Origin of the sequence: Massilia sp. UYP11 (assembly GCF_050434805.1) — a bacterium.
Lineage (GTDB): Bacteria > Pseudomonadota > Gammaproteobacteria > Burkholderiales > Burkholderiaceae_D > Telluria.
The window spans coordinates 398,039-725,765 of the sequence record NZ_JBNDJE010000002.1; the positions used below are offsets into that span (position 1 = coordinate 398,039).

A 327,727-nucleotide genomic window follows, 5' to 3' on the forward strand; every position below is an offset into this window, starting at 1 on the left:
CTTCTTGTCCTGCGGCGCGCCGCCGATCGAGCAGAACTGGAAGAACTTGTTGTCCTTGCCGATCGTGGTGTGGCCCTCGACGACCACGTGCGGGCCGACCACGGTGCCGGCATCGATGCGCACATTCGGCCCGATGATCGAATACGGGCCTACCTCGACCGAGCTGTCCAGCTCCGCCTTCGGATCGACGATCGCGGTCGAATGGATTTTGCTCATCTGGCTCTCCTTTACTGCGCCGCGGCTTCGGGGCCTTTCATCGTGGCCTCGGCGGCGCCGCGGATGGTGCACATCAGCTCACCCTCGACCGCCACCTTGCCGTCGACGGTCGCCACCGCCTTGTACTTCCAGATGCCGCGCGCGACGCGCAGGATCTCGATTTCCATGCGCAGCTGGTCGCCCGGCTCGACCGGACGCTTGAAGCGGGCGTTGTCGATGCCGACGAAATACACCACCGAATTCTCGTCCGGCTTGACGTTCATCGTCATGAACGACAGGATGGCCGCGGTCTGCGCCATCGCTTCGATCATCAGGACGCCCGGCATCACCGGCTTGTGCGGGAAGTGACCGTTGAAGAACTCTTCGTTGACGGTGACGTTCTTGATCGCGACGATGCGCTTGCCCAGCTCGACGTCCAGCACGCGGTCGACCAGCAGCAGCGGATAGCGGTGCGGCAGGTATTCCTTGATCTGGGTGATGTCGAGGGTCTTGAGTTCTGGAGAGGTCATTTTTGTTCTGTCAGGTTTCTGATGGTTTTCTCGAGGTTCCGGATCTTGGCGCGCATCGAATCGAGGTTGCGCACGATCGCCGCGCTGCGTTCCCATTCGGCGTTCTTGGCCAGCGGGTAGAAGCCCGTGTACTGGCCCGGCTCGAGGACCGAGCGCGACACCATGCTGCCCGAGGAAATATGGACGTTGTCGGCGATTTCCAGGTGGCCCAGCACCATGGCGGCGCCGCCGAAGGTGCAGTGGCTGCCGATCCTGGCGCTGCCGGCCACGCCGACGCAGCCGGCCATCGCGGTGTGCGCGCCGATGCGGCAGTTGTGCCCGATCTGGATCTGGTTGTCGAGCTTGACGCCGTCTTCGATCACGGTGTCGTCCAGCGCGCCGCGGTCGATCGTGGTGTTGGCGCCGATGTCGACGTCGTCGCCGATCAGCACGCGGCCGGTCTGCGGGATCTTGATATAGGCGCCGGCTTCGACGGCAAAGCCGAAGCCGTCGGTGCCGATCACCGCGCCCGAATGCAGGATGCCGCGCTGGCCGATGCGGCAGCGCGCATGGAACGTCACGTTCGCGAACAGGTGCGTGTGCTCGCCGATTTCCGCCTCGCGCCCGATGAAGCAGCCTGAATCGATCACGGCGTGGGCCTTGACAACGGCTCCCGCCTCGATCGTCACGTGCGGCCCGACGTGGGCGGTCGGATCGACCGTGGCGCCGGGGTCGACCACGGCGCTCGGATGGATGCCGGGCGCCGGCGCCTGCTCGGTGAGCGATGCGAAATACTGCGCCACGCGGGCGAAGTAGGCGTAAGGGTTGGTGATGACGATGCGCGCGCCTGCATAGGTCGCGGCCACCGTCGGATCGTCCAGCGGCGACAGGATCAGTGCCGCCGCCTGGCTTTGCGCGGCCAGTGCGCGCAGCTTGCTGTTGCTGAGGAAGCTGATGTGCGAAGCGCCGGCGCTGTCCAGGGGGGCGATCGCCTGGACCTCGAGGTCCGCGTCGCCCACCAGTTGTCCGCCGAAGCGCTCGACCAAATCGCCCAGTCGAATGCCCATCTCGGTCTTTCCAGTGTAAGTCAAAATCGGTACCGCTTTACTTGTCGAGCAGCTTCAGGATCTTGTCGGTGATGTCCACGCGCGGGCTCACCCACGCCGCCTCGACCAGCACGGCGTCGAGCTTTTCCTGTTCCGCGACCTGCTCGACCAGCTTATAGGCCTTTTGCGCGATCGCGGCGCGCTCTTCGTTCTTGCGCTGCTGCAGGTCTTCCTGGAACTCGCGCTGCATGCGCTCGACGTCCTTCTGCATGTTGTACAGCTCGCGCGCGCGGCGCGTGCGGTCCAGCTCATTCAGGCCGGCCGCCTCGGCGTCGAACTTCTCGGACGTCTGCTTGTACTTGCCGACCATCTCCTCGACCGCCTTCTGGCGCTTCGAGAACTCGGCGGTCAGTTTGGCGTCGGCCGCCTTGGCCATCTTGGAATCGGTCATCAGGCGCTCGGTGTAGACAAAGCCGATGCGGCTGTTGGTCGCCTGCGCCTGGGCCAGCGGGGCAATGGACACGCCGAAGACGGCGGCCAGCAGCAGCGAGGCCCCAAGCGCGGGTCGAACCGTGGACTTGCGTCCACCAGGCGGCGAGTCAATCAGATTTTTCAACATAAGTCTCTCGCAATCGTTCTTCAGGTCGCCGTCGTCCGCTTAGAAGCCGGTGCCCATCTGGAACTGGAAGCGTTCCAGGCGGTCGCCCGGCAGCGAATTGAGCGGCTTAGCATAACTCAACTTGAGCGGACCGACCGGGGAAATCCAGGACAGGCCGATACCGGCCGAGTAGCGGAATTCGTCGAAACGGATCTTCGCGTCTTCCTGGAATACCTGGCCGCCGTCGACGAAGGTGAACCAGCGCAGGCTGCGGTCGGTGCCGCTGCCCGGGAACGGGAACTGCAGCTCGGCGTTGGCGATGATGCGCTTGGAGCCGCCGATCGCGTCGTAGTAGCGCGGATCGACCACGCCCAGCGACGAGCTCTCGTAGCCGCGCACCGAACCGATGCCGCCCGCGTAGAAGTTCTTGAACACCGGGTAGGCGCTGCCGCCGATGCCCTTGCCGTAATCGAGTTCGCCGCGCAGGGCGAGCGTCATCCACCGCGTGACCGGCTTCCACCACTGGTGCTCGTACACCATCCGGTAGTACTTGGCGTCGCCGATGGCGTCGATCTCGAAGTTGGCGCGCTGGAAGCGGCCGCGGGTCGGGGTCACCGCGCTGTCGCGGGTGTCGCGCCCCCAGGCCGCGGTCAGCGGGATCGCATTCGTGGTGGCCTTGCCGATGCCGCTCTCCGGGCCGCCGTTCTGGCGCACGAAGGTCTGGTAGATCGTCGGCGAGGTCTGGTCGGTTTCCAGTTCGGTGCGTTCCAGGCCGGCGCCGAAGTAGACGGTGTCGGATTCGGAGAACGGCACGCCGAAGGTCAGGTTGCCGCCCATCTGGCGCACGGTATACGAACCGATGTTCAGCGCCGGCGGGCGCGAGGTGCGCAGGTACAGCGAGAACGCGCGCGAAATGCCGTCGTCCGTGAAGTACGGATTGGTCTGCGAGAACGCGATCGTGCGGTTGTACTTGCTGGTGTTCAGTTCGATGCCGACCGTGTTGCCGCTGCCGGCGAAGTTGGCCTGCGAGATCGACGCGGTGAAGGTGAACTTCTCGGACTGCGAGAAGGCGCCGCCGATCATGAAGTTGCCGGTCGGTTTTTCTTCGACCGCGATGTTCACGTCCACCTGGTCCGAGGTGCCAGGCGACTCCGGCGTTTCGACCTTCACGTCCTTGAAGTAGCCGAGGCGGTCGACGCGGTCGCGCGACAGCTTGACGCGGTTGGCGTCGTACCACGAGCTTTCGAACTGGCGGAATTCGCGGCGGATCACTTCGTCGCGGGTGACCGTGTTGCCCGAGATGTTCATGTGGCGCACGTAGGCGCGCTTGCCCGGATCGACGAAGAAGGTGAACGCGACTTCGCGTTTCTCGCGATTCAGTTCCGGATTGGCCGTCACGTTGGCGAAGGCGTAGCCGAAGGTGCCCAGGCGGTCGGCGATCAGCTTGTTGGTCGCCTCCTGCAGGTCGCCGACATAGGTCTTGCCCGGCTGGAGCACGATCAGTTCCTTGAGCTCATCCTCGCGGCCGAACATCTCGCCCTCGAGCTTGACGCTCGAGACGGTGTACTGCTCGCCCTCGGTGATGTTGAGGGTCAGGTAGATGTCGCGCTTGTCCGGGGTGATCGAGACCTGGGTCGATTCGACGTTGGCTTCGAGGTAGCCGTGGTTCAGGTACCAGGACTTGATGGTCTCCAGGTCACCGGTCAGCTTCTGCTTCGAATACTGGTCGGCCTTCGAGTACCAGGTGAACCAGCCCGACGGGCGCAGTTCGAGCAACTGGCGCAGCTGCTTGTCGCTGAAGGCCTTGTTGCCGACGATGTTGATGCCCTTGATCTTGGCGACATCGCCCTCGTCGACGTTGAACATGATCGTCACGCGGTTGCGCTCGATCGGGGTCACGGTGGTAGTGATCTTCACGCCGTACAGGCCATGCGACAGGTACTGGCGCTTGAGCTCCTGCTCGGCGCGGTCGACGGAGGCCTTGTCGAAGATGCGGGTCTGGGCCACGCCGATCTCGGCCAGCGCCTTGACCAGCATGTCCTTTTCGAATTCCTTGGTCCCGGTGAAGTCGACCGACGAAATCGCCGGGCGTTCCTCGACCAGCACCACCAGCACGCCGTTTTCTTCCTCCAGGCGGATGTCCTTGAAGAAGCCGGTGGCGTACAGCGCCTTGATCGCACTCGACGCCTTGGCGTCGTCGAAGGTTTCGCCCACGCGCACCGGCAGATAGCTGAACACGGTGCCTGCTTCCGTTCGCTGGATGCCTTCGACCCGGATATCCTTGACGACGAACGGGTTGACGGCCAGCGCATGTCCGGCGCACATGGCCAGCACGGCCGCGCCGATCAAGCTGCGACGAATGAACGGCAGGGCAAAACGATCTGGTTGTGATTTCATTGGCTGGATCAAAGGGTCAGTCATTTGGACAACGATTGCATATTATTCTGCGCCGGGCATTTCCGCGCCAGGTTCCGGGAGCGAATGCGGGCCGCTAGAGCAGCCGCACCAGGTCATTGAAGACGGCGAGCGCCATCAGCATGAACAGCAGGCCGACCCCGGCGCGCTGCGCGAACTCGCCGACGCGCGCAGGAAGGGGACGCCCGGTCAAAACTTCCAGCGAATAATACAGTAAATGGCCACCATCCAGAACTGGAATTGGTAACAAATTCATTACTCCTAAGCTGATACTAATAAAGGCGATGAACTGTAAATAGCTTACGAGACCTATTCTTGCAGTCTGCCCGGCATAGTCGGCAATGGTAATCGGACCGGTCACATTCTTCCATGATGCTTCCCCGGTAATCATCTTCCAGATCATCTTGAGGGTCATCACGCTGGTGTCCCAGGTGCGCTCGGCCCCGCGCGCAATCGCCTCGAACGGGCCGGACGTCACGGTCACCATCTGCGGGGCCTGGGCCACCATGGCCTTGATCACGCCGCGGCCATTCGGGTCCGCCTCCGGCGCCAGCGACAGGGCCACGACCCGGCCGTCGCGCTCGACCTCGAGCGCCAGCGGCTTGCCGGGCGCCGAGCGCACCGCCTCGATGAAGGCGATGCCGTCGACCACCGGCTGGCCATCCATGCGCAGCACCAGGTCGCCCTCGCGCAGGCCGGCGCGCTGCCCTGCCCCATCCGGCAGCACCTTGTCGATGCGCGGCTGCGGACGCCACAGGTCCAGGCCCAGTTCGGCCATCACGTCGGTGTCGACGTCGAGCCGGCCGACCACCGCCGCCGGGAGCGTGGCGGCATAGACCCCGCCGTGGGCGCCGCGCAGTTCCAGGCGCAGGTCGGATTTGTCGACCGCCGCATGCACGACCTGCCAGCGCAGTTCGGACCATGAGCGCACCGGATTGCCGTTCGCGGCGACGACGGTATCGCCGCCGCGCACGCCGGCCTTGGCCGCCTCGGACGCCGCCGGCGCCTCGCGCAGGCGCGCCGACGGTTCGTCCACGCCATGCATGTACAGCGCGGCCATCAGGCCGATCGCCAGCAGGAAGTTGGCCAGCGGGCCGGCGGCCACGATGGCGATGCGCTTCCAGACGTTCTGGCGCGTGAACTCGCGAGCCAGATCGGAATCGTCCACCGGCGCCGTCTCGGGGTCGCGCGCATCGAGCATCTTGACGTAGCCGCCCAGCGGCAATGCCGACAGCGCCCATTCGGTCTGGTCCTTGCCGAAGCGGCGCGACCAGACCACGCGGCCCATGCCGACCGAGAAACGCAGCACCTTGACGCCGCAGGCGCGCGCAACCAGGTAGTGGCCCAGCTCGTGGATCACGATCAGGGGACCGAGCGCCAGCACAAAGGCCAGCACGGTGTAAAGCATGGTCATGGCGGATTCCGGGAAGTCAGCGCGGCAAGCCTGGCGCGAGGTTCGAGACGGCGTCGTTCGCGGCCGCGCGCGCGCGCGCGTCCTGGGCCAGCACCGCCTCGATCGACGGGGCCGGGCCGTGCGGCACGACGTCGAGCGCGTGGCGAATCACGCGGTCGATGTCGCGAAAACCGATGCGGCGCTCGAGGAAGGCTTGCACCGCCACCTCGTTGGCCGCGTTCAGCAGGGCCGGCGCGGTGCCGCCCGCGCGTAACGCGTCAAACGCGAGCGCCAGGCAGGGGAAGCGCTCGAAGTCGGGCGCGAAGAACTGCAGCGCGGCCATTTGCGTCAAGTCGAGCTGGGCCACGCCCGAATCGATCCGGTCCGGGTAGGCCAGCACATTGGCGATCGGGGTGCGCATATCGGGGTTGCCCAGCTGGGCCAGCACCGAGCCGTCGACGTAGGACACCATCGAGTGGATCACGCTTTGCGGATGGATCACGACTTCGATCCGGTCGGCCGGCGCGCCGAACAGCCAGTGGGCCTCGATCACTTCCAGGCCCTTGTTCATCATGGTGGCCGAGTCGACCGAGATCTTGCGGCCCATGACCCAGTTCGGGTGCTTGCAGGCTTCGTCGGGGGTCACGCTGCCCAGCGTGTCGACGGCGCGGTTCAGGAACGGGCCGCCGGAGGCGGTCAGCAGGATCTTGGCCACGCCGCAGCCGTCGGGCGCGCGCCCATACGAGGCCGGCAGCGCCTGGAAGATCGCATTGTGCTCGCTGTCGACCGGCAGCAGGGTCGCCTTGTGCTCGCGCACGGCGTCCATGAACAGCTGGCCGGACATCACCAGCGCTTCCTTGTTGGCCAGCAGGATCTTCTTGCCGGCGCGCGCCGCGGCGAGCGTCGGCGCGAGGCCCGCGGCGCCGACGATGGCGGCCATCACGATGTCGGTGTCCGGGCTTGACGCGATGTCGCACAACGCCTCCTCGCCGTATTCGACGCTGGTCGGCAGGTCGGCGATCAGCGCCGCGAGTTGCGCGGCGGCATTAGCGCTGCCGACCACGGCGCGCTGCGGGCGGAACTGGCGGCAGGCGGCGGCCAGTTCTTCCACCCGCGAATGGGCGCTGAGGGCGTGGACGCGGTAGCGGTCGGGATGGCGCGCCACCACGTCGAGGGTCGAGGCGCCGATCGAACCGGTGGCACCCAGGATGGTAATGCCTTGCATGGGAACTTCCTTCTAGAGCCGGGTGGCGATCAGGGCCGCCAGCGGCAGGACCGGCACGAGTGCGTCGATCCGGTCCAGCACGCCGCCGTGGCCGGGCAGCAGATTGCTGCTGTCCTTCATGCCGGCGCGGCGCTTGAGCTGGGATTCGAACAGGTCGCCGACCACGCTGGCGACGACAATGAGGGCGATGACGGCCAGCATGCCGGCCCAGCCGAAGCTGGCCTGCACGCGCACCGCGAAGGTGTTGGCGAGCAGCTCACCGCCGAACAGGACGGTGATGGATGCCAGCAGCAACGTCACGATGCCGCCGCCGATGGCGCCTTCCCACGACTTGCCGGGCGAGATCGACGGCGCGAGCTTGGTCTTGCCGAAGGTCTTGCCGCACACATAGGCGAAGATGTCGGCCGACCAGACGATGACGAGCACCGACAGCAGGAACAGCGCCGAATACTGGAACAGCATGACGATGGCGGCGAAGCACGCCACCAGCGCGATCGCGTACAGCAGGCTCAGCAGCGTGTTCGGCGTGGTGGCCAGGGGCGGCAGGCCGAGCTTGAGCGTGGGCGCGAATCGCAATGCCCATAGCAGCGCGCCGATCGCGAACCAGAAGGTCGGGTCGCCCTGCGCGCGCATGAAGAAGGCGTAGGCGAAGGCGAGGGTCCAGGCCACGGCGATGGCGACCGCGCTCTTCGCGCCCGGGTTGAACAGGCGGAAACACTCCCAGATCGCCGCCCCGAAGAAGAGCGAGGCGACCACCGCGAACGCCGTGGGGTTGCTGGAATACAGCACCGGCAGCAGGACTGCCAGCAGGACGAGCGCGGTGAGGATCCGGGTCTTGAGCATCAGTTGGTCTTTTTCGCGACTTGCGCGCTGGTCTGGCCGAAGCGCCGTTCGCGCCTCTGGAACGAGGAGATCGCCTCGTCCAGCGCCTCGGGCGTGAAATCGGGCCAGAAGGTGCTCGTGAAATACAGTTCGGAATACGCCAGCTGCCACAGCAGGAAATTCGAGATGCGTTCCTCGCCGCCGGTCCGGATGAACAGGTCGGGTTCGGGCGCATACGCCATCGCCAGGTGGGGAGCCAGCATTTCCTCCGTAAATTCGGTTACGCCGGGGTTGGCCTGCACCATCTTCCCCGTTGCCTGCATGATATCCCAGCGGCCGCCATAGTTGGCGCACACGGTGACGGTGAGGCGGGCATTGCCGGCGGTTCGGCGCTCGGCATTGGCGATCATCTCTTGCAGCTTGGGATCGAAGCGGCTCAGGTCGCCCACGACTTTCAGGCGGATTTGATTGGCGTGCATCTTCGCGACTTCGCGCTCGAGCGCCGTCACGAACAGGCGCATCAGCAGCGAGACCTCATCGGCCGGACGGCGCCAGTTCTCGGACGAGAAGGCGAACAGGGTCAGGTATTCGACCCCGCGCAGCACGCAGGCCTCGACGATGCCGCGCACGGCTTCCACGCCCTTGACGTGGCCGGCGACGCGCGGCAGCAGGCGTTTGGTGGCCCAACGGCCATTGCCATCCATGATGATGGCGATGTGGCGCGGCACGGCGATCGTGTCGGGAACGGCGGTGGTCGAACTTTTGAACATCTTGTATCCAGCGGGGCTGCGCCCAGGTGCATGCGCGGTGCGCAAATAGCCAATCAGAATTGGACAATCATAAGGTAGGCGGACCGGCCGCGGCAAGTTGCCGGGGCCGGTCCGCGAGAAAGCCGTCGAGCCCGACCTTACACCGTCAGGATTTCCTTCTCTTTCTCGGTCAGCAGCTTGTCGATGTCGGCCACGGCCTTGTCGGTCAGCTTCTGGATCTCGTCCGAGGCGCGGCGCTCGTCGTCTTCCGACGCGGTCTTGTCCTTGACCATTTTCTTCAGCGCTTCGTTCGCGTCGCGGCGAATATTGCGCACGGCAATCTTGGCATCCTCGCCTTCCGACTTGGTCAGCTTGACCATTTCCTTGCGGCGCTCTTCGGTCAGCGGCGGGGTCGGCACACGGATCATGTCGCCCTGCGCCGACGGGTTCAGGCCCAGGTCGGCGTCGCGGATGGCTTTCTCGATGGTGCTCGCCATTTTCTTTTCGAACGGCTGGACGCCGATGGTGCGGGCGTCGACCAGGGTCAGGTTGGCGACCATCGGCAGCGCGGTCGGGGTGCCGTAGTATTCGACCATCACGTGGTCGAGGATGCCGGTGTGGGCGCGGCCGGTACGGACCTTGGCCAGGTCGGCCTTCAGGGTCTCGATGGACTTGGCCATGCGCTCTTGCGCGTTCTTTTTGACGTCAGCCAGGGACATGCTGCTCTCCTTGTTGTTCAGTAATATTTTAAACGTGTACCAGTGTACCTTCGTCTTCGCCCATGATCACGCGGGTGAGCGCGCCGGGCTTGACGATGGAGAACACCTTGATCGGCAGTTTCTGGTCGCGGCACAGCGCGAAGGCGGTGGCGTCCATCACCTGCAGGTGCTTGGCGATGGCTTCGTCGAACGTAATGTTCTCGTAGCGGGTCGCATTCGGGTCTTTCTTGGGGTCGGCGCTGTAGACGCCATCGACCTTGGTGGCCTTCAGGACGATCTCGGCCGAGATCTCGGCGCCGCGCAGCGCGGCGGCCGTGTCGGTGGTGAAGAACGGGTTGCCGGTGCCGGCGGCGAACACGACGACCTTGCCCTCTTCCAGGTATTGCAGGGCTTTCGGACGCACGTAAGGCTCGACCACCTGCTCGATGGCGATCGCCGACATGACGCGGGCGGTGATGCCCACGTGGCGCATGGCGTCGGCCAGGGCCAGCGCGTTCATGACGGTGGCCAGCATGCCCATGTAGTCGGCGGTGGCGCGGTCCATGCCCTGGGCGCCAGGGGCGACGCCGCGGAAGATGTTGCCACCGCCAATCACGACCGCCACCTGCACGCCCAGCTTCGCCACTTCCGCCACGTCGGCCACCATGCGCTCGATGGTGGCGCGGTTGATGCCGAACGGGTCGTCGCCCATCAGCGCTTCGCCAGACAGTTTCAGAAGGACTCGTTGGTAGGCTGGTTTTGTCATGGAAGCGGCTCCTAATTAATGTTTCGAATTCGTGTCTGGCCAGCACCTCGTCGGTGGGCCTCATCAGTCCTGCGATTGATGGATTGTACGGCGTACGCCTCGTCAGGAGCGCGATGCAGGGTGGACCGGAGGGGCGCCCCGGCCCATCCTGCAAAAACGGGCCTTGCGGCCCGTTCTAGTTGATTACTGCTTGTTTGCAGCCATCTGGGCTGCAACTTCTGCTGCGAAGTCGTCGACCTTCTTCTCGATGCCCTCGCCGACCACGTACATGGTGAACGCCTTGACGGTGGTGTTCGATGCTTTCAGGTATTGCTCGATCGACTGCTTGTCGTTCTTCACGAATGCCTGGTTCAGCAGCGACACTTCTTTCAGGTACTTCTGCACCGAGCCGTCGATACGCTTGGCGACGATCTCGTCCGATTGCGGCTGCTTGCCTTCGGCGACGGCCTTCTCGGCGTCTTCCTTGGCCTTCAGTTCGGCGACCGAACGCTCTTTCTCGATCATTTCAGCTGGCACTTGCTCCGACGACAGAGCAACTGGCTTCATGGCAGCGATGTGCATGGCCAGGTCCTTGCCGACTTGCTCGTCCGCGCCGTCGAAGTCGACGATGACGCCGATGCGGGTGCCGTGCAGGTACGACGCCAGCTTGCCGGTGGTTTCGAAACGCTGGAAGCGACGCACGGTCATGTTCTCGCCGATCTTGCCGATCAGGCCGGTACGCACGTCGTCGAAGGTCTTGCCGTCGTGCGGCAGTGCCGCGAGGGCGGCGACATCGGCCGGGTTGTTCTCGGCGACCAATTTGGCGGCCAGGTTGACCATGGCCAGGAATTCTTCGTTCTTGGCGACGAAGTCGGTTTCGCTGTTGACTTCGACCAGCGCGCCGACGTTGCCGGAGATGTAGGTTGCCACGACGCCTTCGGCGGTGATGCGTGCCGATGCCTTCGATGCCTTGCCGCCCAGCTTGACGCGCAGGATCTCTTCAGCACGACCCATGTCGCCTTCGGCTTCGGTCAGTGCTTTCTTGCATTCCATCATCGGCGCGTCGGTCTTCGCGCGCAGTTCGCCTACCATCGCTGCAGTAATCGCTGCCATGTTGATTCTCCTAAATATTTTATCCGGGGTTGCAGGTCGTTATGACAACGCCCCACAGTATTCAGCTTAAAAAAAGGGGGGCTCGTGCATGCGGCGCCCCCTTCGATGTGTCAGCGAGCGCTGAGAGCTTCCCCCCACCTACCGGGAGAGGCTCCGACCCGCCGTCACTTATGCCTGCTCGGAAACTTCGACGAAGTCGTCGCCGCCAGCCTTGACCATTTCAACGACTTCGTTGGTGGCGTTGGCGCGGCCTTCCAGGATCGCATCGGCAACGCCGCGTGCGTACAGGGTGATCGCTTTCGACGAGTCGTCGTTGCCCGGGATGACGTGGGTCACGCCTTCTGGCGAATGGTTGGTGTCGACGATGCCGATGACCGGGATGCCCAGCTTGCCGGCTTCGGTGATGGTGCCCTTGTGGTAGCCGACGTCGACGACGAAGATCGCGTCAGGCACGCCGCCCAGGTCCTTGATGCCGCCGATCGACTTTTGCAGCTTTTCCATTTCGCGCGAGAACAGCAGCGCTTCTTTCTTCGACATCTTCTCGACCGAACCGTCTTCGACTTGCGCTTCCATGTCTTTCAGGCGCTTGATCGAGGTCTTGATGGTCTTGAAGTTGGTCAGCATGCCGCCCAGCCAGCGCTGGTCGACGTAAGGCACGCCGGCGCGCTGCGCTTCAGCGGCGATGATGTCGCGCGCCTGGCGCTTGGTGCCGACCATCAGGATGGTGCCGCGGTTGGCCGAGATCTGCTTGATGGTCTTCATCGCATCCTGGTACATCGCCATGGTTTTTTCCAGGTTGATGATGTGGATCTTGTTGCGATGACCGAAGATGAACGGCGCCATCTTTGGGTTCCAGAAACGGGTCTGGTGGCCGAAGTGAATACCGGCTTCCAGCATTTCGCGCATAGTAACGGACATGTGATTCTCCAGGGTTGGGTCTTGAATGTGGCCAGTCACCAGTCAGGCACCCTTTTAGGGCCACATTCGCGATTTCAATAAGATTTCAATAAAATTAAAGCTACTTTTTACAACATTGCTCGATGCGAATCCGAGCAACCCGAGATTCTAGCGGGATTTGCCGTTTTGTTCAAGCATGACGTGGCGCTGGCGGCGGGGGCAGCCCTGAGGAAGGAATGTTTCCTCTATAATGGACCCTTATTGCACAGACTTATCGCATCGACTACCGCAGGATACGAATTCCCTATGGCCTCCACTCCCAAAACTCTTGACGAAATCGAAGGCATGCGCATTGCCTGCCGCCTCGGCTCGGAAGTGCTCGACTATATCACTCCGTTCGTGAAGCCCGGCGTCACCACCGGCGAACTCGACCGGCTGGCGTACGACTACATGGTCAACGTCCAGGGCACGACCCCGGCGACCCTGAACTATGCCCCGCCGGGCTACCCGCCCTTCCCCGGTTCGATCTGCACCTCGCTCAACGACGTGATCTGCCACGGCATCCCGGGCGAGCGCGTGCTGAAATCGGGCGATGCGCTCAACATCGACATCACGCCGATCACCAAGGATGGCTACCACGGCGACAACAGTCGCATGTTCCTGGTCGGCGAGCCGTCGATCATGGCGCGCCGCCTGTCCGAGATCACCTTCGAATGCATGTGGCTGGGCATCGCCGCCGTCAAGCCGGGCAAGCACCTGGGCGACATCGGCCATGCGATCCAGCAGCACGCCGAAAAGGCCGGCTACAGCGTGGTGCGCGAATTCTGCGGCCATGGTGTGGGCCGCGTGTTCCACGAAGAGCCGCAGGTGCTGCACTACGGCCGCCCGGGCACCCTGGAAGAGCTCAAGCCCGGCATGATCTTCACCATCGAGCCGATGATCAACGCCGGCCGCCGCGACATCAAGGAAATGCCGGACGGCTGGACCATCAAGACCCGCGACCGCAGCCTGTCGGCCCAGTGGGAACACACGGTGCTGGTCACCGAGTCCGGGGTCGAGGTGCTGACCATGTCGGCCGGCAGCCCGCCGCCGCCCGCCATCGTGCTGCCGCTCCTGAGCCCGGGCGCGGTCCCGAGCCTGGCCGCGGCCTGAAGGAAGCCCATGGGACAGGCCGCCCTGCTCGACTCCGCCCGCGCCACGCTGCGCCAGCGCCTGAAGAACGAGCGCCAGCTGGTGTTTCAGGCCTTCCACGAAGACGGCAAGCCCGAGAAGCTCCTGCGCGGCCTGCGCCAGGTGGTCGACGGCGTCCTGCTCGACGCCTGGCAGGCCGCCGGCCTGCCGGAGCATACCGCCCTGGTGGGCGTGGGCGGCTACGGGCGCGGCGAACTGTTCCCCTATTCCGACGTCGACCTGTTGATCCTGCTGGGGCAGCCGGCCGACGCCATCACCCAGGCGCGCCTGGAAGGCCTGGTCCAGTTGCTGTGGGACCTGGGCCTGGAGATCGGCCACAGCATCCGCACCGTGGACGAGTGCCTCATCGAGTCCGCCGCCGACATCACCGTCCAGACGAGCTTACTGGAGGCGCGCCTGGTCACCGGCAGCGCGCCGCTGTTCGAGGAACTGCAGCGGCGCTACCGCGACGCACTCGATCCGCAGGCCTTCTTCCAGGCCAAGACCGCCGAGATGCGGCTGCGCCACGCCAAGTACGAATACACCGCCTTCGCGCTCGAACCCAACGTCAAGGAAAGTCCCGGCGCGCTGCGCGACCTGCAGGTGATCCTGTGGGTGGCCAAGGCCGCGGGTCTTGCCGACACCTTCGGCCAGCTCGCCACGCGCGGCCTGATCACGCGCATGGAGGCGCGCCAGCTGATGGAAAAGGAAAGCGCCTTCAAGGACATCCGCATCCGGCTGCACTTACATACGAAAAGGCGCGAAGACCGGCTGGTGTTCGACGTCCAGACCGCGATCGCCGGCACCCTGGGCCTCACCGCCAGCGGCGAAGGCCCGGACGCGCGCCGCGCCAGCGAATTCCTGATGCAGCGCTACTACTGGGCCGCCAAGACCGTCACCCAGCTCAACACGATCCTGCTGCAGAACATCGAAGCGCAGCTGTTCCCGCAGCCGGCGGTGGCCTTCCCGATCAGCGCCCGCTTCACCCAGGTCGGCAGCCTGATCGACATAGTGGCCGACGATACCTTCGAACGGCATCCACCCGCCATCCTCGAGCTGTTCGTGGCGATGACCGAACGGCGCGAACTGAAGGGATTGAGCGCGCGCGCCACGCGCGCCCTGTGGCACGCGCGCACGCTGATCGATGATGCCTTCCGCGCCGACCAAGGCAACAAGGCATTGTTCCTGCGCGTGCTGCAGGCGCCACGCGGCCTGGTGCACGCGCTGCGCCGCATGAACGAATTCGGCATCCTGGGCCGTTACCTGCCGGCTTTCCGCAAGATCGTCGGCCAGATGCAGCACGACCTGTTCCATGTATATACCGTGGACCAGCACATCATGATGGTGGTGCGCAACCTGCGCCGCTTCACGATGCCGGAACACGCGCACGAATATCCGTTCTGCAGCCAGCTGATCGCCGACTTCCACGATCGCTGGCTGCTGTACGTGGCGGCCCTGTTCCACGACATCGCCAAGGGCCGCGGCGGCGACCATTCCAAGCTCGGCATGACCGATGCGCGCCAATTCTGCGACGCCCACGGCCTCTCGATCGAGGACACCGAGCTGGTGGTGTTCCTGGTCGAGCAGCACCTGACCATGTCGACGGTGGCGCAGAAGCAGGACCTGTCCGACCCCGACGTGATCCAGGCCTTCGCCGCCGTGGTCAAGGACGAACGGCATCTCACCGCGCTCTACCTCCTGACGGTGGCCGACATCCGCGGCACCAGCCCCAAGGTGTGGAACGCCTGGAAGGCCAAGCTGCTGGAAGACCTGTACAAGGTCACCCTGCGCGTGCTGGGCGGCGAGCCGCATAGCGCCGACCGCGAGCTGCGCATGCGCCAGAAGGAAGCGCTGGCCACCCTGCGCCTGTTCGGCCTGGACGCCAACGCCCACGACGCGCTGTGGAAGCAGCTCGACGTGGCGTACTTCTTGCGCCACGACGCCTCCGACATCGCCTGGCAGACGCGCGCGCTGATCGACAAGGTCGACGCCGACAACCCCGTGGTCAAGGCGCGGCTGGCGCCGATCGGCGAAGGCCTGCAGGTGGCGGTCTACGTCAAGGACCAGCCCGACCTGTTCGCGCGCATCTGCAGCTACTTCGACCGCAAGAACTTCAGCATCCTGGACGCCAAGATCCACACCACGCGGCACGGCTACGCGCTGGACAGCTTCCTGGTGGCGGACGAGAACTTCGCCGGCAGCTACCGCGACATCATCAGCCTGATCGAGCACGAGCTGTACACGCAACTGCTGTCGCAAGAGCCGCTGCCGCCGCTGGTGCGGGGACGCCTGTCGCGGGTGGCGCGCACCTTCCCGATCACGCCGACGGTCGAACTGCGGCCGGACGAGCGCGGCCAGTTCCATGTGCTGTCGATCGCGGCCAACGACCGCATGGGCCTGCTGTACGCGATCGCCAGCGTGCTGGCGCGCTACCGGCTGAACCTGCACACGGCCAAGATCATGACCCTGGGCGAGCGCGTCGAGGACGTGTTCCTGATCGATGGCGCGGCCCTGAACAATCCACGCACCCAGCTCCAGCTCGAGACCGACCTCCTCGATGCACTGAAGGTCTAGTGATTCACCTCTTTTTACAGTAAAGCTTTTCCAGATGACCGAACCGCTCCGCCTCTCCAAACGTATGTCCGAACTCGGCCTGTGCTCGCGCCGCGAAGCCGATGAATGGATCGCCCGCGGCTGGGTGCGGGTGGGCGGCAAGGTCGTCTCGGAACTGGGCAGCAAGGTGCTGCCGACCCAGCGCATCACGGTCGAGCGCCAGGCCGCGGCCGAGCAATCGAAACGCGTGACCATCCTGATCAACAAGCCGGTCGGCTACGTCAGCGGCCAGGCCGAAGACGGCTACACGCCGGCCGTCGCCCTGATCAAGCCCGAGAACCGCTGGGCGGACGACCCGTCGAAGGAGCAGTTCCATCCGACCCAGCTGCGCAGCCTGGTGCCGTGCGGGCGGCTGGACATCGATTCGGTGGGTTTGCTCGTGCTGTCGCAGGACGGCCGCGTCGCCAAGCACCTGATCGGCGAGACCACCAGCGTCGACAAGGAATACCTGGTGCGGGTGCAGTACACCAAACCGGGCAAGCTGCCCGAGAGCGACCTGAAAAAACTGAATCACGGCCTGTGGATGGACGGCAAGCCGCTGCTGCCCGCCAAGGTGCGCTGGCAGAACGAGGACCAGCTCAGTTTTACCCTGCGCGAAGGCAAGAAGCGCCAGATCCGGCGCATGTGCGATATGGTGGACCTGAAGGTGGTGGGCCTCAAGCGCGTGCGCATCGGCAAGGTCAAGCTGGGCAACCTGCCCGAAGGCCAGTGGCGTTACCTGGCCCCGGACGAGCAGTTCTAAGCGCCTCGCAGCGCCGGCTTGCCGTCCGGTAGCGGCGCTTCCCTGGCCAGCAGGCCCTCGGCCTTCAGCTCTTCCCAGAACGCCGGCGCGATGGCGATGTTCATCAAGGCCGCATTGCGCTGCAGGTGCGCCACGCTGCTGGCGCCGGGGATGGTGGCCGCCACCACCGGATGGGCCAGGCCGAACTGCAGCGCCGCCGCCGGCAGGTCGACGCCATGGCGCGCGGCCACCTGGCGCAGCCGCTCGCGGCGCGCGATCTTGTCTTGATCCGCCGGGGCGTAGTCGTAGTTCGGGCCGCCGGCCAGGAAGCCCGAATTGAACGGCCCGCCCAGTACCACCCTGGCGCCGCGCTGTTCGCACAGCGGGAACAGCTCGTCCAGCGGCGTGGTTTCCATCAGCGTGTAGCGCCCGGCCAGCAGGAAGATGTCGGGGTCCGAGTCGCGCAGCGCGCGCAGGCACGGGTCGATCGTGTTCACGCCCATGCCCCAGCCCTTGATCACGCCCTCCTCGCGCAGCCTGACCAACCCTTCGAAGGCGCCGCCGCGGCCGGCCGCGATCGCGTAATGGTGCTCGTACTCGGCCTGGCTCAAGCGGTCCGGCGACAAGTCGTGCACATAGACGATGTCGATGTGCGACAGCGCCATGCGCTGCAGGCTGTCCTCGATCGAGCGGCGCGCGCCGTCGGCGGTGTAGTCGTCGATGCGCCGGAACGGCAGGCCGCCCACGAACGGCGCCGCGATCTCGGGCGTCTCGCTCGGCGCCAGGATGCGGCCGACCTTGGACGACAGCGTGTATTCGTTGCGCGGACGGCGCCGCAGCGCCTGGCCGAAACGGTGCTCGGACAGGCCGGCGCCGTAGTGCGGCGCGGTGTCGAAATAGCGGATGCCGGCATCCCAGGCGGCATCGACGGTATCGTGCGCCGCCTCGTCGCTGGTCTCGTGGTACATATCGCCAAGGCCGGTGCCGCCCAGGCCCAGGCGCGTGATGGGTTGGTAACGCTGTGTCATTGCTCTGTCCTTTCGCGACGACTCATGAAGGAACAGATTCTGCCTGCCGCACGGCGACGCCGGCGCACGCCAGCGGCGGCGCAACAGTTGGCGCAAAACGTGACGCAAACAAGCGGCGCTGCTCCGGCATGCGCCGGCGTCAGGCCGCGCGCCGGCTCTCGATCTGCACCAGCGCTGCGCCCAGGACCTCGAGATCGACCGGCTTGGCGAACAGGTCGTGAAAGCCCGCCGCGAGCGCCCGCGCCCGGTCTTTCTCCTGCGCATACCCCGTCACCGCGATCAGGATCGCCTGCGACGCGCCGGGCTGCGCGCGCAGCGCCGCGGCCAGCTCGTAGCCGTTCATCTCGGGCAGGCCGATGTCGAGCAGGCAGACGTCCGGACCGAAGTCCGGCAACACCGCCAGCGCGTCGCGCGCGCTGTGCGCGATCAGCACCGTATGCCCGAGGGTTTCCAGCAGCAGCGACAGCGTGACCGCCGCGTCCTCGTTGTCGTCGACCACGCCGATGCGCAGCGCCGGCATAGTTGCGCGCGGCGGGTTGCGGTCGCGCGCGCGCCGCTCGACCTGGTCGCGCGTCGACAGCGGCAGGCTGACATGGAAGGCGCTGCCCTTGCCAGGACCATCGCTGCTGGCGCTGACCGCGCCCCCGTGCAGCCTGAGCAGGCTGCGCACCAGCGCCAGGCCGATGCCGAGCCCACCCTGGCTACGGTCCAGGCCGCGCGCGCCTTGCGCGAACAGGTCGAAGGCGCTGGAGATCAGTTCGGGCGACATGCCGATGCCGTCGTCGCGAATGTCGACCGCGAGCGCGCCGCCATCCGTCGTCAGGCGCACCGCGATGTGACCGCCTTCGAGCGTGTACTTGGCGGCGTTGCTGAGCATATTGGTCATGATCTGGACCAGGCGCTTGCGGTCGCCCACCACGATGGCGCGCGCCGGCGGCAGGTCCAGGGTCAGGCGGTGCTGGTGCTTCTCGATCAGCGGGCGCACCTGTTCGATGGCGTCGGCGACGACGTCCTTGAAATCGAGCTCGCGCAACTCGAGTTCCACCTTGCCACGGGTGACGCGCGACACATCCAGCAGGTCGTTGATCAGCGACGTCATGTGCCCGGCCTGGCGCGCCACGATCTCGCTGGCGCGCTGCACCATGACGGGATCGAGGTGAAAGTTGGACAACATCGTGGCGGCCGAGACGATCGGCGCCAGCGGATTGCGCAGCTCGTGCGCGAGCATGGCGAGGAATTCGTCCTTGCGCTGGTCGGCCTCGCGCAGCGCCGCGATCAGGTTTTCCTGCTCGGCCATCGCCTTGCGCAGCTCGATCTGGCTCATGACCTGGTGCGCCAGCGTGGCCAGCACGAATTGCTCCTGCTCGCTCAAGCCCTGCGGTCGCGGCTTGTCATCGAGCACGCACAAGGTGCCGAGCGCAACGCCGTCGCGCGTCTTGAGCAGGGCGCCGGCGTAGAAGCGCAACCCGGCATCCTTCGTCACCAGCGGATTGTCCCTGAAGCGCGGATCCTCGCGCATGTCGGGCACGATCATCTGCTCCTCCTCGAGCAGCGCGAAACGGCAGATCGAGTCGTCCAGCGGCATTTCGCGCCTGCCCAGGCCGATCTCGGACTTGAACCATTGCCGGTCGCGCGCGATCAGGTTGACCGCGACGATCGGCGCGGCCAGCAACTGGCTGACCAGGCGCACGACATCGTCGAACGAACGCTCGGGAGGCGTGTCGAGGATGCCGTAGGAATCGAGGACGGCGAGGCGCGCTTCTTCATCGAACGTGGCGGTGCTGGACGTCATGGCTGGTCGGAAGTGGCGAAAAACGGCCGGGAACACGCCGGCTGGCCATCAATTATAGGAAGAAAGCGCAGCGAACGGCCACACCAGAGGTCGGTCCAGGCCCGTCCCTCCCGGTCCGGGGCCGAAGCCCGAGGCTCAGGCGCCAAAACGTTTTGCCCTCGCGGCGATCCAGATTACGGCCACCAGGACCGACAGCGGGGTCAGGAAGATCGCGGTGAACAGCAGGAAAGGATGGTTCCTGACAGGCGGCTCGCTCAGGCCACGCCCGGACGCAGCCTGCGCCACAGCGCGCGCGCCGCGGCATGCACCAGCCAGGAAAACAGCGCGATGATGGCCCCGAACATGGCCGGCAGGATCGGGCCGGCCACGACACTCATGGCCAGCGCAAAGCCCAGCAGGTATTCGGCGTGCCACAGGCGCACCACGAGGGCCAGCGCCAGCAGGCCGAAGAACACGTAATCCACCACGGGACTGCCGGCCGCGAACAGCGCCGCCAGCATGGCGCCGTAGGCCAGCGCGCACAGGAAGCCGACCAGGGCCGCGCGTCTTGCCGGCCCCCCCGCCCCGGCGGCGCGGCGCTCGACGCGCCCCACCGTCCACCAGGTCAGCAGCGGCACCAGCAGCAGGCCCCACCAGTTGGACACCGCGGGCAGGTCGGGATTGGCCAGCAGGTGATGCGACGCCACGCCGCCATGCAGATACTCGCGCGCGAGCAGGGCCGTTTCGGCGCACAGCGCGACTAACGTCAGGAGGGTACGGCGACGGCTGGCGGTGGCGGCGGTCATGGTTTTTTCCGGACGTGGACGGGCTCGATCGCCTCACGTTACCAGAAGTCGCGGGGCCGCTCTACGCCGCAGCGAATTTTATGCCGCCGGCATGATCTGCGGACGGCCAGCGTGCACGGTTCAGCCGCCCAGCACCGTGACGACCACCCGGCGCCGGTGCGGCGCCGTGCGGTGTTCCCACAGGTAGACGCCCTGCCAGGTGCCAAGCAGCATGCGCCCTCCCCCGAGCGGAATCGTGAGCGCGGTGTCGGTCAGCATGGTGCGGCCGTGGGCCGACATGTCGTCCGGCCCTTCGGCGTCGTGGCGATAGGCCGGATCGCCGTCAGGCGCCAGGCGCGCAACGATGGTTTCCAGGTCGCGCCGCACGTCGCCGTCGGCGTTTTCGGTGAGCAGCAGCGAGCAGCTGGTGTGCTGCACGAAGACCTGGACCAGGCCGCATTGCACGCCGGATGCGGCGACCACGGCGGCCACATCGCGCGTGATCTCGCGGGTACCGCGGCCGCCGGTCGAAAACTCGAGGATGGTCTGGTGCGCCATGCTGCCGCCTTGTGATGAAAGCCGAAGGCCTTCATCATAGCAGCGCGGCGGATTCTCGCAACGGCCAGTCGCGGCGGCGCTCGGCCAGGATCTGCTGCGCGCGCGGGTGTTGCGGCTTTGGCGAAGAATGCTTGCGGCGTGGCCTGTTCCCGGATCTTCCCCTCGGCCAGGAGCCAGACCCGGTCGCCGACGTCGCGCGCAAAGTGCGCCAGGCAGGCCCGCTCGAGCGGTTGCCTGGCGTGCTCGCGCGCCTGAACCTGCGTCGCCAGTTTCAATTGACATAGCGGCGCACCAGGCAAGCGACCCGTGCGCCTGATGCTGCAAATTGTTGCCATAATGACCTCAACTCGATCGGAGAAGCCATGCTCGTCGTAACCTACAATGTCAACAGCATCAATAGCCGGCTGGATGCCCTCATCCAGTACCTCGGCGAGCGCCAGCCCGACGTCGTCTGCCTGCAGGAGCTGAAGGCCCCGCAGGACAAATTCCCGCTGCAGGCGATCGAGGACGCCGGCTACCACGCGCTCTGGCACGGCCAGAAAAGCTGGAACGGGGTCGCGATCATCACCCGCGAGCCGGCGCAAGAGGTGCAGCGCGGCCTGCCGGGCGACGAGACCGACGAACAAAGCCGCTACATCGAGGCGGTCTACAAGGGCATCCTGATCGCCGGCCTCTACCTGCCGAACGGGAATCCGGCGCCGGGGCCCAAGTTCGACTACAAGCTGGCCTGGATGGAGCGCCTGCGCCTGCGCGGCCTCGAACTCCTGGCGCAGGGCGTTCCCGCGGTGCTGGCGGGCGACTTCAACGTGATCCCGACCGAGCGCGACGTCTACAAGCCGGAGCGCTGGGTCGACGACGCCCTGTTCCGTCCCGAGACCCGCGCCGCCTTCGAGCGCCTGATCGACCAGGGCTGGCTCGATTCGCTGCGCGCCATCCACCCCGACGAGACGATCTACACCTTCTGGGATTACTTTCGCAACGCCTTCGGGCGCGACGCCGGCATCCGCATCGATCACCTGCTGCTCAGCCCCGCACTGCAGCCGGCGCTGAAGGATGCCGGAGTCGACAAGTTCGTGCGCGGCCGCGAGAAGCCGAGCGACCATGCGCCGACCTGGGTCGAACTCGATCTGGCGAAGGTCACGGCGTAGGACTCAGCTCCAGCGGCCGTCCCCAGGGCCCATCTCCATCGGTGCTGCACGACGCAGCGCCGCCACCACCATCGCATTCGATACAATAAGGAGCACACCATGAAACGTTACCTCATCGCCGCCGCCGTCCTGGCCCTGCCGCTGGGCGTCCAGGCCGTCTCGATGCCCGGCTTTTGCGCCAGGGGCATCGGCAGCGCCGAAGCCAAGATCTGCCAGCATCCCGGTTCGGCCGAATCCGAAGGCCTGGTCTTCGCCCTGTACCGCGCCGCGCTCGAAAAGCTCGACGCCGGCGCCAGCAAGGAACTGCAGGAGCGGCACACCAAATGGTGGGACGGCGTGAAGGAGTGCGCCGAAGCCAAGGACATGAACGGCTGCATCAACAACGCCTACGGCAGCCGCATGCTGCAGCTGCAATCGACCTACAAGCTGGTCAAGACGACCGGCCCGGTCGCCTTCACCTGCGGCGACGGCAGCAAGATCAGCGCCACCTTCCTCGACACCACGCCCGCCTCGATGGTCGCGGTGCGCGACAAGGAACACGTGCTGCTGCGCGGAGAACGGACCGCCAGCGGCATCGCCTACGGCAACCGCAGCGAAGAATTCAAGGAACACCAGGGCAAGGTCACCATCAAGTGGGGCGCCAATGCCAAGGAACTGAGCTGCAAGAAGTCGTAAGACTGCAGGCCCGCGCCGCCCGAACGGGGGAACATGCGCGGGCGAACATGCGCGGGCGAACATGCGATAAGCTGTTCGCCCGTTTCTTTTTTCGACACGTCCATGCTCTCGCCCGAACAGCTCTTCGGCTTTCTCGCCGCCGCCATCCTGATCACCCTCTCTCCCGGCCCCGACAACCTGATGGTGCTCAGCACCGGCATCGCCAAGGGCCGCCTGCGCGGCATCGCCTTCGGGCTCGGGTGCGCTTTCGGCTGCATCAGCCATACCGTGCTGGCCGTGATCGGCGTCAGCGCGCTGATCGCGGCCTCGCCAGCGGCCTTCACCGCGCTCAAGGTGGCGGGCGGCCTGTACCTGATCTGGATGGGATGGGGCGCGATCAGGAGCCGCGGCGGCGCGCGCGTGACCACCGCCGGCGCATCCGGCGAGCCGGCAGGACGGCTGTTCGCCAAGGGGCTGGTGGCCGCGGCCATCAATCCCAAGGTGGCGCTGTTCTTCCTGTCCTTCCTGCCGCAGTTCGTGGTGGCGGCGCGCGGCGACGCCAACCTGCAGATCGGCCTGCTGGGCATCGTGTTCACGCTGCAGGCGGCCGCCATCTTCGGCGCGCTCGGCTATTTTTCGGGAGCGATCGGCCAGTGGCTCAACCGCACGCCCACGGCCGGCATGTGGCTGGACCGGATCGCGGGGGCAGTGTTCATCGGGCTGGGACTGCGCCTGATCGTGGCGCGTTAAAGAAGCGCGGTGCGACAGACCGCGCTGTCGTCGTTACAGTTCGATGGCGACCTGCGCCGCCTGGCCCTGGCGCGCCGGGACCCGCACTTCGAGCAGGTGCTGCTGGGCGTTGAACACGAAGCGCGCGGCGCGGCCGTCGACCGTCACGCCACGTGGCTTCGCCTTCACATTGTGCACCTTGAGCGCGAAGGCCCGTTCCTTTGCCGCCATCGCCTTGCCGGTCTCGGTCTTGAAGCCGATCTCGAGCCGCCTGTCGGCGAATCGACTGTCGAAGCGCACGATCTCGTACTTGCCCTGCGCATGGGCGTTCGCGGTCTCGCCGTCGTCGTCGTACAGCTTGCCGTTCGAGGCGGCCACCGACGCGTCGTGGTAGTAGTGCAGGTCGATCTCGCGGCCGGTGTAGTCGCGCGTGGTCTGCACCACCTTCGCCATCGGCACGAAGGCGCCGGCGCGCACATAGACCGGGATGTGGGCCTCGACCGGCTTCACCGTCTCGAGGATGCCGCCCTGGTGCGCGCGGCCGGTATGGAAGTCGAACCACACGCTGCCGCTGTTCGGGAAGTACACCTCGGCGCGGGTGGCGCCCGGATGGACGATCGGCGTGACCAGGAAGTCCGGGCCCCACAGATAGGTGGTCGAGCGCTCGGCCGGCTGGGCCGGATCGGCCTCGACGAACATCAGGGGCCGCATCAGGGGCATGCCGGTCTGCTCGTTGTCGAAGGCGATCGTGTAGTTATACGGCAGCATCGCATAGCGCAGCCATACCGCCTCGCGCGCCAGGACCTTGGTGCGCTCGGAGCGGAACACCGGCTCGGACGCCACCGCCTCTTGCGCATGCGGACGGAACACCGGCTGGAACACGCCATACTGCAGCCAGCGCACGTACAGCTCGTCGTCCAGCACCGCGCCGGCAAAGCCGCCGAGGTCGGAGTGCATATAGGCCAGGCCCTGCATGCCCATCTGTAGCGAGATCTCCATCTGCGACTGCAGGCCGCCCCAGCTGCGCGCGACGTCGCCCGACCACGGGATCATGCCGAAGCGCTGCGAGCCGGAGTAACCGGCGCGCATCAGGATGAAGGGCCGCTCGTTCGGGAATTCCTGCCTGTAGCCATCAAAGATCAGGCGCGCCCAGTCGTGGCCATAGACGTTGTGCACCTGGTCGGCCGAGCCGGTGGCGTGCTGCAGGCTCGACGGGTGCACCTCGGGCTCGCCCAGGTCGCCCCACCAGCCGGTGACGCCGCCCTTCTTGAGGTCGCGGTAGATGCTCCACCACCAGTCGCGGCCTTCCTTCTTGTAGATGTCGATCAGGCCCGTGTTCCCGAAATAGAAGTCATACGTGTAGGGCTTGCCCGCCTTGTCGGTGGCCAGCACGCCCTTCTCCACCGCTTCGCCCCAGCGCTTCGACGTGGTCAGCACGAACGGTTCGGTGACCACCACCGTCTTGACGCCCCGGGCCTTGAAGTCGGCCATCATTTTTTCTGCGTTGGGGAAGGTGTCGCGGTCCCAGGCCAGGTTGCCCATCGTGCCCTGCACCGTCTTGCCGAACCAGTAGAGGTCGAGAATGACGGCGTCGAGCGGAATCTTCTCTTGCGCGAACTTGTCGACCACGGCGCGCGTCTCGGCTTCGGACTTGTAGCCGAAGCGGCTGGCGAAGTTGCCGAAGGCCCAGCGCGGCGGCAGCGGCTGGCGGCCGGTCAGGCCGGTGTAGCCGGCCATCAGGTGGTCCCAGCTGTCGCCCGCCACGACCTGGTAGGTCTTGCGTCCGCCGATCACCTCGTAGCGCAGGGTGCCGTCGTTGCGGCTGTCGAAATCGAGCCAGCCGGTCTGCGGATTGTCGAAGTGGATCGCATATTTCTTGGACGACAGCGCCACCGGAATCGTGTAGTTGAGCAGCTCGGAGCGCTCGGCATAGCCGTAATGCGCCTTGTTGTACAGCTGGAAGCGGTGGCCGCGGCGGTTCATGCCGACCGCGCGCGCGCCGGCGCCGTACAGGGCCTCGCCGTCTTCCAGCGCGAATTCGATGACGTCCATGCCGTTGGCGCGCTGCACGCCCCCCTTTTCGGCCACCAGCGGCTTGCCCTTGTAGGCGTAGCTGATTCGGAACGGCTGCTTGTCGATCATGACGCTGATGCCGCCGTCGACCGCGTAGGTGATGCGGCCGCCCTCGTCCCTGAACGTGGCCTGCACCTGCACCGGCGCCAGGATCACCGCGTGCGAGGCCGGATCGAAGCGCTCGCCCTTGGGAATGAAGGTGGTCTCGACGATCGTGCTCGAATACGGCTTGATCAGGTAGCGGCCGTCGTTGGTCGCGATCTCGAGGGAATTCTGGTTGCGCGTGACGCCGGCCAGCTGGCGTTCGGCGTTCTGGGCGAGAGCGAGCGGGCTGGCGGCAAGCGGGATGGCTGCAATGCAGAGCGCCAGGCGGGCAATCGGGGCTTTGGTCATGTCTTCGTTATCGTTGTTGTGAAAGTGCAGGCGATAAGCATGACAGAATTCCGCCGGATCAGACAGTCTTGACGCAAACGCAACGCCCCGTGCCGCCCGGGCAGACGCGGGGCGCTGAAGACAATCTGAAGAAAGCGCTCGCCAGGCTCGGTTCGACCCCAGCGCCGGCTGCATCAGGCGGCCCTGGCCGTCGGCGCGCGCGTTGGCGACGACGACGGTGCGGCCATCCGGGTCCTGGGCGAGCACGGCCACCGCTGGCGTGCTCAATTCGTCTTCGCCCTGGTTCTCGCAGCCCGGCACCAGCTTCGAGATGCCGGTACAGGCGGCCGCTGGCCCCCTTGATGTCCTGTATCGACAGGGTCTGGCAGAAGTACGGATTGCAGGTGCGCCGCCGCCGTTCGGGCGCGCGTCAGCCCGGCTTCCAGTAAGATGGCGGGGATTCCCACTCCCTGCCATCCAGCATGTCTCTCATTACTCCCAACCGCCAACTCCAGGTCGCCCAGCGCGTGCACGCGATCGAACCGTTTCGCGTCATGGAGATGGTCAAGGCCGCCGGCGCACTCAAGCGCGCCGGCCACGACGTCGTCAGCATGAGCGTCGGCGAGCCCGATTTCACCGCGCCCGACATCGTGGCCAGCGCCGCGATAGAAGCCATTCGGGGCGGCGTCACCCAATACACCGAATCGCTGGGCCTGTTCGAGCTGCGCGCGGCGATCTCGCGCCACTACGCCGCGACCCAGGGCCTGGACATCGACCCGCGCCGCATCGTGATCACGGCCGGCGCCTCGGCCGGCCTGCTGCTGGCCTGCGCCGCGCTGGTGTCCGAAGGCGACGAAGTCCTGATGCCCGACCCGTCCTATCCATGCAACCGCCATTTCGTGGCCAGCTTCGGGGGCCAGGCGGTGCTGGTGCCCTGTTCGCACGAGGACCGCTACCAGCTCGGCGCCCACCACGTGGCCGACCTCTGGGGCGACCGCACGCGCGGCGTGCTGGTGGCCTCGCCGTCGAACCCGACCGGCACCTCGATGACCCCTGACCAGTTGCGCGCCATGCTGGAGGCGGTGCGCGCGCGCGGCGGCTTTGCCATCGTCGACGAGATCTACCAGGGCCTGTCCTACGACCAGCAGCCGTCAAGCGCGCTGGCGTTCGATGCCGACGCGATCACGGTGAACAGCTTTTCCAAGTATTTCAACATGACCGGCTGGCGCCTGGGCTGGCTGGTGGTGCCGGACAGCCTGGTGCCGGTGTTCGAAAAACTGGCGCAGAACCTGTTCATCTGCGCGCCGACCGTGGCCCAGCACGCGGCGCTAGCCTGCTTCGAGCCCGAGGCGCTGGCGATCTTCGAGGAGCGCCGGCGCGAATTCCAGCGCCGCCGCGACTACCTGGTGCCGGCGCTGCGCGAGCTCGGCTTCGGGGTGCCGGTGATGCCGGACGGCGCCTTTTACGTGTACGCCGACATCGACCGCGTGGCGCACCCGCTGCGCGGCGACAGCGCGGCGTTCAGCCTGGCGGTGCTGCAGGACGCCCACGTGGCGATCGTGCCGGGCGACGATTTCGGGGTGGCGGCGCCGCAGCGCCACGTGCGGTTTTCGTATGCGACGAAGTACGAGCGGATCGAGGAAGCGGTGACGCGCCTGCGGCGTTTGTTGGCGTAGGGTCGGCCGGGGCGCGCAGCCAACCTTGCCGCCGCGCCTAAGACGCCGCGCCCGCCAGCAACTCGATCAGCACGCCGGGCGCCACCGGCTTGACCAGGTAGCGGTCGAAGCCGGCCGCCAGCGCGCGTTCGCGGTCTTGCGGCTGGCCATAGCCCGACAGGGCGATCGTCAGGGGCCGGGTTGCGCCTGCACCCGTGCCAGCATGCGCGCCCGCACTTACTCCCGTCCCCGCGTCCGCGGCGCGCAGGCGCGCCATCAGTTCCAGGCCGTCCAGGCCCGGCAGTCCGATGTCGCACACGACCGCGTCGAACCGCCCTTCCAGCGCCAGCGCCAGCCCGGCATGGCCGTCGCCGGCGATTTCCACCGCGTGTCCTTCGACTTCGAGCAGCATGCGCAGCACGTCCGACGCGTCGGCATTGTCTTCCACGATCAGGATCCGTCGCCTGGCGCCGGCGACCGGCGCGGCGCCGTCGGCCACGCCGTCGGACGCCACCGCGCTCGACAGCGGCAGCGACACCCTGAAGGTGCTGCCCTGCCCCAGCCCGGGACTGGCGGCGGCGACGCTGCCACCGTGCATGGTGACGAGATTACGCACCACGTTCAGCCCGACCCCGAGCCCGCCCTCCGAGCGCGCCAGCGTGCGCGGCCCCTGGGTGAACAGGTCGAAGGCGCGGCCGATAGTCTCAATGGACATGCCGGCGCCGTTGTCCTCGATGGTGACCGTCACGCGGCCGTCAGGGCCGGCCTGGGCCGCGACCCCGATCCGGCCGCCGTCCTGCGTGTATTTCGAGGCATTGTTGAGCAGGTTGGTAAACACCTGGGTCAGGCGTACCCGGTCGCCATCGACCACCAGGGCATCTTCCGCCCGCGCGATCGCCAGCTCCTGGCCGCGCTCGCGCACGCGTGGCATGACTGTTTCCGCCGCATGCTCGATCAGCTCGGCCAGCCGCAGCGGCTCGATGGCGAGCGTGATCTTGCCGCTGCTGAGGCGGGCGGCGTCGAGCAGGTCGTCCAGCAGGCGCGCCATATGGCCCACCTGGCGCTGGATCACGCCGGTCAGCCGTTCCAGGGCAACGGGATTCACCGGCGCCCGTTCGAGCAGGCTGGCCGAGACGCTGATCGGCACCAGGGGATTACGCAGCTCGTGCGCCAGCATGGCGAGGAATTCGTTCTGGCGGCGGTTGGTTTCCTCGGCGTCGTCGCGCGAGGTCTGGGCGTCGACCGCGGCCAGCACCAGATGCTCGTTCGCTTCGCGCAGGCTCGCGGTCAGCGCGCGGCTGGCGACGAGATCGCCGCGCAACTGCTCCGCCTCGCGTTCCAGCGCCGCCAGGCGGAGCGCCAGGGTGCCGTCGTCGCTGCCTGGTGTCGCCGCCGTGAGATTCATTCAGGCTATCCCGCGCGCGACGGGTAAACCGTGCAGCACGCCTTCGAATTTGGTCGCTACCGGCTCGATACGGATGCCGTCGTCGCCGATGCGAAATTCGCGCAGATCGGTGCTGTGGGCGCTGCCGCGGACCTTGACCACCGAGATGAAGCGGCGGATCTGGCCTGCGCTCTCGCCGAAGCGCATCACCACGATGGCGTCGGTGAGATAGGCCACGTCGGCCTGGCTGAACCTGAGCTGGGTGAATTCGTCGTCCAGTCCCATCGTCACCAGCACGCTGACGCCGCGCTTGGCCAGCGAGGACAGCATCTGGAACACGGTCGAACGCAGCTGGTTGCGTCCTTCCGGCGCCAGGTACAGCGCCAGCTCGGACAGCGAATCGACCACCACCCGGCGCGCGCCGGTGCGGTCGATCGCCTCGTTCATCTCGTCGAGCAGCTCGTCGACCGTCAGGTCGATCTTGCGGCTTTCGACCATCTGCACGTCGCCATTGGCGACCAGCTCGGCCAGTTCGGCATTGCGCAGGCGCGATGCGCCCTTCTCGAACGAGACTGCCACGCCCTTCTCGCCCATCCGCGCGCCCGCCTGCAGGAAGCGGGTGCCGAGGATCGTCTTGCCGCAGCCGCTCGGCCCCGATACCAGCAGCGAGTGGCCTTGCGGCAGGCCGCCGTGGAGCAGGCCGTCGAGATCGGGGGTGCCGGTGGGGATGCGCGCCGGAGCGCGGTCGACCCGCGCCCCCTGGTGATGGTCGGACGCCAGCGGCGGCAGGATGCGTGGATACACGCGGATGCCGTCGTCGGTGATGCGGAAGGTGTGCGAGCCGCCCAGGTGGGCCTGGCCGCGCATCTTCACCACGCGCATCTTGCGCACTACAGAGTTATCCTCGTGCACCGGCGTCAGCGCGATCATACCGTCGGCCACCGTCATGATCGGGCTGGCTTCGGCGTCGCCGTGCAGGTATTCGCCGATCAGGAAGGTGGTCGCCTGCCAGCTGGTCATGCGGGTGCCGAGTTCCTGGATGAAGTGCTGCAGATCGGCCACGCCCTCGATGCCGGCGCGCGCGGTCTGCGCCACCGAGCGGAAGGAATCGACGAACACCAGGCTGGGCGAGAAATCCTCGACCTCCTTCATCAGGCGCGTCAGCACGCCGCTGAAATCGCCCGCGCGCAGGTTTTCGGCCAGGTTGACATAGCGCACGCAGTTGCCGACCATGTCCATGTCAAAGAAGCTGTACTGTTGCTGGTAACGCAGCATCTTGAGGGGCGGTTCGCCCAGCACCGTGAAGAACAGGGCGCGGCGCTCGTTGCTTGCCAGCGAAAACATGATCTGATGGGCCAGCGTGGTCTTGCCCGATCCCGGCGGCCCGGCGATCAGGTTGAAGGAAAACTCGCTCAGCCCTCCCCCCAGGAGAACATCGAGCCCCGGCACGCCAGTGCTCAGCTTTCCAAGGGATACTTTATCGCTCATTACTTGTGCTCCTGTGCATTCTTCTCTTCCCCGTCCCGCGCGGCGGCATCGAGCAGGCGTCGTGCGAGAGCCTGGCCGATAAGTGACGCCAGCAACTCGGTAAACGTCTGGAGCAGTGCCGCATGCGCGGCCTTTGCGTGGTCGGGTGCCACGCTGGCGAGCAGCTCGTCCAGCGCGGTGATTTGGGAGTCGCGGGTCTTGCATGGCGACGTTTCCGCCAGCCAAATAAATTCGGGACCGACAAGACGGCATGCCCGTCCATACAGCGCGCAAAAGCCGTTGTCACCGATGAGCGGACCCAACTGGTCGGCCAGGCGCCGCCAGGATTGGATGAGCTGGATATGCTCTTCAGAACGCCCGGGGCCGCCCTTACTCGTCATCATGTCTAGGTCGAATAGCAATTGCTGCCGTTATCTTCATGAAAGGTCCATGCACACGATCGCGTGGAATCGTCGTGCGCTCGCCCGGCGATAGGTTGACGAACATTATATCTTGGCTTCCTGCCATTTCCTGACCTTCCGGCGATTAAAATTGCGCGGCGCCATGGGTCAGCACAGGTATTTACGGCGCGAAACATGCGGTAGGCATGTGCCTGTTTCCCCGCTAAGATGTGTATCGCCGAGCAATCATGCTCATTATTAATCAGGGGATCAATGAAAATATGCAAGCTGGGCGCCGCCGTCTCGACGGCCGCCGTCGTGATGGGTCTGGCATCTGCGCCGGCGGCCGTGGCCGCCACGAACGCACCTGCGGTCGCGGTGAAAGCGACCGCGACCGCCGCAGACGCACGGTTCAAGGACATCTACACCAGGGAGTGGAAGTGGCGCATCGCCGAGCGCCTGGCGCGCGACGAAAACGCGCCCGACGCACGCCCGGGTTATGCGCGGGTCGACGCCGCGGCCCAGGAAGGGCGCCGCGTCTACTGGGCCGGCATCCTGAAGGAACTCGATGCGATTTCGCCAGGCGCGCTCTCCCCCGCCGAACGCATCAATTTCGCCGTCTACCGCGCCCAGATCGCCGCCCTGCATGACGCCCAGCGCTTCCGCGAGTACGAGCAGCCGGTCAACGCCGACACCGCATTCTGGTCCGACGTCGCCTATGCCGCGCGCCGCCCGCTCAAGAGCGCCGACGACTACCGCAATTACCTGGCGCTGCTCGAAGGCCTGCCCGCCTATTTCGACCAGGAGCTGGACAATATGCGCGCCGGCCTGGCGCGCGGCTTCACGCCGCCCAAGGTCACCCTGGCCGGCCGCGAAGGCACCCTGAGCTCGGTGACCGGGGCGAAGACGCCGCAGGACGTCGTGTTCTACAACCCGTTCAGGCAGATGCCGTCGTCGATGCCGGCCGCCGAGCAGGCGGCGCTGCGCGCGCAGGCGGTGGCCCTCATCCAGAACAGGATACAGCCGGCCTATGCCAAGGCGCTGGCCTACTTCCGCGACGAGTACGTGCCGAAGGCGCGCACCACGCTGGCGGCCCAGGACATGCCGGGCGGGAAGGAATACTACCAGTCGAAGATCGTGGAATTCACCACGACCGACCTGACCGCCGACCAGATCCACGCGATCGGCCTGGCCGAGATGGCCAAGATCCGCGCCGAGATGCACGACGTGATGAAGCAGGTCGGCTTCAAGGGCGACTTGCAGGCCTTCCTGCAGTTCCTGCGCACCGATCCGCAGTTCTATGCGAAGACGCCGCAAGAGCTGCTCAAGAGCGCGGCCTGGACCTCCAAGAAGTTCGACGCCAAGGCCGACCAGTTCTTCGGCCACCTGCCACGCCGCCGCTTCGCGATCGTGCCGGTGCCCGACGACCAGGCGCCGTTCTGGACCGCCGGTCGCGGCGGTCCCGGCACCTATTGGGTCAATACCTATAACCTTCCGGCCCGGCCCCTGTACAGCCTGCCGGCCCTGACCCTGCACGAGTCGGCGCCGGGCCACGCGTTCCAGATTCCGCTGGCGCAGGAACAGAAAGGCGTGCCGCCGTTCCGCCGCGCCTACATCTCGGCCTATGGCGAAGGCTGGGCGCTGTACACCGAGCGCCTGGGCACCGAGATGGACATCTACGAAACCCCGTACGAAGTGTTCGGCATGCTGAGCTACCAGGCCTGGCGCGCTTCGCGCCTGGTGGTCGACACGGGCGTGCACGCCAAGGGCTGGACGCGGGAGCAGGCCCAGGACTACCTGCTGCAGAACACCGCGCTGTCGAAGCACGAGGTGGAGACTGAAGTCGACCGCTACATCTCGTGGCCGGGGCAGGCGCTATCCTACTATCTTGGCCAGATGGCGATCCAGGAAGCGCGCGCGCGCGCCGAGAAGGCGCTGGGGCCGAAGTTCGACATCCGCCACTTCCACGACACCGTGCTGCACGTGGGTTCGGTGCCGCTGCCGGTGCTGCAGCAGCGGATCGACCAGTTTATCGCGGAGGGCGGGCCGAGTCCGTACCCGAAGGAAAGCTGATCACTCGCCGACGCAGGGGCCGCAGCGCGCGGCCCCTCTTATTTGTCGAACAGCTTGAATTTCAGCTGGAACGAAATGCCGCCATACAGGCGGTCCTTGTAGTTCGGGATGATCCCGACGTTCACGCCGACCCGCTGATACTCATAGGTCAGGGTCGGGATCGCGCCCGGGAACCAGCCGCCGTCGCGCGTCTTCGGGTAACCATCGAAGGCGGCCAGCGCCAGCCCCACGCGCACCGGGCCGACCGCATACGGCTGCCAGATCACGCCCGCGTAGTTCGACCAGGCGCGGTCGCTGTTGTAGAAGCGGCCTGCGGTGGCCGTCATCGTGCCCTTGAAGCGGTACTCGAGCGCCAGGCCCTTGTTGTTGCCGTTCAGGTCCTTGTCGCTGTCGAAATGCGCGGTGTAAAAGCCGGTGTCGACCCACAGCTGGCGCGTGGGCGACGGGTCGATCTTCGTGAAGAAGTCAGCGGCCGACGCCGCCGGCGCGGCCAGGCAGGCGCACGCAGCGGCCAGGAAGAAGAAAGCGCGGCTCAATCGTCGGCTCCGGGGTCGAGTTGGGGGAACATCACTTCGGTGAAGCCGAAGCGGGAAAAGTCGCGGATCCGCATCGGGTACAGGATCCCCAGCAGGTGATCCACTTCGTGCTGCACCACGCGCGCATGGAAGCCTTCGGCGTCCACCACGATGCGCTTGCCGAACTGGTCGAACCCTTCGTAATGCAGGCGCGTATGACGCGGCACGCTGCCGCGCAGGCCGGGCACCGACAGGCAGCCCTCGAAGCCTTCTTCCATCTGGTCCGACAGCGGCGTGAGCACGGGGTTGATCAGGACCGTCTCGGGCACCGGCGGCGCATCGGGATAGCGCTGGTTGCTGCCAAAGCCGAAGATCACCAGTTGCAGGTCGACGCCGATCTGCGGCGCGGCCAGGCCAGCGCCGTTGGCGGCATGCATGGTCTCGAACATGTCGGCGACCAGCGCATGCAGCTCGGGCGTATCGAACCGCGTCACCGGCTGCGCGACGCGCAGCAGGCGCGGGTCGCCCATTTTCAGGATCGCGCGCACCGTCATGCCGGGCCTCTTCCTTCGAGCAGGCCGGCCAGCGAGGCGCGAAAACCATCGGCCGTCTCCGGGTGCTTGAGGCCGATCGCGGCGGTGGCCTGCAGATAGCCCAGCTTGGAGCCGCAATCGTAGCGCTGGCCGGCGTAGCGGTAGGCCAGCACGCGCTCGTCGCGCATCAGGGCCGCGATGCCGTCGGTGAGCTGGATCTCGCCGCCGGCGCCCTTGCCGATGTTTTCCAGGTAGTCGAAGATCGAGGGCGACAAGACGTAGCGGCCGACCACGGCCAGGGTCGACGGCGCGTCCGCGGGCTGCGGCTTTTCGACGATGTTCGAGACCAGCTCCAGGCCGGTGCGGTAGCACGCGCTGCTCACGATGCCGTACTGGCGGGTGTGCTCGCGCGGCACGTCCTGCACCGCCAGGATGCTGCTGCGCTCATAGGCGTAGACGTCGGCCATCTGGGCCAGCACCGGTTTCTGACCGTCGGCGGTGTCCATGAAGTCGTCCGCCAGCAGCACGGCGAACGGTTCATTGCCCACCACCGGGCGCGCGCACAGCACCGCATGACCCAGGCCCAGGGGCGAGGACTGGCGGATGTAGATGCAGTTGACGTTCTTCGGGATCACGCCGCGCACGGTCTCGAGCAGGGCCTGCTTGCCGGCCGCCTCGAGTTCGGATTCGAGCTCGTAGGCCTTGTCGAAATGGTCTTCGATGGCGCGCTTGTTGCGGCCCGTGATGAAGATCAGCTCAGTGATGCCGGCGGCCACCGCTTCTTCGACCGCATACTGGATCAGCGGCTTGTCGACGATCGGCAGCATCTCTTTCGGCTGCGCCTTGGTCGCCGGCAGGAAGCGGCTGCCCAGGCCGGCGACGGGGAATACGGCTTTGCGGATCAGGTTCATGGTTTCTTGTTGACGGTTCGGTTATGGTCCGAGGAGCGCCAGCAGCGCCGCCTCGTCCAGGATCGTGACGCCCAGCTCCTCGGCCTTGGCCAGCTTGCTGCCGGCGTCCGCGCCGGCCACCACGTAGGAGGTCTTCTTCGACACCGAGCCCGACACCTTGCCGCCGGCCTGCTCGATCAGCGCGCCGGCGGCGTCGCGGCTCATGGTCGGCAAGGTGCCGGTCAGGACGAAGGTCTTGCCGGCCAGCGGCCCCTCGGGCGCGGCGGCAGCTTCGGGCAGGGATTCCAGCAGCGAACGCCGCAGGGCCGCCAGCGACTGCACCCGTTCCCGGTTCTCGCGCACCGCCATCCATTCCTCGAGCGCGGCCGCGACCGTTGCCGGCAGGCCGAAGATGCCGAAGTCGGTGCGAACGCCGATGTCTTCCAGACCCTGGCCGGCGCCCACCACCTGGCGCGCGCGCGGCTCGGTCAGTTTCGGGATGTCGAGCGCGGCCAGCAGCTTGATCTCGTCGAGCTTTTCGCGCAGCTGCGCCTTCGGCGGATGCTCGTCGCGCGGACCCACGCCGGCCGTGAGCAATGCATCGAGGGCGATCTGATTCTTTTCTTCGGCAAAGAATTCGGCGATCGACTCGGCCACCGTGCCGCCGATGTCGGGCAGCACGCGCAGCAGCGCGGCCGGCGCGCGCCGCACCAGCGAGAGGCTCCCGAGCCAGTCGGCCAGCGTCTTGGCGGTCGACTCGCCCACGTGGCGGATGCCGAGCGCGAACAGCAGGCGCTCGAGCGGCGGCTGCCTGCTGGCGGCGATCGCGGCGAGCAGGTTGTCGGCCCACTTGGTCGCGACCTTGCCCTGCTTCACAGTCTCCGGTGTCGTGCCGTCGCGCTCGTCCGCCAGGCGCTTCATCTTGAGCAGGTCGTCGAGCGTGAGCTTGTAGAGATCCGCCACGCCCTCCACCAGCTTTGCCTCGACCAGGCTGTCGATGTAGCGGTCGCCCAGGCCCTCGATGTCCATCATGCGCCGGCCGGCGAAGTGGCGGATCGCTTCCTTGCGCTGGGCCGCGCAGGTCAGGCCGCCGGAGCAGCGCGCGATCGCTTCGTCCGCCTCGCGCACCACGTGCGAACCGCACACCGGGCACTGCTTCGGCAATTCATAGATTGGCGGTTCCGGGCTCAAGCGGCGCTCCAGCACCACCGCCAGCACCTCGGGGATGACGTCGCCGGCGCGGCGCACGATCACGGTGTCGCCCACGCGCACGTCCTTGCGCCGCACTTCGTCTTCGTTGTGCAGGGTCGCGTTGGTGACGGTCACGCCGCCCACCGAGACCGGCACCAGGCGCGCCACCGGCGTGATGGCGCCGGTGCGGCCGACCTGCACCTCGATTGCCTGGACCATGGTCAGCGCTTCCTCGGCCGGGAATTTATGGGCCAGCGCGAAGCGCGGCGCGCGCGAGACGAAGCCCAGCGCGCGCTGGTCCTCGATGCGGTCGACCTTGTACACCACGCCGTCGATCTCGTAAGGCAGCGCCTTGCGGCGTTCGCCGACGTCGCGGTAGAAGTCGAGCAGGCCGTCGCGGCCCGCGACCACCTTGCGTTCCTTCGCGACCGGCAGCCCGAGCGCTTCGAACCAGTCGAGCAGGCCCGAATGGGTGGCGGGCAAGTCAGCGCCCTCCACCTGACCCACGCCATAGGCGAAGAAGCGCAGCCTGCGCTCACTGGTGATGCGCGCGTCGAGCTGGCGCAGGCTGCCGGCGGCGGCATTGCGCGGATTGGCGAATTCCTTCTGGCCGGCGGCGCGCTGGCGCTCGTTCAGGGCCTCGAAGTCGCGCTTGAACATCAGCACTTCGCCGCGCACCTCGAGCACCGCCGGCAGGTCGGCGCCGTGCAGCCGCATCGGGATCACGCGCACGGTGCGGATATTGGCGGTGACGTCCTCGCCCGTGTAGCCGTCGCCGCGGGTCGCCGCCTGCACCAGGCGTCCATCCTCGTAGCGCAGGCTGATCGCCAGCCCATCGAACTTGAGCTCGGCGTTGTAGACGACCTCGCGCACTTCCAGCCCTTCGCGCGCCTTGCGGTCGAAGTTATCGATGTCCTCGATGGTAAAGCCGTTGTTCAGCGACAGCATCGGCACCGCATGGGTGACCTGGCCGAATTCCGGAATCGGGGCGTCGCCCACGCGCCGGGTCGGCGAATCGGGGTCGACGCTTTCCGGGTGCTGCGCTTCCAGCGCCACCAGCTCGTGGTACAGCTTGTCGTACTCGGCGTCGGGAATCGTCGGCGCGTCCAGCACATGGTAGTTGTAGCTGGCGCGGTTCAGCTCCGCGACCAGCCAGCGCATGCGTTCAATGCTGCGCTCGCGCTCGTTCTGTTGCACTTGCTCGGTCACCGCACGTCCTCAGCTGAACAGGCGCAGCGCGCGGGTCGAGCCGGCCGGAATGTCGGCCGCGTCCATCTCCTGGTAGAACTCGCCCACCTGGGCCTTGATCTCGTCCAGCGCCTCGTCCACCAGCGGCTGGTCGAAATCGTCGACGATGGTCGCGTCCAGGCGCTGGGTCAGGCCGCGCGCCGTATCGACCATGCGGCCGAAGCCGTCGCGCGCGGGGGCGACGCACGGCACGTCCAGCAACAGGGTCAGGCGCGAGGTGGTGTCGGCGCCCAGGGTGACGTTGGTCGACAGCGTGAACAGCACGGCGCCTGCCGCGCCTTCCTTGTCGGGCATCGCGAACCTGCCGTCCGGGCGCACGTCGAAGCCCGCGTTCTCGAGGGCGCCGATCAGGGTCGGCATCGCCCACGGCGCGCCATTCGCGGCCAGGTTCACGCCCAGCTGGGCGTCGTGGCCGGCCACGAAGCGGTGCAGGATGCGCGCCTCGGCCATCACCTCGATCATGTCCGGCACTTCCGGCTCGGCCCCGATCTCGTCGGCCACCGCGCGCAGGCGGGTGACCAGTTCGGAGTATTCGAGTTCGTTCAGCGCCGTGGTGCGGGTCGCCATCTGCACGCCCGCCTGCAGCTTGGTGTACACGCCGCCGTGCACGATCGGCTCCCATTCGCCGCTGACGGCAAATCCGATGTAGTGGATCGGCTTGTTGCCGACGCGGCGCAGCGTCTGCAGGGTCGGCAGGATCTTGTCGCCGCGCACAGGCGTTTCGAGCGAGAGGGGAATCAGGCAGTCGATCAGCGGATCGACCAGGCATTCGGCCAGCTCGGCCGGCGGCATGCCGGGGCGGGTGCCGGGCAGCGAAGCGGCCACCGCATCCTGGGCAGCGCTGGCGCCGGTGGCGCGGTAGCTGGCGGCGGGGGCGCCGGCGCTCGGGGCGACCGGCGCTGCCTGGGCCGGGGCCGGGGCGGCGGCCGGCGCCGGCGTCGCGAGCTGCGGCTCGGGCTTGACGTCGGCCGGCGCGAAGGCGGCGGCGTCGAGCACGGGTTCCTTGGCAAGCAGCGGCGCCTTGTCGTCGAGATCGGCCTCGAACACCGGCTCGTGGCGGTCCACGGCCGGGGCCTGCTCGCCGTCGCGCATCAGGACGTCGTCGTGGTCGGAGGCGAAGGCGCGTTCGACGCTCTTCCTGGCCTTGTATTCCTGCCACTTGTTGTAGGTGATGACGCCGACGACGAAGACGCCCCCGGCTGCGATCAGGCTCATTTGGAATTCAGTCATGCTGCTTGTGCCTCAATAGCGAAATTCGCGCCGAATCCGCCAGCCTTGCGGGCTGCGCGGTCCTGTTGTTCTGCGAAATGGTTAATTCGATCGAAATGCATCCGTGCAGGCGCTCTCCCCACGGAAATTCGTGCAATCATACCAACTCCCCCGCGCGGACGCCATCGCTAGCCGGCGCGCCGGCACGATCTTGATGCCGGCGCCGGCGCGCCCGGGGCGCGGCAGGCCGATCTGCGAAATGGCGTTCGTGATCGCGCGAAAGCGCGCCTCGCTCCCGGCCTGCGGCGACGCGGCCACGCCCGGCACGCCCGGCACGCCGACCATGGCGCCATCGGACTCGCGTAGCGGCGACAGGGAGAGCTTGACGGGTGCGGGGTGTTCGAGCCCGGCGCCGGCCTGGGCCAGGCTGCCGTCGAGGATGCGCGCGGCCAGCTCCCGGATGGCGGCGCCTTCCAGCAGCGCCGCGAAGGCCGGATTGGCTGCGGCCATGGCGCCGTCGCCGCGCACGATGCACATCGGCGCCGGCGACGCGCCGATCAGCCGCATGCGCTGCGCGAGCGCCGGCGCTTCCGATGGCATCTGCGGGGCAAACTGCGATGTTCTAGGGTAGTCGGTCATTGCAAGCATTCGTACGGTGGAACGTGCCGCGGCAGAGGCCGGCCAGTGTAGCACGGCGCACCGGGGGAGCCGCGCCGGTTCAGGCGGCGGCCATGCCGGCGGCCGCCTCCATGTCCACGGCGACGATGCGCGAGACGCCCTGCTCCTGCATCGTCACCCCGATCAGCTGGCTGGCCATCTCCATTGCGATCTTGTTATGCGAGATGAACAGGAACTGGGTGTGTTCCGACATCCGCTTGACCATGCGGCAGAAGCGCTCGGTATTGGCGTCGTCCAGCGGCGCGTCGACTTCGTCGAGCAGGCAGAATGGCGCCGGATTCAGGCGGAACATCGAGAACACCAGGGCGGTCGCGGTGAGCGCCTTTTCGCCGCCCGACAGCAGGTGGATGGTGGCGTTCTTCTTGCCCGGCGGCTGGGCCATGACCTGCACGCCGGCGTCCAGGATCTCGTCGCCGGTCATCACCAGCCTGGCGTTGCCGCCGCCGAACAGGATCGGGAACAGTTCCGAGAAGTGGCCGTTCACGCGGTCGAAGGTATCCTGCAGCAGGTCGCGGGTCTCGCGGTCGATGCGGCCGATCGCGTCTTCGAGCGTGGCGATGGCCTCGTTCAGGTCGGCGTTCTGCGAGTCGAGGAAGCGTTTGCGCTCGGTGGCCTGGGCCAGCTCGTCGACCGCCGCCAGGTTGACCGCGCCCAGGCCGTTGATCGCGTTGGCCAGCCGGGTGACCTCGGCCTGCAGGTACTGCGGTTTCAGCTCCGGGTCGAGCTTTTCGGCCAGCGCCGCCTCGTCGGCGCCGGTGGCGGCCAGCGCCTCGGCAAACTGCTCCTGGTTCAGGCGCGCGGCCTGCTCCTTCAATTGCATCTCGGTGATGCGGTCGCGCTGCGGCTGCAGGCTGCGCTCGGACTGCATGCGCGACTCTTCGGCCGCGCGCAGCTGCTGGGCGACCTGGTCCAGTTCATGGCGGGCATCGGACAGCGCCGCTTCCTGCGTCGTGCGGCGCTCGAGCAGCGCTTGCAAGCCTTCGTGGGCGGTGCCGCTTTCGAGGGCCTCCAGCTCCAGGCGCGCCTGGGCCAGGCTGGCGCCGACCTGCCCGGCCTGGGTGGCGGCGGTCGCCATCGTGCGCCGCAATTCGTCGATGCGGCTGCGCTGGGCGCGTTCGGCGAACTGCGCCTCTTGCGCGCCGCGTTCCAGTTCGCGCAGGTGTTCGCGCGCACGGCTCAGGGCCTGCTCCTGGTCGAGGAAGGTGGTCTGGCCGTCTTCGTGCGCCTCCTGCAGCTCGGCCAGTTCCAGGTCGAGCTGCTCGAATTCCTGTTCGGCTTCAAGCTGGGCCTGGCACTGCTCGGACTCCTGGGCCGCGATCTCGGACAGGTCGGTCGCGATCTGGCCGCTCCTCTGGTTGAAGCGCGCCTCGATCTCGCTCTGCTTGAGCACCTCGATCTGCAGCGCATGCACGTCGCGCTGCAAGGTGGCCACGCGGCCGCGCGCATCCTGCAGCCGGCGCGCCAGGTCGGCCACGGCGGCATCGGCGCGCACCGCGCGCGTGCGCGCCTCGTCGGCCAGCAAGGCCTGGGCCTTGAGCTGCCGGGCCGTGTTCTCGATCTCGTGCTGGCGCGCCAGCATGCCGTCCTGCTCGGCGTCCGGCGCGTGGAAGCGCACGCTGGAACGGGTCACCAGATGGCCGTCGCGCGTGACGAAGGCCGCGCCCTGCGGCAGGCGCGCGCGCCCGGCGAAGGCGTCAGACGCGTCAGCCACGTAGACGCCATGCAGCCAGTCTTCGAGCACGCCGCGCACGCCGGGGTCGTTCACGCGCAGCAGGCTCGCGAACGGCTTGAACCCGTCGGGCGGCGCCGCGTGGCCGCCCGCCTGCGGCGCGTACAGCGCCAGGCGGGCCGGCGGCGCGTCAAGCACGAAGGCCTTGGCCCAGTCGATGTTCGATACTTCGAGCGCGCCGGAACGCTCCCTCAGCACGGCCTCGAGCGCGGTTTCCCACCCTTCTTCCACGTCCAGCTTTTGCCACAGCCGCGGCAAGCCGGCCAGCTCGTGCTTCTCGAGCCAGGGCTGGACTTTGCCCTGGGTCTGCACGCGCTCCTGCATCTGGCGCAGCGCGCCCAGGCGCGCCTCCAGCTGGGCGTTCGCCGCGCTCTCGGCCTGCGTCTGCGCCTGCGCTTCCTTGCGTTCGAGCTCGACCGCCTCCTGACGCCCGGCCGCCTCTTCCAGCAGCATGGTCTGTTCTTCCAGCGACTGCTGCTTTTCTTCCAGCTGCAGGCGCAGGTTGTCGAGGGTCGCGCTGTCGGGCAGATTGAGGCTGCTGCGCTCCTGCTGCAGGCGTTCGCGGCGCGCCGCCAGGCTGCTCAGGATGCCGCCGGCGTTGCGGCCATGGGCCGAGGCCAGCTCGATGCGCTGCTGGACCTGCATGATGCGCGCGCGCGAAGCGGTCGACCGTTCCTGGCCGGCGCGCCAGGCCGCTTCCAGCTCGGGCAGGCGCTCGTTGTGGACCTCGACCGCGATCTGGGCGCCCTCGGCGCGCACGGCGAGTTCTTCCAGCTGCATTCCGGCCTCTTCCTCGCCCTCGCGCTGTTCCTGCTCCTGCGCCAGCCATTGGTCGCGCTGCGCCGTGAGCGCGGCGATCTGGTTCTGCAGGCGGGTGCGCGACTCGACCACGAACTTGATCTGCGCCTCCAGGCTGCCGATCTCGGAATTGATCTGGTACAGGGCGCCCTGGGCCGTGTGCAGGCGGTCGCCGGCGGCGAAGTGGGCCTGGCGCAGGTGTTCGAGATCGACTTCGACGCTGCGCAGCCTGGCGGTCTGCGCTTCCAGGCTGGTTTGGGCTTCTTCCATCTCGCGGAAGAACTTCGCCTGTTCGGCCTTGGCCTCGTTCTTGCGCATCAGCCAGAGCAGCTTCTGCTTTTCTTCCTGGTCGGCCTGCAGCTGGTGGAAGCGGTTGGCGACCGCCGCCTGGGCTTCGAGTTTTTCGAGGTTGGCGTTCAGTTCGCGCAGGATGTCCTCGACCCGCAGCAGGTTCTCGCGCGTGTCCGACAGGCGGTTCTCGGTCTCGCGGCGCCGTTCCTTGTACTTCGAGACGCCGGCGGCTTCTTCGAGGAAGACCCGCAATTCCTCCGGGCGCGATTCGATGATGCGCGCGATCATGCCCTGGCCGATGATGGCGTAGGCGCGCGGACCGAGTCCGGTGCCGAGGAAGATGTCCTGGATGTCGCGCCGCCGCACCGGCTGGCCGTTGATGTAATAGGTGGACGTGCCGTCGCGCGTGAGCGTGCGCTTGACCGCGATCTCGGCATACTGCCCCCACTGGCCGGCGGCCTTCCCGGCACTGTTGTCGAACACCAGTTCGACCGAGGCGCGCCCGGCGCTCTTGCGGTGGGTGGAACCGTTGAAGATCACGTCCTGCATCGATTCGCCGCGCAGCTCGGACGCTTTCGACTCGCCCAGCACCCAGCGCACCGCGTCGATGATATTCGATTTGCCGCAGCCGTTGGGGCCGACCACGCCGACCAGCTGACCCGGCACCTGGAAATTGGTGGGATCGACGAACGACTTAAATCCCGACAATTTGATGGATGAGAGACGCACGTGGGGTCGGCTATGGCTGTAGAGGTAAAGCGCCCATCATACCATTGCAGGCGTGGGCCTGGACAGCCAGGGCGATCGCTCGCGGACCTTCACGCACTGCAACATGCACTGCGACATGCACTGCGTCAGGCGCTGCGGGCCGCGGCGTGCGACGCCGCCGATGGGCCGGCGTCGTTGACCGCGCCCGGTCCCACCGCCGCGCTCAGGATGCGGCCGACCACGCCCTCGGCCGCCACCACGCGCATCGCGCCTGCGCGCAGCAGCTCGGCCAGGCGCGCGGCCGGCAGCGAAAAGGCTTCCTGGCGGCCGGCGCCCGAAAAGATGTACAGCGTGCGCAGCGGGCTGACCCAGGCCAGGCGCACCCGGCGCACGACGTGCGCGTCGCGCAGTTCGAGGCGCATGCCGCGCTCCAGTGCGGCCAGCGCGGCGGCGGCCGGATCGCTTGCCGCGGCCTGCGCTTCCTCGGCCTGGGTGCGGGCCTGCTCGCGCTCCTGTTCCTGCTCCTGCGCGATCCGGCGCAGCGCATCCTGCTGCGCCGCCTCGAGCGCCAGCTCGAGCTGGCGCTCGGGCAGGAGTTCGATCGGCGCGCGCACGATCGAGGCATGGCATTCGGCCAGCTCGGCAAAGAACTGCAGGCGCTCGGCATCCTGCCAGCGGGTGGCGTCGAGCCAGTTGTTCAGGCTTGCCAGCAGCGCCGGCAGGCGCGCGATCAGGGCCTTTCTCTGCTCCTGGGTCGCCTTCGGCTTGACGCTCCAGATCAGGTCGTCCATCGTGCGCGTGGCATTGTCGACGGAGCCCGGACGACTGTCCTCGATCGTGTAGGCCAGCGCCAGCGCGACGCTCCAGCGGCCTTCGAGAAAACCCGTGACTGCCGGGATCAAGCGCTCTCCGGCCAGGCGCAGCGCCACCGCGCGCCGCGCCGAACGTTCGGCGGCGGCGCGCTTTTCGCTGCGCATGGCCTGGGCGATGGGCGCCGCCATGGCCGCCTGCTCCATGTGATCGCGCGCGGCCAGGCCGGCCTCGAGGTCGGCCACGGCCGCCCCGAACTCGGGGTCGGCCTGATCGCGCACGCGCTCGACGCTGCGGCGCATGGCGCGGTAGACCGGGTCGTCCGCGTCCAGCGGGCGCTCCCAGCCGGCCTGCGACAGCAGGTCGAGCAGGCGCCGCGCCGGATGGGCCTCCTGGAAGAAGAAGCTGCGGTCGCGCAGCGCGGTGCGCAAGACCGGCAACTGCAGGTGACCGATCAGTTCGCGCGTCTCGGGGGCGACGCCGTCGTCGTGCAGCACGCCGCCGAACACCTGCGACAGCAGGTCGAGCGTCGTTTCATCGCCGCGCGACAGCGCGCCCTGCGGCAGGCTGGCGCGCAGGCCGGGCAGGACCAGCATCCCGGGGGCGGCGGCCGGGCCGGCGGCGCCCGCGCGGGACAGCAGGTCGCTCAACGACTGCATCGCGGGCTGCGTCGTGGACTGCATCATCGGGTGCACCGCCGGACCCGCGGCGGCGCTGGACGGGACGGCGCCCGCCGCAGGCCCGGGCGGCGGCGCCACCCCGAAGCCGGACGCCGCGCTCGGACGCCAGCCGCCGCTGCCCTGCGGCAGGTTCGGGATCTCGGGCACGGCCGGGTCGAACAGCTGGCGCAACTGCTCGGCCAGCGCGGCGTCGCGCCGGGCGCGCCCGGCCTGGCGCGCCGCGCGGTCGTCGGTCTTGCTGAAGCGGGTGTCGGCGTCGCCCTCCTTGCGCGCCTTGAGCTTTCCGACCAGGGCTTCGTACAGCGGCCCCAGGTCGAACATCAGGCCGGGACGCAGCAGCGGCGCCACCAGGCCGTGGGCGTCGGGATCGGGTTCGAACTGGCGCCAGGCCGCGTCCACGGCGGCCAGGAAGACGTCGGGGCGGAACGGGTTGTGCGCGGCGCGCACCAGGTCGCGCCCGAGCAGCAGGCCGAGGCGCACGCCGAGCGTGGCCAGGCCCTCGGAATGCTGCAGGTCGAACGGCCGGCTGACGACGCCCAGCGCCATCTGCCGGTCGATCTGCTCCAGCGGGACGAGGCTCAGTTCGACCGGCCTGGCCGCGGCAGCCGGGATCCCGGTATCGGCCGCGTGCGGGAACAGGCGCGCGACTTCCTGGCGCAGCGCGGCGTCGATCCCGCCCGTCGCCAGGTGGATGAAGGCGTAGCTGTTGTCCTTGAGGAGATTGCCCGACTTGACGCGCCGCATGACGGCGGCGGGGTCGAGACCGGCCGCGGTCAGGTCGAGCAGCGCGGACACCATGCGCCGCGCCATGTCCGCCAGGCCGGACTCGGCATGGCTGCGCGCCATGTCGACCAGCTCGGCCAGCGCCGCCTGCTGGGCGGGTGCGGCCTTGCGCGCGGCAGAGCTCTGGGCGGATGGGGTGGCCATGACGGTTGGGCGAAGTGTGGCGAACCCCTATTCTGCCATACTCTTACCTCCCAGCAATGATCAAACACATCCCGGCCGGGGCGGCGCCGACCGCCGGTGCGACGGCGGCCGCACCAACCCGGTTCAGATATTGCGCAGGATGGCGCCTTTCGGCGGCGCGAAGTCCTGCACCTCGTGGATCATCTTCGCCTTCTTGGCGTCGCGCGCGGTCAGGTGCAGGTCGCCGTACTGGTGCACGCCCCACTGCTCGGGCGAGAGTTCGATTTCCTTGCGCAGGATGGCCTCGGTGCGCGCATCGTCGGCGCGCAATCCTTCGACGATGATGTTGAGCGCATCCGGCCGCGAACCCGGCGAGGCGGTCGCGTGCGACTTGTGGATCATGAAGCGCGCGGTCTCGCTGGCGTAGCGGCGCGAACCGGCCAGATAGACCACCACCGCGATCGAGGCCACCGCCCCGGCGTTATACATGACGAATTTGATCGGCGAGTTGGCCATGAAGTTATACAGGCACAAGCCGTCGCTGACATAGCCGCCGTTCGACTGCAGCAGCACGTGGGCGGTATCGATCCCTTCCTCGGTCATCGCCGCCACCGCCTCGAACATCCGGTGCACCATATCACTGTTGACGTCGCCCGACAGCGTGTACCACCCCTCTTTCTCTTGCAACGTTTTTTCTTCGTTCATAGTCTGTTCCCGCCTACAAAGTAAGTGGAACAAGTGTAGCAAATCACGACAAACACCCCGAAAGCCCCTGCACCAATAGTGCGCAGCAATGCTTTCGAGCAATTCAAGAATGCGGGGCGATGCCGGCAAATCCTCTACGTTGCCAGCCAATCCGACGCCGCCCTCATGGCGGGGCAAGGGGAGCGGGCGGTCGATCCGGGGCTTGCGTGGTTGACAGGGTTGGCGGGCTGGCATATCCTCCGCAGTCTTGATCGGGAGAGCGCAGCGACGCTGCCGCCGAAGGGGCACTCACCCATAAACTCTCAGGCAAAAGGACCGGTCAAGGGACGGCGGCGCACGGCGCGGCCGGTCAACTCTGGAGAGCGGCCGCGATGCGGCCCACCGAAGGGGCAAGCGGCGCCGGCCGCTATCTCTCAGGTACCAAGGACAGAGGGGTCGATAGCGCACGACGATCGTGCCGACACCCTATTCATGTCCGAGGATTCCATGACGCTCAAAGCGACCCCGCTCAATTCCGCTCACCGCGCCCTTGGCGCCAAAATGGTCGATTTCGGCGGCTGGGATATGCCCGTCAACTACGGTTCCCAGATCGAAGAGCACAACGCGGTGCGCAGCGACGCCGGCATGTTCGACGTTTCCCACATGTGCGTCGTGGACGTCAAGGGCGCCAACGCCCGCTCTTTCCTTCGTCGTCTGCTGGCCAACAACGTCGACAAGCTGCAAGCGCCGGGCAAGGCCCTGTACTCGTGCATGCTCAATCCGGAAGGCGGCGTCATCGACGACCTGATCGTCTATTTCTTCTCCGAGGACTGGTTCCGCATCGTCGTCAACGCCGGCACCGCCGACAAGGACGTGGCCTGGATGAACCAGCACAATGCCGCCACCAACAGCGGCGTGACCATCACCCAGCGCCGCGACGGCAACGATCCGATCGCCCTCGTCGCCGTCCAGGGTCCGAACGCCCGCGCCAGGGTATGGGAAGTGCTGCCGACCACCAGGGCCGCGACCGAGAACCTCAAGCCGTTCAACGCCGCCATCGTCGAAGCTACCGCCTTCGGCGAAGCCATGGTCGCCCGCACCGGCTACACCGGCGAAGACGGCTTCGAGATCGGCGTGGCAGCAAGCCAGGCCGAAGCCCTGTGGAATGCCCTGCTCGCCGCCGGCGTCAAGCCGGCGGGCCTGGGCGCGCGCGACACCCTGCGCCTGGAAGCCGGCATGAACCTGTACGGCCAGGACATGGACGAAACGACCAATCCGCTCGACGCCGGCCTGGCCTGGACCGTCGACCTGGTCTCCGAGCGCGACTTCATCGGCAAGGCCGCGTTGCAGGCCAAGGGCCAGGGGGCGCAGTTCGTCGGCCTGATCCTGCGCGAGAAGGGGGGCATCCTGCGCGCGCACCAGCGCGTGATCGCCGCCTCGAGCGAAGAATCGGGACAATTCGGCGAAATCACCAGCGGCACCTTCAGCCCCAGCATGCAGCAGGCGATCGCCCTGGCGCGCGTGCCGATGGACGTCGCGGTCGGCGACACCGTGCAGGTCGCGATCCGCGACAAGCACCTGGCCGCCAGCGTCGTCAAGCTGCCGTTCGTGCGCAATGGCAAAGTGCTGGCCGCCTGACCCGCCGGACCGGATAACAAACACCCTATACTGACAACCCCACCATCCTCAGGAGTCTCCATGAACATCCCTACCGACCTGAAATACACCGAATCCCATGAATGGGTGCGCCGCGAACAAGACGGCACCCTGACCGTGGGCATCACCGAATACGCGCAGGACGCGCTGGGCGACATCGTGTTCGTCGAACTGCCGCAGGTCGGCAAGGCATTCACCGCGGGCATGGACGCCGCCGTGGTGGAATCGGTCAAGGCCGCCAGCGACATCTACGCGCCGGTCTCGGGCACCGTCATCGCCGTCAACCAGCCGGTCGCCGACGCGCCCGACTCGATCAACCAGGATGCCTACGGCGCCTGGCTGTTCAAGCTGGCCCCGAGCGACGCCGCCGCCTACGACAAGCTGCTCGACGCCGACGCCTACGGCAAGACCACCGACCACTGATGGTCCCGGGTGCGCCCGCTCCCGGGCGCACCGCCCCGTGCCATCCCAGCCACCCCATTCTTCGCCCAGCCAGCATTGGCGCCAGACTCCTTCCCGATTCTCTTTTCCTACCATGACCCGCTCCAGCCTCACCCAACTTGAAGCACGCGATTCGTTCATCCCGCGCCACATCGGCCCGTCCGAATCCGAACAGGCAGCCATGCTGTCGACCCTCGGCTACGCTACCCGCGCCGCCCTGATCGACGCCGTGGTCCCGGCCAACATCCGCCGCAAGGACAGGCTGGACCTGGGCCAGTTCGCCGAGCCGCGCACCGAAGAAGAAGCGCTGGCGGTCCTGCGCGGCCTGGCGTCGAAGAACAAGGTGCTGAAATCGCTGATCGGCCAGGGCTACTACGGCACCCATACGCCAAAGGTAATCCTGCGCAACATCTTCGAAAACCCGGCCTGGTACACCGCCTACACGCCCTACCAGCCCGAGATCTCGCAAGGCCGCCTGGAAGCCATCCTGAACTTCCAGCAGGCGATCACCGACCTGACCGGCATGGGCATCGCCAACTCGTCGATGCTCGACGAAGGCACCGCCGCCGCCGAGGCCATGACCCTGATCCAGCGCGTCGGCAAGTCAGCCTCGAAGGTATTCTACGTGGCCGACGACGTGCTGCCGCAGACCCGCGAGATCATCGAGACCCGCGCCCGGCCGATCGGCATCGAAGTGCGCACCATCGCGCCTGGCGACATCGAAAAACTCGAGGAAACCTGCTTCGGCGTGCTGCTGCAATACCCGGGCGTCGACGGCGAAGTGCGCGACTACCGCGCCGCCGTCGAGCACCTGCACGCCGCGGGCAGCATGGTGATCGTGGCCGCCGACCTGCTGGCCCTGACCGTCTTGACCCCGCCGGGCGAATGGGGCGCCGACGTGGTGGTCGGCAACAGCCAGCGCTTCGGCGTGCCGCTCGGTTTCGGCGGCCCGCACGCCGGCTACCTCGCCACCCGCGACGAATTCAAGCGCAGCATGTCGGGCCGCCTGGTCGGCGTCACCATCGACGCCCAGGGCAACCCGGCCTACCGCCTGGCGCTGCAGACGCGCGAGCAGCACATCCGCCGCGAAAAGGCGACCTCGAACATCTGCACCGCGCAGGTGCTGCTGGCCGTGATGGCCGGCATGTACGCGGTCTACCACGGCCCGCAAGGCCTGGCCCGCATCGCGCGCCGCGTGCACCGCCAGACCGCCATCCTGGCCGCCGGCCTGCAGCAGCTGGGCTTCGAGCTGGCCAACAAGACCTTCTTCGACACCCTCACCGTGCGCGTGCAGGATGCCGGCGCGATCCACCAGCAGGCTGCCGCGCGCGGCCTGAACCTGCGCCGGATCGACGCCACCAGCGTCGGCGTCTCGCTCGACGAAACCGTCACCCGCGACGACCTGGCCAACCTGTTCGCCGTGTTCGGCAACGGCAAAAGCGTCGACATCGACCAGCTGGACGCCGCCGTGGCGGACGCCTTCCCGGCCGTGCTCGCCCGCACCAGCGCCTACCTGACCCACCCGACCTTCAACCGCTACCACGCCGAGCACGAGATGCTGCGCTACCTGCGCGCGCTTGCCGACAAGGACCTGGCGCTGGATCGCACCATGATCCCGCTCGGCTCGTGCACCATGAAGCTCAACGCCACCGCCGAGATGGTGCCGGTCACGTGGCCCGAGTTCTCGAACGTCCACCCGCTGGCGCCGAACGACCAGACCGTCGGCTACCGCGAGATGATCGCCCAGCTCGAAGCCATGCTGTGCGCCGCCACCGGCTACGCCGCCATCTCGCTGCAGCCGAACGCCGGCTCGCAGGGCGAGTACGCGGGCCTCCTGGTGATCCAGAAATACCACGAGTCGCGCGGCGAAGGCCACCGCAACGTGTGCCTGATCCCGTCGTCGGCGCACGGCACCAACCCGGCCTCGGCCAGCATGGTCGGCATGAAGGTCGTGGTCACCGCCTGCGACGACAACGGCAACGTCGACCTCGCCGACCTGAAGGCCAAGGCCGAGCAATACAGCCGCGACCTGGCCTGCGTGATGGTCACCTACCCGTCGACCCACGGCGTGTTCGAAGAGGGCATCAAGGAACTGTGCGAGATCGTGCACCAGCATGGCGGCCAGGTCTACGTCGACGGCGCCAACATGAACGCGCTGGTCGGCCTGGCCGCGCCGGGCGCCTTCGGCGGCGACGTCAGCCACCTGAACCTGCACAAGACCTTCTGCATCCCGCACGGCGGCGGCGGCCCCGGCGTCGGCCCGATCGGCGTCGGCGCCCACCTGGCGAAATTCCTGCCAAACCAGCTGTCGAGCGGCTACGTCCGTAGCGAAGAAGGCATCGGCGCCGTCAGCGCCGCCGCCTTCGGCTCGGCCTCGATCCTGCCGATCTCGTGGATGTACATCGCGATGATGGGCGCGGAGGGCCTCACCAGCGCGACCGAAGTGGCGATCCTCAACGCCAACTACATCGCGCGCCGCCTGGCGCCGCACTACCCGGTGCTGTACGCGGGCCACGACGGCCTGGTCGCGCACGAGTGCATCATCGACCTGCGCCCGCTGCAGGACAAGACCGGCATCAGCAACGAAGACGTGGCCAAGCGCCTGATGGACTTCGGCTTCCACGCCCCGACCATGAGCTTCCCGGTGCCGGGCACCCTGATGATCGAGCCGACCGAATCGGAATCGAAGGCCGAGATCGACCGCTTCATCGAGGCGATGATCACCATCCACGCCGAGATCGTCAAGGTCGAGCGCGGCGAGTACGACCGCATGGACAACCCGCTCAAGGGCGCCCCGCACACCGCCGAGGTGGTCACCGCCGATGCCTGGGCTCACGGCTACACCCGTGAAGTGGCGGCCTTCCCGGTCGCCAGCCTGCGCAAGAAGAAGTACTGGCCGCCGGTCGGCCGCGCCGACAACGTCTATGGCGATCGCAACCTGTTCTGCGGCTGCGCGCCGATCAGCGACTACGAGTGATCCCCGGTCACTTGCGGCTCGAGGCGAGCCGCAAGTGCGACGCCTGGTGGCGGCGCCGTTCCCTGGCGCCCCCGCGGCGCTCGCGCGCCGGTTCCCCGGGCGCCGACCAGGCCCCGCCGCCGTCCTTGCTCCCCGCGCCCTCCACCTGCGGCGGCGGCGCCTGCGCGCCCTCTTCTTCCAGCCTGAACCCCGCCACCGTGCGCGACAGCGCCAGCGCCTGCATCTGCAGGGTGCGCGCCGCGCTCGCCGCTTCTTCCACCAGCGTACAGTTCTGGCGCGTCACCTGGTCCATCCGCACGATCGCCTGGCCCACGTCGGCCAGGTGCGAGGCCTGGCCCTCTCCCGCCGCGCCGATGCGCCCGGCGAGGTCTTCCACTTCGCGCACCGTGCCCGCGATGCGCTCCATATTGCTGCCGGCATGCTGGGCCCAGGCCGCGCCGCCATCGATCTCGGCCAGCGACTGCGCCGCCACACTCCGGATTTCGCGGCTGGCGGCGACCACCCGGCGCGCCAGCGCCCGCACCTCGCCGGCCATCGCGGCCATCGCCGGCGATGGCTCGCCGGCGTCCACGTCGTCGTCCACGCTGGCAGCCATATGTGCGCGCGCCGCGCCCAGCGCCGCGTTCAGGGCCAGCGTGCCGGCCTCGCTCGCCGCCAGGTCCAGCCCATCGACGATCTCGACCACCCGCTGCGCGCCGCGGCGGCTGCCGGCGAGCGTCGCCACCAGCCGTTCGACCACGTCGCTGCCTTCGTGCGCCGCCGCGCCGGCGCCCGCGGCCAGGCGGTTGGCGGCGCGCGCCTGGTCGGCGCCCAGCTTGACGTCGGCCGCCAGTTCGCGCAGCGCGCCTTCGGTATGGGCCAGTGCGCTGGCGCGGAACACGGCGCGGCTGCCCAGGCTCAGGCTGCCGAGCTTGATGTCGCGCGAGGCGGCGCCGATCAGGCGCGCCGATTCCAGGATCGAGCGCAGGGTGCCGTTCAGGTTGCGGATGCTGGCGTCCAGCTGGCGCGAGGTGTCGGCGATCTCGTCGCCGCCGTAATCGTGGCCCTCGCCCCGCCGCACGGTCAGGTCGCCGCTGGCCAGGCTGCTCGCGGCCAGCCCGATGCCGCGGATCTCGTCGAGCAGGATGCGGCGCACGGCGAACGTGATCGCCAGCGACAGCGCGATCGCCAGCAGCACAACGGCCGGCATCAGCATCGAGATCATGCGAAAGTCGGCCTCGGCGCTGGCGGAGGCTTCGCGCGACAGCGCTTCTTCGAGCGCGCCCAGGGCGGCCAGGCGCTGCGCCACCAGCGCGAACGCGCTCTCGGCCTTTTGCATGGCATTGGCGCCGATCGAGCCGTCCAGCGGCGCCAGCTCGATCACCTCGCGCACCGCCGCAGCGTAGCGCCGCTGCGCGGCGGCGGCCTGCTCCACGTGGCGGTCTTCGGCTTCGGTCAGGGTCGCCTTGCCCAGTGCCTCCAGGCCGGCCGCGATGCGCCGGTGCTGGGCCAGGATGTCCTGGCGCAGCGGCTCGGTGCGCGCCAGCGGGAAGCTGCCGCCCATCCAGCTCAGCAGGCGATAGATATCGGCGTGCGCCTTCTGCGACTGCGCCGCCAGGCTGCTGGCGGCGCGCATGCTGGCCGCGCGCTGGCCGACGATCGATTCGAGCGAATCGTTCTGGCGCACCATCGCGTAATAGGCGACCCACGACAGCAGGAGCAGCAGGATCAGGACGGCGCCGGGCGCGAGCAGCAGCTTGGGGCCGATCTTCAGGCGGCACAACGGCCGGGACAGCAGGCGGGACAGCATGGTCAGCCCCCGCGAGCGGTGGACGGCTGCGGTGGGCGGCGCGGCGGTGTCATGTTCATGGCGTTCTCTCGCAACATTTCTGGAATGCACTCCACAATGTACGCCGTCCGTCAACGCATTCGCTTGTTCCGACGCAAGCCCGGTCCGGCCGCGCACGTATGAGCGAGCCCATGTATGCTTACCGGTAACAACTGCTTACCAACCCATGCGTGGCGCATGAGTGCAGCGCCTCTGGTCGCGCTATGCTCGCACCATCCCCCGATCGAGGAAATCCCATGCAAGCACGCGCCCTCCTGTCGACGCCCGGATGGCTTGCCGTCGCCACGATGGCGATGGCGCCGGCATATGCGCAACTGGCGGCGCCGGCCGCCGCGCCGGTGGAGCTGGCCGACGCCCGCGCACGCAGCGTGTTCTCGGCCCCACGCGACCCGGGCTTTCAGACTTTTCCGCGCGTGTACGGGGGCAATGTGAACGCCAACCCCAACGACCGCCTGTTCGGCGGCCTGTTCAAGACCGATCCCAGGCTGCTGATGGGCGTCTCGGTGACGCCGGCGCTGGCCTTCGAGGCCGGCTACGTCAACCTGCTCGACCAGGGCTTTCGCCCGGTAAACGAACGCGATCCCGAAGACACGACCGGCGCGATCGGCCTGCGCGGCTTCAATCTGCACGCGGCCGTCAAGGTGACGCAGCCGCTCGGCGACGGCCTGTCGGCGTACAGCAAGGTCGGGGTAGCCCACAGCGAGAACCGCCGGGGCGTGCGCAGGGGCGTCGATACGGGCCTGTACACCGGCGTCGGTGCGCAGTACAAGATCAGCGAACGGGCCACGTTCGACGGCTCTTTCGAGAATCACGGCCATGCGGCCAGGCGCTTCGAGAACGCGACCAACTCCAGCAGCAGGGTGCGGGCCAATCTGAACGTCGGCTTCTGAGCTCGCTTTCCGGGACGGGCGCGCGCTACACTAGCGCCCATGAGATTTCCCGCTTTCCTCGCGCGCTACCGGCTGTTGCTGGGCGTTGGCCTGGTATCGCTGCTGCTGCACCTGGCCGCCCTTGCCTGGCTCGAATTGGCCGTCCAGCGTGCGCCGGGCGTGCACGAGCCTGCTCCAGTGACGCTGCGGCTCGCGCCCGGCCCGCAGTCCGAGTCGCAGCCCGAGTCGCAGCCTGGTCTACAGCCCGATTCACAGTCCGCCCTGGCAAGCGCGCCCGAGCCGGATGCCAGGCCCGAGACCGCCACGCCTGCGCTGCCCCCGCTCGCGCCGCTCCAGCCGGGCGGGCAAGGCGAGGTGCTGCCGGGCGCGATGCCGGGCCAGTTCCGGGTCTCGCCGGCGCCGCCGGCACGCCTCGGCTACCGCGTGAGCGGCGGGGGCGCGGCGCGCCTGGAGTGGCGCACCGACGGCAGCAGCTACCGGATCGCGCTCGACGGCATCCTGGGCGCGCTGGACAGCGAGGGCGGCCTGGACGACGGCGGGCTGGCGCCGCTGCGCGCCAGCGAGCCGGCAGGTCCGGGCCGGGCGAGTACCGAATTCGATCGCGCGAACGGGGTGATCGTCTCGCACCTCGGCGCGCGCCGCGACCAGCTGGCGGGCGGCGCCCAGGACCGCGCCTCGCTGCTGCTGCAGCTCTCGGGCATGGGACGCGCCAATCCGGACCAGCTGCGCGGCGTGCTGGCGTTCTGGATCGGCGCCGCCGGCGGGGCGCGCGAGGAACGCTACGAGGCGATGGGGATGGAGCCGGTCGACACCGGGATCGGCGTTCTAAAAGCGCTGCGTTTGGCGCAGCTGGCGCCCGAGGGGGCGCCGCGGCTGGAAATATGGCTGGCGCCGGGCCAGGCCTGGCTGCCGGTGCAGCTGCGCCTGACGCTGCCCGACGGCGCGGTGCGCACCCAGACCCTGGACGCCGCCGAGATCGGGATGGACAGCGCGGCCGGGCCTTGATGCAGGGGCCGCGTCAGGCCAGCTTGGCGGCGTGCTCGCGGGTCGCGTGGAAGACCAGCTTTGGCCAGCGCTCCTGGGTCAGGCGCAGGTTGACGCCCGAGGTGGCCAGGAAGGCCATGTTGCCGGCGGCGTCGTAGGCGACCTGGTGGCCGAGCTGGTTTTCGAAGTCGCTGAGGGATTTCTTGTCGTCGCTCGAAATCCAGCGCGCGCTGCTGATGCTGCTGCTTTCGAACACCGCGTCCACGCCATACTCGTTGAGCAGGCGGCTGGCCACGACCTCGAACTGCAGCACGCCGACCGCGCCCAGGATCAGGTCGGCGCCCAGCACCGGCTTGAACACCTGTACCGCGCCCTCTTCGCCCAGCTGCTGCAAGCCCTTGTGCAGCTGCTTGACCTTCAGCGGGTTACGGATGCGCACCGTGCGGAACAGGTCCGGCGCGAAGTACGGGATGCCGGTGAATGTCAGCAGCTCGCCTTCCGAGAAGCTGTCGCCGATCTGCATGTTGCCGTGGTTCGGCAGGCCGATGATGTCGCCGGCGTACGCCTCTTCGACCTGCTCGCGGCTCGAGGCCATGAAGGTCACCACCGACGACAGCTTCACTTCGCGCCCCAGGCGCAGGTGCTTGACCTTCATGCCCTTCTCGAAGCGTCCCGAGCACACGCGCAGGAAGGCGATGCGGTCGCGGTGGGCCGGGTCCATATTGGCCTGGATCTTGAACACGAAACCCGAGAACTTCGGTTCGACCGGCGCGACCGCGCGCACGGTGGCGTCGCGCTCGCGCGGCGCCGGGGCCCAGTCGACCAGCGCCGACAGGATTTCGCGCACGCCGAAGTTGTTGATCGCCGAGCCGAAGAACACCGGGGTCTGCACGCCCGACAGGAAACGCTCGAGGTCGAACACGTGCGAGGCGCCGTGCACCAGCTCCACTTCCATCTTCAGCTGCTCGATTTCGAGCGGGAACATCTCGGCCAGCTTCGGATTGTCGATGCCCTTGACGATCTCGAAGGCGCCGTCGGCCTTCTCTTCGCCGGCCTTGAACAGCATGATCTCGTCCTTCAGCAGGTGGTACACGCCGCGGAAGTTCTTGCCCATGCCGATCGGCCACGTCACCGGCGCGCACTCGATCTTGAGCACCGACTCGACCTCGTCCAGCAGCTCCAGCGGATCGCGGGTCTCGCGGTCCATCTTGTTCATGAAGGTGACGATCGGGGTGTCGCGCATGCGGCACACGTCGAGCAGCTTGATGGTCTGTTCCTCGACGCCCTTGGCGGCGTCGATCACCATCAGGGCCGAGTCGACAGCGGTCAGCACCCGATAGGTGTCTTCCGAGAAGTCCTGGTGGCCTGGGGTGTCGAGCAGGTTGATCACGTGCTCGCGGAACTCGAACTGCATCACCGAGGACGCGACCGAGATGCCGCGCTGCTTCTCGATGTCCATCCAGTCCGAGGTCGCGTGGCGGCCGCTCTTGCGGCCCTTGACGGTGCCGGCCAGCTGGATCGCGCCCGAGAACAGCAGCAGCTTCTCGGTCAGCGTCGTCTTGCCCGCATCGGGGTGGGAAATGATGCCGAAGGTGCGGCGGCGCGCGACTTCGCGCGCGATCGCGCCGGCCTGGCGGGGAGCGGCGACGTCGAGGTCGTCGCTGGAAATATCGGTGTCGTTGGCCATCAATCGAGCCCTGTTGTCGGGCCGCGGGCGACCCTGGTCGGAAAACCCTCGATTTTACCGTTTCCGGGGCGCGCCGTGTGAACTAAACGGCGCGCCCGGCGCTGTCTATTGCCTATTCGCGCACCCGGCGCCAGCCGGTGCGGCGCGCGTCCTGGGTCCTGGCCGGCGCCACCTCGGTGGTGATGGTATTGCCCTTGGCGGTGGTGGTGATCAGCTTGAGCGCGCCCGACGGCAGGCGCACGATGGTCGTGCCCACCGCCGCCGCGTCGCCCGACAGCAGCACGCCGGCGATGTCGTTCGAGACCGCCGCGCCGCTGCACACGTCCACGAAATACGCGTAGCTGATACCGCCCACGGCGCAGGCGGTCGAGGACTGCGGCAGGTTGGTCACCACGGTCAGGGTGCCGGCCACGATCTTCGGATCCAGGTTGACCCGCTCGCCGTCGTTCTCGTCGAAGTCGACGAACCAGCCGCGCTGGCGGCCCAGGTCGGCGATCGTCCCGCCGATCGTGAACTGGTTCGAGCGCGGCACGTCCGGCGCGGCGTCATCGTAGGGCCGGGTTTCGGTCAGGGTGCGCTCGGCATAGGTCGCGTCGTCGCGCCAGGCGGCGGCGTCGAACGCGGCGCCGTCGTCCTTGAGCACGTAGGCGCTTTGCACCCTGGTGTTCTGGATGTCCGGCAGGTCGAGCATGCGGCCGGTGCCGAAGGCCACCACGCGCTTGGTCGGCGAGGCGTCCGCGCCCTCCCCGGTCGAGCCGACCTGGCAGACGGCGACGTCGGGCCGGGTGGTGATCGGCTGGTCGGGGCCGGCATTGGCCATCAGGAGCCGCCCGACCTGCTCGCCGGTGAAGTCGAAGCGCCACATCTGGCCCTGGTTGTCGCCGCCGTAGACGTAGGTCACGAGCGGATCGGTGTTCGGGTTCGCCGTGATCGCCGTGATCTTCGCCAGGCCCGACGGCGTGGTGGCGTCGCCGCTGCCGGTGGTGAGCATGCCCTTGTCGAGCACGTCGCTGGCGCCCAGGTTGGCGATCGCCTGGCCGGTCGCGACGTCGATCACGAACAGGTAGCCCTTGCCGCTGCCCGACCCGATGTCGTCGGCGCCGGGAATATTGTTGTAACCCGAGGTCAGGAACACCACCCAGCGCTCTTCGCCGCCCACCCGGATGGTGCCGAATTGCGGATTGCCGAAGGTGAAGCCCATGTCGGGCTGGTGGTGCACGCCGCCGCACACCGCGCTGTCGGCGCAGATTTCCCACAAGGGCCGGGGATCGGCCGGATCGGTAACGTCCAGCGCATAGTAGCCGCGCCCGCCGGCATTCAGGCCGGCGACCAGCACCGAGCGCCATTCGCCATTGATCTTGACGTCGGCCAGCTCGGGCGAACCGTCGGTGCTGAACTGGTGGCTCGAGGCGTAGTTGACGCTGGCCTGCCGGTACAGCTTCTTCATCGTGATGCGCGGCATGTAGGCCCACAGCTCCGCGCCATGCTCGGCGTCGAAGGCGTGCAGCATGCCGTCGTTGGCGGCGATGAAGACGATCGGGTCGCGGCTCGCGTTGTCGCTGCGGAAGGCCGCGTAGTCGGCGCTGCCGTAGGCCTTGCGCGGTTCGCGCAGGTAGGCCGGCTTGGACGACGCCACGTCGCCCAGGATCTCCAGCTGGGCGCCGTTCGGACCCGTGTCTTCCGGCCCGGTGGTGGTGTAGGCGCGCAGCAGGACGTTGTCGGCATGCCGCTGCCGGCCGCGCAGCCAGCCGACGATGGTCCGGCCGTCGTCGACGACGGCGCGCTGGTCGGCCGACAGGCGCGCGCATTGCGGCAGCGCCGCGCACTTGTTCGAGAACCAGGCCTGGTCGGCGCCCAGCAGGTCGTAGGCGAAGTCGGTGCGCGCGCCGGTGGCCGGGTCGCGCCACCAGATGTTGCGGGTGTCGGAATCGGCCCCGACCTTCTGGCCGATGCTCCAGGACGTCTTCCATTCAACGTCCTTGCTGACCTCGCCTGTGACGATGTCGATCACGCGCTTGGAGAGGTTGCCCGTCCACTTCACGGTGGTAAAGGTGGCCGAGAAGATGTCGCGGTCTTCCTGGGCCACGTTGGGGGTCGAGGTGGCGGCCGCCGCGGCCGCGCCGGTGGCGACCTGGATGTCGTTCAATACCCGGTTCAGGCTGTCGACCACCTGCAGCGGATCCGAGGCCGGGAAGTATTTGCCGCCGCCGTTGATGGCGGCATGCCACAGGTCGTCCACCCGCGACTGCAGCGCGGTCGACAGGTCGGTGGTGCCGGTATTCGGATCGGGCCAGACGTAGGCGCCGTTGTTGTTCCACGGGCAGCCGGTCGCTACGCCGTTGATCAGGTTGTAGAAGTCGCCGCCGACCACGGGCTTGGTGTCGTAGTCCGGCTCGTAGGTCATGATGCCGTCCACGCCCAGGCCCAGGGCGTAGGTGCGCATGTGCAGGTGGTTGTTGCCGACGCCCGGCACCTGGCCGGTCTTCGACATGTCGTCGATGTCGGGACGCAGCGACACGGTGCCGGTGCTCGAGCCACCGTTGTACCAGTACAGCGCGACGTCGGCCAGCGACGGCAGCGTTTGTGGGCGGGTATCGAGGCAGCCCTTCTCGCGCGTGCAGAAGCGCGCCGGGTTGACGATGTGGTCGTTGTTGACGACGGTTTCCTGGTACACGGCAGGCGAATTGCGGGTCGCCGGCTCGACCAGCGTCTTGGGGCTGCTGCCGTTCCAGTAACCGTCGGTGGTGACGAAGGTAAAGTTCTGCTGACAGGCAAACTCCACCGTCTCCTCCCCGGCCGCCTGCTGGTAGGGCGCCTGGTTGGCGAACATCTTGCCGATCGCGTGCAGCGCCAGGCGGATCGGGGTGCCACCCGAACTGTTCATCGCGTACAGCGCGTTGTACCAGTCGATCCGGTTCTGGCCCGTGAACGGCTGCGGACGGCTCATGGCTTCCTCGCCGGCCGCATCCTGCAGGCCCACCAGGCCGACCTTGTAGGCTTCGCCCAGCGGCTGGAAGGCCAGGCCGACGGACGTCTTCATCATCTGGTTGCGCGTCTTGTAGTAGGCGTACCAGTTGGCGAAGTTGGTCATTTCCTCGTCGTAGGTGCAGGCCGCGCCCTGGCAATCGGTGCGCTGCGCCGATTTCGGGTAGGTGTCGCGCGCCGGCACGATGTCGGTGCGCACGAACACGCCGGTATCGAAGCCCGAGACCGAGGTCGGCGCGCCATCGCTCGTGGCCGGCGCGCTCCCCCAGGTCAGGCTGGCCGGATTGTCGACCCGGCTATAGCTCAGGTTGGCGCCGGTCATGCTCAGCGGCGCCACGATGCAGACCGTCGAGCTGGTGGCCGCCGCGCAATGCGGCGTCACGTTGTTCGGTCCGACATAGGCCTTGATCGTGCCGCCGGTGCCGATGTCGGCGGCGATCTGCGCAGCGACTTGCGCCGCCGTGTAGTTCTGGCCGAGGCGCAGCGAATCGATCAGCGTGGTATTGCCCAGCTTGAGGCCAACCAGGCGGCTGCGGCCGCTGGTGGTGCTGCTGTTGGCGGCGCGCCCGCCGACCTGCAGCAGCGCGGTGGCGGCGGTGCCGGAATCGACGACGATCTCGTCGCCGGTGCGTTCGCCCTCCTTCACCACGGTGCAGTCGTTCTTGTTGGTGACGCCGGCGGCGCAGCTGATCGGGATCACGGCCAGCATGTCGCTTGAATCCAGCGTGATGCCGAAGTCGGCGCAGGCGCGCACCACGCCGCTGGCCGTGGGTACGCAGGCGGTGAAGGGGCGCGCCAGTCCGGTCTTGTTGACGATCGAGGCCGCCAGCGCGGTGGCCAGCGCGGTGCGCTTGGCGGCGGTATTGGTGCCGCTCGCGGCCGCTGCCACGTCCCTGGTGACGGTCTGCGTGCCCGATACCCCGACCGAGCGCACGGCCGTGATCGAGACCGCGCTGGCGGCGCCCGAGTCGTTGATCGTGATGGTCGAGTACCAGTTGGCCGACCGGTTCGGGTCGCCATAGCGCGGGTACTTGTAGTTGCCGACGTACTTGGCCTGGCAATTGGTCAGCGCCGTGCTGTTGCACCAGCGGACCGGGGCCGCCACCGGATACCCCTGCGGGGCCGGGGCATTGACCGCCGTGCTCACGCAATTCTTCAGGCTGGCGTCGGTGCAGTATTCGGCGACGTTGATCGTGTAGTAGTAGGGGTTGCCGCCGACCTGCTCGGCGCTGTTGTAGCTCAGGCTCGGATAGGCGTAGCCGCCGATGTTGCGGCGGCACTCGCCGCTGCTGCTGCACCACTGCAGGTCCGGATAGCCGGTCAGCAGATTGGTCGTGGTCTCGCTGGCATTGCGCATGTTGCGCCGGTCGATGCCGAAGCCGTCGGTGGTCACGGTCGTCCAGCCGTCGGTCGCGCCGGAGGTCTGGCTCGGATACGAGGTCTGGTCCGCCCTGACCGGCGGATGGTAGCGCACCTTCGGGTCGTAGTACTGGCGGTTGAACTGCGGCGCCGCATACGGCGGATCGCCGATCACGCAGCCGCGCGGGGTGCGCGCCGCGAGCGTCGTACTGGCGCGGCAGGTGGTGTTGTCGTCGACGTAGTCCGGCGTATGGTTCCAGGCCATCGAGCCGGAATCGTCATACAGCAGCATCAGGTTCGGCTTGACGGTGCCGCTGCCGGTGATGCTCATCAGGGGCAGCGAGGCCAGGCCGGTCGGGCCGGCCCAGGCCGGCGCCGGCGCCAGCGTCATGGCCAGCGCCATGGCGAGCAGGGTGAGGAGGGAGAAGTTCATGCGCATTCCATTCGTGGGGCGTCAGGCGCCGATCAGGACAGCCATCTGGTTGATCACGTTGCCGCCGCGCGCGCCGTCGACGCGGGCCGTGATCACGTAGTGAATCTGGGGCGAACTGGCGTAGGCCGGCGCGTCGGACGCCAGGCTCTCGCCGATCGCGACCCGGTTGCCGATCCGGACCGTATTGGCCGAGGTCAGCACGCATTGCTGCATTGCGCCGCTGAAGCCGCCCGGCTTGCTGCACATGCGGTGGATGACATAGCGGATCCGGGTGCCGTCCGGATCCTCGACCACGACGCTGTTTGCCCAGAATTTTTCGTTGTTCGGCGTCCAGGTCGTATCCAGGATGGCCTGGTAGCCGTTGGCCGCGTCATCCTGGTTGAGGCTGGCCTTGTCGGCCGACGCGGTGTCGCTCAGCCACTGGAAGCCCGTGTGCAGGCCGAAGTCGACCGCCCGGCTCAGGGTGGCGTCGTAGGCCAGGTTCGCGGCCGCCAGGGTGGCCGAGTTGCTGGAACGAAGCAGGTAGATGCTGGTCACCAGCATCACCAGCATCATGATCAGCATGACGGGCAAGGCGACGCCTTCCTGGCTGCCGGTTCGTGTCGGTGGATGGTTCATGCGGTGGGCCTCCAGCCGGCGTTACGCAGCGGGACGATGGTCTCAAAAGTACGGTAGCGGTAGCAGCGCCAGTCGACCGGGTCGTCCGCGACTTGCACGTCGAGCTCGATCTCCACCGGATCGACGCCCTGCGGCTGCGCGCTGCCGAACACCTTGATCGGGTCGGGCTGCGCCGTGCACACGCCGTCCGCGCCGGGCCGCTCGGGCGTCCGTGCACGCGCCACGACGGCGATGCGCAGGGCAGCGATGCGCTGGTAGTCGCCCGGCCCGCCGGTCACGCCATCCAGGTCGGCGTCGATCATCGCGCCCGACCATTCGCCCACCTGCATGCCCAGCTCCGGATCGAAGCCGGCGGCGTCGCGCGTGTCGAAGCCGTACTGCGCCTTGAGCGAGACGATGTTGTCGGCCACCGCGTGCGCGGCGCCGCCGTCGGCGCCGAGGTTGGTGGCGCGCAGGCGCAGCACCCCGTCCCGCACCAGCCAGGTATGGAACGACAGGTTCTCCTCGGGTCCGAGGTTGAAGATGCGGCTCGCGCTGCCGTCGAAATTACGCCCCAGGGCGCCGGTGTTGTAGCGGTAGCGCACGTCGCCGATCGAGATCGTCGGCGCGGCGCCCTCCTCCGTCAGCGCCGTGACCTGGGCCAGCGCGCAGCGTCCTTCGCCATTCTCGGGCGCGACCACGATCACGTCGCCGACCGTGAAGCCGTACAACAGGCGGTCGACCACCAGCTGGTTGCCGCCGATGTAGTTGGTTTGCAGGCGCGTGGTGCCGGTGCCGCCCGGCGCGCTGCCGGCGTACAGGGTCAGCTGGTCCGGCTTGCCGTCCGCGCCCGGCACGATCACGGCCGGCGCCAGCGGCGTTATCTCGGCGCCGGCGCGGCTGGCGGACGCCAGCACATAATCGCTGTTGTCGTTGAACAGGGTGTCGCAGCCGTTCAGGATCGGATCATTCAGCCCATAGCCGGCCTGCTCGGCGTCGCCGCTGATCGAGAACATCGCCATCATCCCGTTCTGCATCGAATCCGAGCCGCCCAGCGCGCCGCGCTTGGTGGTTTCGGAATCGGTCATCATGCGGGTGGCGAACAGCACCGCCAGCAGGCCGATGACGATGCTCACCATCAGCTCGACCAGCGAAAAGCCGGCCATCCGGCCCGCCTGATGCAGGCGCATGGCGGAACTCATGCCGACCTCGCCAGGTAGGTGACCACGCGATGCGTGTTCTGCTGCGCCTCTTCGCTGCGGCGCCAGCCGATGACGATCACGATGGCGGTGCGCTCGGTGTCCGCCGCCGGCGTGACCGTGACCTCGACCGCCGCATTCGGCAGGTGGCCGGACAGCGCGGCGTGCCAGGTCTCGAGGCGCGCGCCCGGCTGCGCATCGCTGGCCAGCGCATACTCGTCCAGGTGATCGAGATCGGTGCTCATCACGCCGATCAACTCGTTGGCCGCGATGGTCGCCTCGGCGCGCATCGCCGCCTCGGACAGGGCGGCCTGGGAATTGACCTGCAACGCCAGGGTGCCGACCAGGCCGATCCCCAGCAGCAGCACGGCGATCAGGGCTTCGAGCAGCGCGACGCCGCGCTGGGCCTGGCGTAGCGGCGAAAAGCGCGGGCGCATCAGGGGCACCTGCGCGAATCGGCGTTGCCCACGTCGGGACGGCAGGTCACGACGGCGCCGGCCAGCGTCAGCACCACGGCGCCCGGCGTGAACGCGCGCTCGGCGTCGGCGCTGCCAGGACCGAGGTCGAGCCGCATCAGCGCCGGCTTGCCGCCGTCGACCCAGCCCAGCTCGGTGAAATAGACCGAGCGCGCCTCGGCGTCGGGCGCCACGGTCAGGGCCGTGGTGCGCGGCAGCGCGGCGGCGCTGCGAAATACCGAACGGGTCGCGACGTTGCCGTCTTGCGGACCCGGCGCCGGGTCGTCCACGGTCGACCAGCGTTCGCTGTCGGCGGCGCAACCGTCGTCCGGCATGGGGAAGCAGACGTCGACCTGCCAGTCCAGCTGGCCGCTGCCCGCGTTCTCGGTGAAGACCAGGCGGCTGCGGCTGTTGTTGGCCAGCGCCTGGTTGCGCGCGGTCCGGAAACCTTCCGCGTAGAACTCGGCCGCGCCGGTAGCCGTCGTGCCGCCCAGCCAGCCGCGCATGCCGGGGACGCCGACCGCCAGCAGGATGCCGAGGATCGCCAGGACCACGAATGCCTCGATCGCCGTGAAGCCGCCCTGGTCGGATCGCCTTACTGGGAGCATGTGCCCTCCTTGCGGTCGACCCAGCAGTCATCGCTCCCGAGCCAGCCGTCCGGCACCCCGGTGGTGGCCCGCAGGCCCGCCTGGTCGATGGTATAGACGAAACCGGCGGCGGCGTTCTTGCCGGTGGCGACCAGGGTGTAGGCCGAGACGGTGGCGTCTTCCAGGGTGTAGTCGAAATTCTGGCCGGACTCCGGCATGAGGCTGGCGCCTGGCTTGTCGAAATCCTCGTACTTGCGATGGTTGGTCCAGTACTGCTCCAGCTTGTTCTGGGTGGACGCCAGCGTGCCATGCGCCTCGACCAGGCGCGCGCGCATGACGTAGCTATTATAGGAAGGCACGGCAATCGCGCTGAGGATGCCGACGATCGCGACCACGATCATCAGCTCGACGAGCGTAAAGCCGGATTGGCGCTGCTGCATGGAATTCTCCTCGAAGGCGGGCGGATTCCGCCGATAATGTTGCCATGAGGAATGATATCCCAGGAACCTGTCATTTCCCTGAGGAAAAGCTGACAAAGTCCTGACAGCGACGCAAATACGACGCCGTGCGGCCTAGCGTGCCGATCCTGCGCCGAAACGCACCGTGACGCGGGCGCCGCCGCCCTCGGCATCGTCCAGCACCACGGTGGCGCCGTGCGCCTGCGCGATGTCGCGCACGATGGCCAATCCCAGGCCGCTGCCGGTCGTCTTGTCGTCCAGGCGCACGTAGCGTTCGAACACGGCGGCGCGCCGCGCGGCCGGGATGCCGGGACCGGAATCCTCGACCGTGAACAGTACCGCGTCACCCACGCGGGCGCAGGCGACCGTCACCCGGCCGCCGGGCGGCGTATAGCGCAGCGCATTGTCGACCAGGTTGTCGATCAGGTCGCGCAGCTGGAATGCATCTCCGTCGACCGGCGCCGGCGCCAGCTCGAAGCCGAGGTCGATGTCCTTGGCGGCCGCCTGCCCGACGAAGAACTGGATCGTTTCCTGCACCAGGCTCGCCAGGTCGAGCGCGGCGTGCCGACCGTCCGGGCGCCCCTCCCTGGCGCGCGCCAGCGCCAGCAGCTGGTTGACCTGGCGGATCATGCGCCCGTTGGCCAGCTCCATCATGCCCAGCGAACGTACGGTGTCGCCGTCGCGCGCATGGCGCGCACGCAGCCACTCGAGCTGCAGCTGCATGCCGGCCAGCGGCGTGCGCAACTGGTGCGCCATGTCGGCCAGGAAGTCGCGCTGGGCGCGCGCACCGGCCTCCACCTTGTCGAGCAATTCATTGAAGCCCGCGACCACCGGCGCGATCTCGTACGGCACGCTGGCCTGGGGGATCGGCGCCAGGTCGCCGGGCCCGCGCGCGGCCAGCTCGGCGCGGATGCGCGCCAGCGGGCGCAAGCCGTTGCTGACCGACAGCCAGACCACGCCGGCCAGGGCCAGGGTCACCATTGATACCAGCACCACCAGCGAGCGCACGACGGCCGAGCGCACCTCGAGCCGCTGGCGGAGAGTGCGCGCCACCCCCAGGTGGCGCTCGCCCTCGGGCGTGGCGAGCGCCAGGGCGACCACCCGCACCGGCTCGCCGTCGACCTCGGCGTCATACGGCGCCGCACCCGGTCGCAAGGCAGGAAAGCCGGCGGCGCCGGCCAGGCGCCGGCCATGCGCATCGCGCACCACGAACCAGCTGCGGTCGGCGCCCGGCGCCCCCGGCGACAATGCCGGCGGCAGTTGCGGCGCGGCGCCCGCGGCCAGCCGTGCGGCCAGGCCGTTGGCGGTGTCCTGCAAGCCGCCGTCGAAGGCGACCTGGGCCGGGGTCCAGGCCAGGCCTGCGACCAGCGCGGCCAGCACCAGGTTGACCAGCAGGATCGGGCCGAGAAGCCACTTGAGCAGGCGCAGCCGGATGCTGCTCATGCCGGGCGCAGCGTGGAACCACCCTTCATTCGGCCGCCTCCAGCAGGTAGCCGAAACCGCGGATGGTGCGGATCGCCACGCCGGAACCGTCCAGTTTCAGGCGCAGGCGCGACACATAGACCTCGACCGCGTTCTGGGTCACGTCCTCGCCCCAGGGCAGGATGGCGTCGATGATCTGCCCCTTGGACACCACCCGCCCGGCCTGCTGAAGCAGGTATTCGAGCACGCCCCACTCGCGCACCGACAGCTCGATGGGATGGCCGGCGACGCGGGCGCGGCGGGTGGCGCGGTCCAGGCTCAGGCCGGCAAGCGAGATCAGGGTGGAGGCGGGAGCGTGGCGCCGCGCCAGCGCGCGGATGCGGGCCACCAGTTCGGCGGTGGCGAAGGGTTTCACGAGATAGTCGTCGGCGCCGGTCTCCAGGCCGCGCACCCGGTCCTCGACCGCGTCGCGCGCGGTCAGCAGCAGCACCGGCGTGGCCGCGCCGCGCGCGCGCAGGCGGCGCACCACCTCGAAGCCGTCGATGCCGGGCAGGCCGATGTCGAGCACCACCACCTCGGGCCCGGGCTCTTGCAGGGCGCGGTCGGCGGCCAGGCCATCGGCCACCTGCATGACCGTCATGTCCTGCGCCTGCAATGCGCGCAGCAGGCCGTCGGCCAGCACCGCATCGTCTTCCACCAGCAACACCCGCAGCCCCATATCCGTCAATTCCGTCGTCGTGATGCGCCCGTCAGGGTCGCGTCGGCGAATTATGCGGCATTTCGGCGTTCTTTAATGAAACTTTGTGGCGCAAGGTGCGCCAGCGCACCGATCTCCCTAGTAGGACTGGGCTGACACGACATCATGTTTGGAACCTACATGGGGGCGGATACTCGTCTTATGTGCGGCAACAGACGGTAGCTTTAAAGTACACCCATCGCGATGAGGTAAGAAAAACAACCCTCGCTGGAATCGCCCCCGACGCACGATAGACATAAGAGGACATAAGATGAACAACACTCAGTTTGGTGGTCTCACCCAAAAATCGAAAAACCAGGTCCCTGCCACGAGTGAGGCAATGAAGTCCGCGTCGAAACCGGTCGTGAGCTACAGCGGCACCCAGCAGAACGAGCTGCTGGCCGCCCTGCCCCGCACCGACCTGGAAGAGATGTTCGACCACCTCGAACTGGTCCCGATGCCGTTCGGTAAAGAGTTGTTCGAGTATGGCAGCAAATTGGAATACGTGTATTTTCCGACGACCGCAATCGTGTCGCTGCTGTATGTGATGGAAGACGGCGCCACCACCGAGATCGCCGTGGTCGGCCATGAAGGCGCGGTCGGTGTGTCGCTGTTCATGGGCGAGCGCGCCACCTGCAGCGCCGTGGTCCAGAGCGCCGGCTACGGTTACCGCCTCAAGACCCAGTATCTGCGCGACGCCTTCAACCGCGGCGGCGCCCTGCCCCAGCTCCTGATGCGCTACACCAATGCGCTGTTCGCCCAGATGGCCCAGAACGCCGTCGGCGGCCGTCACAGCTCGATCGAACAGAAGCTGTGCCGCTGGCTGCTCGATCGCCTGGACCGCTCGGCCAGCAACGAGCTGAAAGTGACGCAGGAACTGATCTCGATCATGCTGGGCGTGCGCCGCGAAAGCATCACCGCCGCCGCCGGCAAGCTGCAGGACGAAGGCCTGATCCAGTACCGCCGCGGCAATATCACCGTGCTCGACCGCGCCGGCCTGGAAGAATATGCGGGCGAATGCTACAAGGTCGCCAAATCGGAATACGACCGCCTGCTCATGGATGTGGCGCGTTGAGATGACGTGACGCCGGCTTCGCCATCGGCTCCGCCTCCAGGGCGGACGATGGCGAGAGCGGCGGCGGCAAGGCCGCTTCGGCCTGTACGCACGAGAGGGCCACGGCAGCTACGGTCGTCGTCCCGGTCATCGTCGCGGTCAATGCGCCCGCCACACCCGCTTCTTCACTGCCCCCCGGGGCCGCCGCCGGAATCACAGCGCGCACGCACGTTCCCACCCCATTTACACCACGCTCCACCACCAGGGTGCCGCCCAGCAAGAAAGCGCGCTCGCGCATGCCGAGTAGACCATGCGATGTCGACCCGGCCAGGGCATCCTGGGGAATGCCGACGCCATCGTCGCTGATCTCGAGACCCCAGCCATCGGGCTCGCGCGTCAGGTTGACGATCACGGTGCGCGCCTTGGCGTACTTGGCAATATTGTTCAACGCCTCTTGCGTGATACGGAACAGCGCGATCGCCTGCATCGGGCCGGCGGCGTCGGCCTCGGCGTCGATCAGCGCATCGCAATCGAGCGACGTGATGCGTGCGTAATCGGCGCAATAGGTTTGCAGCGCAGCCGACAGCCCCATATTGTCGAGCAGACTCGGCCGTAAATTCTCGATGATGCGGCGCTTCAGCTGCACGGTGTCGACCAAGGTTCGCTTGGCGCGCCCCAGTGTGGACGCCAGTTCCGGATGGCTGGTGCGCAGTTGCTCGCTGACCGTGGACAGGTCCATGCCGATCGCCGTCAGATTGGCGCCCATTTCATCGTGCAGTTCGCGCGCCAGGCGCGATTTTTCTTCTTCCGACACCTTGATCAGGTGGCGCGACAGCACCGACAACTGGGCGGTGCGCTCGGCGACGATTTCTTCCAGGCCATCATTGGTGCGCTGCAGGGCGCGCTCGGCCAACAGGCGCATGCAGAAGGCGCGCTTGATCATCTTGTAGAACAACAGCAGCACGATAATCGCGGCGGCGTTGATGCCGACGCCGAAGACCACGGCGTGCCGATATTGCTGGTAGAACTCGGCGGTGCGGGTAGCGAGCAATTCGTTCTGCTCGCGCGTCATGATCACGACCTGCAGGCGGATCTCGTCCATCTGCGCCCGGTCGTCGGGCGAGGCGGCGATCGCCACGATATCGTTCAGTCCACCCTCGCGGTAGACCCCGAGCGACTGTTGCAGCAAACCGAATTTCTTGTCGACCAGCGTGCGCAGCTGATGCAGGTTCTTTGCCTGCGAAGGCGTGTCGCGCAGCAGGCCGCCGAGCGATCGCATCTGCTTGTCGATTTGCTGGGAGGCACTGCGCAGCGGGCCGAGATACACCTCGTCGCCCGACAGGAAATAGCCGCGCAGGCTGCTTTCGGCATCGGTGACGATCAGGTTCAGGTATTGCAGCTCGTCCGACACCTTGGCCGTCTGCACCTGCAGCGCATTGGCAGAGCGCAAGTCGTCGAGGTTACGCGTCAGGAATACGCCGTTGACGACCAGCAGCACCACGCACATCAGGCACAGCAGTGTTTTGTGAAGGGGGAGACTGCGGATGGATTGTTCGTCCGCAGCGGTAGTGAAAACCATCCAGGCTTCCTTTCGTGCAAGGAATTTGGCCCTTCATTATAGGCGTATGCACGTGATGTTGCACTGCGAAATTCTCTGCCGTAACTTCTTGTTGCATTTGCCCATGAGGATATGCAACTCGCTCTACCAATGAAAACGCGCCCTGGTGGGCGCGCTGTCAGATGAATCCGGCCAAAAAATCAGTCGAACATTAATCGAGCAAATTGTTTTTCATGGCGTAATAGGTCAGGTCGGAATTCGACTGCAGACCCATTTTTTCCATGATGCGGGTACGGTAGGTGGACACGGTCTTGATCGACAGCGACAGCGCGTTACCGATGTCGGACACGGTCGCGCCCTTCGCCAGGCGCAGGAAGACCTGGAATTCGCGGTCGGACAGCTCGGTATGCAGCGCCGTGTTGGGGTCGCGGTCGAAACTCTGGGCCAGCAGTTCACCGACCGTGGAGGACACATAGCGACGGCCTTGATAAACGGTGCGCACGGCGGTCTTGAGTTCGTCGGCCTCGCACTCCTTGTTCAGATAGCCGTTGGCGCCCATCTTGAACAGGTTCAGCGCATATTGCTGCGCCGGGTAGCCAGACAGGATCAGCACCGGCAGATTGGGCTGGCCCTGGCGGATGGTGCGCAAGATGTCGATGCCGCTCTGGTCGGGCATCGCGATGTCCAGCAGCAGGACGTCGCAGATCTCGCGGCGTGCGATATCGAGGGCCTCGCGGCCAGTAGCGCCTTCGGCGACAACGTCGAAATCGCCCGACGATGAGAAAATCTGCTTGAATCCTGCTCTAACTATCTGGTGATCGTCACAAATGGCAACGCGTATCATTGTCTTCCCTTAAATTTTCCTCGCGCAGGAAAGTGCCGGGTCTGAACCGCCCGGTATACATGCGTTTTATTCAGCATATGCGCGAGTGACATTTTAACACTCAGAGGGCCGCGTTCAACAGGTGCACGAATGGTTGAGTCATCATAAGCCGAGTGACCGGCATCTGACCAGCAAAAGGCCGGCATCTGAACCGGGGACGACTCGCCGGCGGATGAACGCACATTTCTGGGCGGCACGATTTGTTCACGGCTGGCCCGGCTGGCAATGGCACTACTGCGCAGTTTACGCCGGCCGTGGCCCGTTCTTGAGCAAGTCGAGAATGTCCAGCAGATCGGCGCGCAGCTTGTCGCCGTCGATCGCTGGCGGGCTGTCGGGCAGGTCCAGCCGGTCGAACTCGAGCGCCGCGCTGGCGCGGTCGTCGAGGCGGTTGCGCGCGCCGCTGATGGTAAAGCCCTGCTCGTACAGCAGCGCGCGGATGCGCCGGATCAGCAGGACTTCGTGGTGCTGATAATAGCGGCGGTTTCCACGGCGTTTGACCGGCTTAAGCTGAGTAAATTCCTGTTCCCAGTAACGTAAGACGTGGGGTTTGACTCCGCACAAGTCACTGACTTCCCCAATCGTGAAATAACGCTTGGCCGGAATCGGCGGCAGCACGGTCGGTTCGATCTTGTTCGGTCGGTCATTCATTGCTTATTGGGCGTCCTCAGGCTGCACGCGCCAGGGAACCCGCGGGTGGACTACCTGGCGTGGTCTCTTCAACCATTCCCTTGAGTTTCTGGCTGGCGTGGAATGTCACGACGCGGCGCGCCGTGATGGGAATTTCTTCCCCTGTTTTCGGGTTGCGGCCAGGCCGCTGCGGTTTGTCGCGCAACTGGAAGTTGCCGAAGCCGGACAGCTTGACCGCCTCGCCGCGCTCGAGCGCATTGCGGATCTCGTCAAAAAAGGTTTCGACCATGTCCTTGGCTTCGCGCTTGTTCAGGCCGACCTGCTCGAACAGCAGCTCGGCCAGCTCGGCCTTGGTCAAGGTCGGCAATGACTGTTCAGCTTCCTTGCGTACCCGCGCCACCTGCATGGCGCGGTCCAGGTCGGCGGCGAGCGCCTCCTGGAACACGGCGGAATCAAGGTCGTTGTTGTTAATTTTGAAGCCCTGCCTTCAAGTCGAACGATGTTTCGGATCACGGACAAGCCTGGGCTCGCCCGTCATGGAATAGTCCTGCAGTCGGATGTCGCCGCCTATTTCGCCACTCATGCGCGCAGCCGCGCGTTCAGTGTCGTCAACGCCGATTGGGCGACCGCTGCCATGATGGCATCGACCGCTTCGTCCTGCAGCGTCGATTGAGTATCTTGCAAGCTAAAGCGGAAAGCAAGGCTTTTTTCATCCGCCTCCAGGCCCTTGCCGCGATATTCATCAAACAAAACAACGGCTTGCACGATCTTTCCTGCAGGATTGACGGCGATTTCGGCATGGAACGCGTCGAGCACGCTCTGGGCCGGAACGTCCTGCTTCACCACCAGCGCCAGGTCGCGCGTGGCGCCCGGGAACTTCGAAATCTCGGTATGGCGCGGGACCACGCGCTCGCACAGGGCGTCCGCATCGACTTCGAACAGCACCGGCGCTTGCGGCAAATCATATTTCTGCAGCCAGCGCGGATGCAGTTCGCCGACCAGGCCGATCCGCTCGCCGTCCAGCTCGACAGTGGCGCAGCGGCCCGGATGCAGCGCCGGGTGCTCGGCCTTGGTGAAACGCAGCTGGCGCGGCGCGAACAGCGCTTCCAGATCGGCCTTCACGTCAAAGAAATCGACGGCGCGGGTCGGCACACCCCACTGCTCGTCCGCGGCGGGACCGTAGGCGATCGCGGCCACGCGCTTGGGTTGCTCGTAGCCGGCCACCGCCAGCGGACCGTCCTGGACGTCGCTATTACGCTTGAACACGGCCCCGGCTTCGAAGACGCGTACGCGGCTCGCCTTGCGGTTGAGGTTGTAGCGCACATTGGCGACCAGGCTGCCGATCAGGCTCGAACGCATCACGGAGAGCTGGCTGGCGATCGGGTTCTGCAGGCGGATCGGCTCGGGATTGCCGGCGAAATCCGCTTCCCAGGCGCTCTCGACGAAGCTCATATTGACCACCTCCTGGTAACCCAGGTCGGCCAGCTGATGGCGAACCGCGAACAGCGAACGGGTGTTTTCGGGCGCGATCAGCATGGCGCTCGGCGCCACCGGCGGATTGGCCGGGATGTTCTCGAAGCCATATACGCGCGCCACTTCCTCGATCAGGTCTTCCTCGATCTCGATATCGAAGCGGTAGCTCGGCGCCGTCACCAGGAAACCGCCTTCCTCGCGCACGAATTCCAGCCCCAGGCGGGTGAAGATGTCGGCGATCAAGTCGTCGGTCAAGGGCACGCCGATGACTTTCTGGGCGCGCGCCGTGCGCAGCCGCACCGGCTGACGCTGCGGCAGGTTCACGATCTGGTCGTCGACCGGGCCGACCCTGGTGGCGGCGGTGCCGCAGATCTCGACGATCAGCTCGGTGATGCGCTCGAGGTGCTCGGGAATGCTTGCATAGTCGACGCCGCGCTCGAAGCGGTGCGCAGCGTCGGTCGAGAAATTGTAGCGGCGGGCGCGGCCCTGGATCGCGTTCGGCCACCAGAAGGCCGCTTCCAGGTAGATGTCGGTCGTGTCCAGCGAGACGGCAGTGGCGTCGCCGCCCATGATGCCGGCCAGCGATTCGATTTCCTGGTCGTCGGCGATCACGCCGACCCACTCGTCGAGTTCGATGGTGTTGCCGTTCAGCAGCTTGAGCGACTCGCCCTTCTTGCCCCAGCGAACGTCGAGCGAACCGTGGATCCTGGCCAGGTCGAACACGTGCGACGGACGGCCGACTTCCAGCATGACATAGTTGGAAATGTCGACCAGGGCCGACACCGGGCGCTGGCCGCTGCGTTCCAGCCGGCGCTTCATCCACTCGGGCGTGCTCGCGCGCGCGTTCAGGCCGCGGATCACGCGGCCGGCGAAACGGCCGCACAGGTCCGGCGCCGACACCTTGACCGGCAGGATGTCGTCGCTATTCACCGGCACGGCGCGCGTCGGCGCCAGGCTCAGGGGCGAGCCGGTCAGGGCCGACACTTCGCGCGCCACGCCCAGCACCGACAGGCAGTCGGCCTTGTTCGGGGTCAGCTTGATGGTGAACTTGAGGTCGTTCAAGCCCAGGTAGTCGCGGATGTTCTGGCCCACCGGGGCGTCTTGGGGCAGTTCCATCAGGCCGCTGCCCTCTTCCGAGATGCCCAGCTCCTTGCTTGAACACAGCATGCCCTGCGACTCGACGCCGCGCAGCTTGCCGACCTTGATCTCGAACGGCTTGCCGTCCGCGCCCGGCGGCAGCAACGCGCCGGCCTTGGCGCAAATCGCCTTCATGCCGGCGCGCACGTTCGGCGCGCCGCACACGATCGTCAGCAGCGTGCCGCTGCCGGCGTCGACCTGGCACACGTTCAGGCGGTCGGCGTTCGGGTGCTTCACCACTTCCTTGACTTCGGCCACCACCACGTTCGAGAACGGTGGCGCGACCGCCTCGACCTCTTCCACTTCGAGGCCGGACATGGTCAGCAGGTGGGACAGCTCATCCGAACTCATCTTCGGATCGACCATGGAACGGAGCCAGTTTTCCGAGAATTGCATATTCTTTTTACCTCAGCGTCGCAAATTAATTGAACTGCTTCAGGAACCGCAGGTCGCCTTCATAGAACAGGCGCAAGTCGTTGATTCCATAACGCAGCATCGTCAGGCGCTCGAGGCCGGAGCCGAACGCGAAGCCGATGAACTTTTCCGGATCCAGTCCGAAGTTGCGCACCACGGTGGGGTGCACCTGGCCGGCGCCCGACACTTCCAGCCAGCGGCCCTTGAGCGGACCGGAACCGAAGGCGATATCGATCTCGGCCGACGGTTCGGTGAACGGGAAGTACGACGGGCGGAACCTCACTTGCAGGTCGTCGGTCTCGAAGAAAGCCTTGACGAAGTTCAGGTACACACCCTTGAGGTCGGCAAAACTGATGTCCTCGCCGATCCACAGGCCTTCGACCTGGTGGAACATCGGCGAATGGGTGGCGTCGCTGTCGACGCGGTAGGTGCGGCCCGGCGCGATCACCTTGATCGGAGGCGTGTGGGTGCGCGCATAGCGCACCTGCATCGGGCTGGTGTGGGTGCGCAGCAGCAGCGGCTTGCCCAGGCTGTCATTGCCCTCGATATAGAACGTGTCCTGCATCGAACGCGCCGGATGGTTCTCGGGGCTGTTCAGCGCGGTGAAGTTGGTCCAGTCGGTCTCGATCTCGGGACCGTCGGCGACGTCGAAGCCGATCGAGCGGAAGATCTGCTCGACCCGTTCCCAGGTGCGCATCACCGGATGGATGCCGCCCTTGGAGCGGCCACGGCCCGGCAGGGTGACGTCGATGCTCTCGGCGGACAGGCGCAGCATCAGCTGCGCTTCGGCGAGCGCCTCGCGGCGCGCGGTCAAGGCCTGTTCGATTTGTTCTTTGGCGGCATTGATCAGGGCGCCCTGCGCCTTGCGCTGTTCAGGGTCGAGCTTGCCGAGGCCCTTCATGAGGTCGGTCACCTGGCCGGTCTTGCCCAGGTACTTGGCTTTCGCATTTTCGAGCGCGGCGGCATCCAGGCTGGCCGCGAAGTCGTTCCTGGCCGCGACGACGAGTTGTTCCAAGTTCATGCTTGTTCTTTTCCTGTTTTTCGTTGGCGGGAGACGCCAGAATCAAAAACGGGGCACAGGTGTGACCCTTGCCCCGCTTCTAGTGCGCCGCGCCATCGCTAACGCGGCGCTGACTTGCTAGCAGACTGATTTATTCGCCTGCTCAGGCAGCCAGCTTGGCCTTGACGGCGCTGACGATCGCGGCGAATGCCGGCTTGTCATGCACAGCCATGTCGGCCAGGACTTTACGGTCCAGTTCAATCGCGGACTTCTTCAGGCCGTTCATGAAGGCGCTGTAGGTCATGCCGTGCGAACGCGAAGCCGCGTTGATACGGGTGATCCACAGTGCGCGGAAGACGCGCTTCTTGTTGCGGCGATCGCGGTAGGCATACTGGCCAGCGCGCATGACTGCTTGCTTGGCAACACGGTATACCTTGCTGCGGCGGCCACGGTAGCCTTTGGCAAGTTCAAGAACTTTCTTGTGACGGGCACGTGCAGTAACCCCACGTTTTACTCGAGGCATATTCGCTCCTTAGTGTGAGATTAAACAGCAGATGGCATCATGCGGTAGACGCTGGTCACGTCCGACGCATTGATGTTACGGGTGCCGCGCAGCTGGCGCTTGTTCTTGGTGGTCTTCTTGGTCAGGATGTGACGCTTGAAGGCCATGCCCGACTTGACGGTACCGCCCGGACGCACGCGAAAACGTTTCTTCGCGGAGCTCTTGGTTTTCATTTTTGGCATAGTCATCTGCCCTTGCGGACAGCCTCATATGGGACAGGATTGCAGGTGGCAGCAACGCTGCTCTTGGATGCCTACTTTCACTTGTCTTGCAGCAGAAGCGAGTCTGCTACAACCTGTTTCTAAAAACAGGAATCGCAGATTGTAGCACAGGTTTCGAGGGAATAGGATGGTCGCCGGCAACTCATCCGGCACGCCACGCGTCGCCCACGAAGCATGGACGCGTGACAGCCGGTCCGTGGCGCCGGCTTTCGCCTGCGCCACGGACCCGGCCGTGTATCCGCCTCGCGCGAAGAATTACTTCTTCTTTTTCGGCGCGACCACCATGATCATCTGGCGACCTTCGAGCTTCGGGAACTGCTCGACCGTGCCGACGGCTTCCAGGTCGGCACGCAGGCGTTCGAGCATGCGCAGGCCGATGTCCTGGTGGGCCATCTCGCGACCGCGGAAGCGCAAGGTGATCTTGGTCTTGTCGCCTTCTTCCAGGAACTTGATGAGGTTGCGCAGCTTGATGCTGTAGTCGCCCTCATCGGTGCCCGGACGGAACTTGATTTCCTTGACCTGGATGATCTTCTGCTTGAGCTTGGCTTCGTGGGCCTTCTTCTGCTCCGAATACTTGAACTTGCCGTAGTCCATCAGGCGGCAAACCGGAGGGACCGCATTCGGCGCGATCTCAACCAGGTCGACGTTCTTTTCTTCGGCCAGACGGAACGCTTCGGCCAGGGTCACGATGCCCAGCGGCTCGTTGTCCACACCGTTCAAACGCATTTCCGGATGGGTGATCTCGCCATTGATGCGATTCTGCTTGTCAGTAGCTATGTCTTTTCCTTTGAATGTATTGGTATTGGCCGGGATTATTTCGTCTTGGCGGCAACTTCGCCTACCAGACGCTCCACGAGCGCGTCGACGGACATTACGCCCAGATCGACATTGCCGCGGGCACGCACGGCCACAGTGTTCGCGTCCTTTTCCTTATCCCCGACAACGAGGATATACGGCAGTTTTTGGACGGAATGTTCACGTATTTTATAGGTGATCTTCTCGTTCCGCAAATCAGCGTGAACGCGCAGCCCGGCCTGGCGCAGCTTTTGCTCGACTTGCTTGACGTAGTCGGCCTGCGCATCCGAAATATTGAGCACCGCAACTTGCACTGGAGCAAGCCACAGCGGCAGCGCGCCGGCGTAGTTCTCGATCAGGATGCCGATGAAGCGCTCCATCGAGCCCACGATCGCGCGGTGCAGCATCACCGGCACCTTGCGGGTGTTGTCTTCTGCGACATACTCGGAACCGAGGCGGCCCGGCATCGAGAAGTCGACCTGCACGGTGCCGACCTGCCATGGGCGACCCAGGCTGTCCTTCAGGTGGTACTCGATCTTCGGGCCGTAGAAGGCGCCCTCGCCCGGCAATTCGGTCCACTCCACGCCGCAGGCGCGCAGCGCCGAACGGAGCGACTCTTCGGCCTGGTCCCAGACTTCGTCGGAACCGATGCGGCTGCTTGGCCTCAGCGCGAGCTTGACGTCGATGTTGGCGAAGCCGAAGTCGTCGTAGACGCCCATCGCCTGGGCGTGGAAGGACGTGACTTCGCGCTCGACCTGCTCTTCGGTACAGAAGATGTGGCCGTCGTCCTGGGTGAAGCCGCGCACGCGCATCAGGCCATGCAGCGCGCCCGAAGGCTCGTTGCGATGGCACTGGCCGAATTCGCCGAAGCGCAGCGGCAGGTCGCGGTAGGAGCGCATGCCCGCGTTATAGATCTGCACGTGTCCCGGGCAGTTCATCGGCTTGAGCGCATACGAGCGGTTTTCCGACTCGGTCGTGAACATATTGTCACGGTAGTTCTCCCAGTGGCCGGTCTTTTCCCACAGGGTGCGGTCGAGGATCTGCGGCGCCTTGACTTCGCTGTAGCCGCTGACCTGGTACTTGTGGCGCATGTACTGCTCCACCTGCTGCCAGACGGTCCAGCCCTTCGGATGCCAGAACACCAGGCCCGGCGCTTCTTCCTGGAAGTGGAACAGGTCCAATGCCTTGCCGAGCTTGCGGTGGTCGCGCTTTTCCGCTTCTTCGAGCATGTGCAGGTATTGCTCCTGGTCTTCCTTCCTGGTCCAGGCGGTGCCGTACACGCGCTGCAGCATCTCGTTCTTGGAGTCGCCGCGCCAGTAGGCGCCGGCCAGCTTCATCAGCTTGAAGACCTTGATCTTGCCGGTCGACGGCACGTGCGGGCCGCGGCACAGGTCGGTGAAGCCGCCTTCGCTGTACAGCGAGACGTCTTCATTGGCCGGAATCGAGGCGATGATTTCGGCCTTGTAGTGTTCGCCGATCGACTTGAAATAGGCCACGGCCTCGTCGCGCGGCAGCACCTTGCGGGTGACCGGTTCGTCCTTCTTGGCCAGCTCGACCATCTTCTTTTCGATGGCGGCCAGGTCGTCCGGGGTGAACGGGCGCTTGTACGAGAAGTCGTAGTAAAAGCCGTTCTCGATGACCGGGCCGATGGTGACCTGGGCTTCCGGGAACAATTCCTTGACCGCATAGGCCAGCAGGTGGGCGGTCGAGTGACGGATCACGTCCAGGCCTTCCGGGTCGCGCTCGGTCACGATCGCGAGATCGGCATCACCGTCGATCAGGAACGAGGTGTCGACCACCTTGCCGTTGACCTTGCCGGCCAGGGCGGCCTTGGCCAGGCTCGGGGCGATGTTTTGTGCTACCTGGGCCACCGTCACGGGGCCGTCGAATTGACGGCTGGAGCCATCGGGAAGTCGAACGTTCAGCATGCTGTTCTCCAATTGGCGCACGCGCCGGTGAAAAATAAACAAATAGACAATGGGAATTTAAAAGACGAAAAAAAACGCGGCACTAGCCGCGTTTTTCCGTTGTGTTGAGCAAAAGCACACCCCTTCGCGTCTAGCGACTCCCCCACAACCAGGTTGTAGTTCGCGGTGTCATAACCGTCGGTGCCTTTCTCGCTCTTATTGCCGTGTTCTGGTGGGCGGTGCAGAATTCGAATCTGCGACCCCTTGGATGTCGACCAAGTATTCTAACCAGCTGAACTAACCGCCCGATGCCGCCATTATAAGGACCGCATGGCGGAACCGCAACCCTCGCACGGAAATAGTTGCCGCAGGACCCGCCCCTGCCCGGTTGCGGCGTATGCTTTACACTTCCGGTCTGCCACCATTTTCCCTTCGCCAGCGATGACTTACCAGCCGTACGACCCTTCGCACCTGCACGCCCACCTGGACGGCGACGCCAGTCATGCGCACTCGATCGAGGCGCGCAGCCAGAAGGCGCTGGCGGTGGCGCTCGGCCTGACCTTGCTGTTCGCCGTGGTCGAAGTGATCACCGGCTTCCTCTCCAACTCGCTGGCCCTGATCTCGGATGCCGGCCACATGGTGACCGACGCCGCCGCCCTGGGCCTGGCCTTGCTGGCCCAGCTGATCGCCAAGCGCCCGCCGTCGGCCCGCCACTCCTTCGGCTTCGTGCGCGCCGAAGCGCTGGCCGCCTTCGTCAACTGCCTGGCGATGCTGGGCCTGGTGGCCTGGATCGGCTACGAGGCGGTGCAGCGGCTGATCCATCCCGAACAGGTGCAGGGCGGCATCGTGCTGGTGGTCGCGGCCCTGGGCGCCTCGATCAACCTGCTGGTCGCCTGGATTCTTTCTCGTAACAACGACAGCATCAATACCCGCGCCGCCCTGGTCAACGTGATGGGAGACCTGCTCGGTTCGCTGGCGGCGATCGCCTCCGGCGCCATCATCTACGTCACCGGCTGGGTGCAGGCCGACCCGATCCTGTCGATCTTCGTCGCCCTCCTGATCCTGCGCTCGACCAGCGGCATCCTGCGCGAGTCGTACCACTTCCTGATGGAAGGCGTGCCGCATGCGATCGACTACGTGCAGGTCGGCGCCGACATGGCCGCCGTCGACGGCGTGCTGGCCGTGCACGATATGCACGTGTGGGACATGTCGCCGGGCCACCCCGCCCTGATCGGCCACATCGAGATCCGCAGCCTGGAAGAATGGCCGCCGGTGCTCGAAGCGGTGCGCGCCATGCTGCGCGAACGGCACGGCATCGATCACGTGACCCTGCAGCCCGAGGCGGCTGGCGGCAAGTCGCTCTAAGCGCCTACCCCGGCAGGTGGGAGTCGCTCCTGCCGCGCCTGGCAAGTGTGCGCTGCGTTGCTCGTCGTTGCATGGCTCGCCATGCGGCCTCCTCGCGCCTTGCTCACACTCGCCATGCATCGCCTACGCGCATGTCGGCATGAGCTTCCCCCCACCTACCGGGATAGGCGCTAAGGCGCGCGTGTAAGCCGATGCCGACCCGGCGCTCAGGCGCGCGCCGATACCCCGGTCGTACCCGCCCCGCGATAATCAAGGCATGGAACTCACACCGAACGTCTTCGACACCATCATCATCGGCGGCGGCCCTGGCGGCCTGACCGCCGCCATCTACCTGCACCGCTTCACGCGCAACGTGGCCCTGGTCGACAAGGGCAATAGCCGGCTGGGCTGGATTCCCGTCTCGCACAACTATCCAGGCTTTCCCGATGGAGTCAACGGCAAGCTGCTGCTGGACCAGCTCCGTTGCCAGCTCGGCAACTACGGCGGCCATGTGATCCCCGGCGAGATCACGAACCTGCGCATCGAGGACGGCCTGTTCGAAGCCGACTGCTGCAGTCCCGAGGGCGACCTGACCACCCTGCGCGCGCATACGGTGCTGCTGGCCACCGGCGTGGCCGACGCCGGCATGCCGGTCGAGCGCTGGGAAGAAGCGGTCGCGGCAGGCGCCGTGCGCCTGTGCCCGGTGTGCGACGGCTTCGACGTCATCGACAAGCGCATCGCGGTGGCCACGTCCGAGGTCAATCCGGTCGGCCACGCCCTGTTCATGCGCAGCTTCAGCGCCGACGTGCTGCTGTTCGAGCGCGCCGACGAAACTGCCGTCAACGCCGACGAAAAGCGCCAGCTGGAGGCGGCGAACGTGCTCCACATCGCGTCGCCGCTGGCCGGCGTGACCCTGACCGACGACTTGCGACCGGTGCTGCACACGCGCGATGGCGAGCACTACGAATGCGACGTGTTCTATCCGATGCTGGGCGAAAGCGCGAGATCGAGCCTGGCGGCGGCCCTCGGCGCCGAAACCGCCGAGTGCGACAAGCTGCTGGTGGACGACCATTGCCGCACCACGGTGCCGGGCCTGTTCGCCATCGGCGACGTCACGCGCGGGCTGAACCAGATCGCGGTGGCGACGGGCCAGGCGGCGATCGCGGCCACGACCATCCACAATACGCTGCCCTGGGCCCTGCGCTCCCGGCCATGACCGACTGTCGAAAAACTTTACAGTTAAACAACGTCGGTAGCAGATAGTGAACAAAATCAAGTAATTGCAGGCAGGCATGGGAATTGCATAGCGATACCCATCGTCCGAATTCATCATTGACTGATGGCGGCGCGACCAATCAACGCTGCCGACGATCCCTGATGCTGAATATTCTGACGTTCTCAACCCTGTTCCCGAATGCCGTCGAACCGCACCACGGAATTTTCACCGAGACCAGTCTTCGCCAGCAACTGCGCCACCACCCCGTCCGCTCGATAGTGGTTGCACCGGTGCCATGGTTCCCGTCGACTGCGGGGGTCTTCGGGCGCTATGCGCGCTATGCGCGGGTGCCGCGCGAGGAAGTCCGGGACGGCATACGGGTGCTGCATCCGCGCTACGCCAATTTGCCCGGTATCGGCATGTATGCGACACCATGGACACTGTTCCACGCCGCACGCGGGGCCATCGATGGCCTGCTTGCGCAGGGCGCCGATTTCGACCTCATCGATGCTCACTACTTCTACCCGGACGGCGTGGCCGCGGCCATGCTGGGACGCCATTACGGCAAGCCGGTGATCATCAGCGCGCTGGGCAGCGACATCACCCAGCTGCCGGACCATGTCTGGCCACGCCGCCTGATCCGCCAGGCGGCGCACTCCGCCTATGCAATGATCAGCGTCTGCGAGGCACTGCGCCAGGACATGATCCGCCTCGGCCTGCCCGGAGAACGCATCCATGCGTTGCGCAATGGCGTCGATCTCGAACTGTTCTATCCGGAACCCTATGCACGGGCACGTGCGGGGCTGAGCATCGACGGCTTCACCCTGCTCTCGGTCGGCCACCTGATCGAACGCAAGGGGCACGACAAGGTCATCTCCGCCCTGCCGCAACTGCGTGGCGTGCGCCTGATGATCGTTGGCGCGGGTCCGGAGCGCGACCGGCTCATGGCCATGTGCCGCCAGCTCGGCGTGCAGGATCGCGTCCGCTTCCTCGGCCTCCTGACACAGAGCCAGTTGCGCACCTGCTACAGCGCCGCCGACGCGCTGGTGCTGGCCTCGAACCGGGAGGGCTGGGCCAACGTCCTGCTCGAGGCAATGGCCTGCGGTGCGCCGGTCATCGCCAGCGACGTGGGCGGCACCGCCGAGGTGGTGCGCTGCCATGCGGCAGGGCTACTGCTGCGCGCAAATTCAGCGGCCGGCGTGGCCGATGCCGTACGGCGCCTGCGCGCCGACATGCCCACGCGCGAAGCGACCTGCGCACACGCCCGCCTGCACTCCTGGCACGCGACCACACATGCCCAATTCAACCTGTTCGCCAACGCCGCCGGATTTTCAATCGATCATGCTCTCCACCGACCAGCTGCTTGACCTCACGCTCCAGTACAACACGCAAGGATTCGTCCACCTGAAACAGCTGCTGCCGCAGGCGGTGGTAGCAGCTGCGCGCAGCGCCTTCGACGCCGCTGCCGCCCGCCACGCGCAGGCGACGCGTCAGGCCCGCGACAGCGGCAAGCGCTTCCACGACCTGCCCGCCATCCTCGATGCCGATCCGGTATTCGTCGACCTCGTCGACTTGCCTGCGCTGTTCCCGCTGCTGCGCCGGACGGTGGGCGAAGATATCGCGTTGCAGGAAACCAGTGCGCGCCTGTTCTTTCCCGGCCCAACCTTCACCAGCCCTTACCATTCCGACATCGCGCGCGTGTCGGGCGTCGCCCCCGCCCACGCGCCCAGCTTCCTGGCCAAGGCACACTTCTACCTGGAAGACCTGGCGCCGAACCAGGGCTGCCTGTCGTTCATCCCGGGCAGCCAGCACCTGCCGCCACTGCATGTCAATCCGCATCGGCCGACGCTGGCCGCCTCCGGCGCAACGGTGCGCATCGTGCCACGCGCCGGCGACGTGGTGCTCTTCAACACCCATGTGCTGCACATGGCCGAGGCCAACGACACCGATCGCGTACGCAAGTCGCTCATCTATACCTACGGTCACTTCTGGATGAAGGCCTTTCGCAGCGCTGCGCCATCCGATCTGGCCCGTTTCGATGGCGACCCGCAACGCCAGCAATTATTCGGCGTCGACCTGCCCGGTGTCAGCCACTTCGGCCGGCGCCTGGACCGACTGACGCCACCCGGCATGGCGATCCGCTTGCGCCGTCTTTCCGAAAAACTGCTGCATCGCCTGCTGCCGGCCGACAGCCTGCCGCCGCGGGCCTGAGCTTCGCGCGGGGCGCTGTCGCATGAAGCAACGCCGGCGGTCTCACCCCATGCAAAGTGGCGCGCGCCAGTCGGGATGAACGCGCGGCTTGACGATGGAACGCGCATTGTCGGCGCGCCAGCGATCCCGCTCACGCGGTAGCTGCGTCTCGAAGAGCGTCTCGACATGATCGACCGTGACCGGTGACTTTCAATGCATCGCTCAAACGCCGGTTCCCCTCACTGGCCCGCCACGAGCGCCATCCGGCGCCGGATCCCGTCCGCTGCCGCGCTGTCGCCGGCCGCCCTGGCGCGCTGCTCCTGCACCCCGAGCCAGGTCAGCAAGGGGCGGCGCCAGCCCTGGTTCGAGGCGGTGTCCACCGCCAGCGCGATGCCCTGCGGCGTCATGCGTCCCGCCTTGAACAGCGCCCCGGCCGCGACCATCCGCGACAACGGGTCGTCGATCTTGTCGAGCGCGCCGCCCGCGACCACGGCGCGATGCTGCTCGGGCAGCAGCGCCGCGTCCAGGCCAATCCACTGCCCCGCCAGGTAGGCGGCGTAGGCGCGCTGGCCCGGCGTGGCATCCGCCGCCAGCGCCGCATAGCCGGGGCAATCCTCGAATACGAGACTGGCCGCCTGCGCCGCGCAGCGCACCAGCTCCACCTGGGCCACGCGATCCGGGCGCCCGGTGGCCGCCGTCTCGCGCCGCGCCTCGCGGAATTCGGCCTCGGACGCCGCCGTGTGCCCTTTCAGGTAGTCGTCGACCGCGGCGTCGAGGGCGTCCTTGGCATTGGCTTGCCAGTCGGGCGGCAGCGGCTTGCCGGCGCAGCCGGCCAGCGCGGCCACGATCAATACGCAAGCGATTTTCATGGCAGCTTGATCTCCTGGCTGCTCCGGGCGAACGGCCATTTGCGGTTGATTTCCTCGACCAGGCGGTTCACCTTGCGCAGGCTGGCGTCGACCTCGCCGCGCAGCGCGCCCAGGTCTTCGGTGGCCGCGCGCGTATTGGCGCCCACCGCCTGGGCCTCCACCAGCACCGCGTCGACCTTCTTCAGCGTGGCGCTGGCGTCCTGCAGCACCACGTCCAGCTGGCGGACCGCGGCCTGGGTATCGTCCATCACGCCGGCCTTGCCGAACACGCGCTGGTCGGCCTTGGCCAGGATGGCGTTGACCCGATCCAGCGCTTCCATCAGCTTCTTCGCCTCTTCGTCGCCGCCCAGCGCGCCGCCGAGCACGCCGTAGCGGCCCGACATGCGGGCCGTCACCGCCGACAGGTTGGCCAGGCTGGCGTTGACGTCCGAGCCGGACGCGGTCATGGTTTCCAGGTTTTCCAGCAGCGCGCGCGCGGTGGCGACGATGCGCGGGATCTCGGCGGTGGCGTCGCCGCGCAGCACGGTGCGGGTGGAATCCGGCGGCAACGGCGGATCGGTCAGCACCCCGGTATAGGCGCGCAGGCGGGTCTCGCCGACGATGCTCGACTCCAGCGTGAACACGCTCGAGACGCGCAGCCACTTGGCGTCCTTGCTCTGGACGTCGACCGTGATCTGCACCTTGCCGTCGTCGCCCAGGTCGACCTGGCGCACGCGCCCGATCGGAAAGCCGGCGAAGGTCATGTCCATGCCGGGGATGACGCCGGACGAATCCTCGGCCACCAGGGTCAGGCGCTGGGTCGGCTCGAACACGCCGCGCGCGTACATCACGTACAGCACGAAGGCCGCGATCATGAGGCCCAGCAGCACCAGCAGGATCACCGCCTTGGCTTCGACGTTCTTGGGCTCGTCGGGGGTGGATGGATCAGGAGTCGGGTCCGGCATGAGGTTCTCGTTCCAGGATTCAGATGTATTTCAGGGCCAGGGAGCTGGCCTCGATCACGATCAGCACGAACAGCAGGCGCAGCGCGCCGGGCTGCACGCTGGTGGCCAATGCACGCGGATAGCGCTGCAATTCGAGCACGGCGGCGGTCGGGATCAGGGCCACCGCCAGGCCGAACAACACCGTCTTGATCACGAAGCCGGCCGTCACCACCGGCGTGAACACGCGGCCCACGGTGCGGGTGTAGTCGGGAATGCCCCAGGGCGACAGGCCATACACGTTCAGATAGGCCAGCAGCAGTACGGTGATCGACGTGACCATCGCCAGCGACAGCACCGCCACCGCGTTGGCGATCAGTTGCGGCACCAGGTCGCGCCGCACGCGGTGCAGCGCCTCGATGCTGGCGGCGCGGATCGACAGCCCTGAGCGCGCCAGGCCCAGGGCCGCGGCGTCGAACGCCATGCTGGCGCGCAGCGCCACGAACAGCGCCGCCGCCAGCGGAATCAGCTCCAGCACCAGCACCCGCACCACCATCTCGAGCGCGATGCCGGACAGGCCGTAGCTCTTGGCCGTGACCAGCACGATGCGGATGATGACGAGGCTGACCAGGCAGGAGGCCAGCGTGAACCAGGGCAGCACCAGCCAGGTGCTGGCGTGGATGTGGCGCGCGGTGGCGTGAAAGCTCGCGCGGCGCCAGGTGGACGGCGAGAGGGCCGTGACGACGGCGACCGCGCCCAGGTGGATCATGTACCACCAGCTGCGCAGGTAGCGCGCCAGGTAGGCGGGCCACAGGGTCGGTTGGGCGATGGGCGGGATCGTTCGCGGCATGGACTGAATGATACTCGGTTGCAGGCGATTGAACGGGTCCGTGACAATTGATGACGTTCGCACGGACCGCGGGGCGGCGTGGCCGGCGCCCTACTGCCTCCTCGCCTCCATCACTCCCGACACCTCCATGATCGCCGCCAGCGCCTTTTGCGCCTGCGCCGTCGACCCGATCTCCGCCGTGAACACCATGCGCGCCTGGCCCCTGGCGCTCTGGGTATTGACGCCGATCACATTGATCTTCTCGCGCGAGAACACCTCGGAGATGTCGCGCAACAGGCCTTGCCGGTCTTGCGCCAGGATGAACAGGTCGACCGGATAAACGGTCTCCATGCCGGCCGTGCCCCACTCCACCTGGATCACGCGCTCGGGCGACTTGGCCTGCATCTCGGCGAAGTTCTTGCAGCTGAGGCGGTGGATCGAGACGCCCTTGCCGCGCGTGACGAAGCCGACGATCGGGTCCGGCGGCGCCGGTTTGCAGCACTTGGCCAGCATCGTCATCAGGCCTTCGGTGCCCACCACCAGCACGCCCGACTTGGCGCCCTGCTCGACGCTCGATGCGCGGCTCTTGTTGACCACCGCCGCGTCTTCGACCGGCGCCGGCTCGACGCTCTCGTGCAGCGCCGCTTCGACGTGACGCAGGCTGAACTTGTCCTTGCCGACCTCGATGAACAATTCGTCCACCTTGGCGAAACCGAGTTTCTGGGCCAGCAGCTCGAGGTTGACCGCGGTCTTGCCCTCGCGCTGCAGCGATTTCTCGACCAGCGCCCGGCCATTTGCCAGCGTTTCGGCCACGTCCAGCGCATGGAACCAGGCGCGGATCTTGGAGCGGGTGCGGCTCGAGACCGTGTACTCGGGACTGAGCCAGTCGCGCGACGGGCCCTGGCTGCCGGCCCCGCCCTTGGCGGTGATGATCTCGCAGGTCTGGCCGTTCTTGAGCGGGGTATTGAGCGGCACCATCACGCCGTCGATCTTGGCGCCGCGGCAGCGGTGCCCGACCTCGCTGTGCAGGTGATAGGCGAAGTCGATCGGCGTGGCGCCGACCGGCAGCTCCAGCACGCGCGCCTGCGGCGTGAGCACGAAGATGCGGTCGTCGAGGCTGGCCGCCTTGAGTTTCTCGACCCATTCCTTCTGCTGGTTTTCCTGGCCGGCCACGGCGTCGGCGACGTCGGTCTTCCAGGCCAGCAGCTGGCGCAGCCAGGCGATCTTCTCGTCGTACTGCTGGCTCTTGAAGTTGGACCCGCCCTCTTCCTTGTAGCGCCAGTGGGCCGCGATGCCGTACTCGGCGAAATTGTGCATCTCTTGCGTGCGGATCTGCACCTCCAGCGGACGGCCGTCGTCGGCCGTCACCACCGTGTGCAGCGAGCGGTAGCCGTTCGGCTTGGGGCGCGAGATGTAGTCGTCGAACTCCTTAGGCACCGGAGTCCAGATATTGTGGATCACGCCCAGCACCGTGTAGCAGGTCTTGATGTCGGCCACGATCACGCGGAAGGCGCGCACGTCGTAGAGCTCCGAGAAATCGAGCTCCTTGCCGCGCATCTTGCTCCAGATGCTGTAGATGTGCTTCGGCCGCCCCGAGACATCGGCCCGGATGCCGGCCGCGGCCAGCTCGCTTTGCAGGCGCGCGATCGACGAGGCCACGAAGCTTTCGCGCGACATGCGCTTTTCTTCGAGCATCTTGGCGATGCGCTTGTAGGTATCCGGTTCGATGAAGCGGAAGGCCAGGTCTTCGAGCTCCCATTTCAGTTGCCAGATGCCGAGCCGGTTGGCCAGCGGCGCATAGAAGTCCAGCACCTCGCGGCCATAGGCGCGCGTGACTTCGTCGAAACGCTTGTGCTCGGCGAAGTAGCGCAAGGTGGCGGCGCACGAGGCCAGGCGCATCAGGACCACGCGCATGTCGGTGGCCATCGCCAGCAGCATCTTGCGCAGGGTCTCGTTCTGGGCCGCGGCCTGCTGGGCCGCGTTCTTGCCGCTGCCCACCGGCGCCTGGCCGGCGGTCAGGTCGCGCAGGCGGATCAGCTGGTGCACGCCCTGCACCAGCGCCGCCACTTCGGGGCCGAAGCGCTCCTCGATGCGCCCGAAGGTGGCAGGGTCCATCAGCGCCAGCTCGAACAAGAGGCCCGCGATGCGGGTCTCGGCGTCGGTGTTCAGGTAGGCCAGGGTGCCGGCCGCGCCGAGCGAGAACTCGAACGCGCCCTGGCCCGAGGAAGCGATCCGCTCGCCATAGCCTGCGGCCGCGTAATCGAGCGCCGCCTGCACGCGCGCGCAGTCCGCCTGGCCCAGTCCCTGGACCAGGCCGCTGTTTACGTCGCCCAGCAGGGCGGTCGATACCATACGACGGTTCTGCCTTAGCGAACGGCGGCGGTGACGCACACCTCGACCAGGCAGGCCGGATTGGCGAGCCTGGCTTCGACGGTCGCGCGCGGCGGGGTATGGCCCTGCGCCACCCACTCGTCCCAGACGCTGTTCATGCCGGGGAAGTTATCCATGCTGGAGATGAAGATCTGGCAGGTCAGGATGCAGGTCTTGTCGCTGCCGGCGTCGCCCAGCAGGCGGTCGACGTGGCCCAGCACCTCGCGCATCTGGCCCTCGATGCCCTGGCTGGTGTCTTCGGCGATCTGGCCGGCCAGGTAGACGGTGTCGTTGTAGATCGCTACTTCGGACAGGCGTTTGCCTACGTGCAGTCGTTTGATTTCCATGATCTCTTTCTTTAGGTTTATGACGAACCGCTTCGGTTCGGGTTGACAATGTTGTTGCTTGTTCAGTCGATTAAGAAGGCGCGCGCGATCGCGATCTGGTCGTCGTGCACGAAGGTCGGCGCATGGCCCACCCCGGGCAGTTCGACCAGGCGCGGACGCGGTCCGCGCTGCGTCATCTGCTGCGCGGTCGCGCGCGACAGCAGGTCGGAATGCTCGCCGCGCACCAGCAGGGTCGGGCAGCGAATCTTGTCCCAGGCCGCCCACAGCGCGGCCTCGTCCTGGGCGGCGCGTTCCAGGGTGATCTCCCGGAACGGCTGCGCCAGGTTCAAGTCGTAGTGGCGCTCCCACTGGCCGTCCTGCCCCTGGCGCAGGACGTCGGCCGCCAGCTTGCGCCACTCGTCGTCGGAGTGCGGGCCGAAGGATGCCGAGACCGTCTTCACGAACTCGGCCCCGGCGGCGAAGCTCGGGAAGCGCACGTCCTGGCCGATGTAGTCGCCGATGCGCCGCAAGGCGGCGCCATCGAGCACCGGGCCGATATCGTTGAGCACGAACTTGCGCACCGGGCTGCCCTCGAGCGCGGCCAGCGCCATGCCGACCAGGCCGCCCATCGAAGTGCCGAACCAGGCCACGTCCTCGTTGTCGGCGCCGGCCGTCACGCGCGCGATCAGGGTCACCATGTCGGCCACGTACTGCGGCACCGTGTAATAGGCCGGATCGCGCAGCCGCTCCGAGCGCCCGCGCCCCACGATGTCCGGGCAGACCACGCGATAGTCGTCGCACAGGGCGCGCGCCAGATGGTCGAAATCGTCGCCGACGCGGGTCACGCCATGCACGCAGACCAGCACCTTCGGATTGTCCGCGTCGCCCCATTCCTTGTAGGCGACGCGGTGCAGCCCGGCGGGCGAGCTGCACTGGACGCTTTTTAATCTGGGTTCAGACATCGGGACTCCGTCATGAAAAAATAGGCAGCCGCCGGTTGGCGGCGGCTGTGCAATTCGCCATCAGAATGGCGTTGCGATTAGAATTCTACCAATTCTCAGGAAGTTTCCCCGATCACCTTCATATAGAGGACGCAATGAAATCCAGCATGCTAAGTGGCAAAACGGCTCTCGTCACCGGTTCGACCTCGGGCATCGGCCTCGGGATCGCGCGCTCGCTGGCCGAACAGGGCGCCAACATCGTGTTCAACGGCTTCGGCGACGCCCAGCAGATCGAGAAGCTGTACACCGACATCGGCGCCGAATTCGGGGTGCAGACGGCCTACCACAACGCCGACATGTCCAAGCCAGCGGAGATCGAGGCCATGATGCGCTACGCCGTCGAGAAATTCGGCGGGGTCGACGTCCTGGTCAACAATGCCGGCATCCAGCACGTGGCGCCGGTCGAGGAATTCCCGACCGAGAAATGGGACGCCATCATCGCCATCAACCTCAGCTCGGCCTTCCACACCACCCGCCTGGTCCTGCCCGGCATGAAGCAGAAAAACTGGGGCCGCATCATCAACCTGGCGTCGGTGCACGGCCTGGTGGGATCGAGCCAGAAATCGGCCTACGTCGCCGCCAAGCACGGCCTGGTTGGCCTGACCAAGGTGACGGCGCTCGAGACGGCGCAGACCGGCGTGACCGCGAATGCGATCTGCCCCGGCTTCGTGCTGACCCCCCTGGTGCAGAAACAGGTCGACGATCGCGCCGCGCGCGACGGCCTGGACAACGACGCCGCGCGCAAGGCCTTGCTGCTTGAAAAACAACCGTCGGGTGAATTCGTCACCCCGGAAGAACTGGGCGCGCTGGCCGTGTTCTTCTGCAGTCCGGCCGCCGACCAGGTGCGTGGCGTGGCGTGGAACATGGATGGCGGCTGGGCCGCCCAGTAACATCGGGGCGAAACGGCGGTGCCGGCCGGGCGCCGCCTCGGCCCCGCGCTGTCACGGCTGCTGCGCCAGACCCTGCCGCCAGACCCTGCCGTCCGCCAGCCAGATGGCGGACCGGCCACCCTCCTCCCTCCCCGTTCGCACCGCTGCGGTGCGTGAGCCTGCATGCCGCCCTGGTGCAGTGCAGCATGCGGATTTCCACAATAGCCCGCTGAGAACGATTGCTCCACCATGGAACAACCACGAACCTCGCTGAAGAGTTGCCATGAAGAAGCCTTTCTATAAAGTACTGTATGTCCAGGTGCTGATCGCCATCGTCCTTGGCGTGTTGCTGGGGGTGTTCTACCCCGAACTGGGCACCGCGATGAAGCCACTGGGAGACGGCTTCATCAAGCTGATCAAGATGATCATCGCCCCCGTGATCTTCTGTACCGTCGTCGCCGGCATCGCCGGGATGCAGGACATGAAGAAGATCGGCCGCGTCGGCGGCAAGGCGCTGATCTATTTCGAGGTCGTGTCGACCTTCGCCCTGGCCATTGGCCTCGTGGTCGCCAACCTGGTCAAGCCGGGCGCCGGCTTCAACGTCGATCCGGCCCACCTCGATTCGAGCTCGATCGCGCAGTACACCACCAATGCGCATGCCCAGACCACGACCGAGTTCATCATGCACATCATCCCGAATACCTTCGTGGATGCTTTCGCAACCGGTAACATCTTGCAAGTCCTGCTGATCGCGATCCTGTTCGGCTTCGCGCTGTCGATGATGGGCGAACGCGGCCGTCCAGTCACCAAGTTCATCGACGACATCGCCCACGTGATCTTTGGCATCGTCAACATCGTCATGAAAGTCGCCCCGATCGGCGCCTTCGGCGCGATGGCCTTCACCATCGGCAAATATGGCCTGGAGTCGCTGCTGCCGCTGGCCAAGCTGATGGGTTCGTTCTACCTGACCTGCGCGCTGTTCGTGTTCGTCGTACTGGGCGCCATCGCCAAGTTCACCGGCTTCTCGATCTTCAAGTTCATCAAGTACATCAAGGAAGAACTGCTGATCGTGCTGGGCACCTCGTCGTCGGAAAGCGCCCTGCCGAACCTGATGCGCAAGCTCGAAAAGCTGGGCTGCTCCAAGCCGGTGGTCGGCCTGGTGGTCCCGACCGGGTACTCGTTCAACCTGGACGGCACCAATATCTACATGACGATGGCGGCGCTGTTCGTGGCGCAGGCAACCAATACCGAACTGACCCTGACCCAGGAACTGACCATCCTGCTGGTGGCGATGCTGACCTCGAAAGGCGCATCGGGCATCACCGGCGCCGGCTTCATCACGCTGGCCGCGACCCTGGCCGTGGTGCCGACCATTCCGGTGGCGGGCATGGCCCTGATTCTCGGCATCGACCGCTTCATGAGCGAAGCGCGCGCCCTGACCAACTTCATTGGCAACGGCGTCGCGACGGTCGTGGTGTCGAAGTGGGAGAAAGAACTGGATTCGGCGCGCATGGACGACGTATTGAGCGGCCGCGTCCATGTCGAAGACCAGAACAGCCTGAAGCAAGTGCGCGAAGCGGCGTAATCCCGCGCGCTGCCCGCCCCAAAAAAAACCGTGTCCTCGGACACGGTTTTTTTTATCCCTTCTTTTTATCCCTTCTTTTTATCCCTTCTTTTTATCCCTTCTTTTTATCCCTTCTTTTTTATCTCTCGTTTTTATCGCGCCTTTTTTATCCCACCCTTTTATTTCCCCATTTTATGGCCGCAACGGGTCTGCTATATTGCGGCTTTCCCGAATGACGACCGCCCTGGTCCGCCACGATGCACATCGCCGCCCAACCCGATGACGAAGCCGCGCGCCTGGCCGCGCTGTACGAACTCCTGATCCTCGACACCCCGCCCGAGGAACGTTTCGACAAGATCGCGCAATTCGCCGCCGCCGAGTTCGACATGCCGATCGTGCTGGTCACGCTGGTCGACGCCAATCGCCAGTGGTTCAAGGCGCGCGTGGGCATGCCGGTGTGCGAGACCGGCCGCGACGTGTCGTTCTGTGCGCACGCCATCCTGCGCGACGAGATCATGGTGGTCGACGACGCGCTGCAAGACCCGCGCTTCGCCGACAACCCGCTGGTGACGGGCGCGCCGCACATCCGCTTCTATGCCGGCGCGCCGCTGGCGCTGCCGTCCGGCCTGCGCCTGGGCACCCTGTGCCTGATCGACCGCCGACCGCGCACGCTCGATGCGATGGAACTGGCCATCCTGGGCACCTTGCGCGACCTGGCGGTGATGGAACTGGCGCACCCGGAGGAGCGCGCGGATGACTGAATCCATGCACATCCTGCTGGTGGAACCGGAGCCGATGCTGCGCCGCACGGTGGCGATGACGGCGCGCAGTCTTGCGCTGAGCCAGGTGCATGAAGCCGCGAGCATCGAGGCCGCGCGCCGCATGCTGCACGCACGCGCCTTCCACGGCGCGGTGATCGCGGTCGACTGCATCGGTCGCGGCGGCGAACGGCGCTACGACCTGAGCCTGGTCGACGAACTGCGCGCCGCCGGCGCGGCGAACGCGGTGATCCCGGTCGCGATCATGGCCGAACAGGCCACCGCCGAACTGCTGCACGAGCTGCGCAACCGCAAGATCAGCCGGGTCATCCTGAAACCCTTCCGCGCCAAGGTGCTGCTGGAAACGATCGAGCAGTTCGGCGCCGCCGGCAAACCGCGGCCCGGCCTGCCCCAGCGCCCGGCCTGAGCCCTCCCGGCATTCACTTTATTCACCCCGCATCCTGACACACGCGGATAGTTGTAGACACCTCGATCTAGACAGGATAATCTAGATTCATCCTGAACAGACGAGGTCATGTCATGCCGCGCTCCCCCGACGCTCCCAAGCCCACGCCCGCCGAACTCGACCTGCTGCAGGTGCTCTGGCCGCTCGGCGCGGCCACCGCCAAGCAGGTGCACGAAGCGATGCTCCCGCAACGCCCCGACGTCACCTATGCCACGGTCTTGCGCCTGATGCAGGTCATGCACGGCAAGGGCCTGCTCAGCCGCGACGAGAGCGAACGTTCCCACGTGTATGCGCCCGTGCACGAGCGCGACGCCCTGCAGACCAATCTGCTGCAAGACCTGATGCAGCGCGCCTTCGCGGGCTCGGCCAAGGCGCTGGTGCTGGCCGCGCTCAAAAGCGGCATCTCGAAGAAGGAGCGCGACGAGATCGAGCGCTTGCTGAAGGACGGAGACGAGCGATGAACGGCGCGCATCTTGTCGCCAGCATCGGCTGGACCCTGATCCACTTTCTCTGGCAGGGCGCACTGATCGGCTGTGCGGTGGCCCTTGCCCTGTTCGCGATGCGCAAGGCGCGCGCCGAACACCGTTACACCGTGGCCTGTACCGGACTGTTCCTGTGCCTGGCGCTGCCGGCGGCGGGCCTCGTCCTGCGCTTGCAGGCGGCCGGCGCCAATCAGGCCGGCGCCCTCTTCGGCGCCGCGGCGGTGCGCCCGGCCATGGAGGATGGCCTGTTCTGGGACGCCCTGCTGCGCGAACACATTGCCCTGATCGTGGCCTGCTGGGCCGCCTGCGCCCTGGCGTTGGCGCTGCGCATGGCGCTCGGCCTGGCGTGGATCCGGCGCGCCGCGTCGGGCGAGCGCGGCGATGCCGCCTGGCAGGCCCGCCTCGATCGGCTGGCGGCGCAATGCGGCGTCACGCGGCCGGTGCGCCTGCGCCTGGTCGATGGCTTATCGAGCCCGGTGACCGCCGGCTGGTGGCGACCGGTGGTGCTGGTGCCCGCGTCCCTGGTCACCGGCATGCCGGCCCACCTCCTCGAGGCGCTGCTGGCGCACGAGCTGGCGCATATCCGGCGTCATGACTACCTGGTCAACCTGGCCCAGAACGTGGTCGAGACGCTGCTCTTCTATCACCCGGCGGTGTGGTGGATCTCGGGGCGCATCCGCACCGAGCGCGAACACATCGCCGACGATATCGCGGCAAGGCAACTGGGCGAACCGCGGCGCCTGGCCCTTGCCCTTTCCGAACTGGACAAGCTCCAGTTCTCCACCCACCACCTGGCCCAAGCGGCCAACGGAGGAAACCTGATGAAACGTATCACACGATTGGTTCGTCCCGACACCCAAGCCCCGAGCTGGAAGGCAGCCGTCCCGGTCATCGGCCTGGCCATGCTGAGCGCCGCCGTCTTCGCCAACGCCCAGCCGGCGCAGGCAACGGCGCAGCAGGTGGACCAGCAGGCGCTGGCCGACTTCCATTCCTGCGCCAAGCCCGAGTATCCGGAGGCCGACCATAAGGCCCGTCACGAAGGCACCGTCGAGCTGGGCTTCCTGGTTGGCCTGGACGGCAAGGTCAAGGAAAACAAGGTGCAGAAGTCGAGCGGCCATGCCGGGCTCGACGAAGCGGCGCGGTCCGCCCTGGTCAAGTGCAGCTTCAAGCCGGCGCTGGCCAACGGCAAGCCGGTCCAGGCCTGGACTAAGGTATCCTATATATGGCAGTTGAAATAACAGCATGAACGCTCCACCGGGGACGCCCGGTGGAGCGAAGAACACAGCCGCTCCTCGCCATTCGACCGGTGCGGCCAATGAAGGAGAAGGAATGTCACACAACAAACCGCTGTCCTGCACCCTCACCCACGCTCACTGGAAAGCCGCCGTGCCGGCGCTCGGACTGGCCCTGCTCGCCGGCTGCACCCAGACGCCGCCGGTCAATCCCTTTACCGCGCTGCCGGACAGTGTCACCACCGAGCCGGTCGTGAACTTCAAGTCGTGCCGCCAGCCGGAGTACCCCCCGCAGGCGCTGGCCGCCAGGGCGGAAGGCACGGTCACGCTCGCCTTCCTGGTCAGGGCCGACGGCACGGTGCGCGAAGCGGTGGTGCAGAAGACCAGCGGCAACGAATTGCTGGACGAGACGGCACGCGCTGCGCTTGCCAAATGCAGGTTCCAGCCGGGTACGGTGAACGGCGCGCCGAAGGAGCAGTGGACTGCGGTGAAATACGCCTGGGCGCCGCAATGACGCCGCCCGCGATGCGCATCCTGGCGGCTGCCGGCATGGCCGCGACGCTCCTCGCCGGCTGCGCGCAGTCGCCCGCACGCCAGGCCGCCGCGCCGGCCGACGCGGCGCAGGCGGCCGCGAATCCCGGCTCCTGCAGCAGGCCGGTCTATCCGGCACAGGCGGCGGCCAACAAGATCGAGGGAACCACGACCCTTGGCATGCTGATCGGGCCGGATGGCAAGGTCATCCAGTCGCGGCTATATGCCTCGAGCGGTGACGCCTCGCTCGACGAAGCAGCGCGAAGCGCCCTCTCGGCCTGTACATTCAAGCCAGCAATGCGCCAAGGGAAGCCGGTCCTTGCCTGGACCTCGGTGCAATACGTCTGGACGATGGATTAAGAGCCTATCCCGGTAGGCTGCAATGACAAAGGGCGCTGGTTTGCAGCGCCCTTTGTCGTTTTACACCGCGCCGATTACAGCGCCGACATATGCAGTTCGCAGCCGGTGGCGGCCACGATCTCGTCACGCCCCACGCCCGGCGCCAGTTCGACCACCTTCAGGCCGGTATCGGTCACGTCGATCACGCCCAGGTCGGTGATGATGCGGTCGACCACGCCCACGCCCGTCAGCGGCAGATCGCATTTTTTCAGGATCTTGTGGCTGGTGCTGCCATCCTTGGCGGTGGCGACGTGCTCCATCACGACCACCACGCGCTTGACGCCGGCCACCAGGTCCATCGCGCCGCCCATGCCCTTCACCATCTTGCCCGGGATCATCCAGTTGGCCAGGTCGCCGTGTTCCGACACCTGCATCGCGCCCAGGATCGCCAGGTTGATCTTGCCGCCGCGAATCATGCCGAAGGAATCGGCCGAGCTGAAGTACGCCGAGCCCGGCAGCGCCGTCACGGTCTGCTTGCCGGCGTTGATCAGGTCGGCGTCGACTTCTTGTTCGGTGGGGAATGGGCCGATGCCCAGCAGGCCGTTCTCGGACTGCAGGAAGACTTCGATATCCTTCGGTACATAGTTGGCGACCAGGGTCGGCAAGCCGATGCCCAGGTTCACATAGAAGCCGTCCTGCAGCTCCCGGGCCGCGCGCGCGGCCATTTCATCACGAGTCCATGCCATGTTCTTGTCTCCGAATGTGTGGGATCAGGCGCGTATGGTGCGCTGTTCGATGCGTTTCTCGGGCGTCGGATTGTGGACGATGCGGTGCACGAAGATGCTGGCCAGGTGCACCTGGTCCGGATCGATCTCGCCGATCTCGACCAGTTTCTCGACTTCCACGATGCATACCTTGCCGGCCATGGCCACGTTCGGATTAAAGTTGCGCGCGGTCTTGCGGAACACCAGATTGCCGGCGCGGTCGGCCATATGGGCCTTGACCAGGGACACGTCGGGCGTCAGGGCGTGTTCCATCACGTAATGCTCGCCGTTGAATTCGCGGGTTTCCTTGCCCTCGGCGACGATGGTGCCGTAGCCGGTCTTGGTGAAGAAGGCCGGGATGCCAGCGCCGCCGGCGCGCAGTTTCTCGGCCAGGGTGCCCTGCGGGGTGAACTCAAGCTCGAGTTCGCCGGCCAGGAACTGGCGCGCGAATTCCTTGTTTTCGCCCACGTAGGACGAGATCATCTTCTTGATCTGGCGCGTTTCCAAGAGCTGGCCGAGGCCGAAACCGTCCACGCCGGCGTTGTTGGAAATGGCGGTGAGGTTCTTGACGCCCGAATCGCGCAGCGCCGCGATGAGGGCTTCCGGAATGCCGCACAGGCCGAAGCCGCCCACAGCGATGGTCTGGCCGTCTTGCACGATGCCGGCCAGGGCGGCGCGCGCGTCTGGATAAACTTTATTCATACCCGTCCCTTTTATAGGTTAAGCCAAAGCTCTTCTGTACAACTGAGTAGAGTCTCAGCATAGAATACGTGACAACGAAGCACAATACCGTAGAACTACGGCCGCGTCCGTAGCCCGCCTTCACACATACCACCGCGAATGAACACAGCTGTCGATCTGCCTCAGATGAAACCGCCTTGCGCAATCGATTACGAGATGATCTTCCAGCACGCGCCGGTCGGCATGTGCGTCTCGCTCGACCGCGTGATCCAGGCCTGCAACGGCGCGCTGGCGGCGATGTTCGGCTATCCCGACCGCAAGCTCGATGGGCAATCGTTCAGCATCCTGTATCCGACCATGGACGAGTTCCTGCGCACGGGCGACCGCATCATTCCCATCATGAACGCCAGGGGCCGCTATTCGGACGAGCGCATCATGCGCCGCGCCAACGGCGAGCTGTTCTGGTGCCACGTGACCGGACGCGCGCTCGACCCGCTGGAGCCGCTGGGGGCCGGCGTATGGACGTTCGAGGACGTGAGCGAGAAGCGGCCGGTGACGGCCGAATTGACGCCGCGCGAACGCGAGATCGCGGCATTGTTGGTGGAAGGAAAGACCAGCAAGATGATCGCGCGCGACACCGACCTCAGTCCGCGTACGGTCGAGATGCACCGGGCCAGCCTGATGCGCAAGTTCGCCGCGTCGACCTCGCTGGAACTGGTGCACAAGCTGATGGGGGCCGGATGACGCCGGTCCCGGTTCACGGGGCGCCGAGCCGCAGCAGTGTCAGGACCGGGACGGTTTCCAGCGGCTGCGTAGAGGCCAGCATGCCCGCCAGGCCCGGAAGCGCGAGCGGATACTCGGCGACGCTCGCGCGCCCGAGCTTGATGCGGGCCTCGTGTGCGCACCACATGCGGTAGAAGGCGACCCGGCGACTTGCCGGCTCGCTGGCGCGCAATACCGCCACGTCGTGCGCACTGAAGGCTTGCTCTGCCAGTGCCATGACGTCGCGCGCCGCATCGATACGCTCGATGTCGAGGCCGAGGCCGAGGCCGACGCCCGCTCCCGCCGCACAGGCGACCCAGCGGCCGCTATGCGAGATGCTGAAATCGACGTCCGCCTGCGGCGACAGGGCCGGCGCCAGGCCCGGGCGCTCCTCCAGGCAGATCGCGGCCGGCTCGGTCCCGAGCAGGCTGCCCAGCGCGCGCCGCAGCAAAGCGCGCCCGATGATGAACTGGCGCCGCCGTTCGGGACGCACGAAGCGCGCGCAGCGCGCCCGTTCCGATGCGCCCAGCCACGCGGCATGGCGCTCCAGCGCCTCCGGCGCGACGGCGTCGGCATCCACCGCCCACAGCAGGACCTGACCGGTCGACGTCATCGCGACACCATCGGCACCGGGGCGCTTTATTGGATCTTGACGAAGTCGGCCTTGAGCGCGACGCCGGTCATGATGGCGCCATCGTGGCATTCGAACTCGGTGGCGCTGGCGCGCTCGACGTTCTTGTAATTGCTGACGATGTTCACGACGGCGTTCGCGCCGAGCTCCTGCGCGCGCGCCCGTAGCCGCAACATTGCCGAGAGAAACACCCAGTTGCACGAGGTCTCGGCGGACTTGCCGAAGGAATTGGTCTTCTGGCTGGTCTTGTCCGAACCAAGCCGCTCGATGACTTGCGGGGTCTTCTGGTCGCCAAAGTAGAACTTGATGCCGTCGCCCAGACGCGCGCGGGCGTCATTGGCATCGAGGGCGGCTTCGATCGACATCATATGGACGGTGTCACGCGCCTGGGCGGGCATGGTGGTGGCGAACAGGGCAATGGCTGCGCTCAGGACCAGCTTCTTCATGTTTTCTCTTTCGGTCAGGTCTGAAATACTTGCGGGGCGGCATGCAATCCGGAGCACGCCGCCCCTGTGCCGTGATTACGGCGCTGCGACGGCGGCGTCGTCGGCGCCGGTCGGGCCGCCGACTGCACGGTCGTAGTTGGCGATGGTGTAGTCACTGGCCAGCTTGGCCACGCGGTTGAGCATCAGGTTGTCATGGACGCCCATCGTGAAGCCACCCGCCATGGCGCCGGCGCGCTGGAAGAACTGTGGGCTGGCCACGACCTTGCCGTTCTGGTCGCGGTAGGTCACGCGCATCAGCACGCCCGAGCTGCCGGCAAACGGCCCCAGGAACACGCGCTTGGCGCCGCTCTTGAACGAAATCTGCTCCACCACCGGCTCCACGGTCAGCGTACGGCCGTTGGCCGGAACGCTATTCCATTTCTGCACCGACGGGCCGAGGTCCTTGGCAAAATTCTCGGCAATCTTGCCCAACGCAGCCTGGTTGCCCTTGTAGCCGGCGGCGAACACGACCGGCTTGACGTCGATGCGGCCATACTGCGAGAACGCCTCGGTCGGCGCCGGATTGTTCAGCGACGATGCCTTGATCTTGGTTGCGCAGCCTTGCAGCAGCGGAACCGCTGCGGCGACGGCAAGCACGAGGATGGTGCGGCGAGTAGCTTTCATGGACTTCCTTTTTTAGTTTTGATTGAAGGGCACTACCTTTTGAATATCAGCGACGTATTGATGCCGCCGAACGCAAAATTATTTGACATCACGTAGTCGCAGTCGAGTTGGCGTCCCTCGCCGCGGATGTAATCGAGTTCGCCGCATTCCGGATCGATGTCGTCCAGGTTGAGCGTCGGCGCAAACCATCCTTCGCGCATCATCTCGATGCTGATCCATGCTTCCAGCGCACCGCAGGCGCCCAGCGTGTGCCCCATATAGCTCTTGAGCGAACTGATGGGCATGCGCTTGCCGAACACGGCGTGCGTGGCCTGGCTCTCCGCCAGGTCGCCATGGGCGGTGGCGGTGCCGTGCGCATTGACGTAGCCGATGGCGTCCGGACTCAAGCCCGCGTCGCGCAGGCTCAGTTCCATCGCCACCTTCATCGTGGCGGCATTGGGCTGGGTCACGTGGGTGCCGTCGCTGTTGGTGCCGAACCCCACCAGCTCGGCGTAGATGGCGGCGCCGCGCGCCAGCGCATGCGCGCGCTCTTCGAGGATCAGGCAGCCGGCGCCCTCCCCGATCACCAGGCCGTCGCGGGCGCGGTCGAACGGCCGCGGGCTGGTCTGCGGCGCGTCGTTGCGGGTGCTCGTGGCGAACAGCGTGTCGAACACCGCCGCCTCGGTCGCATCGAGCTCTTCGGCGCCGCCGGCGATCATGGCCAGCTGGCGCCCGCTCTTGATCGCCTCGTAGGCGTAGCCGATACCCTGGCTGCCCGAGGTGCAGGCCGACGACGTCGTGATCACGCGGCCGGTCACGCCAAAGAACACGCCGATGTTCACCGGCGCCGTATGCGCCATCATCTTGATGTAGGTCGTGGCGTTGATGCCGCGCGTGGTGCGCTCTTCCATCATGCGGCCGAAGTCGCCGATGGCGCTCGGCGTGCCGGCCGAGGAACCGAACGACACGCCCATCTGGCCGCTCTTCAGCAGCGGATGGTCGAGCAGGCCCGCGTCGTGCAGCGCCAGTTCGCTGGCGCGGGTGGCCAGCAGGGCCACCCGGCCCATGCTCCGCGTGGCCTTGCGGTCGTAGCGGGTCGAGAGCTCGAACGGCGCGGCAGGCGCGCCAAGCTGGGTATTCAGGCCTTCGTAGCCCGCCCATTCCTCCATGCGCACGATGGCGTTGCGGTAGGCCCCCAGGCGCTTGCGGATCGTCGGCCAGTCGTTGCCGAGCGGGCTGATCCCGGCCATGCCGGTCACCACCACGCGGCGGTTCATGCCAGCCCCCCATTCACCGACAACACCTGGCGCGTCACGTAGGCGGCGTCCTCCGACATCAGGTAACTGACCGCGGCCGCCACTTCTTCCGGGCGGCCGACGCGGCGCGCCGGCACCAGCTTGAGGGCCTCGTCCAGCGGCACCTCGGCGATCATGTCGGTCTCGATGAGGCCAGGCGCCACGCAGTTGACGGTGATCTCGCGCTTGGCCAGTTCCAGCGCCAGCGCCTTGGTCGCGCCGATGATGCCGGCCTTGGCGGCGCTGTAGTTGACCTGGCCGCGGTTGCCGATCAGTCCCGAGACCGAGGCCATGGTCACGATGCGGCCGGGCTTGCGGCGCTGGACCATCGGCATCACCAATGGGTTGAGCACATTGAAGAAGCCATCCAGGTTGGTGCCCAGCACCACGTCCCACTCTTCGCCGCTCATGGCCGGGAAAGCCGTATCGCGCGCCACGCCGGCATTGGCCACCACGCCGTAATAACAGCCGCTCCGCTCGATGTCGGCCAGCAGCGCCTCGGCGGTCGCTTCGCGCTGGCCGATGTCGAACTGCAACACGCGCGCCGCGCCGCCGGCCGCCACGATACCGGCCGCCACCGCGTCGGCGTCGGCGCGCCGGTCGCGGCAATGGACGACCACGTCGTAGCCGTCGCGCGCCAGGCGCTGGGCGATGGCCTTGCCGATGCCGCGCGACGACCCCGTCACCAGCACGCTTTTCTGGATACTACTCATTCTGGACTCCGTTGCAAAAACTCTTCGACATTATTGGGCTGGAATACGGTGATGGTGGCGGTCGCGAGCTCGCGCCCGTCGTTGCCGTCCACGATGCGGCAGTCGAATGCCCCCAGGCCGTTCTCGCCCTGCAGCGCGCGCTGCACGTGGACGTGCAGCCGGCTGCCGGCGGCGAATGCCGGCACCGAGCACGCATAGCGACGCGTGCCGAGCAAAAAACCGACCCGCACCGGCGCGCCGCGCAGGCGCGCCGCATGGCCGGCGTGGGCGGCGACGGCTTGCGCCATGTATTCGACGCCGACCCATGCGCCCACCGCGCCGTCGACGCAGAACATGCTGTCCGGGGTGATCGTCACCTCGGCGCAGAGGTTCTCGTCGTCGGCCGCCAGCAAGCGTCCGAGCAGCGACATGGCGCCGCTGTGCGGCACCAGGCTGTGGATATCGATCGGGTCCTCCTGGCGCGCGCTCATGCGGTCCTCCCGAACAGCAGCGCCGCATTCGATCCGCCGAAGGCGAACGAATTGCTCAGCGCATAACGGATGGGGCGGCCCAGGCACGCGCCCGGGAGCGCGAGGTTCAATACCGGCAGCGCCGGATCCTGTTCCCCGTCCCACAGGTGCGGCGGCAACCGGCCGTCCGGGTTATCGTCCTGCATCGCCAGCCAGCAGAACGCCGCCTCGACCGCGCCGGCCGCGCCCAGCGTGTGGCCGGTGAACGGCTTGGTCGAGCTGACCGCCACCCCGGCGCCGAACAGCGCCGCTACCGAGCGCGACTCCATGGCGTCGTTCTGCACGGTCGCCGTGCCGTGCAGGTTGATGTAATCGATCGCGCCGGCGTCGATGCCCGCCCGCCTCAATGCGTCGCGCATCGCGATGCGCGCGCCCACGCCTTCCGGGTCGGGCGCCGAGATATGGTGGCCGTCGGACGATTCTCCCCAGCCGCACAGCGCCACCGCCGCCGGGTCGCAGCTCATCAGGAACAGCGCCGCGGCCTCGCCCAGGTTGATGCCGTTGCGCTTGGCGCTGAGCGGGTTGCAGCGGGCGACGCTCACCGATTCCAGGGCGCTGAAGCCGGCGACGGTAAAGCCGCACAAGGTATCGACGCCGCCCGTGACGACGGCGTCGCACAGGCCCATGCGGATCAGGCGCGCGGCGCTCGCCAGCGCCTTGGCGCTCGACGAGCACGCGCTCGAATGCACGTAGGCCGGACCGCCGACGCCCAGCTCACGCGCGAGCAGCTCGGCGACCGAACCCATCTCTTGCTGGCCGTAGTGAAAACCCTCGGGCAGCACGCCATCGGCGAGGTGCACGGCCAGCGCCGACTCGGCCCCGCTCACCCCCGAGGTGCTGGTGCCGATCACCACGCCGACCCGCGCCGCGCCGTGGCGCGCGATCGCGGCGTCGACGGCAGGCCGGATCTGCGCCAGCGCCGCCAGCGCCAGTGCGTTATTGCGGCTGCGCAGAGAGAGCGGCAAGCCGGCCAGATCGGGCAGCGCGGCCTGCACGCGGCCCAGGGGCAAGGATCGTCCGGGCGAGCAGGCGTCCGAGACCACCAGACCGCTCGCGGCGTCCACCAGGAGGCGGCGCGCGATGGTCGCGCGCTCGCTGCCCAGCGCGCACAGCAGCGCGCAGTCGTTCAGGTACACATGGGGCATGACGGTCTTCATTCGGATGCCGACACCACGGTCAGCCGGTAGTGGTAGCGCTGGTTGTCCAGGACCGCGGTGCCCTGCCAGCGCGGCAGGCCGCTGTAGGTGATGGTGGCCACCACCTCGCCGTCGCGGCGCAGGGTGCGCCGCAGCCCCTGGTCCTCGACCTCCCAGCCGGGCGGCAAGGCGCGCGCGATCTGCTCGACCGGCCACAAGGTCAGCTGCAGGTCTTCCAGCACGTCGGCGGCGCGCACCTGGGACGGCAGCATCGGATGGCGCCATTCGGTGACTTCGAGGCCGTCGAACTCGAGGCTCAGCACACGCATGCCGAGCGCCAGGCCGACCAGGCTGACCCGCCGGGGATCGACTTCGAGCGCCGCCAGCAGGTCGTTGGTGCTGCCGGCGCGTTCGACCGTCAACTGCTGCTGCACGCTGATGGTGGCGCCGAGCGTGGCCGGCGCCAGGCGCAGGCCGAGGCGCGCCGGCGTCTCGGGTCGGGTGGCGCAGGCCGCGAGCAGCAAGGCGGCCGCCAGCGGCGCCAGACGTTCAAGCCGGGACAGGCGTTGCATGATGCGATTCCTTCGATACTGAAAAACAGGGGGCGAGCAGCCAGACCAGCGCGGCGCCGGCCAGCATGGTCAGGCCGAAGGCCCGCAATGCCGGGGTGCCGCTCAGGGCCAGCAGCCCGAAAGACAGGATGGTGCTGGCCGCCGACAGCCCGACCGCGAGCCAGGGGGCATCGTCACCCTCGCCCGACTCTTCCTGCATGAAGATGCCGTAATCGACGCCCACGCCGAGCAGCAGCATCAGCGCCAGCACGTGGAACAGCTGCAGGTGCTGGCCGCTGTAGCCGAGCAGGGCCACCGTGAGCACGCTGGCCGCCGCGGTCGGCGCCAGCACGCGCCAGGTACGGCCCCGATAGCGCGGGAACAGGACCGCGAGCACCACCGCATAGGCGCCCAGCACCACCCAACCCATGGTGGCGCGGTAACTGCCCAGCACCGCCGAGATGCCGCCGACCTTGTCGACCCATTGCACGCCGTCGAGTCCGTCGGCGGCGCCGGCCAGCACGGGCAGCGACGCGTAGCGCAGGCCGCGCAGGGCCACGATGCTGGCGTGGACCTGCCCGTTGCCGTCATCGATCGCGCCCAGCCACAGATGGCGCCACGGTTCGGCCGCCGCGCTGCGCAGGAAGTCGCCGACCAGCATCGGTTTTGCCTGGCTGCGCAGGTGGGCGGCGGTGACACCCGCCCATGCGGGATCTTCCCCGATCTCGGCCGCCAGCATCGTCAATGGGCCGCCGGCGCGCAGCAGCTTGTCCTCGATCAGCGCCAGACGCTCGGCCTGGACGCGCGCGGACGGCACCCAGTTCGACAGCGCCTGGTAGCCGCCGATGTGGCGCGCGGCGATCAATGGATCGAGCCGGCGCTTGAGCGCTTCCTCGCGCTGCAGTACCTGTTCGGCCGAGGCGCCCCGGACCAGGAAATACTGGACCGGGCTTGGGGCGTCGAGCAGCTTGCCCAGCTTGATCTGGTCCTGGACCAGGCCGGGCGGAGACGATTGCAGCGAGCGGATGTCGTCGTTCGTGGTCAGTTGCGACCAGCCGCCGAGCGCGACGGCGCCCAGTAGCGCCACCAGCGCCAGCGGCGCCGGCTTGCCCGACAGGCGCGGCCAATGGCGCACCACGCCGCGATAGCGCTGCGCCAGCCAGCCCGCTTGCAGGGTATCGGCCGAGATCAGGGCCGGGAACCAGCAGACGACGGTCAGCCATGCGAACACCAGGCCCAGGGCCGAGAACACGGCCATGTGGCGCAGTCCCGGGAACGGCGTGAGCGCCAGGCCAAGATAGCCAATCACCGCCGCCAGCAGGGTCAGGCCCAGGCCCGGCAGCAGGCGCCGCAACAGGGTCGGCGAATCGAGCGCCGGATCGGCGCGCAGGCGATGACACAGGAAATAGATGCCGTAGTCCTGGGCCACGCCGATCAGGCTGGCGCCAAAGACCAGGGTCAACAGGTGGATCTGGCCGAACAGCAGCCAGCACACCGACAAGGCGCCCAGGAAGCCGACCCCGATCGCCAGCAGGGTCAGGCCAATCGGCTTGAGCGTGCGGAAGGTGAGCCAGGTGAGCAGCACGATGCCGATCAGCGAGCCCACGCCGATGGTGTGGATCTCGCGGCTGGCCTGGCGGCCGGCGGCGGCGGCGTGCAGCACGACGCCGGCGGCGATCACCTCGGCGCCCGGCGCCGCGCGCCTTGCGGAGGCCGCCGCCCGCTCCAGCAGCGGCGCCACGGCGTCCTGGGCGCCGAGCGAGAACGCCGGCTGCGTCAGGGTATAGGTCAGCAGCACGTAGTCGCGGCCTTCGCCAGCCACGAACAGGCGGCCGTCGCGCGGGCGCACCGGGGTTTCGCCGGCGCGCTCCTGGGCCCAGCCGGCGAACAGGCCGAAGGGGTCGTCGCGGAACGATCCCAGCCTGGGGCCCGAAAACGCGTTGTACAGGCGCGCCAGCGCGTCGTCGACCCAGAACCGGGCCGGCTCCGTGCGCATGCGGCGCTCCTGCTCGGCGCCGGCCAGCAAGGTGGCGTGCGGCTGCAGGCTGGCCAGCCAGCCGGCCTGCGCGTCGTCGCCCATCGCATCGAAGGCCAGCAGGCCCGCGTGAGGCGCCAGCGCCTGGCGATAGGCGTCGGCCGCCCGCCCCGCGGCGTCCCACTCGGTCGCGCCGACCAGCATTACCACCCGCTGCTGCGCGCTGTCGACCATATGGGTGAACGACTGCTGCAGCACCGGATCGCGCTTTTCGAGCGGCAGCAGGGCCAGGATGTCGGTATTCGGCGCGACGCGCTGGCCGATCCACAGCCAGGCGTTGTGCCCGACCAGCAGGCACACGACGAGGGCCCAGGCCAGCGCCAGGCGACGTTGGCCGATCAAAGCTGGGCCGCCTCTTCCGGCAAGACCGCGCCCGGGCCGGTCTTGATGCTTGAAAACACGATCTCGGTGCGGTCGCCGCTCTCCTCGACCATCTGGATGCTGCGCACGTGGGCGCCGCCTTCGAGCGCGATCGTCCCGACCGCGCGCGCCAGCGCCGCATTGCGTGCCTTGAGCGCGACCTTCCAGCTGTCGGCGTTCGCGCTGCCGTCGACCTCGAACAGGCTGTCGAGCCGGCCCAGGTCGCCGCCCAGCAGCGAGAACAGCACGCCGTTGATCATGCGCACGGTCGGCTCCTGGCTGGCGTCGAGGCGCATCGCGACCCGCTCGCCCTGGAGGTGGACGATCTCGTCGCGCTTGAGGCGCAGCGTGTTCGGGAACGGTTTCAAGGTGCGCCACAGCACGCCCTTGCCGGCGACCACGCAGAAGCGCCCGTTCGACAGCAGCGGCTTCTTCATGCCGGCCAGGCGCTTGGTCTGGTCGAAGCGGCCGCACAGCTGCTCGGGCTTGTCCAGCATGGCCTGGATCCGCGCGACCGGCGCGGCGGCCTGGGCAAGGCCGGCGGCTGTGCCTGCGCCGATTACCAGCGCCGCCATGGCGAGGAGTTGTTTCATGGTGCTGGCACTCCCAACTTGTCGAAAAGGATGGGCGGCGAGACGAAGCACATCTCGCCGCTCTGGATGTCGACCGCGACCTGGGTCGTGGTGGCGCGGTTCAGGCGCTTGCCGCTGGCGGCGTCGAGGATCAGGTAGTCGATGCGCAGGCGGTTTTCCCACTCGACGATCTCGGCGCGCAACAGCAGGCGCTGGCCGAAGGTGGCCGGGCCGGCGTAGCGCAGGTTCATCTCGATGATCGGCCACATATAGCCCGATTCGCGCATCTGCTCGTAGTTGTAGCCGATCTTGTCGAGCAGCGCGCAGCGCGCGACCTCGAGGTACTTGACGTAGTTGCCGTGCCAGACGATCTGCATCGGGTCCAGGTCGAAGAACTGGACCTGCATCTCGACCTCGGCCCACCAACGCGCCGGCGTTTTGAGCTTACGCATACAGGCTCCATGCCTGGTCGCGGATGCGTTCGAGCAGCCGGCGCAGATCGGGGTCGAGGCGGCGGTCCTCGGTCACCGGCGCCACGTCGTCGCCCAGCAGTTCGAGCATGCGCGCCAACGGCGCCGGCAGCGCGCGCGCCGGATCGAGGCGGCGGCGCAGCCACGCGCCCTGGCGCACCGTGATCAGGAGTGCGGCCGCCACCTGCTCGGTCAGTTCCAGCACGCGCAGGCAGTCGCGCGCGGCGATCGTGCCCATGCTGACCTTGTCCTGGTTATGGCATTCGGTGGAGCGCGAGAACACCGAGGCCGGCATGGTCAGCTTGAGCGCTTCCGCGGTCCAGGCCGAGGCGCTGATCTGCAGCGCCTTCAGGCCATGGCTGATCGCGGCGCGTTCGCCTTCCATGCCCGACAGGTTGGCCGGCAGGCCGGCGTTGTAGCGGGCATCGACCAGGAGCGCCATCTGGCGGTCGAGCAGGTCGGCCAGGTTGGCCACCGCGTTCTTCATGCCGTCCATCGCGAAGGCGATGTGGCCGCCGTAGAAATGGCCGCCATGCAGCACGCGCTCGCCCTCGGCGTCGATGATCGGATTGTCGTTGGCGCTGTTGAGCTCATTCTCGATCGCCGCGCGGAAGAACGGCAAGGCGTCGGCCAGCACGCCGATCACGTGCGGCGCGCAGCGGATCGAATAGCGGTCTTGCAGGCGCTTGCCGTTGCGCTCGCGCTGGCCGCCATATTCCAGGTCCTGGCGCAGCCAGGCGGCGACGCCCTGCATGCCGGCGTGCGGCTTGACCGAGAACAGGGTTTCGTCGAAATGATGGTCGTTGCCGTCCAGCGCGAACGACGCCAGGGCGGTGATCCGGGTGGTCAGGCGCGCCAGGTAATCGGCGCGGTCCCAGGCCAGGCAGGCCAGGCCGGTCATGACGGCGGTGCCGTTCATGATCGCCAGGCCTTCCTTCGGCCGCAGGCGCAACGGTTCGATGCCGGCTTCACGCAGCGCCTGCGCCGCCGGCACCTGCACGCCGTCGCGCAGCACTTCGCGCTCGCCGCACAGCACCGCCGCCAGGTAGGACAGCGGCGTCAGGTCGCCGCTGGCGCCGACCGAGCCTTCGCTCGGGATCAGCGGCAACAGGCCGGCGTCGAACAGGCGCACGATCTGCTCCAGCAGGCCGATGCTCACGCCCGAGAAGCCCTTGGACAACGACGCCAGGCGCACGGCCATCACGGCGCGGGTCTCGGCCGGCGTCAGGAACGTCCCGAGGCCGCAGCCATGGTAGGTGTACAGATGGTGCGGCAGTTCAGCCACCAGCGACAGCGGCACCGGCACCGTGCACGAGTCGCCATAGCCGGTGGTCACGCCATAGATGGCGCCGTCCTCGCGCAGCAGGCGGTCGAGGAAGTCGGCGCCGCGCGTGATCGCGGCGCGAAACGCCGGGTCGCTTGACAGCACCGGCTGCGCGGCGCCGCGCGCGATGGCGACCACGTCTTCCAGGGCCAGGCGCTCGCGGTCGAAGCGCACCGTGCGCGCGGGTTGGTTCAGGTCATCAAGCTGCATCAGGGCGTTCCGATCCGGGGTCTTGCCAAAAGTCGTAGAAATTGAACCATTCGAGCGGCGCACGGCGCACGTGGCGCTCGAGCCGGGCGGCATAGTCGGTCGCGAGCCGCGCAAGCGCCTCGTCGCGGCTGGCGCGCGGCAGCAACACGCGTTCGCGCAAGAGCTCGAAGTGCAGCTCGTGGCGATCGCCCTGGCGCACGGCGAACATGGTGTAAAGCGGGCAGCCCAGCACCGAGGCCATCACGTACGGGCCGACCGGAAAGGCGGCCGCCTGTCCCAGGAACGGCGCCAGCGCCACCCGCGGCGCCTTTGCCACCGGCACCCGGTCGCCGGCGATCACGACGAACTCGCCGCGTTCGATCCGCTCGGACAGCTGCATTGCCATGGCCGGCGTCATGTCGGTGACCTGCATCAGATTCAGTTCGCTGCGCGGATCGAGCCTGGCCAGCATGGCGTTGAAGGCTTGCGCATGGCGCGTGTGCACCAGCACCGTCACCTTCAGGCCCGGCGTACGCAGCGAAAGCGCGCGGCACAGGTCGAGATTGCCCAGGTGGGCGCACACCAGCAGTGCGCCGCGCCGCGTTGCGATCCGTTCCAGCAGCGGCTCGGCCCCATGCAGCGAGACCTTCGAAAAATCGAACAGCCCGCCCCACAGCAGCATCTTGTCGAGGATGGCCTCGGCGAAGGCGCCGAAGTGGCGCAGCACGCCAAGGAAACCATGCGGCGCGCCGGCGCGCGCGAGATAGCCGCTCGACGCGCGGCGCGCCCGGCCCTGGGTCGCGACGTACCACAGCAGCACCGGATACAGCGCCAGCCGAAACGGCCAGCGGCCGAACACGCGGCAGATCCAGAACAGCAGGCGCATGCCGCCGACGAAGCTCGCTTCGTTGATGGCCGCCCAATGCGGCGCGTCGGGCGCGCTCTTCAGTTGCGCCATGTGCGCACCAGCAGGGTGGGAATGCGCGGCAGCATGCCGAAGAACAGCGCCACATGCAGACGGGTGATCAGGACGTTGTCGGTCCAGGCCTTGAAATGCGACACGCCGTCTTCCGGGTAGCCGACCCTGGTCGGCAGGTTCACCACCTCGCTGCCGTCCCAGTACAGGCGCACCAGGATCTCGATGTCGAAATTCATGCGCAGCCCGAGCCGGCGGCGCGCCGCCAGCGCCATGACCGCCGTCACCGGATACACCCTGAAGCCGCACATCGAATCGCGGATCGCCAGCGACAAGGTATTGATCCAGACCCACACGTGGGTCAGGTAGCGCGCATACAGGCGCAGCGCCGGCACCGATTCGTCGTACACCGGGCAGCCCGCCACCACCGCCGCCGGCCGCGCGCGCGCCGCGTCCAGGAAGCGCGGGATGTCGGCCACGCTGTGCTGGCCGTCGGCATCGACCTGCAGCACGTGGCTGTAGCCGTCGCGCCGCGCCCGTGCGAAGCCGGTGAGCACTGCCCCGCCCTTGCCCTGGTTGAGCGCATGGCGTTCGAGCACGACCCGGCCGGGATGGGCCGCCGCAAGCCGGTCCAGCACGGCGGCGCAGGCCGGCGCGCTGCCATCGTCGACCAGGATGCATGGCAGGCCGTGTTCGAGCACCTGGGCCAGGACCTTGCCGATCGCGTGCTCGTGGTCGTACACCGGGATCACGACGCAGGGATGGAACATCATTGCCGCTCCGCCCTGGCGAAACGCAGCAGCGAGTGGCAGTAACCGATGCCGTCGCGGGCGGTCAGGAGTTCCAGTCCCGCGGCGCGCGCCAGGCGGATGTAATCCCCGCTTTCGTAGACCTTGCTGTTGCCGCTGGCGAGGACGTTGAAATACGGCGAGGTATTGATCAGGCAATAGGACGCGATGTCGTAGCGCTGGCGGTCCCAGAAGGTGTCGAGCACCAGCACCTGGCCGCGCGGACCCAGCGCGCCCGCGACGCGGCGGAAGATGCTGGCGATCGCGGCCTCCGAGAAGCAGCTCAGGAACTGGCTCATCCAGATCAGGTCCATCTCGCCCGGGAGCGCCGCCGCTTCGTCGAGCAGGTCGGTCGGGTGCAGCGTCGCGCGCGCGCGCAGCCCGCACTCGGCGAGCCTGGCGTCGGCCACCGCCAGCTGGCCCGGCAGGTCGACCAGGTGCAGCGCGACCGCCTTGTCGTAGGCCAGCGCGGCCAGCGTGAACTTGCCGGTATTGGCGCCGATGTCCATCAGGCGCCGCGGCGCGGTCGCGAACACGTCCGGCATGATCTCGGGGAACGAGGTGTCCGAATAATAGTGGTCGAAGGCCAGCCAGCTGCTGCGCGCCGGTTCCGGCAGCTGCGACAAGCCCTGGTACAGGGTCGGCCAGTCGCCGAACACCTTCAGCCCGAGCGGGCGTTCGGCGTCGAGCGCCCTTTCGAGGTCGAACATCGCCTGATAGCAGACATCGTGGTTGAAGTCGATGTTGACCTGGGTGATGGGGTCGGTCAGGACCACGAAACCGGTCTTGTCGAGGGCGTAGCGGCCCGCGTCGATCAGGACCACGCCGGCCGACAGGCAGGTTTCCAGCACCACCTTCAGCACGTACGGCGTCCAGCGGCCGTCCTGCGCCAGCTCGTCGATCGACAGGCCGGTCGCGCCGGCGTCGGCGATCGCCTGCAGCATGCCGCGCTTCCAGGCGTAGCGCACGCACTGGAACACCACCGGACCATAGGCGATCTTTTGCGCCTCGAAGCGCGCTTCGAAGGCGCTCTGGCGCTCCGGCGAGAATTTCTTGTTCAGCATGCGTGTTCAGCTTTCCAACAGGATGCGGCCGCTGGCATGGGCGCCGGCGTCCGAGAAATAACGGAAATTCAGGCTGCCCTTGGCCCGGTCGTGCAACAGTTCGAGCAACACCGGATGGCCGGGCCGGATCATCTGCTGGAACTTGAGCGCATTGATGCCCCTGAACGCGCCGGCCGGGGCCAGCTGTTCGCGGCCGTAATGGATCGCCCAGTCCACCTGCACCACGCCCGGCAGCACCGGCGCCACGCTGAAGTGGCCGTCGAAGTACAGCAGGTCGGCCGGCACGACCAGCTCCAGCAGGACCCGCGCCGGGCCGGCTTCCAGCAGCCTTGCCGCGGGCAGGCGGGGGCGCTGCGGCCGCCGTTCGTCCAGCAGCGCCAGCAGCTGCGCCAGCGGGGTCTTGCCCTGGGCGTTCACCGGCCATTCGTCGAGATAGCGCCAGCGGCGCGGCAACGCCACCGCGTCGACCAGGCCCGCCAGGGCGGCGCGCAGGCGCGCGTTGAGCGCCGCCTTGCCCGCGCCGTCGAGCAGCGCGCGCCCCTCGGCGCTCGGCAGCACGAAGGCGGCCAGCGTCTGGCGCGCCGCATCCGGCACGCCCAGCACCCGCGCCTCGCGCGCCAGTCCCGTGGCGACCAGGGCGCGCTCCAGCGCGTCCAGCGAAATCCGCTTTTCTTCGATCTTGACGATCCGGTCGTTCCGGCCGCGCAGCATGAAACGACCGGCGCCGGCGTCCTCGGCGCGGTCGGCAAGCGCGAGCCAGCCGTCGGGGCCGGCAAATGGCGACGCCACCTCGAGCGCGCCGGCCTCATCGAGCCTCCAGCGCACTTCCGGCAACGGCGTCCATGCTTCGCCCGTTTCGCCCGTTTCGCCCGTTTCGCCCGTTGTGCGCCGGCGCCAGGCCACGCCGCCGCTTTCCGAACTGCCGTAGATTTCGGTCGGCGCCTGTCCGAGCAGGCCGGCCGCGTGCTTTGATGCGCCCTGCTCCAGCATGCCGCCCGACGAGAACACGGCGCGCAGCATGCACGCGGCGCCGCGCCAGTCCAGGTGAACCGGCAAGCGTTTCAGGTGGGCCGGGCTGCCCAGCAGGATGCAGGGGCGCACGCCCAGCGCTGGCGCCAGGGTTTCGGGAAACTCGTGCCGCGCGGCGTGGATGGCGCGTCCTTCGGCCAATGGCCACAGGATGCGAAACAGCAGTCCGTAGATGTGCTGGTGCGACACCGTCGCGATCACGTCAGCCGCACCGAGCGCGGCGCCGAACTGGCGCTCCAGGGCAGCCACCTCGGCGCCCAGTTGCGAGAAGCGCTTGGCGATCGGCGTCGGCGCGCCGGTGCTGCCCGAGGTGTACACCACGAGCGCGGGAAAGTCCGGCGCCGGCGTCGACCATTCACCGCGCCAGTCGTCCCCGGGGCCGGGCCCGGCCGGCCCGGTCTGCGCCGGGAATTGGCCCCAGAAGGCGTCGACCTGGCCGCCGAGCGCCGCGCAACTGGCGGGCAAGGTGTCCGCCACCAGCCACACGGTCTTGCGCGCCACCCAGGCGCCGATCAGGGCCGCCGCGAATTCGAGGCTGTCGTCGTGGTACAGCGCGACGCGGTCGCCCTCGACGCGAAGCGCGAGGGCGGCCCATGCGCGCGTGCGCGCCAGCCAGGCGCCGTGCGTCACGGCGACGCCGTCGCGCCAGCCCGCGACCGTCTCTTCGGGGCGGCTCCAGAGACGCTGAAACAGATCACGCATGATGCACACGCTTGAAGCGCAGGCGCAGCAGATATTCGCCGCCGAACATCGCGCCCATCAGGAGGTAGGCGATTACGCCGTTATACAGCGACCAGAGCGCGTCGGACGCGAACAGGGCCGTGCCGAGCGCCGCGGCCCCATTGAATACGAAGAACACGCACCAGGCCTGGGTCACGCGCCGGGTATAGGCCACCGCGGCCGGCGGCAGGTCGGGCTCGCGCAGTCGCGCCAGGCGCTCGACCATGGATGGCCCGGCCAGCAGGCTGTAGCCGAACGCCGCCAGCATGACGCCGTTGACCAGCACCGGATACAGCTTCAGCGGCAGCACGGCATTCGACGCGACCGCCGCCGCCGCCAGGGCCAGCCCTCCCGCCACGCTCCAGCGCGCCGCAAGGCTCAGCTTGAGCGTGGGCAGGCGCGTGGCGATCGTCAGCAACAGCAGTCCCGCCAGAAAGCGCGGCTCGACGCTGCCATGCCCCCACCAGATGGCCAGCGGATACACCAGCGTCAACGCCGCCGTCAGGACATTCCAGATCACGCTTCTCAGGCCGCCTGTACTTCGGCCGGCGCCTGCGCCTGCGCCTCGCCCAGGCCGACCAGGGCGGTCACGACGTCTTCGATGGTGCGGATAGTCTTGAACACTTCGGGCTGCAGGCGCTTGCCGGTCATTTGCTTGAGCTTGACCGCCAGGTCCACCGCGTCGATGCTGTCGATGTCCAGGTCGGAATACAGGTTCGACGTGGGAGTCAGTGCATCGCGGTCCAGTTCGAACATGTCGGCCAGCAGGTCGGCGACCCAGACGAACAGTTCATCGCGGTTCATGTCTTCGATACGTACCATGGGGTTCTCCTACTTCTTCCGGTTGGCTTCGATCATCGCTGCCAGCGCACGCACCGAAGCGAAATGACGGCGCGTCTCTTGCGATTCGGCCGCCAGGGTGATGCCGTAGCGCTTCTGCAGCGCCACGCCGATTTCCAGGGCGTCGATCGAATCGAGTCCCAGCCCCTCGACGAACAGCGGCGCCTCGCTGTCGATATCCTCGGGCGAGATGTCCTCGAGCTGGAGAACGTCGATGATCAGTTCCTTCACTTCCTGTTCAAGCATGTTGCTGGCCTTCTTTCATGAAAAACTGTTGCAGGTAATCGGTCAGGCGCCGCGCCGCGACCACTTCGGGCACATCGTTGGCCAGAAACACGTCGACGGCGATGTCGTCCTTGACCTCGATATGGAACTGCGCCTGGCGCGGCGGCACGTGCCACCATTTGTCGCCCTTTCCAAGGGTCGGCGGGTCGCACCGGATCACGACCGGCGTGACCGCGCGCCTGCCGCGCACGGCGACATTGGCGGCCCCACGCTTGAGCGTTGCGGCGCCGCCCGGCGGCGTGCGCGTCCCTTCGGGAAAGATGATCAGATTGCCGCCCGCGCGTAGCGAGGCGATGCAATCCTCGACCAGCTCCGGCCCGCGGTCGTTGCAGATATAGCCGGCGGCGCGGATCGGCCCGCGCATGAAGGGGTTGTTCGACAGCGTTCCCTTGACGATGCAATCGGCGTTGCGCACGAAGGCGATCAAGAAGACGGTATCGATGAGGGTCGGGTGGTTCGCCAGGATCAGCTGGCCATCGCGATCGAGCTTGTCGAGGCCGTGCACCTGGTAGCGCAACACCCCGAGCGTGCGCATGATGCCGACGAAGGCGCGAAAGCTCAGGCGCACGACCGCGCGCGCCGCGCGGCGGCGTACGGCGGGCGCGCGCACGAACAGCGACAGCGATGGGAACACCGCGATCCGCAGCAGCATGCCGCCCACCCCGAACAGCGCGAAACTCAGTCCGGTGGCGAACACCCGCCAGGCGCGGCCGGCATCAGGCAGCATCGCGTCTCCATGTCCAGCGCCTGCCTTGCGCCTCGCGCACCAATGGCGCGCCGCCGCCGAGCTGGAAGCGCAGCACCTCCAGGCCGCCCGGCATGCGCTGGCTGGACTGGCCGGCATGCGCGCACCAGGACAGCCGCAACGCCGATGCGCCGGCCGGCACCATCGCCCAGGCGAACGCGAACGGCTGCTCGTGGCAGTCCTCGAATGGGGCGAGCGGGTCCGGCAGCGGCATGTCGCACGCCACCAGCAAGACCATCGGCGCGCCGTCGGCAAGCTGGCCGCAGGCCTCGATCACGGCATGTTCGAGCGTGGCGCTGCCGGCGGCCAGGGCCACGTGATTGGCGCGGTCGGCGCGGGCGATCGAGAACAGCCCGGCGCTGGCGTTGTGCACGGCCAGGCCGAATGCGGTGGGCGACAGCGGCTCCTTGCGCGCCAGCGCGCGCAGCAGGTCGACCGAACGCGCGACCTCGCCGTGACGCGAGCAGAATACGGTGGGAATGTCGAGGTCCTGGCCGGCGACCTCGTAGGCCACTTCGAGCGCCATGCGTCCCGGCAGGCCGGCGCGGCGGCGCAACATGGCGGGCATCGCGGCGAGCTTCGGCTCGTCGCCCGGCGCCAGCGCCCAGGGTTCCTCCGCCCATGCGGCCCATCCCTCTCGTGTCGTCACGCCGGGAGCCCATGCGGCATGACGCGCGATGGAGAAAGCGACCTCGTTCTCGAACATAAAACTGCCAACAATGGGGGAATGACGCGTCCATGGGACGCCCGGGAAAACTGATCCGATTATAAACGCTCAGTTTCCTTGTAGGAACTGTCTGACAGGCTCACACAGCAGTTTTGCAACAATGTGGCGACATCTCCCGCATGGAGTTACCTTTGGGCAACGAGGATTTTGCCACACCAGGGTGGGTACAAAGCTCACACATTGTCACGATTGGCGGTCGCCGCCAGGCGCCGCAATGGCGCGCGGCCGACTGCGACGCGCATGCCGCCGGTATCGTGATGGTTGAATGCCCGCGGGGGCGTGACCGGGGCACGGCCATGGTACGCGCAACCGGCGCGGCGGTCCGAACGACGGCGCGGGTCACCGCTGGTCATGGCGCACTGACAGGCGGTTATCGGTGCGGGACCACCGCCACGCCGCCGTCACAACCCCTGTACGTATCGGGAATGGCGTCGCTCAGCCGGGAGGCAGCGCGTAGCGACGCAGGGCGCTCGTGCGCCGCGTCAGGACGAAGACCAGGGCCACGATCCAGGCCGCTCCGGTCCAGCCGAGCAGCGCGCACCACAGGAATACCCGGTCGGTATGGGGATAGCCGCGCTTCATGGCGATCACGCCTGGCAACAGCAACAGGTACAGCAGGATCCCCAGGAGCACGAGGGCGATGCGGAAGAGGCACCACGCGGCAGCGGCCAGCAGGACGATCCCGATACGCATGACCCGCTTCATGCCTCCCCCCGGGAAGGCTGGCGCAGCCGTTCGCGCAAGGTCAGGAAGAAGGCCCCGCCGATGCCGAAGCACAGGCCGAGCACGACGGAGAGTGCGACGATCGCTTTGCGCGAACCGGTCGGCCTGGCCGGGACGACCGCCTCGTCGACGATCCTGACGTTGCTGGAGCGGTCTCCGGCGTCGACGTCGAGTTCCTCCAGCCGCCGCAGCACCGCGTTATACAGGTCGGTCTCGGCCTTCAGGTCGCGCGCCAGCCGCTCGAGCTCGGTCGCCACGGCGGGCAGGCGCCCGGTCTCTGCCTCGAGGCCGGCGATCTCCCGGCGCGCCCCTTCGAGCTGCTGTTCCAGCGCCAGCAGCTCTGGATGCCGGTCCCCGTAGCGCACGCCGAGTTCGGCGCGCCTGCGTTGCAGCTGGGACAGCTGCTCGCGGGTCGCCGACAGGCGGCCCAGCGCCAGGCGCGTATCTTCGACGACGTCCGCGGCGCCGTGCTGGCGGCGGTAGGATTCGTAACGCTCCTCGGCCGCGGCGAGGCGCTCGCGCAGCGCGGGAAGGCGCGCGCGCAGCACCTCCATCGAGCCGGTCGACTCGTTCGCTTTCTGGAGACGGACATGCTCCATGTAGACGTTGCCGATCTCGTTGAGGACGGCCGTGACGCGGCGCGGCTCGGCGCCTTCGAGCCTCACGCTGAGGACGCCTGTGTCCTTGCCGAGCTCGGCAACGTTCAGCGCGTCGCCGATCTCTTCGATGACGGCCGGGACCGGGCGCCGCGCCACCAGGTAGGCGGTGCCCGGCGCGCCCTCCATTGCGTCGATCGTCAGGCGCACGCTGGCGCCGTCGAGCGCCGCCAGCAGGGGTTCGCCGACCCGGCCGACGCCAACGGGGCGGCCGTCCGCGGCGTGCAGGCTGTAGCGCTCGCCGTCGAGGCGCGTGACATGGAACGGCTGGTCGAGAAGTTCCGGGGGTACCGACAGCTCGCCCACCCGGATGCGTTCGCCGCCCCAGGCATAGCCGCCGTAGGGCGCCGGCGCCGCGCCGCGGCCCGCATTCCAGCGCGCCAGCGCCGCGCCGACCAGCGGAAACCGGCGCGGCTCGGCCACCAGGTCCAGCCGCAGGCGCGTCGCGGCGGCCCCGATGACCGAGCGCGAGCGCAACAATTCGGCTTCGGACATGGCGCGCTTGTACGCCATGCCCGGCGTGGTGTCGCCCAGCAGGGTGCGCGGTTCGGACGAGCGCATGTCGGTCACGTGGATGAGCAGGTTGGCGGTATAGGACGGTGGCCGCGCCAGCGCATAGAGGACGCCCAGCGCCGCCACCGAGAGCGTCACCAGCGCGATGAACAGCCGGTGGCGCACCAGCACCCCGACATGCTCGGCCAGCCTGAACGGGGCCAGCGCGGGCCCGGGATCGAACCTGTCCAACGGCGTGACTTCGGGTGTCAGGATCTCGTTCTTGCCCATGCTGTTCCCTCGGTTGGACCGGCACAGCGCACCGCTGTGCAACGATTTGAATGACCTGGCGCGTGAAGGCAACCCTGCAATCACTACCCTAACGCGATAAACACTTCACTTGCTGAGCTAAATCAAGGCGATCGGTACCTCAGCAAGCGGCAGCGGTGCTCGATGCGCGTTCCCCCACCGATGCTGCAGCGGCTTTCCGCTTCTTCAGCGTCCGGGGACATGGCGGCAGTCAGGCCGATGGCGGCTGCGCCACGACCGGCGCCACGCCGGATACGGCGAACGGCGCGCGCAGGCGGCGCAGCTCTCCCAGGCCGCCACACGCGGCGAACAGCGCCAGCGCCGTGGCGCCATACACGCCCAGCTTGCCCCCGAGGGAGCGCCACGGGTCGGCGCCGAACGCCGGCGCGGACCATTCGGCCAGCAGGATTCCCGCCACGCAGGCGCCCAGCACCAGCCGCGCCAGCCGCACCGGACACATCGCGCGCCATGGCCGGCCCAGCACCTTCCCCACCGCGCGCGCGTTGGCCAGTTCGCACAGCAGGAAGGCGGCCACGCTGCCGAGCGCCGCCCCGGCCAGGCCGAACCAGTGCACGCCGGCCAGGCTCAGGGTGGCGGACAGCGCCAGTCCTGCGAGATTGATCCGCAGCGCCAGCCGGCCCATGTCGAGCGCCGGCATCGCGAAGCCGATCGCCACCGACTGCAGCGCGACCAGCACCAGGTACAGGCGCATCACCGGGACCGCCGCCAGATAGCGTTCGGTGTACACCAGCGCCACGATCTCGGGCGCCAGCAGGAACAGCGCACCGGCCAGCGGCGCGAGCAGCAGCGTCGCCGCCCCGCTCCCCTTGAGCAGCAGCGCATGCACGTCGGCGCGGGCGCCCGCGGCGACGGCGCGGTTCAGGTGCGGCAGCATGGCGCTGTTGATCGGCTGGCGGATCAGGGTGGCGACCGGCAGCACCACGGCGCCGATGGAGAACGCGGCGAACAGGTGCGCCGGCATGACCGATGCGGCGATCCAGCCGTCGGCCTGGGCCCGCATGGCGAACAGGCTGCCGCCCGCGGCGAACGGCAGTGCGTAACGCCATTGCGCCAGCAGGCTGGCCGGCTCGCAGCGCAGGCGCGCGCCGCCGGGCCGCGTCAGGAAATAGGCCGCCAGCACCGCCAGGCGCAGCGTGGCATCGAGCACCAGCGCCGCCAGCACCCAGGCGATGTCGTGCGACAGGATCGCGGCCAGCGCCACCAGCGCGGTGCGCAGCAGGGCCAGCGCCAGCTCGGTGCTGCAATGCCACAGGATACGCCCCTCGGCGATCGCCAGCGTGGTCGTGATCGACAGCAGCACCGACAGGCCGAGGTACAGCGCCGACAGGCCGTGCGTCGCCCCATGCAGCGCGCGCAGCAGATCGCCCGCGAGCGGGCTGGCCGGACTCGCGAGCAGGGCCACGACCAGGCCCATGCAGGCCAGATAGGCGAGCGCGTTGCCGATCACCGTCAGTTGCCGGCCGTCGGCCCGCGGGAGGAAGTAGTACAGCGCCTGCGGCATGAACGCCGGCGCCAGCGCCAGCGCCGTGCCCAGCATCAGGGTCAGGAAGCGGTACTGGCCGAAGGCATCGAAGTCGAGCTGGCGCACCAGGATCACGGGCATCAGGAACTGCAAGGCGAACTCGGCCATGCCGCCGGCGGTCAGGAACGCCGCCGACCGGCTCACTCCCATGGCGGAGCCGGCGCGCCCCATGTCAGTGGCGCGCCAGGTCGATCAGTTCACGCACGTAGGCGTCCACCATCCGCGTGAGCGAGAATTCGCGGATCACCTTGCGCAGGCTGGCGGCGCCGAACCTGCTCCGGCAGCCGGGATCGGCCATGCGCAGGATGCGGTCGGACAGCGCCGCCACGTCGGCCTTGGGATACAGGTAGCCGTTGCCCAAGTGCTCGACCTGCTCCGAGGCGCCGCCCACATCGGCCATGATCAGGGGCTTGCCCATGGCCATGGCCTCGAGCGCCGCGATCGAGAATGTCTCGTTGTGCGAGGGCACCACGATGACGTCGCACGAGGCGATGGCGAGCCGCACGTCGGCCAGCACGCCCGTGATCGCCACGTCCCCGGTCAGGCACAGGCTGTCGATGGTGGACTCGATCGCCGGTCGCATCGGCCCATCCCCGATCATCAGGCACTTGGCGCAGGTGCCGGCCGTGCGCGCCATGTGAAGCGCGCGCAACAGGTCTTGATGCCCCTTTTCCTGGCGCAGGATACCGCAGACGCCGACCACGTAGTCGTGCCCCGCGAAGCCGTGCTGGCGGCGGAAAGCGCTGATCTGCGCCGTCCCGAAGTCGTTCCTGAAGCGGCCGAGGTCCACGCCGTTGTGCACCACCTGCGAACTGCGCGCCCGGACCCGCTGGGTCTCCCAATACGAGCGCTGGTTCTTGCAGACGAAGACCAGCAGGTCGGACATCCACATCAGGGGACGGTACAGGACCATCTGCAGCCACGCGCGCCGCGTGAACGGCTCGGTCGAGTGCAGGATCTCGACCACGCGCAGGCGTTTGCGCGACAGCAGCCGCACCGCCCAGGCGTAGATCAGCGGATACGGGTTGGCGCAGACGACGATGTCGACCTCGCGCTGCGCCGCGTACTGCGCCAGCCGGCGCGCCGCGCCCAGGTCGAGCTTGTTGCGCGCGTTCAGGCAGAACGCCGACACCCGGCACTGCGCGTCGTCGAAGGCGCCGGGGATCTCGCCCTCGTTCTTCAGGTAGACCAGCGACACCGAGAAACGGCGCCGGTCGAGCGCCTGCGCCAGCGTGACCGCATGGGTCTCGGCCCCGCCGACGCTGGCGGACACGACCAGGAACATCACATGCAGCGGCCGTTCAGTTCCTTGTTCCATGGCAGAGCTCCTCGAGTCCATCCAGATAAGGGCCGAGCACATCCTGCTCGGCATAATGCCGCTCCATGTAGGCGCGGCAGCGCGCGCTGCACGCCTGCCAGTCGGCCCCGCCCGCGGCCAGCGCGGCGACCTGCGTGGCCATGTCGTCGAGCGTCGTTGCCGCGTGGCCCAGTCGTTCGCGGGCGATCACGCAGTCCGGATCGAAGAAGGCGACCGTGGGCGTGCCGTGGATCCAGGCCTGCAGGTACGAGTTGGGAAAGCCTTCGCTGTCCGAGGTATTGACGAACACGCGCGCCGCCGCATAGCGCCCGGCCATCCGGTGATACGGCACACGGCCGTCGAACGACAGGTTCGGCAGCAGCGCGGCCTGCGCCGCGATGTCGGCATACAGGTCGGCGGCGCCGGGCTGCTCGCCGCCGATCATGCAAAAGCGCAGGTGCGGCAGGCGGCGCGCCAGCGCGAGCAGCAGGTCGGGACGCTTGAACTGGCGCAGGTTGTTCACCCACAGCACGTCGATATCGCGTTCCACCGGCCGCGCCGCCGCCTGCACCAGCATGCGCGCGACCGTGCTGTCGCGCCGGTAGTTCTGCAGCATGGCGTCGCGCTGGTGCTGCGTCTGGACCAGCACCAGGTGCGCCCGACGCAACCCGTATTCGTACAGCTTGCGGTCGCGCCGGTACTTGATCAGGAGCGCATCCGGCACGCAATCGCTGTCGTGCGCGACCCGGAACACCAGCTTGCGGCCATAACGGCGGCAGAACAGCGCGACCAGCCCGAGCTGCATGCCGGCGCAGCTCAGGTAGTACACGTCCGCATCGGCGCGCCGCAGGGCGCGCCAGGTCTTGATCCAGCGCGGATACACGAAGCGCAGCAGCGGCAGTCCGGCCTCCTGGCCGAACGCGCGGTGGGTGACGATGCCCGACCAGCTGCGGCGGTCGGCCTGGCCGTAGTCGTACACCACCATGCTCACCTCGAAGCCGCGCCGCACCAGCGCCAGGGCCAGCAGCGTCTGCTGGACCTGCTCGCCGCCGATCCCGTGCATATTGAATTCTTCGGCCAGCACCGGCAGGTTGTCCATCCCGACGAAACAGACTTTCATGACGCCGCTCCCGCCGCCGGCCGGCCGCGCGCCGGGACGCCCGGCGCAGCCACCGGCTGCGCGGCCACGCGGTGCGCACGGGCCAGGGTCCCGACCGCCGCGCCGTAACACAGCCAGAAATACACGCTCGTAAAAGACGGCATGAAGCTGTCGTCGGTCAGGCCCTGGACCAGCAGCAGCAGGATGCAGGCCGCGCCGCCGCTGAAGAACCCGGCCAGCGCGCCCGGTGCAGCCTGGGTGGCCTGCGCGGCCTGGCGCGCCGCGCGCCGCAACAGTCGCCACGCATGGGCGAAGAACAGCGCGATCAGCACGCTGCCGACGATGCCGACGTCGAGCAGCGCGGCCAGGTAGGCGCTGTGCGGGTGCCCCACCGGCAGGATCGTGCGTGCCTGCGCCGCCTGCGACCACAGGATCGATGCATGGCCGCCGCCCAGGATCGGGCGATCGAGAATTTCCGGCAGGAGCGGCAGCCAGATGGCGTCGATGCGGCCCGAGCTGAGCAGGCCAAGGTCGCCGCCGCCGATGCCGTGCAACGCCCGCTGCGCCAGCGAATCGGACGACAGGGCCGCGACCAGCGCCAGCGCGACCAGCATCCAGAGCGGCCAGCTGCGGCCGCGCGCGCAGACCAGCGCATACAGGATCACCACCCCCAGCCCGAGGAAGGCGCCGCGCGAAAAGGTCATCAGGACGCCCCCCATCAGCACCAGGCAGGCCAGCGCCAGCGCGGCCCGCGCCGTGGCGCACCCGGCCGTCCCGAGGGCGCAGATGGCCAGGGCGAGCGCCATGTTCAGCAGCAGGCCGAGTTCGTTCGCGTGCAGGCCCAGCACCGACAGCGAGCGGCGCGATTCCTGCTGCGCCAGGTCGGCGCCGGCGCTGGCGCCGAGCAGCGCGAACAGGCAGACCAGCGTCGCCAGCACCACCGCCGACGACAGCACCGGCAGCAGCAGCCAGCGCGAATCACGCACGTTCGCCGCCAGCAGGCCCACGATCGCACAGCCGGCAATGACCAGCGCGGGGGCGAACAGGCTCACCCTCAGGTAGCCCAGCGGCGTCGTCTCGCGCACCACCTCGAGCACCCTGAAATATTCCGGGATGGCGCTTGCCGACCTGGCGCCGTTGAAGGCGGCGAACACGAACAGGGCGACATAGGCGAGGAAAGCGGGCCGCCAGCGGGGATAGCGGATGCGCCAGGGATCGAGCGCATGGCCGCATGCGACCGACACCAGCGCGAGCAGCATCACCAGCCCGACGATGCGCTGGCCGGACACGCCGGCCACGCCTTCGGACAGGAAAAAGGTCGACACATAGGGCAGCAGGAAAATCGCCGCCACGGCCAGGACACGGAAATCGCGCATGCCGGCCAAGGCCACGAGGCCGGCGCCGAGGACGGCGGCGGCGCGTACGCCGCCGAGCAGCTCGCACGCCATGCCGACCGCCAGCGCAGCACCCAGGCAGGCCAGGTACACGGGCGCCGCCGCGCCGGGCCGGGCCGCGACGGGCGGCGCAATCGATGCCGCAGGTAATGGCGACAGCGGCGGCGACGGCGGTGGCGACGTCGGTGACGACTGCGGTGGCAAGGTCGGATCGTTCATCGGGTTCTCATCGGCGCAGTCCCTCAGGGAGCGAAGCAATGGGTCTTGAAATCGACCACGGTCACGTTGCCGTCCGACGAGATGTGGTGGCTGCCGAGCGAGCGCTGCAGGTAGTCGTGCCGGATGTCGGTGACCTTGCGCTCCGCATACCTGGTCTCGTCGAGTTCGATGATCTCGTACAGGGCCAGGCCTTCCCCGTACTGGTCGAACCCCTGGCGCTGGGCGGCGCGGTAGATGCGGCCTTCGTCCACGATCAGGCCGGCGTTGCGCCCCATGTCGGTATCGATGTAGAGCGGGTTCATCGGGTGCGGCGTCCATGCTCCGCCGAGCGGATCGGGCGCATGGAACAGGCACAGCTCGGAACAGTGGTCGTTCAGGCCGGCGCGGTCGATGCTGGTGAGCAGCCACCAGCGTCCGCGGTGCTCGAAGAACATCGAGTCGGCGGCCGAGATGCCGTCGATGGCGACCGAATCGAGCGACCAGCGCAGCGGGAACTCGTCGCATTTGTAGATGCGGATCTGGTTGCTCTCGGAGGTCTCGGGACACATGTAAAGGTGGCCCGCGTATTCGAACAGGAACGGAAACGACAGGTGGAAGGGCTCGCGCAGCGCCACGCCGAGGCACTTGACGTCGGACTTGGTGATGTCGAGCACCGAGATATGCGCGCGATTGGTGGCATAGACATAGTCTTCGACGAAGCAATAGATCTTTCCGGCGTGGACCCGCAGGAAGGGATCGGCCCAGAAATGCCCGTCCGGCGCCGCCACCGGCACCCCGCGCCACAAGACGGCGTTGCGCCACCCGGAACGGGTCACCGACAGCGTCCACTTGTGACGGATGCCGAGGATGCGCCGCGCGCCGCGCAGGCCGAGCCGCCCGGCCAGCTTGAGCGCATAGCGCAGCGCGTGCAGGCCGCCCGGCGGCGCCAGGCAGCACCCCGAGTACGGGACCGGATCGCGCACCGCCGGCAGCTTGCGCGTCGCGGCCACGTCGCTCAGCAGCCTGCGCAGCTGGGCATGCGCCTTGCAGAACAGGTGCGCCTGGTTGAGCAGGAACGAATACTTGGTACGGAACGCCCCCTCGACCAGGACCTGTCCCGCCTCCCCTGCCCGTCCCAGCCGGACGATGGCAAACCCGGTCTTGCGCGTGCGGTGGTAGGTCTCCCAGAAGCCGATGGGCGCGCCGCCGGCGATCCGGTCGCGCCGGTAGTCGATGCCGATGGCGCCGAGGCGCGCCGCGCCAGCCAGGCGCTCGTCGCAGGTGGCGCCGTCGCAGCACACCAGCAGGTCCAGCTCCAGGCCGCCCAGCTCCGGGGCGGAGATCGACGCGGGCGCGCCATCGGGCAGCGCAGCGGGCGCGGGATCGGGCGGCGCGGCCGCCGCGGACCTGCGCGGCGCCAGGCTGCGCACCGGCACCCCGCGCGCCGCGGCCAGGGTGGCCACGTCGACCACTGCCAGATGCGCGCGGTGCGCCTCGTAGTGGCGCAACAGTTGACGCTCCAAGGCCGTCACGCCGGCAAGCAACAACGGCATGCGCGGCGCCGCCCCCCCGAGGGCCGCGGAACGGCGCGTGCGCCCGGCCCGGCCCGGCGGCGCCCCATCAAGGACCAGGACCAGCGCCAGCTCGAGGTCGCGGTTTTCCGCCAGCCAGTCGCACAGGGTGGCCGTGTAGCCGTCGCTCGCGCGGGTTTCGAGCAACAGGCCGACGCGCAGCGGCTTCACTGTACCGGCACGCTGCATGGCTCGCCCCTTCCCAGCGCCGTGTAATGGTCGATCAGGTATTTGGTATGGCGCACCTTGCCCAGGCTGGAAGCGCCGAACACGATCGATTCGATGCGCGGCTGGCCGCAGACGTACTCGATCGCTTCGGCGGCCGGGATCGCACCGGAAGCAAACACCGACATCGCCACCGCGCGGAACTGGCGCGAAGCGACGGCTTCCTCGTAGGCCGGCAAGCCGCCGCACATTCGGAAACCGATCTTGTTGATGTTGGCGCAGACGATCGGGTTGGCGATGCCCACGGCGTCGAGCGCCTCGAGCAGCCGGGGCAGGTTCATGGTGATGAAGCCGGGTTCGGCTCCGTAGCGCTCGCGCACATGGTCGTGGAAGGTACGCAGCGCGTCGTGGAATCCGAGACCCAGCGCCAGATCGGTGACCACGTTCTGCAGGAAGACCACCGGTGTCGGGATCGCCGTGAACATCTTCATCTCGGCGTCGATGAGACGCCGGATCAGCGCGTCGACGTCGCGCCGCGCCACCGCGATGCCGCTCTTGACCGCCGCCGTCAGCGGCGCTTCGTCCGGCAGGAACTTGCGGACCGCCTCGATGATGCCCAGTTCGGACACCGCGTTGGCATACTTGTGCGCGTAGGGCATGCACGGATAGATTTTCAGCCGGCGGTAGCGTGCCTGCTGCGCGCGGATGGTCTCGCAGATCCCTGCGACCCGCTCGTGGGTGGTGCACATCAGTACTTCGATGCCTATCTCCAGGACGCCGTCGAGCATGGCCATGATTGCCTCGTTGCTCTGGAACTGCATGCTCTGGGCCCGCGCATGCTCATCCGACATGTGGTTGATGCCGAAGAACTGGTTGTCTCCAAATAGAATACGGTCCATCAAGGGCTCCCTTTTAATACCTTCATGATCGTCTCGGGCGAGCTCAGAATCGCGTCGCGCAGCCTTGCCCAGCGCCCCGGGGCGCCGCGCGCGACCGCCAGGTCGGCGCCGCTGACGGTGTCGGTGCGGGCGCCGGACGCGCCGGCGGCGTCGCGCCGGATCATGTCGGCCACCACGTCGGTGGCCAGCCCCGCGGCCAGGCCGCAGTGGCTGTCGACCCGGCGCTGCCGGACCGATTCGGCGAAATAATCGATCTGCGCCGAGTACTCCTCGCCGCGCAGGTAGAACCACACCGGCCTGGTCAGCTCGGTGGTATAGCGGACATTCCAGCCTGCCGCCAGGTCGGGACGGGCCGCCACCGGCGTGCGCAGGTGGATGTGCAGCTCCTGGCGGCTGGCCTCGATCTTGCCGTTGGTGCCCCACAGCACGAGCGTGGTCGACATCTTGCGGTGGCTGTCGTCGCTCCAGTTGGCCGACAGCTGCGCGGTCTTGCCGTCGGCATACGACAGGTTGGCATACACCTCGTCGTCGGCCGAGGCGGAAAACACGCTGCTGAGGATCGAGCCCGATACGCCGGTCGGCGGGCCGACCATGAAGTTGAGCAGGTCGATTCCGTGGCATGCGTAGTCATACAGGCAGCCGCCGCCCTCGTTGCGGCTGCTGCGCCAGGTGGCGCCCTTCGGGCGCAGCACCACCGGGCCATAGCAGTCGACGCGCGCATGATGCACGCGCCCGATCGCGTTCACGTCGAGCAGGCGCCGGACCTCTTCGAAGGTGCCCAGGAAGCGGTTGTGGTAGCCGACCTGGGTCACGGCGCCGCGCGCGGCCGCCAGCGCCACCAGGCGCGCGCCCTCCTCGACGTCCAGGCAGAACGGCTTTTCGCAGAACACGTCGAGGCCGTGCTCGAGCGCCGCGCGCACCATCCGCGCGTGCAGCCGCGATGGCGTGGCCACCAGCACCGCGTCGAGCCGCTCGCGCTCGAGCATGCGCGCATAGTCGCTGTAGGTTGCCACCTTGGTGTAGCGGCCGATGATGTCCAGCAGCCAGGTGGCTGGGTCGCAGACGGCGACCAGCTCCAGGTCGGGATGGGCGCCCACGATGGCCTGGTGCGACAGGCCCATCTTGCCCAGGCCGGCGATGGCGATGCGAATGGGGGGCGTGTCAGGCGTGTGCATGGGTCACCTCGTGCTTGATCATGTCGTAGGCGGCGCGCCCCTTGGCGAGGAGGCCAGCGTTGGGGCCGGCCCGCTCGCGCGAGGCCAGGTAATCGAGGGCGCCTTGCGCGGTCAGCGCCGGCAGGTGGACGCAGGCGCCTTCGGCGATCAGGTAGCGGTCGACGTCGAGCAGCGCGTCCTGGTAGACCGAGATGGTGGGCACGCCCAGCACGGCCATCTCACGGGTCATGGTTCCGCCCGCGCCGATGAACAGGTCGCAGTCGCCGGCGATGGTCTCGATGTCGATCACGCCGGACAGCGTGCGGCAATGCCTGAACGCAGCGCCGGCATAATGCAGGTACTGCTCGCGCGAGCGCGGCAGCACGGTGACGCTGGCGCGGTGCTGCAGCGCGCCGATGACATCGTCGAGGAAATTGCGCGGCCCCCGGTAATACTGGGCCGTCCAGGGCTCGGGACGGACGAAGATGCGCGGCGGCGCCTGCGGATCGCGCGCGCGCGCCGGTGCCGGGCTGCGCTGCGCATACTCCCACAGGTAGATGCCCTCCTTCACGCCGGGATAGCGCTCCACCTTGGCCAGCGACGCCCCCTGGCGCCTGAGGTTCCGGGCCGTCAGGAATTCGGGCACCATGATCCGGTCGGCGCAGGCGAACGCCGGGACGTTGCCGGCGGCGTGCTCGTTGTCGTTCAGGTAGACCGACCGGATTCCCAGCAGCCGGGCCACGACCGGAGAGTGAAAAGAGCTTTGCGACACCGCCACCTCGACGCCACGCCGGCGCAGGAAGCGCACCAGCTGCGCGACGCGGATCGGGAAGCCGCAGGTCTTGCCGATCAGGGAGCGGCCATAATGCACGCCCACCGTCGTGTGCGCGATGCTGTGCATGCGCAGCAGGTCTTCGGTATTGGCCAGCGGACGGCTGGTGACGATGACCTCGTGGGAGCGCTGCAGGTCGCGGATCATCGTGCGGAACATATTGATGTGCGGCGAATTGGATAGATCGAACCAAATCTTCATGGATTCCCCCTGGCCAGTCCCGGGCATGGTCAGCCGATTGTCTCGTCGAAGCGCTCGCGCCTACCGGGCCGGCGCGCGTCGTTTGCCGCCAGCTTCTCGTACAGATCCTCGAGCGTGGCGATCATTCGCGTACTGGAGAACTCGGTCCGGACCCGCTCGCGGCCGGCCGCGCCCAGGCGCATGCGGGTATCCGGGTCGGCCAGCAGACCGAGCACCGCGGCGGCGAGCGCCGCGGTGTCGCCGGGCGCGACCAGCACGCCTTCCACCCCATCGCGCACCGCGTCCGGGATGCCGCCGACCGCCGTGGCGACGACCGGGACGCCATGCGCCATCGCCTCCAGCAAGCTCATCGGCAAGCCTTCGGCGTGCGACGGCAGCACGAACACGGTCGCCGCGTCGAGCAAGGCCGCGCGTGCGTGCGCATCGACCCAGCCGGGCAGGTCGACGCTGGCCTGCAGTCCGAGGGCGGCGACGAGCGCGCGCACCTCGTCGCGCTGCCCGTCGCCGCACAGCAGCAGCCGCGCCTGCGGCACGGCCGCGACGATCGCGGGCATCGCGTGCAGCAGGTCGTGGCAGCCCTTTCCTGCCTCGAGATGGCCGAGGAAGACCAGGGTCGCCGGCGCGCGCCCGCCCGCCTCCGCTCCCTGGCGTTGCGGCAGCAGCACCGGGTTGTGCAGGACCACCACGCGCCGCTGGGACGAGACGGAGCGCACCCAGTCCTGCAGTGCGCCCGAGACGACGACGACGGCCTGCGCGCGGTCGAAGGCGAAGCGCATCAGCAGGCGGGCCAGCGGGCCGCACCCGCTGCGGTAGTAATCCGGGTAGCGCCCCGCGTGCAGGTGCAGCGCGACCGGCACGCGGCACACGTAACCCAGCAGGAAGAAGACATACTTGCGCCAGAAGCTGGTGTTGATGGCCACGTGGATGTGCAGCAGCGCGACCTCGCCCCTGGCCAGGAGGCGCAGCAGGGCCAGCAGGGCCAGCGCGAACAGCTGGATCTTGGCCCGCCCCGGCCCGGTGCGATGGGTCGGAAGGTAGACGATATCGCCCCGTGCGAGCAGCCCCGCGGCCCGGTACACCGCGATGACCGAGGCGATGCCGCCGCAGCCATCGACATGGGTTCCGAGCATCACGATTTTCTTTTCATGGTTCATGGCTGTCGCTCCAGGCATGGGTGCGCCGTCGTTTCACAGGAAGTGGGAAGCCAGCAGGATCACGCCGAACAGCGTCAGGAGCACCGTCTTGGCGCGCCGCGTCTCGCGCTCCATGGCGGCGTCGCGCTCGCTCGCCGCGCCTGGCGCCGGGCGTACGGGGGCCGGCGTCTCTGCCTCGTCCCACAGCAATGGCAGTTGCTCGGGCGGGCTGCTGCGCTCCCGTTCGGACCGGGGGCGGCCGACATCTAGGACGTCCATGATCGCCTCCAGGACGACATGCGCTGCCTTGCCTGGCGCCCCCGCCCGCGCACCAGGGTGCGGGCATAGGTCGGCAGGCTCGCCACGACCGAGGCCAGCGAGCGGTACACGACGATGCGGTCGAAGTCGCGCAGCTGCCCGAGCAACCTGCGCTTGTAGTCATAGCGGCCGGAGAGCAGGTGGTACTCGCGCATCCCGCGCCGGATCGACTCGCAGATGCTCATGAAGCAGCACAGCAGGCCGAGCCGTGCCTGGTCGAATTCGGGATCGTGCGCGATCACGTGCATGTAGGCATGCCGGCCCACATGGGTACACGCCACGCCGGCGCGGATGCGCCCGCCGCTCCGGGCGAGCAGCATGCATCCATACGCGCCAAGCATGCTCTCCAGCGTGGCCAGCGAGTCCGCCGTGTGGCTCGGAGACTGTCCCTTGTGCCTCAGGCGCAGGCAGTTGAGCTCGACCAGGGCGGCGACATCGGCCGGGTCGATGGTGTCGGGGCCATGGAAGGAAAACGCCAGGTCGGGCGCCTGCCGCGCGAGCATTCGCTGGGCGCGCCGGATCGCCACGCGGGTATTCGGCCCAAGGCTGGCGAGATAGGTTTCTGGCGTGCCCTGCAGCGAGATCACCAGGTCTTCGGTGGCGCCGTAGCGCTGGCATGGAAACGGCATACGCCGGCGCGGCGCCTGCACGGCCGGGAAATGGATCAGGTGGACGCCCTGGTGCCGCGAGAACAGGCAGCGCACCATCTGCTCGAGCGCGCCGCCGTCGATGGCGAACTGCTCGCTCAAGACCGTGATCGCGCGCCCCTCGCGACGATACAGCACGCCCATGACGGGGATGCCGTCGCGCTGCGCGACATAGCACGCCACCTCGGCGTCGGCCGGGAGCGCCGCGCAGCGCGCCTCCGTGCAGAACACGTTCTCGTAGCACTGCTCGAGCAAGGCGCCCAGCGACGGCGGAAAGGGGCGTCCCACGAGCACGGCGTCGTGCCGTGCCGCGCCGCTTGCCAGGTCGAGTCGATCGTCGAGTCGATCATTCATTATTCCACCATGTGGTCTTGAAACGAAGCCGGGCCGCAGCGCGCCCACGCTCGTGGTCCGCAGCCCGTCAGGCATCCGTATCGCCCCCATCGCGCCGGAAGCACGGCTTGCCCGCTTCCCCGGCCAGCCGGAGGCGCAGGCGCCGCAGGCGCTTCCGGGCGTGGCGCAGCGCGGCGAGCGAATGGCCCAGGAGCCGGCCGCCCGCACCGCCCCGCGCCTGCACCTCCTCCATGAGCAGCTTCAGATCGTGCAACCGGGAGCGTGCCGCATTGCGCAACAAGGGACGCCAACAGGCGAGCGCGGCCGCTCGGGAGCGGTAGATCGTCACGCTGCTGAGCGTCTTGCGGCGTGCCAGGAAATGGGACTTCCAGTCGTGGTGGCCTCCCATCATCCACAGCTCGCGGCCGCCGAGGGTGATGGCATGGAAGATGACGTGCAGGGTCACCTGCCGGCCCGGCCGAAAGGCGTCGAAGCGTGGGTCGTGGCCGACCAGGTACAGGAAGTGGCGCGCACCGACCTTGAAGCAGAGGCTTGCCGCCACGATGGTTTCTTCGATCAGCATGAGGCCGAGGTAGCCGTGGCTGCGCGCCAGCCGCGCCATGCGGTCGATGTCGGCATTGACGACGTATCGCTCGGCACTGCGCGCATCCATTCGCTGGTCGGTCAGGCGGACCAGTTCGCGCACATGGCGCGGCGTGATCTGGTGCGTCGACAACACCTCGAAACGACACGAAGGAAATTGCGCGGCGCACTTGCGCATGCTGCGCCGCATCAGCTCCCTGGTGCTCTTGCCCAATTGCCGCATATACGCGTCCGCGCTGGGCGGAAGGTCGACCACGTTTTCTTCGAGCTGGGGCCGGACCTGGATGGGGAAGGCGAATCCGGACGCAGCGACCTGCGTGTCGAGTGCGTAGCCCTCGATGCGCCTCGCCGCCGGGTAGCGGGAAAATACGTTGGCTGCGAAGCAAGCCAGGTCGCCCTCGCTCAGGGCGACCTGCTGGTTGAGGATGCGGACCGTGTCGCGATCGATCCGGAACAGGATCAGCAGGACGATGTCATGCTCGTCGGCGGCGGCGAAGGTGTGGACGCCGTCGAGCGGCTCATAAATGCCGATCCGGGTCAGGGTGCAATAGATGTTTGCATAGAGACGCTCGAGGGCTGCCTCTGCAAAGTCTGGAATGGCGCCCTCATAAAAGCGGCTGGAAACAATGTGCTTGTCTTGGTGGGATGAAAATGGCGGATTTCCTTCTGGCCAGAAATCATCTGAAATCGCGGCTGAAATTGTCGCTGAATTCGCAGGAGCGGTGGTGTGTTCAATGACCATTTGATGACCACCCTCCGCATAAAATGAATTCACATTCAAATTCTATTTTTTTGCGATCAGTCTGGCGTGATCAATATCAAACCATGCATGAGCAATAAACTTTTATCACTGCCGAGGTTGGTTTTACCTTTCCCAGTAGATTCACATCGACGAGATCATCGAATCGCGCCCTCGCCGCCTCTAGCGAAGGAAAACAAGACTTTTTCACGAAGGCTTTTGATTCCAACTATAGCCATGCGTCGATTTTCCATAATATTTAATATAATCATTTCACACGCGTATATTTTACGGCTGGCATGATGATAAGCAAGCTGATCGCTATCTTGATTCCACCAATGCGCCGGTTGGCGATGCCGTCGCGCCATTTGCGGCAGGCGTACGCGTGCATGTGCAGGGTGGCGAATGCGTTGACCCGATGGCATCCTCGCCAGGCGGCATCTGCGGGGTCGGCGCGCAGCCGCGCCAGCGGCCATGAAAAAAGCCGCCGCATTCCCATGCGGCGGCTTGTGCTCCGAAGTCGAGCTTAGCGTGCGATGGCAGGCGCCAGAGGCTGGCGTGGGGTACCGCCGCCACCGATGCTGGTCGCGCTATTGTTGTCGACCACGCTCAGGGCCTTCATGATGCGCTGGATGTCACGCACCCAGGCGGTGTTGCCCTGGACCTTCTGGTTCATGTCGAAGCCCCAGTCGCGCTTGAACTCGGCGCGTTTCGAACCGTCCGGACCGTCTTCGGCGCTGAAGTCGAAACCGGCCGCGTAGGTGTCGTCGACGATGTACGCGCCGTAGTTCTGCAGCGTCCACGCCAGTTGCTTGGCCGGCATGGTTTCCAGGCCCAGCGAGGCGATCGACGTGCTGCCCGGAATCGCCAGCAACGCGCCCATCTTCATGGCGGCGGGGGCGTTCTTGCCAGCGCTGCCGTACCAGCCGACCGCATAGCTGTCCGAGGTCGTCGCCGGCCAGCGCGAGCAGGCGCTGCGCGTCGGGCACTTGTACAGCGCTTCCTTGGCGTACACATTGACCTTCAGCGCATGACGCGGGCCGGTCGTGGTGCCTGGACGCAGCTCACCAAGGCGAATGCTGCCGCCGATGGCCGACAGGCCCGAGCCACCGTGCGCACCGGTGATGCCCGCGCCATACAGGTCGACATTGGCGAACTTGGCATAGGCCGTGGCCGGTCCTCCCGCGGTGCAGCGCGCCACTGGCTGGGTCTGCACCAGCGTGCGGCCATCCTTCAGCAGGAACACGGCCGAGCTGTTCTTGTTGCTGTTGGGAATGATGTAGTTGCTTGGCATCGGCACTTGGTACATCAGGCCGCCCGTCGCGGAGCAACGATTCTTGCCGGTCCAGGCGGCATTGCTGTAATTGATATTGACCAGCGGCGCGGTCGGCTTGAGGATGAGTTTCTCATCGTCGATGCCGGGCATGGCGGCCCAGATGTTGTTGCCCGGGTTCGGATTCAGGTTGGCGCGCACGAAGCGTGCCCCGCTACCGATCGGCATGTTCCAGATGCTGTTGCTTGCAAACGGTTGCTTGAGGGGATTGCGCGTACCTGAGGCGACCACGGTTGCCAGCGACTTGTTTCCACTGGGAACGTCGGTCGTACCCGCGGAGGTGGCGTCGGCGAACTGTCCATCCGGCGCGGCGTCGGTGACGGGCGCATCCGCCGTGTTGGTGGCGGCGCTGTCGGGAGCATAATCGGCAGGGCGAACTGCCGTTTCTACTTCTGCCAGGGAAACACTGGTCGGGTCAATCGAGGCAGAATCCCCACCACCACATGCGGCTAGTGCGGCAAACACAGGAGCAAGCACCATGAGTTTGGCTTTCGGATGGAGTCGAGTGGAATTGATCACAGAATCTTTCCTTACATAATGATGGAATGAGGTCATTGGAGGATTCCAATGGCCAATGAGTTCCATCAATCAAGGAAAATATTTTCTGCTGGCTATTTCATCAACTCAAATAAACAAAGATTATTCCCATTAAGAAATTGAACCAAGGGTAAAAATACGGAACAGATATTGATCGTTATGCGCGGGGAAACAAAGTTACCAACCGACATACTTTAGCCAGTACAGCATATAGACAGTGAATGACGGCCGAATTCGTCACCAATTGATGGCGAGATAGCGAACAACGAGGGGAAAGACGTCGGCCGATCGATGGCATGCCACCAATCGGCCGAATGTCGAATGATTGATCAGATCGAGATGATTGCTACACGTGAATCGACACACGCTGCAGATCGTCGCCTTGTCACGCTGGCGATCGCGCGCGACGGTCGAGCATGCACGTGCGCGCTCGCCGCTTCATGCGTCCGGCAGCCCGGCGCGCAGGGACGCCGGCAATGGCGCCGACTTGCCGAGCTTGAAATCGACCCAGACCACCTTGGCCACGCCGTCGGCATGCAGGTCGCCCGGTTCGCCGTCCGCCCCGACCAGGCGAATCTCGTGCGACACCTCGACGCTCGAGCGTCCCGGCGGCGCCACGAAGGTGCGCACCTCGATGTCGCCAGGATAGGTCAATTGCTTGAGGAAATTCATCGAGGCATTGACGATCACCGGCCCTTCGTCGCGCGAATCCGGCAGGCCGCCCACCTGTTCCAGCCAGGCGATGCGGGCCGACTCGATGTAGCGGAAATAATTCGTGTTATTGACATGCCCCATGGCGTCCATATCGCCCCAGCGAATCGGCATACGCATGGTGTGAACCAACTTCTTGCTGCTCATTCCCGTCCCTGCTTCCCAAAAGATTACTGCGCGGTCATCCCGTCATCGGCCGTGATGATGGCGCCATTGATGAAATGGGCTTCTTCCGCCGCCAGCAGCAGCAGCAGCCCGTCGAGGTCTTCCGGCTTGCCCGGCCGCTTGCGCGGCAACATCTCGATCAGCTTGCGGCCTGGCTCGGTGTCGAAATAACTCTCGTTCGAATCGGTGGCGATGTAGCCGGGACAGATCGCATTGACGTTGATCCCGTATTTGCCCCACTCCACCGCCATCGCCTTGGTCATCTGTACCACGCCGGCCTTGCTCATGCAATACACGCCGATGCGCGGCAACACCCGCAGGCCCGCGACCGAGGCGATATTGATGATGCGGTGCTGCTTGCGCGGGTCGCCCTTGGCGCGCGCGATCATGCGCTTGGCCGTCTGCTGGGCCATGAAGAAGGCGCCGCGCAGATTGGTGTCCATGATATAGCCATAGTCGTCTTCGCCGACATCCAGCAGACGCTGGGTGGACGAGACGCCGGAGTTGTTGACCAGGATGTCGATCGGTCCCGCCTCGGTCTCGGCGTGCGCGATCGCCGCCTTGATGCTGCCCAGGTCGGTCACGTCGAGGCGCACTACGTGCGCCGCCCCGCCGTCGGCCTCGATCTCGGCGCGCAGTTCCTTCAAGCGCTCGACCCGGCGCGACGCCAGCACGACCTGGGCCCCTGCGCCGGCCAGCGCCTTCGCGAAGCGCGCGCCGAGTCCGCTCGACGCGCCGGTGACCATCGCAATCTTTCCTTCAAAATTGACTTCGATTCCCACGTCCCGCTCCCCAATGCTGTCGTTCCGGCTAATTGCGAAAGCATAATGATCCCACAAATGTCCAGTATTAGATTGCCTCATCTAATATTGCCTTTACAATGGCCCGCAAGTTGCATTCAACCGTAAAAACACGCACACTCGTGCTATTTTTAAGATTGCCTCATTGAGAGCACACCGACAACCATGACAGAGACAACCAACCTCCTCGAACAATACGGACCGCGCGAAGCCATGGAATACGACGTGGTGGTCGTCGGCGGCGGCCCTGCCGGCCTGTCCGCGGCGATCCGGCTCAAGCAGCTGGCGGCCGAAAAAGGCCAGGAAGTATCGGTCTGCGTATTGGAGAAAGGCGGCGAGCTGGGTGCCCACATCCTGTCGGGCGCGGTGATGGACCCGCGTGCGCTGAACGAACTGATTCCTGACTGGAAGGAAAAAGGCGCGCCGCTGAACACGCAGGTCACGGAAGACCGCGTCATGTTCCTGACCGAGACCCGCTCGTTCTCGACGCCCGTGTTCGCCATTCCGCCGGCGCTGAAAAACCACGGCAACTACATCGTCTCGCTCGCCAACGTCGTGCGCTGGCTGGGCCAGCAGGCCGAAAGCCTGGGCGTGGAAATCTTCCCGGGCTTTCCGGCCGCCGAGATCCTGTACCACGAGGATGGCTCGGTCAAGGGGGTGGCCACCGGCAATATGGGCGTCAACCGCGACGGCGAGCCGGGCGCGGACTTCCAGCTCGGCATGGAGCTGCATGCCAAGTACACCTTCTTTGCCGAAGGTTCGCGTGGCCACCTCGGCCGCCAGCTGATGGCGAAGTACGACCTGAACAAGGGCAAGGATCCGCAGACCTATGGCATCGGCATCAAGGAGCTGTGGGAAATCGACCCGGCCAAGCACCAGCCGGGCCTGGTGATTCATACGGCCGGCTGGCCGCTGCCGAACGACACCTATGGCGGCTCGTTCCTGTACCACCTGGAAAACAACCTGGTCGCGGTCGGCTATGTGGTGGGACTGGGTTACCAGAACCCCTACCTGTCGCCGTACGAGGAATTCCAGCGTTATAAAACCCACCCGGACATCCGCGGCTTCTTCGAAGGCGGCAAGCGCATCTCGTATGGCGCGCGCGCCATCACCGCGGGCGGTTTGCAATCGCTGCCGAAGACGGTGTTCCCGGGCGGCGTTCTCATCGGCTGCGACGCCGGCTTCCTGAACACCAGCCGCATCAAGGGCAGCCACGCCGCGCTCAAGACCGGCATGCTGGCCGCCGAGGCCGCCTTCGCGGCGCTGGGCGAAGGCCGTGCGGCGGACGAATTGACCGCCTTCCCGGCCGCCTTCGAACAATCGTGGCTGCACGAAGAGCTGCACATCGCGCGCAACTTCAAGCCATGGATGAGCAAGGGTCTGGTCCTGGGCACGATCATGACCGGCATCGATCAGATCGTGTTCCGCGGCAAGGCGCCATGGACCCTGCACCACCACCATGCCGACCATGAAGCCTTGCGCCCGGCGTCGCACTACAAGCCGATCGCCTATCCCAAGCCGGACGGCAAGCTGACCTTCGACAAGCTGTCGTCGGTGTTCATCTCGAACACCAACCACCGCGAGGACGAGCCGATCCACCTGACGCTCAAGAATCCGAGCGTGCCGGTCGATGTCAACCTGGCCAGGTATGCCGGCCCGGAACAGCGTTACTGTCCGGCCGGGGTGTACGAATTCGTCAAGCGCGAGGACGGCGGCGACCGGTTGCAGATCAATGCCCAGAACTGCGTGCACTGCAAGACCTGCGACATCAAGGATCCGACCCAGAACATCGTCTGGGTCACGCCGGAAGGTGGCGGCGGCCCCAACTATCCGAACATGTAGGGAGCATCCATGGCGACCGGCATGCCGCACACCCGAATGCATGCCGTAGCGGCCGCCTGCCTGCTCGCCGCCGCGTTCACTTGCCCGCCCAGCCTGGCCCAGGACGGCACTGGGCCGGCGCCCGCTGCACAAGTGCAATTACGCACCGCCGTCCTGCTCAGCCACGCGATGGCGGTCGAGCCGAACATCACCTACCTGCATGCGAGCGGACAGGCGCTCAAGCTCGATGTCTACCGCCCCGCGCGACGTCCCACGCAAGAGAGCACGGCCCGCCTGCCGGTGGTGCTGCACTTCCACGGCGGCGGCTGGGTGGCGGGCAACCGCGAAAGCCGCGCGCTGGCCGCCCTTCCCTATCTGCAGATGGGATTTGCCTTCGTCAACGTGCAATACCGCCTGGCCAATGCGGCGCTGGCCCCGGCCGCCGTCGAAGACGCACTGTGCGCGCTGCAATGGGTCGGCCTCAATGCCGAGCAATACCGCTTCGACCTGGAGCGGGTGGTCACCACCGGCGATTCGGCCGGCGGCCACCTGGCGCTGGCCACGGCCATGATTCCCGGCGATTCGCCCTTCGCCAATCAATGCGCGTTCAACGAAGAGAGCTGGAGCGGCCCATACCGGAACGCCGCGCCGAAGGTGAAGGCCGTCGTCAACTGGTATGGCATCACCGATGTGGCCGACATGCTGCAGGGTCCCCATATCCGCTCGTATGCGGTGGGCTGGTTCGGCAGCCTGCCGCAGCGCGCCGCGCTGGCCAGGGAGTTGTCGCCGCTGAGCCATGTGCGCCGCGGCGGGCCGGCGGTGTTCACGATCCATGGCGACGCCGACAAGCTGGTGCCGTATGCCCACGGCGTGCGCCTGAAAAGCGCGCTCGACAAAATGGGCGTGAGCAACGTGCTGCATACGGTCGAGGGCGGCGGCCATGGCGGTTTCAGCCCCGAACAGCAGGTCGTCATCTTCGACGGGATCCAGTCCTTCCTGCGCCAGCAAGGCATCATTCCGGCGTTGCGCTGACCCCTCGTCATACTGCTGACTTTGTCTGATAAATCCTACGACGTCGCCATCAATCCGCTGATTGGCGGGGTCCGCCATCGGCGTAGCATGGGTCTTCCACGCACCAGTGCCAGGAGTCGAACATGGGTGAAAACAAAGGACATGGCGATAAGGCGCCAAGCTATCCCGAGCTGGACGAGATGGGATCGGCAGCGAGCCGCGCCGGCTCGAGCGCCGGCAATCAGCAGCGCGCTGAGAGCGAGCAGGACGCCGGCCTGCGGCAAGACGGCAATCTCCAGGGCAGTCAGCGGCAAGCCGGCGCCAGCCATCAAAGCGCTGGCGGACAACGGCAGGGCCAGCAGAAGGGGGGCCAGCATGCGTCGGGTGGAATCCCGGCATCCGACGACCTGAACGGCGAGCAGGACAAGGCCCGTTGACGTGGCACCGACCACGCGTGGCGCGGTCCGCGATGCGGGCCGCGCCTGTTGCCGTGTGCTGTTACGGTGCGCCTGGCGCGCGCGTGGCGCTGCTGGCGTCGACGCCAAGCCACTTGAGAGACAGCCGGCGCAGTGTGCCGTCGGCGCGCGCGTCGTCGAGTATCTTGTCGACCGCCGCCTTGAGTTGCGGATTGCCCTTGCGAATTGCGACGCCGATGCGCGCCTCTTCGCCCACCTGCGGACCGGCCTTGATCGGCAACGCCGAATGCTTCAGCAGATAACCCACCATCAGGCTGCCGTCGAGCGAGGCGTCGATACGGCCGAAGGCGAGGTCTTGCAGGTTCTCGGGCACGGCCGGGTAACGCTTGACCTCGATCCCCTTCACTCCCCTGGCCCGCTGCTCGAACACGCTGCCCGCGCGCACCCCCAGCTTGCGGCCCTTGAGGTCGTCCAGGCTGCGGTAGGTGGCGCGCTCGTTCTTGCGCACGATGAGCTGGAAGCGCGAATAGGTGTAGGGAACCGAAAAGTCGAAGGCCCGCTCGCGCTCGGGCGTGATGATCACCTGGCTGATGGCGGCGTCGACCTTGCCCGAGGACACCGCCGGCAGGATCGCGCTCCATTCGGTGAGCACGAACTGCGGCGCGAGTTTCAGCCCGGCGGCGACCAGGCGCCCGACTTCGACGTCGTAGCCGGTCAGCTGGCCGCTGTTCGGATCCTTGAAACTAAAGGGCGGATACGTGCCCTCGACGGCGATGCGCAGGGTGCCGCGGGCCTTCGCCCCGCTCATCAGGTCGGCGGCACGCGCCGCCGGCGGCAGCAGAACCGTGACCAATGCCGCCGCCACGAATCGGCGCCGCCGTTCCTTGCGCCGTTGCTCCTTCATTGCCTCGTCCATCGACTCCGACCCTGTACAGCCGTCAATGGCACTTTATAACCGAAAAACAGGCTCGGTGACTAGCCGCGCAGGTCGATTCGCTTCTGCTCACGCGCCGAACGGTACACAGCCTCGATGATGCGGATATCGCGCAAGCCTTCCTCGCCCGGCACGATGGTCTCGCGGTTTTCCTTCACGCATTGCGCCATATGGTCGAGCTGGCCGACCCACTGGTTGGCAGTCGGTCCCGGCGCTGGCGTGACCAGGGTCTTGTCGCTGCGCTCGGCGCCGACCCACATGCGCTGGCCGCTGTAGGCGGTAGCGGGTTCCAGTTCAATCCGTCCCTTGTCGCCCATCAGCACGAACTGGTTACGGTTGGCGCTGTACATCGACATGCACGAACCGATGACGCCGGACGGGAATTCGAGCTGGAAATCGATCATGTCTTCGACCTCGCGAAAGCGCGGGTCGCTGCGATCGGTGGTTTCCTTGGCAAATACGGCCACCGGCTCCTCGCCGGTCATGTAGCGCGCCGCCTGCAGCGCGTAGATGCCGATGTCCATCAGCGAGCCGCCGCCCGATTGCGCCTTCTTCATGCGCCAGGCGTTCGGGTCGCGCGCGACGAAACCGTGTTCGGAGCGGAAGTAGCGCAGTTTGCCGATGGCGCCGCTACGCGCCAGGCGGATCGCCTCGACGTTGTGCGGCTCGAAGCGCGAGCGATAGCCCAGCATCAGCTTTTTGCCGGCCTTGCGGCAGGCGGCAATCATCCGTTCGCATTCGGCCACGCTCAGCGCCATCGGCTTTTCGCACATCACGTGCTTGCCGGCCTGGGCGGCGCGGATCGTGTATTCGGCATGCATGAAGACCGGCAGGCAGATATAGACGATGTCGATGTCGGGATTGTCGCGGATGCCGTCATAGTTCTGGTAATCGTAGATGCCGCGCTCGGGCACGCCATATTCGAGCGCCACCTTCTTCGCCTTGGCCGGATCGCCGCTGACCAGCGCCACCAGGCGGCTGTGCCGGCATTCCTTGAACTGGGGGATGATGCGTCCCAGCCCATAACCGCCCAGGCCAACGACCGCATAACCCAGCTTGCGTTCGGGATTGGCCCAGGCCGGCATGCCCACCGCGCCGGCCGCCAGCACACCACCTGCGGCCATGACCAGGCCGCGCCGATTCAGGTCGATCATTCAGGTCTCCTTGCAGAATGTGTCGTTCGAATACCGTGCCGGTCGCGCGGCGCGGCGGGTTACCATTGCTTCCTTAGAACCTATCCCGGTAGGTGGGAGGAAGTTCATGTCGATGCATGGCGGGCGTGAGCAAGGCGCGAGGAGGCCGCATGGCGAGCCATGCAACGACGAGCAACGCAGCGCACGCTTGCCAGGCGCGGCAGGAACAACTCTCACCTACCGGGATAGGTTCTTAGTAAGGATACAATTGATTCGATTGAAATGGTAGCGTTAACACAGCGCGAGCCATCCCAAGCATTCACCAGGAGACCTATTGATGACCCGATCCCGTCCATTGCGCCGCATCCACCCCCTTCGCGTCCTGCTCGCGACTGGCCTCGCCGTCGCCCTGCCCGCCGCCGCCATGGCCGCCAGCTGCAGCGGCAGGCCGCCGGCGGGCGAACTGAAGGCCGAACGGATCGCCGCGATCAAGCCGTCGCGCAGCGAGCCCGGCCTGTACGAGGGACCGGTATGGATCAAGGATGCGCTGTACTTCTCGGACTTCGGCTTCAGCGAAGGGTTTCCTTCGCGCGTGCGCAAGTTCTCGCCCGACGGCGCGGTGAGCACGGCGCTCGAGGATGCCGGCAGCAACGGGCTGGCCGTCGACGCCAGCGGCGCCCTGGTCGCCGCGACCCACAAGTACAAGGCCATGTCGCGCTATGACATCGCGACCGGACAACGCACCGAGGTCGCCGCGCGCTACCAGGGCCGGGTCTTCAATTCGCCGAACGACATCGCGATCGCGGCCGATGGCGCCATCTACTTCACCGACCCGGATTACCAGAAGGCCGCGGCGCCCGGCGGCCAGCCGGTGACCGGCATCTACCGCATCGCACCCGACGGCGCCGTCACGCTGGTGGACGGCACGCGCAAGAATCCGAACGGCATCGCGCTGTCGCTGAACGGCGACACCCTGTACGTGAACGCGAGCGACGGCGCGGTGCGCGCCTACCCGATCAGGGACGGCGTGCCGCAGCCAGGCCACGATGTGATTCGTGGCATCGACAACGGCGACGGCATGACGCTCGACTGCCATGGCAACCTGTACGTGACCGAGCATGGACCGAAGCGCGTGCGCGTGTTCACGCCGCAGGGCCGCGAGCTGGCGACGATCCGGACCGACGCCAACGTCACCAACGTGGCCTTCGGCGGAGCCGACGGCAAGACCCTGTACATCACCGGCGCCGGCGCCGTGTGGCAGGTGCGGCTGGACGTGACCGGCCTGCCGTACTGATTACCAGGCGCGGCGGCCGGCGGCGCCGAAATGGTGGCCGGTCACCAGCGTCGTGCTCTGCACCAGCGTCGACAGGCCGAGGATCAGCTGCACCAGCGTGTCGTCCGGCAGCACCCAGATCTGTCCGCGCGGCTGCTCGGCACGGGTGGCGGCCATGATCAGCGGCGCGATCCACGCGGCGTCGTCGTCGACGTCGAGCACGATCGCGTCTTCGGTCGTCTGCATGTGCACGGTGCCGCCTTCGGCCAGCGTGAAGCAGATGCCGACGCCGGTCTCTTGCGGCCGGATCAGCTCCTGCATGGCGGCGTTGTGTTCGTCGATCCAGAGTTCGACGTCCTGCGGCGTCTCGAGATGCGTCCAGGGGCGGGGTTTGAAACGGGGTTGGTCGGACGAGAGAGTCATGTGCTGCGCGCTTGAAGAAACGGTCCCTATCTTAAGTGATTTCGGGCGGGCGCGCCCGGCCCTGGCAGCGCTTCCTGCCACACCCGGCTGTGTGACAATGCTTGTACGACAACAACAAAGGTCTTCCCGGTGAAAGCTCTCCTTGCCGCCTGTGTGTTTTCTCTCGCGGCGCTCGCCGCCGCTCCTGCCGCTGCCGCCGCCCCGCCGCCCTACGTCCTGGCCAATACCGAAGTACGCGACGTCCGCGCCGGCGCCCTGGGGCGCGACTACCAGGTCTTTGTCGCCCTGCCGGATTCCTATGCCACGAGCAAGCGTGCCTACCCGGTCGTGTTCGTGGTCGACGCCGACTACGCCTTCCCGGTCGTGCGCAATATCGCCTCGCGCCTGAGCCGGCACGCGGGCATGGAAGAAGCCATCGTGGTCGGCCTGTCGTATGCCAAAGGCGACGCCGCCGTCTTCAGCCGCCGCCGCGACTATACGCCGACCACCCCGCGCACGCATGCCTACCGCTCCGACATGCCGGGACGGGCGCCCGCCTTCGGCGAAGCGTCGGCCTATGGCCGCTACCTCACCGGCGAGGTGTTTCCCTTCATCGCCCGCCACTACCGCGCCGACATGGGGCGCAAGATCTTTGTCGGCCATTCCTACGGCAGCCTGCTCGGGCTGCAGATGATGCTCGATGCGCCGCGCAGCTTCGACCACTACATCCTCGGCAGCCCCTCGCTATGGTTCGACGCCGGCATCATGTTCGAGCGCGAACGCGCCTATGCGGCGCGCAACAAGGACTTGCCGGCCAGCGTGTCGTTCGGCATCGGCAGCCTCGAGACCCTGGCGCCCGGCAAGAAGCGCTCGCGCTCGGAAGAGGAGGCCGACATGGTGGCCGACCTGCGCGAATTCGATGCGGCGCTCAAGGGCCGCGGCTACCGGCATCTGCGCACGCGCCTCAAGGTGTTCGCCGACGAGGACCATGCCAGCGTCTTGCCGATGGTCGTCACGCATGGCTTGCGCGATTACCTGGCGACGCGCAAGCGCTGAGGTGCGCTACGACAGGTCGAGCGTGACCAGTCGCACGAGCACGCGTCCATCTTCGACCAGCAGTTCGCCGACCGAGACCGGCAGCGTGAAGCGGCGCCGTCCGGCGCTGCCGGGATTAACGTAGAGCACGCCGCCACGCTCCTCGCAGGCGCTCTTGTGCGAATGGCCGGCCACGACCACGCGCACGCCTTGCGCGGCCGGATCGATGGCGAGCTCCTTGAGGTCGTGCAGCATGTGGATGGTGACGCCGCCCAGGCGCAGGGTGACGGTGTCGGGCAAGGCGTGGGCCCAGTCGCCGTGGTCGTTATTGCCGCGCACGGCGGTCAATGGCGCCAGCCGGCGAGCTGGTCGAGAATGGCCGCGCCGACGATGTCGCCGGCATGGAGGATGTGGTCGCTGCCGCGCAGGAAATCGAGCGCCTGCGCTCGCAACAGCCCGTGCGTGTCGGAAATCAAGCCGATGCGCACGGGCCGGGTCGCGCTCAGCGCCGCTTGCTGCCGACCATCTTGGCCGTGGTATAGATCGAGTACAGCGCGGCCAGGCCGACCACCACGTAAACGATGCGGGTTGCCGGGGTGCCGGGACCGAACAGCGTGGCGACCATGTCGACGTCGAACAGGCCGACCATCGCCCAGTTGAGGCCGCCGATGATCAGGAGCGCCATCGCGATGTAGTCGACGGCAGACATGGCCGAGCGCTCGCGCGCGTGGACGTGGACGCGGCGGTCGGTATTGGACCGGCGGTCCATGGTTGGTGCATTGATAGTTGCCATCACAGCCTCCTTGGAAAGACGTGGGACAGCCGGGGCGTCCTGCCCCGGCACTTGACAACAAGTCTATCCCAAGTTATCGGACACGTTCGCACGCATCGGCGCGATGGCGAATCATCCCTTCCAGGAGCGCTCCAGGCCGGTGTCCGCATGGATCCAGCCGCCGCGCGGGCCGGAGCGGTAGTAGTAGCCGACCCCGCCGCCACGGAAGCTCTTGATCAAGCCGCCGAGCACTTCTTCGTTCAGGCCGGCGATGCGGATATCGGCCGCCTTCCCCACCATGTGCAGCGACTGGCGCGCGGCCGGGATACCCGCTTCGCGCAGGCGCGCGTTCGATGCCGGCGAGCGGTAGCCCGACAGGATCTCGAGCGGCTGCAGCAGGCCGTAGCGGGCGATGAAGGCCTGGGTGCTCCACAGCATCTCGAGCAGCTTGGGGTCGATCTTGGCGGTGGCCTTGCCGTTCACGTCGCGCAGCAGATGGCACAACTGCTCGTAGGCGGAATCGATGACTTCGCCATCTTTCCAGTACAGCACGCTGGCGCGTTCGCCGCTGGCTGGACGGGTCACGGACAGGGTGCGCGGCTTGACCCAGAAATCCAGGTCCAGCGCTTGCGAGTCGAACAGGTCGGGCGGCGGCTGGAGGTCGGTGGCGGCGGCGGCGGCGAGCGGCGCGCCGAGGGCGCCCAGCGCGGCCAGGCGGGCACTATGATGAAGAAAATCTCTGCGTGAAGCCATGGGGCGGATCCGTTACTCGACAATTGCGATAGCGCGTACTATAGCGTATCCGACAAGCGTGCAGAAGGATTCAGGAAGCGTGCAAATGTTATCGCTTTGTTGCGCGTAGGCGCCAGGCGCCGGCAGCTATCCGGCGCAGTTGCAGAAGCGCTTGCGCGCCGCCGGATCGCAGGCGCCGTCCAGGCGTTTCCACAGCAAATCGCATTCGAGGCCGAAGCAGGCCTTGTCTTTCCCGGCATTGATGTAGCCGAGGCGCTCGAAAAACATGCTCGCGCCCGCCGGGCTGTGCAGGTGCAGCTTGCTGATGTTCCAGGTGCGCGCCTGCTGCTCCACCGCATCCAGCAGCGCGCGGCCGATGCCGCGGCGCAAGGTGTCGGGCGACACGTAGCACAGCGCCAACTTGCCGGCCGGCGTCAACAGGGTGAGCCCAACCAGCACGCCATCGTTTTCGGCGACCACCGAATAATTGGAGGGCGAGGAAAACCAGGCGACGACGTTGGCCGGCGTTTTGTTGCCAAGCCAGGCGCCGAGCACGCCCGGCTGGCCCTGGTGGTCGGCACGGCAGCCCTCTTCGATCGAACGGCGCAGCAGATCGCAGGCGGCCGTTGCATCGTCAGGGACAGCCCTGCGGATTTCAATACGCGTGGACATCAATCATCAACTTGGAAACAGACATGAACGAACGATGACGGGCATCGCACGACCTCGACTATACACCGAAAGTAAGAAACCCTGCTGGCGCAACGGTCAAACGCGTTCGCCTTATAACCATATGACGAAACTATTGTTCCGTTTAACGGAAGAATTAGGGAACATGCACTCTGTCACTACTATTTTTCACAAGAGAGAACACACAATGCGCGACACCACTCCGAACATGCTGCGCCGCTCGATCCTGGCACTGACCCTGGCGCTCGGCGGCGCACTGCCCCTCCACGCCAGCGCGGCCAATGCCGAACTGCTGAACGTGTCCTATGACGTGGCGCGCGAGCTGTACAAGGAAGTCAACCCGGCCTTCATCGCCTCGTACAAACAGCAGACCGGCCAGACCGTCACCATCAAGCAGTCGCATGGCGGCTCGAGCAAGCAGGCGCGCGCCGTGGCCGATGGCCTGGCGGCGTCGGTGGTGACCATGAATCAGGCCAATGACATCGACATGCTGGCCGACCGGGGCTTGGTGGCGAAAGACTGGGCCAAGAAGTTCCCGAACAATGCGGCGCCGTATTACTCAACCATGGTGTTCCTGGTGCGCAAGGGCAATCCGAAACAGGTGCGCGACTGGCAAGACCTGGCGCGTCCGGGCGTGAGCGTCGTCATCCCGAATCCCAAGACCGCCGGCAACGGCCGCTATACCTATCTGGCGGCCTGGGGCTCGGTGATCAAGAAAGGCGGCAACGAAGCGCAGGCGCGCGACCTGGTCGCCAAGATCTTCAAGAACGTGCCGATCCTGGACGCCGGCGGCCGCGCGGCGACCACCACCTTCACCCAGCGCCAGATCGGCGACGTGCTGGTGACGTTCGAGAACGAAGTGAGCATGGTGCGCCAGGAATTCGGCAACGATTTCGAAGTCGTCTACCCAGGCACGTCGATCCTGGCCGAGTCGCCGGTCGCGGTCGTCGACAAGGTGGTCGACCGCCTCAAGATCCGCCAGCCGGCCACCGCCTACCTGAACTTCCTGTACTCGCCCGCGGGCCAGGAAATCGGCGCCAAGCACTTCATGCGCGTGCGCTCGGAAGCAGTGATGAAGAAGTATGCGGCCAACTACAAGCCGATCGCCCTGTTCACCGTGGACGAGGTGTTCGGCGGCTGGACCGCGGCCCAGAAACGCCACTTCAATGATGGCGGCGAGTTCGACAAGATCTACCAGGCCAAGTAACGACCTTCGACACGAAACAGCCCCGCCGCGTGCGGGGCTGTTTCGTTTGGTCTGCACATAAATTAGTCACTCGACATTTCTGTGCGACATACTTTGTTAATCCTTTGAATTGACAACGACACATTTCCGACAAAAAACGACTTCCCCTAGGGGAATTTGCTCGTGCGCCATAGACATACGGCTGGGATGGATGATATTGTCTTTAATCTAGTTGCCCCAGGGAAGCACTGATTTATTCTGGCGCGCTGCAATCGGTCACGAAAAATGTGCCCAGCAAGGCCTCGCCGGCCGCGCACAAACCGCAGCGATACCCCGTGGTATCGCGAGGATTTGCAACGCCGCTGGGCGCATTTTCTCGTGGCCGAGTGCGCCGCCATGAATGAATCAATGCTTCCCTAGCGATAGATGTTGATCCTGCGCCGCCCGGCGCCCTGACGTCAACTTCAACCCCAGATCCCAGACAAAGAATGATTAAGAAACTGTTCGCAACGGTCCTGATGACCTTTTCGGCTGCGGCATTCGCCGTCCCGTTCGGTTCGCAATCGGTGCTCGTGGTGGAGGACGATACCGGCAAGATCTTGCTTGAGAAAAATGCCGATGCGGTCGTGCCGATTGCCTCGCTGACCAAGCTGATGACGGCGATGGTCGTGCTCGACGCCAAGCTCGACATGGACGAGATGATCGAGATCGACCGCGACGACGTCGACCGCGTCAAGTTCAGCAGCTCGCGCGTGCCGGTCGGCGCCAGCATCACGCGCCGCGACGTGCTGCACCTGGCACTGATGTCTTCGGATAACCGCGCCGCCGCCGCCCTCGCCCGCACCTTCCCGGGTGGTAAAGAAGGCTTCAAGGCCGCCGTGCGCCGCAAGATCCGCGCACTGGGCATGAGCCAGACCGAGATCGAAGAACCGACCGGCCTGTCCCCGCACAATCGTTCGACCGCGGCCGACCTGGTCAAGATGGCGTCGGCCTCGGCCCGCTATCCGGAAATCGTGCGCATGACGACCGAGACCCGCGAGATCATCGACATCAACGGCCGCGGCGTCGAATACCGCAATACCAACCGACTGGTCGGCGCCAAGGGCTGGGACGTCGGCCTGTCCAAGACCGGCTTCACCAACGAAGCCGGCCGCTGCCTGATCATGAACATCACCGCCGCCGGCAAGAAGGCGACGCTGGTGCTGCTCAATGCCAACGCCTCGTCGGCGCGCATCCTGGATGCGCTGAACATCCGCCGCTTCATCACGGGCGACGAGCCGGTAAGCCGGGTGGCGCGCGCCGCGGGCGGGCCGCGCATCAAGGCCAGCGCCGGCAGCGCCAAGGCCAAGGCCCGCGCCAAGTCGAAGGCGTCGAAAGCCAAGGTGACCAAGAAGCGCGTCAAGGCCAAGGTCAAGGTCACGCGCAAGCGCCGCGACTAAAGTCGCATCGTCCCAATGACAAAGAGGCCGCAAGGCCTCTTCGTCATTCGAGCGGCGCGCTGCGTGCCCCGGGCGGCCGGACCGGCTTTGCCAGGCAGTGGGCGCTGAAGTTCTTCCTGTCCGTCACATCTGCGGCCCAGTCGCGCAAGTCGAACAGCAACTCCCGGCCTGCCAGCAGCGGCCTGCCGTCGCCCTTGTCGCTGTCGACCCAGCCAAGAACACGGCCCGGCGCATCATATTCGTCGGTCAACGTGTAACGCAATCTTGCGCCGTCGCGCAACTGCAGGTAGACGAGATTGCGCAGCTGGTTGGGAAACCCATCGCCCTGCGCCCCAGCCGACAGGCGCCGATTCAGGATGCCAGCCAGCGCCACCTGCCTGGCGGTGTCGCCAACCGTCTTGAACGTGCACCCCTGCAGCGCCAGCATGGCTTCGGTCAACGGTGCGCGTGTGAAGATACCGGACGGGAACAGGACGACCGTCGCGGAGGCGATCTGCTCGCCGTCGAGCGGCATATCCGGTGCTGCCCCGGCAGCCTGCGCGTCGACCATGAACGATCCCAGGCACAGCGACAGCAAGGTTGCGGCAAGTCGCATGACGAACTCCTAGGCCACCAGTTCACGCAAGCCGCTGGTGCGGTGCGTGCGGCTGGCGATCGCCTCGCGCAGCACCTCGCCGCTCGGGGTCACCAGCGTGAATTCGCGGCTGGCGCGCGTGATCCCGGTGTAGACCAGCTCGCGCGTCAGGATGGCATTGCTCTCGCGCGGCAGCGCCAGCACCGTGTGGCGGAACTCCGAACCCTGCGATTTGTGCACCGTCATCGCGAACGCCGTTTCCACGTTGCGCAGGCGCGTGGCCAGCACGCTGCGCACGTTGTCGCCTTCCAGGAAGTAGACCCGCTGCGCGCCGGGACGCGCGGGGTCGGGCAGGGTCACGCCGATGTCGCCGTTGAACACGCCGGTCGAATAGTCGTTGCGGGTGACCATCACCGGCCGGCCCACATACCATTCGGCGCCGCGGCGCAGCAGGCCGCCGGCTTCCAGGCGCTTCTCGATCGCTTCGTTCAGGCCCGACACGCCCCACTCGCCGTCGCGCACCGCGCACAGGATGCGGAAGGTCTCGAAGCGCTGCAGCACCTGGCGTATCCAGTCCACGTCGCCCGCCGCCCCGCCCTTGACCAGTTCGAGGTAGGGGGCGTAGCCGGCATGGGCCAGTTGCAGCAACTGGGATGGCTGCGCGTGCTCGATCCAGCGCACGCCATCGCCGTCTTCTGCACCGGCGCGCAAGACCGCCTCGGCGCGCGCCGTGTCGCCGGCATTGACCGCCAGCGCCAGCTGCCCGATCGGGCCGCCGAAGCGGCGGCTGTGACGCAGCATCACGGTCTGCTGCGCCAGCGCGCCGCCCTCGCCCGCATACTGCGCGGGAATCGCCTCGCCGCTCGCCGCTCGCACATAGGCGATGGTGTCGTCGTCGTAGTTGCCGGACTGCGCGTCGTGGCACAGGTCGCCCAGCACCGCGCCCGCCTCCACCGAGGCCAGCTGGTCCTTGTCGCCCAGCAGGATCAGGGTGGCGCCCGGCGGCAGCGCGTCGAGCAGGCTGGCCATCATCTCGAGATGCACCATCGAGGCTTCGTCGACGATCAACACGTCGACGTCGAGCGGGTTGCCGCGGTGGTGGGCGAAGGCGCGGGTGTCGGGCCGCGCCCCGAGCAGGCTGTGCAGGGTGCGCGCGGCGCCCATGCGCGCGGTCAATTCGCGCAGCGGCAGCGCGGCGCCGACGCGCTCGGCCAGCTCGCCCAGCGCCTTGTCGATCGACTGCTTCAGGCGCGCGGCCGCCTTGCCGGTTGGCGCGGCCAGGGCCACGCGCTGGCGTTCGGCGTCCGGCGCGGTCGCGAACAGCAGCGCCAGCAGGCGCGCCACCGTGTAGGTCTTGCCGGTGCCGGGGCCGCCCGTGATGATCGCGACCGAGCCGCGCAGGGCCACGGCGCAGGCCAGCTTTTGCCAGTCGGGACGCGGAGCGTCGGGCGCGGCCGCGAACAGCCTGTCGAGCCAGGAGCGCACCAGGCCCGCATCCACCGGATGGGTCGCCTCGGCGCGTTCACGCACGGCGCGCGCGACCTTCGTCTCGTCGCGCCAGTAGCGGCGCAGGTACAGGCGCTCGCCGTCCAGCACCAGCGGCTGGTCGTAGTCGAACTCCTCGCGCACCCACACCTGCCCGCAGCCGGCCAGGAGCTTCCTCCAGCCCGCCACGCCGCGCGGCAGCGGCGCCGCGGCCAACGCCAGCCGCGCCCATTGTTCGTCGCTCCAGCCCAGCAGGGACGCCGGGCTGGCGGCCAGGTCGGCCAGCTGGACGCAGCTGTGGCCATGGCCTTCGAGCTCGGACAGGATCGCCGCGGCCAGCACCAGCGGCGGCGGCGCGGCCCCGAGCTGCGCAATGAAGCGCGCGAAGGCGCCCGACAGGCGACGCAGTTCGCCGGCCTCGGTCAGGTTGCCGATCTCATGCCACAGGGCCGCAGGATCGGGTTCGATCCTGCGATCGGGGTCAGTCTTGCCCATGCTTGTCCTTGTCCAGCAATCGTTCCAGTCCGTCCAGCAGCGCGAGGTCGGGCGCCAGCACGCAGCAGCCGCGCGTGTCCGGGTTGGCGATCCCGCGCAGGAACATGAAGATCGTGCCGCCCAGCTGGACCTCGGGCGCGTAGGACGCGCCCAGGCGCGCGCGCAGCAGGCGGTGCAGCGCCAGCAGGTAGATGCTGCCCTGGATCTCGTAGCGGTGCTCGGCCATGCCGGCCTGCATCGCCGCCTGGCTGTAGGCGGCGTCGTTCGGCCCCAGCGCATTCGTCTTGTAGTCGAGCACCCAGTAGCGCCCGTCGTGCTCGAACACCAGGTCGGCGAAGCCCTTGAGCATGCCATGCAGGTCGCGCTCGGGCAAGACCGGGCGCTCGATGCCGCGCAACAGATGCGCGCGGCACAATTCGTCCAGCGCGGGCAGTGCGAGGCGCTCGCTGGGGAACCAGAATTCCATCTCGGGCAGCACGCCCTGCAGCGCGCGCAGCGGCGCGCCCAGCGGCGGCAGCGGCGTGTCGACGATCGCGCGCAGCCAGGACAGCGCGTCGTCGAGCCGGTGGCCCCAGCCGGCGCGCTCGATGCGCTTCACCAGCCGCGTCTGGCCATGGGGCTGGTCGAGGCAGTCGAAGCCTTCGCGCGCCAGCCATTCGAGCTGCTCGTGCATGAAGTTGCCCGGCACCGAGCCGCGCGGGAAGCGGTGCCAGGCCACGTCCTCGATGCGCGGCGGCAGCGGCGCCTGCGGCGCTTCCTCCAGCAGGGTCTGTTCCTGGGCGCGCATCGGCGTCGGCGGCGGCGCCACCGCATGCCGGGTCAGCGAGGTGAACGAGCCGATCGACCAGTCCTTCTCGAATTCGGCCCGGTACACCGGCGCGTCCAGCAGCGCGGGACGCGCATCCTGGCGCGCCAGCATGGTGACGCCGTCTTCCGCCTCCAGCTCGCGCAAGGCAATAGCGCCGGCAGCGCCGGCCACCGCCGCGAAGTGATCGCGCAAGCCGGCGGCCGGGATCGGCGCGCCGCCGGCCAGCAGGTAGCCGAGCGCCGATTCGTGCAGCCGGTTCTCGCCCTTGCGCGCGCCCGCCACCGCCGCCGCGCCCAGCCACAGGAAGTGGCGCGCCCGGGTCAGGGCCACGTACAGCAGGCGCAGGTCTTCCTCGATGCGCGCGCGGTCCACCGCCTCCAGCGCCTCGTCCGACAGCGCCAGGTCGAGACGGCGGCTGCCCTCGTCGTCCACGTAATCGAAGAAGGCGCGGTTGCGGCGGTTGGTCGCGCGCGCGGTCACCGCGAACGGCAGGTAGACCAGCGGATACTCGAGGCCTTTCGACTTGTGCACCGTCACCACCTTGACCAGCTCGGCGTCGCTTTCCAGGCGCAGCACGCGCTCGTCGCCGCCGCCGCCCAATCCCCCGATCTGCTCGGCGAACCAGCGGATCAGGGCCTGCTCGCCCTCGAGCTGGGTGCTGGCCTCTTGCAGCAGTTCGGCCAGGTGCAGCAGATTGGTCAGGCGCCGTTCGCCGCCCGGCTCTGCCAGGAGGCGCGCCGGCAGTCCCAGTTCGTGGATGAAGGTGCGCAGCATCGCCAGCACCCCGCGCCGCTGCCAGGCCCCGTGCAGGGCTTTCAGTTGCTCGACCCGCCGTTCCCACGCCAGCTCGTCGCTCGACAGCCGGGCCAGTTCGCCCATCGGCAGCCCCGCGGTGCGGGTGGCGAAGGCGGCGCGCGCAAGAACGCCGTCGAGCGGATTGGCGACCGCGTACAGCCAGCGCAGCACGTCGGCCGCCTCCTCGCTCTCGACCACCGAATCCTTGTCGGACAGGTAGACGCTGGCCACCTTGCGCCGCACCAGCGCCTGGCGCACGGCGGCCGCCTCGCGCCGGTCGCGCACCAGGATCGCGACATCGGCCGGCATCAGGCGCCGGAAGCTGCCGTCTTCCTCATCCTGAAAGCCGACCCGCTCGTCGTTCAGCAGGCGCACGATGTGCTCGGCGCAGTGGTGGGCGAAGAAGCTGCGGTAGTCCTCGGCCTTGAGGTCGTCGCGGCAGGTGGTGCACACGGACAGGGCCTCGATCTCGCCGTCGCCATCGACGCCAATCAGGCGCTCCCGGTGGCCGCGCGCCTTGACCGCCTCGAACGGCAGCGGATTGTCGTCGCCGCGCCGGAAGCGGAACGCCGCTGCCGCGTGGCCGGGCCGGCCGTCGCCGCCTTCGGCGTGCAGGAACAGCGCATTGACCGCGCCCACCAGCGCCGCCGTCGAGCGGTAATTGGTGTCGAGCTGGTAGTGGCGAGCGCCCGTGGCGCGCCGCGCGGACAGGTAGCTGTGGATGTCGGCGCCGCGAAAGCCATAGATCGACTGCTTGGGGTCGCCGATCAGGAACAGGCCCTGTCGCGGATCGTTGTCGCCTACCCGGTACAGCAGGTCGAAGATGCGGTACTGGTCGGGCGAGGTGTCCTGGAATTCGTCGACCATGGCCACCGGATACTGCTGCACGATGCGTTCGCGCAGCGCCGCGCCGTTCTCTCCTTCCAGGGCCAGCTTCAGGCGTTCGAGCATGTCGGCGAAGCCGAACTGGCGGTTGCGGCGCTTGAGTTCCCGCATGCGCGCGCCGATGTGGCCGGCGGCGTGGCGCAGCAGCGCGTGGGCGATCGGATCGATCGCGCCCAGCGCCTGCTGCAGCGCGGCGGTGGCGTCGAAGCAGGCCGGGACCTCGGCGCTGAAGTCCTTGCTGAAGGCGTCCACGATGCCGTCCGGGGTCAGGCGGCGCCAAGCGGTGTCGCTCAGGTCGGGCATGTGCCGCGCCGGGTCGCGCGCCCAGGCGCGCAGCGCCTCGAACCACTTGAGCAGCGAATCGGCGCGCATCTTGTTGCCGTTGAAGCATTTGGGCGCGCGTTCGCGGTGACCCGCGATCCAGCGCTCCATCGCGTCGGCGCGCTCGAGCCAGCCGTGCTTGAGGCGCGCCAGTTCGTCGCGCTGGGCCTCGGCCAGGCGCGTCACCAGCGCGCCCAGCGGCGCGCGCTCCACTTCGCCCAACAGCGGCCCGCGATGCACCAGCTCGCGTACGCTGGCCTTGAGCGCCTCGACGTCGCTCCAGGTGTCGAGCACGACGGCCAGGTTCTGCGCGTCGAGCGGATACACGTGCTGGCGCCAGTAGTCGTGGGCGGCGTCCTCGAACAGCATGCGCTCGTCGCTCACCAGTTCTTCGTCGAACAGGCTGCCGCTGTCGAAGGCGTGCTCGCGCAGCATGCGCTGGCACCAGGCGTCGATGGTGAAGATCGCCGCCTCGTCCATGGTTTCGGCGGCCAGCATCAGGCGGTGGGCGGCGATGCTGCGTTCGCTGCCCGGCGCATAGGCCCCGGCAAGTTCTTCCAGATAGGGATCGTCGGCCGCGGACTCGCCGCGGAAGTAGTCCGCCGCCTGCACCAGCCGTTCGCGCACCCGGTTGGCCAGCTCGCGCGTGGCGGCGCGGGTGAAGGTCATCACCAGGATTTCGGACGGCAATAGCGGACGCACGAAGGCGTCGTCGCCGCCGTGGCCCAGCACCAGGCGCACGTAGAGGGCGGCGATGGTCCAGGTCTTGCCGGTGCCGGCCGACGCCTCGATCAGGCGCGAGCCGTGCAGCGGGAACCGGATCGCTTCGAGTTTGCTGCTCATGCGGACAACTCCTGCAAGGGCTTGATCGTGACGGCGCCATCCATCCAGCGCGCCAGCGGTCCATACAATTCCTCGGCCAGCTCGGGCCAGCCGCCGGCGCCGCGCAGCGCTTCAAAATCGGGCCACAGCCGCGCCAGGCACAGGTCGTCCACTTCGCCGCTCTGCTCGAAGCCGCCGTCATAGGTGGCGCGCGGGTCGCCATCGGCCAGCTGCGCCAGCGCGGTGCGGCAGGCCACCGGCAGCGGCGCATCCAGGTTGGCGCGCCACAGGCGCACCAGGTCGCGCAGGATCTGCAGCGACTCTTCCCGGGCCAGCGGCGCCATCTCGAGCACCGCGTCGCGCGCGACCAGGTAACCGGCCACCGGATGGCCGGCCGCGCTGCTGCCCAGCTGGCGCAGCCAGGGGGCGATCAGCTTGTCGCCGCGCGGGCGGCCGTTGCGGTCCAGCACCTTCGACGACAGCTGCATCAGCCACGCGGTGCGCTCGCCATTGCTGCGCAAGCGATCGATCCAGTCGTCGAGCACGATGTCGTCCAGCCCGCCGTGGTCCAGCTCGAGATGGAGCGCCTGCTTGGGCGCAACTTCCGGGAAGCGCGCGCCCAGGCGCAGCCACTCGGTGCGCACCGGCGCCAGGCTCTCGACCAGCTGCTCCTGCCACATGCGGCCCATCAGGCCGATCGGCAGCACGCCCTCGCGCGCAAGCCGCTCGGCGCGCGTGGCCAGCGTGGCGCGCACCTCGTGCAGCTTCTCGGGCTCGCCGCTGTCGTCCAGCAGGTGGTCCTCGATCTGGTAACGCTCGAGCGCGTCGAGCGCGAAAGGTTCCTCGTCCTCTCCCACCTGGGCGGCGTCGGCGAACACCACGCCCAGGCGGCGGCGGAAGAAGTAGCGCGCCGGCTGGCGCAGGAAGCTGGCCAGCTCGCCCAGCTTGAGCACGAAGTCGGGCTCCAGCGCGTAGGGCGGCAACGCATCGCCCCCTTCCAGCTGCTCGGCGCCATGGGCCAGGCGCCATTCGCCGGCATAGGTCAACAGGCCGCCCTGCTGGAAATAGACGCGGCTGAAAGGCTGCAGCGCGTGTTCGGTCGTCAGGCTGGCCAGGTCCAGGTTCCAGCCATCGGCGAGATAGTCGCGCAGCTGCGACACCAGCACCGATGGCGGCTGCTCGCTGTTGTCGCGCACATTGCGCCCCACCCAGCTCACGTAGAACTTGTCGCGCGCCGCCAGCAGGGCTTCGAGCATCAGGTAGCGGTCGTCGTCGCGGCGCGAACGGTCGCCGGGGCGCGCCATGCCGGGCAGCGCCAGCAGGTCGAAGTCGGACTGGCGCGCGCGGCGCGGGAAGTCGCCGTCGTTCATGCCCAGCAGGCACACCACGCGAAACGGCACCGCCCGCATCGGCATCAGGGTGCAGAAGGTCACGCCGCCCGAGACGAACTGGTGGTTCAGCGTCGGCTGGTCGAGTTCGTTCATCCAGGCTTCGCGCAGCACCGCCAGCTCTACCCTCTCGTCGAAACCGGCCGCGTCGCACGTCTCGAGCCAGCACTGCAGGCCTTCGTTCAGGCTCTGCAGGGTGAGGCGGTCGGCTTCATCGCTGGCGGCGTAGAAGCACGACAGCATCTCGCGCGCTGCTTCGCCCCACGCGGCCGGCGTGCGCGGCGTGTCGAGCCGGGCGCGCCAATTCAGCAGGCAGTCGACCAGCTGCGCCAGCGCGCCGGCCAGCGCCGCGTCGAGCCCGCCGACCTCCGCATAGGGCTCGATGTCGGCGAAGCTGGCGCCGGCGCCGCTGGCGTAGCCCAGCAGCATGCGCCGCACGCCGAAGATCCAGGCGTTCTGCTCGCCCGCCATGCCCAGGCCCAGGCCGGCGCGGTGTTCACGGTCCAGGCCCCAGCGCACGCCGGCGCCCTCGATCCAGCGGCCCAGGATGGCCAGGTCGTCGTCGCCCAGGCCGAAGCGGCGCGCCACGGCCGGCACGTCCAGCAGGTCGCGCACCTCGCTCTGGCGGCAGCGCTGCTGCGGCAGGCGCAGCAGCCATTCGAGCGACACCAGCAGCGGGTTGACGCTGCGGTCGCGCACGTCGCCGATCTCGAACGGGATGCGGCGCAAGTCGCGCTGGCGATGCTGGTCGAACACCGCGTGGATCGCCGGCGAGAAGCTGTCGATGTCGGGCACCATCACCACCACGTCGCGCGGCCGCAGGCTCGGGTCTTGCGCGAACCACGACAGCAGCTGGTCGTGCAGGACCTCGACTTCGCGCTGCACGCTGTGGGTGACGTGGAATTCGATCGAGCGCTCGCCCGGCGCCGGCGGCACGCGCGGGTGCTCGGACAGCGGCAACAGGTCGCGCACCGCGGCCTGGACTTGCCCCAGCAGCGTCGCGCCGTCGTCGTCGGCGAACAGGTCGACCTTCAGCGGCGCAGTATCGGCCGAACCCGCTTCTTCGCTGCGGTCCTGGTTGTCGAATTCGTCCAGCATGCGCACGAAGTCGCGCCCCTGGCGCCCCCAGCTCGCCAGCAGCGGATGGCTGTGCGCGTGCAGCTCCTCGATCGGGATCGCGCCCAGGTCGACGCCGCCCCGCTGCGGCTGGCGCCGGCGCGCGGCCTTGAGCAGGTCGCGGCCATCGATGATGTCGCCCCAGTAGAAGCGGCACGGGTTCGGCACCGCGAACAGCACCTGGGTATGGCGCGAGAGCGCTGCGATCGCCTGCAGGGTCTGGTACGGCAGGGTCGACATCCCGAACAGCACCACGCGGCGCGGCAGGCGGCCGGCGGGCGCCTGGCCGGCCTCGATCGCGGCGAGGAACTGCTGGTGGATGGTCGCGCGCCCGCTATCGCGCTGCGACTCGTCCAGGCTGGCGTGCACGGCGCGCCACAGGCAGGCCTGCCAGCGCTGGTCGGGCGCCAGCGGCACGGCTTCATGGCCCAGCGAGCCTGCGGCGCGGCGCAACTGGTCGCCGCCCGCGGCCCAGTCGGCCAGCCAGTCGGCGCGGTAGACCTGGTACTGGTCGTACAGGTCGGCCACGCGCTCGGCCAGCTGCAGGCGGCGCTCGGCGTCGCCGTCGGCCAGGAAGCGCGCCAGCGGCTCGTAGCCGTCCTCTTGCAATAGGGTGGGCAACAGGCGCATCAGGCGCCAGGTGAGCGGATCCTTGTCGAACGGCGCGCGATTGGGCACCCGCTCGCGGCCCAGCATGCCGCGATACGCTTCCCACATGAAGCGCGCCGGCAGCGCCACCCGGGTGGCGGCGCATACGCCGATCTCCTCGGCCAGCGCGATCTTGAGCCATTCGGCCACGCCATTGGACTGCACGAGGAAGATCTCTTCTTCGAGGGGGCCGAGCGGATGGTTGCGCAGCCAGTCGAACACGGCGCTGCGCAGCAACTCCATCTGGTTGCCATGGAGGATCAGGAGGCCGGGGGTGATCGGGGAAGGCATGCGTGAAGCTCGAACGGTCGGGTCCACAGCATACCGTGTTTGGTCCGCTCGCGGTAGGGGCGCAGGCGGCCCCTGCCCTCAAGGGCACCTCGAAAGGCGCCCCTCAACGCACCTCGCCGTCCCGGCTACCGAACTGGGTCGAGACTTCGCGTTCGATCCGGATCAATAGTGCGCGCAGGCGCGCCGCCAGCGCCCGGGCCTGGGCGGTGCCGGCCGCGCCCAGGCGCGGCGAGCGCGTCGGTTGCGCCTCCAGGTCTTCGCAGATGGCGCCGAAGCTGGCGGCGCCGATCGCGCGCGCCGCCGACTTGAGCTGGTGCGCCAGGCTGGCGGTGTGGGTCAGGTCGCCGCCGGCCAGGGCGGCCTCGATCGCGGCCAGGTTCTCGCGTGCGGTATCGAGGAACAGGAACGCATATTTACGCATCCGCTCGGTGTCGCCGCCGGCGGTGCTGGCCAGGCTGGCCAGGTCGAGCACTTGCGCCTGCCCACCCTGCCCATCCCCGCACGACTCCGGCGCCGTGGCGCGGCCCAGGCAGCGCGCGATGGTGGCCGCCAGCAGTTCCGGCACCACCGGCTTGGCCAGGAACTCGTTCATGCCGGCGGCCAGGCAGCGCGCGCGGTCGTCGACGCCGGCATTGGCCGTCATCGCCACCACCAGGGTGTGCTGCAAGGCGGGATCGCGGCGGATGCGACGGGTCGCTTCCAGCCCGTCCATCACCGGCATCTGCACGTCCATCAGCACGCAGTCGAAGCGCTTGCCCCCCATCGCCGCCAGCGCTTCGAGGCCATTGTTGGCCACCTCGACCGCGGCGCCGGACTGTTCCAGCAGCTCGCGCGCGACCTGCTGGTTGAAGGGATTGTCCTCGACCAGCAGCACCGCGCAGCCGTCCAGGCGCACCTGGACCGCGGCCGGCGCGGCGCCCAGGCCCGCCCCCGAACGCGCGCCGGCGGCATCGTCCAGGGCCAGGCGCGCCGTGAACCAGAAGGTGCTGCCCTCACCCCGCGTGCTGGCCACGCCGACCTCGCCGCCCATCAGTTCGGCCAGCTGGCGGCTGATCGCCAGGCCCAGGCCAGTGCCGCCGTGGCGCCGCGTGGCCGACTGGTCGGCCTGCTGGAACGGCGTGAACAGGTGCGGCAGCGCGGCGGCGTCGATGCCCACGCCGTGGTCTTCCACCTCGAAGCGCACCAGCACTTCGGGACCGAAGGCGCGCGCAAGGCGCGCGCGCAGCGTGATCCGGCCGCGGTCGGAGAACTTGACGGCATTGCCGGCGAAGTTGAGCAGCACCTGTTCCAGCCGCAGCGAATCGCCGCACAGGGGCCGCATCAGGACCGGATCGATCTCGATGTCGAAGCCCAGGCCCTTGGCCGCGGCCGCGGTGCCCAGCTGGGCCTCGACGTTGCGCATCAGCGCGTCGAGCATGAAGCACACCCGCGACAGCTCCAGCATGCCGGCCTCGATCTTGGAGAAATCGAGGATGTCGTTGATGATGCCCAGCAGGTGCTGGCCCGAGTGGTCGATCTTTTCGAGGTAGTCGCGCTGACGCGCGTCGGGTCCGGCCTGCAGCGCCAGGTGGGTCATGCCGATGATGCTGTTCATCGGGGTGCGGATCTCGTGGCTCATGTTCGACAGGAAGTCGCTCTTGGCCTTGCTGGCGGCGTCGGCACGCGCCTTCAGGCGGTGCAGCTCGGTGACGTCGGTCGCCACGCACAGCACGGCCGCTTCCTCATCGACCTGCATCGGCACCCGCACCGTCCACAGCTGGCGCGGCGCGCCGCCCGGGGCCGGCTGCGCCACCTGGGCGCAGCTGCGGCGGCCATCCTGCAGCACCGCGCGATCGAGCTCCCAGGCGCCATCGGCCAGGTCGCGGCCCAGGGCCTCGACGTCGCGCCGGCCGACCAGCTCCGCCGCCGGCCGTCCGAAGCGCGAGGCGCCCTTGGCATTGAGGTAGCGGATGCGCCGCCCCGCATCCTTCAGGTAGACCTCGGCGTCCAGGTTGTCCAGCACCGTGTCGAGCAGCAGGCGCTGCTCGACGGCGGCCCGCCGCGAGCGGTACTGGGCCAGGAACAGCACGTAGACCAGCAGGGTGCCGGCGAAGCCGAAGGCCAGCGCCGCCATCGGCATCCAGGGATCGGCGCCCCGGAACATGGCGCGCTCGGGCGCGGCGAAATGCAACGTCCACCGGTTGCCGCCGAAATCCACGTCGAGGACGGTCGTGAGCCAGACGCCCGGGTCGAGCGGCGTGCGCCGCACGTCGGGCCCGTGCAGCAGCAGTTCGCCCCCTTCGGCATCGCGGTTCGCGCCGTAGACGCTGACCGACAGCGGCGCGCCGGCGGATGCCGCCAGCGCATTGTCGACCAGTTCGGGCACCGAAAAGGCGATGCCGAACGAACCCAGGTAGGCCGCGCGCCGCCCTTCGAGGCTCGGCGGGGTCACCCCGCCGCGATAGACCGGCATGCGCATGCCGAGGGTATAGTGCGGCGTGGGGTCGCGCAGGAATACCGGCTGTCCCGAGGCGCTGATGCCGCCAGTGTCGCGCGCCTGCTCCAGGGCGCGGGCGACGGCGGGCCTGGCGGCCATGTCGAAGCCGAGCCGGCGGCTGGGCTGGTCGACCGGATACTGGTAGGCGATCACCTCGTACCAGGGACGGCGCCCGGCAGGAAAGATCGCGAACTCCGGGTAGCCGCGGGCGTCGACGCTGCGATCGGCGCGCATGCCGGCGACGAAGCGCTCGCGCCCGGCTTCGGGCACGTGGGCGGCGTAAGTCACCCCCTCGATCGCCGGATAGCTGCGTTCGATGTCGAGCGCGGCGACATAACGGTGAAACGACGCCCGGTCGGGCACGGCGTCGCCGGCGCCGGCCGCATGCAGGGCCGCCAGCGAACGCACGGCGCGGCCATACGACGCGAGCGACACGTCGATCCGGTCGCGCGCCGCGCGGGCCAGGCCATCGAAGCGCCCGCGCGCCTCGTCCTCGATCGAGGCGCTGGCCACCGCATGCAGCAGCACGCCGACCGCCAGCGACAGCGCGATGCCGCCGCCCCACAGCACGAACGGCCGGCCCAGGCGCGCCCAAACCGCGCCGATGGCGTCGATTCCTGACATGGCGGAGCGCTTCATGCTTTCCGTGGAGGGCGGTGCCTGCCACCCAATATTGCTAGTATATCGGCGCGCCGGGCCGGCGCGATACTGATGAGGACAGCATGCAACACCACGACGATCCCTGGCTGTGGCTGGAACAGATCGACACCGAACAGGCGCGCGCCTGGGTCGACGCGCGCAACGCGGCCACCGAAGCCGAACTGGAGGCCGATCCGCGCTTCGCGCCGCTGCGCGAACGCCTGCAAGGCATCCTCGATTCGAGCGACAAGATTCCCTTCGTCGGCGTGCATGGCGGCTGGTGCTACAACTTCTGGCGCGACGCGACCCACGTGCGCGGCGTCTGGCGCCGCACCACGCTTGCCGAGTACCGCAAGCCGGCCCCCGCCTGGGAAACGGTGCTCGACCTCGACGCGCTGGCGCGCACCGAAAATGAAAACTGGGTCTGGGCCGGCGTGTCCTGGCTCGAGCCCGATGCCGCGCGCTGCCTGGTGATGCTGTCGCGCGGCGGCGGCGACGCCAGGGTGGTGCGCGAATTCGACCTCGACCGGCTCTGCTTCGTGGCCGACGGTTTCGTCTTGCCGGAGGCGAAGAGCGACGTGTCCTGGATCGATCGCGACACCCTGTTCGTCGGCACCGACTTCGGCCCCGGCAGCCTGAGCGAGTCGGGCTATCCGCGCATCGTCAAGGAGTGGAAGCGCGGCACGCCGCTGGCGGCCGCCATCACCGTGTACGAGGCGGCCCCCGGCGACATGGCGGCGTCCGGCTACCAGGACCACAGCCCCGGCTGGGAACGCGCGTTCGTGCTGCGCCAGATCGATTTCTATACGAGCGAACTGTTCTGGCGGCGCGGCGCGCAGCTGACCCGGATCGACAAGCCGCTCGACGCCAGCGCCTTCGCCCTGCGCGACCAGCTCGTGATCGAGCTGCGCTCGGACTGGACCATCGACGGCGTGACGTATCCCCAGGGCGCGCTGCTGGCGACCGGCTTCGACGCCTTCATGAGCGGCGGCCGCGCCTTCGAGGTGCTGTTCGCGCCGACGCCAACGACCTCGCTGGACGGCGTGGCGGCCACCAGGAGCAGCCTGCTGCTGACGGTGCTCGACAACGTCAAGAACCGCATCGTCGAGCTGCGCCGCGAGGATGGGGCGTGGCTGCGGCGCGAAGTCGCCGTGCCCGGCATCGGTTCGCTGGGCGTGTCGGCCGTGGATTCGGACCATTCGGACGACTACTTCCTCACCGTGACCGATTTCCTGCATCCGACCACGCTGTACCTGATGCAAAGCGGCAGCGACGCGCGCGAGCCGCTCAAGGCGATGCCGGCCTTCTTCGACGCCGAACCGTATGCAGTGAGCCAGCACGCGGCGGCGTCCAGCGACGGCACGCTCGTGCCCTATTTCGTCGTTACCCGACGGGGGGCGAGCGTCGGCACACCGAATCCGACCCTGCTGTACGGCTACGGCGGCTTCGAGGTGTCGCTCAAGCCCTTCTACAGCGGCATGACCGGCGCCGCCTGGCTCGAACAGGGCGGCACCTACGTGCTGGCGAACATCCGCGGCGGCGGCGAGTTCGGCCCACGCTGGCACCAGGCGGCGCTGCGCCAGCACCGCCAGCGCGCATTCGACGACTTCATCGCCGTCGCCCAGGACCTGGTGGCGCGCGGCGTCACCACGGCGCAACAGCTGGGCATCATGGGCGGCAGCAATGGCGGCCTGCTGGTCGGCGCGGCGCTGACCCAGCGTCCCGACCTGTTCGGCGCCGTGGTGTGCCAGGTGCCGCTGCTGGACATGCGGCGCTACCACCTGCTGCTGGCCGGCGCCTCGTGGATGGGGGAATACGGCGATCCGGACGATGCCGACGACTGGGCCTACCTGGCGCGCTACTCTCCGTACCACAACGTGCGGCCCGGCGAGCGCTACCCGCGCGTGCTGTTGACCACCTCGACCCGCGACGACCGCGTCCATCCGGCGCATGCGCGCAAGATGGCGGCGCGCATGCTGGACCAGGGACACGACGTGCTGTACTGGGAAAACACCGAGGGCGGCCATGCCGGCGCCGCCGACAACGCCCAGACCGCGCGGATGGTGGCGCTGACCTACACGTTCCTGCTGCGCCAGCTCGGTGCGCACCCGGCGTCGGATTCGTCCTCTCATGCGGCGTGATCGCGCTGCGCGTCAGGACGCCAGCCGCCTGGCGAACAGCGCTTCCCAGGTCGGCTCGATCTCCACGTAGAGCGCGACCGCGGTCTCGATCCCGACCGCCTGCGGCGACCCGATGCGGGTGGTGACCACGCCGGCCCGGCGCAGCATGCGCTCGATCGCGGTGGTGGTGACGGTGACGTAGCGCGACAGGCCGCGCTCGTGGGCGTGGCGGATGATGGCCTCGATCGATTCCATCGTCATCTCCGAAAAGCCATAGCTGCCGGCGCCTTCGGTCTCGATGGCGAAACGCGACAGTTCCCAGATGTGCGGGTCGCTCGGCGGCTCCTGGCCGTCGAGCAGCTGGGGGAAGGAATCCTTGAGCATATACGGCCCTTCGGTCGGCAGCAGGCGCCAGCAACCGCGCAGCGTCTCGCCGTCGCGCATGAGCATGTAGCGCGGCTCGAGCGCGTCGTAGCCATCGATCTCCATGCCGGACAGCACCGGCACTTCCCATCCCAGCCGCCCGCGGAATACCTTCGCGCGCAGCGTATGCATTTCCCACAGCTCTTTCGATGCGAATGCGCGCCGCGGCGCGATCGTGATTTGCATGCTCATTGCCAACCCCCTCCTGGTTGAGAAAATCGGTTCAAGAAATATGCACTACGCATAAAAGCGTCATGCAAAATGGGTAAGGTGGGTACTATCAGCATTGATAGGTGGCGATCAATATCGGCGGTGCAATACTTTTGGAAACGACGCAGTTCCCGGCGCAGCTTCCGGACTCTCCGATTCATCACCCCGAAAGGAACCATCATGGCAAACGATCTGATGTGCGACGCACTGGCAGCTGAACTGCAAGCGAACCACCTCATCCAGGCCGCCGGTACCACGCGCCTGGCGCCGCACGAGCTGCGCCGGCTGCGCATTACCAAGCGCGAGAGCCAGGAAAAATTCTGGGGTCGCTTCGGCGTCACCCAGTCCAGCGGCAGCCGCTTCGAGACCGGTCTTGCGATCCCGGCGCCGGTGTCGATTCTTCTGCGCATGTACATGAACGGCAAGCTCAGCGATGGTGATCTTCAGGGGTGATGAGCCCCAGGGCGATGGCCTTGACCACCGCCTGCTGGCGAGTGTTGACGTCAAATTTTTGACGCACATTCGCCAGGTGAAAATTGACGGTGGCTTCGGAACAACCCGTGATGCGCGCGATTTCCCATGATGACTTGCCCGCCATCACCCACTGCAGCACTTCCAGTTCGCGCCGCGTCAGGCGCGGCGTCTCGTCCGGCCGCGCCTCCTCGTCGCGGAAACGCCCGGAGGACACGAAGGCGTAGTCGCGCACCAGCGCCAGCATCGGCAGCGCTTCGCTCATGGCGCGCCGGGCATCGGCGTCGGGCCGCGCGTCGGACGCAAAACTGATCACCCCGAACTCGCCCTGCGGCCCGTGCACCGGCAAGGTCGCGCCGCTGCGGATGCCGTGGGCGCTGGCCTCTTCGTAGAGCCCAGCCTGCTGGGGGCCGGACGCGAACGTGCCCGGCTCCCACACGATGGGTATCGTGCTCGACTGACAATGGGCGACCGTGGGATCGACGTAGGCGAAGCCGTTGCGGTCGTAACGATCGCGCCAGCTTTCGGAGTAATTACTGCGCAAGAAGGCCGACTCGAAACGGGTATGACGCGAATTGACGACGCCAAACAGTACCTGGTCAAAGCCTAGCCCACGGGCAATGTTGAACAGGGACGCGCTCCAATGAGAAGCATCCTTGGCCTGCATCAGCTCGCGTAATAGCGCAGTGTCAATCATGGGGGTAAAGTTTGATATAACACCCCTATGCTAGATGGTTCACCCCGTTCACAAATTCACAGAAATTAACAACGGAGATATTTACTTTTATTATTGATGCATGCTGTCGTGCATAAACAACAACAATTTACAATCGTGCGCCTCGCCAGAGGGGAATCGGCTACCCTCCGCCGAATTACCTGCAACAAATTTCAGATTAGCAAGTATTTACTAGCCGAGATACCGTTTCGCAACTTGATTTAGATCTATAGAATCGTATCTTGTGCATGTCTAAAAACGACACTTTGCCGATTCCAACGGCTAACTAATAAACTTCCTTTCAGGATGAGGATCCAGGCGATGAACACCATGACCGATATGGGCGAACAGTTGGACGTCAAGCTGCTGCTCACCACATTGATGGCCTTGAAAAAAGGCGATTTTTCGGTACGCATGCCTGACGACTGGACTGGCGTTTCCGGCAAGATCGCCGACACCCTGAACGACATCATCGAGACCAAGCAGAAAATGGTCGAGACCGTCACGGAAGTTTCGCGGGTGGTGGGCCGCGAAGGTCACCTGACCCAGCGCGCCGACCTGCCGGGCGTGGTGGGCGGCTGGAGCACCATGATCAGCTCGGTCAACACGCTGATCGACGACCTGGTGCGCCCGACCACCGAGATGGCGCGCGTGATCGGCGCAGTGGCGAAAGGCGACCTGTCCCAGACCATGGCCCTCGAAGTCGACGGCCACCCGCTCAAGGGCCAGTACCTGCGCGCGGCGATGACGGCCAACACCATGGTCGAGCAGCTGTCCTCGTTCTCGTCCGAAGTCACGCGCGTGGCGCGCGAGGTCGGCACCGAGGGCAAACTGGGCGGCCAGGCGCAGGTCAAGGGCGTGGCCGGCACCTGGAAGGACTTGACCGATTCGGTCAACTCGATGGCGGGCAACCTGACCTCGCAGGTGCGCAACATTGCCGAAGTGACCACCGCGGTGGCCAACGGCGACCTGTCCAAGAAGATCACGGTGGACGTGCGCGGCGAGATCCTGCAACTGAAGGACACGATCAACGTCATGGTGGACCAGCTGCGCTCCTTCGCCTCGGAAGTCACGCGCGTGGCGCGCGAGGTCGGCACCGAGGGTAAGCTCGGCGGCCAGGCCTATGTGCCGGGCGTGGCGGGCACCTGGAAGGACTTGACCGACAACGTCAACTTCATGGCGTCGAACCTCACGGGCCAGGTGCGCAACATCGCGGCGGTGACCACCGCGGTGGCCAATGGCGACCTGTCCAAGAAGATCACGGTGGACGTCAAGGGCGAGATCCTGGAACTGAAGAACACCATCAACGTGATGGTCGACCAGCTGTCGTCGTTCGCCTCCGAGGTGACGCGCGTGGCGCGCGAGGTCGGCACCGAGGGGAAACTCGGCGGCCAGGCGGTGGTGAAAGGCGTGGCCGGCACCTGGAAGGACTTGACCGACTCGGTCAACTCGATGGCGGGCAACCTGACCGGCCAGGTGCGTAACATCGCCGACGTGACCACCGCGGTGGCCAACGGCGACCTGTCCAAGAAGATCACGGTGGACGTGAAAGGCGAGATTCTCGAGCTGAAGAACACCATCAACGTGATGGTCGACCAGCTGAACTCGTTCGCCTCGGAAGTCACGCGCGTGGCGCGCGAGGTCGGCACCGAAGGTAAACTCGGCGGCCAGGCGAACGTGCCGGGCGTGGCCGGCACCTGGAAGGACTTGACCGACGGCGTGAACTCGATGGCGGGCAACCTGACGGCCCAGGTGCGCAACATCGCGGAAGTGACCACCGCCGTGGCCAACGGCGACCTGTCCAAGAAGATCACGGTGGACGTCAAGGGCGAGATCCAGGAACTGAAGAACACCATCAACGTGATGGTCGACCAGCTGTCCTCGTTCGCCTCCGAGGTGACCCGGGTGGCGCGCGAAGTCGGCACCGAGGGTAAACTCGGCGGCCAGGCCTATGTGCCGGGCGTCGGCGGCACCTGGAAGGACTTGACCGACAACGTCAACTTCATGGCCTCGAACCTGACCGGCCAGGTCCGCAACATCGCGGCGGTGACCACCGCGGTGGCGCGCGGCGACCTGTCCAAGAAAATCACCGTGGACGTGAAGGGCGAGATTCTCGAGCTGAAGGACACCATCAACGTCATGGTGGACCAGCTGTCCTCGTTCGCGTCGGAAGTCACGCGCGTGGCGCGCGAGGTCGGCACCGAGGGCAAACTCGGCGGCCAGGCGAACGTGTCGGGCGTGGCCGGCACCTGGAAGGACTTGACGGAAAACGTCAACCAGCTGGCGGCCAACCTCACCAACCAGATGCGCGCGATCGGCGAAGTGGCGACCGCGGTGACGCGCGGCGACCTGTCGCGCTCGATCCAGGTGGAAGCGCGCGGCGAGGTGTCCTACCTGAAGGACAACATCAACGAGATGATCCGCAACCTGAAGGAAACCACACAGAAGAACGCGCAGCAGGACTGGCTCAAGACCAACCTGGCGCGCTTCACGCGCCTGCTGCAGGGCCAGCGCGACCTGCAGGCGGTGACCAAGCTGATTCTGTCGGAACTGGCGCCGCTGGTGTCGGCCCACCATGGCGTGTTCTACATGATGGACTCGCAGGAGACCGATGCGCGCCTGCGCATGATCGCCTCCTACGGCTACCGCTCGAGCCGCAAGCTGCCGACCTCGTTCCTGCCGGGCGAAGGCCTGGTGGGCCAGTGCGCGCTGGAAAAGACCCGCATCTGGCTGACCGACGTGCCGCGCGACTACATCGTGGTGTCCTCGGGCCTGGGCTCGGCGCCGCCGAACAATATCGTGGTGCTGCCGATCCTGTTCGAGCAGCAGGTCAAGGCCGTCATCGAGATCGCCTCGCTCGACCGCTTCACCGAAACCCACCTGTCCTTCCTCGACCAGCTGATGGAATCGATCGGCGTGGTCCTGAACACGATCGAGGCCAACAGCCGCACCGAGTCGCTGCTGACCCAGTCGCAGTCGCTGGCGCAGGAACTGCAGCAGACCAACCAGGAGCTGGGCGAGAAGGCGCGCCTGCTGTCCGAGCAGAACATCGAGGTGGAGCGCAAGAACCGCGAGGTGGAGCAGGCCAAGCTGGCGCTGGAAGAAAAAGCGACCCAGCTGGCGCTGTCTTCGAAGTACAAGTCCGAATTCCTGGCCAATATGTCGCACGAGTTGAGGACGCCCCTGAATTCGCTGCTGATCCTGGCACAGCAGCTGTCCGACAACCCGGAAGGCAACCTGTCGGGCAAGCAGGTGGAGTTCGCGAAGACGATCTACGGCTCGGGTTCGGACTTGCTGACCCTGATTAACGACATCCTCGACCTGTCCAAGATCGAGTCGGGCACCGTCACGCTGGACGTGTCGGAATACCGCTTCTCGAACCTGCGCAACTACGTCGACCGCACCTTCCGCCACATGGCCGAGGCCAAGCATCTGGGCTTCCAGGTCGAGCTGACCGAGAACCTGCCGACCGCCGTGATGACCGACACCACGCGCCTGCAGCAGGTGCTGAAGAACCTGCTGTCCAACGCCTTCAAGTTCACCAGCCATGGCCAGGTCTCGCTGGGCATCAGCCTGGTGACGAGCGGCTGGACCGCCGACCACCCGAACCTCGAGCATGCCGACGCGGTGCTGGCGTTCTCGGTGCACGACACCGGCGTGGGCATCCCGGCCGACAAGCTGCAGCTGATCTTCGAAGCGTTCCAGCAGGCCGACGGCTCGACCGCCCGCAAGTATGGCGGCACCGGCCTGGGCCTGTCGATTTCGCGCGAACTGGCGCGCCTCCTGGGCGGCGAAATCCGGGTCGAGTCGACGGTCAACGTCGGCTCGGTGTTCACGCTCTACCTGCCGTACAACCGCGCCGGCTTCATCAACTACGAACAGGCGCGCCAGCCGCAGCCGGCGCGCCTGGCCCCGCCCCTGACCATCCCCGCCCCGCTGGTGCCGGTGCTGCAGGAACACAGCGAAGTCTCGACCCTCGAGCGCACGGCGGACCTGCTCGACCCGAGCGGCGCCGTGGTCGCCTACGCGAGCGTGCTGGACGACCGCGGCCTGGTGACGCCGGGCGACCCGTCGGTGCTGATCGTCGAGGACGACGAGCGCTTCGCCAAGGTGGTGCTCGAATTCGCCCGAGAGAAAAACTTCAAAGCGATTGTGACCCACCGCGGGGATTCGACGCTGTCGCTGGCGCGCGACTACCTGCCGTCGGCGATCCTGCTCGATCTCGACCTGCCGGACATCGACGGCTTCACGGTGCTGGACCGCCTGAAACGCGACCCGAGCACGCGCCACATCCCGGTGCACGTGATGTCGTCACTGCGCGAGCGCGAACGCGCGCTGCGCCAGGGCGCCATCTCGTACATCAACAAGCCGGTCGAGCGCGAGGCGCTGAACGAGGAATTCAAGCGCATCCAGAAATTCCTGATGGGCGGCAAGCGCAGCCTGCTGGTGGTCGAGGACGATCCGGCCCAGCGCGACGCGATCGTTTCCCTGATCGGCAACAACGACATCCATATGGTGACGGTCGACCATGGCGCCGCCGCGCTCGAGGTCCTGCAATCCTCGCACTTCGACTGCATGGTGCTCGACCTGACCCTGCCCGACATCTCGGGCTTCGACCTGCTCGACCAGATCGGCCGCAACGAGCGCCTGCGCGACCTGCCGATCGTGATCTACACTTCCCAGGAGCTCAATCGCAAGGAAGTCACGAAGCTCAAGCGCTTTGCCAAGACCATCGTGATCAAGGATGCGCGCTCGCCCGAGCGCCTGCTGGACGAGACGGCGCTGTTCCTGCACCGCTCGCAGGCCAGCCTGCCCGAGACCCAGCGCCGCATGCTGGAGGAGATTCACGCCCTCGACTCGGGCCTGGCCGGGCGCAAGGTGCTGATCGTCGACGACGACCTGCGCAACATCTTCGCTCTCTCGACGCTGCTGGAGCGCCAGCAGATGCAGGTGCTGTTCGCCGAGAACGGCCGCGACGGCATCGAGGTGCTCGAGAAAGACCCGGGCATCGAGATCGTCCTGATGGACATCATGATGCCCGAGATGGACGGCTACGACACGATGCGGGCGATCCGCCGCATCCCGAAATTCCGCTCGCTGCCGATCATTACCCTGACCGCGAAGGCGATGAAGGGCGACCGCGACAAGTGCATCGCGGCCGGCGCCTCGGACTACATCACCAAGCCGGTCGACGTGGCGCAGCTGCTGTCGATGATGCGGGTTTGGCTGCATTGATGGCCGCATTGATGACCGCATCGATGGTTGCATCGATGGTTGCGCCGAGGCCGCGATGAACGCCCTGACTGGTGTGCCGGTCGATACCGGCCTGGCGGAGCTCGAGATCGAGCTGCTGCTCGAAGCGCTGTACCAGCGTTTCGGCCTGGATTACCGCAGCCATGAGCGCGCCGTCCTGCGGCGCCGGCTGCAGGAACTGGCGCGCCTGCACGCATTGCCGAATCTCACGCGGTTGCAGGAGCAGGTGCTGCATGCGCCCGGCGCGGCGCTGGGCGTGGTGCGCGCGCTGGCGGTGCAGCCGGCTTCGCTGTTCGACCGGCCCGACTGGGCGCGGCGCCAGCGCGGCGCGCTGGCCGACAGCCTGCGTCCGACCGCCCTGCCCAAGGTCTGGCTGCCCGAGGTGGCCGGCGTGGGCGAAGCCTGGACCCTGGCCGTGCTGCTGGCCGAGGAAAAGCTGTACGCACGCACCGAGGTGTTCGCGACCCTGGCCAGCGACGAATTGCTGTTCGAGGCGCGCGAAGCCACGCTGCCGGCCTCCCAGCTGATGGACGCCCAGCGCGGCTACGAAGCCAGCGGCGGCAGCGGGCGGCTGGCCGACTACTTCGAGGTCAGCGACGGCCGCGCGTGCCTGCTGCCTCGGCTGCGCGAGCGCATCACCTGGCTGCAGTACTGCCTGGTGACGGACGGCTCGTTCAACGAGTTCCACACGATCGTCTGCTGTCGCGCCCTGCCCGACTTCGGCCCGCTGCTGCGCCAGCGCGTGCTGCGCCTGTTCAGGGACAGCCTGGCCCTGTTCGGGGTGCTCGGGCTCGACCGCGCGCTGGGGGCAGGCGACGCCGGCGCGGCCGACTACCAGAGCTTGTTCGAGGATGGGACCTGGTACAAGCGGGTGCGTTAATAACGAATGCCGACGCCCGTAGGGTTGGCGGCTTCGCCGCCGACGCGGCGGTCGTTATCGGCCGCGATGTCGCGCCGGATGATGCTGGCGCCAACCATCGCCGCGTCGGCGGCATGGCCGCCGACCCTGCCCGCCATCCAGGCATCGATCCGGTCTGCCAAGCCCGGCCGCAAGTGCAGGCCCAGCTTGGTCCTGCGCCACAAGACATCCTGCGCACACGTGGCCCACTCGTGCGTCATCAGGTAACGCAGCTCGGCCTCGTACAGGCCAGGGGCCACTTCAGGGCCGAGATCGGCCAGCGCCCGGCAGTCGTCCAGTAAAACGTCCACCCGGGTGCCGTAGGCGCGCGCATAGCGCAGCGCCAAGGGCTTCGGCAGCCAGGCATGGCGGCGCTGCAGCGCCGCCACCCAGCGGTCGAACTCCAGCACCCCACGGCTGTCGGGCTGCGGCCCGAACAGGTCGCCGCCCGGCAGTACGGCGCCCGCCGTCCACGCCCCGGCCGGGGCCGTGCCCAGCAGCGGCGCGATCCAGTCGACGGCTTCCTCGGCCAGCTTGCGGTAGGTCGTGATCTTGCCGCCGAAGACGGACAGCAGCGGCGGTCCATCGGCGTCGCGTTCGAGGAAATAGTCGCGCGTGATCGCCGCCGCCTTGCCGGCATCGTCGTCCAGCAGCGGACGCACGCCCGAATAGCTCCACACCACGTCGCCAGGCGCCAGCTGGCGCTTGAAGTATTGGTTGGCCAGCGCGCACAGGTAGCGCGTCTCGCCCTCGCCGATCGCGGCCGCGCCGGGGTCGCCCGTGAAATCGACGTCGGTGGTCCCGACCAGGGTGAACGCTTCTTCGTACGGGAGCGCGAACACGACCCGGCCATCGGCATGCTGGAACAGGTAGGCGCAGCCGTGCTCGAACAGGCTCGGCACGACGATATGGCTGCCCTTGATCAGGCGCAGCGCGCGGTGCGGCGCGTCCCGGTTGGCGCGCCCGGCGAAGCGCGCCGCCCACGGGCCGGCGGCATTGACCAGGCCGCGCGCGCGCACGGTCAGGGGCGCGCCGCCCCGATCGATCCGCGCCTCCCAGTGCGCGGCGCGGCGGACCACGTCGTCGCAGGCCGCATGGGTGAGCACCCGCGCCCCGCGCTCGTGGGCATCGAGGGCGTTGAGCACCACCAGCCGCGCATCGTCGACCCAGCCGTCCGAATAAGCGAAGCCGCGCGCAAACTCGGGCTTGAGCGGCGCGCCGGCGGGATGGCCGGCCAGCTCGATCGCGCTGGACGCCGGCAGGAAATCGCGCGGCGCCAGCCGGTCGTAGAGGAACAGCCCGGCGCGAATCAGCCAGGCCGGACGCTGGCCCGCCACGTGCGGCATCACGAAGCGCAGCGGGCGCATGATGTGCGGCGCGCTCCTGAGCAGGGTCTCGCGCTCGGCCAGCGCCTTGCGCACCAGGCCGAATTCGCGGTATTCGAGGTAGCGCAGGCCGCCATGGATCAACTTGCTGGAGGCGGACGAGGTATGCGCGCCCAGGTCGTCCTTCTCGCACAGCACCACGGCCAGCCCGCGCCCGGCCGCGTCGCGCGCGATCCCGGCGCCGTTGATGCCGCCGCCGACCACCAGCAGGTCGCAATCGATCGTCGTGTCCCCGCCCATCGCCTCTCCTCCACGCTCATCCGCCCAGCGCACCCGCCCAGCGCATCCGATCCACTTTACGCGCGCGCGCGAACCCGGCGTTCGCCTGCATCAATTATGCGGAGAATCGACAGGCCGGTGTGTAAAATCGCCACATGTCCATCCCGTCCACGCCCGACCGGACCCGCGCCTGGGTCCGCATGCCATCCGGCCGCCGTCTCGACCTGCTCGACCCGACACCCTTCGACTGGGACGACGCCGACCTGGCGCTCGGCCTGGCCCGCACCTACCGCTGGGGCGGCCACTCGGCCTGGCCACTGCCGCTGTCGGTGGCCCAGCACTCGATCACGGTGATGCTGCTGCGCCGCGCTGCCACGCCGGCCATCACGCCGCTGGAAGAATTGCGCGAACTGCTGCACGACGCCGAGGAAGGTCTGCTCGGCTTCGATGCGATCTCGGTCATCAAGCCTTTCCTGGGCGACGCCTTCCGCGCGCTGACGACACGCCTGGAACACATGGTATTCCTGCGCTATGGCCTGCCGGCCTGGGATGCGCGCGGCCACGCGGCGCACAAGCGCGCCGACCGCCTGGCCGCCGCCAGCGAAGCGGTGCACGTGGCCGGCTGGTCGCGCGACGAGGTGCGGCGCACGCTCAAGATCCGCGCCGGGGTGCTGGCCGAGGATCCGCTTGCCGCCTACTATGATTGCCGGCCGTGGGAACCGTGGGCGCCTGGCGTGGCCTCTGAGCGCTTCCTGGCCGAGCTCGCGCGGCTGACCGGGCCCAACCAAGCTTGAGTCCGTCTGCGCCTGCGACTTGCCGCAGTGGGACGACGCCGTGCAAGGTGCTGCGCGGAAATCTAAGTTTCGCACAGGTATTATTGAACACTAAGTGGCTGATTTCATTCAGCCTTTTGGTCTATCCACAAGAAATGTGGATAAGTGTGTGGAAAAGCGCCACTTGACAAGCCGCAAGCGCAGCATTGATGCGGGTTTCAACAAAATGCCCGTTCAAAAGGCAAAAAAATATCCTTGTAAAATCAGTAACTTGCACGTGCACCACTTCTGCGCGTCCATGTTATAGGTGGCAAAGTCCTACAAATGTGGGGCACGGGGGATAAGTCGTCAACGTGCCCCCATCTGTCGTCATTTCCACGCGTTCCGGGCGCGGTCGCGCACCATCATGCGGATGCTGTCGGGCATCGGCGTGCGCAGCGCGCGCTTGTCGGCGCTGAGCCAGGCACATTCCTCGAAATGCTTGAGCATGGCCGGGGTAATGAAGCGCGTGCGCGCCGCATACACGTGGCGGTCGCCCATGCTCGACTGCTGCTTGATGAAGAAGCGGTTCGGCACCACCAGGTGCAGGTGCTCGCGCGCCCGCGTCATCGCCACATAGAGCAGGCGCCGCTCTTCCTCGATGTCTTCCGGGCTGCCGGTCGCCATGTCCGACGGAATGCAGCCGTCGACGACATTAAGCACATGCACCGACTTCCATTCCTGCCCCTTGCTCGAATGGATGGTGGACAGGATCACGTAGTCTTCGTCCAGCAGCGGCGCGCCGGCGCGGTCGCTGGTGGCTTCGGGCGGATCGAGCGTGATCTCGGCCAGGAAGCTCTCGCGGTTGCCATAGCCGCCGGACAGCGCCACCAACTGGTCGAGATCGGCCGCGCGCACCTGGGCGTCGTCATGCAGGCGCTCCAGATGCGGCTGGTACCACGCGCGCGCCAGCTCGAGGTCCATCGGCCAGCGCAGGCCCGGCGTGCGCAGGCGCCGGTACAGCGCGCAGAACGTCTGCCAGTCGGCCTTGCAGCGCGCCGGCACCGCGAACGCTTCCAGCGCCGCGACCGCATCGTCGCCGCTGCCCGCGGCCTCGACCAGGCGGCTGGCGGTTGCCTGGCCGATGCCGGGAACGAGTTGCAGGGCACGAAAGCCCGCCAGCCGCCCGCTCGGGTTCTGGGCGAAGCGCAACACGGCCAGCACGTCCTTGATGTGGGCCGCTTCCAGGAATTTCAGGCCGCCGAACTTGACGAAGGGGATGTTGCGGCGCATGAGCTCGAGTTCGAGCGCGGCGCTGTGGCTGGCTGCGCGAAACAGCACCGCCTGGCTCTTGAGCGCGACGCCGGTTTCGCGCTGTTCGAGGATGCGATTGCAGACCCAGCGCGCCTGCTCGGCTTCGTCGGGAATCAAGACCAGCTGCGGCTTGATGTTCGACGCCTTGTCGGTCCATAACGTCTTGGCGTGGCGCTCGAGCGCGGCGCCGATCACCGCGTTCGACGCGTCCAGGATCGGCTGCGTGGAGCGGTAGTTGCGGGCCAACGTGATCAATTGCGCCGGCTGCGAGAACTGGGCGGGAAAGTCGAGGATGTTGCGCACGGTGGCGCCGCGAAAGCCATAGATCGATTGCGCATCGTCGCCCACCACCAGCACGCCGCGGCCGTCGGGCTTCATGCCGGTCACGATGGCCGCCTGCAGGCGGTTGGTGTCCTGGTATTCGTCGACCAGCACGTGGTCGAACAGCGCGCCCAGTTCCGGCCCCAGCACCGGGTCGGCCGCCATCTCGGCCCAGAACAGGAGCAGGTCGTCGTAGTCGAGCACGTTCTGCTCCTGCTTGGCGTCGACGTAGGCGCCGAACAGCGTCTTGAGCTGGGCTTCCCACTCGCTGCACCACGGGAAAAATGCCTGCAGCACCGCGTCGAGCGGCTCGCGGCCATTGACCACGCGCGAATAGATCGACAGGCAGGTGCCTTTCAGCGGAAAGCGTTTTTCGGTCCGGCTCAGGCCAATCTCGTGACGCACCATGCCCATCAGGTCTTCGGCGTCGCCGCGGTCGTGGATCGTGAACCCCGCGTCCAGTCCGATGCGGCCGGCGAACTCGCGCAGCAGGCGCGCGCCGATGCTGTGGAACGTGCCGGCCCAGGGCAGCGTGACCGGCGCCTGGCCGCCCCTGAGCCCGAAGATCCGGTGCAGCACGCCGCCGGCGCGCTGGGTCATCTCGGTGGCGGCGCGGCGCGAAAACGTCAGCAGCAGGATGCGCTGCGGATCGGCGCCCGCCTGGATCAGGCGCGCCACCCGGTGCGCCAGCGTATTGGTCTTGCCGGAACCGGCGCCGGCCACCACCAGCAGCGGACGCGGCGCCTCACGCCCCACGTCGTGCTCGACCGCCGCCCGCTGTTCGGGGTTCAGGCTGGCGAACGGGTCATCGGTGGCGGACGGGGCGGCGATCGGATCGGCGACGGCGGACATGGGCGGAATCTGGAAATGCCATACTGTACATTTATCCAGTCCGGCCCGGCAAGGGGAAAATGCGGATGCCGTGCGGCCGCGTCAGGAAGTGCAAACATGACATCAGCCATAACCTCAACAATCGCTGCCAAGTCCCGGAATATCAAGGCATTTCATGGATATCCACAAAGTCTGTGAATAAGTGTGTGGAAAAGCGGGGGCTTGACACGCTATACGCGGCCTCCCGTGCGGCTTTCAACAATTTGCCTATTGGGAAGGCAATCCTGTATTCGCCAAGAATCAAGGGCTTACACGCTGTATCCCCGATCTGCACAGTATGCACCAAAAATAATTCTCGCGACCACGTTGTGGCCGAACCGGCGCGCCAGTCACGCTCAGGGGGGCGCCCGGCGGCGCTCCGGCTCGAGCAGCACGCGCTCGATCACCTGCCGGCACACGCCGTGCGCCTTGAGGTATTCGAGCGCCGGCATGGTGCCGCTCTCGCCCAGGGTGGCGATGCCGCGTGCCACGATGTCACGCTGGAGGATGTTGCGCCTGAGCGCGGACGATCCGGAGAGGCGTTGGTCGTTATCCTGGGCTCGGCATGGACTCATGGCGCGGATCTCCGGTAGGTTATGTCGCTGACGCATCACGAGTATTGACGATGGCGGAACGAAGTCAATGTCAAACCTGTATCAATACGCAAAAACCATATTTACGGCAGATAGCGGCGCCCGCCGCCTGCGCTGCGCCGCCCGGCCGCGATCCTGCCTACAATCGGCTCAACGAATCAGACGCGAGGATTACCATGAGCATCCAATCCACCCCCGACCTGAATCCCGGCGACGTCGCCGCGCCCGGCACCCCTGGCGCCGGCGAGGACATCTGCGACGCCTGCGCCGGCCGCGGCACGCTGGCCGACGGCAAGCCATGCCCGCAATGCGGCGGCAGCGGCCGCGTGATGGAAGGAATCGGCGGCGGCTGAGCCCCTGTCCCGGCAGGTCGGCGGCGTTGTGGACAGGTGCGTAGGCGACATGCGCGTGGGCGACATGCGCGTAGGCGACGTGCGCGTAGGCGACCTGCGCAGCCGCTGCATGACGGGCGTGAGCAACGCAGCGCGCGCCCGCCGGGCGCGGCACGCACGATGCTCGCCCGCCTGTGCGGCCCCATGCCGCTACCCGGCCCGGGTAGCGCATGGACACGGCGCGCGCGCTGCGGCGATAATCGCGGGATGAGCGCCTCTCCCCTGCCAACGCCGCCTTCCGCACCGCAGTGCGCACCGTACGGTGCGCCACTTCCGCCTCCGGCCGAACCCGATCGTCCCCGTCCGACGTCGCTGACCGACCTGTTCCTGTCATTCACGCTGATTGCCCTGCAGGGCTTCGGCGGGGTACTGGCCGTGATCCAGCAGCAAGTTGTCGAGCGCAAGCGCTGGATGAGCAACGAAGAATTCATCGAGGAATGGTCGGTGGCCCAGGTCATGCCGGGCCCCAACGTCTGCAACCTGGCCATGATGATCGGCACCCGCCACTTCGGCCTGGCCGGCGCCATGAGCGCCCTGGCCGGCATCCTCACCGTGCCGCTGATCCTGGTGCTGTGCCTGGCCCTGGTCTACGCGCAGTTCGCCACCCAGCCCCAGGTGCAGGGCGCCCTGCGCGGCATGGCCGCCGTCGCTGCCGGCCTGATCGCCGCCACCGGCCTGCGCATGTCCAGCGCGCTGGCCCGGAACGTCATCCCGCTCGCGGCCTGCATCGCGATCGCCGCCACCGGGTTCGTGCTGCTGGCCTGGATCCGCTTGCCGCTGGCGGCCGTGGTCGGCCTCCTCGGCGGCCTCGGCTGCGTGCTGGCCTGGCGCGGGCTCAAGCCATGAACGCGCCGGTCCTGGCGTTCGGCTGGCATGACTGGCTGAACCTGTTCGTCCATTTCCTGATGCTGTCCATGATGTCGCTCGGCGGCGCGATCTCGACCACCTCCGAGATGCAGCGCTACCTGGTCGAGCGCCAGGGCTGGCTCAGCCAGACCCAGTTCGCCGATTCGGTGGCCCTGGCCCAATCGTCGCCCGGGCCCAACGTCCTGTTCGTGGCCCTGCTGGGCTGGAACGTGGGCCTCAACTCCCGCAGCATGACGGCCGCGCTCTCCGGCGTCGCGATCTCGATGATCGGCATCATGCTGCCCTCCACCGTATTCACTTACCAGGTGGCGCGCTGGGCCCAGCGCAACCACGCTCTGCGCGCCGTGCGCGCCTTCAAGCAGGGCATGGCGCCGCTGGTGATCGCGATGCTGCTGTCGACCGCCTGGCTGCTGGCCAGCGGCGGCGGCAAGGGAGGCGAACACATGGACAACTGGCCCCTGTGGCTGTTGACGGCGGCCACCGCCATCGTCGTCTGGCGCACCCGCCTGCACCTGCTGTGGATGCTGGCGCTCGGCGCGCTGCTGGGGGCGCTGGGCGTGGTCTAGTTGGCAAGCGGCGCCGGGACGCGGCATACTGACGCTTTCCTTGTAAACCGCGTATCCACTGCGATCGACACCAACATGCCCCAACTCCTCAATGAGCACGCCTGCTTCGGCGGCGTGCAGCGCTTCTACCAGCACGACTCGGCCGCCATCGGGCTGCCGATGAAATTCTCGGTCTACCTGCCGCCGGCGGCGGGCGAGAAGACGCTGCCGGTCCTGTTCTACCTGGCCGGCCTGACCTGCACCGAAGAAACCTTCACGATCAAGGCCGGCGCCCAGCGCGTGGCCAGCGAACTGGGCATCATCCTGGTCGCGCCCGACACCAGCCCGCGCGGCGCCAACGTGCCGGGAGAAAGCGACAGCTGGGACTTCGGCGTCGGCGCCGGCTTCTACCTCGACGCCATCCAGGAACCGTGGGCGCGCCACTACCGCATGCACAGCTACCTGCTGGAGTTGCATGCGCTGGTGCTGGCCACCTTCCAGGCCGACCCGGCGCGGGTGGGCATCTTCGGGCACTCGATGGGCGGCCATGGCGCGCTGACCATGGCGCTCAAGCATCCCGACCTGTTCCGCTCGGTCTCGGCCTTCGCGCCGATCGCCGCGCCCAGCCGCTGCCCGTGGGGCAAGAAGGCCTTCAGTGGCTACCTCGGTCCCGACGAAAGCGTCTGGCAGCAACATGACGCCAGCGCCCTGATGGCGTCGCATGCGAGCGCGCCATTCCCTGGCGGCATCCTGATCGATCAGGGCCTGGGCGACAAATTCCTGGCCGAGCAGCTGTTGCCCGAGGCGTTCGAAGAAGCCTGCGCCAAGGCCGGGCAGCCGCTCACCCTGCGCCGCCATCCGGGCTACGACCACGGCTATTACTTCATCTCGACTTTCGTCGAAGACCATCTGCGTTTCCACAGCCGCCAGCTCGGCTGATCCACGCGCGGCCCCGTCCGGGGCCGCCGCCCTCGCTGCATCATTCCGCACGGCAAACGAACGACGGCCACGCCCGTCCCTGTGTATGCTGGAAGTTAACAACTTCTTCATCATGCGAGAGTTCGAACCATTCATCGACCGTGCCGACGCGGGCACGAAGTTGGCAACGGCGCTGGCGCAGGCGTTGGCGTTGGCGCCCGCATCGGCACGCTGCAGCCACGACGTGCTCGTGCTGGCGCTGCCGCGCGGCGGGGTGCCGGTCGCGTTTCCGGTCGCGCAGGCGCTGGGGGCCGAACTCGACCTGATGCTGGTGCGCAAGCTCGGCTTGCCGGGCCAGCCCGAGTTCGCCATGGGCGCCATCGCCAGTGGCGGCGTGCTGGTGCTCCAGCCTGGCGTGCCGGGCCTGATGGGCGTGACCCAGTCCGAAGTCGACGCGGTCATTGCAGCGGAACGGGCCGAGCTGGCGCGGCGCGAGCGGCGTTATCGCGGCGAGCGTGCTCCATGCCGGGTCGCGGGACGCTGCGTGATCCTGGTCGACGACGGCATCGCCACCGGCTCGACGATGCTGGCGGCGGTCGAAGTCGCGCGCCGCCAGCGGCCGTCCCGGCTGGTGGTTGCGGTGCCGGCGGCGGCCCGGGATTCGCTGGACGCATTGCGCGGCGTGGTCGACGACGTGGTATGCCTGGTGGCCCCGGCCCGCTTTCGTTCCGTCGGGCAGTGGTATCGCCGCTTCGACCAGACGGGCGATGAAGAAGTGCAGACCCTGCTGGCACAAGCGTGGGCGCCGACGCGCGACGCCGCCAGCCAACCCCACCCAAAGGAGCCGACATGAACGATACGAATGAAAAATCGACCAACGCAGGCAAATGGATCGGCGCAGCAGTCGCGGGCGCCTTGCTGATGTACGCATTCGACCCGGAGCGCGGCGCCAGGCGCCGCGCCAACGCCCGCGGCGCACTGCGCGACGCGCGCGTGCGCACCGGCGACCGCCTCGAACATGCCTTGCACAATGCGGGCGATCGCCTCGACTCGGCGCGCCTGCGCGCCACCGGCGCCGCGGCCCGCGCCGGCGAGCGCCTGGCCGGCGCCGCCCATGCGGCGGGTGACCGCCTGACCGAGGCCTCGCACCGCACGCGCGACCGGCTCGACCATGCGCGCGAGCGCCTGGCCGACGCCTCATACGAAGCGCGAGACCGCGCCAGCCACGTCGCGCACGAGACGCGCGACCGCGTGAAGCACGCCGCCTACGAGGCGCGCGACCGCGCCGGCCATGTGGCCCATGAGGCGCGCGAACATGCCGAATATGCCGCCGCCAAGGCGCGCGACCGCGCCGAGTACACGGCAGCGGCCTCGGCCGACGCCGCCGAACGCGCCCGCATCCGCGCCGACCAGGCGCGCGAACGCCTGGAACAGAGCGCCCACAGCCTCAAAACCGACGCCCGCGCGCGCGCCAACGCCGCCGGCAATCAGGTCCGCGCATGGACCGACCACCTGAGCCAGGTGTTCGGCGCGCGCAGCCCGACGCTCACCAATTCGGCCCTGCTGGGCACCGGCGCCCTGAGCGTGGTCGGCCTGGCGCGCCGCTCGCCGCTGGCCGCCCTGCTCGGCCTGGGCGCGCTGGCGGTGCTGCTGCGCAGCGACCGCGGCCGCCACCTGGTCGATTCGCTGCGTCAGCGCGGCGCCGCCGGCCAGGTCAAGGTGGAAAACTCGATCCACATCGACGCCGCGCCGAAGGAGGTGTTCGACGCCTGGTCCGAAGTCGAGAACTTCCCGCGCTTCATGTCGCACGTGACCGAGGTGCGCGACCTCGGCCACCGCCGCTCGCACTGGGTGGTGCGCGGTCCCGGCGGCATGGAATACGCCTGGAACGCGGTCATGACCGAGCAGTCGCGTCCCGAGCGCCTGTCGTGGCGCAGCGAACCGGGCTCGGAGATCGAGCAGGAAGGCACGGTGACCTTCGAGCCATCCGGCAACGGCACGCGCGTCACGGTGCGCATGACCTACTCGCCGCCGGCCGGCGCGCTGGGCCACGGCATCGCACGCATGCTCGGCGCCGATCCGCAGCGCCAGATGGACGACGACCTGGCGCGCATGAAGGAATTCATCGAACGCGGCGGCGCCCACTACGCCGGCCGCCAGGCGGCGCCGGACCACAGCTTCCTGCACTGATGTGACCATCCTCACCAGCGCCACCCTCGACGCGGTGCGCGCGTCGGCCCGCCCCCTCACGGGGGGCGCGGACGACTACGACGCCCTGCTCGAGATGGTGGGCAGCGCCCGCTTCGTGCTGCTCGGGGAAGCCACCCACGGCAGCCACGAGTTCTATGCCGAGCGCGCGCGCATCACCCGGCGCCTGATCACCGAAAAAGGCTTCACCGCGGTCGCGGTCGAAGCCGACTGGCCCGACGCCTGGCGCGTCAACCGCTATGTGCGCGGCGAAGGCGCGGACGAGCATGGCCGCGCCGCACTCATGGGATTCGAGCGCTTCCCGGCCTGGATGTGGCGCAACACGGCGGTGCTCGACTTCGTCGAGTGGCTGCGCGCGCACAACGATGGCCTGGACGCCGATGCCAAAACCGGCTTCTACGGCCTGGACCTGTACAGTATGTATACCTCGATCCATGAGGTGCTGCACTACCTGGACCAGGTCGACCCCGATGCCGCGCGCGACGCGCGCAAGGTCTACGCCTGCTTCGACCACTACGAGCGGGACAGCCAGCAATACGGCTACGAGGCCAGCTTCGGCATGTCGCCTTCCTGCCAGGACGGCGTGATCGCCACCCTGCGCACGCTGCAGCAGCGCGCCTTCGACTACGTGCGGCCCGAGGCACCCGGCGCCGCAGACGCCTACTTTTACGCCCAGCAGAACGCGCGCCTGGTCAAGAACGCCGAGGAGTACTACCGCACCATGTTCAAGGGCCGCATCTCGTCCTGGAACCTGCGCGACAGCCACATGGCCGAGACCTTGGACGCGGTGGCGCGCCACCTGTCGCGCGGCGGCGAACCCGCGCGCGTCGTGGTGTGGGAACACAATTCGCACATCGGCGACGCGCGCGCGACCGAGATCGGGCGCCACGGCGAATGGACGGTGGGCGAGCTGGCGCGCAAGGCCCATGGCGCCGACACGGTCCTGATCGGCTTCACCACCTACGAAGGCCGGGTCACTGCGGCCTCCGAATGGGATGGCGAAGGCCTGCACAAGCACGTGCGGCCGGCCCTGCAGAACAGCTACGAGCACCTGCTGCACTGCACCGGCATCGGGCGCTTCTTCCTGCCGCTCCAGGCGCCGTCGCCGGCGCGCGACGCACTGATGGAAGAGCGGCTGGAGCGCGCCATCGGCGTGCTGTACCTGCCGCGCAGCGAGCGCCGCAGCCACTACTTCATGGCCCAGCTGCCGCGCCAGTTCGACGCCGTGATCCACATCGACCGCACCACGGCGGTCGAGCCGCTCGACGCGACGGGCGGCTGGCACTCGGGCGAGCCGCCGGAGACGTATCCGGAAGGGCTGTAGGGTCGGCAGCTTCGCTGCCGACGCGGCGGCCGGCTGCGGTGATCGTTATCGGCTCCGCTTTCGCGCCGGATGATCTTGCTGCCAACTATCACCGCGTCGGCGGCGAAGCCGCCAACCCTACCGCGTACCCATCGCGGCCATTCGCCTTGGCCACGTACAAGGCCGCATCCGCCGCCGCCAGCAGCGCGTCTTCATCCTGCCCCGGCCGCCACAAGGCGACGCCGACGCTGGCCGACACCGCCAGCATCCCGGCGCCGGTGGCGAAGGGCGCGCGCATCGTGGACACGATCTTGGCCGCGATCCGGGCCACGATATGTTCGGCCTCGGCCTCGGCGCCGCCGATCTCTTCGAGGATCACCACGAACTCGTCGCCCGAGAGCCGCGCAGGCAGGTCGCTGGCGCGCACGCAGGCGCACAGGCGCACGCCGAATTCCTTCAGCACCTCGTCGCCCACGCCATGGCCGTGGCTGTCGTTGATGCGCTTGAAGTGGTCGACGTCCAGGTAGGCCAGCGCCAGCGCCCGGCCGTGGCGCGCGGCGCGCGCCAGCGCCTGCTGCAGGGTCTCGTTGAAGCTGCGCCGGTTGGCCAGGCCAGTCAGGGTATCGATGCGCGCGAGCCGGCTCAACTGCTCCTCGACCTCTTTCACGTGCGTCATGTCATGCTTGAGCGCGTACACGCCGGCGACGCTGCCGTCCGGCTGCAGGTCGGGGATGTAGACGCCTTCCAGCACCCGCGGCGCCCCATTGATCACCAGCCGCATCTGGCAGGTGGCGGCGCGGCCGGCGAACGCGTTGTCCAGGCCCTCGGCCCCCTGGCGCGCGGCATCCTCGCCCATCAACTGGGCGATCGACATGCCGACCAGCCGCTCGGGCGCGACCCCGAACCAGCGCTCGAAGGTCGCGTTCCCGAACCTGAAGCGCCGGTCGCGGTCGACGTAGGCGATCAGCACGGGCAGGTTGTCGGTGATCAGGCGCAGGCGCTTCTCGCTGGCCGCGCGCAGGCCTTCGGCGTTCTCGCGCTCGGCCATCAGCTGGTAGAAGGCGTTGCCCAGCTCCCCGATCTCGTCGCGCCGGGTGTCGTGCAGCACCGCGATGTCGGCGCCGTCATGACGGATCGCGCGGATGCGGTCGCGCAGCCGCTGCAGCGGGGCCAGCAGCCGGAACACCAGCACCCAGGCCAGCACGCCCGAGGCCAGCGCCAGCGCGGTCGCGCCGAAGATGGCGTTCCTGCACATCTGCGCCAGCGGCGCGAAAGCTTCCTCGGTGGGGTAGCGCGCCCCCAGTATCCAGCCGGTGGTGCGCAGGCGCTGGTAGGCGTAGATCGATGCGCGCCCATCGGGGCCGTCCGCCTCGATCCACCCCTCCAGGCCGCGCAGGGCGCGCTCCAGGCCCGCGGTGTGCGGCCCGGCCCGCTGCAGCACGCGGCGCGGGTCGGGATGGTCGATCATGACCCCGTCGGGCGTCATCAGGAACAGGTAGCCCGAGGCGCCCGGCTTGAGGGCGCTGATCTGGCGCAGGAAGCCGGTCGCCTGCAAGTCCATGCTGGCCGTCAGCACGCCGGTCAGGTTGCCGCCCTGGTCGAGCACGGGCGCGCTGACGATGACCACCTGCCGTGCGGAGACGCGGCTGACGAAAGGCTGCGACATGAAGCCGAGCAGGGTCGCCCGGGGGCGCTCGAAGTACTCGCGCCCCGCGGCGTCCAGCGGCTTGTCGTGGCCGAACGAGCGCAGCGACACCACCTGCCGGCCGCGCGCATCGAGCAGGAGCAGATTCAGGTACTCGTGTTCCCAGATCGGCCCCTGGGCGTCGAGAAAGCGACGCGCGGCCTGCGGATCGTCCAGCGCCGCCGGCGGCAGGCTGGCCGCCAGCGACTCCAGCTGCGCCACGCGCGCCACGATGCGGTCGTCCATGAAGGAGGCGGCGCTGGCCAGCATCGCATATTGCTGGTTGCCGATCACCGACTTCATGCCGCGTTCGGCGACCGCCAGGGTGGCCAGCGTGACGAGCAAGGTCGCCACGAACACCAGGAGGGCGGCAACGCAGGCGATGCGCAGCTTCAGGGTCGCCGGCATCAGGCGCCGACCGCGTTTAGGCATATCAATATTTGTCGACCGCAAGGCGGCAAAGTATTACATATTAAGCCATCCCGACCAAGAACTATGGACGAAACGATACATGAGGTATATGAATGGCAACATCCCTCGCCCGGTAATGCTGTTGAAAAGATGAAATATCAGCTAGCATTGGCAGCCTGTCCGGACCGTCTTGAAGGAGCGTCATGAGTACATACACCCTGAATGTCAACGGCAAGGCGCAGGCCGTCGACGTCGAAGCCGATACCCCGCTGCTGTGGGCCCTGCGCGATACCCTGGGCCTGGTCGGCACCAAGTATGGCTGCGGCCTGGGCCAGTGCGGCGCCTGCACCATCCACCTCGACGGGGTGGCGACCCGCTCCTGCGTGCTGCCGGTGTCAAGCATCGGCAACGCGAAGATCACCACCATCGAGGGCCTGGACGCCAACGCCCGCCATCCGCTGCAGCTGGCCTGGCAAGAGCTGGACGTGCCGCAATGCGGCTACTGCCAGTCGGGACAGATCATGAGCGCCTGCGCCCTGCTCGAGCAGCATCCGAAGCCGACCGACGCCCAGATCGACGACGCCATGGCCGGCAACCTGTGCCGCTGCGCTACCTATATGCGGATCCGCAAGGGCATCCACCGCGCCGCCGAGATCGCATCGACGCAAGGGAAAAAAGCATGACGCGCGCATCCACCTCGCGCCGCGACTTCCTGCGCGCCGGCGCCGCCGGCGGCGCCCTCCTGATCGGCATGTCGGCGCAGGGCGTGCTGGCCGCCGTGAGCGGGGCCGGGACCGGGGCCGGCGCCGCTCAAGGGGACTTCGTGCCGAACGCCTTCATCCGCATCGCGCGCGACGGCAGCGTGACCCTGATTTCCAAGCAGCCCGAGATCGGCCAGGGCATCAAGACCTCGCTGCCGATGGTGATCGCCGAGGAACTCGACGTCGCCTGGGAAAGCGTGCGCGTGGTCCAGGGCGACCTCGACCTGGAAGCGTATGGCAGCCAGGGTGCGGGCGGCTCGAACTCGACCCCGAACAACTACGAGAACTTCCGCCGCCTGGGCGCCACCGCACGCGCCGTGCTGGTGCAGGCCGCGGCCCAGGCCTGGAAAGTGCCGGCCGGCGAATGCACGACCGACGGCGGCCATGTCCTGCACATGGCCGGCAAGCGGCGCCTGGCTTACGGCGAGCTGGTCGGGGCGGCGGCAAAGCTGCCGCTGCCGGACGCCGCGAGCGTGGCGGTCAAGGACCCGGCCACCTTCAGGCTGCTGGGCAAGCGCATCGGCGGCGTCGACAACCCCGCCATCGTCAGCGGCAAGCCGCTGTTCGGCATCGACGTCCAGCTGCCGGGCATGCTGCACGCGCAATACGTCAAGTGCCCGGTGTTCGGCGGCAAGCCGCTGCGCGCCAACCTGGACGCGGTGCGCGCCCTGCCCGGCGTCAAGGACGCCTTCATCGTCGAAGGGACCGGCAACCTGAACGGCCTGCGTCCCGGCGTGGCGATCGTCGCCACCTCCACCTGGGCCGCGATCCGCGCCCGCCGCGCGCTCGAAGTGACCTGGGACGAAGGCGGCGCCGCGCGGCACAGCTGGGCCGACTTCACGGCCCAGGCAAGAAAAGCCGCGAAACAGCCCGGCGCCACCGTGCTGCGCAGCGATGGCGACGTCGGCGCCGCCCTCGAGGGCGCGGCGAAGACGGTGGAAGCGGCCTACAGCTATCCCTTCATCTCGCATGCCAGCATGGAGCCGCAGAACTGCACCGCCTGGATCAAGCCCGACGGCGCGCTCGAACTGTGGGCCCCGACCCAGAATCCGAACGCGGGCCAGGCGCTGGTATCGAGCACCTGCGGCATCCCCAAAGAGAAGATCACGATGCACATCATCCGCAGCGGCGGCGGCTTCGGCCGGCGCCTGAGCTCGGACTTCATCGTCGAAGCCACCGCGATCGCCCAGCGCATGCGGGACAAGGCGCCGGTCAAGCTGACCTGGACCCGCGAGGACGACCTGCAGCACGACCACTTCCGTCCGGGCGGCTTTCATTTCCTGCGCGGCGGCGTCGACAAGGCCGGCAAGGTCGTCGGCTGGCACGACCACTTCGTCACCTTCGCCAACCGGGTGGAACAGGACGGCAAGAGCACCCTGCGCCCCGGCAGCGGCGGCAGCCTGTCGCCCGACGAGTTCCCGGGCCGCTGGCTCGCCAACTGCCGGCTGGAGCAGACCGCGCTGGAATGCAGCGTGCCGATGGGACCGTGGCGCGCGCCGGGCAGCTGCGTGTTCGCCTGGGCCTTCCACAGCTTCATCGACGAGCTGGCGCATGCGGGCGGGCGCGATCCGCTCGCCTTCCGTCTCGAACTGCTGGGCGACAAGGACATCGTGGCGCCGAGCGTCGAGCGCGGCCAGCCCTACAACGTGGCGCGCATGCGCGCGGTGCTGCAGGCCGCCGCCGACAAGGCCGGCTGGGGCAAGAAGACGTTCGCACGCGGCCAGGGACAAGGCATCGCCTTCCACTTCAGCCATCGCGGCTACGTGGCGCAGGTGGCCGAGGTCACCGTCTCGAAGGACGGCAAGGTGAAGGTGGACCGCGTCGTGGTGGCAGTGGATGTCGGCCCGACCATCATCAACCTGTCGGGCGCCGAAAACCAGGTCGAGGGGTCGGTGATCGACGGCCTGTCGACCCTGATGTTCCCCGAACTGAACCTCGAGAATGGTCGCATCGTGCAGAGCAACTTCCACGATTACCAGCTGCTGCGCATCGGCGACGCGCCGGCGAGGATCGAGATGCACTTCGTGAAGTCGGACCACCCGGTGACCGGCCTGGGGGAGCCGCCCCTGCCGCCGCTGGCCCCGGCGGTGTGCAATGCGATCTTCGCCGCCACCGGCAAGCGGGTGCGCGAACTCCCGCTCAGCAAGACGGATCTGAGCTGGAGCTAAGTACTCACCCGTCATTCCCGCCGGGGCGCCCGGCGGGACGTCATGGTTCGCGCTGCTTGCTCAGCGCGTGCGGGGCCGCGATGCGATGGCGTTCGACGATGGCCAGCGCCAGCTCTTCCTCACGGCGATCCTGGGTCAGGACCCTGAGGATGCAGGCGCCTTGCATATCGCCATCCGGCCGATAGACGTCGTTGTAGTCGGTGCCGCCCTTGGCCGACGGCGAGTCGCCGACCGTGAAGTTGGACTGGCCTGGACCCGCCTCGTCTCCGATGGGCGACAGGACCACGCTGTCCTGCGAAAGGCCGGCCGCCAGCAGGTCGGCCCGCAGGCGCTCGGCGATGGCGAAGTCCTGGATGACGTGTACGATGGGATTGTTCATGTGCTGCTCCTTGGTTCACTATCGAACCAAGTTACCAGAATGGCCGGCGCGGTGGCGCTCGGTCGACACCAGCACTTGCAGACCGGAATTGACATGCGCCGTGAGGCAGCGAAGAATCCGGCATGCAGGGTGGCGAACCCGGCGTCGTCACGGCGAGTCGGCCCCCCGCGAGGTCAAGCGTGTGCGTCGCTGCACCGTCTCTTCCTCACGGATCGGGTATGACCGCGGTCGCCTCGATCTCGACCCGCGCCCGGTCTTCCATCAACGCCGCCACCTGGACCGCGCTCATGGCCGGATAGTGGCTTCCCAGCACCTCGCGGTAGGCGGCGCCGAGTTCGCGTCCAGCGTCGAGGTACTCGCGCCGGTCGACCACATACCAGGTCATGCGCACGATGTGCTCCGGTCCGGCGCCCGCTTCGCGCAGCACGGTCACGATGTTGTGCAGGGCCTGGCGCGCCTGGCCGACGAAGTCGTCGGTGTGAAAGCGCCCTTCGGCGTCCCAGCCGATCATGCCGCTCACAAAGACCTGGCGCCCACGGCAGGCCACGCCATTGGCATAGCCGCGGGGACGCGGCCAGAGCGGCGGTTGAAGAATGTCCATCCCTGCTCCAAACCTTGGATTAAACCTTCGGCGCGAGCAGCTCGCGCGCGATGATCAGGAGCTGCACTTCGCTGGCTCCCTCGTAGATGCGCAGCGCGCGGATTTCGCGGTACAGGCTTTCGACCACCTGCCCACTGCGCACGCCCTCGCCGCCGAACAGCTGCACCGCGCCGTCGATGACGCGCTGCGCCGATTCGGTGGCCGCCAGCTTGGCCATCGCCGCTTCCTTCGTCACCCGTTTGCCGCTGTCGCGCAGCCAGGCGGCGCGGTAGGTCAGCAGCGCGGCGGCGTCGACCTCCAGCGCCATCTGGGCCAGCTTCGCCTGGGTGAGCTGGAAATCGGAAAGCAGCTTGCCGAACATCGGCCGCGCCTGGGCGCGCGCCAGCGCTTCTTCCATCGCGCGCCGCGCGAAGCCCAGCGCGGCGGCGGCGACCGAGGTGCGAAACACGTCCAGCGTCGCCATCGCCACCTTGAAGCCCTGGCCTTCGGCGCCGATCAGGCAGCCGGCCGGCACCCGGCAGCCGGCGAAACGCAGGCGCGCCAGCGGATGCGGGGCGATCACGTCGATGCGCTCGGCGATCTCGAGGCCGGGGGTGGCGGCGTCGACGATGAAGGCCGAAATGCCTTTCGAGCCGCGCCCGCCGCCCTCGCCACCCTTGCCGCCGTCCCCGGTCCGGGCGAACACGACGTAGAAATCGGCGATCCCGCCGTTCGAGATCCAGGTCTTCTCGCCATCGAGCACCCAGTCGTCGCCATCGCGCCGCGCAGCGCAGCGCATGGCGGCGACGTCGGAGCCGGCGTCCGGTTCCGACAGCGCGAATGCCGCGATCGCGTCCCCATTGGCCACCGGCGGCAGCCAGCGCCGCTTCTGGTCCGGCGTGCCGAACAGCGAAATCGCCCCGCTCCCCAGGCCCTGCATCGCGAAGGCGAAGTCGGCCAGGCCGGCATGGCGCGCCAGGGTTTCGCGGATCAGGCAGATGGCGCGGGTGTCGATGGCTTCCTCACCCACGGCGTGGCGCAGCCAGCCGGCGCGGCCCAGGCGCGCGACCAGCGCGCGGCAGATCGCGTCGACGTCGCTTCCATGCGCGTCGTGAAGATTGTCCGCCGCCCAGGCGTCGAGTTCGCGCGCCAGCGCGCCATGACGCTCTTCGAAAAAGGGCCAGTCCAGGTAGTCCATCAATCCCCCTCGAAGCGCGGCCGTTCCTTGGCCACGAAGGCGTGGTAGGCGCGATGAAAATCATTGGTCGCCATGCAGATCGCCTGGGCCTGGGCCTCGGCTTCGATCGCCTCGTCCACGCCCATGTTCCACTCCTGCTGCAGCATCTTCTTGGTCATGCCATGGGCGAAGGTCGGGCCGCTGGCCAGCATGGCGGCAAACGCGCTCGCTTCGCCGAGCAGCCGTTCGGGCGCGCACAGGCGGTTGAAAAAGCCCCAGCGCTCCCCTTCCTCGCCATCCATCGAGCGCCCCGTGTACAGCAGCTCGGCGGCCCGACCCTGCCCGATCATGCGTGGCAGCAATGCACAGGCGCCCATGTCGCAGCCGGCCAGGCCAACCCGGGTGAACAGGAAAGCGGTGCGGCTGCGCGCCGTGCCGTAGCGGATGTCCGAGGCCAGCGCCAGCATCGCCCCGGCGCCGGCGCACACGCCGTCGACCGCCGCCACGATCGGCTGCGGGCAGGCGCGCATCGCCTTGACCAGGTCGCCCGTCATGCGGGTGAAGGCCAGCAGGCCGGGCATGTCCAGCTTCGTCAGCGGGCCGATAATCTCGTGCACGTCGCCGCCGGAGCAGAAGTTCTCGCCGGCGCCGGCGATCACGACCGCCTTCACGTCGTCGGCATACGCCAGCGCGCGAAACAGGTCGCGCAGCTCGGCGTAGGAATCGAAGGTCAGCGGATTCTTGCGCTCGGGACGGTCCAGGGTGAGGGTGGCGACGCCGGCCTCGAGCGCGAAGCCGAAGTGCTGCGCCGCATGGCCCGCAAAACTGTTTCGCCCGCCCGGCAGGCGGTGCGCCTGCCCCGGTAGATAATGCATTCGTATGACTCCTGATGATATGTGGTCAGCCTTCGGACAGGCGCGCGGCCGCTTGCTGTGGCGACAGGCCGCTGGAGGCCGCCTGCAGCTGGCGTTCGCGCTCCATATTGCGCTCCAACTGCTGCTTGCCGGCCAGGTACTGGCGCGGCCAGGCAGCGCCAGTGTAGCCGATGCGCGCCGCTTCCATCAGCGTCCAGGCCGGATTGGCCAGGTGTGGGCGCGCCACCGCGCACAGGTCGGCGCGGCCGGCGGCGATGATGCCGTTCACGTGGTCGGCCTCGACGATGCCGCCGACGGCGATGGTCGGGATGCCGGCCTCGTTGCGGATCCGGTCCGCGAACGGGGCCTGGTACATGCGGCCGTACACGGGCTTTTCGTGCTTGCTGACCTGGCCCGAGGAACAGTCGATCATGTCGGCGCCCGCCGCGCGGAACAGGCGCGCGATGTCCACCGCGTCGCGCGGCGTGATGCCGCCCTCGACCCAGTCGTGGCTCGAGATGCGCACGCTGATCGGCAAGTGGTCCGGCCAGGCCGCGCGCACCGCCGCGAACACCGCGAGCGGATAGCGGCAGCGCTGTTCGAGACTGCCGCCGTAGGCATCCTGGCGCCGGTTGGTCAAGGGCGAGATGAAGCTCGACAGCAGGTAGCCGTGCGCGCAGTGCAGTTCGAGCCAGTCGAAGCCGGCGTCAACGGCGGCCCGGGTGGCGCGCACGAAGTCGTCCCTGATGCGCTCCAGGTCGTCCTGGCTCGCCTCGACCGCGATCTGCGAGACCCCGGCGAGGTACTGCTGGCGCGAGGCCGACAGCAGCGGCCAGTTGCCGCTTTCCAAAGGCAGGTCGATGCCGTCCCACATCGGCCGGGTCGAGCCCTTGGCCCCCGCATGGCCGAGCTGGACGCCGATCTTCGCGTCGCTGGCCGTGTGCACGAAGTCGACGATGCGGCGCCAAGCCAGCATCTGCTCTTGCGTGTACAGGCCCGGGCAGCCGGGCGTGATGCGGGCGTCGGCCGAGACGCAGGTCATCTCCGCCATCACCAGCGCCGCCCCGCCCAGGGCCCGCGCCCCGAGGTGGGCCAGGTGGAAGTCGCCGACCACGCCATCCACGGCGGCGTATTGCGCCATTGGCGAAACCACCACCCGGTTCTTCAGCACCACGCCGCGCACCCGGTAGGGCGTGAACATCGGCGGCATGGCCCCGGAGGGCGGCGCCACGCCGGCCTGCCGCGCCGCCGCCATGGCGAAACGGCGCTCGAAGCCGTCGACATAGGCGGCGTCGCGCAGGCGCAGGTTTTCGTGCGACAGGCGCTGGCTGCGCGTGAGCAGCGAATAGGCGAACTGTTCGGCCTCCATCGCCGTGTAGCGCGCCACGTTCTCGAACCATTCCATCGAGTTGCGCGCGGCGCTCTGCAGTTTCAGCACCTCCACCTGGCGCGCCTCCTGGTAGCGCGCCAGGGCGGCCGACAGTTCGCCTTCGCGTCCGAGCTCGTCGGCCAGCCCGATCGCATCCTCCAGCGCCAGCCTGGTGCCGGAGCCGATCGAGAAGTGCGCCGTGTGGGCGGCGTCGCCCATCAGCACGAGCGGCACCTGGCGCCCGTCGACCCCAACCGCATGCACCCAGTGGCGACAGGCCAGGCGCGGAAAACGGATCCACATGCCGGAGCCGCGCACGTGCGCGGCGTTCGCCATCAGCGGCTGCCCGTCCAGGTGGCGCGCGAACAGCCGCTCGCAGAACGCCAGCGCAGCGCTCTGGGCCATGTCGGCCAGGCCGCTCGCGCGCCAGGTGGCGTCCAGCGTCTCGATGATGAAGGTCGAGGTCGCGCCATCGTACTGGTAGGCGTGGGCCTGGAACCAGCCGTGTTCAGTTTCCTCAAAAGCAAAAGTGAAGGCGTCGAAGCGCTTGCGCGTGCCCAGCCACACGAAGCGGCACAGGCGCTCCTCGACCTCGGGCTGGAACGCCTCGCTGTAGCGCTGGCGTAGCGCGCTGTTCACGCCGTCTGCGGCCACCACCAGGTCGGCGCCGTAACGGCGCGCGAGGTCAGGCACGTCCTCGACCTTCGTCTCGAACACCAGCTCCACGCCCAGCGCGCGGCAGCGCGCCGAGAGGATGTCGAGCAGGCGCTTGCGCCCGATGCCGCAAAAGCCGTGGCCATGCGAGGTGACGGTGGCGCCCTTGAAGTGGACGTCGATCGCGTCCCAGTGGTTGAACGATTGCAGGATGGCGCGCGCGCTCGGTTCGTCGGCCCGGGCCAGATGGCCCAGCGTCTGGTCCGAGAACACCACGCCCCAGCCGAAGGTGTCCCCTGGCCGGTTGCGCTCGATGACCGTCACCGCATGCGTCGGGTGGCGCAGTTTCATGAGCAGGCCAAAGTAGAGCCCGGCAGGACCGCCGCCCACGCAAACGATGTTCATTATCTCTCCCGGTGCTGGTGTGGGAGATAGTTTACCCGCCCCCTTGCTCGCGCTGTCAATGACTTGTTGCGCACGAAATAATCCTCCGATTGAAATCGCCAGTTTTTAGTACAATCCAGAAAGAACATACCGAGAGCCCGGATGATGCGCCTCCGGCCACCCAACTTGGATAAATGCCACCGACAAGATGAAGATCTCAGACCGAATCGCGCGCTCCCGCCCTCTTGCCACCACCGCCATGCATGGTCGCGCCGAGGCGCTGCGCAATGCCGGTGAGCGCGTCATCGATTTCTCGATCGCGATTTCGCACTTCCCGGCCCCGGCCGGCGTGCTGGACGCGGTCTCCGGGACCATCGAGCGCGAGCGCACACTGCCGTATACCGAGGTGGGCGGCGCGCTGAAGGTGCGCGAGGCGCTGCGCGCCAAGCTCGCCGGCGAGAATCGGGTCGAGGCGCAGGTCGATGAGATCATCGTGACCAATGGCTGCAAGCAGGCGTATTACCAGGCGCTGTACGCGATGACCGATCCGGGCGACCGCATCGCCGTGTTCCGTCCGCACTGGCCGGCCTATCTCGCGACCGCCGAACTGCTGGGACTCGAGGTGGTGCTGGCCGACCTGCCGGAGACGCTGACCGAAGCCTGCCTGGCGGGCCTCGGCAAGGTCAAGGTGCTGGTCCTGAACAATCCGCACAACCCGACCGGCAAGGTGTTCACCCGGCGCGAGCTGGAACTGGTGCGCGACTGGGCGGCGGCCGGCGCGGTGCACGTGATCGTCGACGAGAGCTACGAACACCTGATCTATGACGGCGAGCACGTCACGCTGGCGGCGCTGTGCGACTGGCGCGCTCTGGGCGTGGTCACCCTGTTCTCGGCCTCGCAGAGCTATGCCATGATGGGCTGGCGGGTCGGTTTCGCGCTCGCGCCGTCCGCGCTGGTGAATGCGATGCAGACCCTGCAGGGACCGATCACGGCCGCCGCGCCGCACCTGTCGCAGGTGGCGGCGGCGGCGGCCTTCGCCACCGGCGCCCCGCACGACCTGTTGCGCGACTATCGCGCGCGGCGCGACCTGGTGGTGCGCCGGTTCGCCGCGGCGCCCTGGATCTCCATGCAGGCGCCGGCTTCCGGTCCCTATCTGTGGGGCGACGTGCGTGGGCTCACCATGGACACGGTCGGCTTCGCCGAGCGCCTGCTGGACGAGGAACGGGTGGCGCTGATGCCCGGCGACGCGCTCGGCGCGCCCGGCTTCATCCGCATCGGCTACATCTCGGACGACGAAGACACCCTGATGGAAGGCGTGCGCCGCATCCTTGCGTTCGGTGCGCGGCTGGCGGAGCCTCGATGAGCAGTCTGCTGGGACGCTTTCGCCTGAACAGCCTGCGCAGCCGCCTGATGCTGCTGGTGCTGCTGGCGATCACGCCGATCGCCGTCGTCACCATATTGGGCGGCCTGCGCGAGCGCGAGGCGGCGATCCGCGCCTCGGAAGAAAACCTCAAGCGCCTCACCGTCCTGGCGGCCGCCAACGAAGCGCAGTCGATCGACCGCGCGCGCCAGATCCTGGTCGACCTGGTCAGCGTGCCCGACCTGATGGGCGACACCGCCGACTGCAATGCCCTGCTGGCCAATGTCCTCGACCGCAACGAGGGCTACGTCAACTTCGGCCTGATCCAGCTGAACGGCGACATCACCTGCAGCGCGGTGCCGATGCTCCACCCGGTCAACCTGGGCGACCGCAGCCATTTCAAGCGCGCGATCGCCGAACGCCGCTTCATCGCCAGCGACTACGTGTTCGGGCGCGTGATCCGCAAGCACACGATCAATCTCACCTATCCCGTCATCGACCGCTCGGGCGACGTGGTGGCGGTGGTGTTCGCGGCCATGGACCTGGCGAGCCTCGACACCTTCGTCAACAACATCAGCATGCCGCCGGGCTCGATCCTGGAGACGGCCGACGCCTCGGGCAACCTGATCTCGCGCCGCCCCGAGCCCGAGCGCTGGTTCGGCAAGCGCATCAGCGGTGCGCTGCTGGACGCCATGCGCGGGCCGCATGACCGCGCGGTGGTGGTGCCCGGCGAGGACGGGATCGAGCGCTTGCACGCCTTCGCCCGCGTCGGCTCGCCGGCCCTCACCGACTACACCATTACCATCGGGATGCCGACCGACCTGATCACCCAGGTAGCCCGCGACGCCCAGTTCATGTCCCTGCTCGGCCTGGGCGCCACCACCGTGCTGGCGCTGCTGGCTGCCTGGCTGGCCGGCGAAAAACTGATCGTGCAGCGGGTGCGCGGCCTGACCACGGTAGCGCGCCGTATCGCCGCCGGCGAACTCGATGCGCGCACCCGGATCGATTACGGCAACGAGGAGATCGGGCGGCTGGCGGCGGCGCTGGACGAAATGGCCGAAAACCTGCAGAAGAAGGAAGCCGCGCGCAGCCAGGCCGAGCGCGAGCTGCGTGCCGCCGACCAGCGCAAGGACGAATTCCTGGCGATGCTGGCGCACGAGCTGAGAAATCCGCTGGCGCCGATCAGCACCGGCGCCCACCTGCTCAAGCTGCTGCACTCGGATAACGCCCAGATCACCCAGACTTGCGCCATCATCGCGCGCCAGGTCGAGCACATGACCAGCCTGGTGGACGACCTGCTGGACGTGTCGCGCGTGACGCGCGGCCTGGTGTCGCTGTCGACCCAGGTGCTGGACCTGCGCAACGTGGTCGACGACGCCGCCGAGCAGATCCGTCCACTGATCGGCGCGCGGCGCCACAAGGTGGTGCTCGACCTGCCGGCCGGCCCGGCCCACGTCAAGGGCGACCACAAGCGCCTGGTGCAGGTAGTGGCCAACCTGCTGGGCAACGCCACCAAGTACACGCCCGAGGGCGGGCACATCCAGCTCCAGCTGCTGGAGGTCGACGGCGACTGGGAATTGAGCGTGAGCGACGACGGCATCGGCATGGAGGCGAGCCTGGTCGAGCGGGTATTCGACCTGTTCACCCAGGCCGAGCGCACCCCTGACCGCTCGCAGGGCGGCCTGGGCCTGGGACTGGCGCTGGCCAAGAGCCTGGTCGAGCTGCATGGCGGCAGCGTCGGCGCGCGCAGCGCGGGCCTGGGCCACGGCAGCACCTTCAGCGTGCGCCTGCCGCGCCACCGGCAGGAGAGCGTGCCCCTGCCCGCGCAACTGCCGGGCCACCTCCCCGCGGGCAGCCCGATCCTGGATGCGCCGCCGCCGAACGCGCTGCGCATCCTGGTGGTGGACGACAACCTCGACGCCGCGCACACGCTCAACCTGTTCCTGCGCGCCACCGGCTACGAGGTCGAGGTCGCCTATTGCGGCGTCGACGCGATCGAGATCGCCAAGGTGTTCGCGCCCCAGGTCTGCATCCTCGACATCGGCCTGCCCGACATGGACGGCAACGAACTGGCGCGCCGCCTGCGCCGGCTGCCGCAGACCAGCGACGCGACCCTGGTCGCCGCCACCGGCTATGGGCGCCAGCAAGACCGCGAGGCGGCCAGCCAGGCCGGCTTCGACCATTACCTGGTCAAGCCGGTCAATACGCTGCAACTGGGCGAGCTGCTGACCACCGCCGCCGCGCGCTGAACCACCAGCGGGCCCGCAGCGCGGCGGCGCGGGCCCGTCGCCATGTCACATGTGGTCGTCTCGGAACAACATCATCGTAAATATCGCGTGACAGGCTCCATGCAATCTACATAGAATTGCCACTGAGCAAATTTATGCACTTTGGAGAAATTCTGTGGGCATGCTGACCTGGATGCTGCCTGATGGTTGCGCCTGACGATATCGCGCAATGGCGCGTTCGCGTTTTCTCTACCTTGCTGCCGATCGTGCTGGTGCTGGGCACCAGCGCCGCATTGCCGAGCATCGCCCTGGCGCTGCGCCAGGGCCTGTGGCAGATCGCGGTGATGGATGCGGTGGCGCTGGCCTGGATCTTCGCCATCTGGCGCCTCGACCGCCTGCCCCACACCTTCCGCGTGCTGAACTTCCTGGCCATGCTGTTCATGGTCGCCATCGGCCTGATGCTGGCGGTGGGGCCGGTGAGCCTGAACTACCTGATGGCGCCGCCGATCATGGCCGTGATCCTGCTCGGCAACCGGCACGGCATCCTCGCGCTGGCCCTCGGCGCGCTATGCATCGTGGTATTCGGCATGAACGGTTATGCGCGACTGTACGTGCCGGGAGTGGAAACCGATCCGCTGCTGTCCTCGCTGGTGGTGGCGATCAACTTCAGCTGCGTGGGCGGCCTCATCACCTTTGCCGCCGGCACCCTGCTCAAGGGCCTGGCGCGCTCGGCGCAGGAAGCGCGCACCGCCGCCGACGCCGTCAACCGCCTGGCTTTCTACGACATGCTCACCGGCCTGCCGAACCGGCGCCTGCTGATGGACCGCCTGGCCGAACTGGCCGAGCGTACGCGCCACAGCAACAGCCGGGGCGCCGTGCTGTACGTCGACCTCGATAATTTCAAGAACGTCAATGACGCGCGCGGCCATGCCGTCGGCGACCAGATGCTGCGTCAGGCGGCCACGCGCCTGGCGGCGGCGGCCGGAGCGCAGGCCTGCGTGGCGCGCCTGGGGGGCGACGAATTCGTGGTGCTGCTGGACGACCTGGGCGCGGACGCCGGCGCCGCCGCCACGCGCGCGCTGGCGCTGGCAGAAAACGTCCGCGCGGCGCTGTGCGAAAAGATGATCATCGACGGCCAGGGCTACTACGCCACCACCAGCATCGGCGTCGCGCTGACCGCGGCGGCAGGCGCGCCGCTCCCGGTGCACGACCTGCTGCGCGAGGCCGATACCGCCATGTACCACGCCAAGGCGCGCGGCCGCAACGGCGTGGCCCTGTTCGAGGCCGGCATGCTGCGCGACGCCGAGCGCCGCCTGACCCTCGAGCGCGACCTGGGCCAGGCCCTCGAGCACGGCGAGCTGTCGCTGCACCTGCAGCTGCAGGTCGACGGCGCACGGCGCCCGAGCGGGGCCGAGCTCCTGACGCGCTGGCGCCGCCAGGACGGCAGCAGCGTACCGCCCGACCAGTTCATCCCGATCGCCGAGTCGAGCGGCCTGATCGTGCCGCTGGGCGAGTGGGTGCTGCGCGAAGCCTGCCTGGCCTGGCATGCGCTGGCGCGCGCCGGCCATCGGCTGCCGCTGTCGGTCAACGTCAGCCCGGTGCAGTTTCGCCAGCCCGACTTCGTGGCGCGGGTGGAAAGCATCCTGCGAGACACCGGCGTGCCGCCCGGCCAGCTGGTGTTCGAGGTGACCGAAGGCCTGCTGGTCGACCGCCTCGACCAGACCATCGACCGCATGCACGCGCTGGCGGCGCTGGGCGTGCGCATCTCGGTCGACGATTTCGGCACCGGCTACTCGAGCCTGGCCTACCTGACCCGCATGCCGCTGTACGAGCTCAAGATCGACAAGAGCTTCATCCGTGACACCCCGCACGACAAGGACGGCACCGCGATCGTGCAATCGATCCTGTCGATGGCCGGTCACCTGGGGCTGCGCGTGGTCGCCGAAGGCGTCGAGACCGAGGCCCAGGCCAGGTATCTCGCACGCCACGGCAATGCCAGCATGCAGGGCTTCCTGTTCCATCGGCCGATGCCGCTGGCAGCTCTGCTCGAGCATCTGCGCGTTTCAGCCTGAGCCTCGCCGTACCCGCCGCGCAAGCGCTGCAGACGGCGCATGTCGCCATCCGGCGCAAGCTGGTCTCGTGCGCAAGGACGACGACGAGCGTACGCAACTGCAGCGCGTACCCGCGATGGTGGAGCAAGGAGAAACCGGGAAGCCGGTGCACATGCTCAGGGGGACAGCTGACCGGAGCCCGGCGCAGGCACTGCCGTCCAACGCGATCGTCCCGCATCCCTTATCATGCTTTTTTTGAACGGGAGCGATATCGATGGATGAGGTGGGCATCGTACTGGCAATGCTGCTGGCGGTGGTGGCAAGCGGCTACCTGGTGCGGATACTGCCGTTCGCCGTTCCCCTGCCGCTGGTCCAGATCGCGCTCGGCGCCGCCATTTCCGGCGCCACGGGTCACGGCGCGCGGCTCGAACCGCACATCTTCTTCCTCGTGTTCCTGCCGCCGTTGCTGTTCCTCGATGGCTGGCGCATCCCCAAGGTGGGCCTGTTCCGCGACCGCTCGACCATCCTCGAGCTGGCGCTCGGCCTGGTGCTGTTCACCGTGATCGGCGCGGGCTTCCTGATCCACTGGCTGATCCCGTCGCTGCCGCTGGCCGTGTCGTTCGCGCTGGCCGCGATCCTGGCGCCCACCGACCCGGTCGCGGTGTCGTCGATCGCGGCGCGGGTGCCGATTCCGCCGCGCCTGATGCACATCCTCGAGGGCGAGTCGCTGCTCAACGACGCCAGCGGCCTGGTGTGCTTCCGGTTCGCGGTGGCGGCCGCGCTCACCGGCACCTTCTCGCTGGGCGACGCCGCCCTCACCTTCCTGTGGGTGGCGCTCGCGGGCATCGCGATCGGCGTCGGCCTGACGGTCGCCGTCAGCTGGGCCCAGCGCACGCTGGCGGCGCGCATCGGCGAGGAAAGCGGCTCGCCGATCCTGGTCAACCTGCTGCTGCCTTTCGGCGCCTACCTGGCGGCCGAGCACCTGCAAGCCTCGGGCATCCTGGCGGCGGTGGCGGCCGGCATCACGATGAGCTACGTCGAACTCAGCGGCCGCGCGCTGGCGACCACCCGCGTGCGCCGCGCCGTGGTGTGGGATACCGTCCAGTTCGCGCTGAACGGCGTGATGTTCGTGCTGCTGGGCGAGCAGCTGCCGTCCATCGTCAGCGCCGCGCTCGGTGCGCCCGAATTGCCGGCGGCCAACGATGTCTGGTGGCTGCTGGGCAATGCGCTGGCCATCAGCGTCGGCCTGATCCTGCTGCGCTTCATCTGGGTCTGGGTCTCGCTGCGCCTGACCCTGCTTGCCGCGCGGCGCCAGCAGCAGGCCGTCTACCGTCCGAATCCGCGCCTGATCCTGGCCACCTCGCTGGCCGGCGTGCGCGGCGCGATCACCCTGGCCGGCGTGCTCACCCTGCCGCTGGCGATGCCGAACGGGACGCCGTTCCCGGGGCGCGACCTGGTGATCTTCCTGGCCAGCGCCGTGATCGTGGTGTCGCTGGTGCTGGCCAGCGTCGGCTTGCCGCGCGTGCTGCGCGGCCTCGAACTGCCGGCCGAAGCGGCCCACGAAAGCGAGGAAGACCAGGCGCGCCATGCCGCCGCGCTGGCGGCGCTGGAGGCGATCGCGGCGGCTCCGCCGCCGGCGCCGCCCCCGGGGTGCGACGCCGACGGCGCGGCCGAGATGCACGCCAGCGCGGCCGACCAGGTGCGCAGCCTGTACCAGTACCGTCTCGACGGCTGGCAGGGCAACGCCGGCGGCGCCGGCATCGCGCCGGCGCGCGCCCGCGCCGCCGAGGATGCGGAGCGCCACTACCGACTGGCCGCGCTCGAGCAGGAGCGCGCCGTGCTGCTGCGCATGGCGCGCCACAACCAGCTGTCGGACGAGATCGCGCGCAAGCTGCTGCGCGAGATCGACCTGGTCGAGGCGCGTTACCGCTGAGCGCACGGTCTGCCGCGGAGCGCGCCTGCGTTACTTCGCGTACAGTGTGCATAGGAATGCACGGGTAGCATCGGCTGGACGATCCACCTTCCAGCGAACCTGCCATGCCCAGCAAAAAAGCCGATGCCGACGCCGTCCCCAGCGATCCACCCGCCGCCGCGCGCGCGGCCGGCCTGCGCTACGTCCATGACGACCGGCCCGGCATCCGGCGCGAGGCCGTCAGGGATGGCTTTCGCTATCTCGACGCCCGCGGCGAAACGGTCACGGACGACAACACGCTGGCGCGCATCAAGCGCCTCGTGATTCCCCCGGCCTGGCAAGACGTCTGGATCTGCCCGCAAGCGAACGGTCACCTGCAAGCGACGGGGCGCGACGCCCGCGGCCGCAAGCAATACCGCTATCACCCCAAGTGGCGCGAAGCGCGCGACGAAGTCAAGTACGAGCGCATGCTCAAGTTCGGGCAGGCCCTGCCGGCCATCCGCGCCGAGGTCGACCGCGCCCTGCGCCTGCCCGGCCTGCCGCGCGAAAAAGTGCTGGCCACCATCGTCTACCTGCTCGAGACGACCATGATGCGCGTCGGTAATGAGGAATACGCGCGCACCAACAAATCGTTCGGGCTGACGACGCTGCGCAACCGGCACGCCAGGGTCGACGGCAGCGACGTCGAGTTCAGCTTCCGCGGCAAGAGCGGCGTCTATCACAAGGTCAGGGTGCACGACCGGCGCCTGGCGCGCATCGTCGCGCGCTCGCGCGACCTGCCGGGCCAGGAACTGTTCCAGTACGTGGACGAGGACGGCGCGACCCACGCCATCGATTCGAGCGACGTCAACGACTACCTGCGCGCCATCAGCGGCGAAGACTATACCGCCAAGGATTTCCGCACCTGGTCGGGCACCGTGCTGGCGGCGCTGGCCCTGCAGGAGTTCGAAAAATTCGATTCCGAGACCCAGGCCAAGAAGAACATCGTGCGCGCGATCGAATCGGTGGCCGAGAAGCTCGGCAATACGCCGTCGGTCTGCCGCAAGTGCTACGTGCACCCGGCGGTGCTGGACGCCTATCTCGACGGCGCCGCGATCGAGGTGTTGCGCGAGCGCACCGAGGAGACGCTGCAGGAAGACCTGCACGCCCTGCAACCGGAGGAAGCCGCGGTGCTGGCCATGCTGCAGCAGCGCCTGCGCCACGAGCAGGCGCAGTTGCAAGATCATCCGCGGCCCCCGGCGCCACGCGGCAAGCCTGCGCCGAAGAAGGCCGCGACCCGCAAACCATCGCGCCCGGCCGCCCGCGCGGCCGCTTGAGCGCATCACGAAAGGACTGGCATGACCACACACAAGATCGAACTCGTCGCCCGTTTCGACCATCAGGTCACCGGCGTCTCGGTGTCCGAGGATAACCGCATCTTCGTCAACTTCCCGCGCTGGACCGAGGACAACGCCGTTTCGGTGGCCGAACTGACAGCGGATGGTTCGCTGCGGCCCTACCCGGACCAGGAATGGAACGCCTGGCGCAATGCGCGCAAGGACGAGGTCTCCCCGAACGACCACTGGGTCTGCGTGCAGAGCGTCGTGGCCGACGGCCGCGGCAGCCTGTGGGTGCTCGACCCGGCGGCGCCGGCCCAGGCCCACCTGGTGTCCGGCGGCGCCAAGCTGGTGCAGGTCGACCTGGCGAACGACAAGGTCGTGCGCACGATCGCCTTCGACGAGGACACGGCGCCGCAGGGCTCCTACCTGAACGACGTGCGCTTCTCGAACGACGGCAACTATGCCTACATCACCGACTCGGGCGTGGTCGGCGCCATCCTGGTGGTCGACCTCGCCAACGACAAGACCGCGCGCCTGCTCGACGGCCATCCGTCGACCCAGATGAAGAAGGGCTTGAACGTGAAAGCCGACGGCCAGGTGCTGCGCCGGCCGGACGGACGCGGGGTGGAGTTCTCGGCCGACGGCATCGAACTGTCTGGCGACGGCGCCTGGCTGTACTGGCAGGCGATCAAGGGCGATACCCTGTACCGCATCCCCACGCAAGTGCTGATCGAGCGCGGATTGAAAGGCGGCGACGTAGGCGACGCAGTGGAGGAATACGGCCACAACGGCGTCAACGACGGCCTGCTGTTCGACCGTGGCAGCAACCGCCTGTTCCTGACCTCGGTGCAGGACGACGCGATCAAGATGCGCGACCTCGACGCCGGACCGCAGGCCGAGGTGCGGATGGTGGTGCAGGATCCGCGCCTGCGCTGGCCGGACACCTTCACTCAGGGGCCGGACGGCACGATCTACGTGACGACCTCGCACATCCAGGATTCGAGTTTCTTCAAGCCGGACGCGCCGGCGGCGCTGCCGAGTTGTGGAAGCTTACTGAATCAGATAGGTAATGACCTTCCAGCCGTCCGCCTCGCGGGTCGTGACCACGGTCTCGGTCACGCCCGGACGGTTGGCGTACACGGCGCCGTACTGGATCACGACGTAGTCGGCTTCCGGCGCGCCGGGAAGCGTGCGGGTATGGCGCGCGTTGGCCAGGGTGCGCGATGCGAGTTCGCCCAGCGGCGCGCGGGCCGCCGCCAGCATGCCGCTCCACTGCTCGGCGGTGACGGCGGCGCGAAACACCGCGCCGGCGCTGCTCCAGGTCTCGGCTGCCTTGCTCGCGTCGGCGAGCGCGAGCCAGTGCCCGGCGGCGGCCACCCCCGCCTTGCTGTGTTCGGTTTCCTGCGCATGCACGGCGGCGACGGGCAGCGCGAACATCATGGCGAGGGCGATCGGTGCGAGCTGTTTCATGGCGGACTCCGTGTGGAAAGGATCGAACGCCGACAGCATAGCGCGTCCCGGCGCCGCACAATCTCACACAATTGCGCACGCCAGGGCTCAGTCACCCCTCAGTCGCTCCTCAGTCCCCCGCATCGTACTTGTTGAACACCTGGCGCAGGTAGGCGATGAAGGTCTCGTCGGTGCTCTGCGACTTGCCCTTGGTGTCGGACAGCTTGGCCACCGGCTGGCCGTTGCAGCGCACCAGCTTCATGACGATGTTCAGCGGCTTGTGGGGCGTGTCATTGGTCAGCTTGGTGCCAATGCCGAAGCCGGTCATCACGCGGTCGGCGAAGTGACGGTACAGCTCCAGCGCCTTGGGCACGGTGAGCGAGTCGGAAAACACCAGGCGCTTGGTGCGCGCATCGATGCGCAGCTTGGCGTAGTGCGCCAGCGCCTTCTCGCCCCACACGAACGGGTCGCCCGAATCCTGGCGCAGGCCGTCGAACAGCTTGGCGAAATACAGGTCGAAGTCCGCCAGGAAGGCGTCCATGCCCACCACGTCGGTCAGGGCCGTGCCCAGGTCGCCGCGGTATTCCTGCACCCAGTTCTCGAGCGCCGCCTTCTGGAAGTCGCGCAGGCGGGTGCCGAAGGACTGGTGGGCCTGCAGGTATTCATGGGCCATGGTGCCGATCGGCGTCAGCCTGAGCTTATACGCGAGATACACGTTCGAGGTGCCCTTGAAGTACTGCGGCAGCTCGCCCGCCATGGTCGTCACCACTTCGTCGTGCCACTCGCCGGAATAGCGGCGGCGCACGCCGAAGTCGAAGAACTCGAAGGGATTGGCGCGCGGCGCCTCGTCGCCGAAGGCGCGCAGTTCGTCGATCTTCAACTGCAGGCGGCGCCGCGCCTCGAGCAACGCTTCCTGCTGGTCGAAGCGGCGGAAGTACAGCTCGTTGACGATGTAGAGCACGAAGATCTCGAAGCCCATCACGTGCACCAGCGGGCCGCTGGCGCGGATCACCAGGCGCGGGCCCTCGGTGTCGACCCGGATGAACTTGCGCTGGAAGCGGAACAGGGTGAGGAAGTCGGCGAAGTCGCTCTTGATGAAGCGCAGGCCGCGCAGGTAGGCAACCTCGCCTTCGGTGAACATCATGCCGCACAGGTAGTCAAGCTCGCGCTCGACGTCGTCCTTGAGTTCGGCCAGCGGGTAGGCCGGCTCGTTACGGCAGCGGAATTCGTATTCGCCGGTGGCGCCGGGGTGGCTGTGAAGCAAGGCCTGCCACATCGTGAACTTGTAAAGATCGGTCTCCAGCAGGCTGCGGACTACGGGTTTCATCAAGGCTCCAGGCATGTGCGCAACGGGCGCGACAAGCGGTATTGTCGCCTACTTCCCGGCGCGGCGCTTTGAAGATCGCTTTGGCGCCAGCATGGTGCCGGTGCAACCGGGGGTGCCGCAGCGGCAGGCGAACAGCTTCTTGAGCTTGGGCGTGTGGCGCTCGTCGTAGATCAGCGCATAATTGTAGTTCAGCTCTGCGCCGGCCTCGATGTCCTGCATGGCGTGGATATAGACCTTGCCGTCGTCCTCGAAGGCTTCGCAGTTGGGCGTGCAGGCGTGGTTGATCCAGCGCGCGTCGTTGCCGTCGCGGCCGCCGTCGATCACGCGGCCGTCGGCCAGGCTGAAATAGAAGGTATGGTTGATCGGCCCACCCGCCTTCTCGGCGCGCCGGGTCGCCTCGTCCCATTCGATGCGCTGGCCCTTGTACTCGATGATGCGTTCGCCGGCGGCGATCGGGCGCAGTGCAAAGACGCCGTTGCCGTGGACGCTCGACTGGCGTACCTCGACCATCGGGTCGGTGTCGGCGGGTTTGCCGCCGCCCTTGGTGGAGCTCTTCTTGTTGGTCATCTGGGTGCCGAATGGACGATTGAATGAATGCATCCATTATGGCGTCAATCGGCGCGCACTGGCCGCACGCTTCATCGGGAAAGTCCGGCCGCGGCGCGCAAGGCGGCGACGTCGATCCTCTTCATCGGCAGCAGCGCCGTCATGACGGCGTCGGCGTGCGGACCGGCCATCAACGACATGATGTCGGTCGGCGTCACCTGCCACGACAGCCCGTACCGGTCCTTCAGCCAGCCGCACTGGCGCGCCGCCTCATCCCCGCCCTCGCCCAGGCGCTCCCAGTAATAATCGATCTGCTCCTGGTTGTCGCACATCACCATGAAGGAGACGGCTTCGGTGAAGCGAAACAGCGGCCCGCCGTTCATGGCGATGCAGGGCTGGCCGTCGATTTCGAACTGCACCGCCATCACGCTGCCGGGCGTCATGCGGTGCACGTCCCGGCCGGCCGCGCCGTAGTGCGACACGTGCGTGATGCGCGAGTCGGGGAAGATCGAGATGTAGTGCTTGGCCGCTTCTTCGGCCTGGGTATCGAACCACAGGCAGGGCTGGATCGGCGCGTGCAGTTGCATGGTCGTTCTCCTGTCAGGACGGCTAAGCCGGAAAATCCTCCGCGCAGTACTCGGCCGTGTCCCCGGCGCCGGCGCTGCGCCCCGCTTCCTCGCGGCGCAGTTCGACGCGCCGGATCTTGCCCGAGATGGTCTTGGGCAGCTCGCGGAAGGCGATGCGCCGGATCCGCTTGTACGGCGCCAGCCGCTCGCGCGTGAAGGCGAACAGCGCCGCGGCCATCTCGCGGCTCGGCTCCACCCCGGCGCGCAGCGTCACGAAGGCCTTCGGCACGGCCAGGCGCAGCGGGTCGGGACTGGGCACGATGGCGGCCTCCAGCACGCTCTCGTGCTCGATCAGCACGCTCTCGAGCTCGAATGGGCTGATACGGTAGTCGGATGACTTGAACACGTCGTCGTTGCGGCCGACATAGAAATAATACCCGTCGCCGTCCACGCTCGCCGTGTCGCCCGTGTGGTAGTAGCCGGCCCGCATCACTTCCCGCGTCTTTTCCTCGTTGCCTTCGTAGCCGACCATGAGACCGATCGGATTCGACGCAAGTTCCACCGAGATTTCGCCCTCCGCCGCCGGCCGGTCGTCGAGATCGAGCAGCGCGACGCGGTAGCCCGGCAACGGACGGCCCATCGAGCCCGGCTTGATCGGCTGGCCCGGCGAGTTCCCGATCTGGCAGCTCGACTCGGACTGGCCGAAGCCGTCGCGGATGCGTATGCCCCAGGCGCGCTCGACCTGCTCGATCACTTCGGGATTGAGCGGTTCGCCGGCGCCGACCAGTTCGCGCAACGCGGGCTTCCAGGCGGCCAGGTCTTCCTTGATCAGCATGCGCCAGGCGGTCGGCGGCGCGCACAGCGAGGTCACGCCGCACCGCACCAGCGTGTCGAGCACGGCGCGGCTGCTGAAGCGTTCGAAATTGAACACGAACACGGTGGCGCCCGCGTTCCACGGCGCGAAGAAGCAGCTCCAGGCATGCTTGGCCCAGCCGGGCGCGCTGATGTTCCAGTGGACGTCGCCCGGCTGCAGGCCGATCCAGTACATGGTCGACAGGTGGCCGACCGGATAACTCTGGTGGGTGTGCAGCACCAGCTTCGGTTTCGCGGTGGTGCCGGAGGTGAAGTACAGCAGCAGCGTATCGGTGGCGCGGGTCTCGCCCTCGGGGACGAAGACGCTGGCCACGTCGTGGCTGTCCTCGTAATCGTGCCAGCCGGTCGGCGCGCCATGCGCGCACCCGACCGCGATCCGGGTGTAGCTGCCGGGGATTGCCGCGAATTTGTGGGCTTCGCCGGCCTCGGCAACCACGTGTTTCACTTGTCCGCGCTCCAGGCGGTCGGCCAGGTCGTCGCCCGCCAGCGCGATCGTGGTCGGCACCAGCACCGCGCCCAGCTTGATCCCGGCCAGCATGATTTCCCACAGCTCGACCCGGTTCGGCAGCATCAGGAGCACCCGTTCGCCGCGCCGCACGCCGAGATTGCGCAGGTATTCGGCCACCTGGCTCGAGCGCGCGGCCATGTCGGCGAAGGAGATCTTGCGTTCGCTGCCGTCTTCCTCGACCACCCACAGGGCGGGAGCGTGATTATTTCGGGCCTGGTGGTCGAAGAAGTCGAGCGCCCAGTTGAAGCGGTCGAGCGCGGGTTGCTCGAAATCGCGGTAGGCGGTGTCGTAGTCGAGCCGGTGCCGCTGGAGGAAGTCGCGCGCCTGCACGAAGCGCTGGGTTGGCGTCATGGGTGTCTCCTGGTCGCTATGCCATGTGGATGGCGGGGTGCATCGGTTGATGCCCCCGCCTTGCGACCATTCTGCCACCGATTCGGCCGGCGGTGACGCCTGACGGTTGGGTAATATCTAGTTGCGCCGCAGCGGCGTCACCTGCATCTCGTCGCCGGGCGTCATCATGTCGATCACGCGGCAGTCGCCGCACATGCGCAGGCGATCGAGGTTGGCCGCGAACGCCGGGTGGGCCCCCAGGCGCCCAAGCATGTTCTCGACCATCTGCAATGTGCCGAAAGGCTTGCTGCAGCGGATGCAGTGGAAGGGCTGCGATGCGTTCAGCACCACCGCCTGCAAGCGCTCCGGCGCGAACGAGATGCGCGGCGTCAGCGCGATCGCGTCCTCGGGGCAGGTATTGGCGCACAGGCCGCACTGGACGCAGTTCTTTTCGATGAAGCGCAGCTGCGGCGCGCCCTGCCCGTCCTGCAGCGCATTGGCCGGGCAGACGCCGGCACAGGACATGCACAGGGTGCAGGCCTGGCGGTCGATGGCCAGCGCGCCGAACGGCGCTTTCATGGGCAGCTCGATGTGCAGCGGCTGCACCGGCGCGTGGTGGTGCAGGTGGTCGAGCGCGTAGTCCAGGGTGGTGCGCTTCTCGACCGACAGGTGGAACACCGCCGGCGCCGATGGGGCCTCGCCGCGCGGCGCATGACGCAGCGCGAGCGCCAGTTCCTCGGCTGCGGAAAGTGCCGAGTTCCGCAGCTGGAGCAGCTGGAAGTGCGGCCCGGCATAGCCCAGGCCATCGAGCACGGCCTGGGCGATGCCCATCTGCTCGCCCAGCGCCTGCACGTATTGGGGCGCTTCAGTGCCCGTCGTCAGCACGGCGACGCCGGCCGCGCCATAGGCCAGCGCCGCCAGCCAGACGTCGATGCCGGTCGAGGCGACGTGGTGCAGCGAGAACGGCAGGATGCGCCCCGGCAGGCGCTCGGCCAGCAGCGCGATCGCGTCCCGTCCCTGCGCATCGTGCAGCAGCAGCACCGGCTGCGCGCCGCCCGCCGCGCGGAACGCGCGCAGGGCGGCCTGGATGCGCTTGCCCGTCAGCGGCACCGGCGGATAGACATAGCTCATGGCCCCGGTCGGGCATACGGCGCCGCAGGCGCCGCAGCCGGCGCACAGATACGGGTTGACCTTCACCCGGTCGCCGTCGCTCACGATCGCCTGCGCCGAGCAGATGTCGACGCAGGCGCTGCAGGCGTGGATGCCGTTGCGGCCATGGGCGCAGATGCGCTCCTTGTAGCTGAAGTATTTCGGCTTCTCGAAGTCGCCGACCATGCCCTGCAGGGCCTCGACCGCGGCCAGGCGCGCCGCCTCGTCGCGCCCGGGTGCGTAATAACCGTGCGGGCGCTGGTGGCTGGCGATCAGGCGCGCCGGGCACAGGTCGAGCACCAGGTCGAACCGGCCCTTTCCGCTCTCCCTGACCGGCTCGCCGGCCGCGCGCCAGCGCGCTTCGAAGGCGCCCAGCCAGCCGGCCACGGCCACGTTCTCCACCTTGTGCACCGGATACGGGCGCGGCTGCCCGCCTGGCTCGTCCAGCAGCAGCGCGGTGACCGGCAAGGTGCCGGCCAGCCGGTCGGCCAGGGCCAGCGCGTCAAGCGCGCTGCCCACCACCAGCGTGCGTCCGTGCGAACGGTAGTCGACCGTGACGGCCGCCTCGACGTCGGGAACATCCCGGGCCGCCTGCAGCGCGGCCTGGCGGGCGGCCCGGTCGCGGCCGTCCTGGACGGGGTCGAAAGCTGCGGCGTCGTCGAATCGGCTAGTCATGGGGTCCCTTGTGTCGGCGTGCCCGGCGCGCCTTCGGCCGCCGGGCCAAGCTCGTCCTTGTGCTCGTCCTCGTGCTCGTGCTTGTCCTCATTTGCGTGCTCGTGCTCATCCTCGTGCTCGCCCAGCAGCCGGTTCAGCACCCCCGGTGCGTGCCTGAGCGAAGCCAGCATGGCGTCGGTGAGCGGCGCGGACTGGGTGTAGTCGGCGATGTAGATGTCCAGGCCGTCCATCACCGCAAAGCCCGGATCGGCGAACAGTTTTTTGAGCGCCATGCGCTGCACCGTCTTGTCGACGCCCTTGGCGACGAAGACCGAGTAATCGGATTGCGGCGTGAGCCGGGCCACGTCGTCCAGGGTGGGAAGCGCCCGTTCGTCCTCCAGCGCGGCAAGGGGCGGCGCGGCGCTGCCGGCCGGCTCCGCAACGCTGGCCGGCGCCGGCTCGGGCGCCGGCGCGGGCGCCGCCTTCAGGCGCGCCCAGCGGCGCAGGAATCCTTCCTCGGCCATGACGTCCGCGCTCATCCGTGCTGCCTGCCCTTGCGCGGGCGCGGCGTGAAATGCTCGCGCAGGTAGCCCGCGACCCAGCTGTAGATCTCGGCCGGCATGGTCACGCCGTCGGCCGCTTCGCCCGAATCGAACATGCGCGTGCCCTCGACATAGCTCACCGAGGCGCGCGCCGGCATCGCGCGGCCGTCTTCCATGCGCCACAGCACGAACACCTTCGATTCCGGCGCCATCACGTTCTCGTAATAGCCTTCGTTCTCGTCGGTGTACAGTTCGAGTTCGAGGCCGCGCACCAGGTAGTCGTCGCGTTCCGCGCTCTGGCTCAGCACCGACAGGCGCGGCAGCTCGCCGCGGTCCGGCACGATGCCCACCGCAGCCCAGCTGTCCATGTCGCCCCAGCGGTGCCGCACCGCGCGCCGCTGCATGATGATGGCGACCGGCATGCTTCCCATTTTCATCGCGGCCCCTTCACTGCTTCGTGGCGTCGTCGGGGACGCCATGCTTGTTGACGGTCGGCGCGGCGCCGGCCGGCAGGGACCGGGTCGGCCCCTGCTTGACGTCCTCGCTTGGCCGCGCCGTGCCCAGCTTCTCGCTCTTGACCGGCACTTCGGCCGCGTGCAGCGCACGCGCCCCGCGCGGCGCGGCGGCCGTGGCCGGCGCGGCGCCCGAGGTGCCGGGGGCGCCGCCGGCAGGGGCCGGCGCCGGCACGCCGGCGCCGGCCGGGGTGGGATCGGAGGCGGCGACACCCAGCGGCCCGGTCACGGGCGGCGGCGGCCTGATCGTCCAGCCCTCCTGCGCGGCGCGCTGGCGCCACTGGGCGCTGATCCGGTCCATCGACGCGTGCAATGCGTCCTTGTCCCTGGCCGCCTTGGCGTCGGCCTCGGCCTTCTTCGCCGCCGCGGCCTGGGCCTGGGCCGGCGAAGGCGGCGGCAGGGCCGCCCAGGATGCGCCGGCCAGGCTCAAGCCGAACGCCAGCGCCGGCAAGGCGCGCAATCGCCTGGTCATCATCGTGTCCCTCCTGACTGCCCCTGGGGCGCGGCATTGCTGGCCGCTGGCGCTTCGGTGCTTCCCGGCGCCGGCGCGCTGGGACGATGCTCGCCCGACGGCAGATTGCTGCCTTCCCGCCCGGCGCTAGAGGGCTGGGTGACGCCGCTCGACGGCCCCTGGCCGGTTTCCCGGGTCGCGCCGCCGGTCTCGGCGCCGCTGGTATTGCCGCCCGAGCCGCCGGCGGTGCCCGGCGTGCCGCCGGCATAGGTGGCGTCGGTTTCCGGCCGCGCCGTACGCGCCATGATCTGGCCGCTGGTCATGCCGCCGGCCGAGACCTGGCCGGGGTAGTTGGTCTGGATCACGCCGTTGGCGGCAGGCGCCTGGTCGCGGTCGCAGGCGGCCAGCACGATGGCCGCCAGGGCCATGCCGCCGATCGTCGATGCAGTGCGTCGTTTCATCACCATTCCTCAGTGCGCCGGACCGGGTCGCGGTTGGCCGCCCTGGCCAGGCACCATGTTGCCGTCCTTGTCCATGCCGGGCGGGACGCCGGTCTTCATCTGTTCGTACCACAACCGGTGGTGGGCCTTGGCCCAGTTCTCGTCCACCGTGCCGTAGCGCATCGCCTCATAGGCGCCCGGCGTGCCCCAGGTGCCGATGTACGCGTGGCCCATCGCGGCCGCCATGTACAGCGCCGCGGCGCCCACATGCAGGACGTTGGCCACCTGCATCACGTAGCGGGTCTGGCCGACGGCGAAGTCGAGCACCAGGCCAGTGACCGACATGATCAGGCCCAGCAGCGCCACGCCGCCCCAGAACCAGGTTTTTTCGCCGGCATTGAAGAAGCCCGCCGGGACGTGCTTGTGGCTGACGATGCCCCCGCCCTGCTTGACCCATTGCCAGTCGGCGCGGTTGTAGAAGTTGCGCTTCAGGAAGGTGAGGAACATCAGGATCGAGCACAGGATGAACAGCGGCCCGACGAAGTTGTGCAGGTATTTCGAGATGATCGCCACCCACGAGAACAGGTCGTGCCCCATCCATGGCAGCAGGATCTTCTTGCCATACATGATGATGATGCCGGTGACGCCGAGGGCGATGAAGCTGAAGGCGGTGGCCCAGTGCACCTGGCGTTCCCAGCGATTGAAGCGCTGCAGCTTGCGCCCGGCCTCGGCCACCTGGCTGGCCGGGCCGATCGTGCGGTAGAACACGAAGATCGCCAGCGGCGCCGCCAGCAGGAGGAAGCCGGCGATGCTCGCCAGCGGCCCGTTGCGCAAGTGGCGCCAGGTGTTGCCGCCGCGCTGGACGATGACGTTGCCCTCCGTGCTGCCGTACTGGCCCAGGTAATGGCGGTCCATGTGCACGCGGCCCGATTCGGACTGCAGCAGGCCCGGATCCGGCACCGCCGAATCGGCCTCGATCTGCAGCATGGTCTGCTCTTCGGCATACGCCGGCGTGGCGCGCTCGTTCTTGACGCCGGCCCAGCTGGACGACAAGGCCAGCGCCGCCGCCAGGAACAGCATGGCGCGCAGCGCCAGGAGTGGCGCGGCGCGGGACGCCTTGGTGTTCGCTCGCATGTCGCCTCCTCAGGGGTTGGCCCGGTTGTATTCGTTCTGCTTGCCGTTGCGGTTCTCGATCGTGGCCCACCAGGCCAGCCGGTCGTTGTGGAAGCGGCGCTGGTAGTGGCGATCGTCCTTCTTGCCGGCGTACTCGCCGTGCAGCCACAGCGGGTGCTGGTCCACTTCGAGGCAGCCGGCCAGCAGCACGGCCGGCAGCACGGTCAGCAGGATCGGGACCAGGCGCACCGGGCACGATGTTGAGGGCTTCATGTCGGGAACCTCCGCGGATTGTTCTGCGCATCGCGCAGGTCCTGGTTGACGCGCGGCAAGTTGCCCTCGGCCTTGTACGCGCCGCCGCGTTTCGGCCTGCCGTAGGCGATCTTCCAGCCCCACAGCTGCGGGCCATAGCCGCGCGTCTCGACCCGCTGGCGATAGATGTCGGCGATGATGTCGGCGTCGCCGCCCAGCAGCGCCTTGGTGCCGCACTGCTCGGCGCAGGCCGGCAGCTTGCCTTCGGCGATGCGGTTGCGGCCATATTTCTTGAACTCGGCTTCCGAGGTGTCCGGTTCCGGGCCGCCGGCGCAGAACGTGCATTTGTCCATCTTGCCGCGGTGGTTGAACAGGCCCGACTCGGGAAATTGCGGCGCGCCGAACGGGCAGGCGTAATAGCAGTATCCGCAGCCGATGCACTGGTCCTTGCTGTGCAGGACGATGCCGTCCTCGGTGTGGTAGATGCAGTTGGTGGGGCACACGGCCAGGCACGGTGCGTCGGTGCAATGCATGCAGGCGACCGACACCGAGCGCTCGCCCGGGATGCCGTCGTTGATGGTCACCACGCGGCGCCGGTTGATGCCCCAGGCCAGTTCGTGCTCGTTCTTGCAGGCGGTCACGCAGCCGTTGCAGTCGATGCAGCGCTCGGTGTCGCAGATGAATTTCATTCTTGCTGGCATGTCGGTCTCCTCAGCTCAGGCGCGCACCACGCGGCACAGCGATACCTTGGTTTCCTGCATCATGGTCACGGCGTCATAGCCATAGGTCCAGCCAGTGTTGATGGCCTCGCCGCGCACGATCGGCGCCCCATGTTCGGGATAATGCTGCTCCAGGTCTTCGCCCATCCACCAGCCGCCGAAGTGGAACGGCGCCCATACCAGGCCCACCGGCACGCGCTCGGTGACCATCGCCATCATCTTCATGCGCGCCCCGGTCGGCGTCTCGAGCCACACGTACTCGCCCAGCCTGGCGCCGATCTGGACCGCGTCGCGCGGGTTGATCTCGACGAACATGTGTTGCTGCAGCTCGGCCAGCCAGGGATTGGAACGGGTTTCCTCGCCGCCGCCCTCGTACTCGACCAGGCGGCCCGACGTCATGATCAGCGGGAAGTCTTTCGAAAAGTCGACCGCCTGCACCGATTGATACAGCGTCGGCAGGCGCCAGTGGTTGGCCTTGTCGTCGTAGGTCGGGTACTGCGCCACCAGGTCGCGCCGCGGCGTGGCCAGCGGTTCGCGGTGCACGGGCACCGGATCGGGGAAGTTCCAGACGTTGCAGCGCGCCCGCGCATTGCCGAATGGCGCGCAGCCGTGGGCGATGGCGACCCGGATGATGCCGCCCGACAGGTCGGTCTTCCAGTTCTTGCCATCGGCCATGGCCTGCTCGGCCGGGGTCAGCTCGGCCCACCAGCCCAGTTTTTTCAGGAACACGTGGTCGAACTCCGGGTAGCCGAAGTCCAGCTCGCTGTGCTTGTTGGCCGAGCCGTCGGCCGCCAGCAGGCTCGAGCCGTTATGCTCGACGCCCCAGTTGGCGCGAAACGGCAGGCCGCCCTCGGCCACGCTCTTGCTCAGGTCGTACAAGATCGGCGTGCCGGGGTGCTTCATTTCCGGCGTGCCCCAGCATGGCCAGGGCAGGCCGTAGTAGTCGCCCTTGCACGGGCCGGAATCGGCGCGCAGCGTCGTCGGGTTGAACGTGTGCTTGTTTTCCATGTGCAGCTTGAGCCGCTCGGGCGAGCAGCCCGTGTAGCCGATGGTCCAGCACGAGCGGTTGATCTCGCGCAGGATGTCCTCGATCACCGGCTCGTTGTGCACTACCTTGATGTTCTTGCACAGTTCCTCGGCGAAGCCCAGCTTGCGCGCGAACAGGTACATGATCTCCTGGTCGGTCTTGCATTCGAACAGCGGCTGGATCACGCGCTCGCGCCACTGGATCGAACGGTTCGAGGCGGTGCACGAGCCCTGGGTCTCGAACTGCGACGCCGCCGGCAGCAGGTAGACGCCGTCCGTGCGGCCGTGCATCGCCGCCGTCATGCTCGGATAGGGGTCGATCACGACCATCATGTCGAGCTTCTGCATGGCCGCCTTCATGTCCGGCAGGCGGGTCTGGCTGTTCGGCGCGTGGCCCCAGTACAGCACGGCGCGCAGATTGCTCGGCTGGTCGATGAACTGGTTCTGCTCGTTGACCGCGTCGAACCAGCGCGACACCGTGATTCCGGGCTTTTCCATCAGCTCACGGGAACCGTAGCGCGACTTGATCCATTCGTAGTCGACGCCCCAGACCGCGGCGAAGTGCTTCCAGGCGCCTTCGGCCAGGCCGTAGTAGCCGGGCAGCGAATCGGCATTGGGGCCGACGTCGGTCGCGCCCTGGACGTTGTCGTGGCCGCGGTAGATGTTGGCGCCGCCGCCCGGGATGCCAATATTGCCCAGCACCAGTTGCAGGATCGACAGCGCGCGCACATTGGCGGTGCCGACATGGTGCTGGGTAATGCCCATGCACCAGACCACCGACGAAGGACGGTTGGTGGCCAGCATCTCGGCCGCCATGCGCACGGCCGATTCCGGCACGCCGGTCACGTCCGACACCTTCGCCGGCGGCCACTTCATGACCTCGGCGCGCACGTCCTCCATGCCCCAGGTGCGCTCTTCGATGAACTTCTTGTCTTCCCAGCCGTTATTGAAGATATGCCACAGCATGCCCCACACCAGCGGAATATCGGTGCCGGGCCGCACGCGCACGTAGTGGTCGGCGAACCGCGCGGTGCGGGTAAAGCGCGGATCGATGACGATCATCTTGGCGCCCAGCTCCTTGGCGTGCAGGAAGTGCAGCATCGAGATCGGGTGCGCCTCGGCCGGGTTGGATCCGATGAACAGCACCGCCTTGCTGTAGTGCAGATCGTTGAACGAGTTGGTCATCGCCCCGTAGCCGAAGGTCTGGGCCACGCCCGCGACCGTGGTCGAGTGGCAGATGCGCGCCTGGTGGTCGCAGTTGTTGGTGCCGAAGAACGACACCCATTTGCGCAGCAGGTAGGCCTGCTCGTTGTTGTGCTTGGAGCTGCCGATCACCATCAGCGCATCCGGCCCCGCGTCCTTGCGCAGCTGCAGCAGCTTGTCGCCGATCTCGTCGATCGCCTGGTCCCAGGAGATGCGCTGGTACTTGCCGTTCACCAGCTTCATCGGATAGCGCAGGCGGTGTTCGCCGAAGGCGTGCTCGCGCACCGAGGCGCCCTTGGCGCAGTGGGCGCCCATATTGATGGGCGAATCGAAGGCGGCCTCCTGCCGCACCCAGACGCCGTTGGCGACCACCGCGTCCACCGAGCAGCCGACCGAGCAGTGGCTGCATACGGTGCGCTTGACCTCGGTGGGCACCGGGGTATTCGGCACCGGATCGGCCTGGGCCGCTTCGATCACGTTCAGCGGCAGGTGGCGCGCCAGGGCGCCGGCGCCGGCGGCGACGCCGGCCCCGACCAGGAAGTGGCGCCGCTTCAGGGCGCTGTCGCGCGTAGACTTGACCAGTGACATGGGATACCTCGGCTTGCCTACCAGTAGGCGGCGGTCTCGTAGTAGCGGCGGATGTGCTCCGTCTCGTGGTAGCCGCGCTTGACCCTGGGGTCGGGCGCCGCCGGGGCGGCCTCCAGGGCCGCGCTTGCCGGGGCGGCGGCGGCCACCGCCAGCGCGCCCAGCGGAGCCGCCTTCAGGAAGCAGCGCCGCGCCGGATCGGGCTGGCCCGGCGTCTGTTGGTCATGCTTGCTCATCGGTCTCCCCTTCCACTTCAAAGCTTTCCGCCTCGATTGCCAGGAATGCCTGCGCGAAGCGCGCGACCAGGCGGTAATAGTTGGCGCCGTCGGCAGCGGCGATGTCGTCCAGCGCGCGCATGCACCAGCCGCCGATGTGGGCCTCGAAGAACCGCCGCTGCAGCGCCAGCGGCTGGCGCCGGATGCCGGGGGCGCCGGCGGCCAGCACGCGCATGGTCTCGCACAGCGCGCCAAGGTGGTCCTCGAACTCGCCCCGGCCGCGCATGCGCGCGAGGCCAAGCCGCGCCAGGTCTGCGCGCAGCAGCGCCAGCGGCGTGTCGTTCATGTAGCCGGCCAGGTAGCGCGAGCCATACGGGTCGACCGGCGGCGTGCCGATGCTGACGAAGAGCGCGTTGAATTCAGCGTGGACGGTCTCGGCGTCCATGACGCCGGACGCCAGGGTCAATGGCTCCCACGCGCGTTCCAGCGCCGGATCGCCGCCCTCGGCCAGGATCGGATCGCTGGTGGCGAGCGCGGCGAGCAAGGCGGCGTCGGGCGCCGCGAGGAGCAGGCGCGAGAGCAAGGCGTAGAGGTCGGCCCTGGCCTGGTCTTCGCCGCTGGGCGGTGCGGCCGGCGCGGCAACCGCGAAGAAGGCGGTATCGGCGGACCCGCTCGCACTTGAAGATGACACTGTCGATCACTCCAGTTGTCCAAGTTGTGGACCAAGTGTAGACGCCGATTCATATCGAGCGCGCACAGTTGCGGCCAACGCATTCCGGCAGCGTGCATCACAATTCTTGCAAGAAATTCGACGAGCGGCAGTGCAGGAGGATCAGCCAGGCAAGGCGTCTATAATTCCCGGTGTGCCGAACAACAACGACCATTCCTGATGAGCCAGCCCCTGCCCCGGCAAGCCGAGCCGCACCTGAACCTCCATGCGCTCAAGTCCTGCGCCCAGTGCAGCATGCACCGGTTGTGCCTGCCGATGGGCCTCGACGACGCCGAGATCGATCGCCTGGACCAGATCATCGGCCGGCGCCGCCGGCTCGCGCGCGACGAGCGCCTGTACGGCGTGGGCGAGCCGTTTCGCAACCTGTACGCGGTGCGCTTCGGCCACTTCAAGACCAGCCTGGTGAACGCCGCCGGCGCTGCCCACATCACCGGCTTCCAGATGGCCGGCGAACTGCTGGGCATGGACGCGATCAGCGGCACCCACCACTGCGACGCGGTGGCGCTGGAAGACTCGGAGGTGTGCGAGATTCCATTCACGCGGCTGGAAGACCTGTTCGGCGAGGTGCCGACCCTGCTGCGTCACTTTCACCGCATCATGAGCCAGGAAATCACGCGCGAGCAGAACGTCATGCTCCTGCTCGGGAACATGCGCGCCGAGCAGCGCTTCGCCGTATTCCTGGTGAACCTGTCGGCGCGCTACGCCACCCGCGGCTATGCCGCCGACCGCTTCCAGCTGCGCATGTCGCGCGAAGACATCGGCAACTACCTGGGCCTGACCATCGAGAGCGTCAGCCGCCTGCTGTCGCGCTTTCGGAAGCAGGGCTGGCTCCACGTCGACAGGCGCGAAGTGACGCTGCTCGATCCGGTCAAGCTCAAGGCGCTGGCGGCCGGCACCGACGCCTGCAGCCCGATGGCGTGAAGCCATGACGCCGCGGCTCTCTTGCGAGCTGCACCTGCGCAGTGACGACCGCGTGCGCCGGGGCGATCGGCTGCACCGCGGATGACCGATGCAACCGCTGCGGCCTCAGCGTCGCACCGATAACCCGAACGCCAGGCCCAGATCGGGCGTATGCCGATTCAGCCCATGCACCACCATCGCATCGACCTGGCAATTCCTGTTCAGTCGCCAGCTCACGCCCGCGTCGACCTGCACCCGATCGCAGCCATGCGACGCCGAGGCGATCTGCGGCGCCGCCACTTCAAAAAATCCCTGGACGCGTTCAGTGAATTTCTTGCCCAGCGACGCCGCCAGGATTGCGTAGCGGTAACGCGCGCCGTCATCGTCCACATCGGCGCCGGCGCCCGGCGTCACGGCCAGCGACCAGCCGTTTGGCAGCTCCCATTCCGCTGCCAGCACCATCTGCGGCAGGACACCCTTGGCCCGCAGTGCCGCGCTGCCGGTCGGCAGCGCGATGGCGCCGATCAGCCCCAGCGCAGGACGCACGCCCTCGCCGTCGGCAAAACGCCATTTGAATCCGATCGACGTGGCGTTCCAGCCCGCGCTCGTGGTGCGTGCGCGCGTCGCCGGATCGACGGCGTGCTCGATGCTGCGGCCGTCGGTCTCGACGCGCAGTTCCGTCGTGTCTCCCAGGCCGATACGCAGCAGCGCCGGCGTGCTCAAGGTGCGCACGTGCAGGTCGTCGTTGCGCTGGCGAGCCCAGTCGACGCCGATCTCGAGCTGCAAGCGGCCATGGCCGACCACCTGGCTGGAGTTGGCGACGTCGGGGCGGTCGGGATTGATGGCGTCGCCGTCATCGGCGAGGGCCGCCCCGGCACTGCAAGCCAGCACGAGGAGCGCTGCCTGACGGCGCGGGCGCGTAAGGGATGGTGGAAAAATCATGCGGTCGGATAGGCGAGATTGGACACAGGATGCGAAGGCAGGGCCGGCGCCGTCGCAACCCGGCCATTCTACGCCGTCGGCGCCCGCGCCAGCTACACCGTCAGGGCAGCCATTTTGCAGCGCGCAGCCGCTCGAGGGCGGTGACGATCGTCGCGCCGGGCTCCACCGCTTCGGTAAACCCGGCGCGCCGGATCTTGCCCATGTCCGACACCATGTCGAACTCGGTATTGAACACGAAGTCGCCGAACCACCAGCCGACCTGCTTCTCGAAAGGCATCGACTGCAGGCCGTGGCGCTGCACGATGCGCTCCCACGCCGCCGCCTTGAGCGGCATCTGCCTGGCCAGCGAGAATGGCTGCGTGGGTCCCACTTCCATGTCGAAGGCCGCCGCCACCTGGCGCCACACGCGCTCCCAGCGGAACGGTTCATTGACCAGGTTGAACGCTTCGCCGCGCGCCGCCGGATCGAGCGCCGCCCAGACGCTGGCGCGCGCCATCCAGTCGGCATCGGTGGTCTGGGCCAGCACCCCCGAATACACCTTGTCGGTTCCCGGGAAGCGCAGCGGCGCGCCGGCGTCCTTGCTGAGCGCGGCGAACATGCCCATTACCATCGCGATATTCATCGGATTGCCGGCGATGTCGCCCACCACCACGTCGGGCCGCAGGATCGACCATTCGAGCTCGCCGGCGGCGGCGCGCTCGCGCAGCAGGTCTTCCTGGGCATAATAGAAGTTGGGCGTCATGTGGCGCGGGTCGTCCTCGTAGAACGGCGCCTGCGCGTGGCCCAGGTGCACGCCGTACACCTTGGCCCCTTGATAGTGCACCACGCGCTGCAGCGGGGCGCCGACCGCCTTCAGGCCGTCGAGCAGGTTGCGCAGCATGCCGGCGTTGATCCGCTCCTCGTCGAGCAGGTCGGTCCCGCCCTTGAGCGCGGCGTAGAACACGTGGGTGGTATCGCGCGCCGCTTCCAGGGCGCTGGCGCTGGCCTGGGCGTCGGTCAGGTCGGCCTTGACGGTCTCGACGCCGTCCACGAAGGTGCGCGGCAAGGCCCGCACCTTCCAGTCGGGTCGTCCGTGCAGCTCGCGCACGACCGCATGGCCGATGATGCCGCTGGCGCCGACGACCAGTGCGCTGTATTTGGTGTTCATCCATCTCTCCTGATTAAAATCGACTGGCGCAAGGATACCCGTTCCGTGCGACCCGCGTCGGCCCCTGCCCCGAATGCGCCGCCCACCGACGGCGCTACCAAGGTAGCGCCAGACGCTGCGCTCTGGGGCATGTCGCGCTACCTGGGCCTTTGCGCATGACCCGGGCGGCGCGCGACAGTAAGATCGGCCGCGTTCGACCAACCGTCCACGAAGCCGTCATGAAATCACCCCGCTCCCTCGTCATCCTGTTCTGCTCCCTGCTGCTCGCGACCGCCCCTCGCGTGGCCGGCGCCTCCATCCTGCCGGAGGTCCCCGACATCAAGGCCGTCACCGACTACCGTCCGAAGATCCCGCTGCGCGTGTACACCGCCGACCAGGTCCTGATCGGCGAATTCGGCGCCGAGCGGCGCGAGTTCGTCCCCGTATCCAGGGTGCCGGCGCTGCTCAAGGCGGCCGTGCTGGCGATCGAGGACACCCGTTTCTACGAGCACGGCGGGGTCGACTGGATCCGCGCGCTCGGCGCGGCCAAGGCCAATATCGGCGACTTCGGCAGCCAGGGCGCCTCGACCATCACGATGCAGGTGGCGCGCAACTTCTTCCTGTCGCGCGACAAGACCCTGCCGCGCAAGCTGCGCGAGGTCGCCCTCGCCTACAAGATCGAGCAGGCGCTGTCCAAGGACCAGATCCTCGAGGTCTACCTGAACCAGATCTACCTCGGCCAGCGCGCCTACGGCTTCGCCAGCGCGGCGCGCACGTATTTCGGCAAGCCGCTGCCCGAACTGTCCCTGGCCGAGATCGCGATGCTGGCCGGCCTGCCGCAGAACCCTTCCAGCAGCAACCCGGTATCGAATCCGCAGGCGGCCCGCAAGCGCCAGCAGGTCGTGCTGGGGCGCATGCGCGAACTGGCGCTGATCACCGAACCGCAGTACCGCCACGCCCTGGCCGAGCGCCTGCAGGTGCGCAGCGACGGCGCCACCCTGAATCGGCGCGCGGCCTGGGTCGCCGAGCTCGCGCGCCAGGCCGTCCATGCCCGGTTCGGCCAGGCGGCCTACGAGCGCGGCATCACGGTGACGACCACCATCGTGGCCGCCGAGCAGGATGCGGCCTACGCAGCGGTACGTCGCAACGTGCTCGCCTATGACCGCCGCCACGGCTACCGTGGCCCGGAAGCGCGCATCGCGCTGCCGGCCGGCGCCGGCGAAAGACTGGACGCGATCGCCGCCGCCCTGCAGAAACGCCCCTTTGTCGACGGCTTGAGCGCGGCGGTGGTCGTCGCCGCTTCGCCCAGGCGGGTGCGCGCCCTGCTTGCCAACGGCGAGGCCGTCGAGATCACCGGAGCGGGGCTGGCCTTCGCCGCTGGCGCCCTGTCGGGCAAGGCCAGGCCGGCGACGCGACTGGCGCCCGGCGCCGTCATCCGGCTGGCCAGGCCCGCCGGCGGCGCCCCGTCGATCGCCCAGCTGCCCGAGGTGGCGGCCGCCTTCGTGGCACTCGACACCGACACCGGCGCCTACCGCGCGCTGGTCGGCGGCTTCGATTACTCGGTCCACCAGTTCAACCACGTGACCCAGGCCTGGCGCCAGCCGGGATCGAGCATCAAGCCCTTCGTCTATTCGGCGGGCCTGGAACGCGGCTTCTTCCCGGGCACGCAGATCCTCGACGAACCGCTCGAGCTGAACGCCGGGCAGGCCCATGCCAACTGGTCGCCGCGCAACGACGACAATGTGTTCGAGGGTCCGGTCACGGTGCGCCACGCGCTGTCGCGCTCGCGCAATGTGCCCACCGTGCGGATGCTGCACGCGCTGGACGTCGACTATGCCCGCGCGCACCTGGCGCGCTTCGGCTTCGACGCCGCGCGCCAGCCGCGCAACCTGACGCTTGGCCTCGGCACCGGCGCCGTCACGCCGCTGCAGATGGCCGGCGCCTATGCGGTGCTGGCCAATGGCGGCTACCGGGTGCAGCCGTGGCTGATCGCGCGCATCCAGGATGGCGACGGCAAGGTCCTGTTCGAGCATGCGGCGCCACGGCCGCGCCAGGAAAGCGCCCGGGTGCTGGACGAGCGCAATGCCTTCATCGTCGACAGCATGCTGCGCGACGTCACCCGCGTCGGCACCGCGGCGGCGGCCTCGCGCCAACTGCAAAGGCATGACCTGGCCGGAAAGACCGGCACCACCAGCAACGCGGTCGACGGCTGGTTCGCCGGCTACGGCGGCGGGGTGGCGGCGGTCGCGTGGATGGGCTACGACGAGCCGCGCTCGCTCGGCGGCCGCGAATTCGGCTCGACCCTGGCGCTGCCGATGTGGATCGACTTCATGCGCGTGGCGCTGGCGAAGACAGCGCAGCACGAGCCGCTGCCGCCGCAAGGCGTGGCGCGCGCCGGCGGCGACTGGGTGTATGCCGAGTATGCCGACCATGCGGAACAGGAACGCCCGCCAGAGGCAGGCGACGGATTCGAGGCCCTGATGGGCACCCTCTCGTCGGCCGGCGAGGCGACGCAGTAGCAGGATTGCCTACAGCTCGATCACCAGCTCGGGCCGGAAACCCTCCTGCTCGCCCTTGCTCAGGTAGCCGAGCGGATTGGCCACCACGCGGCATGACCAGGACAGGGGGCCGTCGCGGCCCTCGACCACGTAGTCGTTCAGGCAGTGCAGGTGGCCGTGCATCCACAGCTGCGCGTGCTTGAACAGGCCGTCGAGCGCATTGCAGAAGCCCGCCGTGCCGGCCGAGAGGCCGTAGCGCGGATCGGCGCTCATCAGGCTCGGCGCGAAATGGGTGACGACGGCCGTCTTGCCTTCGAACGGCGTGGCCAGCGCCGCGCCCAGCCAGGCCTGGCAATCGAGCGACATGGCGCGGATGCCCTCGGCCAGCACCTGCTCGCCATCCTTCAGGGTCGTGTTCTTGCTCAGGTAATAGTTCGCCGCGCGGAACGCCTTGTTGCGCTGCTGCAGCTGCCTGGTGAGGTCGGCCTCGCGCAGCGCCAGCGCGTCGAAATCGCTCCACAAGGTGGTGCCGATGAAGCGCACGTGATCGATGACCACGATCTCGCGGTCGAGCCAGACGATGCCGAGCCGCTCGCAGGTGGCGCGCAGCCGGTCATAGGCGGCGGCATGGTCGAGCGCATCGAACTCGTGGTTGCCGGGAATGAACAGCACCCGCTTGCCGGCCAGCGCCGGCAATGCGGGAGAGAAGCGCTCGAGTCCGAAATCCTGGGTTTCCAGGCGCGAGCCGGCCTGGTAGGAACCGATGTCGCCGGCCAGCACCACGACGTCGGTGTCCGGCAGGATGAGCGGCTGGAAGCCGGGGTAGCGTTCGAGGTGCAGGTCGGAGAAAAGCTGGATGCGCATGGGCGCCGAGTATACCGCAGGCGCCGCCCGGCTTCAGGCCGCGCCGGCCCCGGCCCCCAGCCGCGCGATCTCGACCGAGCCGCGCTCGTCGAAGATCGGGCAATCCTGCGCCAGGCGCACCACCGCGTCGAAGTCCGCCGCCTCGATCACCGAGTAGCCCGACAGCGAGCCGCCGGACGGCTTGGGGCCGAGAAGGCGGCTCGGGATCTCGATGCTGTCCTGCGTCAGGCTGCCCGGATCGAGCAAGGCCGGGCCCAGGGCCTCGAACCAGGCGGCCCAGCGGTCTTCCTGGCGCTCGCCCGGTTCGGATGCGCCGCGATAGATGATCAGGAATCGTTCCATGTCGTCCCTCCATGAAGGTGGACTCAACATAGCAGAAGCGGACCGGCGGTGACGCACCGCAGGCCCGCCCCTGCCATCGAACGCCTCAGAAGCGCACGTTCGCCGTCAGGCTGGCCGAGCGCGGCGTGCCCGGCGTGTAGCGGTAACCGCTCTTGTTGATGGCCGCGACATACTTCTCGTCGCCGATGTTGTACAGGTTCAGGCGCAGGTCGACGTTCTTGCTCACCTTGTAGCCGAGCATGGCGTCGAACACCCAGTACGAATCGGTATGGGCCGGGGTGCCGATCGCGCCGTCGGTGCCGCGCGCCAGCTTGTCGGAAAAACGCGCGCCGCCGCCGATGCGCAGGCCCCAAGGCAGGTCGTACGAGGTCCAGGCGGTGAACGACTGCTTCGGCGTGTAGGTCAGGCTGTTCTCGCCGGCGGCGGTGACGTTGCGGCCACGCTCGACGCTGGTGTCCAAGTACAGGTAGCCGGCGCTGATCAGCCAGTGCGGCGCCAGCGCGCCGGTCGCGCCCAGCTCGACGCCCTGCACCCGCTTCTCGCCGGTCTGGTAGTACTGCAGGTCGGCCGGATCCTGCTCGACCTCGTTCTCGACGTCGGTGCGAAACAGCGCGGCCGACAGCGACAGTCTGGACTTGAGCAGGTCGAGCTTGCCGCCGAACTCGGTGGTGACCGTCTTTTGCGGCTCGTAGATCGGGTTCTGGGCGCTGTTGGCGTTGCCCGACACGGTGAAACTGGCGCCCGGCGGCTGCCTGGAGCTGGCCACCATCGCATACACGCTGCTGTTGGCGGTCGGCTTGTACAGGGCCGACAGCTTGCCGTTGACGAGGTTCTCGCCGACCTTGAAGCGGGTCGGGGTCAGCACGTTATTGGTCAGCGCCACCACCGAATAGTCGCCGCGGAAGTGGTCCAGGCGCACGCCGCCATTGAAGATCCAGCGTTCGCCGACCTTGACGGTGTCGAACACGTAGACGCTCTGGGTGTCGACCTGGCCCTCGTTGTAGGCACCGGTGCGGCGCACGTCGACCGGCGTGATCGGCGCCTGGCGCGGATCGGGGCGGTAGATGTTCGCGGCCGGCAGCGTGCCCAGGCCGCTCAAGCCCCGGGTGGTCTGGCGTTCGCTGGTCAATTCCAGGCCCGTCACCAGGGTGTGCGACACGGCGCCGGTGTCGAACTGGCTGGTCAGGGTCGTGACGTTGGTGAGAATCCTGTTTTCCTGGTCCTTGCCGGTGCGGATGCTGCGCGCCAGGGTCCAGGTGCGGGGGTCGCCCTGCACCGGCGTGGCCAGGTTGGCGGCGCTGGTGAGGAAGGCGGTCAGCAGGTAGTCCTGGCTGGTCTTGCCGTAGCGGCTCGTGTTGTGCAGCTTCATGGTCGGCGAGAAGTCGTGCTCGATGCGCACGGTGGCCATGTCGGCTTTCACGTCGTCGTAGTCGTCGACCGAGCCGTAGAAGTTCTTGGGGTCGACCTTGGGGGCATCGGCGACCCAGGGCCTGGCGCGGTCCGGGCTGGTGTAGCCGGGCAGGCCGATCACGTACACGCCGCCGTCGGGGATGTTGTCCTGGTCGACGTGCAGGTAGTCCAGGTGCACGCGGGTCGGGCCGTTCAGGCCGAAGCCGATGCTCGGCGCCACCGCCCAGCGCTTGTTCTCGACCACGTCGCGCGCCGCGCTGCCCGAATCCTGGGCCAGCACGTTCAGGCGCACGGCGATGCCGCGCTGTTCATCCAGCACCTGGTTGGCATCAAACGTGATGCGTTTCTGGTCGCCGCTGCCGCCGGTGATGGCGGTGGTCACCAGGTCGGTGAGATTCGCCTTCTTGGTCACCAGGTTGACCGAGCCGGTCGGCGCGCCGCGCCCGTTGTCGGTGCCGGCCGGGCCCTTCAGCACGTCGATCTGCTCCACGTTGAACACGTCGCGCGCGATCGAGCCGACGTCGCGCACGCCGTCGACGTAGATGCTGCCCGAGGTGTCGAAGCCGCGCATGAAGATCGCGTCGCCGGTATTCGTGTTGCCGTTCTCGCCCAGGAAGAAGGCGCCGACGCCGGGGGTGCTGCGCAGCGCCTCGGTCAGGGTCAGGGCGCCCTGCTGCTCGAACAGCTCCTTCTTGATCACTTGCACCGTCTGGGCGGTGTCGACCAGGCGCTCGGTGTACTTGGGCGACGAGGCACGCTCGGCGCGGAAGGCGGTCTCGTTCTTGCCGACGATTTCGACGGTCGATTGCGGGGCGACGCTGGCAGGCGCTGCAGTGGCGGCGGCAGTGGTGGCGGCGGCGTCGGCGGCGGCATGCGCGCCGAGCGGCATCAGCGCCGCGGCCAGCGCGGTGCCCGCGAGCTGGCTGCGGGTGATGGGATGCTTGCGGCTTTTGATTGCTTTCATGGCGAGACGGTCTCTTTCGGATGAGTGGTACGAGAGGAAACACTGCTAGGAACACAATGATTCTACCGAGAACGTCATTACATGTAAACGATAATCATTATCATTCGCGTTCGCACAACGCTTCCGCCCCACTTCCCGATGCATCTACTTGAGCGTCGAAAGCAGACATCCCCACTCGTGGCGGTAAAGACGTTGAGTTAAGGCGAAAGTCTTCTTGAGTTGGCATAAAAACGTCGTCCCCACGAAGGTGGGGACCCAATCTTGCAAGCGTTTCGAGGACGCTTGGAGAACTTGGGTCCCCGCCTGCGCGGGGACGACGTATTTGACGGCTAGCTCAGCAGCTTAACTTAACGGTATTACGCTCCTGGCGGGGATATTTGTCGGACACTCGCGCCGTGCTCACCGCACGCCGGTCGGCGTCAAGCCTTCTTTTGCTGCGCGATCCAGTTGTCGACCAGCTCGCCCAGCACGTCGAGCGGCACCGAGCCGGCGCCCAGCACCAGGTCGTGGAAGGCCGGCAGCGAGTACTTGTCGCCCAGTTCCTGCTGCGCTTTCTGGCGCAGTTCGAGGATGCGCAGCATGCCGATCATGTAGGCATTGGCCTGGCCCGGCCACACGACGTAGCGCTCGGTCTCCTGGGCGCCCATGCCGTAGTCGATCGCCTGCTGGCGGGTCCAGCCCTTGGTGTGCAGGCCCGTGTCGACCACCAGGCGGCGGGCGCGGAACAGTTCCGAGCCGAGGGCGCCCAACAGGCCCGGGACGTCGTCCGCATACCAGCCCTGCTCCGCCGCCAGGCGCTCGGTGTACAGCGCCCAGCCTTCGGAGTGCGCGCTGCCGCCGCTGAAGATGCGCTGGCTGCGGAACTTCGGCAGGTCGTTCATCTCTTGCTGGATGGCGAGCTGGAAGTGGTGTCCCGGCACGGCCTCGTGGTAGGCCAGGCTGCGCATGCGGATCATGTCGAAGGTCGGGCCGCGCAGCGGCACCCAGAAGATGCCGGGACGGCTGCCGTCCGGCGCCGGCAAGGTGTAATGGGCGGCGGCCGACGGCTCGGTCAGCGGCGGCACGCGGCGCACGTCGACCGGCGCGCGCGGCTTGAGGTTGAACAGCGTGCTGCTCCTGCGCTCGGCGTCGCGCACCATCTCGTTGTAGCTGGCGATGATCGCCGGGCGCGGATCGCCCTCGCCCTTCGGCTGGAAGCGCGCGTCGAGCTGCTTCATGCGGGTTTCGATATTCCCTTCGGCCAGGCCAAGCGAGCGCAGGTGCTTGTCCATCTCGGCTTCGATGCGCGCCACTTCGCGCAAGCCGATCGTGTGGATCTCGTCGGCCGTGAGCTGGGTGCTGGTGAAGTTCTCGATCGCGCGCTTGTAGGCGGCGGCGCCGTTCGGCAGGCGCGAAATGCCGGCCACGTCACCGGTCTTCGGGTGGATCTCGGCCATGAAGGCCTGCACGCGGGTGTAGGAAGGACGGATCTTCTGCTCGACGATGCCGGTCGCGCGCGCAATGGCGGCGCTGCGCGCCTGCGGCGACAGGTCCTTCATCTCGGCGGTGCGCTGGGCCAGCGTGGTCACCAGCACGTTCTCGACCGCGACCGGCTTGAGGAAGTGGTCGACCTGGAACTGGGCGCGCTCGAGGATGAAGCGCGGCGGAATCAACTGCTTGCTTGCTGCTCCCTTGGCGCGCACCAGCGCTTCGTCGAGGCGGACCGCCACCTGGTCCAGGCGGGCCAGGTAGCTGTCGACGTCGGCCGCATTGCGCATCGGGTGCGTGTTGGTCAGGAAGTTGACCAGGCCGATCTGCGGACCGCTGAACTGCGAGAACACGAAGGCGTGGTCCTCGAACGGCTCGTTGGCGATCACGTTCTGCAGCGACCAGCGCATCACCGCCGCCGAGATCTTCTGGGTCTCGTTCAGCGGCTGCGCCTTGAAGCCGTCGAGGCGCTCGAGCCCTTCGCGCGCCATGGCGACCGACTTCTTGCGGTGCGCCGCGGTCAGCGGGGTCAGCTCGCGGTCCAGCCTGGCCTGCTCGGCGCCGCTGAAGTACTGTGTCGAGGTCGCCAGCTGCGGGCTCAGGCGTACCCAGTCTTCGGCGAACTTGTCGCTCCAGGCATCGAAGGCCTTGTAGGGGGCGACGGCGGCGGCCTGGGTGGCGGCTGGCGCAGCCACCGCCGGCAGCGACGCGCCGGCGAGCATGGCGGGAATGAACAGGGCGGCGATGGTGGCGCGCAGGCTGCGCTGGCGGGTCGATGGCATCTCGGGTAGTTTCCTTGTGGTTGATCTCTGCGGCGGGTGGTGCAATTGCGCCAAGGAATCTAACATGTAAGTAACAGTTCAACAACGAGTTCAACGGTTCGGATGTTGTTGGACTGCGTACGTACGAGGCCCGACGATGACGGAGATACGCGCTGCCGGACGGCTCGGTGGGCGGCGCGGGCCTCGCCTTCGTGTCGCCAATGACGCGTCATTCGGCGGCGACGATCATCCGGTCCTTGAGCTCGATCTCGCCGCAGTAATACAGCACCGCCGCGCCGAGGCAGGCCAGCACCTTCCACCCCAGCAGCAGGCTGCCGACGCACACCACCGCGGCCACCAGCGCGAGCCGGATCGCGAAGGCGCGCCGCGTCATGCCGAACACCGTGCGACTGTATGGACGCTGGTGGAAGAACACCAGGAAAAGCAGCCAGTAAGCAATCGCGTAGACGAAGTAGAGCAGCGCGCCGATGCCAAGCGCAAAGCCGACCACGGGCACGCGAAACGCCAGCATCCCGCCCACGCCGATCGCCAGCCAGTACAACGACAAGTTCCGGTACCGCACTACCTCTCCCCGCTGAATCGCACTGGACGGCATCTTACCTCACGGCCACCTGGCGTCAGCCCAGCGCTCCGTATAATGCCCGCTTGGCGGGTCTGCAAGGGCGTGCCTTCCTTCACGAAGAAAGCGATGACAGCGCATGCAGCACATCCGGGACAAGCTGGAAAACACGCAGATCGGCATCTATTTCGCGGCCGTGGCGTTGGCCGCGCTGGCGGCGCTGGCGCTGCCGGGGACCACCGCGCTGGAGCCCGCGGTCAACCCGGCCCTGGCCTTCATGCTGTTCGTGACCTTCCTGCAGGTGCCGCTGGCCGAACTGGGACGCGCCTTCACCCACACGCGCTTCCTGGGCGCCCTCCTGGTGACCAACTTCGTCGTCATTCCCCTGCTGGTCGCCGGCCTGCTGCCCTTCGTGCCGGCCGACCCATTGGTGCGGCTGGGCGTGCTGCTGGTGCTGCTGGCGCCCTGCATCGACTATGTGGTCACCTTTTCCCACCTCGGCCGCGCCGATGCGCGCCTGCTGCTGGCGGCAACGCCCGTCCTGCTGGTGGCGCAGATGCTGATGCTGCCGGTGTACCTGCGCATCCTCCTCGGAGACGGCGCGGCCGGTCTGGTCCAGCCCGGCCCCTTCATCGACGCCTTCGCGTGGCTGATCGCCGCGCCGCTGCTGCTGGCGGTCGCGCTGCAGCTCTGTGCCGCACGCCATCCGACCGGCGCGCGCGCGTCAATCGTGCTCGGCTTGTTGCCGGTGCCGGCGACGGCCCTGGTGCTGTTCATCGTGGTGGCGTCGGTGCTGCCGCAGCTCGGCCAGGCGCTGGATGCGGCGCTGCGGGTGGCGCCGGTCTACGCCGCCTTCGCGCTGCTGGCCCCGCCCGCCGGCTGGCTCGTGGCGCGCCTGTTCCGCCTGGCCGCGCCCGCCGGGCGCGCGGTCGCCTTCAGCGGCGCCACCCGCAACTCGCTGGTGGTGCTGCCGCTGGCGCTGGCGGTGCCGGGCGCGGTGCCGCTGCTGCCGGCGATCATCGTGACGCAGACGCTGGTCGAACTGGTGGCGGAGCTGGTCTACGTGCGCGCCATCGCGCGCCTCGGACGGCGCTGACAGCCGGCCTGGCGGAGGTCGGCCTCGACCAGTCGCGCGGTTCGGCAAACTGGCGCGCGGTCTTGTCGTTATCGTTTAGACTGCCCTTCAAGATGCTCTCCTGAAATGACACGATTGCGTGACCGTCGGGAGTGGGCGTTTACGACGCTCAACAATCCTTGATGTGTATCAAAATGTTCCTTGATGGATAGATTATTGGAACGACGGTTGTCGCCCGGTTGTGCGCCCGGCTGCGACGCTTTCTTCCCCGATTCCACGGACATCGTTTTGAGATGAATCAAGTCCAAACCGACGGCCCGCCATCTTCCGGAGGGCTTTTCCTCACCAACCAATCAGGAATCGCCATGCCGCCTCTTTCCCAATCCGTTCACGAAGAAATGTCCAAGCGCCTGAATGCAGCGCGTGAGGACCTGCTCGGCGCCGTCCGTGCGCGCACCACGGCCGACGAGGGCGATGCGCCGCCGATCGGTCCGCTCGCGCATGAAGCGCAGGGCGATGACGGCAATACCGCCGAGATGATCGGCCACGACGAAGTCCACCTGGCCGAACACGATGCGAACCTGCTGCACGAGATCGACGTCGCCCTCGGCAAGCTCGAAGCTGGCGGCGCCGGCATCTGCGAGTCGTGCGGTTGCGCGATCCCCGACGCGCGCCTGCTGGCCACGCCGACGGTGCGCACCTGCATCGAATGCCAGAACCGCATCGAAAAGGAAACCCACACCGGGCGCGGTCCGACCATGTGATCACCGGCCGGGCCCCGCGGGTGGGCGCGCAATCCGTCCACCCACGGCGACCCCTGCATCATCGGCCGCGATCATCGTCCCGCAAGACGCGCCACGCCGGCCCTTCCAGCTCGTCGAACCGGCCGCCATGCCGATCCCCGCCGGCCACGGATCGAGCGTCAACCCTGGCTCGGCCGCACGCCCTGCCTGAACTTGAACACCGACAACGCCAGCGACAGGCGGGCCGCCTCGTCGGCCACGCTGCCCGACGACATGGCCGATTCCTCGACCTGGGCGGCGTTCTTCCGCGTGATCGCGTCCAGTGCGTTCATCGCGGCGTTGACGTCGAGGATGTCGCGGGCCTGTTCGCGGCTGGCGGCGGTGATGGCGCCCATGATCGCGGCCGCCTCGGCCACCTTGTCGACCACCGCGCGCATGGTCTGGCCGGCCTGGCCCACCAGTTCGGCCCCCTCGCCCACATGGCCGCTGGAGTCCTCGATCAGTCCCTTGATCTCCTTGGCGGCGCCGGCGGTGCGCTGGGCCAGGCTGCGCACTTCGCCGGCCACGACGGCGAAGCCGCGCCCCTGTTCGCCGGCCCTGGCCGCCTCCACCGCCGCGTTCAGCGCCAGCAGATTGGTCTGGAAGGCGATGCCGTCGATCAGGCCGATGATGTCGCCGATGCGGTTGGCCGAGCCGCTGATCCGGTCCATGGTCTGGCCGATGCGCACGGCGGCCTGGCCGCCCTGGCCGGCCACCGCGCTGGCGGCCAGCACCATGCCGTCGGCCTGCACCGCGCTGTCGGTGTTGCGGCCGGCGGCGCGCGCGATATTGCCGAGGCTGCTCGCGGTCTGCTCGAGGCTGGCGGCCTGGGCTTCGGTACGGCTGGCCAGGTCGGCATTGCCGGCGGCGATCGCGCGGGTGGCCAGCTCGATCGAGCTGACGTTGTCGCGCACGTCACCGATGATCGCGGTCAGGTTGATGTTGAGCTGGCGCAGCGCCAGCTGCAGGCGGCCGATTTCCCCGCCGCCGGGCGCCGGAAGCGGACGCGCCAGGTCGCCGCCGGCCAGCGCGTGGACGGTCGCGACGGCATCCTGCAAGGGCCGCGCGATGCCGCGGTCGAGCGCATGCCAGAGCGCCAGCGCGGCCAGCACGCCGGCGCCGGCCAGTATGCGCCAGAGCGCGCCATCGGCCGCCGCCGCGAGCGCGGCCAGCAGCAGGGCCTGGGCTCCCATCGTCCATCCCAGGCGCTGGCGCAGCGGCAGCTCGCGCAGGGCGAGCAGGATGTTCAGGCGCCGGCGCCAGCCGGTCCGCACCACCTGGCCGCGCACGATGCCCAGGCCGCGCGCCCGGCCGGCGCGGATCTGGCGGTACAAAAGGTCGGCCTGCTCGACCTGGGCCCGGGTGGGCGCGGTGCGAACCGACATGTAGCCGGTGACGCGGCCGTGCTCCTGGATCGGCACCACGTTCGCCACCACCCAGTAGAAGTCGCCGTTCTTGCGGCGGTTCTTGACCATGCCGGTCCAGGGCTCGCCCGCCTGCAGGGTCGCCCACAGGTCGGCGAAGGCTTCGGGCGGCATGTCGGGATGGCGCACCAGGTTGTGGGCCTTGCCCAGCAATTCGTCCTCGCTGAAGCCGCTGACGTCGACGAAACGCGGATTGACGTAGGTGATGCGGCCCCTGGTGTCGGTCTTCGAGACGATCGATTGTCCCGCCTGCATCAGGTATTCAGTCCCCGTGACCGGCTGGTTGTTGCGCACTGTGCACTCCTCGTGTTGCATTTAAGAAATATCGTTTCTTGCATTCTAATGACGAGGAAATGCAAAAAATATGACCTACATCAAAAACATGATGGTTGACCAAGCGATATAACTGAAAAAGTCTTGATTTGGATCAATTTCGTGCTTTCACGGTAAACTCGTGGGATGGACAATCTGACCCACTCCCTGCTGGGGCTGGCGCTGGGCGAACTCGCCCACCGCGCCCTGCCCGCCCATCCCGATCCGCAGCAGGCGCGCACGCGCCGCCGCGTCCTGCTCGCCACCGGCGCGCTGGCCAGTAATTTCCCCGACCTGGACTTGGTGCTCACGCCCCTGCTGGCGCCGCCGCTCGGCTATCTGCTGCACCATCGCGGCCATACGCACACGCTGCTGTATGCCCTGCCCCAGATCGCACTGCTGCTCGGCCTGCTCTGGCTGCTGTGGCCGGGGGCACGGCGCCTGATGCGCGACGACCGCGTGGCGCGCCATGCGGTGCTGGCCACCGCCGCGCTCGGGATGGTGCTGCACCTGTCGCTCGACTTCCTGAACGTGTATGGCGTGCACCCGTTCCACCCGCTCGATTCAACCTGGCTGTACGGCGACATGGTGTTCATCATCGAACCGGTGTTCTGGACCGCGCTCGGGGTCGCGCTCGCCCTCCTGGCGCCGAACCGGGTGCTGCGCGCGCTGTTCCTGGGCCTGATCCTGGCCGCGCCGCTGCTGTTTACCTGGATGGGCTTCCTGCAGTGGGGTTCGCTGGCCGGCCTGCTGCTGCTCGCTGGCGTCGTGGCCGTCATGGCGCGGCGCGGGGGATCGACCGGCGTCGTCGCCGCGCTCGTGGCGTGCCTGGGCTTCATCGCGGTGCAGGGCGTGGCCGGCCACCTCGCGCGCGAGCAGATCCGGACGGCCCTGGCCCAGGTCGAGCCGGGCAGCCGCATCCTCGACATGCCGCTGTCGGCCTTCCCCTCGAATCCCCTGTGCTGGTCGTTCGCGACCATCACCGACAACGGCGCCGCCGGCAGCTATGCGGTGCGCCTGGGCGTGCTGAGCCTGGCCCCGGGCGTGACCGACGTCGCCGCCTGCCCGACGCGCTTCGGCGGCGAACCCGGCGCCGAAGCGCGCACGCTGGCCTGGAAATACAAGGAAGACGGCAGCCTGCCCAGCCTGCGCGCGCTGCAGCGGGATAACTGCCACGTCGACGGCTGGCTGCGCTTTGCCCGGGTGCCCTCCCTGATCGACGGCAAGGCCACCGATATCCGCTTCAGCGCGCCGGGAGTCGATAACTTCTCGACCCTGCCCTACGCCAGGATGGCCGACCGGCCCTGCCCCGCGCCGGTGCCGCAGTGGGAGCGGCCGCGCCAGGACTTGCTGGATGGAGAGCGGGCTGGAGAGCGGGCGCTTCGTCCGTGAGCGAGGTCCCGAGGCAAAGCGGACCGATGCACTCTCTGACGCATGAGCGACCGCAGCCCGCCCGCGACCGGGAAAGGAAGCGATCGGCCGCGCCGAGCCTGGATCATATGACGATGCCGCGCCCGCTGGCGGCCCAGTAGATGCCGCCGTACAGGTGGTGCAGGAAGACCGGATCGCGGTAGGTCGCTGCCATGTGGCCCATCCCGGTGTAAAAGGCGCGGCCGCCGTCGTAATGCTGGTACCAGCTGATCGGGTGAAAAGCGCCCATGCCCTTGCCCGCGCGGTCGGGCCAGGTGGCCTGCGGACGATCGGTACTCTCGTCCACGCTCAGCAGGTAAACCAGGTCGGTCGAGCGCGCCGGCCCGAATTCATACCATTCGTCGGTGAACAGATTGCGCGGCGCGAAGCGTTCCATGCCGGGGAAACGCGCGTCCTCGACCTTCACGATCGCGGTCTGCACCGCGGGATGCACGTGGAACATATGGCCCACCATCCTGGTGTACCACGGCCAGTCATACTCGGTGTCGGCCGCGCTGTGCACGCCGACGTAGCCGCCGCCGCGCTGGATGAAGCGCTCGAAGGCCGCCTGCTGGGCCTCGTCGAGGACGTCGCCGGTGGTGAGCAGGAAGATCACCGCCTGGTATCTGGACAGCTCGGCATCGTTCATCACGCGCCCGGCGTCGGCGCTCCAGAACACCTCAAAGTCGTGCAACTTGCCGAGCTCTTGCACCGCCGTCACGCCGGCGTGCACCGCATCGTGGTGCCAGGCCGTGGATTTCGTAAACAACAGCACGTTGAACTGGGCCGCCCGCAGCGGGGTTGCCAAGGCGAGCGTGCAGACGAGAAAGAAGACGGCGAACGGACGGATCATCGGCGTGGGCTGGCAAGTGGCGAAGCGGTCAACGCTAATCCTTCACTTCTTTCTTGTCAACAAACCATTCCAGCCAAGGTCGCCCGGATATTTCACCCATGTTTGATCGCAATCAAATGTGTGCCTGACAGGCCCTCTTGCGCCGCGTATAGTCAAATGTAGTGCGCCGCGTTCCAGACCACCGAACGGAGTCTGCATATGTTCAAGACCATACTCGTCCACGTCGATGGCAGCCCCCGCCAGGAGAGCCGCCTGCGCGCTGCCTTGCTGCTCGCCAGCGCGCACGGCGCCCACCTGGTCGGCAGCGCCGCCACCGGGTTGTCGATGGCCAGTTACGCGGTGCTGAACGGCTCGATGGCCATGCCGGTCTCGAACCGCGAATTCCAGGCCTTGCGCGATGCCGTGGCCAGCCAGCTCGACGAGTTCGTGGCCCAGGCCGAGCGCCTCGGCATCCACGGCGCCGAGACGCGCATGGTCGAGGACGCCGACCGCGACGGCCTGCTGCTGCAAGCGCGTTATGCCGACCTGGTGGTGGTCAGCCAGGACCATGGCCGCGCCTGGGCCGAACGGGGCCTGCCGCAATACCTCGCCCTGCACGGCGTCCGCCCGGTGCTGGTGGTGCCCGACACCTACCACGGCAAGCCGATCCCCGGCGATGCGCTGGTCGGCTGGGACGGCAGCATGCCGGCGGAGCGCGCGATCAATGCGGCCCTGCCCCTGCTGGCCCACGCCGGCACCGTGCATCTGGCGCTGGTCAACCCCGATCTGCAATCCGGTCTGCACGGCGACGAACCGGGCGCCGACATGGCGCACTACCTGGCGCGCCATGGCCTGAAGGTCGACGTCGACGTCGCGCATACCCGCGCCAGCGAGGGCGACGCCCTGATCGACATGGCGCGCGACTGCCACGCCGGGCTGATGGTCACCGGCGCCTTCGGCCACAGCCGCTACCGCGAATGGATCCTCGGCGGCGTCACGCGCGACGTGCTCGACCACGCGCCGACGCCGCTCCTCATCGCCCATTGAATCTCACCGACCACCTTTGCCACTATTTTCCGCCATGACTTTCCACCACTATCCAGGAGGCAACGCTGGCGCCGTCGGCGCCGCGATCCGCCATGCCCGCCGCCACCTGTGCGCCCGCCTGGCCGACACGGCCGACAGCAGCTGCACGCCGGACGACCGCTTCGTGCAGGCCTTCCCGGCCATCGTCACTGCGGTCGAGGTCGGGTTCCGGCACGAGGAAAGCGTCATGGAATCGCTCGACTACGAACGCCTGCACGAGCACCGCGCCGAGAACGCCACCATCCTGGCCGCCCTGCACCGCGCCATGCCGCTGGTCGAGGATGGCGACGTCGCGCTCGGCCGCCAGCTGGTGGCGGCGCTGCACGACCTGCTGTCGCTGCACCGGATCAGCACCGATCTGGCGCTGGCCACGGCGTCGCGCGCGCCGGCCGGCCGGCCCGGCGGACGGGTGCCGCGCATCCTGCTGCATCGGGGCGGTCACGCCGGGTCGCGGTCGCGGTAGGGTCGGCAGCTGTGCTGCCGACGCGGTGATGGTTGGCGGCAGAAGCATCCGGCACGAGATCGACATCGATCGCGATCGCGATCGCCGCGTCGGCGTCAATCCGCCAACCTTTACTTCAGCCCGGCGCGCCGGCGCCGGATCACCTTGCCCGACACCATGAACGTGCCGTCACCCTTGTAGTGCAGGGTTTCGGGATGGCGGGGCCGCGCGGAGGCGCGCGCCGCCACCACTTCCCAGATGAAGAAATCATAGCGCCCGACCAGGCTGTCGTCGTGCAGCCGGCACTCGAACTGGGCGTGGCACTCGCGGATCGACGGCGCCGCCACCTGCTCGCTCGCCTCCGGCGTAAGGCCGAAGGCGGCGAACTTGTCGATCCCGGCGCCGGAAGTCGAACCGACGCCCAGCACCGCGTCGAGCTGCCGCGTCGTCGGCAGGTTGATCACGCATTCGCCGCTGGCGCGGATCAGGCCGTGGCTGTGGTTGCCCGATGAGATCACGCAGCCGATCAGCGACGGACTGAATTCCATCACCGTGTGCCACCCCATCACCATGACGTCGCGCTCGCCGCGGTGGCATGAAGTCACCAGCACCACCGGTCCCGGTTCCAGGTAGCGCCGCACCTCGTGCAGCGGCAGGTCGTGCTTGCGCGCCATCCATCCTCCCGTCGTGACCCCGTCCGGTGAGCCCGTCCCGCGACCCCGTCTCTATTATCGCCCCGCCCCGACCGCGCACGGCGCACGGCGCACGGCGCCGAGGTTGGCCGCGACCCTGGCCGCGACCCTGGCCTGACTTCGCCACGAAGCCGGCAGGACGCTCAGGCGCCAGCCGGCGCCACCGCGTCCTGCAGCGCTCCGATGGTCGCCGGCTTGGTCAGGTGCACGTCGAAGTCGGCCGCCAGCGCACGCGCCACGTCGGCCTGCTGGCCGTAGCCGGTCAGCGCCACCAGTCGTAGTCCGCCTCCCTGCGCGGCGCCTTCCTCCGGCTCGCCCGCATCGGCGCGCAAGGCCGCGGCCAGCGCATAGCCGTCCATGTCGGGCAGGCCGATGTCGAGGATCGCCACCTCGGGCGGTTCGGCCAGGGCCAGCGCGCGCGCCTCCCCCGCGCTGTGGGCGACGCGCACCGCATGGCCCAGGTGGCGCAGCAGCAGCGCGCCGGCCGCGGCCGCATCCTCGTTGTCGTCGACCAGCAGGATGCGGCGTCCCGGCGCCGCCTGCGCCGGCAGGGCCGCGCCAGCCGACGCAGGCGGCGCGCCGAGCGGCAGGCTCACCTCGAAGCGGCTGCCGGCGCCGGGACCGGCGCTGTAGGCCACGACCCGGCCGCCATGCAGATGCGCGATCTCGCGCACGATCGCCAACCCGAGCCCCAGGCCGCCGGTACGCCGCGCCAGCGTCTGCGGCGCCTGGTAGAACGGTTCGAACACGCGCGCCAGCAGTTCCGGCGCCATGCCGGTGCCGTTGTCGCTCACGCTCAACACCGCCTCGCCGTCGCGCGCCGCCAGCGTGACGCGCGTGTCGCTGCTGCCGAAGCGGGCCGCGTTCGACAGCAGGTTGCCCAGCACCTGGGCCAGGCGGGTCTCGTCACCGATGACCCAGACCTGCGCCGGCGCTTCCAGGGTGATGGGCTCGCCGGGCAGGGCCGCCACCGCGTGGCGCGCCAGTTCGGCCAGGTTCAGCGGCCGGGTGTCGATCGCCAGCTTGCCGGAGGCGATGCGCGAGACGTCCAGCAGGTCGTCGACCAGGCGCCGCAGGTGGGTCACCTGGCGCCGCATGACGGCGCGCTCGCGCTGGCTGCCCGGCTCATTGCGCAAGTCCATCAGGTCGAGCGAGGTCAGGATCGGGCTGAGCGGATTGCGCAGTTCGTGGCCCAGCATGGCCAGGAAGGCGTCCTTGGACTGGCCGGCCTGGCGCGCCTGGGCCAGCGCTTCCTCGAGCGACGCCAGCAGGCGCGAACGTTCCGCTTCCTGGGTGGCGCGCCGGTCGGCCGCGGCCTCCAGTGCCTGGCCCATCTCGCGGATTTCCTTGATCCGCGACGGCGCCACCCGCACCGCGCGCGCGTTGCCCAGGGCGGCGGCGCCGGCCTGCACGCTCTCGATGCGGCGCACGATGCGGCCGGAGAGCCACGAGGCCAGCGCGATGCAGGCGGTCAGCACCGCCCAGGCGCCCAGCACGTACACCGCGAAGCGCTGGAAGAAGGCCACCCCGAAACCGGCGCTGGGGGCGCCCACCGCCACCACCCAGCCATAGCGCGGCGAAGTGGTGTAGGCGCTGATCAGCTGGTCGCCCTCGAGCGTGCGGGTGGCGCCTACGCCTTCCGGGCCGCCGCTCTTCATCAGCGCCGCGAGCGAGGCGCTGGGCGCGCCGACCACGGTGCGCTCCTGGTCGCGCGAGCGCACCACCAGCGCACCGCCGTGGTTGATCACCGCGATCACCGACTCGGGCGGCGTCTGCTGGCGCACGATCACGTCCAGGAAGCGGTCCGGCCGGACCACGGCGCTCAAGACCCAGGGCTGGCCATCGGGCCCGCGCACCGGGATCCGCACCGGCACCGCCGGGCGTCCGCCCGGCCCGCGCACGACGCGGCCGGCCATCGGGCGGCGCTGCTCCATCGCCTGGTGCAGGCTGTCCGGGTCGGCGACCCGCGCCGCCGGCGCCCCGTAGGGCGCCATGGTGCGAAACAGCGTACGGCCGGTGGCGTCGGAGAGCACCACCCCCAGCCAGTCGGCGCGCGACAGGCGTTTGGCGGTCTCATGGAAGCCGCGCAGGTCGCCGGCCGCCAGTTGCGGACTCTTGGCGATGCCGCTCAGGGCGGCCACGGTGGCGTCGAGCTCGGCGTCGACGGCGCTCGACAGCGCGCGCGCATGGCCGACCATCATCCTTTCCTGTTCCTGCTCCAGGTACCGCCCGGCGCCGTGGATGGTCCAGACGCCGAGCAGTACGAGCGGCAGCAGGCCGATCGCGTTGAGCAGGATCAAAAGGTGGCGAAGGGACAGGACGGGGCCGGCAACGGCGCGCATGGTCGTTCCAATGAGGAACCAGCCATTATAGATTCCGCCGCCTCAAGCCCTCCCGTTTACCGGATTGGCGCCGGATACTAGCGTGGAATCGACAACGCCAGGGTTTCCTTCAGCTCTTCCATCACCACATAGCTCTTCGACTGGCCGGCGTCGGCCACGTGCAGGATTTCACCCAGCAGGCGCCGGTATTCGGACATCTCGGGGATGCGCGCCTTGATCAGGTAGTCGAAGTCGCCCGACACCAGGTGGCATTCCATCACCTCGGGAATCGCCAGCATCGCGCGCCGGAAGCGTTCGAACGCCTTGTCGGATTTCTGGTGCAGGTTGATCTCGACGAACACCAGGATCTGCATGCCCAGCGCCTGCGGATTGATGCGCGCATAGTAGCCCTGGATCACGCCGTCGCGCTCCATGCGCTTGACCCGCTCGATGCAGGGTGTGAGCGACAGGCCGACCTGCTCGGCCAGGTCCTTCATCACGATCCGCGCGTCCTGCTGCAGGATGGACAGGATGTGCAGGTCGATCCGGTCCAGGATACGGTTCGAGGCTTTTTGTACGCGCACGGGGGAATCCAGATTATTTTCTGAAAATTGAACTATTAACAGAAACAATTATCCCCTTACCCGCGCTACGATGGCAACATTTTCTGGATTCAGCTTTCGAGGGAACGTATGCGAGTCATTGTATTGGGCAGCGGCGTGGTCGGCGTCACCACCGCGTATTACCTGGCGCAGGCCGGCCATGAGGTGACCGTGATCGACCGCCAGCCCGGTCCGGCGCGCGAGACCAGTTTCGCCAATGCCGGCCAGATCTCGCCCGGCTATGCGTCGCCCTGGGCCGCGCCCGGCATTCCGCTCAAGGCCGCCAAGTGGCTGTTCCAGCGCCACGCGCCACTGGCGATCCGTCCCGACGGCTCGCTGTTCCAGTTGCAGTGGATGTGGGAGATGTACCGCAACTGCGATCCGGGCCGCTACACCGTCAACAAGGAACGCATGGTGCGCCTGGCCGAATACAGCCGCGATTGCATGCGCGCGCTGCGGCGCGACACCGGCATCGCCTACGAAGGCCGCCAGCAGGGCACGGTGCAGCTGTTCCGCACCCGCCAGCAGTTCGACGGCGCGGCCAAGGACATCGAGGTGCTGCGCGACGCCGGCGTGGCCTATGAGGTGCTGGAGGGCGCGCAGCTGGCCATGGCCGAACCGGCGCTGGCCAACGTGGCCGACAAGCTGGTCGGCGGCCTGCGCCTGCCGAACGACGAAACCGGCGACTGCCAGCTGTTCACCACGCGCCTGGCCGCGATGGCGCGCGACCTGGGCGTGCGCTTCGAATTCGATACCGCGATCCTGCGCCTGGAAGAAGCGGGCGGCGAGATCGTCTCGGTCATGACCGACAAGGGCGAGTTCAAGGCCGACCGCTACGTCCTTGCCCTGGGCAGCCACTCGCGCCTGCTGCTGCAGCGCTGGTTCCCGCTGCCGGTCTATCCGATGAAGGGCTATTCGCTGACGGTGCCGATCCTCGATCCGGCGCGCGCCCCGGTGTCGACCATCCTCGACGAAACCTACAAGATCGCCGTGACCCGTTTCGACGACCGCATCCGCGTCGGCGGCATGGCCGAGCTCTCCGGCTACAACCTCGGCCTGAATCCACGCCGCCGTGAAACCCTGGAGCTGGTCGTCAACGACCTGTTCCCGGGCGCGGGCGACACCGCCCGCGCCAGCTTCTGGACCGGACTGCGCCCGATGACGCCGGACAGTACCCCGGTGGTGGGCGCCACGCCGCTGCGCAACCTCTACCTGAACACCGGCCACGGCACCCTGGGCTGGACCATGGCGGCCGGCTCGGCCAGCGTGATCGCCGACCTGGTGGGCGGCAAGGCGCCGTCGATCCGGGCCGACGACCTGGCCGTGTTCCGCTACGCGGGCAGCGGCGCCGCCGCCGGCGGCAAGCTGGCGCAGGCCTGAGCGCATGGAGCAGCGCACCGATCAGCACATGCACCAGCACCAGCACCAGCACATCGACCAGCATGCCGCCGCGACGCGGGCCGGCGCCACGCTCACGATCGACCTGGGCGCGGTGCGCGCCAACTACCGCCTGCTGCGCGAGCGCGGCGCCGCCGCGAAGGCGGCCTGCGGCGCGGTCCTGAAAGCCGACGCCTACGGTCTCGGCATGGACCGGGTCGCGCCGGCGCTGGTGCGCGAAGGCTGCCGCAGCTTCTTCGTGGCCCACCTCGACGAAGGCATCCGCCTGCGCCCGCTGCTGCCGGGCGACTGCACCATCTACGTGATGCACGGCGCCATGCCGGGCGCGGCGCGCGACTGCCTGGCGCACGACCTGGTGCCGGTGCTGAACGATCCCGGCCAGCTCGCCGAGTGGCGCGCGCTGGCGCGCAGCCTGGACCGCGCGCTGCCGGCCGCGCTCCAGGTGGACACCGGCATGGCGCGCATGGGCCTGGCCCCGGCCGATCTCGCACGCCTGCGCCAGGATCCGGACTGGCTCGCTGGCCTGCGCCTGCACCTGCTGATGAGCCATCTGGCCTGCGCCGACGAGCCGGCGCACCCGCTCAACGAGCGCCAGCGCCGGCGCTTCGACGAGATGCGCGCGCTGTTGCCCGGCGTGCCGGCCAGCCTGGCCAATTCCTCGGGCGTGTTCCTGGGCGGCGCCTGGCACTTCGACCTGCTGCGCCCGGGTTGCGCGCTGTACGGCATCCATCCCCAGCCCGGCCATCCCAATCCGCTGGCGCAGGCGGTGTCGCTGACGGCGCGCGTGGTGCAGCTGCGCACAGTGGCCGCCGGCGACGTGGTCGGCTATGGCGCGCGCTACGTGGCGCCGGGCCCGCGCCGCATCGCCACCATCGCCATCGGCTACGCCGACGGCTGGCTGCGCGCCCTCACCGGCCGCTCCCAGGCTTTCGTCGACGGCGTGGCCGTGCCCTTCGTCGGCACCGTGTCGATGGACAGCATCACGCTCGACGTCACCGGCATCCCGGAACAGCGGATCGCGCCGGGCCAGGCGGTCGACCTCCTGTGCCCGCAGCAGACGGTGGACGACGTCGCGATCCAGGCCGGCACCATCGGCTACGAGGTGCTGACCCGCCTGGGGTCGCGTTTCAAGCGCGAGTACATCGGCGAATGCGTCGGCGAATACGTCGGCGAATCCATCGGCTAGAGCAGCTCTCCGTTCAGGGATGGCGGCGCCGCCCGCCGCGGCGAGAGCGGCGCCGGCCATGCTTTCATGGCCTCGGCCGGATAATGCCGCAGGAAGCTGCGCGCGACGTCCGTATCGCGGCAGGCCAGCCAGTCCCCCACTTCCTCCTGCGCCAGCAGCACCAGTGAGCGCTTCTCGTCGCCCGGCTTGTGCATGCGCCGCATCAGGGGATGGTCGTCGGCGTTGATCGTGATCTGGGTGAAGGCGGTGGACACCGCGCCATCGGCCTCCTGCCACTCGCGCCACAGGCCCGCTGCCCAGAACAGGGCGTCGTCGGCCGGGCCGATCGCGGTGCGCTCGGCGCGTCCGCTCTCGTAGCACGGCTCGTAGAACCACAGCATCGGCACCGCGCACAGCTGCAGGCGGCGAAAGGCGAAGGCGAACGAGCGCCGCTCGAGCAGCGATTCGGCGCGCGCATTCATGGTGTCGAAGGGCTTCACCCCGGGCGGGATGTGGCGCCGCGGCACCATGCCATAGCTGGCCACGCAGGCCTCGAGCGCCAGGCTGGGCGCCGCGCGCAGGATCGGCGCCGCGTAATCCTTCCAGGTCTCCTCGGGCCAGCGCCAGTCGCGCGGGAGGATGCTGAAGGCGCCAATGCGGCCGTTGAATTGCTCGGGCGTCGGAGGACGATAATTAACGCACATGGGGAAAACCTGGTGATTGTTGCCTGAAAATAACAGCGCCGACGAACCCGGCGTGCCCCATGTTAGCTCAAGTGTAGAATGCGGCGTCCACCTTTCAGCATGCGCACCGATGCCGCCAGCCAGCCTTCCCTTCCTGCCCGCCACCGACGAAACATCGCGACTGATTCTGGCGTTCCCCTGGGACACCACGGGCCTGGGCGCCATCGAAGGCTGGCCGACCGTGCTCAAGACGACGGTGGCCCTGATCATGGCCACCCCGACGCCGATCGTCACCTTGTGGGGCGAGGACGGCTACATGATCTACAACGACGCCTACCGGGTGTTCGCCGGCGCTCGCCACCCGGTGCTGCTCGGCTCGAAGGTGCGCGAAGGCTGGCCCGAGGTGGCCGACTTCAACGACCGGGTGATGAAGGTGGGCCTGGCCGGCGACACCCTCAGCTACCGGGACCAGGAACTGACCCTGCACCGCAGCGGCCAGCCCGAGCAGGTCTGGATGAACCTCGACTATTCGCCGATCCGCGACCAGGACGGCGCCATCGCCGGCGTGATGTCGGTGGTGGTGGAAACCTCGAGCATGGTCAAGGCCGAGCGCCACGTGCGCGCCGAGCGCGAGCGCTTGAGCACGATGTTCGAGCAGGCGCCCGGCTTCATCTGCCTGCTCGAGGGCAGCCAGCACCGCTACGCCCTGGCCAACGACGCCTACCGCGCGCTGACCGGCAATCGCCCCCTGCTCGGCATGCCGGTGGCGCAGGCGGTGCCGGAACTGGCCGAACGCGGCATCGTCGAGGTGCTCGACCGCTGCTTCGCCGAAGGCACGACCTTCCGCGCCGAGGCCGTCGAACTCACGCTGCGCAATCCGGGCCTGGACGCGCCGGTGCACTTCTTCATCGACTTCGTGCTGCAGCCGCTGCGGGACGCGAACGGCGCCGTGTTTGCCACCTTCGTGGAAGGCAACGACGTCACCGAACGGGTAAGCGCCGAGCGCGCGCTGCGAGCGAGCGAGGCGCGCTTTCGCACCTTCGCCCAGGCCATGCCCAATCACGTGTGGGCGGCACGCGAGGACGGCAGCGTCGACTGGATCAACGACCGCGTGCACGAATATGCCAGCGCCGGCGCCGCGCCCCTGTCCATGCTGGGCGATGGCTGGGGCCCGCTGGTGCACCCGGACGACGCGCCGCGCTACCGCGCGCTGTGGGACGCCAGCATGGCGTCCGGCGCCCCGCTCGACGCCGAGATCCGGCTGCGCCGCCATGACGGCCAATACCGCTGGCACCTGGTGCGCGCGCGCCGCTCCGAGGCCGACGACAGCGCCCTGTGGATCGGCAGCAGCATCGACATCGAGGAGCAAAAGCGCGCCAGCGAGGCGCTGGCCGCGGTCAACGCCACCCTGGAGCAACGGGTCGCGCACCGCACCGCCGAACGCGATCGCATGTGGCGGCTGTCGAAGGACATCATGCTGGTGGCCGACTTGCAAGGAATCCTGTTCGCCGTAAACCCGGCCTTCACGACCATCCTTGGCTGGACCGAGGCCGAGGTGCTCGCCACCCCGCTGCTCGACCTGGTGCATCCGGACGACCACGAACCCACCATGCGCCAGATCGAGGCCCTGCGCCTGGGCGGCCAGGTGAACCGCTTCGAGAACCGCTACCGGCGCAGGAACGGCAGCTGGTGCCACCTGTCCTGGACCGCCTCGCCCGACCAGCACTACATCCACGCGGTGGGCCGCGACATCAGCGCCGACCTGGCCCGGGCGGAAGCCATGCGCCGCACCGAGGCCGCACTGCAGCAGGCGCAAAAGATGGAAACCATCGGCAAGCTGACCGGCGGCGTGGCGCACGACTTCAACAACCTGCTGCAGGTCATCGGCGGCAACCTGCAACTGATCGCGCGCCGCGCCGACGGCCTGCCCGAGATCAGGAAGCGCGTCGAGAACGCGATGAACGGCGTCGAGCGCGGCGCCAAGCTGGCCAGCTCCCTGCTGTCGTTCGCGCGCCGCCAACCGCTCGAGCCGAAGGCGGTCAAGATCGGCCGCCTGCTCGGCGGCATGGAAGACATGATGCGGCGCGCCCTGGGCGAGGAGATCGACATCGCGCTGGTGACACCGGGCGGCCTGTGGACCACCGAGGTCGACCCGGCCCAGCTCGAGAACGCGATCCTGAACCTGGCGATCAACGCGCGCGACGCCATGGACGGCGCCGGCAAGCTCACCATCGAGGTAGCCAACGCCGCCCTGGACGCCGGCTACTGCGCCGCGCACCCGGAGGTCGCGCCCGGCCAGTACGTGCTGCTCGCCGTCAGCGACACCGGCAGCGGCATGCCGCAGGAAGTCATCGACCAGGCCTTCGAGCCCTTCTTCTCGACCAAGCCCGAGGGCAAGGGCACGGGGCTGGGGCTGTCGATGGTGTACGGCCTGGTCAAGCAGTCGGGCGGCCACGTCAAGATCTACAGCGAGGTCGACGAAGGCACTGCGGTCAAGATCTACCTGCCACGCTCGCTGCAGGCCGAGGATCTCGCCAGCGAGCCGCCGGCGCAGCCGGCCAGCGGCGGCCACGAGACCGTGCTGGTGGTCGAGGACGACGAGCAGGTGCGCCTGACCGTGGTCGACATGCTGGCCGACCTCGGCTACCGCGTGCTGCGCGCCGGCGACGCCGCCTCGGCCCTGACCGTGATCGACAGCGGCGTCCACATCGACCTGCTGTTCACCGACGTCGTGATGCCGGGGCCGCTACGCAGCCCGGAGCTGGCGCAGAAGGCGCGCGCGCGCTTGCCGAACGTCGCGGTGCTGTTCACCTCGGGCTACACCGAGAACGCGATCGTGCACGGCGGGCGCCTCGACCCGGGCGTGGAACTGCTCGGCAAGCCCTATACCCGCGACGCCCTGGCGCGCAAGATCCGGCACGTGCTGGCCAACGAGCAGCAGAAGAACGCGGCCCCGCCGCAGCCCACTGCCGGCGCCGCGGCGCCGGCCGGCCCGAAGGCGCGCGTGCTGCTGGTGGAAGACGAGGACGACATCCGCGGCAACACCGCCGAACTGATGCGCTTCATGGGGTACGACGTGCTGGAGGCGGCCAGCGCCGAAGCGGCGCTGGCGCTGCTGGACGAGCAGCCGGACATCGTGCTGACCGACCTGCAGCTGCCGGGCATGAAGGGTGAAGCGCTGGCACACGCGGTGCGACAGCGCCTGCCGCGCGCGCGGATCGCCTTCGTGAGCGGGGCCAGCCACGCATCGAGCGTCGCCGACGCACTGCTGCCCAAGCCCTACGACGCCGGGCAGCTGCAGGCGCTGCTGGAAAAACTGGGCTGATCCGGGCGCTCGCCCGGGCGCGGCGTCGACCGCTGCATAGGTCGCCACGCGCGCCACCTTTTCCAGCAAGGCATCCAATCCGGCTTTCTCCTTGCTACCAAAAGTTACGGTTAAGAAACAAATTATTGCGTTTCGCTATCGCAAAGTGTGAGAATTTGATAGATTGTTGACTTGCCCGTGCGTATTTTGTTGCGCATGTGGCATGCTCGCATGATGTCCGCCCTGCATGCTTGTCCATCCGGCGCGCGGGCGCTGCGCATTTTCGCCCGCTTGCCGGTAGGGTACTTAACCATATGCACACCTGAATCCATGAAATCGCACAGCAGTCCAGCGCCGGCGCAGCCAGATCCCGTTTCCTCGCAAGTCTGTTCGACCAAGGAGGCCGCGAGCCTGCTCGGTGTCTCGCATCGCACGGTGCAGTTGTGGGTCGAGAGCGGCGTGCTGCAGGCATGGAAGACGGCGGGCGGCCACCGCCGCATCCTGCTCTCCTCGGTGCACCGGCTGGTAGACCAGCGCAACCAGGCAATGACGGGCGGCGCGGCCGCCTCCCTGGCGAGCGCGCCGGCGGCGCCGCCTACGGCGCGCCGCATCGTGATCGCCGAAGACGACGCCACCCTGCTGCGCCTGTACGAGCTCGAGATATCGGGCTGGGGCCTGGATGCCGAACTGATCAAGGCGCACGACGGCTTCGACGCCCTGATCCGCATTGGCGAAGCAAAACCCGACCTGTTGATCAGCGACCTGAACATGCCGGGCATGGATGGTTTCCGCATGGTACGCACGCTGCGTGCCGATCCGCGTTACGGCAAGATGGCAATCATCGTCATCAGCGGGCTGGACCCGGCAACGATCGCTTCGATGGGGTTACCGGCCGACATACCGGTGTTCTCCAAACCGGTGCATTTCCCCGAATTGCGCGCCAGGGTCGAACAGATCCTGGGCGCGGGCGACCGGACCATGGAGAGGTAACCAGGACCAGGCAGGCACGCGACACGCGCCGCAACTGCTCGACACCCCGCCTGGGGAAGGCTTCGACCGCATCACCCGGCTGACCCTTCAGTCCAGAGGCGCTGGCGGCAGTGGCAGGCCTGCCGAATGGCTCAGTCGCGTACTGACGTATCATGACGTCTCCCATTCCCCCTGGAGACGACAATGAGCGCACCAGTCCATCACCATCAGATCGACAACATCGAATTCAACGTCGCCGACATCGCGCGCAGCAAGGCGTTCTATGGCGAGGTGTTCGGCTGGTCCTTCGTCGACTACGGCCCCGGCTACACCGAGTTTCGCGACGGCCGTCTGGCCGGCGGCTTCACGACCGACGCGCCGGTGCGCGCCGGCGGACCGCTGGTGATCCTGTATTCGGCCGAACTGGAAGCGACCCGGCGCCGGATCGTCGCCGCCGGCGCCCGCATCAGCAAGGACACGTTTTCCTTCCCCGGCGGACGGCGCTTCCACTTCATCGATCCGGACGGCTACGAGCTGGCCGTATGGACGGCCGACGCAGGCGCCTGACACGCCACGCCGCGAGCGCGCGCAACGCGGGCGGGATGCCCGGCCCGCGACCGGCCACGGTGATGCGCAGGCGGCTGCTGCCCGCCAGCGTCACCTCCACCGCCCCGGGGGCGGCGAATAGATCGTGTTCGGACTGCGCCACCAGTTCTGATCCTTGATCCGATCGGCAATGCCTTCGCGCCGATGCGGAACAATCGACGAGGCCCGGCGTCTGATCCATGCCGAGCCCCCACCACCACGTCGAAAGGAAGCACGATGGCCTATTTCACCACCCGCGATGGCGTCGACATCTATTACAAGGATTGGGGCCACGGCCGCCCGGTCGTGTTCTGCCATGGCTGGCCGCTGGGCGCGGACAGCTGGGAAGCGCAGATGCTGCACCTGGCGCACAACGGTTTCCGCACGATCGCGCACGACCGGCGCGGCCATATGCGCTCGAGCCAGCCCTGGGACGGCAACGACATGGACCATTACGCCGACGACCTGGCCCAGTTGCTCGAACTGCTCGACCTCAACGACGTGTGTCTGGTCGGCTTCTCGACCGGCGGCGGCGAGGTGGCGCGCTACGTCGGCCGCCATGGCACCAGCCGCATCGCCCGGCTGGCCCTGATCGGCGCCGTGCCGCCGCTGATGGTGCAGCGCCCCGATAATCCGGACGGCGTGCCGCGCGAGGTGTTCGACGCCATCCGCGCCAGCCAGCTCGAAAACCGGGCCCAGCTCTACCTCGACATTCCGTCCGGCCCCTTCTATGGCTTCAACCGGCCGGGCGCGACGGCCTCGCCGGGGCTGATCCAGTCGTGGTTCTTGCAGGGAATGCTAGGCGGACACAAGAATACCTACGACTCGATCGCGGCGTTTTCCGAAACCGATTTTCGCGATGACCTCAAGAAATTCGACAAGCCGACCCTGATCATCCACGGCGACGACGACCAGGTGGTGCCGATCGACGTCGGCGGCCGGGCCTCGGCGCGGCTGGTGCCGCATGCGACCTTCATCGCCTACGCCGGCGCCCCGCATGGCTTGACCGACACGCACAAGGACCGGGTCAACGCCGACCTGCTGGCCTTCGCGCGCGGCGACACCGTCGGACATTAGGCGCGGATACCGCCCTGCCTCGACGTGGCCGGCGCGCATTGCCCCTGCGCGCAGGCGGGCGATGCGGCCCGGCCGCGGTGCGGCCGGCATCCGTAAAATGCTATCGCTCATCCGTGCGCTGAGCCGGCATGGCGGGAAAGTCGACGCTCACCGTCAGTCCCCTTCCCTCCAGGCCGGGGCCGAGCCCGATGCGCGCTTCATGGCGCTCGGCGATCCGGCGTACGATCGACAGGCCGAGGCCGCTGCCCGGCTGGTGGGAACCGGCCAGGCGCACGAAGCGCTCGAACACCCGCTCCTGCATGGCCGCCGGAATGCCCGGCCCGGAGTCAACCACGCGCAGGAAGCTGCGGCCGTCCTCCAGGCCGCAGGCGATGCGCACCGTGCCCGGCGCCGGCGTGTAGCGCAAGGCGTTGTCGACCAGGTTACGGATCAGCATGCGTACGCTATCCACCTCCAGCGCGCATGGCGCGGCCGCGATGTCCAGCTGCACCATCAGCGCGCCCCTGGCGCCGGCCACGCGCCAGCCGGCCTGCCCTTCGCGCAGCAGGTCGGCCAGGTCGCCCGGCGCCAGGGCGAGCCCGGTCTCGCCCTGGGGGTCGAGGCGCGCCAGCGTCAGGAGCTGGTCGACCAGCCGGCCGGCGCGGTCGACGCTCACGCCCAGGGCCGCGATGAACTCGTCGCGCTCGGCCACGCTGCGCGCCCGCTGCAGCACCTGCAGATTGGTCTTGATCGCGGCCAGCGGCGTGCGCAGCTCGTGCGCGGCGTCGGCCGTGAAGCGCTGCTCGTATTCCATGGTGCGGCGCACCCGGGCGAACAGGCGGTTGATCGACTCGATCAGGGGCAGCGCCTCGCTCGGGACGCCGTCGAGATTAACGTCGAGCAAGTCGTTCGGCGTGCGCCGCGCCACCTCGTCCGCCGAGCCCTGCAGCACACGGAACACGCGGTTGACGCTCCACCAGATCACGGCCGCCGCCAGCACCACCAGCAAGGTGCCGAAGGCCAGTATCTTGTAGAAGAAGCGGCTGCTGATGTCTTCGCGGTGGGTGATGGGCTCGGCCACCACCAGTTGCAGCGAGCGCGCGTTGTCCCACAGCGAATGGAAGCGCCAGCGCTGGCCGCCGATCTCGCCCCACGAAAATCCGTCCGGCAAGCTCGACGCCAGCGTGGCGTCCGGGGAGCCGGCATTCCGGTACAGCACCTTGCCGTGTGCATCCAGCACCTGGAACAGCAGGTAGCGCTCCGGATTCGGATGCCCCTGCAGCGGCAGCTTGATGTAGCCGTGCTCGCGCACTTCGTTGCCGACCAGCGACAGCAGCAGATTGGCGGTCTCCGCCAGCGACTGGTCGAACAGCTCGTGGCTTTCCTGCTCCGCCTCGACGTAGACGATGGCGGCGCTGCTGGCCCACAGGGCGATCGTCAGGCCCAGCAGTACCGACAGCAGGGTGCGCCGCAGCGACCAGCGCCCGCCTGTCACCGGCCGCATGCGTGCGCCGCCGGCTGGTCGATGCAGTAGCCGAGCGCGTGCACGGTGCGGATCAGCGCGCGGCCCAGCTTCTTGCGCAGGTGGTGGATGTGCACCTGCACCGCATTGCTTTCCACTTCGTCGCCCCAGCCATACAGGTTCTTCTCCAGTTGCTCGCGGCTGAGCACGCGGCCGCGGTTCTCGATCAGCAGCAGCAGGATACGGAATTCCTTGACGGTGAGCGTGACCGGCCGGCCATCCTGCGTGACCCGGCGCTCGGCGACGTCCAGCACCAGGTCGCCATGCGCCACCGTTTCGCGCAGCCGGCCGGCGGCGCGCCGGCTGGCGCTGCGGATGCGCGCCGCCAGTTCGTCCAGGTCGAAGGGCTTGACGAGGAAATCGTCGGCGCCGCCGTCCAGTCCGGCAATGCGGTCGGGAATCTTGTCGCGCGCGGTGACGATCACGATCGTGCCCGCGTAGCCGCTTGCGCGCAATTGCGCGAGCGCCTCCATGCCGTCCTGGGCCGGCAGGCCGAGGTCGAGCACGACGCAACCGTAGTCGTGCAGCCTGACCGCCGTATGCATCTGCTCGGCGGCACTGACCCAGTCCACCGCGTAGCCGGCCTGCTCCAGGCCGATCTGGGTGGCGCGGCCGAGTTGGGGGTCGTCTTCGGTCAACAGGATGCGCATCGGTAGTAAATGTAATTACGGAAAGAACGGAAACGATCGTGATTCGATGGTAGTGGGCACTTGTTAAGAACCTCTTAAGAACCTCTGAGCAACATCGCCGGATGTCTTCTGTGCAACTTCCAACAAACCCATGACTCTTCTCTCATCCGGCCCGCGTGGCCGGCGCACGGCCGCGCAGGCTGCCATCTTACTCGCAAGCACGCTGGCGGTGGCCGGCGCCCTGGCCCAGCCGGCCGGGCAGCGCATCCGCCTGTCCCCGGCCCAGGTCGAACGGGCCGGCATCGCCACCGCGCCGGCCCTGGCCACCCTGACCGGCCAGGCGGCGGGCGGCAACGGCGTCGTCTTGCCGGGCACCGTCGTGGCGCCGACCACGGCCATGGTGGTCAGCGCCAGCGCCTGGGAAGGCGTGGTGCAGCAGGTGCACGCCACCCCGCTGCAGAGGGTCAAGGCCGGGACGCCGCTGGCGACGCTGTTCAGCCAGGATTGGATGGCGGCCCAGCGCGACTACGTGCAGCTGGCGGCGCAGTCGCGCCTGGCGGCCGACAAGCTGGCGCGCGACGAAAGCCTGTTCAACGACGGCATCGTCGCCCGGGTGCGCGTGGACGAAAGCCGCGCCGCCGCCCAGCTGGCGGCGCTGTCCGCGCGCCAGGCGGCCCAGGCGCTGCGCGCCGGCGGCATGACCCAGGCCGACATCGCCGCCCTGCCCCGGCCCGGCGGCCAACCGGCCTCCCTGCTGACGGTGCGCGCCGGCGCCGCCGGCACCGTGCTGGAGCTGCCGCTGGCGATCGGCCAGCACGCCGGCGCCGGCACGGCGCTGGCGAAAATCGTGCGCGACGGCCCGCTGTGGGTCGAGCTGCAGGCCACGCGCCAGCAGTTGCCGCTGTTGCGGCCGGGCGCCGAGCTCGAGGTGGCCGCGGGCTGCCGCCTGAAGGTCGCCGCCGTGTCGCCGGCGATCAACGGCGCCAACCAGACCGCGCAGGTGCGCGCCGAGCAGGTCGGGCGCCAACCGTGCCTGACCCTGAACGCCTTCGTCGAGGCGCGCCTGCTGCTGCCGCCGAGCCAGCCGGGCGCCCTGGCCGTGCCGGCCGGCGCCCTCGTGCGGCGCGGCGGCGCCAGCCATGTGTTCGTGCGCGATGCGCAGGGCTTCACGGCGGTGCCGGTCACGGTCGGCGCGAGCGCGGGCGACCAGGTCTGGATCCGCGGCGCGCTGGCCGCGGGCGCGCCGGTCGCGGTGCGCGGCCTGGCCGCCCTCAAGGGCGCCTGGAGCGGCCTGGGCGAACAGGCCGGACCAGCCGGGACCGACGAGAAAGGACGGCCGTGATGCTGGGCCGTCTCATCGCCTTGTCGCTGTCCCAGCGCCTCTTGGTGCTGGTGCTGGCGCTCCTGATGGTCGGCGCCGGGCTCAGGGCCGCGGGCGCGCTGTCGATCGACGCCTTCACCGACGTCTCCAGCACCCAGGTCAAGCTGATCCTCAAGGCGCCCGGCATGACGCCCGAGGAAGTCGAGGCGCGCGTGGTGGCGCCGATCGAACAGGAATTGCTGGGCATCGCGCGCCAGAGCATGCTGCGCTCGCAGTCGAAGTACGCCATCGCCGACATCACGCTCGACTTCCAGGAAGGCACCGACGTCTACTGGGCGCGCCAGCAGGTCAGCGAGCGCCTGGGCGCCGTCATGGGCGACCTGCCGCCGTCGGTCAGCGGCGGCCTGGCGCCGATCACCACGCCGCTGGGCGAAATCTTCATGTTCACCATCGAAGGGCCCCTGAGCCTGATGGAAAAACGCACCCTGCTCGACTGGACCATCCGTCCGCAGCTGCGCAACATCCCCGGCGTGGCCGACGTCAACGCGCTGGGCGGCCAGGTCAGGAGTTTCGAGGTGGTGCCCGACCTGGCGGCGCTCGGCGCGCGCCGCATCTCGCTGGCCCAGCTGGAACAAGCGCTGCAAGCCAACAACCGCAGCGACGGCGCCGGCCGCCTGGGCGACGGCGAAGAATCGTTCCTGATCCGCAGCGACGCCGGCGTGCGCACGCTGGACGACGTGCGCGCGATCGCCATCGCCCAGCGCGACGGCGCCGCGGTCACGGTCGGCCAGGTGGCCACGGTGCGCATCGGCGCCCTGACCCGCTACGGCGCCGTGACCCAGGACGGCAAGGGCGAGGGCGTGCAAGGGCTGGTGCTGGCCATGCGCGGCGCCAATGCGCTGGACGTGGTCGACCAGGTGCGGGCGCGGCTGGCCGAGATCGAGCCGACCCTGCCGCAGGGGACGACCCTGAACACTTTCTACGACCGCGGCAACCTGGTCGAGCGCGCGGTCGACACCGTCACCCGGGCGCTGCTGGAAGCGACCGTGCTCGTGATCGTGCTGCTGTACGTCTTTCTCGGCAACGTGCGCGCCGCGCTGGTGGTGGCCTGCATCCTGCCGCTGTCGGCGCTGGCCACCTTCCTCCTGATGCGCCACTTCGGCCTGTCGGCCAACCTGATGTCGCTGGGCGGCCTGGCGATCGCGATCGGCATGCTGGTCGACGCCGCCGTGGTGGTGGTCGAGAACATCGAGGCCCATGGCGCGCGGGTCGCGCCCGGCATGTCCAGGTTGCACGTCATCTACCGCGCGGTGCGCGACGTGGCGGTGCCGGTCACCGCCGGCATGGCCGTGATCATGATCGTGTTCGTGCCGCTCCTGATGCTGGAAGGCCTCGAAGGCAAGCTGTTCGCTCCGGTGGCGCTGACCATCATCTTCGCCCTGGGCGCTTCGCTGCTGCTGTCGCTGACGGTGATCCCGGTGCTCGCTTCGCTCATGCTGAAGGAGCACCACGGTCCGGCGCCGAAGATCGTCCAGCGCATCGAGGCCGGCTACGCCCGCCTGCTGGAGCAGGCGATGACGCGCGAACGCCTGGTGGTCGGCGCCGCGCTGGCCGCGCTGGCGCTGGCGGTTGGCCTGTTCATGGTGGTCGGCAAATCCTTCATGCCGGTGCTGGACGAAGGCGACATCATCATGCAGATTGAAAAGCTGCCGTCGGTGGACCTGGACGAATCGGCGCGCCAGGACCTGGCGATCCAGCGCCGCATCCTGGAGCAGGTGCCGGAAGTGCGGCGCATCGTGGCGCGCCTGGGCTCGGACGAGCTCGGGCTGGACCCGATGGGGCCGAACGAGACCGACACCTTCCTGGTGCTGGCGCCGCCGGATGAATGGCGCAGCCCGCGCAAGGAAGACCTGGTCGACGCCCTGCGCGCCGCCACCGCCGACTTCCCCGGCATTAACCTGAGCTTTACCCAGCCGATCGAGATGCGCACCTCCGAGATGCTGTCCGGCGTGCGCGGCGACCTGGCGGTCAAGATCTACGGCCCGGATTCGAAGGTGCTGGGCGAGCTGGCCGGGCGCATCGTGACGGTGCTGGAACACATCGACGGCAGCGAAGACGTCCTGACGGTCAAGAACGAGGGCGTGCAGTACCTGGAAGTGGACATCGACCGGGTCGCCGCCGGGCGGCTGGGGCTGTCGGTCGAAGAGGTGCAGGCCGACCTGCGCGCCATGATCGAGGGCCGCGTCGCCGGCGTGGTGATCGACGGCGCCCAGCGCCTGCCGCTGCTGGTGCGCGGCGGCGACGCGCTGCGCCTGTCGGGCGAGCTGTTCGCCCAGCTGCGCCTGCCGCTGGCGGACGGCCAGTCGGTGCCGCTGAGCCAGGTGGCCACGCTGCGCCACCAGGATGGTCCGGTCAAGGTCGAGCGCGAAAACGGCAGCCGGCTGGCGACCGTGCGCGCCAACGTGCGCGGACGCGACCTGGTCGGCTTCGTCGACGAGGCGCGCGCCGCCGTGGCGAGCCAGGTGCCGCTGCCGCCCGGCTACCGGCTGGGCTGGGGCGGCCAGTTCGAGAACCAGCAGCGCGCCGCCGCCCGCCTGGCCCTGGTGGTGCCGGTGGCCCTGGGCCTGATCTTCCTGCTGTTGTTTTCCACCCTGCGCAGCATCCGCCAGGCGCTGCTGGTGTTCGTCAACATCCCGTTCGCCCTGATCGGCGGCGTGGCGGCGCTGGCCCTGACCGGCGAATACCTGTCGGTGCCGGCCTCGGTCGGCTTCATCGCCCTGATGGGCATCGCGGTGCTCAACGGCCTGGTGATGATCAACGGCTTCAACGGCCTGGCCGCGCGCGGCGTGGCGCTCGACCAGGTGGTGCGCCAGGGCGCGCTACGCCGCGTGCGGCCGGTGCTGATGACCGCCTGCATCGCCGGCCTGGGCCTGGTTCCGCTGCTGCTGGCGACCGGCCCCGGCTCCGAGATCCAGAAACCGCTCGCCATCGTCGTCATCGGCGGCCTGCTGAGCGCGACCGCGCTGACCCTGATCCTGCTGCCGCTGCTGTTCCGCCGTTTCGGCATGCCCGGCGCCCCGCGTTCCGATACCTCCACTGTGACCGAACCCGCATGAAAGAACTGAACCACGATACCCTCCTGACGCTGACCATCCCGCTGGCGCTGGAGGAAGACATCCTCGACTTCCTGCTGCTGCACCCGGTCTGGGCCAGCGGTTTCTCGATCATCGACGCCCAGGGCATGGGCCAGGGCGCCCTGCTGCGCTCGAACATGGAGCTGGTCCATGGCCGCAGCCGGCGCAAGCTGGTGCTGGTGGCCGGCCTCTTGGGCGACCTGCAGCAGTTGCTGGCGACCCTGGCGCAGGAAATCCCGAACCCGGAGGTGGCGTACTGGATGACGCCGCTGCTGGCGAGCGGGAGGCTGGCATGAAGGCGCGCGCCTTGCTGGCCGCCCACGCCCTGGCCGCCCACGCTCTGGCCGCCATCACACTGGCCGCCTCCCCGCACGCGCTGGCCGGTCCCGCCCTGCCGCTGGCCGGCGCGCCCCTGTACGCGCTGCCGCCCGAAGCGAGCGTGCGGCGCGCCCTGGAGGCGCTGCCCACTCTGCGCCAGCACGGCCTGCAGCGCGAGCTGGCCGGCGCCGAGCACGCCCGGCTCGATGCCGGCCCGCACGAATGGGTGGCGCGCGCCGGCGTGCTGCGGCGCGAGGTGCGCGCCGCCGAACCCGGCCGCGACCGCTACCGCGAGCAGGAAGCCAGCCTCGAACGGGGTCTGCGCTGGTTCGGCAAGGCCGACCAGGACCGCGCCATCGGCCGCCAGGGCATCGCGGTCGCCGAGGCGCGCCGCGCCGATGCCTGGCACGAGGCCGGACGCGCCCTGATGCAGGACTGGTACGCGGCCTTGCGGACCGAGGCCGGCGTGCGCACGCTGGAACGGCAGCATGCACTGGTCGGGCAACTGGCCGCAGCGGCCGCGCGCCGGGTCCAGGCCGGCGAGGCGCCGGCGCTGGAGCGCATGCAGGCCGACACCGAACTGCTGCGCGCGGCGACCCGGCTGGCCGAGGCGCGCCGGGAAGCCGAGCAGGCGCTGGCGCTGCTGGCCGCCACCTACCGCGACCTGCCGGCGCCGCAGGGCGCGGCGCTGCCGGACCCACAGCCGAACCTGCCGCCGGCCGGCGCCGATCCGGGGGCGCGGGCCGCGCTGGAGGCCGGACTCGAAACCGACAACCACGAGCTGGCGCTGGCGCGCAGCGAAGCCGAATGGGAAGGCTTGCGCGCGCGCCGCGCCGCCAGCGAACGCATGCCCGACCCCACCGTCGGCCTGCACCTGGTGCGCGAGCGCGACGGCGAGGAACGCACCGTCGGCCTGAGCCTGGCCATTCCCCTGCCCGGCGCGGCCCGCTCGGCCGAGCGAGACGCGGCGGTGCTGCGCGCGCGCATCGCCGACGAGCAGGTGGCGCTGGTCGCCCAGCGGGTGCGGCTGGCGAGCCGCCGCAGCCTTGCCGAGCGCGAGCACAGCTACCGCATCTGGACCGGGCTGCGCGAAGTCGAGGCGCAAAGCACGCGCCAGGCCGACCTGATGGCGCGCGCCTGGGAAGCGGGCGAATGCACGCTGGCCGAGGCCCTGCTCGGCCGGCGCCAGGCGCTGGAAGCGAGCCTGGCGGCGCAGGCGGCGCACATCGATGCGCTGGCGGCGGCGGCCCGGGTCGCGCTCGACGCGCACGCGCTGTGGGCCAGGGATTGACGGCCGAACGTTGAACATTAACGAAAATTAATCATTCAACCACCCCCGCTTAAGCCGGCGCCGGGCATGATCGAAGGTAGGGAAAATACCGTTCTCAACCTTGCAATCCGGATCCGACCACATGCCCTCGATCACTTCCTTGCGCCGGCGCCAGCCGGCTCTTGGCGCCGCCGTGCTGGCGGCGCTGCTGCTGTCCGCCTGCGCCAAAGAACCGCAACCCGCCGCGCCCACCGTGCCGGAGGTGGCCGTCATGACGATGAACACGTCCGACGTGGCGCTCGACATCGCCCTGCCGGGCCGCACCTCGCCGTTCCTGCTGGCCGAGGTCCGGGCCCGGGTCGACGGCATCGTGCAGGAGCGCCGGTTCACCGAAGGGGCCGACGTCAGGAAAGGCGACCCGCTGTACCTGATCGACCCGGCGCCCTACCGCGCGGCGCTGGCCAGCGCCGAGGCCGAACTGCAGCGGGCCCAGGCCACCCTGGCCAGCAACACATCCCAGCTCAGGCGCAACCAGGTGCTGGTCAAGGAAAACGCGGTCAGCAAGCAGGAATTCGAAAACGCGCAGGCAGCCCAGCTCGAAGCCGCGGCCGACGTCGCCGCCGCCAGGGCGGCCGTCGAGACCGCGCGCATCAACCTCGGTTACACCAGCGTCAGCGCGCCGATCACCGGCCGCAGCAGCGTCTCGGCGGTGACGCAGGGCGCCTACGTGCAGGGCGGCGCCGCGACCCTGATGACCACCATCCAGCAGATCGATCCGATGTACGTCGACCTGCAGCAGTCCAGCGTCGAAGGACTGGCGCTGCGGCGCGAGATCGCCGCCGGCAAGGTGCGCATGGACGGCGCCAATGCCGCCCGGGTGGTCCTGACGCTGGAAGACGGCAGCACCTATGCGCGCGAAGGCACGCTGGAATTCAGCGGCGTGACGGTCGACCCGGCCACCGGCTCGGTCACCATGCGCGCGCGTTTCCCGAATCCCGACCGCCTGCTGCTGCCCGGCATGTTCGTGCGCGCCGCCGTCAGCCAGGGCGTGCGTCAGTCGGTGATGCGCGTGCCGGCCCAGGCCGTGACGCGCAATCCGCAGGGCGCGGGCACCGTGATGGTGGTCGGCGCCGACAACAAGACCCAGCTGCGCATCGTGCGCACCGGGCCGCTGGTCGACGGCCACTGGCTGGTCGAGGAAGGCCTGAAGGAAGGCGAACGCGTGATCGTCGGCGGCGTCCAGAAACTCAAGCCGGGCATGGCGGTCAGGGTGCGTGCGGCGGCGCCGGCGGCAGCGGCAGCAACGGCTGGCGCCGCCGCGGCGCCAGCGGCGCGAGGTTGAGCGGCGATGGCACGATTCTTCATCTTCCGCCCGATCTTCGCGATCGTCATCTCGCTCCTGATCATGCTGGGCGGCGGCATCGCCCTGTTCCAGTTGCCGATCGAGCAATACCCGGCCGTGCAGCCGCCGGCGGTGCAGATCCGCGCCAACTTCCCGGGCGCGTCCGCCGAGACCATGCAGAACACGGTCATCCAGGTGATCGAGCAGCAGCTCACCGCGATCGACAACCTGCTGTACATGGATTCGTCGAGCGACGACACGGGCCAGTCGACCACCACCCTCACCTTCGCCGCCGGCACCGATCCGGACATCGCCCAGGTCCAGGTGCAGAACCAGTTGCAGGCGGCCGTGCCGCGCCTGCCGGCCGAGGTCCAGCAGAACGGCTTGCGCGTGACCAAGTCGACCAGCGACTTCCTGATGGTGGCCGCCTTCGTGTCCGACGACGACAGCATGAGCAAGTTCGACATCGCCAACTACGTGTCGTCGAACATCCAGGACCCGATCAGCCGCGTCCCCGGCGTCGGTGACCTGAACGTGTTCGGCACGCAGTATGCGATGCGGATCTGGATCGATCCGGTCAAGCTCACGGGCTACGCGCTCACGCCGATCGACGTGACCAACGCGATCCGCGCCCAGAACGTGCAGATCTCCGGCGGCCAGCTGGGCGCGACGCCGGCGGTGCCGGGCCAGGCGCTCAACGCCACCATCACCCAGGCCACCCTGCTGCGCACGCCCGACGAGTTCCGCCGCATCCTGCTCAAGGTGCAGCCGGACGGCGCCAGCGTGCGCATCGGCGACGTGGCGCGGGTCGAGCTGGGGCCCGAGAACTATTTCGTCGACGTGCGCTACAACGGCAAGTCGGCCTCCGGCCTGGGCGTCCAGATGGCGCCCGGCGCCAACGCCCTCGACACCGCGGTCGCGGTGCGCGCCCGCCTGGCCGAGCTGGGCGAATTCTTCCCGCCCGGCCTGCGCACCGTGTATCCGAACGACGTCACGCCCTTCATCGAGTCCTCGATCGAGGAGGTGATCAAGACCCTGATCGAAGGCATCGTGCTGGTGTTCCTGGTCATGTACCTGTTCCTGCAGAACTTCCGCGCCACCCTGATCCCCTCGATCACGGTGCCGATCGTGCTGCTCGGCACCTTCGGCATCATGGCGACGCTCGGGTTCACGGTCAATACGCTGTCGATGTTCGGCCTGGTGCTGTCCATCGGCCTGCTGGTCGACGACGCCATCGTCGTGGTCGAGAACGTCGAGCGCGTGATGCAGGAGGACGGGCTGTCGCCGAAGGAAGCCACGCTCAAGGCCATGGGCCAGATCAGCAGCGCGCTGGTCGGCGTGGCGCTGGTGCTGTCGGCGGTGTTCGTGCCGGTGGCCTTCTCCAGCGGCACCGTGGGCGCGATCTACCGCGAGTTCTCGCTGACCGTGGTGTCCTCGATGCTGCTGTCGGTGTTCATCGCGCTGAGCCTGACCCCGGCCCTGTGCGCCACCATGCTCAAGCCCGTCGATCCCGGCCACCACGAGAAAAAAGGCTTCTTCGGCTGGTTCAACCGCTCGTTCGACAACACGCGCGACCGCTACCTGGGCGCGGTGTCGAGCATCCTCGGCCGGCGCGCGCTCTGGATGGTGGTCTACCTGGTCATGATCGGCGTCGTGGTGGCGCTGTTCCTGCGCCTGCCGGGGGGCTTCTTGCCCAAGGAAGACCAGGGCTACATGCTGGTCCAGGTCCAGGCCCCGGCCGGCACCACCCAGGAAACGACCGGCAAGGTGCTGGAAGAGATCAGCCAGTACCTGCTGGTCGACGAAAAAGCGATGGTCGAGGCGACCATGATCATCAACGGCGCGGCCCAGGGACAGCGCGGCCAGAACGTGGGCCGCATGTTCGTGCGCCTGCGTCCGTGGGACGAGCGCGGCGACGACGAGCTGCACGTCTCGAGCCTGAGCGAACGCATCGCCGCGCGCTACCAGGACTTCCAGGGCGCCCAGGTGGTGCCGATCGAGCCGCCGTCGATCCGCGGCCTGGGCTCGGCCACGGGCTTTACCATGCAGCTGCAGGACCGCGGCGGCCTGGGACGGGCGGCGCTGTCCGACGCGCGCGACCAGTTGCTGGCGCTGGCGGCGAACGAACCCGCCCTGACCCGGGTGCGCTTCACCGGCCTGTCCGACAACCCGATGTACAAGATCGACATCGACCGCGAAAAGGCGGCGGCGCTGGGCGTGGACCTGACCGAGGTCGACGCGGCCTTCTCCACCGCCTGGGGTTCGCGCTACGTGAACAACTTCCTCGACACCGACGACCGCATCAAGCGCGTGTATGTGCAGGCCGAGGCCGAGTACCGGATGAATCCGGACGACATCCGCCTGCTGCACGTGCGCAACCGCGACGGCGAAATGGTCCCGTTCTCGTCGTTCTCGAGCGCGCGCTGGACCTGGGGCGCGCCGTCGGTGCAGCGCTACAACGGCCTGACTTCGGCCGAGATCGTGGGCCAGCCGGCGCCCGGCTACAGCACCGGCGAAGCGATGGAGATCATGGACCGCCTGAGCCAGCAGCTGCCGCAGGGCATCGGCTACGAATGGAGCGGCATCTCGCTGCAGGAATCCCAGGCCGGGGCCCAGGCGCCGCTGCTGTACGGCCTGTCGATCCTGGTCGTGTTCCTGTGCCTGGCCGCGCTGTACGAGAGCTGGGCGATCCCGGTCTCGGTGATCATGGTGGTGCCGATCGGGGTGCTGGGCGCGCTGGGCGCGGCCACCGCCTTCGGCATGGAAAACGACGTGTTCTTCCAGGTCGGCCTGTTGACCACCATCGGCCTGTCGGCCAAGAACGCGATCCTGATCGCCGAATTCGCGCGCGAGCTGCAGTTGCAGGGCAAGGGCGCGCTCGAGGCGGCGCTCGAAGCGTCGAAGGTGCGTCTGCGTCCGATCATCATGACCTCGCTGGCCTTCATGCTCGGCGTGACGCCGCTGGCGATTGCCAGCGGGGCCGGCTCCGGCGCCCAGAATGCGCTCGGCATCGGCGTGATCGGTGGCATGATGACCGCGACCTTCCTGGCAACCTTCATGATCCCGCTGTTCTACGTGATCGTCGCCGGACGCTCGAAGCCGCCGGTGGCCCACACGCCGCCGCCCGCGGCCCCCGCGACCAAGGCCGAGGCCGAGGCCGAGGCATCGGATACAATGCCGGCATCCCAATGAGACTCCCGTGAAACTGCTACTCGTCGAAGACAATGAACGCGTGGCCCGCTTCGTCAGGAAGGGGCTGACCGAGGCCGGGCATACGGTCGACCACGCCGACAATGGCCGCGACGGCATGTACCATGCAGTCAGCGAGCCCTACGACGCGATCGTGATGGACCGCATGCTGCCGGGCGGGATCGACGGTCTCGGCATCGTCGAAGCCCTGCGCCAGCAGGGCAACCGGGTGCCGATCCTGATCCTGTCCGCGCTGGACGGCGTGGACGAGCGCATCCGCGGCCTGCGCGCCGGCGGCGACGACTACCTGACCAAACCGTTCGCTTTCGGCGAGCTGCTGGCGCGGCTCGACGCCCTGCTGCGCCGCTCGCAGAGCCAGGCCGTGGAAACCGTGATGAGCCTGGGCGACCTGTCGGTCGACATGCTGTCGCACCGCGTCACGCGCGCCGGCCGCCCGGTGGCGCTGCAGCCGCGCGAATTCAAGCTGCTCACCTACCTGCTGCGCCACGCGAACCAGGTGGTGACGCGCACCATGCTGCTCGAAAACGTGTGGGACTACCACTTTGACCCGCAGACCAACGTCATCGACGTCCACATCAGCAAGCTGCGGCAAAAGATCGACGCCGGCTTTTCGACGCCGCTGCTGCGCACCGTGCGCAATGCCGGCTACATGCTGACCGACCAGCCTTGACGCACGTCGTGAGACACCTGCCCTGAACCTGCGCCTGCCCAGCTTTTCCGCCCGCACCATCGCGATCGGCTACGCCGTCGTCACCCTGCTGGTGCTGGCGATGTTCGCCGCGCCGCTGTGGTTCGCCTGGCACAAGAACATCGGCGAGGTGCGCAGCCAGCTGCTCAAAACGGACGCGCGGCACCTGAGCAACCTGTTCGAGCGCCAGGGGCCGCCGGCGCTGGCGGCGGCGATCGACAGCCAGGTCCATGGCGTCAACGACGGCGTGCGCAAGATCATGCTGTTCGCGGCGCCCGACGGCGCCAAGCTGGCCGGCAACCTGCCGGAGTGGCCCGAGGGCGTGCCCGATCGCGACGGCCTGTGCCGGGTGACGATTCGGGTCGACGACAAGCCGCGCAACGTGGAGCTGGTGCGGGTGACCCTGGAAGACCGCTACATGCTGCTGGTGGCCAGCAACCTGGATCGCTTCCAGCAGCTCGAGCGCCTGTTCGCCTACGGCCTGCTGGGCTGCGCGCTGGTGGTGCTGGTGGGAGCGGCGCTGGGCGGCGTGTTGATCCGGCGCGCGCTGCTGGGACGGGTGCAGCGCATCAGCCAGACCACCGCCTCGATCATCGAAGGCAAGCTGTCGCACCGCCTGGTGGAGCCGCGCGACGGCGAAGAGCTGCAGCAGTTGACCCGCACCGTCAACCGCATGCTGGACCAGATCGAGCACCTGGTGACGGGGGTGCAGGACGTCTCGAATGCGATCGCGCACGACCTGCGCACGCCGCTGTCTGAGCTGCGCGCGCGGCTCGAAGAACTGTCGGTGGCGCGTCCGGCCGCCGACGAAACCTTCGCCGAGATCGACGCCGCCATCGACGACGTCGACCGCGTGATGGGCATCTTCAATGCGCTGTTGCGCCTGGCCGAGATCGACAGCGGCAGCCGGCGCGGCGGTTTCGTCGAGGTCGACCTGGCCGCGCTGGGCGCCGAGGTCACCGAATTCTACGGCCCGGTGGCCGAACTGAAGGACATCGACCTCGGCTTCGACGCCCCCGAGGATTTGCGGGTGGTGGGCGACCCGGTGCTGCTGGCCCAGGCCCTGGGCAATATGGTCGACAACGCCCTGAAATTCGCGCCGGCGCGCGGCGCGATCGCGATCACCGCGCGCCGCGTCGACGCCGACCGGGTGGCAGTGGTGGTGGCCGACAACGGCCCGGGCATTGCGCAGCACGAGCGCACGCGCGTGATCGAGCGCTTCTACCGGGTCGACGCCAGCCGCGGCACGCCGGGCGTGGGCCTGGGCCTGAGCGTGGTCTCGGCCGTGGCGCGCCTGCATGGCGGCAGCCTGACCTTGGAAGACAACCATCCGGGCCTGCGCGCCACCCTGCTGCTGCACGCCAATCCGGCTGCGCAGACCTACTGAGGTCTTATCGGGAAGCCCCCTCGGCGCGTTCGAAGATGGCGTCGATCGAGGCGCGCGCCTCGTTCATCAGCCGTGGCACGTCGACGCCGAGCAGGCGCCCGCCGCGCTTGCGAACCACGCCGTCGACGATCACGGTGTCGACGTTGGCGGGCGTGGCCGAGTACACGATCAGGGCATAGGGATCGGCATCGCCCGCCAGGGACATGTTCAGGGCGCCGGGGTCGAGCAGGATCAGGTCGGCGCGCTTGCCGGGCGTGATCGAGCCGATCTGGTCGTCCATCCCGATCGAGCGCGCCGCCTCGATCGTCGCCAATTCGAGGATGCGGCGCGGCGCGACCGCCGTTTCCTTCTTGCGCGCGCCGGATTCGGTGAGCGCGAGCAGGCGCATATTGGCGAACAGGTCGGCGCTACCGGCGAGCGCAGTGCCGTCGATGCCCAGGCCGATGCGGCCCACGGCCGCGTAGTCGCTCAGGACGGTCAGGCCATAGCCGACCCGCTGCTCGGTGACCGGCGTCAGCGACAGCGCGCTGCCGGCCTGTCGAAACGCCGCCAGCTCGGCGGGCGTGGCGCCGGTGGCGTGCACGATCTGCACGTCCGCACCTAACAGGCCGCTGGCGGCCAGGGCGCCATTGCGCTTGCCGCCGGAATGCACCGAGACCGGCAGGCCGAGCTTGCGCGCGGCGGCGATCTCGCGCCGGCCGGTCGCGACGACGTCGGCCTTGCCCTCGCCCACGCCGCGCCAGCCCAGCCCGAGGGTGACGCGCCCGGGGCGCGCCCGCGCCGCCACGGCGGCGAGCAGGTCGAGGTCGATGCTCTCGGTCGCGCCAAGGTCGTCATGCGCGCCGGCCAGCAGCCTGGCGCGGATGCCGCTTTGCAGCAGCGCCTGTTCGGCCGCCTCCAGGTGCGCGGGACTACGCAGGTTATGGAAGAAATCGACGGTGGTCGTGACGCCCGACGCCAGCGTCTCAACGGCGCCGACATACGTGCCGATGCGGATATCCTCGGGCGTGTAATGCCGCCCCAAACGTTTCTTGAGCGCGAAGTAATCGGTGTCGGGGGTATTGCGAAACTGGCCGCGCGCCGCGCTCAGCCACAGATGGGTATGGGTATCGACCAGCCCCGGCAGCAGGATCATGCCGCGCGCATCGATCCGCTCGGCCCCTGCCGCCTCGAGCTTGCGCCCGACGGCGACGATCCGCCCGTCGCGCACCAGCACGTCGGCATCGCGCCGGTCGCCCTGCTGCGGGTCGAGGCTGACGACGTGGGCATTCTGGATCAGCAAGGCGCCCGACTGGCCGAAGGCGGCCTGGCACGACGCCAACAACAGGGCGAACACGACACAATGCAAGAAAGGCGGCATGGCAATTTCCAGACAATGGGATTGCTGCCAATTCTACAATCCAATACCGCCGAGCCGCGCGCGCTTACGCCCGCCACCGAATCGTCAATCATTAATTAGGGTCAGAGTAAAATTGTTTGACAACTTCAGTAAATCAATTGGCGAATAATTTGACTCTGACCCTAATTGCTAGACAATATCTCTGAGCGAGCCGAGAAATTGGTGGCGAACTGATCGATAAGCTGAAAAATTGCTCAACAAATCGACTCTGACCCTATTTATTTACACCGGGTTTAGCGCCCTGTGCGTTATACAGGGAGAACAAGTTAGAACAGAGAACTATTTTCATTGATGATAGCGATCGCACGAGGCCAAAACAAAGAGGGTCAGTGTCGAATTGTTTGCCAATTTTTGAAAATCAATTGGAAAACAATTCGACACTGACCCTCATTATTCCGCTACCTGATTCCTGGCAGCTGCTCATCGCGAATAGCCGCTAGTCAATCTGGGAAATTGCTCAATAATTCTACTCTGACCCTAATTAGGATGGGTTAGCTGCCGAAGTAGCGGCCGGCGCGGTGCCAGACCATGACCATGCTGCTCATGGCGACCGCGCTCAGCGCCGACCAGCCGACCAGGTGCGGGGCCACCAGACCGAGGGCCAGCAACAGGATGACGCTGTCGATCATGACCTGGCTGCGGCCGGCGTTGATGCCGTACTTCTTTTGCAGCCACAGGGTGACGATGCCGGTGCCGCCGACGCCGGCGCCGTGGCGCGCCATGGCCAGGACGCCCATGCCGCAGAAGGTGCCGCCGCCCAGCGCCGCCACTGCGGGGTGGATGTGATCGATCACCAGGACGTAGGGCATGATCTTGAGCAGGCCCATGACCAGCGCGCTGCCGGCCAGCGACTTGAAGGTGAAGAGCGGCCCCATGAACAGGTAGCCGAACAGGAAGAACGGCACGTTGATCATCATGAACAGGGTGCCGACCGGCAGCCCGCTCGCGTAGGACGTCAGCAGCGCGATGCCGGCCACGCCGCCAGTGAGCAGCTGGGCCGCCTGCAGCAGCACGATACCGATCACGACGAAGAGCACACCGACGGTGATGCCATAGACGTCGTCCAGTGGCGAATGCGGCTTGACCACCACCGCGCTCGGGGCTGGCGACGACGGGCCGGGGAACATGGCAGACTGGCTCATCCGCGCACCGCCGCATCGACGACGATGAAAGCGTTTGCCACGCGAGCGGACGGGGTCCGCCGGGTGACCGTGCAGGGGGTAGCGACGAGCGAAGAGCTGAGTTTCATGTTCCTTGCGATATGGTAGTAACAGGGATGCCGGGCGCGCCGGGTAGGCGCAGATGCGCGAAACGCACGGGGTACGGTGTGCTTCGGGTCGCTATTATCGCTCATGTTGCGGCGCAATGTCGATACGCCACGCATCGGGACGTACCAGATGAGAAACACCCGACGCAATACCCTTGTGCAGCGCACTATCACGGTGCATCCTTCGTCTGTTCCAGTGCGGATTCGACGGCAGGCATCCCTATTTTCGGCGCCTGCGTCGCCAGCTCGCGCTCCAGGAACTCGACGCACACCCGCACCTTCGCCGAATTGCCCAGCCGCTGCGGATACACGGCCCAGACATTGGCCTCCTGGGTGAAGTCGGGCAGCAGCTGCACCAGCCGCCCGGCATCGAGATGGGGCTGGGCATGCCAGCGCGAGCGCAGGATGATGCCGGCGCCGTCGAGCGCCCAGCGCAGCGCGATCTCGCCATGGTTGGTCGACAGCGCGCCCGACACCTTCACCGTCTCTTCGCCCGCGCGCGCGCGCAGCCGCCAGACGCCGAACGGATGGTCGCGCTCCTTGATCACCAGGCACTGGTGGCCGGACAGCTCCTGCAGCGAGCGCGGCGCGCCATGGCGTGCCAGGTAGTCCGGCGCCGCGCACAGGATGCGGTGGTTCGCCATCAAACGGCGCGCGATCAGCTGCGGCGCGATCTCGTCGCCGATGCGCACGTCGAGATCGAACCCCTCGGCCACCGGATCGACCAGGCGGTCGAACACCTCGAACCGGATCTGCAGCGCCGGATAAGCGCGCACCAGCTTGGCAATCGCCGGCGCCACCACATTGCGCCCGAAGCCGAAGCTGCTGCAGATGCGCACCCGGCCACTGGGCTCGCGGCGCCGCTCGGATACCTCGTCGACCAGGTCGTCCAGGCTCTCCAGGATGGCCTGGGCCCGGCCGAAGGCCTGCTCGCCCTCCTCGGTAATGACGATGCGGCGCGTGGTGCGCTCGAACAGCCGCGCGCCCAGCGCCTCTTCCAGCACGCCGATGCGCTTGCTGACATAGGCCGCCGACATGCCCAGCTCCGCGGCGGCCTGGGCGAACGAGCCCTTCCTCACGACGGTCACAAAGACACGCAGATCAGCATGCTCCACCAGATTATTCACGATTCGTGTTCCTTGATGCCACGCAATGCCATATTATATACAGCGCGTTTTGGATTATGCTGGTTGCACTTACCCAGCAATCAGGAGCACGCATGAAGACCCACAAGATCGCAGTCATCGCCGGCGACGGCATCGGCAAGGAAGTCATGCCCGAGGGCCTGCGCGCCCTCGAAGTGACCGCCCGCCGCTTCGGCATCGGGCTCGAGTTCACCAACTTCGCCTGGGCCGACTGCGACTATTACGCGCAGCACGGCAAGATGATGCCGGACGACTGGCGCCAGCAACTGGACGGCTTCGAGGCCATCTATTTCGGCGCCGTCGGCTGGCCCGACACGGTGCCCGACCATATCTCGCTGTGGGGGTCGCTCCTGAAGTTCCGCCGCGAATTCGACCAGTACGTCAACCTGCGCCCGGTGCGGCTGATGCCCGGCGTGCCCTGCCCGCTGGCGAACAAGAAGCCCGGCGACATCGACTTCTACGTGGTGCGCGAAAACACCGAAGGCGAATATTCCTCGGTCGGCGGCAAGATGTTCGAGGGGACCGAGCGCGAGTTCGTGCTGCAGGAATCGGTCTTCACCCGCCACGGCACCGACCGCATCCTCAAGTACGCGTTCGACCTGGCCCAGCGCCGCCCGAAAAAACACCTGACCGCCGCGACCAAGTCGAACGGCATCTCGATCTCGATGCCGTATTGGGACGAGCGCGTGGCCGCCGTCGGCCAGGACTACGGCGACGTCAAATGGGACAAGTACCACATCGACATCCTGTGCGCGCGCTTCGTGATCTCGCCCGAACGCTTCGACGTGGTGGTGGCCTCGAACCTGTTCGGCGACATCCTGTCCGACCTCGGCCCGGCCTGCACCGGCACCATCGGCATCGCGCCATCGGCCAACCTGAATCCGGAACGCACCTTCCCGTCGCTGTTCGAACCGGTGCACGGCTCGGCGCCCGACATCTACGGCAAGAACATCGCCAACCCGATCGCGATGATCTGGTCCGGCGCGATGATGCTCGAGTTCCTGGGCCAGGGCGACGCCACCTATACCGCGGCCCACGACGCCATGCTGGCCGCCATCGAGAAATGCCTGGTCGAGGGTCCGCGCACGCCGGACATGGGCGGCGCCGCCAATACGACCGAAGTGGGCCAGGCGGTCGCACGCTACCTCGACACGCAAGGCTGACCCAGCCGGACGAGGACGATTCTTGCACCATGCTACGCTGGCCCCGACGAGCAATCGAAGGAGCCAGCAATGACAGAACGAACCCAACGTCCACTGGCGCTGATCACCGGCGCCTCCAGCGGCATCGGCTACGAACTGGCCCACCAGTTCGCGGCCGACGGCCATGACCTCATCATCACCGCCACCACGCAGGCCGGCCTGGACGCCGCGGCCGGAGAGCTGGAAAGCCGCGGCGCGCAAGTGACCACCGTGGTGGCCGACCTCACCGACTTCGACGGCGTCGAAACCCTGTACGCGGCGGTGCGCGCCGCTGGCCGCCCGCTGGCCGCCGCCGCGCTCAATGCCGGCGTCGGCCTGGGCGGCCACTTCGTCGGCGGCACCGACCTGCAACGCGAAATCGCGATGATCCAGCTGAACACGATCTCGCAAGTCCACCTGACCAAGCGCATCCTGCCAGACATGGTCGCGCAAGGCGCGGGCAAGCTGCTGTTTACCGCGTCGATTTCCGGCACCATGCCGACGCCGTACGAGGCCGTGTACGGCGCGACCAAGGCCTTCCTGGTGTCGTTCGCCGAGGCTGTCAAGTCCGAGCTCAAGGACAGTGGCGTCAGCGGCGTCACCATCACGCTCTTGATGCCGGGCCAGGTCGACACCAATTTCTGGCCGCGCGCCGACATGCTCACCAACAAGCTCGGCGTGGGAGAAAAGGCCTCGCCGGCGAAAGTGGCCGAGGAAGGCTACGCCGCGTTCAAGGAAGGCAAGGATCGCATCGTCGCGGGTCTGACGAGCAGCAAGTTCATCGGCAACGTCGTCAACAACCTGGCGCCCGATACGGTCAAGGCCGACCTGCACGCGGCCCAGGCCAGGCCGGGGTCGGGCCTGAAGGATTGACGCTTAGGTCCGCGCGCATTCGTCCGCGCATTCGACCTCGCATTCGTCTGCTCAATCGGTCAGGCGCCGCATCTCGGCAATGAGGTCGGCCTTGCCCTCGAAGCCGATACCCGGGAGGTCCGGCATCGTGATGAACCCATTCTCGACCTTCACGCCATCCGGAAAGCCGCCATACGGCTGGAACAGGTCGGGATAGGACTCGTTGCCGCCGAGTCCCAGCCCGGCCGCGATATTGAGCGACATCTGGTGCCCGCCATGGGGAATGCAGCGGCTGCTCGACCAGCCATGCTGGCGCAGCATATCGAGGGTGCGCAGGTACTCCACCAGGCCGTAACTGAGCGCGCAGTCGAACTGCAGCCAGTCCCGGTCGGCTCGCATGCCGCCGTGGCGGATCAGGTTGCGCGCATCCTGCATCGAGAACAGGTTCTCGCCGGTGGCCATCGGCTTGTCGTAATAGTTGCGCAGCGTGGCCTGCAGCTCGTAGTCGAGCGGGTCGCCGGCTTCCTCGTACCAGAACAGGTCGTACTGCGACAGCGCCTTGGCGTAGCGGATCGCGGTGTCCAGGTCGAAGCGGCCGTTGGCGTCCACCGCCAGCTTCTGGCCATCGCCCAGCACAGAGAGGATCGAGTCGATGCGGCGCAGGTCTTCGTCGAGCGAGGCGCCGCCGATCTTCTTCTTGACCACCGTGTAGCCGCGGTCGAGATAGCTGCGCATCTCGTCCTTCAGCTTGCCGTGGTCCTGGCCCGGATAATAATAGCCGCCGGCCGCGTACACGAACACCTTCCGGTCAGGCTCGCCGTTGCCGTAACGCTCGGCCAGCAGCTGGAACAGCGGCTTGCCGGCGATCTTGGCGGTCGCGTCCCATATCGCCATGTCGATGGTGCCGATGGCCACCGAGCGCTCGCCATGCCCGCCCGGCTTCTCGTTGGTAAACATCGCCTGCCACACCTTGTGCGGGTCGAGGTTGGCGCCGTCCTCGAGCAGCGCGCCGGGTTCGGCCTCGAGGATGCGCGGGATGAAGCGCTCGCGCATCAGCGTGCCCTGGCCATAGCGGCCGTTGGAATTGAAGCCGTAGCCGATCACCGGCTTCCCGTCGCGCACGACGTCGGTGACGACGGCCACCACGCTCAGCGTCATCTTGCTGAAGTCGATGTAGGCGTTGCGGATCGGGGAGCTGATCGGGACGGTTTTTTCGCGGATGTCGACGATTCTCATCTGGTGTTCCTTCGCTTGCGGTTGAACCAGCCACCAGATTATTCGCTCCAAAGGCGGTTATGATTGAGTCGGATTCACTAGATTATTAACCTGCGGTGAAAAACGACCTCGCCTCCCACCTCGCATTCTTCGTCCTGCTGGCGCGCCACGGCAGTTTGTCGGCGGCCGCCCGCGAACTCGACCTGACCCCGCCCGCCGCCACCAAGCGCCTGGCGCAGCTGGAAGAACACCTGGGCGTGCGCCTGGTGAACCGCACCACCCGCACCAGCAGCCTGACGCCGGAAGGCGAAACCTATCTGCACTACGCGACCCGGATTCTCGCCGAGCTGCGCGAGATGGAAGAAGCGGTATCCGGCACGCGCTCGGTGCCGCGGGGCCTCTTGAAGGTGAACGCGTCGCTGGGCTTCGGGCGCACCACGATCGCGCCGCTGGTCTCCAGCTTCGCCCAGCGCTATCCGCAGGTCGAAGTGCAGCTCGACGTCACCGACCGCCCGGTCGACCTGGTCGCGGACGGGATCGACCTGGCGATCCGCTTCGGCGAGTTGCCCGACCAGCGCCTGGTGGCGCGCCGCATCATGTCGAACCGGCGCTTCCTGTGCGCCTCGCCGCGCTACCTCGAACGGCATGGAGAGCCGGGCAGCCTGGCCGACCTGGCCCGGCACCGCTGCATCGTCCACCGCCAGAACGAGGATGCGCACGGCGTCTGGCGCCTGGTGCACGAGGGGCGCAATGTGTCGGTCAAGGTGCAGGGCGCGCTGTCGAGCAACGACGGCGACATCGCCCTCGGCTGGGCGCTGGACGGCCACGGCATCCTGGTGCGCTCGGAATGGGATCTGAACAAATACCTCGACAGCGGGCGCCTGCGCATCGTGCTGCCGCAGTACGTGCAGCCGGCGGCCGACCTGTACGTGGTCTATCCGGGCGGACGCCGGCAGTCGGCGCGGGCGCGCGCCTTCATCGATTTCCTGGCCGCGCAGTTCGCGCCGGCTTGAAGCCGCCCATGCGGCGCATTCGTTTCATGCGGCTCAGGCGCCGCCGGTCACCAGCATCGTGACCGCGGCCACCAGCAGCACCGTGCTGAACGCCGCCCGCAACAGGCGTGGCGGCAGGGAGTGCGCCAGGTGCACGCCCCACGACACGGTCAGCACGCCGCCCAGCGCCAGCGGCAGGCCGACCTCCCAGTCGACCGCGCCGCCGTGGCCATAGGTGGCCAGCGCCACGAAGGCGCCCGGCGCCACCAGCGCCAGCGCCATGCCCTGGGCGCGCGTCTGCGGCATCCTGAACAGGCTCACCAGCGCCGGCACCACCACCATGCCGCCGCCGATCGTGAAGAAGCCCGACACCGCGCCACTGGCGATACCGATCGCCGGCATCAGCCGGCGCGGCACTTCCTTCACCGGCGCGGGCGGCGCGCCGGTCTTGCGCCGCGACGGCCAGCCGAAGTACAGCGCCAGCGCGAGCAGGAACAGCGCGAAGGCATAGTGCAGCGCCTGGGCGTCGATCGCCACGGCGCAGCGCGCCGCCAGCCAGGCGGTCCCGATCGAGAACAGGCCGGCCACGCCGACCGAACGCAGGTCCACCGGGTGCTTCTGGTGATAGCGCCAGAAGCCGATCGCCACGTTGGGCGCGATCATCACCAGCGCCGTGCCCTGGGCCAGGTGCTGGTTCATGCCGTACAGCAGGCCCAGCACCGGAATGGCGATCAGGCCACCGCCGATGCCCAGCATGCCGCCGGCGACGCCGAGCGAGGCGCCCAGGCCGAAGTTCAATGCGAGGTCGATCACGGAAATCATGGTTGGCGCCAAAACACAGCGGCCCCTCGCAAGGGGCCGCCGGATGGGAAAGGTTACCGCCTTAAACGACCTGCGCCGCCGCCAGCGCCGTCATGTTGACGATCCGGCGCACGGTGGCGCTCGGGCTCAGGATGTGCACCGACTTGGCCGCGCCCAGGAGGATCGGACCCACCGTCACGCCCTTGCCGCTGGCGACCTTGAGCACATTGAACAGGATGTTGGCCGCGTCCAGCGACGGCATCACCAGCAGGTTGGCGCTGCCCGTATAGCCGGCGTCGATCCCGTAGATGTCGCGGATTTCCTGCGACAGCGCGGCGTCGCCGTGGATCTCGCCGACCACCGCCAGATCAGGGGCCTGTTCGGCCAGCAGCGCGCGCGCCTCGCGCATGCGGCGCGCCGATGGACGCTCGGACGAGCCTTGCGACGAATGCGACAGCAGCGCCGCCTTCGGCTCCAGGCCGAAGTGCTGCAGGGTCTCGGCCGCCAGGCGGGTGATCGCCGCCAGTTCCTGCGCGCTCGGGGTCTCGTTGACGTAGGTGTCGGTGATGAACAGGGTCAGCTTGTCGAGCACCAGCGCATTCATCGCGGCCAGCACTTCGGCGCCCGGCGCCACGCCGATCTCGTTCCGGACGTGTTCCAGGTGGCTGTCGTAGCTGCCGGTCATGCCGCAGATCAGGGCGTCAACCTGGCCCGACTTGAGCAGGCGCGTGCCTTGCAGCGTGGTGTCGCTTTCCGCCGCGATGACCGTGTAGTCCACGCCCGCCTGCAGGCGCAGGCCGGCCTGCTTGACGGCGCGCGCGATCGCGGTCTCGTCGCCGATCAGCACCGGCCGGGCGAGGCCCTCGTCCACCACCGCCTGCACCGCACGCAGCACGCGCGGCTCGCCCGCTTCGGCGTAGGCCACCTTGCGCACCTTGGCGCGCGCCTTGTTGAACACCGGCTTCATGAAGAAACCGGTGTGATAGATCATCTGGCCCAGCTTGTCGCGGTAGGCGTCCATGTCCTCGATCGGACGGGTCGCCACGCCCGATGCGGCGGCGGCTTCGGCCACGCGCGGCGCGATCGCCGCCAGCAGGCGCGGATCGAACGGCTTCGGGATGATGTAGTCGGGGCCGAAGGTCAGGTCCTGGCCTTCGTAGGCCAGCGCCACCACGTCGCTCGCCTCGGCCTCGGCCAGCTCGGCGATCGCGGTCACGCAGGCCAGCTTCATCTCGTCGGTGATGCGCGTGGCGCCGCAGTCGAGGGCGCCGCGGAAGATGTAAGGGAAGCAGAGGACGTTGTTGACCTGGTTCGGATAGTCCGAACGGCCGGTGGCGATGATGACGTCCGGACGCGCGGCCTTCGCCACTTCTGGACGGATCTCGGGTTCCGGATTGGCCAGGGCCAGGATCACCGGCTTGTCGGCCATGGTCTTGACCATGTCGGCGCTGAGCACGCCGGCGGTCGAGCAGCCCAGGAACACGTCGGCGTCCTTGACGATGTCGGCAAGAACGCGCGCATCGGTCGCCTGCGCATAGCGCGCCTTGTTGGCTTCCATGTTCGCTTCGCGGCCCTGCCAGATCACGCCCTTCGAGTCGGTGACGTAGATGTTCGACTGCTTCACGCCCAGCAGCACCATCATGTCCAGGCAGGCGATGGCCGCCGCGCCGGCGCCGGAGGCGACCAGCTTGATCTGGCCGATGTCCTTGCCGACCACCTTCAGCGCGTTGAGCAGCGCGGCGGTCGAGATGATCGCGGTGCCGTGCTGGTCGTCGTGGAAGACCGGGATGTTCATGCGCTCGCGCAGCTTCTTCTCGATGTAGAAGCATTCCGGCGCCTTGATGTCTTCGAGATTGATGCCGCCCACGGTCGGCTCGAGCATAGCGATGGCGTCGACCAGCTTGTCCGGATCCATTTCGTCCAGCTCCAGGTCGAACACGTCGACGCCGGCGAACTTCTTGAACAGGCAGCCCTTGCCTTCCATGACCGGCTTCGACGCCAGCGGGCCGATGTTACCCAGGCCCAGCACCGCGGTGCCGTTCGTGATCACGGCCACCAGGTTGCCGCGCGAGGTGTAATCGAAGGCGGTCGCCGGGTCGGCGGCGATTTCCTCGCAGGCGTAGGCCACGCCCGGCGAGTAGGCCAGCGACAGGTCGCGCTGGTTCGACAACGGCTTGGTGGCCACCACTTCGATCTTGCCGCGGGTCGGGCTGCGGTGATATTCGAGCGCGTCGATGCGCAACTGGGTGTTCTGGGCTTCGTTCAGATTACTATCGGTACTCATGGTCTTCCTATAACTTGGGTGTCGCGGCATGGAAGGTGGCCTTCCATTCATGGGCAAACATTCTAGCCGAAGCGACACCATCGCGTGCGGACGCGGTCACGTATGGATTCGACATCCGGGGTCACGCCGTGCAGGCCCAGGCCCATGGACGCCGGCAGGCACCGCGCGCAGCCCGCATCGCGTGCTTCGACATGTGCGAAAAGCATGCCGCCCACCTTCATGCGGCAACGGATGCCGAGCTAGATGCTGCTCAGGTAATCGGCCGCATCCGGCCTCGGGCGCGGCGGCTTGTCGGTCGCGGCCGTGCCCAGGCCGATGAAACAGATGGCGCGCTCGTGCGGCGCCAGGCGCAGCAGGCGGCGCATGCCGGGGACGTCCATCGCGGCGCCGCTGGCCAGCCCGGTCGCGAAGCCGGCGCTGCCCGCCGCGAGCAGCAGGTTCTGCAGTGCGCAGCCGAGCGACACCAGCTTTTCGGCCACCGGAATCGCCTTGGCCGCCGGATCGTCGCGCAGCACCGCCACCAGCAGGCAGGGCGCGCGCCGGGCCTTGTCGCGCGCGGTGGCCAGCGCTTCTTCGCCGCAGCCGGGATCGCGCTCGGCCAGGGCGTCGGCAAACACCTCGCCCAGGTCGGCGCGCCGCTCTTGCGGGATGAGCACGAAGCGCCACGGCCGCAGCAGGCCATGGTCGGGCGCGTGCGCGGCCGCTTCGATGATGCGTGCGAGCGCCTGCGGATCGGGTCCGGGCGCCTGCAGGCGCCGCAGCGTGAAATTGCGGCGCGCCGCCAGGAGGGCCTGGAAATCGCCGCCGGCGTCGGGTTGGGGGGTAGTCATGCGCGCAGTATAGCGAGAGCGGCGCCACCCTGCAGGCGCCGCGCGGCGGCGTCCGAATGGCTGCCTGCCGCATACGGCTGGCGCGCCACGCAACGACGAGCAACGCAGCGCACGCTTGCCAGGCCTTCTCGGCCCGACTCTCACCCATCAGGACTGGTTCAGCGGTGCAAGTCCATGCCCAGCTTGAGCGCGGCGGCGATATTGCGCGCCGTGCACTGCAGGTTGAACTGCGCGCCCGCCAGCACCTCAGCCACCGTCCCCGCCTTCATGACGGTGCTGAAGGTCGCCGCGATGCCGTGCGCGTGCACCGCGCTGGCGTCGTTCGCGAGGCACCCGCCGATGGCGATCACCGGCTTGCCGTGGCGCGCGGCCACGCGCGCCACGCCAATCGGCGTCTTGCCGTTGACGGTCTGGCTGTCGATGCGCCCTTCGCCCGTGACCACCAGGTCGGCGTCGCGGACGACAGCGTCCAGGCCGACCGCGTCGGCCACGATCTCGCTGCCGGGACGCAGGCGCCCTTTCAGGAACACCAGCATCGCCGCGGCGATGCCGCCGCCGGCGCCGGCGCCGGGTACGTCGGCCACGTCCTGGCCCAGGTCGCGCGCGATCACGTCCGCATAGTGGCGCAGGCTGGCGTCGAGCTGCTCGACCATCGCGGGCGTGGCGCCCTTCTGCGGCCCGAAGATCGCGGACGCGCCCGTGGGGCCCACCAGCGGATTGCTGACGTCGCAGGCCACCTCGAACACGCAGTCCGCGATGCGCGGATCGAGCTTTGACACGTCGATGCGCGCGAGCGAGGCAAGCGCGGCGCCGCCCGGCGCCAGCTGCGCGCCGTGCGCATCGAGCAGCTGGATGCCGAGCGCCTGCAGCATGCCGGCGCCGCCATCGTTGGTGGCGCTGCCGCCCACGCCCAGGATGAAGCGGCGCGCGCCGGCATCGAGCGCGGCGCGGATCAGTTCACCGGTGCCGCGGGTGGTCGCCACCCGCGGATCGCGCTCGGCGGGCGCCACCAGTTCGAGGCCGCTGGCGGCCGCCATCTCGATCACGGCGGTCGACTCGTCACCGGTCAAGCCATAGAAAGCCGCGACCGGCCGGCCCAGCGGACCGGTGACCTGCAACGCCACCTGCCGACCGCCGGTGGCGGCGACCATGGCCTCGACCGTGCCTTCGCCGCCGTCGGCCACCGGCACTTTGACGTAGGTCGCAGCGGGGAAGACCTCACGAAACCCGGCCTCGATGGCGCTGGCCGCTTCCAGCGCCGACAAGCTTTCCTTGAACGAATCTGGAGCGATGACGATGTTCATTGTGTCTCCTTTAGCGATTGACCAGGCGCGCCGGCACGACCAGCACCAGCATGGCGCCGATGAACAGGACGGTCGACAGGATGTACAGCGCGATATCGGTGCTGCCGGTGGCGTCCTTGATCCAGCCCACCAGGAACGGGCTGACGAAGCCTGCCACCTGGCCCATCGAGTTGATCAGGGCCAGGCCGCCGGCCGCCGCCGCGCTGCCCAGGAAAGCCGCCGGCAAGGGCCAGAACATCGGCAGGCCGGTCAGCGCGCCCATCGTCGCCAGGGAGAGGCCGACCAGCACGATCACCGCGTTGTCCGAGAAATTCGCGGCCATGAGCAGGCCCACCAGCGCCATCAGCAGCGGCGCCGACAGGTGCCAGCGGCGCTCGCGCCGGCGGTCGGCCGAGCGGCCGATCAGCACCATGAACACCCCCGCGAACAGGTAGGGAATCGCGCTCAGCCAGCCGACCGTAGTCGCGTTCTCGAAGCCGAGCGACTTGATGATCGAGGGCAGCCAGAAGTTGATCGCGTAGACGCCCATCTGGATGCTGAAGTAGATGAAGCCCAGCATCCACACATGCCAGTCGCGCAGCACGGCGCCGAACGAATGCACCGCGTGCACGCCTTTCGAGCGCTGCTGTTCGTCCTGGTCGAGCGCGTCCTGCATCGCCGTTTTCTCGGCCTCGCTCAGCCAGCCGGCCTGCTTGATGCCGTCGTTCAGGTAGAACCATACGGCCACGCCCAGGAACACGGTCGGCAGGCCCTGCAGCAGGAACAGCCACTGCCAGCCGTCCATGCCGCCCTGGCCGTGCGCGAAGTGGCTCAGCATCCAGCCCGAGAGCGGACCGCCGATCAGGCCCGACACGGGGATCGCCGACATGAACAGCGCCATCACCTGGCCGCGCTTGTGCGACGGGAACCACTTGGTGAAGTACAGGACCATGCCGGGGAAGAACCCGGCTTCGGCCACGCCGGTGAAGAAGCGCAGCACATAGAATTCCATCGGCGTGGTCACGAACAGCATGCAGGCCGACAGCGAACCCCAGGCCATCATCATGACGGCGATCCAGCGCCGCGCGCCCAGCCGGTGCAGGATCAGGTTGCTCGGCACCCCGAAGGTCACGTAACCGATGAAGAAGATGCCGGCCCCCAGGCCATACACGGTTTCGCTGAGCTGCAGCGCGTCGAGCATCTCGAGCTTGGCGAAGCCGACGTTGACCCGGTCCAGGTAGTTGAAAAAGTAGCAGACGAAAATGAAGGGAATCAAACGCCAGGTGGCCTTGCGGTAGGCGCCATCCAACAGGGCCGCGCCGGCGGCGCCGCCCTGGATGCCGGATGTGCTTGCGGTGGTGCTCATGCTGTCTCCGAGTTTCTAATAGGTTGATCTGCAAGATTATCGGCCAAACATGGGACATCGGGCGTCGGCGACACACACAAACCCGAAGGGAGAATGGGCGGCATTTTTCGTGCAAATTCACAATACGCGCGATCGTCCGCCGAAGAATCCTTCCTCGGCGCATGCGGATTTGTGCATAATCACAAGGATCGTTCCCCCTCCAGACCACACCCATGCAGATCCTCGACACCCGGCTCGCCCAGGAAATCGTCACCCGCACCATGCGGATCATTCCGTTCAACGTCAATGTGATGGACGCCAGCGGCGTGATCCTGGCCAGCGGCAACCGCGAGCGGGTCGGCGAACTGCATGCGGGCGCCCTGCTCGCGCTGGCCAAGAAGCTGACCGTGGAAATCGACGCGGCGGCCGCGCGCAAGCTGCATGGCGCGCAGCCGGGCACCAACCTGCCGCTGAGCCTGGGCGGACAGCTATGCGGCGCGGTGGGCCTCTCCGGCGCGCCGGACGACGTGCGCCAGTTCGGCGAACTGGTGCGTCTGACGGCCGAGATGATCCTGGAACAGGCGGCGCTGGCGAACGAATTGCAGAACAATTCGCGCTACCGCGAAGCCTTCGTGCTGAACCTGATCCGCAACGACAGCGCGCAGCGGCCCGGGCTCGAAGGCTGGGCGCGGCGCCTGGGGCTGGACCTCGAGCGCATGCAGCTGGTATTCCTGCTCGAGCTGCAGCCGCCGGACGGCGCCGACGCCGGTGCCGCGCTGCACGACATCCAGCGCCTGCAGATGCGCCTCCTGGCGCGGCGCGAGGATGCGCTGACCGCCACCGTCGGCCCGTCCGAGATGGTGCTGCTCGATTCCTGGGACCCGGCGCGCAAGGGCTTCGAGACCACGCCGCAGCGGCGCCTGGACCTGCTGGCCCAGCTGGTGCGCGAGGAATGCGAGCTGCCTTTCACGCTGGCGATGGGCATCGCCCTGCCCGGCCTGGACGGCGCCGCCGTCTCTTACCAGAGCGCGCGCAGCGCCAGCCGGCTGGGGCGCCTGCGCCTGCCGCGCCAGCAGGTGTTCAGCTATTACGACCTGGCCCTGCCGGTCCTGCTGTCCGGGCTGGACAGCGGCTGGCAGGCGCACCAGCTGCGCATGCCGATCGCGCGCCTGGCGGGCGACAAGAGCCGCGCCATGCTGCGCGCCACGCTCGACGCCTGGTTCGCCCAGGACGAAAACTCGGCCGCCACCGCGGCCACGCTCGGCATCCACCGCAACACGCTCGACTACCGCCTGCGCCGCATCGGCGAATTGACGGGCCTGGACCTGGGGCGCAGCGAAGACAAGCTGCTGCTGTACGTGTCGGCGCTGCTCAGCCCCGCCTGAGCGCCCGGTTTTGTTGCGCTCAGCGCGCAGTGCTCACCGCGCAGTGCTTACCGCGCAGTGCTCACCGATTCACCAGCCGCGCCGGCACGGTCAGCACCAGCAAGGCCCCGACCAGCATCACGCTCGACAGGATGTACAGCGCGACGTCGGTGCTCCCGGTGAGGTCCTTGATCCAGCCGACCAGGAAGGGGCTGGCGAACCCCGCCACCTGTCCCATCGAGTTGATCAGGGCCAGGCCGCCGGCCGCCGCCGCGCTGCTCAGGAAGGCGGCCGGCAGCGGCCAGAACATCGGCAGGCCGGCGAGCGCGCCCATCGTGGCCAGGCACAGGCCGATCATGGCGACGATGGCGTTGTCCGAGAAATACGCGGCCATCGCCAGCCCCGCCAGCGCCATCAGGAGCGGCGCCGACAGGTGCCAGCGGCGCTCGCGCAGGCGGTCGGCCGAGCGCCCCACCAGCACCATGAACACGCAGGCGAACAGGTAGGGAATGGCGCTCAGCCAGCCGATCGTGCCGACGTCCTCGAAGCCGAGCTCCTGGATGATCGACGGCAGCCAGAAGTTGATCGCATACGCCCCCATCTTGATGCTGAAATAGATAAAGCCGAGCATCCACACGTGGCGGTCGAGCAGCAGCGCGCGCAGCGAATGCACGGTGGCCGCGCCGGGCGGACGTTCGCGCTCGTCGCGCGCAAGCTCCTCTTGCAAGGCGGCCTTTTCATGGGCGCCGAGCCAGCCGGCCTGCGTAACCCCGTCGTTCAGGTAGAACAGCGCCACCAGCCCCAGGAACACGGTGGGCAGGCCCTGCAGCAGGAACAGCCACTGCCAGGCAGCCATGCCGCCCTGGCCGTCGGCGAAGTGGCCCAGCATCCAGCCCGAGAGCGGGCCGCCGATCAGGCCCGACACGGGGATCGCCGACATGAACAAGGCCATCACCTGGCCGCGCTTGTGCGACGGGAACCACTTGGTGAAGTACAGGACCATGCCGGGGAAGAAGCCGGCTTCGGCCACGCCGGTGAAGAAGCGCAGCAGGTAGAACTCCAGCGGTGTGGTCACGAACAGCATGCAGGCCGACAGCGAGCCCCAGGCCATCATCATGATGGCGATCCAGCGCCGCGCACCCAGCCGGTGCAGGATCAGGTTGCCCGGCACCCCGAAGCTGACGTAGCCGATGAAGAAGATGCCGGCGCCCAGGCCATAGATGGTCTCGCTGAACTGCAGCGCGTCGAGCATCTCGAGCTTGGCGAAGCCGACGTTGACGCGGTCCAGGTAGTTGAACAGGTAGCAGACGAAGATGAAGGGGATCAGGCGCCAGGTGGCCTTGCGGTACGCCCCTTCCAACGTGGCCGGGCCGGTCCCCGCCGCGAACGCGCCGGGCCGGCCTGCGGTGTCGAGCATGCTGTCTCCAAGTTTGCTAGATGAACCCCGACATTATCGTCTGAACCGGAGACGGCAGGAAGCCCGCTTGCCCGGCGCGCGCGCGAGCGGTCGCGCGGCGGGCAACCCGACGCTCACAGCCCCAGGTCGGACAGCCCCGGATGGTCGTCGGGCCGGCGTCCCAGCGGCCAGCGGAACTTGCGCTCTTCTTCCCTGATCGGCATGTCGTTGATGCTGGCGTAGCGGTTGACCATCAGGCCGTCCGGGCCGAATTCCCAGTTCTCGTTGCCATACGAGCGGTACCAGTTACCGGAATCGTCGCGGCTCTCGTAGGCGTAGCGCACCGCGATGCGATTGTCGGCGAAGGCCCACAGCTCCTTGATCAGGCGGTACTCGAGCTCCTTTTTCCATTTGCGCTCGAGGAAGGCGCGCGCTTCGTCGCGGTTGTTGACGAATTCGGCGCGGTTGCGCCAGCGCGTATCGAGGCTGTAGGCCAGCGCTACCCTGGCGGCGTCGCGCGTGTTCCAGCCGTCTTCGGCCAGGCGGACCTTCTCGATCGCCGATTCGCGCGTAAACGGCGGCAGCGGCGGGCGCACTTCGTTGGACGTTGTCATGGTGGACCTCATGGTTAGTGGTGGAAAAGGCGGCTCACGGGTCGAGCTCCGGCAGCGGCTCCCGGCCCGGCCGACGCCATGCCAGCATAGCAGTTGCCGCGTTCAATCACGCCCGCCTTCGTCGGGCACGAGCACGCCGGCCTCGATCATCGCGTTTCTGGACCGCGGGGCCGTGGCCGAATGATGCGAACGCATGGAACCGCTGCAACCCGTAATGCATGATTTCTCCAAACCGAATGCCGGGCCGGATCGCCCCCACGTATCAGATTCGCAACATCCTTCGTTTCCCGCAACGATAGTCGTCTTGACGGCTCGCCGCGCGATTACACTCGTCGATATTGACGAAGTTTTACAAGGATAATTGATGAATATGAAGTTGAAGGCGGCTGCGCGCGCCGTGCGCGGCGCCCTGCTGGCGGGCGCCTGGATGGCGGCGGGGGTATCGGGCAGCGCGCTGGCGCAGCAAACGCCGGCGCAGGCGAGCGACATCGCGCCGGCGGCGGCGCCGGCCGAGATGCCGAAGGTCGAAGTCACCGGCTCCGCCATCCGCCGGGTGCAGTCCGAGACCGCGCTGCCGGTGCAGATCGTCTCGCGCGCCGAGATCGAGAAGGCCGGCGTGACCACCGCCTCCGAGCTGATGGCCCGGGTATCGAGCAACGTCAACGGCCTGACCGACGGCGCCAGCATCAACGTCGGCGGCGACCAGCGGGGCTTCAACAGCGCCAACCTGCGCGGCATCGGCACCTCGTCGACCCTGGTCCTGCTCAATGGCCGGCGCATGGCCAACTTCGCCTCGCCCGGCGACGACAGCGGCGTCGACCTGAACAACATCCCGGCCGCCGCGCTGGAACGGGTCGAGGTGCTGCTCGATGGCGCCTCGGCGCTGTACGGCACCGATGCGATCGGCGGCGTCATCAACTTCATCACCCGCAAGGATTTCCAGGGCCTGGAACTGAACGCCTACGGCAGCACCACCGACGAGGGCGGCGCCGGCAAGCGCACCGCCAGCATCAGCGCCGGCAAGGGTGACCTGGAGCGCGACGGCTACAACGTGTTCGCGGTGGCCGACTTCCAGCGCACCAACGCGCTCAATACCTCGCAGCGCAGCTTCATCCCGGGCCTGCGGGTCGAGGAGCGCCTGGGCCATCTGCTGTCGGGCTACACCGGCCCGGCCAACATCCGCCTGACCTCGAACCAGCGCGACCACCTGCAGGAACGCGGCTTCACCATCAACGGGCGCCCGCTCACCAACCGCCTGATCAACCTGGCGGCGCCCGATTGCGCACCGCCGGCCAATGTCTACCTGCCCGACGGCACTGGCGGCGTGGACGCCTGCACCTATAACTACATGGGCGACACCGAGCTCTATCCCAGGACCGAAAAAGCGAGCCTGCTAAGCCGCGGCGTGCTCAAGCTCGGCGGCGGCCACCAAGCCTATGCCGAGGTCGCGCTCAGCCGCGCCAAGTCGTGGTACACCGGCTCGTCGGCGCGCGTGACCGGCTATATCGACTACCGCCTGGTGCCGCAGCTGGCCGGCACGGGCCTCCATGAACTCGACGACGACTATCCGGGCGAACTGGAACTGCGCATGCGCCTGTCCGAAGCCGGCCAGCGCACCAGCGAACTGACCAGCGAAGGCATGCGCTTCGTGGTCGGCGTCAGCGGCGCCGTGGGCGGCTGGGACTACGACGCCGCGCTCAACCACAGCGTCAACACGGTCAAGGACCGCGACACCAACGGCTACGTGCTGTACAACGAACTGATGGAAGGCATCATGGACGGCCGCATCAATCCCTTCGGCCCATCCAGCCCCGAGGGCCGCGCCCTCATCGACAGCATCCAGGTCGACGACGTCGTGCGCCGCGCGCGCGGCACGCTCGACGCGGTCGACTTCAAGTTCGCGCGCGCGCTCATGCCGCTGGCCGGCGGCGAGCTGGCCGTCGCCATCGGCGGCGAAGTGCGGCGCGAAAAGAACGCCTTCACGCCTTCCGCCCTGCTCCTCTCCGACAACATCAACAACGATGCCGCGCCGGAAGGCGGCCGCGCCACCAGCGACAAGCGCGACGTCGCCGGCCTGTATGGCGAACTGCTGGTGCCATTCGCGCAGCGGTGGGAGGCGCAGCTGTCGGCGCGCTACGATCATTACGAAGAAGTCGGCGGCGCGGCCAGCCCCAAGATCGGCCTCTCCTACCGCCCGACCGACGCCGTGCTGCTGCGCGCATCGGGCGGCCGGGGTTTCCGCGCGCCGACGATGACGGAGCTGTTCCGCCCCACCGTCTACAGCAGCACCGCGACCCTGCCCGATCCGGTGTATTGCGCCACCGTCGAGAACAACTACGCCGACTGCGCCGACAACTGGGATACGCGCCGCTACAGCAATGCCGACCTGAAACCCGAGCGCAGCCGCCAGTTCTCGGTCGGCGCCGTGGTCGCGGCCGGGCGCAACGTGAGCGCCTCGCTCGACTACTGGAACATCAAGCGCACCGACTTGATCAGCGAGATCGGCGACGACATCATCCTGGGCAACCTGGCCAGGTATGGCGACCTGGTGCACCGCGATGAGGACGACGTGATCGACTACATCGAGCTGCGCAAGGAAAACCGCGGCGCCCAGGTGGCCAAGGGCCTGGACCTGGCGGTCACGGTGCGCGGCGTCGACACGCCGTTGGGGCGCCTCGGTGGACGCCTGAACGGCACGTATGTGTTGTCGTCCGAAATCCAGAACGCGCCGGGCGACCTTTTTGTGAGCAACCTGAACAAGTTCGTGACCGATGGCGTGGTGCAGCGCTGGCGCCATACGGTCAGCTTCGACTGGGAGCGCGGCCCCGTCTCGGCCAGCCTGCAGAACGCCTGGTCGAGCGGCTACGACGACCAGAACACGGCGATCAATATCGACGACGGTTCGGTGGTGGCGGCCAACAAGGTCAAGTCGTACTCGCTGTGGGATCTGTCGGCGGCATATCAGGCGACGCCGCGCCTGAAGCTGCGCGCCGGCGTGCAGAACCTGTTCGACGAGAGCCCGCCGTATTCGAACCAGGCCTATTTCTTCCTGTCCGGCTACGATCCGAGCTACACCGATCCGCGCGGGCGGCGGTTCTATGCCAGCGTGAATTACGCGTTCGATTGAGCTGGCTTGGAGGTTGGTGCCGCATACCACGGGCGCCAACCCTATCTTGCGAAATCACTGGTGGCCTTGCCAATATCGCTCTATCTCCCACAATGCAAGGTGAGGAATTGCAATGCGGATATTGTGAATGATTGTTTCGTATTGGTCAGAATCCAGCTTCGACCAGCGCCACGCCTGAGCATCAACCCAGACCTGGCGCGCGCCACCGATATTCCTCCGTGCGAGTTCTTTCAGCAATATGCTGTCGATTGGAGGATGCAGCGCGCGCACCCGTTCATGCGTATCGTACCCGCCACACACGAACCCGGCCTTCAGATAAATATTGATCAGCTTGGCCGCTACGCCGTGGGTGAAGTTCAGCTTGTGTAGTGCAGCCGAAGCAAGGACATCATGTCGCCACTGACGATGTGCCGCATCCATCGCATCTGGTGCTGGCAACCTTGTAGGGCCAGCCAACAATGCATGCATGCCCGCTTCTTCCAGAATCGCTTTTCCTTGCTCGACCGAGAATCTGCAACCAATGACGTTCGCAGCCCTTCCTGCGGCCCAGGCAGAAAATCGATGTCGATGTTCTTGGATGGTGTAGCTCATTTTTTGCTTGACTGGGGATGGATCGCATTCACCCGATGCCTGTGCCGCTACCGCATATTCCCTGCAACGAATCAGGCCAGCGGCACGACCGCGCCGCTCTTATTCTTAACCACAACGCCACCATCGGCATCGAAGGTCGCCTTGTACTCGCTCCGGAAGATGCGCTCGGCTGCCTGACGCAGCATCGCCTGTTTCAAGTAATGCACCATCTCCTCGTTCGTGCCACTGCCATTCGCGTGTATGGCGTAGCCTAGCGCCGTCCGTCCGCGGTGGCATTGGACCAGGGTATCCGCGCCGCTCTCCAGCAAGAATCGCGCAACGCTGCGGTTACCAGCTTTGGTATTGACAGCATTGTGTCCTTTGGCCGCATACATGAGCGCGGTCTTGCCCGCGCTGTCTTGGCAGTTAACCGCCTCCGCAAGAATTTCAGACAAGGACTGCGTCAACGTGCGGTTCATCGCGGCATGTATCAACGGAGTGCGGCCACCGAGATCCCCTTGCGTGGGCATCGCACCGAGATCAAGCAAGCATCTGACCAGCTCCAGCCGGCGCTTGCCCGGAACCGATGAACTGCTCGCTGCAAATGACAGCGGGGACCTGCCCGAACGGTCTCGCTGTGCATTGATGTCCTGCCCATGTGCGTGATGGAGGTAGTCCACCGCATCCAGGTCACCGCGCTCGATTGCGCTGAACAGCGAGTAGGGAAACACGTCATTGCGACGTCCGAGCTTGCCGCCACACCCAGGACAGGACTGATCCGCACAGGCCTCGCACAAGCGGTCCAAATTGGTAAGGCACCCGCTGCAAACGCGACAGGCTTCCAACACCGCGCCATTCGTTTCGCAAGCGCTGCATTGGCCAAGGTTGATATGAAACATCATGAACTTCCTGGAGAATGTACACGAACCCTCGTGATGCATCACGATGGCTACCCCACGGTCGTGGCAAGCGATGAGACGTCAAATCGTGCCCAAGGCGTATCGATCGACCGAATGTCCGCGTATCATTCTAGCAGAATGGTTTCCAGCAAGAAACCATACTTAAAATGGTTTGGATGGCGATGCACACTTCGGCAGCGCATCCCATCCAACCCACTCGCGTGGTCCAGAAAGTCGTGCTGATGATTAAGCGCTGTACATCCGTGCGTACTTCGTCCCAAAGTACAGAATGAAGCAATAGCACGCCGCCGGCAGCAGGAACGATACCTGCACGTTGAACGCATCGGCCAGCGCCCCTTGCGCGAACGGCACCAGCGCCCCGCCCACGATCGCCATGCACAGGATGCCCGAGGCCTGCCCCGTGTGCCTGCCCAGCCCATGCAGCGCCATGCTGAAGATGGTCGGGAACATGATCGAATTGCACAGGCCGACCGCCAGGATCGCCCACATCGCCAGGTCGCCTTCGGCAAACGTCCCCACCAGCACCAGCGCGATCGCCGCCAGCGAGTTGAAGGCCAGCGTCTTGCCGGGGCTGACCACGCGCATCACGGCGAAGCCGATGAAGCGCCCCACCATCGCTCCGCCCCAGTAGATGCTGACGTAGTGCGCGGCGTCGGCATGCGACAGCCCGGCGATGTGCGGCTCGCCGATGAAGTTGATCAGGAAGCTGCCGATGCTCACTTCGGCGCCCACGTACAGGAAGATGCCGATCGCGCCGAGCACCAGGTGGCGGTGCGCCAGCGCCGAGCCTTGGCTTTCGGCCGCCAGCGGCAGGTCATCGGTGTCGGCGATCGCCGGCAGGCGCGCGAGCCAGAACAGCACCGCCAGCAGCACCAGCACGCCGGCCAGCACCAGGTAGGGCCCGCGCACCGATGCCGCTTCTGCCGCCGCCTCGGCGACCGCATCGACACCGGTGACCGCGACCGCCCCCGCCGCCGACAGGATCAACAGGCCGCCGACGGCCGGCCCGATCGTCGTGCCCAGCGAATTGAAGGCCTGGGTCAGGGTCAGGCGGCTCGACGCCGTGCGCGCCGGACCGAGCACCGCCACGTAAGGGTTGGCCGCCACCTGCAGCACCGTGATGCCCGAGGCCAGCACGAACAGCGCCAGCAGGAACAGGCCATAGCCGCCGAACGAGGCCGGATAGAACAGGCTGCAGCCGGCAGCGGCCACCAGCAGGCCGGCCACCGCCCCCTTCTGGTAGCCGATGCGGCGGATCAGCGCCCCGGCCGGCAGCGAAACGATGGCGTAGGCCCCGAAGAAGCAGAACTGCACCAGCATGGCCTGGACATAGGTCAGGGTGTAGACCGCCTTCAGGTGCGGGATCAGCACGTCGTTGAGCGACGTGATCAGCCCCCACATGAAGAACAGGATCGTCACGATGACGAGCGCGCTCGTATTGTTGTCCAGCTGCGTCGCCGCGCCCTGGTTAGGGGCGGCAGGCGCCGCCTTGTATGGCATATTGGCCATGCTGTCTCCTTATATATTTTTTTTGTGGCGCTTAGTGTGCCAGGCCGGCCGGTGGATGCGGCAGGTCACGCCCGCGCGAGCCCCAGCCTTGCGTGTCCGGCTGGGTCGTGAGCCGATACTGCAGGACGCCGCCCGACTGCAGCTGCTCCCAGTCCAGCCACACGCGCTCGACCGCGCGGCCGCCATAGTTCACCGACTTGACGAAGCGGCGCTCGCCCGGCCTGGCGCCCGGCGCCTCGATGCGCAGGATGCGGCCTTGCGGCAGGTCGATCTCGGCCTTGGCGAAGCGCGGCGCATGCAGCAGGAAGCGGCCGCTGCCCGGCATGTCCGGGTAGATGCCCAGCGCGCTGAACAGGTACCAGGACGACATGGTGCCCAGGTCGTCGTTGCCGGTCACGCCGCCGGGACCGTTGGTAAACAGGGTCTCGGCCGCGCGCACCACGGTGGTGGTTTTCCACGGCTGGCCCATCAGGGTGTACATCCACGGCGCGTGCAGGTCGGGCTCGTTGTTCGGGTTGTAGCGGAACTGGGCGTAGTAGCTGTACGGTCCCACCACCCACGACTTGCGCACCGCGTTCGGGTCGGCCAGCACCGCCGGATAGTCGAAGAACTGGTCCAGGCGCCCCAGCGCCGGCGCGACACCCCCCATCGCGGCGGCCAGGCCCGGCACGTCCTGCGGCACCAGCCACTGGTATTGCCAGGCCGTGCCTTCATGAAAGCCATGGTCACCGCGCGGATCGTAGCCGCTGCCGACGTCGCCGAACCAGCTGCCGTTCTCCAGGCGCGGACGCGGGAAGCCTTTCTGGCCGGTCTCGGCGTCGACCACGCTCGGGTCCCAGATCGTCTTCCAGTTCAGGGCGCGCTGCGCCAGCACTTTCGCATCATCCAGATGGCCGAGCGCCTGGGCCATGCCGGCCAGCGCGCCGTCGGCCGCCGCGTATTCGAGCGTCGCCGACGCGCCGTGGTGCGGATCGGTGTCCATGCCCTTCGAGATGAAGCTGCGGTCGTACTGCACGAAGCCCTGCTCCATGTAGCTCGGGTTGCCCGAACGGCCTTGCGGACGGATGCCGTGCGCCGGCACGCCGAAGGCGTTCTCGCGCAGGGCGGCGTAGGCCTCGGCCTCGCGGCCCTTCAGTGCGCCGTAGCGCCACAGGTCAACCAGGAACGGCGTCACCGGGTCGCCGGTCATGATGTTGGTCTCGAAATTGGCATAGCCCCAGCGCGGCAGCCATCCGCCCTGCTCGCGGATCTTGAGCACCGAGGTCGCGATGTCGCGCGCGCGCTCCGGACGCAATAGCGCCAGCATCTGGTTCTGGGCGCGGTAGGTGTCCCACAGCGAGAAGAATTCGTAATAGGTCCAGTCCCTGGCCGTATGGATGGCGTCGTCGTAGCCGCGGTAGCGGCCGTCGGCGTCGTTGCCGGTCAGTGGCTGCAGCAGTGCATGGTAGAGCGCGGTGTAGAACACGGTGCGGTCATCCTTGCTGCCGCCCTCGACGCGCACGCTGGCCAGCTCGCGCTGCCAGTTGGCCTGGGCCTTCGCTCGCATGGCATCGAAGCTCGTCAAGCGGCCGCCCTCCATGCCCTCGGCCTTCAGGTTGATGCGCGCCCCTTCGGCGTCGACGTGCGAGATCGCACTGACGGCGGTCACCGCCTGGCCTTTCGCGAGGTCGAAGCTCAGCCACACGCCGTGCGGCTTGGCCTCGCCCTGCTGGCTCGGGCCGTCGACGTCCGGCCAGCCGGCGCGGTCGTCCCAGATGCCGCGCCTGGCGAACGGCTGGTCGAACTCCATGCGGAACCAGGTCGTGTACTTGGCGCCGCCGCAGAAGCTGCGGGTGACGATCCGGCCCTCGACGCTGCGCTCGCCCACGATCCTGACTTCGCTGCCGATGACGCCATGGCGCTCATTGGCCTGTCCCAGGTTGAGCAGCAGGTGGCCGGTCGTCGTCCCCGGCGCAAAGGTATAGCGCTCGGCGGCGGCGCGGGTCAGCGCGGTGGCTTCGGCCGTGATGCCGCCGTAGCTGGTCAGCCTGACCTTGTAGTAGCCGGCCTCGCCGACTTCGCCGTCGTGCGTGTACTCGGCGGCGTACTTCTTGTGGTCGAACGTCCCCTTCTTGCTGGTGTCGAAGTCGCCGCCGGGGCCGATGGCGCCGGTCACCGGCAACACCGACAGCTGCCCGCCCTGTTCCCAGCAGCCGGCGCCGGAAATGAAGGAGTGGCCGAAGCCGCGGATCTTCTTGTCGGTGTAGCGGTAGCCGGCGTAGTGGTCGGCGATCGGGCTGACCTGGATCATGCCGAACGGGGCCGAGGCGCCAGGGAAGGTATTGCCTTCGTCCTGAGTGCCGATGAAGGTATTGACCGGCATGGCGCCAGCTGCGATCGTCGCCTTGGCCGGTGCGCCAGCCGCCGTCGCGTCGATGGCGGACAGCGGCAGCAGGCAGGCGGCCAGGGCGAAGCAGAATCCCCGGATCGCGGGTTGGAATGGGTTGGTGCGGGGTTGATTCGTCACGCTGCGTCTCCTTCGAGCTGTTCGAACAGTTGTTGCATGGCTGCGGGCGGCGGCGGCGTGGCGCCGGCCTGCAGGCAGGCGGCGGAGCCGGCGGCCAGCGCCGCGTGCAGGTGCGATTGCAGGCGGCGCTGCGGATGGCGCACCAGGCTGCTCAAGAGGCCGGCGGCGCTGGCGTCGCCGGCGCCGACGGTGTCCACCACCGTGACATTTGGCGCCTGCGCATCGCAGCGCTCGGCGCCGTGGAACAGGCTCGCGCCCTGGCTCCCCCGCGTCAGCAGGCAATACGCCGCCGGATTGAAGGCGCGCAGGCGCGCCAGCGCGTCGTCCAGGTCGACGCCGGGGAACAGGCCGCGCAAGTCGTCGTCCGACACTTTCACCAGGTCGGCGATCGACGCCATCGCTTCGAGCGTCGGCGTATAGCGCTCGTCCATCAGGTTGCGGTAGTTGGGGTCGTAGCTGATCGCCACGCCCTGGGCCTTGAGCTGGCGCGCCAGCGCAGTAAGCCTAGAAGCAAGTGGCTCGCGCGCCAGGCTGATGCCGCCGAAATGGGCCCAGCAGAGGCCCTCGGCCCAGCCGGCCGGCAACAGCGCCGGCTCGAAGTGCAGGTCGGCGGAATCGGACCCGATGAAGAAGTAGCGCGGCGGCTCGCCCTGTTCGACCACGGCGAGCAGCGGCGCACGGTCGACCCGCTGCAGCAGCCGCGTGTCCAGGCCGACGGCCTCGCTGGCGCGCCACAGCGCGTCGCCGAAGCGGTCCAGGCTGATGGCGCCGGCGAAAGCGGTCGGTTCGCCCAGCGCCGCCAGCGCGCGCGCCACGTTCCAGGTCGATCCGCCCACGCGGCTCACCCACCGTTCGTCGCCCTGGTGGATCATGTCGGTCAGCGCCTCGCCGGCGCACAGCATCCGGGGAGGATTAAGCACGCGCACCACCCTTCAGCACGGCCACGATGTCGTAGGCGGCGCCCATGGTGTGATAGTCGACCTTGCCGGCCGGGCTCTTCTCGTCGCTGAGCTTGCGGTTCTCGCGGTCGAGGATGCGGTACCAGGCGCCATGCTCGTGGTCGACGAAATGGGTCCAGCTGTATTGCCACAGGCGGTCGTACCAGGTCCAGTACTCCCGGTTGCCGGTGCGCGCGGCCAGCATGGCCGCCGCCGCGGCGCTTTCTGCCTGCACCCAGAAGTATTTGTGGAAGTCGCACACGCTCAGGTCCGGCGCCAGCGAGTAGCACAGGCCGCCATGTTCCGGGTCCCAGCCCTGCTCCACCGCCACCTTGAACAGCTTTTCCGCGGTCGGCAGCAGCCAGTTGAGGTCGTGCTCCAGCACGTCCTTGCCGCGCGCTTCCAGCTGCAACAGCAGCTTGGCCCATTCGGTGAAGTGGCCCGGCTGGTAGCCCCAGGGACGGAACAGGTTTTCCGGGTCGTCGATATTGAACTTCCAGTCGGGCTGCCAGTTCGTGTCGTAGTGCTCCCAGATCAGGCCACCGCAACGCCCGGCCTGGCGCTGGGTGATGTTATGGGCCACCGTGTACGCGCGCTCGATGTAGCGCCGTTCGCCGGTCGCGGCATGCGCGGCCAGCAGCGCTTCGCAGGCGTGCATGTTCGCGTTCTGGCCGCGGTAGGTCGACAGCGCGCGCCAGTCCTGGCTCGCCTCGTCGGCGTACAGGCCATCTGCTGCGATCCAGAAGCGCTTTTCCATCAGCTCGAAGGCTTCGGCGATCCAGGGCCGCGCATCGATCATGCCGGCCATCGCGGCATGCGCATAGGCCAGCAGCACGAAGGCCTCGCCATACGCATGCTGGGTGCCGTCCTCGATCTCGCGGCCGTCCAGCATCCAGGCATAGCCGTCGCCATCGGGGGCGCGGTGCGCCTCGCGCACGAAGCGCACCGCGTGCTCCAGGCCCGCGCGATAGGCCGGATCCTCGAAGTGGCGCCAGGCCATGGCATAGGTGAACACGAAGCGCGTGCTGCTGACCAGGTGGCGGTGGCGCGGGTCGTAGACCGCGCCGTCGTCCTTGAAGTAGTGGTACATGCCGCCGGCGGGATCGACCGCGCGCGGATGATAGAAGCGCATCGTGTGGCGCGCATGGTCGAGCAGCACGTCCGGGCTGCGAAAGTTCGGGAAAGGGGTCATGGTGGCTAAGGTTGCTGTGCGCTAGTCGTCGTAGCTGCTCTCGCGCACGATCATCTCGACTGGCAGGGTTATCTGGGATGGGTTGTCGTCGGTTTTGTGCAGCAGGGAGTCGACCCCGGCGCGCCCCAGCGCTTCCTTGTCCACGTGGACGGTGGACAGCGGCGGAATGGCGGCGGCCGAGGCGGCGATATCGTCGAAGCCGACGATCGCGAGGTCGTAGGGGATCTTGAGCCCCTCGGCCAGGCAGGTCTTCATGGCGACCAGTGCGGTGCTGTCGTTGTAGCAGAACAGCGCATCCGGCCGCTTCGGCAGCGCGAGCAGGCTGCGCACGGCCTCGATCACGCCCTCCTCGCCCTCGCCCATGGTGGGCACGATCACTTCCAGGCTCGGATCGGCATGCACCCTGGCGTCGAACAGCGCCTGGCGGAAGCCCCGGTTGCGCTGCTGGATGCTGTAGTGGGCCAGGGAGCCGGACAACATGGCGATGCGCTTCTTGCCGCAGCGCAGCAGGTGCTGGGTGGCGAGGTAGCCGCCGCACATATTGTCCGGATTGATCGAGGTGAAGCCGCGCCGGTGCATGTCCACCAGCACCATTGGCCGGCCCGTCTGCTGCAGCGCGCTCAGGACCTCGGGCTCGAAGAAGCCGGCGCACAGGATCGCGTCGGGCTGGTGCAGGCGGATCTGTTCGAGCACCGGCTCGGCCGGGCCGACCACGATCAGCGACAGCGCGATGCCCTCGCGCCGGCAGGCTTCTTCGGCGCCGTGCAGCACCGGCGTGAAAAACGGGCTGGAGGTGAGCGTGTTGTGCTGGCTGTGCAGCAGGAACGCGATGCGGCGGATGCGGCCCTTCTTCAGTAGCGAGAAATCGTAGCCCAGCCGGATGGCGGCCTCGCGCACCACGCCGCGGGTCGCCTCGGTCATGCCGCCCTGGTTCTTGAGCGCGCGCGAGACCGTGCCGATCGACAGCCCGGTCTCGCTCGCGATGTCGCGCAGCGTGACCTGGCTCACCGCGCCACCCATGGTCCCGGCATCGGGATCGTGTGCATGATCGTCTCCAGAAGTTGGTTTAATAAACGCTTATGGTCGCGTTCTTGTAATTCAATTTATAGCAGCCGCGTTTCGGCGCGGTCAACAAAGCAGGGCAAAACGCCGGTCGTTTTAGCAATTTTTAGTAAACACCGTGTATTGGCTGTAAACACGGAGGTTTGCCCGCTTCGCTGCACGCGCGCCTGCCTACTTCGGCGCGGCGACGGGACCGGCCTCCAGCAACTCGAGCTCGGCCAGCTCGAACGCCGCGCCCTGGGCGAAACGCAGGCGGTATTCGCGGTAGGCGCCGGGCCTGGCGATGCCGAACGGCCGCAGCTGGCGCTCCCAGGCGAACACCTCGTCCTCGCGCGCATCCAGCGCCACCCAGGCGCCCTTGCCGTCGCGCCCCTCGAGCGTCCACGTCGCCTTGCCCAGCGCCGCCTTGCCGCCGGTGATGGTGTAGTGGCTGATCGTCGTGGGCCTGGCGAAGGCGAAGCCGATGGCGGCCCTGGCCGGGAGCTGCGCCGTGGTCATCGCATCGTCGTCGACCAGCGCGGCGTCAAGACGCTTGCCGTCCAGCGTGCCGGTCGCGCCCTTGCTGCGGTCGATCAGGCCGGCGGGACGCTGGCCGGCGGCGGTCATCGACGCCGGCAAGGCGCCGGCCGCGCTGCCCCAGGTCGAGGGCTTGCTGCCCATCGTGAATTCCAGCGTGGCGCCGGCGGCGATGTCGGCGTGGCGAATCCAGGGCTGGTTCCACGGCTTGCCGTTGACCTTCAGCGACTGCACGTAGACGTTGTCCTGGCTGTTGCCATGGGCGACGACGGTGAGCGTGCGGCCATTTTCGAGCTTGACCTCGCTGCGCGCGAACGCCGGCGAGCCGATCACGTACTCGGGAGAGCCCATCCGCAGCGGATACAGGCCCAGCATGGCGAAGGTGTACCAGGCCGACATCTCGCCATTGTCCTCGTCGCCCGCATAGCCCTGGCCGATCTCGCTGCCCAGGTACAGGCGGCGCAGGATCTCCCGGGTGATCTGCTGCGTCTTCCACGGCTGGCCGGCGGCGACGTACATCCACGGGATGTGGTGGGCCGGCTGGTTGCTGTGGGCGTACATGCCCATGCGCACGTCGCGCGTCTCGGTCATCTCGTGGATCACCTGGCGGTAGCTGCCCGAGTACTTCGCCTCCGCCGTCTCCTGGGTGGCGAAGAACTCGTCGAGCCGGCTGGCCAGCACCTGGCGCCCGCCCATCAGGCTCGCCAGCCCTTGCGCGTCGTGCGGCACGGTGAAGGCGAAGGTCCAGGCATTGGCCTCGGTGTAGTCGCCGCCCCAGCGGCGCGGATCGAATTGCCTGGCCGGCACGCGCCACCCGCCCTTGGCGTCGCGGCCACGGAAGAACATGGTCGCCGGGTCGTAGACGTGGACGTAATCCGCGGCGCGGGCGCGGAAGTAGGCGGCTTCCTCGCGGTAGCGGCGGCCGCGCGCGCTGTCGTTGCCATCCTTGCCTTCTTCGGCGGCCAGGGCGGTGGCAAGCTGCGCCAGGCCGAAGTCGTTCAATGCGCCTTCCAGCGTCCACGACATGCCTTCGTGGACCGAGGTGTCGGCGTAGCCCCGGTACATCGACTGCGCCAGGCCCTTGCGGCCGACGTTCGAGACCGGCGGGACTGCGGTCGCGTTCTTCAGCGCCGCCTCGTACGCCTGGTGGGCGTCGAAGCCGCGCACGCCCTTGAGCCAGGCGTCGGTGAAGGCCACGTCGGAACTGGTGCCGACCATCAGGTCGGCGTAGCCCGGCGACGACCAGCGCGCCACCCAGCCGCCGTCGCGGTACTGCTGCAGGAAGCCGTCGACCATCTCGCCGGCGCGCTTCGGCGCGAACAGCGCATAGGCCGGCCAGGTGGTGCGGAAGGTATCCCAGAAGCCGTTGTTGACATACACCTGGCCGGGGAGCACGGGCGCCGACGTGCGCATCGCATCGCCGCCGGCCTTGTCCTTCGACCAGCCGCTCTGGTCGGCATGGCGCCAGTCGGGCCTGGCGGCGGTGCCGACGTTCTCGTGGGCGACGTTCGGATACAGGAACAGGCGGTACAGGTTCGAATAGACGGTGGTCAGCTGGTCTTCGCTGGCGCCGTCGACCTTCACCCGGCCGAGCTCCGCATCCCACGCCGCCTGCGCGCGTTCGCGCACGGCGTCAAAGCCAGCGTCGCCGATCTCGAGGTCCAGGTTGCGCTGCGCCTGCTCGACCGAGATCAGCGAGGTGGCGATGCGCATCCGCACCTCGCCCTTGTCGGCGAATTTCACGTAGCCGGTCGGACGGCCGGTCTCGATCAGGCCGCTGTCCTGCCAGCGCTGGTCGAAACGCGCGAACACGAACATGCGCGTGGCGCCGTTCGACAGGCCGCTGCGGGTGTCGGTATAGCCGCGCAGGGTCTGGGTCGCCGCGTCGAGGGTGAAGCCGCCGCGCTCGTCGACGTTGTCGAACAGCAGGTTGGCGTCGCCGTTCTCGGGGAAGCGGAAGCGGAAGATCGCGGCGCGCGAGGTCGGCGCCACCTCGGCGCGGATGCCGTTGTCGAAGTCCACCCGGTAGGTGTAGGGCCGCGCGAGCTCCTGGTCGTGCGAGAACGGCAGCGCGCGGCGCTGGCGGTCGGCGTCGGGGCGGCCTTGGGCGCTGGAGGGCATCACCTGGAAGGTCTGGCGGTCGGCCATCCATGGGCTGGGCTGGTGGCTGAGCGACAGCGCCTGCAGGCGCGGACGGTTGTTCGCGTCGTTCTGCTCGTTCCAGCGATACAGCCAGCTCAGGGTGCCGGCGTCGGTGGCCGGGGTCCAGAAGTTGAAGCCGTGCGGCACGGCCGTGGCCGGGATGTTGTTACCGCGCGAGAAAGTGCCGTTGGCCTGGGTGCCGCGCGTGGTCAGCACGTGGTCGGACAGCCGCGCGACCCTGGCGACGGCCTGTTCCTTGACCTCGACGTCGTCGATCCAGCCACTGGCGCCGCCCCTGGCGGTGGGCCGCAGCTCCAGTTCGATCGCCTTGATGCGGCGTCCTTCCAGGCTGCCCAGCCGCACCGCCTTGCGCGCCCACTGCTGCGGATACAGCGTCTTCGACTGGCCCTGGGCGGCGGCGCCCAGGCGCACGCCATGGTTGTCGCGCAAGTCGAGGCTCGAGAGCCGGCGGCCATCGTCCAGCACCAGGTCGAGCGAGACGTTGGTCGACGTGTCGATGTCGCCGTCGACGATCTCGGGCAGCACCATCCACGACAGCACCGTATCGGGCTTGACGTCGATATCGACCGCGTACAGCCGCAGGCGGCCGCCCTGGCCTTCGGCATGGTAGTGCAAGGCCCGGGCGCCGGTATAGCCGGCTTTCTTCTTGGCGGCGTAGGGGCGTTCCGGGCCCTCTCCCAGGGCCACCTTCACGCCCTCGCCCGCCAGCGAGGCGGGCGAGGGCTGGCCGGATTCGAAGGAAGACGAGAAGCGGAGTTGTGCGGTGTCGGCGCCGGCGGCGGCGGCGGCGAACAGCAGCGCCACGGCGGCGGATATGGTGTGCGTCTTCTTCATGTGAGGACGGTCTCCTATGGTGTTGTTGTAGTGGCCCGCACGGCGTCGGACAGCGAGCGGATGTTCATGGCGGCGCGCAGCGCGCCTTCATTGGCGGTGGCGGTCAAGCGCAACCGGACGCGCTCGCCCGGCAGCAGCGTCAGGGCGTTGTCGGACAGCTCGGCGTCCAGCGCGCCGAAATCGATCCAGACGGCGCGCGCGAGCCGGGCGGCCTCGATCTCGACCACGTAGCCATCGCCGTCGCGGCGCAACTCAGCGTGCAGTTGAGCGCGCAGGCCGGCGTCAACCCAGGCGATGTCCTTGGCCGGCGCGAAATACACGACCCCGCGCGAGGGAGCTTCACCCGCGGCGCGCAGCTCGAACACGGCGACGGTGGACGCCGGATCGGCGCCGCCGAGCAGGTCGGCGTCTGGGTAGCCGGCCGCATCGAACGCCGACAGCGGCGCGATCTCGACCGCCTTGCGCTCGTCGCGCAGCACCCGGCCGCCAAGCGTCATCACGCGCGTGCGCAGCTCGCCGCGCGCGGGATGCGTGCGGTCGTTGAGCAGGCTGACCCGGGTCATGCCCGTGCGGTCGCGCAGCGCCGCCAGCGCGACCGGCGCGAAGAAGCGCCGGGCGTGGAACTGCAGCGCCTTGGGCCGGCCGAACCAGTCGATGCCCGACCATGAGGCCCCCGGCCACACGTCGTTGAGCTGCCAGTAGAGCGAGCCCATGGTGGTCGGACGGCTGCGCCGGTGGTGCAGCGCGGCCAGTTCGATGCCCTCGGCCTGCATCGCCTGGCTCAGGTAGGCGAAGCCCGAAAAATCGGCCGGCTCGCCGAACTCCTCGCGCACGTATTTCAGCAGGCGCTCGTTGCCCCGGCCGGCCATGAATTTCTGGTGCGCCTCGATCACCGGATGGTCGATGCGCTGCTGCGCGCGGTGGGCGAAGGCGTCGATGGTGCGCTGGACCGGCCAGGCCTGCAGGCCATACTCGGACATGAAGCGCGGCGTGACGTCCAGGTAGGCCGACACGGGATGGGCCGGATTGCCCCACACTTCCCAGTAGTGCATGTCGCCGGCGGCCGGCGTGTTGGCCACTTCCTGCAGGTCGTTGCCGGGAGAGCTGGACCAGTAGCCGATGCCGCCGCCTTCTTGCGCCACCACCTTGCGCAGGTCGACGCCGAACAGCTGCACATAGCCTTTCCATACCCGGTCGGCGAAGGCCGGGTCGGCCTGTTCCAGGGTCTTGCGGTGGCCCCAGTACTTCCACGCGATCTCTTCCTCGTTGTTGCCGCACCAGAGCACGACGCTGGGGCGGTTGCGCAGGCGCCGCACCTGGTCGCGCGCCTCGTGCACCACGCTGGCGCGGAAAGCCTCGTCGTAGGCCGGCTGCATGCCGCCGCCGAACATGAAGTCCTGCCACACCATCAGCCCCAGCTCGTCGGCCAGGTCGTAGTAATCCTCGCCCTCGTAATAGCCGCCGCCCCAGCTGCGCAGCATGTTCATATTGGCGTTCTTCGCCGCTTCCAGCACGCGCCGCAGCTGCGCGCGGCTCACGCGCGGCTGGAACATGTCGAAGGGGATGGTGTTGGCGCCCTTGGCGAACACCGGGATGCCGTTGACGACGAAGTAGAAGCTGCTGCCGCGATCGTCCGGGTCGCGCCGCAGTTCGACGCTGCGCAGGCCCGTGCGCGCGGTATGCGTGGCCAGCGGCGCCTTGCCGCCGCCGACCTCGCGCACCTCCAGTTCGTAACGGTACAGCGGCTGGGCGCCATACCCGTTGGGGAACCAGCGCTGCGGGTAGTCGACCCGCACCGGCAGCGCGATCCGGTTGGCGCCGGCGTCCAGCGCGACGCGCCTGGACGCCGCCAGCGTGCGCTTGCCGTCGGGCGCCGTCTGCCACAGACGCAGTTCGGCGCGCCCCGTGTGCACGACGTCGAGCGAAGCGATGGCGGTGACCTCGGCGCGCGCGGCATCGACCCGGTCCTGGCGCAGCTGCAGGTCGTCGATGCGCACCGCATCCCAGCTGTGCAGCGTTACCGGCTTCGTGATCCCGGCGCCGACGTAGCGCGGGCCCCAGTCCCAGCCATAGTGATAGCCGGGTTTACGCACGAAGTTGCCGGTCATGGCGTCCTTCGGCTCGTCGCCGTACGGAGACGGGTAGTTGCCGGCGATCTTGTGCGGCATCGCGGCCACCTGCGGCAGCATCTTCGCGATCGGCGAGCGCAGCACGACGCGCAGGATGTTGCCCTCGGCGCGCAGCCGCCCTTCGACCGGCACGCGCCAGGTGCGGAAGGCATTGTCGGCCTCGAACAGCTTGACGCCGTTGAGCCAGACCTCGGCGAAGGTGTCGAGGCCCTCGAACACCAGGTCGCTGCGCGCGGCGCGCAAGGTGGCGGCCGGGACGTCGAAGCTGGTGCGGTATTCCCAGTCGGCCAGGCCGATCCATTGCAGGCCGGCTTCGGGCGCGCCGACGTAAGGGTCCGGAATCACGCCGTGCGCGAGCAGGTCGGTATGCACCGTGCCCGGCACGGTCGCGGCGCGCGACGGCAGCGCTTCGACATGGGTGTTGCCCTGGGCGTGGCCGGGCAGCAGACGGAAGGTCCAGCCCTGGTCGAGCGCTAGCCGGGAGGCGGCGGCTGGCGCGGCCGCCATGGCGGCCGCCAGGGCGACGATCAATGCCGACACAAGGCGCGCGCACCATCGCCCCGGCCAGGGCGCGGCTGCGCGGGCCCGTTCGTGCATGTTCATGGCGTGCATGGCTTGCATGGCTTGTCCAGAATGAGAAAATCCTCCCCGGCCGTGGCGGCGCGGGGAGGATGGAACGGGGATCAGAACTTGTAGTTCAGGCCCATGTACGCGACCCGGCCCGCGTAGCTGTTGGAGTAGAAGCGCTGCTTGGTGCCGTTGCCCAGGTGCGAGCGCGACTCTTCCTCGGTCAGGTTCAGGACCGACGCCGTCAGGCTCAGTTGCGGCGTGAAGTTGTAGGCGGCGTTCAGGTCGACCTGGCTGTAAGGTTCCTCGTACACGTTCAAGCCGTTCATCAGGCCGTTGACCACTTCGCCGCGGCGGTTGTACGAGGCGCGCAGCATCAGCCTGTCGTTCGAGTAGAACACCGTCAGGTTTGCCTGGTTCCTGGCGCTGCCGACCAGCGGCGAGGTGCCGATCTCGGTGCCGTTCGCCAGCGTGATCGCGGCCTGGTTGGTCTTGTTGTACGTGTAGTTGGCCTGGATGCCGAAGCCGTTGTCGAAGGTGTGCTGGCCATACAGCTCGATGCCCTTCGACACCGCGTCGCGCCCGCCGGCGCTGGTCGCGTAGTTCTGGACCGCGATCGCGTCGCCGCCGATGTTCAGGGTCACGTCGCGCACCACCGGCACCGCGAAGTTCTGCACGTTCTTGCGGAACAGGCCCATGCCGAGCACCGAGCCGCGCTGGAAGTACCACTCCAGTCCCACGTCGTACTGGGTCGCCTGGTAGGGCTCCAGGTCCTTGTTGCTGCCCGAGCCATACCAGCCCTGGCGGTCGCCGCCGCCGATCAGGCGGCGGTCTTCGACGTATTCCTGGCTGTAGTAGTTCAGGGCGCCCGGCGCGCCGATGTCGTTGTAGCTCGGACGCGCCACCACTTTCGAGGCCGCCGCGCGCAGCAGCAGCGTGTCGGTCAGGTCGTACGCGATGTTCAGGCTCGGCAGCACGTCGGTGTAGTTGCGGTCGAGCGAGCTGACCACATAGGTCGAGACATGGCCGGTGGCCGGATTGGTCTGGCTGTCCGGCACCACGGTAAAGCCGCTGGTGCAGCCCGAGCCCGCGGGCGCGCCGGCCGCCGGCAGGCCGCCGGCCTGGCAAGGCGCCGGGGTGCCGTCGGGACCGTCGAAGAAGTAGTCGTTGAAGTAGTCGACCTTGTCGGTCGAATCGGCATGCTGCTTCGTGCGGACCACGCGCACGCCGAAGTTGCCGCGCAGGCGGTCGGTCTTGATGTTGGCCTGCAGGTACATCGAGGTGATCTTCTCGTCCACGTTGTAGATGAAGTTGTCCTCGTTGCGGGTCTGCATGGCGCCGTAGGTCTGGTTCAGGTACGAGATGTAGGCCGGGTAGTCGATGCCGGGGAAGGCGCTGGCCTTCAGGCCGTTCGTCAGGTTGCCCAGCGATGCGTTGTACAGGAACTCGGGACGGAACTTGTTGGCGTTGGCGTCGCAGCCGTTCTGGTAGCGGCTGTCGTAGTCGCCCGGGTCGGCGCCCTGGCACACCCAGTAGTTGTTGCCGGTGCTGCGGCTGGTGCCGCCGTCGCGGTACTTGGCGCCAAACTGGATCGAATCGAGCCAGTTGCTGTCGGCATGCCAGGTCAGGTCGGTCTGGGCGTAATTCTGCTCGGTGCTGTTGCGGGTCCACGAGGACGAGGTCGAGCCCAGGTCGATCTCGCCGATGCCGTTACGCAGGTTCTGCATCAGTTCCGGCGCGAAGGTCATGGTCGGCGTTCCCGACACGTCCCACGACGTCGCGGTGTTGCCGAGGGTCCAGCTGCCGTCGGCGTTCTGCACGCGCGGCTTGATCGGCATGCCGAACTGCAGCGCGGGACCGCCCTTGGCCCAGGTGCGGCCGGCCTTGAAGCTGGCGTCGATCGAATCGCCCTTCCATTCGACTTCGAAGTCGGCGGTCTGCGACAGCGCCTTCTCGCGGCTGTAGCTGCCGGTGATCTGCGGGGTCGGGATGGTGCAGTCGTCCGGACCGAAGCCGCCGGTATTGGTCAGGCCGCCCGCGCCGGCCTGGGCGCTGTTGCAGTAATAGGCCTTGCCGGGGTGAACGCTGTACTGGGCGCCGGTGACCACGGTGCCGCTCGGGTCGAAGCTCAAGCCGTCGAGCAGGCGTCCGCCCGGCCAGTTGCCGTCGCCGTCGTAGCGCGCGATATTCCATTCCGGGACCTTCAGCTGGTTCAGCTGGCTGTTCTGCTGCAGGTCGAAGCGGAAGTAATTCGCCGTCATGTTCAGGTTGCGCAGCGGCTTGAACTGCAGGGTGATCTGGCCGCCCTTGCGTTCGCGCTCGGTCTCGCGCACGTCCATATTGACCGAGGTCGGCATCGCGAACTTGCTGTAGTACTTGCCCGACTGGTCATAGAAGCCCGACTGGCCCCACCAGAACGAATTCAGGCCCGAGGGGTTGCCGTTGACGTCGACCGGCCGCTGCGTCCTGTAGTCGTCGGCATACCACTGCCAGTTCTCGGTGCTGGCGCCCATGGTGCGCGTGGTGCGTTTCTGCTGGGTGAAGCCGACCAGGACGCCGATGCGGTTGCTCTCGTCGTGCCAGGCGTACTGGCCCGAATACTGCGGGTCGGTCTTCTTGGTGGTGTCGGCCCAGGTGCCTTCGACGTTGACGAAGCCGGAACCGGACTCGACGTCCAGCGGACGGCGGGTGCGCAGGATCACGGTGCCGCCGATGCCGCCCTCGTCGAAGCGCGCCTCGGACGTCTTGTACAGCTCCGCGCTGGCCAGCATGTTCGACGGCATCAGCATGTAGTTGAACGAGCGGCTCGGATCGCCGTTCGATTCGGCGGTGGCGACGTAGTTGCCGTTCAGCTGGGTCAGGGTGAGATCGGACGACAGGCCGCGCACGCTGACGTTCTTGCCTTCGCCGCCGCTGCGGGTGACGACCACGCCCGGCACGCGCTGCAGCGCGTCGGCCACGTTCTTGTCGGGGAATTTGCCGACGTCTTCGGCGGTGACCACCTCGACGATCGAGTTGGCCTCGCGCTTCTGGTCGAGGCTTTTCTCGATCGCATAGCGGTAGCCGGTCACCATGACCGTCGCTGCCGGGCTGGCGGCGTTCTGCTGGGCCGGGGTCGGCAGCGCAGATCCGGCCGGCGACTGCACGGCGGGCTGGACCGGCTGGTCGGCCGGCGGCGCGGACGCGGCGCCGGTCTGCGCATAGGCGTTGGAAAGCGACAGCAGCGCGACGCCGACCGCCATGGCGATGGGCGTGACGCGGCAGCTCGGCTGCCGGGAAGCGGCTTGGGTTCTTGAAGTCATCGTGCGTCTCCTGATCGTGCCCTGTAGCGGGCTTTCTTTTAGGCGGAACCTGTCGGGGCTCCATGAAGCGACTTGCCCTGCTCTCCCCGGATGCGACACGCTGGAATGATAGCGTTCACAGGGATTTACTAAACGGCAGTGATGCCGCGCGCATAGCAGGGGTCTTCGTGTAACAACAAGCGAATTTATACAAAGGAAAGAACTTACACTCAACATTCTTTCGCGGAAGCGGCGAAGTTTAGCGAAGTTTAGTAAACGCCGATAAACCGTGCGCACCCCCGGTCCATGGCAACGAGTGCGATATCATCGCGGCAACTTAACCAGAGACAAGAGTGCCTCCGCTGTGTTTTTCCCCTATGTTTACGTTGCCTACCTGTACCTCGTCCTGCGCCTGATCGTTCCCCTTCCCCTGCACCGCGCCACCCGGATCGGCCTGGGACTGGCCCTGCTGCTGGTGTGCCAGCACCACATGATCCAGCGCTGGGTCTACGGCACGATGTTTTCGCCCGAGATCCCGCGCATCTTCATCATCCTGCTGGGCTGGTTGTACTGCGGCTTTTTACTGGTTCTTCTGCTGCAGCTGCTGGCCGACCTGGCCCTGCTGGCCGCGTGGGCGCTGCGCCGCGGGCGCGCCATCGATGCGCGCGTGACCATGCGCCTGCGCTACGCCGTGGTCGCCGCCGGCGCGCTGCTGTCGGCCGTCGGCGTGGGCCAGGCGATCCAGGCGCCCGAGGTGCGCCGGGTCGAGCTGGCGATCCGCGACCTGCCGCCGGCCCTGACTGGCTTCCGGATGGTGCAACTGACCGACCTGCACATCAGCCGCCTGATGCACGGTGACTGGGTGCGCGAGGTGGTCGAGCGCAGCAATGCGCTGCGGCCCGACCTGGTCGTCATCACCGGCGACCTGATCGACGGCTCGCCGCAGGCGCGCGCGGGCGACGTGCGGCCGCTGGCCGGCCTCGTGGCCCGCCACGGCGTCATCGCGAGCCTGGGCAACCACGAATACTATTTCGGCGCCGAGCGCTGGACGGGCGCCTTCGAAGCGCTCGGGATGCGCGTGCTGGCCAACCGCCACATCACGATCGACCACGCGGGCGGGCGCCTGACCATCGCCGGCGTCACCGACCGGGTGGCGCCGCGCTTCGGCATGGAAGGACCAAGCACGCGCCGCGCGCTCGAAGGCGCGGCGCCGGATGTCCCGGTCGTGCTGCTCAGCCACCAGCCGATCGGCATCGCCGCCAATGCCGGAACGGGGATCGACGTCCAGCTGTCGGGCCATACCCATGGCGGCATGATCCGGGGCGTCGACCAGGTCGTGAAGCGCGCCAACGGCGGCTACGTCTCGGGCAGTTACCGCATCGGGGGCATGCAGCTGTACGTCAGCAACGGTACCGGCCTGTGGAACGGCTTCCCGATCCGGCTCGGCGTGCCGGCCGAGATCACCGAATTCATCCTCAGGCCGGCAAGCTGAGTGAGTGCCTGGATCAGCGCGGCCGCTTTTCCAGCGCCGGCACCGGCGGCAGCGACGCCCGGTGCCGCTCGATGTCGCTGAGCAGCAGGCGCGCCTGGGTGCCCCAGCCGCCGACGAAGACATCGTCCTTGCCGTCGCCATCGAGGTCGCCCTTGCCCATGCTCCAGCTGCGGCCGACGGTGACGCCGGGGATCACGGACAGCGTCGCGTCCTTGAAGTGTCCCTTGCCGTCGTTCTGCCAGGCGCGCAGCTGCAGCGGCACGAAACCCGGCACCTGGATCGCGCCGACCAGCAGGTCGGGCGCGCCGTCGTGGTTGAAATCGACCACCGCGCCGGCCCAGCTCGAAAAGGTGTGCGCCGGCAGGCGCGCCGCGGTCTCGTCGCGGTAACGGCCCTTGCCGTCGTTGACCAGCAGGCGGGTCTGCGGATCCTTTTCCCAGCCGGCATTGTTGCTGGTGATGTTGAAGAAGACGATATCGGGCCTGCCGTCGCCGTTCGCGTCCAGCACGTGCACTTCGCGCGTCTGCATCGGCGTCTTCAGCTCGAGCCGGTGCGACTCGTCCCTGAATCGGCCCTTGCCGTCGTTGATCAGGAGCCGGTTCGGCTGGCTGGGGCTGGCCAGTACCAGGTCGAGGTCGGCGTCGCCGTCCATGTCGGCCAGCACCGCGCCCTCGGTCTGGTCGTTCGCCTGCGGCAGGTGGGTGGCGGAGGCGTCGATGAAGTAACCGGGACGCGTCGCGTCGCCCAGGAACAGCAGGTTCTTCGCCGGCGCCTCCTTGCCGCCGCCCGCCTCGCCGGTGCTGCCGATGAAGATGTCGGGCAGGCCGTCGCCATCGACGTCGCCGACCGCGAGGCCATTGCCCTGGCTGTGGGCCGGCAGGCGCGCGCTGGCGTCGATGAAGCCGCCCTTGCCGTCGCCCAGGTAAAGCTGGTGATATTCGTCGGCCTCGGCCACGAACACCACGTCCATATGGCCGTCGCGGTTGACATCGGCGGCGCGCACGTGTTCGCTGTCGTGCATGCGGGCGCCGAAGGCATCCGGCACGTAGGTCAGCCTGCCGCCGCCGTCGTTGCGGTACAGGCGGTTGACGCCGTGCTCCACCGAGACCACGACATCCAGGTCGGCGTCGTGGTCGACATCGATGAACACCGAGTCGGTCGCGTGCAGGGCCGGTGCGACCGGCACCTTGGGCAGGGTCGCATCGATCCAGCCGGATCCCGGCGCCTCGGGGATCAGCGCAAAGGCGTCATACGCAGGATCGCGCACGGGCGCCGTGGCGGCCTGGCTTGGGGTCCGGGCGTGCAGAGCGGCGCCCCCGATCTTCGTGGCGGCCAGCGCCATGGCGGTGGCGAGACGGATCCAACGGGCAATGCGCGGCCTGGCGCAGGGTTCTGGCGTCATCGATGCTCCTCCTGTCGCTGCGAACGGGCAGCATAGCAGACCTGGCAATGGCGCCCTCGACGAGCCGGCCGGGGCCGGCAAGACGGGCGCCGGCCGGCCGCTTCAGAAGAACGGCCAGGCGACGCGCCCCCTGATGTGCAGGACGATGCGCAGCGCCGGGTAGCCGAGCGCGAAGCCGAACGCCGGCAGGCAGCATGGCTGGCCCATGAAGGCCAGCCAGACCCCCGCGACCATGCTGGCGGCCACCAGCACCATCAGCCACAGCTCGATGCTGAGCAGGAATCCGGACGCCGCGCGCCACACTTGCCGCAGCCCGGTGGCGACTTCCCTGACGAACTTCATGTCATCGATCATGGCAGTGTCACCTCCTGGACGGGACCGGCGCGCGGCGCCCGCGCCGCTACCCGCATGGTAGTCGCGCCACTGGCATGAAACATTGCCATATGCCAATAAATGCCCGGGAGCTTCAATCTTGCGCCGCTGTCCAGCCGGGATTGTTATCATACTTTCATCAGAATACCCATCCTGCCCCGCAACCCGGCAGGCCTATTGCGCCATAGAAGAAACCGACATGACCCATAGTCCGCAACGCGTTGTCACAGGAATCCCGGAACTCGATGCAGTGCTGCACGGAGGCCTGCTGCGTAACCGCATTCACCTGATCGAAGGCCGGCCCGGCACCGGCAAGACCACGCTCGGCCTGCGCTACCTGATCGAGGGCGTGGCCGGCGGCGACGCCGGCCTGTATCTGAGCCTGTCCGAAGCGGAAGAAGAACTGCGCGCCACCGCGGCCAACCACGGCTGGACCCTGGAAGGGGTGGAGATCGTCGAGATAATCCCGGTGCCGGCGCAGCCGGCGCCGCAGAGCATCCTGCTGCCCACCGACAGCGAGCTGGCCGAGCTGGTCAACCGCATCGCCGAACGCGTCGAGCAGACGCGCGCGGCGCGCGTGGTGATCGATTCGATGGTCGAGATCCGCCTGCTGGCGCGCGACAGCGCCCACTACCGGCGCCAGATCATCGCGCTGCGCGAACGCCTCAGCCGCATCGGCGCGACCGTGCTGCTGCTCGACGACATCACCTCGGACGGCCGCGAATACGAGCTGCAAAGCGCCGTGCACGGCGTGATCTCGCTGGAGTACATGGAACCCCATTTCGGCGCCGCCCGGCGCCGCCTGCACGTCCTCAAGATGCGCGGCGGCAGCTTCCAGACCGGCTGGCACGACTACAAGATCCTTCCCGGCGAGATCCTGGTCTTTCCCAGCCTGATCGCGCAGGAGCATCACCGCCCGCCGCAACGCAACGACATCGTGAGCGACAACGCGGCCCTCGACGAACTGGTCGGAGGCCCGCTGGTCGCCGGCAGCTCGACGATGGTGCTCGGGCCCTCCGGCGTGGGCAAGACGACGCTGGCGCTCCAGTATGCGCGCTCGGCGGTCAAGGCGGGCCTGCAGGTGGCGTACTTCAATTTCGACGAATCCGAGTCGACGCTGCGTTCGCGCCTGGTCGCGGACATGGGCGAAGGGCCGGTGCGCGACCTCGACATCGGCGACGCCGGCGCCGGCGACGCGGCGGACCCGGGCGACAACCGCCGCTTCTTCCTGCGCCGCGTCAATCCGTCGCGCATCTCGCCCGGCGAATTCATCTGGGGCGTGCGGCGCCTGGTCGAAGACCACGGCGTCAAGCTGGTGATCATCGACAGCATCAACTCCTACCTCGACGTGATCCGGCAAGAAAAGTCGCTGCTGCCGCAGATGAACGAGCTGTTCTCTTACCTGAGCAACATGAGCGTGTCCTCGATCATCGTCGGCGCCCATTCGCAGACGCTGGACACCTCGAAGGAGCCGGATGCGGTCAGCATCATCACCGATAACATCATTTCGCTGCGCTACTACGAGCGCGACCACGTGGTGTGCAAGGCGCTGTGCGTGCTCAAGAAGCGCCAGGGACCGCACGTGCACGAGATCCGCGAACTCGAGCTGACCGCCGACGGCATCCGCATCGGCGCCCGGGTGCAGCGCCAGGACGACGATCGCGGGGTGGCGGCCCTTGGCGCCTGACGCGACACAGGCGGTGGTGGTGTTCGCCCCGCTGGCGGGCGACGCCGCCGCCCTGCGCGCGATCGTCGAGCACGAGGGCGTGGCGGCCACGGTCTCCGCCGGCGTCCCTGAATTCTACGCCGCGCTGGGCGACGGCGCGCTCGCGATCGTCATCACCGAAGAAGGCCTGGCGCGCTGCGCGCTGCACGACCTGGCCGACCGGCTGCGGCGCCAGCCGGTGTGGTCCGACCTGCCGCTCCTGGTACTGGCCGACGCCGACAGCCGCGACGTCGACGACGGCCGCTTCCGGCGCCTCGGCGAACTCGGCAACGTCACCCTGCTCATCCGCCCCACCGCCCGCCTCGCGCTGGCGATGGCCTTGCGCGCGGCGCTGCGCACGCGGCGCCTGCAGTTCGCCGTGCGCGACCAGCTGGCGCAGCTGGCCGGCCATGCCGGCGAACTGGAGGCGACGGTGGCGCGGCGCACCGCCTCGCTGGAGCACGAGGTGCTCGAGCGGCGCCGGGTCGAACAGGCGTTGGCCGAGGCGCGCCGGCTGGAATCGATCGGCAAGCTCACGGGCGGCATCGCCCATGATTTCAACAACATCCTGCAGGTGGTGGCCGGCAGCGAAACCCTGCTGCGCATGCTGCTGGCGGACAGCCCTGACGTGCGCGTGGCGCGCGCGCTGGACGGCATCCGGCGCGCCGCCGGCCACGGCGCTTCGCTGACCCAGCAACTGCTGGCCTATGCCCGGCGCCAGCCGCTGGCCAGCGTCGCGGTCGACCTGCGCGCGCAGCTGCGCGCGACCTCGGACATGATCCTGCGCACGCTGGGCCCAGGCATCGAGCTGCGCAGCGAGGTCGCACCCGACCTGTGGCAGGTCGTGGTCGATCCGGCCCAGCTCGACGCCGCGGTGCTGAACGTCGCCGGCAACGCGAGCGACGCCATGCCGGACGGCGGCGTGCTGGCGCTGGAGGCGCGCAACTGGACCTTGCCCGACCCCGCGCTGCCCGAAGGCGGTCGCCTGGCCGGCGACTTCGTCGGCCTGTTCGTCGGCGACGAGGGCCAGGGCATGAGCGAGGAGACCGCGCGCCAGGCCTTCGAGCCGTTCTTCACCACCAAGCCGATGGGCAAGGGCACCGGGCTGGGGCTGTCGCAGGTGTACGGCTTCGCCATCCAGAGCCATGGCCTGGCCTTCATCCGGCGCGATCCGGTCGGCACCACGATCGGCATCCTGCTGCCGCGCAGCGAGGAGCGGGCCACGGCCGCCGACAGCGACCCGTCCGCCCTGCGCGCCGACGGCCTGAAGGGCCTGCGCGTACTGTACGTCGAGGACGACCCCGACGTGGCCGACGCGACCGGCGCGCTGCTGCAGTCGCTGGGCGTCCAGGTGCGCCTGGCCGCCAGCGCCGATGCGGCGCTGGCCAGCGACCTGGCGCAGGTCGACCTGGTGTTCTCGGACGTGATGATGCCGGGAGAGATGGACGGCATCGACCTGGCGCGCTGGCTGACCGAGCACCATCCGGCGCTGCCGGTGGTGCTCACCAGCGGCTACATGCTGTCGCCCGAACGGCTGCAGGACCTGCGCGTGCAGTTCGTGCGCAAACCCGCGTCGCTCGGCGCCATCCACGACGCCTTCGTCAGCGCGCTGCGCAAGCGCGAATCTGGCGGCGGCGCACGCCAGCCGCGCTGACGCGGCGGCTGGCGGCCTGGCGCGAAGCGGGCGCCACGGCCGGATACTTCCCGGTCAAAATGGATCCCGGGCCATCACCGCAGGATGACCATCTTTCACTTTCAGCACCGGGCCGTGGCGACCGGGCCACCATGGCGCCGCCGACCCGTCAACGACCACCGAACCAGAGGAGAATCCATGCCAGCATATGTCGTCTTTATCCGCGAGAAAACCACCGACCAGGCCGAGATGGACCAGTACGCGCAAATGGCGCCCACGGCCCGCGCCGGCCACGACATCACCCGGCTTGCCTTCTATGGCGAACTCGAGGTGCTGGAGGGCCCGCCCGCCGAAGGCGTCGCCATCCTGCGCTTTCCCGACATGGCGGCGGCGCGGGCATGGTATGACAGCCCGGCCTACCAGGAAGCGCGCCAGCACCGCCAGCTCGGCGCCGACTACCGGGTGCTGCTGGTGGACGGCAGCGACGCCGCGCCGGCCCGATAGCCGGGCCAGCCGCCAGCCGCGCCTTCCGGCGGTTGGCGCTTGTCATGGAAGACGCGCAGTGCGCGTCGCCCGATCCAGGGCAAGTCAGAAATAATAGCCCGCCTGCAGGTTGATCCGGCGCGAAAACCCCTGATGCTCGGACGAAGTCGCGGCCAGGCCGCCGAAATCCGGCGACATATAGGGGTGGTGCTTGCCCATCATCAAGTCCGCATAGAACGACCACTTCCCCGCCGCGAAGCTCATCCCGGTCACGTTCTGCACGGAGTCGCGGTAGGCGCCGCTGCGCTTTTTCAGGACGCTGTAGTCGTTATAGACCTTGAACTGGCTGAACGGGCCGAGCCTGCCGGGGATGTCGTAGCTGACGTTGGCGATATGGATGTCGCCCGCCGTGGCGACCGGGAACGGATAGCCGAAGCCGCCGACCAGGACGAAGCTGTTGGGGTCCAGTCCGCCATAGGTCTGCTCGGGGCCGTGCGCGGTGCGGTAGCGATAGCGCATCGCTTGCAGCATCACGTTGACGCGGCCATAGTTGCCGCGATAGTGGACCGCGCCGGCGTGGCGCCGGGTATCGGTGCCGCGGCCATTGTCGATCTCACCGGTCAGGCCGGAAAAACCGAATTCATGGCGGCCCTCCGGCCCCAGGTTCCATACCACGCGTCCCACCAGGGTGTTGCGCTCGCTGTCGGTCTGGCCGGTGCCGTAGCCCTGCTCGTCGTCATCCTTGACGATATTGTAGGAGTAGCGGTTCGAGGCGCCCGCCGTATTGCCGCCCCCGCCATAGGAACCGCCGTCGCGCGGGAAGAATGCGAGCTGCCATTCGACCGGCCCGGGGCGGCTGATGTATTTCACGCCGAGGTCGTACTTGTCTTCGAAGCCGGCGTAGAAGGCGATCGACTCGTAGAAGTTATTCGAGGCGAACGGCAGGAGGCCGAAGGGATTGCTGTCCAGGCCGACATGCAGCTCGCTCTTGTCGTCAAAGCGCACGCCGCCCCAGCCATGGTGCAGGAAATGCTGCCAGTATCCGCCCTGCCCCTTCGGATAACGATTGTAGCGGTACTGGGCCGAGCCGATCATCCGGCCGTCATCGTAGTTGACGTCCAGGCGCGCCGTATCGAGGCCGAAGAACCCGCTGCGGTAGTCGTCCTGCCAGCTCTTGTGGACGTAATTGAAGCGGATCGCGCCGCCGATCGTCAGCGGCGATGCGGCGCTCGCGCGATCCTCGGCGTTTTCCTGGGCGTTTTCCCCAGCATTCTCATGGCCGTTCTCATGGACGCTCCGCTGGGCGCTCTCCGGGGCGTTCTCCGGGGCGTCTTCCTGAGCAGCGACAGGGCCGGACGCGAGCACCGCAACGCCCGCCAGCGCGGCGCACAAGCCGGTCGCCGTCTTCATTTTCATGCGCGCGGCGAACGCCGCCATTGTCGAATCAATGTCTTGCAAGGTAATAATGTGGTGCAAATTCACGTAGATTTCCTGAATGATGATCGGCGTGCAGCGGCCGTCGTCGCGCCGGCGATGACGCCATTGACGAGGCATCGCGGGCCTGCGGCCTGTTGACGGCGCGGCAGCGCCTGGTGTCGAGCGGCATGCGACGCCCGGCCTGGGTTCCCGAGACCGCAACGGCCCGCGACTGCCCGCGGTGGTTGGCATGGCCACGGCAATGGCATCGCCATGGAGAGAATCCGGGGCCAGGGTCGCCCGCATGGGTGATGGCGCCGTACGCGGCGCCCGGCGCCGCATCGACTCGGGGACCTTGATGAATGCCAGGCCACGACTGACGGCGCAAAACCATATTGTAACCCAGCAATGAAGATTCGTACAAATATACATGTATATTATACAACGAATAATCGACGTTTCCGCACCCGTGCATGCCCGGTCGCGCCGGAACACCGCTCCAGCCATTCACGGCACGAACGACAAGAATGCAGCGCTTTTAAACGAAAGAACTGACTACTTCGCCTACGACACCGCTGGCATTCGGCGCCAAGCGGCCCGGTCATGCGGAGCAGATCGGGCCAGGGGGAGCGCCACCGCTGCGCCGGCGCACTGTTGACGCAACTCAAACATCGATGAGGCTTCTACCCTATCGTTGACATCTTCGACCCGGCGCATGATCGTGGCGAAAAGGCCTGGCCGGGGCAAACCGGAGCCACCGGGGTCCGCAGGCTGTCGTAGCCCGCCTCATTCGCATCGTCCGATCATGGTTGCGACCCAAGCCACGCCGGTCCGGCAGGGCCTCTCGAGCGCCGAGGCCGAGCGCAGGCTCGCCGCCAGCGGTCCCAACACGCTGCCGGATCAGGCGCGGCGCGGCTGGCCCGCCATCCTGGCGGACACTGCGCGCGAGCCGATGTTCCTGTTGCTGATCGGCGCTGCGCTGCTCTACCTCGCCTTGGGCGAGCCGCGCGAAAGCGTCTTCCTGCTGGCAATGGTGGTGGCGATGCTCGGCATGACGCTCTACCAGGAGGGCCGCACCGAACGCGCCTTGCAGTCCCTGCGCGACCTGAGCGCCCCGCTCGCCAACGTCGTGCGCGACGGCCGCCATCTGCGCATACCGGCCGCCGCCCTGGTTCCGGGCGACCTGATCGTCCTGGCTGCAGGCGACCGTGTGCCGGCCGACGCCGAGCTGCTCGAAGCGACCGGCATCATGGTCGACGAATCCCTGCTGACCGGCGAATCGGCCCCCGTCTTCAAGCGCGCCCGGAGCAGCGACGACGCGCCGCCCGTTCCCGGCGAGGAACGGGACTCGCGGGTGTTCGCCGGCACGCTGGTCGTCCAGGGCGACGGCCTGGCCGAAGTGCGCGCCACCGGCGCATCGAGCGAATTGGGCCGGATCGGAAGCGCACTCGCGCATATCGATCCGCCGGCCAGCAGCCTGCAACGCGAGACCCGCATCCTGGTGCACCGGCTGGCATTGCTGGGGCTGGCCGTCAGCGTGCTGCTCGTGCTGCTGCTGGGCATGCGCGATTGCGACTGGCTGCAGGCGCTGCTCGCCGGCGTGGCCCTGTCGATGTCGATGCTCCCCGAAGAGTTCCCCGTCATCCTGACCATCTTTCCCGCCCTCGGAGCCTGGCGGCTCGCGCGGCGCCAGGTGCTGACCAGGCGCCTGGCCGCCATCGAGATCCTCGGGACGACCACGGTCCTGTGCGTCGACAAGACCGGTACGCTGACCGAGAACCGGATGGACCTGCGCCTGCTGTGGCATGACGGCGCCGCCTTCGAGGTCGATGCCGGCGTCCCGCCGCCCGCCCATCGCGCGCTGTTGTGGCAGGCGGTGCTGGCCAGCCGCGCACCCACGACGGATCCGCTGGAACAGGCGCTCCAGCGTGTCGCCGCGCGCCTGCCCGAGGCCGGGCCGGCCGTGCTCGGCCAATGGGTTCCGGAACGCGAATACGGCTTGAGCGACACCCGCGCGGCCACCATCCACATCCGCCGTGGCGCCGAGGGCGCGCAGGCGTTCGCCAAAGGCGCGCCCGAGACGATCGCCGCGCTGTGCCGCAACGGCGGCGCCACCGACGCCCTGCGCGCCGCCGCCGCACTGGCCTCGGAAGGGCTGCGCGTGCTGGCCGTGGCCGCCACCGGACGCATCGACCCGCCCTGGCCCGACGACCCGGGGGAGCTCCACTTCCGGCTGGCCGGCCTGCTTGCCTTCAGCGACCCCTTGCGCGCGGATATTCCCGCGGCAGTCGCCCAGTGCCGCTCGGCCGGGGTGCGGGTGCTGATGGTGACCGGAGACCACCCCGCCACCGCCCAGGCGATCGCACGCCAGGCGGGCCTGTCCGCCGGCGCCACGCTCACCGGGAGCGAGATCGCTCGTCTCGCTGCGGGCGAACTCGCTTCCCGGCTCGAGGGCGTCGGCGTCTGCGCGCGGACCAGCCCGCGGCAAAAGCTGGCCATCGTACGCGCGCTCCAGCAAGGCGGCGCGGTCGTCACGATGACCGGCGCCGGCGTCAACGACGCGCCCGCGCTGCGCGCCGCCGACGTCGGCGTGGCCATGGGAAAGCGCGGCACGGACGTCGCGCGCGAGGCCGCCGGACTCACGCTGCTGGACGACCGCTTTTCCTCGCTGGTGCAAGCGCTGCATGCGGGCCGCCGCATCGACGACAATATGCGCAAGTCGATGCGCTACGTCAGCGCGGTCCACGTGCCGATCGCCATGCTGGCGCTGCTGCCGCCGCTGGCCGGCTGGCCCATCCTGTTGCACCCGATGCACATCGCGTTCATGGAACTCGTGATCAGTCCGGCTTGCTCGCTCGCCTTCGAAAGCGAGCCGGAAGACCCGGACCTGATGCGCCGTCCGCCCCGGCCCCGCAACGAGCCGCTGCTGGGGCGCAAGGCGTTCATGTCGGCGCTGGCCAGCGGCCTGTGGGCGGCGGCCTTGCTGGCGGGCGCTTACGGCCTGGCGCTCGCCGTGCTGAGCGAGCCGCAGGCGCGTTCCGTGGCGTTTTGCGGCCTGACCCTGTGCAACCTCGCCCTCCTGCTGCTGTACCGCCATCCGCCTGGGTCGCGCGGCGCCGCGCTGCCCGGGAACCGCCTCCTGCTGGCGGTCATCCTGACGACGCTGTGCATGCTCGCGCTGGCCCTGTATTTCCCGCCGCTGGGCAGCCTGTTCCGAATGGCCCCCGCACCGGCGGCGTGGATGGGATTCGCCGTGCTGCTGCCCGTCATCATGGCGGTGGGCGTCCAGCTGGCGCGCCGCGCCCCCTGGAAAGCACCGGCGCGAGTTTGATGCATGTCAGTTTCGACACCCCGGCAACCGGTATTGGTGATGTTTGTGACGGCGCCGGCGCGGGTCGACGTGCCGGCACCAAGGGCAACGGACGCGATCGGCGGGCGCTTCGATGGCATACAAGACGATTCTGGTCCACGCGGCGCCGGAGGCCGAGGCGCAGGGCCGCATCCGGCTGGCGGCCCGGCTGGCGCACGCCATGGACGCGCACCTGATCGGCAGCGCGCCGACCGGCATCTCGCGCTACACCCCGGATGCGACGCGCGCCTTGCTGGCCGCGCCGTGCGCGGCGCTGCGCGCGGCCGCGCAGCAGGCGCTGGCGCGCTTTAACCGGCTGGCGCGCGAAGAGCGCGTGGCCTCGGTCGAGACGCGCCTGGCCGACGACGAGGCCGGGGCGGCGCTGGTCCTCGACGCCCGCTACTGCGATCTGGTCGTGGTCGGGCCGGCCGGCCATGACGCCACGCCCTTGCGTCCGCCCGACCTGGCGCAGCACCTCGCGCTCGCCGGCGGCCGCCCGGTCCTCGTGGTGCCCACCGGGGGCAACGCCGCGCTGCCGGGGGGCGGCGCGCTGGTGGCCTGGAACGGCAGCACCGAAGCGACCCGCGCGGTGGACGGCGCCCTGCCCCTGTTGCGCCTGGCGCGTCACGCGACCGTGCTGCGGCTCATGGACGGCGACGACGCCGGCGACGAGTCGGCCCCCCGCCTGGCCGCATTCCTGCGGCGCCACGGGGTCGTCACCCGGACCGCGCTGCGCCCGGCGGCGCCCGATCCCGGCGCCGCCCTGCTCGACACGGCGGCGCAGGAGGGCGCCGACCTGCTGGTGATGGGCGCCTATGGCCGTGCGCGCTGGCGCGAAACCCTGTTCCATGGCGCCAGCGCGCTCGTCCTGCGCCATGCCGCCTGCCCCATCCTGCTGGCCCACTAGGAAACGATCGATCATGTACAAGACCATTCTCGTCCATGCGGACCTCTCGTCCCACGCCCCCGCCCGGATGCGCTGGGCCGCCACCCTGGCCCATGCGCATGGCGCCCACCTGGTCGGCGCCGCGATGCTGGGCGTGTCGCGCACCATTCTCCCCCATGGCTGCCACTGGCAGCCCGGTTCGATCGAGGCCAGCTACTTCGAGCCGCTGGCCGACAACGCCAGAACCGCGCTGTCGCACTTCAGCGCCATCGCCGGCGAGGCGGCGGTGTCGTGCGAGTCGCGGCTGGTGTGCGACCTGGCCGAAGACGGCCTGGCGCGTCAGGCGCGCAGCGCCGACCTGGTCGTCATCAGCCAGGACGACCCGGACGAGTCGGTCCCGGGCACGGGCACCCGGCTGCCCGAATACGTCATTCTCAACAGCGCCCGTCCGGTGCTGATCGTGCCGCGCACGGATCCGGCGCCGCCGCCGGCCCCGGCGCTCGCGCCCAGGATCCTGGTCGGGTGGAACGGCAGCAAGGAAGCGTCCGGGGCGCTGGCGGCGGCCCTGCCGCTACTGCAGCGCGCGCTCGCGGTGATGGTGGTCGGGCTCACCCTGCCGCACCGCAGCGGGGGTGAACCGCAGTTCGCGTCCGACCAGTCCGAACTGTCCGGCTTCCTGCATCGGCACGGCGTTCCCGCCCACTTCTGCACGCGCGAACAGCGCCACGGCAGCGGCCGCGACCTGCTCGCCCTCGCGCAAGAGCTGGACTGTGGACTGCTGGTCATGGGCTGCTTCGGCCACAGCCGCTTCCACGAGCTGTGCGTCGGCGGCGCCACCCGCACCATCCTGGCCGAGGCCACGCTGCCGGTGCTGCTGGCCCACTAGCGCGACCGCAAGGGCTGCCCATCATCGACCGCTTGCGGCGGCAACCGGGCGCGCGCCGCCGTCGAGGCCGCCGGGGCCACCGGGACCGCCGGGGCCGCGACCGGCTTCGTCCATCCCACCGGCTTCGGCCATCCAGGCGCCACTTCCCCGCCTCTCGCGGGCACCACGCCGACGACAGCGCTTGACGTCGCCATCAGGCTCGCCACGGGTAGCGCCGATCGCGCCGCGAAGGGCGCCGGTGGCGAGCCGTCTCTCCGTGCCATCGTGCAGGAGGCAGGCAGGTCGTCTCACGTTCACATCCCCATCTGCTGTGCCTGGTATTCGCGACATGGCTGCGCACTTCGGGAGCGAGGCGCCTTGCCAGCCCGCGTTTCGTCGGACACCGGCACCGCGACGGGCGTTGCGCTCGCGCCGCCCGGGCGACGCCCGCTTACTGGATGGTGATCTGCTTGCGCGTCGTACCCTGCTTCTTGGGCAAGGTCAGGTACAGGACACCGTCCTCGTACTTCGCGGCGGTCTTGGCGTCGTCGACCTCCTGCGGCAGGCTGAAGCTGCGGAACAGCGCGCCACTGTAGCGCTCGCTGTATACCGCTTCGCCGGTGCTCTGCTGCTGTTCGCCCTGGAGCGTCGCGCTGATCGAGACCACGTTGCCGTCGACCGAGACCCGGATGTCTTCTTTCTTGACGCCCGGGATGTCGGCCTTGACCAGGTAGTCCTGGTCGGTCTCGGTCACGTCGACCCGGATCCGGCGGTCGGTATCGAGGCCGCGCAACGCCGATGCGAGCGGAAAATCGCGCATGATGTCTTCCAGGCCGCGAAACGGGTCCATGCGCATCAGTTCGCGCATCGGATCGTAGCGTGTCAGATTGTTTGCCATGATGTCCTCTCGGAAGTTGATGATGAAAAGAGGGGCGATCCCACGAAGCGCGATCATGCCGGCCGCGCCCGGAGGGTCCCTGAATGGTGCCCGGATGGTGACGACCGCCCTGACCACGGCGGCAGACTGCCCTGCCCTGGACCATCGTAGGATGCGAGGCCACCATCTCTATGAGTTGAATCAAAGTGCGCCGCTTGCATCCGCGGGCTGTCCGGGTTACGGCGTCGCCGCGGGTGCGCGCCGCGGAACTTATCGGCCATGCCGGCCATCGAACCAGCGTGGCCGCCATGCCGACCGTCGCCGTCCGCGTCGCCATTCGCGTCGCCATTCGCGTCGCCATCCAATGCTGCGGCCCGTACCGACGACACGATGAGCAAACCCGATTCCGCCTGGCGAGTCCGGGTCTCGCGTGCCTGCCGCGCAGCGGCGTCCCGGCTGCAGGGTCCGCCGCCGGGTCCGACGCCGGACAGCGCGCTGCAGCGCACACCCGCCGACGGCACGGGTTTCGACGTCCAGCTCGACCGCCACATCGCCCGCTGGCTTCCAGTGCTCGGCCCGCTGCTCGGCGCCTTCGTGATCCTGTTCAGTGCCTGGGATGCCTGGATCGACCCGGCTCACGCCCGCGCATCGCTGACCTGGCGCCTGATCCTCGTGACGGCCGGCATCCCGGCCTACGCCGATACACGGCTGGCGGTGCGCACCCGCTGCCTGCTCCTGTACGTCACCCACGTCGGCGCGATGACGGCCGCGGCCGGCCTGCTCGACCATGGCATGCTGCTGGCCCTGCCGGCCCTGACCGGCGCCCCGCTCGTCCTCGCCCTGATCGAGCCGCGCCCGCGCCGCTGGCTGGCGTGCACGCTGGCCCCGGCCCTGCTGTTTCTGGCGCTGGCGGCGCGCGCACTGCCGCCCGCGGACTTCCTCAACGGCGCCCTGTTGTACGCGCTGGCATGGCTGCTGGCGGGCGCGGTCGCGGCGATCCACCTGCGGCTCTGGCGCCGCACCTACCTGGCCGAGCAGGCCCTGCTGCGCGCGAGCCGCTACGACAGCCTGAGCGGCGCGCTGTCGCGCGGCTACCTGACCGAACTGGCGGCGCGCGACATCGCGCTGGCCCGGCGCCACGGGCGGCCACTGGCGATCGCGATGCTCGACATCGATTTCTTCAAGCACGTCAACGATACCCATGGCCACGACATCGGCGACCGTGTCCTGGCCGCCATGGCGCAGACCTGCACCGCCGGCATGCGCGCCAGCGATTATTTCGGCCGCATCGGCGGCGAGGAGTTCGTGTGCGTGATGCCGGAGGCCTCGACCGCCGACGCGCTGGCGTGCGCCGAACGCATGCGCACCGACATCGCCGCGCTCGCGGTGCCGACCGACGCCGGACCGCTGCACATCACGGTCAGCCTGGGCGTGGCCGTGCTCGACCGCCACCATGACAGCTGGGAGTCGCTGCTGCGCGCCGCCGACGCCGCGCTGTACCGCGCCAAGGAGACCGGCCGCAACCGCTCCGTGCTCGCGCCCACGCCGCGCCCGGGCGGCTGATCGGCGCCACGCGGCCGCCCGCTGGGCGGCCGGCTCAGGGCGGGCGCGATACCGGCAGGCCCGCTGCGAACAGGTCGCGCTCGCGCCCGACGATCTCCTCCACCAGGCGCTCCTCGACGCCAACGGCTTCCAGCACGAAGGCCGACAGCTGCAGGCTGGCTTCGAGCGTCTCGGGCACGACCACGCTGGCGCCGGCCAGGCGCAGCGCACGCGCATGCGCTTCGTCGCGCGCGCGGACGAACAGGCGCGCGTGCGGCAGGGCGCGCCGGATGCCGCGCACGGCCAGCAGCGCCGCCGCCGGCTGGTCCATCGTCAGCACGATCGCCGGCGCCGCGCCCGCGTGCAGTTTGCGCAGCAGGTCGGCGCGGGCGGCGTTGCCGAACCACACCGGCAGCCCGTCGGCGCGCAGGCGCGCCACCAGCGCCGCATCGGCCTCGACGGCCACGTACGGGATGCCCTGCGCCGCCAGCAATTTGCCCCAGTTGCTGACCGACGCGGCCGAAGCCGGCGATGACGACCCGGGATGGCGCCGCCGGCCACGGGGCGCCGCCGCCCTCGGCCAGGCCGCGCCCGGCGCGCTCGCCGCGCTCTCCCAGCAGGCGGCCGAGCCGCGCCAGCATCGGCGTGACGAACAGCGACAGGCCGACCACCAGCGTGGCCGATGCGCCCGTCGCCGGCGCGAGCACGCCCGCGCCGATGGCGTAGGCGATCACGACGAAGGCGAACTCGCCGCCCTGCCCGAGCAGCAGGCCGCCCTCGGCCGCACGGCCCCACGGCAGCGCGCCGGCGCGCAGCACCAGGGCCGCGACGGCGCTCTTGACCAGCACCAGGGCGGCGACGGCGCCGGCCACCGCCCACGGCGCCGCGAGCGCCAGGCGCAGGTCGATGGTCATGCCCACCGTCATGAAGAACAGGCCCATAAGCAAGCCCCTGAACGGTTCCACCATCCATTCGACTTCGTGCCTGAATTCGGTTTCGGCCAGCAGCAGGCCGGCGACCAGGGCGCCCAGCGCCATCGACATCCCGGCCGCGGCCGCCAGGGCGGCGAGACCGAAGGTCGTGAGCAGGATGAGCGCCATGAAGGTGTCCGGCTGGTAGGTGCGCGCGAGGACGCGAAACAGCGGATGCACGATCTTGCGGCCCGCCAGCCAGATCACGGCCAGCCCCAGCGCCGCCTTGGCGATGGCGCCGGCTGCCTGCATGGCGAGCCCGGCGCCGTCCGCGCCGGCGCCGGGCGCCAGCGCTCCGGTCAGGATCAGCAGCGGCGCCACGGCCAGGTCCTGCAGCATCAGGATGGCGAACACGGCCTGGCCGAGCGCGGTGCCGGTCATGTGTTGCTGGCGCAGGAGCTGCATGACGACGGCGGTGGACGACAGCGCGAGCGTGAGGCCCAGGATCGCCGCGGCGGGGCCGGGCAGGCCGCAGGCGAACAGCGCGGCGCCGAGCGCGCACGCCGTGAGCGCGACCTGGGCGCTGCCGGCGCCGAACACCCAGCGCCGCATCGACCACAGGCGGCCCGCCGTGAGTTCGAGCCCGACCGAGAACATCAGGAACAGCACGCCAATCTCGGCCAGCAGGGACACGCCCGGCCCGGCAGGAAACGCGAGCGCGGCCAGCCAGGGCGGCGCGCCGGCCAGCGGCCCGGCGGTGAACGGCCCGAGCAGGACGCCGACCGCGAGGAAGCCGAGCACCTGGTTGACGCGCAGGCGCTGCAGGGTCGGCACGAGGACGCCCGCCAGGATCAGGAACAGCAATATCTCGCGCAGAAAAGGAAAAGCGGGGGCGTCGTGCACGGGCGCTCCTTCGACGGACGGCAAGGCGGCTGGCGTCTTCGATTCTAAGCGATACGGCAGCGGCCAGGGACGCTTGACGGCGCCGGCGCGCCTCGACGAAATGCATGGCCGGCGCCAGCAGCATCGGCTCGCGCAGCAGCGCGGGCATGCCCTCGCGCGGGGTGTTCGCGCGCTGGACGACGAGTGACATACACCTGAACCTCGATACCCGCCACCGCCCCACCGGCAAACCGTTATCGATCCATCTGATGCAGCGCAAACTTTATGATCATGCACGGCGCATGCTGGCAAGAGGCTCCTCCCCGCGCAGCGGGCCGACGGGGCCTTGCCGGCGTTCGCGACGTCGCCTGTGCGCGTTGCCGGCCCGTCACGACATTCACAACCGGTCAGGAGCGCAAAGTGTATAAAACCATTCTTGTTGACGTCGACGGCAGCCCCCAGCAGGAAAGCCGGGTGCGCGCCGCCGCCGTCGTCGCCCAAGCGCAGGGTTCCCATCTCATCGGCTGCAATTCGACGGGGATCACGTGGCTCGACCTGTCCTTGTCCGCAGGATCGATGAACGCCCCTTCGCCTCTGGTCGATTTCGAGGCGCTGCGCGCACGGGGCGCCAGGCTTCTGGAGGAGTTCGCCCTGCAAGCGGAGCAGCTGGGCGTCGCATCGGTGGAAACACGGCTGGAGGACGATCTTCCCGACATCAGCCTGGCGTTGCAGGCGCGGTATGCGGACCTGGTCGTGCTGAGCCAGGACCCCGACGCCGCCTCGGACCACTGGCCGAGACGGCGCAATCTGCCGGAACAGCTGGCCGTCCACTGTCCCCGTCCGATTCTCGTGGTGCCGCCGGGATACCATTCGGCCCCGATCGCCAAGACCATCGTTGCAGGTTGGGATGGGCGCATCCAGGCGATGCGCGCCCTGGCCGCCGCCCTGCCCCTCCTCTCCACGGCCGAGAACGTCAAGCTGGCGCTGATCAATCCCGACCAACTGTCGGCGCTGCATGGAGAGGAAGCCGGCGCCGACATGGCGCTCTACCTGGCACGCCACGCCGTCGAGGCCGAAGTGGTGCTCGAGCGGACGGCCGCGGCGCCAGCCGAGGCGTTGATGACGCTCGCCGGGCAGAACGGCGCCGGACTGATCGTGGCTGGCGCGTATGGCCACAGCCGGTATCGGGAATGGGTGCTGGGCGGGACGACCCGCGCGTTGCTGAGCCAGGCGCAGATTCCGCTCTTGCTCGCCCACTAGCCCACGCCGCCCCCACCGGCTCACCGTACGCCGTGCAGCACCTTGGCTTGCTCGCCCTGCGCACGCTGCTCTTCACGCGCCCGGTCGAGGTCGCGGTCGATGAAATAAGTCAGCATGGTCCGGATCCCGGCAATGGCCGCGAGCCGGCCCAGCTCGTCCCAGCCGGGCGCGATCGTCGTGGCGGCGATGTCGGCGCCGAGCTGGAAGGTCAGGGCGGCCACCAGCCAGCGTGCGAATTCAATGAAGATGGCACGCAAGCGGTCACCGGGCAGGCTCTTGTGCACGAGCGCCAGCGCCATGCCCGCCAGGGCTCTGAGCGCACCGGCGGCGATCATCAACAGCGCGATCGCCCCCAGCGCCAGCTCCAGATTGCGCGCCAGCGTGTACAGGGCGGCTTCCATCATGGCTCTCCCATTCATGCGCACCGGGGCGCCACGCAGGGTCACTGCGGCGCCAGGCGATGGCGTTTATACCAGCCCTGGTAAGGCAAGCCGACCAGCATGCCGACGATAAGGAACATCAGGATCGCGGCGCTGATCTCGGGTTCCGTGAAATTGGCGTGCGCGATCACCAGCGCCATCCCGGGATGGCGCATCGTGCAGGCGACCGCGAGCGCCTGCTGGTCGTGCGGCTCCGAGCGGCGACCGATGACGTGGCCGGCCAGCAAGGCGCCGATGAGCACCACGATCATGGCCACCAGCGTGCCATTGCCGACCAGCTGCCACATCGTCGGCAGCACCCTGAACAAAAGCGGCAGCAGCGTGACCACCAGCATGACGTTGGCAAGCCGCGTGACGAACGGCGCCGCGCGGCGCGCGCCGTCCGGCACGAAATGACGGATCACCATGCCCAGGGCCAGCGGCGCGATCACGGACGCGAGGATGACCCGCAAGACCTGCCACGGACTGATGGACACTTCCTCTCCGAAGACCCGCGCGAGGATCGCCACGGTGATGGGCACCAGCGCGACCGCCAGCAACGATACCGCGACCAGCAAGCCATAGACGTAGCGCCGCCGGCCGCCGGACTTGACCTCCTTGCCGGGCATGAGCGGCGGCAGCGGCGACACCGCCATCAGCAGGATCGCGATCTTCACGGGACGCTCGAGCGGCATGGCCGCCACCACCAGCGCGGCGAATGCGGGCACGGCGACCGCGAACGCCAGCAGCGAGCGCGCCAGCAGCCTGGCCTGCCTGAGCACGAAGGCGGCTTCGCGCATCGTCGCATCCAGCCCGACGGCGAGCACCAGCAGCATCAGGCTGCCCTGGAGCGCCGGCAGCCAGATCTCTTTCAACACTTCCATGGGCAAGCCTTATCCAGGGATGGCGATCGCGCGTGAGGCCGGCCAGCGCGATTCGTACGGCAAGCTTTGCTGGCGCATGGCTGCGGCGGCGGTCAATGGTTGGCGGACGAACCTGCTTCCTGCAGCGCCCGCAGCACCTCGTCGAGGTTGAACGCCGCCGGCTTTTGACGAGGCGGGAACTGCTTGAAAGCCTCAATCTGATCCGCGACCATCCCCTGCATCGCGTAGATGGCGTAGCCATGCTGGATATACCAGTCCCAATAGGTGTTCGAACTCTGGTCGGCGCGCTCGAACGGGTCGCGCCGCAGATTGAACAGCTTGGGGGCGCGCAATTTCACCGGCGGCTCGAGCCAGCACATCAACTGCTTGGCACGCTGCTCGAGCAGCACGACCTTCCAGTCGCCCATGCGCACCGCCATGATGTCGCCGTCGTCGCTGACGTAGAAGAAGCCGTTGCGCGGGGATGTCTGCGTCTCGCCACTCAGGTAGGACAGCATGTTGTGGCCGTCGAGGTGCACCTTGAAGTGCTTGTCGCCGGCCTGGTAGCCGCCCAGCAACCGCTCCCTGACATCCGGCTGGCCGGCGGCGGCCAGCAGCGTCGGGAACCAGTCCTGGTGCGAGACGATGCCGTTCAGCACGGTGCCGGGCTTGAACCTGCCGGGCCAGCGCGCGAAGGCCGGCACGCGCCAGGCGCCTTCCCAGTTGGTGTTCTTTTCGTCGCGGAACGGTGTAATGCCGCCGTCCGGCCAGGCGTTGAAGTGCGGACCGTTATCGGTGGAATACAGCACGATGGTGTCGTCGGCGATACCCAGTTCATCCAGCTTGTCCAGCATGCGCCCGATGTTCTCGTCGTGCGCCACCATCACATCGTTGTAGAAGCCTTGGCCGCTCTTGCCCTTGTGCTTTTCCGCGCGATGGGTGCGGAAGTGCATCGCGGTCGTGTTGTACCACACGAAAAACGGCTTCTGGGCCTTGGTGGCCCGGTCGATGAAGTCCAGCGCCTTGCCGGTGACCTCCTCATCGATGGTTTCCATGCGCTGCCGGGTCAACGGGCCGGTATCCTCGACTTTCTGCCCGCTCGCGCCGTTTGCCCAACTGTGCAGCACGCCGCGCGGGCCGTAGCGCTTCTTGAAGGCAGGATCGGTCGGGTAGTCTTCGTCCTCCGGCTCTTCTTCCGCGTTGAGGTGATACAAGTTGCCGAAGAACTCATCGAAGCCATGCATGGTCGGCAAGAATTCGTCCTTGTCGCCAAGGTGATTCTTGCCGAACTGACCGGTGGTGTAGCCAAGCGGCTTGAGCAGTTCGGCGATGGTCGGATCTTCCTTCTGCAAGCCGACAGTGGCGCCCGGCATACCGACTTTGGTCAATCCGGTGCGGATCGGGTTTTGTCCGGTGATGAACGCCGCGCGTCCGGCCGTGCAGCTTTGCTGGCCGTAGTAATCCGTGAAGGCCACGCCCTCGTTCGCCACCCGGTCGATGTTCGGTGTACGGTAGCCCATCTGCCCCCGGTTGTTGTAGCTGATATTCCACCAGCCGATGTCGTCTCCCCACAGCACCAGGATGTTTGGTTTGTTCGTTGCCATGAAATTCTCCAATCTGGGCGACGCAGGCGAACCTCGCCACGCCCGAATCTCAAGAAGAAAACAAAATGCCGGCCCGGCGTCGCCGGGACGTCACACCTGAAGACAGGATGATTTGCCGACGGCGCATGCGCAATGGGACCAACGACTAATCCTATTGGTGCGCGAGCTACATCTTCCGCCAGCCAACCGCCAACTACGTCAAGAGCCAGGACCTGGTGACTCCCGTGCCGCAGGCCAGCGGCGGTGCGTCGCTGCGGTTATTTCTTCTGATGCGGCGAACGGGGAAACGGGGACCGCGCCGAGTCGCGGCTCCTCTTCGCCGCCTTTGGAGCGGGATCGGACCTGTCATTCAGAATGACACCCCGGTCAGCGAACGCCGTAGACCAGTGCGCCAGGTCGTATCGGCAGCGGTATGCCAGAGCTCGCTCGGAAACCAACAGGACGACGTCGACTCGTCGTGGACGAGCGTCCGGTGACTGCAGCATCGAATTACCGTACGTGAGGCTGGCACGGTCGGCGCGATCCCTGGAGATCAGGCTCTCTACGCGATAAGCGTACACAACTTGCAACAACGTTAAAAAATTGAATCGTGCGCATAACAAGATTCTTCTCTTATCTTAGTATGTGTACTTAACATTTTTTTAATAGCCAAGGAAATATTGTAATGACCACTGTCCCGATCCGACTCCTGTCCTCCCTGGTCCTGATGGCCGCTTCGTTCTCGGCCTCAGCCGGGCCGACCGTGGTCAGGGCGCTTGAAGTCAAAGGCGTATTCAACGAAAAAATTGGTCCTGCGCCGCAATGTGCATCCACCCTCGGCGGCAAGCTCGCCGGCCACGGTGAGACGGCCGAAGGCACGCCAGTCGCATTTATCGGCGGAGACTGCTTTGCCCAGTCCGGCACGACATTCACCTTCAGCAATGGCAAGTTCATCCTGCTGTATCCAAACGGCGACCAGATTTTCGCCAACTACAGCGGTCAGTTCCTCCCCACCGGCGAAGGCACTGCCTACGTCATGAACGGCGGCACCTTCACCATCACCGGCGGCTCCGGCACCTTTGCTCGTGCGACCGGCGGCGGCTACCTGAGCGGAACCGAAGACTTGTCCAATGGCGCCGGTACGATTGCGTTATCGGGTCGTGTTTCTTACAAGCGGAAGTGATCGCTGAAAACAGCATCAGGCTGCGCTGAAGCTGCGGCATGGAGGACTCAGTGAAAAGAGCGGCATATATGCCGCTCTTTTTACGTGCCGCTCGTTTTCTTAACGGTTGTGAATCGCCACGAATTTGCCAAGCATTTACGAGGCTCACGATCACAGATTGAGGATGCCAAAGCAAATCGCCGGCAAAGGCCGGCGATAGGTATATTGCTGATTCGGATCGATGCCCGATGTTGGACATGAAATAATCTGGAGGCGAGGACGGGAGTCGAACCCGTCTAGACGGCTTTGCAGGCCGTATCTCATCAATAAAATCAGGGAGTTGCATTGGAACCTCCTCTTAAGCCTACTGTGCGATGCAGCGTGCGAATTCCAGGTGCTGTGTAAGATGCAGGAGCATCGTACAGATTTGCTGGCCTGGATGCCGCACCGATGCCCCCACTCGTCAACAGTGTGTCCACATATTTCGGTCTCACGATCGAACGTGCTCAATACGTGCCTCAGAAAAGCATCAGCCATGGAGAGCAACAGAACAAGGAACGATGCAGAGGTGCTTATTCGCGTGCGCACCACAGCTCTCGGGTGCCCTCATGTCTACGTGTTTAGTATCGTGCGATCATATTCCTCGCCGTAGCTGGCCTTTGTTTCGTGCAAAGGCTATGCTGGGCGACTTGATTGCTGGGTTCAGCAGTCCCGGCATTCAATCGCACCAGGAGCAGTTGGCAGCATGAGTTCACGCATTCACCCGCAGGCCCGTACCACACCGAAGATCCGCCAGGAGATCAAGGATTCCGGCCTGTCTTCCAGAGAAGCCGCCAAGGTTTTCAACATCACGCGAGCCACTGCACAGAAGTGGCTGGGACGCGACGATGTACAGGATCGCTCGCACCGCGCTCACACACTGCATACGACCTTGAGCCAGGCCCAGGAAGCCATTGTGAATCGCCACGACTATCGTAGACACTCCTGAGCCATAATATCGGGCACAAGGAGAAGATATGAGCGGTAAGCGGTACACTGGCCTTCCCCCATCGTCACGGACACTTCCGTTAGGCGCATTTTAGATTTTCAAACTGTACCGGGCTGATGTAGCCGATAGTGGAATGACGCCGG

269 protein-coding genes, 1 tRNA gene, 4 pseudogenes and 2 riboswitches (1 of these 276 only partly in view) are annotated in these 327,727 nt (G+C 67.9%); of the genes and pseudogenes, 92 read left to right on the forward strand and 182 right to left on the reverse strand.

Annotated features, from left to right (window positions below; genetic code table 11):
- The 13 genes from lpxA to rpsB form a co-directional block, all read right to left on the reverse strand.
- Positions 1-216, reverse strand: the start of a protein-coding gene (lpxA, locus tag ABIB38_RS05250; protein WP_429202365.1) for an acyl-ACP--UDP-N-acetylglucosamine O-acyltransferase. 573 nt of this gene lie to the left of the window's left edge; 216 of the gene's 789 nt are visible here — the first part of the coding sequence; the start codon lies at positions 214-216; its stop codon lies off the left edge, out of view.
- An 11-nt stretch (positions 217-227) separates the two neighbouring features.
- Positions 228-725, reverse strand: coding sequence for a 3-hydroxyacyl-ACP dehydratase FabZ (gene fabZ, locus ABIB38_RS05255; protein WP_429202366.1), 498 nt, complete (start codon positions 723-725; stop codon positions 228-230).
- On the reverse strand, positions 722-1,771 hold the full coding sequence (gene lpxD / locus ABIB38_RS05260) for a UDP-3-O-(3-hydroxymyristoyl)glucosamine N-acyltransferase (RefSeq protein ID WP_429202368.1): 1,050 nt from the start codon (positions 1,769-1,771) through the stop codon (positions 722-724). Before lpxD ends, fabZ begins: the two co-directional genes overlap by 4 nt.
- 37 nt (positions 1,772-1,808) lie before the next feature.
- The gene (locus ABIB38_RS05265) at positions 1,809-2,369 is read right to left on the reverse strand and encodes an OmpH family outer membrane protein (RefSeq protein ID WP_429202369.1); all 561 of its coding nucleotides are present in this window, start codon (positions 2,367-2,369) and stop codon (positions 1,809-1,811) included.
- 39 nt (positions 2,370-2,408) lie between these two features.
- Positions 2,409-4,745 (reverse strand): outer membrane protein assembly factor BamA, encoded by a 2,337-nt coding sequence (bamA, locus tag ABIB38_RS05270; protein ID WP_429202371.1) that lies wholly within the window; start codon positions 4,743-4,745, stop codon positions 2,409-2,411.
- Between the two features lie 94 nt (positions 4,746-4,839).
- Positions 4,840-6,177 (reverse strand): RIP metalloprotease RseP, encoded by a 1,338-nt coding sequence (gene rseP / locus ABIB38_RS05275; RefSeq protein ID WP_429202373.1) that lies wholly within the window; start codon positions 6,175-6,177, stop codon positions 4,840-4,842.
- Between the two features lie 16 nt (positions 6,178-6,193).
- Complete coding sequence (gene ispC / locus ABIB38_RS05280; protein WP_429202375.1) at positions 6,194-7,381, reverse strand: 1-deoxy-D-xylulose-5-phosphate reductoisomerase; 1,188 nt, start codon at positions 7,379-7,381, stop codon at positions 6,194-6,196.
- A 12-nt stretch (positions 7,382-7,393) separates the two neighbouring features.
- Positions 7,394-8,224, reverse strand: a complete 831-nt coding sequence (locus ABIB38_RS05285) for a phosphatidate cytidylyltransferase (RefSeq protein WP_429202377.1) — start codon at positions 8,222-8,224, stop codon at positions 7,394-7,396.
- Positions 8,224-8,973, reverse strand: a complete 750-nt coding sequence (uppS, locus tag ABIB38_RS05290) for a polyprenyl diphosphate synthase (protein ID WP_429202379.1) — start codon at positions 8,971-8,973, stop codon at positions 8,224-8,226. The genes ABIB38_RS05285 and uppS overlap by 1 nt, the downstream gene beginning before the upstream one ends.
- A gap of 137 nt (positions 8,974-9,110) precedes the next feature.
- The gene (frr, locus tag ABIB38_RS05295) at positions 9,111-9,671 is read right to left on the reverse strand and encodes a ribosome recycling factor (protein WP_429202380.1); all 561 of its coding nucleotides are present in this window, start codon (positions 9,669-9,671) and stop codon (positions 9,111-9,113) included.
- Between the two features lie 28 nt (positions 9,672-9,699).
- Positions 9,700-10,416: a UMP kinase gene (gene pyrH, locus ABIB38_RS05300; protein WP_429202382.1), complete on the reverse strand. Its 717-nt coding sequence runs from the start codon at positions 10,414-10,416 to the stop codon at positions 9,700-9,702.
- A 183-nt stretch (positions 10,417-10,599) separates the two neighbouring features.
- Positions 10,600-11,508, reverse strand: coding sequence for a translation elongation factor Ts (gene tsf, locus ABIB38_RS05305; protein ID WP_429202384.1), 909 nt, complete (start codon positions 11,506-11,508; stop codon positions 10,600-10,602).
- A 168-nt stretch (positions 11,509-11,676) separates the two neighbouring features.
- The gene (gene rpsB / locus ABIB38_RS05310; protein ID WP_005667508.1) at positions 11,677-12,426 is read right to left on the reverse strand and encodes a 30S ribosomal protein S2; all 750 of its coding nucleotides are present in this window, start codon (positions 12,424-12,426) and stop codon (positions 11,677-11,679) included.
- Positions 12,427-12,711: 285 nt separating this feature from the next.
- Here rpsB and map point away from each other — a divergent pair, with 285 nt between their 5' ends.
- From map to ABIB38_RS05325, 3 genes are read left to right on the forward strand one after another with little or no spacing between them, the layout of a single operon-like run.
- The gene (gene map / locus ABIB38_RS05315; RefSeq protein WP_429202386.1) at positions 12,712-13,557 is read left to right on the forward strand and encodes a type I methionyl aminopeptidase; all 846 of its coding nucleotides are present in this window, start codon (positions 12,712-12,714) and stop codon (positions 13,555-13,557) included.
- Positions 13,558-13,566: 9 nt separating this feature from the next.
- Positions 13,567-16,149, forward strand: a complete 2,583-nt coding sequence (locus tag ABIB38_RS05320; protein ID WP_429202388.1) for a [protein-PII] uridylyltransferase — start codon at positions 13,567-13,569, stop codon at positions 16,147-16,149.
- 34 nt (positions 16,150-16,183) lie between these two features.
- Positions 16,184-16,930: a pseudouridine synthase gene (locus tag ABIB38_RS05325; RefSeq protein ID WP_429202389.1), complete on the forward strand. Its 747-nt coding sequence runs from the start codon at positions 16,184-16,186 to the stop codon at positions 16,928-16,930.
- On the opposite strand, the gene ABIB38_RS05330 is transcribed toward ABIB38_RS05325, so the two are convergent.
- The 4 genes from ABIB38_RS05330 to ABIB38_RS05345 all read right to left on the reverse strand — a co-directional run bounded on the left by ABIB38_RS05330 (position 16,927) and on the right by ABIB38_RS05345 (position 21,051).
- Positions 16,927-17,937, reverse strand: coding sequence for an aldo/keto reductase (locus tag ABIB38_RS05330; RefSeq protein WP_429202391.1), 1,011 nt, complete (start codon positions 17,935-17,937; stop codon positions 16,927-16,929). The genes ABIB38_RS05325 and ABIB38_RS05330 overlap by 4 nt on opposite strands.
- A gap of 139 nt (positions 17,938-18,076) precedes the next feature.
- Positions 18,077-19,729 (reverse strand): hybrid sensor histidine kinase/response regulator, encoded by a 1,653-nt coding sequence (locus ABIB38_RS05335; protein ID WP_429202393.1) that lies wholly within the window; start codon positions 19,727-19,729, stop codon positions 18,077-18,079.
- A 254-nt stretch (positions 19,730-19,983) separates the two neighbouring features.
- Positions 19,984-20,514 carry a hypothetical protein gene (locus ABIB38_RS05340; protein ID WP_429202394.1) on the reverse strand — a complete coding sequence of 177 codons (531 nt, stop codon included), beginning with the start codon at positions 20,512-20,514 and terminating at the stop codon, positions 19,984-19,986.
- A gap of 120 nt (positions 20,515-20,634) precedes the next feature.
- Positions 20,635-21,051: a secondary thiamine-phosphate synthase enzyme YjbQ gene (locus tag ABIB38_RS05345; RefSeq protein WP_429202395.1), complete on the reverse strand. Its 417-nt coding sequence runs from the start codon at positions 21,049-21,051 to the stop codon at positions 20,635-20,637.
- 14 nt (positions 21,052-21,065) lie between these two features.
- Here ABIB38_RS05345 and ABIB38_RS05350 point away from each other — a divergent pair, with 14 nt between their 5' ends.
- The 4 genes from ABIB38_RS05350 to ABIB38_RS05365 all read left to right on the forward strand — a co-directional run bounded on the left by ABIB38_RS05350 (position 21,066) and on the right by ABIB38_RS05365 (position 23,603).
- Positions 21,066-21,335, forward strand: a complete 270-nt coding sequence (locus tag ABIB38_RS05350; protein WP_429202396.1) for a hypothetical protein — start codon at positions 21,066-21,068, stop codon at positions 21,333-21,335.
- A gap of 78 nt (positions 21,336-21,413) precedes the next feature.
- Positions 21,414-22,199 (forward strand): exodeoxyribonuclease III, encoded by a 786-nt coding sequence (xth, locus tag ABIB38_RS05355; RefSeq protein ID WP_429202398.1) that lies wholly within the window; start codon positions 21,414-21,416, stop codon positions 22,197-22,199.
- Positions 22,200-22,298: 99 nt separating this feature from the next.
- On the forward strand, positions 22,299-22,874 hold the full coding sequence (locus ABIB38_RS05360) for an MliC family protein (RefSeq protein ID WP_429202400.1): 576 nt from the start codon (positions 22,299-22,301) through the stop codon (positions 22,872-22,874).
- A 102-nt stretch (positions 22,875-22,976) separates the two neighbouring features.
- Complete coding sequence (locus ABIB38_RS05365; protein ID WP_429202402.1) at positions 22,977-23,603, forward strand: LysE family translocator; 627 nt, start codon at positions 22,977-22,979, stop codon at positions 23,601-23,603.
- A 33-nt stretch (positions 23,604-23,636) separates the two neighbouring features.
- Here the strand turns inward: ABIB38_RS05365 and ABIB38_RS05370 are convergent, their stop codons facing one another.
- Entirely contained in the window at positions 23,637-26,048 is a 2,412-nt protein-coding gene (locus tag ABIB38_RS05370) for a TIM-barrel domain-containing protein (protein ID WP_429202404.1), read from the reverse strand.
- 461 nt (positions 26,049-26,509) lie between these two features.
- Here ABIB38_RS05370 and ABIB38_RS05375 point away from each other — a divergent pair, with 461 nt between their 5' ends.
- Positions 26,510-27,703, forward strand: a complete 1,194-nt coding sequence (locus tag ABIB38_RS05375; RefSeq protein ID WP_429202406.1) for a pyridoxal phosphate-dependent aminotransferase — start codon at positions 26,510-26,512, stop codon at positions 27,701-27,703.
- Positions 27,704-27,740: 37 nt separating this feature from the next.
- Here ABIB38_RS05375 and ABIB38_RS05380 read toward each other — a convergent pair whose 3' ends face one another.
- Genes ABIB38_RS05380 through ABIB38_RS05390 form a run of 3 tightly spaced genes read right to left on the reverse strand, consistent with a single transcriptional unit; the run spans position 27,741 to position 30,937 of the window.
- Positions 27,741-29,087: a hybrid sensor histidine kinase/response regulator gene (locus ABIB38_RS05380; RefSeq protein ID WP_429202407.1), complete on the reverse strand. Its 1,347-nt coding sequence runs from the start codon at positions 29,085-29,087 to the stop codon at positions 27,741-27,743.
- Positions 29,088-30,554, reverse strand: coding sequence for an RAD55 family ATPase (locus ABIB38_RS05385; protein ID WP_429202409.1), 1,467 nt, complete (start codon positions 30,552-30,554; stop codon positions 29,088-29,090).
- Positions 30,554-30,937, reverse strand: a complete 384-nt coding sequence (locus ABIB38_RS05390; RefSeq protein ID WP_429202411.1) for a hypothetical protein — start codon at positions 30,935-30,937, stop codon at positions 30,554-30,556. Before ABIB38_RS05390 ends, ABIB38_RS05385 begins: the two co-directional genes overlap by 1 nt.
- Positions 30,938-31,207: 270 nt before the next feature.
- On the opposite strand from ABIB38_RS05390, the gene ABIB38_RS05395 reads away from it, so the two are divergent.
- The gene (locus ABIB38_RS05395; RefSeq protein ID WP_429202412.1) at positions 31,208-33,007 is read left to right on the forward strand and encodes a DUF885 domain-containing protein; all 1,800 of its coding nucleotides are present in this window, start codon (positions 31,208-31,210) and stop codon (positions 33,005-33,007) included.
- Positions 33,008-33,045: 38 nt separating this feature from the next.
- On the opposite strand, the gene ABIB38_RS05400 is transcribed toward ABIB38_RS05395, so the two are convergent.
- From ABIB38_RS05400 to ABIB38_RS05440, 9 genes are all read right to left on the reverse strand, one after another.
- On the reverse strand, positions 33,046-33,543 hold the full coding sequence (locus ABIB38_RS05400; RefSeq protein WP_429202414.1) for a hypothetical protein: 498 nt from the start codon (positions 33,541-33,543) through the stop codon (positions 33,046-33,048).
- Positions 33,540-34,076: a peptide deformylase gene (gene def / locus ABIB38_RS05405; protein ID WP_429202416.1), complete on the reverse strand. Its 537-nt coding sequence runs from the start codon at positions 34,074-34,076 to the stop codon at positions 33,540-33,542. The genes ABIB38_RS05400 and def overlap by 4 nt, the downstream gene beginning before the upstream one ends.
- Positions 34,073-34,966 (reverse strand): UTP--glucose-1-phosphate uridylyltransferase GalU, encoded by an 894-nt coding sequence (gene galU, locus ABIB38_RS05410; RefSeq protein ID WP_429202418.1) that lies wholly within the window; start codon positions 34,964-34,966, stop codon positions 34,073-34,075. Before galU ends, def begins: the two co-directional genes overlap by 4 nt.
- 21 nt (positions 34,967-34,987) lie before the next feature.
- Entirely contained in the window at positions 34,988-37,297 is a 2,310-nt protein-coding gene (gene ligA / locus ABIB38_RS05415) for an NAD-dependent DNA ligase LigA (RefSeq protein WP_429202840.1), read from the reverse strand.
- A gap of 57 nt (positions 37,298-37,354) precedes the next feature.
- Positions 37,355-38,614, reverse strand: a complete 1,260-nt coding sequence (locus tag ABIB38_RS05420; protein ID WP_429202420.1) for a cell division protein ZipA C-terminal FtsZ-binding domain-containing protein — start codon at positions 38,612-38,614, stop codon at positions 37,355-37,357.
- Between the two features lie 81 nt (positions 38,615-38,695).
- Positions 38,696-39,232, reverse strand: a complete 537-nt coding sequence (locus ABIB38_RS05425) for a hypothetical protein (RefSeq protein WP_429202421.1) — start codon at positions 39,230-39,232, stop codon at positions 38,696-38,698.
- Between the two features lie 79 nt (positions 39,233-39,311).
- Entirely contained in the window at positions 39,312-42,818 is a 3,507-nt protein-coding gene (gene smc / locus ABIB38_RS05430; protein WP_429202423.1) for a chromosome segregation protein SMC, read from the reverse strand.
- 125 nt (positions 42,819-42,943) lie between these two features.
- Positions 42,944-45,214 (reverse strand): DUF1631 family protein, encoded by a 2,271-nt coding sequence (locus tag ABIB38_RS05435; RefSeq protein WP_429202425.1) that lies wholly within the window; start codon positions 45,212-45,214, stop codon positions 42,944-42,946.
- Positions 45,215-45,337: 123 nt separating this feature from the next.
- Entirely contained in the window at positions 45,338-45,898 is a 561-nt protein-coding gene (locus ABIB38_RS05440) for an ATP-dependent Clp protease proteolytic subunit (RefSeq protein WP_429202427.1), read from the reverse strand.
- Between the two features lie 242 nt (positions 45,899-46,140).
- Positions 46,141-46,226: riboswitch (glycine riboswitch) on the forward strand.
- Between the two features lie 17 nt (positions 46,227-46,243).
- Positions 46,244-46,338: riboswitch (glycine riboswitch) on the forward strand.
- A gap of 46 nt (positions 46,339-46,384) precedes the next feature.
- Between ABIB38_RS05440 and gcvT the strand changes: the two genes are divergently transcribed.
- The 3 genes from gcvT (at position 46,385) to gcvP (ending at position 50,951) form a co-directional block, all read left to right on the forward strand.
- Entirely contained in the window at positions 46,385-47,515 is a 1,131-nt protein-coding gene (gene gcvT / locus ABIB38_RS05445) for a glycine cleavage system aminomethyltransferase GcvT (protein WP_429202429.1), read from the forward strand.
- A gap of 60 nt (positions 47,516-47,575) precedes the next feature.
- Entirely contained in the window at positions 47,576-47,956 is a 381-nt protein-coding gene (gene gcvH / locus ABIB38_RS05450) for a glycine cleavage system protein GcvH (protein ID WP_429202431.1), read from the forward strand.
- A gap of 112 nt (positions 47,957-48,068) precedes the next feature.
- On the forward strand, positions 48,069-50,951 hold the full coding sequence (gene gcvP, locus ABIB38_RS05455) for an aminomethyl-transferring glycine dehydrogenase (RefSeq protein WP_429202433.1): 2,883 nt from the start codon (positions 48,069-48,071) through the stop codon (positions 50,949-50,951).
- A gap of 7 nt (positions 50,952-50,958) precedes the next feature.
- Here the strand turns inward: gcvP and ABIB38_RS05460 are convergent, their stop codons facing one another.
- Positions 50,959-52,740, reverse strand: coding sequence for a methyl-accepting chemotaxis protein (locus tag ABIB38_RS05460; RefSeq protein WP_429202435.1), 1,782 nt, complete (start codon positions 52,738-52,740; stop codon positions 50,959-50,961).
- Positions 52,741-53,015: 275 nt separating this feature from the next.
- Here ABIB38_RS05460 and ABIB38_RS05465 point away from each other — a divergent pair, with 275 nt between their 5' ends.
- Entirely contained in the window at positions 53,016-53,669 is a 654-nt protein-coding gene (locus ABIB38_RS05465) for a hypothetical protein (protein ID WP_429202437.1), read from the forward strand.
- Between the two features lie 39 nt (positions 53,670-53,708).
- Positions 53,709-54,674 carry a DUF3108 domain-containing protein gene (locus ABIB38_RS05470; protein WP_429202438.1) on the forward strand — a complete coding sequence of 322 codons (966 nt, stop codon included), beginning with the start codon at positions 53,709-53,711 and terminating at the stop codon, positions 54,672-54,674.
- Between the two features lie 13 nt (positions 54,675-54,687).
- Here ABIB38_RS05470 and ABIB38_RS05475 read toward each other — a convergent pair whose 3' ends face one another.
- From ABIB38_RS05475 to ABIB38_RS05515, 9 genes are all read right to left on the reverse strand, one after another.
- Positions 54,688-56,340 carry a peptide chain release factor 3 gene (locus ABIB38_RS05475; RefSeq protein ID WP_429202440.1) on the reverse strand — a complete coding sequence of 551 codons (1,653 nt, stop codon included), beginning with the start codon at positions 56,338-56,340 and terminating at the stop codon, positions 54,688-54,690.
- A 112-nt stretch (positions 56,341-56,452) separates the two neighbouring features.
- Entirely contained in the window at positions 56,453-61,117 is a 4,665-nt protein-coding gene (locus ABIB38_RS05480; protein ID WP_429202442.1) for a pilus assembly protein, read from the reverse strand.
- A gap of 21 nt (positions 61,118-61,138) precedes the next feature.
- Positions 61,139-61,735 (reverse strand): pilus assembly PilX family protein, encoded by a 597-nt coding sequence (locus tag ABIB38_RS05485; protein ID WP_429202444.1) that lies wholly within the window; start codon positions 61,733-61,735, stop codon positions 61,139-61,141.
- Positions 61,732-62,916, reverse strand: a complete 1,185-nt coding sequence (locus ABIB38_RS05490) for a PilW family protein (protein WP_429202446.1) — start codon at positions 62,914-62,916, stop codon at positions 61,732-61,734. Before ABIB38_RS05490 ends, ABIB38_RS05485 begins: the two co-directional genes overlap by 4 nt.
- Entirely contained in the window at positions 62,913-63,350 is a 438-nt protein-coding gene (locus tag ABIB38_RS05495) for a type IV pilus modification PilV family protein (protein ID WP_429202448.1), read from the reverse strand. The genes ABIB38_RS05490 and ABIB38_RS05495 overlap by 4 nt, the downstream gene beginning before the upstream one ends.
- On the reverse strand, positions 63,350-63,976 hold the full coding sequence (locus ABIB38_RS05500; RefSeq protein WP_429202450.1) for a pilus assembly FimT family protein: 627 nt from the start codon (positions 63,974-63,976) through the stop codon (positions 63,350-63,352). Before ABIB38_RS05500 ends, ABIB38_RS05495 begins: the two co-directional genes overlap by 1 nt.
- Positions 63,964-64,395 carry a type IV pilin protein gene (locus ABIB38_RS05505; RefSeq protein ID WP_429202452.1) on the reverse strand — a complete coding sequence of 144 codons (432 nt, stop codon included), beginning with the start codon at positions 64,393-64,395 and terminating at the stop codon, positions 63,964-63,966. Before ABIB38_RS05505 ends, ABIB38_RS05500 begins: the two co-directional genes overlap by 13 nt.
- Before the next feature lie 132 nt (positions 64,396-64,527).
- On the reverse strand, positions 64,528-65,856 hold the full coding sequence (locus ABIB38_RS05510; protein WP_429202454.1) for an ATP-binding protein: 1,329 nt from the start codon (positions 65,854-65,856) through the stop codon (positions 64,528-64,530).
- Positions 65,857-65,881: 25 nt separating this feature from the next.
- On the reverse strand, positions 65,882-66,553 hold the full coding sequence (locus ABIB38_RS05515) for a response regulator transcription factor (RefSeq protein WP_429202455.1): 672 nt from the start codon (positions 66,551-66,553) through the stop codon (positions 65,882-65,884).
- Between the two features lie 358 nt (positions 66,554-66,911).
- On the opposite strand from ABIB38_RS05515, the gene ABIB38_RS05520 reads away from it, so the two are divergent.
- Entirely contained in the window at positions 66,912-67,646 is a 735-nt protein-coding gene (locus tag ABIB38_RS05520; protein ID WP_143054549.1) for a Crp/Fnr family transcriptional regulator, read from the forward strand.
- Here the strand turns inward: ABIB38_RS05520 and ABIB38_RS05525 are convergent.
- From ABIB38_RS05525 to ABIB38_RS05575, 11 genes are all read right to left on the reverse strand, one after another.
- Positions 67,627-69,204: a CHASE3 domain-containing protein gene (locus ABIB38_RS05525; protein ID WP_429202458.1), complete on the reverse strand. Its 1,578-nt coding sequence runs from the start codon at positions 69,202-69,204 to the stop codon at positions 67,627-67,629. The two genes, ABIB38_RS05520 and ABIB38_RS05525, sit on opposite strands and share 20 nt — an antisense overlap.
- Positions 69,205-69,394: 190 nt before the next feature.
- Positions 69,395-70,027, reverse strand: a complete 633-nt coding sequence (locus tag ABIB38_RS05530; protein WP_429202460.1) for a response regulator — start codon at positions 70,025-70,027, stop codon at positions 69,395-69,397.
- Between the two features lie 282 nt (positions 70,028-70,309).
- Positions 70,310-70,714 (reverse strand): MerR family transcriptional regulator, encoded by a 405-nt coding sequence (locus tag ABIB38_RS05535; RefSeq protein ID WP_429202462.1) that lies wholly within the window; start codon positions 70,712-70,714, stop codon positions 70,310-70,312.
- 16 nt (positions 70,715-70,730) lie between these two features.
- Entirely contained in the window at positions 70,731-71,099 is a 369-nt protein-coding gene (locus tag ABIB38_RS05540) for an integration host factor subunit alpha (protein ID WP_005667425.1), read from the reverse strand.
- A 173-nt stretch (positions 71,100-71,272) separates the two neighbouring features.
- Positions 71,273-73,699: a phenylalanine--tRNA ligase subunit beta gene (pheT, locus tag ABIB38_RS05545; RefSeq protein ID WP_429202463.1), complete on the reverse strand. Its 2,427-nt coding sequence runs from the start codon at positions 73,697-73,699 to the stop codon at positions 71,273-71,275.
- 25 nt (positions 73,700-73,724) lie between these two features.
- Complete coding sequence (pheS, locus tag ABIB38_RS05550) at positions 73,725-74,738, reverse strand: phenylalanine--tRNA ligase subunit alpha (RefSeq protein WP_429202465.1); 1,014 nt, start codon at positions 74,736-74,738, stop codon at positions 73,725-73,727.
- A 142-nt stretch (positions 74,739-74,880) separates the two neighbouring features.
- Positions 74,881-75,240 (reverse strand): 50S ribosomal protein L20, encoded by a 360-nt coding sequence (rplT, locus tag ABIB38_RS05555; protein ID WP_320472443.1) that lies wholly within the window; start codon positions 75,238-75,240, stop codon positions 74,881-74,883.
- A gap of 20 nt (positions 75,241-75,260) precedes the next feature.
- A complete protein-coding gene (gene rpmI, locus ABIB38_RS05560) occupies positions 75,261-75,461 on the reverse strand; it encodes a 50S ribosomal protein L35 (RefSeq protein WP_005667419.1) in 201 nt (66 codons plus the stop codon).
- Between the two features lie 294 nt (positions 75,462-75,755).
- Positions 75,756-76,313 (reverse strand): translation initiation factor IF-3, encoded by a 558-nt coding sequence (gene infC, locus ABIB38_RS05565; protein ID WP_292031645.1) that lies wholly within the window; start codon positions 76,311-76,313, stop codon positions 75,756-75,758.
- Positions 76,313-78,223: a threonine--tRNA ligase gene (gene thrS, locus ABIB38_RS05570; protein ID WP_429202467.1), complete on the reverse strand. Its 1,911-nt coding sequence runs from the start codon at positions 78,221-78,223 to the stop codon at positions 76,313-76,315. Before thrS ends, infC begins: the two co-directional genes overlap by 1 nt.
- 209 nt (positions 78,224-78,432) lie before the next feature.
- Positions 78,433-78,509, reverse strand: a tRNA-Val gene (locus tag ABIB38_RS05575).
- Positions 78,510-78,643: 134 nt separating this feature from the next.
- Between ABIB38_RS05575 and ABIB38_RS05580 the strand changes: the two genes are divergently transcribed.
- From ABIB38_RS05580 to ABIB38_RS05595, 4 genes are all read left to right on the forward strand, one after another.
- Positions 78,644-79,567: a cation diffusion facilitator family transporter gene (locus ABIB38_RS05580; protein ID WP_429202469.1), complete on the forward strand. Its 924-nt coding sequence runs from the start codon at positions 78,644-78,646 to the stop codon at positions 79,565-79,567.
- Positions 79,568-79,823: 256 nt separating this feature from the next.
- Positions 79,824-80,762 (forward strand): NAD(P)/FAD-dependent oxidoreductase, encoded by a 939-nt coding sequence (locus ABIB38_RS05585; RefSeq protein WP_429202471.1) that lies wholly within the window; start codon positions 79,824-79,826, stop codon positions 80,760-80,762.
- Positions 80,763-80,923: 161 nt separating this feature from the next.
- Positions 80,924-82,129 carry a glycosyltransferase family 4 protein gene (locus ABIB38_RS05590; protein ID WP_429202472.1) on the forward strand — a complete coding sequence of 402 codons (1,206 nt, stop codon included), beginning with the start codon at positions 80,924-80,926 and terminating at the stop codon, positions 82,127-82,129.
- On the forward strand, positions 82,104-82,973 hold the full coding sequence (locus tag ABIB38_RS05595) for a phytanoyl-CoA dioxygenase family protein (RefSeq protein ID WP_429202474.1): 870 nt from the start codon (positions 82,104-82,106) through the stop codon (positions 82,971-82,973). The genes ABIB38_RS05590 and ABIB38_RS05595 overlap by 26 nt, the downstream gene beginning before the upstream one ends.
- A 218-nt stretch (positions 82,974-83,191) precedes the next feature.
- On the opposite strand, the gene ABIB38_RS05600 is transcribed toward ABIB38_RS05595, so the two are convergent.
- The 6 genes from ABIB38_RS05600 to ABIB38_RS05625 all read right to left on the reverse strand — a co-directional run bounded on the left by ABIB38_RS05600 (position 83,192) and on the right by ABIB38_RS05625 (position 89,228).
- A complete protein-coding gene (locus ABIB38_RS05600) occupies positions 83,192-83,821 on the reverse strand; it encodes a hypothetical protein (protein ID WP_429202476.1) in 630 nt (209 codons plus the stop codon).
- Positions 83,818-84,765, reverse strand: a complete 948-nt coding sequence (locus tag ABIB38_RS05605) for an MlaD family protein (protein ID WP_429202477.1) — start codon at positions 84,763-84,765, stop codon at positions 83,818-83,820. Before ABIB38_RS05605 ends, ABIB38_RS05600 begins: the two co-directional genes overlap by 4 nt.
- A gap of 19 nt (positions 84,766-84,784) precedes the next feature.
- On the reverse strand, positions 84,785-85,591 hold the full coding sequence (locus tag ABIB38_RS05610; RefSeq protein WP_429202479.1) for an MlaE family ABC transporter permease: 807 nt from the start codon (positions 85,589-85,591) through the stop codon (positions 84,785-84,787).
- Between the two features lie 90 nt (positions 85,592-85,681).
- Complete coding sequence (locus ABIB38_RS05615; protein WP_429202481.1) at positions 85,682-87,922, reverse strand: RelA/SpoT family protein; 2,241 nt, start codon at positions 87,920-87,922, stop codon at positions 85,682-85,684.
- A 14-nt stretch (positions 87,923-87,936) separates the two neighbouring features.
- The gene (locus ABIB38_RS05620) at positions 87,937-88,287 is read right to left on the reverse strand and encodes a RidA family protein (protein ID WP_429202483.1); all 351 of its coding nucleotides are present in this window, start codon (positions 88,285-88,287) and stop codon (positions 87,937-87,939) included.
- Positions 88,288-88,349: 62 nt separating this feature from the next.
- Entirely contained in the window at positions 88,350-89,228 is an 879-nt protein-coding gene (locus tag ABIB38_RS05625) for an alpha/beta fold hydrolase (protein ID WP_429202485.1), read from the reverse strand.
- 146 nt (positions 89,229-89,374) lie between these two features.
- Here ABIB38_RS05625 and ABIB38_RS05630 point away from each other — a divergent pair, with 146 nt between their 5' ends.
- From ABIB38_RS05630 to ABIB38_RS05665, 8 genes are all read left to right on the forward strand, one after another.
- Positions 89,375-90,157 (forward strand): 3-hydroxybutyrate dehydrogenase, encoded by a 783-nt coding sequence (locus tag ABIB38_RS05630; protein WP_429202487.1) that lies wholly within the window; start codon positions 89,375-89,377, stop codon positions 90,155-90,157.
- 262 nt (positions 90,158-90,419) lie between these two features.
- Complete coding sequence (locus ABIB38_RS05635; RefSeq protein ID WP_429202489.1) at positions 90,420-91,721, forward strand: dicarboxylate/amino acid:cation symporter; 1,302 nt, start codon at positions 90,420-90,422, stop codon at positions 91,719-91,721.
- 236 nt (positions 91,722-91,957) lie between these two features.
- Positions 91,958-92,461: a GAF domain-containing protein gene (locus ABIB38_RS05640; protein ID WP_429202491.1), complete on the forward strand. Its 504-nt coding sequence runs from the start codon at positions 91,958-91,960 to the stop codon at positions 92,459-92,461.
- The gene (locus tag ABIB38_RS05645; RefSeq protein WP_429202493.1) at positions 92,454-92,885 is read left to right on the forward strand and encodes a response regulator; all 432 of its coding nucleotides are present in this window, start codon (positions 92,454-92,456) and stop codon (positions 92,883-92,885) included. The genes ABIB38_RS05640 and ABIB38_RS05645 overlap by 8 nt, the downstream gene beginning before the upstream one ends.
- A gap of 113 nt (positions 92,886-92,998) precedes the next feature.
- Positions 92,999-93,385, forward strand: coding sequence for a BlaI/MecI/CopY family transcriptional regulator (locus tag ABIB38_RS05650; RefSeq protein ID WP_429202495.1), 387 nt, complete (start codon positions 92,999-93,001; stop codon positions 93,383-93,385).
- Positions 93,382-94,644: a TonB family protein gene (locus ABIB38_RS05655; RefSeq protein WP_429202496.1), complete on the forward strand. Its 1,263-nt coding sequence runs from the start codon at positions 93,382-93,384 to the stop codon at positions 94,642-94,644. The genes ABIB38_RS05650 and ABIB38_RS05655 overlap by 4 nt, the downstream gene beginning before the upstream one ends.
- A gap of 91 nt (positions 94,645-94,735) precedes the next feature.
- The gene (locus ABIB38_RS05660; RefSeq protein WP_429202498.1) at positions 94,736-95,152 is read left to right on the forward strand and encodes an energy transducer TonB; all 417 of its coding nucleotides are present in this window, start codon (positions 94,736-94,738) and stop codon (positions 95,150-95,152) included.
- Positions 95,149-95,529, forward strand: coding sequence for an energy transducer TonB (locus tag ABIB38_RS05665; protein WP_429202500.1), 381 nt, complete (start codon positions 95,149-95,151; stop codon positions 95,527-95,529). Before ABIB38_RS05660 ends, ABIB38_RS05665 begins: the two co-directional genes overlap by 4 nt.
- 74 nt (positions 95,530-95,603) lie before the next feature.
- On the opposite strand, the gene ABIB38_RS05670 is transcribed toward ABIB38_RS05665, so the two are convergent.
- On the reverse strand, positions 95,604-96,254 hold the full coding sequence (locus ABIB38_RS05670; RefSeq protein WP_429202502.1) for a 3-oxoacid CoA-transferase subunit B: 651 nt from the start codon (positions 96,252-96,254) through the stop codon (positions 95,604-95,606).
- A 24-nt stretch (positions 96,255-96,278) separates the two neighbouring features.
- Positions 96,279-96,974 carry a CoA transferase subunit A gene (locus ABIB38_RS05675; RefSeq protein WP_429202504.1) on the reverse strand — a complete coding sequence of 232 codons (696 nt, stop codon included), beginning with the start codon at positions 96,972-96,974 and terminating at the stop codon, positions 96,279-96,281.
- 165 nt (positions 96,975-97,139) lie between these two features.
- On the opposite strand from ABIB38_RS05675, the gene ABIB38_RS05680 reads away from it, so the two are divergent.
- Positions 97,140-97,697, forward strand: coding sequence for a LuxR C-terminal-related transcriptional regulator (locus ABIB38_RS05680; RefSeq protein WP_429202506.1), 558 nt, complete (start codon positions 97,140-97,142; stop codon positions 97,695-97,697).
- A 13-nt stretch (positions 97,698-97,710) separates the two neighbouring features.
- Here ABIB38_RS05680 and ABIB38_RS05685 read toward each other — a convergent pair whose 3' ends face one another.
- The 39 genes from ABIB38_RS05685 to ABIB38_RS05875 form a co-directional block, all read right to left on the reverse strand.
- Positions 97,711-98,328: a 4'-phosphopantetheinyl transferase family protein gene (locus ABIB38_RS05685; RefSeq protein ID WP_429202508.1), complete on the reverse strand. Its 618-nt coding sequence runs from the start codon at positions 98,326-98,328 to the stop codon at positions 97,711-97,713.
- A gap of 26 nt (positions 98,329-98,354) precedes the next feature.
- Complete coding sequence (locus ABIB38_RS05690) at positions 98,355-98,792, reverse strand: excinuclease ATPase subunit (protein WP_429202510.1); 438 nt, start codon at positions 98,790-98,792, stop codon at positions 98,355-98,357.
- 75 nt (positions 98,793-98,867) lie between these two features.
- The gene (locus ABIB38_RS05695) at positions 98,868-99,455 is read right to left on the reverse strand and encodes a hypothetical protein (RefSeq protein ID WP_429202512.1); all 588 of its coding nucleotides are present in this window, start codon (positions 99,453-99,455) and stop codon (positions 98,868-98,870) included.
- Between the two features lie 32 nt (positions 99,456-99,487).
- On the reverse strand, positions 99,488-100,711 hold the full coding sequence (locus tag ABIB38_RS05700; RefSeq protein ID WP_429202513.1) for a beta-ketoacyl-ACP synthase: 1,224 nt from the start codon (positions 100,709-100,711) through the stop codon (positions 99,488-99,490).
- Positions 100,708-101,442 carry a 3-oxoacyl-ACP reductase FabG gene (gene fabG, locus ABIB38_RS05705; protein WP_429202515.1) on the reverse strand — a complete coding sequence of 245 codons (735 nt, stop codon included), beginning with the start codon at positions 101,440-101,442 and terminating at the stop codon, positions 100,708-100,710. The genes ABIB38_RS05700 and fabG overlap by 4 nt, the downstream gene beginning before the upstream one ends.
- On the reverse strand, positions 101,439-101,912 hold the full coding sequence (locus ABIB38_RS05710; RefSeq protein WP_429202517.1) for a 3-hydroxylacyl-ACP dehydratase: 474 nt from the start codon (positions 101,910-101,912) through the stop codon (positions 101,439-101,441). Before ABIB38_RS05710 ends, fabG begins: the two co-directional genes overlap by 4 nt.
- Positions 101,909-103,108 carry a beta-ketoacyl-ACP synthase gene (locus ABIB38_RS05715; RefSeq protein ID WP_429202519.1) on the reverse strand — a complete coding sequence of 400 codons (1,200 nt, stop codon included), beginning with the start codon at positions 103,106-103,108 and terminating at the stop codon, positions 101,909-101,911. Before ABIB38_RS05715 ends, ABIB38_RS05710 begins: the two co-directional genes overlap by 4 nt.
- Positions 103,105-103,659: a DUF3261 domain-containing protein gene (locus ABIB38_RS05720; RefSeq protein ID WP_429202521.1), complete on the reverse strand. Its 555-nt coding sequence runs from the start codon at positions 103,657-103,659 to the stop codon at positions 103,105-103,107. The genes ABIB38_RS05715 and ABIB38_RS05720 overlap by 4 nt, the downstream gene beginning before the upstream one ends.
- Entirely contained in the window at positions 103,637-106,015 is a 2,379-nt protein-coding gene (locus tag ABIB38_RS05725) for an MMPL family transporter (RefSeq protein WP_429202523.1), read from the reverse strand. The genes ABIB38_RS05720 and ABIB38_RS05725 overlap by 23 nt, the downstream gene beginning before the upstream one ends.
- Positions 106,012-106,626 carry a LolA family protein gene (locus tag ABIB38_RS05730; protein ID WP_429202524.1) on the reverse strand — a complete coding sequence of 205 codons (615 nt, stop codon included), beginning with the start codon at positions 106,624-106,626 and terminating at the stop codon, positions 106,012-106,014. The genes ABIB38_RS05725 and ABIB38_RS05730 overlap by 4 nt, the downstream gene beginning before the upstream one ends.
- Positions 106,623-107,057 (reverse strand): acyl-CoA thioesterase, encoded by a 435-nt coding sequence (locus ABIB38_RS05735; protein ID WP_429202526.1) that lies wholly within the window; start codon positions 107,055-107,057, stop codon positions 106,623-106,625. The genes ABIB38_RS05730 and ABIB38_RS05735 overlap by 4 nt, the downstream gene beginning before the upstream one ends.
- The gene (locus ABIB38_RS05740) at positions 107,050-108,609 is read right to left on the reverse strand and encodes an HAL/PAL/TAL family ammonia-lyase (RefSeq protein WP_429202528.1); all 1,560 of its coding nucleotides are present in this window, start codon (positions 108,607-108,609) and stop codon (positions 107,050-107,052) included. Before ABIB38_RS05740 ends, ABIB38_RS05735 begins: the two co-directional genes overlap by 8 nt.
- Positions 108,599-109,546: an acyltransferase gene (locus ABIB38_RS05745; RefSeq protein WP_429202530.1), complete on the reverse strand. Its 948-nt coding sequence runs from the start codon at positions 109,544-109,546 to the stop codon at positions 108,599-108,601. The genes ABIB38_RS05740 and ABIB38_RS05745 overlap by 11 nt, the downstream gene beginning before the upstream one ends.
- A complete protein-coding gene (locus tag ABIB38_RS05750) occupies positions 109,534-110,277 on the reverse strand; it encodes a glycosyltransferase family 2 protein (protein WP_429202531.1) in 744 nt (247 codons plus the stop codon). The genes ABIB38_RS05745 and ABIB38_RS05750 overlap by 13 nt, the downstream gene beginning before the upstream one ends.
- Positions 110,274-111,356 (reverse strand): methyltransferase, encoded by a 1,083-nt coding sequence (locus ABIB38_RS05755; RefSeq protein WP_429202533.1) that lies wholly within the window; start codon positions 111,354-111,356, stop codon positions 110,274-110,276. The genes ABIB38_RS05750 and ABIB38_RS05755 overlap by 4 nt, the downstream gene beginning before the upstream one ends.
- Before the next feature lie 6 nt (positions 111,357-111,362).
- Positions 111,363-113,087 (reverse strand): AMP-binding protein, encoded by a 1,725-nt coding sequence (locus ABIB38_RS05760; protein WP_429202535.1) that lies wholly within the window; start codon positions 113,085-113,087, stop codon positions 111,363-111,365.
- On the reverse strand, positions 113,080-113,625 hold the full coding sequence (locus tag ABIB38_RS05765; RefSeq protein ID WP_429202537.1) for a hypothetical protein: 546 nt from the start codon (positions 113,623-113,625) through the stop codon (positions 113,080-113,082). Before ABIB38_RS05765 ends, ABIB38_RS05760 begins: the two co-directional genes overlap by 8 nt.
- 5 nt (positions 113,626-113,630) lie before the next feature.
- Positions 113,631-113,927 (reverse strand): acyl carrier protein, encoded by a 297-nt coding sequence (locus ABIB38_RS05770; protein WP_429202539.1) that lies wholly within the window; start codon positions 113,925-113,927, stop codon positions 113,631-113,633.
- 9 nt (positions 113,928-113,936) lie between these two features.
- Positions 113,937-114,191: a phosphopantetheine-binding protein gene (locus tag ABIB38_RS05775; RefSeq protein ID WP_429202541.1), complete on the reverse strand. Its 255-nt coding sequence runs from the start codon at positions 114,189-114,191 to the stop codon at positions 113,937-113,939.
- Entirely contained in the window at positions 114,184-114,957 is a 774-nt protein-coding gene (locus ABIB38_RS05780; RefSeq protein ID WP_429202543.1) for a lysophospholipid acyltransferase family protein, read from the reverse strand. The genes ABIB38_RS05775 and ABIB38_RS05780 overlap by 8 nt, the downstream gene beginning before the upstream one ends.
- Positions 114,947-115,681 carry a beta-ketoacyl synthase chain length factor gene (locus ABIB38_RS05785; RefSeq protein ID WP_429202545.1) on the reverse strand — a complete coding sequence of 245 codons (735 nt, stop codon included), beginning with the start codon at positions 115,679-115,681 and terminating at the stop codon, positions 114,947-114,949. Before ABIB38_RS05785 ends, ABIB38_RS05780 begins: the two co-directional genes overlap by 11 nt.
- Positions 115,682-116,137: 456 nt before the next feature.
- Complete coding sequence (locus ABIB38_RS05790; protein WP_429202547.1) at positions 116,138-116,395, reverse strand: superinfection immunity protein; 258 nt, start codon at positions 116,393-116,395, stop codon at positions 116,138-116,140.
- 8 nt (positions 116,396-116,403) lie between these two features.
- Positions 116,404-117,864 carry a GNVR domain-containing protein gene (locus tag ABIB38_RS05795; protein ID WP_429202548.1) on the reverse strand — a complete coding sequence of 487 codons (1,461 nt, stop codon included), beginning with the start codon at positions 117,862-117,864 and terminating at the stop codon, positions 116,404-116,406.
- Between the two features lie 229 nt (positions 117,865-118,093).
- Complete coding sequence (locus tag ABIB38_RS05800; protein ID WP_429202550.1) at positions 118,094-119,575, reverse strand: lipopolysaccharide biosynthesis protein; 1,482 nt, start codon at positions 119,573-119,575, stop codon at positions 118,094-118,096.
- Positions 119,576-119,597: 22 nt separating this feature from the next.
- Positions 119,598-120,743 (reverse strand): glycosyltransferase, encoded by a 1,146-nt coding sequence (locus ABIB38_RS05805; protein WP_429202551.1) that lies wholly within the window; start codon positions 120,741-120,743, stop codon positions 119,598-119,600.
- Complete coding sequence (locus ABIB38_RS05810) at positions 120,727-121,842, reverse strand: glycosyltransferase family 4 protein (RefSeq protein ID WP_429202553.1); 1,116 nt, start codon at positions 121,840-121,842, stop codon at positions 120,727-120,729. Before ABIB38_RS05810 ends, ABIB38_RS05805 begins: the two co-directional genes overlap by 17 nt.
- Positions 121,839-123,434 (reverse strand): O-antigen ligase family protein, encoded by a 1,596-nt coding sequence (locus tag ABIB38_RS05815; protein WP_429202555.1) that lies wholly within the window; start codon positions 123,432-123,434, stop codon positions 121,839-121,841. The genes ABIB38_RS05810 and ABIB38_RS05815 overlap by 4 nt, the downstream gene beginning before the upstream one ends.
- A gap of 23 nt (positions 123,435-123,457) precedes the next feature.
- A complete protein-coding gene (locus tag ABIB38_RS05820; protein ID WP_429202557.1) occupies positions 123,458-125,173 on the reverse strand; it encodes a glucosamine inositolphosphorylceramide transferase family protein in 1,716 nt (571 codons plus the stop codon).
- On the reverse strand, positions 125,152-126,048 hold the full coding sequence (locus ABIB38_RS05825; RefSeq protein WP_429202559.1) for a hypothetical protein: 897 nt from the start codon (positions 126,046-126,048) through the stop codon (positions 125,152-125,154). The genes ABIB38_RS05820 and ABIB38_RS05825 overlap by 22 nt, the downstream gene beginning before the upstream one ends.
- Positions 126,048-127,223 (reverse strand): Gfo/Idh/MocA family protein, encoded by a 1,176-nt coding sequence (locus ABIB38_RS05830; protein WP_429202561.1) that lies wholly within the window; start codon positions 127,221-127,223, stop codon positions 126,048-126,050. Before ABIB38_RS05830 ends, ABIB38_RS05825 begins: the two co-directional genes overlap by 1 nt.
- Positions 127,210-128,235, reverse strand: a complete 1,026-nt coding sequence (locus ABIB38_RS05835; RefSeq protein WP_429202562.1) for a DUF354 domain-containing protein — start codon at positions 128,233-128,235, stop codon at positions 127,210-127,212. The genes ABIB38_RS05830 and ABIB38_RS05835 overlap by 14 nt, the downstream gene beginning before the upstream one ends.
- 29 nt (positions 128,236-128,264) lie before the next feature.
- Positions 128,265-129,389, reverse strand: coding sequence for a glycosyltransferase family 4 protein (locus tag ABIB38_RS05840; RefSeq protein ID WP_429202564.1), 1,125 nt, complete (start codon positions 129,387-129,389; stop codon positions 128,265-128,267).
- A gap of 33 nt (positions 129,390-129,422) precedes the next feature.
- On the reverse strand, positions 129,423-129,647 hold the full coding sequence (locus ABIB38_RS05845; protein WP_429202566.1) for a hypothetical protein: 225 nt from the start codon (positions 129,645-129,647) through the stop codon (positions 129,423-129,425).
- Positions 129,635-130,687, reverse strand: a complete 1,053-nt coding sequence (locus tag ABIB38_RS05850) for a GNAT family N-acetyltransferase (RefSeq protein WP_429202568.1) — start codon at positions 130,685-130,687, stop codon at positions 129,635-129,637. Before ABIB38_RS05850 ends, ABIB38_RS05845 begins: the two co-directional genes overlap by 13 nt.
- Before the next feature lie 67 nt (positions 130,688-130,754).
- The gene (locus ABIB38_RS05855; RefSeq protein ID WP_429202570.1) at positions 130,755-132,044 is read right to left on the reverse strand and encodes a GNAT family N-acetyltransferase; all 1,290 of its coding nucleotides are present in this window, start codon (positions 132,042-132,044) and stop codon (positions 130,755-130,757) included.
- A gap of 232 nt (positions 132,045-132,276) precedes the next feature.
- Positions 132,277-132,507, reverse strand: coding sequence for a hypothetical protein (locus ABIB38_RS05860; protein WP_429202571.1), 231 nt, complete (start codon positions 132,505-132,507; stop codon positions 132,277-132,279).
- Between the two features lie 27 nt (positions 132,508-132,534).
- The gene (locus ABIB38_RS05865) at positions 132,535-133,509 is read right to left on the reverse strand and encodes a hypothetical protein (RefSeq protein ID WP_429202573.1); all 975 of its coding nucleotides are present in this window, start codon (positions 133,507-133,509) and stop codon (positions 132,535-132,537) included.
- Between the two features lie 807 nt (positions 133,510-134,316).
- Complete coding sequence (locus ABIB38_RS05870) at positions 134,317-134,736, reverse strand: acyl-CoA thioesterase (RefSeq protein WP_429202575.1); 420 nt, start codon at positions 134,734-134,736, stop codon at positions 134,317-134,319.
- A 23-nt stretch (positions 134,737-134,759) separates the two neighbouring features.
- The gene (locus ABIB38_RS05875; RefSeq protein ID WP_429202577.1) at positions 134,760-135,536 is read right to left on the reverse strand and encodes an SDR family oxidoreductase; all 777 of its coding nucleotides are present in this window, start codon (positions 135,534-135,536) and stop codon (positions 134,760-134,762) included.
- A gap of 183 nt (positions 135,537-135,719) precedes the next feature.
- On the opposite strand from ABIB38_RS05875, the gene ABIB38_RS05880 reads away from it, so the two are divergent.
- The 3 genes from ABIB38_RS05880 (at position 135,720) to ABIB38_RS05890 (ending at position 138,823) form a co-directional block, all read left to right on the forward strand.
- Positions 135,720-137,396: an electron transfer flavoprotein-ubiquinone oxidoreductase gene (locus ABIB38_RS05880; protein ID WP_429202579.1), complete on the forward strand. Its 1,677-nt coding sequence runs from the start codon at positions 135,720-135,722 to the stop codon at positions 137,394-137,396.
- A gap of 21 nt (positions 137,397-137,417) precedes the next feature.
- Positions 137,418-138,407, forward strand: a complete 990-nt coding sequence (locus tag ABIB38_RS05885) for an alpha/beta hydrolase fold domain-containing protein (protein ID WP_429202581.1) — start codon at positions 137,418-137,420, stop codon at positions 138,405-138,407.
- Positions 138,408-138,529: 122 nt separating this feature from the next.
- Complete coding sequence (locus tag ABIB38_RS05890) at positions 138,530-138,823, forward strand: hypothetical protein (protein ID WP_429202582.1); 294 nt, start codon at positions 138,530-138,532, stop codon at positions 138,821-138,823.
- A gap of 61 nt (positions 138,824-138,884) precedes the next feature.
- Here the strand turns inward: ABIB38_RS05890 and ABIB38_RS05895 are convergent, their stop codons facing one another.
- Together ABIB38_RS05895 and ABIB38_RS05900 are read right to left on the reverse strand one after the other, a co-directional pair.
- Complete coding sequence (locus ABIB38_RS05895; protein WP_429202584.1) at positions 138,885-139,706, reverse strand: transporter substrate-binding domain-containing protein; 822 nt, start codon at positions 139,704-139,706, stop codon at positions 138,885-138,887.
- A gap of 71 nt (positions 139,707-139,777) precedes the next feature.
- Positions 139,778-140,890, reverse strand: a complete 1,113-nt coding sequence (locus tag ABIB38_RS05900) for a Gfo/Idh/MocA family protein (RefSeq protein WP_429202586.1) — start codon at positions 140,888-140,890, stop codon at positions 139,778-139,780.
- A 316-nt stretch (positions 140,891-141,206) separates the two neighbouring features.
- Here ABIB38_RS05900 and ABIB38_RS05905 point away from each other — a divergent pair, with 316 nt between their 5' ends.
- Positions 141,207-142,163 carry an SMP-30/gluconolactonase/LRE family protein gene (locus ABIB38_RS05905; protein WP_429202588.1) on the forward strand — a complete coding sequence of 319 codons (957 nt, stop codon included), beginning with the start codon at positions 141,207-141,209 and terminating at the stop codon, positions 142,161-142,163.
- Here the strand turns inward: ABIB38_RS05905 and ABIB38_RS05910 are convergent, their stop codons facing one another.
- Positions 142,164-142,565 (reverse strand): hypothetical protein, encoded by a 402-nt coding sequence (locus tag ABIB38_RS05910; RefSeq protein ID WP_429202589.1) that lies wholly within the window; start codon positions 142,563-142,565, stop codon positions 142,164-142,166.
- Between the two features lie 129 nt (positions 142,566-142,694).
- Here ABIB38_RS05910 and ABIB38_RS05915 point away from each other — a divergent pair, with 129 nt between their 5' ends.
- Complete coding sequence (locus tag ABIB38_RS05915; RefSeq protein WP_429202591.1) at positions 142,695-143,600, forward strand: alpha/beta hydrolase; 906 nt, start codon at positions 142,695-142,697, stop codon at positions 143,598-143,600.
- 6 nt (positions 143,601-143,606) lie between these two features.
- Here the strand turns inward: ABIB38_RS05915 and ABIB38_RS05920 are convergent.
- The 4 genes and pseudogenes from ABIB38_RS05920 to ABIB38_RS05935 all read right to left on the reverse strand — a co-directional run bounded on the left by ABIB38_RS05920 (position 143,607) and on the right by ABIB38_RS05935 (position 145,755).
- A pseudogene (locus ABIB38_RS05920) lies at positions 143,607-144,067 on the reverse strand (metallophosphoesterase family protein).
- Positions 144,068-144,081: 14 nt separating this feature from the next.
- Positions 144,082-144,372 carry a DUF378 domain-containing protein gene (locus ABIB38_RS05925; protein WP_429202593.1) on the reverse strand — a complete coding sequence of 97 codons (291 nt, stop codon included), beginning with the start codon at positions 144,370-144,372 and terminating at the stop codon, positions 144,082-144,084.
- A gap of 111 nt (positions 144,373-144,483) precedes the next feature.
- Positions 144,484-145,104, reverse strand: a complete 621-nt coding sequence (locus ABIB38_RS05930; protein WP_429202595.1) for a YcbK family protein — start codon at positions 145,102-145,104, stop codon at positions 144,484-144,486.
- A 126-nt stretch (positions 145,105-145,230) separates the two neighbouring features.
- Positions 145,231-145,755 carry a GNAT family N-acetyltransferase gene (locus ABIB38_RS05935; protein WP_429202596.1) on the reverse strand — a complete coding sequence of 175 codons (525 nt, stop codon included), beginning with the start codon at positions 145,753-145,755 and terminating at the stop codon, positions 145,231-145,233.
- A 205-nt stretch (positions 145,756-145,960) separates the two neighbouring features.
- Between ABIB38_RS05935 and ABIB38_RS05940 the strand changes: the two genes are divergently transcribed.
- Positions 145,961-146,980 carry a sulfate ABC transporter substrate-binding protein gene (locus ABIB38_RS05940; protein ID WP_429202598.1) on the forward strand — a complete coding sequence of 340 codons (1,020 nt, stop codon included), beginning with the start codon at positions 145,961-145,963 and terminating at the stop codon, positions 146,978-146,980.
- Between the two features lie 467 nt (positions 146,981-147,447).
- The gene (locus tag ABIB38_RS05945; RefSeq protein ID WP_429202600.1) at positions 147,448-148,398 is read left to right on the forward strand and encodes a serine hydrolase; all 951 of its coding nucleotides are present in this window, start codon (positions 147,448-147,450) and stop codon (positions 148,396-148,398) included.
- 43 nt (positions 148,399-148,441) lie between these two features.
- On the opposite strand, the gene ABIB38_RS05950 is transcribed toward ABIB38_RS05945, so the two are convergent.
- From ABIB38_RS05950 to ABIB38_RS05970, 5 genes are all read right to left on the reverse strand, one after another.
- Positions 148,442-148,993, reverse strand: a complete 552-nt coding sequence (locus ABIB38_RS05950) for a hypothetical protein (RefSeq protein ID WP_429202601.1) — start codon at positions 148,991-148,993, stop codon at positions 148,442-148,444.
- A gap of 9 nt (positions 148,994-149,002) precedes the next feature.
- The gene (gene recD / locus ABIB38_RS05955; protein ID WP_429202602.1) at positions 149,003-150,952 is read right to left on the reverse strand and encodes an exodeoxyribonuclease V subunit alpha; all 1,950 of its coding nucleotides are present in this window, start codon (positions 150,950-150,952) and stop codon (positions 149,003-149,005) included.
- Positions 150,939-154,604, reverse strand: coding sequence for an exodeoxyribonuclease V subunit beta (gene recB / locus ABIB38_RS05960; protein ID WP_429202604.1), 3,666 nt, complete (start codon positions 154,602-154,604; stop codon positions 150,939-150,941). The genes recD and recB overlap by 14 nt, the downstream gene beginning before the upstream one ends.
- The gene (recC, locus tag ABIB38_RS05965; protein ID WP_429202606.1) at positions 154,601-158,026 is read right to left on the reverse strand and encodes an exodeoxyribonuclease V subunit gamma; all 3,426 of its coding nucleotides are present in this window, start codon (positions 158,024-158,026) and stop codon (positions 154,601-154,603) included. Before recC ends, recB begins: the two co-directional genes overlap by 4 nt.
- A 103-nt stretch (positions 158,027-158,129) precedes the next feature.
- A complete protein-coding gene (locus ABIB38_RS05970; protein WP_429202608.1) occupies positions 158,130-161,141 on the reverse strand; it encodes a CHASE domain-containing protein in 3,012 nt (1,003 codons plus the stop codon).
- An 83-nt stretch (positions 161,142-161,224) separates the two neighbouring features.
- Between ABIB38_RS05970 and ABIB38_RS05975 the strand changes: the two genes are divergently transcribed.
- Positions 161,225-163,282: a prolyl oligopeptidase family serine peptidase gene (locus ABIB38_RS05975; RefSeq protein WP_429202610.1), complete on the forward strand. Its 2,058-nt coding sequence runs from the start codon at positions 161,225-161,227 to the stop codon at positions 163,280-163,282.
- Between the two features lie 12 nt (positions 163,283-163,294).
- On the opposite strand, the gene ABIB38_RS05980 is transcribed toward ABIB38_RS05975, so the two are convergent.
- Entirely contained in the window at positions 163,295-163,876 is a 582-nt protein-coding gene (locus ABIB38_RS05980; RefSeq protein ID WP_429202611.1) for an acyl-homoserine-lactone synthase, read from the reverse strand.
- Positions 163,877-164,074: 198 nt separating this feature from the next.
- Here ABIB38_RS05980 and ABIB38_RS05985 point away from each other — a divergent pair, with 198 nt between their 5' ends.
- Positions 164,075-164,347 carry a helix-turn-helix domain-containing protein gene (locus tag ABIB38_RS05985; RefSeq protein ID WP_429202613.1) on the forward strand — a complete coding sequence of 91 codons (273 nt, stop codon included), beginning with the start codon at positions 164,075-164,077 and terminating at the stop codon, positions 164,345-164,347.
- Here the strand turns inward: ABIB38_RS05985 and ABIB38_RS05990 are convergent.
- Positions 164,322-165,062: an autoinducer binding domain-containing protein gene (locus ABIB38_RS05990; RefSeq protein ID WP_429202614.1), complete on the reverse strand. Its 741-nt coding sequence runs from the start codon at positions 165,060-165,062 to the stop codon at positions 164,322-164,324. The two genes, ABIB38_RS05985 and ABIB38_RS05990, sit on opposite strands and share 26 nt — an antisense overlap.
- Positions 165,063-165,401: 339 nt before the next feature.
- On the opposite strand from ABIB38_RS05990, the gene ABIB38_RS05995 reads away from it, so the two are divergent.
- Complete coding sequence (locus ABIB38_RS05995) at positions 165,402-170,315, forward strand: response regulator (RefSeq protein ID WP_429202616.1); 4,914 nt, start codon at positions 165,402-165,404, stop codon at positions 170,313-170,315.
- Positions 170,316-170,370: 55 nt separating this feature from the next.
- Positions 170,371-171,213 carry a CheR family methyltransferase gene (locus ABIB38_RS06000; protein ID WP_429202618.1) on the forward strand — a complete coding sequence of 281 codons (843 nt, stop codon included), beginning with the start codon at positions 170,371-170,373 and terminating at the stop codon, positions 171,211-171,213.
- On the opposite strand, the gene glpD is transcribed toward ABIB38_RS06000, so the two are convergent.
- Positions 171,210-172,856 carry a glycerol-3-phosphate dehydrogenase gene (gene glpD, locus ABIB38_RS06005; protein ID WP_429202620.1) on the reverse strand — a complete coding sequence of 549 codons (1,647 nt, stop codon included), beginning with the start codon at positions 172,854-172,856 and terminating at the stop codon, positions 171,210-171,212. The two genes, ABIB38_RS06000 and glpD, sit on opposite strands and share 4 nt — an antisense overlap.
- A gap of 134 nt (positions 172,857-172,990) precedes the next feature.
- Here glpD and ABIB38_RS06010 point away from each other — a divergent pair, with 134 nt between their 5' ends.
- Positions 172,991-173,629, forward strand: coding sequence for a phosphohydrolase (locus tag ABIB38_RS06010; RefSeq protein ID WP_429202622.1), 639 nt, complete (start codon positions 172,991-172,993; stop codon positions 173,627-173,629).
- Positions 173,630-173,977: 348 nt separating this feature from the next.
- Here the strand turns inward: ABIB38_RS06010 and ABIB38_RS06015 are convergent, their stop codons facing one another.
- Positions 173,978-176,074: an ATP-dependent helicase gene (locus ABIB38_RS06015; RefSeq protein WP_429202623.1), complete on the reverse strand. Its 2,097-nt coding sequence runs from the start codon at positions 176,072-176,074 to the stop codon at positions 173,978-173,980.
- 374 nt (positions 176,075-176,448) lie between these two features.
- Positions 176,449-176,667, reverse strand: a complete 219-nt coding sequence (locus ABIB38_RS06020; RefSeq protein WP_429202625.1) for a hypothetical protein — start codon at positions 176,665-176,667, stop codon at positions 176,449-176,451.
- A 194-nt stretch (positions 176,668-176,861) separates the two neighbouring features.
- Here ABIB38_RS06020 and ABIB38_RS06025 point away from each other — a divergent pair, with 194 nt between their 5' ends.
- The 7 genes from ABIB38_RS06025 (at position 176,862) to ABIB38_RS06055 (ending at position 182,939) form a co-directional block, all read left to right on the forward strand.
- Positions 176,862-177,038: a hypothetical protein gene (locus ABIB38_RS06025; protein ID WP_429202627.1), complete on the forward strand. Its 177-nt coding sequence runs from the start codon at positions 176,862-176,864 to the stop codon at positions 177,036-177,038.
- A 246-nt stretch (positions 177,039-177,284) separates the two neighbouring features.
- Positions 177,285-177,923, forward strand: a complete 639-nt coding sequence (locus ABIB38_RS06030) for a chromate transporter (protein WP_429202628.1) — start codon at positions 177,285-177,287, stop codon at positions 177,921-177,923.
- Positions 177,920-178,510, forward strand: coding sequence for a chromate transporter (locus ABIB38_RS06035; protein ID WP_429202630.1), 591 nt, complete (start codon positions 177,920-177,922; stop codon positions 178,508-178,510). The genes ABIB38_RS06030 and ABIB38_RS06035 overlap by 4 nt, the downstream gene beginning before the upstream one ends.
- Before the next feature lie 75 nt (positions 178,511-178,585).
- Entirely contained in the window at positions 178,586-179,428 is an 843-nt protein-coding gene (gene fghA / locus ABIB38_RS06040) for an S-formylglutathione hydrolase (RefSeq protein WP_429202631.1), read from the forward strand.
- Between the two features lie 85 nt (positions 179,429-179,513).
- Complete coding sequence (locus tag ABIB38_RS06045; protein WP_429202633.1) at positions 179,514-180,260, forward strand: phosphoribosyltransferase; 747 nt, start codon at positions 179,514-179,516, stop codon at positions 180,258-180,260.
- Positions 180,257-181,597 (forward strand): SRPBCC family protein, encoded by a 1,341-nt coding sequence (locus tag ABIB38_RS06050; RefSeq protein ID WP_429202634.1) that lies wholly within the window; start codon positions 180,257-180,259, stop codon positions 181,595-181,597. Before ABIB38_RS06045 ends, ABIB38_RS06050 begins: the two co-directional genes overlap by 4 nt.
- Before the next feature lies 1 nt (position 181,598).
- Positions 181,599-182,939 carry an erythromycin esterase family protein gene (locus ABIB38_RS06055; RefSeq protein WP_429202635.1) on the forward strand — a complete coding sequence of 447 codons (1,341 nt, stop codon included), beginning with the start codon at positions 181,599-181,601 and terminating at the stop codon, positions 182,937-182,939.
- An 88-nt stretch (positions 182,940-183,027) separates the two neighbouring features.
- Here ABIB38_RS06055 and ABIB38_RS06060 read toward each other — a convergent pair whose 3' ends face one another.
- Positions 183,028-185,034, reverse strand: a complete 2,007-nt coding sequence (locus tag ABIB38_RS06060) for a diguanylate cyclase domain-containing protein (RefSeq protein WP_429202636.1) — start codon at positions 185,032-185,034, stop codon at positions 183,028-183,030.
- A 182-nt stretch (positions 185,035-185,216) separates the two neighbouring features.
- On the opposite strand from ABIB38_RS06060, the gene ABIB38_RS06065 reads away from it, so the two are divergent.
- The gene (locus ABIB38_RS06065; protein ID WP_429202638.1) at positions 185,217-185,696 is read left to right on the forward strand and encodes a (2Fe-2S)-binding protein; all 480 of its coding nucleotides are present in this window, start codon (positions 185,217-185,219) and stop codon (positions 185,694-185,696) included.
- On the forward strand, positions 185,693-187,942 hold the full coding sequence (locus ABIB38_RS06070; protein WP_429202640.1) for a molybdopterin cofactor-binding domain-containing protein: 2,250 nt from the start codon (positions 185,693-185,695) through the stop codon (positions 187,940-187,942). Before ABIB38_RS06065 ends, ABIB38_RS06070 begins: the two co-directional genes overlap by 4 nt.
- Before the next feature lie 40 nt (positions 187,943-187,982).
- Here ABIB38_RS06070 and ABIB38_RS06075 read toward each other — a convergent pair whose 3' ends face one another.
- The 5 genes from ABIB38_RS06075 to ABIB38_RS06095 form a co-directional block, all read right to left on the reverse strand.
- On the reverse strand, positions 187,983-188,321 hold the full coding sequence (locus tag ABIB38_RS06075; RefSeq protein WP_429202641.1) for a hypothetical protein: 339 nt from the start codon (positions 188,319-188,321) through the stop codon (positions 187,983-187,985).
- A 205-nt stretch (positions 188,322-188,526) separates the two neighbouring features.
- Positions 188,527-188,922: a RidA family protein gene (locus ABIB38_RS06080; protein WP_429202643.1), complete on the reverse strand. Its 396-nt coding sequence runs from the start codon at positions 188,920-188,922 to the stop codon at positions 188,527-188,529.
- Between the two features lie 19 nt (positions 188,923-188,941).
- Positions 188,942-190,099, reverse strand: a complete 1,158-nt coding sequence (locus ABIB38_RS06085) for an acyl-CoA dehydrogenase family protein (protein ID WP_429202645.1) — start codon at positions 190,097-190,099, stop codon at positions 188,942-188,944.
- Positions 190,099-190,953, reverse strand: a complete 855-nt coding sequence (locus tag ABIB38_RS06090; RefSeq protein WP_429202646.1) for an enoyl-CoA hydratase family protein — start codon at positions 190,951-190,953, stop codon at positions 190,099-190,101. The genes ABIB38_RS06085 and ABIB38_RS06090 overlap by 1 nt, the downstream gene beginning before the upstream one ends.
- A gap of 25 nt (positions 190,954-190,978) precedes the next feature.
- On the reverse strand, positions 190,979-193,360 hold the full coding sequence (locus tag ABIB38_RS06095) for a bifunctional salicylyl-CoA 5-hydroxylase/oxidoreductase (RefSeq protein WP_429202648.1): 2,382 nt from the start codon (positions 193,358-193,360) through the stop codon (positions 190,979-190,981).
- 187 nt (positions 193,361-193,547) lie between these two features.
- Here ABIB38_RS06095 and ABIB38_RS06100 point away from each other — a divergent pair, with 187 nt between their 5' ends.
- The 6 genes and pseudogenes from ABIB38_RS06100 to ABIB38_RS06125 form a co-directional block, all read left to right on the forward strand.
- On the forward strand, positions 193,548-194,702 hold the full coding sequence (locus ABIB38_RS06100) for a pyridoxal phosphate-dependent aminotransferase (protein WP_429202650.1): 1,155 nt from the start codon (positions 193,548-193,550) through the stop codon (positions 194,700-194,702).
- A complete protein-coding gene (locus tag ABIB38_RS06105; protein ID WP_429202652.1) occupies positions 194,699-196,948 on the forward strand; it encodes a hybrid sensor histidine kinase/response regulator in 2,250 nt (749 codons plus the stop codon). The genes ABIB38_RS06100 and ABIB38_RS06105 overlap by 4 nt, the downstream gene beginning before the upstream one ends.
- 182 nt (positions 196,949-197,130) lie before the next feature.
- The gene (locus tag ABIB38_RS06110) at positions 197,131-198,999 is read left to right on the forward strand and encodes a putative bifunctional diguanylate cyclase/phosphodiesterase (protein ID WP_429202654.1); all 1,869 of its coding nucleotides are present in this window, start codon (positions 197,131-197,133) and stop codon (positions 198,997-198,999) included.
- Between the two features lie 253 nt (positions 199,000-199,252).
- Positions 199,253-200,911 (forward strand): Na+/H+ antiporter, encoded by a 1,659-nt coding sequence (locus tag ABIB38_RS06115; RefSeq protein ID WP_429202655.1) that lies wholly within the window; start codon positions 199,253-199,255, stop codon positions 200,909-200,911.
- Positions 200,912-201,015: 104 nt separating this feature from the next.
- Entirely contained in the window at positions 201,016-202,206 is a 1,191-nt protein-coding gene (locus tag ABIB38_RS06120; RefSeq protein WP_429202657.1) for a DNA topoisomerase IB, read from the forward strand.
- Between the two features lie 21 nt (positions 202,207-202,227).
- Positions 202,228-203,175 (forward strand): annotated as a pseudogene (locus tag ABIB38_RS06125) (L-dopachrome tautomerase-related protein); the annotation flags it as partial.
- Between the two features lie 84 nt (positions 203,176-203,259).
- Here the strand turns inward: ABIB38_RS06125 and ABIB38_RS06130 are convergent.
- The 16 genes from ABIB38_RS06130 to ABIB38_RS06205 form a co-directional block, all read right to left on the reverse strand.
- Positions 203,260-203,718: a DUF4019 domain-containing protein gene (locus ABIB38_RS06130; RefSeq protein WP_429202842.1), complete on the reverse strand. Its 459-nt coding sequence runs from the start codon at positions 203,716-203,718 to the stop codon at positions 203,260-203,262.
- 70 nt (positions 203,719-203,788) lie between these two features.
- Positions 203,789-204,985 carry a nicotinate phosphoribosyltransferase gene (gene pncB / locus ABIB38_RS06135; RefSeq protein ID WP_429202659.1) on the reverse strand — a complete coding sequence of 399 codons (1,197 nt, stop codon included), beginning with the start codon at positions 204,983-204,985 and terminating at the stop codon, positions 203,789-203,791.
- Between the two features lie 48 nt (positions 204,986-205,033).
- Positions 205,034-205,585: an SET domain-containing protein gene (locus tag ABIB38_RS06140; protein WP_429202661.1), complete on the reverse strand. Its 552-nt coding sequence runs from the start codon at positions 205,583-205,585 to the stop codon at positions 205,034-205,036.
- Positions 205,586-205,623: 38 nt separating this feature from the next.
- Complete coding sequence (locus ABIB38_RS06145; RefSeq protein ID WP_429202663.1) at positions 205,624-206,118, reverse strand: VOC family protein; 495 nt, start codon at positions 206,116-206,118, stop codon at positions 205,624-205,626.
- A gap of 22 nt (positions 206,119-206,140) precedes the next feature.
- Complete coding sequence (locus ABIB38_RS06150) at positions 206,141-207,829, reverse strand: AMP-binding protein (RefSeq protein WP_429202664.1); 1,689 nt, start codon at positions 207,827-207,829, stop codon at positions 206,141-206,143.
- Positions 207,830-207,946: 117 nt separating this feature from the next.
- Positions 207,947-209,632: a 4Fe-4S binding protein gene (locus ABIB38_RS06155; protein ID WP_429202666.1), complete on the reverse strand. Its 1,686-nt coding sequence runs from the start codon at positions 209,630-209,632 to the stop codon at positions 207,947-207,949.
- Positions 209,629-210,150, reverse strand: a complete 522-nt coding sequence (locus ABIB38_RS06160; protein ID WP_429202667.1) for a DUF3306 domain-containing protein — start codon at positions 210,148-210,150, stop codon at positions 209,629-209,631. The genes ABIB38_RS06155 and ABIB38_RS06160 overlap by 4 nt, the downstream gene beginning before the upstream one ends.
- Positions 210,147-210,590: a DUF3305 domain-containing protein gene (locus ABIB38_RS06165; RefSeq protein WP_429202669.1), complete on the reverse strand. Its 444-nt coding sequence runs from the start codon at positions 210,588-210,590 to the stop codon at positions 210,147-210,149. The genes ABIB38_RS06160 and ABIB38_RS06165 overlap by 4 nt, the downstream gene beginning before the upstream one ends.
- A gap of 10 nt (positions 210,591-210,600) precedes the next feature.
- Entirely contained in the window at positions 210,601-211,140 is a 540-nt protein-coding gene (locus ABIB38_RS06170; RefSeq protein WP_429202670.1) for a hypothetical protein, read from the reverse strand.
- Entirely contained in the window at positions 211,137-211,577 is a 441-nt protein-coding gene (locus ABIB38_RS06175) for a hypothetical protein (protein WP_429202672.1), read from the reverse strand. The genes ABIB38_RS06170 and ABIB38_RS06175 overlap by 4 nt, the downstream gene beginning before the upstream one ends.
- A 9-nt stretch (positions 211,578-211,586) precedes the next feature.
- Positions 211,587-212,690 carry a formate dehydrogenase subunit gamma gene (locus tag ABIB38_RS06180; protein WP_429202674.1) on the reverse strand — a complete coding sequence of 368 codons (1,104 nt, stop codon included), beginning with the start codon at positions 212,688-212,690 and terminating at the stop codon, positions 211,587-211,589.
- A 9-nt stretch (positions 212,691-212,699) separates the two neighbouring features.
- Positions 212,700-212,942 carry a hypothetical protein gene (locus tag ABIB38_RS06185; protein WP_429202675.1) on the reverse strand — a complete coding sequence of 81 codons (243 nt, stop codon included), beginning with the start codon at positions 212,940-212,942 and terminating at the stop codon, positions 212,700-212,702.
- The gene (gene fdh3B, locus ABIB38_RS06190; RefSeq protein WP_429202677.1) at positions 212,939-213,622 is read right to left on the reverse strand and encodes a formate dehydrogenase FDH3 subunit beta; all 684 of its coding nucleotides are present in this window, start codon (positions 213,620-213,622) and stop codon (positions 212,939-212,941) included. The genes ABIB38_RS06185 and fdh3B overlap by 4 nt, the downstream gene beginning before the upstream one ends.
- A gap of 15 nt (positions 213,623-213,637) precedes the next feature.
- Entirely contained in the window at positions 213,638-216,457 is a 2,820-nt protein-coding gene (locus tag ABIB38_RS06195; RefSeq protein WP_429202679.1) for a formate dehydrogenase subunit alpha, read from the reverse strand.
- A gap of 17 nt (positions 216,458-216,474) precedes the next feature.
- Positions 216,475-216,690, reverse strand: a complete 216-nt coding sequence (locus ABIB38_RS06200) for a formate dehydrogenase (protein WP_429202681.1) — start codon at positions 216,688-216,690, stop codon at positions 216,475-216,477.
- A complete protein-coding gene (locus ABIB38_RS06205; RefSeq protein WP_429202683.1) occupies positions 216,677-217,360 on the reverse strand; it encodes a TorD/DmsD family molecular chaperone in 684 nt (227 codons plus the stop codon). Before ABIB38_RS06205 ends, ABIB38_RS06200 begins: the two co-directional genes overlap by 14 nt.
- 198 nt (positions 217,361-217,558) lie before the next feature.
- On the opposite strand from ABIB38_RS06205, the gene fnr reads away from it, so the two are divergent.
- A complete protein-coding gene (gene fnr, locus ABIB38_RS06210; RefSeq protein WP_429202684.1) occupies positions 217,559-218,320 on the forward strand; it encodes a fumarate/nitrate reduction transcriptional regulator Fnr in 762 nt (253 codons plus the stop codon).
- Between the two features lie 105 nt (positions 218,321-218,425).
- Here fnr and ABIB38_RS06215 read toward each other — a convergent pair whose 3' ends face one another.
- Positions 218,426-219,241, reverse strand: coding sequence for a transporter (locus tag ABIB38_RS06215; protein ID WP_429202686.1), 816 nt, complete (start codon positions 219,239-219,241; stop codon positions 218,426-218,428).
- A 100-nt stretch (positions 219,242-219,341) separates the two neighbouring features.
- Positions 219,342-220,388: an SDR family oxidoreductase gene (locus ABIB38_RS06220; RefSeq protein WP_429202688.1), complete on the reverse strand. Its 1,047-nt coding sequence runs from the start codon at positions 220,386-220,388 to the stop codon at positions 219,342-219,344.
- Positions 220,389-220,606: 218 nt separating this feature from the next.
- On the opposite strand from ABIB38_RS06220, the gene ABIB38_RS06225 reads away from it, so the two are divergent.
- Positions 220,607-222,886, forward strand: coding sequence for a penicillin-binding protein 1A (locus ABIB38_RS06225; protein WP_429202690.1), 2,280 nt, complete (start codon positions 220,607-220,609; stop codon positions 222,884-222,886).
- A 9-nt stretch (positions 222,887-222,895) separates the two neighbouring features.
- Here ABIB38_RS06225 and ABIB38_RS06230 read toward each other — a convergent pair whose 3' ends face one another.
- The 5 genes from ABIB38_RS06230 to ABIB38_RS06250 form a co-directional block, all read right to left on the reverse strand.
- Positions 222,896-223,729 (reverse strand): metallophosphoesterase, encoded by an 834-nt coding sequence (locus ABIB38_RS06230; protein ID WP_429202691.1) that lies wholly within the window; start codon positions 223,727-223,729, stop codon positions 222,896-222,898.
- A 33-nt stretch (positions 223,730-223,762) separates the two neighbouring features.
- Positions 223,763-224,071 (reverse strand): hypothetical protein, encoded by a 309-nt coding sequence (locus ABIB38_RS06235; RefSeq protein ID WP_429202693.1) that lies wholly within the window; start codon positions 224,069-224,071, stop codon positions 223,763-223,765.
- Between the two features lie 85 nt (positions 224,072-224,156).
- The gene (locus tag ABIB38_RS06240) at positions 224,157-226,445 is read right to left on the reverse strand and encodes a catecholate siderophore receptor Fiu (protein WP_429202695.1); all 2,289 of its coding nucleotides are present in this window, start codon (positions 226,443-226,445) and stop codon (positions 224,157-224,159) included.
- A gap of 419 nt (positions 226,446-226,864) precedes the next feature.
- Positions 226,865-228,694 (reverse strand): DUF885 domain-containing protein, encoded by a 1,830-nt coding sequence (locus ABIB38_RS06245; protein WP_429202697.1) that lies wholly within the window; start codon positions 228,692-228,694, stop codon positions 226,865-226,867.
- 208 nt (positions 228,695-228,902) lie between these two features.
- Positions 228,903-229,256 carry a hypothetical protein gene (locus ABIB38_RS06250; RefSeq protein WP_429202699.1) on the reverse strand — a complete coding sequence of 118 codons (354 nt, stop codon included), beginning with the start codon at positions 229,254-229,256 and terminating at the stop codon, positions 228,903-228,905.
- Positions 229,257-229,392: 136 nt separating this feature from the next.
- Between ABIB38_RS06250 and ABIB38_RS06255 the strand changes: the two genes are divergently transcribed.
- Positions 229,393-230,349, forward strand: coding sequence for an arsenic resistance protein (locus tag ABIB38_RS06255; RefSeq protein ID WP_429202700.1), 957 nt, complete (start codon positions 229,393-229,395; stop codon positions 230,347-230,349).
- A gap of 344 nt (positions 230,350-230,693) precedes the next feature.
- Positions 230,694-231,092, forward strand: coding sequence for a TraR/DksA family transcriptional regulator (locus tag ABIB38_RS06260; protein WP_429202701.1), 399 nt, complete (start codon positions 230,694-230,696; stop codon positions 231,090-231,092).
- Positions 231,093-231,250: 158 nt separating this feature from the next.
- Here ABIB38_RS06260 and ABIB38_RS06265 read toward each other — a convergent pair whose 3' ends face one another.
- Entirely contained in the window at positions 231,251-232,828 is a 1,578-nt protein-coding gene (locus tag ABIB38_RS06265; protein WP_429202703.1) for a methyl-accepting chemotaxis protein, read from the reverse strand.
- A 165-nt stretch (positions 232,829-232,993) separates the two neighbouring features.
- Between ABIB38_RS06265 and ABIB38_RS06270 the strand changes: the two genes are divergently transcribed.
- Positions 232,994-234,238 carry a metal-dependent hydrolase gene (locus tag ABIB38_RS06270; RefSeq protein WP_429202705.1) on the forward strand — a complete coding sequence of 415 codons (1,245 nt, stop codon included), beginning with the start codon at positions 232,994-232,996 and terminating at the stop codon, positions 234,236-234,238.
- Between the two features lie 103 nt (positions 234,239-234,341).
- Here ABIB38_RS06270 and ABIB38_RS06275 read toward each other — a convergent pair whose 3' ends face one another.
- Positions 234,342-235,109: a ThuA domain-containing protein gene (locus tag ABIB38_RS06275; RefSeq protein ID WP_429202706.1), complete on the reverse strand. Its 768-nt coding sequence runs from the start codon at positions 235,107-235,109 to the stop codon at positions 234,342-234,344.
- A gap of 198 nt (positions 235,110-235,307) precedes the next feature.
- Here ABIB38_RS06275 and ABIB38_RS06280 point away from each other — a divergent pair, with 198 nt between their 5' ends.
- Both ABIB38_RS06280 and ABIB38_RS06285 read left to right on the forward strand, forming a co-directional pair.
- On the forward strand, positions 235,308-236,135 hold the full coding sequence (locus tag ABIB38_RS06280; protein ID WP_429202707.1) for a universal stress protein: 828 nt from the start codon (positions 235,308-235,310) through the stop codon (positions 236,133-236,135).
- 34 nt (positions 236,136-236,169) lie between these two features.
- The gene (locus tag ABIB38_RS06285) at positions 236,170-236,637 is read left to right on the forward strand and encodes a hypothetical protein (RefSeq protein WP_429202709.1); all 468 of its coding nucleotides are present in this window, start codon (positions 236,170-236,172) and stop codon (positions 236,635-236,637) included.
- 110 nt (positions 236,638-236,747) lie between these two features.
- On the opposite strand, the gene ABIB38_RS06290 is transcribed toward ABIB38_RS06285, so the two are convergent.
- From ABIB38_RS06290 to ABIB38_RS06300, 3 genes are all read right to left on the reverse strand, one after another.
- Positions 236,748-237,290, reverse strand: a complete 543-nt coding sequence (locus ABIB38_RS06290) for a flavin reductase family protein (RefSeq protein ID WP_429202711.1) — start codon at positions 237,288-237,290, stop codon at positions 236,748-236,750.
- Positions 237,291-237,451: 161 nt separating this feature from the next.
- Positions 237,452-239,650 carry a hybrid sensor histidine kinase/response regulator gene (locus ABIB38_RS06295; protein WP_429202713.1) on the reverse strand — a complete coding sequence of 733 codons (2,199 nt, stop codon included), beginning with the start codon at positions 239,648-239,650 and terminating at the stop codon, positions 237,452-237,454.
- Positions 239,651-239,727: 77 nt separating this feature from the next.
- A complete protein-coding gene (locus ABIB38_RS06300; RefSeq protein WP_005667188.1) occupies positions 239,728-240,213 on the reverse strand; it encodes an Lrp/AsnC ligand binding domain-containing protein in 486 nt (161 codons plus the stop codon).
- A 108-nt stretch (positions 240,214-240,321) separates the two neighbouring features.
- On the opposite strand from ABIB38_RS06300, the gene ABIB38_RS06305 reads away from it, so the two are divergent.
- Entirely contained in the window at positions 240,322-241,611 is a 1,290-nt protein-coding gene (locus ABIB38_RS06305) for a D-amino acid dehydrogenase (protein ID WP_429202715.1), read from the forward strand.
- A 4-nt stretch (positions 241,612-241,615) separates the two neighbouring features.
- Positions 241,616-242,815, forward strand: coding sequence for an alanine racemase (gene alr, locus ABIB38_RS06310; RefSeq protein ID WP_429202716.1), 1,200 nt, complete (start codon positions 241,616-241,618; stop codon positions 242,813-242,815).
- Here the strand turns inward: alr and ABIB38_RS06315 are convergent.
- A complete protein-coding gene (locus ABIB38_RS06315; RefSeq protein ID WP_429202718.1) occupies positions 242,812-243,498 on the reverse strand; it encodes an SOS response-associated peptidase family protein in 687 nt (228 codons plus the stop codon). The two genes, alr and ABIB38_RS06315, sit on opposite strands and share 4 nt — an antisense overlap.
- 109 nt (positions 243,499-243,607) lie before the next feature.
- Between ABIB38_RS06315 and ABIB38_RS06320 the strand changes: the two genes are divergently transcribed.
- From ABIB38_RS06320 to ABIB38_RS06335, 4 genes are all read left to right on the forward strand, one after another.
- Positions 243,608-246,802, forward strand: a complete 3,195-nt coding sequence (locus ABIB38_RS06320; RefSeq protein ID WP_429202720.1) for a PAS domain S-box protein — start codon at positions 243,608-243,610, stop codon at positions 246,800-246,802.
- A gap of 309 nt (positions 246,803-247,111) precedes the next feature.
- Positions 247,112-247,771, forward strand: a complete 660-nt coding sequence (locus ABIB38_RS06325; protein WP_429202722.1) for a response regulator — start codon at positions 247,112-247,114, stop codon at positions 247,769-247,771.
- A 183-nt stretch (positions 247,772-247,954) separates the two neighbouring features.
- Entirely contained in the window at positions 247,955-248,317 is a 363-nt protein-coding gene (locus tag ABIB38_RS06330) for a VOC family protein (protein WP_429202723.1), read from the forward strand.
- Between the two features lie 255 nt (positions 248,318-248,572).
- Positions 248,573-249,412, forward strand: a complete 840-nt coding sequence (locus ABIB38_RS06335) for an alpha/beta fold hydrolase (protein WP_429202725.1) — start codon at positions 248,573-248,575, stop codon at positions 249,410-249,412.
- 100 nt (positions 249,413-249,512) lie between these two features.
- Here the strand turns inward: ABIB38_RS06335 and ABIB38_RS06340 are convergent, their stop codons facing one another.
- Positions 249,513-250,895, reverse strand: coding sequence for an ATP-binding protein (locus ABIB38_RS06340; RefSeq protein WP_429202727.1), 1,383 nt, complete (start codon positions 250,893-250,895; stop codon positions 249,513-249,515).
- A complete protein-coding gene (locus ABIB38_RS06345) occupies positions 250,883-251,563 on the reverse strand; it encodes a response regulator (protein ID WP_429202729.1) in 681 nt (226 codons plus the stop codon). Before ABIB38_RS06345 ends, ABIB38_RS06340 begins: the two co-directional genes overlap by 13 nt.
- A 130-nt stretch (positions 251,564-251,693) precedes the next feature.
- Between ABIB38_RS06345 and ABIB38_RS06350 the strand changes: the two genes are divergently transcribed.
- From ABIB38_RS06350 to ABIB38_RS06385, 8 genes are all read left to right on the forward strand, one after another.
- Positions 251,694-252,884, forward strand: a complete 1,191-nt coding sequence (locus tag ABIB38_RS06350; protein ID WP_429202731.1) for an efflux RND transporter periplasmic adaptor subunit — start codon at positions 251,694-251,696, stop codon at positions 252,882-252,884.
- Entirely contained in the window at positions 252,884-255,979 is a 3,096-nt protein-coding gene (locus tag ABIB38_RS06355) for an efflux RND transporter permease subunit (RefSeq protein ID WP_429202732.1), read from the forward strand. The genes ABIB38_RS06350 and ABIB38_RS06355 overlap by 1 nt, the downstream gene beginning before the upstream one ends.
- A complete protein-coding gene (locus ABIB38_RS06360; RefSeq protein ID WP_429202734.1) occupies positions 255,976-256,293 on the forward strand; it encodes a DUF3240 family protein in 318 nt (105 codons plus the stop codon). Before ABIB38_RS06355 ends, ABIB38_RS06360 begins: the two co-directional genes overlap by 4 nt.
- Positions 256,290-257,606, forward strand: coding sequence for a TolC family protein (locus ABIB38_RS06365; protein ID WP_429202736.1), 1,317 nt, complete (start codon positions 256,290-256,292; stop codon positions 257,604-257,606). Before ABIB38_RS06360 ends, ABIB38_RS06365 begins: the two co-directional genes overlap by 4 nt.
- Before the next feature lie 121 nt (positions 257,607-257,727).
- Entirely contained in the window at positions 257,728-258,927 is a 1,200-nt protein-coding gene (locus tag ABIB38_RS06370; protein ID WP_429202737.1) for an efflux RND transporter periplasmic adaptor subunit, read from the forward strand.
- 6 nt (positions 258,928-258,933) lie between these two features.
- The gene (locus ABIB38_RS06375; protein WP_429202739.1) at positions 258,934-262,119 is read left to right on the forward strand and encodes an efflux RND transporter permease subunit; all 3,186 of its coding nucleotides are present in this window, start codon (positions 258,934-258,936) and stop codon (positions 262,117-262,119) included.
- Positions 262,120-262,126: 7 nt separating this feature from the next.
- Positions 262,127-262,807, forward strand: coding sequence for a response regulator transcription factor (locus ABIB38_RS06380; RefSeq protein WP_429202741.1), 681 nt, complete (start codon positions 262,127-262,129; stop codon positions 262,805-262,807).
- A gap of 100 nt (positions 262,808-262,907) precedes the next feature.
- Positions 262,908-264,212 carry an ATP-binding protein gene (locus tag ABIB38_RS06385; RefSeq protein ID WP_429202743.1) on the forward strand — a complete coding sequence of 435 codons (1,305 nt, stop codon included), beginning with the start codon at positions 262,908-262,910 and terminating at the stop codon, positions 264,210-264,212.
- A gap of 4 nt (positions 264,213-264,216) precedes the next feature.
- Here ABIB38_RS06385 and ABIB38_RS06390 read toward each other — a convergent pair whose 3' ends face one another.
- From ABIB38_RS06390 to ABIB38_RS06400, 3 genes are all read right to left on the reverse strand, one after another.
- Complete coding sequence (locus ABIB38_RS06390; RefSeq protein WP_429202745.1) at positions 264,217-265,572, reverse strand: amidohydrolase family protein; 1,356 nt, start codon at positions 265,570-265,572, stop codon at positions 264,217-264,219.
- 530 nt (positions 265,573-266,102) lie between these two features.
- A complete protein-coding gene (locus ABIB38_RS06395; RefSeq protein WP_429202747.1) occupies positions 266,103-266,753 on the reverse strand; it encodes a YitT family protein in 651 nt (216 codons plus the stop codon).
- A gap of 295 nt (positions 266,754-267,048) precedes the next feature.
- Complete coding sequence (locus ABIB38_RS06400; RefSeq protein WP_429202749.1) at positions 267,049-268,005, reverse strand: LysR substrate-binding domain-containing protein; 957 nt, start codon at positions 268,003-268,005, stop codon at positions 267,049-267,051.
- Positions 268,006-268,097: 92 nt separating this feature from the next.
- On the opposite strand from ABIB38_RS06400, the gene ABIB38_RS06405 reads away from it, so the two are divergent.
- Together ABIB38_RS06405 and ABIB38_RS06410 are read left to right on the forward strand one after the other, a co-directional pair.
- Complete coding sequence (locus ABIB38_RS06405) at positions 268,098-269,186, forward strand: tartrate dehydrogenase (RefSeq protein WP_429202750.1); 1,089 nt, start codon at positions 268,098-268,100, stop codon at positions 269,184-269,186.
- A 69-nt stretch (positions 269,187-269,255) separates the two neighbouring features.
- Positions 269,256-270,077 carry an SDR family NAD(P)-dependent oxidoreductase gene (locus ABIB38_RS06410; RefSeq protein WP_429202752.1) on the forward strand — a complete coding sequence of 274 codons (822 nt, stop codon included), beginning with the start codon at positions 269,256-269,258 and terminating at the stop codon, positions 270,075-270,077.
- Between the two features lie 51 nt (positions 270,078-270,128).
- Here ABIB38_RS06410 and ABIB38_RS06415 read toward each other — a convergent pair whose 3' ends face one another.
- Positions 270,129-271,292: a mandelate racemase/muconate lactonizing enzyme family protein gene (locus ABIB38_RS06415; RefSeq protein WP_429202754.1), complete on the reverse strand. Its 1,164-nt coding sequence runs from the start codon at positions 271,290-271,292 to the stop codon at positions 270,129-270,131.
- 95 nt (positions 271,293-271,387) lie between these two features.
- Between ABIB38_RS06415 and ABIB38_RS06420 the strand changes: the two genes are divergently transcribed.
- Positions 271,388-272,284, forward strand: coding sequence for a LysR substrate-binding domain-containing protein (locus ABIB38_RS06420; RefSeq protein WP_429202756.1), 897 nt, complete (start codon positions 271,388-271,390; stop codon positions 272,282-272,284).
- 33 nt (positions 272,285-272,317) lie between these two features.
- On the opposite strand, the gene ABIB38_RS06425 is transcribed toward ABIB38_RS06420, so the two are convergent.
- The 5 genes from ABIB38_RS06425 to ABIB38_RS06445 all read right to left on the reverse strand — a co-directional run bounded on the left by ABIB38_RS06425 (position 272,318) and on the right by ABIB38_RS06445 (position 278,827).
- On the reverse strand, positions 272,318-273,085 hold the full coding sequence (locus tag ABIB38_RS06425; RefSeq protein ID WP_429202758.1) for a sulfite exporter TauE/SafE family protein: 768 nt from the start codon (positions 273,083-273,085) through the stop codon (positions 272,318-272,320).
- A gap of 61 nt (positions 273,086-273,146) precedes the next feature.
- Positions 273,147-275,348 (reverse strand): NADP-dependent malic enzyme, encoded by a 2,202-nt coding sequence (locus ABIB38_RS06430; protein ID WP_429202760.1) that lies wholly within the window; start codon positions 275,346-275,348, stop codon positions 273,147-273,149.
- Positions 275,349-275,587: 239 nt separating this feature from the next.
- On the reverse strand, positions 275,588-276,178 hold the full coding sequence (locus ABIB38_RS06435; protein ID WP_429202762.1) for a nitroreductase family protein: 591 nt from the start codon (positions 276,176-276,178) through the stop codon (positions 275,588-275,590).
- A 158-nt stretch (positions 276,179-276,336) separates the two neighbouring features.
- Positions 276,337-277,482 (reverse strand): glycerate kinase, encoded by a 1,146-nt coding sequence (locus ABIB38_RS06440; protein WP_429202764.1) that lies wholly within the window; start codon positions 277,480-277,482, stop codon positions 276,337-276,339.
- Positions 277,483-277,492: 10 nt separating this feature from the next.
- Positions 277,493-278,827 (reverse strand): MFS transporter, encoded by a 1,335-nt coding sequence (locus ABIB38_RS06445; RefSeq protein ID WP_429202766.1) that lies wholly within the window; start codon positions 278,825-278,827, stop codon positions 277,493-277,495.
- Between the two features lie 212 nt (positions 278,828-279,039).
- Between ABIB38_RS06445 and ABIB38_RS06450 the strand changes: the two genes are divergently transcribed.
- Positions 279,040-280,191 (forward strand): sugar diacid recognition domain-containing protein, encoded by a 1,152-nt coding sequence (locus ABIB38_RS06450; protein ID WP_429202768.1) that lies wholly within the window; start codon positions 279,040-279,042, stop codon positions 280,189-280,191.
- A 61-nt stretch (positions 280,192-280,252) separates the two neighbouring features.
- Here the strand turns inward: ABIB38_RS06450 and ABIB38_RS06455 are convergent, their stop codons facing one another.
- Both ABIB38_RS06455 and ABIB38_RS06460 read right to left on the reverse strand, forming a co-directional pair.
- Positions 280,253-281,587, reverse strand: coding sequence for an MFS transporter (locus tag ABIB38_RS06455; protein WP_429202770.1), 1,335 nt, complete (start codon positions 281,585-281,587; stop codon positions 280,253-280,255).
- Positions 281,588-281,700: 113 nt separating this feature from the next.
- Positions 281,701-282,180, reverse strand: a complete 480-nt coding sequence (locus ABIB38_RS06460; RefSeq protein ID WP_429202771.1) for a DUF1348 family protein — start codon at positions 282,178-282,180, stop codon at positions 281,701-281,703.
- 364 nt (positions 282,181-282,544) lie between these two features.
- Here ABIB38_RS06460 and ABIB38_RS06465 point away from each other — a divergent pair, with 364 nt between their 5' ends.
- Positions 282,545-285,307 carry a TonB-dependent receptor gene (locus tag ABIB38_RS06465; RefSeq protein ID WP_429202773.1) on the forward strand — a complete coding sequence of 921 codons (2,763 nt, stop codon included), beginning with the start codon at positions 282,545-282,547 and terminating at the stop codon, positions 285,305-285,307.
- A 54-nt stretch (positions 285,308-285,361) separates the two neighbouring features.
- On the opposite strand, the gene ABIB38_RS06470 is transcribed toward ABIB38_RS06465, so the two are convergent.
- The 10 genes from ABIB38_RS06470 to ABIB38_RS06515 all read right to left on the reverse strand — a co-directional run bounded on the left by ABIB38_RS06470 (position 285,362) and on the right by ABIB38_RS06515 (position 303,515).
- Positions 285,362-285,898: a hypothetical protein gene (locus tag ABIB38_RS06470; RefSeq protein ID WP_429202775.1), complete on the reverse strand. Its 537-nt coding sequence runs from the start codon at positions 285,896-285,898 to the stop codon at positions 285,362-285,364.
- A gap of 71 nt (positions 285,899-285,969) precedes the next feature.
- Positions 285,970-286,779 (reverse strand): ankyrin repeat domain-containing protein, encoded by an 810-nt coding sequence (locus tag ABIB38_RS06475; RefSeq protein WP_429202776.1) that lies wholly within the window; start codon positions 286,777-286,779, stop codon positions 285,970-285,972.
- 243 nt (positions 286,780-287,022) lie between these two features.
- Complete coding sequence (locus ABIB38_RS06480; protein WP_429202844.1) at positions 287,023-288,297, reverse strand: sugar MFS transporter; 1,275 nt, start codon at positions 288,295-288,297, stop codon at positions 287,023-287,025.
- 40 nt (positions 288,298-288,337) lie between these two features.
- Complete coding sequence (locus ABIB38_RS06485; protein ID WP_429202778.1) at positions 288,338-290,812, reverse strand: GH92 family glycosyl hydrolase; 2,475 nt, start codon at positions 290,810-290,812, stop codon at positions 288,338-288,340.
- Positions 290,809-291,714: a carbohydrate kinase family protein gene (locus tag ABIB38_RS06490; RefSeq protein WP_429202846.1), complete on the reverse strand. Its 906-nt coding sequence runs from the start codon at positions 291,712-291,714 to the stop codon at positions 290,809-290,811. Before ABIB38_RS06490 ends, ABIB38_RS06485 begins: the two co-directional genes overlap by 4 nt.
- 10 nt (positions 291,715-291,724) lie before the next feature.
- Positions 291,725-292,942, reverse strand: coding sequence for an AGE family epimerase/isomerase (locus ABIB38_RS06495; RefSeq protein WP_429202780.1), 1,218 nt, complete (start codon positions 292,940-292,942; stop codon positions 291,725-291,727).
- A 21-nt stretch (positions 292,943-292,963) separates the two neighbouring features.
- Positions 292,964-293,962, reverse strand: coding sequence for a LacI family DNA-binding transcriptional regulator (locus ABIB38_RS06500; protein WP_429202782.1), 999 nt, complete (start codon positions 293,960-293,962; stop codon positions 292,964-292,966).
- A 213-nt stretch (positions 293,963-294,175) separates the two neighbouring features.
- Positions 294,176-297,517 carry a GH92 family glycosyl hydrolase gene (locus ABIB38_RS06505; RefSeq protein ID WP_429202784.1) on the reverse strand — a complete coding sequence of 1,114 codons (3,342 nt, stop codon included), beginning with the start codon at positions 297,515-297,517 and terminating at the stop codon, positions 294,176-294,178.
- A gap of 14 nt (positions 297,518-297,531) precedes the next feature.
- Positions 297,532-300,267, reverse strand: coding sequence for a beta-mannosidase (locus tag ABIB38_RS06510; protein ID WP_429202786.1), 2,736 nt, complete (start codon positions 300,265-300,267; stop codon positions 297,532-297,534).
- Between the two features lie 62 nt (positions 300,268-300,329).
- Positions 300,330-303,515, reverse strand: a complete 3,186-nt coding sequence (locus ABIB38_RS06515) for a TonB-dependent receptor (protein WP_429202787.1) — start codon at positions 303,513-303,515, stop codon at positions 300,330-300,332.
- Positions 303,516-303,858: 343 nt separating this feature from the next.
- On the opposite strand from ABIB38_RS06515, the gene ABIB38_RS06520 reads away from it, so the two are divergent.
- A complete protein-coding gene (locus ABIB38_RS06520; RefSeq protein WP_429202788.1) occupies positions 303,859-304,986 on the forward strand; it encodes a metallophosphoesterase in 1,128 nt (375 codons plus the stop codon).
- A gap of 13 nt (positions 304,987-304,999) precedes the next feature.
- On the opposite strand, the gene ABIB38_RS06525 is transcribed toward ABIB38_RS06520, so the two are convergent.
- Positions 305,000-306,388, reverse strand: a complete 1,389-nt coding sequence (locus ABIB38_RS06525) for an FG-GAP repeat domain-containing protein (protein ID WP_429202790.1) — start codon at positions 306,386-306,388, stop codon at positions 305,000-305,002.
- Between the two features lie 102 nt (positions 306,389-306,490).
- Entirely contained in the window at positions 306,491-306,742 is a 252-nt protein-coding gene (locus tag ABIB38_RS06530; RefSeq protein ID WP_429202792.1) for a hypothetical protein, read from the reverse strand.
- Between the two features lie 217 nt (positions 306,743-306,959).
- Between ABIB38_RS06530 and ABIB38_RS06535 the strand changes: the two genes are divergently transcribed.
- The 3 genes from ABIB38_RS06535 to ABIB38_RS06545 all read left to right on the forward strand — a co-directional run bounded on the left by ABIB38_RS06535 (position 306,960) and on the right by ABIB38_RS06545 (position 310,602).
- Positions 306,960-308,447, forward strand: a complete 1,488-nt coding sequence (locus ABIB38_RS06535; protein WP_429202794.1) for an ATPase domain-containing protein — start codon at positions 306,960-306,962, stop codon at positions 308,445-308,447.
- Positions 308,437-310,119 carry a response regulator gene (locus ABIB38_RS06540; RefSeq protein WP_429202795.1) on the forward strand — a complete coding sequence of 561 codons (1,683 nt, stop codon included), beginning with the start codon at positions 308,437-308,439 and terminating at the stop codon, positions 310,117-310,119. Before ABIB38_RS06535 ends, ABIB38_RS06540 begins: the two co-directional genes overlap by 11 nt.
- Positions 310,120-310,296: 177 nt before the next feature.
- Positions 310,297-310,602: a DUF1330 domain-containing protein gene (locus tag ABIB38_RS06545; protein WP_429202797.1), complete on the forward strand. Its 306-nt coding sequence runs from the start codon at positions 310,297-310,299 to the stop codon at positions 310,600-310,602.
- A gap of 84 nt (positions 310,603-310,686) precedes the next feature.
- On the opposite strand, the gene ABIB38_RS06550 is transcribed toward ABIB38_RS06545, so the two are convergent.
- Positions 310,687-311,997 carry a hypothetical protein gene (locus ABIB38_RS06550; RefSeq protein ID WP_429202799.1) on the reverse strand — a complete coding sequence of 437 codons (1,311 nt, stop codon included), beginning with the start codon at positions 311,995-311,997 and terminating at the stop codon, positions 310,687-310,689.
- A gap of 805 nt (positions 311,998-312,802) precedes the next feature.
- Here ABIB38_RS06550 and ABIB38_RS06555 point away from each other — a divergent pair.
- From ABIB38_RS06555 to ABIB38_RS06565, 3 genes are all read left to right on the forward strand, one after another.
- Positions 312,803-315,328: a cation-translocating P-type ATPase gene (locus tag ABIB38_RS06555; protein WP_429202801.1), complete on the forward strand. Its 2,526-nt coding sequence runs from the start codon at positions 312,803-312,805 to the stop codon at positions 315,326-315,328.
- A gap of 112 nt (positions 315,329-315,440) precedes the next feature.
- Entirely contained in the window at positions 315,441-316,253 is an 813-nt protein-coding gene (locus ABIB38_RS06560) for a universal stress protein (RefSeq protein WP_429202803.1), read from the forward strand.
- Between the two features lie 13 nt (positions 316,254-316,266).
- Positions 316,267-317,118 (forward strand): universal stress protein, encoded by an 852-nt coding sequence (locus ABIB38_RS06565; RefSeq protein WP_429202805.1) that lies wholly within the window; start codon positions 316,267-316,269, stop codon positions 317,116-317,118.
- Between the two features lie 430 nt (positions 317,119-317,548).
- Here ABIB38_RS06565 and ABIB38_RS06570 read toward each other — a convergent pair whose 3' ends face one another.
- Positions 317,549-317,995 carry an Hsp20/alpha crystallin family protein gene (locus tag ABIB38_RS06570; RefSeq protein ID WP_429202807.1) on the reverse strand — a complete coding sequence of 149 codons (447 nt, stop codon included), beginning with the start codon at positions 317,993-317,995 and terminating at the stop codon, positions 317,549-317,551.
- A 369-nt stretch (positions 317,996-318,364) separates the two neighbouring features.
- On the opposite strand from ABIB38_RS06570, the gene ABIB38_RS06575 reads away from it, so the two are divergent.
- On the forward strand, positions 318,365-319,537 hold the full coding sequence (locus tag ABIB38_RS06575) for a GGDEF domain-containing protein (protein ID WP_429202809.1): 1,173 nt from the start codon (positions 318,365-318,367) through the stop codon (positions 319,535-319,537).
- Between the two features lie 34 nt (positions 319,538-319,571).
- On the opposite strand, the gene ABIB38_RS06580 is transcribed toward ABIB38_RS06575, so the two are convergent.
- Both ABIB38_RS06580 and ABIB38_RS06585 read right to left on the reverse strand, forming a co-directional pair.
- Positions 319,572-320,009, reverse strand: coding sequence for an NAD-binding protein (locus ABIB38_RS06580; protein WP_429202811.1), 438 nt, complete (start codon positions 320,007-320,009; stop codon positions 319,572-319,574).
- A gap of 202 nt (positions 320,010-320,211) precedes the next feature.
- A pseudogene (locus ABIB38_RS06585) lies at positions 320,212-321,825 on the reverse strand (cation:proton antiporter); the annotation flags it as partial.
- Between ABIB38_RS06585 and ABIB38_RS06590 the strand changes: the two are divergent.
- Complete coding sequence (locus ABIB38_RS06590; protein WP_429202813.1) at positions 321,730-322,569, forward strand: universal stress protein; 840 nt, start codon at positions 321,730-321,732, stop codon at positions 322,567-322,569. The pseudogene ABIB38_RS06585 and the gene ABIB38_RS06590 overlap by 96 nt on opposite strands.
- Positions 322,570-322,589: 20 nt before the next feature.
- Here the strand turns inward: ABIB38_RS06590 and ABIB38_RS06595 are convergent, their stop codons facing one another.
- The 3 genes from ABIB38_RS06595 to ABIB38_RS06605 form a co-directional block, all read right to left on the reverse strand.
- The gene (locus ABIB38_RS06595) at positions 322,590-322,973 is read right to left on the reverse strand and encodes a DUF1622 domain-containing protein (RefSeq protein WP_429202815.1); all 384 of its coding nucleotides are present in this window, start codon (positions 322,971-322,973) and stop codon (positions 322,590-322,592) included.
- Between the two features lie 38 nt (positions 322,974-323,011).
- Entirely contained in the window at positions 323,012-323,872 is an 861-nt protein-coding gene (locus tag ABIB38_RS06600; protein WP_429202817.1) for a bile acid:sodium symporter family protein, read from the reverse strand.
- Between the two features lie 92 nt (positions 323,873-323,964).
- Entirely contained in the window at positions 323,965-325,455 is a 1,491-nt protein-coding gene (locus ABIB38_RS06605) for an arylsulfatase (protein ID WP_429202819.1), read from the reverse strand.
- A 664-nt stretch (positions 325,456-326,119) separates the two neighbouring features.
- On the opposite strand from ABIB38_RS06605, the gene ABIB38_RS06610 reads away from it, so the two are divergent.
- Together ABIB38_RS06610 and ABIB38_RS06615 are read left to right on the forward strand one after the other, a co-directional pair.
- Positions 326,120-326,617 (forward strand): hypothetical protein, encoded by a 498-nt coding sequence (locus tag ABIB38_RS06610; protein WP_429202821.1) that lies wholly within the window; start codon positions 326,120-326,122, stop codon positions 326,615-326,617.
- Between the two features lie 724 nt (positions 326,618-327,341).
- A pseudogene (locus ABIB38_RS06615) lies at positions 327,342-327,554 on the forward strand (IS481 family transposase); the annotation flags it as partial.
- Between the last annotated feature and the right edge of the window lie 173 nt (positions 327,555-327,727).

What these genes read in the sequence shown, in the direction of transcription:
- fabZ (WP_429202366.1), bottom strand. Translation starts at nt 725, where the DNA reads ATGACCTCTCCAGAACTCAAGACCCTCGACATCACCCAGATCAAGGAA.
- lpxD (WP_429202368.1), bottom strand. Translation starts at nt 1,771, where the DNA reads ATGGGCATTCGACTGGGCGATTTGGTCGAGCGCTTCGGCGGACAACTG.
- ABIB38_RS05265 (WP_429202369.1), bottom strand. Translation starts at nt 2,369, where the DNA reads ATGTTGAAAAATCTGATTGACTCGCCGCCTGGTGGACGCAAGTCCACG.
- bamA (WP_429202371.1), bottom strand. Translation starts at nt 4,745, where the DNA reads ATGAAATCACAACCAGATCGTTTTGCCCTGCCGTTCATTCGTCGCAGC.
- rseP (WP_429202373.1), bottom strand. Translation starts at nt 6,177, where the DNA reads ATGACCATGCTTTACACCGTGCTGGCCTTTGTGCTGGCGCTCGGTCCC.
- ispC (WP_429202375.1), bottom strand. Translation starts at nt 7,381, where the DNA reads ATGCAAGGCATTACCATCCTGGGTGCCACCGGTTCGATCGGCGCCTCG.
- ABIB38_RS05285 (WP_429202377.1), bottom strand. Translation starts at nt 8,224, where the DNA reads ATGCTCAAGACCCGGATCCTCACCGCGCTCGTCCTGCTGGCAGTCCTG.
- uppS (WP_429202379.1), bottom strand. Translation starts at nt 8,973, where the DNA reads ATGTTCAAAAGTTCGACCACCGCCGTTCCCGACACGATCGCCGTGCCG.
- frr (WP_429202380.1), bottom strand. Translation starts at nt 9,671, where the DNA reads ATGTCCCTGGCTGACGTCAAAAAGAACGCGCAAGAGCGCATGGCCAAG.
- pyrH (WP_429202382.1), bottom strand. Translation starts at nt 10,416, where the DNA reads ATGACAAAACCAGCCTACCAACGAGTCCTTCTGAAACTGTCTGGCGAA.
- tsf (WP_429202384.1), bottom strand. Translation starts at nt 11,508, where the DNA reads ATGGCAGCGATTACTGCAGCGATGGTAGGCGAACTGCGCGCGAAGACC.
- rpsB (WP_005667508.1), bottom strand. Translation starts at nt 12,426, where the DNA reads ATGTCCGTTACTATGCGCGAAATGCTGGAAGCCGGTATTCACTTCGGC.
- map (WP_429202386.1), top strand. Translation starts at nt 12,712, where the DNA reads ATGGCCTCCACTCCCAAAACTCTTGACGAAATCGAAGGCATGCGCATT.
- ABIB38_RS05320 (WP_429202388.1), top strand. Translation starts at nt 13,567, where the DNA reads ATGGGACAGGCCGCCCTGCTCGACTCCGCCCGCGCCACGCTGCGCCAG.
- ABIB38_RS05325 (WP_429202389.1), top strand. Translation starts at nt 16,184, where the DNA reads ATGACCGAACCGCTCCGCCTCTCCAAACGTATGTCCGAACTCGGCCTG.
- ABIB38_RS05330 (WP_429202391.1), bottom strand. Translation starts at nt 17,937, where the DNA reads ATGACACAGCGTTACCAACCCATCACGCGCCTGGGCCTGGGCGGCACC.
- ABIB38_RS05335 (WP_429202393.1), bottom strand. Translation starts at nt 19,729, where the DNA reads ATGACGTCCAGCACCGCCACGTTCGATGAAGAAGCGCGCCTCGCCGTC.
- ABIB38_RS05340 (WP_429202394.1), bottom strand. Translation starts at nt 20,514, where the DNA reads ATGACCGCCGCCACCGCCAGCCGTCGCCGTACCCTCCTGACGTTAGTC.
- ABIB38_RS05345 (WP_429202395.1), bottom strand. Translation starts at nt 21,051, where the DNA reads ATGGCGCACCAGACCATCCTCGAGTTTTCGACCGGCGGCCGCGGTACC.
- ABIB38_RS05350 (WP_429202396.1), top strand. Translation starts at nt 21,066, where the DNA reads ATGAAAGCCGAAGGCCTTCATCATAGCAGCGCGGCGGATTCTCGCAAC.
- xth (WP_429202398.1), top strand. Translation starts at nt 21,414, where the DNA reads ATGCTCGTCGTAACCTACAATGTCAACAGCATCAATAGCCGGCTGGAT.
- ABIB38_RS05360 (WP_429202400.1), top strand. Translation starts at nt 22,299, where the DNA reads ATGAAACGTTACCTCATCGCCGCCGCCGTCCTGGCCCTGCCGCTGGGC.
- ABIB38_RS05365 (WP_429202402.1), top strand. Translation starts at nt 22,977, where the DNA reads ATGCTCTCGCCCGAACAGCTCTTCGGCTTTCTCGCCGCCGCCATCCTG.
- ABIB38_RS05370 (WP_429202404.1), bottom strand. Translation starts at nt 26,048, where the DNA reads ATGACCAAAGCCCCGATTGCCCGCCTGGCGCTCTGCATTGCAGCCATC.
- ABIB38_RS05375 (WP_429202406.1), top strand. Translation starts at nt 26,510, where the DNA reads ATGTCTCTCATTACTCCCAACCGCCAACTCCAGGTCGCCCAGCGCGTG.
- ABIB38_RS05380 (WP_429202407.1), bottom strand. Translation starts at nt 29,087, where the DNA reads ATGAATCTCACGGCGGCGACACCAGGCAGCGACGACGGCACCCTGGCG.
- ABIB38_RS05385 (WP_429202409.1), bottom strand. Translation starts at nt 30,554, where the DNA reads ATGAGCGATAAAGTATCCCTTGGAAAGCTGAGCACTGGCGTGCCGGGG.
- ABIB38_RS05390 (WP_429202411.1), bottom strand. Translation starts at nt 30,937, where the DNA reads ATGATGACGAGTAAGGGCGGCCCCGGGCGTTCTGAAGAGCATATCCAG.
- ABIB38_RS05395 (WP_429202412.1), top strand. Translation starts at nt 31,208, where the DNA reads ATGAAAATATGCAAGCTGGGCGCCGCCGTCTCGACGGCCGCCGTCGTG.
- def (WP_429202416.1), bottom strand. Translation starts at nt 34,076, where the DNA reads ATGACGGTGCGCGCGATCCTGAAAATGGGCGACCCGCGCCTGCTGCGC.
- galU (WP_429202418.1), bottom strand. Translation starts at nt 34,966, where the DNA reads ATGAACCTGATCCGCAAAGCCGTATTCCCCGTCGCCGGCCTGGGCAGC.
- ligA (WP_429202840.1), bottom strand. Translation starts at nt 37,297, where the DNA reads ATGCGCTGGCTGGTCGCGGAGCTGAACCGCGCCAGCTACAACTACCAT.
- ABIB38_RS05420 (WP_429202420.1), bottom strand. Translation starts at nt 38,614, where the DNA reads ATGACTGAATTCCAAATGAGCCTGATCGCAGCCGGGGGCGTCTTCGTC.
- ABIB38_RS05425 (WP_429202421.1), bottom strand. Translation starts at nt 39,232, where the DNA reads ATGACCGACTACCCTAGAACATCGCAGTTTGCCCCGCAGATGCCATCG.
- ABIB38_RS05435 (WP_429202425.1), bottom strand. Translation starts at nt 45,214, where the DNA reads ATGGCCACCCCATCCGCCCAGAGCTCTGCCGCGCGCAAGGCCGCACCC.
- ABIB38_RS05440 (WP_429202427.1), bottom strand. Translation starts at nt 45,898, where the DNA reads ATGAACGAAGAAAAAACGTTGCAAGAGAAAGAGGGGTGGTACACGCTG.
- gcvT (WP_429202429.1), top strand. Translation starts at nt 46,385, where the DNA reads ATGACGCTCAAAGCGACCCCGCTCAATTCCGCTCACCGCGCCCTTGGC.
- gcvH (WP_429202431.1), top strand. Translation starts at nt 47,576, where the DNA reads ATGAACATCCCTACCGACCTGAAATACACCGAATCCCATGAATGGGTG.
- gcvP (WP_429202433.1), top strand. Translation starts at nt 48,069, where the DNA reads ATGACCCGCTCCAGCCTCACCCAACTTGAAGCACGCGATTCGTTCATC.
- ABIB38_RS05460 (WP_429202435.1), bottom strand. Translation starts at nt 52,740, where the DNA reads ATGCTGTCCCGCCTGCTGTCCCGGCCGTTGTGCCGCCTGAAGATCGGC.
- ABIB38_RS05465 (WP_429202437.1), top strand. Translation starts at nt 53,016, where the DNA reads ATGCAAGCACGCGCCCTCCTGTCGACGCCCGGATGGCTTGCCGTCGCC.
- ABIB38_RS05470 (WP_429202438.1), top strand. Translation starts at nt 53,709, where the DNA reads ATGAGATTTCCCGCTTTCCTCGCGCGCTACCGGCTGTTGCTGGGCGTT.
- ABIB38_RS05475 (WP_429202440.1), bottom strand. Translation starts at nt 56,340, where the DNA reads ATGGCCAACGACACCGATATTTCCAGCGACGACCTCGACGTCGCCGCT.
- ABIB38_RS05480 (WP_429202442.1), bottom strand. Translation starts at nt 61,117, where the DNA reads ATGAACTTCTCCCTCCTCACCCTGCTCGCCATGGCGCTGGCCATGACG.
- ABIB38_RS05485 (WP_429202444.1), bottom strand. Translation starts at nt 61,735, where the DNA reads ATGAACCATCCACCGACACGAACCGGCAGCCAGGAAGGCGTCGCCTTG.
- ABIB38_RS05490 (WP_429202446.1), bottom strand. Translation starts at nt 62,916, where the DNA reads ATGAGTTCCGCCATGCGCCTGCATCAGGCGGGCCGGATGGCCGGCTTT.
- ABIB38_RS05495 (WP_429202448.1), bottom strand. Translation starts at nt 63,350, where the DNA reads ATGCGCCCGCGCTTTTCGCCGCTACGCCAGGCCCAGCGCGGCGTCGCG.
- ABIB38_RS05500 (WP_429202450.1), bottom strand. Translation starts at nt 63,976, where the DNA reads ATGCTCCCAGTAAGGCGATCCGACCAGGGCGGCTTCACGGCGATCGAG.
- ABIB38_RS05505 (WP_429202452.1), bottom strand. Translation starts at nt 64,395, where the DNA reads ATGCAGCAGCGCCAATCCGGCTTTACGCTCGTCGAGCTGATGATCGTG.
- ABIB38_RS05510 (WP_429202454.1), bottom strand. Translation starts at nt 65,856, where the DNA reads ATGAGCAGCATCCGGCTGCGCCTGCTCAAGTGGCTTCTCGGCCCGATC.
- ABIB38_RS05515 (WP_429202455.1), bottom strand. Translation starts at nt 66,553, where the DNA reads ATGGGGCTGCGGGTGTTGCTGGTGGAAGACGATGCGGTGCTGGCCGAC.
- ABIB38_RS05520 (WP_143054549.1), top strand. Translation starts at nt 66,912, where the DNA reads ATGAAGTCCGCGTCGAAACCGGTCGTGAGCTACAGCGGCACCCAGCAG.
- ABIB38_RS05525 (WP_429202458.1), bottom strand. Translation starts at nt 69,204, where the DNA reads ATGGTTTTCACTACCGCTGCGGACGAACAATCCATCCGCAGTCTCCCC.
- ABIB38_RS05530 (WP_429202460.1), bottom strand. Translation starts at nt 70,027, where the DNA reads ATGATACGCGTTGCCATTTGTGACGATCACCAGATAGTTAGAGCAGGA.
- ABIB38_RS05535 (WP_429202462.1), bottom strand. Translation starts at nt 70,714, where the DNA reads ATGAATGACCGACCGAACAAGATCGAACCGACCGTGCTGCCGCCGATT.
- ABIB38_RS05540 (WP_005667425.1), bottom strand. Translation starts at nt 71,099, where the DNA reads ATGCAGGTGGCGCGGGTACGCAAGGAAGCTGAACAGTCATTGCCGACC.
- pheT (WP_429202463.1), bottom strand. Translation starts at nt 73,699, where the DNA reads ATGCAATTCTCGGAAAACTGGCTCCGTTCCATGGTCGATCCGAAGATG.
- pheS (WP_429202465.1), bottom strand. Translation starts at nt 74,738, where the DNA reads ATGAACTTGGAACAACTCGTCGTCGCGGCCAGGAACGACTTCGCGGCC.
- rplT (WP_320472443.1), bottom strand. Translation starts at nt 75,240, where the DNA reads ATGCCTCGAGTAAAACGTGGGGTTACTGCACGTGCCCGTCACAAGAAA.
- rpmI (WP_005667419.1), bottom strand. Translation starts at nt 75,461, where the DNA reads ATGCCAAAAATGAAAACCAAGAGCTCCGCGAAGAAACGTTTTCGCGTG.
- thrS (WP_429202467.1), bottom strand. Translation starts at nt 78,223, where the DNA reads ATGCTGAACGTTCGACTTCCCGATGGCTCCAGCCGTCAATTCGACGGC.
- ABIB38_RS05580 (WP_429202469.1), top strand. Translation starts at nt 78,644, where the DNA reads ATGACTTACCAGCCGTACGACCCTTCGCACCTGCACGCCCACCTGGAC.
- ABIB38_RS05585 (WP_429202471.1), top strand. Translation starts at nt 79,824, where the DNA reads ATGGAACTCACACCGAACGTCTTCGACACCATCATCATCGGCGGCGGC.
- ABIB38_RS05590 (WP_429202472.1), top strand. Translation starts at nt 80,924, where the DNA reads ATGCTGAATATTCTGACGTTCTCAACCCTGTTCCCGAATGCCGTCGAA.
- ABIB38_RS05595 (WP_429202474.1), top strand. Translation starts at nt 82,104, where the DNA reads ATGCTCTCCACCGACCAGCTGCTTGACCTCACGCTCCAGTACAACACG.
- ABIB38_RS05600 (WP_429202476.1), bottom strand. Translation starts at nt 83,821, where the DNA reads ATGAAAATCGCTTGCGTATTGATCGTGGCCGCGCTGGCCGGCTGCGCC.
- ABIB38_RS05605 (WP_429202477.1), bottom strand. Translation starts at nt 84,765, where the DNA reads ATGCCGGACCCGACTCCTGATCCATCCACCCCCGACGAGCCCAAGAAC.
- ABIB38_RS05610 (WP_429202479.1), bottom strand. Translation starts at nt 85,591, where the DNA reads ATGCCGCGAACGATCCCGCCCATCGCCCAACCGACCCTGTGGCCCGCC.
- ABIB38_RS05615 (WP_429202481.1), bottom strand. Translation starts at nt 87,922, where the DNA reads ATGGTATCGACCGCCCTGCTGGGCGACGTAAACAGCGGCCTGGTCCAG.
- ABIB38_RS05620 (WP_429202483.1), bottom strand. Translation starts at nt 88,287, where the DNA reads ATGGAAATCAAACGACTGCACGTAGGCAAACGCCTGTCCGAAGTAGCG.
- ABIB38_RS05625 (WP_429202485.1), bottom strand. Translation starts at nt 89,228, where the DNA reads ATGTCTGAACCCAGATTAAAAAGCGTCCAGTGCAGCTCGCCCGCCGGG.
- ABIB38_RS05630 (WP_429202487.1), top strand. Translation starts at nt 89,375, where the DNA reads ATGCTAAGTGGCAAAACGGCTCTCGTCACCGGTTCGACCTCGGGCATC.
- ABIB38_RS05635 (WP_429202489.1), top strand. Translation starts at nt 90,420, where the DNA reads ATGAAGAAGCCTTTCTATAAAGTACTGTATGTCCAGGTGCTGATCGCC.
- ABIB38_RS05640 (WP_429202491.1), top strand. Translation starts at nt 91,958, where the DNA reads ATGCACATCGCCGCCCAACCCGATGACGAAGCCGCGCGCCTGGCCGCG.
- ABIB38_RS05645 (WP_429202493.1), top strand. Translation starts at nt 92,454, where the DNA reads ATGACTGAATCCATGCACATCCTGCTGGTGGAACCGGAGCCGATGCTG.
- ABIB38_RS05650 (WP_429202495.1), top strand. Translation starts at nt 92,999, where the DNA reads ATGCCGCGCTCCCCCGACGCTCCCAAGCCCACGCCCGCCGAACTCGAC.
- ABIB38_RS05655 (WP_429202496.1), top strand. Translation starts at nt 93,382, where the DNA reads ATGAACGGCGCGCATCTTGTCGCCAGCATCGGCTGGACCCTGATCCAC.
- ABIB38_RS05660 (WP_429202498.1), top strand. Translation starts at nt 94,736, where the DNA reads ATGTCACACAACAAACCGCTGTCCTGCACCCTCACCCACGCTCACTGG.
- ABIB38_RS05665 (WP_429202500.1), top strand. Translation starts at nt 95,149, where the DNA reads ATGACGCCGCCCGCGATGCGCATCCTGGCGGCTGCCGGCATGGCCGCG.
- ABIB38_RS05670 (WP_429202502.1), bottom strand. Translation starts at nt 96,254, where the DNA reads ATGGCATGGACTCGTGATGAAATGGCCGCGCGCGCGGCCCGGGAGCTG.
- ABIB38_RS05675 (WP_429202504.1), bottom strand. Translation starts at nt 96,974, where the DNA reads ATGAATAAAGTTTATCCAGACGCGCGCGCCGCCCTGGCCGGCATCGTG.
- ABIB38_RS05680 (WP_429202506.1), top strand. Translation starts at nt 97,140, where the DNA reads ATGAAACCGCCTTGCGCAATCGATTACGAGATGATCTTCCAGCACGCG.
- ABIB38_RS05685 (WP_429202508.1), bottom strand. Translation starts at nt 98,328, where the DNA reads ATGACGTCGACCGGTCAGGTCCTGCTGTGGGCGGTGGATGCCGACGCC.
- ABIB38_RS05690 (WP_429202510.1), bottom strand. Translation starts at nt 98,792, where the DNA reads ATGAAGAAGCTGGTCCTGAGCGCAGCCATTGCCCTGTTCGCCACCACC.
- ABIB38_RS05695 (WP_429202512.1), bottom strand. Translation starts at nt 99,455, where the DNA reads ATGAAAGCTACTCGCCGCACCATCCTCGTGCTTGCCGTCGCCGCAGCG.
- ABIB38_RS05700 (WP_429202513.1), bottom strand. Translation starts at nt 100,711, where the DNA reads ATGAACCGCCGCGTGGTGGTGACCGGCATGGCCGGGATCAGCCCGCTC.
- fabG (WP_429202515.1), bottom strand. Translation starts at nt 101,442, where the DNA reads ATGAGTAGTATCCAGAAAAGCGTGCTGGTGACGGGGTCGTCGCGCGGC.
- ABIB38_RS05710 (WP_429202517.1), bottom strand. Translation starts at nt 101,912, where the DNA reads ATGAGCGCGCGCCAGGAGGACCCGATCGATATCCACAGCCTGGTGCCG.
- ABIB38_RS05715 (WP_429202519.1), bottom strand. Translation starts at nt 103,108, where the DNA reads ATGAAGACCGTCATGCCCCATGTGTACCTGAACGACTGCGCGCTGCTG.
- ABIB38_RS05720 (WP_429202521.1), bottom strand. Translation starts at nt 103,659, where the DNA reads ATGCAACGCCTGTCCCGGCTTGAACGTCTGGCGCCGCTGGCGGCCGCC.
- ABIB38_RS05730 (WP_429202524.1), bottom strand. Translation starts at nt 106,626, where the DNA reads ATGAAACAACTCCTCGCCATGGCGGCGCTGGTAATCGGCGCAGGCACA.
- ABIB38_RS05735 (WP_429202526.1), bottom strand. Translation starts at nt 107,057, where the DNA reads ATGCGTAAGCTCAAAACGCCGGCGCGTTGGTGGGCCGAGGTCGAGATG.
- ABIB38_RS05740 (WP_429202528.1), bottom strand. Translation starts at nt 108,609, where the DNA reads ATGCAGCTTGATGACCTGAACCAACCCGCGCGCACGGTGCGCTTCGAC.
- ABIB38_RS05745 (WP_429202530.1), bottom strand. Translation starts at nt 109,546, where the DNA reads ATGGCGCAACTGAAGAGCGCGCCCGACGCGCCGCATTGGGCGGCCATC.
- ABIB38_RS05750 (WP_429202531.1), bottom strand. Translation starts at nt 110,277, where the DNA reads ATGATGTTCCATCCCTGCGTCGTGATCCCGGTGTACGACCACGAGCAC.
- ABIB38_RS05755 (WP_429202533.1), bottom strand. Translation starts at nt 111,356, where the DNA reads ATGCTGAACAAGAAATTCTCGCCGGAGCGCCAGAGCGCCTTCGAAGCG.
- ABIB38_RS05760 (WP_429202535.1), bottom strand. Translation starts at nt 113,087, where the DNA reads ATGCGTGATCTGTTTCAGCGTCTCTGGAGCCGCCCCGAAGAGACGGTC.
- ABIB38_RS05770 (WP_429202539.1), bottom strand. Translation starts at nt 113,927, where the DNA reads ATGGTACGTATCGAAGACATGAACCGCGATGAACTGTTCGTCTGGGTC.
- ABIB38_RS05775 (WP_429202541.1), bottom strand. Translation starts at nt 114,191, where the DNA reads ATGCTTGAACAGGAAGTGAAGGAACTGATCATCGACGTTCTCCAGCTC.
- ABIB38_RS05780 (WP_429202543.1), bottom strand. Translation starts at nt 114,957, where the DNA reads ATGCTGCCTGATGCCGGCCGCGCCTGGCGGGTGTTCGCCACCGGACTG.
- ABIB38_RS05785 (WP_429202545.1), bottom strand. Translation starts at nt 115,681, where the DNA reads ATGTTCGAGAACGAGGTCGCTTTCTCCATCGCGCGTCATGCCGCATGG.
- ABIB38_RS05790 (WP_429202547.1), bottom strand. Translation starts at nt 116,395, where the DNA reads ATGCGTATCGGGATCGTCCTGCTGGCCGCTGCCGCGTGGTGCCTCTTC.
- ABIB38_RS05795 (WP_429202548.1), bottom strand. Translation starts at nt 117,864, where the DNA reads ATGGGCAAGAACGAGATCCTGACACCCGAAGTCACGCCGTTGGACAGG.
- ABIB38_RS05800 (WP_429202550.1), bottom strand. Translation starts at nt 119,575, where the DNA reads ATGGGAGTGAGCCGGTCGGCGGCGTTCCTGACCGCCGGCGGCATGGCC.
- ABIB38_RS05805 (WP_429202551.1), bottom strand. Translation starts at nt 120,743, where the DNA reads ATGGAACAAGGAACTGAACGGCCGCTGCATGTGATGTTCCTGGTCGTG.
- ABIB38_RS05810 (WP_429202553.1), bottom strand. Translation starts at nt 121,842, where the DNA reads ATGAAAGTCTGTTTCGTCGGGATGGACAACCTGCCGGTGCTGGCCGAA.
- ABIB38_RS05815 (WP_429202555.1), bottom strand. Translation starts at nt 123,434, where the DNA reads ATGAACGATCCGACCTTGCCACCGCAGTCGTCACCGACGTCGCCACCG.
- ABIB38_RS05820 (WP_429202557.1), bottom strand. Translation starts at nt 125,173, where the DNA reads ATGCAGCGTGCCGGTACAGTGAAGCCGCTGCGCGTCGGCCTGTTGCTC.
- ABIB38_RS05825 (WP_429202559.1), bottom strand. Translation starts at nt 126,048, where the DNA reads ATGGACCGTATTCTATTTGGAGACAACCAGTTCTTCGGCATCAACCAC.
- ABIB38_RS05830 (WP_429202561.1), bottom strand. Translation starts at nt 127,223, where the DNA reads ATGCACACGCCTGACACGCCCCCCATTCGCATCGCCATCGCCGGCCTG.
- ABIB38_RS05835 (WP_429202562.1), bottom strand. Translation starts at nt 128,235, where the DNA reads ATGAAGATTTGGTTCGATCTATCCAATTCGCCGCACATCAATATGTTC.
- ABIB38_RS05840 (WP_429202564.1), bottom strand. Translation starts at nt 129,389, where the DNA reads ATGAACCATGAAAAGAAAATCGTGATGCTCGGAACCCATGTCGATGGC.
- ABIB38_RS05845 (WP_429202566.1), bottom strand. Translation starts at nt 129,647, where the DNA reads ATGGACGTCCTAGATGTCGGCCGCCCCCGGTCCGAACGGGAGCGCAGC.
- ABIB38_RS05850 (WP_429202568.1), bottom strand. Translation starts at nt 130,687, where the DNA reads ATGAATGATCGACTCGACGATCGACTCGACCTGGCAAGCGGCGCGGCA.
- ABIB38_RS05860 (WP_429202571.1), bottom strand. Translation starts at nt 132,507, where the DNA reads ATGGGAATGCGGCGGCTTTTTTCATGGCCGCTGGCGCGGCTGCGCGCC.
- ABIB38_RS05865 (WP_429202573.1), bottom strand. Translation starts at nt 133,509, where the DNA reads ATGCCGATCGGTAGCGGGGCACGCTTCGTGCGCGCCAACCTGAATCCG.
- ABIB38_RS05870 (WP_429202575.1), bottom strand. Translation starts at nt 134,736, where the DNA reads ATGAGCAGCAAGAAGTTGGTTCACACCATGCGTATGCCGATTCGCTGG.
- ABIB38_RS05880 (WP_429202579.1), top strand. Translation starts at nt 135,720, where the DNA reads ATGACAGAGACAACCAACCTCCTCGAACAATACGGACCGCGCGAAGCC.
- ABIB38_RS05885 (WP_429202581.1), top strand. Translation starts at nt 137,418, where the DNA reads ATGCCGCACACCCGAATGCATGCCGTAGCGGCCGCCTGCCTGCTCGCC.
- ABIB38_RS05890 (WP_429202582.1), top strand. Translation starts at nt 138,530, where the DNA reads ATGGGTGAAAACAAAGGACATGGCGATAAGGCGCCAAGCTATCCCGAG.
- ABIB38_RS05895 (WP_429202584.1), bottom strand. Translation starts at nt 139,706, where the DNA reads ATGAAGGAGCAACGGCGCAAGGAACGGCGGCGCCGATTCGTGGCGGCG.
- ABIB38_RS05900 (WP_429202586.1), bottom strand. Translation starts at nt 140,890, where the DNA reads ATGATCGACCTGAATCGGCGCGGCCTGGTCATGGCCGCAGGTGGTGTG.
- ABIB38_RS05905 (WP_429202588.1), top strand. Translation starts at nt 141,207, where the DNA reads ATGACCCGATCCCGTCCATTGCGCCGCATCCACCCCCTTCGCGTCCTG.
- ABIB38_RS05910 (WP_429202589.1), bottom strand. Translation starts at nt 142,565, where the DNA reads ATGACTCTCTCGTCCGACCAACCCCGTTTCAAACCCCGCCCCTGGACG.
- ABIB38_RS05925 (WP_429202593.1), bottom strand. Translation starts at nt 144,372, where the DNA reads ATGGCAACTATCAATGCACCAACCATGGACCGCCGGTCCAATACCGAC.
- ABIB38_RS05930 (WP_429202595.1), bottom strand. Translation starts at nt 145,104, where the DNA reads ATGGCTTCACGCAGAGATTTTCTTCATCATAGTGCCCGCCTGGCCGCG.
- ABIB38_RS05935 (WP_429202596.1), bottom strand. Translation starts at nt 145,755, where the DNA reads ATGTCCACGCGTATTGAAATCCGCAGGGCTGTCCCTGACGATGCAACG.
- ABIB38_RS05940 (WP_429202598.1), top strand. Translation starts at nt 145,961, where the DNA reads ATGCGCGACACCACTCCGAACATGCTGCGCCGCTCGATCCTGGCACTG.
- ABIB38_RS05945 (WP_429202600.1), top strand. Translation starts at nt 147,448, where the DNA reads ATGATTAAGAAACTGTTCGCAACGGTCCTGATGACCTTTTCGGCTGCG.
- ABIB38_RS05950 (WP_429202601.1), bottom strand. Translation starts at nt 148,993, where the DNA reads ATGCGACTTGCCGCAACCTTGCTGTCGCTGTGCCTGGGATCGTTCATG.
- recD (WP_429202602.1), bottom strand. Translation starts at nt 150,952, where the DNA reads ATGGGCAAGACTGACCCCGATCGCAGGATCGAACCCGATCCTGCGGCC.
- recB (WP_429202604.1), bottom strand. Translation starts at nt 154,604, where the DNA reads ATGAGCAGCAAACTCGAAGCGATCCGGTTCCCGCTGCACGGCTCGCGC.
- recC (WP_429202606.1), bottom strand. Translation starts at nt 158,026, where the DNA reads ATGCCTTCCCCGATCACCCCCGGCCTCCTGATCCTCCATGGCAACCAG.
- ABIB38_RS05970 (WP_429202608.1), bottom strand. Translation starts at nt 161,141, where the DNA reads ATGAAGCGCTCCGCCATGTCAGGAATCGACGCCATCGGCGCGGTTTGG.
- ABIB38_RS05975 (WP_429202610.1), top strand. Translation starts at nt 161,225, where the DNA reads ATGCAACACCACGACGATCCCTGGCTGTGGCTGGAACAGATCGACACC.
- ABIB38_RS05980 (WP_429202611.1), bottom strand. Translation starts at nt 163,876, where the DNA reads ATGAGCATGCAAATCACGATCGCGCCGCGGCGCGCATTCGCATCGAAA.
- ABIB38_RS05985 (WP_429202613.1), top strand. Translation starts at nt 164,075, where the DNA reads ATGGCAAACGATCTGATGTGCGACGCACTGGCAGCTGAACTGCAAGCG.
- ABIB38_RS05990 (WP_429202614.1), bottom strand. Translation starts at nt 165,062, where the DNA reads ATGATTGACACTGCGCTATTACGCGAGCTGATGCAGGCCAAGGATGCT.
- ABIB38_RS05995 (WP_429202616.1), top strand. Translation starts at nt 165,402, where the DNA reads ATGAACACCATGACCGATATGGGCGAACAGTTGGACGTCAAGCTGCTG.
- ABIB38_RS06000 (WP_429202618.1), top strand. Translation starts at nt 170,371, where the DNA reads ATGAACGCCCTGACTGGTGTGCCGGTCGATACCGGCCTGGCGGAGCTC.
- glpD (WP_429202620.1), bottom strand. Translation starts at nt 172,856, where the DNA reads ATGGGCGGGGACACGACGATCGATTGCGACCTGCTGGTGGTCGGCGGC.
- ABIB38_RS06010 (WP_429202622.1), top strand. Translation starts at nt 172,991, where the DNA reads ATGTCCATCCCGTCCACGCCCGACCGGACCCGCGCCTGGGTCCGCATG.
- ABIB38_RS06015 (WP_429202623.1), bottom strand. Translation starts at nt 176,074, where the DNA reads ATGTCCGCCGTCGCCGATCCGATCGCCGCCCCGTCCGCCACCGATGAC.
- ABIB38_RS06020 (WP_429202625.1), bottom strand. Translation starts at nt 176,667, where the DNA reads ATGAGTCCATGCCGAGCCCAGGATAACGACCAACGCCTCTCCGGATCG.
- ABIB38_RS06025 (WP_429202627.1), top strand. Translation starts at nt 176,862, where the DNA reads ATGAGCATCCAATCCACCCCCGACCTGAATCCCGGCGACGTCGCCGCG.
- ABIB38_RS06030 (WP_429202628.1), top strand. Translation starts at nt 177,285, where the DNA reads ATGAGCGCCTCTCCCCTGCCAACGCCGCCTTCCGCACCGCAGTGCGCA.
- ABIB38_RS06035 (WP_429202630.1), top strand. Translation starts at nt 177,920, where the DNA reads ATGAACGCGCCGGTCCTGGCGTTCGGCTGGCATGACTGGCTGAACCTG.
- fghA (WP_429202631.1), top strand. Translation starts at nt 178,586, where the DNA reads ATGCCCCAACTCCTCAATGAGCACGCCTGCTTCGGCGGCGTGCAGCGC.
- ABIB38_RS06045 (WP_429202633.1), top strand. Translation starts at nt 179,514, where the DNA reads ATGCTGGAAGTTAACAACTTCTTCATCATGCGAGAGTTCGAACCATTC.
- ABIB38_RS06050 (WP_429202634.1), top strand. Translation starts at nt 180,257, where the DNA reads ATGAACGATACGAATGAAAAATCGACCAACGCAGGCAAATGGATCGGC.
- ABIB38_RS06060 (WP_429202636.1), bottom strand. Translation starts at nt 185,034, where the DNA reads ATGCCTAAACGCGGTCGGCGCCTGATGCCGGCGACCCTGAAGCTGCGC.
- ABIB38_RS06065 (WP_429202638.1), top strand. Translation starts at nt 185,217, where the DNA reads ATGAGTACATACACCCTGAATGTCAACGGCAAGGCGCAGGCCGTCGAC.
- ABIB38_RS06070 (WP_429202640.1), top strand. Translation starts at nt 185,693, where the DNA reads ATGACGCGCGCATCCACCTCGCGCCGCGACTTCCTGCGCGCCGGCGCC.
- ABIB38_RS06075 (WP_429202641.1), bottom strand. Translation starts at nt 188,321, where the DNA reads ATGAACAATCCCATCGTACACGTCATCCAGGACTTCGCCATCGCCGAG.
- ABIB38_RS06080 (WP_429202643.1), bottom strand. Translation starts at nt 188,922, where the DNA reads ATGGACATTCTTCAACCGCCGCTCTGGCCGCGTCCCCGCGGCTATGCC.
- ABIB38_RS06085 (WP_429202645.1), bottom strand. Translation starts at nt 190,099, where the DNA reads ATGGACTACCTGGACTGGCCCTTTTTCGAAGAGCGTCATGGCGCGCTG.
- ABIB38_RS06090 (WP_429202646.1), bottom strand. Translation starts at nt 190,953, where the DNA reads ATGCATTATCTACCGGGGCAGGCGCACCGCCTGCCGGGCGGGCGAAAC.
- ABIB38_RS06095 (WP_429202648.1), bottom strand. Translation starts at nt 193,360, where the DNA reads ATGAACATCGTTTGCGTGGGCGGCGGTCCTGCCGGGCTCTACTTTGGC.
- ABIB38_RS06100 (WP_429202650.1), top strand. Translation starts at nt 193,548, where the DNA reads ATGAAGATCTCAGACCGAATCGCGCGCTCCCGCCCTCTTGCCACCACC.
- ABIB38_RS06105 (WP_429202652.1), top strand. Translation starts at nt 194,699, where the DNA reads ATGAGCAGTCTGCTGGGACGCTTTCGCCTGAACAGCCTGCGCAGCCGC.
- ABIB38_RS06110 (WP_429202654.1), top strand. Translation starts at nt 197,131, where the DNA reads ATGGTTGCGCCTGACGATATCGCGCAATGGCGCGTTCGCGTTTTCTCT.
- ABIB38_RS06115 (WP_429202655.1), top strand. Translation starts at nt 199,253, where the DNA reads ATGGATGAGGTGGGCATCGTACTGGCAATGCTGCTGGCGGTGGTGGCA.
- ABIB38_RS06120 (WP_429202657.1), top strand. Translation starts at nt 201,016, where the DNA reads ATGCCCAGCAAAAAAGCCGATGCCGACGCCGTCCCCAGCGATCCACCC.
- ABIB38_RS06130 (WP_429202842.1), bottom strand. Translation starts at nt 203,718, where the DNA reads ATGCTGTCGGCGTTCGATCCTTTCCACACGGAGTCCGCCATGAAACAG.
- pncB (WP_429202659.1), bottom strand. Translation starts at nt 204,985, where the DNA reads ATGAAACCCGTAGTCCGCAGCCTGCTGGAGACCGATCTTTACAAGTTC.
- ABIB38_RS06140 (WP_429202661.1), bottom strand. Translation starts at nt 205,585, where the DNA reads ATGCATTCATTCAATCGTCCATTCGGCACCCAGATGACCAACAAGAAG.
- ABIB38_RS06145 (WP_429202663.1), bottom strand. Translation starts at nt 206,118, where the DNA reads ATGCAACTGCACGCGCCGATCCAGCCCTGCCTGTGGTTCGATACCCAG.
- ABIB38_RS06150 (WP_429202664.1), bottom strand. Translation starts at nt 207,829, where the DNA reads ATGACGCCAACCCAGCGCTTCGTGCAGGCGCGCGACTTCCTCCAGCGG.
- ABIB38_RS06155 (WP_429202666.1), bottom strand. Translation starts at nt 209,632, where the DNA reads ATGACTAGCCGATTCGACGACGCCGCAGCTTTCGACCCCGTCCAGGAC.
- ABIB38_RS06160 (WP_429202667.1), bottom strand. Translation starts at nt 210,150, where the DNA reads ATGAGCGCGGACGTCATGGCCGAGGAAGGATTCCTGCGCCGCTGGGCG.
- ABIB38_RS06165 (WP_429202669.1), bottom strand. Translation starts at nt 210,590, where the DNA reads ATGAAAATGGGAAGCATGCCGGTCGCCATCATCATGCAGCGGCGCGCG.
- ABIB38_RS06170 (WP_429202670.1), bottom strand. Translation starts at nt 211,140, where the DNA reads ATGATGACCAGGCGATTGCGCGCCTTGCCGGCGCTGGCGTTCGGCTTG.
- ABIB38_RS06175 (WP_429202672.1), bottom strand. Translation starts at nt 211,577, where the DNA reads ATGAAACGACGCACTGCATCGACGATCGGCGGCATGGCCCTGGCGGCC.
- ABIB38_RS06180 (WP_429202674.1), bottom strand. Translation starts at nt 212,690, where the DNA reads ATGCGAGCGAACACCAAGGCGTCCCGCGCCGCGCCACTCCTGGCGCTG.
- ABIB38_RS06185 (WP_429202675.1), bottom strand. Translation starts at nt 212,942, where the DNA reads ATGAAGCCCTCAACATCGTGCCCGGTGCGCCTGGTCCCGATCCTGCTG.
- fdh3B (WP_429202677.1), bottom strand. Translation starts at nt 213,622, where the DNA reads ATGCCAGCAAGAATGAAATTCATCTGCGACACCGAGCGCTGCATCGAC.
- ABIB38_RS06195 (WP_429202679.1), bottom strand. Translation starts at nt 216,457, where the DNA reads ATGTCACTGGTCAAGTCTACGCGCGACAGCGCCCTGAAGCGGCGCCAC.
- ABIB38_RS06200 (WP_429202681.1), bottom strand. Translation starts at nt 216,690, where the DNA reads ATGAGCAAGCATGACCAACAGACGCCGGGCCAGCCCGATCCGGCGCGG.
- fnr (WP_429202684.1), top strand. Translation starts at nt 217,559, where the DNA reads ATGAGCCAGCCCCTGCCCCGGCAAGCCGAGCCGCACCTGAACCTCCAT.
- ABIB38_RS06215 (WP_429202686.1), bottom strand. Translation starts at nt 219,241, where the DNA reads ATGATTTTTCCACCATCCCTTACGCGCCCGCGCCGTCAGGCAGCGCTC.
- ABIB38_RS06220 (WP_429202688.1), bottom strand. Translation starts at nt 220,388, where the DNA reads ATGAACACCAAATACAGCGCACTGGTCGTCGGCGCCAGCGGCATCATC.
- ABIB38_RS06225 (WP_429202690.1), top strand. Translation starts at nt 220,607, where the DNA reads ATGAAATCACCCCGCTCCCTCGTCATCCTGTTCTGCTCCCTGCTGCTC.
- ABIB38_RS06230 (WP_429202691.1), bottom strand. Translation starts at nt 223,729, where the DNA reads ATGCGCATCCAGCTTTTCTCCGACCTGCACCTCGAACGCTACCCCGGC.
- ABIB38_RS06235 (WP_429202693.1), bottom strand. Translation starts at nt 224,071, where the DNA reads ATGGAACGATTCCTGATCATCTATCGCGGCGCATCCGAACCGGGCGAG.
- ABIB38_RS06240 (WP_429202695.1), bottom strand. Translation starts at nt 226,445, where the DNA reads ATGAAAGCAATCAAAAGCCGCAAGCATCCCATCACCCGCAGCCAGCTC.
- ABIB38_RS06245 (WP_429202697.1), bottom strand. Translation starts at nt 228,694, where the DNA reads ATGCCATCGACCCGCCAGCGCAGCCTGCGCGCCACCATCGCCGCCCTG.
- ABIB38_RS06255 (WP_429202700.1), top strand. Translation starts at nt 229,393, where the DNA reads ATGCAGCACATCCGGGACAAGCTGGAAAACACGCAGATCGGCATCTAT.
- ABIB38_RS06260 (WP_429202701.1), top strand. Translation starts at nt 230,694, where the DNA reads ATGCCGCCTCTTTCCCAATCCGTTCACGAAGAAATGTCCAAGCGCCTG.
- ABIB38_RS06270 (WP_429202705.1), top strand. Translation starts at nt 232,994, where the DNA reads ATGGACAATCTGACCCACTCCCTGCTGGGGCTGGCGCTGGGCGAACTC.
- ABIB38_RS06275 (WP_429202706.1), bottom strand. Translation starts at nt 235,109, where the DNA reads ATGATCCGTCCGTTCGCCGTCTTCTTTCTCGTCTGCACGCTCGCCTTG.
- ABIB38_RS06280 (WP_429202707.1), top strand. Translation starts at nt 235,308, where the DNA reads ATGTTCAAGACCATACTCGTCCACGTCGATGGCAGCCCCCGCCAGGAG.
- ABIB38_RS06285 (WP_429202709.1), top strand. Translation starts at nt 236,170, where the DNA reads ATGACTTTCCACCACTATCCAGGAGGCAACGCTGGCGCCGTCGGCGCC.
- ABIB38_RS06290 (WP_429202711.1), bottom strand. Translation starts at nt 237,290, where the DNA reads ATGGCGCGCAAGCACGACCTGCCGCTGCACGAGGTGCGGCGCTACCTG.
- ABIB38_RS06295 (WP_429202713.1), bottom strand. Translation starts at nt 239,650, where the DNA reads ATGCGCGCCGTTGCCGGCCCCGTCCTGTCCCTTCGCCACCTTTTGATC.
- ABIB38_RS06305 (WP_429202715.1), top strand. Translation starts at nt 240,322, where the DNA reads ATGCGAGTCATTGTATTGGGCAGCGGCGTGGTCGGCGTCACCACCGCG.
- alr (WP_429202716.1), top strand. Translation starts at nt 241,616, where the DNA reads ATGGAGCAGCGCACCGATCAGCACATGCACCAGCACCAGCACCAGCAC.
- ABIB38_RS06315 (WP_429202718.1), bottom strand. Translation starts at nt 243,498, where the DNA reads ATGTGCGTTAATTATCGTCCTCCGACGCCCGAGCAATTCAACGGCCGC.
- ABIB38_RS06320 (WP_429202720.1), top strand. Translation starts at nt 243,608, where the DNA reads ATGCCGCCAGCCAGCCTTCCCTTCCTGCCCGCCACCGACGAAACATCG.
- ABIB38_RS06325 (WP_429202722.1), top strand. Translation starts at nt 247,112, where the DNA reads ATGAAATCGCACAGCAGTCCAGCGCCGGCGCAGCCAGATCCCGTTTCC.
- ABIB38_RS06330 (WP_429202723.1), top strand. Translation starts at nt 247,955, where the DNA reads ATGAGCGCACCAGTCCATCACCATCAGATCGACAACATCGAATTCAAC.
- ABIB38_RS06335 (WP_429202725.1), top strand. Translation starts at nt 248,573, where the DNA reads ATGGCCTATTTCACCACCCGCGATGGCGTCGACATCTATTACAAGGAT.
- ABIB38_RS06340 (WP_429202727.1), bottom strand. Translation starts at nt 250,895, where the DNA reads ATGCGGCCGGTGACAGGCGGGCGCTGGTCGCTGCGGCGCACCCTGCTG.
- ABIB38_RS06345 (WP_429202729.1), bottom strand. Translation starts at nt 251,563, where the DNA reads ATGCGCATCCTGTTGACCGAAGACGACCCCCAACTCGGCCGCGCCACC.
- ABIB38_RS06350 (WP_429202731.1), top strand. Translation starts at nt 251,694, where the DNA reads ATGACTCTTCTCTCATCCGGCCCGCGTGGCCGGCGCACGGCCGCGCAG.
- ABIB38_RS06355 (WP_429202732.1), top strand. Translation starts at nt 252,884, where the DNA reads ATGCTGGGCCGTCTCATCGCCTTGTCGCTGTCCCAGCGCCTCTTGGTG.
- ABIB38_RS06360 (WP_429202734.1), top strand. Translation starts at nt 255,976, where the DNA reads ATGAAAGAACTGAACCACGATACCCTCCTGACGCTGACCATCCCGCTG.
- ABIB38_RS06365 (WP_429202736.1), top strand. Translation starts at nt 256,290, where the DNA reads ATGAAGGCGCGCGCCTTGCTGGCCGCCCACGCCCTGGCCGCCCACGCT.
- ABIB38_RS06370 (WP_429202737.1), top strand. Translation starts at nt 257,728, where the DNA reads ATGCCCTCGATCACTTCCTTGCGCCGGCGCCAGCCGGCTCTTGGCGCC.
- ABIB38_RS06375 (WP_429202739.1), top strand. Translation starts at nt 258,934, where the DNA reads ATGGCACGATTCTTCATCTTCCGCCCGATCTTCGCGATCGTCATCTCG.
- ABIB38_RS06385 (WP_429202743.1), top strand. Translation starts at nt 262,908, where the DNA reads ATGTTCGCCGCGCCGCTGTGGTTCGCCTGGCACAAGAACATCGGCGAG.
- ABIB38_RS06390 (WP_429202745.1), bottom strand. Translation starts at nt 265,572, where the DNA reads ATGCCGCCTTTCTTGCATTGTGTCGTGTTCGCCCTGTTGTTGGCGTCG.
- ABIB38_RS06395 (WP_429202747.1), bottom strand. Translation starts at nt 266,753, where the DNA reads ATGAGCCAGTCTGCCATGTTCCCCGGCCCGTCGTCGCCAGCCCCGAGC.
- ABIB38_RS06405 (WP_429202750.1), top strand. Translation starts at nt 268,098, where the DNA reads ATGAAGACCCACAAGATCGCAGTCATCGCCGGCGACGGCATCGGCAAG.
- ABIB38_RS06410 (WP_429202752.1), top strand. Translation starts at nt 269,256, where the DNA reads ATGACAGAACGAACCCAACGTCCACTGGCGCTGATCACCGGCGCCTCC.
- ABIB38_RS06415 (WP_429202754.1), bottom strand. Translation starts at nt 271,292, where the DNA reads ATGAGAATCGTCGACATCCGCGAAAAAACCGTCCCGATCAGCTCCCCG.
- ABIB38_RS06425 (WP_429202758.1), bottom strand. Translation starts at nt 273,085, where the DNA reads ATGATTTCCGTGATCGACCTCGCATTGAACTTCGGCCTGGGCGCCTCG.
- ABIB38_RS06430 (WP_429202760.1), bottom strand. Translation starts at nt 275,348, where the DNA reads ATGAGTACCGATAGTAATCTGAACGAAGCCCAGAACACCCAGTTGCGC.
- ABIB38_RS06435 (WP_429202762.1), bottom strand. Translation starts at nt 276,178, where the DNA reads ATGACTACCCCCCAACCCGACGCCGGCGGCGATTTCCAGGCCCTCCTG.
- ABIB38_RS06440 (WP_429202764.1), bottom strand. Translation starts at nt 277,482, where the DNA reads ATGAACATCGTCATCGCTCCAGATTCGTTCAAGGAAAGCTTGTCGGCG.
- ABIB38_RS06445 (WP_429202766.1), bottom strand. Translation starts at nt 278,827, where the DNA reads ATGAGCACCACCGCAAGCACATCCGGCATCCAGGGCGGCGCCGCCGGC.
- ABIB38_RS06450 (WP_429202768.1), top strand. Translation starts at nt 279,040, where the DNA reads ATGCAGATCCTCGACACCCGGCTCGCCCAGGAAATCGTCACCCGCACC.
- ABIB38_RS06455 (WP_429202770.1), bottom strand. Translation starts at nt 281,587, where the DNA reads ATGCTCGACACCGCAGGCCGGCCCGGCGCGTTCGCGGCGGGGACCGGC.
- ABIB38_RS06460 (WP_429202771.1), bottom strand. Translation starts at nt 282,180, where the DNA reads ATGACAACGTCCAACGAAGTGCGCCCGCCGCTGCCGCCGTTTACGCGC.
- ABIB38_RS06465 (WP_429202773.1), top strand. Translation starts at nt 282,545, where the DNA reads ATGAATATGAAGTTGAAGGCGGCTGCGCGCGCCGTGCGCGGCGCCCTG.
- ABIB38_RS06470 (WP_429202775.1), bottom strand. Translation starts at nt 285,898, where the DNA reads ATGAGCTACACCATCCAAGAACATCGACATCGATTTTCTGCCTGGGCC.
- ABIB38_RS06475 (WP_429202776.1), bottom strand. Translation starts at nt 286,779, where the DNA reads ATGATGTTTCATATCAACCTTGGCCAATGCAGCGCTTGCGAAACGAAT.
- ABIB38_RS06480 (WP_429202844.1), bottom strand. Translation starts at nt 288,297, where the DNA reads ATGCCATACAAGGCGGCGCCTGCCGCCCCTAACCAGGGCGCGGCGACG.
- ABIB38_RS06490 (WP_429202846.1), bottom strand. Translation starts at nt 291,714, where the DNA reads ATGCTGTGCGCCGGCGAGGCGCTGACCGACATGATCCACCAGGGCGAC.
- ABIB38_RS06495 (WP_429202780.1), bottom strand. Translation starts at nt 292,942, where the DNA reads ATGACCCCTTTCCCGAACTTTCGCAGCCCGGACGTGCTGCTCGACCAT.
- ABIB38_RS06500 (WP_429202782.1), bottom strand. Translation starts at nt 293,962, where the DNA reads ATGGGTGGCGCGGTGAGCCAGGTCACGCTGCGCGACATCGCGAGCGAG.
- ABIB38_RS06505 (WP_429202784.1), bottom strand. Translation starts at nt 297,517, where the DNA reads ATGAAGAAGACGCACACCATATCCGCCGCCGTGGCGCTGCTGTTCGCC.
- ABIB38_RS06510 (WP_429202786.1), bottom strand. Translation starts at nt 300,267, where the DNA reads ATGCAAGCCATGCACGCCATGAACATGCACGAACGGGCCCGCGCAGCC.
- ABIB38_RS06515 (WP_429202787.1), bottom strand. Translation starts at nt 303,515, where the DNA reads ATGACTTCAAGAACCCAAGCCGCTTCCCGGCAGCCGAGCTGCCGCGTC.
- ABIB38_RS06525 (WP_429202790.1), bottom strand. Translation starts at nt 306,388, where the DNA reads ATGACGCCAGAACCCTGCGCCAGGCCGCGCATTGCCCGTTGGATCCGT.
- ABIB38_RS06530 (WP_429202792.1), bottom strand. Translation starts at nt 306,742, where the DNA reads ATGATCGATGACATGAAGTTCGTCAGGGAAGTCGCCACCGGGCTGCGG.
- ABIB38_RS06535 (WP_429202794.1), top strand. Translation starts at nt 306,960, where the DNA reads ATGACCCATAGTCCGCAACGCGTTGTCACAGGAATCCCGGAACTCGAT.
- ABIB38_RS06545 (WP_429202797.1), top strand. Translation starts at nt 310,297, where the DNA reads ATGCCAGCATATGTCGTCTTTATCCGCGAGAAAACCACCGACCAGGCC.
- ABIB38_RS06550 (WP_429202799.1), bottom strand. Translation starts at nt 311,997, where the DNA reads ATGAAAATGAAGACGGCGACCGGCTTGTGCGCCGCGCTGGCGGGCGTT.
- ABIB38_RS06555 (WP_429202801.1), top strand. Translation starts at nt 312,803, where the DNA reads ATGGTTGCGACCCAAGCCACGCCGGTCCGGCAGGGCCTCTCGAGCGCC.
- ABIB38_RS06560 (WP_429202803.1), top strand. Translation starts at nt 315,441, where the DNA reads ATGGCATACAAGACGATTCTGGTCCACGCGGCGCCGGAGGCCGAGGCG.
- ABIB38_RS06565 (WP_429202805.1), top strand. Translation starts at nt 316,267, where the DNA reads ATGTACAAGACCATTCTCGTCCATGCGGACCTCTCGTCCCACGCCCCC.
- ABIB38_RS06570 (WP_429202807.1), bottom strand. Translation starts at nt 317,995, where the DNA reads ATGGCAAACAATCTGACACGCTACGATCCGATGCGCGAACTGATGCGC.
- ABIB38_RS06575 (WP_429202809.1), top strand. Translation starts at nt 318,365, where the DNA reads ATGAGCAAACCCGATTCCGCCTGGCGAGTCCGGGTCTCGCGTGCCTGC.
- ABIB38_RS06595 (WP_429202815.1), bottom strand. Translation starts at nt 322,973, where the DNA reads ATGATGGAAGCCGCCCTGTACACGCTGGCGCGCAATCTGGAGCTGGCG.
- ABIB38_RS06600 (WP_429202817.1), bottom strand. Translation starts at nt 323,872, where the DNA reads ATGGAAGTGTTGAAAGAGATCTGGCTGCCGGCGCTCCAGGGCAGCCTG.
- ABIB38_RS06605 (WP_429202819.1), bottom strand. Translation starts at nt 325,455, where the DNA reads ATGGCAACGAACAAACCAAACATCCTGGTGCTGTGGGGAGACGACATC.
- ABIB38_RS06610 (WP_429202821.1), top strand. Translation starts at nt 326,120, where the DNA reads ATGACCACTGTCCCGATCCGACTCCTGTCCTCCCTGGTCCTGATGGCC.